Origin of the sequence: Rhodobacter capsulatus (assembly GCF_052363185.1) — a bacterium.
In the GTDB taxonomy this organism is placed as follows: Bacteria; Pseudomonadota; Alphaproteobacteria; order Rhodobacterales; family Rhodobacteraceae; genus Rhodobacter; species Rhodobacter capsulatus_E.
In genome coordinates, this window is sequence record NZ_CP198955.1 from 3,323,647 (window position 1) to 3,710,970 (window position 387,324).

384 protein-coding genes, 4 tRNA genes and 8 pseudogenes are annotated in these 387,324 nt (G+C 66.0%); 165 read left to right on the forward strand and 231 right to left on the reverse strand.

The window, feature by feature from the left end; genetic code table 11:
- Positions 1 to 134 precede the first annotated feature (134 nt).
- Positions 135 to 208 (forward strand) — tRNA-Cys (locus ACTTAG_RS16280).
- A 147-nt stretch (positions 209 to 355) separates the two neighbouring features.
- Here the strand turns inward: ACTTAG_RS16280 and cutA are convergent.
- Genes cutA through ettA form a run of 3 tightly spaced genes read right to left on the reverse strand, consistent with a single transcriptional unit; the run spans position 356 to position 2,976 of the window.
- Positions 356 to 667 (reverse strand): divalent-cation tolerance protein CutA, encoded by a 312-nt coding sequence (gene cutA / locus ACTTAG_RS16285; protein ID WP_444463248.1) that lies wholly within the window; start codon positions 665 to 667, stop codon positions 356 to 358.
- Positions 664 to 1,263: a hypothetical protein gene (locus tag ACTTAG_RS16290; protein WP_444463249.1), complete on the reverse strand. Its 600-nt coding sequence runs from the start codon at positions 1,261 to 1,263 to the stop codon at positions 664 to 666. Before ACTTAG_RS16290 ends, cutA begins: the two co-directional genes overlap by 4 nt.
- Positions 1,264 to 1,320: 57 nt before the next feature.
- Positions 1,321 to 2,976, reverse strand: coding sequence for an energy-dependent translational throttle protein EttA (gene ettA, locus ACTTAG_RS16295; protein ID WP_444463250.1), 1,656 nt, complete (start codon positions 2,974 to 2,976; stop codon positions 1,321 to 1,323).
- Positions 2,977 to 3,080: 104 nt separating this feature from the next.
- Here ettA and ACTTAG_RS16300 point away from each other — a divergent pair, with 104 nt between their 5' ends.
- Positions 3,081 to 3,842, forward strand: coding sequence for an ion channel (locus ACTTAG_RS16300; RefSeq protein ID WP_444463251.1), 762 nt, complete (start codon positions 3,081 to 3,083; stop codon positions 3,840 to 3,842).
- Between the two features lie 32 nt (positions 3,843 to 3,874).
- Here ACTTAG_RS16300 and ACTTAG_RS16305 read toward each other — a convergent pair whose 3' ends face one another.
- The 6 genes from ACTTAG_RS16305 to ACTTAG_RS16330 form a co-directional block, all read right to left on the reverse strand.
- Complete coding sequence (locus tag ACTTAG_RS16305; RefSeq protein ID WP_444463252.1) at positions 3,875 to 5,767, reverse strand: acyl-CoA synthetase; 1,893 nt, start codon at positions 5,765 to 5,767, stop codon at positions 3,875 to 3,877.
- Positions 5,768 to 5,891: 124 nt separating this feature from the next.
- On the reverse strand, positions 5,892 to 7,679 hold the full coding sequence (locus ACTTAG_RS16310) for an ABC transporter transmembrane domain-containing protein (RefSeq protein ID WP_444463253.1): 1,788 nt from the start codon (positions 7,677 to 7,679) through the stop codon (positions 5,892 to 5,894).
- Between the two features lie 73 nt (positions 7,680 to 7,752).
- A tRNA-Leu gene (locus ACTTAG_RS16315) sits at positions 7,753 to 7,838 on the reverse strand.
- Positions 7,839 to 7,882: 44 nt separating this feature from the next.
- Positions 7,883 to 8,656, reverse strand: coding sequence for an enoyl-CoA delta isomerase 1 (locus tag ACTTAG_RS16320; protein WP_444463254.1), 774 nt, complete (start codon positions 8,654 to 8,656; stop codon positions 7,883 to 7,885).
- 63 nt (positions 8,657 to 8,719) lie between these two features.
- Complete coding sequence (locus ACTTAG_RS16325; RefSeq protein WP_444463255.1) at positions 8,720 to 9,280, reverse strand: cytochrome c-type biogenesis protein; 561 nt, start codon at positions 9,278 to 9,280, stop codon at positions 8,720 to 8,722.
- 3 nt (positions 9,281 to 9,283) lie between these two features.
- Positions 9,284 to 11,245 carry a heme lyase CcmF/NrfE family subunit gene (locus tag ACTTAG_RS16330; RefSeq protein WP_444463256.1) on the reverse strand — a complete coding sequence of 654 codons (1,962 nt, stop codon included), beginning with the start codon at positions 11,243 to 11,245 and terminating at the stop codon, positions 9,284 to 9,286.
- Between the two features lie 324 nt (positions 11,246 to 11,569).
- On the opposite strand from ACTTAG_RS16330, the gene ACTTAG_RS16335 reads away from it, so the two are divergent.
- A complete protein-coding gene (locus ACTTAG_RS16335; RefSeq protein ID WP_444463257.1) occupies positions 11,570 to 12,751 on the forward strand; it encodes an aspartate aminotransferase family protein in 1,182 nt (393 codons plus the stop codon).
- A gap of 69 nt (positions 12,752 to 12,820) precedes the next feature.
- Entirely contained in the window at positions 12,821 to 13,747 is a 927-nt protein-coding gene (argF, locus tag ACTTAG_RS16340; RefSeq protein WP_444463258.1) for an ornithine carbamoyltransferase, read from the forward strand.
- Between the two features lie 91 nt (positions 13,748 to 13,838).
- On the opposite strand, the gene hrpB is transcribed toward argF, so the two are convergent.
- Together hrpB and ACTTAG_RS16350 are read right to left on the reverse strand one after the other, a co-directional pair.
- Positions 13,839 to 16,277 (reverse strand): ATP-dependent helicase HrpB, encoded by a 2,439-nt coding sequence (hrpB, locus tag ACTTAG_RS16345; RefSeq protein ID WP_444463259.1) that lies wholly within the window; start codon positions 16,275 to 16,277, stop codon positions 13,839 to 13,841.
- Entirely contained in the window at positions 16,274 to 17,005 is a 732-nt protein-coding gene (locus ACTTAG_RS16350) for a DUF3108 domain-containing protein (protein ID WP_444463260.1), read from the reverse strand. The genes hrpB and ACTTAG_RS16350 overlap by 4 nt, the downstream gene beginning before the upstream one ends.
- Positions 17,006 to 17,126: 121 nt before the next feature.
- Here ACTTAG_RS16350 and meaB point away from each other — a divergent pair, with 121 nt between their 5' ends.
- Positions 17,127 to 18,116 carry a methylmalonyl Co-A mutase-associated GTPase MeaB gene (meaB, locus tag ACTTAG_RS16355; RefSeq protein ID WP_444463261.1) on the forward strand — a complete coding sequence of 330 codons (990 nt, stop codon included), beginning with the start codon at positions 17,127 to 17,129 and terminating at the stop codon, positions 18,114 to 18,116.
- A gap of 66 nt (positions 18,117 to 18,182) precedes the next feature.
- On the opposite strand, the gene rpmB is transcribed toward meaB, so the two are convergent.
- Together rpmB and ACTTAG_RS16365 are read right to left on the reverse strand one after the other, a co-directional pair.
- Entirely contained in the window at positions 18,183 to 18,470 is a 288-nt protein-coding gene (gene rpmB / locus ACTTAG_RS16360; protein ID WP_444463262.1) for a 50S ribosomal protein L28, read from the reverse strand.
- Between the two features lie 123 nt (positions 18,471 to 18,593).
- The gene (locus ACTTAG_RS16365) at positions 18,594 to 19,286 is read right to left on the reverse strand and encodes an NAD-dependent deacylase (RefSeq protein ID WP_444463263.1); all 693 of its coding nucleotides are present in this window, start codon (positions 19,284 to 19,286) and stop codon (positions 18,594 to 18,596) included.
- A gap of 28 nt (positions 19,287 to 19,314) precedes the next feature.
- On the opposite strand from ACTTAG_RS16365, the gene ACTTAG_RS16370 reads away from it, so the two are divergent.
- The gene (locus ACTTAG_RS16370; protein WP_444463264.1) at positions 19,315 to 19,764 is read left to right on the forward strand and encodes a low molecular weight protein-tyrosine-phosphatase; all 450 of its coding nucleotides are present in this window, start codon (positions 19,315 to 19,317) and stop codon (positions 19,762 to 19,764) included.
- On the opposite strand, the gene ACTTAG_RS16375 is transcribed toward ACTTAG_RS16370, so the two are convergent.
- From ACTTAG_RS16375 to ACTTAG_RS16385, 3 genes are all read right to left on the reverse strand, one after another.
- On the reverse strand, positions 19,749 to 20,045 hold the full coding sequence (locus ACTTAG_RS16375) for a hypothetical protein (protein ID WP_444463265.1): 297 nt from the start codon (positions 20,043 to 20,045) through the stop codon (positions 19,749 to 19,751). The genes ACTTAG_RS16370 and ACTTAG_RS16375 overlap by 16 nt on opposite strands.
- Before the next feature lie 184 nt (positions 20,046 to 20,229).
- A complete protein-coding gene (copZ, locus tag ACTTAG_RS16380) occupies positions 20,230 to 20,418 on the reverse strand; it encodes a copper chaperone CopZ (RefSeq protein ID WP_444463266.1) in 189 nt (62 codons plus the stop codon).
- Positions 20,419 to 20,517: 99 nt separating this feature from the next.
- Positions 20,518 to 20,829, reverse strand: coding sequence for a hypothetical protein (locus tag ACTTAG_RS16385; protein WP_444463267.1), 312 nt, complete (start codon positions 20,827 to 20,829; stop codon positions 20,518 to 20,520).
- Positions 20,830 to 21,076: 247 nt separating this feature from the next.
- Between ACTTAG_RS16385 and lepA the strand changes: the two genes are divergently transcribed.
- The 7 genes from lepA to ACTTAG_RS16420 all read left to right on the forward strand — a co-directional run bounded on the left by lepA (position 21,077) and on the right by ACTTAG_RS16420 (position 27,065).
- On the forward strand, positions 21,077 to 22,876 hold the full coding sequence (gene lepA, locus ACTTAG_RS16390) for a translation elongation factor 4 (protein ID WP_444463268.1): 1,800 nt from the start codon (positions 21,077 to 21,079) through the stop codon (positions 22,874 to 22,876).
- A 111-nt stretch (positions 22,877 to 22,987) separates the two neighbouring features.
- Complete coding sequence (locus ACTTAG_RS16395; protein WP_444463269.1) at positions 22,988 to 23,710, forward strand: AbiU2 domain-containing protein; 723 nt, start codon at positions 22,988 to 22,990, stop codon at positions 23,708 to 23,710.
- 110 nt (positions 23,711 to 23,820) lie between these two features.
- The gene (gene tnpA / locus ACTTAG_RS16400) at positions 23,821 to 24,189 is read left to right on the forward strand and encodes an IS66-like element accessory protein TnpA (RefSeq protein WP_444463270.1); all 369 of its coding nucleotides are present in this window, start codon (positions 23,821 to 23,823) and stop codon (positions 24,187 to 24,189) included.
- Positions 24,186 to 24,536: an IS66 family insertion sequence element accessory protein TnpB gene (tnpB, locus tag ACTTAG_RS16405; protein WP_110807476.1), complete on the forward strand. Its 351-nt coding sequence runs from the start codon at positions 24,186 to 24,188 to the stop codon at positions 24,534 to 24,536. The genes tnpA (ACTTAG_RS16400) and tnpB (ACTTAG_RS16405) overlap by 4 nt, the downstream gene beginning before the upstream one ends.
- Positions 24,537 to 24,592: 56 nt before the next feature.
- The gene (gene tnpC / locus ACTTAG_RS16410) at positions 24,593 to 25,438 is read left to right on the forward strand and encodes an IS66 family transposase (protein ID WP_444463271.1); all 846 of its coding nucleotides are present in this window, start codon (positions 24,593 to 24,595) and stop codon (positions 25,436 to 25,438) included.
- Positions 25,435 to 26,190, forward strand: a complete 756-nt coding sequence (gene tnpC, locus ACTTAG_RS16415) for an IS66 family transposase (RefSeq protein ID WP_444463272.1) — start codon at positions 25,435 to 25,437, stop codon at positions 26,188 to 26,190. The genes tnpC (ACTTAG_RS16410) and tnpC (ACTTAG_RS16415) overlap by 4 nt, the downstream gene beginning before the upstream one ends.
- Positions 26,191 to 26,648: 458 nt before the next feature.
- Positions 26,649 to 27,065, forward strand: coding sequence for a hypothetical protein (locus ACTTAG_RS16420; RefSeq protein ID WP_444463273.1), 417 nt, complete (start codon positions 26,649 to 26,651; stop codon positions 27,063 to 27,065).
- Positions 27,066 to 27,181: 116 nt separating this feature from the next.
- Here ACTTAG_RS16420 and ACTTAG_RS16425 read toward each other — a convergent pair whose 3' ends face one another.
- From ACTTAG_RS16425 to ACTTAG_RS16445, 5 genes are all read right to left on the reverse strand, one after another.
- Positions 27,182 to 27,388: a cold-shock protein gene (locus ACTTAG_RS16425; RefSeq protein ID WP_013068838.1), complete on the reverse strand. Its 207-nt coding sequence runs from the start codon at positions 27,386 to 27,388 to the stop codon at positions 27,182 to 27,184.
- A gap of 184 nt (positions 27,389 to 27,572) precedes the next feature.
- Positions 27,573 to 28,967 carry a 30S ribosomal protein S12 methylthiotransferase RimO gene (rimO, locus tag ACTTAG_RS16430; protein ID WP_444463274.1) on the reverse strand — a complete coding sequence of 465 codons (1,395 nt, stop codon included), beginning with the start codon at positions 28,965 to 28,967 and terminating at the stop codon, positions 27,573 to 27,575.
- Between the two features lie 97 nt (positions 28,968 to 29,064).
- The gene (locus ACTTAG_RS16435) at positions 29,065 to 29,706 is read right to left on the reverse strand and encodes a GcrA family cell cycle regulator (RefSeq protein WP_444463275.1); all 642 of its coding nucleotides are present in this window, start codon (positions 29,704 to 29,706) and stop codon (positions 29,065 to 29,067) included.
- Between the two features lie 149 nt (positions 29,707 to 29,855).
- Positions 29,856 to 30,323 (reverse strand): Lrp/AsnC family transcriptional regulator, encoded by a 468-nt coding sequence (locus tag ACTTAG_RS16440; protein WP_444463276.1) that lies wholly within the window; start codon positions 30,321 to 30,323, stop codon positions 29,856 to 29,858.
- 4 nt (positions 30,324 to 30,327) lie between these two features.
- On the reverse strand, positions 30,328 to 31,611 hold the full coding sequence (locus ACTTAG_RS16445) for a 4-aminobutyrate--2-oxoglutarate transaminase (protein ID WP_444463277.1): 1,284 nt from the start codon (positions 31,609 to 31,611) through the stop codon (positions 30,328 to 30,330).
- Positions 31,612 to 31,722: 111 nt separating this feature from the next.
- Between ACTTAG_RS16445 and ACTTAG_RS16450 the strand changes: the two genes are divergently transcribed.
- From ACTTAG_RS16450 to ACTTAG_RS16460, 3 genes are all read left to right on the forward strand, one after another.
- Positions 31,723 to 32,544 (forward strand): MerR family transcriptional regulator, encoded by an 822-nt coding sequence (locus ACTTAG_RS16450; protein WP_444463278.1) that lies wholly within the window; start codon positions 31,723 to 31,725, stop codon positions 32,542 to 32,544.
- Between the two features lie 83 nt (positions 32,545 to 32,627).
- Entirely contained in the window at positions 32,628 to 33,044 is a 417-nt protein-coding gene (locus ACTTAG_RS16455; RefSeq protein ID WP_444463279.1) for an META domain-containing protein, read from the forward strand.
- A 39-nt stretch (positions 33,045 to 33,083) separates the two neighbouring features.
- Positions 33,084 to 33,809 carry a rhomboid family intramembrane serine protease gene (locus ACTTAG_RS16460; RefSeq protein ID WP_444463280.1) on the forward strand — a complete coding sequence of 242 codons (726 nt, stop codon included), beginning with the start codon at positions 33,084 to 33,086 and terminating at the stop codon, positions 33,807 to 33,809.
- Here the strand turns inward: ACTTAG_RS16460 and ACTTAG_RS16465 are convergent.
- The 8 genes from ACTTAG_RS16465 to pyk form a co-directional block, all read right to left on the reverse strand.
- Positions 33,806 to 35,407: a GMC family oxidoreductase gene (locus tag ACTTAG_RS16465; protein WP_444463281.1), complete on the reverse strand. Its 1,602-nt coding sequence runs from the start codon at positions 35,405 to 35,407 to the stop codon at positions 33,806 to 33,808. The genes ACTTAG_RS16460 and ACTTAG_RS16465 overlap by 4 nt on opposite strands.
- A 63-nt stretch (positions 35,408 to 35,470) precedes the next feature.
- Complete coding sequence (gene pheT, locus ACTTAG_RS16470; RefSeq protein ID WP_444463282.1) at positions 35,471 to 37,891, reverse strand: phenylalanine--tRNA ligase subunit beta; 2,421 nt, start codon at positions 37,889 to 37,891, stop codon at positions 35,471 to 35,473.
- Between the two features lie 5 nt (positions 37,892 to 37,896).
- The gene (locus ACTTAG_RS16475; RefSeq protein ID WP_444463283.1) at positions 37,897 to 38,304 is read right to left on the reverse strand and encodes a DUF2513 domain-containing protein; all 408 of its coding nucleotides are present in this window, start codon (positions 38,302 to 38,304) and stop codon (positions 37,897 to 37,899) included.
- Positions 38,301 to 39,383, reverse strand: a complete 1,083-nt coding sequence (gene pheS / locus ACTTAG_RS16480) for a phenylalanine--tRNA ligase subunit alpha (protein WP_444463284.1) — start codon at positions 39,381 to 39,383, stop codon at positions 38,301 to 38,303. The genes ACTTAG_RS16475 and pheS overlap by 4 nt, the downstream gene beginning before the upstream one ends.
- Positions 39,384 to 39,507: 124 nt before the next feature.
- On the reverse strand, positions 39,508 to 39,873 hold the full coding sequence (gene rplT, locus ACTTAG_RS16485; protein WP_055213314.1) for a 50S ribosomal protein L20: 366 nt from the start codon (positions 39,871 to 39,873) through the stop codon (positions 39,508 to 39,510).
- Between the two features lie 16 nt (positions 39,874 to 39,889).
- On the reverse strand, positions 39,890 to 40,090 hold the full coding sequence (rpmI, locus tag ACTTAG_RS16490) for a 50S ribosomal protein L35 (RefSeq protein WP_097068479.1): 201 nt from the start codon (positions 40,088 to 40,090) through the stop codon (positions 39,890 to 39,892).
- 114 nt (positions 40,091 to 40,204) lie between these two features.
- Complete coding sequence (locus ACTTAG_RS16495) at positions 40,205 to 40,435, reverse strand: hypothetical protein (protein ID WP_444463285.1); 231 nt, start codon at positions 40,433 to 40,435, stop codon at positions 40,205 to 40,207.
- 30 nt (positions 40,436 to 40,465) lie between these two features.
- Positions 40,466 to 41,911, reverse strand: a complete 1,446-nt coding sequence (pyk, locus tag ACTTAG_RS16500; RefSeq protein ID WP_444463286.1) for a pyruvate kinase — start codon at positions 41,909 to 41,911, stop codon at positions 40,466 to 40,468.
- A 133-nt stretch (positions 41,912 to 42,044) separates the two neighbouring features.
- Here pyk and ACTTAG_RS16505 point away from each other — a divergent pair, with 133 nt between their 5' ends.
- Positions 42,045 to 42,791, forward strand: a complete 747-nt coding sequence (locus tag ACTTAG_RS16505; RefSeq protein WP_444463287.1) for an N-formylglutamate amidohydrolase — start codon at positions 42,045 to 42,047, stop codon at positions 42,789 to 42,791.
- A gap of 112 nt (positions 42,792 to 42,903) precedes the next feature.
- On the forward strand, positions 42,904 to 44,907 hold the full coding sequence (locus tag ACTTAG_RS16510) for a calcium-binding protein (RefSeq protein ID WP_444463288.1): 2,004 nt from the start codon (positions 42,904 to 42,906) through the stop codon (positions 44,905 to 44,907).
- Between the two features lie 69 nt (positions 44,908 to 44,976).
- Here ACTTAG_RS16510 and ACTTAG_RS16515 read toward each other — a convergent pair whose 3' ends face one another.
- From ACTTAG_RS16515 to dgcN, 3 genes are all read right to left on the reverse strand, one after another.
- Positions 44,977 to 45,837, reverse strand: coding sequence for a D-amino-acid transaminase (locus ACTTAG_RS16515; protein ID WP_444463289.1), 861 nt, complete (start codon positions 45,835 to 45,837; stop codon positions 44,977 to 44,979).
- A gap of 12 nt (positions 45,838 to 45,849) precedes the next feature.
- Positions 45,850 to 46,812, reverse strand: coding sequence for an N-acetyl-D-Glu racemase DgcA (gene dgcA, locus ACTTAG_RS16520; RefSeq protein WP_444463290.1), 963 nt, complete (start codon positions 46,810 to 46,812; stop codon positions 45,850 to 45,852).
- A gap of 70 nt (positions 46,813 to 46,882) precedes the next feature.
- Positions 46,883 to 47,884 carry an N-acetyltransferase DgcN gene (gene dgcN / locus ACTTAG_RS16525; RefSeq protein ID WP_444465266.1) on the reverse strand — a complete coding sequence of 334 codons (1,002 nt, stop codon included), beginning with the start codon at positions 47,882 to 47,884 and terminating at the stop codon, positions 46,883 to 46,885.
- A 277-nt stretch (positions 47,885 to 48,161) separates the two neighbouring features.
- Between dgcN and ACTTAG_RS16530 the strand changes: the two genes are divergently transcribed.
- Both ACTTAG_RS16530 and ACTTAG_RS16535 read left to right on the forward strand, forming a co-directional pair.
- The gene (locus ACTTAG_RS16530; RefSeq protein WP_444463291.1) at positions 48,162 to 49,118 is read left to right on the forward strand and encodes an L-malyl-CoA/beta-methylmalyl-CoA lyase; all 957 of its coding nucleotides are present in this window, start codon (positions 48,162 to 48,164) and stop codon (positions 49,116 to 49,118) included.
- Between the two features lie 218 nt (positions 49,119 to 49,336).
- Positions 49,337 to 50,299 (forward strand): acetyl-CoA carboxylase carboxyltransferase subunit alpha, encoded by a 963-nt coding sequence (locus tag ACTTAG_RS16535; RefSeq protein ID WP_444463292.1) that lies wholly within the window; start codon positions 49,337 to 49,339, stop codon positions 50,297 to 50,299.
- Between the two features lie 67 nt (positions 50,300 to 50,366).
- On the opposite strand, the gene ACTTAG_RS16540 is transcribed toward ACTTAG_RS16535, so the two are convergent.
- Genes ACTTAG_RS16540 through ACTTAG_RS16550 form a run of 3 tightly spaced genes read right to left on the reverse strand, consistent with a single transcriptional unit; the run spans position 50,367 to position 52,659 of the window.
- Positions 50,367 to 51,098, reverse strand: coding sequence for a lysophospholipid acyltransferase family protein (locus ACTTAG_RS16540; RefSeq protein ID WP_444463293.1), 732 nt, complete (start codon positions 51,096 to 51,098; stop codon positions 50,367 to 50,369).
- Positions 51,098 to 51,988, reverse strand: coding sequence for a cell division protein FtsX (locus ACTTAG_RS16545; protein WP_444463294.1), 891 nt, complete (start codon positions 51,986 to 51,988; stop codon positions 51,098 to 51,100). The genes ACTTAG_RS16540 and ACTTAG_RS16545 overlap by 1 nt, the downstream gene beginning before the upstream one ends.
- Complete coding sequence (locus tag ACTTAG_RS16550) at positions 51,988 to 52,659, reverse strand: cell division ATP-binding protein FtsE (RefSeq protein ID WP_013068865.1); 672 nt, start codon at positions 52,657 to 52,659, stop codon at positions 51,988 to 51,990. Before ACTTAG_RS16550 ends, ACTTAG_RS16545 begins: the two co-directional genes overlap by 1 nt.
- 140 nt (positions 52,660 to 52,799) lie before the next feature.
- Here ACTTAG_RS16550 and ACTTAG_RS16555 point away from each other — a divergent pair, with 140 nt between their 5' ends.
- Complete coding sequence (locus tag ACTTAG_RS16555) at positions 52,800 to 53,171, forward strand: zinc-ribbon domain-containing protein (RefSeq protein ID WP_444463295.1); 372 nt, start codon at positions 52,800 to 52,802, stop codon at positions 53,169 to 53,171.
- Positions 53,172 to 53,185: 14 nt separating this feature from the next.
- Positions 53,186 to 54,148 carry a hypothetical protein gene (locus tag ACTTAG_RS16560; RefSeq protein ID WP_444463296.1) on the forward strand — a complete coding sequence of 321 codons (963 nt, stop codon included), beginning with the start codon at positions 53,186 to 53,188 and terminating at the stop codon, positions 54,146 to 54,148.
- 15 nt (positions 54,149 to 54,163) lie between these two features.
- On the opposite strand, the gene ACTTAG_RS16565 is transcribed toward ACTTAG_RS16560, so the two are convergent.
- The 5 genes from ACTTAG_RS16565 to argH are packed head-to-tail and all read right to left on the reverse strand — an operon-like array spanning position 54,164 to position 59,851.
- Entirely contained in the window at positions 54,164 to 56,749 is a 2,586-nt protein-coding gene (locus ACTTAG_RS16565) for a DUF4175 domain-containing protein (RefSeq protein ID WP_444463297.1), read from the reverse strand.
- Between the two features lie 27 nt (positions 56,750 to 56,776).
- Positions 56,777 to 58,045 (reverse strand): diaminopimelate decarboxylase, encoded by a 1,269-nt coding sequence (lysA, locus tag ACTTAG_RS16570; protein ID WP_444463298.1) that lies wholly within the window; start codon positions 58,043 to 58,045, stop codon positions 56,777 to 56,779.
- Positions 58,046 to 58,102: 57 nt separating this feature from the next.
- Entirely contained in the window at positions 58,103 to 58,303 is a 201-nt protein-coding gene (locus ACTTAG_RS16575) for a hypothetical protein (protein ID WP_444463299.1), read from the reverse strand.
- A complete protein-coding gene (locus tag ACTTAG_RS16580) occupies positions 58,300 to 58,440 on the reverse strand; it encodes a hypothetical protein (RefSeq protein ID WP_444463300.1) in 141 nt (46 codons plus the stop codon). The genes ACTTAG_RS16575 and ACTTAG_RS16580 overlap by 4 nt, the downstream gene beginning before the upstream one ends.
- A 13-nt stretch (positions 58,441 to 58,453) precedes the next feature.
- Positions 58,454 to 59,851 (reverse strand): argininosuccinate lyase, encoded by a 1,398-nt coding sequence (gene argH / locus ACTTAG_RS16585; RefSeq protein WP_444465267.1) that lies wholly within the window; start codon positions 59,849 to 59,851, stop codon positions 58,454 to 58,456.
- 25 nt (positions 59,852 to 59,876) lie between these two features.
- Between argH and ACTTAG_RS16590 the strand changes: the two genes are divergently transcribed.
- Complete coding sequence (locus ACTTAG_RS16590; RefSeq protein ID WP_444463301.1) at positions 59,877 to 60,422, forward strand: TlpA family protein disulfide reductase; 546 nt, start codon at positions 59,877 to 59,879, stop codon at positions 60,420 to 60,422.
- Here ACTTAG_RS16590 and ACTTAG_RS16595 read toward each other — a convergent pair whose 3' ends face one another.
- On the reverse strand, positions 60,423 to 61,658 hold the full coding sequence (locus tag ACTTAG_RS16595) for a PAS domain-containing protein (RefSeq protein ID WP_444463302.1): 1,236 nt from the start codon (positions 61,656 to 61,658) through the stop codon (positions 60,423 to 60,425).
- 182 nt (positions 61,659 to 61,840) lie between these two features.
- Here ACTTAG_RS16595 and ACTTAG_RS16600 point away from each other — a divergent pair, with 182 nt between their 5' ends.
- The 4 genes from ACTTAG_RS16600 (at position 61,841) to yddG (ending at position 65,767) form a co-directional block, all read left to right on the forward strand.
- The gene (locus ACTTAG_RS16600) at positions 61,841 to 62,683 is read left to right on the forward strand and encodes an EAL domain-containing protein (RefSeq protein WP_444463303.1); all 843 of its coding nucleotides are present in this window, start codon (positions 61,841 to 61,843) and stop codon (positions 62,681 to 62,683) included.
- 153 nt (positions 62,684 to 62,836) lie between these two features.
- Entirely contained in the window at positions 62,837 to 64,012 is a 1,176-nt protein-coding gene (locus tag ACTTAG_RS16605) for an acetyl-CoA C-acetyltransferase (RefSeq protein ID WP_444463304.1), read from the forward strand.
- Positions 64,013 to 64,117: 105 nt separating this feature from the next.
- Positions 64,118 to 64,840, forward strand: a complete 723-nt coding sequence (phbB, locus tag ACTTAG_RS16610) for an acetoacetyl-CoA reductase (RefSeq protein WP_444463305.1) — start codon at positions 64,118 to 64,120, stop codon at positions 64,838 to 64,840.
- Between the two features lie 63 nt (positions 64,841 to 64,903).
- A complete protein-coding gene (gene yddG / locus ACTTAG_RS16615) occupies positions 64,904 to 65,767 on the forward strand; it encodes an aromatic amino acid exporter YddG (RefSeq protein ID WP_444463306.1) in 864 nt (287 codons plus the stop codon).
- A 26-nt stretch (positions 65,768 to 65,793) separates the two neighbouring features.
- Here yddG and ACTTAG_RS16620 read toward each other — a convergent pair whose 3' ends face one another.
- From ACTTAG_RS16620 to ACTTAG_RS16630, 3 genes are all read right to left on the reverse strand, one after another.
- The gene (locus tag ACTTAG_RS16620; protein ID WP_444463307.1) at positions 65,794 to 65,967 is read right to left on the reverse strand and encodes a YdcH family protein; all 174 of its coding nucleotides are present in this window, start codon (positions 65,965 to 65,967) and stop codon (positions 65,794 to 65,796) included.
- A gap of 123 nt (positions 65,968 to 66,090) precedes the next feature.
- Positions 66,091 to 66,852, reverse strand: coding sequence for a tRNA1(Val) (adenine(37)-N6)-methyltransferase (locus tag ACTTAG_RS16625; RefSeq protein ID WP_444463308.1), 762 nt, complete (start codon positions 66,850 to 66,852; stop codon positions 66,091 to 66,093).
- Positions 66,852 to 67,064, reverse strand: coding sequence for a putative signal transducing protein (locus ACTTAG_RS16630; RefSeq protein ID WP_444463309.1), 213 nt, complete (start codon positions 67,062 to 67,064; stop codon positions 66,852 to 66,854). The genes ACTTAG_RS16625 and ACTTAG_RS16630 overlap by 1 nt, the downstream gene beginning before the upstream one ends.
- 72 nt (positions 67,065 to 67,136) lie before the next feature.
- On the opposite strand from ACTTAG_RS16630, the gene ACTTAG_RS16635 reads away from it, so the two are divergent.
- Positions 67,137 to 68,138, forward strand: coding sequence for a polyprenyl synthetase family protein (locus ACTTAG_RS16635; protein WP_444463310.1), 1,002 nt, complete (start codon positions 67,137 to 67,139; stop codon positions 68,136 to 68,138).
- Between the two features lie 32 nt (positions 68,139 to 68,170).
- Here ACTTAG_RS16635 and ACTTAG_RS16640 read toward each other — a convergent pair whose 3' ends face one another.
- On the reverse strand, positions 68,171 to 69,790 hold the full coding sequence (locus ACTTAG_RS16640) for a hypothetical protein (protein WP_444463311.1): 1,620 nt from the start codon (positions 69,788 to 69,790) through the stop codon (positions 68,171 to 68,173).
- A 133-nt stretch (positions 69,791 to 69,923) separates the two neighbouring features.
- On the opposite strand from ACTTAG_RS16640, the gene ACTTAG_RS16645 reads away from it, so the two are divergent.
- On the forward strand, positions 69,924 to 71,234 hold the full coding sequence (locus ACTTAG_RS16645; protein ID WP_444463312.1) for an ATPase: 1,311 nt from the start codon (positions 69,924 to 69,926) through the stop codon (positions 71,232 to 71,234).
- 14 nt (positions 71,235 to 71,248) lie between these two features.
- On the opposite strand, the gene ACTTAG_RS16650 is transcribed toward ACTTAG_RS16645, so the two are convergent.
- The 4 genes from ACTTAG_RS16650 to ACTTAG_RS16665 all read right to left on the reverse strand — a co-directional run bounded on the left by ACTTAG_RS16650 (position 71,249) and on the right by ACTTAG_RS16665 (position 75,175).
- Positions 71,249 to 72,109, reverse strand: coding sequence for a LytTR family DNA-binding domain-containing protein (locus ACTTAG_RS16650; RefSeq protein WP_444463313.1), 861 nt, complete (start codon positions 72,107 to 72,109; stop codon positions 71,249 to 71,251).
- A gap of 135 nt (positions 72,110 to 72,244) precedes the next feature.
- The gene (gene folD / locus ACTTAG_RS16655; protein ID WP_444463314.1) at positions 72,245 to 73,135 is read right to left on the reverse strand and encodes a bifunctional methylenetetrahydrofolate dehydrogenase/methenyltetrahydrofolate cyclohydrolase FolD; all 891 of its coding nucleotides are present in this window, start codon (positions 73,133 to 73,135) and stop codon (positions 72,245 to 72,247) included.
- Positions 73,132 to 73,437, reverse strand: coding sequence for a chorismate mutase (locus ACTTAG_RS16660; RefSeq protein WP_444463315.1), 306 nt, complete (start codon positions 73,435 to 73,437; stop codon positions 73,132 to 73,134). Before ACTTAG_RS16660 ends, folD begins: the two co-directional genes overlap by 4 nt.
- Before the next feature lie 64 nt (positions 73,438 to 73,501).
- The gene (locus ACTTAG_RS16665) at positions 73,502 to 75,175 is read right to left on the reverse strand and encodes a formate--tetrahydrofolate ligase (RefSeq protein ID WP_444463316.1); all 1,674 of its coding nucleotides are present in this window, start codon (positions 75,173 to 75,175) and stop codon (positions 73,502 to 73,504) included.
- 239 nt (positions 75,176 to 75,414) lie between these two features.
- On the opposite strand from ACTTAG_RS16665, the gene ACTTAG_RS16670 reads away from it, so the two are divergent.
- Entirely contained in the window at positions 75,415 to 76,758 is a 1,344-nt protein-coding gene (locus tag ACTTAG_RS16670) for a calcium-binding protein (protein WP_444463317.1), read from the forward strand.
- A 76-nt stretch (positions 76,759 to 76,834) separates the two neighbouring features.
- Here the strand turns inward: ACTTAG_RS16670 and ftsH are convergent, their stop codons facing one another.
- From ftsH to glpD, 12 genes are all read right to left on the reverse strand, one after another.
- Entirely contained in the window at positions 76,835 to 78,730 is a 1,896-nt protein-coding gene (ftsH, locus tag ACTTAG_RS16675) for an ATP-dependent zinc metalloprotease FtsH (RefSeq protein ID WP_444463318.1), read from the reverse strand.
- A gap of 78 nt (positions 78,731 to 78,808) precedes the next feature.
- Complete coding sequence (gene tilS / locus ACTTAG_RS16680) at positions 78,809 to 80,110, reverse strand: tRNA lysidine(34) synthetase TilS (RefSeq protein WP_444463319.1); 1,302 nt, start codon at positions 80,108 to 80,110, stop codon at positions 78,809 to 78,811.
- Positions 80,107 to 80,931 (reverse strand): tol-pal system protein YbgF, encoded by an 825-nt coding sequence (gene ybgF / locus ACTTAG_RS16685; RefSeq protein WP_444463320.1) that lies wholly within the window; start codon positions 80,929 to 80,931, stop codon positions 80,107 to 80,109. Before ybgF ends, tilS begins: the two co-directional genes overlap by 4 nt.
- 5 nt (positions 80,932 to 80,936) lie before the next feature.
- On the reverse strand, positions 80,937 to 81,455 hold the full coding sequence (gene pal / locus ACTTAG_RS16690) for a peptidoglycan-associated lipoprotein Pal (RefSeq protein WP_444463321.1): 519 nt from the start codon (positions 81,453 to 81,455) through the stop codon (positions 80,937 to 80,939).
- 66 nt (positions 81,456 to 81,521) lie between these two features.
- Positions 81,522 to 82,835 (reverse strand): Tol-Pal system beta propeller repeat protein TolB, encoded by a 1,314-nt coding sequence (gene tolB, locus ACTTAG_RS16695; protein WP_444463322.1) that lies wholly within the window; start codon positions 82,833 to 82,835, stop codon positions 81,522 to 81,524.
- 89 nt (positions 82,836 to 82,924) lie between these two features.
- Positions 82,925 to 84,181 carry a cell envelope biogenesis protein TolA gene (locus ACTTAG_RS16700; protein WP_444463323.1) on the reverse strand — a complete coding sequence of 419 codons (1,257 nt, stop codon included), beginning with the start codon at positions 84,179 to 84,181 and terminating at the stop codon, positions 82,925 to 82,927.
- Between the two features lie 8 nt (positions 84,182 to 84,189).
- The gene (locus ACTTAG_RS16705) at positions 84,190 to 84,696 is read right to left on the reverse strand and encodes an ExbD/TolR family protein (RefSeq protein WP_444463324.1); all 507 of its coding nucleotides are present in this window, start codon (positions 84,694 to 84,696) and stop codon (positions 84,190 to 84,192) included.
- Positions 84,697 to 84,699: 3 nt separating this feature from the next.
- The gene (tolQ, locus tag ACTTAG_RS16710) at positions 84,700 to 85,404 is read right to left on the reverse strand and encodes a protein TolQ (protein WP_444463325.1); all 705 of its coding nucleotides are present in this window, start codon (positions 85,402 to 85,404) and stop codon (positions 84,700 to 84,702) included.
- Between the two features lie 123 nt (positions 85,405 to 85,527).
- Positions 85,528 to 85,929 (reverse strand): tol-pal system-associated acyl-CoA thioesterase, encoded by a 402-nt coding sequence (gene ybgC / locus ACTTAG_RS16715; protein ID WP_444463326.1) that lies wholly within the window; start codon positions 85,927 to 85,929, stop codon positions 85,528 to 85,530.
- Positions 85,926 to 86,573 carry a hypothetical protein gene (locus tag ACTTAG_RS16720; RefSeq protein ID WP_444463327.1) on the reverse strand — a complete coding sequence of 216 codons (648 nt, stop codon included), beginning with the start codon at positions 86,571 to 86,573 and terminating at the stop codon, positions 85,926 to 85,928. Before ACTTAG_RS16720 ends, ybgC begins: the two co-directional genes overlap by 4 nt.
- 56 nt (positions 86,574 to 86,629) lie before the next feature.
- Complete coding sequence (gene glpK / locus ACTTAG_RS16725; RefSeq protein ID WP_444463328.1) at positions 86,630 to 88,102, reverse strand: glycerol kinase GlpK; 1,473 nt, start codon at positions 88,100 to 88,102, stop codon at positions 86,630 to 86,632.
- Positions 88,099 to 89,664, reverse strand: a complete 1,566-nt coding sequence (gene glpD / locus ACTTAG_RS16730) for a glycerol-3-phosphate dehydrogenase (protein ID WP_444463329.1) — start codon at positions 89,662 to 89,664, stop codon at positions 88,099 to 88,101. Before glpD ends, glpK begins: the two co-directional genes overlap by 4 nt.
- Before the next feature lie 271 nt (positions 89,665 to 89,935).
- Here glpD and ileS point away from each other — a divergent pair.
- Together ileS and ACTTAG_RS16740 are read left to right on the forward strand one after the other, a co-directional pair.
- Positions 89,936 to 92,886: pseudogene (gene ileS, locus ACTTAG_RS16735) on the forward strand (isoleucine--tRNA ligase).
- A gap of 206 nt (positions 92,887 to 93,092) precedes the next feature.
- Positions 93,093 to 93,932 (forward strand): EamA family transporter, encoded by an 840-nt coding sequence (locus ACTTAG_RS16740; RefSeq protein ID WP_444463330.1) that lies wholly within the window; start codon positions 93,093 to 93,095, stop codon positions 93,930 to 93,932.
- On the opposite strand, the gene ACTTAG_RS16745 is transcribed toward ACTTAG_RS16740, so the two are convergent.
- The 5 genes from ACTTAG_RS16745 to fsa all read right to left on the reverse strand — a co-directional run bounded on the left by ACTTAG_RS16745 (position 93,929) and on the right by fsa (position 97,851).
- A complete protein-coding gene (locus ACTTAG_RS16745) occupies positions 93,929 to 94,627 on the reverse strand; it encodes a CDP-alcohol phosphatidyltransferase family protein (RefSeq protein WP_444463331.1) in 699 nt (232 codons plus the stop codon). The genes ACTTAG_RS16740 and ACTTAG_RS16745 overlap by 4 nt on opposite strands.
- An 81-nt stretch (positions 94,628 to 94,708) precedes the next feature.
- Positions 94,709 to 95,320 carry a hypothetical protein gene (locus ACTTAG_RS16750; RefSeq protein WP_444463332.1) on the reverse strand — a complete coding sequence of 204 codons (612 nt, stop codon included), beginning with the start codon at positions 95,318 to 95,320 and terminating at the stop codon, positions 94,709 to 94,711.
- A 126-nt stretch (positions 95,321 to 95,446) separates the two neighbouring features.
- On the reverse strand, positions 95,447 to 96,370 hold the full coding sequence (locus ACTTAG_RS16755; RefSeq protein ID WP_444463333.1) for a tyrosine recombinase XerC: 924 nt from the start codon (positions 96,368 to 96,370) through the stop codon (positions 95,447 to 95,449).
- Positions 96,370 to 97,074: a DUF484 family protein gene (locus ACTTAG_RS16760; RefSeq protein ID WP_444463334.1), complete on the reverse strand. Its 705-nt coding sequence runs from the start codon at positions 97,072 to 97,074 to the stop codon at positions 96,370 to 96,372. The genes ACTTAG_RS16755 and ACTTAG_RS16760 overlap by 1 nt, the downstream gene beginning before the upstream one ends.
- A gap of 123 nt (positions 97,075 to 97,197) precedes the next feature.
- Positions 97,198 to 97,851: a fructose-6-phosphate aldolase gene (gene fsa / locus ACTTAG_RS16765; RefSeq protein WP_444463335.1), complete on the reverse strand. Its 654-nt coding sequence runs from the start codon at positions 97,849 to 97,851 to the stop codon at positions 97,198 to 97,200.
- Positions 97,852 to 98,057: 206 nt separating this feature from the next.
- Here fsa and ACTTAG_RS16770 point away from each other — a divergent pair, with 206 nt between their 5' ends.
- The 3 genes from ACTTAG_RS16770 (at position 98,058) to ACTTAG_RS16780 (ending at position 101,627) form a co-directional block, all read left to right on the forward strand.
- Positions 98,058 to 100,241 (forward strand): primosomal protein N', encoded by a 2,184-nt coding sequence (locus ACTTAG_RS16770; protein ID WP_444463336.1) that lies wholly within the window; start codon positions 98,058 to 98,060, stop codon positions 100,239 to 100,241.
- A 65-nt stretch (positions 100,242 to 100,306) separates the two neighbouring features.
- Positions 100,307 to 101,176, forward strand: a complete 870-nt coding sequence (locus ACTTAG_RS16775; RefSeq protein WP_444463337.1) for a 50S ribosomal protein L11 methyltransferase — start codon at positions 100,307 to 100,309, stop codon at positions 101,174 to 101,176.
- A 103-nt stretch (positions 101,177 to 101,279) separates the two neighbouring features.
- Entirely contained in the window at positions 101,280 to 101,627 is a 348-nt protein-coding gene (locus ACTTAG_RS16780) for a hypothetical protein (protein ID WP_444463338.1), read from the forward strand.
- 51 nt (positions 101,628 to 101,678) lie between these two features.
- On the opposite strand, the gene ACTTAG_RS16785 is transcribed toward ACTTAG_RS16780, so the two are convergent.
- The gene (locus tag ACTTAG_RS16785) at positions 101,679 to 101,867 is read right to left on the reverse strand and encodes a DUF1127 domain-containing protein (RefSeq protein ID WP_444463339.1); all 189 of its coding nucleotides are present in this window, start codon (positions 101,865 to 101,867) and stop codon (positions 101,679 to 101,681) included.
- A 336-nt stretch (positions 101,868 to 102,203) separates the two neighbouring features.
- On the opposite strand from ACTTAG_RS16785, the gene ruvC reads away from it, so the two are divergent.
- From ruvC to ACTTAG_RS16805, 4 genes are all read left to right on the forward strand, one after another.
- Positions 102,204 to 102,755 (forward strand): crossover junction endodeoxyribonuclease RuvC, encoded by a 552-nt coding sequence (ruvC, locus tag ACTTAG_RS16790; protein ID WP_444463340.1) that lies wholly within the window; start codon positions 102,204 to 102,206, stop codon positions 102,753 to 102,755.
- Positions 102,752 to 103,420 (forward strand): Holliday junction branch migration protein RuvA, encoded by a 669-nt coding sequence (gene ruvA / locus ACTTAG_RS16795; RefSeq protein WP_444463341.1) that lies wholly within the window; start codon positions 102,752 to 102,754, stop codon positions 103,418 to 103,420. The genes ruvC and ruvA overlap by 4 nt, the downstream gene beginning before the upstream one ends.
- 68 nt (positions 103,421 to 103,488) lie before the next feature.
- Positions 103,489 to 104,535, forward strand: coding sequence for a Holliday junction branch migration DNA helicase RuvB (ruvB, locus tag ACTTAG_RS16800; RefSeq protein ID WP_444463342.1), 1,047 nt, complete (start codon positions 103,489 to 103,491; stop codon positions 104,533 to 104,535).
- Positions 104,536 to 104,570: 35 nt separating this feature from the next.
- Entirely contained in the window at positions 104,571 to 104,981 is a 411-nt protein-coding gene (locus ACTTAG_RS16805) for a group III truncated hemoglobin (protein ID WP_444463343.1), read from the forward strand.
- A gap of 56 nt (positions 104,982 to 105,037) precedes the next feature.
- On the opposite strand, the gene ACTTAG_RS16810 is transcribed toward ACTTAG_RS16805, so the two are convergent.
- Both ACTTAG_RS16810 and ACTTAG_RS16815 read right to left on the reverse strand, forming a co-directional pair.
- Positions 105,038 to 106,042, reverse strand: a complete 1,005-nt coding sequence (locus tag ACTTAG_RS16810) for a YcjF family protein (RefSeq protein ID WP_444463344.1) — start codon at positions 106,040 to 106,042, stop codon at positions 105,038 to 105,040.
- Positions 106,039 to 107,444 (reverse strand): annotated as a pseudogene (locus ACTTAG_RS16815) (YcjX family protein). Before ACTTAG_RS16815 ends, ACTTAG_RS16810 begins: the two are co-directional and overlap by 4 nt.
- A gap of 127 nt (positions 107,445 to 107,571) precedes the next feature.
- Between ACTTAG_RS16815 and truA the strand changes: the two are divergent.
- Positions 107,572 to 108,339, forward strand: a complete 768-nt coding sequence (gene truA, locus ACTTAG_RS16820; RefSeq protein ID WP_444463345.1) for a tRNA pseudouridine(38-40) synthase TruA — start codon at positions 107,572 to 107,574, stop codon at positions 108,337 to 108,339.
- 1 nt (position 108,340) lies between these two features.
- Here the strand turns inward: truA and ACTTAG_RS16825 are convergent, their stop codons facing one another.
- The 3 genes from ACTTAG_RS16825 to ACTTAG_RS16835 form a co-directional block, all read right to left on the reverse strand.
- Complete coding sequence (locus ACTTAG_RS16825; RefSeq protein WP_444463346.1) at positions 108,341 to 110,275, reverse strand: polysaccharide biosynthesis protein; 1,935 nt, start codon at positions 110,273 to 110,275, stop codon at positions 108,341 to 108,343.
- Positions 110,276 to 110,406: 131 nt separating this feature from the next.
- Positions 110,407 to 111,012, reverse strand: coding sequence for a sugar transferase (locus tag ACTTAG_RS16830; protein WP_444463347.1), 606 nt, complete (start codon positions 111,010 to 111,012; stop codon positions 110,407 to 110,409).
- Positions 111,009 to 111,893 carry an NAD-dependent epimerase/dehydratase family protein gene (locus tag ACTTAG_RS16835; protein ID WP_444463348.1) on the reverse strand — a complete coding sequence of 295 codons (885 nt, stop codon included), beginning with the start codon at positions 111,891 to 111,893 and terminating at the stop codon, positions 111,009 to 111,011. Before ACTTAG_RS16835 ends, ACTTAG_RS16830 begins: the two co-directional genes overlap by 4 nt.
- 84 nt (positions 111,894 to 111,977) lie before the next feature.
- Here ACTTAG_RS16835 and ACTTAG_RS16840 point away from each other — a divergent pair, with 84 nt between their 5' ends.
- From ACTTAG_RS16840 to ACTTAG_RS16900, 13 genes and pseudogenes are all read left to right on the forward strand, one after another.
- Positions 111,978 to 113,102, forward strand: a complete 1,125-nt coding sequence (locus ACTTAG_RS16840) for a polysaccharide biosynthesis/export family protein (RefSeq protein ID WP_444463349.1) — start codon at positions 111,978 to 111,980, stop codon at positions 113,100 to 113,102.
- Between the two features lie 81 nt (positions 113,103 to 113,183).
- Positions 113,184 to 114,050, forward strand: coding sequence for a branched-chain amino acid aminotransferase (locus ACTTAG_RS16845; protein WP_444463350.1), 867 nt, complete (start codon positions 113,184 to 113,186; stop codon positions 114,048 to 114,050).
- 56 nt (positions 114,051 to 114,106) lie between these two features.
- Positions 114,107 to 114,562: a universal stress protein gene (locus ACTTAG_RS16850; protein ID WP_444463351.1), complete on the forward strand. Its 456-nt coding sequence runs from the start codon at positions 114,107 to 114,109 to the stop codon at positions 114,560 to 114,562.
- Between the two features lie 63 nt (positions 114,563 to 114,625).
- Complete coding sequence (locus tag ACTTAG_RS16855; RefSeq protein WP_444463352.1) at positions 114,626 to 115,192, forward strand: NifU family protein; 567 nt, start codon at positions 114,626 to 114,628, stop codon at positions 115,190 to 115,192.
- Positions 115,182 to 115,814, forward strand: a complete 633-nt coding sequence (gene tsaB, locus ACTTAG_RS16860; protein WP_444463353.1) for a tRNA (adenosine(37)-N6)-threonylcarbamoyltransferase complex dimerization subunit type 1 TsaB — start codon at positions 115,182 to 115,184, stop codon at positions 115,812 to 115,814. The genes ACTTAG_RS16855 and tsaB overlap by 11 nt, the downstream gene beginning before the upstream one ends.
- On the forward strand, positions 115,814 to 116,233 hold the full coding sequence (rimI, locus tag ACTTAG_RS16865; protein ID WP_444463354.1) for a ribosomal protein S18-alanine N-acetyltransferase: 420 nt from the start codon (positions 115,814 to 115,816) through the stop codon (positions 116,231 to 116,233). The genes tsaB and rimI overlap by 1 nt, the downstream gene beginning before the upstream one ends.
- Positions 116,234 to 116,381: 148 nt before the next feature.
- Entirely contained in the window at positions 116,382 to 117,485 is a 1,104-nt protein-coding gene (locus ACTTAG_RS16870) for a BMP family lipoprotein (protein WP_444463355.1), read from the forward strand.
- Between the two features lie 33 nt (positions 117,486 to 117,518).
- Positions 117,519 to 119,079, forward strand: a pseudogene (locus ACTTAG_RS16875) (ABC transporter ATP-binding protein).
- On the forward strand, positions 119,079 to 120,182 hold the full coding sequence (locus ACTTAG_RS16880; protein ID WP_444463356.1) for an ABC transporter permease: 1,104 nt from the start codon (positions 119,079 to 119,081) through the stop codon (positions 120,180 to 120,182). The pseudogene ACTTAG_RS16875 and the gene ACTTAG_RS16880 overlap by 1 nt, the downstream one beginning before the upstream one ends.
- Positions 120,182 to 121,156: an ABC transporter permease gene (locus ACTTAG_RS16885; protein ID WP_444465268.1), complete on the forward strand. Its 975-nt coding sequence runs from the start codon at positions 120,182 to 120,184 to the stop codon at positions 121,154 to 121,156. Before ACTTAG_RS16880 ends, ACTTAG_RS16885 begins: the two co-directional genes overlap by 1 nt.
- Positions 121,140 to 121,940 (forward strand): purine-nucleoside phosphorylase, encoded by an 801-nt coding sequence (locus ACTTAG_RS16890; protein ID WP_444463357.1) that lies wholly within the window; start codon positions 121,140 to 121,142, stop codon positions 121,938 to 121,940. The genes ACTTAG_RS16885 and ACTTAG_RS16890 overlap by 17 nt, the downstream gene beginning before the upstream one ends.
- A 72-nt stretch (positions 121,941 to 122,012) precedes the next feature.
- The gene (locus ACTTAG_RS16895) at positions 122,013 to 122,933 is read left to right on the forward strand and encodes a sulfite exporter TauE/SafE family protein (RefSeq protein WP_444463358.1); all 921 of its coding nucleotides are present in this window, start codon (positions 122,013 to 122,015) and stop codon (positions 122,931 to 122,933) included.
- Entirely contained in the window at positions 122,930 to 123,688 is a 759-nt protein-coding gene (locus tag ACTTAG_RS16900) for a TIGR02186 family protein (protein WP_444463359.1), read from the forward strand. Before ACTTAG_RS16895 ends, ACTTAG_RS16900 begins: the two co-directional genes overlap by 4 nt.
- Positions 123,689 to 123,693: 5 nt before the next feature.
- On the opposite strand, the gene ACTTAG_RS16905 is transcribed toward ACTTAG_RS16900, so the two are convergent.
- From ACTTAG_RS16905 to ACTTAG_RS16915, 3 genes are all read right to left on the reverse strand, one after another.
- On the reverse strand, positions 123,694 to 123,930 hold the full coding sequence (locus tag ACTTAG_RS16905; RefSeq protein ID WP_444463360.1) for an Lrp/AsnC family transcriptional regulator: 237 nt from the start codon (positions 123,928 to 123,930) through the stop codon (positions 123,694 to 123,696).
- Between the two features lie 71 nt (positions 123,931 to 124,001).
- Positions 124,002 to 125,543 (reverse strand): ATP-dependent DNA helicase, encoded by a 1,542-nt coding sequence (locus ACTTAG_RS16910; RefSeq protein ID WP_444463361.1) that lies wholly within the window; start codon positions 125,541 to 125,543, stop codon positions 124,002 to 124,004.
- A gap of 228 nt (positions 125,544 to 125,771) precedes the next feature.
- On the reverse strand, positions 125,772 to 127,745 hold the full coding sequence (locus tag ACTTAG_RS16915; protein ID WP_444463362.1) for a protein meaA: 1,974 nt from the start codon (positions 127,743 to 127,745) through the stop codon (positions 125,772 to 125,774).
- Between the two features lie 211 nt (positions 127,746 to 127,956).
- On the opposite strand from ACTTAG_RS16915, the gene ACTTAG_RS16920 reads away from it, so the two are divergent.
- The 3 genes from ACTTAG_RS16920 to ACTTAG_RS16930 all read left to right on the forward strand — a co-directional run bounded on the left by ACTTAG_RS16920 (position 127,957) and on the right by ACTTAG_RS16930 (position 131,124).
- Positions 127,957 to 128,289: a hypothetical protein gene (locus tag ACTTAG_RS16920; RefSeq protein WP_444463363.1), complete on the forward strand. Its 333-nt coding sequence runs from the start codon at positions 127,957 to 127,959 to the stop codon at positions 128,287 to 128,289.
- Positions 128,290 to 128,471: 182 nt separating this feature from the next.
- Positions 128,472 to 129,764, forward strand: a complete 1,293-nt coding sequence (gene ccrA / locus ACTTAG_RS16925) for a crotonyl-CoA carboxylase/reductase (protein ID WP_444463364.1) — start codon at positions 128,472 to 128,474, stop codon at positions 129,762 to 129,764.
- A 151-nt stretch (positions 129,765 to 129,915) separates the two neighbouring features.
- Positions 129,916 to 131,124: an ROK family transcriptional regulator gene (locus ACTTAG_RS16930; RefSeq protein ID WP_444465269.1), complete on the forward strand. Its 1,209-nt coding sequence runs from the start codon at positions 129,916 to 129,918 to the stop codon at positions 131,122 to 131,124.
- On the opposite strand, the gene ACTTAG_RS16935 is transcribed toward ACTTAG_RS16930, so the two are convergent.
- From ACTTAG_RS16935 to ACTTAG_RS16960, 6 genes are all read right to left on the reverse strand, one after another.
- Positions 131,121 to 131,792, reverse strand: coding sequence for a glycosyltransferase family 2 protein (locus ACTTAG_RS16935; protein WP_444463365.1), 672 nt, complete (start codon positions 131,790 to 131,792; stop codon positions 131,121 to 131,123). The genes ACTTAG_RS16930 and ACTTAG_RS16935 overlap by 4 nt on opposite strands.
- A 3-nt stretch (positions 131,793 to 131,795) precedes the next feature.
- Positions 131,796 to 132,908, reverse strand: coding sequence for a ceramide glucosyltransferase (locus ACTTAG_RS16940; RefSeq protein ID WP_444463366.1), 1,113 nt, complete (start codon positions 132,906 to 132,908; stop codon positions 131,796 to 131,798).
- The gene (locus ACTTAG_RS16945; protein ID WP_444463367.1) at positions 132,905 to 133,702 is read right to left on the reverse strand and encodes a UDP-2,3-diacylglucosamine diphosphatase; all 798 of its coding nucleotides are present in this window, start codon (positions 133,700 to 133,702) and stop codon (positions 132,905 to 132,907) included. Before ACTTAG_RS16945 ends, ACTTAG_RS16940 begins: the two co-directional genes overlap by 4 nt.
- Before the next feature lie 182 nt (positions 133,703 to 133,884).
- Complete coding sequence (locus ACTTAG_RS16950; RefSeq protein ID WP_444463368.1) at positions 133,885 to 134,457, reverse strand: biotin transporter BioY; 573 nt, start codon at positions 134,455 to 134,457, stop codon at positions 133,885 to 133,887.
- Positions 134,447 to 135,079, reverse strand: coding sequence for an energy-coupling factor transporter transmembrane component T family protein (locus ACTTAG_RS16955; protein WP_444463369.1), 633 nt, complete (start codon positions 135,077 to 135,079; stop codon positions 134,447 to 134,449). Before ACTTAG_RS16955 ends, ACTTAG_RS16950 begins: the two co-directional genes overlap by 11 nt.
- A complete protein-coding gene (locus tag ACTTAG_RS16960; RefSeq protein ID WP_444465270.1) occupies positions 135,073 to 135,777 on the reverse strand; it encodes an energy-coupling factor ABC transporter ATP-binding protein in 705 nt (234 codons plus the stop codon). Before ACTTAG_RS16960 ends, ACTTAG_RS16955 begins: the two co-directional genes overlap by 7 nt.
- Before the next feature lie 157 nt (positions 135,778 to 135,934).
- Between ACTTAG_RS16960 and ACTTAG_RS16965 the strand changes: the two genes are divergently transcribed.
- Positions 135,935 to 137,629 carry an ABC transporter ATP-binding protein/permease gene (locus ACTTAG_RS16965; RefSeq protein WP_444463370.1) on the forward strand — a complete coding sequence of 565 codons (1,695 nt, stop codon included), beginning with the start codon at positions 135,935 to 135,937 and terminating at the stop codon, positions 137,627 to 137,629.
- Complete coding sequence (gene cydC / locus ACTTAG_RS16970; RefSeq protein WP_444463371.1) at positions 137,626 to 139,287, forward strand: thiol reductant ABC exporter subunit CydC; 1,662 nt, start codon at positions 137,626 to 137,628, stop codon at positions 139,285 to 139,287. Before ACTTAG_RS16965 ends, cydC begins: the two co-directional genes overlap by 4 nt.
- 10 nt (positions 139,288 to 139,297) lie before the next feature.
- Here cydC and ACTTAG_RS16975 read toward each other — a convergent pair whose 3' ends face one another.
- Positions 139,298 to 140,698, reverse strand: coding sequence for a cytochrome P450 (locus ACTTAG_RS16975; RefSeq protein ID WP_444463372.1), 1,401 nt, complete (start codon positions 140,696 to 140,698; stop codon positions 139,298 to 139,300).
- 258 nt (positions 140,699 to 140,956) lie between these two features.
- Here ACTTAG_RS16975 and ACTTAG_RS16980 point away from each other — a divergent pair, with 258 nt between their 5' ends.
- A complete protein-coding gene (locus tag ACTTAG_RS16980) occupies positions 140,957 to 141,637 on the forward strand; it encodes a Crp/Fnr family transcriptional regulator (protein ID WP_444463373.1) in 681 nt (226 codons plus the stop codon).
- A 6-nt stretch (positions 141,638 to 141,643) separates the two neighbouring features.
- Here ACTTAG_RS16980 and ACTTAG_RS16985 read toward each other — a convergent pair whose 3' ends face one another.
- The 31 genes from ACTTAG_RS16985 to ACTTAG_RS17135 form a co-directional block, all read right to left on the reverse strand.
- Positions 141,644 to 143,062: a cytochrome P450 gene (locus ACTTAG_RS16985; RefSeq protein ID WP_444463374.1), complete on the reverse strand. Its 1,419-nt coding sequence runs from the start codon at positions 143,060 to 143,062 to the stop codon at positions 141,644 to 141,646.
- Between the two features lie 85 nt (positions 143,063 to 143,147).
- Positions 143,148 to 143,816, reverse strand: a complete 669-nt coding sequence (gene msrA, locus ACTTAG_RS16990; protein ID WP_444463375.1) for a peptide-methionine (S)-S-oxide reductase MsrA — start codon at positions 143,814 to 143,816, stop codon at positions 143,148 to 143,150.
- 11 nt (positions 143,817 to 143,827) lie between these two features.
- Positions 143,828 to 145,651, reverse strand: a complete 1,824-nt coding sequence (locus tag ACTTAG_RS16995) for a redoxin domain-containing protein (RefSeq protein ID WP_444463376.1) — start codon at positions 145,649 to 145,651, stop codon at positions 143,828 to 143,830.
- 3 nt (positions 145,652 to 145,654) lie between these two features.
- Complete coding sequence (msrB, locus tag ACTTAG_RS17000) at positions 145,655 to 146,125, reverse strand: peptide-methionine (R)-S-oxide reductase MsrB (protein ID WP_444463377.1); 471 nt, start codon at positions 146,123 to 146,125, stop codon at positions 145,655 to 145,657.
- Between the two features lie 87 nt (positions 146,126 to 146,212).
- The gene (locus ACTTAG_RS17005) at positions 146,213 to 147,178 is read right to left on the reverse strand and encodes an NAD(P)H-binding protein (RefSeq protein WP_444463378.1); all 966 of its coding nucleotides are present in this window, start codon (positions 147,176 to 147,178) and stop codon (positions 146,213 to 146,215) included.
- Positions 147,179 to 147,305: 127 nt separating this feature from the next.
- A complete protein-coding gene (locus ACTTAG_RS17010) occupies positions 147,306 to 147,512 on the reverse strand; it encodes a TOBE domain-containing protein (protein WP_013068958.1) in 207 nt (68 codons plus the stop codon).
- 170 nt (positions 147,513 to 147,682) lie between these two features.
- Positions 147,683 to 148,516, reverse strand: a complete 834-nt coding sequence (locus ACTTAG_RS17015; protein WP_444463379.1) for an SIR2 family NAD-dependent protein deacylase — start codon at positions 148,514 to 148,516, stop codon at positions 147,683 to 147,685.
- 2 nt (positions 148,517 to 148,518) lie between these two features.
- Positions 148,519 to 148,731 carry a putative nitrogen fixation protein NifT gene (gene nifT, locus ACTTAG_RS17020; RefSeq protein WP_055213172.1) on the reverse strand — a complete coding sequence of 71 codons (213 nt, stop codon included), beginning with the start codon at positions 148,729 to 148,731 and terminating at the stop codon, positions 148,519 to 148,521.
- Entirely contained in the window at positions 148,728 to 149,081 is a 354-nt protein-coding gene (locus ACTTAG_RS17025; protein WP_444463380.1) for a nitrogen fixation protein NifZ, read from the reverse strand. The genes nifT and ACTTAG_RS17025 overlap by 4 nt, the downstream gene beginning before the upstream one ends.
- Positions 149,082 to 149,084: 3 nt before the next feature.
- Positions 149,085 to 149,822 carry a 4Fe4S-binding leucine-rich repeat protein gene (locus tag ACTTAG_RS17030; protein ID WP_444463381.1) on the reverse strand — a complete coding sequence of 246 codons (738 nt, stop codon included), beginning with the start codon at positions 149,820 to 149,822 and terminating at the stop codon, positions 149,085 to 149,087.
- Positions 149,823 to 149,829: 7 nt separating this feature from the next.
- Positions 149,830 to 151,323 carry a nitrogenase cofactor biosynthesis protein NifB gene (nifB, locus tag ACTTAG_RS17035; RefSeq protein ID WP_444463382.1) on the reverse strand — a complete coding sequence of 498 codons (1,494 nt, stop codon included), beginning with the start codon at positions 151,321 to 151,323 and terminating at the stop codon, positions 149,830 to 149,832.
- 196 nt (positions 151,324 to 151,519) lie between these two features.
- Positions 151,520 to 153,274 (reverse strand): nif-specific transcriptional activator NifA, encoded by a 1,755-nt coding sequence (gene nifA, locus ACTTAG_RS17040; RefSeq protein WP_444463383.1) that lies wholly within the window; start codon positions 153,272 to 153,274, stop codon positions 151,520 to 151,522.
- Between the two features lie 242 nt (positions 153,275 to 153,516).
- Positions 153,517 to 153,855, reverse strand: a complete 339-nt coding sequence (gene nifW, locus ACTTAG_RS17045) for a nitrogenase stabilizing/protective protein NifW (protein WP_444463384.1) — start codon at positions 153,853 to 153,855, stop codon at positions 153,517 to 153,519.
- A gap of 15 nt (positions 153,856 to 153,870) precedes the next feature.
- Positions 153,871 to 155,016, reverse strand: coding sequence for a homocitrate synthase (gene nifV, locus ACTTAG_RS17050; RefSeq protein WP_444463385.1), 1,146 nt, complete (start codon positions 155,014 to 155,016; stop codon positions 153,871 to 153,873).
- Positions 155,017 to 155,027: 11 nt separating this feature from the next.
- Positions 155,028 to 156,188: a cysteine desulfurase NifS gene (gene nifS, locus ACTTAG_RS17055; RefSeq protein WP_444463386.1), complete on the reverse strand. Its 1,161-nt coding sequence runs from the start codon at positions 156,186 to 156,188 to the stop codon at positions 155,028 to 155,030.
- A 2-nt stretch (positions 156,189 to 156,190) separates the two neighbouring features.
- Positions 156,191 to 156,589 (reverse strand): NifU family protein, encoded by a 399-nt coding sequence (locus tag ACTTAG_RS17060; protein WP_444463387.1) that lies wholly within the window; start codon positions 156,587 to 156,589, stop codon positions 156,191 to 156,193.
- Between the two features lie 10 nt (positions 156,590 to 156,599).
- On the reverse strand, positions 156,600 to 156,920 hold the full coding sequence (locus tag ACTTAG_RS17065) for an iron-sulfur cluster assembly accessory protein (protein WP_013068968.1): 321 nt from the start codon (positions 156,918 to 156,920) through the stop codon (positions 156,600 to 156,602).
- A 166-nt stretch (positions 156,921 to 157,086) separates the two neighbouring features.
- Complete coding sequence (locus ACTTAG_RS17070; RefSeq protein WP_444463388.1) at positions 157,087 to 157,536, reverse strand: hypothetical protein; 450 nt, start codon at positions 157,534 to 157,536, stop codon at positions 157,087 to 157,089.
- On the reverse strand, positions 157,523 to 158,065 hold the full coding sequence (locus tag ACTTAG_RS17075; protein WP_444463389.1) for a nitrogen fixation protein NifQ: 543 nt from the start codon (positions 158,063 to 158,065) through the stop codon (positions 157,523 to 157,525). The genes ACTTAG_RS17070 and ACTTAG_RS17075 overlap by 14 nt, the downstream gene beginning before the upstream one ends.
- On the reverse strand, positions 158,049 to 158,354 hold the full coding sequence (fdxB, locus tag ACTTAG_RS17080) for a ferredoxin III, nif-specific (RefSeq protein ID WP_444465271.1): 306 nt from the start codon (positions 158,352 to 158,354) through the stop codon (positions 158,049 to 158,051). The genes ACTTAG_RS17075 and fdxB overlap by 17 nt, the downstream gene beginning before the upstream one ends.
- 13 nt (positions 158,355 to 158,367) lie before the next feature.
- Positions 158,368 to 158,565, reverse strand: coding sequence for a CCE_0567 family metalloprotein (locus ACTTAG_RS17085; RefSeq protein ID WP_055209295.1), 198 nt, complete (start codon positions 158,563 to 158,565; stop codon positions 158,368 to 158,370).
- 1 nt (position 158,566) lies between these two features.
- Positions 158,567 to 159,037, reverse strand: a complete 471-nt coding sequence (locus ACTTAG_RS17090) for a NifX-associated nitrogen fixation protein (protein ID WP_444463390.1) — start codon at positions 159,035 to 159,037, stop codon at positions 158,567 to 158,569.
- Positions 159,037 to 159,516: a nitrogen fixation protein NifX gene (gene nifX, locus ACTTAG_RS17095; protein ID WP_444463391.1), complete on the reverse strand. Its 480-nt coding sequence runs from the start codon at positions 159,514 to 159,516 to the stop codon at positions 159,037 to 159,039. The genes ACTTAG_RS17090 and nifX overlap by 1 nt, the downstream gene beginning before the upstream one ends.
- Positions 159,491 to 160,876: a nitrogenase iron-molybdenum cofactor biosynthesis protein NifN gene (gene nifN / locus ACTTAG_RS17100; RefSeq protein WP_444463392.1), complete on the reverse strand. Its 1,386-nt coding sequence runs from the start codon at positions 160,874 to 160,876 to the stop codon at positions 159,491 to 159,493. The genes nifX and nifN overlap by 26 nt, the downstream gene beginning before the upstream one ends.
- Position 160,877: 1 nt before the next feature.
- On the reverse strand, positions 160,878 to 162,446 hold the full coding sequence (gene nifE, locus ACTTAG_RS17105; RefSeq protein ID WP_444463393.1) for a nitrogenase iron-molybdenum cofactor biosynthesis protein NifE: 1,569 nt from the start codon (positions 162,444 to 162,446) through the stop codon (positions 160,878 to 160,880).
- 171 nt (positions 162,447 to 162,617) lie between these two features.
- On the reverse strand, positions 162,618 to 163,157 hold the full coding sequence (locus ACTTAG_RS17110; RefSeq protein WP_444463394.1) for a peroxiredoxin: 540 nt from the start codon (positions 163,155 to 163,157) through the stop codon (positions 162,618 to 162,620).
- 153 nt (positions 163,158 to 163,310) lie between these two features.
- Entirely contained in the window at positions 163,311 to 164,402 is a 1,092-nt protein-coding gene (locus tag ACTTAG_RS17115; protein WP_444463395.1) for an FAD:protein FMN transferase, read from the reverse strand.
- A complete protein-coding gene (locus ACTTAG_RS17120) occupies positions 164,399 to 164,884 on the reverse strand; it encodes a SoxR reducing system RseC family protein (RefSeq protein WP_444463396.1) in 486 nt (161 codons plus the stop codon). Before ACTTAG_RS17120 ends, ACTTAG_RS17115 begins: the two co-directional genes overlap by 4 nt.
- Before the next feature lies 1 nt (position 164,885).
- A complete protein-coding gene (fdxN, locus tag ACTTAG_RS17125; RefSeq protein WP_444463397.1) occupies positions 164,886 to 165,083 on the reverse strand; it encodes a ferredoxin FdxN in 198 nt (65 codons plus the stop codon).
- A 43-nt stretch (positions 165,084 to 165,126) separates the two neighbouring features.
- Complete coding sequence (fdxC, locus tag ACTTAG_RS17130) at positions 165,127 to 165,414, reverse strand: ferredoxin FdxC (protein WP_444463398.1); 288 nt, start codon at positions 165,412 to 165,414, stop codon at positions 165,127 to 165,129.
- Positions 165,415 to 165,431: 17 nt separating this feature from the next.
- Positions 165,432 to 166,739, reverse strand: coding sequence for an FprA family A-type flavoprotein (locus ACTTAG_RS17135; protein WP_444463399.1), 1,308 nt, complete (start codon positions 166,737 to 166,739; stop codon positions 165,432 to 165,434).
- 419 nt (positions 166,740 to 167,158) lie between these two features.
- Here ACTTAG_RS17135 and rsxA point away from each other — a divergent pair, with 419 nt between their 5' ends.
- From rsxA to ACTTAG_RS17180, 9 genes are all read left to right on the forward strand, one after another.
- Positions 167,159 to 167,740, forward strand: coding sequence for an electron transport complex subunit RsxA (gene rsxA / locus ACTTAG_RS17140; RefSeq protein ID WP_444463400.1), 582 nt, complete (start codon positions 167,159 to 167,161; stop codon positions 167,738 to 167,740).
- 17 nt (positions 167,741 to 167,757) lie between these two features.
- Positions 167,758 to 168,324 (forward strand): RnfABCDGE type electron transport complex subunit B, encoded by a 567-nt coding sequence (locus ACTTAG_RS17145; protein ID WP_444463401.1) that lies wholly within the window; start codon positions 167,758 to 167,760, stop codon positions 168,322 to 168,324.
- The gene (gene rsxC, locus ACTTAG_RS17150) at positions 168,321 to 169,889 is read left to right on the forward strand and encodes an electron transport complex subunit RsxC (protein WP_444463402.1); all 1,569 of its coding nucleotides are present in this window, start codon (positions 168,321 to 168,323) and stop codon (positions 169,887 to 169,889) included. The genes ACTTAG_RS17145 and rsxC overlap by 4 nt, the downstream gene beginning before the upstream one ends.
- Before the next feature lie 2 nt (positions 169,890 to 169,891).
- Entirely contained in the window at positions 169,892 to 170,971 is a 1,080-nt protein-coding gene (locus ACTTAG_RS17155) for an RnfABCDGE type electron transport complex subunit D (protein ID WP_444465272.1), read from the forward strand.
- Positions 170,968 to 171,618, forward strand: a complete 651-nt coding sequence (gene rsxG / locus ACTTAG_RS17160) for an electron transport complex subunit RsxG (RefSeq protein ID WP_444463403.1) — start codon at positions 170,968 to 170,970, stop codon at positions 171,616 to 171,618. The genes ACTTAG_RS17155 and rsxG overlap by 4 nt, the downstream gene beginning before the upstream one ends.
- A gap of 24 nt (positions 171,619 to 171,642) precedes the next feature.
- Positions 171,643 to 172,374 carry an electron transport complex subunit E gene (locus tag ACTTAG_RS17165; protein WP_444463404.1) on the forward strand — a complete coding sequence of 244 codons (732 nt, stop codon included), beginning with the start codon at positions 171,643 to 171,645 and terminating at the stop codon, positions 172,372 to 172,374.
- Positions 172,371 to 172,760, forward strand: coding sequence for an RnfH family protein (locus tag ACTTAG_RS17170; RefSeq protein ID WP_444463405.1), 390 nt, complete (start codon positions 172,371 to 172,373; stop codon positions 172,758 to 172,760). Before ACTTAG_RS17165 ends, ACTTAG_RS17170 begins: the two co-directional genes overlap by 4 nt.
- A complete protein-coding gene (locus tag ACTTAG_RS17175) occupies positions 172,663 to 173,685 on the forward strand; it encodes an FAD-dependent oxidoreductase (protein ID WP_444463406.1) in 1,023 nt (340 codons plus the stop codon). The genes ACTTAG_RS17170 and ACTTAG_RS17175 overlap by 98 nt, the downstream gene beginning before the upstream one ends.
- 72 nt (positions 173,686 to 173,757) lie before the next feature.
- Positions 173,758 to 174,036 carry a hypothetical protein gene (locus tag ACTTAG_RS17180; protein WP_444463407.1) on the forward strand — a complete coding sequence of 93 codons (279 nt, stop codon included), beginning with the start codon at positions 173,758 to 173,760 and terminating at the stop codon, positions 174,034 to 174,036.
- 135 nt (positions 174,037 to 174,171) lie between these two features.
- Here the strand turns inward: ACTTAG_RS17180 and ACTTAG_RS17185 are convergent, their stop codons facing one another.
- From ACTTAG_RS17185 to dapE, 3 genes are all read right to left on the reverse strand, one after another.
- Complete coding sequence (locus tag ACTTAG_RS17185) at positions 174,172 to 178,002, reverse strand: EAL domain-containing protein (RefSeq protein WP_444463408.1); 3,831 nt, start codon at positions 178,000 to 178,002, stop codon at positions 174,172 to 174,174.
- 113 nt (positions 178,003 to 178,115) lie between these two features.
- Positions 178,116 to 178,535, reverse strand: coding sequence for a GNAT family N-acetyltransferase (locus ACTTAG_RS17190; RefSeq protein WP_444463409.1), 420 nt, complete (start codon positions 178,533 to 178,535; stop codon positions 178,116 to 178,118).
- Positions 178,532 to 179,671 (reverse strand): succinyl-diaminopimelate desuccinylase, encoded by a 1,140-nt coding sequence (gene dapE / locus ACTTAG_RS17195; RefSeq protein ID WP_444463410.1) that lies wholly within the window; start codon positions 179,669 to 179,671, stop codon positions 178,532 to 178,534. Before dapE ends, ACTTAG_RS17190 begins: the two co-directional genes overlap by 4 nt.
- Before the next feature lie 276 nt (positions 179,672 to 179,947).
- Between dapE and ACTTAG_RS17200 the strand changes: the two genes are divergently transcribed.
- The 4 genes from ACTTAG_RS17200 (at position 179,948) to ACTTAG_RS17215 (ending at position 184,006) form a co-directional block, all read left to right on the forward strand.
- Positions 179,948 to 180,574, forward strand: coding sequence for a Hint domain-containing protein (locus tag ACTTAG_RS17200; RefSeq protein WP_444463411.1), 627 nt, complete (start codon positions 179,948 to 179,950; stop codon positions 180,572 to 180,574).
- A 7-nt stretch (positions 180,575 to 180,581) separates the two neighbouring features.
- A complete protein-coding gene (locus tag ACTTAG_RS17205) occupies positions 180,582 to 181,682 on the forward strand; it encodes a Hint domain-containing protein (RefSeq protein ID WP_444463412.1) in 1,101 nt (366 codons plus the stop codon).
- A 132-nt stretch (positions 181,683 to 181,814) separates the two neighbouring features.
- On the forward strand, positions 181,815 to 183,458 hold the full coding sequence (locus ACTTAG_RS17210; protein ID WP_444463413.1) for an acyl-CoA dehydrogenase family protein: 1,644 nt from the start codon (positions 181,815 to 181,817) through the stop codon (positions 183,456 to 183,458).
- 44 nt (positions 183,459 to 183,502) lie between these two features.
- Entirely contained in the window at positions 183,503 to 184,006 is a 504-nt protein-coding gene (locus ACTTAG_RS17215) for a GNAT family N-acetyltransferase (protein WP_444463414.1), read from the forward strand.
- On the opposite strand, the gene recO is transcribed toward ACTTAG_RS17215, so the two are convergent.
- The 12 genes from recO to folK form a co-directional block, all read right to left on the reverse strand.
- The gene (gene recO / locus ACTTAG_RS17220; RefSeq protein WP_444465273.1) at positions 183,997 to 184,722 is read right to left on the reverse strand and encodes a DNA repair protein RecO; all 726 of its coding nucleotides are present in this window, start codon (positions 184,720 to 184,722) and stop codon (positions 183,997 to 183,999) included. The genes ACTTAG_RS17215 and recO overlap by 10 nt on opposite strands.
- Positions 184,723 to 184,801: 79 nt before the next feature.
- The gene (locus ACTTAG_RS17225) at positions 184,802 to 185,137 is read right to left on the reverse strand and encodes a DUF1491 family protein (RefSeq protein ID WP_444463415.1); all 336 of its coding nucleotides are present in this window, start codon (positions 185,135 to 185,137) and stop codon (positions 184,802 to 184,804) included.
- A 2-nt stretch (positions 185,138 to 185,139) separates the two neighbouring features.
- Entirely contained in the window at positions 185,140 to 186,051 is a 912-nt protein-coding gene (era, locus tag ACTTAG_RS17230) for a GTPase Era (protein WP_444463416.1), read from the reverse strand.
- Positions 186,048 to 186,734 (reverse strand): ribonuclease III, encoded by a 687-nt coding sequence (gene rnc, locus ACTTAG_RS17235; protein WP_444463417.1) that lies wholly within the window; start codon positions 186,732 to 186,734, stop codon positions 186,048 to 186,050. Before rnc ends, era begins: the two co-directional genes overlap by 4 nt.
- Positions 186,731 to 187,528, reverse strand: coding sequence for a signal peptidase I (lepB, locus tag ACTTAG_RS17240; RefSeq protein WP_444463418.1), 798 nt, complete (start codon positions 187,526 to 187,528; stop codon positions 186,731 to 186,733). Before lepB ends, rnc begins: the two co-directional genes overlap by 4 nt.
- Positions 187,529 to 187,580: 52 nt before the next feature.
- Complete coding sequence (gene acpS / locus ACTTAG_RS17245) at positions 187,581 to 187,982, reverse strand: holo-ACP synthase (RefSeq protein ID WP_444463419.1); 402 nt, start codon at positions 187,980 to 187,982, stop codon at positions 187,581 to 187,583.
- Positions 187,979 to 188,425, reverse strand: a complete 447-nt coding sequence (locus ACTTAG_RS17250; RefSeq protein ID WP_444463420.1) for an ABZJ_00895 family protein — start codon at positions 188,423 to 188,425, stop codon at positions 187,979 to 187,981. Before ACTTAG_RS17250 ends, acpS begins: the two co-directional genes overlap by 4 nt.
- Before the next feature lie 16 nt (positions 188,426 to 188,441).
- Positions 188,442 to 189,185: a pyridoxine 5'-phosphate synthase gene (locus tag ACTTAG_RS17255; RefSeq protein ID WP_444463422.1), complete on the reverse strand. Its 744-nt coding sequence runs from the start codon at positions 189,183 to 189,185 to the stop codon at positions 188,442 to 188,444.
- A 61-nt stretch (positions 189,186 to 189,246) separates the two neighbouring features.
- Positions 189,247 to 189,918, reverse strand: coding sequence for a DUF2062 domain-containing protein (locus tag ACTTAG_RS17260; protein WP_444463423.1), 672 nt, complete (start codon positions 189,916 to 189,918; stop codon positions 189,247 to 189,249).
- Positions 189,919 to 189,936: 18 nt separating this feature from the next.
- Positions 189,937 to 192,054, reverse strand: a complete 2,118-nt coding sequence (locus ACTTAG_RS17265; protein WP_444463424.1) for a RelA/SpoT family protein — start codon at positions 192,052 to 192,054, stop codon at positions 189,937 to 189,939.
- Between the two features lie 19 nt (positions 192,055 to 192,073).
- Positions 192,074 to 192,427 (reverse strand): DNA-directed RNA polymerase subunit omega, encoded by a 354-nt coding sequence (gene rpoZ, locus ACTTAG_RS17270; RefSeq protein ID WP_055209224.1) that lies wholly within the window; start codon positions 192,425 to 192,427, stop codon positions 192,074 to 192,076.
- A 59-nt stretch (positions 192,428 to 192,486) separates the two neighbouring features.
- A complete protein-coding gene (gene folK, locus ACTTAG_RS17275) occupies positions 192,487 to 193,092 on the reverse strand; it encodes a 2-amino-4-hydroxy-6-hydroxymethyldihydropteridine diphosphokinase (RefSeq protein WP_444465274.1) in 606 nt (201 codons plus the stop codon).
- 126 nt (positions 193,093 to 193,218) lie between these two features.
- On the opposite strand from folK, the gene ACTTAG_RS17280 reads away from it, so the two are divergent.
- Positions 193,219 to 193,800 carry a LabA-like NYN domain-containing protein gene (locus ACTTAG_RS17280; protein WP_444463425.1) on the forward strand — a complete coding sequence of 194 codons (582 nt, stop codon included), beginning with the start codon at positions 193,219 to 193,221 and terminating at the stop codon, positions 193,798 to 193,800.
- A gap of 202 nt (positions 193,801 to 194,002) precedes the next feature.
- Here the strand turns inward: ACTTAG_RS17280 and ACTTAG_RS17285 are convergent.
- Positions 194,003 to 194,657: pseudogene (locus tag ACTTAG_RS17285) on the reverse strand (pseudouridine synthase).
- Positions 194,658 to 194,695: 38 nt separating this feature from the next.
- Complete coding sequence (locus ACTTAG_RS17290) at positions 194,696 to 195,151, reverse strand: GAF domain-containing protein (RefSeq protein ID WP_444463427.1); 456 nt, start codon at positions 195,149 to 195,151, stop codon at positions 194,696 to 194,698.
- A 91-nt stretch (positions 195,152 to 195,242) separates the two neighbouring features.
- On the opposite strand from ACTTAG_RS17290, the gene ACTTAG_RS17295 reads away from it, so the two are divergent.
- Together ACTTAG_RS17295 and ACTTAG_RS17300 are read left to right on the forward strand one after the other, a co-directional pair.
- Positions 195,243 to 195,590, forward strand: a complete 348-nt coding sequence (locus ACTTAG_RS17295; protein WP_444463428.1) for an STAS domain-containing protein — start codon at positions 195,243 to 195,245, stop codon at positions 195,588 to 195,590.
- Positions 195,580 to 196,071: an ATP-binding protein gene (locus ACTTAG_RS17300; protein WP_444463429.1), complete on the forward strand. Its 492-nt coding sequence runs from the start codon at positions 195,580 to 195,582 to the stop codon at positions 196,069 to 196,071. Before ACTTAG_RS17295 ends, ACTTAG_RS17300 begins: the two co-directional genes overlap by 11 nt.
- On the opposite strand, the gene hspQ is transcribed toward ACTTAG_RS17300, so the two are convergent.
- Positions 196,064 to 196,390 carry a heat shock protein HspQ gene (gene hspQ / locus ACTTAG_RS17305; protein ID WP_444463430.1) on the reverse strand — a complete coding sequence of 109 codons (327 nt, stop codon included), beginning with the start codon at positions 196,388 to 196,390 and terminating at the stop codon, positions 196,064 to 196,066. The two genes, ACTTAG_RS17300 and hspQ, sit on opposite strands and share 8 nt — an antisense overlap.
- A gap of 187 nt (positions 196,391 to 196,577) precedes the next feature.
- Between hspQ and ACTTAG_RS17310 the strand changes: the two genes are divergently transcribed.
- Positions 196,578 to 197,153, forward strand: coding sequence for a transglycosylase SLT domain-containing protein (locus ACTTAG_RS17310; RefSeq protein WP_444463431.1), 576 nt, complete (start codon positions 196,578 to 196,580; stop codon positions 197,151 to 197,153).
- A 6-nt stretch (positions 197,154 to 197,159) separates the two neighbouring features.
- On the opposite strand, the gene ACTTAG_RS17315 is transcribed toward ACTTAG_RS17310, so the two are convergent.
- The 4 genes from ACTTAG_RS17315 to ACTTAG_RS17330 all read right to left on the reverse strand — a co-directional run bounded on the left by ACTTAG_RS17315 (position 197,160) and on the right by ACTTAG_RS17330 (position 203,548).
- Positions 197,160 to 197,771 carry a LolA family protein gene (locus ACTTAG_RS17315; protein ID WP_444463432.1) on the reverse strand — a complete coding sequence of 204 codons (612 nt, stop codon included), beginning with the start codon at positions 197,769 to 197,771 and terminating at the stop codon, positions 197,160 to 197,162.
- 83 nt (positions 197,772 to 197,854) lie between these two features.
- Positions 197,855 to 200,926, reverse strand: a complete 3,072-nt coding sequence (locus ACTTAG_RS17320; RefSeq protein ID WP_444463433.1) for a DNA translocase FtsK 4TM domain-containing protein — start codon at positions 200,924 to 200,926, stop codon at positions 197,855 to 197,857.
- Positions 200,927 to 200,938: 12 nt separating this feature from the next.
- Positions 200,939 to 202,117: an aminotransferase class I/II-fold pyridoxal phosphate-dependent enzyme gene (locus ACTTAG_RS17325; RefSeq protein WP_444463434.1), complete on the reverse strand. Its 1,179-nt coding sequence runs from the start codon at positions 202,115 to 202,117 to the stop codon at positions 200,939 to 200,941.
- Between the two features lie 117 nt (positions 202,118 to 202,234).
- Positions 202,235 to 203,548, reverse strand: a complete 1,314-nt coding sequence (locus ACTTAG_RS17330) for an amidase (RefSeq protein ID WP_444465275.1) — start codon at positions 203,546 to 203,548, stop codon at positions 202,235 to 202,237.
- A gap of 81 nt (positions 203,549 to 203,629) precedes the next feature.
- Here ACTTAG_RS17330 and ACTTAG_RS17335 point away from each other — a divergent pair, with 81 nt between their 5' ends.
- Entirely contained in the window at positions 203,630 to 204,856 is a 1,227-nt protein-coding gene (locus ACTTAG_RS17335) for a UbiH/UbiF/VisC/COQ6 family ubiquinone biosynthesis hydroxylase (protein ID WP_444463435.1), read from the forward strand.
- Here ACTTAG_RS17335 and ACTTAG_RS17340 read toward each other — a convergent pair.
- The 5 genes from ACTTAG_RS17340 to ACTTAG_RS17360 all read right to left on the reverse strand — a co-directional run bounded on the left by ACTTAG_RS17340 (position 204,853) and on the right by ACTTAG_RS17360 (position 209,090).
- Positions 204,853 to 205,065 carry a Trm112 family protein gene (locus tag ACTTAG_RS17340; RefSeq protein WP_444463436.1) on the reverse strand — a complete coding sequence of 71 codons (213 nt, stop codon included), beginning with the start codon at positions 205,063 to 205,065 and terminating at the stop codon, positions 204,853 to 204,855. The two genes, ACTTAG_RS17335 and ACTTAG_RS17340, sit on opposite strands and share 4 nt — an antisense overlap.
- Positions 205,062 to 205,700, reverse strand: a complete 639-nt coding sequence (locus tag ACTTAG_RS17345; RefSeq protein ID WP_444465276.1) for an LON peptidase substrate-binding domain-containing protein — start codon at positions 205,698 to 205,700, stop codon at positions 205,062 to 205,064. Before ACTTAG_RS17345 ends, ACTTAG_RS17340 begins: the two co-directional genes overlap by 4 nt.
- A 26-nt stretch (positions 205,701 to 205,726) precedes the next feature.
- On the reverse strand, positions 205,727 to 206,638 hold the full coding sequence (locus ACTTAG_RS17350; RefSeq protein ID WP_444463437.1) for a tetratricopeptide repeat protein: 912 nt from the start codon (positions 206,636 to 206,638) through the stop codon (positions 205,727 to 205,729).
- 67 nt (positions 206,639 to 206,705) lie between these two features.
- Positions 206,706 to 207,494 carry an exodeoxyribonuclease III gene (locus ACTTAG_RS17355; protein ID WP_444463438.1) on the reverse strand — a complete coding sequence of 263 codons (789 nt, stop codon included), beginning with the start codon at positions 207,492 to 207,494 and terminating at the stop codon, positions 206,706 to 206,708.
- 159 nt (positions 207,495 to 207,653) lie between these two features.
- On the reverse strand, positions 207,654 to 209,090 hold the full coding sequence (locus ACTTAG_RS17360; protein WP_444463439.1) for an aldehyde dehydrogenase family protein: 1,437 nt from the start codon (positions 209,088 to 209,090) through the stop codon (positions 207,654 to 207,656).
- Between the two features lie 228 nt (positions 209,091 to 209,318).
- Between ACTTAG_RS17360 and ACTTAG_RS17365 the strand changes: the two genes are divergently transcribed.
- On the forward strand, positions 209,319 to 209,537 hold the full coding sequence (locus ACTTAG_RS17365; RefSeq protein ID WP_444463440.1) for a hypothetical protein: 219 nt from the start codon (positions 209,319 to 209,321) through the stop codon (positions 209,535 to 209,537).
- Between the two features lie 73 nt (positions 209,538 to 209,610).
- Here the strand turns inward: ACTTAG_RS17365 and pnp are convergent, their stop codons facing one another.
- From pnp to rbfA, 7 genes are all read right to left on the reverse strand, one after another.
- Positions 209,611 to 211,764 (reverse strand): polyribonucleotide nucleotidyltransferase, encoded by a 2,154-nt coding sequence (pnp, locus tag ACTTAG_RS17370; RefSeq protein ID WP_444465277.1) that lies wholly within the window; start codon positions 211,762 to 211,764, stop codon positions 209,611 to 209,613.
- A 510-nt stretch (positions 211,765 to 212,274) separates the two neighbouring features.
- Positions 212,275 to 212,544 carry a 30S ribosomal protein S15 gene (gene rpsO / locus ACTTAG_RS17375; RefSeq protein ID WP_444463441.1) on the reverse strand — a complete coding sequence of 90 codons (270 nt, stop codon included), beginning with the start codon at positions 212,542 to 212,544 and terminating at the stop codon, positions 212,275 to 212,277.
- Positions 212,545 to 212,676: 132 nt separating this feature from the next.
- Positions 212,677 to 213,744, reverse strand: coding sequence for a calcium-binding protein (locus tag ACTTAG_RS17380; RefSeq protein ID WP_444463442.1), 1,068 nt, complete (start codon positions 213,742 to 213,744; stop codon positions 212,677 to 212,679).
- A 129-nt stretch (positions 213,745 to 213,873) separates the two neighbouring features.
- A complete protein-coding gene (locus tag ACTTAG_RS17385) occupies positions 213,874 to 214,392 on the reverse strand; it encodes a DUF1643 domain-containing protein (protein WP_444463443.1) in 519 nt (172 codons plus the stop codon).
- Entirely contained in the window at positions 214,389 to 215,300 is a 912-nt protein-coding gene (truB, locus tag ACTTAG_RS17390) for a tRNA pseudouridine(55) synthase TruB (protein WP_444463444.1), read from the reverse strand. Before truB ends, ACTTAG_RS17385 begins: the two co-directional genes overlap by 4 nt.
- A 63-nt stretch (positions 215,301 to 215,363) precedes the next feature.
- Positions 215,364 to 216,119 (reverse strand): phosphodiester glycosidase family protein, encoded by a 756-nt coding sequence (locus ACTTAG_RS17395; RefSeq protein WP_444463445.1) that lies wholly within the window; start codon positions 216,117 to 216,119, stop codon positions 215,364 to 215,366.
- Positions 216,097 to 216,531, reverse strand: coding sequence for a 30S ribosome-binding factor RbfA (rbfA, locus tag ACTTAG_RS17400; RefSeq protein WP_444463446.1), 435 nt, complete (start codon positions 216,529 to 216,531; stop codon positions 216,097 to 216,099). Before rbfA ends, ACTTAG_RS17395 begins: the two co-directional genes overlap by 23 nt.
- A gap of 107 nt (positions 216,532 to 216,638) precedes the next feature.
- On the opposite strand from rbfA, the gene dapB reads away from it, so the two are divergent.
- Entirely contained in the window at positions 216,639 to 217,448 is an 810-nt protein-coding gene (gene dapB / locus ACTTAG_RS17405) for a 4-hydroxy-tetrahydrodipicolinate reductase (RefSeq protein WP_444463447.1), read from the forward strand.
- Positions 217,449 to 217,531: 83 nt separating this feature from the next.
- Here the strand turns inward: dapB and ACTTAG_RS17410 are convergent, their stop codons facing one another.
- The gene (locus ACTTAG_RS17410) at positions 217,532 to 217,711 is read right to left on the reverse strand and encodes a DUF1674 domain-containing protein (protein WP_444463448.1); all 180 of its coding nucleotides are present in this window, start codon (positions 217,709 to 217,711) and stop codon (positions 217,532 to 217,534) included.
- 78 nt (positions 217,712 to 217,789) lie between these two features.
- Between ACTTAG_RS17410 and ACTTAG_RS17415 the strand changes: the two genes are divergently transcribed.
- The 10 genes from ACTTAG_RS17415 to ACTTAG_RS17460 all read left to right on the forward strand — a co-directional run bounded on the left by ACTTAG_RS17415 (position 217,790) and on the right by ACTTAG_RS17460 (position 229,870).
- On the forward strand, positions 217,790 to 219,055 hold the full coding sequence (locus ACTTAG_RS17415; protein ID WP_444463449.1) for an RsmB/NOP family class I SAM-dependent RNA methyltransferase: 1,266 nt from the start codon (positions 217,790 to 217,792) through the stop codon (positions 219,053 to 219,055).
- A gap of 93 nt (positions 219,056 to 219,148) precedes the next feature.
- Positions 219,149 to 220,909 carry a heparinase II/III family protein gene (locus ACTTAG_RS17420; protein WP_444463450.1) on the forward strand — a complete coding sequence of 587 codons (1,761 nt, stop codon included), beginning with the start codon at positions 219,149 to 219,151 and terminating at the stop codon, positions 220,907 to 220,909.
- A gap of 39 nt (positions 220,910 to 220,948) precedes the next feature.
- Positions 220,949 to 222,535: a bifunctional phosphoribosylaminoimidazolecarboxamide formyltransferase/IMP cyclohydrolase gene (gene purH, locus ACTTAG_RS17425; protein WP_444463451.1), complete on the forward strand. Its 1,587-nt coding sequence runs from the start codon at positions 220,949 to 220,951 to the stop codon at positions 222,533 to 222,535.
- Between the two features lie 6 nt (positions 222,536 to 222,541).
- A complete protein-coding gene (gene lspA / locus ACTTAG_RS17430; RefSeq protein WP_444463452.1) occupies positions 222,542 to 223,018 on the forward strand; it encodes a signal peptidase II in 477 nt (158 codons plus the stop codon).
- A 67-nt stretch (positions 223,019 to 223,085) separates the two neighbouring features.
- On the forward strand, positions 223,086 to 223,640 hold the full coding sequence (locus ACTTAG_RS17435; protein ID WP_444463453.1) for a DUF3035 domain-containing protein: 555 nt from the start codon (positions 223,086 to 223,088) through the stop codon (positions 223,638 to 223,640).
- Between the two features lie 90 nt (positions 223,641 to 223,730).
- Entirely contained in the window at positions 223,731 to 225,104 is a 1,374-nt protein-coding gene (locus tag ACTTAG_RS17440; protein WP_444463454.1) for a M16 family metallopeptidase, read from the forward strand.
- Positions 225,101 to 226,417, forward strand: a complete 1,317-nt coding sequence (locus ACTTAG_RS17445; RefSeq protein WP_444463455.1) for a M16 family metallopeptidase — start codon at positions 225,101 to 225,103, stop codon at positions 226,415 to 226,417. The genes ACTTAG_RS17440 and ACTTAG_RS17445 overlap by 4 nt, the downstream gene beginning before the upstream one ends.
- Positions 226,418 to 226,465: 48 nt before the next feature.
- On the forward strand, positions 226,466 to 228,319 hold the full coding sequence (gene mutL / locus ACTTAG_RS17450; protein WP_444463456.1) for a DNA mismatch repair endonuclease MutL: 1,854 nt from the start codon (positions 226,466 to 226,468) through the stop codon (positions 228,317 to 228,319).
- Positions 228,316 to 229,467: a DNA recombination protein RmuC gene (locus ACTTAG_RS17455; protein WP_444463457.1), complete on the forward strand. Its 1,152-nt coding sequence runs from the start codon at positions 228,316 to 228,318 to the stop codon at positions 229,465 to 229,467. The genes mutL and ACTTAG_RS17455 overlap by 4 nt, the downstream gene beginning before the upstream one ends.
- Positions 229,468 to 229,525: 58 nt before the next feature.
- Positions 229,526 to 229,870 (forward strand): DUF3775 domain-containing protein, encoded by a 345-nt coding sequence (locus ACTTAG_RS17460; RefSeq protein ID WP_444463458.1) that lies wholly within the window; start codon positions 229,526 to 229,528, stop codon positions 229,868 to 229,870.
- A 141-nt stretch (positions 229,871 to 230,011) separates the two neighbouring features.
- On the opposite strand, the gene ACTTAG_RS17465 is transcribed toward ACTTAG_RS17460, so the two are convergent.
- Positions 230,012 to 230,698: a response regulator transcription factor gene (locus ACTTAG_RS17465; protein WP_013066010.1), complete on the reverse strand. Its 687-nt coding sequence runs from the start codon at positions 230,696 to 230,698 to the stop codon at positions 230,012 to 230,014.
- A 144-nt stretch (positions 230,699 to 230,842) separates the two neighbouring features.
- Here ACTTAG_RS17465 and ribA point away from each other — a divergent pair, with 144 nt between their 5' ends.
- On the forward strand, positions 230,843 to 231,922 hold the full coding sequence (gene ribA, locus ACTTAG_RS17470) for a GTP cyclohydrolase II (protein ID WP_444463459.1): 1,080 nt from the start codon (positions 230,843 to 230,845) through the stop codon (positions 231,920 to 231,922).
- A complete protein-coding gene (locus tag ACTTAG_RS17475; RefSeq protein ID WP_444463460.1) occupies positions 231,919 to 232,473 on the forward strand; it encodes a L,D-transpeptidase family protein in 555 nt (184 codons plus the stop codon). Before ribA ends, ACTTAG_RS17475 begins: the two co-directional genes overlap by 4 nt.
- Here the strand turns inward: ACTTAG_RS17475 and ACTTAG_RS17480 are convergent.
- Positions 232,470 to 233,132, reverse strand: coding sequence for a YggS family pyridoxal phosphate-dependent enzyme (locus ACTTAG_RS17480; RefSeq protein ID WP_444463461.1), 663 nt, complete (start codon positions 233,130 to 233,132; stop codon positions 232,470 to 232,472). The genes ACTTAG_RS17475 and ACTTAG_RS17480 overlap by 4 nt on opposite strands.
- Before the next feature lie 91 nt (positions 233,133 to 233,223).
- On the reverse strand, positions 233,224 to 234,180 hold the full coding sequence (locus ACTTAG_RS17485) for a porin (RefSeq protein WP_444463462.1): 957 nt from the start codon (positions 234,178 to 234,180) through the stop codon (positions 233,224 to 233,226).
- A 277-nt stretch (positions 234,181 to 234,457) separates the two neighbouring features.
- Here ACTTAG_RS17485 and ACTTAG_RS17490 point away from each other — a divergent pair, with 277 nt between their 5' ends.
- The 7 genes and pseudogenes from ACTTAG_RS17490 (at position 234,458) to ACTTAG_RS17520 (ending at position 241,794) form a co-directional block, all read left to right on the forward strand.
- Positions 234,458 to 234,967, forward strand: a complete 510-nt coding sequence (locus ACTTAG_RS17490; RefSeq protein WP_444463463.1) for a DUF3576 domain-containing protein — start codon at positions 234,458 to 234,460, stop codon at positions 234,965 to 234,967.
- Between the two features lie 137 nt (positions 234,968 to 235,104).
- A pseudogene (gene leuS, locus ACTTAG_RS17495) lies at positions 235,105 to 236,961 on the forward strand (leucine--tRNA ligase); the annotation flags it as partial.
- A 153-nt stretch (positions 236,962 to 237,114) separates the two neighbouring features.
- Positions 237,115 to 237,828, forward strand: a pseudogene (locus ACTTAG_RS17500) (class I tRNA ligase family protein); the annotation flags it as partial.
- Complete coding sequence (gene lptE, locus ACTTAG_RS17505; RefSeq protein ID WP_444463464.1) at positions 237,815 to 238,309, forward strand: LPS assembly lipoprotein LptE; 495 nt, start codon at positions 237,815 to 237,817, stop codon at positions 238,307 to 238,309. The pseudogene ACTTAG_RS17500 and the gene lptE, both read left to right, overlap by 14 nt.
- The gene (gene holA / locus ACTTAG_RS17510; protein ID WP_444463465.1) at positions 238,306 to 239,331 is read left to right on the forward strand and encodes a DNA polymerase III subunit delta; all 1,026 of its coding nucleotides are present in this window, start codon (positions 238,306 to 238,308) and stop codon (positions 239,329 to 239,331) included. The genes lptE and holA overlap by 4 nt, the downstream gene beginning before the upstream one ends.
- Positions 239,328 to 240,509, forward strand: a complete 1,182-nt coding sequence (locus ACTTAG_RS17515) for a TIGR03862 family flavoprotein (RefSeq protein ID WP_444463466.1) — start codon at positions 239,328 to 239,330, stop codon at positions 240,507 to 240,509. Before holA ends, ACTTAG_RS17515 begins: the two co-directional genes overlap by 4 nt.
- A gap of 49 nt (positions 240,510 to 240,558) precedes the next feature.
- Entirely contained in the window at positions 240,559 to 241,794 is a 1,236-nt protein-coding gene (locus tag ACTTAG_RS17520; RefSeq protein WP_444463467.1) for an MFS transporter, read from the forward strand.
- Here the strand turns inward: ACTTAG_RS17520 and ACTTAG_RS17525 are convergent.
- Entirely contained in the window at positions 241,782 to 242,618 is an 837-nt protein-coding gene (locus tag ACTTAG_RS17525) for an SDR family oxidoreductase (RefSeq protein ID WP_444463468.1), read from the reverse strand. The two genes, ACTTAG_RS17520 and ACTTAG_RS17525, sit on opposite strands and share 13 nt — an antisense overlap.
- Before the next feature lie 76 nt (positions 242,619 to 242,694).
- On the opposite strand from ACTTAG_RS17525, the gene ade reads away from it, so the two are divergent.
- The 5 genes from ade to ACTTAG_RS17550 all read left to right on the forward strand — a co-directional run bounded on the left by ade (position 242,695) and on the right by ACTTAG_RS17550 (position 248,146).
- Positions 242,695 to 244,497 carry an adenine deaminase gene (gene ade, locus ACTTAG_RS17530; RefSeq protein WP_444463469.1) on the forward strand — a complete coding sequence of 601 codons (1,803 nt, stop codon included), beginning with the start codon at positions 242,695 to 242,697 and terminating at the stop codon, positions 244,495 to 244,497.
- Positions 244,494 to 245,969, forward strand: a complete 1,476-nt coding sequence (locus ACTTAG_RS17535) for an AMP nucleosidase (RefSeq protein WP_444463470.1) — start codon at positions 244,494 to 244,496, stop codon at positions 245,967 to 245,969. Before ade ends, ACTTAG_RS17535 begins: the two co-directional genes overlap by 4 nt.
- A gap of 145 nt (positions 245,970 to 246,114) precedes the next feature.
- A complete protein-coding gene (locus ACTTAG_RS17540) occupies positions 246,115 to 246,402 on the forward strand; it encodes an HU family DNA-binding protein (protein ID WP_013065996.1) in 288 nt (95 codons plus the stop codon).
- A 193-nt stretch (positions 246,403 to 246,595) separates the two neighbouring features.
- On the forward strand, positions 246,596 to 247,459 hold the full coding sequence (locus ACTTAG_RS17545) for a DMT family transporter (protein WP_444463471.1): 864 nt from the start codon (positions 246,596 to 246,598) through the stop codon (positions 247,457 to 247,459).
- Positions 247,460 to 247,462: 3 nt separating this feature from the next.
- Positions 247,463 to 248,146, forward strand: a complete 684-nt coding sequence (locus ACTTAG_RS17550) for an NnrU family protein (protein ID WP_444463472.1) — start codon at positions 247,463 to 247,465, stop codon at positions 248,144 to 248,146.
- 15 nt (positions 248,147 to 248,161) lie between these two features.
- On the opposite strand, the gene ACTTAG_RS17555 is transcribed toward ACTTAG_RS17550, so the two are convergent.
- The 4 genes from ACTTAG_RS17555 to dapD form a co-directional block, all read right to left on the reverse strand.
- Complete coding sequence (locus ACTTAG_RS17555; RefSeq protein ID WP_444463473.1) at positions 248,162 to 249,421, reverse strand: lytic murein transglycosylase; 1,260 nt, start codon at positions 249,419 to 249,421, stop codon at positions 248,162 to 248,164.
- Between the two features lie 79 nt (positions 249,422 to 249,500).
- Complete coding sequence (locus ACTTAG_RS17560; protein ID WP_444463474.1) at positions 249,501 to 249,854, reverse strand: hypothetical protein; 354 nt, start codon at positions 249,852 to 249,854, stop codon at positions 249,501 to 249,503.
- A 12-nt stretch (positions 249,855 to 249,866) separates the two neighbouring features.
- Complete coding sequence (locus ACTTAG_RS17565) at positions 249,867 to 250,121, reverse strand: hypothetical protein (RefSeq protein ID WP_444463475.1); 255 nt, start codon at positions 250,119 to 250,121, stop codon at positions 249,867 to 249,869.
- A 2-nt stretch (positions 250,122 to 250,123) separates the two neighbouring features.
- Entirely contained in the window at positions 250,124 to 250,951 is an 828-nt protein-coding gene (gene dapD, locus ACTTAG_RS17570) for a 2,3,4,5-tetrahydropyridine-2,6-dicarboxylate N-succinyltransferase (protein ID WP_444463476.1), read from the reverse strand.
- Positions 250,952 to 251,030: 79 nt separating this feature from the next.
- Between dapD and ACTTAG_RS17575 the strand changes: the two genes are divergently transcribed.
- Positions 251,031 to 251,861 carry a TIGR00730 family Rossman fold protein gene (locus ACTTAG_RS17575; protein ID WP_444463477.1) on the forward strand — a complete coding sequence of 277 codons (831 nt, stop codon included), beginning with the start codon at positions 251,031 to 251,033 and terminating at the stop codon, positions 251,859 to 251,861.
- A gap of 79 nt (positions 251,862 to 251,940) precedes the next feature.
- Here the strand turns inward: ACTTAG_RS17575 and ACTTAG_RS17580 are convergent, their stop codons facing one another.
- Complete coding sequence (locus tag ACTTAG_RS17580; protein ID WP_444465278.1) at positions 251,941 to 252,582, reverse strand: CatB-related O-acetyltransferase; 642 nt, start codon at positions 252,580 to 252,582, stop codon at positions 251,941 to 251,943.
- A 2-nt stretch (positions 252,583 to 252,584) separates the two neighbouring features.
- Positions 252,585 to 253,766: a 23S rRNA (adenine(2503)-C(2))-methyltransferase RlmN gene (gene rlmN, locus ACTTAG_RS17585; protein WP_444463478.1), complete on the reverse strand. Its 1,182-nt coding sequence runs from the start codon at positions 253,764 to 253,766 to the stop codon at positions 252,585 to 252,587.
- Positions 253,767 to 253,900: 134 nt separating this feature from the next.
- Between rlmN and ACTTAG_RS17590 the strand changes: the two genes are divergently transcribed.
- Positions 253,901 to 254,887 (forward strand): Hint domain-containing protein, encoded by a 987-nt coding sequence (locus tag ACTTAG_RS17590; protein WP_444463479.1) that lies wholly within the window; start codon positions 253,901 to 253,903, stop codon positions 254,885 to 254,887.
- A 33-nt stretch (positions 254,888 to 254,920) separates the two neighbouring features.
- Here ACTTAG_RS17590 and ACTTAG_RS17595 read toward each other — a convergent pair whose 3' ends face one another.
- Both ACTTAG_RS17595 and ACTTAG_RS17600 read right to left on the reverse strand, forming a co-directional pair.
- Positions 254,921 to 255,445: an invasion associated locus B family protein gene (locus ACTTAG_RS17595; RefSeq protein WP_444463480.1), complete on the reverse strand. Its 525-nt coding sequence runs from the start codon at positions 255,443 to 255,445 to the stop codon at positions 254,921 to 254,923.
- Positions 255,446 to 255,681: 236 nt separating this feature from the next.
- Positions 255,682 to 256,440 carry a TSUP family transporter gene (locus tag ACTTAG_RS17600; RefSeq protein ID WP_444463481.1) on the reverse strand — a complete coding sequence of 253 codons (759 nt, stop codon included), beginning with the start codon at positions 256,438 to 256,440 and terminating at the stop codon, positions 255,682 to 255,684.
- 119 nt (positions 256,441 to 256,559) lie between these two features.
- Here ACTTAG_RS17600 and ACTTAG_RS17605 point away from each other — a divergent pair, with 119 nt between their 5' ends.
- The 4 genes from ACTTAG_RS17605 (at position 256,560) to ACTTAG_RS17620 (ending at position 260,911) form a co-directional block, all read left to right on the forward strand.
- Positions 256,560 to 257,438 carry a lysostaphin resistance A-like protein gene (locus tag ACTTAG_RS17605; protein ID WP_444463482.1) on the forward strand — a complete coding sequence of 293 codons (879 nt, stop codon included), beginning with the start codon at positions 256,560 to 256,562 and terminating at the stop codon, positions 257,436 to 257,438.
- A gap of 75 nt (positions 257,439 to 257,513) precedes the next feature.
- Positions 257,514 to 258,446 carry an acetyl-CoA carboxylase, carboxyltransferase subunit beta gene (accD, locus tag ACTTAG_RS17610; protein WP_444463483.1) on the forward strand — a complete coding sequence of 311 codons (933 nt, stop codon included), beginning with the start codon at positions 257,514 to 257,516 and terminating at the stop codon, positions 258,444 to 258,446.
- 74 nt (positions 258,447 to 258,520) lie between these two features.
- Entirely contained in the window at positions 258,521 to 259,795 is a 1,275-nt protein-coding gene (locus ACTTAG_RS17615; RefSeq protein WP_444463484.1) for a bifunctional folylpolyglutamate synthase/dihydrofolate synthase, read from the forward strand.
- 96 nt (positions 259,796 to 259,891) lie between these two features.
- Positions 259,892 to 260,911 (forward strand): LLM class flavin-dependent oxidoreductase, encoded by a 1,020-nt coding sequence (locus tag ACTTAG_RS17620; RefSeq protein WP_444463485.1) that lies wholly within the window; start codon positions 259,892 to 259,894, stop codon positions 260,909 to 260,911.
- 238 nt (positions 260,912 to 261,149) lie between these two features.
- Here ACTTAG_RS17620 and zapE read toward each other — a convergent pair whose 3' ends face one another.
- The gene (gene zapE / locus ACTTAG_RS17625) at positions 261,150 to 262,232 is read right to left on the reverse strand and encodes a cell division protein ZapE (protein ID WP_444463486.1); all 1,083 of its coding nucleotides are present in this window, start codon (positions 262,230 to 262,232) and stop codon (positions 261,150 to 261,152) included.
- Between the two features lie 151 nt (positions 262,233 to 262,383).
- Between zapE and ACTTAG_RS17630 the strand changes: the two genes are divergently transcribed.
- From ACTTAG_RS17630 to lpxK, 3 genes are read left to right on the forward strand one after another with little or no spacing between them, the layout of a single operon-like run.
- Positions 262,384 to 262,641, forward strand: a complete 258-nt coding sequence (locus tag ACTTAG_RS17630) for a DUF4170 domain-containing protein (RefSeq protein ID WP_444463487.1) — start codon at positions 262,384 to 262,386, stop codon at positions 262,639 to 262,641.
- A gap of 13 nt (positions 262,642 to 262,654) precedes the next feature.
- On the forward strand, positions 262,655 to 263,863 hold the full coding sequence (locus ACTTAG_RS17635; RefSeq protein ID WP_444463488.1) for a 3-deoxy-D-manno-octulosonic acid transferase: 1,209 nt from the start codon (positions 262,655 to 262,657) through the stop codon (positions 263,861 to 263,863).
- On the forward strand, positions 263,863 to 264,852 hold the full coding sequence (gene lpxK, locus ACTTAG_RS17640; RefSeq protein WP_444463489.1) for a tetraacyldisaccharide 4'-kinase: 990 nt from the start codon (positions 263,863 to 263,865) through the stop codon (positions 264,850 to 264,852). Before ACTTAG_RS17635 ends, lpxK begins: the two co-directional genes overlap by 1 nt.
- Here the strand turns inward: lpxK and ACTTAG_RS17645 are convergent.
- Positions 264,849 to 265,511 carry a DsbA family protein gene (locus ACTTAG_RS17645; RefSeq protein ID WP_444463490.1) on the reverse strand — a complete coding sequence of 221 codons (663 nt, stop codon included), beginning with the start codon at positions 265,509 to 265,511 and terminating at the stop codon, positions 264,849 to 264,851. The two genes, lpxK and ACTTAG_RS17645, sit on opposite strands and share 4 nt — an antisense overlap.
- On the reverse strand, positions 265,508 to 266,086 hold the full coding sequence (locus ACTTAG_RS17650) for a DUF721 domain-containing protein (RefSeq protein WP_444463491.1): 579 nt from the start codon (positions 266,084 to 266,086) through the stop codon (positions 265,508 to 265,510). The genes ACTTAG_RS17645 and ACTTAG_RS17650 overlap by 4 nt, the downstream gene beginning before the upstream one ends.
- An 81-nt stretch (positions 266,087 to 266,167) precedes the next feature.
- On the opposite strand from ACTTAG_RS17650, the gene mutY reads away from it, so the two are divergent.
- Positions 266,168 to 267,247, forward strand: coding sequence for an A/G-specific adenine glycosylase (mutY, locus tag ACTTAG_RS17655; protein WP_444463492.1), 1,080 nt, complete (start codon positions 266,168 to 266,170; stop codon positions 267,245 to 267,247).
- Positions 267,248 to 267,296: 49 nt separating this feature from the next.
- Here mutY and ACTTAG_RS17660 read toward each other — a convergent pair whose 3' ends face one another.
- The gene (locus ACTTAG_RS17660) at positions 267,297 to 267,932 is read right to left on the reverse strand and encodes an alpha-ketoglutarate-dependent dioxygenase AlkB family protein (RefSeq protein ID WP_444463493.1); all 636 of its coding nucleotides are present in this window, start codon (positions 267,930 to 267,932) and stop codon (positions 267,297 to 267,299) included.
- A 169-nt stretch (positions 267,933 to 268,101) separates the two neighbouring features.
- Between ACTTAG_RS17660 and dnaK the strand changes: the two genes are divergently transcribed.
- From dnaK to radC, 3 genes are all read left to right on the forward strand, one after another.
- Positions 268,102 to 270,015, forward strand: a complete 1,914-nt coding sequence (dnaK, locus tag ACTTAG_RS17665; RefSeq protein WP_444463494.1) for a molecular chaperone DnaK — start codon at positions 268,102 to 268,104, stop codon at positions 270,013 to 270,015.
- A gap of 68 nt (positions 270,016 to 270,083) precedes the next feature.
- Complete coding sequence (dnaJ, locus tag ACTTAG_RS17670; protein WP_444463495.1) at positions 270,084 to 271,238, forward strand: molecular chaperone DnaJ; 1,155 nt, start codon at positions 270,084 to 270,086, stop codon at positions 271,236 to 271,238.
- A gap of 105 nt (positions 271,239 to 271,343) precedes the next feature.
- On the forward strand, positions 271,344 to 272,108 hold the full coding sequence (gene radC / locus ACTTAG_RS17675; RefSeq protein WP_444463496.1) for a RadC family protein: 765 nt from the start codon (positions 271,344 to 271,346) through the stop codon (positions 272,106 to 272,108).
- Here the strand turns inward: radC and ACTTAG_RS17680 are convergent.
- Positions 272,105 to 272,980: a hypothetical protein gene (locus ACTTAG_RS17680; RefSeq protein WP_444463497.1), complete on the reverse strand. Its 876-nt coding sequence runs from the start codon at positions 272,978 to 272,980 to the stop codon at positions 272,105 to 272,107. The two genes, radC and ACTTAG_RS17680, sit on opposite strands and share 4 nt — an antisense overlap.
- 199 nt (positions 272,981 to 273,179) lie before the next feature.
- Positions 273,180 to 275,888, reverse strand: a complete 2,709-nt coding sequence (gene secA / locus ACTTAG_RS17685; RefSeq protein ID WP_444463498.1) for a preprotein translocase subunit SecA — start codon at positions 275,886 to 275,888, stop codon at positions 273,180 to 273,182.
- A 183-nt stretch (positions 275,889 to 276,071) separates the two neighbouring features.
- On the opposite strand from secA, the gene ACTTAG_RS17690 reads away from it, so the two are divergent.
- The 4 genes from ACTTAG_RS17690 (at position 276,072) to ACTTAG_RS17705 (ending at position 279,161) form a co-directional block, all read left to right on the forward strand.
- On the forward strand, positions 276,072 to 276,935 hold the full coding sequence (locus ACTTAG_RS17690; RefSeq protein ID WP_444463499.1) for a peptidylprolyl isomerase: 864 nt from the start codon (positions 276,072 to 276,074) through the stop codon (positions 276,933 to 276,935).
- Positions 276,936 to 277,063: 128 nt separating this feature from the next.
- On the forward strand, positions 277,064 to 278,416 hold the full coding sequence (gene argJ / locus ACTTAG_RS17695) for a bifunctional glutamate N-acetyltransferase/amino-acid acetyltransferase ArgJ (protein ID WP_444465279.1): 1,353 nt from the start codon (positions 277,064 to 277,066) through the stop codon (positions 278,414 to 278,416).
- Positions 278,413 to 278,850: a (deoxy)nucleoside triphosphate pyrophosphohydrolase gene (locus ACTTAG_RS17700; protein ID WP_444463500.1), complete on the forward strand. Its 438-nt coding sequence runs from the start codon at positions 278,413 to 278,415 to the stop codon at positions 278,848 to 278,850. The genes argJ and ACTTAG_RS17700 overlap by 4 nt, the downstream gene beginning before the upstream one ends.
- Before the next feature lie 173 nt (positions 278,851 to 279,023).
- Complete coding sequence (locus ACTTAG_RS17705) at positions 279,024 to 279,161, forward strand: hypothetical protein (RefSeq protein ID WP_444453809.1); 138 nt, start codon at positions 279,024 to 279,026, stop codon at positions 279,159 to 279,161.
- 82 nt (positions 279,162 to 279,243) lie between these two features.
- Here the strand turns inward: ACTTAG_RS17705 and infB are convergent, their stop codons facing one another.
- From infB to pip, 5 genes are all read right to left on the reverse strand, one after another.
- A complete protein-coding gene (gene infB, locus ACTTAG_RS17710) occupies positions 279,244 to 281,769 on the reverse strand; it encodes a translation initiation factor IF-2 (RefSeq protein ID WP_444463501.1) in 2,526 nt (841 codons plus the stop codon).
- Positions 281,766 to 282,395 (reverse strand): RNA-binding protein, encoded by a 630-nt coding sequence (locus ACTTAG_RS17715; RefSeq protein WP_444463502.1) that lies wholly within the window; start codon positions 282,393 to 282,395, stop codon positions 281,766 to 281,768. Before ACTTAG_RS17715 ends, infB begins: the two co-directional genes overlap by 4 nt.
- A 1-nt stretch (position 282,396) precedes the next feature.
- Complete coding sequence (gene nusA, locus ACTTAG_RS17720) at positions 282,397 to 284,007, reverse strand: transcription termination factor NusA (protein WP_444463503.1); 1,611 nt, start codon at positions 284,005 to 284,007, stop codon at positions 282,397 to 282,399.
- 3 nt (positions 284,008 to 284,010) lie between these two features.
- Positions 284,011 to 284,607: a ribosome maturation factor RimP gene (rimP, locus tag ACTTAG_RS17725; protein ID WP_444463504.1), complete on the reverse strand. Its 597-nt coding sequence runs from the start codon at positions 284,605 to 284,607 to the stop codon at positions 284,011 to 284,013.
- 136 nt (positions 284,608 to 284,743) lie between these two features.
- Complete coding sequence (pip, locus tag ACTTAG_RS17730; RefSeq protein WP_444463505.1) at positions 284,744 to 285,715, reverse strand: prolyl aminopeptidase; 972 nt, start codon at positions 285,713 to 285,715, stop codon at positions 284,744 to 284,746.
- A gap of 70 nt (positions 285,716 to 285,785) precedes the next feature.
- Here pip and ubiG point away from each other — a divergent pair, with 70 nt between their 5' ends.
- Positions 285,786 to 286,529 (forward strand): bifunctional 2-polyprenyl-6-hydroxyphenol methylase/3-demethylubiquinol 3-O-methyltransferase UbiG, encoded by a 744-nt coding sequence (gene ubiG / locus ACTTAG_RS17735; protein ID WP_444463506.1) that lies wholly within the window; start codon positions 285,786 to 285,788, stop codon positions 286,527 to 286,529.
- Positions 286,530 to 286,672: 143 nt separating this feature from the next.
- Here the strand turns inward: ubiG and mog are convergent, their stop codons facing one another.
- The 6 genes and pseudogenes from mog to ACTTAG_RS17765 form a co-directional block, all read right to left on the reverse strand.
- Positions 286,673 to 287,200, reverse strand: coding sequence for a molybdopterin adenylyltransferase (gene mog / locus ACTTAG_RS17740; RefSeq protein WP_444463507.1), 528 nt, complete (start codon positions 287,198 to 287,200; stop codon positions 286,673 to 286,675).
- A complete protein-coding gene (locus ACTTAG_RS17745; protein ID WP_444463508.1) occupies positions 287,197 to 288,426 on the reverse strand; it encodes an argininosuccinate synthase in 1,230 nt (409 codons plus the stop codon). The genes mog and ACTTAG_RS17745 overlap by 4 nt, the downstream gene beginning before the upstream one ends.
- A 127-nt stretch (positions 288,427 to 288,553) precedes the next feature.
- Entirely contained in the window at positions 288,554 to 289,789 is a 1,236-nt protein-coding gene (locus ACTTAG_RS17750; protein ID WP_444463509.1) for a saccharopine dehydrogenase family protein, read from the reverse strand.
- Positions 289,790 to 289,835: 46 nt separating this feature from the next.
- Positions 289,836 to 290,931, reverse strand: a pseudogene (locus ACTTAG_RS17755) (carboxynorspermidine decarboxylase).
- A gap of 87 nt (positions 290,932 to 291,018) precedes the next feature.
- Positions 291,019 to 291,718, reverse strand: a pseudogene (locus ACTTAG_RS17760) (hypothetical protein).
- Entirely contained in the window at positions 291,696 to 291,977 is a 282-nt protein-coding gene (locus ACTTAG_RS17765) for a hypothetical protein (protein WP_444463510.1), read from the reverse strand. Before ACTTAG_RS17765 ends, ACTTAG_RS17760 begins: the two are co-directional and overlap by 23 nt.
- Before the next feature lie 173 nt (positions 291,978 to 292,150).
- Between ACTTAG_RS17765 and ACTTAG_RS17770 the strand changes: the two genes are divergently transcribed.
- The 3 genes from ACTTAG_RS17770 to ACTTAG_RS17780 all read left to right on the forward strand — a co-directional run bounded on the left by ACTTAG_RS17770 (position 292,151) and on the right by ACTTAG_RS17780 (position 294,465).
- Entirely contained in the window at positions 292,151 to 292,492 is a 342-nt protein-coding gene (locus tag ACTTAG_RS17770) for a hypothetical protein (protein ID WP_444463511.1), read from the forward strand.
- Positions 292,493 to 292,603: 111 nt separating this feature from the next.
- Positions 292,604 to 293,239 (forward strand): ribonuclease HII, encoded by a 636-nt coding sequence (locus tag ACTTAG_RS17775; RefSeq protein ID WP_444463512.1) that lies wholly within the window; start codon positions 292,604 to 292,606, stop codon positions 293,237 to 293,239.
- A 122-nt stretch (positions 293,240 to 293,361) separates the two neighbouring features.
- Positions 293,362 to 294,465: a site-specific DNA-methyltransferase gene (locus ACTTAG_RS17780; RefSeq protein WP_444463513.1), complete on the forward strand. Its 1,104-nt coding sequence runs from the start codon at positions 293,362 to 293,364 to the stop codon at positions 294,463 to 294,465.
- 217 nt (positions 294,466 to 294,682) lie between these two features.
- Here the strand turns inward: ACTTAG_RS17780 and ACTTAG_RS17785 are convergent, their stop codons facing one another.
- The 4 genes from ACTTAG_RS17785 to ACTTAG_RS17800 are packed head-to-tail and all read right to left on the reverse strand — an operon-like array spanning position 294,683 to position 296,977.
- The gene (locus ACTTAG_RS17785; RefSeq protein WP_013065947.1) at positions 294,683 to 295,123 is read right to left on the reverse strand and encodes a MarR family winged helix-turn-helix transcriptional regulator; all 441 of its coding nucleotides are present in this window, start codon (positions 295,121 to 295,123) and stop codon (positions 294,683 to 294,685) included.
- Positions 295,120 to 295,950: a carbon-nitrogen hydrolase family protein gene (locus ACTTAG_RS17790; protein WP_444463514.1), complete on the reverse strand. Its 831-nt coding sequence runs from the start codon at positions 295,948 to 295,950 to the stop codon at positions 295,120 to 295,122. The genes ACTTAG_RS17785 and ACTTAG_RS17790 overlap by 4 nt, the downstream gene beginning before the upstream one ends.
- Positions 295,950 to 296,207: a glutaredoxin 3 gene (grxC, locus tag ACTTAG_RS17795; protein WP_444463515.1), complete on the reverse strand. Its 258-nt coding sequence runs from the start codon at positions 296,205 to 296,207 to the stop codon at positions 295,950 to 295,952. Before grxC ends, ACTTAG_RS17790 begins: the two co-directional genes overlap by 1 nt.
- A 32-nt stretch (positions 296,208 to 296,239) precedes the next feature.
- Positions 296,240 to 296,977, reverse strand: a complete 738-nt coding sequence (locus ACTTAG_RS17800) for a ComF family protein (protein WP_444463516.1) — start codon at positions 296,975 to 296,977, stop codon at positions 296,240 to 296,242.
- Between the two features lie 34 nt (positions 296,978 to 297,011).
- Here ACTTAG_RS17800 and ACTTAG_RS17805 point away from each other — a divergent pair, with 34 nt between their 5' ends.
- Positions 297,012 to 297,827 (forward strand): methyltransferase domain-containing protein, encoded by an 816-nt coding sequence (locus ACTTAG_RS17805; protein WP_444463517.1) that lies wholly within the window; start codon positions 297,012 to 297,014, stop codon positions 297,825 to 297,827.
- 97 nt (positions 297,828 to 297,924) lie between these two features.
- Positions 297,925 to 298,980, forward strand: a complete 1,056-nt coding sequence (gene hemH, locus ACTTAG_RS17810) for a ferrochelatase (RefSeq protein WP_444463518.1) — start codon at positions 297,925 to 297,927, stop codon at positions 298,978 to 298,980.
- Between the two features lie 70 nt (positions 298,981 to 299,050).
- On the opposite strand, the gene ACTTAG_RS17815 is transcribed toward hemH, so the two are convergent.
- Positions 299,051 to 299,662 (reverse strand): L,D-transpeptidase, encoded by a 612-nt coding sequence (locus tag ACTTAG_RS17815; RefSeq protein WP_444463519.1) that lies wholly within the window; start codon positions 299,660 to 299,662, stop codon positions 299,051 to 299,053.
- A gap of 161 nt (positions 299,663 to 299,823) precedes the next feature.
- Here ACTTAG_RS17815 and ACTTAG_RS17820 point away from each other — a divergent pair, with 161 nt between their 5' ends.
- Positions 299,824 to 300,333: a CAP domain-containing protein gene (locus ACTTAG_RS17820; protein ID WP_444463520.1), complete on the forward strand. Its 510-nt coding sequence runs from the start codon at positions 299,824 to 299,826 to the stop codon at positions 300,331 to 300,333.
- 63 nt (positions 300,334 to 300,396) lie between these two features.
- Here the strand turns inward: ACTTAG_RS17820 and ACTTAG_RS17825 are convergent, their stop codons facing one another.
- From ACTTAG_RS17825 to hslO, 6 genes are all read right to left on the reverse strand, one after another.
- Entirely contained in the window at positions 300,397 to 300,900 is a 504-nt protein-coding gene (locus ACTTAG_RS17825) for a L,D-transpeptidase family protein (RefSeq protein WP_444463521.1), read from the reverse strand.
- Between the two features lie 81 nt (positions 300,901 to 300,981).
- A complete protein-coding gene (locus ACTTAG_RS17830) occupies positions 300,982 to 302,205 on the reverse strand; it encodes a class I SAM-dependent RNA methyltransferase (protein WP_444463522.1) in 1,224 nt (407 codons plus the stop codon).
- 51 nt (positions 302,206 to 302,256) lie between these two features.
- Positions 302,257 to 304,107 (reverse strand): ABC transporter ATP-binding protein, encoded by a 1,851-nt coding sequence (locus ACTTAG_RS17835; RefSeq protein WP_444463523.1) that lies wholly within the window; start codon positions 304,105 to 304,107, stop codon positions 302,257 to 302,259.
- A gap of 50 nt (positions 304,108 to 304,157) precedes the next feature.
- Positions 304,158 to 305,312 (reverse strand): CCA tRNA nucleotidyltransferase, encoded by a 1,155-nt coding sequence (locus ACTTAG_RS17840; protein WP_444463524.1) that lies wholly within the window; start codon positions 305,310 to 305,312, stop codon positions 304,158 to 304,160.
- Positions 305,309 to 305,902: an NUDIX hydrolase gene (locus tag ACTTAG_RS17845; protein WP_444463525.1), complete on the reverse strand. Its 594-nt coding sequence runs from the start codon at positions 305,900 to 305,902 to the stop codon at positions 305,309 to 305,311. The genes ACTTAG_RS17840 and ACTTAG_RS17845 overlap by 4 nt, the downstream gene beginning before the upstream one ends.
- Positions 305,895 to 306,908 carry an Hsp33 family molecular chaperone HslO gene (gene hslO / locus ACTTAG_RS17850; RefSeq protein ID WP_444463526.1) on the reverse strand — a complete coding sequence of 338 codons (1,014 nt, stop codon included), beginning with the start codon at positions 306,906 to 306,908 and terminating at the stop codon, positions 305,895 to 305,897. Before hslO ends, ACTTAG_RS17845 begins: the two co-directional genes overlap by 8 nt.
- A 93-nt stretch (positions 306,909 to 307,001) precedes the next feature.
- On the opposite strand from hslO, the gene ACTTAG_RS17855 reads away from it, so the two are divergent.
- The 5 genes from ACTTAG_RS17855 (at position 307,002) to ACTTAG_RS17875 (ending at position 315,552) form a co-directional block, all read left to right on the forward strand.
- On the forward strand, positions 307,002 to 307,445 hold the full coding sequence (locus ACTTAG_RS17855) for an NUDIX hydrolase (RefSeq protein ID WP_444463527.1): 444 nt from the start codon (positions 307,002 to 307,004) through the stop codon (positions 307,443 to 307,445).
- Between the two features lie 157 nt (positions 307,446 to 307,602).
- Entirely contained in the window at positions 307,603 to 310,767 is a 3,165-nt protein-coding gene (locus ACTTAG_RS17860) for an Ig-like domain-containing protein (protein ID WP_444463528.1), read from the forward strand.
- Positions 310,768 to 310,777: 10 nt separating this feature from the next.
- Positions 310,778 to 312,118: a TolC family protein gene (locus tag ACTTAG_RS17865; protein ID WP_444463529.1), complete on the forward strand. Its 1,341-nt coding sequence runs from the start codon at positions 310,778 to 310,780 to the stop codon at positions 312,116 to 312,118.
- Positions 312,119 to 312,196: 78 nt separating this feature from the next.
- Positions 312,197 to 314,383, forward strand: a complete 2,187-nt coding sequence (locus tag ACTTAG_RS17870; RefSeq protein WP_444465280.1) for an ATP-binding cassette domain-containing protein — start codon at positions 312,197 to 312,199, stop codon at positions 314,381 to 314,383.
- Complete coding sequence (locus ACTTAG_RS17875) at positions 314,380 to 315,552, forward strand: HlyD family type I secretion periplasmic adaptor subunit (RefSeq protein WP_444463530.1); 1,173 nt, start codon at positions 314,380 to 314,382, stop codon at positions 315,550 to 315,552. Before ACTTAG_RS17870 ends, ACTTAG_RS17875 begins: the two co-directional genes overlap by 4 nt.
- Here ACTTAG_RS17875 and ACTTAG_RS17880 read toward each other — a convergent pair.
- On the reverse strand, positions 315,549 to 316,856 hold the full coding sequence (locus ACTTAG_RS17880) for a PP2C family protein-serine/threonine phosphatase (RefSeq protein ID WP_444463531.1): 1,308 nt from the start codon (positions 316,854 to 316,856) through the stop codon (positions 315,549 to 315,551). The genes ACTTAG_RS17875 and ACTTAG_RS17880 overlap by 4 nt on opposite strands.
- A 128-nt stretch (positions 316,857 to 316,984) precedes the next feature.
- On the opposite strand from ACTTAG_RS17880, the gene ACTTAG_RS17885 reads away from it, so the two are divergent.
- Positions 316,985 to 317,314 (forward strand): Hpt domain-containing protein, encoded by a 330-nt coding sequence (locus ACTTAG_RS17885; protein ID WP_444463532.1) that lies wholly within the window; start codon positions 316,985 to 316,987, stop codon positions 317,312 to 317,314.
- Positions 317,315 to 317,317: 3 nt separating this feature from the next.
- Here the strand turns inward: ACTTAG_RS17885 and ilvA are convergent, their stop codons facing one another.
- Positions 317,318 to 318,565, reverse strand: coding sequence for a threonine ammonia-lyase IlvA (gene ilvA, locus ACTTAG_RS17890; protein ID WP_444463533.1), 1,248 nt, complete (start codon positions 318,563 to 318,565; stop codon positions 317,318 to 317,320).
- A 209-nt stretch (positions 318,566 to 318,774) separates the two neighbouring features.
- On the opposite strand from ilvA, the gene ACTTAG_RS17895 reads away from it, so the two are divergent.
- The 6 genes from ACTTAG_RS17895 (at position 318,775) to ACTTAG_RS17920 (ending at position 325,832) form a co-directional block, all read left to right on the forward strand.
- Positions 318,775 to 321,414, forward strand: a complete 2,640-nt coding sequence (locus ACTTAG_RS17895; protein WP_444463534.1) for a calcium-binding protein — start codon at positions 318,775 to 318,777, stop codon at positions 321,412 to 321,414.
- Between the two features lie 66 nt (positions 321,415 to 321,480).
- Positions 321,481 to 322,044 carry a dTDP-4-dehydrorhamnose 3,5-epimerase gene (gene rfbC, locus ACTTAG_RS17900; protein WP_444463535.1) on the forward strand — a complete coding sequence of 188 codons (564 nt, stop codon included), beginning with the start codon at positions 321,481 to 321,483 and terminating at the stop codon, positions 322,042 to 322,044.
- 88 nt (positions 322,045 to 322,132) lie between these two features.
- Positions 322,133 to 323,179, forward strand: a complete 1,047-nt coding sequence (gene rfbB, locus ACTTAG_RS17905) for a dTDP-glucose 4,6-dehydratase (RefSeq protein ID WP_444463536.1) — start codon at positions 322,133 to 322,135, stop codon at positions 323,177 to 323,179.
- Positions 323,180 to 323,182: 3 nt separating this feature from the next.
- On the forward strand, positions 323,183 to 324,028 hold the full coding sequence (gene rfbD, locus ACTTAG_RS17910) for a dTDP-4-dehydrorhamnose reductase (RefSeq protein ID WP_444463537.1): 846 nt from the start codon (positions 323,183 to 323,185) through the stop codon (positions 324,026 to 324,028).
- A gap of 1 nt (position 324,029) precedes the next feature.
- Positions 324,030 to 324,905: a glucose-1-phosphate thymidylyltransferase RfbA gene (gene rfbA / locus ACTTAG_RS17915; RefSeq protein WP_444463538.1), complete on the forward strand. Its 876-nt coding sequence runs from the start codon at positions 324,030 to 324,032 to the stop codon at positions 324,903 to 324,905.
- A gap of 6 nt (positions 324,906 to 324,911) precedes the next feature.
- Positions 324,912 to 325,832 carry a glycosyltransferase gene (locus ACTTAG_RS17920; RefSeq protein WP_444463539.1) on the forward strand — a complete coding sequence of 307 codons (921 nt, stop codon included), beginning with the start codon at positions 324,912 to 324,914 and terminating at the stop codon, positions 325,830 to 325,832.
- Here ACTTAG_RS17920 and ACTTAG_RS17925 read toward each other — a convergent pair.
- The 3 genes from ACTTAG_RS17925 to ACTTAG_RS17935 form a co-directional block, all read right to left on the reverse strand.
- Positions 325,829 to 326,944, reverse strand: a complete 1,116-nt coding sequence (locus ACTTAG_RS17925; protein ID WP_444463540.1) for a DUF2793 domain-containing protein — start codon at positions 326,942 to 326,944, stop codon at positions 325,829 to 325,831. The two genes, ACTTAG_RS17920 and ACTTAG_RS17925, sit on opposite strands and share 4 nt — an antisense overlap.
- A gap of 85 nt (positions 326,945 to 327,029) precedes the next feature.
- On the reverse strand, positions 327,030 to 327,707 hold the full coding sequence (locus ACTTAG_RS17930; RefSeq protein ID WP_444463541.1) for an ABC transporter ATP-binding protein: 678 nt from the start codon (positions 327,705 to 327,707) through the stop codon (positions 327,030 to 327,032).
- Between the two features lie 2 nt (positions 327,708 to 327,709).
- Positions 327,710 to 328,855: a sugar transporter gene (locus ACTTAG_RS17935; RefSeq protein ID WP_444463542.1), complete on the reverse strand. Its 1,146-nt coding sequence runs from the start codon at positions 328,853 to 328,855 to the stop codon at positions 327,710 to 327,712.
- Positions 328,856 to 329,027: 172 nt separating this feature from the next.
- Here ACTTAG_RS17935 and ACTTAG_RS17940 point away from each other — a divergent pair, with 172 nt between their 5' ends.
- The 6 genes from ACTTAG_RS17940 to ACTTAG_RS17965 all read left to right on the forward strand — a co-directional run bounded on the left by ACTTAG_RS17940 (position 329,028) and on the right by ACTTAG_RS17965 (position 336,166).
- Positions 329,028 to 329,834: an ABC transporter permease gene (locus ACTTAG_RS17940; protein ID WP_444463543.1), complete on the forward strand. Its 807-nt coding sequence runs from the start codon at positions 329,028 to 329,030 to the stop codon at positions 329,832 to 329,834.
- Between the two features lie 278 nt (positions 329,835 to 330,112).
- Positions 330,113 to 332,014 (forward strand): DUF4422 domain-containing protein, encoded by a 1,902-nt coding sequence (locus tag ACTTAG_RS17945; protein WP_444463544.1) that lies wholly within the window; start codon positions 330,113 to 330,115, stop codon positions 332,012 to 332,014.
- A gap of 21 nt (positions 332,015 to 332,035) precedes the next feature.
- Positions 332,036 to 333,214: a UDP-galactopyranose mutase gene (gene glf, locus ACTTAG_RS17950; protein WP_444463545.1), complete on the forward strand. Its 1,179-nt coding sequence runs from the start codon at positions 332,036 to 332,038 to the stop codon at positions 333,212 to 333,214.
- Between the two features lie 9 nt (positions 333,215 to 333,223).
- A complete protein-coding gene (locus ACTTAG_RS17955) occupies positions 333,224 to 334,195 on the forward strand; it encodes an NAD-dependent epimerase/dehydratase family protein (protein ID WP_444463546.1) in 972 nt (323 codons plus the stop codon).
- Positions 334,196 to 334,303: 108 nt separating this feature from the next.
- Positions 334,304 to 335,038 carry a sulfotransferase family 2 domain-containing protein gene (locus ACTTAG_RS17960; protein WP_444463547.1) on the forward strand — a complete coding sequence of 245 codons (735 nt, stop codon included), beginning with the start codon at positions 334,304 to 334,306 and terminating at the stop codon, positions 335,036 to 335,038.
- Positions 335,039 to 335,110: 72 nt separating this feature from the next.
- Positions 335,111 to 336,166, forward strand: coding sequence for a hypothetical protein (locus tag ACTTAG_RS17965; protein WP_444463548.1), 1,056 nt, complete (start codon positions 335,111 to 335,113; stop codon positions 336,164 to 336,166).
- 42 nt (positions 336,167 to 336,208) lie between these two features.
- Here ACTTAG_RS17965 and ACTTAG_RS17970 read toward each other — a convergent pair whose 3' ends face one another.
- The 8 genes from ACTTAG_RS17970 to ACTTAG_RS18005 form a co-directional block, all read right to left on the reverse strand.
- Positions 336,209 to 338,035, reverse strand: coding sequence for a M10 family metallopeptidase C-terminal domain-containing protein (locus ACTTAG_RS17970; protein ID WP_444463549.1), 1,827 nt, complete (start codon positions 338,033 to 338,035; stop codon positions 336,209 to 336,211).
- A 35-nt stretch (positions 338,036 to 338,070) separates the two neighbouring features.
- The gene (locus ACTTAG_RS17975) at positions 338,071 to 338,442 is read right to left on the reverse strand and encodes a hypothetical protein (RefSeq protein WP_444463550.1); all 372 of its coding nucleotides are present in this window, start codon (positions 338,440 to 338,442) and stop codon (positions 338,071 to 338,073) included.
- A gap of 105 nt (positions 338,443 to 338,547) precedes the next feature.
- Complete coding sequence (mtgA, locus tag ACTTAG_RS17980) at positions 338,548 to 339,297, reverse strand: monofunctional biosynthetic peptidoglycan transglycosylase (protein WP_444463551.1); 750 nt, start codon at positions 339,295 to 339,297, stop codon at positions 338,548 to 338,550.
- 99 nt (positions 339,298 to 339,396) lie between these two features.
- Positions 339,397 to 343,935, reverse strand: a complete 4,539-nt coding sequence (gene gltB, locus ACTTAG_RS17985; protein WP_444463552.1) for a glutamate synthase large subunit — start codon at positions 343,933 to 343,935, stop codon at positions 339,397 to 339,399.
- Positions 343,932 to 344,669 carry a hypothetical protein gene (locus ACTTAG_RS17990; protein WP_444463553.1) on the reverse strand — a complete coding sequence of 246 codons (738 nt, stop codon included), beginning with the start codon at positions 344,667 to 344,669 and terminating at the stop codon, positions 343,932 to 343,934. The genes gltB and ACTTAG_RS17990 overlap by 4 nt, the downstream gene beginning before the upstream one ends.
- A gap of 26 nt (positions 344,670 to 344,695) precedes the next feature.
- Positions 344,696 to 346,129 (reverse strand): NAD(P)-dependent oxidoreductase, encoded by a 1,434-nt coding sequence (locus ACTTAG_RS17995; RefSeq protein WP_444463554.1) that lies wholly within the window; start codon positions 346,127 to 346,129, stop codon positions 344,696 to 344,698.
- A 213-nt stretch (positions 346,130 to 346,342) separates the two neighbouring features.
- On the reverse strand, positions 346,343 to 347,137 hold the full coding sequence (locus ACTTAG_RS18000; protein WP_444463555.1) for an undecaprenyl-diphosphate phosphatase: 795 nt from the start codon (positions 347,135 to 347,137) through the stop codon (positions 346,343 to 346,345).
- A 3-nt stretch (positions 347,138 to 347,140) separates the two neighbouring features.
- The gene (locus ACTTAG_RS18005) at positions 347,141 to 348,124 is read right to left on the reverse strand and encodes a complex I NDUFA9 subunit family protein (protein ID WP_444463556.1); all 984 of its coding nucleotides are present in this window, start codon (positions 348,122 to 348,124) and stop codon (positions 347,141 to 347,143) included.
- A gap of 169 nt (positions 348,125 to 348,293) precedes the next feature.
- Between ACTTAG_RS18005 and ACTTAG_RS18010 the strand changes: the two genes are divergently transcribed.
- The 8 genes from ACTTAG_RS18010 to ACTTAG_RS18045 all read left to right on the forward strand — a co-directional run bounded on the left by ACTTAG_RS18010 (position 348,294) and on the right by ACTTAG_RS18045 (position 353,214).
- Positions 348,294 to 348,378 (forward strand) — tRNA-Leu (locus tag ACTTAG_RS18010).
- A 136-nt stretch (positions 348,379 to 348,514) separates the two neighbouring features.
- Complete coding sequence (locus tag ACTTAG_RS18015) at positions 348,515 to 349,129, forward strand: ribonuclease D (protein ID WP_444463557.1); 615 nt, start codon at positions 348,515 to 348,517, stop codon at positions 349,127 to 349,129.
- Positions 349,110 to 350,066 (forward strand): KpsF/GutQ family sugar-phosphate isomerase, encoded by a 957-nt coding sequence (locus ACTTAG_RS18020; protein WP_444463558.1) that lies wholly within the window; start codon positions 349,110 to 349,112, stop codon positions 350,064 to 350,066. Before ACTTAG_RS18015 ends, ACTTAG_RS18020 begins: the two co-directional genes overlap by 20 nt.
- The gene (locus ACTTAG_RS18025; protein WP_444463559.1) at positions 350,066 to 350,665 is read left to right on the forward strand and encodes a hypothetical protein; all 600 of its coding nucleotides are present in this window, start codon (positions 350,066 to 350,068) and stop codon (positions 350,663 to 350,665) included. Before ACTTAG_RS18020 ends, ACTTAG_RS18025 begins: the two co-directional genes overlap by 1 nt.
- 7 nt (positions 350,666 to 350,672) lie before the next feature.
- Positions 350,673 to 351,158, forward strand: coding sequence for a lipopolysaccharide transport periplasmic protein LptA (gene lptA / locus ACTTAG_RS18030; protein ID WP_444463560.1), 486 nt, complete (start codon positions 350,673 to 350,675; stop codon positions 351,156 to 351,158).
- Positions 351,155 to 351,913, forward strand: a complete 759-nt coding sequence (gene lptB / locus ACTTAG_RS18035; protein ID WP_444463561.1) for an LPS export ABC transporter ATP-binding protein — start codon at positions 351,155 to 351,157, stop codon at positions 351,911 to 351,913. The genes lptA and lptB overlap by 4 nt, the downstream gene beginning before the upstream one ends.
- A 226-nt stretch (positions 351,914 to 352,139) precedes the next feature.
- Positions 352,140 to 352,715 (forward strand): ribosome hibernation-promoting factor, HPF/YfiA family, encoded by a 576-nt coding sequence (hpf, locus tag ACTTAG_RS18040; RefSeq protein ID WP_444463562.1) that lies wholly within the window; start codon positions 352,140 to 352,142, stop codon positions 352,713 to 352,715.
- A 31-nt stretch (positions 352,716 to 352,746) separates the two neighbouring features.
- Complete coding sequence (locus ACTTAG_RS18045) at positions 352,747 to 353,214, forward strand: PTS sugar transporter subunit IIA (RefSeq protein WP_444463563.1); 468 nt, start codon at positions 352,747 to 352,749, stop codon at positions 353,212 to 353,214.
- Here the strand turns inward: ACTTAG_RS18045 and ACTTAG_RS18050 are convergent, their stop codons facing one another.
- From ACTTAG_RS18050 to cysQ, 8 genes are all read right to left on the reverse strand, one after another.
- The gene (locus ACTTAG_RS18050) at positions 353,215 to 354,618 is read right to left on the reverse strand and encodes a nodulation protein NodH (protein WP_444463564.1); all 1,404 of its coding nucleotides are present in this window, start codon (positions 354,616 to 354,618) and stop codon (positions 353,215 to 353,217) included.
- 1 nt (position 354,619) lies between these two features.
- A complete protein-coding gene (locus tag ACTTAG_RS18055) occupies positions 354,620 to 356,308 on the reverse strand; it encodes a DUF5927 domain-containing protein (RefSeq protein WP_444463565.1) in 1,689 nt (562 codons plus the stop codon).
- A 10-nt stretch (positions 356,309 to 356,318) separates the two neighbouring features.
- Positions 356,319 to 357,329: a glycosyltransferase family 2 protein gene (locus ACTTAG_RS18060; protein WP_444463566.1), complete on the reverse strand. Its 1,011-nt coding sequence runs from the start codon at positions 357,327 to 357,329 to the stop codon at positions 356,319 to 356,321.
- A 146-nt stretch (positions 357,330 to 357,475) separates the two neighbouring features.
- A complete protein-coding gene (locus ACTTAG_RS18065; RefSeq protein WP_444463567.1) occupies positions 357,476 to 358,498 on the reverse strand; it encodes a glycosyltransferase family 2 protein in 1,023 nt (340 codons plus the stop codon).
- Between the two features lie 18 nt (positions 358,499 to 358,516).
- Positions 358,517 to 359,464 carry a UDP-glucose 4-epimerase GalE gene (gene galE, locus ACTTAG_RS18070; protein WP_444465281.1) on the reverse strand — a complete coding sequence of 316 codons (948 nt, stop codon included), beginning with the start codon at positions 359,462 to 359,464 and terminating at the stop codon, positions 358,517 to 358,519.
- A gap of 41 nt (positions 359,465 to 359,505) precedes the next feature.
- Positions 359,506 to 360,399 carry a UTP--glucose-1-phosphate uridylyltransferase GalU gene (galU, locus tag ACTTAG_RS18075; RefSeq protein ID WP_444463568.1) on the reverse strand — a complete coding sequence of 298 codons (894 nt, stop codon included), beginning with the start codon at positions 360,397 to 360,399 and terminating at the stop codon, positions 359,506 to 359,508.
- A gap of 167 nt (positions 360,400 to 360,566) precedes the next feature.
- Entirely contained in the window at positions 360,567 to 361,367 is an 801-nt protein-coding gene (locus ACTTAG_RS18080; RefSeq protein ID WP_444463569.1) for a 3-deoxy-manno-octulosonate cytidylyltransferase, read from the reverse strand.
- The gene (gene cysQ, locus ACTTAG_RS18085; RefSeq protein WP_444463570.1) at positions 361,367 to 362,161 is read right to left on the reverse strand and encodes a 3'(2'),5'-bisphosphate nucleotidase CysQ; all 795 of its coding nucleotides are present in this window, start codon (positions 362,159 to 362,161) and stop codon (positions 361,367 to 361,369) included. Before cysQ ends, ACTTAG_RS18080 begins: the two co-directional genes overlap by 1 nt.
- Positions 362,162 to 362,286: 125 nt before the next feature.
- Here cysQ and ACTTAG_RS18090 point away from each other — a divergent pair, with 125 nt between their 5' ends.
- A complete protein-coding gene (locus ACTTAG_RS18090) occupies positions 362,287 to 363,108 on the forward strand; it encodes an ABC transporter permease (RefSeq protein ID WP_444463571.1) in 822 nt (273 codons plus the stop codon).
- A gap of 23 nt (positions 363,109 to 363,131) precedes the next feature.
- Here the strand turns inward: ACTTAG_RS18090 and ACTTAG_RS18095 are convergent, their stop codons facing one another.
- Complete coding sequence (locus ACTTAG_RS18095) at positions 363,132 to 364,163, reverse strand: LacI family DNA-binding transcriptional regulator (protein WP_444463572.1); 1,032 nt, start codon at positions 364,161 to 364,163, stop codon at positions 363,132 to 363,134.
- Positions 364,164 to 364,418: 255 nt separating this feature from the next.
- On the opposite strand from ACTTAG_RS18095, the gene ACTTAG_RS18100 reads away from it, so the two are divergent.
- Positions 364,419 to 364,495, forward strand: a tRNA-Arg gene (locus tag ACTTAG_RS18100).
- Positions 364,496 to 364,701: 206 nt separating this feature from the next.
- On the opposite strand, the gene ACTTAG_RS18105 is transcribed toward ACTTAG_RS18100, so the two are convergent.
- From ACTTAG_RS18105 to tnpA (ACTTAG_RS18115), 3 genes are all read right to left on the reverse strand, one after another.
- Positions 364,702 to 365,049 carry a hypothetical protein gene (locus ACTTAG_RS18105; RefSeq protein WP_444463573.1) on the reverse strand — a complete coding sequence of 116 codons (348 nt, stop codon included), beginning with the start codon at positions 365,047 to 365,049 and terminating at the stop codon, positions 364,702 to 364,704.
- A 69-nt stretch (positions 365,050 to 365,118) separates the two neighbouring features.
- Positions 365,119 to 365,472, reverse strand: coding sequence for an IS66 family insertion sequence element accessory protein TnpB (gene tnpB / locus ACTTAG_RS18110; RefSeq protein WP_444463574.1), 354 nt, complete (start codon positions 365,470 to 365,472; stop codon positions 365,119 to 365,121).
- Positions 365,469 to 365,819, reverse strand: a complete 351-nt coding sequence (gene tnpA / locus ACTTAG_RS18115) for an IS66-like element accessory protein TnpA (protein ID WP_444463575.1) — start codon at positions 365,817 to 365,819, stop codon at positions 365,469 to 365,471. Before tnpA (ACTTAG_RS18115) ends, tnpB (ACTTAG_RS18110) begins: the two co-directional genes overlap by 4 nt.
- 166 nt (positions 365,820 to 365,985) lie before the next feature.
- Between tnpA (ACTTAG_RS18115) and tnpA (ACTTAG_RS18120) the strand changes: the two genes are divergently transcribed.
- The 3 genes from tnpA (ACTTAG_RS18120) to tnpC (ACTTAG_RS18130) all read left to right on the forward strand — a co-directional run bounded on the left by tnpA (ACTTAG_RS18120) (position 365,986) and on the right by tnpC (ACTTAG_RS18130) (position 368,393).
- Positions 365,986 to 366,399 carry an IS66-like element accessory protein TnpA gene (gene tnpA / locus ACTTAG_RS18120; RefSeq protein ID WP_444463576.1) on the forward strand — a complete coding sequence of 138 codons (414 nt, stop codon included), beginning with the start codon at positions 365,986 to 365,988 and terminating at the stop codon, positions 366,397 to 366,399.
- Entirely contained in the window at positions 366,396 to 366,749 is a 354-nt protein-coding gene (gene tnpB / locus ACTTAG_RS18125) for an IS66 family insertion sequence element accessory protein TnpB (protein ID WP_444463577.1), read from the forward strand. The genes tnpA (ACTTAG_RS18120) and tnpB (ACTTAG_RS18125) overlap by 4 nt, the downstream gene beginning before the upstream one ends.
- A 123-nt stretch (positions 366,750 to 366,872) precedes the next feature.
- Positions 366,873 to 368,393 carry an IS66 family transposase gene (tnpC, locus tag ACTTAG_RS18130; protein ID WP_444465282.1) on the forward strand — a complete coding sequence of 507 codons (1,521 nt, stop codon included), beginning with the start codon at positions 366,873 to 366,875 and terminating at the stop codon, positions 368,391 to 368,393.
- A gap of 1 nt (position 368,394) precedes the next feature.
- On the opposite strand, the gene ACTTAG_RS18135 is transcribed toward tnpC (ACTTAG_RS18130), so the two are convergent.
- Positions 368,395 to 368,991, reverse strand: a complete 597-nt coding sequence (locus tag ACTTAG_RS18135; protein WP_444463578.1) for an Arc family DNA-binding protein — start codon at positions 368,989 to 368,991, stop codon at positions 368,395 to 368,397.
- A 532-nt stretch (positions 368,992 to 369,523) separates the two neighbouring features.
- On the opposite strand from ACTTAG_RS18135, the gene ACTTAG_RS18140 reads away from it, so the two are divergent.
- A complete protein-coding gene (locus ACTTAG_RS18140; protein WP_444463579.1) occupies positions 369,524 to 369,748 on the forward strand; it encodes a hypothetical protein in 225 nt (74 codons plus the stop codon).
- 145 nt (positions 369,749 to 369,893) lie between these two features.
- On the opposite strand, the gene ACTTAG_RS18145 is transcribed toward ACTTAG_RS18140, so the two are convergent.
- From ACTTAG_RS18145 to ACTTAG_RS18185, 9 genes are read right to left on the reverse strand one after another with little or no spacing between them, the layout of a single operon-like run.
- A complete protein-coding gene (locus ACTTAG_RS18145; RefSeq protein WP_444463580.1) occupies positions 369,894 to 370,436 on the reverse strand; it encodes a flagellar basal body-associated FliL family protein in 543 nt (180 codons plus the stop codon).
- A gap of 7 nt (positions 370,437 to 370,443) precedes the next feature.
- A complete protein-coding gene (gene flgH / locus ACTTAG_RS18150; protein WP_444463581.1) occupies positions 370,444 to 371,169 on the reverse strand; it encodes a flagellar basal body L-ring protein FlgH in 726 nt (241 codons plus the stop codon).
- An 11-nt stretch (positions 371,170 to 371,180) separates the two neighbouring features.
- Positions 371,181 to 371,606: a flagellar basal body P-ring formation chaperone FlgA gene (flgA, locus tag ACTTAG_RS18155; protein ID WP_444463582.1), complete on the reverse strand. Its 426-nt coding sequence runs from the start codon at positions 371,604 to 371,606 to the stop codon at positions 371,181 to 371,183.
- Entirely contained in the window at positions 371,606 to 372,391 is a 786-nt protein-coding gene (gene flgG / locus ACTTAG_RS18160) for a flagellar basal-body rod protein FlgG (RefSeq protein ID WP_444463583.1), read from the reverse strand. The genes flgA and flgG overlap by 1 nt, the downstream gene beginning before the upstream one ends.
- Positions 372,392 to 372,403: 12 nt before the next feature.
- Positions 372,404 to 373,117 carry a flagellar hook-basal body complex protein gene (locus ACTTAG_RS18165; RefSeq protein WP_444463584.1) on the reverse strand — a complete coding sequence of 238 codons (714 nt, stop codon included), beginning with the start codon at positions 373,115 to 373,117 and terminating at the stop codon, positions 372,404 to 372,406.
- A gap of 3 nt (positions 373,118 to 373,120) precedes the next feature.
- A complete protein-coding gene (locus tag ACTTAG_RS18170; RefSeq protein WP_013069213.1) occupies positions 373,121 to 373,387 on the reverse strand; it encodes a flagellar biosynthetic protein FliQ in 267 nt (88 codons plus the stop codon).
- A gap of 1 nt (position 373,388) precedes the next feature.
- The gene (gene fliE / locus ACTTAG_RS18175) at positions 373,389 to 373,685 is read right to left on the reverse strand and encodes a flagellar hook-basal body complex protein FliE (protein WP_444463585.1); all 297 of its coding nucleotides are present in this window, start codon (positions 373,683 to 373,685) and stop codon (positions 373,389 to 373,391) included.
- 23 nt (positions 373,686 to 373,708) lie between these two features.
- Positions 373,709 to 374,104, reverse strand: coding sequence for a flagellar basal body rod protein FlgC (flgC, locus tag ACTTAG_RS18180; protein ID WP_444463586.1), 396 nt, complete (start codon positions 374,102 to 374,104; stop codon positions 373,709 to 373,711).
- Positions 374,105 to 374,106: 2 nt separating this feature from the next.
- Positions 374,107 to 374,493 carry a FlgB family protein gene (locus ACTTAG_RS18185; protein WP_444463587.1) on the reverse strand — a complete coding sequence of 129 codons (387 nt, stop codon included), beginning with the start codon at positions 374,491 to 374,493 and terminating at the stop codon, positions 374,107 to 374,109.
- Between the two features lie 93 nt (positions 374,494 to 374,586).
- Between ACTTAG_RS18185 and ACTTAG_RS18190 the strand changes: the two genes are divergently transcribed.
- The gene (locus ACTTAG_RS18190; RefSeq protein WP_444463588.1) at positions 374,587 to 375,909 is read left to right on the forward strand and encodes a FliI/YscN family ATPase; all 1,323 of its coding nucleotides are present in this window, start codon (positions 374,587 to 374,589) and stop codon (positions 375,907 to 375,909) included.
- A gap of 23 nt (positions 375,910 to 375,932) precedes the next feature.
- Here ACTTAG_RS18190 and ACTTAG_RS18195 read toward each other — a convergent pair whose 3' ends face one another.
- The 6 genes from ACTTAG_RS18195 to ACTTAG_RS18220 form a co-directional block, all read right to left on the reverse strand.
- Positions 375,933 to 376,766, reverse strand: coding sequence for a DUF1217 domain-containing protein (locus ACTTAG_RS18195; RefSeq protein WP_444463589.1), 834 nt, complete (start codon positions 376,764 to 376,766; stop codon positions 375,933 to 375,935).
- Positions 376,763 to 377,167: a flagellar biosynthesis repressor FlbT gene (gene flbT / locus ACTTAG_RS18200; RefSeq protein ID WP_444463590.1), complete on the reverse strand. Its 405-nt coding sequence runs from the start codon at positions 377,165 to 377,167 to the stop codon at positions 376,763 to 376,765. Before flbT ends, ACTTAG_RS18195 begins: the two co-directional genes overlap by 4 nt.
- A complete protein-coding gene (gene flaF, locus ACTTAG_RS18205; RefSeq protein WP_444463591.1) occupies positions 377,164 to 377,541 on the reverse strand; it encodes a flagellar biosynthesis regulator FlaF in 378 nt (125 codons plus the stop codon). The genes flbT and flaF overlap by 4 nt, the downstream gene beginning before the upstream one ends.
- A gap of 86 nt (positions 377,542 to 377,627) precedes the next feature.
- Positions 377,628 to 378,818, reverse strand: a complete 1,191-nt coding sequence (locus ACTTAG_RS18210) for a flagellin N-terminal helical domain-containing protein (RefSeq protein ID WP_444463592.1) — start codon at positions 378,816 to 378,818, stop codon at positions 377,628 to 377,630.
- 209 nt (positions 378,819 to 379,027) lie between these two features.
- Complete coding sequence (locus ACTTAG_RS18215; RefSeq protein WP_444463593.1) at positions 379,028 to 379,372, reverse strand: hypothetical protein; 345 nt, start codon at positions 379,370 to 379,372, stop codon at positions 379,028 to 379,030.
- Positions 379,362 to 379,658 (reverse strand): rod-binding protein, encoded by a 297-nt coding sequence (locus tag ACTTAG_RS18220; protein WP_444463594.1) that lies wholly within the window; start codon positions 379,656 to 379,658, stop codon positions 379,362 to 379,364. Before ACTTAG_RS18220 ends, ACTTAG_RS18215 begins: the two co-directional genes overlap by 11 nt.
- A 110-nt stretch (positions 379,659 to 379,768) precedes the next feature.
- On the opposite strand from ACTTAG_RS18220, the gene ACTTAG_RS18225 reads away from it, so the two are divergent.
- Both ACTTAG_RS18225 and ACTTAG_RS18230 read left to right on the forward strand, forming a co-directional pair.
- Positions 379,769 to 382,072 carry a flagellar hook-length control protein FliK gene (locus ACTTAG_RS18225; RefSeq protein ID WP_444463595.1) on the forward strand — a complete coding sequence of 768 codons (2,304 nt, stop codon included), beginning with the start codon at positions 379,769 to 379,771 and terminating at the stop codon, positions 382,070 to 382,072.
- Between the two features lie 11 nt (positions 382,073 to 382,083).
- A complete protein-coding gene (locus ACTTAG_RS18230; RefSeq protein ID WP_444463596.1) occupies positions 382,084 to 382,752 on the forward strand; it encodes a flagellar hook capping FlgD N-terminal domain-containing protein in 669 nt (222 codons plus the stop codon).
- Here ACTTAG_RS18230 and ubiB read toward each other — a convergent pair whose 3' ends face one another.
- Positions 382,753 to 384,276, reverse strand: coding sequence for a 2-polyprenylphenol 6-hydroxylase (gene ubiB / locus ACTTAG_RS18235; protein ID WP_444463597.1), 1,524 nt, complete (start codon positions 384,274 to 384,276; stop codon positions 382,753 to 382,755).
- A 1-nt stretch (position 384,277) separates the two neighbouring features.
- Positions 384,278 to 385,030, reverse strand: a complete 753-nt coding sequence (gene ubiE, locus ACTTAG_RS18240) for a bifunctional demethylmenaquinone methyltransferase/2-methoxy-6-polyprenyl-1,4-benzoquinol methylase UbiE (RefSeq protein ID WP_013069227.1) — start codon at positions 385,028 to 385,030, stop codon at positions 384,278 to 384,280.
- Positions 385,031 to 385,105: 75 nt separating this feature from the next.
- Here ubiE and mutM point away from each other — a divergent pair, with 75 nt between their 5' ends.
- From mutM to rpsT, 3 genes are all read left to right on the forward strand, one after another.
- Positions 385,106 to 385,951 (forward strand): bifunctional DNA-formamidopyrimidine glycosylase/DNA-(apurinic or apyrimidinic site) lyase, encoded by an 846-nt coding sequence (gene mutM / locus ACTTAG_RS18245; protein ID WP_444463598.1) that lies wholly within the window; start codon positions 385,106 to 385,108, stop codon positions 385,949 to 385,951.
- Positions 385,952 to 386,032: 81 nt separating this feature from the next.
- Entirely contained in the window at positions 386,033 to 386,809 is a 777-nt protein-coding gene (locus tag ACTTAG_RS18250) for an enoyl-CoA hydratase (RefSeq protein WP_444463599.1), read from the forward strand.
- A gap of 147 nt (positions 386,810 to 386,956) precedes the next feature.
- On the forward strand, positions 386,957 to 387,223 hold the full coding sequence (rpsT, locus tag ACTTAG_RS18255; RefSeq protein WP_444463600.1) for a 30S ribosomal protein S20: 267 nt from the start codon (positions 386,957 to 386,959) through the stop codon (positions 387,221 to 387,223).
- Positions 387,224 to 387,324 lie beyond the last annotated feature (101 nt).

Genomic DNA, 387,324 nt, shown 5'->3' on the forward strand with positions numbered 1-387,324 from the left:
CGGGCTGCGACAGGTTTTGCATACCATGGTGCACGGAACAAGGCAGATTGTGCCCGCCAGCCCTCTGGCAAGACCGCGTGCAAGACCCCTTGCACGGGGCGGCGTGATTGGGTAGTGGAAAGACACCTCACGGCGGCGGGTTGGCGGAGAGGTTACGCAGCGGATTGCAAATCCGTGAAGACCGGTTCGATTCCGGTACCCGCCTCCAAACGCTTCCCCCAAGCCTCTGACACGCGCTGGCCTTGAAGGCTCTCGGTCTGATCCGCGACCCTCTTTGCTTCGTGGTTGCGGATGGCGTTCAAAGACTCAGCCCGCAGGCTTGCCCCCCCGGCAAAGCGTCATCGCGGCGCGGACATCAGCGGGTTTGGTCAGCGACCCAATCGGCATAGGCCGGGTTCGCCGCGACGGGATCGGTCAGAATCATCGGGCAGTCATAGGGATGCCGCCGCGCGAGTTCCGCGACAGCCTCGGCCGCGCGCTCAGGCGTGGTCTTGAGCCAGAGCATGACCTCGGCACTTTCCTCGGGCGTGCCGTTCCACGTGTAAAGCGAAAGCCCCGGCGGCGCGATATGGGCGCAGGCGACAAGGCGGGCCTGCAGAAGCGCCTGCGCGAGGGTTTTTGCGGTGGCGGTGTCGGGCAGGGTGGTGTGGATGCGGGTGAGGGTCATAGCATTTCCGCCAACTCATGAGACAGCCATCTGACATCGCTTGCGAATATGCGACTCGTTGAGTTGCTCACTTGCCGCTCGGAATAAATTTTCCCGCCTGTCAGGTCGTAGAAATAAAACCCTGCGTTTGCTAACGGGTGGCCAGAAAAAGCCTGTCTCATTATGTAACAGGCAACAGCACCATACTTTTGTGAAAGATCAGGCTTCTGAAGCGCCCATGTAGCGAAAACTTGCCGCGTTCCAGCTTTCTCAATCTCAAACAACGGCGAGATATTTATGGAAAATTTAGCATTCGGCGCTGTCCAGCTTTTCTTCGCAGTCACTGCGGTTAAGCTTCTTGTCGTTCCGAATTTTGCGATGAACGCTTCGAAGCATCCCATATTATTGCTTCGTTCGTGATCGTTTCTCGGTTCTGCGAGTATTTCGTCCGCGCGATCTCTATTGCCATCTTCAATGAAAGCGCCAACGGCTCGAGAAAAGGAGTTGTAATAGTCATAACCTCCTTGACTTTCGATTTTCTTGCGAAGCTCTGAAATACGAGAGCCTGTGTCCATAAGACATATTTTGATGAATGACGCTAGTGAGAACTGTTCCATGCTGACCTCCGGCAAAGCCAGCATGGAACATTTTTTAAACAAGTAAAGGGGGCGCGCTTACCGCGTAAACTTCTTGTACTTCACCCGCTTCGGCTCGACCGCGTCCGGGCCCAGACGGCGGATCTTGTCGTTTTCGTAGTCCTCGAAATTGCCCTCGAAGAATTCCACATGGGCGTCGCCCTCGAACGCCAGGATATGGGTGCAGAGCCGGTCCAGGAAGAAGCGGTCGTGCGAGATGATCACCGCGCAGCCGGCGAAATCCTCGATTGCCGCTTCCAGCGCCTGCAGGGTCTCCACGTCCAGATCGTTCGTCGGTTCGTCCAGCAGCAGCACGTTGCCGCCCGATTTCAGCAGTTTCGCCATGTGCACGCGGTTGCGCTCCCCGCCCGAGAGCAGGCCGACTTTCTTTTGCTGATCCGCGCCCTTGAAGTTGAACGCGCCACAGTAAGCGCGCGAGTTCACCTGCGCATCGCCCAGTTCGATCAGTTCCGCCCCGCCCGAGATTTCTTCCCAGACGTTCTTGTTCGCATCCAGCGCATCGCGCGACTGGTCGACATAGGCCAGCTTCACCGTGTCGCCCAGCGTGATCGTGCCCTCGTCCGGGGCCTCGGCGCCGACCAGCATCTTGATCAGCGTCGATTTCCCGGCGCCGTTCGGACCGATCACCCCCATGATGCCGCCCGGCGGCAGCGAGAAGCTGAGATTCTCGATCAAAAGCTTGTCGCCCATGTGCTTCTTCAGGCCTTCGACCTCGATCACCTTGCCGCCCAGACGCGGGCCGTTCGGAATGATGATCTGCGCCTTGCCGACGCGTTCCTTGACGCCTTCCTCGGCCATCTTGTCGTAAGCCGCGATCCGGGCCTTGGATTTCGCCTGCCGGGCCTTGGCGCCGGCGCGGATCCATTCCAGTTCCTTTTCCATGACCTTCTGCTTGGCCTTGTCCTCGCGGGCCTCTTGTTCGAGCCGCTTGGCCTTCTGTTCCAGCCAGCTGGAATAGTTGCCCTCATAAGGAATGCCGCGGCCGCGTTCGAGTTCCAGAATCCACGAGGTGATGTCGTCGAGGAAATAGCGGTCGTGGGTGACGCAGAGGATCGTGCCCTTGTACTCGATCAGGTGCTTTTGCAGCCAGGCGATGGTCTCGGCGTCAAGGTGGTTGGTCGGTTCGTCCAGAAGCAGCATGTCGGGCGCTTCCAGCAGCAGCTTGCACAAAGCCACCCGGCGGCGTTCCCCGCCCGACAGCGTCGCCACATTCGCGTCATCGGGTGGGCAGCGCAGCGCTTCCAGCGCGATATCGACCTGGCTGTCCAGATCCCACAGGTTCTCGGCGTCGATCTCGTCTTGCAGACGCGCCATTTCCTCGGCGGTCTCGTCGGAGTAGTTCATCGCCAGATCGTTGTAGCGCGCGATCTTGGCGGTCTTTTCCGCCACGCCCAGCATGACGTTTTCCCGCACCGACAGCGTTTCATCCAGCTGCGGCTCCTGCGAGAGATAGCCGACCTTGGCGCCCTTGGCGGCCCAGGCCTCGCCCTGAAAGTCCTTGTCGATGCCCGCCATGATTCGCAGCAGCGTCGATTTCCCGGCGCCGTTGACGCCGACGACCCCGATCTTGACACCGGGCAGGAAGTTCAGGCGGATGTTCTCGAAGCACTTCTTGCCGCCGGGATAGGTCTTCGAGACGCCATCCATGTGATAGACATATTGATAGGAAGCCATTGCGCGCACCTTGGGGAAAAGAAAGTTTGAGAGGCTAGATAGGGGAAATGGGCCCCCGGGGGAAGGGGCTGCCGCGGCGGGCCGCGATCAGGGAAAGGGAAGAGATGCTGAAGGATTTGCGCAACCTTTATCACGGCCGCTCGAAGCGCGCGCATCGGTTCCGCTATGCGCTGCTGGCCTTTGATCTGGGAACGATCCTTTTCGTCATCGTCACCTCGTTCTTTCCGCCGACCTTCTGGGTGCTGGCGGCGGATGTGGCGATCGGGGCGCTGATCGTGCTCGACTTTGCCGCGCGCTTCGCGGTCGAGGAGCGCAAGCTCGCCTTCTGGGGGCGGCTGGCGACCTGGACCGATGTGGTGGCGATGGTGTCGTTTCTGGCGCCGCTTCTGGGGGCGCAGTTCGGCTTTCTGCGGGTGCTGCGCACGCTGCGGCTGCTGCACGCCTATCAGATGCTGGGACGGCTGCGGCAGGATTTCCGGCTGTTTCGCAAATACGAGGAGGTGATCCTGGCGGCGATCAACCTGGGCGTCTTCCTGTTCGTGATGACCGGGCTGATCTATGCCACGCAGGCGGGGCACAACCCCGACATCCGCCATTATGCCGATGCGCTTTATTTCACCGTGACCACGCTGACGACGACCGGATTTGGCGACATCACGCTGGAGGGCACCTCGGGGCGGCTGCTCTCGGTCATGGTGATGATCGTCGGCGTGACGCTGTTTTTGCGGCTGGCGCAGGTGCTGTTCCGGCCGTTGAAGGTGAAACACAAATGCCCAAGCTGCGGGCTTTTGCTGCATGACGCCGATGCGGTGCATTGCAAGCATTGCGGCGTCGTTCTGAACATCGAGGACGAGGGGCTGGTCTGACCCCTCGTCGCAAGCCTGCGGGCCGGGGCCCGTTATTCAGCCCAGGCCCAAGGGACGGTGAACTGTCCCAGAACATGCGCCATCTTCTCCTGATCGACCGCGCCCGCGGTGGCCAGCTGCGCCACCAGACCGCGTTTCTTGTCTTCGACCACCGCGACGACCTGCACCGGAACCCCGGCCTCGGCCAGCGTCGCATCCAGAACCCTTGTGATCGCCCGCTTGCGCAACTCGGGCTTGAAGATCTTGCCCACCGCGGTCTTCGGCAGCTCGTCCAGCACCTCGATATGCTTGGGCACGGCGGCGCGTTCATGGATATGGCGTTTGGCATGCGCCATCAGCTCTTCGGCCGTGATCGTCGCATCCTTGACCAGCTCGACATAGGCGCAGGGCAATTCGCCCGCAAAGGCGTCGGGCTGGCCGATCGCGCCGGCAAAGGCGATGGCGGGATGGGAGAGCAGCGCCTCCTCGATTTCCGCCGGGTCGATGTTATGGCCGCCGCGGATGATCAGATCCTTGGCCCGGCCGGTGATCCACAGATAGCCGTCCGGGTCGATCCGGCCCAGATCGCCGGTGCGCAGGAAGCGTTCCTCGGCGAACAGGTCGTGGTTCTTGTCCACTTCCGTGTAGGTCGAGCCCTCGAAGACGCCGGGGTTGGCGACACAGATTTCGCCCACCTCGTCGCGGGCGCATTCGACGAAACCGGCCTCGGTCTTGCGCAGGATGCGGACGTGGCTGTAGGGCAGCGGAATGCCGACCGAGCCCACCTTTTTCACCCCGTCCACCGGGTTGATCGAGACCAAGCAGGTGGCTTCGGTCAGCCCGTAGCCCTCGCAGATCTCGACCCCGGTGGCGTCCTTGAAGCGGTTGTAAAGCTCGACCGGCAAGGGCGCCGAGCCCGAGATCGCCGTGCGCAGGCTTGAGATGTCGGCATCCACCTTGCGCTGCATCAGCGCGGCGATGGCGGTGGGAACGGTGATCAGGAAGGTCACCTGCCAGCGTTCGACCAGCTTCCAGAAATTGTCAAAGACCCCCTCGCCGCGATAGCCCGCAGGCGTCGGGAAAACGACATGGGCACCGGAATGAATGGCCGACATCAGGATCGGGTAGGCCGCAAAGACGTGGAACAGCGGCAAGGGGCAGATCATCACATCGGTGTGGCGGAACAAAAGCGTGCCGCCGAGCCAGCCGTTATAGACCATGCCCGAATATTTGTGCTGCGCCACCTTCGGCATGCCCGTCGTGCCGCCGGTGTGGAAATAGGCGGCGACGCGGTCGGCTGTCGCATCGGCGAACACCAGCCTGTCGGCGGGCTGACCATCGCAGGCGGTGTTGAAATCATAGACATCGGCGTGATGGCGGAAATGCGTCTTCGGCCGGACAAAGGGCACGATCCAGCTTTTCGGCGCGGTCAGATAGCGGTTCAGATCGACTTCCAGGATCGTCTTGACATTCGGCGCATGCTTGACCGCCTCGGCCGCCTTCTGCGCGATGTCGGATTTGGGGAAGCTTTTCAGCGTCACCAGCACTTTGGCCTTGGTCTCGCGCAGGATCGCGGCGATCTGCTCGGGCTCCAGAAGCGGGTTGATCGGATTGACGATCCCCGCCGTCGCCCCCGCAAGCAGCACCACCGCGGTTTCCAGACTGTTCGGCAGCAGATAGGCGACCGTATCCGTTTCCCCCACGCCCATCCGGCGCAGAAGGTTCGCGGCCTGCGTCACCCGGGCCAGAACCTCGGCCCAGGTCATGGTCAGCGAATGATCCTTCGGCCCCGAGGTGATCTGAAACGTCAGCGCCGGACGGGAGCCGTGTTTCGCCGCCACGCGGGACAGAAAATCATACATCGTCACCGCACGGTCACGGTCTTCCCAGGGCATCTGGCCTTCGACGCGGTCGCGGTCGGCCACGGTGGCATAGGTCTCGGTCATGGTGTCCTCCCCCGGCCCGTTCCTCCGCAGGCCTTGCCTTTACAATGCGTTATAATGCTGCATCCGGGCAAGGGTGCGATTGCCGCAAACGTCACGTCATGACGGCGTGACGCAAGGACAAATCTCAGGCATTGGCGCCATCGGTGAACTGCAGCCGCGCCAGTTCGGCGTAAAGCCCGCCCTCGGCCACCAGCGCCTCGTGGGTGCCCTGCGCGACGATCTTGCCCTGATCGAAGACGACGATCCGGTCGGCCTTCTTCACCGTGGCCAGCCGATGCGCGACGATGAGGGTGGTGCGGGTGGCGCGCAGATCATCGACCGCCGCCTGCACCGCCCGTTCCGAGGCCGCATCCAGGGCCGAGGTCGCCTCATCGAGCAGCAGCACCGGCGCATCGCGCAAGATCGCCCGGGCAATGGCGATGCGCTGCTTCTGCCCGCCCGAGAGCATGATGCCACGTTCCCCCACATAGGTGTCAAATCCCTGCGGCAGCGCGGTCAGGAAATCCTGCGCATAGGCCGCCCGCGCGGCGGCCTCCACCTCGGCATCGCTGGCCTCGGGGCGGCCGAAGCGGATGTTTTCCCGCGCGGTCGTCGCAAAGATCACCGGATCTTGCGGCACCAACGCCAATGCCCGGCGATACTCGGCCCGGGTCAGATCGCGCAGGTCGATGCCATCCAGCGTGATCCGCCCCTGTTCCGGGTCATAAAACCGCTCGATCAGCTGGATGATCGTGGTTTTCCCCGCGCCAGAGGGGCCAACCAGCGCCACCGTCTCGCCCGGCGCAACGCGCAGGCTGACCGCGTTCAGCGCCGAGGTCTCGGGCCGGGACGGATAATGGAAGGTGACATTCTCGAAAGCAATCGCGCCTTTCACCGGGCTAGGCAGCGGAACCGGCCGGGCCGGATCGGTCACCGTGTCGCCCGCATGCAGCAGCTCCACCAGCCGTTCGGTCGCCCCCGCGGCCCGCTGCACCTCGCCCCAGATTTCCGTCAGCGCGCCCACCGCGGCCGAAACCATGATCGCATAGATGACGAATTGCACCAGCTGACCAACCGTCATCAGCCCCGCCTGCACGTCCCGCGCACCGATCCAAAGGACGCCCACGATCCCGGCGAAGACCAGAAAGATCACGATCATCGTCATGATGGCGCGGGTGGTGATGCGGTCATTGGCGGAAGCAAGGGCCTTTTCGGTGACCTCGGAAAAGGCTTTGCGGGTCAGGGCCTCGTGGGTGAAGGCCTGCACCGTCTGCACCGAACTCAGCGCCTCGGAGGCCGAGCCCGAGGAAGAGGCGATCCAGTCCTGATTCTCGCGGCTCAGCCGGCGCAGGCGGCGGCCCATCACCACGATCGGCACGATGACCAAAGGCACGATCAGCAGCACGAGCCCCGTCAGCTTCGCCGAAGTGACCAGAAGCATGATCAGGCCGCCGAACAGGATCAGGATGTTGCGCGCCGCCACCGAGATCGAGGAGCCGAGCAGCGACAGGATCAGCGTCGTGTCGGTGGTGATGCGCGAGATGATCTCGCCGGTCAGGATCTTTTCGTAAAAGGCCGGGGACAGGCTGATGACCCGGCCAAAGACCGCCTTGCGGATATCGGCCACGACGCGCTCGCCAAAGCGGGTGACCAGCCAGTAGCGCAGTCCTGTGCCCAGCGCCAAAGCCGCGGCGATGATATGGGCGGCCAGGAAATAGCTGTCGAGCAGCTCGCCGCCCTGCTGGAACCCGTCGACGACGCGGCGCGCGGCAATCGGCAGGATCAGCGTCACCATCGCGGTCAGCACCAGCGCCGCCCCGGTGGCCAGCGCCAGACGGCGATAGGGGGCGATGAAGGGCGCAAGACCCCGGATCGCGCCCACATGTTTCGGTTTCGGGCGGTCCTCCAGCGGGGTGGCGGGTCTGCGGGCCATCGGCTCTCCCTTCGGTTTCGTCCGATCTATGGGTGCAAGCGCCCGAGGGCAAGGTTCATCCCGGCAAACAGGCTGGTGCGGGCGACCGGACTCGAACCGGCATGGAGGTACCTCCGAGGGAGTTTAAGTCCCATGCGTCTACCATTTCGCCACGCCCGCAGCCCGCCTTGGGTAGCGCGGGCCGCCCGGCGGGGCAAGGGGGCCTAACGCCCGGTGAAATGCGGCGGGCGCTTTTCCAGAAAAGCCTGCACGCCTTCGCGGAAATCGTCGCTGCGGCCCAACTCGCCCTGCAGCCGGGCCTCCAGCGCCAGCTGCGCGGACAGCGGGTTGCTCAGAGCGGCATGGAAAGCCTTCTTCACCGCCCCGAAGGCGGCCGAGGGCCCGCGCGCCAGATGCGCCGCCCGCGCCCGCCAGTGATGCTCGAAATCGACATCGGGCACGGCTTCCCAGATCAGCCCCATGCGCGCGGCCTCCTCGGCGCCGATCTTCTCGGCGAAAAGCGCCATCCCCATGGCGCGGGCCATCCCCACCTGCCGCGGCAGCCACCAGGTCCCGCCCGCATCCGGCATCAGCCCGATCCGGGTAAAGGCCTGCATGAAGGCCGCAGACTGCGCCGCGATCACCACATCGGCCGCCAGCGCCAGATTGGCCCCGGCCCCCGCCGCCGCGCCGTTCACCGCCGCCAGAACCGGCAGCGGCGAGGTATAGATCGCCTGCAACAGCGGTTCGTATTCCTCGCGCAGCACGGCTTCCAGGTTCAGCCCCTCGGACGCGCCGTCGCCCAGATCCTGCCCCGAGCAGAAGGCCCGCCCCGATCCGGTCAGCACGATCGCCCGCGCCTCGGCCCGCGCCCGGTGCAACGCCGCGGTCAACTCGTGGCGCATCGCGGTGTTCAGCGCATTCATCACCTCGGGCCGGTCGAGCGTGATCACCGCCAACCCCTCGGCAGTCTCGTAGCGGATGGTGCGATAACTCATGGCAGGCCTCCTCTTTGCCCCAGCTTGCCGCGCGGGCGCCGAAAGGCAAAGCGAAACCAAACGTCACGACCAGGCCCCGGACCGGGCTTTTCCTTGGCAAAATACGCAAAGAGGGGGGTGCGGGGGGCTTGCCCCCCGCGGGTCGCCCGGGGCGCAAGCCCCGGGCGAAATCCCTAGTCTTTCAACAGTTCCTTCAGCCGCGCCTCTTCCTCGGCCGACAGCCCCGGCGGCGTGTCTTCCTCGCGCCGCCGCCCGCGCAGCCACAAAAAGAACACCGCCCAAAGCCACGACCAGAACCGCAGGCCCGATCCAGTACAGGATCAGGTTCGCCCCGCGCCGCTCGGGCTCGAACAGCACATATTCCCCGAACCGCGCCCGGATATAGTCGATCACCTGCGCGTCGCTGTCGCCCGCCACCAGCCGGTCGCGCACCGCAAGCCGCAGATCGCGCGACACACCGGCATTCGATTCGTCGATATTCTCGCCCTGACAGACCGGGCAGCGCAGCACCTGCGAAATCTGCCGCGCCCGGGCCTCAAGCCCCGGATCAGACAGAACCTCGTCGGGCTGCACCGCATGGACAGGCGTGGCAAGAAGCATCAAAAGCGCAAGACGTTTCAGCATCGCTCACTCCGCCGCAACAGGATGGACCGCCACCGTCCGCCGCGCCCCCGCGGCGCTGCGATAGCGCCGGTCGGACAGGCTCAGCCCGCCGCCGAAGGCCATCAACAGACAGCCCGCCCAGATCCAGTTCGCGAAAGGCTTGATATAGGTCCGCACCGCCCAGCCGCCGCCCTCCTGCGGATCGCCGATCACCAGATAGACATCGCGCCAGAAGCCGTTGTCGATATCCGCCTCGGTCGTCGGCATCGCCTGCACTGGATAGATGCGCTTTTCGGGATGCAGGGTTGCCACCAGCTTGTCGCCCTGCCGCACCTCCATCGTCGCGGTCTTGGCGGTGAAGTTCGGCCCCGGCACATCCTCGACGGAAACCAGCGTGATCGCATAGCCGCCGACGTCGAAACTGTCGCCCGCCTTCGCCACCCGGATATCCTCGATCTGACCGGCCATCAGCAGACCGACGCCAGCAAAGACGATGCCCAGCCCGCCGTGCGCGAAAGCCTTGCCCCAGTCCGCCCGCGGCAGCCGCAGCAGCCGCCCCAGCTTGCGCCCGGCGCGCTGCCACAGCTCGGCCAAAGCGCCAAAGAGGATCCAGGCCCCCAGCCCCGCCGCGCCCAAGGCCAGCATCGGCCGCCCCGTCGCCAGCGTCCAGACCAGCGCCAGCACCGCCAGCGTCAGCAGGGCCGCGGGCAGCAGCGGCCGCACCAGCTTGCCCAGATTTGCGCGTTTCCACGGCATCATCGCGCCCAGCGGCAGCAGCAGCGCCAGCCCGATCATGAAGGGGGTAAAGGCCTTTTCGAAGAACGGCGCCCCCACCGAAAGCTTGCGATCCCAGAACAGCTCCGCGATCAGCGGCCAGACCGTGCCGGTGAACACGACCAGCGCCGCCACCGCCAGAAGCACGTTGTTCATCACCAGCGCCGATTCGCGGCTGACCATGGAAAACAGCCCCTTCGCCTGCATGTCCGAGGCGCGGGCGGCATAAAGCGTCAGCGCCCCGCCGGTGAAGAAGGCCAGGATGACCAGGATGAACACCCCGCGTTCGGGGTCATTGGCAAAACTGTGCACCGAGGAAATCACGCCCGAGCGGACAAGGAACGTGCCGATCAACGAAAAGCCGAAGGCCATGATGGCGAGCAGAATGGTCCAGCTTTTCAGCGCCTCGCGCTTTTCGACGACGATGGCGGAATGCAATAGCGCCGCCGCCAGAAGCCAGGGCATCAGCGAGGCGTTCTCGACCGGGTCCCAGAACCAGAAGCCGCCCCAGCCGAGCTCGTAATAGGCCCACCAGGAGCCCAGCGCGATGCCGATGGTCAGGAAGATCCAGGCGGCCAAGGTCCAGGGCCGGACCCAGCGCGCCCAGGCGGCATCGACCCGCCCCTCGATCAGCGCGGCGACGGCGAAGCTGAAGGCCATCGAAAGCCCGACATAGCCAAGGTACAGGAACGGCGGATGGAAGGCCAAACCCGGGTCCTGCAAGAGCGGGTTCATGTCGCGGCCGTTGAAGGGCGCCTCTTCCAGCCGCAGGAACGGGTTCGAAGTGAACAGGACGAACACCAGAAACGCCAGCCCGATCGTGCCCTGCACCGCCAGCACCCGCGCCCGCAACCGTTCCGGCAGCGCGCCGCCAAAGGCCGCCGCCGCCGCGCCGAACAAGGCAAGGATCAGCACCCAGAGCAGCATCGAGCCCTCGTGGTTGCCCCAGACCCCGGTGACCTTGTAGAGCATCGGCTTGTCGGTATGCGAATTCTCGTAGACGAGTTTCAGCGAAAAGTCAGACGTCACAAAGGCATAGGTCAGCGCGGCAAAGGCGATGGCGATCAGCCCGAACTGCGCCAGCGCCGCCGGGGTGGCGACGGCCATCCAGCCCGACCAGCCCTTTTGCGCCCCCACCAGGGGAATGACCGCCTGCACCAACGCCACGCAAAGGGCCAGGATCAGGGCGAAATGGCCGGTCTCGACGATCATGCGGGGTCCTCCTCAAGTCGGGGGGATCATAGAGACAAGACCCCACGGGGCCAAGGCAGATGCGCATCTGCCGCGCATCTTTCGCAAAAGCGTGAAGCGGTCATTTCCTTTGACTTTGCGTCAGGCGGCCGCTAAGCGGGAAAGATGATCACCCGGACCGCCCTTTTTGCCCGTCCCCGACGCCGCCGCACCCGCGCCTGACGTCCGATCTGCCGTGGCCTCTCGCCACACCCTTCCCGCAAAACCACCGCCAAAGGCCCCAGACCGTTGACAGCCGCCCCGCGCCTGTTGCACGCCTTGGCCTTCCTTTTTCAGGAGCCGCAAATGATCGCTTCCGTGCTGCCGACCTACACCCGTGCCCCCCTCGCCTTCGTGCGCGGAGAGGGCTCCTGGCTCTGGACCGCAGATGGCAGCCGATATCTTGATCTGGGCGCCGGGATCGCGGTCAATGCGCTGGGTCACGCCGCCCCCGAACTGGTCGCCACGCTGACCGAACAGGCGGGCAAGCTCTGGCATGTCTCGAACCTCTACCAGATCCCGGAACAGGAGCGGCTGGCCGACATGCTGGTGGCCCAGACCTTCGCCGACACCGTCTTCTTCACCAACTCGGGGACCGAGGCCTGCGAACTCGCCGTAAAGATGGTGCGCAAGTATTTCTACGAAAAGGGCCAGCCCGAGCGCACCGACATCCTCACCTTCTCGGGCGCGTTCCACGGCCGGTCCTCGGCCGCGATCGCGGCTGCGGGGACGGAAAAGATGGTCAAGGGTTTCGGCCCGCTGCTGCCCGGCTTCGTCCACCTGCCCTGGGGCGACCTTGACGCGGTCAAGGCGGCCGTCACCGACACCACCGCCGCGATCCTCATTGAACCCATTCAGGGCGAAGGCGGCATCCGCCCCGCGCCCGAGGGCTTCCTGAAGGCCCTGCGCGAGATTTGCGACGCCACCGGCACGCTTCTGGTCTTTGACGAGGTGCAATGCGGCGTCGCCCGGACCGGCAAGCTCTTCGCGCATGAATGGGCGGGCGTCACCCCCGATGTGATGATGGTGGCCAAGGGCATCGGCGGCGGTTTCCCCTTGGGCGCGGTGCTCGCCACCGAAAACGCCGCCTCGGGGATGATCGCGGGCACGCATGGCTCGACCTATGGCGGCAACCCGCTGGGCTGCGCGATCGGCGCGAAGATGATCGAGATCGTCACCGCGCCGGGCTTTCTGGACGAGGTCAGCCGCAAGGCGGGCTTCCTGCGTCAGCGCCTTGAAGGCCTTGTCGCCGCCCATCCCGACATCTTCGAGGAGGTGCGCGGTCAGGGCCTGATGCTCGGCCTGCGCTGCAAGCTGCCGCCCGGGGATGTGGTCAAGGCCGCTTACGCGCAGAACCTGCTGACCGTGCCCGCGGCGGATAACGTGCTGCGGCTGCTGCCCGCGCTGACCATCACCGAAGACGACATGGCCGAGGCCGTCCGCCGTCTGGACGCCGCCGCCACCGCGCTCGAACACCAACCGGCCTGATTTCACCTTGGCCCAAATATCCCGGGGGTCCGGGGGCAGCGCCCCCGGCCGCTCGGCAAGGAAACCGACATGACCCATTTTCTTGACATCCACACCACCAGCCCGGCCGATCTGCGCTCGATGATCGACAGCGCCCGCGCGATGAAGACCGCGCGCCTCGGCCGCCCGAAAGGCGCGCTGGATGACGATCAGCCGCTGGCGGGCTGCATGGTGGCGCTGATCTTCGAAAAGCCCTCGACCCGGACCCGTGTCAGCTTCGACGTCGGCGTGCGGCAGATGGGCGGGCAGACGATGGTGCTTTCGGGCAAGGAGATGCAACTGGGCCACGGCGAAACCATCGCCGACACCGCCCGGGTGCTCTCGCGCTATGTCGATCTGATCATGATCCGCACCTTCGAAGAGGCGACGCTGCTCGAGATGGCCGAATATGCCTCGGTGCCGGTGATCAACGGGCTGACGAACCGCACCCATCCCTGCCAGATCATGGCCGACATCATGACCTATGAAGAACACCGCGGCCCGATTGCCGGGCGCAAGGTGGTCTGGTCGGGCGACGGCAACAATGTCTGCGCCAGCTTCCTGCAGGCGGCGGGGCAGTTCGGGTTTGACGTGACCTTCACCGGGCCGCCCACGCTCGACCCGGAACGGGACTGGATCGAATTTGCCCGCGGCAAGGGCGCGAATGTGGTGATCGAGCGCGATCCGGCCAAGGCGGTCGAGGGCGCCGATCTGGTCGTCACCGACACCTGGGTGTCGATGCACGACCCGGAATCGGCCAAGGAACGCCGCCACAACCAGCTGCGCCCCTATCAGGTGAACGAGGCGCTGATGGCCAAGGCGAAACCCGATGCGCTCTTCATGCATTGCCTGCCCGCGCACCGCAATGACGAGGCGACCAGCGCCGTGATGGACGGGCCGCATTCGGTGATCTTCGACGAGGCCGAAAACCGGCTGCATGCGCAAAAGGCGATCATGCGCTGGGCCCTGGGCAAGTGAAGGCTGGGGGCGCTGCCCCGCCGGGGCAATGCCCCGGCCCCCCGGGATATTTGGACCAAGGTGAAAGCCGCAGGGCGGGACTCCGCGGCCGTCAGGTGCCGCGCGGTTTCGCCCGTGTCGTCGGGTCGGCCTCGCGCGGGTTTTCCGGCCAGGGGTGGCGCGGATAGCGGCCGCGCATGTCCTTGCGGACCTCGGCGTAAGAGCCGTCCCAGAAGCCGGGCAGATCCATCGTCACCTGAATCGGCTTGCCCCCGGGCGAGAGCAGTTCGATCCGCAGCGGGTGCCGTTTCGGCCCGACGCTTGGATGGGTGGTGACGCCATACATCTCGGGCAGCTTCACCTCGATCGTCGGCACCTCGGCGCCATAGTCGATCGGCACGCGACGGCCGAGCGGCGTTTCGAAATGACCCGGCACAAGCCGGTCCAGTTCCGCCATCTGGCCCCAGTCAAGCTGGGCACGGAGCGCCTCGGTCAGGTCAAGAGCGCGCAGATCGGATTCGGTGCGGGCCTTCTTCAGCCAGGGCAGCAGCCGTTCCGAGCCCAGAAGCGCGGCATCGGAAAGGTCGGGCAGGTCGACGCCATCGGCGCGCAGGATATCGACGCGGGCGCGAAACCGCGCAGCGCCGGGCGTCAGCGTGAGGCCGATCTGGCGCAGACCATCCAGCGCGCCGCGGGCCATCGCCTCGGGCGAGGCCTCGGGCCAATGCCGGTCTTCCAGCACCAGCGCCCCGAACCGTTCCTGCCGACGGGCGACCACGCGCCCCTCGCGCTTCGACCATTCGCACAGATCGACCCAGGTGATGCGGGTGCCATACAGGCGGCGCAACTCGGCATCGGCGAGCGCGAGGCCCTGCCGGACGCGGGCTTCGCGCGGGTCGCCATCCAAGTCAGAGGCGACGAGAAGGCGGTGTTTGCCCAGACCGTCGGCCTCGTCCACCACCGCACCCTTGCCGCCCGACAGAACATAGCGCGCGGCATCGCCCTTGCGGCGCAGCTCGATCCGGTCGGGGTAAGCCAGCGCCAGCATCTCGGCCGGGGAATGGCGCGCGCTGACCGGCGTGACCATCCGGGCGAGGCGCTTGGCTTCCAGACGGATGCGCTCGATGGTGCCGCGGTGCAGCTGGCCGGGATGCTCGGACTCGTAGCGGCCCGGATTGGCGATGGCCGAAAGACGCAAGGTCAGATCGGCCGAGGCGCCGCGGATCGGGTCGCGGTCTTCCAGAAGCGCGGCCAAGGTCGCGGCCTCAGGCCCAGCCGTCACCAGCATATGGGCCAGACGCGGATGCAGCGGCAGGGCGGCCAGCGCCTTGCCATGGGGCGTGATCCGGCCGCCCTGCAGCGCGCCAAGGCTTTCCAGCAGCGCCCGCGCCTCGGCCAAAGCGGGCCCGGGCGGCGGCGTCAGGAAGGCCAGATCCGCGCCGTCGCTGCCCCATTGGGCCAGTTCCAGCGCCAGACCCGCCAGATCGGCCACCGCCATTTCGGGCGGCGCGAAACCGGGCAGCGCGCCTTCCTCGCCCTTGGTCCAGAGCCGGTAACAGATCCCCTCGGCCACACGGCCCGCCCGGCCGCGGCGTTGCTCGGCCTCGGCCCGGGAGACGCGTTCAGTCACCAGCCGCGCCATCCCCGAGGCCGGGTCAAAGCGCAGCCGCCGGGCCCGGCCGGCATCGACCACCACGCGGATGTCCTGAATGGTGAGCGAGGTTTCCGCGATCGCGGTCGCCAGCACCAGCTTGCGGCCGCTCTCGCAAGGCGCGATCGCGGCGCGTTGGGCAGCGAAGTCCATCGCCCCGAAAAGCGGGCGCAGATGCACGCCCGCGGGCAGACGGTCGCGCAGAAGCGATTCGGTGCGGCGGATCTCGGCCTCGCCTGGCAGGAAGACCAGAACGCCGCCCGTGGTCTCCGCCACGGCTTCCGCGACCAGCCCCGCCACGGCGGGTTCCAGCCGCATCCCCGGCGCCAAGGGCCGCCCCAGCCAGCGGGTTTCGACCGGAAAGGCCCGGCCTTCCGAGCGCAGGATGGGGGCATCATCAAGCAGCGCGGCGACCGGCGCGGCATCCAGCGTCGCCGACATGACAACCAGCATAAGATCGGGGCGCAGCGCCATGCGCGCCTCCCAGACCAGCGCGAGGCCCAGATCGGCATTCAGCGAGCGTTCGTGGAATTCGTCAAAGATCACGCAGCCGATGCCGGTCAGCTCCGGGTCGGACTGGATCATCCGGGTCAGGATTCCCTCGGTCACCACCTCGATCTGGGTCGCTTTCGACAGCTTCGCCTCGCCGCGGATGCGGTAGCCGACGGTTTGCCCCACGGCTTCGCCCAGCGTTTCCGCCATCCGCTCGGCCGCGGCCCGGGCGGCCAGACGGCGCGGTTCCAGCATCAGGATGCGGCCCGGCACAAGGTCGAGCAGCGCCAAGGGAACGCGGGTGGTCTTGCCCGCGCCCGGCGGCGCCATTAGCACTGCCCGGCCCGTGCGGCCGAGGGCCTCGACCAGATCGGGCAGAACGTCATCAATGGGAAGCGCGGCCGTCACTGCCGGGTCAGGCGGCCTTGGCCGATGATCGTGTCGGTGGCGATATCGACCACCCGCAGCCGCGAGCCGTCGCCGGTCGGCGCATAGGTGAGGGTAAAGGGAAAGCGGGTCTTTTCCGCCATTTCCCTGTCCTTGAACCCGGCAATGCGGCGGTATTCGCCGCTGCAGACGACGCCCTCGCCCTGCACCTGCGGCGCCGACAGCGCCACCTGCGACCGGCGCACGCCATCGAACATCGTCACGTTCAGCGTGCAGGCCTCGGACCGGTCAACATCGCGCAAGACCGCGTAAAGCGCGGTCAGCGGGTCGATCGTGCCGCTTTGCTGCGCCGGATCGACATCGGTCGGGCGCGGCACCCGCGGCGGCTCGTGGCTGACCGAGGCGGGGGTGCCGTTCTTGTAGATCATCGTGTTCTTCGAACGGTCATCGCCGCGCTGCGACGCCACCTCGACCGCGCGGGGGGTGAAGCGGCCCTTGGCAAAACGGCCCGAGGCGGTGGCATCATAGCGGATCTTCTTCACCATCCCGGCCAGACCCGTGGTCCGGACAACGCCATTGGCAGCATAGGCGCCGTCGGCGATCTTGCCGTCGATGGCCAGTTCGCCCGCCTTGATCCCCTTGAGGACGACATCGAAAACGATGCGGTCGCTTTGATCGGCCAGCGCGGGCTGGGCCAGCGCCAGCGCAAGGCCGGTGATGAGAACGGAAAGGGTCGGAACTGCGGTCATGGGCCTGCTCTGCGGATGCCTTCGGACTGGACATACACCGCCCGTTGAGGGCATGAAACCGAAACCGTTTCACGCCGGTTGACGATTTCGTTCGATCGGCACCGTTTCGCACAGGCCCGCCATGACCGTTTCCCCTGACACTGCCGCCGATCTGGCCCCCCGCATTCTGGCCGGAGAGCGCCGCGCGCTGGCCCGGGCGATCACCCTGGTGGAATCGGGCCGCGCCGATCACCGGGCACAGGCGGCCACGCTGCTCGACCGGCTGGGCACGGCGAAACAGGCGCTGCGGATCGGGCTTTCCGGCACGCCGGGCGTCGGCAAATCGACCTTCATCGAAAGCTTCGGGATGATGCTGGTCGGGCTTGGCCTGCGGGTGGCGGTGCTGGCGGTCGATCCGTCCTCGGCGCGCTCGGGCGGCTCGATCCTGGGCGACAAGACAAGGATGGAGCGGCTCTCGCGCGAGGCGGCGGCGTTCATCCGCCCCTCGCCCTCTCAGGCGCAGCTGGGCGGTGTCGCCCGGCGCACCCGCGAGGCAGTGTCGCTGTGCGAGGCGGCGGGGTTTGATGTGGTGCTGATCGAGACGGTGGGGGTGGGCCAGTCGGAAACGCTGGTGGCCGAAATGACCGATCTGTTCATTCTTCTGATGGCGCCCGCGGGCGGGGATGAATTGCAGGGCGTCAAGCGCGGCATCATGGAAATGGCCGACATGATTCTGGTCAACAAGGCCGATGGTGATCTGAAGCCCGCAGCGCTGCGCACGGTCTCGGATTACGCGGGCGCGCTGCGGCTGTTGCGGCGCCGCCCGCAGGACCCGGAGGGCTTCCCGAAAGCCGTGCCGGTCTCGGCCCTGGCCGAGGAAGGGTTGAAACTGGCCTGGGAAGACATGCAGCATCTGGCCGCCTGGCGCCGCGAGCATGGCCATTTCGAGCGCCGCCGGGCCGAACAGGCGCGGCACTGGTTCGAAACCGAAGTGCGCGAGGGGCTTCTGGCGCGGCTGGCGCAGGACCCGGCGATTCGGGCGCGGATGCAGGCCTTGGGCACGGCGGTGGCCGAGGGTCGCTCGGCCCCCGCCGCGGCCGCGGCCGAGATGCTGGCGGAATTGCAAGGCTGAAACGAAAAAACCCCGCCAGAGGCGGGGTTTTTGATCCGATGGGTCCGCCGATCAGGCAGCAGCGCCTCAGGCGGCGGCTTGCGCCTTGGCGATGGCTTTCTTGATCTTCAGCGCATTCGGCGACAGCTCGTCATCCGAGGCTTTCGCCAAGAAGGCATCCAGACCGCCGCGGTGATCGACGGTGCGCAGGCCGGCGGCCGAAACGCGCAGCTGGAACGATTGCCCCAGCACGTCCGAGATCAGGGTGACTTCGTTCAGGTTCGGCAGAAAGCGGCGACGCGTCTTGTTGTTCGCGTGGCTGATGTTGTTGCCCGACATCGGGCCTTTGCCGGTCAGTTCGCAGACACGCGACATGGCGTTGTTCCTTCGTTTCCTCGGGCGACGCGGCCCACTTCCAATACTGCGGGACCCGCTGCGCGCGAGGCCCGGAAATCCGTTCGCGGGGCATAAGGGCAAAGCCGCCCGGCGTCAAGCGATTCATGTGGCCAGCATCTGATCGACCCAGTCCGGAACCACCTGCGTGGCCGGGCCGTGCCGGGCCTCGTCAAAGAGCCGCGTGCCCTGCGAGGGCTCGAGGTTCAGCTCCAGCGTCGCCACGCCCCCATGCCGCGCATCGGCGACAAAGCCCGCCGCCGGATAGACATTCCCCGACGTGCCGATCGAGACGAACAGATCCGCCGCCCGCAGCGCAGCCCAGATCTCCTCCATCCGGTAGGGCATCTCGCCAAACCAGACGATATCGGGCCGCGTCGCAGGGTGCAGACAGCGCGGGCAGCTGTCTTGCGGCGCCATTTCGGCGGGTGCGGGCCAGCGATGGCCGCAGGCGGCACACAGCGCCCCCGTCAGCGTCCCGTGCATGTGAATCAGGTTTTGCGTTCCGGCGCGTTCGTGCAGGTCGTCGACATTCTGCGTCACCACCAGAACCTGATGCTGCCCTGCGGCTTCCAGTCGCGCCAGCGCCCGATGCGCAGCATTGGGCAGGGCCGCAGCCGCCGCCGCCCGGCGCTGGTTGTAGAACCGATGCACCAGGGCCGGAGCGCGGGCAAAGCCTTCGGGCGTTGCCACATCCTCGATCCGGTGCTCCTCCCAAAGCCCGTCGCTGGCGCGGAAGGTGCGGATGCCGCTTTCGGCGGAAACTCCCGCACCTGTGAGAATCACGATTCTGGCCATCGGCGTTTCCCCTTGGTAAACACCCCCCATGCGTATCCTGTTTCTCTGCCTTGGCAACATCTGTCGCTCCCCCGCCGCCGAGGGGGTCTTTCGCACTTTGGCCGCACAGGCCGGGGTGCCGGTCACGCTGGACAGCGCCGGAACCGGTGCCTGGCACGTCGGAGAGCCGCCCTATGGTCCGATGCAGGCGGCCGCCAGCCCGCGCGGCCATGATCTGAGCGCGCTGCGGGCGCGCCAGCTGAAACCGGCGGATTTCCGTGACTTCGATCTGATTCTGGCGATGGACCGGCAGAATTATCGCGACGCTCTGGCGCTGCGGCCCGCCGATGCGACGGCGCGGCTGGAAATGTTCCTGCAGGGCGAACGCGGCGTGTCCGAGGTGCCCGACCCCTATTACACCCGCGATTTTGACGGCTGCCTCGACATCATCGAGGCAGGCGCGAGGGCGTTGCTGATGCGGCTTCAGCGCGCGCAGTAAGCTTCGGCCGCCTGGGCGAAGCCCTTGTAACGCAGCCAGAAATCCTCGTCCGAGGCGCGGTCGGAAACACGGGTTTCCTGCGCCCGGTCCGGGTCTTCGAAGAATTTCGCCGCCCGGCGCTGGTCCGACCGCGACAGCGTCTGGTCGGCGACCTGCTGGATGCAGCCGCACAGCGCCGGATCGGCGCTGCGCCCGGCGTTCAGGCAGGCCCTGTCGATCGGGCCTGCCACAGCGGCAGTCCCCGCAAGAACCAAGGCGGCGGAAAGAAGGTATTTCATCATGCTCTGCTCTTCGGTTGCGGGTCGGGTTCACGCCCGGATCCCGTCGATTTGACCGGTGTTTTAGGGGATTCGACAAGCAGGCACAATGGCATCGGCAGCTTTCCGCCGACAGGCAGAGCAGACCGCCCGATTTGGCGGCATCGGCAAAAGACCTGCCGAAATCTTGCTCAGGCCGAAATCTTGCTCAGGCGATGACTTCGGCCTCGAACCCGGCGGCTTTCAGCGCGGCCAGAACGGTTTCCTCCGGCAGGCCGTTCACCTCGACTTCGCGGTCTTCAAGGCTGACAAGAGCCTTGCCACCCACTTCGATGATGGCGGCTTCGATGCTGGCCTTGCAATGGCCACAGGTCATGTTGGGGACGGACAGGATCATGGGGACCTCCGGGGTGCGTCCGCATGATCTGGCGCGAACCGGGGGCCACGTCAACCGGGATTGCGCGCCGGACCGCCCCGGCGCGCATCGGGTTGCGGCTCAAAGCACCAGCTTGCCCTCGGCCACGGTGACACCGTCACAGGTGACGCGATAGGCGCGCTCGCCCGGGCGCAATTGCCCCAGCGAGAATTCCTGCACCACCGGTTGCAGGACTTGCGGGAACACCCCGGGGCGCTGGCGCGTGCGCAGCGACAGAAGGATGCCCGAGGTGGTCAGGGCGGCTTCGCCCGACAGATGCCAGCCCGGATGCGGCAGCGTGCCCTTGAACCGCAGGAAAGCGGTCAGCCCGGCCACGCGCCCGCTGACGGAACTGACGGAAAGCGGGGCGGCAAGGCGCGTGTGATCCTCCATCATGCGCCTCCGGTCCCGGCTGCAGCAGAGCCTCTGGAATTATGCTGGGTCCTGATCGACATCTTTTCCCCTCCCCAGGATGAGTCGTCGGGTTGATCTGCGTCACGGCGCCGGAAATCCGGCTGGCTAACGCTAACATTCACCCTGTGGTTGAGTCAACGCCAGCGCGCCCCGGGGCGGCGCCGCGCCGATCGGGACGCCGCAATCCCCCTTTCCGCACCGTTGATTTGCTGCTATTTGCGCGCCCATGAAAAAGCTCGATCACATCCGCAACTTCTCCATCGTGGCGCATATCGACCACGGCAAATCCACGCTGGCCGACCGTCTGATCCAGTTGACGGGCACGGTGGCCGCGCGCGACATGAAGGAGCAGATGCTCGACAGCATGGATATCGAGCGCGAGCGCGGCATCACCATCAAGGCGAACACCGTGCGCATCGACTATCCGGCGCAGGATGGGCGGACCTATATCCTGAACCTGATCGACACCCCCGGCCACGTCGACTTCGCCTATGAGGTGAGCCGCTCGATGCGCGCCGTGGAAGGTTCGCTGCTGGTGGTGGACGCCTCGCAGGGGGTCGAGGCGCAGACGCTGGCGAATGTCTATCAGGCGATCGACGCGGGCCACGAAATCGTGCCGGTGCTGAACAAGATCGACCTGCCCGCCGCCGACCCGGATGCGGTCAAGAAGAACATCGAGGATGTGATCGGCCTTGATGCCTCGGACGCGATTCCGATTTCGGCGAAGACGGGCCTTGGCATTCCCGATGTGCTGGAAGCGATCGTGCACCGCCTGCCCGCGCCCGAGGGCGATGTCGATGCGCCCTTGAAAGCCATGCTGGTGGACAGCTGGTATGACCCCTACCTTGGGGTTGTGGTCATGATCCGCGTCATGGATGGCGTTGTCCGCAAGGGCGACCAGATCAAGATGATGCAGACCGGGGCCAGCTACCGGATCGACAAGCTGGCGGTTCTGAAGCCGCAGATGGTCGATATTGCGGAACTGGGCCCGGGCGAGATCGGCGTGCTGACCGCCAGTATCAAGCAGGTCCGCGACACCCGGGTGGGCGACACGATCACGCACGAGCGCAAACCCTGCGACGCCGCGCTGCCGGGCTTCAAACCGGCGCAGCCGGTGGTGTTCTGCGGTCTTTTCCCGGTCGATGCGAATGACTTCGAGCCGCTGCGCGACGCGATCGAGAAACTGGCGCTGAACGACGCGAGCTTCACCTACGAGATGGAAACCTCGGCCGCGCTGGGCTTTGGCTTCCGCTGCGGCTTCCTTGGGCTTCTGCATCTTGAAGTCGTGCGCGACCGTCTGGAACGCGAATATGATCTGGATCTGATCACCACCGCGCCCTCGGTCGTGTTCAAGCTTTACATGAAGGACGGCGAGGTCCGCGACCTGCACAACCCGGCCGATCTGCCCGACCTGACCTATGTCGATCATATTCAGGAACCGCGGATCAAGGCGACGATCATGGTTCCGGATGAATATCTGGGCGACGTGCTGAAGCTGTGCCAGGACCGCCGCGGCATTCAGATGGACCTGACTTATGCGGGCGCGCGGGCGATGGTGGTCTATGACCTGCCGCTGTCCGAGGTGGTCTTCGACTTCTACGACCGGCTGAAATCGGTGACCAAGGGTTACGCCAGCTTCGACTATCAGCTGGCCGAATACCGCGAGGATTTTCTGGTCAAGATGTCGATCCTGGTGAACGACGAGCCGGTCGATGCGCTCTCGATCATGGTGCACCGCGACCGGGCGGAAAGCCGGGGCCGGGCGATGGTGGAAAAGCTGAAGGAGCTGATCCCGCGGCACATGTTCAAGATCCCGATTCAGGCGGCGATCGGCGGCCGGGTGATCGCGCGGGAAACGCTGTCGGCGATGCGCAAGGACGTGACGGCGAAATGCTACGGCGGCGACGCGACGCGGAAGAAGAAGCTTCTGGAGAAGCAGAAAGCCGGCAAGAAGAAGATGCGCCAGTTCGGGAAGGTGGAAATCCCGCAAAGCGCGTTCATTGCGGCGCTGAAGATGGATGAGTGAGACGCGACCCCGCCCTTGGCGGGCTCAAATCGTTCCAGTGGAACGATTTGAGCGTCGAACGCCCGAGCACGCTTGCGAGGGCCAGCGGCACGTAAGAGTAATGACGGTGAAATGAGCCATCAAAGTTCTGAAGAGGTCGAAGCTGATTATGTTAGCCAATTTGGCGACAAGGATGGCCGTTCCCTTCATCGCGTAACCAATCGCGTGTCGCAATTGTGTGTTGAATGGCGCGTTTTTCTCTACTTCTTTGGAAGCAGGAAGGAACGCGTGGATGTCTTGAACACGGCCTCTGGTTCGACCGCCAGAATTCTTCAAAATGCTCTTTGGGACAATGCACTGCTTAAGATCAGGCGGTTGACTGACCCGCACAAGACTCGCACCAACAAGAATTTGTCTCTGGATTTTCTAAGAGATTTGGCGCTTCGGGCGTCTGGTGTAGATTTGTCCGAAGAATATCACGACATGCAATCCATGACGAAACCGGCGAGGGATTATGCCACAAAATGCCTCGCACACTCGGATTGGGAGCATGCACTCGGTGACAAACAAACATCTGTTCATAGAGGCGAGACAACCCAAGCCATTCGCGCGATGATCGGTTTCACGGCAACGTTTCATGAACGCGTTCGAAACGTCACCTATCGGCTTATGCCGATCACAGCCCTCCCCGATGAGCAACATTTTCTGCTGAGATTGCACTTGGGAAATCAGGCAGATGAGGCCGGGGAAGCCCTCGCGCTTGAACGGGCGCTGAAGGGAGTTTCTCACGGTCTTGAACGACCGGATGTGCCGTCTTGGGTTTTTGACATGAAGTTTCGGAACGAGCCGTTTTAATCGGAGCGCGTCAATACTACCGTAAGCCTGCGGCGAGGGCCGTCTTTGAGTGACGCGGGTGCGGGGTTAGTGGACCGTCTATATTGAGCTCTTTATGGACGGTGCATGACATGCTGGAAATTCTGGACGTGACGAATACGGGGCGTCGCCGTCGGTTCAGCCTCGCGGAGAAGATCCGAATAGTCGAAGAAAGCCTTTCCGGGCCGAAGCTCGCGCGGGCGACGGCGCGCCGGTATGGCATTGCATTGTCGGGGCTTTACCAATGGCGACGGCAGTATCAGCGCGGCGAGTTGGGCGGGGAGGTTCCCGCGTTTCGGGCCGTCGAGTTGTTTCCGGATGGGATTGCCCCAGCGGTTTCCACCGCAGTCACGTCGGGTCCGATCGAGATCGCCCTTTCGAATGGGCGGCGGGTGATCGTGCCGCCGGATGTCGATGCCGGGGTGCTGACGCGGTTCGTGCAGATCCTGGAGCGGGCATGATCGCGTTTCCAGCGGGAACGCGGGTCTGGATCGCCGGTGGCGTCACCGACATGCGGTGCGGCATGAACAGCCTCGCGCTGAAAATCCAGCAGGGGCTCGGTCGGGATCCCCACAGTGGCGAGATCTTCTGCTTTCGCGGGCGCAAGGCGGATGTGGTGAAGCTCTTGTGGTTCGACGGGATCGGCGTTTCGCTTTACGCCAAGCGCCTTGAGGCAGGGAAATTCGTCTGGCCGTCAAGCGCCACGGGCGAAGCTGTTGCAATATCCGCTGCGCAGCTCGGCTATCTTCTCGACGGAATTGACTGGCGCAATCCGCGCTGGACCCAGAAGCCGAAGAAGATGGGCTGATGGAGCGGAAACGCCTGTATTTGTTGGCTTCCGTGGCCGTTCATGGTAAAGCGGCCATGTCCGATCCCGTCTCAGACCTCGAGAAACTCCGCGCCGAGCTGGCGGCCACCAAGGCCGAACTGGCGCAGGCGCGCGCGGTGGTTTCGACCTCGGAGGCGATGATCGCGGGCCTGAAGCTCGAGATCGCGCTGCTCAAGCGCGAGCAATATGGTCACAGTGCCGAACGCACGACCCGGCTGATCGATCAGTTGGAATTGCAGCTCGAGGAGCTGGTGACCGACGCTGCCGAGGATGCGGCTCGAGCCGAAAAGACCACGAAGGTCGCGGCGTTCGACCGCAAGAAGCCGGTGCGCAAACCCTTCCCCGAGCATCTGCCGCGCGAGCGGGTGGTGATCGAAGCGCCGACCAGCTGCAGCTGCTGCGGCTCGGACCGCATCGTTAAGATGGGCGAGGACATCACCGAAACGCTCGAAGTGGTTCCGCGGCAGTGGAAGGTGATCCAGGCCGTCCGGGAAAAGTTCACCTGCCGCGACTGCGAGAAGATCTCGCAAGCGCCGGCGCCGTTCCATCCGACGTCGCGCGGTTGGGCCGGGCCGAGCCTGCTGGCGATGATCGTGTTCGAGAAATTCGGCCAGCATCAACCGCTGAACCGGCAGGCCGAGCGGTATGCCCGTGAGGGCGTCGACCTCAGTCTCTCCACGCTCGCCGATCAGGTCGGGGCCGTGGCCGATCTGCTCAAGCCGCTCCATGATCTGATCGCGGCGCATGTCCTGGCGGCCGAACGCCTGCACGGCGATGACACCACCGTGCCGCTGCTGGCCCGCGGCGGCACGAAGACGGCGCGGCTCTGGACCTATCTGCGCGACGACCGCCCTTCGGCGGCACCGCGCCGCCAGCGGTGATCTTCCGCTTCTCGCGCGATCGGGGCGGCGCGCATCCGACCGAGCATCTGAAAGGCTGGCAGGGCATCCTGCAAGCAGATGCCTATGCCGGCTACAACGACCTCTACCGCGGCGACCGCAAGCCGGGGCCGGTTCTCCCGGCTCTGTGTTGGAGCCACGCGCGGCGCAAGTTCTTTGAACTGGCCGATGTCGAAGGAACATCCGCAAAGGCAAGGATGCCAAGGAAATCTCGCCAATCGCCTTCGGGCGGTGAAGCGCATCGATGCGCTGTTCGACATCGAGCGCGGGATCACCGGCCTCGACCCTGCCGTCCGTCTGGAGGCCCGCAAGGCGCGCTCGGCCCGCTGGTCGCGGCCCTGGAGCGCTGGCTTCGGGCGCAACGCGCGCAGCTCTCGAAGCACGCCAAGGTCGCCAAGGCGATCGATTATTCTCTCTCGCCCGAACACTGGCCTGGCTTCACCCGGTTCCTTGACGATGGCCGGGTCTGCCTCACCAACAACGCGGCGGAACGCTCCCTGCGCGGGGTCGCCCTGGGCAGAAAATCCTGGCTCTTCGCCGGTTCCGAGCGCGGCGGGCAGCGCGCGGCCTTCATATATTCCCTGATCGGCACCGCCAAGCTCAACGGGATCGACCCGCAGGCTTGGCTCGCCGACGTCATCGCCAGGATCTCAGATCTGCCGCTCTCGCGCCTGCCCGAATTGCTGCCGTGGCATTGGAAGCCGCTGGAAAAAGCCGAAATCAAGGCTGCCTGACCACGGCCGTCACCGGAGGAATACATACTACCCCTCCCCCGGGCGGAAAAGGAAACGCATCGCGTTTCCCCGCCCGGCAAGCGCTCCCGAAGCCCCAGGACCCGCTGCCCCACGCATGACAGAGGCCAGCGCTCCGCCCCGGCGGGCGAGAAGCGCCCGCCATGGGCGGGGCGGGCGCTGGCCGGGGACCTTTGGGCCCCCGGCAGTCACGGGGCTTCTGTCGCACCGGGCCTCGGCGATGGCCTCGGCCATGCCTGCCGCGCCTCCCTCAGACAACGCTCACGGGGTCCTCTCCCGTCGGTCACAAAGCCGCGCAATTGGTGCGTCAGTGCACATTATAATGGCATATTTCTGCCGTTTCCAATTCCTTCGCACAGAACCATATTCCCCTCATGACGACGGAATGACACGCCGTCACCGCTCATCACACTGATAAACAAAGGAAATGGAGAACTTCCATGCGGAATGAACTTGTCTTCGCCGGTCTGGCCCTTGTCCTTGCGGCCGGTGCCGCCAGCGCCTCGGGCGTGACCCCCGGTCGGCAGCAGCTGGCCAATCAGCTGGGCGTCGATGCCGCCGCCTACAGCGCCGCCGAGTTGACCCAGCTGCAGGGCGCGCGTCGCGACAACGACAAGGCCGCCTATGACGCGCTGCTGTCGCGCAGCACGATCCGGGCCGAGGGCACGATCTCGGCCGGCAAGGCGCAGATCGCCGCGCAGATCGGCGTCGATCCGGCGGACTTCACCACCGCCGAGCTGGTCCGGCTCACCCATGCCAAGCGCAGCGCCGACCTGCAGGCGGTGAATTTCTACCTCAAGCACGAAAACCGCAACGACATCTACTTCCCGCAGCCGCAACGCGGCCGCGACAACTGAGGCCCGCGACAGGGCTGAACAGGCAGGGGCGGCCTTGTGCCGGGCCGCCCTTCCCATGCCGCAAATGAAAAACGGCCCCCAAGGGGGCCGTTTTCCGAAATCCCGTGCGCACAGGCTCAGGCGATGGCGAGGTTGATCGCCGATTCGCGGCCATCGCGGCCTTTTTCCAGATCGTAGTTGATCGCCTGGCCGTCATTCAGGCCACGCAGACCGGCGCGTTCAACGGCCGAGATATGGACGAACACGTCCTTGCCGCCCGATTCCGGGGCGATGAAGCCGAAGCCTTTGGTTTGGTTGAACCATTTCACGGTGCCCTTGGCCATCCGTTGTCTCCTTCTGTATGCCGCCCGCAGGATTGCGGCGGCCCGGCTCAGTCACGTCACGATCGAGAACTGTAGCCGCAAAGGGAGCAGGTCGTCGAAAAGGCGCGGTGCGCAGGGCTAGGATATGAGGCCTTCGCCCCCACATTGCAAGAAAATTGCGTGCCTGGGTGGCGCGGCAAAAAGCCTATTGCAAGCGCCCCCAAAGGTCGTAATCCGACGCTTCCTCGACCTCGACCGTCACCATGTCGCCCGGCGAAAGCTCCTCGAAGCCCTCGTCGATGAACAGATTGCCGTCGATTTCGGGCGCATCGGCGCGGGTGCGGCAGGTGGCGCCCTCGTCATCCACCGCATCGACCAGCACCTGTTGCAGCGTGCCGACCTTGGCCGCCAGCTTCGCCTCGGAAATCGCCTGCGCGGCCTCCATGAAGCGTTCCCAGCGTTCCTGTTTCAGCTCGGGCGGCACATGGTCGGGCAGATCGTTCGAGCGCGCGCCCTTGACGTTTTCATACTGGAAGCAGCCGACACGATCGAGCTGCGCCTCGGCCATCCAGTCCAGCAGATACTGGAATTCCTCTTCAGTCTCGCCGGGATAGCCGACGATGAAGGTCGAACGCAGCACGATCTCGGGGCAATCGGCGCGCCAGGCGGCGATTTCATCGAGCGTCTTCGCCGAAGCCGCGGGCCGGGCCATGCGTTTGAGCGTCTCCGGGTGGGCATGCTGGAACGGGATATCCAGATAGGGCAGCACAAGGCCGTCGGCCATCAGGGGGATCAGCTCGCGCACATGCGGATAGGGATAGACGTAATGCAACCGCACCCAGGCGCCCGAGGGCTGGGCAAGCCGCCCCAGTTCCCGCGTCAGGTCGGTGATATCGGCCCGGACCTCGGCCCCTTTCCAGGCGCTCGCCTCGTGCCGGCGATCGAGCCCATAGGCGGAGGTGTCCTGCGAGATCACCAGCAGTTCCCGCACGCCCGCCTCAAGCAGCTTTTCCGCCTCGCGCAGCACGGCATGGGCCGGGCGGCTGACCAGCTTGCCGCGCATGTCGGGGATGATGCAGAATTTGCAGGCGTGATTGCAGCCCTCGGAGATCTTGAGGTAGCTGAAATGCCGCGGCGTCAGTTTGATGCCGGTCGCGGGCAGCAGATCGACAAAGGGATCGGGCTTCGGCGGCACCGCCCCATGCACGGCATCGAGCACCTGTTCGTATTGCTCGGGGCCGGTGACGGCCAGCACTTTGGGATGCACGCCGGTGATGAACTCGGGCTCGGCGCCCAGACAGCCCGTCACGATCACCTTGCCATTCTCGCTCAGCGCCTCGCCGATGGCTTCCAGGCTTTCGGCCTTGGCACTGTCCAGAAAGCCGCAGGTGTTCACGATCACCGCATCGGCGCCCTGATAGCTGGGCGAGATCGCATAGCCCTCGGCGCGCAGCCGGGTCAGGATGCGTTCGCTGTCCACAAGCGCCTTTGGGCAGCCGAGCGAGACCATGCCGATCGTCGGCTGGCCCGGACGGGGGGCATCGGTGACAAGCGCTTTCGGCGCAAGATCGGGGCGGAGGTTGGGCGGGTTCTGGCTCATGGGCAAGGCTTATACCGGCAAGCGCGCAAGGCGGAAAGGCGGGAAACGGAAAGGGCGCCCGCAGGCGCCCCGTGTCGCGTCGAAGACGCAGCCGGATTCAGCGCCGACGGTCCCTGCGCGCCGACATCGGCTGGAAGGCCACCGAGACATGCGCCTCGCAATAGGGTTTTCCGGCCGAGCTCGGCAGGCCGCAGAAATAGAAATGCTCGGTCGCCGGGTCACCGATCGGCCATTTGCAGGTGCGCTCGGTCAGTTCCATCAGCGAGATCTTGCGGGACCGCTTTTCGACTTCGCGGACCGAAGCCAGCGTCTCGGGGCTGATCTCGTTCAGCGAGGGCTGCGGCGGCAGGGGCTGGCCCGCGGGCACCAGCGCCGGTTTGCGCACGACGCCCGGCACCGGGGCCACGGCGGCCACGGGTTGCGGCGGCACCGGCGCGGGGCGCGGCGGCACGGCGGTCAGCGTCGGACGGACCGGCTCGGGCTCGGGCTCGACGCGCGGGGGCGCGGCAGCGGCGGCGGGGGCCACCGGCTCGGGGGCAGCGGGCTTCACGGGGGCCGCCGCCACCGGCGCCACCGGCGCGGCCGCGCCTTCGACCCGGTTCGACAGGCCCAGACGATGCACCTTGCCGATCACGGCATTGCGCGTCACCCCGCCCAGTTCCTTGGCGATCTGGCTGGCCGATTGCCCCTCGGTCCACATCTTCTTCAGAAGTTCGACACGTTCATCGGTCCAGGACATCGGCGCACCTTGTTTTTTCGCCCTGCGGGGGCGGCGTTCTTCACCCGGTCGGGCATCCCCCGGCGGGGCGGTCTTGACCCATTTTAGCCGGGACGGTGCGCAATACAAGGACCGTCCCGGAAATTCAAGGGCGACCGAAAGGCCCGGCGTCAGAACCGCGCGGCCGGGCGGCGCGAGGACAGCTGCAGGTTGGTTTCCGTCCGCCCCACCCCCTCGACGCGGCGGATCGACAGGATCGTCTCGTCCAGTTCTTCCAGCGAGCGGGCGCCGATTTCCGCCATCAGATCCCATTGCCCGTTCGTCGTATGCACCGCCTGCACCGGCGGCAGGCCCAGCAGGCGGGCGATCACCTTTTCGGTCGACCGCCCGTCGATGGACAGCATCATCAGGCCCCGCACCGGCGCGGCAGAGACATCGGCGCGCGTCATCACGGTAAAGCCCGAGATTTCGCCGCGCGCCACCAGCCGCTCGATCCGCGCGCGCACGGTGGCGCGCGAGAGACCCAGATGCTGGGCGAGGTCCGACACCGCCGCCCGGCCGTCGCGGCGCAGTGCCGCGATCAGCCGTTGATCGGTGTCGTCCAGACGTTCTGCCCCGCGGGCGGGTTCGCCCCACATGGCCTCAGCCCTTCGCGGCGAGGATCGAGGCTTCGAGGATGTCCAGCGCCTCATCAAACACCGCATCCTGAATGGTCAGCGGCGCCAGGAAGCGGATCACGTTGCCGTAAACGCCGCAGGTCAGCAGGATCAGGCCGCGCTTCAGCGCCTCTTCGCGGACGCGGTTGGTCATCTCCGGGTTCGGCGTGTGGCTGCCCGCGACGTTGAACTCGACCGCGTTCATGAAACCCGGGCCGCGGATGTCGATGATTTCCGGCACGCTGTCTTGCAGCGCGGCCAGACGCTGCTTCAGCCGCGCGCCCAGACGCTCGGCACGGGCACAAAGCTGTTCCTCCTCGATCACGTCAAGCACCGCATGGGCGGCTGCCACGGCAATCGGTGCCCCCGCATAGGTGCCGCCCAGACCGCCCGGGTTCGGGCTGTCCATGATCTCGGCCTTGCCGGTCACGGCCGAGATCGGGAAACCGCCGCCCAGCCCCTTGGCCATCGTGGTGATGTCCGCGGCAACGCCGTGATGTTCCATCGCGAAAAGCTTGCCGGTGCGGGCAAAGCCGGTCTGCACCTCATCGGCGATCAGCACGATGCCGTTCTTGTCGGCGATTTCGCGCAGCTTCTTCATGAAGCCCTCGGGCACCGGATAGAAGCCGCCCTCGCCCTGCACGGGCTCCACGATGATCGCGGCGACGCGGGTCGGTTCGATATCGGCCTTGAAGAGGCGCTCCAGCGCCGCCACGGCTTCCTCGCCCGTCACGCCATGCAGCGGGCAGGGGAAGGGCAGGTGCCAGACGTCGTTCATCATCGGGCCGAACCCGGCCTTGTAGGGCTGGACCTTGCCGGTCAGCGTCATGCCCATGAAGGTGCGGCCGTGAAAGCCCCCCGCAAAGGCAACGATGCCCGCGCGGCCGGTGTAATGGCGGGCAATCTTGATCGCGTTTTCAACGGCTTCGGCGCCGGTGGTGGCGAAGATCGTCTTCTTCGCAAAGTCACCGGGCACGGCGGCGTTCAGACGCTCGGCCAGGGTGACATAGTTTTCGTAAGGCACGACCTGATGGCAGGTGTGGGTAAAGGCGTCGAGCTGCGCCTTGACCGCCGCGATCACCCGCGGATGGCGGTGGCCGGTGTTCACCACGGCGATCCCCGCGGCGAAGTCGATGTAACGGGTGCCGGTCTTGTCCCAGATTTCCGCGTTCTCGGCGCGTTCGGCATAGATCTGCGTCGTCACACCAACGCCCTTGGCGATGGCGGCGGCACGGCGGGCGGACAGGTCGGGCGAGGTTTGGACGGTCATGAGGGGGCTCCGATTCGAGATGCGCCATCCTCTCACTTTGCATTTTTTCTGCAAGAAAATTCTTGGCAAGATCGGTGGCAAGGCGCATCCTGCCCGGGTAAGGCAGATGAAATGACCGAGTCGCACGCAGATAGCCCCGAGGAAGAACCGCTGTTTCGGGTGACCGAGGCCGCGCGGGCGGCGGGCGTGGCGTCATCGACGCTGCGGCTGTGGGAGACGCAGGGGCTGGTGGCGCCGCAACGCCGGGCCTCGGGCCAGCGGCTTTATTCGGCGGCCGATGTGGCGCGGCTGCAGCGCATCGCCTATCTGCGCCGCGAGGCCGGGCTGAACCCCGCCGCGATCCGTGCGACGCTGGAAAGCGAAAACGACGCCCCGGCCCCCCCCGCGATCACCAATGAACCGCTTGGCACGGCGCTGCGGGCGCTGCGGCAGACCCGGGGCGAGACGCTCGACACCGTAGCGCAGGCGATGGGGGTTTCGGCCTCGGCGCTGTCCACCCTTGAACGCACCGGGGCGGGGGTCAGCTTCAAGACGCTGGCCGATCTGGCGCAATATTACGGCACCACCGTCTCGCGGCTTTCCGGGCAGGACACGGCCGGGCAAGCTGTGGTGCGGGCGGGCGCGGCGCGGGTCTGGCCGATGCCGGTCGAAGGCGTGCGGGTCGAGGTTCTGGCCGAGGGGCGGCGGCAGATGGATTGCCACCGCTTCATCCTCGCCCCTGGCGCGGCCTCCGAGGGCGGCTATGGCCACGAGGGCGAGGAATTCATCACCGTGCTGGAAGGCCGCTTCCGGCTGACGCTCGATGGGACCGAGCTGCACGAACTGGGCGTTGGCGACAGCATCTATTTCGAAAGCCGTCGCCCGCATGCCTGGGCCAATGCCGCCGACGGACGGACCGTGGTGATCTGGGTCAACACCCCCCCGACCTTCTGACACCCCCGAACGCCACACCTTTGCGTGATACCCTTGCGAGGATCGCGGGCCGCGGTCACTCTGCTCAAAACCCCGGAGGTTCCATGCGTGTCGCCGTTCTTGCACTTGCCCTGATCGCCCTTGCCGCCTGCCAGGAGGACGCCCCGACGCCCGCGGCCGATCCGCTGGCCCTGATCGGCACCGGAACCGAATGGACCGTCACCGAAATCGCGGGCGCCGCCGTGCCGGAGGGCATCCGCGTCACCCTGCTCTCGCCCGAGCCGGGGATGATCGCGGGTTCTTCGGGCTGCAACCGCTATTCGGGGCGCATCGAGACGCGCGACGGCGCCCTGCATGTCGGCGCGCTGGCCGGGACGCGGATGATGTGCCCGCCCGAACAGATGCAGGTGGAACAGGCCTTCCATTCGACCATCGGCACGGTGACGGGCTTGCAGCTGGCGGATCAGGCGCTGGATTTCACCGATACGACGGGCAAGGTTGTGCTGCGCGCCGCCCGCTAGAGGCTTGACGCAAAACCCGTCTTCGGGAAGGCTGGGGCGATGTTCCCGATCCGCGATCATAACCCCTCGACCCGCACCCCCTGGGTGGTGCGGGGGATCATTGTGCTCAATGTGCTGATCTATGTGCTGACGGCCGACTGGGGCGGGCGGATGTTCGGGCTTTGGCAATGGGGCGCGCTTTACCCCGATGCGATCAGCCATGGTGTCTATCTGCACGGGCTTTTCACCCACATGTTCCTGCATGCGGGGATCATGCATATCGCGGGCAACATGCTGTTTCTTTGGGTCTTTGGCGACAACCTCGAGGACCAGCTGGGCCATGTCGGCTTTCTGGTCTTCTACCTGCTGGGCGGGCTCGCGGCGGCGGGCGCACAGATCGCAGGCGAGCCCTTCAGCGGCGTGCCGATGGTCGGCGCCTCGGGCGCGATTGCCGCGGTGATGGGCGGCTATCTGCTGCTGTTCCCGAAAGCCCGCGTCGATATCCTGTTCATATTCCTCATCATCTACAAGATCTTCACCATCCGCGCCTGGATCGTGCTGGGCTTCTGGTTCGCGATTCAGCTTTTGAATTCGCTGGGCGGCTCGGCCGATGGCGTGGCCTATTGGGCGCATGCGGGCGGCTTTCTGGCCGGGGTGGTGCTGATGGCGCCGCATTTCCTGCGCCTTGGCGGACCGCTTTTCTGGCGCGATCACGGCGGGCTGCCGCCCAACCCCTCGATTGATTATGTGACAAGCCGCGTCCCGGTGGTGAAACGGCGCCGCTAGCGTCCCCGGATCATCGCAGCCGCGCGTTCGGCGATCATGATCGTAGGCGCATTGGTGTTGCCGCCGATCAGGCTGGGCATGACCGAGGCATCGACGACCCGCAGCCCCTCCACGCCACGCACCCGCAGCTGCGGATCGACCACCGCAGCCGCATCCGTGCCCATCTTGCAGGTGCCGACCGGGTGATAGATCGTGTCGGCGCGGGCGCGGATATCGGCCATCAGCCCGGCCTCCGTGCCTTCATGCGGATACAGCCGATCGCCCCGCCACGGCGCCAAGGCCTCGGCGCCTACGATCTGCTCCAGCATCCGCGCCGCCCGCAGCATCAAGGCCGCATCGTGCGGATCGGCCAGAAAGGCGGGGTCGATCAAGGGCGCCTTGCGCGGGTCCCGCGACGCCAGCCGCACCGTTCCCCGCGATTGCGGCCGCAGCACGCAGATATGGGCCGACCAGCCGTCCGCGACATGCAGCTTGCGCATGTGCTGATCGACAATGCCGACGACGAAATGGATCTGCAGATCGGGGATTGCGACCTCGGGCGCGGATCGCAAAAACGCCCCCCCCTCGGCCATGGGCGAGGCGAAAAGCCCCTCGCCATGCCGCATCCAGCCACCCGCCGCCTTGGCCAACCGCAAAAGCCCGCGCGGGTTCAGCCCCACCACATCGCGGCGCGGCGAGAAATGCGAAATCGTGTAATCCAGATGGTCTTGCAGGTTCGCCCCCACCCCGGGCAGATCCTGCACCACGGGGATGCCATGGTCGCGCAGATGCGCCCCCGGCCCGATGCCCGAGAGAATCAGAAGTTGCGGCGACCCAAAGGCCCCGGCCGAGACGATCACCTCGCGCGCCGCTTCAAGCCGCAGCCGCCTGCGGCCCTGCCGCACCAGCGCCCCGGTCGCCCGACCTTCGACGATCAACACCTTTTCCGCCCGTGCACTGGTCAGAACCGTCAGATTGGGCCGGTCCATCACCGGATGCAAATAGGCCGCCGCAGCGGAACAGCGCTCGCCCTTCCTCGGGCCATCCCAGAATTGCGTGACCTGAAAGGGCGCGGCCCCCTCCTGACACGGGCCGTTGAAATCGTCTGTCGGGGGGCAGTCCACCGCGCCGCAGGCCTGCACGAAAGCCCGGGTGATCGGCCGCGGGCGGCGCTGATCGCCCACCTGCAACGGCCCGGCATCGCCGTGATGCGCGGACGGGCCCCGCATGTTGCGCTCGGATTTCAGGAACCACGGCTGACAGGCGGCCCAGTCCCAGCCCACAGCCCCCTCGGCGGCCCAAGCGTCATAATCCGACGGATGGCCGCGCACATAAAGCATCGCGTTGATCGCCGAGGAGCCCCCCAGCCCCCTGCCCCGCGGCTGAAACCCCCGCCGCCCGTTCAGACCGGGCTGCGGCACCGTATGCTGCGCCCAGTTATGCGCCCGCAGATAGCCCGGCACCAGCGCGGCGACCAAGGCGGGCGCCCGCACCAGAATATCGCGCGCCGCATCGCCCGCCTCGACCAGACAGACGCGCGTGCCCGGATCCTCGCTCAGCCGCGCCGCCAGCACCGATCCGGCCGAGCCGCCACCCAGAATGACATAGTCGAAATGCATCAGGCTCCCCCGTTTCCGAGAGAGCCTAACCGGTTTTTCACATCCGCAAAGCGTGACTTCAGGTCACTTCCGCTGCACGCCGCCGGTGGCCTTGGTGACCTTGTCCACGACCTTGGCCGCCACCGCCTCGATCTCGGCATCGGTCAGGGTCTTGTCGCGCGGCTGCAGCCGGACCGAGAGCGCGATCGACTTCTTGCCCGCGCCCATCTGCTCCTCGGCCTTGGCGCCGGTGAACTGATCGAAGACCGAGACCGCCTCGATCAGCGCCTTGTCGGCCCCCAGCGCGGCATTGACCGCCGTCAGCGCCTCGACCCCCGCATCGACGACAAAGGCGAAATCGCGCTCGACCGCCTGCAGACCGGACAGCGCCAGCGCAGGCCGGGTCGGCGTTTTCGCTTTCGGGAAGGGCACCGATTCGATCCAGACGGTAAAGGCGACCACCGGCCCCTTCACCCCCATCTCGCGCAGCACCTTGGGGTGGACCTCGCCAAAGCTCGCCAGCGCATTCGGCCCAAGCGCGATGGTGCCCGAGCGGCCCGGATGGAACCAGCCCGCCACCTTGCGATTGACCTGCACCCGCGCGGGGGCGCCGATCGCGGCCAGCACGGCCTCGACATCGGCCTTGGCATCGTAAAGATCAACCGGACGGCGCGAGCCAAAGGGGTCGCGCGGCGCCGAAGCGCCCACCAGCAGCCCCGCCGCCTGCAGCGCCTGATCGCCCGGCTCGCCACCGCTGAAGGCGGGGCCAACCTCGAACAGCGCCAGATCGGCAAAGCCGCGCGCCTGATTGCGCGCCGCCGCCTGCAAGAGCCCCGGCAGCAGATCCGGGCGCAGGTGGGTCATCTCCGACGAGATCGGGTTTTCGATCCGCGTCGCATCCGCGCCGCCGCCAAACAGCGCCGCCGACTTGGCGTCGATGAAGCTGTAGGTCACGCATTCATTGTAGCCCAAGGCCGCAATCGTGCGCCGCGCGGTGCGTTCGCGGGTCTGAATGGGCGTCAGGACCGGGCCGGGAACGCCGGTGGTTTCGCGCGCCATCGGACGGCCGACAAGCTTCGTGAGAGACGCAATCCGCGCCACCTCTTCCACAAGATCCGCTTCGCCCAGCACATCGGGCCGCCACGAGGGCGGCGACGCCATGTCGCCCTCAAAGGTGAAGCCAAGCGCCGTCAGCGTCGCGCGCTGCGTGGCCTCGGGAATTTCCATGCCGACAAGGCTGATGACGCGGGCGGGGTCGAGCCTGTAGGCGCGCTTGGTCACCGGCACGGCGCCGTCCATCACCACATTGGACGCCTCGCCGCCGCACAGCTCCAGCACCATCTGCGTTGCCAGTTCCAGCCCGGGCAGGGTGAACTCCGGGTCCACGCCACGCTCGAACCGATAGCGCGCGTCCGAGTTGATCTTCAGCGCGCGGCCGGTGGTGGCAATGGTGATCGGATCCCAATAGGCGCTTTCCAGGAAGACATCGACGGTGTCGTCGGTGCAGCCCGAAAGCTCGCCGCCCATGATCCCGGCAAGGCTTTCCGGCTGCGCATCGTCGCAAATCACCATCTGACCGGGGCGGAGCGTGTAGGTCTTGCCATCCAGCGCCAGCAATTCCTCGCCGCCCTTGGCAGGGACAATCCGCAGGTTCCCCGCCACCTTCGCCGCATCAAACACATGCAGCGGGCGGTTCAGGTCATAGGTGAAGAAGTTGGTGATATCGACCAGCGCCGAGATCGGACGCAGCCCGATGGCCCGCAGCCGCGATTGCAGCCACGCAGGCGAAGGCCCGTTCTTGACGCCACGGATCAGACGCCCGGCGAAGAGCGGGCAGCCCTTTTCCTTCAGGGCCGCGTCAATCTCCACCTTGATCGGGCTTTCGAACCCGCCCGGCACGGCCTCGATGGCGAGCGGCTTCAGCCGACCAAGACCGCGCGCCGCCAGATCGCGGGCGACACCGCGCACGCCCAAAGCATCGGGGCGGTTGGGCGTGATCTTGATGTGAATCATCGGATCGACCGCCTCGGGGCGGTTTTCCGCCAGCCAGTCGATGAACTTGCAGCCAACCTCGGAATTCAGGCTGTCCTCGGGCAGCTCGATGATGCCGTTATGCTCGTCGGAGAGTTCCAACTCGCGTTCCGAGCACATCATGCCGTGGCTTTCGACGCCGCGGATCTTGCCGATGCCGAGCGTGGTGTCGATGCCCGGCACGTAATCGCCCGGTTTCGCCAGCACGACGGTGATCCCCGCCCGCGCATTCGGCGCGCCGCAGACGATGACCTTTTCGCCCTCGTCGGTCAGCACGCGGCAGACCCGCAGCTTGTCGGCATCGGGGTGCTTTTCGGCGTGCAGCACCTTGGCGATGGTGAAGGGGGCGAGTTTCGCGCCCGGGTTCACCACCTCCTCGACCTCAAGGCCAAGGTCGGTGAGCGCATCGGCGATCTCGGTGACCGAGGCCTCGGTCTCGAGATGGTCTTTCAGCCAGGAGAGGGTGAATTTCATTTGGTTTATCCCCAACCCATAAGTGTCGTTAGCGCGGCGACTGCAACCGACGAGCCAACGTCCTTGATTATCTCGTATGCTTCTTTCGGAGCAGCTTCCCTGAGACGGCGCCAGATTTCATCATCTGAAATCGCCTCAACTGCATCGTGGCCCGCCGGAGTTAGCCGAACTCTGCCACCGTGAAAATCGATCGGATGATCTTTGCCGACAAACTCAATCAACCCTGATTGTTTCATCAGAAGTAACTGGTAGTCGCGGCTTCGTAATTCGGGTTTAGCTTCCACAGCTTCTAGCAGAATTGCGCCGCGTCCGACATAGGGAGCAAAACGGCTATCGAAACGTAGCCCGTCGGGCGTATCCGATGCTTCGATTTTGAGAAGCAAGTCCCTTATTAGGTTCTTGTCCCGTTTCACTTACTCAACCCCCCGAATACCGTCGGCAGGTCCAGCGCGGCGAAACCGTAGTGCTTCAGCCAGCGCAGGTCGCTCTCGAAGAACGCCCGCAGATCCGGGATGCCGTATTTCAGCATCGCGATCCGGTCGATGCCGACGCCGAAGGCAAAGCCCTGATATTCGGTCGGGTCGATCCCGCCCGCCGCCAGAACCTTGGGGTGCACCATGCCGGAGCCAAGGATTTCCAGCCAGGAATTGCCCTCGCCGATCTTCAGCTGGCCGCCTTCCCAGGAACAGCGGATATCCACCTCGGCCGAGGGTTCGGTGAAGGGGAAGTGGCTGGCGCGGAAGCGCAGTTCGACCGAGGGCACCTCGAAGAAGGTCTTGCAGAATTCCTCCAGCACCCATTTCAGGTTCGCCATCGAGATGTCGCGGCCGATCGCCAGACCTTCCACCTGATGGAACATCGGCGCGTGGGTCTGGTCCATGTCCATGCGGTAGACGCGGCCCGGCGCGATCACGCGAATGGGCGCGCCCTTGGCCTGCATGGCGCGGATCTGCACCGGCGAGGTGTGGGTGCGCAGCACATGCGGCGGGCGCGGGTCGGCCGGGTCGCGGGCCATGAAGAAGGTGTCATGTTCCTGCCGCGCGGGGTGTTCGGGCGCGATGTTGAGCGCGTCGAAATTATACCAGTCGGATTCGACCTGCGGGCCTTCGGCCACGGCAAAGCCCATGTCGGCGAAGATCGCGGTGACTTCGTCCATCACCTGGGACACCGGGTGGATCGTGCCCTGACGGCGCGGACGGCCGGGCAGCGTCACATCCAGCCATTCCGAGCGCAGCCGCGCATCCAGAGCCGCATCGGCCAGCGCCTCTTTCTTCGCGCGCAAAGCGGCGTCGATCTCGTCCTTCAGACGGTTCAGCGCCGCGCCGGTGGTGGTGCGTTCCTCGGGCGTCATTTGCCCCAGTTCGCGCATCTTCAGCGAAATCTCGCCCTTCTTGCCAAGGGCGGCCAGACGGATCTCCTCAAGGCTCGCCTCATCCGCGGCGGCCGCGATGCCTTCGAGATATTTCGCCTTGAGCACATCGAGCGTGGTCATCCGGTCTCTCCTGCAAGTGGGTGCGTCTTGCTAGCCGCCCCCCGGTCTGATTTCAAGCGCCCGAACGCAAAACCCCCGCGACGGCGGCTGCCGCGCGGGGGTTGTGTTTCCCGTGAGTGGGGAATTACGCGGCCGCGGCGGCTTTGGCCTGGGCAACGATGGCCGCAAAGGCCTCGGGCTCGTGCACGGCGAGATCCGCCAGAACCTTGCGGTCCACTTCGATCCCGGCAAGCGCCAGACCGTTGATGAAACGCGAATAGGTCATTTCCAGATCGCAGGCGCGGACGGCCGCGTTGATGCGCTGGATCCACAGCGCGCGGAAGTTGCGCTTGCGCTGCTGGCGGTCGCGCGTGGCGTATTGCATCGCCTTGTCGACAGCCTGGGTGGCGGTGCGGAAGTTGCGCGAACGGGCCGAGTAGTAGCCTTTCGCCTTCTTCAGGACTTTCTTGTGCGAGGCGTGAGTGACCTTGCCGGATTTGACGCGGGACATTGTTCAGGCCTCCAGATCAGCGGTTGTAGGGCATGTATTTCTTGACGATCTTCGCGTCCGCATCGGACAGGATCATCGTGCCCGCGCTGTCGCGGATGAACTTGGTCGTGCGCTTGATCATGCCGTGGCGCTTGCCGGCCGGACCCGCGATGACCTTGCCGGTCGCCGTGAATTTGAACCGCTTTTTCGCAGCGGATTTGGTCTTCATCTTGGGCATTTTCATCTCCTTTTCGAGAGTGAACGCACGACTCGGCATGCCACTGTTGGCCGGCCGTGCGGGATAGATGCGGGCAGATAGCCGCGGCGGCGGCGCTTGGCAAGCGAAAAGCGGCTAGTGGTTGAGGAAACGGGCGATGATCCGGGCGAAGGTCTCGGGGATCTGGCCGGGCGTGTAGCCGCCCGGCTTCGTCGCCATCGCCAGCAGGATCAGCCCACCGCCCACCAGCACCGCCAGCGTGGCGGCCCGCGGCGGACGGCTGTCGGCAAAGGCCGAGATCACCGCCGGAATGGCAAAGGCCGAGACGACGATCCCGAGCACAAGGAACAGATCGCTGTCGAGCATGGCCCCCTCCCGGCAAACCTGTGACGCAGGCTACTCCGGGTCGGTGCGGTAGATCAATCTTTCGTCGCAGGGCGCCACGCGCAGGATGTTCGTCGTCCCCTGCACGTTGAAGGGCACCCCGGCGATGACGATGATCTGATGGCTTTCATCGGCGAACCCATAGTCGCGCGCCGCGCGGGCGGCGTTGACCACGGCTTCCTTGAAGCGGCTGACTTCCTCGCAGCGCACCGCATGCACGCCCCAGTTCAGACAGAGCTTGCGCAGCGTCTGGGTGATCGGCGAGAGCGCGATCACCGGCACCCGCGGCCGTTCGCGGCAAACCAGCGCCACGGTTTTCCCCGACTGGGTGTAGCAGCAGATCGCGGACACATCGGTGGTTTCGGCAATTTCGCGCGCGGCGGCGACGATGCCATCGGCGACGGTCTGACGCTTGGCCGTGCGCGAGGCCTCGATGATGTCGCGATAGGTGGGATCGCTTTCGACCGAACGCGCGACGGCGTTCATCGTCTGCACCGCCTCGACCGGATAGCGCCCGGCGGCGGATTCGGCCGAGAGCATGATCGCATCGGCGCCTTCATAGATCGCCGTCGCCACGTCCGAGATTTCGGCCCGCGTCGGCATCGGGCTTTCGATCATGCTTTCCAGCATCTGCGTCGCGACGATCACCGGCTTGGCCGCGGCCCGGCATTTGCGGATCAGCCGCTTCTGGATCGGCGGCACGGCTTCGACAGGCAGTTCCACCCCCAGATCGCCGCGGGCGACCATGATCCCGTCCGAGACCTTCAGGATCTCGTCAAAGGCGCGTTCGGCCTGCGGCTTCTCGATCTTCGACAGAACCTGCGCCCGGCCGCGGGCCAGCGCCTTCGCCTCGATCACGTCTTCGGGGCGCTGCACGAAGCTCAGCGCCAGCCAGTCGGCGCCCAGTTCGCAGGCGAATTCCAGATCGTCGCGATCCTTGGGCGAAAGCGCGGCGAGCGGCAGCACCACATCAGGCACGTTCACGCCCTTGCGGTTCGAGATCGTGCCGCCGACGGTGACGATGCAATCGGCGAAATCCGGACCGCAGGCGGTGACGCGCAGGCGGATCTTGCCGTCATTGACCAAAAGCCGGGCGCCAACTTCCAGCGCGGCGAAAATCTCGGGATGCGGCAGGCAGACCCGGTGGCCGTCGCCCTCGGTCGGGTCAAGATCGAAGCGGAAGGGCTCGCCCTCCTCCAGATCGGCGGCGCCGAAGGCAAAGGTGCCGACGCGCAGCTTTGGCCCCTGCAGATCGGCCAGCACCGCGACCGGGCGGCCGGTGTCGGCCTCGATCTGGCGGATGATGTCGTAGCGGACCTTGTGCTCGGCATGGGTGCCGTGGCTCATGTTCAGGCGGAACATGTCGGCCCCGGCCTCGAACAAAGCGCGGATGGTCTTGTAATCGGAAGATGCGGGGCCAAGCGTGGCCACGATCTTGACATTGCGAAGGCGTCTCATGCGTCCTCGAGCGTTGGTGTTGCAGTCATTTCGTGGGCCGGTCCCAGCTATGGCGCAAAATGTCGCGCAGGGCAACTGGAACACCGGGCCTTGGTGACGTAAATCTGTTGTGAGCGACAAAGGCAAAGAAAGCATGACCGAAGCCTTTCACATTCATGGCGAAACCCGCCCCGGGCGCTGGCTGGTCACCGTCGATCACGCCACGAACCGGGTGCCCGACTGGGTGGGCGGCGGCAGTCTGGGCATCGCCCCCGAGGACATGATCCGCCACATCGCCTGGGACCCCGGCGCGCTGGAAGTGGCCCGGCATCTGGCCGAGGCGCTCGACAGCCCGCTGATCTGGTCGGATTTTTCCCGCCTTGTCATCGACCCGAACCGCGGCGAGGACGATCCGACACTGGTGATGCAGCTTTACGACGGCACGATCATTCCCGCCAACCGCCACCTCCCGCCCCCCGCGATCGAGGAACGGCTGGCCCGGCTGCACCGCCCCTATCACGACGCGCTGGCGCGATTGGCGGCGCGGCGGGCGGATACGGTGATCTGCGCGATCCATTCCTTTACCCCCTGCCTGCGCGGGCGCAGCCCCCGGCCCTGGCAGGTGGGCGTGCTGCATGCGCCCTGCGACACCCGTCTGGCGCTGCCGCTGATTGCGGCGCTGCGGGCCGCGGGGCTGTGCGTGGGCGACAACGAACCCTATTCGGGGCATCTGCGCGGCGACAGCATCGACCGGCACGCGCTGCAGACCGGGCGGCCCAACGTCTTGATCGAGCTGCGCAACGACCTGATCGCAACCGAATCGGGGCAGGCGCATTGGGCAGATGTGCTGGCGCCGATCCTGCGCGACTGCCTGGCCGCCTGCGAAACATTGCGCAGCTGATCGCGCCATTGTTTCCGCGCATACCGGCAATGCTTCCTTTGGTTTAGCGTTTCATTGCCCGCAGTTGCGGGCGGTGTTAGCAATTCGGTCATCATTTTTCAGGAGCGCAGCCATGGGCAGCCTAATTCTCCTTTCGCTTTTTCCGGTCCTGCTTGTGGGCCTTGCGATCAATGCTTCCGATGACGACGACGACAAGGATGATGCCCCGGCCGCGAACCGGATTTTCGGCGACGAAACCGCCGAGGAAATCGAGGGCAGCGCCGGAAATGACTATATCGACGCGGGTCACGGCAACGATGATGTGCTGGGCGGGGCGGGCAATGACACGCTGCGCGGCAATCTTGGCGCCGATTTCCTGGCCGATCTGCAGGGGTCCGACCATCTGATCGGCGGCTATGGCTATGACACGCTGTTCGGGATTGATACGGTCGGCACCGGCGCCGATGTGCTGGACGGGGGCGGCAATGACGACCAGCTGATCGGCGATGGCGGCGACACCCTGATCGGCGGCGACGGCACCGACAGATTCATCGCCGAATGGACGCCGGGATCGGCGCCGCTGCTGGTGCGCGATTTCGGCGATGGCGGCACCACGGACGAAACCTTCCGGCTGTTCCAGACCGAGTTCACCGAAGGCACCGAATTCCTGCTGAACCCGACCGAGGGCGGCGTCGATCTGGTGCTGGACGGCGAAACCGTCGCCTTCTTCCAGGGCAATAGCCTTGAAGATCTGGTCGGCCGCGTCTCGATGGATGTGGAGGGCGAGGATGACAGCTTCACCGTCTATCCGACCGTTCCGGCCCAGACCGTGACCGGCACCGACACCGCCGAGGAGCTTGCGGGCGGAACCGGTGACGACACGATCCTGGCTTTGGGCGGGAATGACAGCATCGAAGGGCTGTCGGGCCATGACAGCATTGATGCCGGCGGCGGCAATGACGAGGCCATGGGCGAGGATGGCGACGACACGATCCTGGGCGGCATCGGTTACGACACGCTTTTCGGCGAGGCGGGCGAGGACAGCCTTTCGGGGGATGCCGGAAATGATCTGCTGAGCGGCGGTGCGGGCGTTGACACGCTTGATGGCGGCACCGGCGATGACAGTCTTCAGACCGGCTCCGGGGACATCGTGAGCGGTGGCGCGGGCGCCGACGATTTCCGCATCGACTGGACCTCGGGCGACGAGACGGTCAGGATCACCGATTACGGGAACGTCTCCGGCGCCGCCGAGGGGGCGACGGAAGATGTGCTGATCATGTGCGACAGCTACACCGCCGACATGGAATTCCGGCTTGAAGCCGTCGAGGGCGGCGTTATCGCGATCGTCGATGGCGATACGGTGGCCCGGTTCGAAGGCGCCGACATCGCGACTCTGGAGGCGCATCTGACCCTGCAAGGCGCCGATGACGTCCTTTACACCCTGCGCCAGAACATCGCCGGAACCGATGGCGACGACAGCCTGGCCGGAACCGCGGGCCATGACACGATCAGCGCGCATCTTGGCAATGACACGGTCGATGCGGGCGACGGGGATGATCTTGTGACCGGCGGCTATGGCGCCGACACGATCGACGGCGGCTTGGGCGATGACACGATCGACGGCGGTGCGCAGAACGACACGATCGACGGCAGCCATGGCGCGGATTCGCTGCTCGGTCAGGATGGCAACGATGTTCTGAACGACGTTTCCGGCCTGGATACGCTGGACGGCGGCAACGGCAATGACCTGCTTTCCGCAAACGACGGCTTTCTGGACCAGATGGAGGGCATCGCCCCGGATGTGCTGAATGGCGGCGCCGGAAACGACACGCTCTTTGGCGACTTCAGCGATACGCTGACCGGCGGATCGGAGGCGGATCAATTCGCGACGCAGGTGCTGGTTGATCCCGACATTCCGGAAAACAGCTACAGCCAGGACGTGCTGGTCACCGATTTCGAGGTTGGCACCGACACGCTGCGCCTGGACGAAGTGCCCGAGGATGCGGTGATCACGATCGTCGATACCGGCGCGGGCGCAGCGGTGCGGGTGAATGGCGACACGCTGCTGATCCTGCAGGGGGTCGCCGCCACCGATATCACGCTCGACATGATCACCGTCAATTCCGCCGCGGCCTGACCGGCCCGCGCATGAAAAAGCCCCGGGCTGGAATGGCCCGGGGCTTTTTCCTTTTCGTCGCGACGGAGCTCAGATCGCCGCCTTGCGCCCTTCGTCCAGATAGATCTCGCGCAGCCGCGTCGCCACCGGACCGACCTTGCCGCCGTTCAGCGCCACGCCGTCCACTTCCACGACCGGCATCACGAAAGCCGAAGCCGAGGTGAAAAACGCCTCGTCGGCGGCCTGGGCTTCCGCGATGGTGAAGGGGCGTTCCTCGATCTCCATCTGCGCTTCGGCGGCATATTTCAGCAGCGAGGCGCGGGTGATCCCGTGCAGAATGTCGTTCGACAGCTGCCGGGTGATGATCTTGCCGCCCTTGACGATATAGGTGTTGTTCGACGAGCCCTCGGTGACGAAACCGTCCTCGACGAACCAGGCGTCATGCTTGCCCGCGGCTTCGGCGGCCATTTTCGCCATCGACGGGTAAAGCAGCTGCACCGTCTTGATGTCGCGGCGATGCCAGCGCAGATCCGGGATCGAGATCACCTTGATGCCGGTCTTCGCCTTCGGATCCTCGGCCAGACCCGGCTTCGACTGGGTGTAAAGCACGATCGTCGGCGGCGTGCCCGCGGGCGGATAGTGGAAATCGCGGTCCCCGGCATTGCCGCGGCTGACCTGCAGATAGATCATGCCATCGACCAGATTGTTGCGCGCGATCAGCTGGCGGTGGATCTCCAGCCATTCCTCGCGGCTCAGGTTGCCGGTCATCTCCAGCTCCGCCATCGAGCGGGCCAGCCGGGCCAGATGGCCTTCGAATTCCAGGATCTTGCCATCCAGAACCGAGGTCACTTCGTAAACGGCATCGCCCATCACGAAGCCGCGGTCAAAGATCGAGACCTTGGCCTCTTCCTCGGGCAGATATTCGCCATTCAGGTAAACGGTGCGGCTCATGCGCATTCCTCCTCAGCCCCAGAGCCCCGGCTCGGGGGGATAAATCTTGCCGTCCGCATAAGTCAGCGGGCTTTCGCGGTCTTGGGCCAGAAGCAGCGGCCCGTCAAGATCGACATAGGCCACACCCTGCGCCACAAGGGTCGCAGGCGCCATCGCAAGGCTTGACCCGACCATGCAGCCGACCATCACGCCATAGCCTTCGGCCAGTGCCGCTTGCCGCAGCGCCAGCGCCTCGGTCAGCCCGCCGGTCTTGTCGAGCTTGATGTTCACAAGATCGTATTTGCCCTTCAGATGGGCGAGCGACTTGCGGTCATGGCAGCTTTCATCGGCACAGACCGGCACCGGACGATCCATCCCGATCAACGCCTCGTCAGCCTTGGCGGGCAGGGGTTGCTCGACCATCGCCACCCCCAGCCGGACCAGATGCGGGGCGAGATCGGCATAGACCTCGGCCGACCAGCCCTCGTTCGCATCGACGACGATCACCGACTTCGGCGCCCCCGCCCGCACGGCTTCCAGCCGCGGCATGTCATCGGGGGTGCCCAGCTTGATCTTCAAGATCGGCCGATGCGCATTTTTCGCGGCCGCGGCCCGCATCGCCTCCGGCTCGGCCAAGGACAGCGTGTAACAGGTGACCTCCGGCCCGGGCGCGGCAAGGCCAGCCAGTTCCCAAACCCGCTTGCCCGCGGCCTTCGCCTCAAGATCCCAGAGCGCGCAATCGACAGCATTCCGCGCCGCCCCGGGCGGCAGGGCATCGTAAAGCGCCGCGCGGGTGATCCCCTCGGGCAGGCCCTCGATCTGCGCCGTCACGCTTTCCAGGCTCTCGCCGTAGCGCGCATAAGGCACGCATTCGCCCCAGCCGGTCACGCCCCCGCGCGTGATCCGCACCGTCAGCACTTTCGCCTCGGTCCGCGAGCCGCGCGAGATGGTGAAAACCTCGGCCAAGCGAAACACATCCGCCGTCACGGAAATCATCTTCCGCCCCTTTATCTTGCCCCAAATATCCCCGCCGGAGGCTCCGCCCCCGGCAGGCAGCGCCAAGCTCTCAGATCGCGGCCAGCGCGTCCACCAGCTTCGCCGCACCAAAGCGGAAGGGATCGGTGGTGGGCAGACCCATCTCGGCCTCGACCTTGGCGATATAGGCGCGGGCCTCGGCCTCGGGCATGTTTTGCGTGTTGATCGAGATGCCCACCACCTGGCAGGCCGGGTTCGCGACCTTCGCCACCTGCAGCGCCAGATCGCGCAGGGCGTCAAGGCCCGGCAGCTGATAACCCGGCAGGCCGCGCATATGGGCGCGGGTCGGTTCGTGGCACAGCACCAGCGCATCGGGCTGACCGCCATGCACCAGCGCCATCGTCACGCCGGAATAGCTGACGTGGAAGAGGCTCCCCTGCCCCTCGATCAGATCCCAGTGATCGGCGTCATTGTCGGGCGTCAGCCATTCCACCGCCCCCGCCATGAAATCGGCAATCACCGCATCCAGCGGCACGCCGTCGCCGGTGATCAGGATGCCGGTCTGCCCGGTGGCGCGGAACGACGCCTTCATCCCCCGCGCGCGCATCTCTTTTTCCATGCAGAGCGCGGTATACATCTTGCCGACCGAGCAATCGGTGCCCACGGCCAGCATCCGCTTGCCCGTGCGCTTCACGCCGTTCGCGATCGGATAGTCCACCGTCGGCACCCGCACGTCATGCAGCTGACGCCCGCAGGCCTTGGCCACGGCGACCAGATCTTCCTCGTCGCGCAGCAAGTTGTGCAGGCCCGAGGCCAGATCGAAGCCCTCTTCCAGCGCCATGATCAGCACTTTCTTCCAGGCTTGCGAGATCACGCCGCCGCGGTTCGCCACGCCAATCACCAGCGTCTTGCAGCCCGCGGCCTTGGCGGTGGCCAGGTTCATCTCGGGCAGGCCCAGATCGGCCTTGCAGCCCTCCATCCGGTATTGGCCAATGGCATATTCCGGGCGCCAATCCTTGATGCCCTGCGCGACTTTCGCGGCCAGCTGGTCGGGCGCATCGCCAAGGAACAGAAGATAGGGGGTTTCGATCAGCGACATGGGAGCCTCGGCAGGTTGGAAAGGGTTTCGCAAGGTATCGCGCGGACGGCCACGGATTTTCTTGGAAAGATGCGGCGAAACCTTGGTTACTCGACACATTTCTTTCGCATCTTTATGTTTTCTTCGAAGCTTCTTCCAAGTTTTCCGCGCGCCGCAAAATTCATCACCTTTTCACCCCCGATGCTGCATCCGCAGAAACTCCTTGCATGCCGCAGCGCAACAATATATCGCAAACACAACCCGTCCCGTAACTTCCTTGCCGAGAGACCCGATGAGCTTCCGCACCCAGCCGCCCGCCCCCGCCCGCCTCAACCGCTGTCAGCTGTTCGGGCCCGGCTCGCGTCCGGCGATCTTTGAAAAGATGGCGCAATCGGCGGCCGATGTGATCAACCTCGACCTGGAGGACTCGGTCGCCCCCGATGACAAGCCGCAGGCGCGGCGCAACATCATCGAGGCGTCGCATAACGTCGATTGGGGCAACAAATACCTCTCGGTGCGGATCAACGGGCTGGATACGCCGTTCTGGTATCGCGACGTGGTCGAGCTGCTCGAAGAAGGCTCGGAGCGCATCGACCAGATCATGATCCCGAAAGTGGGCTGCGCCGCCGACGTCTACGCCGTCGATGCGCTGGTGACGGCGATCGAGGCTGCCAAAGGCCGCAAGAAACGCATCTCGCTGGAAGTGATCATCGAATCGGCCGCGGGCATCGCCCATGTCGAGGAAATCGCGGCCTCCTCGCCGCGGCTGCAGGCGATGAGCCTTGGCGCGGCGGATTTCGCGGCCTCGATGGGGATGGCCACCACCGGCATCGGCGGCACGCAGGAAAACTACTACATGCTGCATGCGGGCGTGAAGCACTGGTCGGACCCGTGGCACTGGGCGCAGGCCGCCATCGTCGCCGCCTGCCGCACCCATGGCATCCTGCCGGTAGATGGCCCGTTTGGCGACTTCTCGGATGACGAGGGTTTCCGGGCACAGGCCCTGCGCTCGGCCACTTTGGGCATGGTCGGCAAATGGGCGATCCACCCGAAACAGGTGGCGCTGGCGAACGAGGTCTTCACGCCCTCTGACGCTGCGGTTGCAGAGGCGCGGGAAATTCTGGCGGCGATGGAAAAGGCCAAGGCCGAGGGCGCCGGGGCCACCGTTTACAAGGGGCGGCTCGTCGATATTGCCTCGATCCGGCAGGCAGAGGTCATTGTCAGACAGGCGGAAATGACTAAGGTTTAAGCGCCGTGTAAACGATTCGTGACCGAATCGATTCGGATCCCGGAGCGGTGGGGAGGGGAGGCCCGGCTGCATGAGGGAACAGGGACGCCCCGGACCCGTGCCGGGGCGTTTCCAATTTCGCCCCCCACCCCGCGGCACTTGGCCCGCCTTTCCCTGCGTCAGTTGCAAATCCGGTGCCGCGCGGTCATATAGGCCACGACTGCGTTACGGAGGCTTCGATGACGACCTATCTCGAGTTCGAAAAGCCGCTCGCCGAGATCGAGGGCAAGGCCGAGGAACTGCGGGCGCTGGCCCGGGCGAATTCGGGGATGGATGTCGAGAAAGAGGCCTCGGCGCTCGACAAGAAGGCGGCGCAGATGCTGACCGACCTTTACAAGGATCTGACGCCCTGGCGCAAATGTCAGGTGGCGCGGCATCCCGACCGGCCGCATTGCCGCGACTATATCTATGAGCTTTTCACCGAATACACGCCGCTGGCGGGCGACCGCAACTTTGCCGATGATCATGCGGTGATGGGCGGCCTTGCGCGGTTCGACGATCAGCCGGTCGTCGTCATCGGCCATGAAAAGGGCCACGACACCGCCTCGCGCATCGTGCACAATTTCGGCATGGCCCGCCCCGAGGGCTATCGCAAGGCGATCCGGCTGATGGACATGGCCGACCGCTTCGGCCTGCCGGTGATCACGCTCGTTGACACCCCCGGCGCCTATCCCGGCAAGGGCGCCGAGGAACGCGGTCAGGCCGAGGCCATCGCACGTTCGACCGAGAAATGCCTGTGTCTGGGCGTGCCGCTGATTTCGGTGATCATCGGCGAGGGCGGCTCGGGCGGGGCCGTGGCCTTTGCCACCGCCGACCGCATCGCCATGCTGGAACATTCGGTCTATTCGGTGATCTCGCCCGAGGGCTGCGCCTCGATCCTGTGGAAGGATGCCGAAAAGATGCGCGAAGCCGCCGAGGCGCTGCGGCTGACGGCGCAGGATCTGAAGAAGCTTGGCGTGATCGACCGGATCATCGCCGAACCGCTGGGCGGGGCGCAGCGCGACCGCAAGAAGACGATTGCCAGCGTCGGCGCCGAGATCGGCAAGATGCTCGCCGATCTGAAGGGCAAGAAACGCGCCGAGATCCTGGCGGCGCGGCGCAAGAAATTCATCGAGATGGGCTCGAAGGGGCTGGCGGCGTAAGTCGCCTACCCTGCGACATGAAAAAGGGCGGCTCAAGCCGCCCTTTCGCATTTCGGGGTGTCTCGTCTCAGCCGATCTTCAGCCCGGCCTCGGCCATCAGTCTGTCCGAAGCGGTCTCGATCTGCGCCTCGATCACCTTCATGTACTCGCCCATCGGCATGCCAGCCTCGATCTGCGGCAGAAATTCCACCACCGCCAGCCCGGGCTTGCGCAACACCGCATGGCGCGGCCAGAACACGCCCACATTCGTCGCCGCGGGCACGCAGGGCAGGCCCAATTCGGCATAAAGCGCCCCGGCGCCGATCTTGTAGGGCTTCTTCGCCCCCGCCGCGACGCGGGTGCCTTGCGCAAAGATCACCAGCTGACCGCCCGCAAACCGCGCATCCTTGGCCTGTTCCAGCATCCCCTTGATCGCCGCGCCGCGCTTGCCGCGATCGACCGGCACGCAGCCGATCAGGTAAGCATACCAGCCGACGAAGGGGGTCCAGACCAGCTCCTGCTTCATGATGAACTTGCCGCGCGGGATCGCCGCATAGATCATCAGAATGTCGAAGAAGCTCTGGTGCTTGGCGGCGATCAGCACATCGCCCGTGGGGATCTCGCCGCGGTATTCGGTCTTGATGCCGACCATCCAGCCCGCGGTCCAGCACACCCATTTGCAATAACCGCGACAGACAAGGATCGCTGCCGAGCGCCCGCCGATCAGCGCAAAGGGCAGACCGCCGACGGCATAGACCGCCAGCATCACATACATCTGTGCAATGAACAGAACAGAGCGGATATATTGCCAAACGATCATCAGCGAATTCCCCTGAGCATGCGCAGCGCCGCGGCGCGGGTGGCGCCAAAGGCCACTAACGCAGCCAGCCCCGGCAATGCAAGCGGCCAAAGCCAGCCCCAGCCGGTGAAGCCAAGCCCGGTCAGGAAGCCGCCCGCCGCATCGGCCGCGGGCAGCGCCGCCACCGCCGCCATGCCCAGCGCCGTGCCCAGCGCCGCCCCGGCCAGCGCGCGTTTGGTGAAGCGGCGCACGAAGGCCCCGGCGATGAAGGCATCCTGCGCCCCCACAAGCCGCAGCGTGCGGATCACCTGCCCGTTCGCCGCCAAGGCCGCCTGCGCGGCCAGCGTGATCATCCCCGCCATCGCCCCGCCGATCAGCACCAGCGAGAGCCAGCCCAGCAGCCGCAACCGGCTGGCCGCGGAAACCAGCGGCTTGCGCCAGCGGGTGTGGTCATCAAGCACCGCCCCGGGCGCCTCGGCCGCCAGCCGTAGCCGCAACCCCTCGGCGTCGATGCCCTGCCCGGTCTCGGTCAACTCGACGAGCTTCGGCAGGGGCAGGCTGTCCACCGGCAGATCCGGCCCGAACCACGGGTCGAGCAGCTTGCGCATCTCGCCCTCGTCCATGGCGCGGTAGCTGGCCACGCCGGGCGTCGTTTCGAGCGCATCGAGCACGGCGCGCAACTGTGTTTCCATCTGATCGGGCGGCGCCGAAATCCGGATCGTGGCCGAGCGCGCCAGCGCCTCGGACCAGCGATCGGCAAGCCGCCCCGAGGCCAGCGACAGGGCCAGCGCAAAGACCGCCAGAAAGGCCATCGCCGCCGAGGTCAGCACGGTCAGATTGGCGGTGAAGCCGGTCGGCGGCACCACCCGGTCGGCGGTCGAAAGCTCGGACCCGAAAGGATTGAACCGCATCACAGATCCGCCCCCGCCAGTTGCAGCCGCCGGTTCGCGATCCGCAGCACCCGCGCCGAGACCTGCGCCTTGGCCTGCCGGATCAGGTTCAGATCATGCGTCGCGATCAGCACGGTCTTGCCCAGCTTGTTCAGCTCCATCAGCAGCGACAGAAGCCGCAGCGACATTTCCCAGTCAAGGTTCCCCGTGGGCTCGTCGGCCAGGATCACCTCGGGCGAGGTGATGATCGCCCGCGCCAAGGCCGCCCTTTGCCGCTCGCCGCCCGAAAGCTGCGGCGGCAGCGCATTCATCTGCGCCTTCAGCCCGACCCAGGCCAGAAGCTCGGCCAGCTCCATCCCGTCGATCGGCCGCCCCGACACCGTCAGCGGCAGCGCGACATTTTCCGCCACCGACAGGTGATCGAGAAACTGGCAGTCTTGATGCACGACGCCGATGCGCTGGCGCATCCGGGCGATGTCGTCGCGCCCCATCGTGCGGGCGTCCTGCCCGTAAAGCCCCATGAACCCCGACGAGGGCAGCAGCTCGGCGTAGCACAGTTTCAGGAACGTCGTCTTGCCCGCGCCCGAAGGCCCGGTCAGGAAGTGAAACGATCCCGGCACCAGCTTCAGCGTCATCTCCGCCAGCAGCTCGCTTCCGCCATAGCCGACGGCGACATCCTGCAATTCGATCACTGCGCGGCCCCTCTCCTGTTGCCCCCTGTGCGGGCGGCCCCTGCGACACACTCAAACTATTGGAGTTTGTTTCTTTGCTTGCTACAACAAGCTGGTAGAAAAGGCCAGAATGGCAAGCGAGGGGCGAGGCTGGGAACCGGATGCGGCTGATCTGCCCAAGATGCGGTGCGCAATACGAGGTGGATGACGTGGTCATTCCCGCCGCGGGGCGTGATGTGCAATGTTCCGGCTGCGGCCAGACCTGGTTCCAGCCCAGCCGGGCCATGCTGGATGCCGCGCAGGAACAGGCCCGGGACGATGCGGACCGGCTTGACGGCTGGGATGTCGCCGAGGGGACCGCCCCGACGGAGCCAGAGCCTGCACCGGACCCCGACCCCGAAGGCCTGGCCGGAGCCCCGGCCCGAAGACTGGCCAGAGATCGCGCCGCAGGCCCCGCCGGCCGAAAGCCCCGGTCCCGCCGACACCGCCCCCGGTCCCGACATCGCGTCCGCGGAGGATGCCGAGATCCTTGATTGGGCGGTGCCCGATGTCGCCCCCCCCCCCCGCCGAGCCCGAACCGGCCGAGCTTGAGCCCGATGTCACCCAGGCCATCGCCGAATTGATGCGCGCCCATCCGGTGACGCTGCCGCCCGAACCCGAACCCGAACCCGAACCCGAGCCCGAACCGCAGACGGAACCCGAAGCGGAGCCGCCGCCAGCACAGTCTGCGGTGCCTGCGCCGCCGCCCGAACCGTCCGAGGTCGGCCCGGCGCCCCGTGCGGGGGCGATCCCGCGGCGTCCGCTGGACGAAAACCTGCTGGCGATCCTGCGCGAAGAGGCCGAACGCGAAGCCGCCGCCCGTCGCGCCGAGGGCGGGGATTTCGAAACCCAGCAGGAAATGAACCTTGATCCGGTGCTGACACCGCCGCCCGCAGCGCCCCGGCCGATCACGCCGCCGGTTGCTGCTCCGGTTGCTGCGGCGCCAGAGCCGATGGCACCGGAAACGATGGTGCCGCCGCCGCGTGCGGTGACGCCGGTGCGGGTGGCGCCACCGCGCCGGGTGCCGGATTTCAGCGATCTCAATTCGGTGGACGAGGATGAACGCCACGCCGATCTGACCGAAGGTCCCGATCCCGAAAGTTCCGACCCCGACGGCCCCGAGACGCCCGGCAAATACACCCGGCGTCAGCGCCTGCCCGACATCGACGAGATCAATTCCAGCCTGCGGGCCAGCGCCGACCGGGCCGGGGATATTGCCGCCATGGGCATGGCGCAGAGCGGGGAAGAGAGCCCCTCGGGCTTCCGTCTTGGCTTTTCCGCGGTCCTTCTGCTCGCGGCGCTGGCGGCGCTGGCCTATGCCTATGCGCCACAGCTGGCCCGGACGGTGCCCGCGCTGGGACCGGCGCTGGACGGCTATGTCACCGCGGTCGATGCGGCGCGGATCTGGCTGGATGCGCAGCTGCGCGCGGTGATTGCCGCGGTGCAGGCCGGGTCCGGGCCGCAGTCCTGATCCCGGCCGCGCCGCTTACGGCCCGGCAAAGCGGTCCAGCAGGCGGCGCAGATAGTCCCGTTCGGCCTCGGGGCGGCTGCGCTCGGCGGTGCGGCGGCGGATTTCATCCAGCAGGTCGCGGGCACGCCGATAGATGTCGTCGCCCTTGAGCAGATCGGAGTCGGTGCCGATCCGGCTGCCCTCTCCCGTCGCCCGGCCCAGGGGATCGCGCGGCAATTCCCGCGCGCCATGCCCGCCCATCGCATCGCCGCGCCGTTCCATCCCCTCGGCGCCCTGCCCGCGTTCGCCCGAACCGCTTTCTTCGGCCATCGCCTCGCCCAGCTTCCGCATGCCTTCGCGCAAAGCCTCGATCGCATCGGCCTGCTGATCCAGCGCCCCGCCCAGATCGCCGTTCTTCAGCGCCTGTTCCGCACCATCCATCGCCCGCCCGGCCTCGCCCAGCGCCCGCTCGGCCTCCTTTGCCGCCTCGCCGCCCAGCCGCGGCATCAACCCGCGCTGGCGTTCCAGCTCCCGGCGCAGCGCATGTTGCCGCTCGGCCAGGCTGTCGCCCGGATCGTCTTGCGCGCCCGCTTCGGACTGCGGTTGCCCCTCGGGCTGCGGTTGCGGCTGCGGCGCCCCGGGCCCCGGTTGCTCCAGCCCCGGATCGACGCCCTCGGGCTCTGGGCTGCGCTGCATCTGCCGGAAGGCATCATCCGAAAGCTTCTGCTGATCGCGGAGCGTCTGGCCAAGGTCCTTCATCGCCTTGCCGCCGGGGCCGTCGCCCTCGCCGCCCTCGCCCTGGGTGACCCTCATGTTTTCCATCAGCCGCGCCAGCTGATCAAGCAGCTCCTGCGCCTCGGCCATCCGGCCTTCCTCCATAAGACGCTGGATTTCTTCCATCATCTGCTGGATCTGATCGCCGGTGATGCGCTGGCTGTCCTGCTTTTGCCCGAATTGCGGCCCCTCTTCCTGATCGGTGGCGCGTTCGGCCAGCATCTGCAGGTAACGGTCGGTGGCCTCTTTCAACTCGGCCATCAGCTTGGCGATCTCGTCCTTGGAGGCGCCGTTGCGGATCGCCTCGCTCAGCCGTTCCTGCGCCTGCTGCATCGCGGCCAAAGCATCGGCCAGACCGCCGTCTTCCAGCAATTTCGCCAGATCCCACAGCACCTTGGCCACCTCGTCCCGGGCCTCGGGGGTCAGCGCGGCCCCCTCCAGCCGTTCGACCTGCGCATGCAGCGCTTCGGCGATCTGCGGCGCGGGGAAAAGCCCCTCGGGCCGGTGCAGGATCGCCCGCAGCAATTGCGCCGTGCGGGGGGCATTTTCGCGCGACCACAAAAGATCGCGGCGCATCTCGATCAGCGCCGCCGCCCGCGGATCAAAGAACCGCCGCCCGGGCAGATCGAAGCTTTGATCGCCGCTGGTGCCGGTCTGGCCCAGCCCGTCCTCGACCGACAGCGAAAGCCGCACCGGCAGGTTCGCCCAGGGGTGTTCGGACATGTCCTCGATCAGCGTTTCGGTGAAATCCGCGCGCGAGCCGGTGATGGGAAGCGGCAGATCGAAGGTCAGATCGGGGCGCGGCTCGGGGGCGATGGCCAGACCATAGCGGCGGTCGATCGCCGCCAGATCAAGGCGGATCTGCGCCTGACCCCGGATCACGCCGTAATCATCGCTCGCATGGAAGGGCTGCGCCAGCTTGCCATCGGCGCGCCGTTCAGCCAGCCGCGGCAGCTCGACCGCGGGCCCGGCATCGGAGAGCAGCGTGACCCGGAAGCTGCGCCCCATCCGCCCGCCAATCTCGATCACGCCAGAGCGGCGGGCCGTCAGATCAAGGCTTTGCACCTCGCCCCCCTCGGTCTTGTCGGGCGTCGCGGCGGGGCTGGACACGGTTTCGGCGAAGGGCACCGACCCGGGCGGGCCGTAGAAGCGGAAGGACAGTTTCGTACCCTCGGGCAGGAAAAGATCCTCCCCCTCGACCCCGTTCAGATAAAGGCCGGGCTTGCCGGTGTAGCGCGGCGGCTCGGCCCAGCCTTCCCAGGCGGGGCCCATCGCGGCTTCGGCGGCGCCGGGGGGTTGCGGATGCTGGGGCGGCGTGAAGATCGCCAAGGGGGCGCCGAAGATCAGCGCCACGGTGACGCCGGTCAGGGCGGAAATCCGCAGGCCGTAGGGGTCACGCGGCGCCAGATCAGGCGCGGGCAGGGGCGCGCGGGCGGCAGCGGCGCGTTCGGCCATGCGGCCGCGGTGCAAAGCCCAAAGCGCGCGCGTCGCCGGATCGGTCTCGCCCAGCGCCAAACTGTCGGTCAGCGCGGCGAGCGGGCGGCCGGGCAGGCTCGCATCCAGCCGGGCAATCGCCTCGGACCGGGTGGGAATACGGAACCGCCGGAACCCCGGCGCGGCCAGAACGACGGCCAGAAAGCCAAGCGTCCCGGCCAGGATGGGCCATTGCCGCCCGGTCAGATGATCGGGCAGCCGAAAGGCCAGAAGGGTGAAGGTGATCGCGGCCAGCGTGAGAAGCGGCCAGAAGCAGCGCGCCAGCCGTTCGGCCAGCATCGCCGCCCGCGTCAGCGCGATCGGTCGGGCCAGCGGGGCGAGCGGGTCGCCCGGAAGGGGCGGCGGCGGCGGCATCGGTCCTTTCCGGCCCCGACTACCGGATCAGAGCCATTCCGGAATGCTATCGCGGGCCAGCATTTCCTCAAAGCTCGGTCTTTGCCGGATGACGGCGAAGTGATCCCCGCGCACCAGCACCTCGGGGATCAGCGGCCGGGAATTGTATTCGGACGCCATCACCGCGCCATAAGCCCCCGCCGAACGGAAGGCGACCAGATCGCCCGCGGCCATCGGGGGAAGCTCGCGGCCCTTGGCGAAAGTGTCGCCGGTTTCACAGACCGGGCCGACGACGTCGAAGGGCTGCGGCGCAGTGCCCGGCGCGGGCTCGATCACCGGAACGATATCGTGATGCGCCGCATACATCGCAGGCCGCACCAGATCGTTCATCGCCGCATCGACGATGAGGAAATTGCGCCCCTCGCCTTCCTTGAGCCAGATCACCGAAGTCACCATCAGCCCGGCATTGCCGGAAATCAGCCGCCCCGGCTCGATCTCGATTTCGCAGCCCAGATCGCCCAGAACGCGCGTGATCATCGCGCCGTAATCAGTGGGCAGCGGCGGCGCCTCGTTCGAGCGCTGGTGATAGGGAATGCCCAAGCCCCCCCCCAGATCAAGGCGGCGGATCTTGTGGCCATCCTCGCGCAGCGCCAGCGTCAGTTCGCGGACCTTGGTGAAGGCGGCTTCAAACGGCGCAAGATCGGTCAGCTGGCTGCCGATATGCACATCGACGCCGATCACCTCGATCCCGGGCAGTTTCGCGGCCTCGGCATAGACGGCCCGGGCCTTGGCAATCGGAATGCCGAACTTGTTTTCCGATTTGCCGGTGGCGATCTTTTCATGGGTCTTCGCATCGACATCGGGGTTCACCCGCAAGGCAATCGGCGCGGTGACGCCAAGGCCCGTCGCAATCTCGGAAATCGCCCGCAGCTCGGGTTCGCTTTCGACATTGAACTGCCGGATGCCCCCGGTCAGGGCGAGGGCGATTTCGTCGCGCGTCTTGCCAACGCCGGAAAAGACGATCCGCTCCCCCGGCACGCCCGCGGCTTTCGCCCGACGGTATTCGCCGCCCGAGACGACATCCATCCCCGCCCCAAGATCGCCGAGCAGCTTCAGCACGGCCAGGTTCGAATTCGACTTGATCGCGAAACAGACCAGATGATCGGTGCCCGCCAGCGCCGCATCGAAGAGCTGGAAATGCCGGGTCAGGGTCGCGGCGGAATAGACGTAGAACGGCGTGCCGACAGCGGCCGCGATTTCAGGCAGGGCCACGTCTTCGGCATGCAGCACGCCATTGCGGTAAAGAAAATGATCCATCGCGGCCTCCGGTTGCTGAGGCTTCTTATCCGGTCGGGCCGGTCAAGAAAAGCGGGCTCAGAAGCCCGCGCCCAGACGCAGCCAGCCAAGCCGCGTGCCAACGGTGCCGCGGCCGGTGCCGGTCACCCCCAGCCGCACCGGGCCGACGCCGGTCGTAACCCCGGTCGTCACCTGCCCTGTGGGGGCCGCATGCACATTCGCCCGCGGCCCGGAACAGGCCGCAAGCAGGATCAGCATCAGCGACAGCGCGATCCTCACAGGGTCCCCACGACGCCCATCCGCGCCTCGCCGGAGATCGACACGCCCGGGGTTGCGGCTTGCGGCTTTGTGGGCGGGCCATCGACGCCGCAGGTGGCGGTCAGGGTCAGAAGCGACAGGGCCAGAAGGATGCGCATGATATCTCCGGGGTCAGGCCAGAAGCCCCTGCCAGCGCGCCACCTGGGCGCGGACCTGATCGGGGGCGGTGCCGCCGTAAGACTGCCGCGAGGCGACCGAATTGTGAACCCCAAGCACGGAATAGACCGCCTCGGTCAGGGCCGGATGGGCGGATTTCAGCTCTTCAAGGCTCAGATCGGGCAGATCGCAGCCCTTCTTTTCCGCCAGCGCGACCAGCGAGCCGGTGACGTGATGGGCGTCGCGGAAGGGCAGACCGGCCTCGCGCACCAGCCAATCGGCCAGATCGGTCGCGGTCGAAAAGCCCGATGAGGCCGCGGCTTCCAGCTTGCCCGTGTTCACCGTCAGATCCGACATCATGCCCGTCATCGCCGCAAGCGCCAGCATCAGCGTATCGGCGGCGTCGAAAACCTGTTCCTTGTCTTCCTGCATGTCCTTCGAATAGGCAAGCGGCAGGCCCTTCATCACGGTGAAGAGCGCGACGGCCGCGCCCAGCACCCGGCCGATCTTCGCCCGGATCAGCTCCGCCGCATCGGGGTTGCGCTTTTGCGGCATGATGCTGGACCCCGTGGACCACTTGTCCGACATCGCGACGAAGCGGAACTGCGCCGAGGACCAGATCACCAGCTCTTCCGCCAGACGGCTCAGATGGACCGCGCAGATCGCCGCCGAGGACAGGAATTCCAGCGCGAAATCGCGATCCGACACGCCATCGAGGCTGTTCGCCATCGGCCGATCAAAGCCCAAAGCTTGCGCCGTCATGTGCCGGTCGATCGGAAAGCCCGTGCCCGCCAGCGCCGCAGAGCCCAGCGGACATTCGTTCATCCGCTTGCGCGCGTCTTCAAAGCGGCTCCGATCCCGGGCGAACATCTCGACATAGGCCATCATGTGATGGCCCCAGGTCACCGGCTGCGCGGTCTGCAGATGGGTGAAGCCCGGCATCACCCAATCGGCGCCCTGTTCCGCCTGCGCCACCAGCACCTTCATCAGAGCCGTCAGCGAGGTGATCGCAGCATCGGCCTGATCGCGGACCCAAAGCCGGAAATCGGTCGCCACCTGATCGTTGCGACTGCGCGCCGTGTGCAGCCGCCCCGCCGGTTCGCCGATCAGCGCCTTCAGCCGCGCCTCGACATTCATGTGAATGTCCTCAAGCGCGGTCGAAAACGGGAAATCGCCCGCCTCGATCTCTGACAAGACCGTGAGCAAGCCTTCCCCGATCGCCTCGGCATCGCTATGCGTAAGGATACCCGTCGCGGCCAGCATCGCCGCATGGGCCCGGCTGCCGCGGATATCCTGTGCGTAAAGCCGCTTGTCGAACGAGATCGAGGCGTTGATCGCCTCCATGATCGCGTCCGGACCGGCGGCGAAGCGCCCGCCCCACATGGCGTTCGAGGTTTTCGTGTCGTCGGTCATCGTCAGGCCCTTCGTCGGAGGCATCATGCTGCGGTTGTTCGTCCTTTATACGGCCCTTGCCCTTTGCGCAAATGCCGCGCCCGCCGCCGATCTGTCGGCGCTGAAGACGGGAGAGATGCGCAAACTCGCCGTCTTCTCGGAACCGCTGCCGCTGCCCGAGATCCCCTTCGTCGATGAAACCGGCACCAGCCACCGGCTGGCCGATTATCGCGGCAAGGTGGTGCTGCTCAACCTTTGGGCAACCTGGTGTGCGCCCTGCCGCAAGGAAATGCCCGATATCGCGGCCCTGCAGGCGGAAATCGGCGGGGCGGATTTCACCGTGCTGACGGTGGCGTCAAGCAATCGCGACACCCAGACGAAGGTGGCGGCGTTTTTCGAGAAACAGGGCATCACCCAGCTGCCGCGGATGATCGACGAAACCGAACGGCTGCCGCGGGCGCTGGGCGTGCCCGGCCTTCCGGCCACGTTCCTGATCGACCGGAAGGGGCAGATCGTGGCGCAGCTGTTCGGCCCGGCGAACTGGTCGAGCCCGGAAGCCAAGGCGGTGATCGCGGCCTTGCGCGCCGAGTGATCAGCGCGACTCGCCGCGCAGGAACTGGTTCATCGACGAACCGATCTCCTCGGACAGGCGCATGATCGATTCGAGCCGGTTCTTGATGTCGGCGTGAAAGATATCAAGCTGGTCGATGGTGGCCGACAGACCGCCGCCGGTGTCGCGCATCCTTCCGCATTCGACCCGGCCCAGCACCCGGATCGTGTCAAGACCCAGCATCAGCCGCCGGATCTCGGCGCTGGACCGCGACAGTTCCTCGGCATGGCCGACGGCCTGTTCCATCGCCTGCCGGGTGTCCTGCCGCGAGCGGTCCTCAAGCGCGCGCAGCATGGCGCGCTCCTCGTCCCAGTTGATGCCCTCGACCGGATCCGCATCGAGGAAATCGGCGTTCATCTCTTTCAGGACCCGGTTCGAGCCAAGCAGAAACAGCGCCCGCGCCGCCTGCCGCGAGACCCGGTCGCACAGATTGTCGCGTCCCGCGACGAAGCTGCGCAGCCGTTCGGAAATCACCATCGAGGAGGCTTTGTAATTTTCAGAAATCGCCGAAACCGGCCCGCCCGAAGGTTCCAGTCGCGAAGCGACGATGCGCATGTTGTTCGGGATCGACTGCAGCGCCTCGAAACTGCGCAGCAGTTTCGTCTGCTCGGTGGTGACCTTTTCGAGCGACTTGTTCATCTCGATCAGCCGCAGCGTGCGCGGATCGGCCGGTCGACCCAGCTTGGCATCGCGGGCAGCCAGCTCCTGCCCCAGCGCGAAGGCCATGTAACTGGTGTAGCTTGAAAAGCCCTCGGCCTGGGCGACGGCGCGCAATTCATTCGCGCCGACCTCGGGGTCGAGCTTTTCCGCCCGTTCGCGGGCGCTGATTCGCACATAGACTTCGCGGATGCGGTCGAACAACGGCGTCGACGGTTTCAGCCGCACCGACAGAAACCCGCCCTGCACCGGCATCAGCACCGCAAAGACCCAGTATTGATCGCCGTTCCGGGCCCGGTTCTTGACATAGGCCCCCATCGGATGCCCGGCGCGCAGCGCATCCCACAGGATGCGGAAGACTGCCCGCGGCGTATCGGGGTGGCGCACCATCTTGTGCGGCGAACCGAGCAGCTGGGCCCAATCATAGCCCGAGACCCGGTGAAAGACCTCGTTGCCGGCGATGATCACCCCGCGCGTATCGGTCCTGGAATAGAAGAGTTCGTCGAAACCGAAATGGGCTTCGCCTTCCTGGGATTTGGAAAGATCGGTCTGCGCGGTCATGGTGGCCTTGTCTGGGTACTCGGAACTTTTGACCACCATAGCTGCGACGCGTTACCGAGCAGTTTATGAAATCCGTCTTGTGCGAAATCATCGCCGTTAACCACGCGGCAGAGAAATTTTGGCGCTTTACCTGTTGTTAGCCGAAATCGCGGAATCTGGTTCCGAACCTTATGGAGGGGCCGATGTCGAAAATTCCGCTGTCGCTGCGCGAGCCGCTCGACCCCGCCGATGCCAATCCGCTGAACTTCGCCGTCGCCCAGCGCGACCGGGACACGCTTTCGATGGTCACCCGCGCCGTGGAACGCCGCGATGTGGTGCTGGCCTTTCAACCCATCGTGCAGACGACGCGCCCCGACCGCCCGGCCTTTTACGAGGGGCTGATCCGCGTGCTGGACGACACCGGCCGGGTGATTCCCGCGCAGGATTTCATCGGCGCCGCCGAAACCACCGAAATCGGCCGCAAGCTGGACTGCCTCGCGCTCGAGATGGGGCTTTTGTCGCTGGCCGAGGATCGCAGCCTGCGGCTTTCGGTGAACATGTCCGCCCGCTCGATCGGCTATCCGGACTGGATGCGCATTCTCAACCGCGGCCTGGCCATGGATGACAGCGTGGGCGAGCGGCTGATTCTGGAAATCACCGAAAGCTCCGCCATGGTGATGCCCGAACTCGTCTCGGTCTTCATGCAGGACATGCAGCTGAAGGGGATTTCCTTCGCGCTGGATGATTTCGGCGCGGGCTATACCTCGTTCCGCTACCTGCGCGAATTCTATTTCGACATCCTGAAGATCGACGGCCAGTTCATCACCGGAATCGCCCGCAACCCCGACAACCAGATCCTGACCCAGGCGCTGATGTCGATCGCGAAGCATTTCGAAATGTTCACCGTTGCCGAAGCGGTCGAAACCGCCGAGGATGCGGCCTGGCTCACCCGTGCGGGCATCGACTGCATGCAGGGCTATTATTTCGGCGCGCCGACGATCATGCCGCCGTGGAAAGCGCCCACGACCCACAAGGCCGGGATCTGACGCCCGGCCCCCAGCCCCGATTTGGCCGCGCAACAAAATTGCGCAACTTGGCGCGAATCTTGCCAAATCTGCTTGACCTCCTGCGGCCTTTCGGCATGCTGCACAGCGGCAATGGGTGCTTTCGCGCCCGAAATCCTGTGAGGAGGGAAATTCATGACCAATGTCGTCATCGTCTCGGCGGCCCGGACCGCCGTGGGCAGCTTCAACGGCGCTTTCGCCGCAACGCCCGCGCATGATCTGGGCGCCGCGGTGATCGAGGCCGTGGTGGCGCGGGCGGGCATCGACAAGGCGGAGGTCTCGGAAACCATCCTCGGTCAGGTGCTGACCGCCGGTCAGGGCCAGAACCCGGCGCGTCAGGCGCATATCAAGGCCGGTCTGCCGATCGAATCGGCCGCCTGGGGCATCAACCAGGTCTGCGGCTCGGGCCTGCGCACGGTCGCCCTGGGCGCGCAGCACATCCAGCTGGGCGATGCCGCGATCGTCATTGCCGGCGGTCAGGAAAGCATGTCGCTGAGCCCCCATGTCGCGCATCTGCGCGCGGGCACCAAGATGGGCGACATGAAGATGATCGACTGCATGATCAAGGACGGGCTGTGGGACGCGTTCAACGGCTATCACATGGGCCAGACCGCGGAAAACGTCGCGAGCCAGTGGCAGATCACCCGCGAAATGCAGGACGAATTCGCGCTGGCCAGCCAGAACAAGGCCGAAGCCGCGCAAAAGGCGGGCAAATTCGTCGATGAAATCGCCCCCTTCACGGTCAAGACCCGCAAGGGCGACATCGTCGTCGATACCGATGAATACATCCGTCACGGCGCGACGCTCGAATCGATGCAGAAGCTGAAACCGGCCTTCACCAAGGACGGCACCGTCACTGCGGGCAACGCCAGCGGCATCAACGACGGCGCCGCGGTCGTGCTTCTGATGACCGAGGAAGAGGCCGCCCGTCGCGGTCTGACGCCGCTGGCCCGGATCGCGTCCTATGCCACCGCCGGGCTTGACCCGTCGATCATGGGCTGCGGTCCGATCCCGGCCTCGCGCAAGGCGCTGGAAAAGGCGGGCTGGAACGCCGCCGATCTGGACCGGATCGAGGCGAACGAAGCTTTTGCGGCGCAGGCCTGCGCGGTGAACAAGGACATGGGCTGGGACGTGTCGAAAGTGAACGTCAACGGCGGCGCCATCGCCATCGGCCACCCGATCGGCGCCTCGGGCTGCCGGATCCTGAACACGCTTGTCTTCGAAATGAAACGTTCGGGCGCGAAAAAGGGTCTCGCGACGCTCTGCATCGGCGGTGGCATGGGCGTGGCCATGTGCCTCGAAGGGCTCTGATCTCCACTTTTTTCTGCAAATGCGAAAAACGGGCGCGCAACAATATTGCGCGCCCTGCTTATTTTGGGTAACAGCATTTCAACAAGGATGATCTGAGGAGGAATCATGTCCAGAGTTGCACTCGTCACCGGTGGGTCGCGCGGCATTGGCGCCGCGATCTCGATGGCGCTGAAGGAAGCCGGTTACACCGTCGCCGCGAACTATGCCGGCAATGACGAAGCCGCCGCGAAATTCACCGCCGAAACCGGGATCAAGACCTACAAATGGTCGGTCGCAGATTACGACGCCTGCGCCGCGGGGATCGCGCAGGTCGAGGCCGATCTGGGCCCGGTCGACGTTCTGGTGAACAATGCGGGCATCACCCGCGACGCGCCCTTCCACAAGATGACCCGCGAGCAGTGGGATCAGGTGATCGGCACCAACCTGAACGGCATCTTCAACATGACGCATCCGCTCTGGAACGGCATGCGCGACCGCAAATTCGGCCGGATCATCAACATTTCCTCGATCAACGGCCAAAAGGGCCAATTCGCCCAGGCGAACTACTCGGCCGCGAAGGCGGGCGACATCGGCTTCACCAAGGCGCTGGCGCAGGAAGGGGCGCGTGCGGGCATCACCGTGAACGCGATCTGCCCGGGCTATATCGCCACCGAAATGGTGATGGCGGTTCCGGAAAAGGTGCGCGAGCAGATCATCGCGACGATCCCGGTCGGCCGTCTGGGCGAAACCGGCGACATCGCGCGCTGCGTGGTCTTCCTCGCCTCGGATGATGCGGGCTTCATCACCGGCGCGACGCTGACCGCGAACGGCGGCCAATACATGACCTGATTTGCCCTTGGCAAATCGTCTCGGGGCCCGCATCTTGCGGGCCTCTTGCATTTCGGGGGTCAGATGTCGCGCAACCAGGCAACCTTGATCGGATTTTCGGCGGTCGCGCTCTGGTCGCTTCTGGCGCTCTTCACCGTGGGCTCGGCGCCGGTGCCGCCCCTGCAGCTCAATGCGCTGTGCTTTGCCATCGGCGGCGGCATCGGCCTGATCTGGGTCGCCGCGACAGAAGGATTCGCCGTGCTGCGGCAGGTGTCCTGGAAGGTCTATGCATTCGGCACCGCCGCGCTTTTTGGCTATCATTTGATCTATTTTTCCGCGCTGCGCCTGGCCCCCCCGGCCGAGGCAAGCCTGATCGCCTATCTCTGGCCGCTGCTGATCGTCGTCTTTTCCGGCCTGCTGCCGGGCGAGCGTCTGAACCGGCTGCATATTTTCGGGGCCGTGATCGCCTTTGCCGGGGCGGCGCTGATCGTCGCCCGCGGCGGCATCTCGGCCAGCGCCGATTCGCTGCCCGGTTACGGGCTGGCCTTTCTGTGCGCGCTGACCTGGTCGGGCTATTCGCTGCTCTCGCGCCGCATGGGCACGGTGCCCACGGCCGCCGTCGCGGTCTATTGTCTGGCCACGGCCGCGCTGTCGGCTATCGCGCATCTGGCGCTGGAAGAGACGCTCTGGCCCGCGGGCGCAACCGGCTGGGGAGCGGTCGTCGCGCTGGGCCTTGGCCCGGTGGGGCTGGCCTTTTACACATGGGATGTGGGGGTGAAACGGGGCGACATCCAGATGTTGGGGACGGCGTCCTATGCGGCGCCCCTACTGTCAACGCTGGCGCTGATCGGGGCGGGAATCGCGGCAGCGTCACCAGCTCTGGTTCTGGCCGCCGCGATGATTGCTGCCGGGGCCTTTCTCGCCGCCCTTGGCAGCCGGAAAGGCTAGGGCCGACCCTCGGGCCAGCCCGGAAATCAGACCGCCACGCCTTCCAGCCGGGCGATTTCTTCCTTGAGCCGCAGTTTCTGTTTCTTCATCTCCGCGATTTGCAGGTCGTCGAAGCTGGGCGTGCGCAGCGCAACTTCGACTTCCTCGGACAGAGCCTGATGTTTCTTGCGAAGTTCAGCGATATGCGAACTCACGGACATGGCAGTCTCCTCTTTCCTTGTTCGGTAGGGTGATTGCAGCACGTTTTCGAACGCTTGTCACGCGCTTGTCGTAAAGCTGCGCGAAAATATGAGCGCGTTTTACGAAATAATATTGCCACGGAATTAAGGCGTTAGCGGCAGGGTTTCGCCGCGGCGCAGCACTGCCTGCGCAGCATGGGTGAGGTCTTCGGCGTCGCCCTGATGCGCAGGCAGGGCATGCAGCACGAAGGGCGCCAGAAGCCGCAAGGGCGTCTTGCCCCCCTTGCGCGCGGCCACGATCACCCGCCCCGCCGCACGCCCCTGCCGCGCCGCGATCGGCAGCACCGTGACGGCGCCGCCCTGCCCCGCCAGCGCGACCAGAAGATCGCCCAGCCGGTCGGCGTTCTGGATCAGCGTCAGCCAGCCGCCCGGCTGCAGCCGCCGCATCCCCGCCCGCACCCAATCGGCTAGCGGCGTCGCCTCGCGCTGCGCCCGTTCGCGGCCCGCGTCAGTTGCCGCCGTGCCCCCCGCCGCGGCGAAATAGGGCGGATTGGCGATCACATGATCGTAATTGCGCGCCCGCAGCGCCGCGGGCATCCGCGCCAGATCGCCCTCGAACACCTCGAGCGTCAACCCATTCGCCGCCGCATTGCGCCGCGCCAGATCGGCGTAAGCCGCTTGCAATTCCAGCCCCGCCTGCACCAGACCCGGCACCCGCCAGCCCAGACACAGGCTGGCCACCCCGGCCCCGCAGCCCAGTTCCAGCACCGATTGCCCCGGTTTTGCCCCGCAAGCCGCCGCCAAAAGCACCGGATCCATCGCCGCGCGGTAGCCTTGGCGCGGCTGCGCCACCGTCAGCCGACCATCCAGAAACCGGTCAAACGTGCAGTCCTCGGGGGCAAACATCACTCTTCCCACAGCCCGTTGTCGCGCAAGATCGCCTGCGCCAGGAACCAGTCCGCATCGGCCACCATCACTCTGCGCGGCAAAATGCCGAGGCTGCCGTCCAGAATGCTCATGTGGACGTCCCATTCAAAGGCCGTTATACCCTCGCCCTCAAGAAGGGCTGTCGCAAAGGCGATCCGGACGGGGTCGGTGCTGCGGAAAAGCTCTCTCATGGGCTCGACTTAAGGGCAGGTCTGCCGCGCTGTCGAGACGAAATTGGGCCGGGAAACTGGGAAGGAAGACCGATGAGCCTCGACGACAAGGCGACGAAACCGCACGACCGTCTGGCGCAGGCGCTGGCCGAGGACATGGCGGCGGTGAATGCGCTGATCCGCGAGCGGATGAGTTCGGAACATGCCCCCCGCATCCCCGAGGTCACCGCGCATCTGATCGAGGCGGGCGGCAAGCGGCTGCGGCCGATGCTGACTTTGGCCGCGGCGCGGCTGGTGGGCTATGGCGGGCCGTTCCATGTGCATCTGGCCGCCACCGTCGAATTCATCCACACCGCGACGCTTTTGCATGACGATGTGGTCGACGAAAGCCGCCAGCGCCGCGGCCGTCCGACGGCGAACCTTTTGTGGGACAACAAATCCTCGGTTCTGGTGGGCGATTATCTGTTCGCCCGCTCTTTCCAGCTGATGACCGACACCGGCAACATGCGGGTGATGGAGATCCTGGCGAATGCGTCCGCCGTGATCGCCGAGGGCGAGGTGCTGCAGCTGACGGCGGCGCAGAATCTGGCGACGACCGAGGACATCTATCTGCGGGTGATCCGGGGCAAGACGGCGGCGCTCTTTTCCGCCGCGACCGAGGTGGGCGGCATCATCGGCGGCGCCCCCGAGGATCAGGTGCAGGCGCTTTACGATTATGGCGATGCGCTCGGCATCGCCTTCCAGATCGTCGATGACCTCTTGGATTACGGCGGCAAATCCGCCGAGATCGGCAAGAACACCGGCGACGATTTCCGCGAGCGCAAGCTGACGATGCCGGTGATCAAGGCCGTCGCGCTGGCCGATGATGCGGAACGCGCCTTCTGGACGCGCGTGATCGAAAAGGGCGACCAGCAGGACGGCGATCTGGAACAGGCCATGGCGCTGATGACGAAGCACGGCACGCTCGAAGCCACGCGGCTTGCGGCGATCGGCTGGACCGACACCGCCCGCAAGGCGCTGGCGAAGCTGCCCGATCATCCTTTGCGGCAGATGCTCGACGATCTGGCCGATTACGTCGTCGAACGGGTGCGCTGAGCGCCCCGCCCGAAGCCCCCGGCCGGGCGCCCCTAGGGGCGCTCGGGCCGCAGCAGGATGTAGGTCGCGGTCCGGCGTTCCTCGATCAGCCGCCAGCCCGCCGCGGCAATCGCCGTGACGATCTCGTTGCGACGGCTTTCCCCGGTGGGGCAGAGCGGCACCAGCACATGATCGGCCGCCGCGATCCCCGGCGTGCCGCCGTAATACCAGGGCGCACCGCCCTCGACCGGCTCGAACGGGCCAAAGAGCCACAGAGCCGAAAACAGATCCGCCACCAGCACCCGCGACCCGGCATAGCCCGCCTGCCCCAGATCGGCGGCCGCGGTTTCGAACCAGGCGCCATAGCCCGTCGTCAATTCGCATTCGGGCAGGGTCTCGCCATTCAGCACCGCGGGCTTGCGCGGTGTCTCGGCGCTCGCGCCCTTGGCCGCATAGCCCGCATAGGGCTGGCCCGGCCCATCCGGCGCCACCCGCTGCAGCACCTGATAGATCCGCGGCGCCTCGACCCGCAGGTCGCCATCCTGCGGCCGGGCGGACAGGAACGGCACCGTCGCCTCGGCCCTGGCGAAACCGTGGCGCAGCGGGCTCCAGACCAGATTCGCCGCCGGACCCGCCGCCAGCGCCAAAGCGGCAACGCCGGTGGCCAGCAGACCCTCGCGCATCCGCCAGCCGAACCCGTTCGAGATCATCCCCTCGGGCCGCAGGCTCAGCGCGAAAAGCCCCGCCAGAACCAGCCATTGCGGGTCGTTGCCGTAATTCTGATAGGTGACATAGGCAAAGGCGGGCACCAGCCAGAGCAGCACCAGCCCCTCGGTCCGCCGCTCGGCCTGGCGCAGAAAGATCACCGTGGCCAGAAGCACCAGCGTCGCCGCCACATGTTTCGGCGCCGCCAGCACCTCCGCCAGACTGTCGCCCGGCGCGGCCCGGGTGGCCGAGCCCGCCACGGCCAGAAGGTCACGCAGATAGCCCGCCCAGAACCCAAGCCCCAGCACCGCCGTCACCGCCGCCAGCACCGCAAGCCCGGCCAGAACCGCCACGCCCAGCATGCGGAAATCCCGCCGCACCAGAAGCGCCAGCACGACCGCCGGCGCCAGCGCCACCGCATAGGTGACCTTGACCAGCGCCAGCCCCGCCATCATCGCCCCGATCAGCGCGCCATCCAGCCGGTCCCGCCGCGCCCCGATCGGCGCCAGAACCGCCAGCGGCAGCGCCACATAGGCCATCGCCCAGGACCAGCGGTTGTAATGCATCGACACCGAATTGGCCGGGTGCGTCTCGCCATGCACCAGCGCCAGCACCATGCCCAGCACATAGGCGCCGAACAGCCAGGCCAGCCCACCCGGAAAGCGCGATTGCGCCGCCCGCAGGATCGGCAGGAACAGCACCGCCGCCACCGCAGTCTGCGCCGCCAGGAAGGCATGGCCGAGGCCAAGCCCCGCCTGCACGAAAGCCGCGATCGGCCACAGGCCCGCGATCCCCAGCGGCGTCATGAAATCGCGATGCGGCATCTGGCCCTTTTCGGCCATCCGCAACACCAGATCGGCCAGATGCAGCGTGTCGCCCTCGTGCTGGGTGACGATCAGCCCGCCCGCCCAGAACGGCGCCAGCGCCAGAATCAGGGCGAAAACCGCCAGCCCGCCCGCCAACGGCATCGCGGCCGCTGCTCTTGCCCTGCCTGCCATCCCGGCCTCTCCGCATCTTTTCCCATTTTTGGCCACAATAGCCCGGCAGATTGCGGCTGTGAATCCCGTTGCAATGCGGAAAAGACGAGCCGGAGCAGGACAGATGAACATGATCGCCCCGAATGTGATCGCCCCCACCCCGCCCCGGACGCTTGCCGAAACCGGCCTGAACACGGTGCTGATGCGGGATATCCTGCTCAAGACCATGTTTCGCACCAATATGGATACGGTCAGCGGGCTGGCCCGGCTGATCGCCCTGCCGGTCGCGCTGACCCAGGAACTGGTGGACATGGGCCGCGCCCAGCGGCTGATCGAGGCGATGGGCACGCTGCATGCCAATTCGGGCGGCGAGATGGGCTATCAGCTGACCGACGGCGGCAAGGCCCGCGCACTCGATGCGCTGACGCAATCGGAATATTACGGCGCCATGCCGGTGCCGCTGGCCGACTATGCGCAGCAGATGAAGCGGCAGTCGATCCGCAACATCCAGCTGACCCGGCCGCAGCTGATGGCGGCGATGGGGCATCTGGTGCTGCCGCCGATGCTGATCGACCAGCTTGGGCCTGCGGTCTCCTCGGGGCGGTCGATCCTGATGTATGGCCCGCCCGGCAATGGCAAATCCTCGATCTCGAACGGCATCCGCGATGCGATCGGCGACCGCATCTTCATTCCGCGCGCGGTCGAATATGCCGGGCAGGTGATCGTCGTCTATGACCCGATCGTGCATACCGCCGCCACCGAACAGACCGATGACCCGACGAGCCTGCGCAAATCCGGCAACCGGTTCGATCAGCGCTATGTCTATTGCGACCGGCCGACGGTGATCACCGGGGGGGAGCTTTCGCTCGACATGCTCGACCTGACCTACAACCCCACCGCGCGCACCTATACCGCGCCCTTGCAGATGAAGGCCTCGGGCGGGGTCTTCATCGTCGACGACCTTGGCCGTCAGGCGGAACCGCCGCAAAAACTGGTCAACCGCTGGATCGTGCCGCTGGAAGAAAGCCGCGACATCCTGGCCCTGCAATCGGGCGAAAAGTTCGAAGTGCCCTTTGACACGCTGGTGATCTTTTCCACCAACTTCCACCCGAACCAGATCTTCGACAAGGCGGCGCTGCGGCGGATCTTCTTCAAGATCAAGATCGACGGGCCCAGCCAGGCCGATTACCTGAAGATCTTTTCGCTGGTGGCGAAAAAGCGCGGCATGCCACTGAACGAACAGGCGCTCGTGCATCTGCTGAAGGTGAAATACCCGACGATTCACAACGTCTATGCGAATTATCAGCCGGTCTTCCTGATCGACCAGATGATCGCGATCTGCGACTTCGAAGGCATCCCCTATCAGATGAGCCCGGAGCTGATCGACCGCGCCTGGTCGAACATGTTCGTGCGCGAGGAAGAGATCCAGCACTGACCCCCGCCGGGGGGCTACGGCCTGGCCCGCGCCTTCGGCGCCTCGGGGCTGTTTTCGGCCGGGGGCAGCACCTCGGACAGGCCCAGCGCCAGCACGGCCGGGGCATTCGCCCGCGACACCGGCACCAGCCCGCCGTCCCGCAGCACCAACGCAACCCGCCCCTGTGACCGCGTCACGCCCCGGATCGCCTGCCGCGCCACCCAATGCGACCGGTGCACCTGCAGCCCCTCGACCCCTTCGGCGGCGCAGATCGCATCGGCCATCCGCAGCAGCACGGTTTCCGATCCGGCCTCGGTGACAACCTCGACATAATGATCGCGCATCTGAAGCCGGATCAGCGGCGCCCGCAGCGCCGGGGTCAGCCGGGCCATCAGCCGCGCCGCGGGCTCGGCGCTTGTTGCGGCGGGCGCAACCCGGGCCGCGGGTGCCTCGGGCAGGACGGCCTTCGGCCAGGTCGCCGCCACGACATGGCGCAGGGTCGAGGTGATGATCGACATGATGAAGATATAGCTCATCATCGCCGGGATCGAGGGCACGTTCTGCGCCGGCCCCGCCACCGCCCGCGCCAGCCCGATGAACAGCGGCGTCAGCCCCAGCGTGGCCAGAACGGCGATCAGCGGCGCCTCGGGCCAGAAGGCGCGCAGGCCCCAGTAGTCGCGCACCACCACCCGCAACAGCCCGCCCGCCAGCACGCCAAGGCCGATGGTGATCGGCCAAAAGGCGATGCGCCCGGTCAGCGGAAACAGGGCGGTGCCAAAGGGGCCCGCGACAATCCCGAAAATCGAGGTCACCAGCCAGACCACCGGAATCACCGGATGCAGCATCGCCCGACCATAGGCCCGCAGGAATGTCCGTATGCTTGCAAAAAAGGGCATCGCCCCTCGCCCCATTCCAGAAATCAAACCTTTTCCGGTTGCTAGACCCTGTCTCCAAGGCTTGCAACCGTGATTCTGGTCACATCCGCGCCCCGGTCGGGACATGGCGGGGGGGAAGGGCGGGCCCGGTCGCGCTCAGGCGGTCAGCCCCTCGGGCTCGGCCAGACCATGCGCCCGGCAACAGGCGGTCAGCGTATTGGCCAGAAGACAGGCGATGGTCATCGGCCCGACGCCGCCCGGAACCGGGGTGATCGCCCCCGCCACCTGAACGGCGCTGTCGAAATGCACGTCGCCCACCAGCTTGCCCTTGCCGTCGCGCTCGATCCGGTTGATGCCCACGTCGATCACCGTCGCCCCCGGCTTCACCCAGTCGCCCGGGATCATCTCGGGGCGGCCCACGGCGGCCACAAGGATATCGGCGCGCCGACACACCTCGGCCAGATCCTTGGTGCGCGAATGCGCGATGGTCACGGTGCAGCTGTCGCCCAGCAGCAGTTGCGCCATCGGCTTGCCAACGATGTTGGACCGGCCCACGACCACCGCAGTCAGCCCCGAGAGCGAGCCCAGATGGTCGCGCAGCATCATCAGGCAGCCGAGCGGCGTGCAGGGCACCATCGCCTTCTGCCCGGTGCCCAGAAGCCCGACGTTCGAGATGTGAAACCCGTCCACGTCTTTCGCCGGATCAATCGCATTGATCACCAGATCGGCGTTCAGATGCCCGGGCAGCGGCAGCTGCACCAGAATGCCATGCACCGCCGGATCGGCATTCAGCTTCGCGATCAGCGCCAGAAGATCGGCTTCCGAGGTCTCTGCAGGCAGCTTGTGCTCATAGGAGTTCATCCCGACTTCGCGGGTCTGGATGCCCTTGTTCTTGACGTAAACCTGGCTCGCCGGGTCTTCGCCCACCAGCACCACGGCCAGACCCGGGGTCAGGCCGTTCACCTCCTGCAGCCGCGCCACATGGGCCGCGACCTCGGCCCGCACCTTGGCCGCGAACGCCTTGCCGTCGATGATCTTCGCGCTCAAATTCCGTCTCCCTTGCCCAGAACCCGCTCTTCGCGGGCGATCGACCATTCCACCATCATCCGCCACATCGCCTCGATCAGCTCGGGGTCCATCCCCCGGGCCTCGGCGGCGGTGCGCGCATTGCCCACCACTTCCTCGACCCGCGCCTTGATCCGCGCGGGCATGCCCTCGGCGGGCTTGAGTTCGGCGGCACGGTCGATGAACCGCGCCCGATCGGCCAGCAGCGCCACGATGCGCAGATCCAGCGCGTCGATCTCGGCCCGCAGTTCGGCCATCGAGGTGATTTCGGAGGGCTCTTTCATTCGGCAAGTTCCGCTTTTATGCCCCGCTCCTATCGCACCTTGTCGCCCGCTTCTCAACCCCGCCTCAGAACAACCCCTCGATCTCGCCTGCGGCATCAAGGCGGATGGTTTCCGCCGCCGGATGCCGCGGCAGGCCCGGCATCGTCATGATCTCGCCGCAGATCGCCACCACGAAGCCCGCGCCCGCCGCAAGCCGCACCTCGCGCAGCGGAATCCGGTGCCCGGTGGGGGCGCCGCGCAATTCGGGATCGGCGGAAAAGGAATATTGCGTCTTCGCCATGCAGATCGGCAGATGGCCATGGCCCGCCGCCTCCCAGGCGGCGAGCTGCGCCAGCACGGCCTTGTCCGCCGTCACCCCCTCGGCGTGATAGATGCGCCGCGCGATCGTCTCGATCTTGTAGAAAAGGCCCATGTCGTCGGGGTAAAGCGGCGCAAAGCGGCTCTCGGTGGCGCACAACTCCACCACCTTGCGCGCCAGATCGGCGGCCCCCGGCCCGCCCTCGGACCAGTGCCGACAGGGGATCGCGGCAACGCCAAGGCCCGCGGCATGATCGACAATCGCCGCGACCTCGGCCGGGGTATCGGCGTCAAAGGCGTTGATCGCCACCACCACGGGCACGCCGAAACCGCGGGTATTGGCGATGTGACGGCCAAGATTCGCACAGCCGCGCCGCACCGCCCCCACATCCTCGCGGTTCAGATCCTCCCTGGCCACCCCGCCATGCATCTTCATCGCCCGCACCGTGGCCACGATCACCGCCGCGGCAGGCTGCAACCCGGCCTTGCGGCATTTGATGTCAAAGAACTTCTCCGCCCCCAGATCGGCGCCGAACCCCGCCTCGGTCACGACGTAATCGGCCAGCCGCAGCGCGGTTTTCGTGGCGATGACCGAATTGCAGCCATGCGCGATATTGGCAAAGGGCCCGCCATGCACGAAAGCCGGGGTATGCGCGATCGTCTGCACCAGATTGGGCTGCAGCGCGTCTTTCAGCAGCACCACCATCGCGCCATCGGCGCCGATGTCGCGGCAGGTCACGGCCGTCTTGTCGCGCCGATAGGCCACGACGATCCGGCCCAGACGCTCCTGCAGATCGGCCAGATCCTCGGCCAGACACAGACAGGCCATGACCTCCGAGGCCACGGTGATGTCAAAGCCGGTCTGGCGCGGAGAGCCGTTCGACACCCCGCCCAAGCCCACCACCACCTCGCGCAGCGCGCGGTCGTTCATATCCATCACGCGCCGCCACACGACGCGACGTTCGTCGATCTCCAGCGCATTGCCCCAGTAAAGATGATTGTCGATCATCGCCGCCAGCAGGTTGTGCGCCGCGGTGATGGCGTGGAAATCGCCGGTGAAATGCAGGTTGATGTCTTCCATCGGCAGCAGCTGCGACAGCCCGCCCCCCGCCGCGCCGCCCTTCATCCCGAAATTAGGGCCAAGCGAGGCCTCGCGCAGGCAGATCGCCGCCCGGTGGCCCAGATGCGCCAGCGCGTCCCCCAGACCGACCGTGGTCGTCGTCTTGCCCTCGCCCGCAGGGGTCGGGCTGACCGCGGTGACCAGGATCAGCTTGCCCGGCGGCCGGTCCGACAGCGTGGCGATGAAGGCGGCATCGACCTTGGCCTTGTCGCGCCCATAGGGGATCAGCGCCGTCTCGGGAAGGCCCAGCCGCGCGCCGATCTCGGGGATGGGGCGTTTCTCGGCCGCCCGGGCGATCTCGATATCGGTTCTGACGGCCATGCGGTCCTCTCCTTTTGGCTTCGCACGCGGCGGCCTGCCCTGTCCGGCAAGCTAGCCGCAACTTCCCCCGGGGCGGCCCGCATTTGCGACGCCGCAAGACCCGAATCCGCCCCACCCCTGCTAGATCGCACCGATTTTGCGCGGCGACAAATGGCCGCAGGCCCCGGCCTTGTCCGGCAACCGCAGATTGACCACCCTGCGCGGCATCTTCCATTCGAATTGACAGGCAGAGGATCGGGATGACGGACAACATTTATTATGTCGAGGATTTCGTAACCGGCGGAAATACGGTCACGATCACCGATGACGGCACCGGAATTGACTGGCTGGTCTTGCGCAATTCCAATGACAGCAATGCGATCAGCCTGTCCTGGTGGTCGGTGCGGGGCGTCAGCACCGAAGCCGAATCGCTTTACTGGATCGACAATATCGCCTCGGAGCTGATCGTGATCGGCCGGATCGAGAACGCCCGCGGTGCCGTGGGCGAAGACTGGATCCGCGGCAACGAACTGGGCAACGTGCTTTTCGGCGACGCTCTGGCCGACGGGGCGGGCGGCATGGACACGCTGGACGGGGCCGAGGGCAACGACACGATCTATGGCGGCACCGGCAACGACGACATCCTCGGCGGCACGGGCAATGACCTGCTGTTCGGCAATGCGGACAACGACACGATCCTGGGTGGCGCGGGCAGCGACACGATCTTTGGCGGCAGCGGCGCCGACTGGCTGGACGGCGGCGCGAACCGGGGCGATCTGCTCAGCTACGCCCAGTCCTCCGACGGGGTGCAGATGTCGCTGAGCTACGGCACGACCACGCGCGGCACCGGGGGCGAGGCCGAGGGCGATCGCATCACCGGCTTCTTCGACCTGATCGGCAGCGCGCATGACGACAGGCTCTTCGACGCCATCGCCACCACGCTCTCGCAGGGACGCAACGCCAATATCTTCGACGGCGGGCTCGGCAATGACCTGCTGTCGATGGGCGGCGGCAACGATACCGCGCTGGGGGGCCGCGGCAATGACACGATCCAGGGCGGCAACGGCAACGACCTGCTCGATGGCGGCATCGGCCGCGACGTGATCCAGGCGGGTAACGGCAATGACAGCATGACCGGCGGGCTTGGCACCGACCGGATCAGCGGCGGCGCCGGCCGGGACCGGATCGACGGCGGCGACGGCAACGACACGCTGATGGGGGATGCGGGCGATGACGTGCTGATTTCGGGCCGCGGCTCCGATCTGCTGACCGGCGGGATCGGCGCCGACCGGTTCGTCTTCGTGAATGTCTTCGACAGCAGCGCGGGCGCGGGCTTCGACACGATCACCGATTTCAAGGCCGCCGAGGGCGACCGGATCGACCTCTCCGGCATCGACGCGAACCGCCATGCCGCCGGGGATGTCGCCTTCACCTTCCTCGGCACCGGGACCTTCACCGGCGCCGGGGCGGAACTGCGCGTCGTCGCGGTGGCAGAGGGCTGGCGGGTGCTGGGCGATCTGGACGGCGACCGCACCGCCGATTTCATCCTGACCCTTGCGGGCAGCGAACTTCCCGTTCCGCAGGCAGAGCATTTCCTGCTCTGACCCGCGGCCGCGAAACAAGAAACCTGCGCCAGAGGCTCTGGCGCAGGTTTTCCTTTTGGCCCCGTGGCGCTGCCGATCAGGCGTTCGGCTCGGGCGCGATGCCGGGCTTGGCCACCGGTTTCGTGCGCGGCAGCGAGGTCACCGTGGGCAGGCTGCCCGAGGGGCGGTCATCGCCCCCGCCCAGCGGCTCGCCCGCCATCACCTTGCGGATCTCGTCGCCGGTGAGCGTCTCGTATTCCAGAAGCCCCTGCGCCAGACGTTCCCATTCCTCGCGGTTTTCCTCAAGGATGCGGCGCGCCTCGATATAGCCGTTCTCGATCAGGGCACGGACCTCTTCCTCGATCAGCTCCTTGGTCTTGGTCGAGACCGAGAAGCCCGCGGTATTGCCCTGATAGCCCTCATGCGCTTCGGAATAGTCGATGTTGCCGACCTTGTCCGACATGCCCCAGCGCATCACCATCGCCCGCGCAATCGCGCTGGCCTGCATGATGTCGCCCGCCGGGCCGTTCGAGACCGCCTCTTCGCCCCATTTCAGGATCTCGGCCGCCTTGCCCGCCATGGTCATGGCGATCTTCTGCTTGGCCTCGTCCTTGTGATAGTTCAGCCGGTCCATTTCGGGCAGCGACACCACCATCCCCAGCGCCTGACCGCGCGGAATGATCGTCGCCTTGTAGACCGGATCGCATTTCGGCAGCTTCAGACCGACGACGGCATGCCCGGCCTCGTGATAGGCGGTCATTTCCTTTTGCTCGGGGGTCAGCACCATCGAGCGCCGCTCGACCCCCATCATCACCTTGTCCTTGGCGTTTTCGAAATCTTCCATCGTGACGAAGCGTCGGCCGACACGGGCCGCCATCAGCGCGGCTTCGTTCACCAGGTTGGCCAGATCGGCGCCCGAGAAACCGGGGGTGCCGCGGGCAATCGTGCGCAGATCGACATCCGGGCCGCGCGGAACCTTGTTGGCATGCACCGACAGGATCTTTTCGCGGCCCTTGATATCGGGGTTCGGCACGTGGATCTGCCGGTCGAAGCGGCCGGGGCGCAAGAGCGCGGGATCGAGCACGTCTTTCCGGTTTGTCGCGGCGACGATGATGATCCCTTCATTCGCCTCGAACCCGTCCATCTCGACCAGAAGCTGGTTCAGCGTCTGTTCGCGCTCATCGTTGCCGCCGCCGATACCCACACCGCGGGCCCGGCCCACCGCGTCGATTTCGTCGATGAAGACGATGCAGGGCGCGTTCTTCTTCGCCTGATCGAACATGTCCCGGACACGGCTGGCGCCGACGCCCACGAACATCTCGACGAAGTCCGAGCCCGAGATGGTGAAGAAGGGCACGCCCGCCTCGCCCGCAATCGCACGCGCCAGCAGGGTTTTCCCTGTGCCGGGCGGGCCGACCAGCAGCGCGCCTTTCGGGATCTTGCCGCCCAGACGGCTGAATTTCTGCGGATTGCGCAGGAATTCGACGATCTCTTCCAGCTCTTCCTTGGCCTCGTCGATGCCTGCGACATCGTCAAAGGTCACGCGGCCGTGCTTTTCGGTCAGAAGCTTGGCCTTGGACTTGCCAAAGCCCATCGCCCCGCCTTTGCCACCGCCCTGCATCCGGTTCATGAAGAAGACCCAGAGCCCGATCATCACGAGGAAGGGCAGCCAGACGCCCAGGATCGACATCAGCCCCGATTGCTGCTGCTTGACCACATTCACCGCGACGCCCTTGGCGATCAGCTTTTCCGCGATCTCGTCGGATTCGGGTTTGACGGTCGAATAATTGTCGCCCTTGCCGTCCTGATAGCGCACATCCTCGCCATCAAGCTGCACCTGCTTCACGTCGCCCTTGTCCACGGCGGCGATGAAGTCGGAATAGGACACTTGCCGGGCATTGAGCGGCCCCTGCCCGCTGCCGAGCAGGTTGAACAGCACCAGGATGAGCACGAAGAGCAAGGCCCAGAAGGCGATGTTGCGCAGATTGCCCAAGAGAAACCTCCGAAGAATGACAGGGCACCGCATGGGGGCGGTGCCGTTGATGTGAAAATAGGGATTAAGTGCGCAGGTTCAACGCCTGATTGGAGCGGATGTGAAGCTTGGCCGCAACAGATGCGCCTCATAGCCGTTTTTCAGCCCCGCCAGCGGCGCCGAAACCAGCCGATCGCCCGCCCAGACCGCGGGAGAGGCCAGCAGCGTCGGACGTGGCAGACCGGTTGCGCGCCAGTGCCTTGCCTGCGCCAGCCCCCCGGCACCAAGCGCGGCGAGGGTCAGTTCCGGCGCGGGGGGCCCCTCGATCCGCCAGCGGTCCCAGGGCTGGCCAAAGGGCACCTGCAGCCCCGCCACCGCCCGCGCCTCGCGGGTGATGCGCAACTCGGTGTCGCTGAGGGTGATGCGGCAGCCATGCAGGGTCCGGTCCCGCCGCGCCCGCCACGAGGCCAGGACATCCGCCACCTTTGCGGCCCGCGGCGCGTAGTCGGCCCCCGAGACCCAGAGCAGCGCCGCATTGATCACGCGCCGCTGCATCTCGGGGCCGAATTCGTGGTCAAGCCCCTGCGTCGAAATCACCACATCGCCGGAAATGACCCGCACATGCGCGCGGATCAACAGCGACAGCCCGACCCCCACCGCCCCCTCGGTCATGGCGATGTTCTGCGCCACGGCGTTGAGGGTCTCGACGCCGATCCCCAGGGGGGCCAGCACTTTCAACGCCTTGCGCGCCTTGACCCGTTCGAAGCGGTCGTCAAGGTTGCTGGGGTCTTCGATCCAGCCGATGCCCGCCCGCGTCAAATGGGCGCGCAGATCGGCGCGGCTGTGCCCCAGGAACGGGCGATGCCAGACCACCCCCTCGGCCTCGAAATCGGGGCGCATCCCCGCCAGCCCCTCGGTCCCGGAGGCACGGGCAAGGCGCATCAGGAAGGTCTCGGCCTGATCGTCGGCGGTATGGCCCAGCGCCACCTGCCCGATGCCCCGCCCCCGCGCCCAGTCGCCGATCAGCCGCAACCGGGCACGGCGGGCGGCATCCATCAGATTGCCCGTGGCCTGCGTGCCGTCCCAGTGCAAGGTGGTGTGGGGAATGCCGCGATCGGCACAGAACCGGGCAACGAAGGCCGACTCGGCCGCCGCCTCGGGGCGCAGCCCGTGGTTCACGGTGACCGCCTCGACCGGATGCACGGCCGAAATCAGCGACAGCGTCGCCATCGAATCGGAACCGCCCGAAACGGCAATGCCGATCGGGCGGGACGGGGGCCTGCCGCCCGCAAACAGAAAGGCCGTCTCGGCAAGCCGCCGCAATGGCCCGTCATCGGGGGGCATCGCGCCCGCTGCGACGGCGGCAAACCGCGCCGCCGAGCGGGTTTCGACATCGCTCACGGACAGCCAAGCGACGCCTGCGCCGCAGCCACCTTGCCCGCCGCCTCCGAAGCCGGAAACCGCGCCGGAACCTCGGCCAAGGTCGCACAGGCCTCGGTCTTCTGCCCCAGCGTGCCCAAGGCCTTGCCCAGTTCCAGCAGGTCATCGGCCGCGCGCTTGCCCTCGGGCTCGGCCGAGAAACCGTCCAGCCAAGCCCGCGCAGCGCCGGGAACATCGCCCGCCTTCATCAGCGCCTCGCCGCGCAGATAGCCCGCGTCGCCGGTCAGGGGGCCGCCCGGATAGGTTTCGGCAAAGGTCTTAAAGAGGTCCGCAGCGGCGCGAAAGTCACCTTGATCGAGCACCCCCTTGGCCCGATCAAAGTCCGCTTGTTCGTTCATCGCCATGCTGCCGCCCGAAGCGGCCGCCCCGCCCGAAGCGACCGGAGCCGCCGCCGCAGGGGCCGCGCCGCCCAGCGGCTGCGCCTGCCCGACACTGGCGGGATCGCAGCCCTCTTCCAGTTCGCAGACCCGGAATTCCAGATCGCCCACCCGGTTGGTGCCGTCCTTGACGACCTTGTCCACCCGGTCCTTGAGCTGTTCGGTCATCGCGGTGAGGCGGGTCAGCTCCGCCTCCATCGTGTCCATGCGTTGCAGCGCCGAGGCCCCGCCCGCCGCCTGCAAACCGCTGGCGCCAGACGCGACCAGTTCGCTGCGCAGATCCTGCAGCTGCGCCGACACCTGCGCGAGTTCCGCGCGGATATCGGCCAGCGTCTGTTTGTCGGCCGCAAAGGCGGGCGCGGCCAGCGCCAGCACCAGAGCCGTCCCCAGCATCACCCGCCGCATCTGCCTCAGCTCCCGGCGCCGACCGAGATCACGGTCACCGCGCGACGGTTCTGCGAGAAGCAGCTCTCCGAGGCGCAGGTCGCCAGCGGGCGTTCCTTGCCATAAGACACGGTGCGCAGCCGGTCAGCCGAAACCCCCTGCGAGATCAGATATTGCTGCACCGAGCTGGCGCGACGGGCGCCAAGCGCAAGGTTGTATTCGCGCGTGCCCTGTTCGTCGGCATGGCCTTCGATGATCGCGGCGTAGTTGCCATGGCTGTTGAGCCATTGCGCCTGCCCCGACAGCGTCGTGCGGGCCTCGTCGGTCAGGGTCGATTGATCGACGACGAAGCGCACGGTGTCGCCCACCTTGCCCGAGAAATAGGCGGGCGAATTCGGGTCGTTGATCGAGCCCTGCGTCACCGAGCCGTCGCCATAGGCGCCGCCCGGATCGACCACGCCATTCGCCCCGTTCTTCGAAGGGTTGTTGCAAGCCGCCAGCGCGATCATCGCGAGGCCGAACGCCGCTTTCGTTGCAAGATGCATGATATACCGCCTTTTGTTGGTTATGCCCTTTGGGCACACAGTATCAGGTTTGGCCGCGCTTGGGAATCAGGGCAGAAGCGGCCCCCAGGTCGGGTCCGAGGCCCCGCCCACGCCCGCAACCGCCTTCAGGTTGCGCCCGGTGATGTCGACCGTATACATTTTCGCCCCCCCGGCCGCGCCGGGGCTTTCGCGGGTGAACATGAGCACGCGGCCGTTCGGCGCCCAGGTCGGGCCCTCGTCCAGATAAGAGGCCGTCAGGTCGCGCTCTTCCGAGCCGTCAGTGCGCATCACGCCGATGAAGAAGCGCCCGCCCGATTGCTTGGTATAGGCGATCAGATCGCCGCGCGGCGACCAGACCGGCGTGCCATAGCGGCCATCGCCGTTCGAGATCCGCACCGGCTCGCCGCCGCTGGCCGACATCACATAGATCTGCTGCGAGCCCGAGCGGTCGCTTTCAAAGACGATCTGGCTGCCGTCCGGGCTGTAAGAGGGCGCGGTTTCGATCGCGGGCGAATTGGTCAGCCGTTCGACGCTGCCGCCCGAGACCGACATCCGATACAGGTCGGTGTTGCCGTTCTGCTCCAGCGAATAGACGATCGAGCCGCCATCGGGCGAGAACCGCGGCGAGAAGGTCATCGTGCCCGGCACTTCGGGCAGCAGCTGACCGGCCGCATTGCCGACCGACATCATCTTGATGCGCGGAAAGCCGGTCTCGAAAGTGGTGTAAAGGATGCGATCCCCTTGCGGCGAGAACCGCGGCGCCAGCACGATGGTCGAGCTGTCGGTCAGGTAATTCACGTTCTCGCCATCATAATCCATGATGGCAAGCCGCTTCTGGCGCTTGTCCTTCGGCCCGGATTCCGAGACGAAGACCACCCGGCTGTCGAAATAGCCGCTTTCGCCGGTGATGCGCGCATAGATCACATCGGCGACCTTGTGCGCCAGCCGCCGCCAGCTTTGGGGGCTGGCCGCCAGCTGCTGGCCGTCGCCCAGCTGGGTGTTGCCGTAAACGTCATGGAGGCGGAATTTCACCACCACCTTGCCGCCCGACATGCCGACCGAGCCGTTGATCAGCGCCTGCGCGTTGATCGCCTGCCAGTCGGCATAGCTGACCGGCGTGTCGAAGCTGCCGAAGCGCTGGATATGCGCGGCCTCGGGGATTTCGCGGAACAGGCCGGTGCCCGACAGGTCGTCGGCGATCACCCGGGTGATCTGGCTGGCCAGAGAGCCCGCGCCCTCGTCCACGAAGGTGGGCAACGCATAGGGAAGGGGCTCGATCACGCCCTCGTCCAGTTCGATGCGCAGCGGGCCCTGCTGGGCCGCCGCCATTCCCGTTGTCAGCATCAGCGCCGCCGCCGCGGCCAAAATCCAACGCACCATGTTCCGTCCTCGTCCGGGCCTTGCGCCCTGTTCTATCCGTGTTTTCAGCCGCCCGTCATCACAAGCGCCTGACCGCCCGCGGTTGCCCGCTATTTCATCCGCATCTTCGTCGGGTTGAAGACGATCTCGATCTGTTGCCACCAGCCGAATTTCTCGGCCGGAAGCGGGAACCCATCCGAACCGCAGCGCACGATCGCCCGCCGCGCCGCTTCAAACGCCTGCCGCGCCGCCGTGTCCGAGCCCCCCGTGGCCTCGACCATCTTGATCGAGCTGACCACCGGTTTGCCGTTTTCCTGCATGTCGACGCGCACCGTGACCGTGGTCCGCAGCGCCTCCGACGACAGCGCGCCGACGTTCCAGCAGGCCTTCACATCGACGATCAGCGCCTCTTTCTCGCCCGCCGTCACCGGGGGGCCGTTCTTGGCAATGCCAAGCCCGCCGCTGCCGGTGTCGTTGCTGGGGCTGTCCTCGCCCATCGCCTCGGCCAAAGCATCGGCGACCGCATCCGAACTGGCGGGTTTCGCGGCGGCGGGTTTCGCCGGTTTGTCGGTCTTCGGCTTGGCCGGTTTGTCTGCCGGTTTTTCGGCGGGCGCATCCGCGGCCGCGGCGGTCTCGGTTTCCGCGGGCGGCGTCACCGCGGGCTTGGCCGGTTTCTTCGGCGGCCGCGGCGAGGATTTCGGCGCCGAGGTGGTCTCTTCCTCGACCGGCTTCGTTTCCTCGGGCACGATCTCGGTCGCGGCCTCGGGCGGCGCGGCCTCTTCCTTCGGCTTTTCCGCCGGTTTCTCGGGCTCCGGTTGTTCCTCGGGCTTCGTTTCCGGCTCGGCCAGTTCCGAGACCTGCGCATCGGGCGCGGGCGCCTCGGCCGGTTTCGGCGCCACGCGCTGCGCCGGTTTCGGCTGCGGGCGCGGCGAGAAATCGGGCGCGTCGGTGTCTTGCGGTTCCTCGACCGGCGGCATCATCGAGGGGGGCACCTCGGTCACCTCGGCGGGCGGCGTCGGCGGCACCATTTCCGAAAGATCCGGCGGCGGCTCGGGCTTGGGTTCGGGCGGCACCGGCTGCTCGGGCTCGGCCTCGGGGGTCGGCGCCTCCTCGGCCGGGGGTTCTTCGGGGGCGGGCTCGGCCGCCGGCTCCTCGGGCTGCGCGGGGGCCGCCCGGCCCGCCTTCGGCGCCGCCGCCTGCATCGCGGCGAATTCGGCCTCGGAGATCATCCCGGCCGGTTTGATTTCGACGGGCTCGTTCGGCTCGGGGGTGAACCATGCCGTGCCGATGATCGCCCAGAGGATCACCGCAACATGCAGTGCCGCCGAGACGCCCGTGCCGATCCGTTCCGCCCGATCCATGCGCATGGCGCGCCTCAGTTCCCTGTTTTGGCCGCAGTGCCAGTTTGTGCCGTGCCGCCGGTCAGCGTCGGCCCGCCCGGGTCGGTCACGAGGATGATATTGGCAAAGCCCCCGGCGTTCAGCGCGCCCATGATCTCGACCACGCGGGCATAGGGAATGCCGCCATCGGCGCGCAGGAAGACCTTGTCGCTTTCCCGCTCGGCCGAGACGGCGCGCAGCCGGTTCACCAACTCTTCCTCGGGCACGGGTTCGTTCATCAGCGAGATCGTGCCATCCAGCTGCAACGAAATCGCCAGCGGCTCTTCCTGTTCGGTCGGCACCGCCTTGGCGGCGGTCTTCGGCAGTTCCAGCGGCACGCCCACGGTCATCATCGGCGCCGCGACCATGAAGATGATCAGCAGCACCAGCATCACGTCGACCATCGGCGTGACGTTGATTTCGGCCATGACGGCATGTTTGCCCTTGCCGCCGCGGCGGCGTCGGCCGCCGCCTCCGCCCTTTTTCATCACCCCCGCGCCCATCGCTTAAGCGTCCAGCTGGCGCGAAAGGATGGTCGAGAATTCGTCGGCGAAGGCCTCGTAACCCGAGGTGATCTTGTCGGCGTCGGACGAGAGCTTGTTATAGGCGATGACCGCCGGGATGGCGGCGACAAGACCGATGGCCGTGGCCACCAGCGCCTCGGAAATCCCCGGCGCGACGACCGCAAGCGAGGTGTTTTGCGAAATCGCGATTTCCTCGAAGGCGACCTTGATCCCCCAGACCGTGCCGAACAGCCCGACAAAGGGCGCGGTCGAGCCGACGGTGGCGAGGAAGGACAGGCCCGAATTCAGCGCCTCGCCTTCTTTCGCAATCGCCACATCCATCGAGCGTTCGATGCGCGCCTGCGCCCCGGTGATCAACTCGCCATCATGGCGGTGGCTGCGGCGCCATTCCAGCATGCCCGCGGCAAAGATGCGCTGGGAGGCGCCATCGGGGGCCGGTCCGATCTGGTCGAAAAGTTCGTCAAGCGGTTCGCCCGACCAGAAGGCGCGGTCGAAGGCATCGGCCTCGGCGCGGGCGGCCCGGAACGAGATATACTTGCGGATCATGATCGACCACGACCAGAAACTGGCCAGGGTGAGCACGATCATCACAAGTTTCACGGTCAGCGAGGCGCGCAGGAAAAGCGCAAGCAAGGAGAAATCCATCTCCGGCGCCGCTGCCGCCATGGCAAGGGTTTGCTGGTCCATTGGTCACTGCTCTCATACGGGTCCCGTTTGTCGGGCCTCTTAGCAGTGATTCTACCGGATATTGAGGGGCAGCGCCATAACAACTGCGTCATTGTTGTGGCAGAATGCTGCCCTGCAGCAGTTTCAATGCAGTTTCGGTGCGATCCTTGCGCGGATTTCGGCCGGAAGCCGCGCGGCAGCCCCGGTTTCGGTCAGACAGACCAGCGTCACCGTCGCGGCAAAAAGCTTGTCATTGCCCCGCCAGACCGCCTGATCCAGCACGATCCGCGCCCCGGTTTCGGCCAGAAGTTCGGTCGTGACCCGCAATTCATCATCGAATTTCGCCGGTTTGAGATAATCCGCCTCGACCCGGCGCACGGCAAAGACAAGCCCGTGATCGCGTTTCAGCGCGACCTGATCGACGCCAAGGCTGCGCACCCATTCGCTGCGGCCGCGTTCGATGAATTTCAGATAATTGGCGTAATAGACGATGCCCGCCAGATCGGTGTCTTCGTAATAGACGCGCAGGTTGAATGCGTGGCTCATGCCGCCCCCCCAAGTCCGATCCGTGCCGCCAGCCGCAGCGCATGGCTGGCATCCGTCGCGCAGGCGGGCAGCACCGGATCATAGGCCGCGCGGATCACCGCCGCAATCTCGGGGCGGATGACGGCCACGCCCCGCGCCTCGGCCAGCGGCGGATGGGCGGCAAAGGCACGCTCGCCCCAGGTCAGGATCATCTGCACCGCCTGATTGAGCGCGATGGTTTCGGCGGGCACCTCGTCCAGTGAGGCATCCATGCGGATGAAGCTGAAGCAGGCGCGGATGGCGCCCGCATCGTCAAAGCGGAACGTGCGGAACTGGTTCGCCCCGGCATCATCCAGCCGCGCGACAATGTCGGACAGCCCGTCGATCATCTGGTCAAGGTTCGGAACTTCCAGCAATTCCTGCCAGTCGCGAAAGAAGAAGATCATCAGATTGGCACCGATCTCGGCATCGGTTTCGGCCATCTTCGCATTGGCCAGCACCACCACCGCCTCGGTCGCCCCCTTGACGATGGCCAGCGTGGCCGCGTCGACGCCAAAGACCACCGGCACGATCGGCCGCCCCCAGCGCGCAAAGCGATAGCCCGCGGCCCCGGTGAAGAGCGCCGCGATCTCCTCGGCGCTTGGCATCGTGCTTGTGTCACTCATCTCCACCCCCTGTCGCTGCGCGGCAGCGTAAGCGATGGGGTTGGGCTTGCCAAGGCTCAGACCGCGAGCGTCGCCGCCACCGCACGCTGCCAGCGGGCCAGTTTCCGCGCCCGGTCCACATCGGCCATGGCGGGGGTGAAGCGGCGGTCAAGCGCCCAATGCGCCGCAAACTCCGCAGGCGGCGGGCAGATCCCGGCGCCGAGCCCGGCCAGATAGGCGGCGCCGAGCGCGGTGGTTTCGGTGATGACGGGGCGATCGACCGGGGCGCCCAGAATGTCGGCCAAGAACTGCATCGTCCAGTCGCTGGCCGCCATACCGCCATCGACGCGCAGCACGTTTTGCCCCGCCGCGCCCCAATCGGCCCGCATCGCGTCAAGCAGATCGCGCGTCTGCAGCCCGACGCTTTCAAGCGCCGCGCGGGCAAATTCGGCGGGCCCGGTGTTGCGGGTCAGCCCATAGATGGCGCCGCGGCAGTCGGGGTTCCAGTAAGGCGCCCCCAGCCCGGTAAAGGCGGGCACGATCACCAGATCCTGTGCCGGATCGGCCGCTTCGGCCAGATTTTGCGTCTCGGCCGCCCGCGCGATCACCCCCAGCCCGTCGCGCAGCCATTGCACCACCGCCCCGGCGATGAAGATCGAGCCTTCCAGCGCATAGGTCGTCTCTCCGTTCAGACGATAGGCGATGGTGGCGAGCAGCCGGTTTTGCGACACGACCCTTTCGGCCCCGGTGTTCAAAAGCGCAAAGCAGCCGGTGCCATAGGTCGATTTCAGCATGCCCGGCGTGAAACAGGCCTGACCCACCGTCGCCGCCTGCTGATCGCCCGCCACCCCGGTGATCGGGATCACGGCGCCAAAGAGCGCCGGATCGGTGGTGCCGAACTCATCGGCGCAATCCTTCACCTCGGGCAAAAGCGCCATGGGCACGCCCAGAAGATCGCAGATTTCCGCATCCCATTCATTGCGGCCGATGTCATAAAGCAGCGTCCGCGCGGCGTTTGTGGCATCGGTCGCATGCACCCGACCGCCGGTCAGCCGCCAGATCAGGAAACTGTCGATGGTGCCAAAGGCCAGCTCGCCCCGTTCGGCCCGGTCCCGCGCGCCGGGGACGCTATCGAGCAGCCATTTCACCTTGGTCCCCGAGAAATACGGGTCCAGCAGCAGGCCGGTGCGTTCGGTGATCCGGGGCTCAAGGCCCTCCGCCTTCAGGCCCGCGCAAATCTCCGCGGTGCGACGATCCTGCCAGACAATCGCATTGTGGATCGGCACGCCGGTTGCACGGTCCCAGATCACCGTGGTCTCGCGCTGGTTGGTCAGGCCCAGCGCGGCGACCGGACCGGCCTGCGCCAGCGCCTCGCGGATGGTGGACAGCACCGTCGCCCAGATCGCCTCCGGGTCATGTTCGACCCAGCCGGGCGCGGGGAAGATCTGCGGAAATTCGCGGCTTGCCGTGGCCAAGGGGCGCAGAGCCGCCTCAAAGACAATCGCCCGGGTCGAGGTCGTGCCCTGATCCAGCGCCAGAATCCGTGTCATCGCGCCCCCCGGTCCAGCATGAACCGATCCAGCACCGCGATCTGATCGGCGCTCAGCCGCAGGCCCAGTTTCGTGCGCCGCCAGACCACATCCTCGGCCCGCCGCGCCCATTCGCGGTCCATCAGCCAGATCACCTCGGCCTCGGACAGCCCGGCGCCGAAATCGCGGCCCAGATCGGCGCGGCTTTTTGCTTCGCCCAGAATGGCGAAAGCCTCGGTGCCATAGGCCCGCGCCATCCGCCCCGCCCCCGCCTGCCCCAGAAAGCCATAGCGCACCCGCAACCGCTCGATCAGCGCCTTGACGCCGGTCTGGAAGAAATCCCCCCCGGGCAGCGGCACGCGGGCGGTCCAATCGGGCCCAAGGCCGGGGTAATGCGGCGCCAGCTTCGCCAAGGCCGCCTCGGCCAGACGGCGATAGGTGGTGATCTTGCCGCCAAAGACATTGAGCAGCACCGGACCTTCGGCCTGCAGATCCAGCACATAATCGCGCGAGGCCGCGGTGGCGGAACTGGCCCCGTCGTCATAAAGCGGCCGCACCCCGGCATAGGACCAGACGACATCCTTGGCCGTGACGGGCTTGGCCAGATATTGCGAGACGAAGGCCAGCAGGTAATCGCGTTCGGCCTCGGAACAGGTCGCGGCCTCGGGGGCGGCCTCATGCGCGGCCTCGGTGGTGCCGATCAGCGAGAAATCCTGCTCGTAAGGGATGATGAAAATGATCCGCCCATCCGCGCCCTGCAGGAACAGCGCCCGGGGGTCATCATGCAGCTTGCGCGTCACGATATGGCTGCCGCGCACCAGCCGCACCTGCGCGGGCGATTTCGGCGCGTCGATCAGGCCCAGCACCTGCCCGACCCAGGGCCCGGCGGCATTCACCAGCCCCCGCGCCAGATGCACAGCCTTGCCCGCAGGCCCCTCGGTCTCGATGCGCCAATGGTCGCCCTGCCGCGCCGCGCCAGTGACCCGGGTGCCGACCAGCACGCTCGCCCCCCGCGCCGCGGCATCGCGGGCATTCAGCACCACCAGCCGCGAATCCTCCACCCAGCAATCGGAATATTCCCAGGCCAGACCCATCCCCGGCTTCAGCGCGCGGCCGATCTTGTCGCGCGTCAGGTCAAGCTTGCGCGTGCCGGGCAGGATCTTGCGCCCGCCCATTGCGTCATAAAGGAAAAGCCCGAACCGCAGCAGCCACGCCGGACGCCGCCCCTTCATCCAGGGAAAGACCAGGTTCAACAGCCGGCTTGTCGGCGTTGTCGTGTCGAACCTGATCCCCGCATGCACCGGCAAAACGAAGCGCAAAGGCCAGGAAATATGCGGCATCGCCACAAGTAGCGTCTCGCGCTCCTCCAGCGCCTCGCGCACCAGACGGAACTCGAAGAACTCCAAATACCTCAGCCCGCCGTGAAACAGCTTGGTCGAAGCCGAGGAGGTCCCCTGCGCCAGATCCCCCTGTTCGGCCAAGGTCACGGAAAGCCCCCGCCCCGCCGCGTCGCGGGCGATGCCGCAGCCGTTCACCCCCCCGCCGATGATGAAAAGATCGACGACCCCGGGTTGATCGCTCACGTCTGCCTCCTGCGTATTTGCCCCGATGATGGGCTTTTCCCGCGGTTTGGCAAGCGATGACGCAGCTGCCCGGGGGCCTTCGCGCTTGCCCGCCCCCCTTGGCCCGCCTATAACGCCGCCATGACCGGGCTTTGCTTCAGACATCGAATTACCGGCCCGGCGCTCTGACGCGTCAGGGTTGCCGGGAGATATTCGCCAAGCCCCGGGCACGGAGGTGCCCAGTTCAAATGCCGGGCGCCTTGCGCCCCCCTCAGCCAGACATGGATGCATGATGAGCGCCGACACGCCCGAGACTACCGTCGATTACCGCGACACCGTCTTTCTGCCCGAAACCGACTTTCCGATGCGCGCGAACCTTCCGGGGCGCGAACCCGATTGGCTGGCCCGCTGGGCGCGGATCGGCGTGTATGACCGGCTGCGCGAGAAAACCGGCCGGGCGCCGTTCGTGCTGCATGACGGCCCTCCCTATGCGAACGGGCATCTGCACATCGGCCATGCGCTGAACAAGATCCTGAAGGACTTCATCGTCCGCAGCCAGCAGATGATGGGCCGCGACGCGCGCTATGTGCCGGGCTGGGATTGTCACGGTCTGCCGATCGAATGGAAGATCGAGGAACAATACCGCGCCAAGGGCCTGAACAAGGACGATGTGGACACCGTCGCCTTCCGTCAGGAATGCCGCCGCTTCGCCGAGGGCTGGATCGACATCCAGCGCGAGGAATTCAAGCGTCTGGGCGTCACCGGCAAATGGGAACGCCCCTATCTGACGATGGATTACCATGCGGAAGCCGTGATCGCCGAGGAGTTCATGAAGCTGCTGATGAACGGCTCGCTGTATCAGGGCTCGAAGCCGGTGATGTGGTCGCCGGTTGAAAAGACGGCGCTTGCCGAGGCCGAGGTCGAGTATCACGACCACACCAGCCATACGATCTGGGTGCGGTTCAAGGTTAAAGATTTCGAAGTCACTCCGGTGTTCAGTGACACTTCATCCAGTTTCACTTTGGAAGACTGGAAAAATGCCGCCATCGTCATCTGGACAACGACACCTTGGACGATCCCGCAAAACCGAGCCGTGTCGTTCAACCCGGGCATCGACTACGCGATCTATCGCGTTGAGGAATGCGCGGAGAACAGCACGGGCAAAGTGGGGGAAATCCTAGTTGTCGCTGAGAAACTCTCGGAAGACGTTTTCAAGGCTGCGAAGCTGACGGCGAAAAAGCTCACCTCCGTGCATTTCGTAGACGAAAACTCGAAAATCATTCTCGCCCACCCCTATGCGGGCATCGCGGACGGTAACGGCGAATGGGACTATGACGTCCCGATGCTGCCGGGCGATCACGTCACCGACGACGCCGGGACCGGCTTTGTCCACACCGCGCCCAGCCACGGCGATGACGACTATCAGATGGGTCTCAAATTCCATCTGCCGATGACCTACAACGTCGAGCCGGATGGAACTTACCGGACCTCGCTGCCCGTCTTTGGCGGGCAGGCGATCATCCTTGCCGATGGCAAGGAAGGGCCTGCGAACGTCAGCAACATCAAGGCGTTGCACGGGGCGGGGGCGCTTTTGGCCAAGGGCAAGCTGAAACACTCCTACCCGCATTCGTGGCGCTCGAAGGCGCCGCTCATCTACCGCAACACGCCGCAATGGTTCGCCGCCATCGACGCGAAGCTGGAAGACGGCATGGGCCAATATGGCGACACGATCCGCCAACGCGCGCTGACCTCGATCGACCGGCTCGTGCAATGGACCCCGCCCACCGGGCGCAACCGGCTTTATTCGATGATCGAGGCGCGGCCCGACTGGGTGCTGTCGCGGCAACGCGCCTGGGGCGTGCCGCTGACCTGCTTCACCAAGAAGGGCGCGCAGCCGACCGACCCCGATTTCCTGCTGCGCAACCCCCGAGGTGAACGCCCGCATCTCGGCGGCGTTCGAGGCCGAGGGCGCCGATGTCTGGTATACCGACGGCTTCAAGGAGCGGATGCTGGGCAATATCGTCAACCCCCGAGGATTACAACCAGGTCTTCGACGTGCTCGATGTCTGGTTCGACAGCGGCTCCACCCATGCTTTCGTGCTGCGTGACCGCGAGGATGGCACCGCGGACGGCATCGCCGATCTCTATCTCGAGGGCACCGACCAGCACCGCGGCTGGTTCCATTCCTCGATGCTGCAGGCCTGCGCCACCAAGGGCCGGGCGCCTTATCGCGGCGTGCTGACCCACGGCTTCACGCTCGATGAAAAGGGCATGAAGATGTCGAAATCGCTCGGCAATACCGTGGCCCCGGCGGACGTGATCAAGGATTACGGCGCCGACATCCTGCGGCTGTGGGTGGCGCAATCGGATTACACCGTCGATCTGCGGATCGGCAAAGAGATCCTGAAAGGCACCGCCGACAGCTACCGCCGCCTGCGCAACACTTTGCGCTTCATGCTCGGTGCGCTCTCGGGCTTTGCCGAGGAAGAGCGCGTCAGCCCGGCCGAGATGCCGGAACTGGAACGGTGGGTGCTGCACCGTCTGGCCGAACTCGACACCACCGTGCGCACGGGCTATGCGGCCTACGACTTCCAGGGCGTGTTCCAGACGCTTTTCACCTTCTGCACCGTCGATCTCTCGGCCTTCTGGTTCGACATCCGCAAGGACGCGCTTTATTGCGACGCCCCCACCAGCCTGCGCCGCCGCGCCGCGCGCACGGTGATGGATGAACTGTTCCAGCGGCTGACGAAATGGCTGGCGCCGATGCTGCCCTTCACCATGGAAGACGTGTGGTTGAGCCGCTTCCCGGGCGAGGCGAATTCCGTGCATCTGGAGGACTTCACCGCCACCCCGTCCGACTGGCTGAACCCGGATCTCGCCGCGAAATGGGACGGCATCCGCCGCGCCCGCCGCGTCGTCACGGCGGCGCTCGAGGTGCAGCGCACCGCCAAGGTGATCGGCGCCAGCCTTGAAGCCGCGCCCGTGGTCCATGTCGAGGACACCGCGCTCGAGGCCGCGCTGAAATCGGTCGACTTCGCCGATATCTGCATCACCTCGGATCTGAGCCTGAGCACCGACCCGGCCCCCGCCGAGGCGTTCCGCCTGCCCGAAGTGCCGGGCATCGCCGTCGTCTTCGAGGCGGCGGAGGGCGAAAAATGCGAGCGCTGCTGGAAGATCCTGCCCGATGTGGGCAGCCACAAGCATCCCTGCACCTGCGCGCGCTGCAATTCGGTGTTGGGCTGAACATGACCGGCGCCGGGGGCTTCGCGCCCCCGGACCCCCGCGGGATATTTGCGCCAAGGTGAAAGCAGATCCCGGGATGCCCTTTCACCTTGGTGCAAATATCCCGGGGGGAGTCCGCTTGCGGACGGGGGGCAGCGCCCCCCTTGCCCCGCCTGCCGCCCCTCGCTACCGATGTGACGATTGCATGACAGCCGGAGGCCGCGGCGATGAGCCTGTCCATTCTTCTCGCGGTTCTGGCCGCCGCTTTCCTGCATGCGCTCTGGAATGCGCTGTTGCGCTTTGGCGGATCAAAAATCCGCGCCATGGTGATGCTGAGCTACATGGAAGCGGCCGTCGGCCTTGCCATCGCGCTCTCCCGACCCTGGCCCGAGGTCGCCGCCTGGAAATGGGTCATCGCCGCAAGCTGTGTGCATTTCTTTTACAAGTATTTCTTGGCCCATGCCTATGAACAGGGCGACCTGAGCCGGGTTTACCCCATTGCCCGCGGCACGGCGCCGATGATGGTCGCGATCGTCTCGGCGCTTTTCGCGCTCGATACGATCGCGCCGCTTGGCTATGTCGGCATCGGCGTGCTGGGGCTGGGCATCCTCTTCATGGCGCGCGGCGTCTTCACCGATGGCGAAAGCCGCAAGCTTCTGCCCTTTGCCTTCGGCTCGGCCTGCGCCACCGCCACCTATACGCTGACCGACGGGCTGGGCGCCCGCGTCGCGGGGGATGCGGCGGGCTATGTCGGCTGGCTGATGGTGGGGGGCGGGCTGCTCTTCGGTCTGGTGATGACCTTCACGCGGCCGAAGGGCTTCCTCACCGTCGCGCCGCTGAAGGATTGGGGGATGGCGGCGGCGGGGGCGGCGGCCTCTTATGGCGCCTATGCGATCTCGATCTGGGCGATGACCAAGGCGCCGATCGCGCTGGTGGCCGCCACTCGGGAAACCGCGATCCTGTTCGCAGTGCTGATCGGCTGGCTGGTCTTTGGCGAAAAGATGACCCGGTCGAAGGCGACCGCCGCCGTGCTGATCGTCGCGGGCGTGGTGCTGACCCGGCTTTAATCGGGATGACGCGCCGGGATGATCTGCTGCGCGATCCCCGCGAACATGAGATAAACCGAGGTCACGACAAGGCCCCAATGCGCCCAGCTGCCTTCGTCGAAATTCACCCAGGCGGCGCGGGCGGCAAAGGCGGTCCACAGAAGCGCCATCGTCAGCGACAGCGGCCGCCAGCGCCGGGTCCGGGTCGGGTGGATGAATTTCAGCGGAAAGAACATCGCCACCGCCAGCGCCAGAACCACCCCCAGCGTCACCCAATACGACGGCCAGATCGCGAAAAGCACCAGCACCACCATGTTCCAGCAGGCGGGAAAGCCGGAAAAGGAGCAATCCTTGGTCTTCATCCGCGTATCGGCGAAATAGATCACCGAAGCATAGGTGATCGCGATGATGGCAAGCCATCCGGTCCAGCCCGGCAGCAGCCCCGATTTGAACAGCGCATAGGCCGGGATGAAGACATAGGTCAGGTAATCGACGATCAGATCCATCAGCACGCCGTCATGCGTCGGCCAGTTGTGCTTGGTGTCGAACCGCCGCGCCAAGGGCCCGTCGACGCCATCGACGATCAGCGCCACGACCAGCCACAGGAACATCAGCGACCATTTTTCCTCGACCGCGGCCAGCATCGCCAGCATCGACAGCACCGCGCCGGTGGCGGTCAGAAGGTGAACGGAGAGGGCCTTGAAACGAATGTCCATGGCCCTTCCTGCCCGAAACCGCTCAGGCGTGCAAGTCGGGCCGAGGGCGCACCCCGGCCCGGCCCATGGTCACGATGTCGCTTACGCGACCGCCTTGAGCAGCGACAGGAACTGGCTGGCCGTGTCGCGGTCGATCGTCACCGTGTCCGAAGAACTGCTTTCCGAAGTCATCGCGGAGAAAAGAGACTCGTAAAGCGATTGTGCCGCGGTGGTGATGCTCGAGGAGGTCGTGTCGTCCTCGCTTTCCGAACCCGGCGGCGGGCCCGAAGGTGGCGGGCCGGGGGGCGGACCCGACATGCCCTGCATGCCACCCGCCCCGCCCGATTTCATCGCGTCTTCTGCCGCGGTGAATTCGGTTTCGGTCAAAAGGCCGTCGCCATCGGTGTCGATCGAGCCGAACTGCGCGGACAGCAGATCGGCCACCGGGCTGGCGTCGATTTCCGCTTGCGACAGGGCGCCGTCGCCATCGGCATCGTCATTGGTTGCCAGCGCCTCGAACAGCGACTGGCTGTCGGCCCCACCCGAGGCCGAAGCCGGCGGCGGAGGGGGCGGAGGCGGCGAACCGCCGGTGGCAAAGCTCGACGAGGTCGAGGAGGTCGTCTTCGAAGAGGAACTGCCCGATGCTTGTTGCAGCAACGCCAGCGCGCTGGTGCTCGAATACGAGGACAGAGAGGTCAGGGAGGAAACGCTCATCATACGATCCTTTCTGGATGACTGCGTGCCCTGACGCTGCTCCCGGAGGATGAACGAAGCCTTACATCCCCCCTAAACCTTCGCTTATAACCGCTTGGATTGTAACGGGTTAGCGGGGTTTATGGCTCAGGCGCGGGGGTGTGCGGCCTGATAGACCTGCATGAGTCGCGCCTGATCGACGGCGGTATAGACCTGCGTGGTCGCAAGGCTCGCATGGCCCAGAAGTTCCTGAATTGCGCGCAGATCGCCGCCTTCGGCCAGCAGATGCGTGGCAAAACTGTGCCGCAAAGCATGCGGGGTCGCCGTCGCGGGCAGGCCAAGCCCCAGCCGCGCCCGTTCCATCGACTTCGCCACCAGCCGCGGATTGAGCGCCCCGCCGCGGGCGCCGCGGAACAGCGGCTCATAACGCGACATCGGGAAGGGGCAGAGCCGCAGATAATCGGCCACCGCCTTGCGCGCCGCCGGAAGCACCGGCACCAGCCGTTCCTTGTCGCCCTTGCCGCGCACACGCAGCACCTCGGGCAGGGGCGCATCCGATGCTTTCAGTGCCAAGGCCTCGGAGACCCGCAGCCCGCAGCCATACATCAGCGTCATCACCGCCGAATCGCGCGCCGCGATCCAGGGTTCCTGCGCCTGCACCTCGACCTGTTCCAGCACCTCGGCCGCGGCCTCGACACTCAGCGGACGGGGCAGCTTGCGTTGATATTTCGGCGCCTGGGCCGACAGCACATGGGTGGCGTCAAAGCCCTCGCGCGCCGCCAGCCAGCGGATGAAATTCTTCACCGCCGAAAGCGCCCGCGCCAGCGAGCGGCTGGAAAGCCCGCGCCCGCGTTCATGCGCCATCCAGGCCCGCATGTCGGATTGGCCAAGCCCGGCCAGCTGTGCCAGCCCGAGACTTTCGCCCCGATGCTGATGCAGAAAGGCCAGAAATCCGGCCACATCGGAACTATAGGCCGTCAGCGTGTGACTGGCCGCCCCGTCGATCGCCCGCAAGTGACTGATCCACAGGGCCATCGCCGTCCGTGCGGCGGGCGAGACCCCCACCGACATCAGCTCAGCCAGCGCCGCATGCCGCGTTCGAACACGCCGGCGAAGAAGGCCAGCAGGTCGGTGCCCTGCGAGGGCTTGAATTGATGCGGGTCTTCGGCGCCCATCACCAGCATGCCCGGCAAGCGCCCCTCGCCCAGATCCAGACGCATCAGCGCCTCGGAGCGGATCCAGCTCGCGGCTTCGCCATAGATCGCCTCGGAATGCGGCAGGGTCTGGCGCAGCACCACCGGGCGCACCTGCCCGCCACGACCGGCGCGCATGTATTCCTGGATGAAGCCGGGCTCGGCCACGCACAGCACATCGCCCAGACGGCGCAGCGCCGGGTCACTGTCATCTTGCAGCGTTTCCAGCACCAGCTTGACGCTGTCCACCCGCAGGATTTCCGCGACTTCGGTGCCGAGGTTCTTCAGGAAAGCCTCGAAATCGACAGGATCGAGCATCCGCAGCACGGCACGGTGGATCTGGTTCGTCCCCGAGAGATTCTCATAGGCCGCGGCGATCACCGAGCGGTGGGTGTCTTCAAGCCGGTCCAGGCGGCGTTCCAGCCGCTCCATCGCCACACCGCGCAGGTCGACGATATTGGCGCCCATGGCGCGTTCGTTCGCGGTGATCAGCGCCCGCATCAGATCGCGATCCTCAAGGATCACGTCAGGATCGGAGATGATCTTGTCGCGCAGTTCGGGTGCAAAAGCCGTGTCGGTCATGCCAGCCTCTCGTAAGCGGGTTATGTGGAAATTGACACAGATTCTGGTTAAATGCAGGTTAAATTTGTTAATATTACCGCGGACCTGCCGAAAAAGGCGGGTCCGCGGCGCCTTGGACACGGGTCAGACGATCGACTGGCCGGTTTTCGCCCAATCTTTCAGGAACTGCTCCAGCCCCTTGTCGGTCAGCGGGTGGTTCGCCATCGCCTTGATCACCGAGGGCGGCGCGGTGATGACATCGGCGCCGATCCGGGCGACATCGGTGATATGGTTGACCGAGCGGATCGAGGCGGCGAGGATCTCGGTCTTGAAGCCGTAATTGTCGTAGATGGTGCGGATGTCCTCGATCAGCTGCACGCCATCGAGGTTGATGTCATCTAGACGACCGATGAAGGGGCTGATGAAGGTCGCGCCCGCCTTGGCCGCAAGGATCGCCTGCGCCGCCGAGAAGCACAGAGTGACGTTGACCATGTGGCCTTCGGATGCGAAAGCCTTGCAAGCCGTCAGGCCCGCCCAGGTCAGCGGCACCTTGATGGCGATGTTGGAGGCGATCTTGGCCAGTTTCAGCCCTTCGGCGATCATCTCGGCCGCCTCGGTCGCCACCACCTCGGCCGAGACCGGGCCCGAGACCATGTCGCAGATTTCCTTCGTCACTTCGAGGATGTCGCGGCCCGATTTCAGGATCAGCGACGGGTTGGTGGTGACACCATCGACCATGCCGAGGTCGTTCAGCTCCTTGATGGCTGCCACATCGGCGGTATCGACGAAGAATTTCATGAAGGGCCTCCTGCGCTCTGTCTGGCCGCGATTTAGCGCAAACAGCCGGAAATGGCGAGAGCGGAATCGGGCGAGACGGGGGGCTTGCCGCCCCCCTCGGCCTGACGGCCTCTCCCCCCGCGCGTATTTCAGCCAAGAAAAAGCCCATCCGTTTTTTCTTGGCGCAAATACGCCCGCCGGAGGCGTTGCAGGGCGCGAGGCCGGGCATGTCTGAGCCGGGCTTCTTTCCCGAAGGCGCGCGCGTCTCGGTGCTGACCGCCGAGCCGATCGGCAAGCCTTTGGATTATCTTGCCCCCGAGGGCGGCTGTTTTCCGGGCGCCTTCGTCGAGGTGCCCTTGGGGCCGCGCCGGGTCGTCGGCGTCGTCTGGGGCGCGGGCGATGGCCGGTTCGAGGCGGGCAAGCTGCGGGCGGTGTCGCGGGTGATGGACGTGCCGCCAATGCGGGCAGAGTTGCAGGAGTTCCTGATCCGCATGGGGGCCTATACGATGACTTCGGCGCCCGGGGTGTTACGGCTGGCCACGCGCACGCCGGGGCTGTTCGATCCGCCCGGCGCGCGGCGGATCTATCGGCTGGGCACAGGGACGCCGGGCAAGCTGACCTACGCGCGGGAAAAGGTGCTGGCCGTGCTGCGAGATCATGGCGGCGCGGGGTTTTATCTGACCGAACTGGCGCAGCTTGCGGGCGTCACGCCGCAGGTGGTGAAGGGGCTCGTGAAGCTCGGCGCGATCGAGGAGACCGAACAGCCCCGCGACCTGCCCTTGCCGCGGCTCGATTTCACCCTGCCGGGCAAGGTTCTGTCCGAAGATCAGGCGGCGGCCGCCGCGGCTTTGAAGGGCGAGGGATTCGGGGTGACGCTGCTCAAGGGCGTCACTGGATCGGGCAAGACCGAGGTCTATCTGGAAGCCGTGGCCGACTGTCTGCGCCGGGGGCGGCAGGCTTTGGTGCTGCTACCGGAAATCGCGCTGACCTCGGAATTCCTGTCCCGGGTCGAGGCGCGCTTCGGCGCCCGTCCCGGCGAGTGGCATTCCGGCGTCACCCAATCCGAGCGGCGGCGGCTGTGGCGGATGGTGGCGACGGGCGGCGCGCAGATGGTGGTCGGCGCGCGCTCGGCGCTGTTCCTGCCGTTTCAGGATCTGGGCCTGATCGTCGTCGACGAGGAACACGACACCTCCTACAAGCAGGAGGAGGGGGCGCTTTACAACGCCCGTGACATGGCCGTCTTGCGGGCCTCGCTGGTGGGGGCGCAGGTGGTTCTGGCCTCGGCCACGCCCAGTCTGGAAAGCTGGGTCAATGCGGCGTCGGGCAAATACCGCCGCATTGATCTGGCCGCGCGGTTCGGCGCCTCGGAACTGCCCGAGATGCGGGCGATCGACATGCGCGACGAACGCATCGAGCCCGTGCACTGGATCTCGCCCAGCCTTGTCGGCGCGGTGCTGGCGACGCTCGCGCGCGGCGAACAGGCGATGCTGTTCCTCAATCGCCGCGGTTACGCCCCGGTCACGCTGTGCCGCGCTTGCGGGCAGCAGATCGGCTGCGATCATTGCGACGCGCGGATGGTCGAGCATCGCTTCCTCAAGCGCCTCGTCTGCCATCAATGCGGCGAGACGAAACCCATTCCCACCGCCTGCCCCGCCTGCGGGGTCGAGGGCAAGCTGGCCCCCGTCGGCCCCGGCGTCGAACGGCTGGCCGAGGAGGTGGCGGAACGCTTTCCCACCGCGCGGGTGGCCGTGCTGTCCTCGGACCTCTTCGGCTCGGCCCGGGCGCTGAAAGAGGCGGTGGAGAGCATCGCGCAGGGGGGCGCCGACATCCTCATCGGCACGCAGATTGTCGCCAAGGGGCACAATTTCCCGCTTCTGACGCTGGTGGGCGTGATCGACGCCGATCTGGGCCTGCAGGGCTCGGACCTGCGCGCGGCGGAACGCACCTTTCAGCTGATGCGGCAGGTGGCGGGCCGCGCGGGGCGCGCGGAAAAACCCGGGCTGGCGCTGTTGCAGACCTATCAGCCCGAACATCCGGTGATCCGCGCCATTCTGGGCGGCGACGAGGAGGCCTTCTGGAAGGCCGAAGCCGAGGGCCGCAGGGCCGCGGGCGCGCCACCCTTTGGCCGGATGGCGGGGATCATCCTCTCGGGTCCCGAGATCGAGCCGCTCTTTGCCTATGGCAATGACCTTGCGCAGCACGACGGCCCGCTGCGCCGCATCGGCGCGCAGCTTTACGGCCCCGCCCCCGCCCCCATCGCCCGCATCCGCGGCCGTCACCGGGTCCGGCTTCTGATCCGCGCCGACAAGACTGCGCCGCTGCAACAGGCGATCCGGGCCTGGTTGCGCGGGGTGAAACAGCCCAATTCCGTCCGCCTCGCCATCGACATCGACCCGCAAAGCTTCCTGTAGCCCCGCTTTCGATTGACCGCCCGCCCCTTTCGCGCCATTGGGGGCAAAACCAATGGAGCCCGCCCATGACCACCTTCACCGCCTTTGCCGTCCTGCCCGAGCGCGAGCTTGCCGACGATCTGGCCGAGCGGCTGGAAGATCTGGACCCCGGCCCCTATGGCGTCGGCGTCTTCGAGATCGAGGATGGCTCGGGCAATTTCGAGGTCGGCGCCTATTTTCTGGAGCGCCCGAATGACATCGTGCTCGATCTGCTCGCCGCGGCCTATGGCGCCAGCGGCTTCGTCATTTCGGAATTGCCGGAAACCGACTGGGTGGCGCATGTGAAACGCGAACTGGCCCCGGTCGTGGCCGGGCGGTTTTTCGTGCATGGCAGCCATGATGCCGACAAGGTGCCCGCAGGGTCGATCCCGCTTCTGATCGACGCCGCCATGGCCTTCGGCACCGGCCATCACGGCACGACGCTGGGCTGCCTGACCGCGCTGGACCGGCTGGCGGGCGAGGGCTTTCATCCGCGCAACACGGTCGACATCGGTTGCGGCACCGCCGTTCTGGCGATGGCGGCGGCGAAGCTCTGGCCCGAGACGGTGCTGGCCTCGGACATCGACCCGGTCGCGGTCGAGACCGCGGCGGCGAATGTCACCGGCAATGATCTGGCGGGACGGGTGATCTGCCTGCAGGCGGCGGGCTTCGCCCATCCCGATCTGCAATCCGCCGCGCCCTTCGAGCTGATCTTTGCCAATATCCTGAAAGGTCCGTTGATTTCGCTCGCCCCCGACATGGGCCGGTTTTGCGCCGAATCGGGTCTTGTCATCCTGTCCGGGATCCTGATCGAACAGGGCGACGAGGTGATCGAGGCCTATGTGGCACAGGATTTCCGTCTTGTTTCGCGCGACAATCACGGCGACTGGACGACATTGGTTCTGCAGCGGAACTGATCGCGGCAAAGCTGTCTCGCCGGATTGCCAAAACTGCGGCATAGTCGTTAATCAGTCGTTAGGCATCTTTGCCTTTCGGCCGGTTTTCCTTCCGGAGTGTGTCATGCGTAACTCGGTTCATGCCAGCTTTGAACGCCGCCTTGCGCGGATCGACCAGATTCACGCCGCCGGGGGCGCCTTCGAGGCCACCGGGGCCCTGGGCCGCGCCTATTTCGACAGCCATCGTCCGAAGGAACGACGGGCCTTTCCCTGGCGCGGCCTGGCGCTGGTCTTTCTGGGGATGCTGCTGTTCAAGGGCGCGATCCTGGCGCAGGTGGGCCCGGAGACCTATGCGCATCGGGTCGCGGTTCTGGCCGAGGGCAACACCGCCGAGCAGCTTGGCGCCTGGGTTCTGAAAGCCGATGCGCCGACCGAATTCATCGCAGCCCAGTTGCACAGCCTGCTTCACTGACACGCGCAGGGCCGCGCGGGCGACCGGCGGTCCTTGTCGCTTCTGGAGGGCTTAGCGGCCGATCCTGTCGATGTCGTACCGGGTCAGGCCGATGTCGTTCAGTTCCCGGTCGCTCAGCCGCGACAGCGCCCGCCGCGTCAGCCGGGCATCGTTCCACAGCGTCACCGCGTCGATCAGGCGGGCAAACATCCCGGCCCGGCCATGGCGGGCGGAAAGGGCAAGGGTGTCGAGGGCGGACATGACAGGGTTCCTTTTCAGACTGCTGTTTTGTTGGGCGCTTCTTTGTTGATTGGGCAGTTAATCAAGGCATCTTGTGAAAACAAGCGCACCCCGATCAGCCCCGCCATGCAGATATTGCATGGCTTTTCGGGGCCTTGGCAGCGCCGCGGCGGGCTTTGGCATTTTGCCAGCCGCCTCGTCATTGTGACTGACGCATTCGGCTGCCAAACGTCGCTTTCGCCGGTTTCGTCTGCTCTTCGCCGTTGGGCGCGGCTTGGCCCGCTCTGCTTTGCCCTTTCCGATGTTCTGCTTTTGTGCTAAATGCGGAAAAAATGCCACAGGCAAAAGGGCAGTCACATGCGGGTGATCGGGATCGACCCGGGGTTACGCAACCTCGGCTGGGGGGTGATCGAGGTCGATGGCCCGCGCTTGCGGCACATCGCGAATGGAATCATCCATTCCGAGGGCACGGATCTGGCTAAACGCCTTGTCGTGCTGCATGCGGGGCTGACGGCGGTGATCGCCACGCATCGCCCCGAGGCCGCGGCGGTGGAACAGACCTTCGTCAACAAGGATGCGGTGGCGACGCTGAAGCTGGGTCAGGCGCGGGGGATTGCGCTTCTGGTGCCCGCGCAGGCCGGGCTCGAAATCGGGGAATATGCGCCCAATGCGGTGAAAAAGGCCGTGGTGGGGGTGGGGCATGCCGACAAGGGGCAGGTGCAGCACATGGTGCGCCACCAGCTGCCGGGCGTCACCTTTGACGGGCCCGATGCGGCGGATGCGCTGGCGATTGCGATCTGTCACGCCCATCATCTGCAATCGGCGCGCCGCGCCTCGGCGGCGATGCTCGGCCGCGGCGCGCTGGACATCACCGCGGGGCAAGCCCGGATCCGGAGGACAGGCGCATGATCGGACGTATCGCCGGGGTGATCCTGCACCGCGCCATGGACCATGTGCTGATCGACGTGCGCGGCGTGGGCTATATCGTCCATGTCTCCTCCCGCACCGCCGCCAACCTGCCCCCGGTGGGCGAAGCCTGCGCGCTTTACACAGAGCTTCTGGTGCGCGAAGACCTGTTGCAACTCTTCGGCTTTCCGACGCTGATCGAAAAGGAATGGCACCGGCTGCTGACCTCGGTGCAGGGGATCGGCGCGAAAGCCGCGCTCGCCATCCTTGGCACGCTTGGCCCCGAGGGCGTCTCCCGCGCGCTGGCGCTCGGCGACTGGAACGCGATCAAGGCCGCCCCCGGGGTCGGGCCGAAACTGGCGCAGCGCGTGGTGATGGAACTCAAGGACAAGGCGCCCACGGTGATGGCGATGGGCGGCACGCTGACCGTCGACACCGCCCCCTCCGACGCGGTGATCGAGGCCGACCCGAAACCCGCCCAGCGCCCCGCCCCCGCGGCCACAAGGCAGGTGAACTTCACCGCCGAGGCGCTCTCGGCCCTGACCAACCTCGGCTATTCCCCCTCGGACGCCGCCACTGCCGTCGCCCGGGCCAGCGAAAACCCCGAGGCCACCGACACGGCAAAACTGATCCGCACCGCGCTGCGCCTCCTCGCGCCAAAGGACTAGCCTTTTCACCTTGGGACAAATATCCCGGGGTGCGGGGCAGAGCCCCGCTCCGACGCTGAAAGCCAAGCATGACCGAACCCGATCCGACCCTCCGCCCCGACCGCCTGCCCGAGGACGCCGACCGCGCCCTGCGCCCGCAGGTGCTGGAGGAGTTCATCGGTCAGGCCGAGGCGCGGGCGAACCTGCGCGTCTTCATCGAAAGCGCGAAGATGCGCGGTCAGGCGATGGATCACACGCTGTTTCACGGCCCGCCCGGGCTGGGGAAAACCACGCTTGCGCAGATCATGGCCCGCGAATTGGGCGTGAATTTCAAGATGACCTCCGGCCCGGTGCTGGCGCGGGCGGGCGATCTGGCGGCGATCCTGACCAACCTTGAAAACCGCGATGTCCTCTTCATCGACGAGATCCACCGGATGAACCCGGCGGTCGAGGAGGTGCTGTACCCCGCGATGGAGGATTTCGAGCTCGATCTGGTGATCGGCGAAGGCCCGGCGGCGCGCACCGTGCGGATCGAGCTGCAGCCCTTCACCCTTGTCGGCGCCACCACACGCCTTGGCCTGCTGACGACCCCCCTGCGCGACCGGTTCGGCATCCCGACCCGGCTGCAATTCTACACCGAGGACGAGCTGGACCTGATCGTCTCGCGCGGGGCGCGGCTTCTGGGCATTCCCGCCGATCCGGACGGCACGCGCGAGATCGCCAAACGCGCCCGCGGCACGCCGCGGATTGCCGGGCGGCTCTTGCGCCGCGTCGTCGATTTCGCGCTGGTCGAGGGCGACGGGCGGCTGACCCGGAAACTGGCCGACAATGCGCTGACGCGGCTTGGCGTCGATCATCTGGGGCTCGATGGCGCCGACCGGCGCTACATGATGCTGATGGCCGAACATTACGGCGGCGGGCCGGTGGGGGTGGAAACGCTCTCGGCCGCGCTTTCCGAAAGCCGCGATGCGCTGGAAGAGGTGATCGAACCTTACCTGTTGCAACAGGGGCTCATTCAACGCACCCCGCGCGGGCGGATACTGGGGCACCGGGCCTGGCGCCATCTGGGGCTTGAGGCGCCATTGCAGCCGGTGGCGCAAACTCCGGTCCAGACCGACCTTTTCGACGCGGGCTGACTGGACGCGCCGCGGTGGCGGTGTATCCTTGGCCCATGTCCACCGCCCTGCCCCCCCGTTTCCCCGTCACCGAAGCCCAGATCGAGGCCGTGGTGGCCGAGTTCTATGCCCGCGTCCGCGCCCATCCCGATCTGGCGCCGATCTTTGCCGCGCATGTGACCGACTGGGCGCATCACGAGGCGAAGATCGCCCGGTTCTGGAAGGGCTCGATCCTGCACATGCAGGGTTATGAGGGCAGCCCGATGATCTCGCACCGCCGCGCGGGCGATGTGGAGGGCGGGCATTTTCCGCTTTGGCTGGCGACCTTTGATGCCGTCTTGCACGACCTGCTCGACCCGGCGGCGGCGGCGGGCTGGTCGGCCTTGGCGCATCGGATCGGCAAGGGGCTGCGGATGGGGGTCGAGGATGTCGGGCGGCCCCCCGATGCGGTTCCCAATCTGCGCTGAAGCGCCCTGCCCCGACCGGGGAAAGGGCGTATTTGGACCAAGAAAAAGCAGAAAGCTCAGTCTTCGTCTTTCGATCTGGTGAAGACGCCTTTCAGCGCGCCGCCGGTCAGTTGCGTGACTTTCGGGCGGGGCAGCGCTGCGAAGGGCATGGGCCGACAGACCTCCATCGCGGCGATGCCGACGCGGGCGGTCAGCGCGCCGTTGATCACGCCCTCGCCGAAGCGGCGCGAGATTTTCGCGGCCAGATGACCGCCGGTCATCGTCTCGATCAGGTCATCGCCCGCCGAGACCGCGCCTGTCGCGATCACATGCGTCATCACCGTGCGGGCCAGTCGCAGCGCCCCAAGGCTGCCCGCGCGGCCGCCGTAAACCTCGGCCACGCCGCGGATCATCCGCAGGTTGGCGATCAGCGCCGTGGCCACATCGGCCAAGGCGAGGGGAACCAGCGCCGTCACCGTCGCCACGGTGCGCGTCGCCGCCTCGATCTCCAGCCGTGCGGCGGCATCAAGCGGCGCCATGAGTTCCGTTTCGGTCAGCCGCAGCAGGGTTTGGGTATCAAGCTGCTCGGGCGCGCGCTCGCGCAGGCGGGCGAGTGACCATTTCATCTCGGGCCGGGCGGAATAGAGCTTTGCCATCCGGTCGACCGCTTTGCGCGCGGCGCGCAGATCGTCGCGGTTCGCCGCCTCGATCACCTCCTGATGCAGCTTGTCGAGACGACCAAGCTTGGCGAAAGCCGTCAGCTCACGCAGACCGACCAGAACGCAGGCGATCAGGAACAGGATCAAAAGCCCAGTCGCCACCCAGCCCAGCACCGGATTGGCGGCGAACAGCCCGGTGACGAAAGTCCACAGCGCCACGGTGATCAGGAAGCCCACCAGCGCCCCGGTCGCCTGCCAGAAGAACCGCGTCAGCCGCGAGCGCGGCCGGGCGGCCAGTTTCGCCGCAATCTGCATGGCGCGGCCTTGCGGCGCTGCCTCGAAAGCGGGTTGGTCGATCACCGGCGGCGCCTCGGCGGGCGAGGCGGGCGGGGCGTCCAGTTCCAGAATGACAGGTCGTTTCACAGCTTGTCCCCGATCAGGAATTCGGCGGCGCGGTCGATGCGGATATGCGGCGGGCCCTCGCCCGGGCGCAAAACACCGGGCGCGGGGGGCGAAATTCATCAGGCCGAAATCGGCATCCAGCCAGTCCTCGGCGCCGTCGCGCGCGGGGGTGAGGAGTTCCGCCGGGTCAGCGGGCAATTCGCCCGGGTAAAGCGCGACCGAGCGGCCATCGGCGAGCCGCCCGCGCACCGCGGGCAGGTCTTCGCCGGAATGGGGGATGATGTCTTCGGTCGTCGTGCGCAAGCTGGCCAGAGACATCGCCGCGGTTTCCGCCCCGGCAAAACTGGCGCGGTCCTTTGGCTTCGCGCAGCAAAGCCTCGGTGATCGCGGTCAGTTTCGCATGCTGGATGTGGTGCAGATGATCGGCCTTGGTGGCGGCAAAAAGGATGCGCTCCACCCGCTTCGCGCCGAGCAACGTCAGCAGGAACCCGGGCACGCCGGGGCGGAAGGCCGAGAGGATCGCCGCCATAGACTGGCGCAGATCCTCCAAGGCGGCGGGCCCGGCGTGAATGGCGCCCAAGACATCGACCAGCACCACCTGCCGGTCGATCCGGGCGAAGTGATCGCGGAAGAAGGGCTTCACCACCTCGCGCTTGTAGGCGTCAAAGCGGCGTTCCATCTCGCGGCCCAAAGAGTCGCGCGGATAGGTGGCGGGCGGGATCGGCGCGAAGGTCAGGACGGGCGAGCCCGCCATTTCGCCCGGCAGCAGGAACCGCCCCGGCGAGCAATCGGAAAACCCCGCCTCGCGCGAGGCCACAAGATGCGCGGTGAAACTTTCCGCCAGCGCCTTCGCCGCGGTTTCCGAAAACCGGGCGTAAAGGTCGATCTCGTCCAGCGTTTGCAAGAAGGCATCGGAGCCCGGGCGGCCGGGCAGACGGTCCAGCACACCTGCCGACCATTCCTCGAAGGTCTTCTCGATCAGGCCAAGATCCAGCAGCCATTCGCCGGGATAGTCCACGATATCCAGATGCACCGTGCGCGGCTTATAAAGCGCGCCGAGCATCCCCGAAGGCTGCAGCCGGAAGCTGAGCCGCAGTTCCGATACCGCCCGCGTGCCCTCGGGCCAGCTGGGCGCGGGGCCGGTCATGCTGGCAAGATGGCTTTCATAATCGAACCGCGGCACGGTGTCGTCGGGCTGCGGCTTGAGATAAGCGGCGCGGATCCGCCCGGCCCCGGTCAGCGCGGGCATCCGGCCGCGGTCGAGCAGATTGGCCACCAGCGAGGTGATGAAAACGGTCTTGCCCGCCCGCGAAAGCCCGGTGACGCCCAGCCGGATCACCGGCTCGAACAGGGCTTCGGAAACCGAGGAGCCGAGCCCCTCGATGCTGCGGCCGATGTCCTCGGCAAGGTCGGTGATGCCCACTGCGCTGCCTTTCCCGGTCATTCTGGTTGCGCCGAAGATAGGCATTGCGGCAGCCGATTCACAGAGGGGAAAGCAGCGCACCCCCGGGGCCATTGCGCAAAGCCAAAAGCCGCGCTATCGCCGGGACATGCCCAGATTTGCCTTCAGGATCGAATATGACGGCGGCCCCTTTGCCGGGTGGCAAAGGCAGGCTGTGTTGCCCTCGGTGCAGGGCGCGGTGGAGGCGGCGCTGGCGCGGCTTGAACCCGGCGAGCACACGATTGCCGCCGCCGGGCGGACCGATGCCGGGGTACATGCGACGGCGCAGGTCGCCCATGCCGATCTGGCGAAAGACTGGGACCCGTTCCGGCTCTCCGAGGCGCTGAACCACCATCTGCGCCCGCATCCGGTGGCAATTGTCGCCTGCGCCCGGGTGTCCGACGATTTCCACGCAAGGTTTTCCGCGATCGAGCGGCGCTATCTGTTCCGGCTCGTCAGCCGCCGCGCCCCCGTGGTGCATGATCGCGGCAAGGTCTGGCAGGTGCAGAACGCGCTCGATGTGGCGGCGATGCGGGCGGGGGCCGCGCAGCTGATCGGGCTGCATGATTTCACCACCTTCCGCGCCGCGATGTGTCAGGCGAAATCGCCGGAGAAGACGCTCGACGAGATCACGATCGAAGAGATCCGCCTACCGAACGGGCGGGAAGTTCGCTTCCATCTGCGGGCGCGCAGCTTCCTGCACAATCAGGTGCGCTCGATCGTCGGCACGCTGGAGCGGGTGGGCGCAGGCGCCTGGGCGCCCGAGGATGTGGGCCATGCGCTGGCCGCGCGCGACCGGGCGGCTTGCGGGCCGGTCTGTCCGCCGCAGGGGCTTTACCTCTGCGGTGTCGGCTATCCGGAAGACCCGTTTTCCTGATTTATTCGGCGGGCAGGTCGGTCGCCTGCGCGTTGCGCTGCGCCTGCACGACCTGACATTGCAGCGCCGAAGCGGGCAGGCTTTGCGGCGCATATTCCGGCACCGCGCGGGCCACCACCGCGATCACCTCGGCATCCGAGCCGCGGTCGATCGCCTCGCGCAGATCGCGCAGCGCCGCCGCCGTGGCCAGTTCCGACAGGTGATCTTCCCGCACCGAGATGATCTTCGGATGCGCCGTGGTCTGCGCGCCCTTGCGCACCATCAGCTCCTCGTGCAGCTTTTCGCCTGGACGCAGCCCGGTGGTGACGATCTCGATATCGCCCTCGGGGTTGGCCGCATCGCGCACGGTGAAGCCCGCGGTCTCGATCAGCCGCCGCGCCAGATCGCCGATCTTGACCGGCTTGCCCATATCCAGCACGAAGACCTCGCCGCCCTCGGCAAAGGAGCCCGCCAGCAACACCAGCCGCGAGGCTTCCTGTATCGTCATGAAGAACCGCGTCACCCGTGCGTCGGTCAGCGTCACCGGGCCGCCACGGGCGATCTGTTCCTGAAACAGCGGCACGACCGAGCCCGAAGAGCCCAGCACATTGCCGAAGCGCACGATCGAAAACACCGTCTTGCCGGGCCGCGCCGCCAGATCCTGCACGATCAACTCGGCCAGCCGCTTCGACGCCCCCATCAGGTTGCCCGGCCGCACCGCCTTGTCCGAGGAGACCAGAACGAAGCGCCGCACCTGCGCCTCGCGCGCCGCCCGCGCCAGCACCGCGGTGCCCAGCACGTTGTTGGCCATGCCCGCCCGGGCGTTCAGCTCGACCAGCGGCACATGCTTGTAGGCCGCGGCATGCAGCACGATCTCGATGCGGTGCTGCTCCAGCACCTGCGCCACCTGCACCCGGTCGGCGACCGATCCCAGAACCGGCACGATTTCGACGCCGGTCGTTTCGGCCAGCACCCGCATCTCGGCCTCGGCATTGTAAAGCGCCAGTTCCGACAGTTCGTAAAGCACCAGCTTTTTCGGGCGGCAGCCCACGACCTGCCGGCACAATTCCAGCCCGATCGAGCCGCCCGCGCCGGAAATCAGCACATTGGCATCGCGATAGGCGTTGCGACCGGCGGTCAGCTCATGGCTGAGCGGATCGCGGCTCAACAGCGCCGCCGTGCCGATCGGGCGCAGCAGATCCAGCAGCTCCTTGCCGCCGTGGATCTGGGTGAAGGCGGGCAGGCTGTGCACCTGCAGCCCCAGCTTTTCCAGCCGCTGCGACAGGAAGGTCTGCTTGTCGGTCGAGACCGAGGGCATCGCCAGGATGACCCGGTTGACCTTGTATTGGTCGATCACCCGCGCCGCATGCACGCCGGAATGAATGGGCACGCCGTTCATCGTCATGCCTGCCAGCGTGGCATTGTCGTCCAGAAAGGCGCAGACGACGAAATCGTCGCTGTTGCGCAGCTCGCGCGCGAGCGCCATGCCGGTGCGGCCCGCGCCATAGATCGCCACCCGCGACAGCGTCCGCGAATTGCGGTAGATCGCGATCAGAAGCCGCGTCAGCGCCAGCCGGGTAAAGAAGAAAACGGTGAAATAGAGCAGCCCGAAGACCACATGCAGCCCCGGCGACTGATCGACCGCCGCCAGCGTGGATTGCACCGCCGAGCCCATCGTCAGCACCGCGGCCAGCAGCGCCGAGCGCATCACCGCCTCGCCCTGATAGTCGCGCAGCTTGATCCGGGTCAGGCCCATCAGGCTGCTCAGCGCCCCGGCCACGACCACCAGCAGCGGCAGTTCCAGCGCATGCGACCGGATCAGCGGCAACAGGGCACTGCCCTCGTTGAGCAAGGCCAGCGCCAGGCAGAAACTCAGCGGAACAAGCAGCATGTCGACCGCGACCAGGATCGAGGACTTCTGCCTGCGGCTGAGCGAAATGATCGACTTCAAGAGCACGCGCTGCCCCGCTCCGACACTTGTGATGCGGCTGCAGAATACCCGGCGCCCGGGCGCGGTCAACGGCATGCTGCTTAAAACCGCGCCGATCGCGGCGAAGCATTGCAAAAAGGCCGCGCCATCGGCGGCAATCAGCTTACCATCCGTGCAATGGTGCGCCCGATCAGCCGCAGATCGAAACAGACCGAGGCCTGGCGCGCATAGATCAGGTCCAGACGCGCCTTGGCCGGGATGCAGCGGCGGCAATAGATCCGGTCGGTTTCCTCGGCGCTGCGCGAACGCGCCAGCAGCCATTCCTCGTGCCGGTGGTAATGGATCGAGGCCAGCCCGGTCACGCCGGGACGGGATTTCAGCACCTCGGCATAGATGTCGGGGAACCGCTCGACATAGGCGCGCAGTGGCGGGCGCGGCCCGACGAAACTGATGTCGCCGCGCAGGATGTTCCAAAGCTGCGGCAGCTCATCCAGCCGGAAGCGGCGCAGCACCCGGCCGACCGGGGTGATCCGCCCGGCCTTGTCGGCGCCCGAAACCCCGGAATCGGCGGCCACCACGGTCATGGTGCGGAATTTCCACAGCCGGAACGCCTCGGTCGGGCTGCGCATCCGCTCGGCCGCGTAAAAGAATGGGCGCCCCTGGGTCAGCGCCAGCGCCACCAGCACGACAAGCGCGATCCCCCCGACCACGGGCAGGATCAAAAGCGCAAAGCCGATATCGAACAGCCGCTTCGTCACCGTCATGACGTCCCTTCCTCGAACCGCAGATCGGCCAGCAGGCCCGCCGCCGTCACCGGCAGATCGGGCACGAGCCCCAGCGCCAGCGCCCGGTCCACCGCCAGCTCCACCGTTTTGATCGCCTCGGGCGGCGCGGGCTCGGCCCGCCAGCTTTCCCCCGCCGCGCGCAAGAGCGCGTCCATGCCGACGACCCCGGGCAGCGCCAGATTGATCACCCCGGGCAGCGCCGCCCCGGCCGTGGCCAGCCGGACCAGCCGCGCCAGCGCCCGCGCCAGCGCCTGCGGCCCGATGTAGCTGCGCCGCGGCGCGCGGCCATCGGCAAAGACATGCAGCCCCCGTCCGCCGGGCGGGGCGGGTTGGCCCAAAAGCGCATCCGCCCCCGCGACATTGCCGATGCGCAGCACCACCGCCCCGGGCCGCCCGGCCGCCACCGCCTCCATCTGCGCCTTGGCCCGGCCATAGTCCGACACCGGGGCGGGCGGGTCCTCCTCGTGGCAGGGCCGCCCGGCAGGCCGACCATAGACCGCCGCCGAGGAGGCCAGCAAAACCGGCCGCCCCCCGGCCCGGTCCAGCACCGCATCGGCCAGCGCGGCATGGGCCGCCAGCGCCTCCGCGCTGCCGCGGGTCGGCCCGGCCAGCATCAGCACCGCATCGGCCCCCGCCACCGCCGCGGCAAGCGCCGCGGGCGCGGCCAGCGGATCGAAGACCACCGAGGGCCCGCCGAAGGCCGCGAAATCCCCGGGCCTGCGCGCCTGCCACACCGCTTGCGGCGCCGCCGCGCCCGGCAGGCTCCAGACCCGGCGCAAGAGCCCGCCCAGCCGCCCGGAGCCGCCCAGAACAAGCAGCCGCGGAATCTCCGGCTTGAGGTTTGTCGTGAATGACCGCATAGACTTGGGCGCCGCTCGTCGGGTGACTCGTTGATGCAACGAGGCTTAGCACCCGGGGCGACGCGCTGGAACGGGGGAACTTGCATGGCTTCGAAACCGGGACTCGTTGTCGCCGTGCTGCTGGTGGCGGTGTTTTCGGGCTGCACCCTGCCGCGCGGCGCCGCGATGCAAAGCGAAATCCTGCACAACGATTCCGACAAGACCCCCAGCTTCGCGCATTACCCCGTTGATTCGACCCTTCTTTCCAAGCTTCCCGACTGGCCCGCGGGCAAGGGCGGCAGCGCGAAACGGTCCTGGATCAAGGGCGGCAGCGGCGGCGCGGGTCAGGTGCTGGCGGCGGGCGATACCGTCACGCTGGCGATCTGGGAAGGCGGGCAGAACAAGCTTCTGACCAGCGAGGGCGCCCCCACCACGCAGATCGCCCCCACCACCGTCTCGAACAGCGGCCAGATCTTCGTTCCCTATGTCGGCGCGGTGAAGGTCTCGGGCCTCAGCGTCGAGGCGGCGCGCGAAAAGGTGCAGCAATCTGTCACGGCGATGATCCCCGAAGCGCAGGTGCAGCTGTCGGCCGAACCGGGCAAGGGCAATGCGGTGGCGCTGATCGGCGGCGTCGCCAAACCGGGCACGATCCCGCTGATCGACCGCTCGCTGACCGTGCTGGGCGCGATTTCGGAAGCGGGCGGCGTGCAACCCACGATCGAGAACCCGCAACTGCGGCTGTACCGCGGCGGCAAGGTTTATGAGACCTCGTTGCAGCGGGTGCTGGACACGCCCGCCTTCGATGCCGGGCTGCGGCCGGGCGACAAGCTGATGGTGCTGAAGGATGATCGCAACTTCCTGGCGCTGGGCGCCCCGGGGGTGGAAAAGATCATCGCCTTCCCGAAAGATCACGTCAACGCGCTGGAGGCGGTGACGCTGGCGGGCGGCATCAACGACAGCCGCGCCAATCCCAAGGGCGTGCTGATCTTGCGCGAATATCCCGCCAGTGCCGTGCGCAGCGAGGCCGCGCAGGGGCCGCAGAATGCCCGGGTGGTGTTCTCGATGGACCTGACCACCTCCGAGGGGCTGTTCTCGGCGCAGAATTTCGAGGTGCAGGCGAACGATCTCGTGCTGGCCACCGAAAGCCCGCTGGTCAACACCCGGACGATCCTGGGTCTCTTCGGCTCGACGCTGGGTCTGGCGCGGACGGCGGACACGATCACGAACTGATCCGCTGTCCCCGATACAATCCCGTCTCTGGACCTTTGGGCGCGGCTGTGGCTAGGGTCGCGCCCGACAAAGGAGACCGTCATGGCATTCGGAACGAATATCCGCACCTGGTTCGAGGGACGCTGGCACGAGGGCGACGTGGCCGTCATGCGCGCGGCCGATCACGGCATCTGGCAGGGCTCGTCGGTTTTTGACGGCGCGCGGCTGTTCGACGGGCTTGTGCCGGATCTTGACCTGCATTGCGCGCGGGTGAACCGGTCTGCCGCGGCGCTGATGATCACGCCGACGATCGACCCGGCCGAGATGGTCGAGATCGCCCGCGAGGGCCTGCGCAAATACGCCAAGGGCGCGGCGGTCTATATCCGGCCGATGTATTGGGCGCTCGACGGCTCCGATCTGGGCGTGGCCCCGCAAGAGGGCGCGACGGGCTTTGCGCTCTGCCTGGAAGAGGTGCCGATGCCACCCGCCGACAAGACGGTGACCCTGACGACGACGCAATTCCGCCGCCCGGTGCTGGCCGATAACGTCTGCAACGCCAAGGCGGGCTGTCTTTATCCGAACAACGCCCGGATGCTGGTCGAGGCCAAGCGCAAGGGCTTCGGCAATGCGCTGGTGCAGGACGCCATGGGCAATGTCGCGGAATCGGCGACGGCCAACGTCTTCATCGTGAAAGATGGCGTCGTGCTGACGCCCATCGCAAATGGCACCTTCCTTGCGGGCATCACCCGCGCCCGGCACATGGCGAACCTGCGCGCCGCGGGGGTCGAGGTGCGCGAAGCCGTGCTGACGCTTGATGACGTGCGGGCGGCGGATGAGGTGTTCCTGTCGGGCAACTTCGGCAAGGTGACGCCGGTGACGGGGTTCGATGACGTGACCTATGCCCACGGCCCGATGACGAAACGCATCCGCGAGATCTACATGGACTGGGCGCTTTCCGCGCCGCTTTGAGCCAGTTGCCAAACGGCCCGGTTCCGGTCCATGATGCCCGCAATCCGGAGGACAGGATGCGCAAGTTTCTCGTGGTGCTGGACCAGACCCGCGAATGTCTGAACGCGATGCGCTATGCCGCGATGCGGGCGGCGCATACGGGCGGGGGCGTCACCATCCTGTCGGTGATCCCGCCCGACGATTACCAGCACTGGATCGGCGTCGCGGAAATCATGCGCGCCGAGGCCCGCGAGACCATCACCGCGCATTTCGAGGTCTTCGCGAAATGGATGCGCGACAAGCAGGGGGTCAACCCCGAACTGGTGATCCGCGAGGGCGATCCGGTGACGGAAATCATGGCGCTGGTGCGCGAAGACCCGGAAATCGGTGTGCTGGTGCTGGGCGCGGGCACGGAAAAATCCGGCCCCGGCCCGCTGGTGACGCAGCTGTCGCGGTCGTCGGGCAGCCTGCCCATTCCGCTCACCATCGTTCCGGGCGACATGTCCAAGGAGCGGCTGGAGTCGATCACTTGATCCGCCAATCTTGACGGTTTCGGTCGGCGCGCGCATATAAGCCGCAAGCCAAGGAGGCCTCCGATGTTCATCCAGACCGAGACGACCCCGAATCCCGCCACGCTGAAATTCCTGCCGGGCCTTGACGTGATGCCCGAGGGCGTGGCCGATTTCACCAGTTCGGAGGCCGCGCAGGTCTCGCCGCTGGCGGGGCGGATCTTCCGCGTTGCGGGCGTCAAGGCGGTGTTTCTGGGCACCGATTTCGTCACCGTGACGAAGGACGAGGACACCGAATGGGCCCATGCCCGCCCCGCGATCATGGGCGCGATCATGGAGCATTACCAGTCCGGCCAGCCGGTGCTGATCGGCGCCGCGGCGGGCGGCCATACCGAGGGCAGCGCCGACACCGGCGAAGACGGGGCGATCATCGCGCAGATCAAGGAATTGCTGGATACCCGTGTGCGGCCCGCAGTGGCCCGCGACGGCGGCGACATCACCTTCCACGGCTTTGAAAAGGGTGTCGTCTATCTGCACATGCAGGGCGCCTGCGCCGGTTGCCCCTCCTCCACCTACACGCTGAAGATGGGGATCGAGAACCTGCTGCGCCACTACATCCCGGAAGTGAGCGAGGTCCGCGCCGTTGCGCAGTGAGCCGCTGGTTCTGGGCTTTGACACCTCGGCCGCGCATTGCGCGGCCGCTTTGGTTCGGGGTGACACCGTTCTGGCCGCCCGCACCGAAGACATGGCCAAGGGGCAGGCCGAACGGCTGATGCCGCTCTTGGAACAGGTTCTGGCGGAAGCGGGCCTTGGCTGGCACGATATGGACGCGCTGGGCGTCGGCACGGGCCCCGGCAATTTCACCGGCGTGCGGATTTCGGTGGCCGCCGCCCGCGGTCTGGCGCTGGGGCTGGGCATTCCGGCGGTGGGCGTTTCCGTGTTCGAGGCGCTGGCCCAGGACGCCCCCCGCCCGGTCGCGGTGGCGCTGGATGCCCGGCGCGACGAGGCCTATGCGCAGCTTTTCACCCCGACAGGGGCCGAGGCCCCGACCCTGACCCGCGCCGCCGATCTGGCCGAGAAGCTGGCCGGGGTCCCGGTGATCGGCCTCGCCCTGCCGCACTCGGCCCCGCTTGACCCCCGTCATCCGCTGGCCGAGGCGGTGGCGCTGGTGGCAGCCTCGAAATGCGGCACGCCGCAGCCCCGCCCCGCGCCGCTTTACCTGCGCGGCGCCGATGCCGCGCCGCCCTCGGACCCGCCGCCGGTGATTCTCGACTGATGGCCCCCGACGCCCTTGCCGCCCTGCACGCGCGCTGCTTCACCACGCCCCGGCCGTGGTCCGCCGCGGAATTTGCCGATTTTCTGGGCGCGCCGATGTGTTTTCTGCTGACCGAACCGGCCGGTTTCCTGCTGGGCCGGGTGATCGCCGACGAGGCCGAACTGCTGACCGTCGCCGTCGATCCGGCGGCGCGACGGCAGGGCATGGGCGCAAGGCTTCTGGCGGGCTTTGCCGCCACCGCCAAGGCCCGCGGCGCCGCCACCGCCTTCCTTGAAGTCGCCGCCTCCAACACCGCGGCGCAGGCGCTTTACCGGCAGGCGGGCTGGGTCGTGGCCGGGCGGCGCAAGGCCTATTACCACGCCCCCGACGGCACCGCCGAAGATGCGCTGGTGATGACCCGCGACCTGTCGCACGGCTGAGACCCCCGCGCCCCGCTGCCCGCAAGTCCCCCTTGACCCCCTGCGCCGGTTCTGGCCCTATCGGCCTCGGGTTGCCCATCCTCGCCGGGCGGACCGAAACGGACAGAGGCCGCCAGAACCGGCGGCCATAGTCGACAGGAGAGATGTCATGAAGAACGTTTTGCTGGGAACCGTCGCCTTCCTTGCGGTGGCTGCGGTCGGTGGGTATGTCCTCGTCCTGAAGCCCGGAGCGTCTTCCGCCCCGCAACCGACCCCCGCCGCCGCACCCGCGGCGCCTGCCGCCCCGGCGGCCCCGGCTGCCGAACCCACCACCGAACCCACCGCTGCGGCCGGTCCGGCGCTGATCTTCGATCTGGGCGGCAAATTCGACAAATCCTTCAACGAAGCCGCCTTCAACGGCGCGCAGAAATGGGCGGCCGAGACCGGCGCGACCTTCAAGGAACTGGAAATGCAATCGGAAGCCCAGCGCGAACAGGCGCTGCGCCGCTTTGCCGAAGCAGGCGCGAACCCGATCGCGATGACCGGCTTTGCCTTTGGGGACGTGCTGAACACCGTCGCCCCGGACTATCCGAACACCAAATTCGTCATCGTCGATGCGGTCGTCGATCAGCCGAACGTGCGCTCGGTCGTGTTTCAGGAAGAACAGGGCTCCTATCTGGTCGGCATGATGGCGGCGATGGCCTCGAAGACCGGCACCGTGGGCTTTGTCGGCGGCATGGACATTCCCTTGATCCGCAAGTTCGAATGCGGCTATGCGCAGGGCGCGAAAGCGGCGAAACCCGAGATCAAGGTCGTCTACAACATGACCGGCACCACCCCGGCCGCCTGGAACGACCCGGTGAAGGGCTCGGAACTGACCAAGGCGCAGATCGCGCAGGGCGCCGACGTCGTCTTTGCCGCCGCGGGCTCCACCGGGCTGGGCATCCTGCAGACCGCCGCGGATGAGAACATCCTGGGCATCGGCGTCGACAGCAACCAGAACTACCTGCATCCGGGCAAGATCCTGACCTCGATGATCAAGCGCGTCGATGTCACGATCTACGACGCCTTCAAGGAAGGCGCGGCGATGCAGACCGGCACCGTCGTCGCCGGGCTGAAGGACGAGGGCATCGGCTATGCGCTGGATGAACACAACGCCAAGCTGGTCACGCCCGAAATGAAGGCCGCGGTCGATGCCGCCGCTGAAAAGATCAAATCGGGCGAGATCAAGGTGCACGACTACATGACGGACAACACCTGCCCGGTGAACTGATGGCATCGGCAACCGACACGGGGCGGCAGGCAACTGCCGCCCCCCGCCGCAAGACCGCCTGCGATCGAGCTGCGGGGGGATTTCGAAATCCTTCGGCGCGGTGCAGGCGAACAAGGATATTTCGATCCGCGTGCGGCCGGGCACGATCCACGGCATCGTCGGTGAGAACGGCGCGGGCAAATCGACGCTGATGTCGATCCTCTATGGCTTTTACCGCGCCGATGCGGGCGACATCCTGATCCATGGCCGCCCCACCGCCATTCCCGACAGTCAGGCCGCGATCCGCGCGGGCATCGGAATGGTGTTCCAGCATTTCAAGCTGGTGCCGAATTTCTCGGTTCTGGAAAACGTGATCCTTGGTGCCGAAGAGGGCGCGCTGTTGCGCCCCTCGCTGGCCAAGGCGCGGAAAACGCTGGCCGATCTGGCGCGCGACTACGAGCTTGACGTTGACCCCGACGCCCTGATCGAGGAACTTTCGGTCGGCCATCAACAGCGTGTCGAGATCCTCAAGGCGCTTTACCGCCACGCCGACATTCTCATTCTGGACGAGCCGACCGGGGTTCTGACCCCGGACGAGGCCGACCATCTGTTTCGCATCCTGCGCGGGCTGAAGGCGCAGGGCAAGACGATCCTGCTGATCACCCACAAGCTGCGCGAGATCATGGAAATCACCGATGAAGTCTCGGTGATGCGCCGCGGCGAGATGGTGGCGACGGTCACGACCGCTGACACCAGCCCCGAACAGCTGGCGGAACTGATGGTGGGCCGCAAGGTGCTTTTGCATGTGCCCAAGGGCCCGGCCAACCCGGGGCGCGAGGTGCTGCGCATCAAAGATCTGCGCGTCACCGATGCGCTGGGGGTCGAGCGGCTCAAGGGCATCAGCCTGTCGATCCGGGCGGGCGAAATCCTGGGCATCGCGGGCGTCGCGGGCAATGGCCAGTCAGAGCTTCTGCAGGTGCTGGGCGGTTTCGCCAAGGGCACGGTCAGCGGCACGATCACGGTGGAGGGCGCGCAGATCCCCGCCGCGGGCCGCGGTGCCACCGGCCGGACACGGCGGCAGATCGGCATTTCCCATGTGCCCGAAGATCGCCACCATCTGGGCCTGATCCTGGATTTCGCGGCTTGGGAAAACATCGCCTTTGGCTACCATTCCGCGCCCGACTATCAGGCGAATGCCCTTTTCATGGACAATGACGCCATCCTGCGCGACACCCTGGGCAAGATGGAGCGCTTCGACGTGCGTCCGCCCGACCCCCAGCTGCCCGCGAAAAGCTTTTCCGGCGGCAATCAGCAAAAGATCGTTCTGGCGCGGGAAATCGAGCGCAATCCGGTGCTGCTGCTCGTCGGGCAGCCGACGCGCGGGGTCGATATCGGCGCCATCGAATTCATCCACCGCCGCATCGTCGCGCTGCGCGACGCGGGGGCGGCGGTGCTGCTGGTCTCGGTCGAGCTCGATGAAATCCTGTCGCTCTCGGACCGCATCGCGGTGATGTTCGACGGCCAGATCATGGGCGAGCGCCTGCCCGCCCAGACGAACGAACGCGACCTTGGCCTTTTGATGGCCGGGGTCGCCACGACCGCGGGGGCCGCGTGATGGAGAAACTTCCGGCTTGGGCCGATCTGGTGCTGGTGCCGCTGATCTCGCTGGCGCTGGCCGCGCTGATCTCGGCGCTGGTGGTGCTGGCCATCGGCGGCAACCCGATCGAGGCGGTCACGGTGATGGCAAAGGGGGCGCTGGGCTCGGCCTATGGCTGGGGCTACACGCTTTACTATGCCACCTCGTTCATCTTCACCGGGCTGGCGGTCACGGTTGCCTATCACGCCGGTCAGTTCAACATCGGCGGCGAGGGTCAGGCGCAGCTGGGCGGGCTGGGCGTGGCACTGGTCTGTCTGGCGCTGCCCTGGCCGCATTGGTCGGTGGCGCTGATCGCGGCGAGCCTTGGCGCGGCGGCCTTCGGCGCAGCCTGGGCGGCGATCCCGGCCTGGCTGCAGGCGAAACGCGGCAGCCATATCGTCATCACCACGATCATGTTCAACTATATCGCCGCGGCGCTGATCGTCTATCTGCTGGTCGAGGTGCTGCGCCCCGTGGGCCAGATGGACCCGGCCACCGCCCGCTTCCCCGAGGCGACAAGCCTGCCCAGTTTCGGCGAAATTCCGGGGCTGAGCCTGATCTTCTCGAAACAGGTGCCGGCGAATGTCAGCTTCTTTCTGGCCATTGCCGCCTGTGTGGCGGTCTGGGCGCTCCTGTGGCGCACGAAGCTTGGCTATGAGATCCGCGCCTTCGGCAAATCGGAAAGTGCCGCCGTCTATGCGGGGATTTCGGCCACCCGGGTGATCGTGCTCTCGATGCTGATTTCGGGCGGGCTGGCCGGGCTGATGGCGGTCAACAACGTCATGGGCGAGGCCGAGCGGCTGATGCAGAACGCATCCGAAGGGGCGGGGTTCATCGGCATCGCGGTGGCGCTGATGGGGCGCAACCATCCGCTGGGCGTCTTTCTGGCGGCGCTGCTCTTTGGCTTCCTCTATCAGGGCGGCGCCGAGATGGGGCTTTGGACCAATATCCCGATCGAGTTGCGCACGCTGCTGCAGGGGCTGGTGATCCTCTTCACCGGCGCGCTCGACACGATGGTGCGGATGATGCTGGCGCCCGCCTTCCGCATGGCCGCGGCGAAGCGCATCGGGGGGGCGGCGTGATGGATTACATGACGCTGATCGAGATCCTCGGCTCGACGCTGCGGCTGGGCACGCCGCTTCTTCTGGCCTGTCTGGCCGGGCTTTATTCCGAACGCGCGGGCATTTTCGACATCGGGCTGGAAGGCAAGATGCTGATGGCCGCGATGGCCTCGGGCGCGGTGGCGGCGCTGACCGGCTCGGCCTGGATCGGGCTCGGCGCGGGCATCTTCGCGTCGCTTCTGTTCGCGGCGATCCACGGGCTGGCTTCGATCACCTTCCGCGGCAACCAGCTGATTTCCGGGGTGGCGCTGAACTTCGTCGCCTCGGGCGCGACGATCCTGATCGCGCAGACGCTGTTCGGACAGGGCGGCCGCACGCCACCACTGACCAGCGACGCCCGGTTTCAGCCGATCACCCTGCCCTTTGCCGAGACGCTCTCGGGGGTGCCCTTCCTTGGCCCCTTCTATGCCAAGGTGATCTCGGGGCAATCGCTGCTCGTCTATCTGGCGCTGGCCGCCGTGCCGCTGACCTGGTGGCTGCTTTACCGCACCCGCTTCGGGCTGCGGCTGCGCGCGGTGGGGGAAAACCCGGAATCCGTCGATACCGCGGGCGTTTCGGTGGTGCGGCTGCGCTACACCGCCGTCGCGCTGACCGGCGTTCTGTGCGGCATCGCCGGGGCCTATATGGCGACATCCCTGCAGGCGGGCTTCGGCCGCGAGATGACCGCGGGGCGCGGCTATATCGCGCTCGCTGCGCTGATCTTTGCGAAATGGCGGCCCTGGCAGGCGCTTTGGGCGACGATGCTGTTCGGCTTCCTGCAGGCGCTGGCGCTGCGCCCCGACGTGATTGCGGCGATGTCGCCGGGCAGCCTGACCATCCCGGTCTCGTTCCTCGACGCGCTGCCCTATATTCTGACCGTGATCGTTCTGGCGGGCTTCATCGGCCGCGCCATCCCCCCCCGTGCCGGAGGCCAACCCTATGTCAAAGAGCGCTGAGCTTGCCGATCTGATCCGCTCCCGCGCCGGGGCGGAGCCGCCCGCGATCGGGCTGATCCTCGGCTCGGGGCTGGGCCATCTTGCCGAGGAGGTCGAGGGGATCTTCATCGACTATGCCGATCTGCCCGGCTTTCCCCAGGCGGGCGTGTCCGGGCACAATCCGAAGCTGGTGATCGGCCAGCTGGAGGGCGTGCGCGTCGCGGTCTTTGGCGGGCGGGTGCATTATTACGAACACGGCACCCCGGCCGAGATGCGGCTGCCGCTGGAAATCCTGCGCGATCTGGGCTGCGCGGACTTGCTGCTCACCAATGCCGCCGGGTCCCTGCGCGACGATATCGGCCCGGGCGATCTGATGGCGCTTTCCGATCACATCAATTTCGCCGGGGTGAACCCGCTGATCGGCGAACCCACCGACGCCCGCTTCGTGCCGATGACCGAGGCTTACGATCCGCAGCTGCGCGCCGCCCTGCAAGCCGCCGCCACGGCCGAGGGGATCGCCCTGCCCGAAGGCGTCTATTGCTGGTTCTCCGGCCCCTCGTTCGAAACCCCCGCCGAAATCCGCGCGGCCCGGGTGTTTGGCGCCGATGCGGTGGGCATGTCCACCGTGCCCGAGGTGATCCTGGCCCGCTTCCTCGGCCTGCGCGTCGCCGCCGTCTCGGTCGTCACCAACATGGGCGCGGGGCTTTCCGCCGAGGCGATCAGCCACGACCACACCAAGGCGATGGCCCCTCTGGGTGCTGCGAAATTCGAACGGATTCTCAGGCGCTTCCTGCGGTCTCGGTAACGTTACGGAAAGCCCCCCTTGCTACGCTATGACGCACGGGGCATGGTGGGGTAACCAAGCCGTCGGACAGCCATGCAGATCTACCTCCCCATCGCCGAGGTATCGGTCGACATCTTCCTGTTGCTGGGTCTGGGCGGCCTTGTCGGGCTGCTTTCGGGCCTTTTCGGCGTGGGCGGCGGCTTCATCATCACGCCGCTTCTGTTCTTCATCGGCATCCCGCCCACCGTCGCCGTCGCCACCGGGGCCAATCAGGTCGTCGCCTCCTCGGTCTCGGGCGTTCTGGCGCAGTTCCGGCGCAAGGCGGTCGACGTGCCGATGGGGATGGTGCTGCAGGCGGGCGGCATCCTTGGCTCGGGCCTCGGCATCCTTGTCTTCAACTGGCTGACCCGGCTTGGTCAGGTCGATCTGGCGGTGCAGCTGGCCTATGTGGTCTTTCTGGGCGGCATCGGCGCGATGATGCTGCAGGAATCGCTGCGCGCCCTGCGCCGCGCCAAAAGCCCCGGGGCGGCCCGCCCGCGCGATCACAGCCGCAAGCTGGTGCACCGGCTGCCCTTCAAGATGCGCTTTCGCACCTCGGGGCTTTACATCTCGGTCATTCCGCCCTTCGTCATCGGCATGGCGGTGGGCGTTCTGGCCGCGGTGATGGGGGTGGGCGGCGGCTTCATCATGGTGCCCGCGATGATCTATCTGCTCGGCATGCCGACCAAGGTGGTGATCGGCACCTCGCTGTTTCAGATCCTGATCGTTTCGGCTTTCACCACGCTCCTGCATGCGATCACCAACCAGTCGGTCGATGTGATGCTGGCGCTTTTGCTGATCGTCGGCGGGGTGGTGGGGGCGCAGATCGGCACCCGCCTAGGCGCGAAGCTGAAGGCGGAACAGTTGCGCATCCTGCTGGCCCTTCTGGTGCTGGCGGTGGCGCTGAAGCTGGGCCTTGATCTCGTCCTGCCGCCGACCGAGCTTTACAGCCTGCAGACGGGGGCCTCGCGATGATCCTGCGCCTGCTGCTTTTGCTTCTCCTGACCGCCCTGCCCGCCCGGGCCGAGCGGGTCGTGGCGGGGATCAGCGCCGACAATATCGGCATCACCACCGCCTTTGACGGCTCTTCGATCCTGATCTTCGGCGCGGTGAAACGCGCCGCCCCCGAGCCCGACGGCCCCTTGGGCGTCATCGTCACGCTGGAGGGCCCGCCGCAAAAGGTCACCGTGCGGCGCAAGACGCGCGAAATGGGGATCTGGGTCAACAGCGACAAGATGGTGATTTCCTCGGTGCCCAGCTTTTATGCCGTCGCGTCTTCGGCGCCGCTTGCGCGCATCCTGTCGCCCGAGACCGATGCGAAGGAACGCATTTCCGTGCCCGTCGCGGTCGAGGCCTATGCCGGGCCGCTGGGCCGCACCGATGGCCGCCCCTTCGCCGAGGCGCTCTTGCGGCTGCGCGAGGGGTCGGGGGCCTATTCTGTGTCCGAACGGGCAGTGACGCTGGCGGCCGACACGCTCTTTCGCGCCGATTTCGACCTGCCCGCGAACCTGATCGAGGGCGATTACACCGCCCGCATGTATCTGCTGCGCGAAGGCAAGGTGATCGACCAGACCTGGGCACCGATCAAGGTGCGCCGGATCGGGCTGGAGCGCTTCACCTATGTCCTGTCGCGCGAACAGCCGCTGGCTTACGGGCTTTTGTCGCTGGGTCTGGCGATCTTCGCGGGCTGGGCGGCGGCGGCGGCGTTCCGGCTGATCCGCAACTCCTGACCGCTTCAGAACGCCTTGAAGGTCATCGTCGTCAGGGTGCGGGCGATCCCCTCTATGCCGAACAGGTTTTCGTTCAGCCAATGGCCCACGTCGGCCTCTTCGGGGATATAGACCTTGGCGATCAGGTCATATTCGCCCGAGGTGGAATAAAGCTCGCTCACCACCTCGCGTTCGTAGATGGCATCGGCCACGGCATAGGTCTTGCCGGGCTGGCAACGGAACTGGACGAAAACGCAACGCATCGCGGGCCTCCATGGGGCGGGCAGATTGGGGTTGGCGCCAGATTAGGCGGCGGCAACGAAAAGGAAAAGCCTCACTCTTCCTCGGGGGCAAGCGTCAGCGCCACCGTGCCCGTGGGCAGATCGTCGATGCCCAAGGGCGCCGAGGGCCGCGCCAGCATCGCCTTTGTCACCCAAAGCAGCCGATGCTCCGCCCGGGTGATCGCCACATAGGCCAGCCGCTTCCACAGCGGAATGCCCGCCTCGGACCGCCCGGTGCGGAAGGCGGCATAGATGTCTGGGGCAAAGACCTGCACATCGGGCCATTGGCTGCCCTGCGCCTTGTGGATGGTGACGGCCGCGCCATGCAGGAAGGTCGCCCCCATCCGCGCCGCAAAGGGGATGAAGGGCTCTTCCTCGTCCGGCATCTCGATCTTGACGATCGAGGCGGCGGACAGCCGCGGGTCCTCGGCGCCGATCACATGCAGCCGCGAAAAGCCGGGCTTGCGACCGGGGCCCAGATAAATCACCTGCGCCCCCTTGATCAGCCCGCGGGCCTCAAGGTCGATGCGCTTCTTGCGATGCTTCAGCGGCAATTCGATGCCGTCGCAAATCAGCGGCTCGCCCGGCAAGAGCGCATCGGCAGGCGCGCCATGGGCATTGCGAAACGCCTGAATAAGCCGGATCCGGGTCGCATTGCGCCAGACCAGCACCGGCGAGCGCGCCATCAGATCGCTTTCCACCCGCTCGGCCCGCACCACCCGCGGATCGCGCCGGGCGGCCTGTTCGACCATCCGCTCAAACGCATAGAAATCAAGGCTGTCATCGGCCAAAGCATGGGCCAGATCCAAGATCGGGTTGTCGTCGGCCTGACGGTGGATGCGGTGCAACGCATGCACCGAGGCCTCGGGCAGACGTTCGAAACTCATGTGGCCGGACTGGTTCACCGGGGCCAGCTGCGCCGGATCGCCGAACAGCACCAGCGTCGGGAAGATCTCCTTCAGATCGTCGAACTGGCGCTCGTCCAGCATCGAGGCCTCATCGACGAAGCCGATATCCAGCGGATCTTCGCGCCGCTTCCAGCCCGAGATGAAATCCGACCCGCGCAGCCCCGCCGCGGCCAAGGCGCCGGGGATCGACTTGTTCGTCTCGTAAAAGGCCTTCGCCCGATCCAGCGCCAGATCGGTCAGACCCTCGATGCGCAAAAGGTCAAGGTTCGGCCGTTCGCCCTGCCCCGCCAGCCATTCCGCGATGGCCTCATATTCCGGGTGATAGACGGGGCTGTAAAGGATGCGGTGAATGGTGGTCGCGGGCACCCCGCGCGAGCGCAGCACCGAAGCCGCCTTGTTCGTCGGCGCGAGGATCGCCAGCGTGCGCCGATCCTTGCGCCGCTTGCCCTCCCAATCACCCGAGACCAGATCCACCCCCGCGGCTTCCAAAGCCTTGTAAAGCTCCGCCAGAAGCAGGGTCTTGCCCGAGCCCGCCTTGCCGATCACCGCGCAAACCGAGGGCTCGCCGCCCTCCGGCTGCAAGGTGCCATCCAGCAGATCCACCCCCGCGCGTTCCAGCGCGGCAGCGACGGCATCCCAGGCTTCGGCCTGATCTTCGGAAAAGGTGACGGTGGCAGGCAGGCTCATGGGGCGGACCCTACACGGCGCGCCCGGCTTGCGGAAGCCGCGAAATCGGCCTGCGGCCGATGCCTCCGGCGGGGATATTTGGGGCAAGATAAAAGGGCTTTGCTTTTATCTTGCCCCAAATATCCCACGGGGTGAGACGGGATCGAGCAAGCGTCCAGTGGACGCTTGCCCCGTCGAACGGGCTGCCCGTGGCAGCCCTGGGGGGTGTGAAACCCCCGCCTCCACCGTTCAGGCCGCGACCGTCTCTGGCGTGGCCAGCGCAACGATGTCCATCATGATCCGGTTCAGCTCGAAATCCTTCGGCGTATAGACCCGGGCCACGCCCATTTCCTTGAGCTTCACCGCATCCTCGTCGGGGATGATGCCGCCGACGCAGACCGGAATATGCAAAAGCCCCGCCGCCCGCATCCGCTCCATCACCTCGGAGATCAGCGGCAGATGCGAGCCCGACAGGATCGACAGGCCGATCACATGCACCTCTTCGGCGGCGGCCTGGGCCACGATCTGCTCGGGCGTCAGGCGGATACCCTCATAGGTGATATCCATGCCGCAATCGCGGGCGCGGAAGGCGATCTGCTCGGCGCCGTTGCTATGCCCGTCAAGCCCCGGCTTGCCGACGAGAAACTTCAGCCGCCGCCCCAGCTGCGAGCTGACCGCATCGACCGCGGCGCGGATGTCATCGAGCCCCTCGGTCCGGTTCGACGGGCTGCGCGAGACCCCGGTGGGCCCGCGATATTCGCCATGCACCGCCCGCATCACCCCCGCCCATTCGCCGGTCGTCGCGCCCGCTTTCGCCGCCGCGATCGAGGCGGGCATGATGTTCTTGCCCGCCGCCGCATCGGCGCGGAGTTGCTCCAGCGCCGCCGCGACCGCCTGCGCATCGCGCGACGCCCGCCAGGACTGCAGCCGGGCGATCTGATCGGCCTCCACCGCCGGATCGACGGTCATGATGCCGCCATCCGAGCCGACCAGCGGCGAGGGCTCGGCCTCGGTCCAGCGGTTCACCCCGACAATCGTCGTCTCGCCGGTCTCGATAGCGCCGACGCGGGCGGCGTTGCTGTCGACCAGCCGCGCCTTCATGTAGTCGATCGCGGCAATCGCGCCGCCCATCGCGTCGAGCGTATCCAGTTCTTGCCGTGCCCCGGCCTTCAGGGTTTCGACCTTGGCCGTCACCACCGGGTTGCCGTCGAAGAGATCGCCATATTCCAGCAGGTCGGTCTCATAGGCCATGATCTGCTGCATGCGCAGCGACCATTGCTGATCCCAGGGCCGCGGCAGGCCCAGCGCCTCGTTCCAGGCCGGAAGCTGCACCGCCCGCGCCCGGGCGTTCTTCGACAACGTCACGGCCAGCATCTCGATCAGGATCCGATAGACGTTGTTTTCCGGCTGCTGCTCGGTCAGGCCCAGGCTGTTCACCTGCACGCCATAGCGGAAGCGGCGGTATTTCTCCTCCTCGATCCCGTAACGCTCGCGGCAGATCTCGTCCCACAGCTCGGTAAAGGCGCGCATCTTGCACATCTCGGTCACAAACCGGATCCCCGCATTCACGAAGAAGGAAATCCGCCCCACCATCGCCGGGAAATCCGCCGCCGGAACCTTGCCCCGCAGATCATCAAGCACCGCAATCCCGGTGGCCAGCGCAAAGGCCAGCTCCTGCTCCGGCGTCGCCCCGGCTTCCTGCAGGTGATAGGAACAGACGTTCATCGGGTTCCATTTCGGCAGGTGTTGCGCGGTATAGGCCGCCACGTCGGTGATCATCGTCAGGCTGGGTTTCGGCGGGCAGATATAGGTTCCGCGCGACAGATATTCCTTCACCAGATCGTTTTGCACCGTGCCCTGCAGCTTGCTGACATCGGCGCCCTGTTCCTCGGCCACGGCGATGTAAAGCGACAAAAGCCACGGCGCCGGGGCGTTGATCGTCATCGAGGTGTTCATCTGCTCAAGCGGGATCTGGTCAAACAGCGCCCGCATGTCGCCCAGATGGCAGACCGGCACGCCGACCTTGCCCACCTCGCCGCGCGCCAGAACGTGGTCGCTGTCATAGCCCGTCTGCGTCGGCAGATCGAAAGCCACCGAAAGCCCGGTCTGGCCTTTGGCCAGGTTGGTGCGGTAAAGCGCATTCGACTTCGCCGCGGTCGAGTGACCGGCATAGGTGCGGAACAGCCAGGGGTGATCCTTCTTGGGCTTGGTCGTCTCGGTCATGGCGGCCTCCGGCGTCGATTCTGATTTCGCAAGAATGTTGCTTTGATCGCCCTGATAGGCGAAAGAATGTGTCGCTGTCAATTCGCCGCAGTGCGGCACGACGCCGGAGCGCAAAAATCTTCGCGGCGTTTCAACACGACTCTTGCTGTGGATCACGTTTCTGTCATCCTTGACGCGATGGTCAGCGGACCATTCGGAGAAGGGGATAAATATGTCGAAGACAAGGATTGTTACCGCGCTCGCCGTGATCGCGACGCTGGGTTCGATGGCCTCGCCGGTTTGGGCGCTCAATCGCCATGTCACCATCGTCAACAACACCGGGTTCACGATGGTGAAATTTTACGGCTCGAATACCGGGTCGGACAATTGGGAAGAAGACATTCTGGGCAATGATGTTCTGCCCTCGGGCTCCTCGGTCGACATCAATTTCGATGATGCGTCCGGCTACTGCAAATTCGACTTCAAGGCCGTCTTCGAAGATGGCGACGAACTGGTGCGTCAGAACGTGAACGTCTGCGAAGTGGCGACCTTCACCTATAACTGAGCCCTCCTGCGACTGCTGCGGCCGCGCCCCGGGGCGCGGCCTGCTGTCTTGAAAATGCTGCAGTCGCAGGGTCATAAAATTTCAAAAACCTAACGTCACTCATTGCATTGTTGCTTTGCGAAGTTTATTTCACTCCTCGATGCCGCGTCGATTCTGCGCCGCGGCGAAAACAGGAGACGCTGATGGCCCCCGATCAGAACACCGGCATCGCGCCTTATGAGGCGCCCGAAAAGGACCTTTACGAAATCGGCGAGATGCCGCCCTTGGGTTATGTGCCCAAGAACATGTACGCCTGGGCGATCCGCCGCGAGCGTCACGGCGAGCCCGAGCAGTCGTTTCAGGTCGAGGTGGTGCCGACCTGGGAAATCGACAGCCACGAGGTGCTGGTTCTGGTGATGGCCGCGGGCGTGAACTACAATGGCGTCTGGGCGGGCCTTGGCGTGCCGGTTTCGCCGTTCGACGGTCACAAGCAGCCCTATCACATCGCGGGCTCGGATGCGTCCGGCATCGTCTGGAAGGTGGGGTCGAAGGTCAAGGGCTGGAAAGTCGGCGACGAGGTGGTGATCCACTGCAATCAGGACGACGGCGACGACGAGGAATGCAACGGCGGCGATCCGATGTTCTCGCCCAGCCAGCGGATCTGGGGTTATGAGACGAACGACGGGTCTTTCGCGCAGTTCACCCGGGTGCAGGCGCAGCAGCTGATGCGGCGTCCGCAGCATCTGACCTGGGAGGAAGCGGCCTGCTACACGCTGACCTTGGCCACCGCCTACCGGATGCTCTTCGGCCATCCGCCGCATGACCTGCAGCCCGGCCAGAACGTGCTGGTCTGGGGAGCCCCGGGCGGGCTTGGCAGCTTTGCCATCCAGCTGATCAACGCGGCGGGCGGCAATGCCATCGGCGTGATCTCGGACGAGGACAAGCGCGATTTCGTCATGGGCCTGGGCGCAAAGGGCGTGATCAACCGCAAGGATTTCAAATGCTGGGGCCAGCTGCCCAAGGTCAACACGCCGGAATACAACGACTGGCTGAAAGAGGCCCGCAAGTTCGGCAAGGCGATCTGGGACATCACCGGCAAGGGCGTGAACGTCGACATGGTGTTCGAGCATCCGGGCGAAGCGACCTTCCCGGTCAGCTCGCTGGTCTGCAAGAAGGGCGGCATGGTGGTGATCTGCGCCGGCACCTCGGGCTTCAACTGCACCTTTGACGTGCGCTACATGTGGATGCACCAGAAGCGTCTGCAGGGCAGCCACTTCGCGCATCTGAAACAGGCGGCCTCGGCGAACCGGCTGATGCTGGAACGTCGGCTTGACCCCTGCATGTCCGAGGTCTTCCCTTGGGCGGAAATCCCGAAAGCCCATACCAAGATGCTGCGCAACCAGCACAAGCCGGGCAACATGGCGGTGCTGGTGCAGGCGCCGACGACCGGGCTGCGCACGTTCGAGGACGCGCTGGAAGCCGGGCCGAAAGCATAAGTTTCCTCCGAAACGCTTATGAAACCCGCGCCCCCGTGGCGCGGGTTTTGCATGTCCGTCATGCGTTAAATCACCATTGTTGAGGTATTCCTTGACCGGCCCCGCGGCCCGCGTCATTGTGAGGGCGACGCGGGGGGCAATCGTGCAACGGATGGTCAGGGACGAGGCGGACAGCGCGAAGATCGGCACCGACCATTCGGCGATGCGGGCGCGCAACGAACGGCTGGTGCTGTCGCTGATCCGCCGTCACGGCGCGCTGGCGAAATCCGAAATCGCGCGGCTGACCGGGCTTTCGGCGCAGACCGTTTCGGTGATCATGCGCGGGCTGGAAGCCGCCGGGCTTCTGACCCGTCAGGCACCGGTGCGCGGCAAGGTCGGCCAGCCCACGGTGCCGATGGCGCTGGCGCCCGAAGGCGCGCTGTTTCTGGGCCTCAAGGTCGGGCGGCGCCGGACCGAGATGGTGCTGATCGACTTCCTCGGCCAGCTCCGCGGCGCCACGGTGATGCGGCACGACTACCCGACCCCCGACGGCGTGCTGGACTTCGCCCGCAGCTCGGTGACGGAGCTGACCGCGACCCTGCCCGAAGCCTTGCAGCGGCGCATTCAGGGGCTTGGCATTGGCCTGCCGTTCCAGCTGTGGGATTGGGCGGGCAGTCTGGGGCTGGCGGCAGAGGCGATGGACGGCTGGCGCCATCGCGATCTCCGGGCCGAACTGGGACGGGACATGCCCTGGCCGGTGCTTCTGGAAAACGACGCCTCGGCCGCCTGCAATGCCGAACTGGTGTTTGGCAAGGCGCATCTGCCCAAGGATTTCGTCTATGCTTTCCTTGGTTTTTTCGTCGGCGGCGGGCTGGTGCTGGGCGGCTCGATGTTTGCGGGCCACAGCGGCAATGCCGGGGCGCTGGCCTCGACGCCGGTGCCCGACGGGCAGGGCGGGTCGCGGCAGCTGGTCGAGGTGGCCTCGCTCTCGGCCCTTGAACGGGCGCTGACGGCGCGGGGGCAAAGCGGGGCCTTCCTGTGGGAATCCGCCCCCGATTGGGACTTGGACGAAGACATCGTTGCGCCGTGGCTGGCCGAGGCGGCACGGGGGCTTGCACATGTGGCCGCCTCGGCGGGGGCCTTGTGCGATCTCGAGGCGATGGTGATCGACGGCTGGCTGCCCGGTGCGCTGCGCGACCGGCTGATTGCGGCGATCGAGGCGGAACTGGATCACATCGACCTCTCGGGCATGACGCGGCCGCGGATTCTGGCGGGCACGGCCGGGCCGCAAGCCCGCGCGCTGGGGGCCGCCAGCCTGCCGCTGTCGGCGAAGTTTCTGGTCGAATTCGCCGCCCTGCCCGATCTGCCCGACCGCGATTAGGCGGCAAGTCCCCGCATCGCCACGATCTGCCCGATGGCGCGATGCAGCGGCACGGTGCGGAACATGTCGGCCAGCATCCGCAGATCGGCCAGCACCCCGGCCAGACGGCCGCGTTTGGCGCCTTTCCACGGGCTTGCCACCTCGGGCCAGCGCACGACGGCCAGCCGGGCCCGCGCCGCGATCAGACGGCGGTTGAGATGCAGTTCCAGCCCGAAGCGCGGCAAGGACCGCAGCACCGCCGGATCGCCGATCAGCGCCCGCCGCAGCACCCGCTCGCCCGAGATGTAATCCAGCCCGATCCACCGCCAGAGCCAGGGCGCATTGCCGCGCAACGAGATCGCCACATCGGCCCGCCCCGCCCGGACCGGCGCGATCAGCGCGGCAATCGCCTCGGGCGCCAGCCCCAGAAGATCGCTGTCGAGAAGCAGGATCAGCTCGTGGCTGGCCGCTTCGATGCCGCGCGACACCGCCCAGCTTTTGCCCCGGTTCGGACTTTGCCGGATCAGCCGGATGCCGGGCACCTGCGCCGCCACATCGGCGGTGCCGTCGCTTGAGCCGTCATCGACCACGATCACCTCGTCGATCAGCGGATGACCGACGACGGTTTGCAGCACGGCGGCGATGCGCGGGGCCTCGTTATAGGCGGGAAGGATGCAGGAAACGCCCATGGTTCAGGCCTTCGCCTCCTGCCCCGGCGCCAGCGCATTGCCGCGCCATTCGAACCCGCGCGACCGCCAGGTGGCGACCCAAAGCGGCGCCAGCAGCAGATCGCGCAGCACCATCGCAGCAATGTCGATCCGCCGCGCGGGCCAGCCCGCGACGCGGTTCATCGCCACCTCGACCCCATACCAAAGCGCGAGGAAAGGCAGCGCCACGGCCGCCGTGGCCCAGCCCAGCGCAGGGATCAGCGCGGCCAGCGGCACGAAGGGCCCGAGCAGGATTTCGGCGGCAAAGAGCAGCGGAAAGCCGTCGCGCCGCACCCGCGCCCAGCGCAGCTGCCGCTTCCAGACCGGGCCAAAGCTGCGCGGCCCGATCGGCTGGGTAAAGGCCCGCCGCGTCAGCCGCACCTTCAGCCCCTGCGCCCGCACCGCCTTGGTCGAGGCGACATCTTCGGCCAGATCGCGGCCCAAAGCCACCAGACCGCCCGCGTTTTCAAGGACTTCGCGCCGCCAGGCCAGCGTCTTGCCCTGGGCGAACCCGTTGCCCAGACTGTCCGAGGCGAGCTGCCAGCGGTCCTGAAACCCGTCCAGAAACGCGCATTCCAGCGCCGCCCAGAGCCCCTCGGCGCGGATGCCCACGGGGGGCGAGGTGACCAGCCCGGTATCGGGGCGGAAAGTGGCCAGGATCTGCTCGATGTAATCGCGCGGCAACAGCAGGTTCGAATCCGCCATCGCGACGATCGCGCCCTTGGACGCTTTCCAGCCCTTTTGCAGATTGTTGAGCTTGGGATTGCCGGTGATCCGATCCTCGCCGATCAGCAGTTGCGCCCGCGCCTGCGGATAATCCGCGATCAGCCCGCGCAGAAGCGTCACCGCCGGATCATCCTCGACCGCGGCGCAAAAGATGATTTCAAGGTTCGGATAGCTCAGTTCAAAGGACGAGCGCAGCGTTTCCGCATCATGCGTGTCAAGCCCGCAAACCGGGCGCAGCAGCGTCACCAGCGGCGGGTTCCCCGGCAGCAGCACCGGTGCGGGGCCGCGATAGCGCCAGGCGGTCAGCGCGGCGGAGGAGACATGCAAGGCAGCGGCCAGACCGGCAAACCCGGCCAGAGTTTCGGCGATCATGCTTCGGCTTCCTCCATCAGACCCTGGCGAGCGGGGCCGGTTTCGGCCTCGGCCCGCCATTCGACAAGCTGGAGAGCGCCGTCGAAGGTTTCAACCAGCGCGGTCCGGCTGTCGACCCAGTCGCCGCAATTGGCATAGGTGATCGGGCCGCTTTGCCGCAGCGCCGCCTTGTGGAAATGACCGCAGATCACCCCGTCATGCCCGCTGGCCACGGCCATCGCGGCCAGCCGCTTCTCGAACCCGTTGCCGACCATCATCAGCGCGTTGACGCCACAGATCGCCCATTCGAAAATCCCGCGTTTGGCGCTGGGCCGCAGCCCGCGCAAGGCGTGATCGAGCGTGCGCAGCGCCGCATCCAGCCGCGAGCCGATCCGGGTCATGACATGAAAGCGGAAGATCCGCGCATCGACCTGATCGCCGTGCAGCACCAGATAGCGGGTGCCATCGGCGGCGGTATGGGTCAGGCTTTCGGCCAGTTCGAACTGATCGAAACGGCCGGTGTCGATCTCGCGCAGCGGCGCATCATGGTTGCCGGGCAGATAGATGACACGGGTGCCATTGGCGGCGCGGCGGCCAAGATCGGTCCAGATCGCATCCTGAGCCGCGCCCCAATGCACCTTGCCCGGGTGCCAGACATCCAGGATGTCGCCCACCAGATAGATCGTGTCGGCTTCGACGCCTGCAAGGAAATCAAGGATCTCGGCGGCGCGGCACCCCCTTGCGCCCAGATGCAGGTCGGAAAGGAACAGACTGCGGTAGCGACGGCGCGGACGGGAGGCGGAAGCGTCGAACATGATCAATCCCCGTTGTCGATGCACGGACACTATCAACAGCCCGGAACGACGCTTCCGTTGCAACTTCACGAAGATTTCATGACGTTTCGCTGCAGCGCAGCGGCAGGATGACGCAGCTTCGGGCAATCGGCGTGAAAAAGCCCGAAGCGCAGGCACGCTTCGGGCGGTTTTCGGCTGGCGGCTCAGGCGCGGGCGAGCAGCGCCGAGGGGCGATATTGCGCGATGGTGCGCGCGACAAGGCCCGTCACCACCACCTTGATCAGATCGCCCGGGATGAAGGGCGCCATGATCGCCGTCGCGGCCCAAAGGCTCATCGGGGTGTCCTCGGGTTTCAGCCCGGCGTTCTTCACCAGCCAGAAGCCGAGGATACCCAGCGCATACATGACAAGGATGCCGCCCAGCGTCGCGCCGATCCCGGCGGCAAGGCCCACCGGAACGCGGCGCAGGCGCTCGACGATCAGGCCGGTGACGAAGGCGGCCGGAAGCCAGCCGATCAGGAAGCCCGCGGTCGGGCCGACGAAGATGCCAAGGCCGCCACGGCCGCCCGCCAGCACCGGCAGGCCGATCGCCACCAGCGCCTGCACCAGAAGCACCGCCAGCGCCCCGCGCCAGCTGCCAAGGACGGCGCCCGCCAGCATCACGCCCAGCGATTGCAGCGTGATCGGCACGCCGAACCAGAGCGGAATGGCCGGCACGAAACCAAGCGCCACGATCAGCGCGGCGAAAAGCCCGATCAGGGTTACGTTACGTTCCAACTGTGTCTCTCCCGTTGCGCGGCAGGGCCAATCCGCCGCGTGCGCGCAAGGCATCGGCCATATGATCCGCATCGTCAAGCAGCGAAAATGTCAACGGCGCAAGCAGTTTCACCCGCGGCTTGCGGGCGGACCGGGCGCGCCAGGCCTCGGCCAGCGTGGCATGACGGGCGCGCAGGACCGGCACGAAACGGATCACCAAAGCCACCGAAATCGCCGGGACGCGGGGGGAAATCCCAAACCGCGCAAGCGGTTGCGCCAGCCGTTCGATCAGCGCCACGATCTCGGGCAGGGGCGTCGTCAGGGTGACGAGATTGGCCAGACCGACCATCGCCAGCACCCGCAGGCCGAACACGACCCCAAGCTGAAAGCGCCCCTGCGCCGTGTCCCAGATCAGGATCACCGCCACGATCCAGACCAGCGGACGCAAGGTCACAAGGCTTTGCCGGATCGCCCCGCGGCCAAGGCTGGCGGTCAGACCCGCAACGGCCAGCACCGCCGCCCCCTGCCCCGCCAGGCTGCCCAGCCGCATCAGGGCGATCATCGCCACGGCGAGCAGGCCGAATTTCAGCGCCGCGGGCAGCCGATGCGCCCAGGTGCGTTCGGGCAGCGCCAGGCTCAGCATGCGGCCTCGCGCGCCAGCGCCTCCATCGCCGCGATGTAGCGCGGCAGCACCTCGGCGGGCGGGCCATCGGCGGCGATCTTGCCGGCTTCCAGCCACAGGATGCGGTCAAAGCCGGCCAGCCGCGACGGATCATGCGTCACCAGAACGACATTCTGCGCCAAGGCCGCGATCCGCGCCTCGATCGACAGCGCGGTGGGCAGGTCAAGCGCGTTGAACGGCTCGTCAAACAGGATCCAGTCCGGCTCCATCACCAGAACCGCCATCAGGCACAAAAGCTGGCGCTGCCCCTGCGACAGCGTATGGCAGAGCCGGTCGCCCCAATTCGTCCGCCCCTGCGCGGCCAGAATGGCCGCGGCCCGCCGCAATGCCTCGGCGCGCTTCAGCCCCTTTTGCTCAAGCCCGAAGGCGATCTCGTCGCGCACCACCGGAAAGATGATCTGATGATCGGGGTTCTGGAACAACAGCCCCACCGTGCCCAGAGCCCCGGCGCGGTCGGCGGCCACATCGACGCCATTCACCATCACCCGACCCTTTTGCGGCGCCGCAAGCCCGGTGATCAGCCGGATCAGCGAGGATTTGCCCGCCCCGTTGCGCCCGACGATGCCGATGCGCCGCTCGATCAGGCGCAGGGAAAGGCCGTCAAAGATCGTCGCGCCCTCGCGCTCGAATGTCACCCGGTCGATCTCGATTGCGCGCATCATGGCCTCCGGCTGCTGGCTTGCCCGGTTGGCCGCGCAAGGTCAACCGCGAAGCGGTGGCGATTGCGTGGCGGCGGTGATAAGGCTGGCGACGGTGGGCGGAATCATGTCGCCGATCCTGTCCCATCGCCGCGCAAGGCCCTAGATCGAAGGCTCGATGACCGAAACCTGTCTTTCCCCCGCTGACGCCAAGGCCGAACTGGCCCGCCTCACCGCCCCGGTATCGAAGCAGCTGCGTTCGGCCGGAATGCTGGCCTCGCTCTCCGAGGTGCTCTGGGCGGCGCAGGCCGCATTGGTGGCGCTGGCGCTGGGCGGGCTTGTCGCCCCGCCCGCAAGCCTCAGCGTGCCGCAGGCGGCCTTGGGCTTTGTCTTCGTGATGCTGCTGCGGGCGGGCCTGGACGCCGCCGCGCAGGCCCGCGCCAACCGCGCCGCCACCACGCTCGTCGCCACCGAACGCGCCGCCCTGCTGGAGGAAGCCGCCCGGCTGGATGCCCGCGCCACCGGCCTCGCCCCGGCACAGCTGGCCAGCCTTGCGGGCGAGAAACTGGCGCTGCTTGGCCCCTATGTCTCGCGCTTCACCCCGGCGATGACCCGCTCGCGCATCGTGCCGATCGTCTTTCTGGCGCTGGTGGCGCCGCTCTCCTGGGTCGTCGCGGTGATCTTCATGGTGGCCGGGCCGCTGATCCCGGTCTTCATGGCGCTGATCGGGATGGCGGCGCAGCAGGCGTCCGAGCGGCAGATGGCGCATCTGGGCACGCTGAACGGCACCTTGGCCGACCGCATCGCCGCCAGCGCCGATCTGCGGCTTCTGGGCGCCGAAGACCGGGCGGGCCGCGAGTTGTCGATCGTGTTCCACATCCTGCGGGCGCGGACGATGAAGGTGCTGACGGTGGCCTTCCTGTCCTCGACCGTGCTTGAACTCTTTTCCGCGCTGGGCGTCGCGCTGGTCGCGGTTTACGTCGGCTTCAACCTGCTGGGCGAGATCACCTGGGGTTCCTGGGGCACGCCGCTGCATCCGGCCGGGGGGATTTTCCTTTTGATGCTGGCGCCGAACATGTTCCAGCCGATGCGCGATCTGGCCGCCGCCTGGCATGACCGGGCCTCGGCCTTTGCCGTCGCGGGCGAGCTCAAGGCCGCCAAGGCGATGCTGTCCGAGGAAGGCCAGATCATGGGCACGGGGGCTGCGGCCACGGCGCTGCCGCCCGCGGCGCTGCGCTGGCAGGGGCTGGCGCTGCGTCCGGGCCCCGGGGCCGCGCCGATCGCGCTGCCCGATGGTCAGGTGGCGCCCGGTGAGGCGGTGGCGATTTCCGGCCCCTCGGGCGCGGGGAAATCGACGCTGATCGCGGCGCTGGCCGGGCTGATCCGGCCCGACGCGGGCGAAATCCGCTGGGGCGAAACCGTGCTGGCCGAGGACAGCGCCGATGCGATCCGGGCGGGCATGGGCTGGCTGCCGCAGGCGCCGCAATTCATCGCCGCGCCGCTGTCGGAAGCGATCACGCTCGGCCGTCCGGGCGATCTGGCCGCGGCGCTCAAGGCCGCCCATGCCGAGGAAATCATCGCCGCCCTGCCCGAGGGTCTGGCGACGCCCTTGGGCGATATCGGCGGCGGCGTTTCGGGCGGCGAGGCGCGGCGGCTGATGCTGGCGCGCGCCCATCACGCCCAGGCGCATCTGATCCTTGCCGACGAGCCCACCGCGGACCTTGATGCCGAAACCGCGCAGGCGGTTCTGGCCGGGCTGATGGCGCTGCGCGAAGGCGGCGCGGCGCTGTTGATCGCCAGCCATGACCCCGCGGTGATCGCCGCGATGGATCGGGTCATCGAATTGGGAAGCGATGCGGAGGACCGGACATGATCGCGCTTTTCCGTCTGGCCCGTCGTCTGTCCGAAGCCGAACGGCAGGCCTTCCTGCGCGGCCTTGCGCTGATGGTGACGGTTCTGGTCATGGGCGTGGCGCTTCTGGGCCTGTCGGGCTGGTTCGTCACCGCCGCCGCCGCCGCGGGCATCGCCGGGGTGGTCGGCTTCGATTTCTTCCGCCCCTCGGCCGGGGTGCGGTTTCTGGCGCTCGGCCGGGCGATGGCGCGCTATGGCGAACGGCTGTTGACCCATGACGCCACGCTTCGGGCGCTGGCGGGCATGCGCAGCGCGGTTTATGCCGGGATCACCCGGCTGCCGCATGAGGTGCAATCGCGGCTGCGCGGGGCCGAGGCGCTCAACCGCATCACTTCGGATATCGACGCGCTCGACGGGCTGATGCTGCGTCTGGTGCTGCCGCTTTCCGCCGCGCTGGCGGGGCTGGCGGCGGGCACGCTGGCGATCTGGTTTCTGGTCACCCCCGCCACGGCGCTGGCCGTCGCGCTGATCTATGCGCTCGGCGGCACGCTGGTTCTGGCCGTCACCGCCCGCATCGCCCATCGCCCCGCCGCCGCGGCCGAGGCCGGGCTGCAATCGCTGCGCGCCGCGGGGCTGGATCTGATGCGCAACCGCGCCGATCTGGCCGTGGCGGGGGCGCTTGACCGGCTGACCGGGGTGGCGCGGGACGCGGTCGAGGCCGAACACGACGCGCGCAACCGGCTTGACGACATCGAGCGGCAATCCTCGGTGGCGCTGTCGCTGACCGTCGGTCTGGCCGCGGCCGCCGCGCTCTATCTGGGCGGCAGTGCCGCCGAGGCCGGGGTGATCTCTCCGGCGCGCGCCGCGATCGGGTTTTTCGTTGCGCTGGCGCTCGCCGAAAGTCTGGGCGCGCTGCGCCGGGGGCTGGCCGAATGGGGCCGGATGCAGGGCGCGGCCGAACGGGTTCTGCGCCTGACCGACACGCCGCCGCGCCCCGATCCGCAGGTGGTGCCGCTGCCTTTGCCGGAAAAGCCGCTACTGAACGTCACCGATCTGCGCCACCGCCGCACCGGCGCGCAGCGCGACAGTTTCGGGCCGGTCAGTTTCGAGCTGATCCGCGGCGAGACGCTGTTGATCACCGGCCCTTCGGGCGTCGGCAAATCGACGCTGCTGGCGACGCTCGCCGGGCTGACGGCGCCGGTCTCGGGGCAGATCCTGCTTTCGGGCGTGCCGCTTGCGGATTGGTCCGAGGAGCTGTTGCGGTCCTGGCTGACGCTGGTGCCGCAACGCTCGGCGCTGATGGCAGGCAGCGTGGCCGAAAACCTGTCGCTGGCGCTTCCCGAAGGCCAGCCGGTGGACGAGGATCAGCTTTGGCAGGTGCTGGAAGCCGTCGATCTGGCCGCCACGCTGCGCGCCCGCGAGGGGCTGGCCACCCAGCTTGGCCCGCATGGCGCGGGGCTTTCGGGCGGTCAGGCGAAGCGGCTGGCGCTGGCCCGCGCGCTGTTGCGTCGCCCGAAGGTGCTGTTGCTCGACGAGCCGACCGAGGGGCTGGATGCGCCGACCGCCACGGCGACGCTGCAGGGCATCCGCAAGCTCATGCCCGACACCGGGATCGTCTTCGTCAGCCACCGCAGCCCCGATGCCGCTCTGGCCGACCGGGTGCTGCATCTGGCCGAGTGACCTGCCCCGCTCAGGCGCGGGGGGTCAGTTTCAGCTTGATCCCGGCATCCGAGCGTACCGTCAGATGCGCGACCGGCATCGGCACCGCGCCCGGCACAGGGTCAAAGCGGAAGGCGCGCAGGAACATCGACAGCAAAAGCGGCCCTTCCGCCATGGCAAAGGCCGCCCCGGGGCAGACCCGCGGCCCCTCGGAAAACGGCACATAGGCATCGCGCAGCCCGGCCTTGCCGTTTTCCGTCTCCCAGCGGCCGGGGTCGAAAGCGTCGGGATTGTCCCAGATCCGCTCATGCCGGTGCAGGTGCCAGGGGGAAACGATGATCTGCGCCCCCTTCTTCACGCTTCGTCCCCGGAAGGTCATCGGACACGCGGCTTCGCGCACGAACATCGGCACCGGCGGGTAAAGCCGCATCGCCTCGCGGAACACCGCGCGCGAGAGTTTCAGCCGGTTGACGATGGAAAACACCGGAATGTCATCGCCCAGCACCTCGGTCGCCTCGGCGGCCAGTTTCTCCTGCCAGTCGGGATGGGTGGCGAGCAGGTAAAGCGACCAGGCCAGCGCCGCGGCCGAGGTCTCGTGCCCGGCCAGGAAAAAGATCGCCACCTGATCGACCATTTCCCCGGTCTCGAACACCCGGCCGGTTTCCGGATCGGGCGTCGTCATGATCTTTGTCGCCAGATCGTCGGGGGCGGTGCCGTTCTCGATCTCCTGCGCCCGCATCGTCGCAAGCTGGCCGATCAGCGCCCGGATCGCCGCCGCGGTGTCGCGCGTCTGTTTCGAATGGAAGCTGGGGAACCATTTCGGCAAGGGCAGGATCGCCGCCAGATTGGCCACCGGATGCGCCGCCTGATGGGCGCGGAACCCCTCGAAGGCCGCCTGCGCGATCTCATGCTCGATCGGCATCGAGAACATCGTGCGGAAGATCACATCCATCGCGACATGGCTGGTTTCCGCCTCGATCTCAAGCGGTTGCCCATCGGCCTTGGCCCGCAGCCGTTCGACCGCCGCGACGCCGCTGTCCCACATCGCCGGGAAAACCTCGCGCAGCCGACCGCCCTCGAAGGCCGGGTCGATGATCCGGCGCTGATGTTCCCAAAGCGCGCCGTTGGTGATGAAAACGCTGTCGCGCAGCAGCGGCTTCAGGCCAAAGCGGATGCGCTCGGATTTCGGGAAATCATGCGGCGAGCCGCGCAGGACCCGGTGCACCAGCTCGGGTTCGTTGCACAGGAACGACCGGAAGAAGGGCGTCTTCATCTCGGCCATCCAGGCGCGGTAAAGATGCGCGGGCTGCGCCGAAAGAATGTCGCGCTGGAAGAGCCGCAGATATTCCAGAAGCGACACCTTGCCCTGCCGCGCTTGCGGTTTCGGCGGCAGGCCGGAGGGCTGCGGAGCAATGGCGGTTTCATCGGTCATCGGGCGCTCCGGGGTTGGAAGGTCATCGTTCGGGTATCGAGAGGCGATCCGCGCTTGTCAGTGACGGCTATCACAGGAATTTGCCCCTGTCCGCCCGCTGATACCTTGGGTCGCACTCGCCCGCGCGGGCAAACGGGCGTAAAGTCGTCGGAAATCTGTCCGGCGCAAAGGCCGCTTGTCCCGATGTTCGACCCCCTTGACCCTCCGACGCACCCCTGCGGGAAGTGTCTCTTTTACGAAAAGAGCCTGTGGAATCCCGTGGGCCTGGGCGGCGTGTCGGTGCTGGCCTGCGGCTTTTCCCGCCGCGAGATCGCCGCGGGCGAGGTGCTGTTCGAACAGGGCAGCCGCAACCGGGGCGTGTTTTGCGTTTCCAAGGGGCTGATCGCACTGCGCAGCCATAATCCCGATGGCTCCTCGACGCTGATGCGGCTGGCCTATCCGGGCGAGATCGTCGGGTTTCGGTCGTTCCTTGGCCATGGCGAGCACCAGACCGAAGCAAGGGCGCTGATGCCCGCGCGGGTCTGCACCGTGGCGCGCGGCAGTGCCGAAAAGCTTCTGCGCAGCAATCCCGCGATCATGGAGCGGCTGATGGTGCGGGCGGTGGCGGAAATCGACCGCAGCCATGCCCGGATCATCGCGGCCGCCACCACCTCGAACAAGGACCGGCTGGAACAGCTTCTGGGCTGGCTGATGGCCCGGCACGGCACCCGCGACGGCGCCGAGATGCGGATGCAGCTGCCGATGACGCGGTCGGATCTGGCCGATCTGATCGGGGTGCAGCGGGAAACGATGTCGCGGCTGATCAAGCGGCTGGAGGAAGACGGCGTGTTCCGCTTTTCCGGCCGCGAGGTGCTGATGCGGGTTCCGGGCGATCTGATGGCGCAATGCTCTGACGCCGAACGCGAAGAGGTCCGGCTGCTGGTGCAACGTCTGCGCTGAGATCGCTCAGCGCGGGGTCAGCGCCAGCCAGATCCCGTCGCGGCCACGCACGGTCAGCTGCGCCACCGGCATCGGCTCGCGCCCGGGCACCAGCGCGACGCGGAAATGCTTCAGCATCATCGCCAGAAGCAGCGGCCCCTCGGCCATGGCAAAGCCCGCGCCCGGGCAGACCCGCGGCCCGGCCGAGAAGGGCACATAGGCCAGCCGCGAGCTTTCCCGCCCCTCGGGCGTGTCCCAGCGGGTGGGGTCGAAATCGTCCGGGTCCTTCCAGATCCGTTCGTGCCGGTGCAGGTGCCAGGGGCTGACCACGACCAGCGCGCCCTTGGGCACCGGCCTGCCGCGGAAGGTTTCCTCCTGCACCGTCTCGCGCAGATACATCGGCACCGGCGGGTAAAGCCGCATCGATTCCCGAAACACCGCCCGCGCCAGTTTCAGCCGCGGCACCGAGGAGGCATAGATCTTCTCGATGTCGATCACCGCCTCGGCTTCCTCGGCCAGCTTGTCCTGCCATTCCGGATAAAGCGCCATCAGGTAAAGCGACCAGGCCAGCGCGGCGGCCCCGGTCTCGTGCCCGGCCAAAAGGAAGATGCCGACCTGATCGACCATCTCGCCCGGGGAGAAGCACTTGCCATCCTCGGGGTCGGGGGTGGTCATGATCCGCGTCGCCAGATCGTCGGGCGCGGTGCCCGCGGCGATCTCGGCCGCGCGGGTCTCGACCAGCGACGAAATGAACCCGCGGATCTGTTTCGCCGTCTTCGCCGTCGCGCCAAAGCGCAGCCGCGGCAGCCAGCGCGGCAGACTGAACAAGGTGCCCGTGTTCACCATCGGCCGAGAGGCCTGATGCGCGCGGAAGGCATCGAAAACCGCATTCGCCGTGGCATTCTCGACCGGGATCGAAAAGAGCGTGCGGAAGATCACATCGAGCGCGATATGGCTGGCTTGGCCCTCGACATCGACGGGGCGGCCATCGGCCAGCGGTTTCAGCCGTTCGACGCCCGACAGCGCGGCATCCCACATCGCGGGCAGAACGTCGCGGGTGCGGCCACCGTCGAAGGCCGGGTCGATGATGCGGCGCTGCCGTTCCCATTCGGCGCCATTGGTGATGAAGATCGAATGACCCAGAAGCGGTGTCAGCCCCTCGAAAAGCCGCAAGGATTTCGGGAAATCCTCGGGGCGGCGGGTCAGGATCAGATCGACCAGATCGGGGTCGTTGCACAGGAACGAGGTGAAGAAGGGCGAATGGAATTCGGCCATCCAGGCGCGGAACATCCGGGCCGGTTGCACGGCCAGAATGTCCTGCCGGATCAGGCGGAAGAAATCGCGCGGGCCGACGCGCTCGGGCCGGGGGGCGGGCTTGACCGGGCGGCGGCCCGCAAAGGGGCATTGCGGGGCCTCGGTCGCGCGGGCGGCGGCTGCGTCTTTCATCGGCTATCCCCTTCACCTTCTTCGGCCCCTTGTGCCACGAAGCAGGCGCAGGTGTGGTGATGATCGTCAAGTTTCGGCTGCGATCTCAGTCGGCCACGGGCAGCAGAACCGGTTCGGCCCGCCAGTCGGCCGGGAACATCCGCTCCAGCGCCGCGATCTTCGGCATGTCCACCTGGACGATATAGGGGTGATCCGGGTTCAGGGTCAGGAAGTTCTGGTGATAGGCCTCGGCCGGGTAAAAGGCCGCGCCGGGGTCCAGCTGGGTGACGATGGCGGCATCGAAGGCCCGGGCGCGGCCCAACTGATCGATATAGGCTTTCGCGATCCGGGCTTGATCCTCCGAGGTCGGAAACAGCGCCGAGCGGTATTGCGGCCCGACATCGGGGCCCTGCCGATTGAGCTGCGTCGGATCATGCGCGACGGAAAAGAACACATGCAGCAGGTCGCCATAGCTGATCTGTTTCGGGTCGAAGACCACCTGCACGGCTTCCGCATGGCCGGTCTGCCCGGTCGAGACCTGATCGTAACGGGCCGTCGCTTCCGTGCCGCCCGCATAGCCCGAGGTGGCGCTGATCACGCCCTGCAGATGCTGAAACACCCCCTGCACGCCCCAGAAACACCCGCCCGCGAAGATCGCGGTTTCGGGGCCCGCAAGCGGGGCTTCGTCAAGCGCGGGCGGCGGGATCACCCGGCCTTCCTCGGCCAGGGCGGGGGTGGCAAGGGCAAGCGCAAGGGCAAGAACAAGGCGGCGCATGGGGCGATCCTTTATCCGAAGGTGAAGGCGAAGGCCTGAACGCCGGGGGCGTCGAAGCGGATTTCAAAGAGGTGGTCGGCGACCGGACCCTTGGCGCGGTAAAGCTGATAGAGCCGGTCTTCGGTCACGATGCCCCGGCCCATGGCATCAACGTCAAGCCCGGCATCGGCGCCGGGGGGCTGGCCGTCGATCGTCACGGTAAAGGGCACCGGCGCGGCGCCGGGGGCCAGCACCAGATGCAGGTCACGGGCATGAAAGCGCATCGTCACACCGCCGCCGGGGGCCTCCAGCCGGGCGGCCTCGGCCCCCACCGTCCAGTCGCCCGCCAGCGCCCATTCGTTCAGCCGCAGATCGGTCGCGGTGTAGCGGTGCGGCTGATCGGCGATCAGCCCCTCGGCATTCAGGTTCCCGCTGGCGCGGTCATGGCCCAGATAGGTCTCGGGCGAGAGCACGTCGCGCATGTCGGCGGGGGCAGAGACACCCGCGGCCTGCACCTGCGCCGTCGTGTCGGGGGTGGCCCCGGCTTCGGCCAGAAGGCTGCGGATCACCTGTTCGGACTGCTCATAGCCCCCCTCGCCGAAATGGTGGTGGCGGATCTGGCCCTTGGCATCAATGAAGTAATGCGCAGGCCAGTAGCGGTTCGAAAACGCCCGCCACAGCGCGTAATCGTTATCCAGCGCCACCGGGTAGGTGATGCCCAGATCGCGGACCGCCTTTTCGACATTGGCGGGGTTCTTTTCAAAGGCGAATTCCGGCGCATGCACGCCGATCACCACCAGCCCCTTGTCGCGATAGGCGGCATCCCAGGCCTGCACATGCGGCAGCGCGCGCAGGCAGTTGATGCAGGAATAGGTCCAGAAGTCGATCAGCACGACCTTGCCGCGCAACTGGGCGGCGGTCAGCGGCGGGGAATTGAGCCATTGCACCGCGCCGGTCAGATCGGGCATCTGGCCCTCGACCGGCAGCGCCTCGGGCTGGCCTTTGGCGGTCATCGCGGGGCCCGCCATCATCGCGGGACCACCCGTCATGGCAGGCCCCCCGGTCATCGCGGGACCGCCCGTCATGGCAGGACCCCCCGTCATCGCGGGACCGGTCATCGCGGGGGCGGTCTGCATCACCGTGCTGCCCTCGGGGCCGAAGCGGGTGAGCAGCGCGGCTTCCAGCCGGTTGGTCGAGGCGGTCGAAAGCCGGGTCAAAAGCCCGGTATCAAGCCCCAGCGCAATCGCCGCGACACCGGCCAGAACCAGCGCGCCAAGGCCGCGGCGCAGCCCCTCGCCAAAGCCAAGGCTGCGCTTCAGCAGGGCAAAGACCCGCCCCCCGGCCAGAAGCGCGACCGCAAGCGCCGTCGCCGCCCCCGAAGCATAGGCGAACAAAAGCCCCGTCGTCGCAAGGCTCGCCCCGTTCAGCGCCGCCCCGGTCAGGATCAGCCCCAGAATCGGCCCGGCGCAGGGCGCCCACAAAAGCCCGGTGGCCACACCCAAAGCGGCCGAGCCGAAGACCCCCTCGCCCCGCCCCGAGGTGCGATTGCCAAGGGCGACGAGCGGCCGGGTCAGCCGCTCGGACAGCGCGGGGAAGAGCAGCATCAGCCCGAAGAGACCCAGAAGAAGAAGTGCGATCCCCGGCCCCCAGCCATTTGCCGTCACCGCCCAGCCGCCCCCAACGGCGGCAAGGCTGGCGACGGCGGCAAAGGCCAGCGCCATCCCGGCCAGCATCGGCAAGCCATTCGTCAAAAAGGGTTTTCCGGCACGGGCGAAGACGAAGGGCAAAACCGGCAGGATGCAGGGGCTGAGGATCGTCAGCACCCCGCCCAGCCAGGCCAGAAGGGCAAGGGTCATCGCTTACGCCTCCGGGGTGAAGGTCATCGCGACCCCATTCATGCAATAGCGCAGCCCGGTGGGCGGCGGGCCGTCCTCAAACACATGGCCCAGATGGCCGCCGCAACGGGCGCAATGCACCTCGGTCCGGGTCATCATCAGCGCGCCGTCAAGGCGGGTGCCCACCACCTCGGGGCGGATCGGCTGGTAGAAACTGGGCCAGCCGGTGCCGCTGTCGAATTTCGTCTCGGACGAAAACAGCACCTGCCCGCAGCCCGCACAGGCGAAGCTGCCCTTGCGGTGTTCCTGCTCCAGGGGGCTGGTGTAGGGATATTCCGTGCCCTCCTTGCGCAGGACCGAATAGGCCTCGGGCGTCAGCCGCTTGCGCCATTCCTCGTCGCTGAGGGTGACCTCGAAGGTTTCGGCCGCGGCCTTGTGGCCAGCCAATCCGACGGCGGCCAGACCCACCGACAGCAAAAGATGTCTCCGGTTCATGCGCTCCTCCGCAGCTTGATCCTGCAAGCCACGTAGGGCGCCAAAGGCCGCCGTCACGCGCCCGCGGCCAACGCTTTCGTGAGAGCGTTAAAAGATCGCGTGATCGCCGCGGTCATCGGCAATCTCGCCGCGCAGCATCGCGGCGACGTAATCCTCGAACCGGTCGGTGCCATATTCCGGCGTCGCATCAGGATCATAGCAGCCCTTGACCGGGTTCCACAGCAGCATCGATTCCGAGGCATAATAGCGCCCGATCTTCGCCAGCTCGGCCTTGGCGGCCAGTTTCGGGGAAAATTTCCCCAGGACCGCCAGCACGCCGACAATCGCATCCATCAGCTTCGGCGTCACATGGCGGATCTTCACGGGCTGGCCGGTCAACCGCTCCAGCATCGCCGCCTGATCCAAGGGCGTGATCGCAGGCCCCGGCCCCCCGATCGGCAGCACCTTGCGCACCTTCTCGGGGTCGTTCAGGCAGGAGGTGATGAACCGCCCCAGATCGGCATCGGAAATCGGCTTGCAGGCGGTGATCCGGCCATCGCCGAAGACCAGAAACGGCTTGCCCTTCTGCACCCGCGGGATCTGCCCGGACAGCGATTTGAAAAACGCCGTCGGCCGCACGATCGACCATTCCAAAGGCGAGCCGCGCAGCTGCGCCTCGAAGGCCAGTTTCGCCTTCTGGAAGTCCAGATAGGGTTTTTGCACGCAGATCGCCGAGAGCAGCACGAATTTGCGCACCCGCGCCTCCATCGCCGCTTCCAGCGCATGGGCATGGGCGCGGTCGTCGATCGCCCAGGCGTCGGCGGGCAACCCGGTGCGCGAGGCAAGGCAGGAGACGATCGCGGCACAGGGATGATCCTTCAGCACCCGGGCGACGGTGTCGGGATGGCTCACGTCACCCTCGATCAGCGTGCAGCCGGGCAGCTTGGCGGGATCGGTTCCGGGGCGGACCAGCGCCCAGACGCCATGCCCCGCCGCCAGCAAAGCCGCGGCGGTGGCGCGGCCGATGGTGCCGGTGCCGCCCAGCAGAAGAACACGGTATTTCAGATCGGTCATCGCAAAGCCCTCTTTTCGCGCCCGCACCTTAACAGGATGAACGGGCACGGCCAGATGCAGTTTGGCGCAGGCGCAAAGCAAGGGGGCGCAGACCCGCGGCCTGCGCCCCCCTGCCCTGATCAGGCGATCAGTTCTTGCCGACGATGACGTCGGAAGCCTTGATGATCGCGCAGGCTTCGTCGCCGACCTTCAGCGCCAGATCGGCGGCGGCTTCATTGGTGATCGAGGCGGTGACAACGGTCCCGCCGATGTCGATCTTGACATGGGTGGTGACATTGCCGGTCTCGACGGCGGTCACTTTGCCCGCCAGAATATTGCGTGCGCTGAGTTTCATCGGGGTGTCCTTTCCCGGAACGATTGAGTCGAAAATGCCAGTTTCTTGCGGCAGGGCCAGTGTTAACCTTTGCTAGCCCTTTGACAATTAGGGATAAAAATACATAACGAGCCATGCGGTGACCGCATGGCTCCTGTTCCGGCAGCGGGACGCGCCTCAGCCCGCCGACTTCAACCTTCAGGCACGGTCAAAAGATCGGTCAGCGCCGAGAGCGGCAGATCCAGACGGCGGATCTGCAGTTCTTCCAGGAACTTTTCCTCCATCTTCGTCAGCGGCCCGGGGATCACCGCAACATGCCCGGCACCCGAGCGCTTGGCGATCTGCCGGGCATAGATGCGCAACAGCTGGTCATCGAAGCGGCAACCCAGGAACAGGAACGGCCGCCCGGTGCGACGTTCACGCACCTCTTCGGGGATCGGCGTCTGGATGTCGATCTCGGTCAGCACCTCGACGTAATCGGCATCCGAGAGCAGGAAGGAAGACCCCATCCGCACCAGCCCATTGGGCTTGTAGATCAGCGATTTCCAGCCCGGATCGGCGGCGGCGACGGGTTCGCCGAAACTGTCGAAGGCAGCGGTGAAGGCCTCGGAATGCGTCCCCGCCCGGCTGATCCCCTGCACGAGGCCCCAATCGCCATCACCGGGGCCGAAGGCACGCAGAATACCCTCGTCATACCAGGTGTCGACGACCATCGGCACCCGCCGCGCGGCGAGCCAGTCATGCACCGGATTGGGCCGATCGGGGCGGCCGACGAAAGCCTTGCGCACCAGCGCATCCAAGGTCGCACGGAACTTCCGGCTTTCGATATATTGCGCCACCGCCCACAGATTGCCCGCGGCCCGGCGCGGCACCCGGACCTCGGCTTCCAGCCTGCGGCACAGCTCGGCCGTCGTGCCCGGGGCCTGCCCGCCCGACAAGGCCGAGACCTCGGGGCCAAGATAGGGGATGCGACGGCCCGCCCCCACCTCGGCCATGACGGTTTCCAGAAGCTCGATGTCGGTCATGCTCAGTCCTCGTCGGAAATCTTGCGCGCCTCGACCGTCACCGGCAGCTGCGGCGGGGTGTCGAACGCGGGCATGGCAAAGACCCAGCCATTGGCGAGCTTCGCCCAGCCGCCCCAAAGCCCGGGTTTCTCCTGTTCGACCACCATTTCCTCAAGGTCCTTTTTCGGCACATAGGCCTCGATCCCCTTGGCGGTTTCACGGATCATCACTTTCATCGGGAGAGTTCCTTTGCACTTTGCGCAAGGCTTGCGCGGGTCACGATATGGGATTGCAGCGCCTGTTCGGCCTCGCGCGCGGCAAGGGTCCCGGCGGGCTTGATTTCCTTTTCGCGCATGCCGACGATCGAGCCGCGCTCGATGAAGTCGATGGCGTAGATGTAGAATTGCGACAGGAACACGCCGATGTCGCGGACATAGCCGACATCGCCCTTTTTCACCACGATATCGCCGATCTCGAACCCGGCCATGGTGCCGTCGTTCTTCACCTGCTTGCGGGCGATCACCTTGTCGCCCGGCCGGTAGACGGGGGCGCGGTAGACCTCGATTTCACGGTCGTCGGTCGACATGGGTCACTCCTTCATATGGGCAAGCCGCTGGATCGCGGTCTCGCGGATGATGTCTTCGGCATCGCCGACGAGGCGGCGCAGCTCGTCGCGCCCGCCTTCCTCGGCGACGGTGTGGCGCACGCGGATGTCGTCATCCGTCACGAAAAGCGCGGGCCGCCGCCGCGCCGCCATGCGCCGCACCAGCGGCTCGGGGTCGGTGCGGAAGCGGTCCAGAAGCGCGGGGGCAATGCGGCGGGCCACCTCGGCGCGGACCTCGGGATCGGGGTCGGCGCCCAGCATCGGCAGCATCCCCGGCTCGGCCCGCCGGGCAACGATCAGCCGGACGTAACCGTCCTTGTCCTGCGCCATCGGCATCAGCCGCCCGGGCGGCAACCGATGCGCCACCGCAATGCGCACGGCGCGGTCTGGATCCTGGATCAGCCGTTCGGCATGCGCGGCGGGCAGGCGCAGCACCGCCATGCCGCGCACGGCGGGGTCTTCGTCGGTCAGAAGCCGCGGCAGCCGAAAGACCGAGGCCATCCGCGCCGCCTGCACCCGGGTTTCGAAATAGGGATGGCTCAGGTTTTCATCGGCCAGTTCCGGGTTGAGGGTGAAGAACCGCTCGATCCGCTTGGCGTAGCGATCGTTGAGGCAAGACCAGCCCAGCCCGCATTGCCCGCTTTCCAGCCGGTCATGGAACCGGCAGGCGCCGCAATCGAGCGCCTCGCCAGTCCAATCCAGGGGTTCGGGGCCTTCGGGCATCTGATCCTCAGGCCGTCTGGGCTTGTTTTTCGGCCATTCTTTCGCGGTAGAGCGCGAGGATGGCGGGTTCGATGTAGTCGTGGGCCCAGGTGTCGCGGGCGGTGATGCCGGCCGCGGCCAGGCCCTCGCGCGGGCAATCGCCGATCTTCGCCACCAGAACCGTGTCGATCCCCGCAAGCGCCGCGATGACCCGGTCGAGCCGGTCTTCCTCGCCGCCGCCATCGACGCAATAGTTGTCGCAGCGGCGGTGGAAGGCGAAGCGCACGCCGGTCGCATCGACCTCGAAGACCTGGAATTCGCTGGCGTGGCCGAAATGCTGGTTGATCCGGCCGCCGCCCTGGGTCGTCACCGCGACGAGGAGTTTCGGCGAGGTGGCCGCCACCGCAGCCTCGGTCGCGGCCTGCGCCGCCTCGGCCGCGGCGCGGCGGTCTTCGCGTTCGGCGCCCACCCAGTCGCGATAGGTTTCCCGCGCGGCGGGGTCGTAGACCGGGGCCTCGGGCACCAGATCAAGGGTGAATTCCTGACCGCGATCTTCGCCCAGAAGCCCCACCGCATCGGCGCGGCATTGCCGGCAATGCTTCATCAGATTGGCGCCGCCCGCGCAAGCCTCCTGCACCGCCAGAAGCTCCGCCGCGGTCGGGCCGCGCTGCCCGGTCAGGCCGAAATGCGTGCCGTGTTCGGGCGCCGAAATCAGCGGCATGATGTTGTGCAAAAACGCCCCGCGGCGTTTGACTTCCTTGTTCACCTCCAAGAGATGCGCGTCATTGATCCCGGGGATCAGCACCGAGTTCACCTTGACGAGGATCCCCCGCGCCACGAGCCCATCGAGCGCCTCCATCTGTCGCTCATGCAGGATGCGGCTCGCCTCCACGCCATAGATCCGTTTGCGGTTGTAAAAGATCCAGGGGTAGATCTGCGCCCCCACCTCGGGGTCGATCATGTTGATGGTGATGGTGACGTGATCGACATTCATCTCGACCAGCTCATCCAGATGATCGGGCAGCGCGAGCCCGTTCGAGGAGAGACACAGCTTGATATCCGGGATCTGTTCCGTCACCAGCCGGAAAGTTTCCTTTGTTTTCAGCCAGTCATAGGCGCTGTCGCCCGGCCCCGCGATGCCCAGAACGGACAGCTGCGGCACTTCATTGGCCACCGCAATCACCTTGCGCGCGGCCTCCGCAGGCGTCAGGCGTTCCGACACGACGCCGGGGCGGCTTTCGTTCGAGCAGTCGTATTTGCGGTTGCAGTAGTTGCACTGGATGTTGCAGGCGGGCGCCACCGAGACATGCATGCGCGCGAAATAATGATGCGCCTCTTCGGAATAGCAGGGGTGATCCTTGACCTTGGCCCAGGTCGCCGGGTCCATGTCTTCGGGTTTTTCCTTGCTGCCGCAGCCGGTTGCCGATCCGGTCGAGGAACAGCCGCCAGAGGCCAGCGCGGCCGAGAGGCTCTCCTTCGAGCCGATCGCCAGGGTGCCAAGGGCCACGACATTGTCCGACATGCTGCTCTCCGTTCTGGTCCCGCTTGGGTCATCAGGGATGCAGCAAGAACCGTGCCAGGCCCGCGGCGGGGCGATTGGCACAAAACCTGCGCTTTTGTCGGGAATGCGACAGGCGGGCGCGACAGGGATGCGCGAGAGGGGGGCGCAAACAAAGACCCCGGCCGAAGCCGGGGCCCGTCGCGTCTTCCTGCCGCCCTCAGATCTTGCGCAGCTCGATCTCGAATTTCTGCAGCGCATAGGCGATCTGGCGCGGCGTCATGCCCAGAAGTCGCGCCGCCTTGGCCTGCACCCAGCCCGCGCTTTCCAGCGCCTTCACCAGCTCTTCGCGGCTCAGCTGCGCGGTCTTGGTGCGCAGCTGCACCTCGTCGCGGGCGGCCGGCTCGGGCGGCGCGGCCATCGGCTCGGGCAGGGGCGTCACCGGAGCAGAGGGCGGCGGCGCGCTCACCCGGACCGTCGGCGTGATCACCCGCCCCACCGCCAGCCCGCCGATCGGCGAGGCCCCGTCCTGCAGCCGGAAAAGTTCCGCCGAGAGGCAGGCGCCCTGCCGACAGGCCAGCTCCTCGGCCAGAACGATCTCGCCATCCGAGAGCGCCGCGGCCCGGTTCACGCAGTTTTCCAGCTCGCGCACATTGCCAGGAAACTGGCAGCGGCAGATCTGGTCAAAGGCATCGGCGGCGAATTTGACATTGGTGGCGTTTTGCTTGTTGAACCGGTCGAGGAACAGCTGCGCCAGAGGCTTGATGTCGCTTTTTCGGTTGCGCAAGGGCGGCAGCACGATCGGCACGACGCAGATGCGGAAATAAAGATCGGCGCGGAACTGGCCCCGCGCGACGGCATCTTCCAGATCGCGGTTCGTCGCGGCAACGATGCGGGTATCGACCTTGATCGTCTTCGACCCGCCCACCCGTTCGAACTCGCCCTCCTGCAGCACGCGCAGCAGTTTCGATTGGAACGCCGGGCTGATCTCGCCGATCTCGTCAAGGAAGAGCGTGCCGCCATCGGCCAGTTCGAACCGGCCCTTCTTCAGCGCGGTGGCGCCGGTGAAGGCACCTTTCTCGTGGCCGAAAAGTTCCGATTCCAGAAGGGTTTCCGACAAAGCCGCGCAGTTGACGCGGATGAAGGCCCCCTTCGCGCGGGGGCTTTGGGCATGCACGGCGCGGGCGAACAATTCCTTGCCGGTGCCGCTTTCGCCGCGCAGCAAAACCGGCATCCGGGTGGAGGCCACGCGCTTGATCTGCGCCACCACCTCGGCGATGGCGGGGCTCGATCCGACGATGCCATCGAGGCTGACGGGCGCGGCCGGGCCGCGTTGCTCGGTCACCGTCTGCAGCATGCGGCGGGTGTCTTCCAGCGCGCGTTCGCGGTCGCGCGCGATGCGGCGGCGGAAGCGCAGGGCTTGCTCCAGAAGCGAGGCGACCATGGTCAGCACCCGCACATCGGCGTCGGAAAAGCCCGACCGGTTGTGGTCATGGCTGCGATAGGCGGCGAGCACGCCCAGCACGAAATGGCTGCGTTCGGGGTCGCGCAGCGGCACGGCGATGAGGGTCTGGCCCGCGTCGCGCAGCCGTTTCGGCACCGCCTCTTCGCCGAATTCGGCCGCCAGATCGAAGCTGACGAAGGGCACGCCGGAGCGAAAGACGATCCGCGCCACGGCATCGGGCAGCACATCCGAGGCAGGCGCATCGGGGCTGCGCTGAAACGCCGTCGCGGCGATGACGTAAGGGTTCACCCCAACCCCCTCGCCCGGTTCGGCCAGCAGGGCGAGCACGCCATGGCGCAGATCAAGGAAGGAGGACAGCACGTTGAAGATCTGCGGCACCTCCGCCACAGGATCGGGCGCCGCCGCAAAGGTCTTCGCGATCTCGTAAAGCGCGTCCAGCGCCAAACGGTCGGCAATCGACTGGTTCGAGCGACGACGGGGCGACGCGGGGCGGGATTGTTGATCGGTCATGCAGTCACCCCCTCAGAGGAAGGAATTTCTGCGGCGGGCGACCCGGGTCGGGGGGACTCACGCGACAGCCACCGCAGTCGGCACTTCTGCGGATGACCATAGGGCGCGGGCAGAAAAAGGCACGCCCGGAAGACGTGCCCGGCAGGCAAGTTCGGTTCATTTTTGCGAAGACACCCGGTCTATTGCGCAATTATGCGGCGATCCCGGCCCGGGGGCCGGAAAATCTGGCAGAATGCAGGCGGTCAGGATTTGATCACTTTCAGCGTGTCCAGCCCGACGAAGCGGGCCTTTTGCTTCGCGGCCTCGGTTTCGAAGACCTTGAAGACCTTTTCCTTGAGCGGTGTCGAGGCGACGAAATCGGCCTGCGCGCGCAACAGCGCATCCCGCGCGCGCTCAAAGATCCCGTCTTCGGTCAGGCCGGTCATGTCGGCGTCGCGCAGATAGGCGCCGAACCGCTTCATGATGTGCAGCCGGGAGGAGTTCAGCACCTCGCGGATCGGTTCGACGCCAAGGAAGGCGAAGATTTCCTCGGCCGAGGACAGTTTCGTCAGCGCCGCAAGCGTGGGGCTTTCGGGGGTCATCTGGATCTCCTTCGATCAGGTTCGTGGCGGCAGGCGGTCGAGCCGCGCCACCATGCGGCGCAGGTCTTCGGCCTGGACCGGGCGTTTCACCCGCACGGCATGGGCGCGCAAAAGCGGCTTCAGCCGGTCGAGCACGGTGTCGCTGGCGGGCAGGCCCGCCTGCAGCAGGGCGGCGCGCAGACCGGCGCTGCCCGAATGCTTGCCGATCACGATCTGCCGTTCGCGGCCGAAGCGGGCCGGGGCGCAGCGCGGGTCTTCGTAGGTATCGGCGCGTTTCAGGATCGCATCGACATGGATGCCGGATTCATGCGCAAAGACCATCGCCCCGGTGATCGGCTTTTGCGGCGGCAGCGCCCGGCCGGAGGCCTTGGCGACGACGGCGGAAAGTTCGGGCAGGGCGCAGAGATCAAGGCCGGTGTCGATCCCCCCGGCTTCGAGCGCCGCGCCGACCTCTTCCAGCGCGGCATTGCCCGCGCGTTCACCCAGACCGTTCACCGTGACGGAAAGATGCGTGGCCCCGGCATGGGCGGCCATGATCGTATTCGCCGTCGCCATGCCGAAATCGTTATGGGCGTGCATCTCGATCGGCAGGGAAATCCGCGCCGAAAGCTGCGCCACCAGACGGAAGGCGCCGAGTGGATCCAGCAGGCCCAAGGTGTCGGCGATGCGGAACCGGATGGCGCCTGCGGCGGCGGCGACCTCGGCCAGACGGATCAGGAAGTCGGGATCGGTGCGGCTGGCATCCTCGGCCCCGACCGAGACCTGCAAGCCGCGATCGGTGGCGCAAAAGACCAAAGCCGCGGTTTCGCGCAAGATCCAGTCACGATCGACCCGCAGCTTGCCTTCCAGCTGCGCGGTGGAGGTGGGCACGGCGAAATGCACCCGCTTCACCCCGGTTTTCTGTGCCATGTCAAGGTCGTGCATCCGCAACCGGCACCAGACGACGGGCGTGGCATGGGCGATTTCGGCGACGACGGCGCGGATCTCGGCGACCTCGGCCCAGCCCATCGCGGCGATGCCGACCTCGATTTCCGCCACGCCCGCCCGATCCAGCGCCCGGGCGATGGCTTTCTTCTCGGCGGTCGAAAAGGCCACCCCGGCGGTCTGTTCGCCGTCGCGCAGGGTGGTGTCGCAAAGCGCAAGCGTCCGGGTGGCTGTCATGATCTTTCCCTTCAGGCGGTTACGGGAACGGGGCGCAATTCGGCCAGGATCTCGGGCAGGACGGCCAGCACGCGGGAGAGTTCGGCCGCGGTGGTGTCGGCCGAGAGCGAGAACCGCACCACCCCATGCGCCGCGGTGAAGGGCACGGCCATGGCGCGGGTGACATGGCTGGGTTCCATCGCGCCCGAGGCGCAGGCCGAGCCGGTCGAAACCGCGATGCCCGCGCGGGCAAGTTTCGTCAGCACCGCCTCGCCGTCGATCCGGTCAAAGGCCACGGTGCAGGTGTTGGCCAGCCTGTTGGCGGGATCGCCCAGCACCATGCAGCCGCCGAGTTTCAGCAGACCGGCTTCGAACCAGTCGCGCAGCGTCGCGATGCGGGAGAGATCGGCGGCCATCCGCGCCGCGGCGATCTCGGCCGCGGTGCCCATGCCGACCAGCGCGGGCACGTTTTCGGTGCCCGCCCGGCGGCCGCGTTCCTGCTTGCCGCCGCGCAAAAGCGGGCGGAACGCGACGCCCTTGCGCAGATAAAGCGCCCCAACCCCCTTCGGCCCGTGGAACTTGTGACCCGAAAGCGAAAGCATGTCGATTTCGGTATCTGCGAGCGCGATCGGCAGCTTGCCCACCGCCTGCACGGCATCGGTGTGAAACAGCGCGCCCACCGCATGGGCCTCGGCCGCCAGCTGCGCCACCGGAAAGATCGTGCCGGTCTCGTTGTTCGCCCACAGGATCGAGACGACGGCCACCCGGTCCGAGAGCGCCGCCCGATAGGCCGCAAGGTCCAGCCGCCCAAGGTGATCGACCGGAATCCGATGCACCCGGACGCCCTCGGTCTTTTCCAGATCGGCGGCCAGCATCAGGATGGCCGGATGCTCGACCGCGGAAATGATGATCTCGCGTCGGCCTTCCTGCACCGCCAGGGCCGAGCGGATGGCGGTGGTATTCGCCTCGGTCCCGCCGGAAGTAAAGATGATCTCCTGTTCCGAGGCCGCGCCGATCAGCGCCGCGACCGCGATCCGCGCCTTGCGCAGCCCCAGCCCCGCCTGCGCCCCGAAGCCATGGCCCGACGAGGCATTGCCGAAATGCTCGGTGAAATAGGGCAGCATCGCCGCCACGACCTCGGGGAAAACCCGGGTGGTGGCGTTGTTGTCAAGGTAGATGGCGGGCTGGGTCATGGTCAGTGCCGGATGTCGGGGATGACGCGGAAGGGGCGGCCAAGAACGTCGGTGATGCGCTTTTGCACGCCGTAAAGGGTTTGCCCCGCCAGCATGCAGCCCGCACAGGCGCCCGAGAGATGCACGATCACCTTGGCGCCCTCGACCCGGACCAGTTCGATGTCACCGCCGTCGCGGCGGAAGGTCGGACGCATTTCGTCGATCAGGGCGCGGATGCGGGTCACCTCGTCTTCGGCGGCATCCACCGCGGCTTCGGGGGGGGCCACCTGCGCGACCTTGGCGAAGCGTTCGCGCAGCGCGCTGGCATCGGGGGCGGTGCCCCCCGCGGCCCGACGCGCGGCGGCAGCGGCGGCGGGCGGGGGCGCGGGAAGCTTGGTGTCGTCATCTTGCATGTCGCGCATCGCTTTCCCCTCAGCAGAAGGATTTGCCGCAGCCGCAGGCGCTTTTGGCGTTGGGGTTGTCAAAGGTGAACCCGGCGCCTTCGAGATTGCTGACAAAGTCGATCTTCGTCCCCTCGATATGTTCGCGGGTCAGCGGGTCGATCAGCACGGTGACCTCGCCAAAGGTCAGGCTGGCATCGTCGGGCTGGGCTTCCAGCTCCAGCGCCATGCCGTATTTCAGCCCGGCGCAACCGCCTGCCTGCACCATCAGGCGCAGCCCGGCAACGGGTTGACCGGCGCCCTCGATGGCGGCCTTGATCGCTTCCTGGGCGGGTTGGGTGATCTCGATCATGACGCTCTCCCCTGTGATGCGTTCATCAGACATGCAGCAAGAAGCGTGCCAACCCGACATGGCATGTTCAGCAAGCTTCGGGCCGGGATCGGGGACAGGAACGCAAGTTTCGGGCCGACATTGAGGGATTCCCGACAGAGCCCGAGGGGGATTGTCGCATCGCGGCTCAGTCGTCCTCTCCGGCCTCGACGCGGGCCAGAAGCCAGGCGCCGCCGAAACGGTCGGTCGGGTCCAGCGCCGCGGCCTTGGCCAGCACCTGCCGCGCCAGATCGCGCTGCCCGGATCGCGCGGCGGAATAGCCCAGCCCGATCAGCGCCTGCAGATAAAGCCCCGGGGCAAAGTCATGCGCGGTGAAATCGGCGTCACCCGGGCGCACCAGCGCGGGATCGGGCGGCAGGTTCAGCCGCAGCGCCGCCAGCCGCAAGACGGCCTTTGCCTGCGGCACGGCGGCGGCGTAATCATGGGTGAAGAAGTAAAAGCGATAGGCCGCCAGCCGAACCTCAAGATCCTCGGGCGCGGCGTCCAGCGCGCGGGCGATCACCTCGGCGCTGGCGGCGGTGTCGGACCGGGCGCCCTCGGCCCCGGCCAGAAGCCGGGCCGGATCAATCGGGGGCAAAGCAGGCGGCCCGTTCGTCGCAATCGTCGCAAGAGGGCGAAAGGCACAGCGAAAACGCCGCATCCGAACAGATCTGCCGGTAAAAGAACTTCTTCCAGCGCATGTTGCGGGCATTGGCGGCGGCGAGGCCGGGCAGGAAATGCGCGATCATCCCGCTCAGCCAGGGCCGCGACGGCAGGCCAAGATCTTCCCACAGATGCCGCGTTTCCATCGACCGCCGGGCCAAGATCGCGGCCAGCCAGCGCGCCTCGGGCGTGGCAACGCCTGCCCGCCACAGGATCAGCGTCTCGATCGCCTGCTGATCGGGCCCCGCTTCGGGGCGGGGCAGGTCCAGATCGGGCAGCTCGAGGCCCGGCGCGAAGCGATCGCGCAGGGCCGCCAGATCCGCGCCCGAGAGCCCCAGCCGCGCCGTCAGCGGCCCGAGCCCCGAAGCGCATTCGCGCAGGCCATGGGCCAGGATGAAGCCGATGGCCTCGGCCGGGATCACCGGCCCCGGGCCTGTCGCGAAAGGATCAGGAAAGTGCAGCATGGGTCTGGCATTCCGACGGGCAGACCCGGGCGCAGGCGCCGCAACCGATGCAATTGTCGGCTCCGGTCAATGCCATGACTTTCTTGACGATTTCGTCCTCGACCTCGTCCCATTCATCGGTGCCCGGCGCCACAACCTGACCATCCTCGGTCAGCCCGTGCAGGCTCATCACGTCGCGGCCGCAGACCTTGTAGCAACGGCCGCAGCCGATGCATTTCTGCTCGTCGATCTTCATCAGGTAAACGGGTGTGTATTCCGCGCCCCCGCGGGTATAGGCAACAGTCGGCATCATTTCGTCCTTGTCATGCTTGCTTGGCAGCTTTGAGCGCCTTGCGGGCTTCGTCCAGATCCTTGAAAATCTGCCAGGTCGCCTCGGCCACTTCGGGGATCTTCTGCCAGTCGGTCGGCAGTTCCTCGGACAGGTCGTGCAGGTTCATCTTGGCATCGGTCGCGCGCAGCGACAGCTTTTTCACCCGGGCTTCCAGTTCTTCCAGCGTCATCTCAGGCCCTCGCGGCTTCGGGGAATTCTTCGATCGTGGCGACGGCGCTTTCGACCAGCTTTTCGCCCGCCTCGGCCAGTTTCGCCCAGGTCTCGAAGCCGAAACGGTGCACATCGCGCAGGTGTTTCGACACGACGACGAGCTTGCCCGCGATCAAGACGACGCGGCCGAAGCCCTCGTGGTGCATCTTCTGCATCTGGCTCGCCATGCAGCCGGTGCGCTTTTCAACAAGCAACCCGATGGCGTCATAGAATTTCGTCATCCGCCAGATCAGTTCCGGATCCGGGTCGCCGATGATCGGCATCGAGCGGCGTTCCTCGGCGGTGACGATGAACTCGCGCAGGATATCCGCATTCGTCTTGTCGTCCCACAGCCCATGGCTGTCCTCGGCGCGGATCACCGCAACCAGCTGTGCCAGAAACGGGCTCTCCACCATTTCGCCGCCGCGGGCGGCATCCAGCGTCATCGTCATCAGACCTCTTCCTCTTCGAAATCGGCGGTGAAATCGGGTTTTTCCCAGGTGCCCAGCACCTTGCGCAGGAAGGGCGGCGGGGTGCCGTTCAGCATCACCTGCACCTGTTCGATCACGGCCGAAATCGGCTCGGGCTCCTTGCGCTTGATCGGATGCATCCCCGCCCGCACCATCCGCGCAGCCGAGGGCCCGCCGACGGCCAGCGCAAAGACCAGCGTGCAGCCCGCCAGCGCCTCAAGCTTCGGACCGATCCGGTCCTCCAGCTCGTCATGGCGGCCCTTCTGGTCGGTGGCCGAGGAAAACTGATGCACCTCGACGAAACGGGCGCCGGTCTTCCAGACCTCGTAGACGGCGATCTGCCGGGCCGAGCCGAAATGCGCGTCAAGATTTTCCAGATCGTTCGAGGCGATGGCGACGCGCAGCGGCTTCTCGCCGGGGGCGGGGCCTGCCGGCTCAACAAGGCGCAGGGTGCGGGACATGGTCAAACTCCTGAGGGATGGGGGCTGCCCCGAAATCCTCGGGGCGGGGGCTGTGATGGATCGCCTGCATCGCATTGGCGATTTCGAAGAAGAACGACCGGGTGCCGCGATAGCCGACGCGGCAGGCATCCTGCGCGCCGATGCGGTCGAAGATCGGAAAACCCACCCGGACCAGCGGCAGGTGCAGCGCCTCGGCGGCATGGCGGCCGTGGCTGTGGGTGATCAGGATCTGCGCGCCCGCCTGCTTGGCGCCGCGCTCGACATCGCCCAGATCGCCCAGAATGACTTCGGCGCAGGGCATCTTTTCCAGCACTGCGGAATGCTGCGTCGTCGTCACCGCGGTGACGATCTCGGCCCCCATCGAGACGAGCGCGGTGGACAGGGCAAACATCAGATCGGGATCGGCGCCGATGGCAACGCGCAGACCGCCGGTGAAGAAATGCGCATCAAGCGCCGCATCCATCATCCGCGCCCGGTCGCGCTTGATCGAGGGCGGCGGGTCCTGCATCCCCGACAGTTCCATCAGCACGCGAACAAAGGCATCGACGGCCTTGAGGCCGGTCAGGCTTTGGAAGACGTGATAGGGGACCAGCGCGCGATCCTCGATCATCTGCGCGGCGGCGCGCATCTGCTCTCCAATCGCCAGGGTGACGGCAGAGCGGGGAATGCGGGCGATGTCTGCCAACGACGTGCCGCCGAGCGAATGGCCCGACCAGTCATCGGACAGATGCCCGTCGAGCGAGGTAGAGAGATCCGGCAGCACGATCGGCGACAGGCCAAAGGCGCGGATCATCCGCACCGCCTCGTCGATCTCCGCGGTGGTGAAATAGCTCGGCACCAGCAGCGTCACCTGCCGCAGGTCGGGGTCGCGCTCGGTCGTCACCGGGACCAGCGCCGCGACGATGGCCTCGACCGCCTTCGCCCAGCCGTCCTGTTGACCGCCCTCGAAATCCGGGGTGGCGGCATGGACGACCGCGGTCCCGGCCCAATCCTTGCGCCGGGCCTGCATCGCGCGCAACTCGCCCGCGATATCCTCGCCGCGGGTCTCGGTCAGCGCGGTCGAGGCGATGCCGATGAACTTCGGTTTCGCCCGCTTGCGGATGTTGTCGATGGCTTCCTCGATCTGCTCGCCGCCGCCAAGGATCGTCGTCACCTCGTTCATAGCGGTGGTCTGCAGCGGCACGGCTTCCTTGAAATGGCGCACCAGATGCACCAGCCCGAAGGCGGTGCAGCCCTGCGCGCCGTGGAACAGCGGCACGGCGCCCTCGATGCCCAGATAGGCCATGGCGGCGCCAAGGGGAGCCGAGGTCTTCAGCGGATTGGTCGAAAGGGCGCGGCGGGGATGGGTCAGCACGGCCATGTCAGCAATCCTCGAAATCGGTGGCGGAATTGGTCATCGCGGCCAGATCGGGGACGATGGCGGCTTCGGGCGCAGCGGCGGCGGCCTGTTGCGGCACCAGAACCGGGGCCCGGCCCATCGGCGCGGCAATGCCGGTCACCGGGCAGGCGCCCGCGGGGGCGGGCACGACCGATCCGGCGAGCGGCGTGTCCCAGGGCGCCGGGGCGCGCAGATCCGCCCACATCGGGTTGTTCACCGACCGGTCGATGGCGCGGACCAGATCGACCATGCCCATATACCCGGCATAGGGTTCGTGCTTTTCCTGATTGACATCGACCCAGGGCACGAGGGCTTTCAGGGCGACGAACTGCGACCGGCCCCCGGACAAAAGCACATCCGCCCCGGCATCGCGCAGCATCTGATACATCTCGCGCGGGGCCATGTTTTCATACATGTGCTTGTCGTCGCCCATGATCTCGATGACCCGGTCGCGGTCATTGTCGGTCGCCTTGCGCATCGAGGTGCCGACGACCTCCATCCCCAGTTCCTGCAGCGCCGAAACCACCGACCAGGACTTGTGCCCGCCGGTGTAAAGCAGCACCCGACGGCCTTCGACGCGCGGACGGAAGGGGTTCAGCGCCGCCCAGGCCTTGGCCTCTTCGCGGGCGATCAGCGCCTCGCAGCGGGTCAGAAGATCCTTGGGCGCGCCCTGCTCGACCAGCATCCGGCACATGGTCCGCAAGGATTGCGAGGTGTCGGAAATGCCGTAGAACGAGCCCTCGAAATAGGGGATGCCGTAGCGCTCCTGCATCTTGCGCGCGACATTGATCAGCGCCTGCGAACAGACGAGCATCGTCACCTTGGCTCGATGCGCCATCGCCACCTGTTTGTAGCGCGCATCGCCCGAGATCGCGCCCAGAATGCGGATGCCCAGCTGATCCAGCAGCGGCTTGACCTGCCAGAGTTCACCCGACAGGTTGAAATCGCCGATGATGTTGACATCGTAAGGCGTCACCGTCTCCGGCTCCAGCGTGCCGATGACGTGATCCAGAAGCGCCTCACCGCCCAGCTTGTTGCCGAGGTTCTTCGACCCCGCAAAGCCCGGCACGTTGACCGGAATGCAAGGCGTGCCCCATTTCGCGGTGGCCGCCTTGCAGACCGCATCCAGATCATCGCCGATCAGCGCCGTCACGCAGGTGGCATAGACGAAGACCGCGGCGGGGTTTTCCGCCTCGATCACCTCGCGGATGGCGCGGTAGAGCTTCTTCTCGCCATGCCCCATCACGATGTCGATTTCCGACAGATCGGTGGTGAAGCCCTTGCGGTAAAGCTCCGACCCCGAGGAAGCCGAGGAGCGGTTGTCCCAGCCGTTCGACCAGCAGGCGGCGGGGGCATGGACAAGGTGGGCGACATCGACAATCGGCTGCAGCGCGATCATCGCACCGTCAAAGGCGCAGCCACCGGCCGCCGCCCCGGGGGTGAGCTGCTTGGTGCAGCCCTTCTTGCGCAGAACATCGGTCTTGGTCGAGTTGGTGGCACAGCCCGGCTCGTTCAGGACGGCGGCGATTTTCGACTTCAAGGCTTCGGACATGGTGCTTCCCCCTGTTACAGGGGATCAAGCAAGCAACGTGCCAGGTGAAACGGCCCGGTTTTTGCAGCATCGGGGCCGGGTTTGGAGCATATCCGACAAATTGTCGGACCCTCCCCGCAACAGAAAAGCCCCGCCGGTGGGGCGGGGCTTTCGGAACCTCTGTCGGAGCGCTCAGGCGGCTTTCGCGGTCTTCAGCCAGGCCAGAACGTTTTCCGGGCTGGAGACGCCATAGGGGTCCTCGGGGCAGTTGTCCATCAGGCCGGGCTCTTCGAACCAGGCCTCGATCACGCCATTCGTCACGATGGCGGCATAGCGCCACGAGCGCAGCCCGAAGCCCAGATTGTCCTTGCGCACCAGCATCCCCATGCGGCGGGTGAATTCGCCCGAGCCATCGGGGATCACCTTGACGTTTTCCAGACCCTGCGCCTTGGCCCATTGGTTCATCACGAAGCTGTCGTTGACCGAGAGGCAATAGATCGCGTCGATGCCATTCGCGGCGAACTCCGGGAAGCCCTTTTCAAAGCCCGGCAGCTGATAGGTCGAGCAGGTCGGCGTGAAGGCCCCCGGCAGCGAGAACAGGATCACCCGCTTGCCCGCGAAGTAATCGGCGGTGGTCATGTCCTGCCAGCGGTAGGGGTTCGGGCCGCCGACGCTTTCGTCGCGCACGCGGGTGTGAAAGGTCACGTCGGGCAATTTGCTGTTGGTTTTCATCGGTCTCTCCTGTCCTGGGTCGAGCCCCGGATCGGGGGCCCCGAAAATTCTTCGCCGACGGGGTAGCCTGATCGTCGCTGCGCCGCAATATGGAATCGTTCCAAGTCCAGAATGTGACAGGCGCCGTCGGGCAAGGCCCGTGCCAAAGCCCGTTCAGCCCGCGGGACAGACGGGAATTGCCACATCCTTGGGCAGATCGACAACGGTGATCGGGGCGGGAAACCCGCCTGCGACGGGCTCAAGCCGGTCCATCATCGCGGGGGTGACCAGCATCGTGCCGTCATCGGTGATCATCAGAACCGCCGTCACCCCCATCTGCGCGGCGATCCGCGGCCAGTCCTGTTCGCCGGCCACGCACAGCGCCGTGGCCGCGGCATCCGACAGCGCGCCGCTGTCGGACAGGACCGAGACCGACACGATCCCCTGCATCGGCCGGGCCGTGCGCGGGTCGATGATATGGGAAAAGCGGATGCCACCCTTGTCGAAGTAGCGTTCGTAATTGCCCGATGTGTGCAGGGCCTCGCCCGGGCGCAACGAAACGGCCGCGACGACGCCCCATTCGAAGGGATCGCGGATCGCCACCCGCCAGGGCCGCGACCCGGCATCGCCCAGAACCTGCACGCCGCCGCCCGCATTCAGCACCGCATCGGTGATGCCCGCAGCGGTCAGATCCGCCGCAGCCAGATCCAGCGCCGCGCCCTTGGCATAGGCGCCCAGATCCAGCTGCACCGCGGGATTGGACGAGCGCACCGTGGTTCCCGCAATCGTCAGATCAGTCATTTTCGGATGGCCCGCCAGAAGCTTCGCCACCACCGCCTCGGCGGGCGGATCGCCCTCGGGCGGGGTGTCGGCGTGAAAGCCCCAGGCCTCGACCATGCCGCCCACGGCCGGGTCGAAGAGCACGTCCGAGCGGCAGGCAAGCGCCCTGCCCTGTTGAAGAAGCTGCGCCAAACCGGGATCGACGTCAAAGCTTTGCCCGGCGGCAATGGCTTCATTCAGGCTTTCCAGCGCGCCCGGGGCCCAGGCGTGCCAGTCGCGGTGCATCTGCCGGAAATGCGCCCCCACCCGGGCCATCGCATCGCGGGCCTGCGCCTCGGGGACATCATGGGTTTCGATCTCGACCAGCGTGCCGAAGACGTAAAAGGTTTCGCGAATGTCGGGCGCAGGCGCGGTCAGCAACCGCAGCCCGCCCGCCAGCCCCAGCGCCGCCGCAAGGCCAAGACCAAGGGCGACGCGGCGCCTCATGGCTGCCGCCCGGGGGCGGGATGCACGGCCAGCACCCGCAGCGCGGCGGTGAATTTCGCGCGCCGCTCGATCCAGATCATCGGCACGAAGGCAAGGCCCAGCGCCGCCAGCGCCAGCCCCGCGGTTTCGGCATCGGAAAAGCCCGCCGCGGCGGCCCCGGCCATCGCGCCCACAAAGGCCAGCGCCGGCACAAGATAGACGATCCCCGCCGCCGCCAGAAGGCTGTTGCCGGGGACCGAGACCTCGACCTCGTCCCCCGCCGCCACCTCGGCCCAGGCGGGCCGCGCAATCGCCAGCGTCTCGGCGCGCGTCATCGCGGCCAGCGCCTTCGTGCCACAGCCCTTTGCCTGCGCACAGGCGGCACAGCCCGACATCCGGTCTGCCACGACGACAAGCCGGTCCGCCTCGACCGCCAGCACCCGCAGTCTTTCGCGCAGGTCCCGCAGCCCCGTCCCGTCCCCGTCGTCGCGGCAGCCGGTCATCTTACGCCACCGGGTTGATGCAATTGTCGGTCATGCAGGCGTTGACGCATTGCGGCAGATCATGCTCGCCCTCGCATTCGGTGCAGGTCTCGGCGTTGATCACATAGACGCCTTTCTTCGGCGAGATCGCATTGGTCGGGCAGACCGGTTCGCAGTCGCCACACGAGGTGCAGAGTTCGGGATCGATCTTCATGGCCATGGCTGGTTTCCTTTCCTGGCAAATGGCTTGGCTTCGTTTCGTTTCAGGCGGGGCGGACCTTGACGGCGCCGCCCAGCACCCGGCATTGGCAGGCCAGACGGTCATCCTTGCCGCCCAGGTTTTCTTCCAGCACCCGCATTTCCAGCGCGGTGGGTTCCGACAGGTTCTCGGCGCCTTCGAGGATATGGGTCATGCAGGTGCCGCATTCGCCCTCGCGGCAGCCGTAGGTGATGCCCGAGCCGACCTTTTCCGACATCTCGATGATCCGGGTTCCGGTGGGCACGTTGACCGTGATCGAGACATCGGTGAACGTCAGTGTGGCCTTGTCCATGGTCCGTCCTTTGTTCTTCAGCGCGCCGCGATTTCGGCAAAGTCGACCTCGCGGGGCGCGGCCCGGCCGGTCAGGTGATCGGCAAGGCGGCGCCCGAAGGCCCGCCCCTCTTCCAGTTCCGCCGCGGAAGGGTGCAGCTTCACCCGCAACCCCGGTTCCGGCAGACGCATCTTCAGCCCCTGCAGGCGGGTTTCGACCAGCCGCACCGCCTCGCCCGACCAGCCATAGGAGCCGAAGGCCGCCCCCAGCTTGCCGCGGGTTTCGATATCGACCAGCGCCGCCAGCATTTCCCAGATCGTGCGCACCGCATCGCCATTGATCGTCGGCGTGCCAAGCGCGATGCCGTCGGCCTCCTCGATCAGATCGAGGAAGGGGGTGATCTCGCCGCCCTCAAGGTCGAACAGAGACACCCGCACATCGGGGCTTTCGGCGGCGCCGTCATGGATCGCCTGCGCCAGCTGCGCGGTGGCGCCGTAAGCCGAGACGTAAAAGATCAGCAGGGTCTTTTCGCTGCCGGTTTCCGAGGCAAGCCGCGAGGAAATCAGCCGCCGCGTATGGGTCAGATAATCGCGCGGATGGCTGCGCAGGATCGGGCCATGCGCGGGGGCGATGATGCCGAAGTCGAGCGGCTCGATCAGGTCGAGCGCCTGCGCCACGAAGCTGCGGAAGGGGCGCATGATCCGGTCGAAGTAATATTCGAACGAAAACCGGAAATCGCCGACAAGGTCGTTGAACAGCCGCCCGTCGCAATAATGGCTGCCAAACAGGTCACAGGTGAACAGCACCCGTTCCGCCGCCAGCCAGGTGCATTGCGTGTCGGGCCAATGCACGAAGGGCGTGGTGAAAAACTGCAGATCGCGGTCACCCAGGCTGACCGATTGCCCGGTGGTGACGCCCTTGATGTCATAAAGCTCGAACTCTTCCTTCAGCAGCGCCCGCAGCATCGGCAGGCCGCGGGGCGAAAGCCGAACCTGCGCCTGCGGCGCGCGGCGCAGAAGTTCGGGCACGGCGCCGGTGTGGTCGGGCTCCAGATGGTTCAGCACGATCAGCCGGATTTCGTCATAGCGGGCCACGGCTTCGAGCCGGGCAAAGAACTCGCCCGCGAATTCGGCCTTCACCGTGTCGATCACCGCCACGCCCGCACTGCCGCGCACGGCATAGCTGTTGTAGGTGGTGCCATTCGCGGTTTTCAGGATCACGTCGAAGCTGCGCAACCCCGGATCAAGCGCGCCCACCCAATGCACGCCGGGCGCCACCGCAACAGGGCCCGAGGGGCCGTCAAGGCGGGGCGCGGCAGGGCGGATGGTGAAAGGCGGGACGGACAAGGGGGTGCTCCTGTGGACGCGGGCGGGCCGCACCGAAGATACAGCAAGTTGCGTGCCAAGTGCGAAGGCCCAAGGAAACAGGGCTGCGCGGCCGCAGCCCGACACAAGCGAGGGGGCGGCCCCGACAAATTGTCGGGAATCCGACACTGATGCGAAACGCACCGAAACACGGGAAAATCTTGCTCTCGAAGCCGTGATCGGCGTGGTTTTCCGCCGAAATCGGCCTTTTGTGCGGACGCGGCGGTGGCGCTCACATCTTTATCGCGGGCGCGGGGGCGGATGCGCGCGCGGGCACGCGCGGGGCCGGGGGCGCGCAAGGGCCGGGGGTGGTCCCCGCCCCGCTTGGCACGGGGCTTGCTTCATCCTCCCTGAAGCCCTTCGCCAAGCCGCGGCGCAGGACCAGCCAACCGGGGAGACCGATGCAAGATTTCGCCCTCATCCTGCTGAGCACCGCGCTTGTGAACAACGTCGTGCTGGTGAAATTCCTCGGGCTTTGCCCGTTCATGGGGGTCTCGCGCAAGACCGATGCCGCGATCGGCATGGGGCTGGCGACGACCTTCGTGATCACCGTCGCCTCGGCCGCCTGCTGGATGGTCGAGGCGCTGATCCTTGAACCGCTCGATCTGCAGTTCCTGCGCATCCTCAGCCTGATCCTGGTCATCGCCGCGATCGTGCAGTTCATCGAAACGGTGATGCGCAAGATGACCCCCGGCCTTCACAAGGCGTTGGGGATCTATCTGCCGCTGATCACCACCAATTGCGCCGTCCTTGGCCTGCCGCTGATGAACATCCAGAAGGATCTGGGGCTGGCCGAAAGCACGCTTTACGGTTTCGGCTCCTCGGTCGGCTTCACGCTGGTGCTGGTGATCTTTGCCGGCATGCGCGAACGGCTGGCGCAGCTCTCCGTGCCCGCCGCCTTTGCCGGGGTGCCGATCGCCTTCGTTTCCGCCGGATTGCTGGCCATGGCCTTCATGGGCTTTGCCGGCCTCGTGCACGTCTGACCGAGAAGGAGCCCCCGATGATCACCGCCGCCGCCTCCATGTCTGCGCTCGGGCTTGGGCTGGGCTTTCTGCTCGGCGCCGCCGCCCGCAAATTCCACGTCGAAACCCCGCCCGTCGTCGATGCGATCAACGCGATCCTGCCGGGCACCAATTGCGGCGCCTGCGGCTATCCCGGCTGTCAGGGCCTGGCCGAGGCGATGGCCGAGGGCAGCGCCCCCGTCACCGCCTGCACCCCGGGCGGGCGCGATGTGGCGCTGGCGCTGGCCGAGATCGTCACCGCCGAGGATGGCGAAGGCGCCCTTTCGGGCATGGCCGAACTGGACCCGATGGTCGCTTTCATCTTCGAGGATCACTGCACCGGCTGCCAGAAATGCTTCAAGCGCTGCCCGACCGATGCGATCGTCGGCGGCGCGAAGCAGATCCATACCGTGGTGATGGATGCCTGCATCGGCTGTGACGCCTGCGTCGAGGTCTGCCCGACCGAGGCGATCATCACCCGGGTCAAGCCGAAGACGCTGCGGACCTGGTATTGGGACAAGCCGCAGCCGGGGATTGGCGCGGCCACATCGGAGGTTCCGGCATGAGGCTGAATTCGCTTGCCACCCTGTTCCATCCGCTGCAGGCGCTGGCCGTGCGCGGCGGGGTCCATCCGGAAACCCGCAAGCATCTGAGCTCGGAGCTGGAGATCGCGCCGATGCCGATCCCCGCGCTGATCCGGCTGCCCCTGCAACAGCATATCGGCGCCGAGGCCGAGCCGATCGTGAAACGCGACGATCTGGTGCTGAAGGGGCAACTGGTCGCCAAGGCCCGCGGTCCGCTGTCGGCCAATATCCATGCGCCGACCTCGGGGCGGGTGATCGCGGTGGGCCATTTCGTGGCCCCGCATGCCTCGGGCCTGCCGGTGCCGACGATCACCATCCGCCCCGACGGGCTGGACACATGGGGTCCGCACCTGCCGCGCCTGCGGCCCGAAAACGCCTCGCCCGAGGAGATCGCGGCACAGGTGGCGGCGGCGGGCATCGTCGGCATGGGGGGGGCCACCTTCCCCTCGGCGGTGAAGCTGAACCTGCGGGCGAAATATGCGCTGGAGACGCTGATCATCAACGGCGCCGAATGCGAACCCTATCTGACCTGCGATGACCGGCTGATGCGCGAACGCGCCGAGGAAATCGCCGACGGGATCGGGATCATGGCCAAGGCGCTGGGCGTGAGCCGGGTGATCGTGGCGGTGGAATCGAACAAACCCGAGGCGATCGAGGCCGTCACCCGCTACAACCGCGCGCTGGGCTACACCTTCAGGATCGCGGTGGTGCCGACGCAATATCCGATGGGCTCGGAAAAGCATCTGGTGAAGATCCTGACCGGCAAGGAAACCCCGGCGCGGGCGCTGACCGCGGATCTGGGCGTCGTCGTGCACAACATCGCCACCGCCCATGCCGTGCACCTGGCCGTGCGCTATGGCGAGCCGCTGATCGCGCGGACCGTCACCGTCTCGGGCTATGGCATCCGCCGCCCGGCCAACCTGCGGGTGCTGATCGGCACGCCGGTGTCGGAAATCATCGCCCATTGCGGCGGCTTCACCGAGGAACCGGACCGGCTTTTGCTGGGCGGGCCGATGATGGGAACGCCGATCCAGAACCTGCGGGTGCCGGTGGTCAAGGGCACGAACGGCATTCTGGCACTGACCAGGGCCGAGACCCCCGGCCGTGACACCATGCCCTGCATCCGCTGCGGGCGCTGCGTGCAGGGCTGCCCGGTCGGGCTGACGCCCTTCGAGCTGAACGCGCGGATTCAGGCCGATGATCTGGAGGGCGCGGCGAAGATCGGGCTGATGGATTGCCTGTCCTGCGGCTGCTGTTCCTACACCTGCCCGGCCAATCTGCCGCTGGTTCAGGCCTTCCAGTTCGCCAAGGGGAAGCTGGCCGAAAAGCAAAGCCGCAAGCACCAGCAGGAAGAGACCAAGCGTCTGGCCGCCGCCCGCAAGGCGCGCGAAGAGGCGATCGCCGAGGCGAAGAAACAGATGATGCTGAAACGCAAGGCCGAGATGGCCGCGAAGAAGAAAGCCGAGGAAGCCGCCGCCGCGGCGGCCGCGGCCGGGATGTCGCCGCCCGCCGCCGGTGCCGCCATTCAAGGGGAGGCCACGCCGTGACCATGCCGATGCCGATTTCCGGCCCGCATACCCATACCTTGTTCACCGTCTCACGCACGATGCTGATGGTGGTGGCGGCGCTGACCCCGGCCACCGTCTTCGGGCTTTGGGCCTTTGGCTGGCCCGCGATCTTCCTGTTCGTCACCACGGTCGTGTCCGCCTGGCTGTTCGAGGTCGCCTGCCTGTGGCTGGCGGGCAAGCCGATCCGGCAATTCGCCACCGACGGCTCTGCGATCCTGTCGGGCTGGCTTGTGGCGATGACGCTGCCGCCCTATGCGCCCTGGTGGATCGGGGTGGTGGGCGCCTTTGTCGCCATCGTCATCGCCAAGCATCTTTACGGCGGGCTTGGCCAAAACCTGTTCAACCCGGCGATGGTCGCGCGCGCGCTTCTGGTCGTGGCGCTGCCGGTGCAGATGACGACCTGGGTCGATCCGGTCGGGCTGCTGGAGGGGCCGTCGTTCCTGCACGGGCTCTCGATCACCTTCCTCGGCTCGCAGGAGTTCGACGCGGTCTCCAGCGCCTCGACGCTGAGCCAGATCAAAAGCCAGCTGGGCGCGGGCCTTCCCATGGCCGAGATCACGCCGCAGCTCGCCGATCTGAAAGCGCGGATGATCGGTCTGGTGCCGGGCAGCCTGGGCGAGACCTCGACGGCGCTGCTGCTGCTGGGCGGGCTGCTGCTTCTGGCGACGCGGATCATCACCCTGACGATCCCGGTCGCGGTTCTGGGCACGCTGGCGGGGCTTTCGGCGATCTGTTCCTTTGTCGCCCCCGACCATTTCGCCGGGCCGGTCCTGCATCTGACCTCGGGCTCGACGATGCTCTGCGCCTTTTTCATCGCCACCGATTACGTCACCTCGCCGGTCTCGGCGGCGGGCAAGTTCCTTTATGGCGTCGGCATCGGCGTGCTGATCTTCGTGATCCGCAGCTTCGGCGCCTTCCCCGAGGGCGTGGCCTTTGCCGTGCTTCTGATGAACGCGGTGACGCCGCTGATCGAGACCTATGTCCGGCCGCGCATCTTCGGCCGCACCCGCACCGGCAAGCCGCTTTCGGTGGCCGCGAAAACCAGCGGAGCCAAGAAATGACCGACACGCCCCCCCCGAAGCCGAAACTGCCCTGGTTCAAGGCCTCGCCGCTGGCGCATGGGATCATGTTGGCGCTGTTCTCTCTGGCCACTGCGGTGCTGCTCGCCGTGGCGAATGACAGCACCTCGGCGCCGATTGCCGCGCGGCATGCCGAGGATCTGGCGGCCTCGCTGGAACAGGTGATCCCGCAGGATCTGCACGACAACGATCTGGCCGCCGCGCTGCGCCCGATCGCCGATGCCGAAGCGGGCACGGTGGCGGTCCATGTCGCGACCCGGGCGGGCACGGTGACGGGCCTTGCTTATGAAATGGCAGAGCCGGGTTACAGCGGTCTGATCCGGGTGCTGATCGGCATTGCCCCCGATGGCACGCTTTTGGGGGTGCGGGTGCTGTCGCATACCGAAACCCCCGGTCTGGGCGACAAGATCGAGGTGGCGAAGGATGACTGGATCCTTGGCTTTTCCGGCAAGTCGCTCTCCGATCCGACCCCCGAGAACTGGAAGGTGCAACGCGATGGCGGCGTCTTCGATCAATTCTCGGGCGCGACGATCACCCCCCGCGCCGTGGTCAAGGCGATCCACCGCGGCCTGACCTTCTTTGCGCGCAACAAGGCGGCGCTGACCGCCCCCCTGCCCGCGAAATCCTGAGCCCCAAATCCAGAGGAGGCGCCGATGTCGGAAAACTACGCCAAGATCACCCGCGACGGATTGTGGGACAAGAACATCGTCACCGGCCAGATGCTGGCGCTGTGCCCGGCGCTGGCCATCACCGGCACGGCGACGAACGGGCTGGGCATGGGGCTGGCCACCACCGCGGTGCTGATCGTCTCGAACGTGGCGATTTCGGCCCTGCGCAAGGTGATCGCGCCGGAAATCCGCATCCCGGCCTTCATCCTGATCATCGCCGCCATCGTCACCGTGGTCGATCTGGCGCTGAACGCCTTTCTGCACGACCTGCACAAGGTTCTGGGCCTTTTCATCGCGCTGATCGTGACGAACTGCGCCATTCTGGGCCGGGCCGAGGCCTTTGCCTCGCGGCGCGGGGTGCTGGCCTCGGCGGTGGACGGGCTGACGATGGGGGTGGGCTTCACGCTGGCGCTGATCGTGATCGGCGCGCTGCGCGAGATCTTCGGCTCGGGCACGCTGTTCGCCCAAGCCTCGGTGCTGCTGGGGGCGCAGTTTTCCTTCATGGAACTGACGCTCTTTCCCGATTACCCGGGCTTTCTGATCCTGATCCTGCCGCCCGGCGGCTTCATCGTGCTGGGCTTCCTGTTCGCCGCCAAGCGCCTGATCGACGCCCGCAAGCTGACGATCGAACAGGAAATCAAGCAGATGCGCAAAGAACGCGTGTTCACCGCGGCGGGCGTGCTGAAACCGCAACCGGAAATGGGAGAAGAGGCATGATCGTGGGTGTCGCCTATGCCAAGCCGACCGTGCAGGTCTGGAAGAATGTCGATGTGCCCGAAACCGCCACCGCGCGCGAGGCGATCGAGAAATCCGGCCTGCTCGACCAGTTCCCGGAAATCGACCTGAGCGTGCAAAAGATCGGCATCTTCGGCCAGATCTGCCCGCTGGAAAAGCCGCTGAAGGAAGGCGACCGGGTCGAGATCTATCGCCCGATCCATCCCGAAGCCGAATTGCTGGAAAAAGAAAAGCTGACCCCATCCGGTCCCTTTCGTCAGGAGAATTCCGATGACCCGTCTGACCCGCCGCCATGTCACCCTCGGCCTTTTCGCCACCGCTGCCGTTGCCGCGGCGGGCGGGGCCGGTCTTGCCCTTGCCCCCTCTGATCGCGCCGTGATCGTGGGCGCCGGTCCCGCCGGGGCCGAGGCGGCGCTGGCGCTGCGGGCGGCCCATCCCGCGCTGCGGGTGACGCTTCTGGAACGCGATCCGACCCGGCTTGCCCGCGAAAGCGACACCGCGGCGGCGGCCTTTACCGCGCCGCGGACGGCGGCGACGCTGGCTGGCCTGCAGGCGCAGGGCATCGAGGTGATGCTCGATGATGTCACCGATGTCGATTGGACGGCGGGGCGGCTGGCGCTGTTTTCCGGGCGCGACGCCGCTTTTGACCGGCTCTATCTGGCCCCCGGCACCAGCGCGCGGGCCGAAGCGATCGCGGGGCTGGATGCCGAGGCCCGCTATGCGATGCCCGCCGCCTGGGGCAACCCGCGCGAGGCGCGGCGGCTGGCGGCGCAGCTGGCCGCCCTGCCCGAGGCCGGTCATGTCGTGCTGCGCCTGCCCGCCGATCTGAGCCATCCGCAGGTGGCTTTGACCCGCGCCCTGATGCTGTCGCGGCATCTGGCCGCCACCCGCCCCGCGGCGCGGCTGACGGTGCTCGATGCCACGCCCACGCCCGCGCTGGCACAAAGCTTTGCCATGGCAAAGCGGCTGCAGGGGATCGCGGCGCAGGTCCGCTGGATCACCGCGGCCGAGGGCGCCACCGTTCGCGCCGTCGAGGCGCGGGCGGGCCGGATCGACACCGACGCCGGGCGGCTGAGCGCCGATGTGATCAACTTCGTGCCGCCGCATCAGGCCGGGGCGATCGCGCAGGCGGCGGGGCTTGTCGATGGCTCGGGCTGGTGCCCCTGCGATGCGCGCGGCCGCTCGATGCTGCGCAGCGAAGCGGTGGTTCTGGGCGATGCCCGCAAGGGCGCGGCCCGCACGCTGGCGGGCGCCCGGCTTTCGGTCACCGCCGCAACAAAGGCGCAAGCCTGATCCGGGAAATTCCTTGGCGAAAGGGGCGGCGGCGCCTAATCTCGCCCCGTCACGCTCAAAGGGAGGAGAGCCTTGGGACCTGTCGACATTTTCATCACCCAGATCGGGGATCCGCTGCGCGTCGTCCTGCTGGCCGCGGTGATCGCGCTGCAGCCGCGGCTTGAGGGGCGTCTGGGCAAGATCCCGACCCTTGCGGCGGGGCTGGTTCTGGTCGCGCTGCTGATCCCGCTTGTCTTCCCGAACGGCAACGTCTGGTTCCTGGTCGCGGCCCTGATCGGGCTTGTCACGAATGCGATCCTGATGGGGGTGCTGCTGGGGATCTGGACACTGGTGCGCCGGTTCAAGCACTGACGGGCGCCCCCGTCAGTTGCCGGGCGGCTGGCAATTTCAGAATTTTTCTGAAATTTCCGAAATAACGGGATTTCAGAAAATACCCTGTTTTCCGCGCCGAATCCAGGCCAAAGATCTTTCCGCGCCGGGGGCGGCCTAGGCACGGCGGACCTCCGGCGGGCAGATCTGCACGAAATCCTCGGCCGAAAGCGGCATCGAGAACAGATAGCCCTGCAGCACGTCGCACCCCAGATCGCGCAGGATATCGGCCTGTGCCCGGGTCTCGACCCCCTCGGCGACAGTGGCGATGCCCAGCGTCTCGGCAATCTCGACGATGGCGCGCACAAGGTTCTTTGAACGCGGGTCCCGCGCCACCGGGGCAACAATGCGCTGGTCGATCTTCAGCGCCGAGGGGGCGATCTGCATCAGCCCGATGATCGAGGCATGACCCGAGCCGAAATCGTCGATCTCGATCTCGATCCCGGCATCGCGGAGCGCATCGAGATGGAAGCGGAAAATCTCGCTTTCTTCCTCGACCAGGATCGATTCCAGCAGTTCGAAGGTCACCTTGGTCTCGCCCTGGGCAATCGCCCGGGCCGCGCGCACGACATCGGGATCATGCATCCGCCCCGAGGAGACGTTGAAACTGATCTTCGGCACATGCAGCCCCCGCGCGCGCCAGAAGGCCAGCGCCTCTGCGGATTTTTCCATCATCACCCGGTCGATCTCGGAGACCAGCCGCAATTGCTGCGCCACATGCATGAAGGCATCGGGCGCCAGCAGGCCGCGCACGGGATGGCGCCAGCGCAACAGCGTTTCCACCCCGGTCAGCCGGCCATCGACGGCACCGACCTGCGACTGGAAGAAGGGCACGAATTCGCCGCGTTCCAGCCCCTCCTGAATCTCCACCGCCAGCTTGCGGTCGAACAGGATGTTCTGATGCAATTCGGGGGTGAAGAATTCCATCCGGTTCCGCCCGCCCTGCTTGGCACGATACAGCGCGGCATCGGCGAAAAGCTGAATCTCGGTGCCCATGGCGGCGATATCCTCGGTTTCGGCAATGCCGAAAGAGGCGCCAAACCGGCATTGCCGCCCCTCGAACAGCAAGGTTTCGGTCAGCCGCGCCTGCATCCGTTCGACCACCTCGCGGGCATGTCGCCCCGACTGCCCGGGCGCCAGGATGACCGAGAATTCGTCGCCGCCGATCCGCGCCGCGAAATCCCCCGCCCGCAATTCAAGACGCAGCACGTCGCCGACGCGCTGCAACACCATGTCCCCCGCCTCGTGGCCCAGCGTGTCGTTGACATGTTTGAAGTGATCGAGGTCGATGCGGATCAGCACGCAGTCGCGCGGCCCGCCCGCCGCCGCCTCGGCAATGCGCAGCGACAGGATGTTGTCATAGCTGCGCCGGTTCGGCAGCCCGGTCAGCCCGTCATGCAGGGCCTGCCGCTCGTTCTCGGCGCGCATCCTTTCCGCGACCAGATGGGCATGACGCAATTCCGCCTCGCGCGCGACATCGACGGTGACATCATGCAGCGCCCCGGTCCAGACCACCGAACCATCGGGCTGCGCCTTGGAGGTGGCCGAATTGGCCAGCCAGATATCCCCCCGCGTCGGATGCCGGACGCGGAACCGCTGGTTCCAGAGGTCGAGATTGGCCGGGCCCGCGCCCTGCCCGGTCAGGAAATCCGGCAAGTCGCAGAAATCCACGTTGGTAAACAGATCCTCGACCGCGATCTCTTGCGAGAACAGGCCGAATTCGATGCCCAGAAGATCTTCCAGATAGGGGCTCGCATAGGGGAAGGCGGCGCTGCCATCGGGGAAACGGCGGAATTCATAAAGCCCGACCGGCGCGATCGAGGCGATCGAGGCCAGACGCTCATGCACCTGGGTCATCGCCGCGGCGGCCTGCTCCTCGCGGCGTTTGGCGTCGATCTGCTCGGTCACGTCCATCGCATTGCCGTACCAGACGATGGTGCCGTTTTCCTGCGGGAAGGGGCTGGCCGAAACATGCAGCCAGCGCAGGCCGCGGCCGGGATGGTTGATCCGGTGCAGGACCTCGAACCGGGTCAGCGTCTCGACCGATTGCATCACCGCCGCCTGCACCTGCGGGACATCCTCGGCCAGGATATGGGTGAAGACCGCGGCGCCGTCGCGTTCCAGCTGCGCGCGCTGCAGGCCCAGCAACGCCGGCAGGGCGGCGCTGAAAAAGGCGAAGCGGAACTGTCCGCTGCTGTCGCGCCGCCATTCGAAAATCGCCCCCGGCGAATTTTCGGCCATCGTCACCATGCGTTCATGGGCACGCCGCACCGCCTCGGCCGCGGCCTCGGCGCGCTGCGTCGCCCGCACCTGTTCGGTCATGTCGAGCACGGTGCCGAACCAGACCGTCGCCCCGTCCGGCTGCGCGAAGGGCAGCGAGGAGACGGTCAGCCAGCGCCGCCCCTGTTCGGGGTGATCGACGGGGAAGCGCGCCTCGAACGGCAGACCGGCCCGGCGCGACTCCTCGATGCGCTGCAGGATCTTCGGCCGCATCAGCCGCGGCACATGGGTGAAGACGGCCTCGCCATCGGCCTCGATCCGGGCGCGGTCGACGCCCAGCATCGCTGGCAGCTTGGCGCTGAAATAGGGCAGGTCGATCACCCCGTCGCGGCTGCGCCGATATTCGAACAGCGCCCCCGGCGCATTGTCCGCCAGGGTGTCAAGCCGGTCCCGGGCCTGTTGCGCCCGCTCTGCCGCCTCGGCCAGATGGCGTTCGGTTTCCTTGGAGGTGTCGATGCCGATGATCGCCCCGGCCAGCAGATAGGGCAGCCCCTGCGCCGAGCGATCCACACGGCGGGCGATGGCGCGATACCAGTGATAGCTGCCATCGGCATGGCGGCAGCGGTGTTCATGCAGGTAAAGATCGCTGGCCCCGGATTTCAGCTTTTCCATCTCGGTCACGGCCGAGGCCAGATCCTCGGGGTGGATCTGGCTGCGCCAGCCCGCATCGGTCGAGGCAAAGGCCCCCGGGGCATGGCCGAAAAGCCGATAGGTATCGTCGGGCGTCCAGCCCTCGCCCAGATCGGGGCAGACACTGAAATGGCCGATCCCGGCACAAAGCGCCGAGGTGCGCAGCAATTCCCCGCGCTCCTCGGCCCGGTCGCGCAGCTTTTGCGCCTCGGCCAGCGCCTCGGACAATTGCCGTTCGATCGCCTTCGCCTCGTCGATCCGGGTGAAGCTGCCGCTGACCAGATAGGGCAGGCCGCGGTCGGAGCGGTCCATCTTGCGTGCGACGGTGCGATACCAGTGATAGCTGCCGTCCTTGTGGCGCAGCCGATGATCGACGGTGAAGACCGGCACCCGGTCGCAGATCAGATCCTGCATCCGCGCGATCGCCGCCTCCAGATCGTCGGGGTGGAACAGGCTGCGCCAGCCCGCATCGTCAGGGATGAAATCCCCGGGTTCATAGCCCATCTGGCGGTAGCATTCGTCGGGCATCCAGGCTTCGCCCCGTTCGGCGCAGATCAGCCAGACGCCGGTTTCCCCGCAGATCAGCGCCGTGGTCAGCGCATCGGCGGTGGCCTGGGCGGCGATGCGGGCGGCCTGCGCCTCGGCCAGCCGGGTGTCCTGCGCGCGATGGTCATCCTCGGGCTGCGTCACGGGGTCCAGGATCTGCACGACCCAGACCCGGTCGCCCGCGCCCGGATGCACCGGCCAGAGCGCCACATCGGCGCGCGGCGCCGCCCCGGCCTCCGGCCCGATCAGCAGACGGTGCGACAGGCCGGCGCCGCCCTGTTCCGCGGTGGTGACAAGCTGGGCGATGCGGGCGCCAAGATCACCGGGCAGGACGGTTTCGATCCGGGCCCCGGGGATCGGCGCGGCCGCCTCGGCGCAGCCCCGTTCCGCCGCACCATTGGCCCAAAGCACCCGGGCCTCGCACGACAGCACAAGGCCCCGGCCGGGAAACCCGTCGAGCACGATGCGCAACTGCGCCAGATCCCCAGACATGGATGCCTCGTCAAAGCCGGATGAGGCCCCAGAATTCCGCTAAAACCTTAAAGATATCCTTCGAAGACATCGCAAAACCGGCGGTTTTGCACATTTTTCGCGCAAGATAGGGATCAGCGCGCCAGCGGGCGGGCCATCTTGCGATGCGGAATGCCCGCATCGTCATAAACCGGCCCGAAAGCGGCAAAGCCGAGGCTTTCGTAAAAGGGCATCGCCTGCAGCTGCGCGCCCAGCTCGACCCGGCTGCAACCGAGCGCCCGCAGCCGGTCGCAGCCCGCCGCGATCAGCGCCTTGCCCAGACCGGTGCCGCGCGCAGACCGCGCGACACAGACCCGGCCGATCTTGCCGGTTTCGCCCGACACGAAAAGCCGCGCCGTGCCCAGCGCGGTCTCGCCCTCCAGCGCCAGAAGATGCACCGCCTGCCCGTCCAGATCGTCCCATTCCTCGGCCTCGGGCACGCCCTGTTCCTCGATGAAGACGGCGCGGCGCAGCGCATGCACGGCGGTCAGATCGGTGGTCTCGACGATCCTCATGCGAAGAAATCGCGCAGGCAGCGAGCATAGATCGCCTTCAGCCGGGTGATCTGCTCGACCTCGATGCGTTCATCGACCTGATGCATGGTCTTGCCGACCAGACCGAATTCCAGCACCGGGCAGTGATCCTTGACGAAGCGCGCATCCGAGGTGCCGCCCGAGGTGGAGAGCACCGGCACCACCCCGGTTTCCGACACCACCGCGCGGCTGACCATTTCGACGAAATCACCGGGGGGCGTCAGGAAGCTTTCGCCCGAAACCTCGGTGCAAAGCGTCACGCGGGTGCCCGTCTCCGCCTCGATCTCGGCGATCAGCCCGCGTGCCCAGGCCTCGATCTTGCCCGATGTATGGGCGTCGTTGAAGCGGATGTTCACCGTCGCCCGCGCCTTCGCCGGGATCACGTTGTTCGCGGGATTGCCGCAGTCGATCGTGGTGATCTGCAGGGTCGAGGCTTCGAAATGCTCGGTGCCACGGTCGAGCGGCTCCGCCGTCATCCGCCCCAGCAGGTCGACCAGCGCATGCAGCGGGTTTTTCGCCCGGTGCGGATAGGCGGAATGGCCCTGCACCCCCTCGACCTCAAGGTAAAAGGTCATCGAGCCGCGACGGCCGATCTTCATCATCTCGCCCAGGGTTTCCGGGCAGGTCGGCTCGCCCACGAGACAGACCGACATCGCCTCGCCCTCGGCCTTCATCCAGTCCAGCAGCGCCACGGTGCCATCCTTGCCCGGGCCTTCCTCGTCGCCGGTGATCGTCAGGATGAGCGCGCCTTCGGGCGGGGTGGTGGTGACGAAATCGACGGCGGCGGCGACAAAGGCCGCGACGCCCGATTTCATGTCGGTGGCACCGCGCCCCCACAACACGCCGTCAATCACCGCGCCGGAAAACGGCTCCTGCGTCCAGGCGGCGGCATCGCCCACCGGCACGACATCGGTGTGACCGTTGAAGCCAAAGGTCTTCACCCCCTTCGCCCCCCAGCGCGCAAAGAGGTTCGGCGTGCCGTTGCGATCAACCCGGGTGCAGGCGAAACCGGCCGCCGACAGCACCCGTTCCAGCAGCACCAGCGCGCCCCCTTCGGCAGGCGTGACCGAGGGGCAGCGGATCAGATCGGCAGTCAGTTGAACGGGGTCGAGGGTCATCGGGTGCTCCTGTGCGATGCCTTGGCTTAGCCCCGCTTTTCCCCCCGTGCAACCGGCGGTGTGGCCCCCCGGACACCGCAGACCCGATCCCCCGGGATCACGGAAAATTTCGTTTCCAAGCGGGGTTAACCTGCCTTACGGTTGAAAAAAATCAAAACGACCCGAGGCAGGTCACAAGAGCAGGGCAGAATCGCCCCCCCAAACAGGCCGGATGGCCGGGACGGACGGGTTTTCCCGGCTCGAAGACGTTTTGCCCAGGGTCAAATGGGGCAAGAGATGGCGTTTGGCAGAGTTCTGGGACTGGATCCTTCCGCGGCGGCGGCGCAGATCGCGAAGTCGATCTTCGGCACGCGGGCAACGGTGGCGGCAGCCCCGACCCTGCCCGAAGGGTTTGCGGCCGGAACGCGGGTTCTGACCCCGTCGGGGCTGCGTGCGGTCGAAACGCTGAAACCCGGGGATCTGATCGAAACGCAGGATGCGGGCCCTCAGCCGGTGCTGCGCCTCGAGCGGCTGCGTCTGCCCGCCTCCCGCGCGCTGGCGCCGATCCGCTTTGCCCCCGGGGCCCATGGCGCCGAGCGCGCGGTGCTGGTGGCGCCGCAGCAGCGGGTGCTGGTGCGCGATCCGGTTCTGGAAATGCTGTTCGGCGAGGCCGAGGTGTTGGTGGCCGCCCATACGCTGGTCGATGGCGAGATGGTCACCCGCTGCCCCCATGGCCGCGTGGATTACGTTCGCCTTGTCCTTGACCGGACGCAGATGATCTTTGCCGGTGGGCTGGCGGTGGAATGCTTCCGCTCCGGTCCGCGCCCCGGCCCGGGCGAGACGCAACCGGCCGACCCGGTCCCGGGAACCCCGCGCATGCTGCGCAGTCTGGAATCGCAGATGATGCGCAAGCTGGTGATCTGAGGGGGCGATGATGCTGGAACATGGCTGGTTTGCGGCGCATCTGTCCGGGCACGGGCCGGTGCGGCTGTCCGATCGGGCCTTGCCCGCCCTTCTGGGGCGCGGCAGCCTGATGCTGGAATTCGCGCTGATGCCGGGCGAAACCGGGCCTCTGCCGCTGTTGCATCTGGGCGATCAGACCGGCTGGACCTGGTTCCTGTCGATCACGCTGGATGCGCAGGGCACGGTCAATCTGGTGCAGCGGCAAGGCGCGGCGGTGCAGGCGCTGACGCTGGACATCGCGCAGGATTGCGCGGCGGGCGGGCGGATGCGGCTGACCTTCAGCTGGGATTGCCGGACCGATGACACACGGCTGACGCTGGAGGCGATCGACGGCGGACAGATCCGCCAGCGCGTCGGACAGGGGGCGATGGCGCTGTCGCGGGCCGATCTGGCGGCGCTGGCCGAGGGCCGCAGCCCGGCACAGATCGGCCCGCGGGTCGAATGGCTGGCCTTCGGCAGTCAGATGCAGCCGGTCGGCCCGGGGGCCTGTTTTGCCCCGGCAACGCCCATTGCCACGCCCGAGGGGGAACGCCCCGCCGCCAGCCTGAAGGCGGGCGATCTGGTGCTGACCGCCGATGCCGGGCCGCAGCCGCTTCTGTGGTCGGGGCGGATCGCCCTGCCTGCGCTGGGCAGCCTGCGTCCGGTGCGGCTCTGCGCCCCCGCCTTTGGCGCCACCCGCGATCTGTGGGTCTTGCCGCAGCACCGCATTGCGCTGCGCGGGGCGGCCGTCGACCATCTGTTCGACGCCGACGAGGTTCTGGTGCCCGCGCATCATCTGGTCGATGGTCTCAGCGCGCAGCAACCCGACCGGCCCTGCGTGCTGAGCTGGCACGGGCTGCTGTTGCAGGGCCATCACCTGCTGATCGCCGACGGCTGCCGCCTTGAAAGCCTCAGCATCGGCCGTCTGGCCCGCACGCCTGCGCTGGCGCGGACCACCGCCCTTGCGGATCTGGTGGCGCGGATGGAGCTGCCGGTGCATGCCGTTCCCGCCCGTCGCACGCTGGCCCCGCACGAGGCGCAGGCGCTGGCCACCGAACGGCGGCGGCGGCGCGGGCCCGTGGCGGCGTAAGGGAAAATCCGCCACGACACATTCGGTCTTGCCCTGCGCTCTTCGCGAATTATTATTGCGCTGCAGCTGCAAAATGCCTAAGCAGGCTGCGACTGCAGAAAACCGCCGAATCCCGGCGTCGATGGGGCTGACATGACCGATACGATCCTTCTGGCCGACCTTCTTGCGCTGACCGAAGCCACCCTTCCCGAGATCGCCGCCTTGACCGCCGAAGCGACCGAGGCGCTGAAAGCGAAAGTCAGCCGCGGCGGCAAGGTGTCGAACGCGGCGCTGGAGGAGGACCAGTTCACCGCCCATGCGCTGGCTTGGCTGGCGACCTACAATCAGTCGCTGATCCAGCTGCGCGGCTGGGCCGGGCGCGTGGCCGAGGCGGGCGCTTTCGGGCAGATGGAAAGCCTGATCCTGCAGATCGGCTTTGGCGAATATCTGAACCAGATCGCCGGCGGCATCCCGATGAGCCAGATCGAAGTGGCGCGTCTGTCCGACCTTGGCGTCAGCTGGACCCCGTCCGAGGCCGCCCGCACGCTGATGACCCGCGGCAACACCGATGCGGCGCGGATGGCGCTGGTGGCGCTTATGCAGGACAATCAGGGCCGCGCGCTCTTCGGGGCCTCGGGGCTGGATGAAGAGCTGGAAATGATCCGCGATCAGTTCCACCGCTACGCCGAGGAACGGGTGATCCCGAACGCCCACGACTGGCACCTGAAGGACGAGCTGATCCCGATGGAGATCATCGAGGAGCTGGCGGAACTGGGCGTCTTCGGCCTGACCATCCCCGAGGAATACGGCGGGCTTGGCCTGTCGAAAGCCTCGATGGTCGTGGTGACCGAGGAACTCTCGCGCGGCTATATCGGCGTGGGCAGCCTTGGCACCCGGTCCGAGATCGCCGCGGAACTGATCCTCTGCGGCGGCACCGAGGAACAGAAACAGAAGTGGCTGCCGGGGCTTGCCTCGGGGGAAATCCTGTCCACCGCGGTCTTCACCGAACCGAACACCGGGTCCGACCTTGGCTCCTTGCGCACCCGCGCGGTGAAGGACGGCGAGGATTGGGTGATCACCGGCAACAAGACCTGGATCACCCATGCGCAACGCACCCATGTGATGACGCTTCTGGCCCGGACCGAGCCCGACACCACCGACTGGCGCGGGCTTTCCATGTTCCTTGCCGAAAAGACCCCGGGCACCGACGAAAACCCCTTCCCGACGCCGGGCATGACCGGCGGCGAGATCGAGGTGCTCGGCTATCGCGGCATGAAGGAATATGAACTCGGCTTCGACGGCTTCCGGGTCAAGGGCGAGAACCTTTTGGGCGGCGAGACCGGCAAGGGCTTCAAGCAGCTGATGGAAACCTTTGAATCGGCGCGGATTCAAACCGCCGCCCGCGCCGTCGGCGTGGCGCAGGCCGCCTGCGAAATCGGCATGCGCTATGCGATCGACCGCAAGCAGTTCGGCAAGTCGCTGATCGAGTTTCCCCGCGTCGGCGGCAAGCTCGCCATGATGGCGGTCGAAATCATGATCGCCCGGCAGCTGACCTATTTCTCGGCCTGGGAAAAGGATCACGGCCACCGCTGCGACGTCGAGGCCGGGATGGCGAAACTGCTGGGCGCCCGTGTCGCCTGGGCCGCGGCCGACAATGCGCTGCAGATCCATGGCGGCAACGGCTTCGCGCTGGAATATGCAATCTCGCGCATCCTGTGCGACGCCCGCATCCTCAACATCTTCGAGGGCGCGGCGGAAATTCAGGCGCAGGTGATCGCGCGGCGCCTGCTGGGTTGACCTGAACCGGGGCCTTCGGGCCCCGTTTTCTTACGGAGGGTCCGATGATCCGCGATGCCACCCCCGACGATGCGCAAGCGATTGCCACGATCTACAACGACGCCGTGCGCACGACGACGGCGATCTGGAACGAGGTCGAGGTGACCGCGCTGGACCGCATCGCCTGGATGGAGACGCGGCAGAAGGCGGGCTTTCCGGTGCTGGTGCTCGAGGAAGGCGGAAAGGTCGTCGGCTATGCCGCCTACGGGCCCTTTCGCGCCTTTGACGGCTATCGCGGCACGGTCGAGCATTCGGTCTATGTCCGCACCGATCTGCGCGGCGGCGGGCGCGGCCGGGCGCTGCTTTCGGCGCTGATCTGGCGGGCGCAGGCGCAGGGGCTGCATGTGATGGTGGCGGCGATCGAGGCGGAAAACAACGCTTCGATCATCCTGCACCAGCGGCTCGGTTTTGCCGCGGTGGGGCTGATGCCGCAGGTCGGGCAGAAATTCGGCCGCTGGCTGGATCTGCTCTTGATGCAATTGCGGCTGGACGACCGGCCTCAGCCCTGACGGGCGATGGCCGCAATCAGCCGGTTGCGCGCCTCGGGCAGGGCACGGCGGTTGTGATCTTCCGCGAAGCGGGTCAGGAAATGGCCGGTAAGCCGCAAGCCCTGCGCGATTTCCCCCCAGGTCGCGGGCCCCTGCCCCAGAAGGCACAGGGGCAACGGCAGCAGTCTTGGCGCCCAGTCCCCCGCGGCGGCGCGGCTGACGGCGCGGCCGGTGCGCGGCGAGACGAAGGCCAGATCGTCGCGCGTGCCGGTGACGGCGCAGCGGCTCAGATCCAGCCCGAAGCCAAGGTCTTCCAGAAGCGCCATTTCCCAGATCAGGTAATCGACCACCCAGCCCTCGGCCGCCTGTCCGATCACGGTGAACAGGGGCTCAGTCGCGGCGTAAAGGCGCGGATGCGGCGCCCGTTCGGCCAGCACGAACGAAAGCAGCGCGCAGACGGAATTGAGCCCCATCAGCGCAAGCCGGTCACTCAACGCCCCGGCGCGCGAGGCGAGCGGTTCGACGGTGAAACTGCCCAGCTGGTCTTCAAGCCGCGCCCGCCAGCTGAGCGCCACATGGCTGCCGGGCATCAGCACCGCCGCCATCTTGCGCGAGGCGCCGCCGCGGACAACCCCCAGATGGCGGCCATGGGTGGCCGTGAACACCTCGACAATCGCCGAGCTTTCGCCATGCAGGCGGGTCGAAAGGATGGTGCCGCTGTCTTGCCAGTCCATGATGCCCGTGACGAAGGCCGGGGGTTTTGCACCCCCGGACCCCCGCAGGATATTTGAGGCAAGATGAAAGGGAAAGCCGGGGTCAGTCCTTCAGGCCGTCTTCATCCAGCAGGGTGCGGCCGTGGCGGGCTTCGAGTTCGACCACCCAGAGATCGGGGTCGAAGCTGCGCTGCTTGCGGATCGAGGCATCGACCTCGGCCTCGGGGCCTTCGGTGAGGATCGACCAGATGTCGCTGTCGGCTTCATAATCGAAACGGCGCGTGTAAAGCTTCGCCAGCCCGTCCAGCGTCGCGCATTTGACCATCACGGCGCCCGAGTCAGGTTGACCCCGCGCCGCGATGAAGGCCGGAATGTTGTTCAACTCCAGCCGCTTGAGATAGGCACGCACCCAAAGCTCGGCACGCAGGCGCGGTTGCATCCTCAGTCGCCGTCCTTGAAGTCGAGACCCATTTCCGTATAGCGCTCGGCCTCTTCCTGCCAGTTTTCGCGCAGCTTCACCTGCAGGAACAGATGGATCGGGCGGCCCATGAAGTCCGCCATTTCGGCGCGGGCGGCGGTGGAGATCGCCTTGATCGTCTCGCCGCCCTTGCCAAGGACGATGCCCTTGTGACCGTCGCGGCTGACATAGATGATCTGGTCGATCCGGGCCGAGCCGTCGGGCTTTTCCTCCCAGCGTTCGGTCTCCACCGTCAGCTGATAGGGCAGTTCCTCGTGCAGGCGCAGGGTCAGCTTTTCGCGGGTGATTTCCGCCGCGATCATCCGCATCGGCAGATCGGCGATCTGATCCTCGGGGTAGAACCACGGGCCCGCGGGCATCTGCGACGCCAGCCAGTCGCGCAGGTCATCGACGCCATAGCCCTTTTCGGCCGAGATCATGAAGGTCCGGGCAAAGGGGAAGGCGGCGTTCATTTCCTCGGCCAAGGCCAGCAGGCGTTCGGCCTTGACCCGGTCGATCTTGTTGATCGCAAGCGCCACCGGCTGCGAGCCCTCGCGCGCTTTCAGCGCCTCGATGATCGCCTTTGCGCCTTCGGTCAGGCCGCGATGCGCCTCGATCAGCAGCACGACGATATCGGCATCGGCGGCGCCCCCCCATGCGGCCGAGACCATGGCCCGGTCCAGCCGGCGACGCGGGCGGAAGATGCCGGGGGTGTCGACGAAGACCAATTGCGCCGTGCCCGCCATGCAGACGCCGCGGATGCGGGCGCGGGTGGTCTGCACCTTGTGGGTGACGATCGAGACCTTGGCCCCCACCATGCGGTTGAGCAGCGTCGATTTCCCGGCATTCGGCTCGCCGATCAGCGCCACGAATCCGGCTTGCGTTTCTTCGGTCATGCGCCTCTCTCCAACCGTTCCAGAAGGGCCTTTGCGGCGGCCTGTTCCGCGTTGCGTTTCGATCCGGCCTGGGCTTCCTCGGTCTCGCCCGAGGCCAGCACCACCGCGATGCGGAATTGCGGCGCGTGATCGGGGCCGTCGCGGCCCAGGGTTTCATAGCGCGGCGGCGGCAGGCCGCGGGCCTGGGCCCATTCCTGCAACGCCGTCTTCGGGTCGCGGGCATCGCTGTCGACGGATTTTATCCGCCCGGCCCAAAGCCGCAGCACCAGCGCGCGGGCGACCTCGAAGCCGGCATCCAGATAGACGGCGGCAATCACCGCCTCCATCGCGTCACCCAGAAGCGCTTCCTTGCGCCGCCCGCCCGACATCATTTCCGACCGGCCGAGTTTCAGCACCGCGCCAAGGTCGATGTCCCGCGCCACCGCCGCACAGGTTTCCTTGCGCACCAAAGCGTTGAACCGCGGCGCCAGCTGGCCTTCCGAGGCCCGGCCATCGGCGTGAAACAGCGCCTCGGCCATGCTGAGCCCCAGCACCCTGTCGCCCAGAAACTCCAGCCGCTGGTTGTCGGGCCGCGTGGCCGAGCCCAGCGAGGAATGGGTCAGCGCCCGAACAAGAAGCTCGGGCGTCGCGAAACGATGCCCGAGCCGGTCCATGAAGGCAGAAAGGTCCGCCGCAATCTTCATTCGATCGCCTTGAAGAAGCGGTCGGCCCGCCAGGTCCAGAAGAAGAACAGCGAATTGCCCGCCGAGGAGAACATCACCCGGTCGGCGCGGCCGACCAGATTTTCCACCGGCACGAAACCGACGCCGCCGATGCTTTGCGCAAAGCGGCTGTCCTCGGAATTGTCGCGGTTGTCGCCCATGAAGAAATACTGCCCTTCGGGGACGGTGAAGACGGGGGTGTTGTCGGCGCGGGTGCCGTCGAAGGTGTTCAGGATCGAATGGCTGACGCCGTTCGGCAGCGTTTCCACGAAGCGCTGCGATAGGCAGTCCCCGCCCTCGCCCACCGGTTCGTTGCGGCACAAAGGATAGCGTTTTTCCGGGCCCTGCGGTTCAAAGACTTCGCTGAAGGGCGCGACTTCCTGCAGCGTCACCGGGGCGCCGTTGATCTGCAGCACGCCATTGACCATCTGGATCTTGTCGCCCGGCAGGCCGATCAGCCGCTTGATGAAATCGACATTGCGGATCGGATGGCGGAACACCACCACGTCGCCGCGTTCGGGTTCACCGCCGAACAGCCGCCCCTCGATCGGGCAGGGCGAGAAATCGGCGCTGGAGAAGGGGCAGGAATAGCGCGAATAGCCATAGGCCATCTTGTTGACGAAAAGGAAGTCGCCGATTAACAGCGTGTCCTTCATCGAGCCCGAGGGGATCCAGAACGGCTGGAAGAACAATGTGCGAAAGACGCCCGCGATGATGAGCGCCCAGAACAGCGTCCGCGCCAATTCGCCGATGCCGCCTTCGGATTTGCTGGCCATGCTCTGCCTCTTGTTGAAACCTTGTCTTCCTTGGCCCGATGCGGGGGGCAAGTCAAGCAAGCGGACGCGCTTCGATCACCACGAAAGCCTGCGCCCAGGGGTGATCGTCGGTCAGCGTCACATGCACGACGGCGTCGTGACCGGGCGGCGTCATCGCCGCCAGCCGCTCCGCCGCCCAGCCGGTCAGATGCATCACCGGCTGGCCCGTGGGCAGGTTCGAAACCGACATGTCCTTCCAGGAAATCCCCATCGCCAGCCCGGTGCCCAGCGCCTTGGAACAGGCCTCCTTCGCGGCCCAGCGCTTCGCATAGGTGCCCGCCACATCGGCACGCCGTTCAGCCTTGGCGATCTCGGTTTCGGTGAAGACGCGGTGGCGGAACCGGTCGCCGAACCGCGCAAGCGTGCCGGAGATGCGCTCGATATTGGCCAGATCCGAGCCGATGCCAAGGATCATTTCGTCCCCTGCCCCCGGGCCTTTTGCCGCTCAAGCGCGCGCAACTGGCTGCGGGCGCCCTGCCCGTAGAAAAGATACGAAGCCGGAAAGGTGATCAGCACGACAAGGCCAAGGATCACCGACCACAGCACCGCATCGAAGCCGCGCAAAAGCGCCATCAGCGCCGGATCGCCGAGCGAGATCAGCACCAGCGCCGGGCCGAGCAGCATCAGGTTGAGCGCCGTCGCCATCGCGGCAAAGCGCAGCGCCTCGGCCCGCGCGGGCAGACGGAGGCTGCGTTTGCAGAAGAACTGCCCCTCGATCATCGCGGTCATGAAGACCGGCACGGCGGCGATGCCGACCGAGGCGAGATCGACCCCCGCCCAGCGCTCCAGCGCCAGCACAAGGCCCGAGACGACGAGACCGGTCAGGATCAGAATCAGCCCATAGCGCAGGATCGGCATCCGGGTCCCTTTCCGCTTAACGCCGCGCGTCGTCCATCAGCCGACGCATCTCGGCGATGGCGGCCTCAAGCCCGATGAAAAGCGCCTCGGCCATCAGGAAATGACCGATGTTCAGTTCCTTGATTTCCGGGATCGCGGCGACGGGGGCGACGGTTTCATAGGTCAGCCCGTGACCGGCATGGACCTCGAGACCAAGGCTGGCCGCCAGCGCCGCGGCCTTTTGCAGCGCCTTCAGCTCCGCATCGCGTTCGGCATGCCGCCCCTCGTAATGCAGGTCGCAGTAATGACCGGTGTGCAGCTCCACCACCGCCGCGCCGATCGCCGCCGAGGCCTCGATCTGCCGCGGATCGGGGCCGACGAACATCGACACCCGGGCGCCCGCCTGCCGCAAGGGCGCGATATAGGCCGTCAGCCGGGCCTGATCGCCCGCGACATCAAGCCCGCCTTCGGTCGTGCGTTCCTGCCGCTTTTCGGGGACAAGGCAGACCGCATGCGGCCGGGTGGCCAAGGCGATGCGCTGCATCTCCATCGTCGTCGCCATCTCGAAATTCAGCGGCACGCTCAGCGCCGCCTTGAGTTCGGCCATGTCGGTATCGCGGATATGGCGGCGGTCTTCGCGCAGATGCGCGGTGATGCCATCGGCCCCCGCGGCCTCGGCCAGCAAGGCCGCGCGCAGCGGGCTTGGATAGGCCGATCCGCGGGCGTTGCGGACGGTGGCGACGTGGTCGATGTTGACGCCCAGGCGCAGGGAACGGGTCATGGAAACCTCCGGTCAGATGCGGCCACTATGACGAAGCGCGGCGGCAGAGGGAAGATGCCGCTCAGCCCTTGTCATCCTCGTGATCGGCGGGCCTTGCCGCGCCTGGATGGGGCAGCTTCGCGGCCAGTTTCGCCAGCCGCTCCTTCAGCCGCAGGCGGCGGCGGTTCTGATAGGCGGTCACGACCGGCAAGGCGATGAAATAGCCCGCCAGACCGAACAGGATGCCCGGCACCATCCCGCCCAGCGTATAGGGCAGGAAGACGCCGTAGAAGAACTCCGCCATCCCCTCCCAATGCGCGTCGTCGCGGGTGAAGACGGCCAGAAGATTGTGGCGCAGATCGGCGAAAGCCTCGGCAAAGACATCCAAGAGACCGGTGGCATGTGCGGGATCGTAGCTTTGCCCCAGCATCGCATGGCCCAGCTTGATCGAGACCAGCGCGATCACCGGAAAGGTCAGCGGATTGCCGACCAGCGTGGCGAAAAGCGAGGCCAGAACATTGCCCCGCACCAGTTTCGCCAGCAGAGCCGCGGCCAGAAGATGCACGCCAAAAAGCGGCGTGAAGGAGACGAAGATGCCGACGAAGACCCCGCGGGCGATGCGATGCGGCTTGTCGGGCAGGCGGGTCAGGCGGTGGCGGATGTAGCTGAGCGCGCGAAGCCAGCCACTGCGCGGCCAGACCAGATCGCGCGTGGATTGGCCCCAGCTCCGCTTCTCCCGCCGCTTGAAAACCACGTTTTGCCTTCCGTTCCCTCAGGGTTTGCGCGACAGATCGCGCCAGCGCTGCACCTGCGCCACATCCGTCTCGGCCTCCAGCGCCGTCAGCAGCCGGTGCAGATGTTCGGCATCACGCAACTCGACTTCTACGACAAGCGAGTAAAAGTCCGGTTTGCGGTCGATGAAATTGAGATCGGAAATATTGGCTTTCTGCGCCCCGATCAGCGTGCAGATATGGCCCAGAACCCCGGCGTCATTCGAAATCGTGATCTTCAGCGACACCGAATAAACGGGCGGGTGGCTGCCTTCGTGCCAGTGCAGATCGACCCAGCGGCCGGGTTGTTCCTCGAATTCCTCCAGCGCGGGACAGTCGATGGCGTGAATCACCACGCCCTGCCCGCGATAGGTGATGCCGACGATGCGCTCACCCGGCAGGGGTTGGCAGCATTTTGCCCGATGAAAGGTCTGATCCGCCGCCAGCCCGATCACCGCGCGGCCGGGATCGACGGTTTCCGGCCCCCGCGCCGCCAGTTCGGGGTAAAGCGCCTCGACCACCTCGCGCGCCGTCAGTTCGGCCGAGCCGAGCCGGGCCAGAACCTCGGTCTCGTCGGGCAGGCCCAGCGTCTTGGCCGCGGTGCGCAAGGCCTTGTCCGACACCTTGCGGCCGACATGTTCGAACGCCACCCGGGCCAGTTCCGAGCCGAGCTTGACGAACCGGGTCCGGTCTTCCTCGCGCAGAGATTTGCGGATCGAGGCCTTGGCACGGCCGGTGGCGACGATATCCAGCCAGGTCGCCTGCGGACGCTGCCCGGCCGCGGTGATCACCTCGACCGATTGGCCGTTCTTCAGCCGCGTCCACAGCGGCACGCGGATGCCATCGACCTTGGCGCCGACGCAGGAATTGCCGATCCGGGTGTGGATCGCATAGGCGAAATCGATCGGCGTCGCGCCTTTCGGCAGCTTGATCACATCGCCCTTGGGCGAGAAGCAGAACACCTGATCGGAATACATCTCGAGCTTGACGTTCTCGAGGAATTCGTCGTGATCGCCCTCGGCAAAGCGTTCGGTGAGCGAGGCGAGCCATTTCGCCGGATCGACCGCAAAGGGGTTCAGCGCCCGTTCGCCATCGCGATACGACCAATGCGCGGCCACGCCGGCTTCGGCGACCTCGTGCATCTGCCTTGTGCGGATCTGCACCTCGACCCGCTTGCCGTCGCGGCCGGAAACGGTGGTGTGGATCGAGCGGTAACCGTTCGATTTCGGCTGGCTGATGTAATCCTTGAACCGACCGGGAACCGAGCGCCAGCGCTGATGGATCAGCCCCAGAACGGCGTAGCAATCGGGCACCGACCGGGTGATGACGCGAAAGCCATAGATGTCGGACAGCCTTGAAAAGGTAAGGCTTTTTTCCTCCATCTTGCGCCAGATCGAATAGGGGCGCTTGGCGCGGCCAAAGACATCGGCCTCGATCCCGGCTTTTTCCAGTTCGTTGCGGATATCGGCGGTGATCTGCGAGATCACGTCGCCCGATTCCCGTTGCAGACTGACGAAGCGGCGGATGATCGAGGTCCGCGCCTCGGGGTTGAGCACCTTGAAGGCGAGGTCTTCCAGCTCCTCGCGCATCCACTGCATGCCCATCCGGCCTGCCAGCGGCGCAAAGATCTCCATCGTCTCGCGGGCCTTCTGCGCCTGCTTCTCGGGCCGCATGCTCTTGATCGTGCGCATGTTGTGCAGCCGGTCGGCCAGCTTGACCAGAATCACCCGCAGATCCTTGGACATCGCCATGAAAAGCTTGCGGAAATTCTCTGCCTGCTTGCTGGCCGAAGAGCCCAGTTGCAGGTTGGTCAGCTTGGTGACGCCATCGACCAGTTCGGCCACTTCGGTGCCGAACAGCCCCTCGACCTCGGTGAAGGTCGAGCGGGTATCCTCGATCGTGTCATGCAAAAGCGCGGTGACGATGGTGGCATCGTCCAGCCGCTGTTCGGTCAGGATCGCGGCCACGGCGACGGGATGGGTGAAATAGGGCTCGCCCGAGTGGCGAAACTGCCCGTCGTGCATCTTCAGCCCATAGGCATAGGCGCGACGGATCAGATCGGCATTGCAGCGGGGATTGTAGTTGCGAACGAGCGCGATCAGGTCTTCGACATCGATCATCCGCGCTCGTTACCCTCGTTCAGTCGCGACCCTGGGCATCCATCAGCGCACGCAGCATGCGCTCTTCGTCCATGTCATCGACGCGCGGCCGGTCGATTTCGCCCGACATCAGCAGCGCCATCGCATCTTCTTCCGGCTCGTCAACCTCAATCTGGGTCTGGTTGCTTTCGATCAGACGCTCGCGCAGATCGTCGGCCAGCTGGGTTTCCTCGGCGATCTCGCGCAGGGCGACCACCGGATTCTTGTCATTGTCGCGCTCGACGGTGATCGGCGCCCCGGCAGCAACCTCACGGGCACGATGCGCCGCCAGCATCACCAGCTCGAAGCGGTTCGGAACCTTGTCAACGCAATCTTCAACCGTCACGCGGGCCATCGGCAACTCCAGACGAAGGGGGTGATGTGAACCTCTCCCTTAGCCCCTTCGCCGGGCCTTTACAAGCCGCCCGCCCCGCCGAAAGGCGTATAAAACGGCGTCATCGCGGCTTTTTCTGCCGCATCCAGCGCCGCCAGCATCTCGCTTACCGTCTTTCCGGTCGCCGGATGACGCCACAGCGGCGCGATTTCGGCAAGGGGAATCAGCACGAAGGCCCGGTCGGCCAGACGCGGATGCGGCAGGATCAGCGTCTCGGGGGCGTGTTGCATCTGTTCGGCAAGCGGCAGGGCCCGCCAGGAAGCTTCGGTCGCGGCATCGGGGCGGATCGCATCGCCCGCCGCCAGCAGATCAAGGTCGATGCCCCGCGCCCCCCAGCGCGTCGTCCGGATGCGCCCCAGCCGCGCCTCGATTCGGTGCAGGGCCTGCAGCACCGCCTCGGGCGGCAGCGCGGCCGAGACGACGGCACAGGCATTGACGTAATCCGGCCCCGCCCCGGCCGGAAAAGCCGGAGATCGCCAGAACCGGCTGAGGGCCCGCAGGCGAAGTCCTTCCCCGGACAGCATTTTCAGCGCGGCAACCAGGGATTGAGCGGGTCTGCCAGCCTCGGTTGAAAGATTCGCCCCTAGCGCAATAAAAAAAGTGCTATTATCTTTAAAGACAGATATCTCGCCCTCCCCGCGCTTGGTAGAAAGCGCTGCTGAACTGGTTCTTGCGGTGTATTGGGTAAAGCAATTTTTCCCCGTCAACCACTCCGGACGCCGCACCGCAGGGCCACGACGAAAGGACTTATAATGTTTTACAAAGACGAAAGGTTGGCCCTTTTCATCGACGGGTCCAACCTCTATGCCGCGGCCAAGGCGCTTGGCTTCGACATTGACTACAAGCTGCTGCGCCAGGAATTCGAGCGTCGCGGCAAGCTGGTGCGTGCCTTTTACTATACGGCACTGCTGGAAAACGAGGAATATTCCCCGATCCGGCCGCTCGTCGACTGGCTGCACTACAACGGCTACGCGATGGTGACGAAGCCCGCCAAGGAATACACCGACTCGATGGGGCGGCGTAAGGTCAAGGGCAACATGGATATCGAACTGGCGGTCAATGCGATGGAACTCGCGCCGCGGCTCGACCATGCGGTGCTGTTCTCGGGCGATGGCGATTTCCGCCCACTGGTCGAGGCTTTGCAGCGCATGGGCGTGCGGGTCTCGGTCGTCTCGACGATCCGCAGCCAGCCGCCGATGATCGCCGACGAGCTGCGCCGTCAGGCCGACAATTTCATCGAGCTTGACGCGCTGCGCGAAGTGATCGGCCGCCCGCCGCGCGAGCCGCGCGAAATCCCGGCCCCGGCGCCGGTGGCGGAAAGCTCCGAAGCCTGATCCCCACACCCGGAACAAGAGAGACGGCGGCCCACTCCCGCCGTCTTTTTCGTTGCGGCGGGCGGAGCGGGGGCGCTGCCCCGCACCCCGGGATATTTGCGCCAAGGTGAAAAGAGCCCCGGGCCCTGTTTCACCTTGGGCCAAATATCCCGGGGGGTGAATGGCCGACAGGCCAGAGGGGGGCAGCGCCCCCCTGCCGCGCTCAAAACGGGCAGGGCGCGGTGAAGGTCATGAACTGCCCACCGTCGGGGTGGCGCAGGCGCAGGCTTTCGGCATGCAGCATGAGGCGCGGAAAATCGCGCGCGGGACCGGTGGCGTAAAAAGGGATCGCCAAGGATCGGGTGCCCCAGTTCGCGCATATGCACCCGCAGCTGATGGCTGCGCCCGGTCAGCGGCATCAGCCGCACCCGGGTCGTGCCGTCGGGATCGTGGCGCAGCACCTTCCAGTCGGTCTGCGCGGGCTTGCCGTTCTCGGGATCCACATGCTGCAGCGGCCGGTTCGGCCAATCGACGCAGAGCGGCAGATCGACCCGGCCAGCCTTCGGCTCCAGATGCCCCCAGAGCCGCGCCAGATAGTGTTTCTTCGTCTGCCGGGTCTCGAATTGCAGCCCCAGATGGCGCTGCGCATGGGCGGTCAGCGCAAAGACCATCACCCCCGAGGTGTCGCCATCGAGCCGATGCACCAGAAGCACCTGCGGAAAGGCGCCCTTCAGCCGTTCGATCAGGCAGTCGGCCTTGTGCGCGCCCTTGCCCGGCACCGAGAGGAGCCCGGATTGCTTGTCGACCACGAGGATTTCGTGATCGGCATGCAGGATGCGCGGCGGCTCGGACGGGGGCGTGTAGACATGCTCGGTCATCGGCCCGGCATGGCCCGGGGCCGTCGCGGCGTCAAGCCTCAGAGCGCGCCGAAGACATCGGCGAGGATCGCTTCCAGCGCCGTTGCATCCGCCTCGGTGAAGGCGTCGGGCTGATCGCTGTCGATGTCGAGCACGCCAATCAGCCGCCCGCCCGCGCCGAAGACCGGGATCACCAGTTCCGACCGGGTCGAGGAGGAGCAGGCGATATGGCCCGGAAAAGCCTCGACATCGGGGACAAGCTGGGTCCGGCCTTCACGCGCGCAGGCGCCGCAGACGCCGCGGCTGAACGGGATCACCAGACAGCCATGCCCGCCCTGATAGGGGCCGATCTTCAGCACGCCGGGTTCGGTGACGCGGTAAAAGCCGGTCCAGTCGAAGCGGTCGTCGGCATGGTGGATCTCGCAGGCGAGGGTGGCCATCAGCGCCACCTCGTCGGTTTCGCCCTCGGTCAGGGCGGCGATGGTGCGGGCCAGTACCGCGGGATCAAAGGTCATCGGTCGTCCTTCTTCATTCTTTCCGACGGATACGGATTGGTAAGCTTTCGCCTTTAGTCTGAACCAAATCTTTCGGGGCCGGAGAGGCAAGATGAATCTTTATGCGGAAGCCCGCGGGGGCGCACTGGTCGTTTCGGTGAACGAGGAACGCCTTGATGCCGCCATTGCGATCCGGTTCAAGGAACGGATGCGGGAAGTGACGATCCAGCCGTCGGGGCGGGTGGTTCTGGACATGTCGCAGGTGGAATTCCTGGACAGTTCCGGGCTGGGCGCGGTGGTGGCGGTGATGAAATCGCTGGCGCCCGACCGGCGGCTGGAACTGGCGGGGCTGACGGCGAATGTCGAACGGGTGTTCCGGCTGACGCGCATGGATTCGGTCTTTGCCATGCATGAGGATGTCGAGGCGGCACTGCGGGCGGGGCTGCGCCATGTTGGCTGATCGTTCGCAACCCAGCCGGAGCCCGGCCGAAACACCGCGGCCGGAACCGAAGATCTTTCATCATTCCTTCGAGGCCGATCCGCTGTCGGTCCGCTTCGCCCTGCGCACGGCGCTGGCGCGGTTTCTGCGACAATTGTCGCAAGAGGAGGCCGGGACGCTGGAACTGGTTCTGGCGGAGGTGCTGAACAACATCGTCGAGCACGGCTACCGCGACACCGGGCACGGCACGATCACGCTGTCTCTGGTGCGCGATCACCGCGGGTTGAGCTGTTCGATCAGCGATGACGGGGTCGAGCTGCCGCATTCCTGCCTTGACCTCGGCATCGACGAATCGCGACGGCCCGAGCCTGACACCCTGCCCGAAGGCGGGTTCGGCTGGTTCCTGATCCGCGATCTGGTCGAGGATCTGGGCTATCACCGCGAAAACGGCCGCAACCTGCTGGCGTTCCGGCTGCCGCTGAAACCGGGCACGCTCAGTTGAGCTGGAACTGCAACGGGTAACGCCCGTCCTCGAAATCGCCGAACAGGTCGCTCAGATCCGGGTGGTCGATCGGCTCGCCGGAATTGTCGGGCAGCAGGTTCTGCTCCGACACATAGGCGACATAATAGGTCTGATCGTTCTCGGCCAGCAGGTGATAGAAGGGCTGATCCTTGGCCGGGCGGCTGTCTTCCGGGATCGCCTCGTACCAGGCGTCGGTGTTCGAAAACATCGCGTCCACGTCGAAGACGACCCCGCGGAACGGGTGCTTGCGGTGTCGGACAATCTGACCGATATGATATTTGGCACGCGTCGTCTGCATGGTAACCCCCGGTTACAACCTGTAAACCTTCGGCTGAGTCCTGTCCATGTGCAGCCATGCACCGGTCCAGAAACAATCTGTGGACTCGCGCCCAACAGTGCTCACGGCATCGCGACACGGTTTCGCTTTCGTTGCGGGACAAAACTGCTAGAATGCCGCAAAACAAAGCCGAGCGGGCAGAGCAGCAATGAAGAAATTCCTGATGTTGGCCGTCCTCGTGGCCGTTGCCTCCTGCGGCGGCGGCGGCAAGGCACCGCGCAATCTTGACAATGCCTGCCTGCTTGCGCGCGAAAAGCCCGCCTATTTCACCGCGATGCGGCGCGCCGAAAAGCGCTGGGGCGTGCCGGTGCATGTGCAGATGGCGACGATCCATCAGGAATCCAAGTTCATCCCCAATGCCAGAACCCCGCACCGCTATGCGCTGGGGGTGATTCCGATCGGGCGGCAAAGCTCGGCTTATGGCTTCAGCCAGGCGCTCGATTCGACCTGGGAGGAATACAAGCGCGACACCCGGTCCCGCGGGGCGAAGCGCACGCGGATTTCCGACGCCACCGATTTCATGGGCTGGTACATGGACGCCTCGAGCAAGAAGCTCGGGATTTCGAAATGGGATGCCCGCGAACAATATCTGGCCTATCACGAGGGCCGCACCGGCTATGCCAACGGCAGCTACAACAGCAAGGGCTGGTTGCTGGCCGTGGCCGACAAGGTTGCCGCCCGCGCCGAAATGTATCGCACGCAGCTGAGCCGCTGCCGCGGCTGAAGCGGGTCAGTTCTTGCGGGCCTCGGTTTCGGCCACGATCGAGAACATCAGCGAGCCGGGATCGACCCCGGGCTTGAGCTGATCCAGGATCACCACCGTTTTCGTCCCGGCCTCGTCGGTGATCACCCATTTGCGCAGCGCCACCGGATTGGCGGAAAACACCAGCCGGATCGTGCCATATTCGGGGTTCTGCGGGTCCTGCGCCACCACCGCGGTATTCGCCCCCTCTGCCTCGTGGCCGACCACCATCCGCGCCTGGGCAAGGTCGATCCGCTCGGCCAGGATCAGGTTCAGCGGCGTGCGCTTGAGCGGATATTGCTCGGCGATCTGGTTCGATTTCGGATCGAAGATCGCCACCTGCCCGCCCGAGGCCAGCACCAGCGTCTTGTCATTCGTATATTCGAACCGCATCCGCCCGGGCCGCTTCAGGAAAAGCTTGCCGGTCGATTTCGAACCGTCGGCGTTCACCTGGGTGAAACTCGCCTCGGCCGTCGTCAGCCCGTTCAGATAGGCCGAGAGCTGGGCAAGCGGGATCTTCTCCGCCCAGGCCGGGGCGGCAAGGGCCAGCATCAGGACGGGCAAAAGGGCGGCTACGGGGGCGAAACGCATCAGGGTCATGGGACAAACTTACCGCAGATCGGGCGAAGAAAAAGCCCCGCGCGGGTCACATCGCGCGGGGCCGGGATCACTTTCCTGCGCCTTTACTGTTCGGGCACCAGAATTTCGCGCTTGCCCACATGGTTGGCGGGCGTCACCACGCCCTGCTCTTCCATCTGTTCCACCAGCCGCGCCGCCTTGTTGTAGCCGATGCCCAGCTTGCGCTGGATATAGGAGGTCGAGCATTTGCGATCCTTGATCACGATCGCCACCGCGGTATCGTAAAGCGCATCCTCGGCATCGTTGCCGCTGCTGCCCAGACCCAGCACCGCGTCGATATCCGAGGCCGCGTCCTCATCCGGCCCCTCGACCACGCCCGACATGTATTCGGGCGGCCCGAAGCTCTTCAGATGGCTGACGATTTCCTCGACTTCCTCGTCGGAAACAAAGGGCCCGTGAATCCGGGTGATGCGCGCGCCATTGCCCATGTAAAGCATGTCGCCCATGCCCAGAAGCTGCTCGGCCCCCTGTTCGCCCAGAATGGTGCGGCTGTCGATCTTCGACGTGACCTGGAAGGAAATCCGGGTCGGGAAGTTCGCCTTGATCGTGCCGGTGATCACGTCCACGGACGGACGCTGCGTCGCCATGATCAGGTGGATGCCCGAGGCCCGCGCCATCTGCGCAAGCCGTTGAATACAGGCTTCGATCTCCTTGCCCGCCACCATCATCAGGTCGGCCATCTCGTCGACGATGACGACGATATAGGGGAAGGGCCGGGGCTGGAATTCCTCGGTCTCGAAGACGGGCTCGCCGGTGTCCTCGTCGAAGCCGGTCTGCACGGTGCGCTTGAACATCTCGCCGCGCTCCATCGCCTCGCGGACGCGGCCGTTATAGCCCTCGATGTTGCGCACGCCCATCTTCGACATGCGGCGATAGCGTTCCTCCATCTCGCCGACGACCCATTTCAGCGCCACGACGGCCTTTTTCGGATCGGTGACGACGGGCGAGAGCAGATGCGGGATGCCGTCATAGACCGACAGTTCCAGCATCTTCGGGTCGATCATGATCAACCGGCATTCCTCGGGCGAGAGCTTGTAAAGCAGCGACAGGATCATCGTGTTGATCGCCACCGACTTGCCCGAGCCCGTCGTCCCCGCGATCAGCAGGTGGGGCATCTTCGCCAGGTTCGCCACCACGGCCTCGCCCGCGATATCCTTGCCCAAGGCCAGCGGCAGCCGCATGTTGCTGTCGCCGAAATCGCGCGCCGAAAGGATTTCCCGCAGCACCACCTTTTCGCGATGTGCATTCGGCAATTCGATCCCGATCACGGACCGACCCGGCACGGTCGAGACCCGCGCCGACAGCGCCGACATCGACCGCGCAATGTCATCGGCCAGACCGATCACCCGGCTCGCCTTCAGCCCCGGCGCCGGTTCCAGCTCATACATGGTCACGACCGGACCGGGCCGAACCGAGACGATCTCGCCCTTCACGCCATAATCATCCAGCACGCTTTCCAGCATGCGGGCGTTTTCTTCCAGCGCCTCATCCGAAAGCTGGTGCCGCTGGATCGAGACCGGATTGGTCAGAAGGCTCAGCGGCGGCACCTCATAGGCGGGCTTGTCCGGGGTGTCGAAGCGCAGGGTCGGCTGTTCCTCGGCCATCGCCTGTTTCGAGGGCGCGGCGGGCCTGCGCGGCGGCGCCACCACCCGACGCTCGGGCGCGGGCGGTGCCGTGGTGGCCCGTCGCGCCGAAATCTTCGGCATCGGCGCGGGCGGCACGTCCTCGCCCAGATCGGAAAAGACGTTGCGTTCGAAGGCCTGATCTTCCCAGACCTCCTCGGGCGCCAGATCCTCCGGCGGCTGCATGGCACTCATCGGCTGCGACCAGTCCGGCTCTTGCGGCTCGGCGCCCATGGGCAGCACGGGGGGGGCCACCGGGGGAACTGCCGGGGCGGCGCCGGGCATGTAGCGCGGACGGGCCTGCAGCGGCGGCTCGACACGCAGCAGCGGCGCGGGCGGGGTCTTCGGCCCGCGGGCCAGCCGCGCCGAGACCGCGGCGAGAACCGAGGCCGGGGCCGGTTCGGCGACAGGTTCGGGCTGCGGGCGGGTGGCGTAAAGGCTCGGCTCGGCCCGCATCTGCGGCGCGGGCGCCGGGGCCGGCATCGGCGTCGGGGCGGTGGCCCGGGTCTTCACCGCCTGCAGGATGCGCGCCTTGATCCGATCTTCCGAGGGCGGCTCGGCCATCGGCATATCCCAGGTCTGCACCGGCTCGACCAGTTCCGCTTCGGGCACATAATCGTCATAAAGCACCGGATCGGGCTCGGGCTCGACCGGACGCCGCACCCGCGAGGCCACGGCTTGCCGCACGATATCGGCGGTCTGCGCCTCGGGGCGCGGCGGTTGCGCCATCGTCCAGCCCTGCTGCGCCTGCCAGGCCGCCTGCTGCTGCGCCAGCGCCGCCGCCTGCGCCCGACGTTCGCGCGCCACCTCGGCCGCCTCGCGCGCCATCCGGACCGAGGCCGAAGCCCCCTTGCCCAGCGCCGTCATCGCGGCCGCATAGCTTGCCACCGTGCCCAGAAGCAGGAACCGGGTCAGCGCGCCCAGTTCCAGACGGTCGAAGCCGGTGACGAAAAGCGTGATGAGCAGCGTCAGCACCGCCATCACCACGGTCATCAGCTTGAGCCCGATCGAGCCCTCGACCGGCGACAGCCCCAGCAGCGATCCGGCGATCATGTCGCCAAAATTGCCGCCCAGGCCATAGGCACGGCCCCATTCGGCGCCGGGCACCAGCAGCGCGGCATAGACCGCCGCCACCGCAATCGCGATCGGCAGAAAGACCATCCGGCCCGTCACCCGCTCTTCGCCGCGATGCAGGATGTGCCGCCCGCCCCAGATCGCCAGCGACACCGGCAACAGCCACGCCCCGCGCCCGACGATCACGATGAGCGGCGAGGCGATGCCCGCCCCGATCCGGCCCAGCCAGTTCTGCACCGGCGCATCGGAGACGGCCATCCAGCTTGGATCTTCGGGCGAATAGGAGGCGAGCATCAGCGTCGCCATCACCGCCAGCACCAGAAAGACCACGCCCAGCAACTCGCGCCCGCGCCGTTCCAGAACGGCCTGCGTGTCCTGATCCAGCAGCGGTTCGCGTTGCCGCGCCTGAAAGGATGCCATGCTGAACCCTCCTTAGGTGAACAGGCAGTCGCGCAGCCTGATCAGCCCGCGCCGCGTTTCTTCTTTTGGGGCGACCAAGGCCGCCCGGATAAAGCCCTTGCCGGGGTTTTCGCCGTCCACGTCGCGGGCCAGATAGGCCCCCGGCAGGACACGGACCCCGGTTTCGGTCCAAAGTTTCACCGCCGCCGCCTCGCCATCCTCGACCGGCAGCCACAGGAAGAAGCCCCCCTCTGGCAGGCGGAAGCTGTTGACACCGCTGAAGATTTCCGCGGCATCGGCGTATTTCTCCGCATAAAGCGCGCGGTTTTGGGTCACATGCGCCTCGTCGGCCCAGGCGCGTTCGGACACGCGCTGAATGGGTTGCGGCAGGGGCGCCCCGGCATAGGCGCGCAGCTGCCGGATGCGCTGCATCGCCTGCGGACCACCCGCGCAAAAGCCGGATCTCAGCCCCGGCATGTTCGAACGTTTCGAGAGCGAATGAAAGATCACCACCCGTTCCGGATCGGTGCCGGTCTCGGCCGCCACTTCCAGCGCGCCGGGCGGCGGCGCCGTGCGCCACAGCTCCGAATAGCATTCATCCGAAAACAGCCGGAAATCATGCTTTTCCGCCAGCGCCAGCAGCCGGGCCAGATAGTCGCGCGAGGCGACCGAGCCCTGCGGATTGGCGGGCGAGCAGAGGTAAGCGATCGTCGTGCGATCCAGAATCTCGGCGGGCAGGCTTTCGTAATCGGGCAGGAAGCCGGTTTCCTCGCTCGCCGGAACAAAGACCACCTCGGCCCCCACGGTCGCGGCGGCGACGGCATAGACCTGATAGAAGGGGTTCGGCACCAGAATGACCGGACGCTTGCCGCGCTTGGTTTCGGGGCACAGCGCAATCGCCGCGTTGAACAGCCCCTCGCGCGTGCCATTGAGCACCATCAACCGGTTTTGCGCCACATCAACGCCGTAACGCCGCCCCAGCCAGCCGGAGATGGCCGCCAGAAGTTCGGGCGTGCCGTCATTGGCCGGATACTGGCCGAATTCCGACAGGCTGGCCGCCAGCACCGGCCCGACGAAATCGGGCATCGGGTGGCGCGGCTCGCCGATGGTCATGGCAATCGGCTCGCCCCCCGGTTTCAGGTGGTCAAGCAGCGCCCGCAGACGCGGAAACGCATATTCGGGCAGGTTCGCAAACCGCTCGGGAAACTCCATCTGTGCCTCATGCTCGGGGTCGTTTCGCCCCGTTTGCGGCAAAACTACCCAAGCTTGTGGGTCACGTCCAGAAAAAGCGCATCCGCTGCGCCAATGGGGGAGCGGGATTGTGACTTTTCAGCCAAGCGCCGCCTCGGCCGCAAGGGCCAGACGGCACAGGGCAGCTTCCTGCATCGGCTTGCCCATCAGGGAAATCCCGCACATCGGCTCGCCCGTGGGCAGGGTCAGGGCGCAGAGGCCGAAGATATTGGCAATGCGGGTGTTGCGCAAAGCGAGCAGGTTTTCGGCGGCGAAATAGGCCGGGTCGGTCAAGAGCCGCGCCGCATCGGGCGGCAGGATCGGCGCGGTGGGGACAAGCACGGCATCATAGCCCGCCACCGCTGCCTGCCAGTCGGCCCGATAGCGCGCAAGATCGTCCCAGGCCTTCACATACTCGGCCGCGCCAATACCGGCCCCGCCGCGGAACCGCTGCAAGATCACCGGATACATCTTCTCGGGCGCGGCCTCGATCACCTCGGCCCAAAGCCCGTAAGCCTCGGGGGCGAAAAGAGTGCCGGAAAGGTCCATCGCAGGCGCCACCATCGGCAGCGTGCGGCGTTCGATCCTTGCACCGGCCTTTTCAAAGCGTTTCACCGCCGCCTCGAACCCGCGCACCGGGGCTTCGCGCGCGGACGCAAAGGGCAGACCGTCCAGCACCAGAAGCCGCGCCCCCGACAGCGGCGCCCCGCGCAGATCGGGGGCGGTTCGGCCTTCGAGTGCGGCCAGAACCAGCGCGCAATCCTCGACCGTGCGGGCGAGCGGCCCGACCGTGTCGAAGCGCTTGCACAAGGGCACGACGCCCGCAGTCGAAACGCGCCCCGCGGTCGTCTTCAGCCCCACCAGATCGTTCCACGCCGCCGGGATCCGCACCGAGCCGCCCGTGTCCGACCCTACCGCCGCCGCCGCAAGCCCCAGCTTCACCGAGACCGCCGCCCCGGAACTCGATCCCCCCGGCGCCAGACCCGTGGTCACCGCATTCGGCGGCGTCGCGGTCATCGGGTTGATCCCAAGCCCGGAAAAAGCCAGCTCCGTCATATGGGTCTTGCCCAGACAGACCGTGCCCATCAGCGTCGCGGCCTGCAGCACCTCGGCATCCGCCGCGGGCACCCGGCCCGCCAGCAACTGCGATCCCGCCTCGGTCGCGATGCCCGCGGTGTCGAACAGATCCTTCCAGCTCAGCGCGACGCCGTCCAAAGGCCCGCGCGCCAGACCGCCCCGCAGCCGGGTCCGCGCCGCCATCGCCTCGGACCGGGCGCGTTCGGGGGTCAGCCGGGCGTAGACATCCGTCCGCCCCGCGGCCGCGTCCAGATAGGCCTCGACCATGTCGACAGGATCAAGCCTGCCTTCCGCCATCGCCTGCCCCTGCGTGGCGGCCGACCAGAACCGTTCCAGCATCGCAACCCCCTTCGTTTTGCGCAGGCTAACGGGCGCGCAGGCAATGGACAATCCCGCCGCCCGCGCCATATTGGGCGCATGACACAGGTTCACGACGTTCTCATCGCCGGCGGTGGTCTGAATGGCCCCGCGCTTGCCCTTGCCCTTGCGGGCGCGGGCCTTTCCGTCACCGTGATCGACGCCGCCCCCGCGCAGCGCCGGGCCAACGACGCCTTTGACGGCCGCGCCTATGCGCTGGCGCTGGCCTCGCAAAAGCTGCTCGGGGCACTTGGCATCTGGCCCGCGGTGGCCGCGCAGGCGCAGCCGATCAACGATGTGAAGGCCTTCGACGGCCGCCCGGGCGAAGGCGCCGCGCCGTTCTTTCTGCATTTCGACAGCCGCGAGCTCGATCAAAAGCCGGTCGGCTACATGCTGGAGGATCGCTTTCTGTATCGCGCCTTTCTGACGGCGATGGAGGAGAACCCGCGTATCACGCTGATTTCCAAAACCTCGGTCGTGGCGCAGGAGGTCGTTCCGGGCGCCGTCCGGGTGACGCTGTCAAATGGCCAAATCCTGTCGGGCCGGGTGCTGATCGGGGCGGACGGGCGCCGCTCGGGCGTGGCCGAACGCGCCGGGATCGGGCGCGAGGGCTGGGGTTATGGCCAAACCGCCCTTGTCGCCGCGCTGGCGCATGAAAAGCCGCACGAAGGCATCGCCTATCAGCTGTTCATGCCGAATGGGCCGCTGGCGATCCTGCCGCTGACCGGCAACCGCTCCTCCATCGTCTGGAGCGAGACGGACGCCAACGCCGCCGTGATCGCGAAACTCAGTGACGACGATTTCATGGAACTGGTGCGGCCGCGCTTTGGCGATTTTCTGGGCCGGATCAGCCTTGTCGGGCCGCGCTTCAGCTATCCTTTGAATCTGACGCTGGCGAAAGCCTATGCCGCCGACCGCGTGGCTTTGGTGGGCGATGCCGCGCATGGGGTGCATCCGATTGCCGGACAGGGGCTGAACCTTGGCCTGCGCGATGTCGCGGCCCTGGCCGAGGTGCTGATCGGCGCGATGCGGCGGGGCGAGGATATCGGCTCGATCCACACGCTGGAACGCTATCAGCTGTGGCGCCGCTTCGATGCGACGACGCTGGCGCTGGGCATGGACACGGTCAACAAGCTGTTTTCCAACGACAATCCGGTGCTGCGGGCCGGGCGGGATCTGGGCATGGGTCTGGTTCAGGCGATCGGCCCGCTGCGGCGGGGCTTCATGCGGCAGGCGGCGGGGCTTTCCGGTCCGCAGCCGAAACTGTTGCAGGGGCGGCAGATCTAGTCGAGCTGCCGGGCCTCGTCGACCAGCATGATCGGGATGCCGCGGCGGATCGGAAAAGCGAGCCCGGCCGCGCGCGACACCAACTCCTGCCGCTCGCAGTCATAGTGCAGCGGCGCCTGTGTCAGCGGACAGACCAGCGCTTCCAGCATGCGGCGGTCAAAGCCGCCGCGCTCGGCCTCGGGGACAAGCTGCGGCAGGCCCCCGGTCATTGCCGCCGTTCCTCGATGCCGCCGTGCAGCACGAATTCCATCAGCGTCACCAGGGTTTCGCGCCGCGTGGGCAGGCTGGGCGCTTCCAGAAGCGCCTGCTTGTCCTCTGGCTCGAAGGGCAGAAGCATCGACAGCGCGTTGATCAGGAATTCATCCTCGGCATCCTTCAGCGCCTCCCAATCGGTGTCCAGCCCCTGCGTGTGCAGATAGCGGCCGAGCAGGTCCAGAAGCCCGTCCCGGTCGAAGCCGGTGTCGTGTTCGGGGTTGCCGATATCGCGGGGGAAATCGGTCCAGCCGATCTCGGCGCGGATATAGGGGCTGGGTCCGGGGATTTCGCGCTGCAGACGGAACCGCGACACGCCCGAAAGCGTGATCATGTAACGGCCGTCTTCGGTTTCGGAAAAGCCGGTCAGCCGCCCGGCACAGCCGATGGCCGAGAGCTTTTGCGCACCGTCGCGGCCCTTGCAGGGCTGAATCATGCCGATCAGCCGATGCGGCGTCGCCAGACAGTCTTCGACCATCTGCAGGTAACGCGGTTCGAAGATATGCAGCGGCAACCGCCCCCGGGGCAGCAAAAGCGCCCCCGGAAGCGGGAAAAGCGGGATCTGGGCGGGCAGGTCACTGGGTTTGATCATCCGCATCAGATAGCCCGCCCCCTTGATCAGGCAAATATCATCGACGACAAACGCCGCCGCCCTTTGACTACGATCGGGTCGGCGGGCTTGAGGCTGTCGAAGATGGTGAAAAGCTGGGTTTTCGCCGCGCCCTCGTTCCAGTCGCGGTCGCGGCGGAAGAGTTCCAGAAGCTCCTCGACCGCCTCTTGGACCTGCCCCGCGGCATGCAGCGCGGTGGCGTGATCGAAGCGGGCCTGATGGTCGTTCGGATCGGCGGCCAGCTTCGCCTTCAGCTCGTCAAGCGGCCCGGCCTTCGCGGCCTGTTTCGCCAAGGCCAGCTGCGCGCGGGCGGCCTCGACTGGCGCGGCCGTCGCGATCTTGGCAGGCGCCCCCGCCAGGATCAGTTCGGCCTGATCCAGATTGCCCGCTGCCAGATGCGCCCGCACAAGGCCGCCATAGGCCTCGGCATTCTCGGGCTCTTCGCCCAGGATCGCGGCGAAGGTCTCGGCCGCATCGACCGCGGCGCCTTCGGCCAGCATTTCTTCCGCCGCGGCCAGGGCTTCGCCCAAGCCGCCGTCCCCGGCAAGGCCCGCCAGCTTCTCGACAAAGGTCTTGATCTGCGAGGCGGGAATGGCGCCCTGGAACATGTCGACCGGGCGGCCTTGGTAGAAGGCGACAACGGTCGGGATCGATTGCAACGGCAACCCCTGCTGCGCCAGCACCTGCGCCAGGCGCTGGTTTTCATCGACGTTGATCTTGGCCATCACCACGCGGCCCTTCAGCGCGTTCACCGCCGCCTCAAGCTGCGGTCCAAGCGTCTTGCAGGGGCCGCACCAGGGCGCCCAGAAATCGACGATGACCGGGACAGCCATCGAGGCATCGACCACCTCGGCCATGAAGGTGGTTTCCGTGACATCCTTGACGAACGTTTGCGCGGGTTTCGTGTCGGTTCCGAACATGGAGGTCCTCATTTTGGATCTTTGCCCCTATATGCGCCGCCGCCCGGCCCGCGCCAAGGGGCGCCGTTCAAAGATCGAAAGTGGCAAAGACCGGGACATGGTCCGAGGGCTGCTCCCAGCCCCGGGCCGCGCGCAGGATCCGGCTGCCCTGCGCCGCGCCCACGATGTCGGGCGTCGCCCAGATGTGATCCAGCCTGCGGCCCTTGTCCGCCGCATCCCAATCGGGCGAGCGATAGGACCACCAGGAATAAAGCCGCCCCTCGGGGATATCGGCGCGGGTGACATCGACCCAGCCGCCCGCCTCCTGCGCCGCCGCCAGATGCTCGACCTCGATCGGCGTGTGCGAAACGATCTTCAAGAGCGCCTTGTGGTTCCAGACGTCATCCTCGCGCGGCGCGATGTTGAGATCGCCCACAAGGATCGCGCGGTCGGGCCGATGGGCGTGGAAATCGTCGCGCATATGGGTCAGGAAATCGAGCTTCTGGCCGAATTTCTCGTTCTCGGCCCGGTCCGGGATGTCGCCCCCCGCAGGCACATAGAAATTGTGGATGGTGACGCCATTTTCCAGCCGCCCGGCGATGTGGCGCGCATGGCCAAGGCCCGCGTAATCGCCCGCCCCGGCCTCGACCATCGGCAGTTTCGACAGGATCGCGACGCCGTTGTAGCCCTTTTGCCCGCGCGCGACGTGGTAGCGATAGCCAAGTGCGGCAAAGGCCGCGAAGGGGATCTTTTCGACCGGGCTCTTGCATTCCTGCAGGCACAGAACGTCGGGGGCCTCCTCGGTCATCAGCTTGCACACCAGCGCTTCGCGCAGGCGGACCGAGTTGATGTTCCAGGTGGCAAGGGTGAAACTCATGGGCAGGCTCCTTTGGGCTGCGCGAGCATCGCCCGGCACGGTGGAAAGGGCAAGCCTGCGGGCGCAGCGCTTCGGGGCCAGCGTGGAAAAGGGCGTATTTGGACCAAGAAGAAACTGCGGGCTTTTCCTGGCTCAAATACGCCTCTTGCTTCGGGGGGCTTACTCGGCCCAGCCGGAGATCGACTTCACCTCGCAGAATTCCTCGATGCCCCAGCGGCCGCCCTCGCGCGCGCGGCCCGAGGCGCGCACGCCGCCAAAGGGCGCCCCCGCGCCGCGGCTTTGGCCGTTCATCTCGACCATGCCCGAGCGCAGCAGTCGCGCCAGCCGGTTGCGACGGGCGCCGTCTTGCGATTGCACATAGTTGGTCAGGCCGTAGGGCGTGGCATTGGCGATTTCGACCGCCTCGGCCTCGGTGTCGAAGGGCATGATCGAGAGGACGGGGCCGAAGATTTCTTCCCGCATAACCGTCATCTCCGGGGTGCAATCGGCAAAGACGGTCGGGCGGATGAAGAAGCCCTTGTTCAGCCCCTCGGGGCGGCCAAGGCCTCCGGCGACCAGACGCGCCCCCTCCTTGATCCCGCTTTCGATCAGGGACTGGATCTTCTCGAACTGCGCCGCGTTCACCACCGGGCCGATGTGGCGGCCCGGTTCATGCGCCGAGCCGACCTTGATCGACGCCGCAACCTCGGCCGCGATTTCCACCGCGCGGTCGTAAAGCGGGCGCTCGACCAGCATCCGCGTCGGCGCGTTGCAGCTTTGGCCCGAATTGTTCATGCAATGCCGCACGCCGCGGGCCACCGCATTTTCGTCGGCATCGGCAAAGACAAGGTTCGCCCCCTTGCCGCCAAGTTCGAGACAGACCCGTTTCAGCGTGCTGGCCGCGGCCTGCGAAATCGCCTTGCCCGCCCGGGTCGAGCCGGTGAAGGAGATCATTTCCACATCGGGATGCGTCGAAAGCTGCGTGCCCACGCCCGCGCCATCGCCGTTCACCAGATTGAAGACGCCCGCAGGCACCCCCGCCGCGTGCACGAATTCCGCAAAGAGCAGCGAGGACAGCGGCGCCTCCTCGGAGGGTTTCAGCACCATCGTGCAACCCGCGATCAGCGCCGGAACGACCTTTAGCGTCACCTGATTCATCGGCCAGTTCCAGGGCGTGATCAGCCCCACGACGCCGACGGGTTCGTAAGCGATCATCGCCCCCGGCGTGCCATCGCCCAACGGATGCACCCATTTGAAGTCCTTGGCCGCCTTGATGAAATTCGAGATGTGCCAGATCCCCGCCCCCACCTGGCTTTCGCGGGCAAAGTCGATCGGCGCGCCCATTTCAAGGCTCATCGCCGCCGCCATGTCCTCGGCCCGGGCCTGATAGATCGCCAGAAGGCGTTCGACCGCCGCCAGACGCTCCGCGGGCGGCGTTGCGGCCCAGCCGGGCCCTGCGCGCAGGGCCGCCGCCACGGCGGCTTCGGTATCGGCCCGGTCGCCCAGCGAAATCACCGCGCAGGGCTCTTCGGTCGAGGGGTCGATCACGAAATGGTCGCGCGGCAGGTCCGGGGCCACCCACTGGCCGTCGATGTAGAAGAGGCGTTTTTCGATCATGGCGGTCTCCCTGATTGCGCCCAGCGTGACAGCGACCGGGCTCCGTGGCAAGCCACCCGCCGGGAAATTTGATCAAATTATTTCACGCCCATCTGGTAATCAAAACTTACCAGTCATGCACATTCCGCATCGCGGCATTGCCCAATCCCCGGATTGTGCAAACGCAGCACAAGGCGCAAGTTATCGGTAACGGCGGGATGGTCCTGCCGGAGACCGAAAGACGAAAAGATGCCCCTCGCTTCTGCCCAAGCCCTGCCCCGCCCCGTTCCGCTGTTCGATGCGCTTGCCCGCGGCCTTGCCCGGATCCGTGACGCCCGCGCGCAACGCCGCGCCTATGTCGCGCTGCTGGCGGAATTCGACCGCATGACCGATGCCGACTGGTGCGACCTTGGCCTGTCGCGCCACAATGCCCGCGATCTGGCCCGCCATACCGTCTACGGGCGCTAAGCCCCTCGGCCGAAAGCCGAAAAAGCAAAAGCCCCCGCGGTTGCGGGGGCTTTGCCGTTTCTTGCGGAAGCGATCAGCCCTCGGGCTGCTCATCCTTCGATTTCGACTCGGGCGGCAGTTCCGCGCCGGTCTCCTGATCGACCATCTTCATGCCAAGGCGCACCTTGCCGCGATCGTCGAAGCCGAGCAGCTTGACCCAGACTTCCTGACCTTCCTTCAGCGCCTCGTTCGGGTGGTTCAGACGCTTGCCCGCGATTTGCGAGACATGCACCAGACCATCGCGCTTGCCGAAGAAGTTCACGAAGGCGCCGAAATCGACCAGCTTCACCACCTTGCCGCGATACACCTTGCCTTCTTCCGGCTCGGCCACGATCGAATAGATCATGTCATAGGCCTTCTTGATGGCATCGGCATTGGCCGAGGCGATCTTGATCACGCCGTCGTCGTTGATGTCGACCTTGGCACCCGAGACCTCGACGATCTCGCGGATCACCTTGCCGCCCGAGCCGATCACTTCGCGGATCTTGTCGGTCGGGATCTGCATCGTCTCGATCCGCGGCGCATGGGCCGAGAATTCCTGACGACCGGCGGACAGCGCTTTCGACATCTCGCCCAGAATGTGCATCCGGCCGTCTTTCGCCTGCGCCAGCGCCTGTTCCATGATCTGGGGCGTGATGCCCGCGACCTTGATGTCCATCTGCAGCGAGGTGATGCCGTTTTCGGTCCCCGCCACCTTGAAGTCCATGTCGCCCAGGTGGTCTTCGTCGCCCAAGATGTCGGTCAGCACCGCCCAGCGGCCGTCCTCTTCCAGGATCAGACCCATGGCCACACCGGCCACCGGGGCTTTCAGCGGCACACCGGCATCCATCATCGACAGCGAGCCACCGCAGACCGACGCCATCGAGGACGAGCCGTTCGATTCGGTGATCTCCGACACGACGCGGATCGTGTAGGGGAAGTCGGTCGCCGCGGGCAGAACCGCCTGCAGCGCGCGCCAGGCCAGCTTGCCATGGCCGATCTCGCGACGGCCCGGGCTGCCGACGCGGCCCACTTCGCCGACCGAATAGGGCGGGAAGTTGTAGTGCAGCAGGAAGTTCGACCGGGTGTTGCCGTTCAGCGCGTCGATGATCTGTTCGTCATCGCCGGTGCCGAGGGTGGTCACGACCAGGCCCTGGGTCTCGCCCCGGGTGAACAAAGCCGAGCCGTGGGTGCGCGGCAGGATGCCGACTTCCGCCACGATCGGGCGCACGGTGCGGTTGTCGCGGCCGTCGATGCGGGCGCCACCGTTGATGATGTCCCCGCGCAGGATGCCCGATTCCAGCGCCTTGATCGCCGAACCAAGGTTGATATCGGCCAGATCTTCTTCCGAGAGCTTCGACTTGATCAGATCGACCGTGGCCGAGATCGCATTCGACCGCTCCTGCTTGTCGCGGATCGCGAAAGCGGCGCGCATTTCGGCTTCACCGGCGGCCTTCACGCGGCCCAGCAGCGCCGAGTAATCGGGCGCGGTGAAATGGAAGGGCTCTTTCGCGGCATCTTCGGCCAGCGAGATGATCAGGTCGATGACCGGCTGCATCTGCTCGTGGCCGAATTTGACCGCGCCGAGCATCTCGTCTTCGGTCAGCTCATAGGCTTCCGATTCGACCATCATCACGGCGTCTTTCGTGCCCGCGATGACCAGATCCAGACGCTGCTCCGGATTGTCGCGCAGCTTGGTCATGTCATCCATGGCCGGGTTCAGCACATAGGCGCCATGGGCAAAGCCCACGCGCGCGGCGCCGATCGGGCCCATGAAGGGCACGCCCGAGATCGTCAGCGCGGCCGAGGCGGCGATCATCGCGACGATATCGGGATCGTTCACCAGATCGCAGGAGAGCACGGTGGCCATCACCAGAACTTCGTTCTTGAAGCCCGGGACGAAGAGCGGACGGCAGGGACGGTCGATCAGACGCGAGACCAGCGTTTCCTTTTCCGAAGGACGGGCTTCGCGTTTGAAGAACCCGCCGGGGATCTTGCCGGCGGCGTAGTATTTTTCCTGGTAATGCACGGTCAGCGGGAAGAAGTCCTGCCCCGGCTTCGCTTCCTTGGCGAAGGTGACGTTGGCCATGACCGAGGTTTCGCCCAGAGTGGCGATGACCGAGCCGTCAGCCTGACGGGCAACCTTGCCCGTTTCCAGCGTCAGCGTTTCACCGCCCCACTGGATCGATTTTTTCGTAACGTTGAACATCAGCGTATCCTGTCTGGGAGCACGCATGGGACCTTCCCATGTCTCCCGGCATATGGCGGCCCCATTGCCGCCGCCCCCCAATCCTGTGCATGCGCCCGGGGGGAGTGGGCTCACGTCGCAGATTGTGCGCCCTTACAGGAAAATCGGGCTTTTGGGAAGCAGGGAGTTGCGAGGGCCTGAACAACCAAGGGAAAATATGGCGCGCCGCCAGACATCCCGCAATTGTGCCCCCCCCTCTCAGAGACAGATTTCGCCGCAGCTTGCGCCGCGGCGACCCGCCGGGGGCTCCGCCCCCGGACCCCCGGGATATTTGGGGCAAGGCAAAAGACAAAGCCCCTTGCGGACTTTCACCCCTTTGGCGGCGCCCTGCTTTTTCTTGGTGCAAATACGCCGGGGGTGCGGGGGCGGAGCCTCCGCCCGGGTCGCCTCGGCACCAGCCGAGGCGAAATCCCAAAGCAAAACGCCTGCCGCTCGCGCGACAGGCGTTCCGTTTTCCGAACCCGAAAGGGGTCAGCGGCGCAGGCCGAGGCGCTCGATCAGCGACTGGTAGCGGGCCACTTCCTTCTTCTTCAGATAGTCGAGCAGCTTGCGGCGCTGGGCCACCATCATCAGAAGGCCACGACGCGAGTGGTTGTCCTTCTTGTGCGATTTGAAGTGCTCGGTCAGCGTCGCAATGCGCGAGCTGAGGATCGCAACCTGAACTTCGGGCGAACCGGTGTCGCCTTCCTTGGTCGCGAATTCCTTGATCAGACGGTTCTTTTCTTCGACGGTGATCGACATCGGGGTCTCCTGTTCAAAGGGTGATGGCGCAAGCCGGGATGTCGTCCAGCAGGGCCCGTGGAGTCTCCGCCGAATCCGGCGGATGGCGGCGTTTAGCGGAAAAGCCGCGCAAAGGAAAGCGCAAAGCCGGGGTCAGACGGCGCCGAATTCCTCGGGGGTGATAAGCAGCACCTCCTCGGGGCGCAGATCGCCCGCATCCACCACCTCGGCCAGTCGCACGCCGTTCAGCGTGATCCAGAGGTTGCCCTCGGTCTCGGAAGGTTCCAGCGCCACCTCGGGGGTGACGCCGCTGTCGGGGTCGTAGACGACGACGATCTGATCGGCCGCGGAATCATAATCGGTGATCGTCGCGGGGGTTTCCGGGTCGATCCACTCGCCCAGCGCGAACAGATCCCCGTCCTCCCCACCCGAGGCCCAATCACCCGACCCTATCATCAGCGTATCGGCCCCCACACCGCCGTTGAGGAAATCCATGCCATCGGCATCACTGTTGCCGCTTTGGCCGTCCGAAACAACCCCGATGAGCAGATCGTCGCCGTTTCCGCCGCACAGCTCGTCTTCGCCCATCCCGCCGGTGAGGCTGTCGTCGCCGTCGTTGCCGTCCAGGCTGTCATCGCCGTCATCGCCCGCGATCCGGTCGTCATCGGCGCCGCCCATCAGCCAATCCGCCCCTGCTCCGCCGCTCAGCAGGTCATCGCCGAAACCCGCCACCAAAAGGTCGTCGCCCGCCGCGCCCGTCAGCGTGTCGGCGCCGTAATCCCCCTCGAGACTGTCATCGCCGCTGCCGCCGTCCAGACTGTCATCGCCCGCCGCACCCAGAAGGCTGTCGTCGCCACTGCCACCCGCGATCGTGTCGTCGCCCGCATAGCCGTTGATCTGGTCGCTGCCCGCCAGACCGTCGATCCGGTCGGCAAAAAGATCGCCCCACAGGATGTCCCGGCCATCGGTCGCCTCGGGCGAGACTTCGGGCTCGGGCCTGTCCTCGCCGGGAAGGGTGGTTTCGCTGCCCGTATCTTCGCTGCCCGTATCTTCGCCGCCCGTATCGGCGGGATCTTCCGGGGGGACATCATCCTGCGCGCCGGTCTCCGCCTCATCGGGGGCGCTGTCTTCGACCGCCTCGGTCTCCGTATCCCCGGCCGGAGCGACGCCCGCGGCCAGACCCGCCATCAAAAGACCCAGAAACCCGGACAGAAACAGCATGGCACACCCTCACAGCCCACGCGGCATCATAGCCGAAACCGGCCCGCCGAACAAAAGCAAAACACGGCCGGACAAGATCGCGCCGCGGTTTTCTTTCGGCTTGGTTAAGGTCCGGCGGCTTTGGCCGGGTCAGAGCCAGGGCTGCAGCGGCTGGGCATAGCCGATGTAAAGCGGGTGTTTCGGCGCCCCGGCGGCGGTCAGGCCCAGATGGTGCAGATCGCGGCCCGATTCGCGCAACAGCCGCTCGACCGCCGCGCCGCGGCCCAGATGCGCCCCATGCGCGCCCCAGGCGCAGACGATCCGGTCCGCCGGGCCACCCGCCCAATCCAGACTGCCCAGGATCGCCGCATCGTTTTCCGGCCCGACCGGATCGGCCATGGCCCGCATCGCCCGCGGATCGGTGGCGCGAAAGGCGAAGATGTTCGTCACCCGGAAGGCGCCGAACCCCAAGGCCCGCGCCCGGCGTTCGCAGCGTTCGACCGTAGGATCATTCTGCACCTCGGTCGCGGTCGAGGGGTTGAGCATCACGAACAGCGCCCGCGGCAGGGCATCATCCCAGACCCGCGTCAGCAGATAGCGATAGGCCTCGCAGTCGGAATAGACCGCCACCGAGGGGGCATCGCCCTTGACATGGGTCCGGGTGATCATGCCTCGGTCCGGTTGAAGACGCGGTCGGGGTGGACCTCGCCGCCCATGTAGCGACCGACGGCAATGGCCAGACCGTGGTGGCTGACCCAGACCTCGGTGCCGAAGTCGATGCCCGAACAGATCACCTGACCGGGGTTGCCATGGCTCAGCCGCACCGCGCCTTCGACGGTGGCCTTGACCTCGGGCAGATCGTCAAGACCCAGTTCCAGCGGCAGCAGCTGCGCATCCAGCTCCGGCGTCCGCGCCATCCGGTCGATCTCGTCAAGGCTCAGCCCCTTGTCGGCCTCGAACGGGCCCGACCAGACCCGGCGCAGCCAGAGCACATGGCCAAGGCAGCCCAAAGCCTGCCCCAGATCGCGGGCGATGGCACGGACATAGCCGCCCTTGCCGCAGACCATTTCCAACTCGACCGTGTCGGCATCGGGCCGCGCGATCATCTCGAGGCTTTCGACCCAGAGCGGGCGGGCCGCCAGATCCATCCCCACCCCTTCGCGGGCCAAATCATAGGCACGTTCACCCTCGACCTTCACCGCGGAATATTGCGGCGGCACCTGCATTATGTCGCCCCGGAACGCGCCCAGCGCGGCCAGAATCTCGGCATCGCTCGGGCGGCTGTCGGACCGGGCGACGATCGCGCCCTCGGCATCGTCGGTCGCGGTCGCCGCACCGAAACGCACCTGAAAGCGGTAGCATTTCAGCGCATCGGTGATGAAGGGCACGGTCTTCGTCGCCTCGCCCAAGGCCACCGCCAGAACGCCGGTTGCGGCCGGGTCGAGCGTGCCCGCATGCCCCGCCTTCTTCGCGTCATAGGCCCAGCGGACCTTGCCCACGACCGCGGTCGAGGTCACCCCCGCGGGTTTGTCGACGACAACCCAGCCCGAAATCTCGCGACCCTTCTTGCGACCCATGACCGTCTCCCTGATACAGGCCCGCCTGCTAGCGCCTTGCCGCTTGCGGGTCAATCGGACCCGTCACTCGCGGTCGACAAGCCCGACCATCGGCCCCAGCGGCAAGCCGAAATCGGCCCGGCCCTGCCCCGGCACGAACAGCCGCGAAATCGAGCCGTCGAAGTAAAGCGCATTCGGCGCGCCAAGGCTGTCGCGGAAGAAGCGGGCGAAGCGGTGAAAGGTCACCGGCCTGTCGGAAATCACGAACCAGGCCGTTTGCCCGTCAGCCGAAACGCCCACCCCGTTGCGGATATAGGTCGAGGTGCTGTCGGGCAGGAACCGCGGATGCAGCGCGCCCCCGATCACCAGCATCGGCCCCGATTGCGTGGCAAAGCGGCAGGCGGGCGGGGCTGCGGCAAAGGCGCGGCTTTCGATCACCGCGAAACGGTCGGTCACGCAAAAGACCCCGTTCGGCAGCAGGCCGAAATTCCCCGGCCCCTCGCGGGTGACGATCGGCGCAAGCTCGGTGCCGTTCTCGATGTAAAGCCCGGCCGGATCGCGGCTTGGCGCATACATCCCGGCATTCATCGCGAAAACGAGCCGCTCGCCCGGGGCCAGCGTGGCCTTGATACGCGCGGCATTGCCCAGCAACCGGCCCTGATCGTCCTTCAGCCACAGCCGCAGATCCTGCCCGGCCTGCGCCTGACAGACGGTAAAGGGGATGTCCTCGAAGGTGACGGTGTGGCACGGATCGGCCGCCAGCGCGAGGCGCGGCACCACCAGCGCCAGCGCCGCGAAGAGCCGCGCCCAGAGCGGCTTAACCCTCATCGCTTTCGTCATCGTCGCGCGCCGCAATATCGCGCTGCACGGTTTCATCGGAAAACATCCGCCGGGTTTCATCCAGCCGGTCAAAGGTCTCGTCCATGCGAAACCGCAGATCGGGCGCATATTTCAGCGTCATCGCCTTGGCCACATGATGGCGCAGCTCGCCCGAATGACGGCGCAGCGCCGCCAGCATCGCCTCGGCGCTGTCGCCCCCCAGCGTGCCGCCCAAAGGCGCCACATAGACCGTCGCCACCTTCAGATCCGGCGAGGTCCGCACCTCGCCCACGGTGATCGAGATCTTGTTCAGGTCCGGGTCATGCACCTCGCCGCGCAAGAGCACGTCGGAAAGGGTACGCCGGATCAGTTCGCCGACGCGAAGCTGACGTTGCGAGGGGCCATCGCCCGAGGAGAAACGGTTCTTTGCCATGCCCCGCACATAGGGCTTTCGGGCCCATTCCGCAACGGGGGGCCGCAACGGGGCTTTGCCAAGCGGGCAGCCGCGGGCTAGGAAGGGCGAAACGCATGGAGAGAGAGATGAGTGACCTGCCGGGGATCGTGATCACGGGGATTTCGGGACGCATGGGGCGGATGCTGGCGGCAACCGTCGCCGCCTCGGACAAGGCCAAGCTCGTCGGCGCGGTCGAGCGCACCGGCCATGACTGGATCGGCCGCGATCTGGGCGAGGCTCTGGGCGGGGCGAAAAATGGCGTGATCGTCAGCGATGATCCGCTGGAAGCCTTTGCCAAGGCGCAGGCGGTGATCGACTTCACCGCCCCTGCGGCGACGCTGGAATTTGCCCGGCTCGCCGCGCAGGCCCGCGCCGTGCATGTGATCGGCACGACGGGCTTCGAGAAGGAACAGATCGAAGCGCTCGAACCCGCGTCGCGGCATTCGGTGCAGATCCGGGCGGGCAACATGAGCCTTGGCGTGAACCTGCTGACGAAACTGGCGAAGACGGTGGCGCAAGCGCTCGATGCCGATTGGGACATCGAAGTGGTCGAGGCCCATCACAACCGCAAGGTTGATGCGCCGTCGGGCACGGCGCTGATGCTGGGTCAGGCCGCCGCCGCGGGCCGCGGCATCGACCTCGAAGGCATGAGCGAATCGGGTCGACACGGGATCACCGGCGCTCGGAAACACGGCGCCATCGGCTTCTCGGCGATCCGCGGCGGCGATATCGTGGGCGAGCATGACGTGATCTTCGCCACGGCGGGCGAGCGCATCGTGCTGCGCCACATCGCCACCGACCGCGCGATCTTCGCCCGCGGCGCGCTCAGGGCCGCGCTCTGGGGCCAGACCCAGAAGCCCGGCCAATACGACATGATCGACGTGCTGGGGATCTGACCTCCCCCGTCGCCTCTTTATCTTGCCGCAAATATCCTCGGGGGTCCGGGGGCAGACAGCCCCCGGCGTTGGCCACAAGCGCCTCAGAAGTCGATGGCGATGCCCTTCTTCTCCCAATCGCCAAAGCGCACCGGCTCCGGCCCGTCGCGGCCGCCGAATTCCTTCGGCAGGGCCACGGCCTGCGCGGCCTTGCGCCGTTCTTCGGCCTCGGCCAGCGCGCGGAGCGCGGCGGGGGGCAGATCCTTCGGGGCGTCTTCGCTCATCAAGGCCTCCGGCTTTGCGTTTCGGGTCGGGCCTGTTATAGGCCGCCCCATCCACGCGAACAAGCAAGGGAAAGCGCCATGGCTTCGATCGATCCGGCCCGCCGTGCGGCAGCGGCGCTTCTGTCCGGCGTGCTGCAGGAGCGGCTGACCTTGGCCGAACAGGCGGGCGAGCTGGCCACGCTGGCGCCCGCTGACCGCGCCCGGGCGCAGCGGATCGCGCTGGCCACGCTGCGCAACCTCACCCGCACCGATGCGATGCTGAAACCGCATCTGCGCAAGGCGCCGCCGCCCGATCTGCATGTGCTTCTCCGCCTCGGCACGGTCGAGATCTGCGCGCTTGGCGAGGCCCCGCATGGCGTCACCGATGCGCTCGTCACGCTCGCCCGTTCAGGCGGGCAAAAGACCGAGGGCTTTGCCGGGCTGATCAACGCGGTTCTGCGCAAGATCGCCGCCGACACCGACCGCTGGGCCCGGCTCGATGCCCCCGCCCTGCCCGGCTGGCTGCGCGGGCGGCTGATGTCGGCTTACGGCAAGGTCGCGGTGATGCGGATGGAAGCGGCGCATCTGGCGGGCGCGCCCACCGATCTTTCGGTGAAGACCGATGCCGCGGGATGGGCCGAAAAACTGGGGGCCGAGCTGCTGCCCACCGGCTCGTTGCGACTGGCGCAGGCGGGGCAGATAACCGAATTGCCGGGCTATGCGACGGGCGACTGGTGGGTGCAGGATGCCGCCGCCGCCCTGCCCGCCAAGGTGCTGAACGCCCAGCCGGGCGAGCGCGTGCTGGACCTTTGCGCCGCGCCGGGCGGCAAGACGCTGCAGCTGCTGGCCGCGGGGGCGAAGGTCACCGCGCTGGATGTCTCGGCCCCGCGTCTCGACCGGCTCGAAGAGAACCTGGCCCGCTGCGGGATGACGGCCGAAACCGTCGTGGCCGATGCGCTCGACTGGACGCCTTCGGCGCCCTTTGACGCGATCCTGCTCGATGCGCCCTGTTCGGCCACCGGCACGATTCGCCGCCACCCGGATCTGCCCTTCGTGAAAGATGCCAGCGGCATCAAGACCTTGGTGGCGCTGCAGGCGGCGCTTTTGGACCGGGCGCTGGGCTGGATCAAACCCGGCGGGCGGCTTGTTTATGCCACCTGCTCGCTTCTTCCCGAGGAGGGCGAGGCGCAGATCGCCGCCGCGCTGGCCCGCCATCCGGGGCTGCGCCTTGCCCCGATCACCACCCCCGGGCTCGACCCCGACTGGCTGACGGAAACTGGCTGCCTGCGGCTGCGCCCCGATCTCTGGCCAGAGCGCGGCGGGCTTGACGGCTTCTTCGTCGCCGTGCTGCAACAGGGCGGCTGAGGGGTGAATTCGGGCCATGACAGGACCCCTGCGCAGCTTTAAGGTGCGGGCAACGGCAACAGGCGTGACAGTTCACATTCGATGGCAAGGGCGATGACTGGGGGCAAGGGCAAATCCTCTCGGGCCGAGTCGCGTGGGCGGCTGACGGGCCTTCTGGACCGGCTGGCGGCGCGGCGCGCGGCCAAGGCCAGCCCCGCCACCGGCTTCGTCAGCCAGCCCGAGCCGCGCTCGATCGGCTCTTTCGCCCGCGGACGGCAGATGATCGCCGGGAATTTCCTCTTTGCGGGCTTTCTGGTCGAGGGGCCCGACCGCGCGATCTGGGATCTGCCCGTCCCCGACCCGAGCTTCGAGGAGGCGCTGCAGGGCTGCACCTGGCTTGACGATCTGGCCGCGGTGGGCGACCGGCCCGCACGCGAGAGGGCGCAGGCCTGGGTTTTCGACTGGATCGCCCGTTACGGCAAGGCCAAGGGGCCCGGCTGGACCCCGGATCTGACCGGGCGGCGGCTGATCCGGCTGATCAACCATGCGCTGTTCCTGCTCAACGGCCGCGACAAGACCGAGGCGCAGGCCTTCTTCCGCACGCTTGGTCAGCAGACGCTGTTTCTGGCGCGGCGCTGGCGCTCGGCCAGCCCCGGCCTGCCGCGGGTCGAAGCGCTGACCGGGCTCATTTACGCCAGCCTGGCGCTGACCGGGATGGAGGTCCATGCCACAGCCGCCGCCGAGGCACTGGCCACCGAATGCACCGAGGAGATTGACGCGGAAGGCGGCATTCCCACCCGCAACCCCGAGGAATTGCTGGAGGTTCTGACCCTGCTTTTGTGGGCCGCCGATGCGATGACCGCGGCCGGGCGCACGCCTTTGCCCGCGCATCTGGCCGCGATCGCGCGGATTGCACCCACGCTGCGGGCGCTGCGCCATGCCGATGGCGGGCTTGCTCGGTTTCACGGCGGCGGCCGCGGCGCCGAGGGGCGGCTCGATACCGCGCTGAACGCCACCGGCACCCGGGCCGTGGCGCGGACCGGGCTGGCGATGGGCTTTGCCCGGCTGCATGCGGGCCGCACCAGCCTGATCGTCGATGCCGCCCCGCCGCCCCGGGGCGCCGCCTCGGCCAATGCCCATGCCTCGACGCTGGCGTTTGAAATGACCTCGGGGCGCTGGCCGGTGATCGTCAACTGCGGCTCGGGGGCGATGTTCGGCCCCGACTGGCACCGCGCCGGCCGCGCCACCCCCAGCCATTCGACCCTGGCGATCGAGGGCTATTCCTCCTCCCGCCTTGGCCCCGCCCGCAGCACCGGCGCGGCGACGCGGACCTGGCTGGAGGAAACGCCCTCGGAAGCCTGGATGCGCCCGGAAAGCGACCCGGCGCGGCATGCGCTTTTCGGCCATGACGGCTATCTGATCACCCACGGGCTGACCCATATCCGGGAACTGGAGCTTGCCCCCGACGGCAACGCGCTGAAGGGGATGGACACGCTGGGCGCGATGACCAGCGCCGACAAGGCCCGGTTCGAGACCGTGTTTCAGGCCGATGCCCTGCGCGGCATCCCGTTCCAGATTCGCTTCCACATCCACCCCGAGGTCGATGCCACGCTCGACATGGGGGGCTGGGCGGTGTCGATGGCGCTCAAATCCGGAGAGATCTGGGTTTTCCGCTTCGATGGCCCGGTCGATCTGACGCTGGACCCCTCGGTCTATCTGGAAAAGGGCCGTCTGCGCCCGCGGGCCACGCAACAAATCGTGCTTTCGGGGCGTTTGCAGGCGCCGATCCAGCAAATCGGCTGGACCTTGGCCAAGGCTCAGGATACCCCCGGCGCCAATCAGGGCGAGCCCCGGCCGCCCGTTCCCGCTCCCTGACCACGGGCCGCGACGGCCCTTGCAAAGAAGGAAAGTCTCGTGACCCATCCCGTTCCGCTCACCCGTGCGCTGCTTTCGGTGTCCGACAAGACCGGTCTGGTCGATTTCGCCCGTGCGCTGGCCGCCCGCGGGGTCGAGCTGCTCTCGACCGGCGGCACCGCCAAGACGCTGCGCGAAGCGGGCCTAAGCGTGCGCGACGTGTCCGAAGTGACCGGCTTCCCCGAGATGATGGATGGCCGCGTGAAGACGCTGCATCCCAAGGTGCATGGCGGGCTTCTGGCGCTGCGCGACAATGCCGAACATCTGACCGCGATGGAAACCCATGGCATCGAGGTGATCGACCTGCTGGTGGTCAACCTTTACCCGTTCGAAGCCACCGTGGCCAAGGGCGCCGCCTATGACGACTGCATCGAGAATATCGACATCGGCGGCCCGGCGATGATCCGCGCCGCGTCGAAGAACCATGCCTTTGTCGCCACCGTGGTCGATGTCGAGGATTACGCCGCCGTTCTGGCGGAACTGGATGCCAACGACGGCAAGACCACCTTCGCCTTCCGGCAACGGCTGGCGCAGATCGCCTATGCCCGCACCGCCGCCTATGATGCCGCCGTCTCCACCTGGATGGCGCAGGCGATCGGCGAGGAAGCGCCCCGCCGCCGCGCCTTTGCCGGAACGCTGGCACAAACCCTGCGCTATGGCGAAAACCCGCATCAGTCGGCCGCCTTCTATCTGGACGGCTCGGCCCGTCCGGGGGTGGCGACGGCGAGCCAGCATCAGGGCAAGGAACTGAGCTACAACAACATCAACGACACCGACGCGGCCTTTGAACTGGTGGCGGAATTCCCGAGCGACGCCCCGGCCTGCGCGATCATCAAACACGCCAATCCCTGCGGCGTGGCCACCGGCAAGACGATGCTTGAAGCCTACACAAGGGCGTTCGATTGCGACCGCACCTCGGCCTTTGGCGGCATCATCGCGCTGAACCAGACCCTTGACGCCGCGACGGCGGAAGAAATCTGCAAGATCTTCACCGAAGTCGTCATCGCCCCCGCGGCCAGCGACGAGGCGAAGGCGATCTTTGCCGCGAAGAAGAACCTGCGCCTTCTGACCACGGGCGCGCTTCCCGACCCGAAAGCGCCGATCACCAGCTTCCGTCAGGTGGCGGGCGGCTTCCTTGTGCAGGGCAAGGACAATGGCGCGATCACGCTGGACGATCTGAAAGTCGTCACCAAACGCGCGCCCTCGGAGCAGGAACTGAAAGACCTGCTCTTTGCCTGGAAGGTCGCGAAACACGTCAAGTCGAACGCGATCATCTATGTGAAGGACGGCGCCACTGTCGGCGTCGGCGCGGGGCAGATGAGCCGGGTCGACAGCACCCGCATCGCCGCCCGCAAGGCGGAAGACATGGCCGAGGTGATGGGCCTGCCCGCGCCGCTGACCCGTGGCTCGGTTGTGGCTTCCGATGCCTTCTTCCCCTTTGCCGATGGTCTGATCACCGCAGCCGAGGCGGGGGCGACGGCGATCATCCAGCCCGGCGGTTCGATGCGCGATCAGGACGTGATCGACGCCGCGAACGAACGCGGTCTGGCCATGGTCTTCACCGGCATGCGCCACTTCCGGCACTGAGGCATCATGCGACTGATGGCGCGGTTTGCGGCAGCGGTGCTGCTGCTCGATCAGGTGACGAAAGTCATCGTCGTGCAATGGATCGGGCTTGACCGGATCGGCCAGATGGCGGTGCTGCCGCCCTGGTTCAACCTGCGCATGGCGTGGAATCGCGGCATCAACTTCGGCCTTTTCGCGGGCGAGGACGAGATCACCCGCTGGGCCCTGGTCGTGATGGCGCTGGCCATTTCGGCCTGGGTCTGGCACTGGGTCAGCCGCCATCCGCAGGGGCTGCGCGGGCAGGTCGCCGCCGGGCTTCTGATCGGCGGGGCGCTGGGCAATGTCATCGACCGCATCGCCTATGGTGCGGTGGCCGATTTCCTCAATGTCTCGACGCCATTCTGGGACAATCCGTTTTCCTTCAACGTCGCCGACATCGCCATTTTCCTTGGCGCGGCGGGGCTGGTGCTGTTCACTGGCGAGGGCAAGTCCGGGCGCGCGTGAATGCCATTGGGGCGTGACGGGCGCACGGCGATAGGCTAAGACGGGGCAAACGACGATGGGGTGCTGCATGCGATCGGTGTCTGGAACGCTCGGGATTGCGCTGGTGACGGCGCTGGCCCTTGGCGGCTGCGGCGGCGCGAAAGACAAACAGCCCGAGCTGATGCACCTGCGCTCCTCGACCTCGGGGCCGGATGAATTCGGCATCCTGCCGACCAAACCGCTTGCCATGCCCGACAGCCTGACCGAGCTGCCCGCGCCGACGCCGGGTGGGACGAACATCACCGATCCCACGCCGCAGGCCGATGCGGTGGCGGCGCTGGGTGGCAATCCCGAACGGCTGACCGGCACCGGCCGCGCGACGGGCGATGGCGGGCTTTTGAGCCATTCGGGGCGGTTCGGCACCGAAGCCGGCATCCGCGACCGGCTTGCCGCCGAAGATCTGCAATGGCGGCGCGATCACGATGGCCGGTTGCTGGAACGGCTGTTCAACATCAACGTCTACCTCAAGGCCTATCGGCCGATGTCGCTTGACCAGCAGGCCGAACTGGAGCGCTGGCGCCAGCAGGGTCTGCGCACCCCGGCCGCCCCGCCTTCGGGCACGGCGCAGCAGGCGCTGCCGTAACGGCCGATCAAACCTGCGTCAGCCCCCTCCGCAGCCGGTTGCCTGTGGCCGTGGCGGGATTACCCTGATGCCAGATCGACGGAGATGCCCATGCGCATGATGCTTGCCGGACTGGCCCTGACGGCGACCACCCTTGGCGCCACGGCCGCCCCGGTGACCCATTTCACCCTGCCCAACGGCCTTGACGCCGTGGTGATCGAGGATCACCGCGCCCCGGTCGTGGTGCAGATGGTCTGGTACAGGGCCGGATCGGCCGACGAGATCCGCGGCAAGTCGGGGATCGCCCATTACCTGGAACATCTGATGTTCAAGGGCACCGACACGCTGGCGCCGGGGGAATTGTCGAAGGTGGTGGCGGCGAATGGCGGCTCGGACAATGCCTTCACCAGCTATGATTATACCGCCTATTACCAGCGCATCGCCGCCGACCGGCTGGAGCTGGTGATGAAGATGGAAGCCGACCGGATGCGCAACCTGCGCATCTCGCCCGATGACTGGAAGACCGAGCGCGAGGTGATTCTGGAAGAACGCGCCCAGCGCACCGACAGCGACCCCTCGGCGCTTCTGAGCGAGCAGATGCGGGCGGCGCAATTCCTCAACAGCCCCTATGGCACACCGGTGATCGGCTGGCGTCAGGAGATGGAAAGCCTGACCCGCGAGGATGCGCTGGCCTGGTATCGCCGCCATTACGCGCCCAACGATGCCGTGCTGGTGGTGGCGGGCGACGTGACCCCCGATCAGGTGAAGGCGCTGGCGCAGACATACTATGGCCCGCTGGAACCGTCGAAAGACCTGCCGCCACGGGTCCGCCCGCAGGAGCCGCCGCAGCTGGCCGCCCGGCGCATGGTGTTTCGCGATGCCCGCATCGCCCAGCCCTATGTGATGCGCAGCTATCTGGCGCCCGAACGCAACCCGGGCGATCAGAAACAGGCGGCCGCGCTGACGATTCTGGCGGAGCTTCTGGGCGGCAACATGGCCACCTCGGTTCTGGGCCGCAAACTGGTGTTCGAGGCGGGCGATGCCATCCATGTCTCGGCGGGCTATGACGGGATGTCGATCGACAAGACCACCTTCACGCTCGCCGTGATGCCCGCGAAGGATGTCGACCTGCCCCGGGCCGAAGCCGCGCTGGACAAGGCTTTGGCCGATTTCTTCACCGACGGCATCGACCCGGCGCAGTTCGAGCGTATCCGCACCCAGATCCGCGCCAGCCAGATCTATGAACAGGACGACACCGAGGCGCTGGCCCATCGCTATGGCGAGGCCCTGGCCTCGGGCTTTTCCGTCGCCGATGTCGCGGCCTGGCCCGAGGTGCTGATGTCCGTCACCCCCGACGACGTGATGGCCGCCGCCACCGCGCTTTTTGCGCCCGCGCAATCGGTGACCGTCTTTGCCGAACCTGCGGGGGGCGCCCCGGCACCCGTTCCCGCCGCGCCCGCCCTGACCCCGGAGGCCACGAAATGATCCTTCGCGCCCCCTTTCGCCTAATCGCCGCCGTGGTTCTGGCGGTCCTCTCCGCCCTGCCCGCGCAGGCGATCGAGATCACCGAGGTCACCTCGCCCGGCGGCATCCGGGCCTGGCTGGTCGAAGCGCATGACATCCCCTTTACCGCGCTGGAAATCCGCTTTCGCGGCGGGGCGAGCCTTGATGAGCCGGGCAAGCGCGGCGCCACCAATCTGATGACGGCGACGCTGGAGGAAGGCTCGGCCGATCTGGACAGTCAGGGCTTTGCCGCCGCGCAGGAGGCCCTGGCCGCCAGTTTCAAATTCGACGTCGATGATGACACGCTGAGCATCTCTGCCCGGATGCTGACGGAAAACCGCGACAAGGCGGTGGCGCTGCTGCAGGGCGCGCTGAATGACCCGCATTTCGATCAGGCCTCGGTCGATCGGGTGCGCGGGCAGGTGCTGTCGATCATCGCCTCGGACGCGCAGGACCCGCAGGCGATCGCGGGCGAGACCTTCCGCAAGCTGGCTTACGGCGATCATCCCTATGGCAGCTCGCTGAACGGCACGGTGGACAGCGTGCAGGCCCTGACCCGCGAAGACATGTTCGCCGCGAAAGCCCGGGTGATGGCGCGCGACCGGCTGGTGGTTTCGGCCGTGGGGGATATCACCCCCGCCGATCTGGGCCCGCTGCTCGACCGGCTTCTGGGCGATCTGCCCGCCACGGGGGCGCCGTTGCCGCCGCGCGCCGATCTGGCGCTGACCGGCGGCGTGACCGTTGTGCCCTTCGACACGCCGCAGGCCACGGTGATCTTTGGCGAGCAGGGGCTCGCCATGTCGGACCCGGATTTTTTCCCGGCCTATGTCTTCAACGAGATCCTGGGCGCGGGCGGCTTTTCCTCGCGGCTGATGGAGGAGGTGCGCGAAAAGCGCGGCCTGACCTATGGCATCTACACCTATCTGGTGCCCAAGGATCTGGCCGAGACCTGGCAGGGCAGTTTCGCCTCGGCCAATGGCAAGGTGGCGGAAGCGATCCAGATCGTGAAGGCGGAATGGGCCAGGGCCGCAAGCGGCAAGGTCACCGACCGCGAACTGGCCGATGCCAAGACCTATCTGACCGGCGCCTATCCGCTGCGCTTTGACGGCAATGGCAATATTGCCGACATTCTGGCGGGGATGCAGCTGAACGGCATGCCGGTCGATTACATCAACAGCCGCAACGACAAGGTCAATGCGGTGACGAAGGACGACATCGCCCGGGTGGCGCAGCGGCTGATCAAGGCCGACGGGCTGCGCTTTGTCGTCGTGGGCCAGCCCGAGGGGTTGAAGTAAGCCCCGAATCTGTTGGGCTTGATTTCGGGCTGTGCTATCCCTTGTGGCATGAACGCACAGCCCCCCCAAATCGGCGCCTCGCGCCCGGTGATCCGCCAGCTTGACGACGCCGCCGCCAACCGCATCGCGGCGGGGGAGGTGGTGGAACGCCCCGCCTCGGCGGTCAAGGAACTGGTGGAAAACGCGCTCGACGCCGGGGCAAGCCGGATCGAGATCGCCTATGCCGACGGCGGCAAGACGCTGATCCGGATCAGTGACGACGGCTGCGGCATGACGGCCGAAGACCTGCCCTTGGCGCTGAGCCGTCATGCCACGTCGAAGATCGACGGCTCGGACCTTCTGAACATCCACACCTTCGGCTTTCGCGGCGAGGCTTTGCCCTCGCTCGGCGCCGTTGGCCGTCTCACCATCACCTCGCGCGCCGAGGGGTTCGAGGCCGCGCAGATCACCGTGTCCGGCGGCCAGATCGACGCGGTGAAACCGGCGGCGCTCAATCGCGGCACCGTGGTCGAGCTGCGCGATCTGTTCTTTGCCACCCCCGCGCGGCTGAAATTCCTGCGCACCGACCGGACCGAGGCGCAGGCCATCGCCGATACGGTCAAGCGCCTCGCCATGGCCGAACCCTATGTCAGCTTCACTCTGCGCGAGATCGCGGGCACCGACACGCGCGAGATTTTCCGCGCCGATGCCGAACAGGGCGAGCTCTTCGGCGCGCTTTCGGGTCGGCTAGGCCGCATTCTGGGCCGGGCCTTTGCCGACAATGCCGTGCCCTTGGACGCCGAGCGCGAGGGGATCCGGCTGACCGGCTATGCCGCCCTGCCCACCTATTCCCGCGGCGCCGCCATCGAGCAATTCCTCTTCGTCAACGGCCGCCCGGTGCGCGACAAGATGCTTTTGGGCGCCTTGCGGGCGGCTTACATGGACGTGCTGTCGCGCGACCGCCACCCGGCCGCGGTGCTGTTTCTGACCTGCGATCCCGAGTCGGTCGATGTGAACGTCCATCCCGCCAAGGCCGAGGTCCGGTTTCGCGAATCGGGCGTGCCGCGGGGCCTGATCGTCACCGGCATCCGCCATGCGCTGGCGCAATCGGGGCATCGGTCGTCCTCCACCGTCGCCACCGCCACGCTCGGTGCGATGCAGCCCGAACCGGTGCAGCCGCGCCTCTATCAGATGGAGCGGCCCAGTTACGGCGCCATCCGCAATGCCTTTGCCGCGCAGATGCCCCTGCAAAGCTTCGACGAGGCGCCGCAGCCCTTCACCGCGCCCTTTGCCCCCTCGGCCCGGGTCGAGCCCGCCCCGCCCGAAACGGCCGAGCTGATCCACCGGCCCTTGGGCGCCGCGCGGGCGCAGCTGCATGAAAACTACATCATCGCCCAGACCGAGCGCGGCATGGTGATCGTCGATCAGCACGCCGCCCATGAGCGGCTGGTCTATGAACGGCTGAAAGCGCAAAGCGCCGAAAAGGGCATCGCGGCGCAGGCGCTTCTGATCCCCGAAATCGTCGAACTGTCGCCCGCCGAGGCCGCCCGGCTGCTCGATGTGGCCGAGGATCTGCACCGGCTTGGCCTTGCCATCGAGCCCTTTGGCGGCAGCGCCATCGCCGTGCGCGAAACCCCGGCGATCCTTGGGGAAATCAACGCCGCGGCGCTGTTGCGCGACATCCTTGATGAGCTGGCCGATCAGGGCGACAGCCTGCGGCTGCAATCGAAGATCGACGCGGTGCTGTCGCGGATGTCCTGTCACGGCTCGATCCGCTCCGGCCGGCAGATGCGGGTCGAGGAGATGAACGCGCTGCTGCGCGAGATGGAGGCGACGCCGCTTTCGGGGCAGTGCAACCACGGCCGCCCGACCTATGTCGAGCTGAAACTCTCCGACATCGAACGGCTGTTCGGCCGGACATGATCCAGATCGGCGCGCATCTGATCGACCTGCAGGACCCGCTGGTGCAGGCGGCGCTTGGTGCGGCGGCGGTTCTGCTGCTGCTGATCCTGCTGATGCTGCGGGCGTCGCTGCGCACGGCGAAGACGCTGGACCCTCTGGCCGGAAACCTTTTGCAACTGGCGCAACGGGTGCAGGCGCTCTCGGATGGCCAACACCAGCTGGCGGGCGGGCTGCATCATGTCTCCGAAGCCCAAGCCGCCAGCCAAAGCCGGATGCTCGCCCTTATGGAAGCCCGGCTGGCCGAGGTGAACCGGGCGATGACCGAAAGCCTGCACGGCTCGGCCACCCGCACGGCGCGGTCCTTGGGCGACCTGCAACAGCGCTTGGCCGCGATCGACAAGGCGCAGGCGAATATCGAGAAGCTTTCGGGCAATGTGCTGGGGTTGCAGGATATTTTGTCAAACAAGCAGACCCGCGGCGCCTTTGGCGAGATCCAGCTGCATGACATCGTGCAAAAGGCCCTGCCGCGCGATTCCTATACGATGCAGGCGACGCTATCGAACGGACGCCGCGCCGATTGCCTGATCCACCTGCCCTATCCGCCGGGGCCCATTGTCATCGACAGCAAATTCCCGCTGGAAGCCTATGAAGCCCTGCGCCGGGCCGAAAATCAAAGCCAGCTGATCGAGGCGCAACGGATGATGCGAATCTCGCTGCGCGCGCATATCCGCGCCATTGCGGATCGCTACATCCTCGAGGGCGAGACCTCGGACGGGGCGCTTCTCTTCCTGCCCTCGGAAGCCGTCTATGCCGAACTGCACGCGAATTTCCCGGAACTGGTGCGCGAGGGCTTTGCCGCCAAGGTCTGGATCGTCTCGCCCACGACCTGCATGGCGACGCTGCACACGATGCGCGCCGTTTTGAAAGACGCGCGGATGCGGGCACAGGCGGGGGCGATCCGGCGCGAACTCGCCGCGCTGAATGCCGATGTCGGGCGGCTGGGCGAGCGGGTGGCCAATCTGGATCGCCACTTCGGCATGGCCGCACGGGATATCGAGGAGATCCGGACCTCCGCCGAAAAGGCGGGCAAGCGGGCGCATCGGCTCGACAATTTCGACTTCGAGGAGCTGGCCCCGGAACCGCCCTTGCGGCTTCCCGTCGAAAGCTGAGATGGCGCTTGCGTCAGGCGCCATCCGGGACGAGAGTGGGGCCACAGGAGGACGTGTCATGCTGCCGATCAGCCCGTCGAAAATCGCCCATGTGATCATCCGCGCCCGGAAATTCGACGCCGAAGTGCCCGGCTCCGGTCAGGGGCGCGAGCTGCGCGCCTTCATCGCGGCGCTGAACGAGGATGAACAAGCGGCGCTGACCGCGCTGATGTGGATCGGCCGCGAGACCTTCGAAGCCGAGGAATTCGACGAGGCCTTCGAAACCGCCAAGGCCGAGGCGACGGCGCCGACCGAGGATTACCTTCTGGGCATCCCGATGCTGGCCGATTACCTGGAAGACGGGCTGAATGCGATGGGCATCAGTCTGGAAGAGGCCGAGGACGGCATCAATCCGACGGTGTAGGGGGGTGCTGCCCCCCGTCCGCAAGCGGACTCCCCCCGGGATATTTTCACCAAGGTGAAAGCAGATCCCGGACGCCCTTTCACCTTGGTGCAAATATCCCACGGGGGTGCGGGGGTGTGAAACCCCCGCTCCTGGGCGGTATCAGGCGACCAGCCGATAGCCGCCCGATTCCGTGATCAGAAGCCGCGCATTCGACGGATCGGGCTCGATCTTCTGGCGCAGCCGGTAGATGTGGGTTTCGAGCGTATGCGTGGTCACCCCCGCATTGTAGCCCCAGACCTCGTGCAACAGCACATCGCGCGCCACCACCCCATCCTGCGCCCGGTAGAGGAACTTTAGAATGTTGGTTTCCTTTTCCGTCAGCCGGATCTTGCGATCCTTGGCGTCGATCAGCATCTTCATCGCCGGCTTGAACGTATACGGGCCCAGCTGGAACACCGCGTCTTCGGATTGTTCATGCGTGCGCAGCTGCGCCCGGATGCGGGCCAGCAGCACCGGGAACTTGAAGGGCTTCGTGATGTAATCATTCGCGCCGCTGTCGAGCCCAAGGATCGTGTCCGCATCGGTGTCATGGCCGGTCAGCATCATGATCGGGCATTTGACGCCTTGCTTGCGCAGCTTCTTGCACAGCTCGCGGCCGTCGGTATCGGGCAGGCCCACATCGAGCATCACCAGATCGTAAAGCGCGCCCTTGGCCTTTTCGACCCCTTCGGCGCCCGAACCCGCCTCGAACACGTCGAATTCCTCGGTCGCGATCAGCTGCTCGGCCAGCGCCTCGCGCAGGTCGCTGTCGTCATCCACCAGAAGAATTTTTTTCAGCCCGGCCATCTTTGCCTCCCGGTCTTATTGCGGTTCGTGTCAAGCTGGACTCTCCTCACCACTGCGGCAAGAGAGGTGAAATCTTTCTCACGCAAGGGTGACGCAGGGCGGGGAAGTGTTTCAATCTGTTTCAACCGCCGCTATCTTCCGGCCATGGAAACGCCCGTCTTTCTCGGCCCGAGCCCCCTTGAACTGATCAACCGCGCCCGCGCCGATCTGCGGCTCGGCCTGCCCGTCGTGCTGTCGGGGCAGGGTCTGGCCGTCGCCGTCGAGACGCTCTCGCCCGAGCGTCTTGACGCCCTGCGCGGTCTTGGGCCGCTGACCCTGGCGCTGACCGCCTGGCGCGCTGAGACGCTGAAGGCCCGGGTCTACGATGACGACCTTGCCCGGATCGCCGTGCCCGAGGACGCCGATCTGGCCTGGCTGCGGGCGCTGGCCGATCCGGCCGATGATCTGCGCATGCCGATGAAGGGACCGCTGACCAGCCAGCGCGGCGGCGATGCCACGCTGGCCCGGGCCGCGATTGGCCTGACGAAGACGGCGCAGCTTCTGCCCGCGGCACTGCTTGCCCCGCTGCCAACACCCGCGCCGGAGGGGCTGACGGCGCTCGACGCCACGCAGGTGCTGCACCTCCTTTCCTCGGAAGCCGCCTTTGCCCCCGTCGCCGCCGCGCGGGTGCCGATGCGGGCGGCGGAAAAGGGGCGGCTGCATATCTTTCGCCCCGACGATGGCGGACCTGAACATTACGCCATCGAGATCGGGTCCCCCGACCGGGCGCAACCGGTTCTGGCGCGGCTGCATTCGGCCTGTTTCACCGGCGATGTGATGGGCTCGCTGAAATGCGATTGCGGCCCGCAGCTGGATGCGGCGCTGCACCAGATGGGGGCCGAGGGGGCGGGCGTGCTGCTTTACCTCAATCAGGAGGGGCGAGGCATCGGGCTGGCCAACAAGATGCGCGCCTATTCGCTGCAAGATCAGGGCTTTGACACGGTCGAGGCGAACCACCGGCTGGGGTTTGAGGATGACGAGCGCGATTTCCGCATCGGCGCGGCGCTGCTGAAGAAGCTCGGCTTCACCTCGGTGCGGCTTCTGACCAACAACCCGGCCAAGGTGCGGATGCTGGAAACCCACGGCATTGCGGTGACTGAACGGGTGCCGCTCAAGGTCGGCAAAAGCCGCCACAACGAAGCCTATCTGGCCACCAAGGCGGCAAAATCGGGGCATCTGCTGTGATCCGTCTGACCGCCACCGGACTTCTGTTCCACGGCCGCCGCCATCCGGTGCAGATCGGCCGCGGCGGGCTGAGCCTAAGCAAGCGCGAAGGCGACGGCGCCACCCCGGTGGGTCGGCTGCGCATCGTCGGTATGCTCTATCGCGCCGACCGCCTGCCCCGCCCGGCGAAATGGGCCAAGCCCATCGGCCCGCAGGATCTGTGGTGCGACGCCCCGGACCACCCCGCCTACAACCAGCCGGTGAGGGCGCCGTTCGGGGCCAGCCACGAACGCCTCGCCCGCCGCGATCCGCTTTACGACATCGTTCTGATCACCGACTGGAACTATCCGAAGGCCACGCCCGGCAAGGGCTCGGCGATCTTCCTGCATCAGCGCCGCCGCCTTGGGTTTCCGACCGCGGGGTGTCTTGCGCTCCGCCGTGCCGATCTGATCAAACTCGCCCGCAGCCTGAAACCCGGCACCGCGCTTTTGATCCCGCCGCTTGCCTGCTTTTATCTTGCGAAAAATATCCCGGGGTCCGGGGCAGCGCCCCGGTCCGCCGACAAGGCTTAAGCCTTCGCCCCGTAATCGCGCGCCCCGAAAATCGCCGAGCCTACGCGCACATGCGTGGCCCCGGCGGCAATCGCCGCTTCGAAATCCGAACTCATCCCCATCGAAAGCCCGGTCAGCCCGTTCCGCGCCGCCATCCCGGCGAGCAGGGCGAAATGCGGGCCGGGGTCTTCCGCTTCGGGCGGAATGCACATCAGCCCGACCACCGGCAGATCCAGCCGCCGCGCCTCGGCCACGAAATCATCCAGCGCCTCGGGCAGGACGCCCGCCTTTTGCGGCTCGGCGCCGGTGTTGACCTGCACGAAAAGATCGGGGCTGGCCCCGCGCGCCTGCGCCAAAGACGCCAGCTTCACCGCCAGCGAGGGCCGGTCAAGCGTGTGGATCGCCTCGAACAACGCCACCGCCTGTTTCGCCTTGTTCGTCTGCAAGGGCCCGATCATGTGCACGGCCACGCCCGGAAACTGCGCCCGCCAGTCGGGCCATTTGCCCGCCGCTTCCTGCACGTAATTCTCGCCGAAAAGCCGCTGCCCCTGATCCAGCACCGCCGCCACCCGGTCGGGCGGCTGCACCTTGGACACGGCGATCAGCGACACCGCCCCCCCGGCCCGCCCGGCGGCCCGCTCCGCGGCGGCGATCCGGGTTTGAATCTCCTGCAGTCCCATGGCGATCTCCTTTGGCGCAAAACAGCACGGGGCACCGAAAAAGAAAAGAGCGGGCGAAACGCCCGCTCTTTCCCGATCAGGTTCCGAGAGATCAGAACTTGAACTTCACACCGAAGTCCGCAACCATGTCGGAGTTCGGCAGGTCGTTGTCGGCGATACCGCCAACAATCGAAGCGCCGCCGCCCAGATCGTACGAAGCGCCGAGACCGTACCAAGTCACGTCAGCCGGGTTGAAGTCGCTGTCGATGGTTTGCACATAGCCGCCAACGGTGGTCGCACCGAAGGTAGTATCGACGCTAACGCCATAGGCTTTAGCATCAACCAAGGCGCTGATGGAGGCGTAGTAGGCTTTGACGTTGGTGGCGCCGAATTTGGCGGTACCGGCCAGCTCGACTTGATCAACGTCGGCACCGACGACCGGATCGATGACTTCGTAGCCCAGACCCACGGTGTAGTTGCCGAAGGTGTAGGCGCCAGCAACGGCGTATTGGGTCGCGTCGTCAGCGGTGACTGCGTTCGACGGATCGCCAGCCGGGGTCGCGTTCACGCCGTCGGTCATCGACGCGGCAACCGAGAAGGCGCCAGCCGAGTAGGTGTACAGGACACTCGGGTTACCCGCCGAGGTGCCGCCAGCGCCGTTGCCATCACCGGTCAGGTAGGGGATGTCGTTGCTCAGGCCGCCCATGGCGAGGTCGGTGTAACCAACTTCGTACAGGTCACCGAACAGGGCTTCCGGAGCCGAAACGGTGTCGCCCATTTCGATTTTGCCGAAAGCGCCCGAGATGAACACGGTGCCTTCGTTGCCGAACGCGGCGCCGTTGTTGGCAGCGGTGTCGCCAGCCTCGTCAGCGCGGAAGGTCGCGCCGAATTCCAGACCAGAATCGGTGGTGCCCGACAGAGTGAAAACCACGCGAGCGCGGCTCGAGAAGTAGGCATCATCGCCGTTGTACACGACACCCATACGGGCGTTGCCCGAGAGTTTCACTTCGGCGGCGGCGGCGCCAGCGACCATGACGAGCGCGGTCGACGCGATGAGAAGCTTTTTCATTTTTCCCTCGTTTTGCTAAGGTCAGCCCCAACTCAGGGGAATCCGAGTTGGGTATGAAGGCTTTTTCTCTCGCCCCGCCCCGCATTGCAACGAAAACGGGGCCGAAGCGCCCAAAGCGAAACCGCATGGTGCAGCTTTGCCACAGTGCCCCGCTGGGGTCAGCGGGCTTCGGACGGGCGCGGGCGCGGCCGCATGGGGAAAAATCTTGTCGCCCCCCCGGCCATCGGCTAGAGACAGGAAAAGCCAATGGGTTCAGCCTGCGGGGGCAGTCGATCGGATGAACAAAGCAACCTCTCTGCGCACCGCGGCGGTGCTGGGCCTCGGGCTGGCTGTGGCGGGCTGTGGCGGCACCTCCAGCGGCAGGCTGTTCCAGTGGGGCGGCCCCGCGCAGACGCCGCAAAAGCAGGAAACCGCCTTCGACAAGTTCAATGTCGAGCCGCAGCAATCGACGCTGTGGGATCTGTTCTCGAACAACGAGGACCCGAACGTCAGCCTGGCGGTGAACAAATATCTGTGGACCGCCTCGCTTCAGGTGCTCGACTTCCTGCCGATCCAGTCGGTCGATCCGTTCTCGGGCCTGATCGTGACGGGCTACGGCACGCCGCCCGGCGGCGGCAAGGCTTATCGCGCCACGATCCACATCACCGATCCGGCGCTCGATGCGCGCTCGCTCAAGGTGTCGCTGGAAAGCCGCGGTGGCACGGTGGCCCCGGAAACCGTGCGCGCGGTCGAAGATGCGATCCTGACCCGCGCCCGGCAGCTGCGCATCCGCGACTCGAATCTCTGATCCGTCACAAGGCGACGATTTCCCCGCCCGGGCGCTTCCGCGGCGGGGATATTTTGTCACTTGTCGGTGCTGATCACTGGACCTTCCGGCCCCGCGCGGTGTAGCAAACCCGCGACCGATGACGAACGAGGGGCCAGATGTCGCGTTACGAGCCGAGCCAGAGCGAAAAGAATTGGCAAGCCGCCTGGGAGGCGGAGGGCGTGTTCACCGCGCGGCGTGACCCCGCCAAGCCGAAATATTATGTACTGGAGATGTTCCCCTATCCGTCGGGGCGCATCCACATGGGGCATGTGCGCAACTACACCATGGGCGATGTCGTCGCGCGGTATAAAATGTCTTGCGGTTTCAGCGTGTTGCACCCGATGGGCTGGGACGCCTTCGGGATGCCGGCGGAAAACGCCGCGATGGAGCGGGGCGGCCATCCGAAGGACTGGACCTATTCGAACATCGCCGACATGCGCGCGCAGATGAAGCCGCTGGGGCTTTCCATCGACTGGAGCCGCGAGTTTGCCACCTGCGACCCGGACTATTACGGCCAGCAGCAGGCGATGTTCCTTGATATGCTGGAGGCTGGTCTTGTCTATCGCAAGGCGGCGGTGGTGAACTGGGACCCGGTCGACATGACGGTTCTGGCGAATGAACAGGTCGAAGACGGGCGCGGCTGGCGCTCGGGCGCGCTGGTCGAGCGCAAGGAACTGACGCAGTGGTTCTTCAAGATTTCCGATTACGCGGGCGAGTTGCTCGCCGCGCTCGATGGTCTGAAGGACTGGCCGGAAAAGGTGCGGCTGATGCAGGCGAACTGGATCGGCCAGTCGCGCGGGCTGCAATTCAGCTTCGATACCGTCGATGCACCCGAAGGTTTCGGCCAGATCGAGGTTTACACGACGCGGCCGGACACGCTGATGGGGGCGTCTTTCGTCGGCATCTCGCCCGATCATCCGCTGGCGAAAGTGCTGGAAGCGGCGAACCCGGAAATGGCCGAGTTCATCGCGCAATGCCGCAAGGGCGGCACCACCGAGGAAGCGATCGAGACGGCGGAAAAGATCGGTCTGGACACCGGCATCCGTGTCAAGCATCCGCTTGATCCGGCTTGGGAATTGCCGGTCTGGATCGCGAACTTCATCTTGATGGATTACGGCACCGGCGCCATCTTTGGCTGCCCGGCGCATGACCAGCGCGACTTCGAGTTTGCCACGAAATATGCCCTGCCGATCAACCCGGTCTTCGTCGCGCAAGGCGCCGAAGAAGCCGTGTTGACCGAGGCCTTCGTGCCGATGAAATCGGAAACCGTCCGCTACATCCGCGGCTTTGCCGGGGCGGACGTGCAAACCGGCGAGGACGGCGTGGCCGCAGCCATCGCCTTTGCCGAGGCGGCGGGCTGGGGCACCGGCGTCACGAAATACCGCCTGCGCGACTGGGGTCTGTCGCGGCAGCGCTACTGGGGCTGCCCGATTCCCGTCGTGCATTGCGCCGCCTGCGGTGTCGTGCCCGAGAAAAAGGAAAACCTGCCGATCCGGCTGCCCGATGATGTCACCTTCGACAAGCCGGGTAACCCGCTCGACCGGCATCCGACCTGGCGCGACTGTGCTTGCCCGAAATGCGGGGCCCCCGCCCGGCGCGAAACCGACACGATGGACACCTTTGTCGATTCGTCCTGGTATTACGCGCGCTTCACCGCGCCGCATGCGACGACGCCGACCGTGGCCGAGGATGCCGACTACTGGATGAACGTCGATCAATATATCGGCGGCATCGAGCATGCGATTCTGCACCTGCTCTATTCGCGCTTCTTCGCCCGGGCGATGGCGAAGACCGGGCACCTGCCCGCGAAAGCGATCGAGCCCTTCGACGCGCTTTTCACCCAAGGCATGGTGACGCACGAGATCTACACGACAGAGCGAAAAACCAAGCTGTCGATTACAAAAAGCGATGGCCAAGAAATCGAAATCGATGGTCCCCCGAGGCTAGTTTATCATCTTCCGGAAGAAGTCGAGGCCGTCGGAACACAAGAGGGCACAATCCATGTCCTCAAGTCGGCATTGGAGGACAAGAAGCTCCGGGCTAACTTTACATCGAACGACGGTGGGCACGACGTAGCAAACCGCTTGATTGCATTGGCGCTCAAAGATGCCAACGACCCATCGATCGTTAAAGTCATCCCCTCGGCCAAGATGTCGAAGTCGAAGAAGAACGTCGTCGATCCGATGAACATCATCGCGCAATTCGGCGCCGATACCGCGCGCTGGTTCGTGATGTCGGACAGCCCGCCCGAACGTGACGTGGAATGGACCGCCTCGGGGGCCGAGGCCGCCTGCAAGCACCTGACGCGGGTCTGGAACCTGTGCGACCGCATCGCGTCGCTGCCCGATGACCTGCCGCCCCGCGAGGATGAGGCGCTGTTGCGCGCCATGCATCGGGCGATTGCCGATGTGACCTTCTCGATCGAGAATTTCGCCTTCAACAAGGCGATTGCGAAGCTTTACGAATTCACCAACACGCTGGCGAAATCGGATGCCTCGAAGCCCGTCCGGCAACAGGCGATGCGGACCCTTGCCCAGCTGATGGCGCCGATGGTGCCGCATCTGGCCGAGGATGTCTGGGCGCATCAGGGCGGCGAAGGTCTGGTGGTGCGCGCGCCCTGGCCCAAGGCCGATCCGGCGATGCTGGTCGAAGATACCGTCACGCTGCCGATTCAGATCAACGGCAAGCGCCGGTCCGAGGTCACCGTGCCGAAGGACATGCCCGCTTCCGAGGTTGAAAAGCTCGTGCTGGCGGACGAGACTGTGATCAAGGTTCTGGCCGGTGGCCAGCCGAAAAAGCTCATCGTCGTGCCGGGGCGCATCGTCAATGTGGTCATCTGACCGTCGGTCCTTTCTGGCTCTGCTTGGCGCCGCGGCCCTTTCGGGCTGCGGCTTCACCCCGGCCTATGGGCCAAAGGGTGGCGCAGCCGGGCTTTTGGGCCGCGTTGAAACCGACATGCCGCAGACGCCCGACGATTTCGCGCTGGTGCGGCGGTTGTCGGAACGGCTCGGCCCGGTGGACAAGGCCCGCTATCGGCTGTCTTACACCGTCACCACCGATGTTCTGGGCCAGGCGATCACCCCCGAAGGCGCGACGACGCGCTATTCGCTGACCGGGCAGGTCGATTACCGGCTGCAGGACAGCCGCTCGGAAGCCGTGCTGCTGGCGGGCAAGGTCAGCAGCTTCACCTCCTGGTCGGCCTCGGGCTCGGTCGTCGCGACCTCCTCGGCCGAGGATGACGCGCATCGCCGCCTGATGCGGATGCTGGCCGATCAGATCATTACCCGTCTGCTGGCGCAGGCAAGCACGCTGCCGCAATGAAGCTGACCGGCATCGCCGCAACGCGCTATTTCGGCAAGCCCGATCCGGCGCGGCTGGGGCTTTTGATCTACGGCGCCGATGCGATGCGGGTGGCCCTACGGCGGCAAGAGGTGATCGCGGCCCTGATCGGCCCCGAGGGCGAGGCCGAGATGCGGCTCACGCGCCTTTCGGGCGCCGATCTGCGCAAGGATGCCTCGCAGGTGATCGACGGCATCAAGGAGATCGGTTTTTTCCCCGGCCCCCGCGTCGTCTTTGTCGAAGAAGCCACCGACACCACCGCCCCCGCCTTTGACGCGGCGGTGAAGGCCTGGACCCATGGCGATGCGCAGATCATCGTGACCGCCGGGGCACTGACGGCGAAATCGGCGCTGCGCAAGATCTTTGAAAACCATCCGAACGCCTATGCGATCGGGATTTACGACGACCCGCCCAGCCGCGAGGAGATCGAGGAGATCCTGAAAAAGGCCGGTCTGCGGGCGATCCCGAACGAGACGATGACCGATGTTCTGGCGCTGTCGAAGGCGCTCGACCCCGGCGATTTCCGCCAGACGATCGAAAAGATCGCGCTTTACAAACATGGGGATAGCACGCCCCTGACCCCGGCCGAGGTGGCGCTTTCGGCGCCCACCACGGTTGAAGCCGAGATCGACGAGGTGCTGGAACTGGTGGCCGACGGGCGGCCCTTGGATCTTGCGCGGATGATGCGCCGGATCGAGGGGCAGGGCGTGCAGCCGGTGACACTCGCCATCATGGCGACGCGGCATTTTCGGACCCTGCACATGGCGGCCTCGGACCCGGGCGGGGTGGGCGCGGGGCTTGGCAAGCTGCGCCCGCCGGTCTTTGGCCCGCGCCGCGACGTGCTGCAGCGGCAGGCGAGCCGCTGGGGGATGATGCGGCTCGAGGAGGCGCTGAAAGTGCTGATCGAGGCCGATCTGACCCTGCGTTCGGCCTCGAAAGCGCCGCAGATGGCGGTGATCGAACGGGCGCTGATGCGGCTTGCTTCCGTGGCGGCGAAGCTGTGACGGCGCTGGTGATCGGCGGCGGTCCGGGGGGCATGATGGCCGCCGAGGAACTGGCCCGCGCCGGCGCGCGCGTCGTGCTGGCCGAGGCGAAGCCGACCTTGGCGCGCAAGTTTCTGATGGCGGGGAAATCCGGGCTGAACCTGACCCGCGACGAGCCGCTTCCGCAGTTCCTGACCGCTTACACGCCGGACTGGATTCGCCCGCATGTGGCTGGTTTTGGCCCCGGGGGGGTGATGGACTTCGCCCGCGGTCTTGGGGTCGATCTGTTCACCGGCTCGACCGGGCGGGTGTTTCCGGTCGAGATGAAGGCCTCGCCGATGCTGCGGCTTTGGGCGCGGCGGCTGGCCGATCTGGGGGTGGAAACGCGCACCCGCTGGCGCTGGACCGGCTTTGCCGGGACGGGTTTCGCCTTTGACACGCCGGAGGGGCCGCAGGTTCTGACCCCAACCGTCACCGTTCTGGCACTTGGCGGCGCAAGCTGGCCGCGGCTCGGCTCGGATGCGGCCTGGGTGCCGTGGCTGAGGGACAAAGGCGTGAGCCTTGCCCCGTTCCGGCCCGCGAACATGGGGCTGCTGGTCGATTGGTCGCCCCATATGGCCGCGCATCTGGGCCAACCGGTCAAGGGCGCCGCGCTGGTCACGCCCGACCAGACCAGCCGCGGGGAATTCGTGCTGTCGTCGCGGGGCCTTGAAGGCGGCGGCATCTATGCGATTGCGGCGCTAGTGCGGGATGGAGCGCCGCTGGCGCTCGACCTTGCGCCCGATCTGCGGCTGGATGACATCGCGCATCGGCTGGGCCGCACGCCCGCCCGCGACAGCCTGCCCAACCGGCTGCGCAAGGCGCTGCGGCTCGATCCGGTGAAACTGGCGCTGTTGCAGGAATGGGGGCGGCCGCTGCCCTCTGACCCGCTGGCGCTGGCCCGCAAGCTGAAAGCACTCCCCGTGCGCCACCTTGGCCCGCGTCCCCTGACCGAGGCGATTTCTTCGGCGGGAGGCATTGCCGAGACCGCCCTGACCGACAGCCTTGAACTGAAGGCCCTGCCCGGGGTCTTTGCCGCGGGCGAGATGCTGGATTGGGAGGCGCCGACGGGCGGTTATCTGCTCACCGGCTGTCTGGCGACGGGCCGCATCGCGGGCCGGGCCGCGGCGCGATTGTTCGGGGCACAATCGGCCGGTTGACGGCCCTCGTCGCGCATGGCGAACTGATCCCCTTGCGAGGGAGACGCAGATGACCCAGACCCGCCTGATCACCCCCGTCCTTGTGGGCGGTGCCATCATCTTGATGCTTGGCTTTGCCATCCGGGCCTCGTTCGGGGTGTTCCAGATTCCGATCGCCACCGAATTCGGCTGGCCGCGGGCGGAATTCTCGCTGGCCATCGCGATCCAGAACCTGGCCTGGGGGATCGGCCAACCGATCTTCGGCGCCATCGCCGAGAAATTCGGCGACCGCAAGGCGATCATTCTGGGCGCGCTGATGTATGCCTTCGGGCTGGTGCTGTCCGCCTTTGCCACCCAGCCCTGGCAACATGACCTGCTGGAGATTTTCGTCGGCTTCGGCATCGCGGGCACGGGTTTTGGCGTGATCCTCGCCGTCGTCGGCCGCGCGGCATCCGACGAGAACCGCTCGCTCACGCTCGGCATCGCCACCGCGGCAGGCTCGGCCGGTCAGGTCTTTGGCGCGCCGGTGGCCGAGGCGTTGCTGAGCCAATTCCCCTGGCAAACCGTCTTCGTGATCTTCGCCGTTACCATCCTGGCCGCCATGGCCGCCCTGCCGCTTCTGCGCAGCCCCGCCCGCGCCGCCCCCCACGCGACAAGCGAACCGATGGGCACGGTCTTGAAACGCGCGTTGAAAGACCCGTCCTTCACCCTGATCTTTCTGGGCTTTTTCTCCTGCGGTTATCAGCTGGCCTTCATCACCGCGCATTTCCCCGCAATGGTGACCGAGATGTGCGGCGCCGTTCCCCCCGGCTCCCTTCTGGCCGCCGTGGGGATCGAGAGCCTCTCGACCCTTGGCGCCGTCGCCATTTCGCTGATCGGTCTGGCCAATATCGCAGGCACGATCTTTGCCGGTTGGGCCGGGCGGCATTATTCGAAGAAATACGCGCTGGCCATCATCTATCTCTTGCGCACGCTTGCCGCCGCCGCCTTCATCCTGGCGCCGATGACCCCCGCGACGGTGCTGGTCTTCTCGCTCGTCATGGGGGCGCTTTGGCTGGCGACGGTGCCGCTGACCTCGGGCCTGATCGCCGATCTTTACGGGCTGCGCTACATGGGCACGCTTTATGGGGTCGTGTTCTTTTCCCATCAGCTGGGCGCCTTTCTGGGCGTCTGGCTGGGCGGGCGGCTTTACGACATCGCGGGCGATTACACCCTGGTCTGGTGGGTCGGCGTCGGCATGGGAGCCTTCTCGGCGCTCGTCCACCTGCCGGTGAAGGAACGCCCGCTGAGCGCTCAACCCGCCTGAAGCATCGCTTCCAGACCGGCGCGAAAATCGGGGTAGCGCAAGCTCACCCCGAGTTCAGCCTTGATCCGGTCATTCCGCACCCGCTTGTTTTCGGCATAGAAACTCGCCGCCATCGGGCTCATGCTGGCCGGGTCAAAGGGCACCTCGGGCGGGCGGGGCAGGCCCAGAAGCTCGGCCGCATAGGCCAGCACATCCTCGGGCGGGGACGGCGCGTCGTCACAGACGTTATAAACCCGCCCCGGATCAGGCCGCGCGATCGAGGCCGCCAGAACCTGCGCGATGTCGTCCACATGGATGCGCGAGAACACCTGCCCGGGCTTCAGGATCAGCCGGGCGGTGCCGTCGCGGACCTTTTCGAACGGGCCGCGACCGGGGCCGTAAATCCCGGCAAGACGGAAGACATGCAGCGGCAGGCCCAGCGCTTGCCAAGCCGCTTCCGCCGCCACCCGCTGCACGCCGCGCGTGGTGGTGGGGGTCAGGGGCGTGTCTTCATCGACCCAGCCGCCGCCATGATCGCCATAGACGCCGACGGTGGACAGATAGCCCACCCAAGCCAGATGCTGCGCTGCAGCAATTTCATTTCGCTGCGCAGCGAGAACCGGGTCACCCGTTCCATCCGGGGCCACAGAGGTGAGCAGATGCGTCGCCTCCGCCAGTGGCAGCGGCCCCCCGGTCCAGACCAACGGCTCCGCCCCCTCGGCTCGAAGCAATTCGGCTTTCGCCGCGCTGCGCGTCGTTGCGATGATCCGCCAGCCCGCCGGTAAAAGCAGCCGGGCCAGCGCCCGCGCGGAATAGCCGTGACCGATCGAGAGCAGCGTTTTCATGGGTTTCTCCTTCGGTTCGCACCCTAGTCATCACGTCGTCACTTGCGAAGGGCAAAAAGCTCTGGCACCTTTGGTCATGGAACATATGACATCTCTCAAAACCTGGCCCGAGGCCGCGCCGCGTCTGATTGCCGTCGCCGCGGGCCGTGAGCCTGCCGATTGCGTGATCCGGCAGGGCAAATGGGTCAACGTCCAAAGCCGCGAAGTGCTGGACGGTTACGACATCGCGATTGCCGAGGGGCGTTTCGCCGCCATCGCCCCCGATCTTTCCGCCGCCATCGGGCCGGAAACCACCGTGATCGAGGCGCAGGGCCGTTACATGATCCCCGGTCTGGTCGATGGCCACATGCATGTTGAGAGCGGCATGCTGACCCCCGCGGAATTCGCCGCCGCCGTCATTCCGCATGGCACGACGACGATGTTCACCGACCCGCATGAAATTGCCAATGTGCTGGGTCTGGCGGGCGTGCGGATGATGCATGACGAGGCGATGTTGCAGCCCGTCAACATCTTCACCCAGATGCCGTCCTGCGCGCCCTCGGCGCCGGGGCTGGAGACGACGGGCTTTGAAATCACCCCCGAGGATGTGGCCAAGGCGATGTCCTGGCCCGGCATTATCGGCTTGGGCGAGATGATGAACTTTCCGGGCGTCATTGGTGCGGATGCCAAAATGCTGGCCGAGATCGCCGCGACGCAGCGGGCGGGCAAGACGGTCGGCGGGCATTATGCCAGCCCCGATCTGGGGGCACCGTTCCGCGCCTATGCGGCGGGCGGTCCGGCCGATGACCACGAGGGCACCTGCGAGGAAGACGCCGTGGCCCGGGTCCGGCAAGGGATGCGGGCGATGCTGCGGCTCGGCTCGGCCTGGTATGACGTCGAAAGCCAGATCACCGCGGTGACGAAACGCGGGCTCGATCCGCGCAACTTCATCCTGTGCACCGACGATTGCCATTCGGGGACTTTGGTCCATGAAGGCCACATGAACCGGGCCTATCGCCATGCCGTCGCCTGCGGCTGCGATCCCTTGATCGCGCTGCAGATGTGCACGGTGAACACGGCCTCGCATTTCGGGCTGGAACGGGAACTGGGCTCGATTGCGCCCGGGCGGCGGGCGGATGTGATCCTGACCTCGGATCTGGTGACCCTGCCCGTGGAAATGGTGATCGCGCGGGGGCAAGTGGCGGCGGAAGGCGGCATTCTGAAGGTCGACTGCCCGCGTTACGACTGGCCCGACAGCGCGCGACAGACCGTGCATCTGGGCAAGCGGCTGAGCGCCGAAGATTTCGCCATTCCCGCGCCCGAAGGGGCGAATACGGTGACGGCAAGGGTGATCGGCGTCGTCGAAAATCAGGCGCCGACAAAGGCGCTGACAGCGGAGCTTGATGTCATCGACGGGCTGGCGCAGCCCGACGAAACCAAGGACGTGGCACAGATCGCGCTGGTCGAGCGGCACCGGGGAACCGGCAAGGTGGTGAACGGCTTCGTCTCGGGCTTTGGCTACAAAGGCTCGATGGCCATCGGCTCGACCGTCGCGCATGACAGCCACCACATGATCGTCGTCGGCACCGACCGCGAAGCGATGGCCGCCGTCGCCAACCGGCTGGGCGAGATGGGCGGCGGCATCAGCGTCTGGAAAGACGGGGCCGAACTGGCCGCCGTGCCCTTGCCGATTGCCGGGCTGATGTCCGACGACCCCGCCGCCGAGGTCGCCGCCCGCGCCGCAGCGATGGTGAAAGCGATGGCCGATTGCGGCTGCACGCTCAACAACGCCTATATGCAGCATTCGCTTCTGGCCTTGGTGGTGATCCCGGAAATCCGCATTTCCGACCTTGGCCTTGTCGATGTGACGAAATTCCAACTGACCGAGCTTTTCGCATGAACGATCCCGTAACGATCCTGACCCCGCCGCCCTCGGCGCATGACACGTTCACCGATCCGGCCGCCGCGGTGGCCCGGCTCGAACAGCTTTACGCCGAGGCGACCGGCTTTCTGTTGCAGAAGTTCAACGAGGTTCTGGCCACCGGCCGCGCCGACACCCGCTTTCGCGCCTTCTACCCCGAGGTGCGGATCACCGTCACTTCGCATCTCAAGGCCGACAGCCGGTTGAGCTTCGGCCATGTGTCGTCCCCCGGGACCAAGGTGGCGACGATCACCCGCCCGGATCTCTTCCGCAATTACCTGACGCAGCAGATCGGGCTCTTGATGCGCAACCATGGGGTGCCGGTGCAGATCGGCCCCTCGGACACGCCGATCCCGGTGCATTTCGCCGTCGCCGGTCAGCCCGAGGTGACGATCCCGCAGGAAGGCGCGCTGACGATTTCCTTGCGCGATGTCTTCGACGTGCCCTCGCTTGAAAGCATGAACGACGATATCGTGAATGGCACGGCGAAGCCGAACCCGGATGGGTCCGGGCATCTGGCGCCCTTCACCGCGCAACGGGTGGATTACTCGCTCGCCCGGCTGTCGCATTACACCGCGACCGCGCCCGAGCATTTCCAGAACCATGTGCTCTTCACCAACTATCAGTTCTACGTCGATGAATTCGAAAAGGTCGCGCGGCAGATGTTGGCCGATCCGGCGCAGGGCTACACCAGTTTCGTCGCGCCCGGGAATGTGGAAATCACCACGGCCGATGGCGCGATCCCGCCGCTTGCGAAGCTGCCGCAGATGCCGACCTATCACCTGAAACGGCCGGACGGGAACGGCATCACGCTGGTCAATATCGGCGTCGGCCCGTCGAACGCCAAGACCGCGACCGATCATATCGCCGTGCTGCGGCCGCATGCCTGGCTGATGGTCGGCCATTGTGCAGGGCTGCGCAATTCGCAAAGCTTGGGCGATTTCGTTCTGGCCCATGCCTATCTGCGCGAGGATCATGTGCTCGATGACGACCTGCCCGTCTGGGTGCCGATCCCGGCCTTGGCCGAGGTGCAGGTGGCCCTGCAGGAAGCCGTGGCCGAGATCACGCAACTGGACGGCTACGAGCTGAAACGGATCATGCGCACCGGCACGGTGGCCACCATCGACAACCGCAACTGGGAGCTGCGCGACCAGTCCGGCCCGGTGCAACGGCTCAATCAAAGCCGGGCCATCGCGCTCGACATGGAAAGCGCCACCATCGCCGCGAACGGGTTCCGCTTCCGGGTGCCCTATGGCACGCTCTTGTGTGTTTCCGACAAGCCGCTGCATGGGGAACTCAAACTTCCGGGCATGGCGACCGAGTTTTATCGCACCCAGGTGGCCAGCCATCTGCTCATCGGCGTGCGCGCGATGGAGAAGCTGCGGGCCATGCCGCTGGAGCGGATCCACAGCCGGAAACTGCGGTCCTTTGACGAAACAGCCTTCCTTTGATGCGCTGCCTTGACGCCGGGAAAATCGGCAAAACCTGCCCGAAAAGGCTTGCCATGTTGAAAAAAACCGTGTGTTAGAGGGCGCATCAAACCGTGCAGACGGATCAGGATAGCCCCACCACCCGGGGCGTATGAGAGGAAGACCCATGTCGAAACCGATGACCAAGACCCAGCTGGTGGCCGCGCTTGCCGAAGCCATGGGGTCGGACAAGAAAACCGCGACCGCCGCCATCGACGCCATCGCCGATGTCGTGACGAAGGAAGTCGCGGCGGGCGGGTCGGTGACGCTGCCGGGCATCGGCAAGGTCTCGTGCAAGGCCCGTCCCGAGCGTCAGGTCCGCAACCCGGCCACCGGCGAGACGATGATGAAACCGGCCGACAAGCAGGTGAAGGTGACGATTGCCAAAGCCCTCAAGGACAGCGTGAACGTCTGATCCCCGAGGCCCCCGCAAGGGTGTTCATGGTTCCGGGCCGCTCTGCATCCGCAGGGCGGCCTTTTTCGTGGGCGCTGGCGCGTCCCCGGGGCGGGCGCGGGCAAATAACCTGTATCGCATACAGATTTTATCTTGTCCGAAGCGGGGGTTTCCGGCTCTGGCTGTTCGAAATCGCACCGACGGAGGGAACGGAATGGATCTTCGCGCCATAGTCATGGGCCTTGCCTTCGCGCTGATGTGGTCATCGGCCTTCACCTCGGCGCGGATGATCGTGGCCGAGGCGCCGCCGCTGCTGGCGCTGTCGGCGCGGTTCCTGATCTCGGGGGCTCTGGGGGTGGGGATCGCGCTGGCGCTGGGCCAAAGCTGGCGCCTGACGCGACCGCAATGGAAGGCCACGCTGATTTTCGGCATCTGTCAGAACGCGCTTTATCTGGGGCTGAATTTCGTGGCGATGCAATGGGTTCTGGCTTCTGTCGCCTCGATCGTCGCCTCGACGATGCCGCTGATGGTGGCGCTTCTGGGTCGCATCGTCTACGGCGACACGGTGCGCCCGCTTGGCCTTGCGGGGCTGGTGGCGGGGGTGATCGGCGTGGCGATCATCATGGGGGCGCGGCTTTCGGGCGGGGTCGATCCGCTGGGGCTGGCGCTGTGCTTCGGGGCCGCGCTGGCGCTGTCGGTGGCGACGCTGTCGGTGCGCGGGGCGTCCTCGGGTGGCAATGTTCTGATGATCGTCGGCTTGCAGATGTGGGTGGGCGCCGCGGCGCTGGCGCTGGTGTCCGTGGCCACCGAAACCTGGGAGGTCGTGCCCTCGACCCGCCTTGTGCTGGCCTTCCTTTACACGACGCTGATCCCGGGGCTGCTGGCCACCTGGATCTGGTTCCGGCTGGTGGGGCGGATCGGCGCGGTCAAGGCCGCGACCTTCCATTTCCTCAACCCGTTCTTCGGCGTCGCCATCGCGGCGGTGGTTCTGGGCGAGCGACTGGGCCTGCTGGACTTTCTGGGCGTGGCGATCATCGCCGCGGGCATCCTGGCCGTGCAACTGTCAAAGCAGAGGTAAAGGATGGGCTGGCTTGAATTCGCCCTTGCCGGGCTCGCCTTCATGTCCACCCATCTGATCCCGGCGACGCCGCGGATCAAGGGGCCGCTGGTCGCGACCCTTGGCCGGGCGGGCTATGGCATCGCCTTTGGCCTGCTGGCGCTGGGATTGCTCTATTGGCTGATCCTGGCCGCCGCCCGGGCGCCTTTCATCGAGCTGTGGCCGCAAGAGATCTGGATGCGCTGGGTCGCGAATATCGTGATGCCGGTCGTCATCCTGATGTCCAGCTACGCCATCGCCGCCCCGAACCCCTTCGCCTTCGAGGGACGGGCGAGCGGTTTCGACCCCGCCCGCCCGGGCATCGCGGGGATCACCCGGCAGCCCTTCCTTTGGGCGCTGGTGCTCTGGGCCGCGGCGCATCTTCTGGTGAACGGCGATCTGGCGCATGGGATCCTGTTCGGGGTGTTTCTGGTCTTTTCGCTGATCGGCATGCGGGCGATGGAGCGGCGGCTGATCCGCAGCCTTGGCCCGGCCGAGTTCGCGCGTCTGGCGGCGCAGACCAGCCTGATCCCCTTTGCCGCGCTTGTGACCGGCCGCTGGCGCCCGACGAGCCGCCCTTCGTGGCTGCGGCTCGGCATCGCCGTCTTCGCCTGGGCGGCGATCTTTCATCTGCATGAGCTGGTGATCGGCCTCAACCCGGCGCCGTGATCCGCCCTCCCCCGATCACCCTTTGCGCAGGCTTTCCAGAAGCTTGATCGTCACCCAGCCGTTCGGGGTCATGCCGTGGTCGCGCTGATAGTCCATCACCGCGCCGATCGTGCCCGCGCCAATCAAGCCATCCGTGCCCTTGGTGTCATAGCCCTGCGCGGTCAGAAGCCGCTGCACCTCGACCTTTTCGGCATCGGTCAGCGCCCGGCCCTCGCGCGGCCAGGGATGCACGAACGGCCCCTGCCCCTTCAGCCGGTCGGACAGATGCCCCACCCCCATCACATAGGCATCGGCATTGTTATAGCGCGAAATCGCGGTGAAATTGCCAAAGATCATCAGCGCCGGCCCCTTCGGCCCGGCCGGCAGCAGGATCGAGGCCGCGCCGTAATTCGGCACCACCCCGCCGTTCACATCCCGCACGCCCAGCGCCGCCCAATCCGCGGGCGACCGCTTCGTGCCCTTGCCCGCCAGCCCGGTGTTGAACCCTTCGGGCAGGGAGACCTCCACCGCCCAGGGCTGCCCCTTCGACCAGCCCGAGCGCGCGAGATAGGCGGCGGTCGAGGCCAAGGCATCGGCGGGGTTGTCCGACCAGATGTCGCGCTTGCCATCGCCGGTGAAATCGACCGCAAAGGCCAGATACGACGTCGGGATGAACTGCGTATGCCCCATTGCGCCCGCCCAGGACCCGGTCATATGCGCGGGGTCGATATCGCCCGCCTGCAGGATCTTCAGCGCCCCGATCAGCTGGCTTTCAAAGAACGCCGCCCGCCGTCCGTCATGGGCCAGCGTCGCCAGTGCCGGGATGATCAGCGTGTTCCCGCGCTTTGCCCCGTAGCGGCTTTCCATGCCCCAGACGGCGACGACCACCTCTTTCTCGACGCCATACCGCGCCTCGATTTCCCGCAAGATCGCCGCATGCTGCGCCAAAGCCGCCCGGCCATTGGCGATGCGTTCATCGGACGCCGCGCTGTCCATGTAATCCCAGATCGGCTTGACGAATTCGGCCTGAAACTGCTGCCGCCCGATCACCTTGGGGTTATAGGGCACATCGCGCATGGCGCGGTTCCAGGTGGCCTCGGAAATCCCCGCCGCCATCGCGCGGGGCTTGAAACCTGCGACCCAGGCATCCATCCCCGCCTGCGTCGCCGCATCGACCGGCGGGATCTCTTCGATCGTGTTCATGGAAACGCCCCCCCGCTCCAGCGGCCCGCCACAGGCACTCAGCGCCGAAAAGGCCAGAAGGGTGACGACAAGGGGTTTCAACGCGTGTTTCATGGCCTGCCCGACTGTTCGTTCTTTGAGACCAGTCTAGCAGGCAATGAAGGTTGCGCAAACCCGCTTGGCGGGTGTCCGCCTAGGCCTTCTCGTCGTAAAAGGGCGTCATCTGCGCGACGATCACGGAATTCTCATCCAGCGCCCGCTGCATCAGCTCTTTCTCGGCGGCGTCGATCTCGTCGCCCGCCTTTTCGCGTTCGGCCAAGGTGCCGTAGCCGGTCACGTCCAAAGGCGCCATCTCGGCCTGTTTCAGGATCGCCACGGTTTCGCGCACGGCCTCGGCCTCGTCGACGCCGCTTGCGTAGCACAGCAAGCCCGCCCCGGTCGATCCCTTGGGCAGCCCGTCATTCGCCGAGCGCCCCACCTCCACCAGCAGCGTATAGACCTGCTGCGGGCGTTTCGCCTTTTCCGGTTTCTCGGTGGTCTCGGTCATTTCATTCCCCTCTCAGCCGCGGCGCAAGGACCGCAGCGAGGTCACGGCCAGCCAGGCCGCGACCAGCACATAAAGCGCAATCGCCGCCCCGGGCATCCAGTCCCCGGGGGCGGCGGCCTTGGCCATCTCGCCCAGAAGCGTCAGCGCCACCGGCGTCACCAGCCCGATCATCGCCAGATCGGCCACCATCAGCGCAAAGCGCAAAGGTTGCGGCAAGGCCGCCCCGCGCACCGCATCCGCCACCTTGGCGCCCAGCGACAACAGCATGATCAGTCCCGCAGCAGATCGTTGATCGCGGTTTTCGAGCGCGTCTGCGCATCGACCCGTTTCACGATCACCGCGCAGTAAAGGTTGATGCCCCCCTTGGTCGGCATCGACCCCGCGACGACCACCGAATAGGGCGGCACTTCGCCGTAAAACACGTCCCCGGTTTCGCGATCGACGATCTTCGTCGATTTGCCGATGAAGACGCCCATGCCCAGAACCGATCCCTCGCGGACGATGCAGCCCTCGACCACTTCCGACCGGGCGCCGATGAAGCAGTTGTCCTCGATGATCGTCGGCCCGGCCTGCATCGGTTCCAGCACGCCGCCGATGCCGACGCCACCCGACAGGTGCACGTTCTTGCCGATCTGCGCGCAGGACCCCACCGTCACCCAGGTGTCGACCATCGTGCCCTCGTCGACATAGGCGCCGAGGTTGACGAAGCTGGGCATCAGCACCGCCCCCTTGGCGATATAGGCGGAGCGGCGCACGATGCAGTTCGGCACGGCGCGGAAACCGGCGGCCTTCCATTGCGCCTCGCCCCAATGGGCGAATTTGCTGTCGACCTTGTCCCACCAGGTGCCGTTCTGCGGCCCGCCCGAATGCACTTCCATGTCCTTGAGGCGGAAGCCCAGCAGCACGGCCTTTTTCGCCCATTGGTTCACATGCCAAGCCCCGTCGGCCTGTTTCTCGGCGACGCGCAGCACGCCCTTGTCCAGCGCCTCGAGCGTGGCCTCGATCGCATCCCGCGCCTCGCCCTTCGTGTGCGGCGTAAGGGTGTCGCGGACTTCCCAGGCGGCTTCGATGGCAGCTTCGAGCATGGCGTTCGACATCGGAACGGTCCTCTTTCAGGTGGCTTTCATGGTTTTCCCCCTATAGTTGGGAAAAGCCCTTCGCGCAACGAGCCGTGACATGAAAGACGAGAGCCGTTCCCACCCGTTCCGCGACAGCATCATGGATGCGAAAACGGCGCAGGAGATCCCCGCCACCGCGCAGACCCGGGCGCCCGCCTACCGGCTTGCCTTCACCGATGGCGGCTTCATGATGCGCGAGGAATTGCGCCCGGTGCGGCTGCAGCTGGAATTGCTGAAGCCGCAGCTGATCATGGACGAACGCGGCGTGGAAAGCACGGTGGTGCTGTTTGGCGGCGCCCGCATCCCGGAACCGGCGCAAAAGGACAGCGCCAAGACCCCCATTCTGGCGGAGCTGAGCCGCTATTACGACGAGGCGCGGACCTTCGCGCGGATGATGACGGAACGCTCGATGGCGGCTTACGGGCGGGAATATGTCATCTGCACCGGCGGCGGCCCGGGCGTGATGGAGGCGGGCAACCGCGGCGCGCACGAAGCCGGGGGGCAGTCGATCGGGCTCAACATCGTCTTGCCGCATGAACAGGCGCCGAACGCCTATGTGACGCCCGACCTGTGCTTCAACTTCCACTATTTCGCCATCCGCAAGATGCATTTCCTGATGCGGGCCAAGGCCGTCTGCGTCTTTCCGGGCGGCTTCGGCACGCTCGATGAAATGTTCGAGACACTGACGCTGATCCAGACCCGGCGGATGCGGCGCATTCCGCTGATCCTGTTCGGCGCGGAATTCTGGCGCCGCGTCGTCGACTGGGACTATCTGGCCGAGGCGGGCACGATCGCCGCCGAGGATATCAAGCTGATCAGCTTCGTCGAAACCGCAGAAGAAGCGGTGGAGGTGATCGAGACCTGGGCCAACGGGCACGCCCCGGACTGAGGGCGCAAGGGCGTATTTGGACCAAGAAGAAACATGCGGCTTCTTCTTGGCGCAAGTACGCCCTTTGCGACGCCGGGGATCAGAGACCGGCCTGGCCCGGACGCAGGCGCCCGATCAGCGCGCGCAGCGTTTCGGGTTCGGGGGCGGCGCAAAGTTGCGGCACCAGCGCGGTGATTTCGGCGTCGGGCAGGCGCCACCATTGCAGCTGCAACAGCAGCGCGATCACATCTTCCGAAAAGCGGGTCTTGATCACGCAGGCCGGATTGCCCGAAACGACCTGATAGGGGCCGACATCGCGGCTGACCACCGCCCCGGCCGCCACCACCGCGCCGTCGCCGATGCTCACCCCCGACAGGATCGTTGCCCCGCTGCCGATCCAGACATCATTGCCGATCACCACATCGCCGCGCGTCGCCGGATGGCCCGTGACGGGCGGGCAGGCGATCCGGTCGGCATGGATATGGCCGAAGGGATAGGTGCTGATCCAGTCGGTGCGATGATTGCCGCCCAGAAAGATGCGGATCCCCGCAGCCAGCGAGCAAAAGGCGCCGATGCGCAGATCGGCACCCTCGCCCCATTCATGGATCGTCAGACCCGCGCTGCCATAGGTCATCCGCCCGATGCTGACCCGGCTCGCCCCGACCTGCCAGCTCTGCGCCGTACCATCCTCGGGCCGCGGGGCGGCAGGGCGCAGGCGTCGGAGCAGCCGCCGCAGCCCCATGGTCAAAGACCCGTTTCGGCGTCGATTTCGGCTTTCGACTTGCGCGCCCGTTCGGTGGCGGATTTCAGCTGCCCGCAGGCGGCCATGATATCCTCGCCCCGCGGCGTGCGGATCGGCGCGGCATAGCCAGCCTTGTAGACGATGTCGGCAAAGGCCTCGATCCGTTCCCAGTCCGAGCGCTGATAGGGCGAGCCCGGCCATTCATTGAAGGGGATCAGGTTGATCTTCGCCGGGATGCCCTGGATCAGCCGCACCAGACGGCGGGCATCGTCGTCGCTGTCGTTCACACCCTTGAGCATCACATATTCAAAGGTGATCCGTTCGGAATTCGACAGCCGCGGATAGTCGCGCAGGGCGTCCAGCAGCGTCTTGATGTTCCATTTCTTGTTCACCGGCACCAGCTTGTCGCGCACCGCATCGGTGGTGGCGTGGAAGGAAATCGCCAGAAGGCAGCCGATCTCCTCGGCCGTGCGCGCAATTTCCGGCACGACGCCCGAGGTGGAGAGCGTGATCCGGCGGCGCGACAGCGTCAGCCCCTCGTTGTCCATGACAACCTGCATCGCGTCGCGGACGTTTTCGAAATTGTAGAGCGGCTCGCCCATGCCCATCAGCACGACATTCGAGATCAGCCGGGTTTCATCCTTCGGTTCACCCGGTTTCGGCCATTCGCCCAGATCGTCGCGCGCCACCATCACCTGCCCGACGATTTCCCCCGCCGTCAGGTTGCGCACCAGTTTCTGCGTGCCGGTATGGCAAAAGGAACAGGTCAGCGTGCAGCCGACCTGGCTTGAAATGCACAAAGTGCCGCGGTTTTCCTCGGGGATATAGACGGCCTCGACCTCGTGCCCGCCGGCGATGCGCAAAAGGTATTTCCGCGTGCCATCCAGCGAGACCTGACAGGTCACCACCTCGGGCAGGGCGATCTCGAAATGCCGATCCAGAAGCGCGCGGTAGTCTTTCGCCAGATTGGTCATCGCGGCGAAATCGCGCACGCCCCAGTGATAGATCCACTGCCAGACCTGACCGACCCGCATCTTCGCCTGTTTCTCGGGCGTGCCCGCAGCGATCAGCGCCGCGCGCAGCTGCTCGCGGGTCAGGCCGACCAGATTGATCCTGCCCCCCTCGGGCAGCTTGCGCGGCAGGGTCAGCACGTCTTGCGTGATCGGGGAAGTCGGCTCGGTCATGGCAGGTCCAGCATTGGGCAAGCCGTGCATATAGGGGATTCGGGTCGGAAAACAAAGCCGGAATGCGGCAGGGCTAACGCCTTCTTAGGATTGTTCTGCAAAGCTCCGCCCACCCGTCGTCACCCGATCCGGTCATGGACCTTCCTGTCAGTCTTCTTCCCTACAACGGCTCGCTGCTGTCGATGTCGCTGCTGTCGTCAAAGCAGACGCTGCTGCTGTCGAGTTTCGGCAGCCTGACCAGCGGGCTGAGCCTGAGCGATGCGAATGGCAGGATTTCGGTCGGCGAGACGATCCTGGTGGAAGAGACGCCCTTCACCGTCATCGGTTCGGGCACGGCGCAGCCCGGGATCAACCTTCTGGGGATCACCATTCCGACCGGCACCGCCCGGGACTTCATCTTGCTCGAAGATGCGGCGCATCATCTGGTGTTCGTCTTCCCCGACGGGGTGCCGAATGCCACGGGGATGATCGCGATGGTCATCGACGCCGCCCCGGTCGGCTATGACGGCGGCACGCTGACGCAATTGTGCCTGTGGCCCGATACGCCGGTGGCAACGGTGACGGGGCCGGTCAGGGCCGAGGATCTGACGCCGGGCACCTGCGTGCTGACGCCCGAGGGGCCGGAGCCGATCCGCTGGGTCGGACGGCGCGACCTGCCCGCCGCGGCGGCGACCCTGCGCGATCTGCCGATCCGGGTGCCGCTGGCGCAATTCGGCGGCGCCGCGGCGGGGCCGCCGCTTCGGGTGTCGCCGCAGCATCGGCTGCGGCTGCGGCTGCGCGATGGCGGCGCGGAGGTTCTGGTGGCGGCGCAGCATCTGTGCCACCCCGCCATCTGCCGCCTGCGCGACTGCGCCTGCCGCGGCCCCGGCTGCACCCCGATCAGCCGCGACCGGGAGGCCGGGCCGATCCGCTACATCTGCCTTCTGCTCGACCGGCATGCGCTGGTCCTGACGCGCGGCGTGGCGGTGGAAACCCTGCTGCTCGGGCCGCAGGTGCTGGCGCAGCATCCGGAGCTGGCGGCGCTTTGCCCCGGGGCGATGCAGCCCTGCCTGCCGATCCTGACCCCCGGACAGGCGCGGCGCAAAGAAAAAGACAGGGCGCGCGAGACGCACCCTGCCTGAGCCCGCCCCCGGAGAGAGCCCGGGCTGCGCCGCTTACTTGCAGCGCTTGGCCGCTTCTTCCATCGCCGCGGTGAAGCCCATCAGCGAGAAAGTGTCCTCGGTCTTGGTGCCCCGGCCCGAACGGCCCGAGATCGTCACCTCGGCCCCCGATTTCAGCGCCGCGATCAGCTTGGCGTCTTCCTCGGGCGAGCCCGCCCAGGCGCCTTCGCCATTGGTGAACAGCGTGAAGGCGGTGCCGGTGTTCACCTTCAGATCGACGGTCGAGCCCTGGGCAAAGGGGTAACCCGCCATGAACATCACCTCGCCCGCCTTGCCGGGGCGGAAGGTGACGAAAAGCAGGATTTCAGAGCGCCGCGCCTGCACCTGCTTGCCGTCCTTGGTGGCGACCGACTTTTTCGGCGGCGAGACGCCCCAGCATTCTTTCGGGCTGTCTTCGACGAAGACGCTCCAGTCGGTTTTCGCGGCAACGCGGTTCGAGCTTTCCTGCGCCTGAACGACAGGGGAAAATGCCAGCGACGCGGCAACGACCGCTGCGACGCTCGTAAAGATCGTCTTCATGGAACAGCCTCCAGCTGTCTGTGCCTCTGGTCCGCCCGTGGGCTATCGGCCCTTTTTCACTGTGGCAGACCCGATTTCAACTCGATAGTCCAGTGATAACGCAAAAGTGGCGCCCGGGGAAAGCCCCCCCGGCGGGTTTTCGCGCAGGAAAGGCGCGAATGGAGGGCCGCAACGGCCCAGAGCGCGATCCGGCGCGGGCCCGCCACGGGTGGAAAGCGGCGGGGATCGGGGGTTTGCTAGAGCATCTGCCAGATCAGCCGCGCCGCCAAGGCGGTCGAGGTGACGACCAGAAGCGGCTTGATCAGCCGCGCCCCCTTTTTCATCGCCAGCCTTGCGCCAAGGCTCGCCCCCGCCACCTGGGCGAGACCCATCGCGATCCCGGTCACCCACCAGGGCGCCCCGATCGCCGCGAAGGCCACGAGCCCGCCAAGATTCGAGGCGAAATTCAAAAGCTTCGTATGCGCCGTCGCCTTCAGCACGCCATAGCCCGCCAGCATCACGAAGCCGATCATGTAAAACGCCCCGGCGCCGGGCCCGATCAGCCCGTCGTAAAAGCCGATCAGCGGCACGACAAAGGCGGTGAAGGCCGCGGGGCGGATCCGCTCGGCGCGGTCGGTGTCATCCAGCCCCTTGCGAAAGGCGAAGAAGGCCGCGATCGCGATCAGCAGGAAGGGCAGCCCCCGGCGCAAGGCCTCGGTCGGCAGCACCGAGACCAGAAACGCCCCCGTCAGCCCGGACAGGAACGCCAGACCCGCCGCGCCGATCTGGGCCCGCAGATCGACCTGCCCCTTGGCCGCATAGGTCAGCGCCGCGGTTGCCGCGCCGAAAACCCCCTGCACCTTGTTCGTCGAAAAGGCCTGCAACGGCGTCGCCCCGGCCAGAAGCAGCACCGGCAGGGTGATCAGCCCGCCGCCGCCCGCGATGGAATCGACAAATCCGGCCACGAAGGCCGCGCCGATCAGCGCCAGCGCGAGATCAAGGGAAACTTCGAACATGCATCCTCCGGGCTCGCCCCCTCTTCCGCCAGCCTCTGCGCAAAGTAAAGCGGCTTGTCCCGCCCAAAAGCCGCCGCTAGGGTCACCCGCCAGACCCCCTGCCAGCCCGGGAGCATGTGATGCCCTATCCTCGTCTTGCCCGCTTTGTCGCCCCGGCCCGGGCCGGGTCCGACTGGCTGCGCAGCCTGATCGGGCTGATCCTGATCGCGGCCTTTTACTGGGGCGCGGTGATGGGGGCGCTGGCGGCGGTGCATGCGCTGGCCGGACCGATGGTCTTTGGCGCGGTGGTGATGGCGATGGAGCGCGGCGGCACCGCGACGGGGCTGATGCTGGTGCTGCTCAGCTTCGCGCCGCTGGCGCTGGGCGTGGCTCTGGTCACCCGCTTCCTGCACCGCCGCCCCGTCGCCAGCCTGTTCGGCCCCGGCACGCTGACCGATTTCCTGCGCGTCTTCCCGATGCTGATGGCGCTGGTGGTGCTGGTGGCCGCCACCTCGGCCTTTGATCCGAACCTCGGCCAGTCGACGCCGCTGGCGGTGCTGCTGCGCTGGTTGCCGATCGCCCTGCCGCTGGTCTTCGTGCAGATCGCCGCCGAGGAACTGCTGTTTCGCGGCTATCTGCTGCAACAGATCGCCGCCCGCTGGGCTCATCCGCTGTGGTGGATGGTGCTGCCCGCCGCACTGTTCGGCGCTTTGCATTATGCGCCCGGGCAGAACGGCGCGACGGCGATCTTCTTTGCGCTCTGGGCAACGCTCTTTGGCTGCCTGGCCGCCGATCTGACGGCACGGGCGGGCAACCTTGGCCCGGCGCTGGCCTTTCACTTCGCCAACAATATCTCGGCGATGTTTCTGGTCGGGCTTTACGGCCAGCTGGACGGGCTGTCGCTTTACACGCTGGTGGTCAACAGCCGCGACCCCGGTGCGATGGCGCCCTATCTGGCGCTTGATGTGCTGGCGCTGGTGGTGTTCTGGCTTGCCATCCGCCTGCGGCTGCGGCGCTGATTGCATTTGCCCGCGCACAGGCTTATCTGAGCCCAAGCTTGCAAAGCGACGTCGCGGAAACCAAGGGGCCCCCCGATGAACTGGATCTCGAACTACGTCCGACCGAAGATCAACTCGCTGTTCTCGCGCCGCGAGATGCCCGAGAACCTGTGGACGAAATGCCCCGAATGCGGAACGATGCTGTTCCACCGCGAAGTGACGAACAACCTCAACGTCTGCACCAATTGCGATCACCACATGGCGATCACCCCGCGCGAGCGGTTCGAGGCGCTGTTTGATCTGGGCGCCTTCACCGAGGTGAAAGTCCCCGAGCCGATCGCCGATCCGCTGCATTTCCGCGACCAGAAGAAATATCCCGACCGGATGCGCGCGGCGCAAAAGACCACCGGCGAGAAAGAGGCGATGCTGGTCGTCGAGGGCGAGGTGGGCAAGACCCAGATCGTTGCCGTGGGGCAGGATTTCTCCTTCATGGGCGGCTCGATGGGGATGTATGTCGGCAATGCGATCCTGGCCGCCGCCCAGCGCGCGATCGAGCTGCAATGCCCGATGGTGCTGTTTTCTGCCGCAGGCGGCGCGCGGATGCAGGAGGGCATCCTGAGCCTGATGCAGATGCCGCGTTCGACCGTGGCGGTGCAGATGCTCAAGGATGCGGGGCTTCCCTATGTGGTGGTGCTGACCCATCCGACGACGGGCGGCGTGACCGCGTCTTACGCGATGCTGGGCGATGTGCAGATCGCCGAGCCGAATTCGCTCATCTGCTTTGCCGGGCCGCGCGTGATCGAACAGACGATCCGCGAAACCCTGCCCGAGGGCTTCCAGCGCGCCGAATATCTGCTTGATCACGGCATGCTCGACCGCGTCACCCATCGCAAGAAACTGCGCGAGGAGCTGATCGTGATCCTGCGCATGATGATGCGCCTGCCGCCGCCGGTCTGGGGCGAACTGCCGCCCCCCGGCCCGGCACCGACCGAAGCGGCACCGCCGACTGACCAACCTGCTGCGGAATAACCGTTTTTTCTTGGTCCAAATACGCCGGGGGTCCGGGGGCAGCGCCCCCGGCCTTTGCATGAAAGGAGCCCAGCATGCCGCAACCCTCTGATGAAATCCTGGCGCGGCTGATGGGGCTGCATCCGAAGATCATCGATCTGACGCTGGACCGGGTGCACCGGCTGCTGACGGCGCTGGATCACCCGGAAACCCGCCTGCCGCCGGTCATTCATGTCGCGGGCACGAATGGCAAGGGCTCCACCCAGGCGATGATCCGCGCCGGGCTCGAGGCTTCGGGCAAGCGCGTGCACGCCTATACGTCCCCGCATCTGGCGCGGTTTCACGAACGCATCCGGCTGGCGGGGGAACTGATCTCCGAACCCGCGCTCTCGGCGCTTCTGGATGAATGCGACGCGGCCAATGGCGGGCAGCCGATCACCTTCTTCGAAATCACCACCGTCGCCGCCTTTCTGGCCTTTGCCCGCACGCCTGCCGATTTCACCCTGCTGGAAGTCGGCCTTGGCGGGCGGCTTGACGCGACGAATGTGATTGCGAAACCGGCGCTGACGATCATCACCCCCGTCTCGATCGACCATCAGCAATATCTGGGCGAGACCCTGCCCGAGATCGCGGGCGAAAAGGCGGGCATCCTGAAACGCGGTGTGCCCTGCGTGGTCGGGCCGCAGCAGCCGGACGGGCTTGCCGTGATCGAGGAAAAAGCCGCGCGGCTGGGCGTGCCCCTCTTTGCGCATGGCCAGCACTGGCACGCTTTCGAGGAACGCGGGCGGCTGATCTATCAGGACGAGACCGGGCTTCTGGATCTGCCTTTGCCCAATCTGCCCGGGCCGCATCAGATCGAAAACGCAGGCGCCGCGATTGCCGCGCTGCGGGTTCTGGGTTTCGACGATCTGGCCTGCGAGGCGGCTGTAAGCAAGGCCGACTGGCCCGCGCGGATGCAACGCTTGCGGCAGGGGCCGCTGGCCGCCAGCGCGCCCGGGGTCGAGCTGTGGCTCGATGGCGGCCACAATCCGGCGGGCGGCGAAGCGGTGGCGGCAACGCTGGCGCGGATGGCGAAACGGCCGACGCATCTGATCTGCGGCATGCTCAACACCAAGGACATCGCGGGCTATCTGCGGCCGCTGGCCGCGCAGGCGCAAAGCCTGACCGCCGTTTCGATCCCGAACGAGGTCAACACCCTGCCCAGCGCCGCCACGGCCGAGGCCGCCCGCAAAGCGGGTTTCGCGCAGGTGACCGAGGCCGGATCGGTCGCCGAGGCCCTTGGCGCGATTGCGCAAACCGACCCGCAGGCACGGGTTCTGATCTGCGGCTCGCTTTATCTTGCAGGCCAAGTCCTGCGCGAGAACGGCTGAGATCTGCGCATTTTTGCGGGAATTCCTGTGCGTCCCCGTGCCTAGGCGCACAGGAGCCCTTTGCCTATCTTTCCCGCAACGGAAAGGAGGCCCGCGATGGTGCTTGAATTCGGCCTTGATACTTTTGGCGACATCACCGCGGATGCGACCGGGCCCCGCTCGGGCGCGCAGGTGATCCGCGACACGCTGGCCGAGGCGGTTCTGGCCGATCAGGTCGGGCTCGATTTCATCGGTCTGGGCGAACACCACCGCCCGGATTTCGCGATTTCCGCGATGGAACCGCTGCTGGGGGCGATCCTGGCCCGCACGGAAAAGATCCATGCCGGGACCTCGGTCACGGTGCTGTCCTCGGATGATCCGATCCGGGTGTATCAGCGCCTTGCGACGCTCGATGCGCTGGCGCCGGGGCGGGCGGAACTGACGATCGGGCGGGGGTCATTCACCGAAAGCTTCCCGCTGTTCGGCTTCGATCTGAACGATTACGAGACCTTGTTCACCGAAAAGGCGCAACTGCTGCACAGCCTTGTCAGTCAGGAGAAGATCAGCTTTCAGGGCAGCCACCGTCCGGCCCTGAAAGGCGTGACCGTCTATCCGCGCCCGGAACGCCCGTTGCAGGTCTGGCGCGGGGTGGGCGGCAGCCCCGACTCGGTGCTGGAGGCGGCGGCCATGGACATGCCTTTGGTCATGGCGATCATCGGCGGCAATCCGGCGCGGTTCGGCCCGCTGGCCGATCTTTACCGCCACACCCGCGAGCGGATGGGGGCAAAGCCGTTGCCGCTTTCGGTGCATTCGCCGGGCCATGTCGCGGCAAGCGATGAGGAGGCGAAGGACCGCTTTTTCCCCGCCTATGCGGCGATGCATGATCTGATCGGGCGCTCGCGCGGCTGGCCGCGCTTCACCAAGGCGGCCTTCGAGGCGGAGATCGCCCATGGCTCGCTTTATGTCGGCAGCCCGGAGACGGTGGCGAAGAAGATCGCGACGACGGTCAAGGCGCTGGGGCTTTCACGCTTCACGCTGAAATATTCGGCCGGTCCGCAGGACTCGGCGCATCTGCGCGATGCGATCGCGCTTTACGGCACCAAGGTCGCGCCGATGGTGCGCGACATGCTGGGGTAAGGGTGTTTCGGGCGGAAAAGGAAAGGCACCGCCTTTCCCCGCCCGTATCGCCACGCCTGCCGCAAGACCGTTTCCCCAAACGCGACAGAGGCCTGCGCCCAGCCCCGGCGGCGCGACTGCGCCCGCCGATGGCGGGGCGGGCGCAGGCCGAGGGCCTTTGGGCCCTCGCCGGTCAGGGGGCCATTGTCGCGCGTGACCTCGGCGATGGCCTCGGTCAGAAGACCCGAAAGAAGCGCCGTCAGCGATTTTCCTGCGACCAGTCGGCCGATTGCATTTCCCGCAGCCGCGACGCCGTGCGGGCGAATTCGAAACTGCCCTCGCCCTCGTTGTAAAGCCGCTCGGGCACATCGGCCGCCGAACAGATCAACCGCACCTTGCCCTCATACAAAGCGTCGATCAGCGTCACGAAGCGCTTCGCCTCGTTGAAGTTCGAAGCCGAGAGATGCGGAATGTCGTCGATCATCAGAACCCGCAAAGCCCCGGCGATCGCCAGATAATCGGCCGGGCCCAGCATCGCCCCGCACAGATCCCAGAACCGCGCCCGCCCGACGCCGTTGTGATAATGCGGGATCACCACCGAGCGCCCCTTGACCTCGATGCGCAGCTTCGTCGTGCCGTCATGCCCGGTCAGCTCGTTCCAGAGCGCATCCATCTTCTTGTGCGCCGCCGTCCCCGCGGGCGCGAAATAGACCTCTGCCCCCGCCAGCCGATGCAGCCGGTAATCGGTTTCCGACACGATCTCATGCACCTCAAGGCGCGCGGAGAGAATCTCGATGAAGGGCAAAAACAGCTGCCGGTTCAAGCCGTTCTTGTAAAGGTCGGTTGGCGGCCGGTTCGAGGTCGTCACCACCGTCACGCCGCGCTTGAACATCTCCTCGAAAAGCCGCCCGACGATCATCGCATCGGCAATGTCGGTGATCTGCATCTCGTCGAAACACAAAAGCCGGACCGCGGCGGCGATTTCCGCGGCGACGGGCTGGATCGGGTCTTCCTCCCTCGCGCGGCGATGCGCGTCGATCTTGCCCTGCACCTCCTGCATGAAGGCATGGAAGTGCACCCGGCGTTTCGGAACCGCGACCGTTTCGCCAAAAAGATCCATCAGCATCGACTTGCCGCGCCCGACGCCGCCCCAAAGGTAAAGCCCCCGCACCGGCTCTGGCGGTTTGGCAAAAAGCCCGAAGAGGCCGGGTTTCTTCACCGGGGCCTCCAGCTCTGCCCGGACGCGATCGAGCAGCGGCAAGACCGCGCGTTGCGCCGCATCGGCCCGCAGGGTTCCGGCCGCCACGCGGCTGTCGTAGATCTGGGTCAGACTTCTGTGCATGGCGGCCTGATTAGCCGGTGAAACCGCAAACAACCATAGGGGTCAGCAATGACGAAAGCGTTACCCGCCAGGATCGTGCCAAGGATCGGCGCTTGAGGGGCAGGCAGGCTTCGCATAGTCTTGGCGCACACCTTTTCCGACAGGATGGCCCATGAGCAAACCCACCCCGCAACGCCTGCATCTCGTCTTCGGCGGCGAACTTGTGTCCGCATCGCGCACCGAATTCAAGGATGTGAACGCCATCCATATCGTCGGCATCTATCCGAATTACGCCGCCGCCTATTCCGCCTGGAAGGCCGAGGCGCAGCGCACCGTGGACGATGCCCACATGCGCTATTTCATCGCCCACCTGCACCGGCTGCGCGACGAGGAAACCCCGGCCTCGCCCACCGAGGAACTGGGCAGCTGAGACCCTGACCCCGATGCTGGGATCGCTTGCCCGCTGGTGGCGCGGATCGCCCGAGGCCGCGGCGGGCGATGGCACGACCGAGGCCCCGGGGCCGCTGATCTGGATGCAGATCGGCCCCGAACGCGCCGACGAAAGCCTGGCGGGGGCGCTACAGGTTCTGGCCCGGCTGCATCGGCTGCGCCCCGCCCTGCAGGTGCTTCTGGCGCTGCCGCCCGGGCTGGACCCCGCCCCGCCCGAGGGCGTCGCGCTGGCCCCCCCGCCCGAGGACAGCATCGCCGCCGCGCGCGCGGTTTTGCAGCAGCACCAACCCGGGCTGGTGGTGTTGATCGGCAATGACCTGCCCGGGGCGCTGATCATGGCCGCCGACCGGATCGGGGTTCCGGTGATGATGGCGGATGTCTTCCTGCCGCCGCCCGCCCGCCGTCTGGGCCGGCTCGGGCAGCGCGGGCTGTTGCGCCGGGTGCGCCGCATTCTGGTGCGCGATCAGGCCACCTTCGGGCTGCTGGAGCGACAGGGCCTCGACCCGGCGCAGACCGACGTCGGCGGTGCGCTTGGCCTGCCGCCCGAGCCGCTGCGCTGTTCCGAGGCCGAACGCGCCTCGATGGCGGCGCTGACCCATACACGGCCGGTCTGGCTGGCTGCCGCGGTGCCGCAGGCGGAAATCGCCGCGGTGATCGCCGCCCAGACGCATGCGCAGCACCATGCGCACCGGATGCTGCTGATCCTTGCCCCCGATCAGCCCGATGACGCGCTGGAGCTGGGCGACCGGCTGACGGACGAGGGCTGGTCGGTGGCCAGCCGCTCGCTGGAGGGCGAGCCCGATGCCGAGACGGAGATCTTTCTGGCCGATGATCCGGCCGAATACGGGCTTTGGTATCGCATCGCCCCGGTGAGCTACATGGGCGGAACCCTGATCGGTGCGGCCGGTCAGGCGCGCTCGCCCTTTGAGCCCGCCTCGCTGGGCTCGGCGGTCGTGCACGGGCCGCAGACCGCGCCTTTCGCCGCCGATTACGTCCGGCTGGACGAAGCCCGGGCGGCACGGTCGATCCATGACGAGACATCCCTGGGCGAGGCGATCGCCGATCTGATGTCGCCCGACCGCGCCGCGGTTCTGGCGCATAACGCCTGGGCCGTGACCTCGGGCGGGGCGGCGGCGACCGAGGCCATCGTGCGGGCGATCTTGCGGGAATTCGACGCCGCCCGCGCAGAAAGGACAGAGTGATGCAGGCCCCCGGTTTCTGGTTCACCGACCCCGCCCGCCCGGCGCTGCGGGCGCGGCTGCTTGCCCCGCTGGGGCGGATCTATGCCGCGGCCACCCGGCGGCGGGTGGCGCAGGAGGGCCAGCGCCTGCCGGTGCCGGTGCTTTCGGTGGGCAACATCAACGCGGGCGGCACCGGCAAGACGCCCACGGTGATCGCGCTGGCACAGCTGCTGGCCGCGCGCGGGCTGGAGGCGCATGTGGTCAGCCGCGGCCATGGTGGCAGCCTGACCGGCCCGGTCCGGGTCGACGAGATGCGCCACAGGGCGGCCGAGGTGGGCGACGAGCCCTTGCTGCTGGCCGCCTTCACCCCCACCTGGGTCGCGCGTGACCGGGCGGCGGGCGCCCGGGCGGCGGTGGCTTCCGGGGCGAAGCTGATCTTGCTTGATGACGGCCATCAGAACCCGGCGCTGCAAAAGGATCTGTCGCTGGTGGTGGTCGATGCGGCCAAGGGCTTCGGCAACGGCCTGTGCCTGCCCGCGGGGCCGCTGCGCGAGCCGGTGGCAGACGGCATGGCCCGGGCCGATCTGGCGCTGTCGATCGGGCCGGTCCCGGCGCAGGAAAGCTTCACCGCGCGTTGGGGGGCGGCGCTGCCGGTGCCGCATCTGCGCGGGCAGCTGGTGCCCCTGCCCACCGGGATGGACTGGGAGGGCCAGCGCGTGCTGGCCTTTGCGGGCATCGGCCATCCGGAGAAATTCTTCGCCACCCTGCGCAGCCTTGGCGCCGAAGTGGTCCGGGCCGAGGCGCTTGACGATCATCAGCCGTTCTCGGCGCAGCTGCTGACGCGGCTGGAAACCGAGGCGCTCTTTCTGGATGCCCAGCTGGTGACAACGGAAAAGGACGCCGCCCGGCTGCCGATGGCGTTCCGGCCCAAGGTTCTGGCGCTGCCGGTGCGGCTGGTCTTCGAAGACGCCGCACCGCTTGTCAAAGCCCTCGAACGGCTGGGGCTTTAGCCACCCAGCTTCGCGTCAAGGATCTTCTTCAGCTCGGCATAGCCCATGTTGTCGTGTTTCTCGCCGTTGATCACCAGCGTCGGCGTGCCCTCGATCGCATCGGCCGAGGCATTCTTCTGATAGGTCATCACCATCGCCTCGGCGCGGGCGGTGTCGTTCAGACAGGTGTCGATCTGCTCCTTGGTCAGCCCGGCCTTGAGACCGATCTTGCGCAGGTTCTCGGCGATCGTCGCCTCGGCGCCATCCCCGATCCAGGCCGCCTGTTCGGAAAACAGCATCCCGGCGATGCCGTAATATTTCAGATCGCCGCCGCATTGCGCCACCTGCCCGGCCCAAAGACCGAACTTGTCGAAATAGACCTCGCGCAGGATGAAGCGGACCTTGCCGGTGTCGATGAAATCGCGCTTGAGCGACGGGAAGACGGTTTCATGGAACCGCGCGCAATGCGAACAGGTGTAGGAGGCATATTCGATCAGCGTCACCGGCGCATCCGCCCTGCCCAGCGCGATATCGGGCAGGATGGCGCCGCCCGAAGCGGCCTCGGCCGGGGTGGCGATCAGCGTCTCGGCCGGGGTCTGCTGCAGCACGGCATAGCCACCGCCCGCAGCCGCCACCACGGCGCCACCGGCGAGGCCAAGAAGAAGGGAACGTCGGTTCATGGATCAGCCTTTCTCAGGTCTTCCCGCTGTCTTGCGGGTTTCATCAGGATGTTTCGGGCAAGGTCTTCCAGCGCCGCCCGCAGCCCGGCATCGGCCAGGCCCTCGGTCGCCGCCTGCGCCTTGGCGCAGACCTCGGGGGTGGGTTTTGCGGGCACCTTTTTCGGCGCCGGGGCGAAGGCCGCCTGCCCCTCGGCAAAGCCGGTGGCGGCGGTCTGGGTGATCAGGATGCGCGAAATCGCGTTGTAGCCGTAACAGGCATTGACCTTGGCGCGGATCTTTTCGCGGCTCATGTCGATCATCGGCGCCATCGGACCCGCGACCAGCAACGTCAGGCTGGCGCCGATGCCTTCGCGGCCATAGCCGATCTTGACCGGGCGGGCATGGGCGGCGATCTCGGGGCCGACGACCTCGGCCCAATGCGTCACCAGCCGGGCGATGGCGAAACCGCGCGATTCCCCGGCCACGCGGATGCGCTCCTTCACCAGACCGGCAGCCGGCTCGAAGCCGCGCATCCGGCGCAGCTTCGCGGGCGCCGCGGGGCGCTCGAGCGGCTGGTGGTGGTGATCGTCGCTCATCCCTGTCCTTTCCGGAACTTGGCCCTATTCTAGGCAGGCCACGGGGCAAAGCCAGAGGAATGGGGCGGGGGGCCATAAAGATTGCGTGACGGAAACGAGGCGGCGGCGGGGGCGGCGCTGCTGTCCTGGTATGACCGACAGGCCCGGGTGATGCCCTGGCGGGTGGGCCCGGCCGAGCGTGCGGCGGGGGTGCGGCCCGATCCCTATCACGTCTGGCTCTCCGAGGTGATGCTGCAGCAAACGACCGTCGCCGCCGTTCGCGACTATTTCCGCCGCTTCACCGCGCGCTGGCCCTCTGTCACCGATCTGGCCGCGGCCGAGGATGGCGCGGTGATGGCGGAATGGGCGGGGCTTGGCTATTACGCGCGTGCCCGCAACCTTTTGAAATGCGCCCGGGCCGTGGCGGCGGCGGGCGGGCAATTTCCACGGACTTCCGAGGGGTTGCGGGCGCTTCCCGGCATCGGCCCCTATACGGCGGCGGCGGTGGCGGCGATCGCCTTTGACGAACCGGCCGTGGTGGTCGATGGCAATGTGGAACGTGTGGTGGCGCGGCTTTGGGCTATCGAAACGCCGATGCCCGCGGCGAAACCCGACCTGATCGACCGGGCCGGGCGGCTGACGCCGCAGCTGCGCCCGGGAGATCATGCGCAGGCGATGATGGATCTGGGCGCCACGATCTGCACCCCGCGCAACCCGGCCTGCGCGCTGTGCCCGGTCAGCGATTTCTGCGCAGCGAAAGAACAGGGCATCGCCGCAGACCTGCCGCGCAAATCGCCGAAACCCGAAAAACCCACGCGTTTCGGCCTGACCTATGTCGCCTTCGACGCCGCGGGCGGGGTGCTCTTGGAGCGCCGCCCGGACAAGGGCTTGCTCGGCGGCATGCTCGGCTTTCCCGGCTCGGACTGGGCCGAGACCGCCCCGGCCCCCTGCCCGCCCCTTGCCGCCGACTGGACCGCGCTGTCGCACGAAGTGCGCCACACCTTCACCCATTTCCACCTGCGGCTGCGGGTCTTCGTCGCCCATGCCGAGGGCGAGGGCTTTACGCCAAAGCAGGCGTTTTCGCCCTCCGCCCTGCCCACGGTGATGCGCAAGGTCTGGGACACGGCGCAAGCGGGGGCTCCGCCCCGCCGGGGCGATGCCCCGGCCCCCCGGGATATTTGAGGCAAGATAAAGGATCGGGTTTCTTCTTGGCGCAAATACGCCCTTGCTGTCACGTCACCACGCGCAAGGTCAGATTGATCCGCCCGCCCTGCGGCAGCAGCGTCGAGGTCCCGGGCGCGATCCGGTCGATGCCGTGGTAGAGCAGCCGCGCGGAACCGCCCATCACCAGCACATCGCCCGAGCGCAACCACAGGCTCTGCGTCGCCCCGCCCCGCGTCTCGTTGCCGATGCGAAAAAGCCCGTCATCGCCCAAGCTGATCGACACCACCGGCTGCGAAAAATCCGCCTCGTCGCGGTCCTGATGCAGGCCCATCCGCGCGCCTTCGGCGTAGAAATTCACCAGACAGCATTCCGGGCTGCGATCTGACCCCGACACCGCCCGCCAGATGCCCAGAACGCTTTCCGGAATCGGCGGCCAGGCCCCGCCCGAGGGGTGCGTTTCGCTGTAGCGATAGCCGCGCCGATCGGCCACCCAGCCGAACCGCCCGGCCGAGGTCATCCGCACTGACATCGGCCGCCCATAAGGCGTCATCGGCGAGAACAGCGGGGCTGCGGCGACGACCGCGCGCAACTCCTCGACCAGCGCCGCCTGTTCCCCGGGCACGAGCCAGCCGGGGTAGAGACGGAAGCCGCGGATCTCCTGCGGATCAGGGCGAATTTGCACCGGTCGGGCGGATTGTGGCATTTGTCGCAAACTCCCGCGCGTCAGTTCTTGCAGGGCTATTTTCCCCTCCTTATATACGCCGGGAAGCCGGAGCAGGCCACCTGCGCCGGACCGTCTGGAAACCTTGGGATAGGGGCCGGGGGCCTGATGGGACCCGCCCCCACCTGTCGCCGAAAGAAGAGGTATTGAAATGGCCAAAGTCATCGGGATCGACCTTGGGACGACCAACTCCTGCGTCGCCATCATGGACGGCTCTCAACCCCGCGTGATCGAGAACTCGGAAGGGGCGCGCACCACCCCCTCGATCGTCGCCTACACCGACAACGAGCGTCTGGTCGGCCAGCCCGCCAAGCGGCAAGCCGTCACCAACCCGACCAACACCGTCTTTGCGGTCAAGCGCCTGATCGGTCGCCGCACCACCGATGCCGAGGTGGAAAAGGACAAGAAACTGGTGCCCTACAACATCGTCGACGGCGGCAACGGCGATGCTTGGGTGGAAGTGCGCGGCGAGAAATTCTCCCCCGCGCAAGTTTCGGCCGTGATCCTGCAGAAGATGAAGGAAACCGCCGAGAGCTATCTGGGCGAGACCGTGACGCAGGCGGTGATCACCGTTCCGGCCTATTTCAACGACGCCCAGCGTCAGGCCACCAAGGACGCGGGCAAGATCGCCGGTCTGGAAGTGCTGCGCATCATCAACGAACCGACGGCGGCGGCGCTCGCCTACGGTCTCGACAAGAAGGACAGCAAGACGATCGCGGTCTATGACCTTGGCGGCGGCACCTTCGACATCACGATCCTTGAAATCGACGACGGCCTTTTCGAAGTGAAATCGACCAACGGGGACACGTTCCTTGGCGGTGAAGACTTCGACATGCGCATCGTCAACTATCTGGCCGACGAGTTCCGCAAGGAGCATGGCGTCGATCTGACCAAGGACAAGATGGCGCTGCAGCGGCTGAAGGAAGCGGCTGAAAAGGCGAAGATCGAGCTGTCCTCGGCCAGCCAGACCGAAATCAACCAGCCGTTCATCTCGATGAACGCGGCGACCGGCGTGCCGCTGCACATGGTGATGAAGCTGACCCGCGCGAAACTGGAAAGCCTGGTCGACGATCTGATCAAGGCCTCGCTGAAGCCCTGTGCCGCAGCGCTGAAGGATGCGGGCGTGTCGAAGGACGAGATCGACGAAGTCGTTCTGGTCGGCGGGATGACCCGGATGCCGCGCGTGGTCGAGGAAGTGACGAAGTTCTTCGGCAAGGAACCGCACAAGGGCGTGAACCCGGATGAAGTCGTGGCCCTTGGCGCCGCGATTCAGGCGGGCGTGCTGCAAGGTGACGTGAAAGACGTCGTGCTGCTGGACGTCACCCCCCTCAGCCTCGGCATCGAGACGCTGGGCGGTGTCTTCACCCGTCTGATCGACCGCAACACCACGATCCCGACGAAGAAAAGCCAGATCTTCTCGACCGCCGAGGACAATCAGAACGCGGTGACGATCCGCGTGTTCCAAGGCGAACGCGAAATGGCCGCCGACAACAAGATGCTGGGCATGTTCAACCTAGAGAACATCCCCCCGGCGCCGCGCGGCGTGCCGCAGATCGAGGTCACCTTCGACATCGACGCGAACGGCATCGTTTCGGTCAAGGCAAAGGACAAGGGCACCGGCAAGGAACAGCAGATCACCATCCAGGCCTCGGGCGGTCTGTCGGACGATGACATCGAAAAGATGATCAAGGACGCCGAAGCCAATGCCGAAGCCGACAAGAAGCGCAAGGAACTGGTCGAGGCGAAGAACACCGGCGAAAGCCTGCTGCATTCGACCCGCAAATCGCTGGAAGAGCATGGCGACAAGGTCGATGGCTCGACCGTCGAGATGATCGAGCTGGCCTGCAATGCGCTGGAAGAATCGCTGAAGTCGGAAGACCCGGGCAAGATCAAGGGCGCGGTGCAGAACCTGACCGATGCCGCGATGAAGCTGGGCGAGGCGATCTACAAGGCGCAAGCCTCCGAAGGCGGCCCGGCGTCGGATGACGAGGACGGCCCGCGGTCGGTCGATGATGACATCGTCGATGCCGACTTCGAGGACATGGGTGAAAACAAGCGCAAGTAAGCGCCGGAACCTGAGGAGCGGGCCCCGTCACGGGGCTCGCTTCCGTGTTCTCGCAGTGGGGCTTTCCAATGGCGAAGCGTGATTTCTACGAGGTTCTGGGGGTGTCCAAGGGCGCCTCGGCCGAGGAGATCAAGAAGGCCTATCGCAGCAAGGCGAAGGAACTGCACCCCGACCGCAATCAGGACAATCCGCAGGCCGAGGCCCAGTTCAAGGAAGTGAACGAAGCCTATGACGTGCTGAAGGATGGCGACAAGAAGGCCGCCTATGACCGCTATGGTCACGCGGCTTTCGAGGGCGGCATGGGCGGCGGCGGTCCGCGCGGGCCTTATGGTCAGGGCGCGGATTTCTCCTCGGCCTTCTCGGATGTGTTCGAGGATCTGTTCGGCGATTTCATGGGCGGGCGTGGCCCGGGGGGCGGCGGTGGCCGCTCGCGGGCGACGCGCGGCTCTGACCTGCGTTACAACATGCGGGTGACGCTGGAAGAGGCGTTCAAGGGCGCGCAGAAGACAATCACCGTTCCGGGCTCGGCCGCTTGCGGATCGTGCAACGGCACCGGGGCCGAGGGCGGCGCCGAGCCGCAAACCTGTCCGACCTGTTCGGGTCTGGGCAAGGTGCGGGCGCAGAACGGCTTTTTCACCGTTGAACGCACCTGCCCCACCTGTGGCGGGCAAGGTCAGGTGGTGAAGAACCCCTGCCGCGTCTGCCACGGTTCGGGCCGGATCGAGAAGGAACGGACGCTGTCGGTCAACATCCCCGCGGGGGTGGAGACGGGCACGCGCATCCGTCTTGCGGGCGAGGGCGAAGCCGGGATGCGCGGCGGGCCTTCGGGAGATCTTTACATCTTCATTGAGGTGCGTGACCACGCGATCTTCCAGCGCGACGGGGTGAACCTGTTTTGCCGGGTGCCGGTCAGCATGGTCTCGGCGGCGCTTGGCGGCGAGGTCGAGGTGCCGACGATCGACGGCGGCCGGTCGAAGGTCAAGGTGCCGGTGGGCAGCCAATCCGGTCGGCAGATGCGTCTGCGCGGCAAGGGCATGCCCGCCCTGCGCGGCGGCGGCATCGGTGACATGGTGATCGAACTGGCCGTGGAAACGCCGGTGAACCTGACCGCGCGGCAAAAGGAGCTGCTGGATGAATTCCAGCGCATCCAGGCCGAGAACAACCCGGAAGGCGCGTCGTTTTTCCAGAAGGTGAAAAGCTTCTGGGACGGGATGAAGGGCTGAGTGCCTGAAAAAGGGATAAGAGGGCGCCTGCGGGCGCCCTTTTTCGTATTTGGGCCAAGAAAAAGCGTTAATCCTTTCTTTACCATGGTGGCGCAAGCTGAGGGGATGAAGCCCCGAACCTCCAGCTTTGCCGAAGGGCCGACGCTTTTCGGAGATCTTGACGAGGCGCAGCCGGTTGCCGTTTCTTCCGACCGGCTGCCCTCTTATATCACCGATCACCGCAAGCGGTTGCGGGAACGCTTCATGACGGGCGGGGCCGAGGCCATGCCCGATTACGAACTGCTGGAACTGATCCTGTTTCGCGCCCTGCCGCGGCAGGATGTTAAGCCGCTCGCGCGGCGTCTGCTGGAGGTCTTCGGCAGTTTCGGCCATGTGCTGGCGGCGCCCGCGGCTCGGCTGACCGAGGTGACCGGTGTGGGCGACGCTGTCGTGCAGGAATTGAAGATCGTCGAGGCGGCGGCGCAAAGGCTGGCGCGATCACGCGTGTTGCAGCGGCCGGTGCTGTCTTCGTGGCAGGCGCTTTTGGACTATTGCCACACTGCGATGGCGCATCGCCCGACCGAGCAGTTCCGGGTGCTGTTCCTCGACCGCAAGAACCTGCTGATCGCCGACGAGGAACAGGCGCGCGGCACGGTGGATCATGTCCCCGTCTATCCGCGCGAGGTGGTGAAACGGGCGCTGGAACTGGATGCTTCGGCGCTGATCCTGGTGCACAACCACCCCTCGGGCGATCCGACGCCCTCGCAGGCCGACATCGCGATGACCGAACAGATCCGCCATGCCGCCGAGGCTCTGGGGCTGGTGCTGCACGACCATCTGGTGATCGGCAAGGGCCGCGAGCTCAGCTTTCGCGCCGAAGGGCTGCTTTAATTCGCCGCCACGGCCAGCGGGAAGCCGGGCAAGGGCATCATCACCGCGCCCTCGCCATCGCCGCAATCGGGCATGGCCAGCCGGAACACCTCCTGATCGGAGATCTTGCCCGACATGCGATGGATCGCGCCCACCATATCCTTGCCGCAGCTTTGCGGCGTGACCGGCACGTCCAGCACCAGCCGGCTGCCCGTCATCGCGGCGCGGGCAGAGTAGATCTGCACCGCCGTCGCGGCCCCGGGCGCGCTGAAGCGGGCGATCCAGCCGGGTTCGCCATCGTCCTCGGGGCCGCGCAGGTCCAGTCCGGTGTCGGCTCCCACAACCACGGCGAGGCGGTTGAACGCGGTCGCATCGGGCACGGAGAGGGTAAGCACCAGCGGCGCTTCGGTGTCGTTCAGCGAAAGGCGGAAGACCGCCTGCTCCGCAAAGGCGGGCACGACGCCGCTCCAGACGCCTGTCTCGGACAGCCGGATCGGCAGCCGCAGCGCTTCGTGGCGGATCTCGACCTGCCGGGAGGCGTGGCAGGGCGCCGTCACCGTCAGCCGCACCGCACCGCCGGAAACGGCTTCGCCCGACAGTTGCGGCGCGGGGCAATCGGCCTGGGCAAAGCCGGGGCCGGGCTGTGCGGGCTCCTGCGGCAAGGGACCAGAAGCGGCTTCCGCGGCGGGAGCGCGCATCACCAGAGGCGGCAAGGACGGCGGCGGCGTCACTGTCGGCTCGGTCGGCGCTGTCATCGCCAGCTGCACGGCGGCTACGGGCGGGGCCGGATCGGGAGCGAGCCCGTCAGGCGCCGAGGTCTGCATGACATGTCCGGTGGCCGCGGCCAGAACGAAGGTGGTGCCGACAAGGGCGATCTTGTGAAGCGGTTTCATGTCGGGCGACTCCTGCAACTCTTGCCAAAAAGATTAACGGCCGATCTCGGCAAAGCTTGGGCCAGACTGCGGCAGGGTTTCCGGACCGCGCCCCGGCGCCCCGCCCCGGACGCGCCGCAACCCCCCTGAAAAAGCGTCTACAAATGAAAATGGCGGCGCGGATCAGACCCGCGCCGCCCAAGTCTTTGCCACAATTGCCTCAGGCCAGACGGCCGTGGCAATGCTTGAACTTCTCGCCCGAGCCGCAGGGGCAGGGGTCGTTGCGGGCCGGATCGCCCCAGGTCGCGGGGTCCGATTCGACAAAGCCGGACGCGGAGGCCATCGCCACCGGGGCGACCGGCTCCGGCGCCGCCGCGGCGGCCTCGGGCGTCTGGGCCAGGGCAAGGGCGGCAGCCTGCTGGCGCAGCGCTTCTGCCCGTTCCTCCTCGCTCATCGGGCGGATCTGGCCCAGCCGCTTCGTCACCTCATAGCGCAGGCTGTCGAGCATGCTTTCAAAAAGCTGGAACGACTCGGTCTTGTATTCCGACAGCGGATCGCGCTGCGCATAGCCGCGGAAGCCCACGACAGAGCGCAGATGTTCCAGCGTCACCAGATGCTCGCGCCATTTCGCGTCGATCGTCTGCAACAGGATCTGCTTTTCGATCACCCGCATCGTCTCGGCGCCGAAGGCCTCGGTCTTTTGCGCCATCACCGCATCGAGCGCCGCCGTCACCCGTTCGCGCAGAACCTCCTGATCGACGCCCTCTTCGGCCGCCCATTGCGCCAGCGGCAGATCGACCCCGGCATGGTCGATGAAGGCTTCGCGCATCCCCTCGACATCCCATTGATCGACATAGCTTTTCGGCGGCGCGAAATCGTCGATCAGATCGTCGATCACCTGCTGGCGCATATCGGCGACGATCTCGGAAATCTCGTCGGTTTCCATGATCTCGCGGCGCTGGCTGAACACCGCCTTGCGCTGGTCGTTCATCACATCGTCGAATTTCAGAAGCTGCTTGCGCCAGTCGAAGTTGCGGCCTTCGACCTTGGCTTGCGCCCGTTCCAGCGACTTGTTCACCAAGGGGTGGATGATCGCCTCGCCTTCCTTCATGCCCAGTTTCGAGAGCACGCCTTCCAGCCGGTCCGAGCCGAAGATGCGCATCAGATCGTCTTCCAGCGACAGGAAGAACAAGGACCGCCCCGGGTCGCCCTGACGGCCCGAGCGGCCGCGCAGCTGGTTGTCGATCCGGCGGCTTTCATGCCGTTCGGTGGCCAGAACGAACAGGCCCCCGGCCTCGATCACCTTCTGTTTTTCTTCGGCATGTTCCGCCTCGATCCGGGCGCGGATGTCTTCGGGGGCGGCTTCGGGATTGGCGGCGATTTCCTCCAGCACCTTCAGCTCGACATTGCCGCCCAGCTGAATGTCGGTGCCGCGACCGGCCATGTTCGTCGCAATGGTGATCGCGCCCAGACGCCCCGCATCGGCAACGATCTTCGCTTCCTGTTCGTGCTGACGCGCGTTCAGCACGTTATGCGGCAGCCCCTCGGCCTTGAGCATCTCCGAAAGCATCTCGGATTTCTCGATCGAGGTGGTGCCAACGAGCGTCGGCTGGCCCTTTTCATGCGCGGTCTTGATCGCCTCGATCACCGCGGCGTATTTTTCCTTGGCGGTGCGATAGACGCGGTCATGTTCGTCTTTCCGCGCCACCGGGCGGTTCGTCGGCACTTCGACCACACCCAGCTTGTAGATGTCGCCGAATTCCTCGGCCTCGGTCACGGCGGTGCCGGTCATCCCCGCCAGCTTTTCATAAAGCCGGAAGTAGTTCTGGAAGGTCACCGACGCCAGCGTGACGTTCTCGGGCTGGATCGTCACCCGTTCCTTCGCCTCGATCGCCTGATGCAGACCGTCGGACAGACGGCGGCCCTTCATCATCCGGCCGGTGAATTCGTCGATCAGGATGATCTCGTCATCGACCACCACATAGTTCTGATCCTTGAAGAACAGCTTGTGCGCCCGCAAAGCCTGGCCGACATGGTGCACGATCGTCGTGCTTTCCGGGTCGTAAAGCGACTGCCCCTCGGGCAGCAGACCATCGGCCTGCAGCTTCTGTTCCAGAAACTCGTTGCCTTCCTCGGTAAAGGTCGCGTTGCGCTGCTTTTCGTCGAGCTTGTAATGCTCTTCGGTCAGGAACGGGATATAGGCATCCAGCGTGCGATACATGTCGGACCGGTCCTGCGACGGGCCCGAGATGATCAGGGGCGTGCGCGCCTCGTCGATCAGGATGCTGTCCACCTCGTCGACGATGGCGAAGAAGTGATCGCGCTGATACATCTCGGAGACCGAGGATTTCATGTTGTCGCGCAGATAATCGAAGCCCAGCTCGTTGTTCGTCGCATAGGTGATGTCGGCACCATAGGCGGCGCGTTTTTCATCATCGGGCTGGAACGGATAGACGACGCCGCAGGTCAGACCCAGATGGCGATAGACCTTGCCCATCCAGTCCGAGTCGCGCTTGGCCAGATAATCGTTCACCGTGACGATATGCACGCCCTTGCCCGCAAGCGCGTTCAGATAGGCCGGGAAGGTCGCGACAAGGGTCTTGCCCTCGCCCGTCTTCATTTCCGAAATATTGCCCTGATGCAGGAAGATCCCGCCCATCAGCTGGGTGTCGAAGGCGCGCAGGCCAAGCGCCCGGCGGGCGGCCTCGCGGCAGTTGGCAAAGGCTTCGGGCAGCAGCGCATCCAGGCTTTCGCCCGCTTGCGCCCGGGCCTGCAGCTCGCGGGTTTTCGCCACGATCTCGGCATCGGAGAGCTTTTCGAAGGCCGGTTCCAGCGCGTTGATCTTCGCCACCAGCGGACGCGTGCGCTTGACCTTGCGGTCGTTGGGCGTGCCGAAGAGCTTTCTTCCAATGTAACCGAGGCCCAGCATTTTTTCTCCGCGGGTTCGTCTGACCAAATCGTGTGAAATGCGGTCTTGTCGCACCCGCCGCGCACCCGTAGAACGGCAAGCGGATAAGGGCGAAACGGCCTTCACAGGACCCTTGGCGATGTAAGGGGCTGCCGTCCGAGTGTCAACGCCGCGGGGTGCCGCGGCCCTGCGGGAGAGGCTTTGATGCCGATTTTCACACGCGTTCTGGGCTCTGTCGCCGTGCTGGCGCTTCTGGCCGGTCCGGCTCTGGCCGAAGATGCGGCAGAAGCCGCCCCCGGCCCGGAAACTGTCGTCGCCACCGTCGACGGAACCGAAATCACGCTGGGCATGATGGTGAACGTGCGCAACAGCCTGCCCGCCGAATATCAGCAACTGCCCGACGAGGTGCTGTTCAACGGCGTGCTGGATCAGCTGATCCAGCAGACCGCGCTGGCGAAGATCGGCGAAGGCATGATGACCCGCCGCGACGAGATCGCGCTGGAAGTCGAACGCCGCGCCTATCTGGCGGGGATGCTGCTCGACTACACCGCCGAACGCGCGGTGACGCCCGAAGCGCTGAAATCCGCCTATGACACGAAATTCGCCAAGGCCGAGCCCAGCCGCGAATATCACGCCGCCCATATCATCGTGCCGACCGAAGCCGAAGCCAAGGCGATCAAGGCCGAGATCGACGGCGGCGCCGATTTCGCCGAAGTGGCCAAGGCGAAGTCGCAAGACGGCGCGGCGGCGAATGGCGGCGATCTGGGCTGGTTCGATCTGTCCGCGATGGTGCCACCCTTTGCCGAGGCGGTGGCCGCGATGAAGGCCGGTGAGGTCAAGGGTCCGGTGCAGACCGAATATGGCTGGCATGTGATCAAGCTGATGGAAAGCCGTCTGGCCGCCGCGCCGACGCTGGAAGAAGCGACCGAGGCGCTTTCGGGCGATCTGCGCCAACAGGCGGTTCAGGATCGGGTGGCTGACACCGTGGCCAAGGCCAAGGTCGAAAAACACATCGAGGGCATTTCCCCCTCGGTGCTGAAGACCCCGAATTTCTTCGGGGAAAAGTGAGTCCGGCAGACCTGGGGGAGAGGGCGATGGCGAAGAAACGCGAGCTCGAGGAAAAGATCGAGAAGCTGAAATCCAAGGTGAAGGGCCTGCGCGCACAGCTGGGCGAGATCACCGAGGATGCGGTGGCGATGCTGCGCGACGAGGTGACCGAGGTGGCCTCGGCGCTGCGCGAGGGCGTGGCCGATGCCGCCGCCGCTGCCGCCACGGCGGCCAGCGAAACCGCCGCGGCCGCGAAGCCGAAAAACCCGGTTTCGCCGCTGGCCCCCGCCGCCTTCCCCGCCCTGCCGGTGATCGAGGGCGTGTCCTTTGCCGCCGCCGCCGCGGGGGTGCGCTATGCCGGCCGCACCGATGTGATGCTGGCGCAGATCGCGCCGGGGGCGACGATCGCGGGCGTCTTCACCACCTCTTCGACGCGGGCCGCCTGCGTGCTGGATTGTCAGGCGAAACTGGCCGGGCTGGCCGATGAAACCACCGGCGCCGCGATCGTGGTGAATTCGGGCAATGCCAATGCCTTCACCGGCGCCGCCGGGCAGGCCTCGGTCGATGCGGTGACCGGCGCCGTGGCCGAGGCGCTGGATCTGCCGATCAACCGGGTCTTCTCCTCCTCGACCGGCGTCATCGGCGAGCCCTTGCCGCATGACCGGATCGTGGCCGCCGTGCCCGGGCTGGTTGCCGCGCTGAACCCGGCGGGCATGGAGGCCGCCGCCCGCGCGATCATGACCACCGACACTTTCCCCAAGGGCGCCTGCGCCGAGGTGCAGGGCGACGGCGGGGTGATCCGCATCGCGGGCATTGCCAAGGGCTCGGGGATGATCGCGCCGAACATGGCGACGATGCTGGTCTATCTTTTCACCGATGCGAAGATCCCCTCGAAACTGCTGCAGAAAATGCTGTCGCGGCATGTGGATGACACGTTCAACGCGATCACCGTGGACAGCGACACCTCGACCTCGGATGCGCTGATCCTGGCCGCCACTGGCCGGTCCGCGGCGGCCGAGATCACCGATCTGCGTTCGCGTCCGGCGAAGGATTTCGAAGCGGCGCTGCATGGCGTGATGCTCGATCTGGCGCAGCAGGTGGTGCGTGATGGCGAAGGGGCGACGAAATTCGTCGAGATCCGGGTGAGCGGGGCAGCAAGCGCCGATGACGCGCACAAGGTCGCGATGGCGGTGGCGAATTCGCCGCTGGTGAAGACCGCGATTGCCGGGGAAGATGCGAACTGGGGCCGTGTTGTCGCCGCCGTCGGCAAGTCGGGCGCCAAGGCCGATCGCGACAAGCTGCGGATTTCCTTTGGCGACATGGTTCTGGCCGAGAATGGCTGGCGCGTGCCGGATTATTCCGAAGACGCCGCCTCGGCCTATATGAAGGGGCAGGAACTGGTGATCGGGATTGATCTGGGGCTGGGCAAGGCGGCGAAATCCGTCTTCACCTGCGACCTGACGCATCGCTACATCGACATCAACGCGGATTACCGCTCGTGACCTCGCCCTGTGGTCCCTCGCCCGCGCTGACGACGGCGCGGGTGGTTCTGGTCAGCGCGGTGGCGCTGATCGACGTTGACGGCCGGGTGCTGCTCGCGCAGCGCCCCGAAGGCAAGTCGCTGGCCGGGCTTTGGGAATTTCCGGGCGGGAAAGTTGAGCCGGGGGAAACACCCGAGGCCGCGCTGATCCGCGAATTGCACGAGGAACTGGGCATCGACACCTGGGGCAGCTGTCTGGCGCCGCTGACCTTTGCCAGCCACAGCTACGAAAGCTTCCACCTGCTGATGCCGCTCTTTGCCTGCCGCCGCTGGGCGGGCACGCCGCAGCCGCGCGAGGGGCAGAAGCTCGCCTGGGTCAGCCCGGCACGGCTGCGCGACTACCCGATGCCCCCCGCCGACGAACCGCTGATCCCGGTGCTGCAAGACTGGCTCTGACCGCGCGGTCGCAGCACAAATTCGCGCAGTGCAGAAATTTTGCTGCGCGAAAAGGCCACATGCGGCAACAAAACTATCCAAAAGATACCTCTGGCGCACTTTTTCGTTTGCACTTTGTTAAGCAATCGTGACTAAGCTGAAGGGGTAATCGAGATTTCTAGGGAGGATGTCTCATGCTTCGCACCATCGTCGTCGGCAGCTGCGTCTCCGTGCAGGGAACGTTCGAATCGCAGCTTGATAACGGAAAAATCGTTGTCCGGGTTGGGGATCGGCTCTTCGCGGGCAAGCCCGTGATGCGCAACAACGCCTGATCCAGCTTTCGGCAATCACTCACGGAATTCAAAAGGGGGGCTTTCGCCCCCCTTTTCAGTGTTCACGCTGCGGCAACAAAGGTCAGAGCTTGCGCTCGACCTCCTCGCGCTCGAAGATTTCGATGACATCGCCCGCGCGGACGTCGTCGTAATTCTCGAAGGCCATGCCGCATTCCTGACCGGATTGCACTTCCTTGACCTCGTCCTTGAAGCGCTTGAGCGTCTTCAGCGTGCCCTCGTGCACCACCACGTTGTCGCGCAACAGGCGCACGCCCGCCGAACGCCGGGCAACGCCCTCGGTGACCAGACAGCCCGCGACCTTGCCGACGCCGGAGACCTTGAAGACCTCCTTGATCGACGCATAGCCGATGAAGTTTTCGCGCACTTCGTTTTTCAGCAGGCCCGAGGCCGCGGCTTTGATGTCATCCACCAGATCGTAGATGATCGAGTAATAGCGGATCTCGACACCCTTCTGGTTCGCGGCCGCCCGTGCGGGCGCATTGGCCCGGACGTTGAAGCCGATGACCGGCGCGCCCGAAGCCTCGGCCAGACCGATATCGCTTTCGGTGATCGCGCCGACGCCCGAATGCAGCACCCGCACGCGGACTTCCTCGTTGCCGATCTTTTCCAGCGCCTGGGTGATCGCCTCGGCAGAGCCCTGCACATCGGCCTTGACCAGAACCGGCAGTTCCGAAACGTTCTCGTCCGCCTTGGCCTTGGCCATCAGCTGTTCCAGCGTCGTCGCGGCACCCGCGGCGGCACGCTTGTCCTTGGCGGCCTTCTCGCGGTAATCCGCGATCTCGCGCGCCTGGGCTTCGGTTTCGACGACGTTCAGCACGTCCCCGGCTTCCGGCGTGCCATTGAGACCCAGCACCTCGACCGGAACCGAGGGACCGGCTTCGTCGACGCGCTCGCCCTTGTCGTTGATCAGCGCCCGCACCTTGCCCCACTGCTCGCCGACGACAAAGATGTCGCCGCGCTTCAGCGTGCCATGCTGCACCAGAACCGTCGCCACCGGACCACGGCCGACGTCGAGTTTCGCCTCGATCACCGCACCCTGGGCCGCACGGCCGGGGTTGGCGCGCAGTTCCAGGATTTCCGCCTGCAGCGCGATCGCCTCAAGCAGGGTGTCCAGACCAAGGCCGGTCTTGGCCGAAACCTCGACCGTCTGCACCTCGCCGCCCATCTCTTCGACGACGACTTCGTGTTGCAGCAGATCGGTGCGCACCTTTTGCGGATTGGCCGAGGGCTTGTCGATCTTGTTGATCGCCACGATCATCGGCACCTTGGCGGCCTTGGCGTGGTTGATCGCCTCGACCGTCTGCGGCATCACCGCGTCATCGGCGGCCACCACCAGCACGACGATATCCGTCACCTGCGCACCGCGGGCCCGCATCGAGGTGAAGGCGGCGTGGCCGGGCGTGTCGAGGAAGGTCAGAACCGCGCCCGAATCCGTCGTCACCTGATAGGCGCCGATGTGCTGGGTGATCCCGCCGGCTTCGCCCGCCACCACATTGGCTTTGCGGATCGCGTCCAGAAGCGAGGTCTTGCCGTGGTCGACGTGGCCCATGATCGTGATGATCGGCGGGCGCGATTGGAGGTCTTCGGCCTTGTCCTCGACGGTGTCGATCACCTGTTCCACATCCGCATCCGAGACGCGGACGGCGCGGTGGCCGAATTCCTCGATGATCAGTTCGGCGGTATCGGCGTCGATGGCCTGGTTGGCGGTGACCATCATGCCCATCTTCATCAGCGCCTTGATCACATCGGCCGCCCGTTCGGCCATCCGGATCGCCAGTTCCGAAACCACGATGGTTTCCGGCAACTGCACGTCGCGGACCATCTTTTCGGCTTTCTGGCCAAAGCCCATAGCCTTTTGCCGCGCCTTTTCCTGCTTGCGCTTCATCGCGGCCAGCGAGCGCTGACGCCCGCCTTCGCCCTCGATGTCGGACAGGCTCAGCTTGCCCGCCCGGCGGCCCTCGTCGCCGCCCTTGGCCGCCTTGCTGTTGCGGTCGGGGGTGGCATTGCGGTCATCGCGGTCGCGGTCGGTCTTGCGCGGCCCGGTGGCCGAAACGCCCTTGGTCGCAGCGCGCGCCGCGGCAGCCTCGGCCGCAGCCGGATCGGCCGGAGCGGGCTTCGGCGCCGGTTTCGCCCGGACCTCTTCCTTTTTCTGCGCGCGCAATTCGGCCTCGCGGGCCTTGCGCTCTTCTTCCTCGGCCTTCAGCCGCAGGGCTTCCTCGCGTTCGCGCTCTTCGCGTTCCTTGGCCTCGGCCTCGGCGCGGCGGCGTTCGCGCTCTTCCTCGCGGGCCTTTTCATCGGCGGCCCGTTGCGCGGCCTCTTCGACCTCGCGGATTTTCGCGGCCTGCAGCGCCCTCAGGCGGCGTTCCATCTCGGCATCGGAAATGCCCGCCGGACGCCGCGAGGGGTCGCCCAGCGCGGGCGAACCGGCCGGTTTCGACGGGGCGGCACCCGGCTTCGGCACCACCACCTTCTTGCGCTTGGTTTCGACCACCACATTTTTCGTGCGTCCGTGGCTGAAGCTCTGCTTCACCGAACCGGGGCGGGCGCCGCCAAGACCGAGGGGTTTTTTGCCGTCCGTATCGCTCATGCCGTCTTCGTATCCTTCATGGCGGTATCGCCGCCGTCCTGCTTGCGCAAACCCGCAAGCCTTGCCGCTTCTCTGATTACACGCGGGGTGAGTCCCCCAGCCGCAAGCGCGCCGTGTATGGCATGGTCGCGGCCAAAAGCCAAACCCAATTCCGAGGCCGTCAGGCTGCCGAACCAGCGCCCGCCGGGCGGTGTCCAAAGCTTGCCCTTGCCGCGTTCCGATCCGTCCGAGGCCTGGAAAAGCACCTTGGCCTTGCCATCGGCCAGCCAACCCTTGACCTTTTCGAAGCCACAGACCGCATGGCCGGTCTTCCGGCTCAAGGATATCAGCTCCACCACCCTTTGCGCCAGCCCGTCTTCGACGAGCTTGCACAGGTCTTCGGGCAGCTTCACCTGCGACCTTGCGGCGCGGGCAAACAGCCCCTTGGCCACCGCCTTTTGCAGCACGTCGCGGTCCGACGTCACCCAGATGCCCCGGCCGGGAAGCTTTTCGGCCAGATCCGGGTAGATCATGCCATCGGGGCCAAGGACGAACCGCACAAGCCCGACCTTCGGCCCGACATCGCCGGTGACGATGCAGCGCCGTTCGGGGTCTTCGCTGTCCTTGTCCTTGCCGCCGCGGCTCATCTCATTCCTCGGTTTCGTCTTCGTCGTCTGCGCTTGCGTCTTCGGCCTCAAGCTCAGAAGGATCGACCCAGCCCAGCTGGATCCGCGCCGTCATGATCAGCTTCTGCGCATCTTCCAGGCTCATCCCGAATTTCTCGAGAATGCCTTCGTCCTTGACGCGGGCGCCGTTCACCGTGGTCCAGCCGCCCGCCAGTTCCCAGTCGGCGCAGGTGGCGAAATCTTCCAGCGTCTTGACGTCGTCCTTGGCCAGCGCCTCGATCATCTGCGGGGTCAGGCCGTCAAAGTTGAACAGCGACTCCTCGACGCCCATCTCCTTGGCCGCGGTGATCGCCTTGGCGTTCTGCGCCTCGATATAGTCGCGGGCGCGGGCCTGCAATTCCTCGGCGGTGCCGTCATCGACGCCTTCGATCGACAGGAGTTCATCCAGATCGACATAGGCGACTTCTTCCAGATTGGTGAAGCCTTCGGCGACCAGCAGCTGGGCGAAGAATTCGTCCAGATCCAGCGCATCGACAAAGAGCTTGGTGCGCTCGGCGAATTCGGCCTGACGGCGGGACGATTCCTCGGCCTCGGTCAGGATGTCGATGTCGAGCCCGGTCAGCTGGCTGGCCAGACGCACGTTCTGCCCGCGACGGCCGATGGCAAGGCTCAGCTGCTCATCGGGCACCACCACTTCGATCTTGCCGGCTTCCTCGTCGATCACCACCTTGGCCACTTCGGCCGGTTGCAGCGCGTTCACAAGGAAGGTGGCCGCATCGGCATTCCACGGAATGATGTCGATCTTTTCGCCCTGCAGCTCGCCCACGACGGCCTGCACGCGCGATCCGCGCATCCCGACGCAGGCGCCGACCGGGTCGATCGAATTGTCATTCGAAATCACCGCGATCTTCGCGCGCGAGCCCGGATCACGGGCCACGGCCTTGATCTCGATGATGCCGTCATAGATTTCCGGCACTTCCATCTTGAACAGTTCCGCCATGAACTGCGGATCGGTGCGGCTCAGGAAGACCTGCGGGCCGCGGGTTTCACGGCGCACATCCTTCACATAGGCGCGGATGCGGTCGTTCGGGCGATAGCTTTCGCGGCCGATCTTTTCGTTGCGGCGCAGAATGGCCTCGCCGCGACCGATGTCGACGATGATGTTGCCATATTCCTCGCGCTTGACGACGCCGTTGAGGATCGTGCCCTTGCGGTCCTTGAATTCGTCATATTGACGATCGCGCTCGGCCTCGCGGACCTTTTGCAAGATCACCTGTTTCGCCGATTGCGCCGCGATCCGGCCCAGATCGACCGGCGGCACCTCGTCCACGATCTCGTCGCCGATCTGCGGATTGGTCTTGTATTGCTTGGCCTGATCAACGGTCAGCTGGGCCTGATAATTCTCGACGGCATCATCTTCCACCACGGTGCGCACGCGGGTGAACCGCGCCCGGCCGGTCTTGCGGTCGATGCTGACGCGGATGTCCATCTCGGCGCCATAGCGTGACTTCGCCGCCCGGGCGAGACTGTCTTCCATCGCCTGAATGACCAGGTCGGGGTCGATCATCTTCTCGCGGGCCACCGCCTCGGCGGTCTGCAAAAGCTCGAGCTGGTTGGCAGAGGTGATTGCCATCTCTCAGGTCTCCTCGTCGGGGGAAGTCTGGTCGTCTTCGGTTTGGATCTCGTCGAACTGGTCTTCGTCGATGATGCCCGCGGCCTTGCGCTGGCGCAGCATCTCGGCGATCAGCTCGTCGGTCAGGATCAGTTTCGCATCGGAAAGCCAGTCGAACTTGAGGCCGATCACGACCTGTTCGCCCTGATTTTCAATCTCGATCAGCACTTCATCTTCTTCGGTGCCGCGCAGGATACCCTTGAAGCGCTTGCGCCCGTCGATCTGTTCGTCGGTCTCGATCCGGGCTTCATAGCCTTCCCAGACGTCGAAATCCTTCATCCGGGTCAGCGGACGGTCGATCCCGGGGGACGACACTTCCAGCGTGTATTTTTCCTCGATCGGGTCCTCGACATCAAGGACGGCAGACACCGCGGTCGAGATCGCCGCGCAATCGTCGACGTCGATCCCGCCCTCGGGGCGGTCGGCCATGATCTGCAAAAGCGGATGCCGCCCGCCCTGCATGCGGATGCGGACAAGTTCGAAGCCCAGCCCCTCGATGGTGGGGCCGATGATATCTGCAAGACGCCGGTCGATGCCGGTCTTGGCGATAAGGTCGGTCATTCCGATCCCTGAAAACAAAAAACGGGCCCGAGCGGCCCGTCACATGGTTCCGGTGGGTTTCAGGTTTGGACCCCGAAACGCCGCTGTTGAGCTGCATATAGGCTATCCGCCCTTCGGTTGCAAGCTTTCTCTCGGCTCAGCCCTTCATCCGGTCCATCACCGCGACCAGGGCGGCGGTGATGCCTGGCTCGCTCAGCGCATGGCCCGCAGCGGGAACAAGCCGCAGATCGGCCTTTTTCCAGCCATGCGCCAACCGCCAGGCCGAGACCGGCGGGCAGATCATGTCCATCCGGCCCTGCACGATATGGGTGGGGATATGTTCGATCAGATGCCGGTCACGCAGGATCTGACCATCGACTTCCAGAAAGGCGCGGTTCATGAAGAAGTGGTTTTCCAGCCGCGCGAAGGCATGGGCGTAATCGGGCGGCGATTCGCCCGGGAAACCGTCGTAATCGACCGAGGCGAGCGCATTTTCCCACATCGCCCAATGGCGGGCAAACCGGGCCTCCTGCAGATAGTCCCCCGAGAACAGCCGCTTGTGATAGGCGGCGATCATGTCGCCGCGTTCGCCCTCGGGGATCGGCGCAATGAACTGCGTCCACAGATCCGGGAAGAACTGCCCCGCGCCGCCGCCATAGAACCAGTCAAGCTCGGATTTCAGCGCCAGGAACACGCCGCGCAGCACCAGCGCCTGCACCCGGTCGGGATAGGTCTGGGCGTAAAGCAGGCTCAGCGTCGCCCCCCAGCTGCCGCCAAAGACGATCCAGTCGGCAATGCCCAACTCGGTCCGGATCCGTTCCATGTCGGCGATCAGATCCCAGGTGGTGTTGTGCCCGACCGAGGCATGCGGCTTCGACAGCCCGCAGCCGCGCTGATCGAAGAGCACGATGCGATAATGCGCCGGATCGAAATAGCGCCGCATCGCCGGGCTGCAGCCGCCCCCCGGCCCGCCGTGACAGACGACGACCGGTCGCCCGCGCGGATTGCCCGATTGTTCGACATAGATGTGATGGCCGAAACCCACGTCGATCATCCGCTGGTCGAAAGGCTCGACCGGCGGATAGAGAAAGGCGCTTGCCGTGCGCTTTTGCCCTGCGTTCTTGTCCATGACTGCACTATATAACGCCTCGACCGCCCCCGCCATGGGGCGACATCGAAAAGTTGAGCCGGAGGAGCGCATGGAAACCGCGACGAAGACGATCGATCCCGCCGAGGTGGCGAAATTCGAGGCGATGGCGGCCGAGTGGTGGGACCCGAACGGCAAGTTCAAGCCGCTGCACATGCTCAATCCCTGCCGTCTCGATTACATCACCACCCAGATCGCGGCGCAGTTCGGCCGGGATCTGCGCACGCCCCGCCCCTTCGAGGGGTTGCGGCTTCTGGATATCGGCTGCGGCGGAGGGCTTCTGGCCGAGCCGATGGCGCGTCTGGGGGCGACCGTGGTGGGCGCCGACGCCGCGCCCCGGAACATCCCGGTGGCGCAGCTGCATGCCGAGCAATCCGGCCTGACGATCGACTATCGCAACTGCGCCGCCGAGGATCTGGCCGCGGCGGGCGAGCGCTTCGATGTCGTGCTGGCGATGGAGATCATCGAACATGTCTCCGACACCCAGGGCTTCACCGACACCTGCGCGGCCTTGCTGAAATCGGGCGGGCTGATGATCATGTCGACGCTGAACCGCAATCCGAAAAGCTATGTCATGGCGATTTTCGGTGCGGAACGGGTGATGCGCTGGCTGCCCGTCGGCACGCATGACTGGTCGAAATTCGTCACGCCCGACGAGCTTTACGAGCTGATGCGCAAGGCGGGCCTCGATCCGATCGACCGCAAGGGGATGGTGTTCAACCCCTTGGGCTGGAGCTGGTCGCTCTCGTCGCGCGACCTCAGCGTGAACTACGCCGCCGCCTGCGTGAAACGCTAAGGCTGCAACAGCAAGGCTGGGGGCTCCGCCCCCAGACCCCCGGGATATTTGCGCCAAGGTGAAAGCAGAGCCGGTTCCCCTTTCACCTTGGTTCAAATATCCCGGGGGTGAATGGCGAAGCCAGAGGGGGCAGCGCCCCCTTCTTACTTCGTCTTCGGACGGAAGGTCGCTATCTTCGCCGGATCGGTGTCGATATGCCCGGCGCCGATCAGATCGAGGCAATAGGGCACTGCCGCAAAGACTGCGTTCAGACAGGTCGCAATCGCGCGCGGATTGCCCGGGAGCGTGATGATCAGGCTCTTGCCTGCAATCCCCGCGGTCTGCCGCGACAGGATCGCCGTCGGCACCTCAAGCAGCGATGCCCGCCGCATTTCCTCGCCGAAACCGGCCAGTTCCTTTTCGATCACCTCGGCCGCGCCCTCGGGCGTTTCATCGCGCGGCGCGGGGCCGGTGCCGCCGGTGACCAGGATCAGATCGACCCCCTGCCCCACCAATCCCCGCAGGCAGTCGGCGACGCTGTCGCGCCCGTCGGGGATGATCACCCGGGAAATGGAAAGGGGTGTCGTGACGACACCCCTCAGCCAATCTTCGCAGCCCGGTCCGCCCTTGTCCTCGTATTCCCCGCGGCTGGCGCGGTCGGAAACGGTGACGATGGCAACCGTGGCGGTCATTTTTGCGCCACGCGCGCGTTGCGGGTGGCAATCAGGCGCAGCCGCAGCGCGTTCAGACGAATGAAGCCCGCCGCGTCTTTTTGATCGTAGGCGCCCGCATCTTCCTCGAAGGTGACGTGCTTTTCGCTGTAGAGGCTGTGGTCCGACCAGCGCGCGACGGTCGAGGCCTTGCCCTTGTAAAGCTTGACCCGAACCGTGCCCGAAACATGCTCCTGCGTCTTGTCGATCAGCGCCTGCAGCGCCTCGCGTTCGGGCGAGAACCAGAAGCCGTTGTAGATCAGCTCCGCATAGCGCGGCATGATGCTGTCCTTCAGGTGACCGGCGCCCGCATCCAGCGTGATCTGCTCGATGCCGCGATGTGCCTCCAGCAGGATCGTGCCGCCGGGGGTTTCATAGACGCCGCGCGACTTCATGCCGACGAAGCGGTTTTCCACCAGATCGAGCACGCCAACGCCATGTTTGCCGCCCAGATCGTTCAGCTTGGCGAGGATCGTCGCGGGCGACATCGCCTCGCCATTGATCGCGACGGCATCGCCGCGCTCGAAGGTGATCTCGACCATCTCGGGCGTGTCGGGGGCCTCTTCGACCGGCACGACGCGTTGCAGCACATAGTTCGGGAATTCCTGCGCCGGGTCTTCCAGCACGCGGCCTTCGGACGAGGTGTGCAAAAGGTTCGCATCGACCGAGAACGGCGCCTCGCCGCGCTTGTCTTTCGCGATCGGGATCTGGTTCGCCTCGGCGAATTCCAGAAGCTTCGTGCGCGAGGTCAGATCCCACAGCCGCCACGGCGCGATCACCCGGATCGACGGGTCAAGCGCCGCCGCCGACAGCTCGAAGCGCACCTGATCGTTGCCCTTGCCGGTCGCGCCATGCGCCACCGCATCGGCGCCGTGTTTCTGCGCGATCTCGACCAGATGTTTCGAAATCAGCGGCCGCGCAATCGAGGTGCCAAGCAGATAAAGCCCCTCATACAGCGCATTCGCCCGGAACATCGGGAAGACGAAGTCGCGGACGAATTCCTCGCGCACGTCGACGATATGGATGTTCTCGGGCTTGATCCCCATCAGCTCGGCCTTGGCGCGGGCCGGTTCCAGCTCCTCGCCCTGCCCCAGATCGGCGGTGAAGGTGATGACCTCGCAGCCGTATTCGGTCTGCAGCCACTTGAGGATGATCGAGGTGTCAAGGCCGCCCGAATAGGCAAGCACGACTTTCTTGGGAGCAGACATGAGGAGCCTCCGGAACTGCGGTTTCGCGCGGGTCTAGTGGGTTTTCGCCCGTATCTCAAGGGGCGAAGGGGGAAAGCAGAACCCCGGACCGATGCGGCCCGGGGTCGTTTCTCTCTGGTCGGGGGGCTCAGATCGGGCGATCTTGCCCGCTGGCGTCGATGACCCGGTTCGGCAGGCCCATCTCGCCCAGCAGTTCGAGGAAGGGCCGCGGCGGCAGCTCTTCGACATTGGCCATCTGACCGACATCCCAGATGCCCTTGGCGATCAGGATCGCAGCGGCGACCGGCGGCACGCCCGCGGTGTAGGAAATGCCCTGGCTTCCCACCTCTTCAAAGGCTTCCTTGTGGTCGGCGACGTTATAAATGAAGACCTCGGCCGGTTTGCCGTCCTTCGTGCCGCGGATCACGTCACCGATGCAGGTCTTGCCCACATAATCGGGCGCAAGGCTCGCCGGATCGGGGAGCACGGCCTTCACCACCTTGAGCGGGATCACCTCCAGCCCCTCGGCGGTCTTGACCGGTTTTTCCGACAAAAGGCCCAGATTCTTCAGCACGGTGAAGACGTTGATGTAGTGATCGCCAAAGCCCATCCAGAAGCGCACATCCGCCCCCGGGTAGCGGGCCGAGAGCGAATGCACCTCGTCATGGCCGGTGAGATAGGCCTTTTGCGTGCCAACCACCGGAAGATCCCATTCCTTGCCGACTTCGAACATGGTGTTCGTCTGCCAGGCGCCCTTTTGCCAGGAATAGACCGTGCCGGTGAATTCGCGGAAGTTGATCTCGGGGTCGAAATTCGTCGCAAACCAGCGCCCGTGCGAGCCGGCGTTGATGTCGACGATGTCGATGCTCTCGATCGTGTCGAGGAACTCTTCCTCGGCCAGACGGGCATAGGCGTTCACCACGCCCGGATCGAAGCCGACGCCCAGAATCGCGGTGACACCGGCGGCCTTGCAGGCCTCGCGCCGCTGCCATTCGTAGTTGCCATACCACGGCGGCGTTTCGCAGATCTTCTTCGGGTCTTCGTGAATCGCCGTGTCCATATAGGCGACGCCGGTTTCGATGCAGGCCTGCAGAACCGTCATGTTGACGAAGGACGAGCCGACGTTGATGACGATCTGCGCCCCGGTCTGACGGATCAGCGCGGCCACCGCCGCCGTGTCCATCGCATCGACGGCATGCGCCGTGAACGTGCCTTGCACCTTCATCGCGTTCTTCTCGTGCACCGAGGCGATGATGGCGTCGCATTTCGCTGTGGTGCGCGATGCGATGTGCAGGTCACCCAGAATGTCGTTGTGTTGCGCGCATTTGTGGGCAACCACCTGCGCGACGCCACCGGCACCGATGATAAGCACGTTCTTCTTCACTTCTTCTGGCTCCTTTCACGAGACAGGGAAGGGGGCGATCAGCCCCTCAGGACAGGGATGAGAGGTAATCCTCGTAGGTGAATTCGCGGATCAGATCGATCTGGCCCGAAGCGCGCTTGATCGCGATCGACGGCATGTTGACGCCGTTGAACCAGTTCTTCTTCACCATGGTGTAGCCCGCGGCATCGGCCACGGAGATGCGGTCGCCGACTTTCAGGGGTGCGGGAAACCGCGCGTCCCCGAAGATGTCGCCCGCAAGGCAGGACTTGCCGCAGATCTGATAGGCGTGATCGCCCACCTGCGGCAGCTTCGCGCTTTCGCGGTAGATCAGCAGATCGAGCATATGCGCTTCGATGCTGCTGTCGACGATGGCCAGTTGCTTGCCATTGTCGAGAAGGTCCAGAACCGTGACCTCCAGCGTCGTCGATTTGGTGATCGAGGCTTCCCCGGGTTCCAGATAGACCTGCACGCCGAAGCGATCTGCAAAGGCTTTCAGCCGCTGCGCAAGCTCTTCCAGCGGATAGCCCTCGCCGGTGAAATGGATGCCGCCGCCAAGCGAAACCCAGTCGAGCTTTTCCAGCAGCGGCGCGAAGTCCCGCTCGATCCTGCCCAACTGCTCATCAAACAGCGCGAAATCGCGGTTCTCGCAGTTGTAATGGATCATCACGCCGGAGATCAGATCGGCAACGCCCAGAAGCTTCGTCACGTCCCATTCGCCCAGCCGCGAGAACGGCCGCGCCGGATCGGCCAGATCGAAGCCAGAGGTCGAGAAGCGCGGATTGAGCCGCACCCCGCGCTTGATGCCCTGCGAGGGTTCGGCAAAGCGGGTCAGCTGACCGACCGAGTTGAAGATGATCTTGTCGGCATAGGAACAAGCCTCGTCGATCTCATGATCCGACCAAGCCACCGAATAGGCGTGCGTCTCCTTGCCGAATTTCTCGCGCCCCAGACGCAATTCGAACAGCGAAGACGAGGTCGTGCCATCCATATGCGGGCGCATGATGTCAAAAGCCGACCAGGTGGCAAAGCATTTCAGCGCCAAAAAGCGCCTTCGCGCCCGAGGCTTCGCGCAAAAGGTCGATCTTTTGCAGGTTCTGCAAAAGCGCCGTCTCGTCGATCAGGTAGAAGGGTGTCGGAATCATGGGCGCCCCCCCGCGCGAAAGTGAAGCCGCGATATAGGACCCCCTCCCCCCCCGCGCAACAGGATTCGCCGCACGGACAAATGGGGGTCAATCGACCCGCAGCCGCTCCTTCGCTACGCCGAGCGTGTAACCCTTTCGTGAAACATTTCTCACAAGCAGCTCCGACACCAGCGCATTGCCAAGCGCATCGCGCAGCCGCTTGATCCGGGTGGCCCCCCGCCGCTTCCTCGCAATCGGGCTCGGGCCGACCCGAGATCACCGATTCGATCCGTGCCCCGGTCAGCCATTCGTCATCCATCCGCGCCTCGGCCAGAACGGCCAAGGTCTCGATGGCCGCGGGCGTCAGGGTGAAGACCATGTCGTTCAGCATCACCGCATTTTCGGCCCGCAGGATGCGCAAGCTTTGCACCTCGATCCCCGCGCGCTGAATCGCACTCATCCGCCGGTTCAGCCCGACGATGACGACCAGAAGCACCAGCGCCGCCACCATCAGCACCATGGCAAAGACCAGCAGGATGAAGATGATCACCCGATAGGAATGCAGCATGTCGGCGAATGTGTTCGACGACGACGCCAGCACCTCCAGAAGCCGCAGCTGCGTCGGGTTCGTCAGCACGTCGTTTTGCACGAAGATCTGCTCGACCCGCGCATCAAAGGCGTTGCTGTCGGGCAGCGACAGGAACAGGAAGGCCGCCGCCGCCGACAGGGCCAGGCCAATCGCCACCACCCCCCAGATCAGCGCCCGCGAGCCGGTCTTCAGCCCCTCAGTAACGGAGGAAGAATGCACCGGAACTGGCCTTTCTTTGTTCGAGGCCCTCGGGGCCGAAGACCGAGACAATCGTCAGCAGCGTCCAGCCGCCCGCCGCCAGCCGCGGTGCCAGCTCCGCCTTGGCGGCTTTCTTGGAACAGGCGGCATCGGGCAGCTCCGACACGCCATAGATCAGCCGCAGGGGCGCGTCCTGTTTCGCCTTCCACGAGGCGAAACATTGCGCCTGCGCGGGGGCGGCGGCCAGAAGAAGCAGGGCAAGAAGGGCGGTTTTCATCATGGCCGCAGGCTGCCCGGGCAGGCCGTGATATGCAAGAACCAAAGGGCATTTCGCGGCTGATATCGGATAACACGGGGCTGATATTGCGCTGCGGCGGGGGCAATCCCCATGGTCGGATCAGGCAAACCGCGACGCCCACCGCAACCCGGGCCCGCATCGAAAGGATCGCTGCCATGACCGCCTTCGCCTTCCCCCGCCTGATCGCCGCCGCGCTTGCTGCCGCCGTGGCGGTGACGGGCCTCTCTGCCACCCCCGCCAGCGCGATGAACGACCGCGACCGGGCCGCGCTTGGCCTGATCGTCGGGCTGGGGGTGCTGGCCGCCATCGCCGATGCCGGCAACGACCACCGCCCGCCGCCGCCCCCGCCGCGCTACCGCCCGCCGCAGCCGCCGCATGGCTATTACGGCCATCACCGCCGCGCCGAGGCCTGCGTGATCCGGGTGCATCACGACCGTTTCGGCCGCCGCGTCGAGGTGATGTCGCCCGGCTGCAACAACCGGGGCTATCGCCGCTGAGGCGCGCGGCCCGGGCAACCGGACGCAAGAGGCCGGAACCGACTGGCGCGGGGCACCCTCCCCCGCGCCTTTTTGATTGCGCCCCGCCGCGGCCCACGGCACATCGGGGGCATGAGCACCGCCCCCGACAGCAGTTTCGAACAGGCCGCCCTTGCCCGCGGCTTCACCCGCATCGCCGGCGTCGATGAGGTCGGCCGCGGCCCCTTGTGCGGCCCGGTCACCGCCGCCGCCGTCGTGCTGGATCTGACGCGCATCCCGGCAGGGCTGAACGATTCGAAGAAGCTGTCTGCCAAGCGCCGCGCCGCGCTGGTGGCCGAGATCACCGCCACGGCCGAGATCTCGGTCGCCCATGCCAGCGTCGCGGAAATCGACGCGCTCAACATCCTGCAGGCCAGCCATCTGGCGATGATCCGCGCCATCGAGGGTCTGAAAACCCCGCCCGATCACGTGCTGATCGACGGCAACAGGCTGCCGAAGGCGCTGACGATCTCCGCCGAGGCGATCGTCAAGGGCGATGCGCGGTCGGTCTCGATTGCCGCCGCCTCGATCCTGGCCAAGGAAGTGCGCGACGCGCTGATGGTGGATTTGGCGCAACAATACCCGGGCTATGGCTGGGAACGGAACGCGGGCTACCCGACCAAGGACCATCTGCAGGCGCTTCTAGATTTTGGGGTCACCCCCGTTCATAGGCGTTCCTTCAAGCCCGTGCACAACATCTTGTGCCAAGACATTTCTGTAACCCGTTGATTCAAAAAAGAAATTGACGGCGATTCGTGTTTGACTCATGTTTGTCGGCATAGACCGGCACAAGCTGGCGACCGATGGGCAGCTCTGATGGGCAAGACCCGAACGGGCAGAATGAGGCAGACATGACCAAATCCGAGACGCGGAAGCCCACGGCGGCGCTTCCGCTCAATGAAATCCTTGCGGGCGACTGCATCGAGGTGATGAACCGCTTGCCCGAGGCAAGCGTCGATCTGATCTTTGCCGACCCGCCCTACAATCTGCAATTGCGCGGCGATCTGCACCGGCCCGACAATTCCAAGGTCGATGCGGTGGATGACGCCTGGGACCAGTTCGGCAGCTTCGATCACTACGACAGCTTCACCCGCGACTGGCTGGCGGCGGCGAAACGTATCCTGAAACCCAATGGCGCGATCTGGGTGATCGGGTCTTACCACAACGTCTTCCGTCTGGGCGCCGAGTTGCAGAACCAGGGCTTCTGGATCCTGAACGACGTCGTGTGGCGCAAGTCGAACCCGATGCCGAACTTCCGCGGCAAGCGGCTGACCAATGCGCATGAGACGCTGATCTGGGCCAGCAAATCCGAAGGCGCGAAATACACCTTCAACTACGAGGCGCTGAAGGCGCTGAACGAGGGCATCCAGATGCGCTCGGACTGGGTGCTGCCGATCTGCACCGGCAACGAGCGGCTGAAGGATGACGCGGGCGACAAGGCGCATCCGACGCAAAAGCCCGAAAGCCTGCTGCACCGGATCATTCTGGGCACGACCAATGCGGGCGATGTGGTGCTGGACCCGTTCTTCGGCACCGGCACGACGGGCGCGGTGGCGAAGATGCTGGGCCGCGATTTCATCGGCATCGAACGCGAGGAAGCCTATCGCGAGGCCGCCCGCAAGCGCATCGACAAGGTCCGCAAATTCGACCGCGAGGCGCTGGAGATCACCGGCTCGAAACGCGCCGAGCCGCGCGTGCCCTTTGGCCAGCTGGTCGAACGCGGCATGCTGCGCCCGGGCGAGGAGCTTTATTCCATCGGCAATCGCTTCAAGGCGAAGGTCCGCGCCGATGGCACGCTGGTGGGCAATGACGTGAAGGGCTCGATCCATCAGGTCGGGGCCCATCTGGAAGGCGCGCCCAGCTGCAACGGCTGGACCTACTGGCACTTCAAGCGCGACGGCAAGATGGTGCCGATCGACCTTCTGCGCCAGCAGATCCGCGCCGAGATGAACTGAAAGATCAAACGGTTACCGCCGGTGTCTGGACGATGCGTCCAAGGCACGACCTTGCCCCGCCGTTCGCTCGGCGGGGCCTTTTTTTGATTTTGAATTTGCGTATTGGAACCAAGAAAAAGGGGCGTATTTGCGCCAAGAAGAAACCCCCTTCGCTTCTTCTTGGCGCAAATACGCTCGGGGGGTGCGGGGGGCGGAAAGCCCCCCCCGTTCCGCGGCTTCAGCTTTCCTCGAGCCGCAGCCGCAATTCGCGCAGCACGGGCAAGGCCGCGCGGACCTTGTCGGCGCCGATGTCGCGCACCACATCGGCAATCACCGGCATGAAGGAGGCCAGCGCCGCATCCCGCGCCTGCCGCCCGGCGGGCGAGATCGCCACGAACTTGCGCCGCGCGTCGTCCCAGTCGGGGCGGATATGCACATGCCCGGCCCAGACCAGTTTCGACAGCGTGTTGGTCATCGCGCCGCGGGTGACGTGAAAGGTGGCGGCCAGTTGCGCCGGGGTGCGTTCTTCGGCGATATGGGCCAGATGGTTGAGCACCGAGAAATGCGAGATTTCCATTCCCTTCGGCAGTGCCCGGCTGACCACGTTGCGCGCCAGCTGATCGGCCATGAAGACCTCGGCGAAGAGCGCGGCGGCCAGCGGGTCGGTGGGATCGCTCATGGCCCGTCAAACCCGCGGTCATGGCTGATCGAGGGCACGCGGGCGCGGGCCTCGGCCACGCGGGAAAGGTCCAGATCGACCAGCGTCACCCCCGGTTCGGTCCCGCCATCGGCCAGCACCTCGCCCCAGGGGGCGACGGCGAGGCTGTGGCCATGCGTCCGGCGCGGCTTTCCGGCATGCGCCGCATGGGTGCCGCATTGCGCAGGCGCCAGCACGAAACAGGTGTTTTCGATCGCCCGCGCCCGGATCAGGCTTTCCCAATGCGCCGCCCCCGTGGTGTCGTTGAAGGCCGCGGGCAGGGTCAGGACATTGGCCCCGGCCTGCGAGAGCCTGCGGAAGAGCTGCGGAAAGCGCAGGTCGTAGCAGATCGCCATCCCCAGCTTCGCAAAACCGGCCTCGGCCAGCACGGCCCGCGTGCCCGGTCGGTAGGCCTCGGATTCGCGATAGCGTTCGGTCGGGCTGACATCGACGTCGAACATGTGGATCTTGTCATACCGCGCCACGATCTGCCCGGCAGGTCCGATCAGGAAAGAGCGGTTGGCAAAGCGGCCATCGGGATCATGGGTCTTCAGCCCGAGCGAGCCGATCAGCAGCCAGATCCCCAGACGATCCGCCTCGGCGCGCAGGGCGGAAAGCGTCGCATCTTCCTCCTCATGCGCCAGCACCGCGCGTTGCAAGGCGCGGTCGGAAGACAGAAGATTGGTACATTCGGGGGTCAGAACGAAGCCCGCCCCCGCAGCTGCCGCCTGCCGGATGAAACCGACCGTCACCGGCAGGTTTGCCGCCGGATCATCCGTCACCGACAGCTGGACCAGAGCGGCGCGCATCACTCCGCCAGCATCGGGTCAAGCTTGCCCGCGGCATCGAGCGCATGCAGGTCGTCGCAGCCGCCGACATGCACGCCGCCGATGAAGATCTGCGGCACGGTATGGCGCCCGTTCGCCCGGTCGCGCATCGCGGCCCGCAAGGCCGGATCGGCGCCGACATCGGTCTCCTCGAAGGCGACGCCCTTGGCGGTCAGCAGCTCCTTGGCGGCCAGGCAATAGGGGCAGGTGCGGGTGGTGTAGATTTCGACGCGTTTCATGGAAGCTCCTTCTTGCCCCCAAGGTAAGGGCTTCAGCCGTCGCGTGCAACGCGGGCCAGCACCGCGACCGAAACCTTGGCCGCGCCCGCCGCCAAAGCCGCCTCGGCCGTGGCTTCCAGCGTCGCACCCGAGGTCAGCACATCGTCGATCAAAAGCAGATGCCTGCCCTTGATCCGGTCGCGATGCTTCGGCACGACCGCGATGGCCCCCGCCAGATTGGCCATGCGTTCGACCCGCGTCATCCCCTCCATCGCGGCGGTCGGCCGGGTGCGCACGAACAGATCGGGGATGCAGCTCAGCCCCCGGCTTCGCGCCAGGGCCTGCGCCAGCATCGCCGACTGGTTGAATTTGCGCCGCAACAGCCGCAGCCGGTGCAGCGGCACCGGCGCCACCAGCATCTTCGGCCGCAGGATCGGCTGCGCCGCCCGCGTCAGCATCGCGGCGAGCGGCGGCACCAGATCCAGCCGGTCCGCGTGTTTGAGTTGCAGCACCAGTTTCCGCCCGGTGCCCGCATAGAGAAACGCCGCCCGTCCCCGCGCCCAGGGCCGCGGCTGCGCCAGACAGGCGTCGCAGAGCACCGGCCCCGGATCCTCGCCCGGCAGCGGCGTGCCGCAGCAATCGCAGACCGTGCCCGAGATGAAGCTGGTCTCGCGCCAGCACGGGCCGCACAGGCCGTCATCGGTGCTGACCGCCTCGCCGCAACACAGGCAACGCGGCGGAAACACCGTATGCAGCGCCATCCGCAGCGCCGAGCGCACCGCATCTGGCATCTGCGGCCGAACCGCCCTATCTTTCGTGCTGACCATGACCCAAGCCCCTCGTCTGACCGACCGCACCGCGCTGTTGCGCCACCGTGCCCGTGCCCGAACCCTCGGGCCCGAGCTGTTCCTGCACGACGACGCCGCCGTCGAATTGCAGGAGAGACTGAACGAGGTTAACAGAACGTTTACATCCCCGGCTGTGGTGACGCCTTTTTTGCAACCCTGGGCGGAAATTCTGCCGGGGGCAAAAGTCGTGGCGGATGCCGAGGTGCTGGATCTGACGCCCGAGGCGCATGATCTGGTCGTTCATGCGATGTGCCTGCACTGGGCCGAAGATCCTGTGGGCCAGATCGTGCAATGCGCCCGGGCGCTGCGGCCTGACGGGTTGTTCATCGCCGTGCTGTTCGGCGGCCAGACCCTGTCCGAGCTGCGCGCAGTTCTGGCCGAGGCCGAGGTGGAGGTGACCGGCGGGCTTTCGCCGCGCATCCTGCCGATGGGCGAGATCCGCGATCTGGGGGCGCTTTTGCAACGCGCGGGGCTGGCGCTTCCGGTGGCCGACAGCGTGTTGCGCAAGGTCAGCTACGGCGATCCGCTGAAGCTTTTGCACGACCTGCGCGCGATGGGCGAAACCAATGCGCTGGGCGCGCGGCGACGGCAGTTCACCCCGCGCACGGTGCTGCTGCAGGCGCTCTCCCGGTATGCGCAGCATTTCGCCGATGCCGAGGGACGGGTGCGCGCCAGTTTCGACATGGTCTGGCTGACCGGCTGGAAACCGCATGAAAGCCAGCAAAAACCGCTGCGTCCGGGCTCGGCCGCCTGTTCCCTGACCGAGGTTCTGGGCAAAACGTCGCAGGGGTAAGGTCGCGCAAAGATTGCACAAGGATATTGTTCAGCTTTTCATTGACCCCAAATGAAAAAGCTATACCTCCGGGACCGGACAGCCAACAGGACGAGTCATGACGATCGCCAACCGCATCCTTCCGCACGCCCCCGCCGACCATCCGCCGGTGCCGGTGCCGCGTGTCGGCGTGCTGCTGGCCAATCTTGGCACCCCGGATGCCACCGACTACTGGTCGATGCGCCGCTATCTGAACGAATTCCTGTCCGACCGGCGGGTGATCGACTATCCGATCTGGAAATGGCAGCCGCTTTTGCAGCTGATCATCCTGTCGAAGCGGCCCTTCACCTCGGGCAACAACTATCGCTCGATCTGGAACGAGGAGCGCGACGAAAGCCCCTTGATGACGATCACCCGCGATCAGGTGCGCAAGCTGCGCGCCGCGGTCGAGAGCCGCTATGGCGCGGGCAATGTGGTGGTCGATTTCTGCATGCGCTACGGCAATCCTTCGACCCGCGACGTGCTCGATGACATGCTGGCGCAGGGCTGCGAACGCATCCTGTTCCTGCCGCTTTATCCGCAATATGCGGGGGCCACCTCGGCCACGGCGAATGACCAGTTCTTTCGCGCGCTGATGGAGGTGAAGCGTCAGCCCGCCGCCCGCACCGCGCCCGAATATTTCGCAAGGCCCAGCTATATCGAGGCGCTGGCCAGTTCGGTCGAGCGGGTCTATGCGACGCTCGACACCCGCCCCGATGTGCTTGTGGCCTCCTATCACGGCATGCCCAAGCGCTATCACCGCGAGGGCGACCCCTATCACTGCCAATGCCAGAAGACCTCGCGTCTGTTGCGCGAGCGGCTGGGCTGGGGGCCGGATTCGATCGACACCACCTTTCAATCCGTCTTCGGCACCGAGGAATGGCTGCGCCCCTATACGGTCGAGCACGTGGTGCAGCTGGCGGAAGCGGGCAAGAAGAACATCGCGGTGATTTCCCCCGCCTTTTCCGCCGATTGCATCGAGACGCTGGAGGAAATCAACGGCGAGATCCGCGAGGCGTTTGAGCATGCGGGCGGCGAAAGCTTCACCTATGTGCCCTGCCTGAACGACGACGATCTGCACATCGCGGCGCTTCTGGAAGTGGTCGAGGAGAATCTGGCGGGCTGGATCGACTGATCCGCCCGGCCTTGAGCGGACATGAAAAAGGGGGCCGCGGGCCCCCTTTGGCTTGCCAGGGATCCGGGTCTCAGATCAGCACGACCTGCGTGCCGACCTGCGCCAGTTCGAACAGTTCCTCGACATGCTGGTTGAACAGGCCGATGCAGCCGTTCGACGACTTGCGGCCGATCTTGCGCGTGTCATGGGTGCCGTGGATGCGGTAATACTGCCAGCTGAGGTAAAGCGCCCGCGTGCCCAGCGGATTGTCCGGCCCGGCACCGACGAAATCCGGCCAGTCGGGGTTGCGCTGCTTCATCGAGGGCGTGGGCGACCAGGTCGGGTTCTTCACCTTGCGGATCACCTCGGTCCGGCCGCGGCGGGTCAGGTCTTCGGAGACCGGCACCGAGGTCGGGTAAAGCTTGTAGATCGTTTCATCCTCGGACCAGAAATGCAGCGCCCGGGAAATCGTGTCGACCAGGATGATGCCGTTCTTTGTGTTCGAGAAATACGGCCGCCAGTCGAGCTCGCGGAAGCTCGAGATGTTGCGGCGCATGTTGGTGTTGGCGGTTTCCTCGCGCTGTTCAAGGCCGGTATCGGGCAGCGCCTGGGCCAGGACCGCGGGGGCGGCCAGCGAGGCCCCGGCAAATGCGGCGGTGCCGAGGAAGGAACGGCGGTCGAGCATCTTGCGCGCATCCGACATGGGGGAACTCCGTAGGGCGTAAACGTTTCAGGGCGTTTCCATAAGACGGCTCCGCCGCAGGTGCAAATCAAACCGGCGTCATTGTGACGTTTCACGCAACTGTGGGTTTGCGCCGCGGGGCGTGGCGGTGTAAGGCACCGCTCAAATCCGAGGGAACCCCCATGATCCGCGCAACCGCCCTGCTTGTTTCGGCCTGCCTTGCCCTGGCCGCCTGCACCACCTCCGGCGAACAGGTCGGACCCGATGGCAAGCCGCTGCCGAAGCTTTACCGCATCTCCAAGGGGGATGCGAAGGAAATCCCGATCCGCGTGCTGGAAGCGGTGAATACCCTGCGCGCGGCCCGCGGCACCGCGCCGTTGACGATCAACCCCTCGCTGATGCTGGCGGCCGAAAAGCATTCCCGCGACATGGCGGACCAGAACCGGCCCTGGCACTGGGGCTCCGACGGGTCCTCGCCGCTGCAGCGCGTGGCGCGGGCGGGTTTTCCGGGGCAGTTCCTGGGCGAGAACATCTCGGAGACCTACGAGACCGAGACCGAGACGCTGTCCGCCTGGATGGCGCTGGCCGATACCCGCGACGTGATCCTGAACCCGGCGGCGACGCAGATGGGCATCGCCTGGTATCAGGAGCCCTCGGGCAAGATCTGGTGGACGATGGTCACCGGCCAGTAAGCCCGGCGGCAGCAGAGACGAAAAAGGCCCCCGCGGGGGCCTTTTGCCTGTCCGGGGATCGGATCAGGGGAAGATGAAGATCGGCGTGTCGTTTTGCACCATGGCGAAGATCTCCTCGATCTCGGCATCGGTCACCGCGATGCAACCCGCGGTCCAGTCATCGCGACGGCCGCGATACTTGCGCCCCTGACCGTGGATCATGATGTCGCCGCCCGGCTTGCGGCCCTGCGCCTCGGCAAAGGCGCGATCTGCGGCATTCGGATAGGACACGCCGAGCGACAGGTGATAGGCCGAGCGCGGATTGTGATGGGTGATGTAGTAAAGCCCCTCGGGGGTCTTGCCGTCGCCCTCGAAGCGTTTGTGGCCGACGGGGGTTCCGCCCAGAGAGATCCTGTATTTCCGCACCACATCGTCGCCGGCGAACAGGAACATCCGCCGTTTTTTCTTGAACACCTGGATCTGGGTGATCCGGGGCCCGGAATAGTTGCGGAATTTCGCGGAATCGCCGCCGCAAGCGGCCAGAAGGGTGAGGCTGGAGAGCCCCAGAAGAAGCGTGCGACGGTGCATGACGTGCCTGTGTGCTGCCGGTAGTCTGATGGTGTTATCGTTGCGCCCATCCTAGCGGAAAGCAGGCCGGGCGCGAAGCCCTTACGTCCGCCGGAAGCTTGCCGCAAGCTCGATATGCGCCGAGTAGCGGAACTGATCGACCACGATCACCTCAGCCAGCGCGAAACCCGCCTGCGCCAGCTTTTCGGCATCCCGCGCAAAGGTCACCGGGTTGCAGGACACATAGGTCAGGTTGCGCAGGTTTGACGCCGCAATCTCGGCCACCTGCGCCTCGGCCCCCGCCCGCGGCGGGTCGATCACCACGGCATCGAACCGGTCGATCTCGTCGGGCAGAAGCGGGCGGCGAAAGAGATCGCGGGCCTCGTGGGTCAGACGCTTGAGGCCCTGCGCCTGCCGCCAGCCCTTGTCGAGCGCGGCCAGCATCGCGGCCTCGCCTTCAACCGCATGCACCTCGGCCGTCGCGGCGAGCGGCAGGGCAAAGGTGCCGCAACCGGCGAAAAGATCGGCGATCCTCGCCGCGCCGCGGGTCGTGTGCAGGACGAAATCGACCAGGGCCGCCTCGCCCGCGGCGGTGGCCTGCAGGAACGCCCCGGGCGGCGGATTGACCCGGGCGGCGCCAAAGCTTTGCAGCGCAGGACGGCGGGCGGCGACGGTCTCGGCCTCCCAGCTCAGCCGCGCGAAATCATGCGCCTCGGCCAGCCCCGCAAGGGTCTGGAACAGCGCGGGGTCCATTTCCTTGCCGCCCCTGGCCGCGATCTCCAGCCCGGCTTCGGACAGCGTCACCGCAAAGGAAATCTCGCCCTTGCGCGAGGCCCCCGCCGCCGTCATCGCCTGCAGCGCGGGCAGCACGGCCAGCAGTTCCGGCCGCAGGATCCGGCATTGGGGCACCTCGACCACCGTATCCGAGGCGCGGGCATGAAAGCCGACCAGCGTCCCTTTCTTCGTGCGCCGTCCGGAAAAGCTGGCGCGGCGGCGTGAAAACTCGGGCGAGGTTTCGACCCGGGCCACCCGCACCGCAATCCCCCGCCCGGCCAAAGCGGTTTCCACCACCTGCGCCTTCCAGCCCGCGACGAAGGCTCCCGAGGCATGCTGCAAAAGACAGCCGCCACAGGCCCGGTAGTGCGGACAGGGCGCCTTCACCCGGTCGGGCGAGGGCGTGAGGATCGACGGCGCGGCGATGCGGCCGTTTTCGACTGTGCCTTCGACCACCTCGCCCGGCAGCGCCATCGCCACATGCACGGTGCCATCAAGCCCGTGGGCGACGCCATCGGCAAGCAGGGACAGACGGTCGATGGTGAGGGACATGGGCGGGCTCCTTTCGGCCCCGCTTAGCCGATGGGCCCCGCCCCGCCAAGCCTATTGCGCGGCCTCGACGCCAGGAAGCGGCTCTTCGGCCTCTTCCTCCTCGGTGCCAAGGAAGCCGCCCGACTGCCGGTTCCAATAGCGCGCATAAAGCCCGTTCTGCGCCAGAAGCTCGGCATGGCTGCCCTCTTCGACGATCCGGCCCTGATCCAGCACGACGATCCGGTCCATTTCCGCAATCGTCGAAAGCCGGTGCGCGATGGCCAGCACGGTCTTGCCCTCCATCACCCGACGAAGCGCCTTTTGAATGGCCGCCTCGACCTCGCTGTCAAGCGCCGAGGTCGCCTCGTCCAGCACCAGAATGGGGGCATTCTTCAAAAACGCCCGCGCCAGCGCGATCCGCTGCCGCTGCCCGCCCGACAGTTTCACGCCACGCTCGCCCAAGGCCGCCTCGTAGCCGGTCTTGCCGGTGTGATCGACAAGGCCAAGGATGAAGTCATGCGCCTCGGCCGCCTGCGCCGCGGCGATCATCTCGGCCTCGGTCGCATCGGGGCGGCCATAAAGAATGTTCTCCCGCGCCGAGCGGTTGAACATCGCGGTTTCCTGCGTGACCATCCCGATATTGCGGCGCAGGCTTTCCTGCGTCACCGCACGCAGGTCGGTGCCATCAATCGTCACCGCGCCCTTTTCGGTGTCATAGAGCCGCAAGAGCAGCGACACGAGCGTCGATTTCCCCGCCCCCGAGGCGCCGACGATGCCGATCCGCTCCCCCGGTTTGATCGTCAGATCCACCCCGTCAATGCCGCCCTTTTCGCGGCCATAGGCGAAGCTGACGCCCTCAAACCGGACCTCGCCCTGCACCCGGCCCAGCACATGCGCGCCCTGCGCGTCGGTGATCGCATGGGCGGGGGTCAGGGTGCGCATGCCGTCCTCGACCTCGCCGATGTTCGACCAGAGCGCCATCAGCGATTGCGACACCCAGCCCGACATCTGCGCGATGCGCATGGCCACGGCGCCCGCGGCGGCAATGTCGCCCGGCGTCGCGGCGCCCTTGCGCCACATCAGCATCGCGCCGCCGACCAGAAGGATCGGCAACAGGCCCGAAAAGGTGATCTGGCTCAGCCGATACCAGGTGGAGGTGACGCCGAACCGCCTGGTGGCACTGCGATAGCCTTCCATCGCGCCCAGGGCGACGCGGTCTTCATGCTCGGCATGGGCGAAAAGCTTCACCGTCTTGATGTTGGTGATCGTGTCGACGACCTGCCCCGAGACCATCGCCCGGGCCGAGGCACGGGCTTTCGAGCGGCCCCGCACATGCGGCAGGAAGGCCCGGATCAGAAGCAGATAGAACACCAGCCAAAGCGCCAGCGCGAGCGCCCCCCAGGTGTCTATTCCGGCCAAAAGCACCACCGATCCGATGATCGAGGCGAGCGCGAAGAACACCGTGCCGATGATTTCGGCGACGACATCGGTGACGGCCCGGGCGGTTTGCATCTGCTTTTGCGCGATGCGCCCGGCGAAATCATTGTCGAAGAAGGTGACCGAATGGCCCATGGTCCAGCGGTGCAGCCGCGACAGCACCTGCGGCATCACATTCGGCGCCACCAGCATGTTCGTCGTCCAGGTCGAAAGCCCAAAGGCCCCCGGCCGGATCACCAGATAAAAGACGACAAAGGCAAGAAGCAGCCACAGATGCTGGCTGGCATAGGTGGCCGGATCGGCGCCGACGACAGAGTCGATGACAAGCCCCAGAAGCCAGGCCGCCCCCACCTCCATCGAGCCCGCCAGCGCCGAGGCCGCCCCGGCAATCCAGACGGTGGGCCAGGCGCCCTTGATGCACCAGCGCAGAAACGGGATCAGTCGCGAGGGCGGCGGGCCCTCGGCAGGCAGGAAGGCGTCAATCATCGGAAATCCTTTCGCCTTCGAATATAGCGGGCAAGCGCGAAAGGGAAAGCTCAGCCGTCCGCGGCAAGCAGCGCCTCACGCGAAAGCGAAAAGCCCGAGGCGATCCAGCGGCGTTCCAGCTCTTTCAGTTTCGCGCCAAGGGCCGGTCCGGCAAGCGCGGGCATCAGATCGACAGCCGTCACCGGAAAGCGCTGCGCGGCGCCGAATGCGACCCTGTTCCGGCTGGATTCGGGGATATCCTGACCAAGAGCGGCGCCGCGGATCAGAAGCGCATCGCGGCCCGTTTCGGCGCCGTAACGATAGCCCAGTTCGGCGTCGGCGCCCGGATCGCCCAAAGCCTCGCGCAGACGTTCCAGCCGCCGGGCCTCGGTTTTCGACAGCCTGAGCCGCTCGGCCGGGTCTTCGCCGCCCAGACAGGCCAGACGGCGCAGCGGATCAGGCACAACAGAGCCTTCCAGATGCACGAGCGGCGCCAGAAACCGCGCCTCGGCCCCGGGCAGAACCTGCGCCAGCACGCCGCTGGACTGCATCGCCGCCACGGCGGGCGCGGGGTCGGGCGCGGACAGCAGCTTGCGCATCTCATGGCCGATGCGTTCGCGCGAAAGCGTCTCTATTCCGACTGAAAACGCGGCGCAGGCGGCCAGACCTTCGGCATCCATGCCGTGGTCGGGGTCGCCATACCAGGCGGTGAAGCGGAAGAAGCGCAGGATGCGCAGATAATCCTCGGTGATGCGTTGCGCCGGATCGCCGACAAAGCGCAGCCGTCGGGCGGCAAGATCGGCGAGCCCCTCGCCCAAAGGGTCCAGCACCGTGCCATCGGCCGTCGCATAAAGCGCGTTCATGGTGAAATCGCGCCGCGCGGCGTCGTCGTGGATATCGGTCGAAAAGGCGACGGTGGCATGACGGCCAAAGGTCTCGACATCGCGGCGAAAGGTGGTGACCTCGTGGCCGACATGATCGGCAACGACCGTCACCGTGCCATGCTCGATCCCCGTCGGCACCGGCTTCAGCCCGGCAGCTTTCGCCAGCGCCACCACCCGTTCGGGCATGGCATCGGTGGCAATGTCGATATCGGCAACCGGCTGGACCAGAGCCGCATTGCGCACGCAGCCGCCGACCAGAAGCGCCTGATGCCCGCCGCCCGCCAGCATCGCCAGCACCTTCTGCACATGGCCCGCCGAAAGCCAGTCGCCCGCGATCTTCATCGGCCCATCCGGTCGGTCAGCGCCCGCAGCATCCGCGCGGTGGCGCCCCAGATGTAATAGGGGCCGTGGGGCATGACGTAATAGGACCGCATCCTTCCGCGCCAGCGACGGCTTTCGACCCTGAACCGGCTCGATGCGAGATGCGACAGGGGGATGGTGAAGACCTCGTCGACCTCGGACGGGTCGGGGCGCGGGGTAAAGGGCGCGGTCAGCCGCGCCAGAACCGGCGTGACCAGAAAGCCGGTCACCGTTTCATGCGGGTCCAGCACGCCAAGGATCTCGACCTGGCCGCAGGGCAGACCGATTTCCTCCTCGGCCTCGCGCAGGGCCGCCGCCACCGGGTCCGCGTCGCCCGGCTCGACCTTGCCACCCGGAAAGGCGATCTGCCCGGGATGGTGGCGCAGATGCGAGGCGCGCTTGGTCAGGTAAAGCCGCAGCCCTTCGGGGGTATCCTCGAAGACGACCAGCACCCCCGCCGGGCGCAGCACGCGGCCCGCGGGCAGATCGGTCCCGGGGTTCAGATCATGGTCCGACGAGGGCCGCCCCGGCCTTGCCAGGGCGGCAAGGAGCGGGGCGAAACCGTCAGCCATCCGCCGCCTCTTTCGGGCTGCCATCGGGGTTCCGCTTGGCCTCGAAGCCGAGCGTCAGCGGATCGAAAACGTAATGCGCCCCGCAGAACTGGCAATCGGCGGTCACGGTGTTCTCCGCCGTCGTCATGTGCCGGATGTCCCGCGCCGAATAGATCGACAGGCTGGTGCGCACCCGATCCTCCGAGCAGGTGCAGCCAAAGCGCACCGGCACCGGATCATAGACCCGCGGCACCTCCTCGTTGAAGAGCCGCACCAGCAGATTGGTCAGCCCGACCGTGGGGCCGGTCAGTTCCATTTCCTCGACCGTGTCCAGAAGCACGTTGACCCGGGTCCAGTTCTCGTCCGCCGCGCCCGACAGGATGTCGGTGTGGCGCAAAAGGCCACCTTCCCCCGAACCTTCGCGCGCCGCCCCGGGCGAGGCGGGCATCATCTGCAGCATCACCCCGCCCGCCCGCCAATGTTCCGCCTGACCGCGCTCGGTCGAGCGGCCGTAAGCCAGCTGAAACCGCGTCGGCAGCTGTTCGGACTGGGCAAAATAGGTCTCGGCACAGGCCGAAAGTGACCCGCCCGCGATCGGCGTGAAGCCCTGATAGGGCAGGTTGCCCTCGCCCTGATCAATCATCACCGCCATATATCCCTCGCCGATCTGGCCGAAGGGATCGGCGGTTTCCTCCAGCCGCGCCGGATCGAAACTGGCCCAGGCGCGGATGCGGGCGGCGCCGCCCTCGGTTTCGGGCGCATAGAAATCGGTGGCCAGAATCCGGATCGGACCCTTGCCGCGCACCTGCAGCGACAGCTTCCAGCGCAGCTTCATCGTCTGCCCGATCAGCGCCGTCAGCAGGGCGATTTCCGCCACCAGCCCCTCGACCACGGCGGGATAATCGTGCTGGCGCAGCACGTCTTCCAGCACGCCATCGAGGCGGGCGATGCGGCCGCGCACATCCGCGCGGTCAAGTTGAAACGGCAGGACGGTATCGTCCCAGGCGATTTGCGAAAGCGGTGTCATCTGGTTCCCGGGGGTTTTCGAGCAGCCCTTGGGCTGGCATATCGTGCCTATATAGGCGGGGCAACCGGTTCCCCCAACAGAGGATGTGCGAAAATGCGGCGGTTTGGCGAACGCGTGGTGACGGGGCAGCGTTACAGACAGCGGCCGGGGGCCTATGCGGTGCTGATGCGGGGCGGGCAGATCCTGCTGACGCATCAGGCCGAGCCGGTGCCCGAATTCCAGCTGCCCGGCGGCGGCATCGACCCCGGCGAGGGCCCGCTGACGGCGCTGAACCGCGAGGTGTTCGAGGAAACCGGCTGGTCGATCACCGGGCATCGGCGGCTGGGGGCCTATCGGCGCTTCACCTTCATGCCGGAATACGACCTGTGGGCCGAGAAGATCTGTCACGTCTATCTGGCGCGTCCGGCGCTGCGTCATGGGCCGCCGACCGAGCCCGGACATCTGGCGCATTGGATGTCGGGCCCCGATGCGCTCGACGCGCTGACGAATGCGGGCGACCGTCACTTTCTGGCGGGGGCCCTGCGCAGCCTCGTCTGACTGTTGCAGAAATCCTGCATCTCAGGGCAGTTGCAACCCCAAATTGACCCGGCGTTAATACTTATCGCTAGTCATTGTGTCAATTTTGAGTTATTCGAAAGGCAGCAGTTAACAGCCGGCCACAAGAGCCGGATCATGTTCGAGGCGGAGCAGTACAATGGTGAAGTCTGTCGACTTTGCCGTCCGTGATACCATGGGCGGCGTTTCTCGTGGCTTGGTCGCCGGTGAGGGCGCAAGCGATTTCATTCAGGTCGGCGCGGGCGACGAGATTTCGCTGAACCTCAACAAGACCAGCATTCTCAAATACATGCGGGATGGCGATGATCTGCAGATCATGCTGGTCGACGGGCGCACCATCACGCTGTCGGGATTTTACCCGGCCCGCGGCGAACTTTACATCTCCTCGCATGGCGAACTGACCCCGGTGACGCTGGATGACGGCGGCAACGGTGTGGCCTATGCCGATTACGGCGCCCCCGAGGTGATGGGCAAATGGAGCCCGAACGAGCAACTGGCCTTCCTGGACGGCGACGAGATCCTTGGCCCGGACGGGGATGACGTCACCGGCATGGCGGCCTTTGCCCCCGCCGCGCTTGCGCTGGGCCCGCTGGGCTGGGCCGCGGCCGGTCTGGCCGGTCTGGGCCTGAGCGGCGGCGATGGCGGTGGCGACCCCACCACTCCGACCGATCCCACTGGGCCGACTGATCCCACCGGGCCGACCGATCCCACCGGGCCGACCGATCCCACCGGACCGACCGATCCCACCGGACCGACCGACCCCACCGGACCGACCGATCCCACCGGACCGACCGACCCCACCGGACCGACCGATCCCACCGGACCGACCGATCCCACCGGGCCGACCGATCCCACCGGGCCGACCGATCCCACAGGGCCGACCGATCCCACAGGGCCGACCGATCCCACCGGGCCGACCGATCCCACAGGGCCGACCGATCCCACAGGGCCGACCGATCCCACCGGACCGACCGACCCCACCGGACCGACCGATCCCACCGGACCGACCGATCCCACCGGGCCGACCGATCCCACTGGGCCGACCGATCCCACCGGGCCGACCGATCCCACCGGGCCGACCGATCCCACCGGGCCGACCGATCCCACCGGGCCGACCGATCCCACCGGGCCGACCGATCCCACCGGGCCGACCGACCCCACCGGGCCGACCGACCCCACCGGGCCGACCGATCCCACGGACCCGACCGACCCCACCGGGCCGACCGACCCCACCGGGCCGACCGATCCCACGGACCCGACCGAACCCACGGACCCGACGCCGACCGTCGATCCGCGCGATCCTGCCACGCTGACCACCAATACCGAAGCGGAAGCGGTGGTTTCGGGGACGGCGCAGCCGGGCTCGACCGTGGTGGTGACGCTGGGCGGGGAAACCATGACCGCCACCGTTGGCGGCAGCGGCATCTGGTCGGTGACCTTCACCGGCTCGACCTTCCCCGCGGATGGCGATTATTCGTCAAGCGTCGTCGTCACGGCGCCGGGCGGTACCGTCTACAACCTTGACGGGCCCGATTATCTGATCGACATGACCCGTCCGCCGGTGACCGTCACCGAGGGCGCGCAATCGACCGGAGACGTTGAAAACGCGTCCGAATATGCCAATGGCATCACCATTCGCGGCACCAGCGAACCCGGGGCGACGGTCACCGTCAACATCGACGGCCACGAACATTCCGTCACCGTCGGCGGAAACGGCGCCTGGGCCGTGACCTTCCCGACCAGCGAATTGCCGGACGGCACCTATACCGAGGGCATGGTGGTCACCGCGACCGACATCCACGGCAACGTCACCACGCTGACCGACACGCTGGTGGTCGATACCGAAACCACCGTCGGCGTCGATGGCAATCTGGCGGGCGGGGACGATCTGGTGACCCGGGCCGAACGGGCCGCGGGCGATCTGGTGCTGACCGGCAGCGCCGAGGCGGGCGCCTCGGTCGTGGTCGAATTCGGCACCGGCACCCGCAGCGTGACCGCCGATGCGAATGGCCGCTGGACGGCCTCTTTCAGCGCGACGGAATATGCCGCGGGCACCTATACCGGGACCGCCACCGTCACCGCGACCGACCTTGCGGGCAACACCGCCACGGCGACGCATCTGATTGATGTGGACACCGAAGTCGCGCCGCTGTCGCACTGGACCGACACCCCCGGCACCGATGGCGTGGTGAACGGCGCCGAGGCCGCGGGCGGGCTGCTGATCGAAGGCACCGTCGAAGCCGGGTCCACCGTCACCGTGCAGCTGGCCCCGGGCCGGATCGTCACGGCGGCCGTGAATTCCGACGGCACCTGGTCGGCCACGATCCCGGCCGCCGATCTGCCGACGACCGAGACCAACAACGTCCAGCTGGTGGTGAACGCCACCGATCCCTATGGCAACACCGCGACGCAGACGAGCCTGATCGACGTCGATCCGCTGGTGCGCAACTTCACCACCAATGCCGCGGTCACCGCCGACGGCACGGTGAACATCGCCGAGGCCCGGGCCGGGTTTGCGATCTCGGGCACGGTCGAGCCGGGCTCGACGGTCACCGTGACGCTGGCGAATGGCGCCACCGAAACCGTCACCGCGAATGGCGACGGCAGCTGGACCGCGACCTTCACCGCGGCGGATCTGCCCGGCGGCTCCGGCTCGATGGGCTATACCGCGCTGGCGACAGATGCGGCGCAGAACACCGCGACGGCCTCGGGCAGCTTCACCTATGACCTCTCGGCCCCGGATGCGCCGGTGATCGGCGACGTCACCAACAATGGCAACGGCACCCGCGGCCTTTATGCCGATGTCAGCGAGGGCGATCATTACGTGATCGAAACCGTGGCGGCGGATGGCACGGTGACGGTGCTGCGCGATGCCGCCCCGATCAGCTCCGGCAGCGGCGACGACTACTACAGCTTCAACCGGGTGCCGGACGGGCAATTCCTTGTGGTCACCGACAGCGACACCGCGGGCAACGAGGCCTCGACGCTGATGGTGGTCAGCCCGAACGGCAGCGTGACGATGGATCTGACCAACAGCGGGTTGACGCAATTCGACTTCGCCTCGATCGACCTGCATCACGCCGCGGTCAATCTGACGATCACCGCCGATCAGCTGCAGTCCCTGACCGGGGGCGACAACGACCTGATCATCCGCGGCGATGCCAATGACCGCATCACCGCGCTGGGGGCAAGCGATACCGGACAAACCGCGACGGTGGATGGCCACAGCTACAGCATCTACACGCTGGGCGACGAGGGCAGCCGCATCCTGATCGACGACTCGATCACCAACGTCACGATCTGACGGTGCCCCGATGACCCGGAAAGGCAGCTTCGCGCCGCTTCTCCGGGCCTTCCCCGTGGCCCGGACGTCGGCGGCGGCACTGATTGCGATGATGGCGAGCGGCTGCATGGAGGGGACCCCCTTCCCTGTCGGTCGCTCGGCCTTCTCGCCGGCGACGGCGGCTTTGGTCGCGGGCAAGCCCGGGACGACGGCCGAGACATCCGCGATCATCGCCAATCTGTCGGGCCGGGTTTCGGTTCTGCCGGCCTCGGGCGCCTATGCGCAGGTGGCCGAGGCGGTGCTGCGCGACGCCAAGGGCACCGCCAAGGCGGAGCTGCGCGTGGCACGGCTGACGGCGCAGGCGACCTCGAAGAACTGGCTGCCGCAGATCGGGCCCAGCCTCAGCCTGACGCGGCTGGGCGATCTGGCGGCCGAGCTGCTGATCAGCCAGGCGCTGTGGGACAATGGCGCGAAACGGGCCGAGCGCGAGGCGGCGGCGGCCGATGTCGAAGTGGCGGCGGTGTCGCTTTCGGCCGAGATGAACGACACCGTGGCCGAGGGGCTCAAGGCCTATGTCAATGCGCTGAAGGCCCGCGATCAGGCGGCGGTGGCGGATCGCTCTGCGGCGAAGCTGAATGATTTCAACGCGATCATGCAGATCCGCGTCGAAGGCGGGCTGTCGGACGGCACCGAGGCGCGGGTGCTGGCGCAAAAGCTCTCCGAGATGCGGGCGATGGCGCAGGCCGACCGCGACACCGCGGCGGCGGCGATGGCGCAGCTGCGCGCGATGACCGCGGCGCCGCTCGACGGGCTTGCGGGGATGAACGACCTGGCCCTGCCAGAGCCGCTGCCCGGGGCGCTGACGGTGACGAAATCGCGCGCCGAGGCGACGCGGGCCGAGGCCGAGGCGCGGATCCGCCGGGCCGGGCATCTGCCCAGGCTGGGCGCCGAGGCGCGGGTGGGCAGCACCGAGACCGATGTCGGGCTGACGGTCGGCATCGACCAGATGCTGGGCTTCGGCACCAAGGCGCAGCTCGAAGCGGTCGACGCCGCGCGCGAGGCGGCGGCGGCGCGGGTGGCGCGGGCCGAACAGGCCGACACGCAGGAGGTGGCGTCGCTGCGCGCGAAGATTGCCGCGCTTGAAGCCAAGGAAGCCCGCGACGGGGCCGTGGTGGCCGAAACCGGCGCCGGACTTGACATGTTCACCGAGCAATACCGGATGGGGCGGCGGTCGCTGATGGATCTGGTGAACATGTATGAAAGCTATGCGCAGATGGCCCATGCCCAGGCGGGTCTGAAATACGACATCGCGCTGATAAAGCTGGAAATCGCACGCAAACACGGGATATTGGTGGACGGCAGCAGTATCTGACAAGGTGTGGGGGGTTTGGCAGACCGGGTGATAGCCTTCGATCTGAACGCGGCCCGTGTCAGCGGGGCGTCCGAAGGTGTGTTGCCGAAAGCCGTCCCTGCCGCCTCCAGCGCGCCGCGCACCCCCCTGCGGGCCCGGGCGCGGGCGGAACTGGCCGCCGCCTATGCCGGGCTTCTGGGCGCGCAGGTGCCCGCCGCCGACATCCTGGAACAGATGCTTCTGGCCGTGGGCGAGGCCACCGCCGCCGTCACCGGCGCCGCTGCGGGCGAGGTTCAGCCCGAACATGTGGCCGCGGTGCTGCGCGTCGCGGGCATGACCGCGGGGGTCGAGGAGATCGACCGGCTCTCGCCCGGGCAATGGCCGGCGCTGGCGCAGATGACCTCGGGGCAGCTGGTGCTGGTGATCAAGCAGGAAGCCGACCTGCTGTTCGTCTATGACAAGACCTGCCCCGATCAGCGCGCCGAAGTGCCCTTGGCCGAATTCGCGCCGTTCTTTTCGGGCAGGATCATCCGAGCCCGCACCTCGTTGCGCCAGCTTGAAAGCCGCCACGCCCCCGAGACCACGCCCGAACATTGGTTCTGGGGCGCGTTCAAGGCGCAACGCCGCGCCTTTGTCGAAGTGGCGATGGGGTCGCTTTTTGCCAATATCCTGGCCGTCGCGGTCTCGATGTTCTCGATGCAGGTCTATGACCGCGTCATTCCGCACAAATCCGAGGCGACGCTCTGGGTGCTGGCGCTCGGCGCGCTGCTGGCGCTGGTTCTTGAAATGGCGCTGAAACTGGCGCGCTCGGGGCTGATGGATCTGGCCGGACGCAAGATCGAGCTGACGGTGCAAAGCCTGCTGATGGACCGGCTTTTGGGGATGAAGGCGGCGCCCGGGCGGCGCTCGCCCAGCCAGATCTTTTCCGCGATGCGGGAATTTTCCTCGGTGCGGGAATTCTTCACCGCCTCGACCATCGGCACGATTGCCGACATTCCCTTCATCTTCATCTTCCTGGCCCTTGTCGCCTCGATCGGCGGCAATCTGGTCTGGGTGCTGCTGGCGGGCGCCATCCTGATGGTGGTTCCCGGCTTCCTGATGCAGGGCAAGATGATGAAGATCACGCAATCGACGCAGGGGGCCTCGGCCCGGGCGGCGAAGCTGCTGCACGAGGCGATCTATGAACATGAAACCGTCGCCACCCAGCGCGGCGCCGATAGGTTCAAGCGGGTCTGGGAGGAGCTGACGACGCTTTCGGCGGTGAAATCCTCGGAAAGCCGCAAGCTGGCCTCGGCGCTGACCTATTGGGCGCAGATGGTGCAGCAGGCGACCTATGTGACCGCGGTGATGGTCGGCGCCTATATGGTCTTCGAGGGCGAATTCACCGTGGGCGCGATCATCGCCATCGGCCTTCTGACCTCGCGCACGCTGGCGCCGCTGACGCAGCTGGCGGGGACGATGGCGCGCTGGGCCAATGTGAAGGCCGCCCTGCAGGGGCTGGAGGAAATCGCCGGCGCCGATCAGGTGCAGGCCGCAAGCCGCAGCTATCTGCGCGCCGAGCGGATCGAGGGCGAATACGAGCTGCGCGGGCTGGAGTTCAAATACGACCCCGAAGCCGCGGCGACGGTGGACATTGCCGCGCTGCGGATTCCGCCGGGGCAGAGGGTCGCCATTCTGGGGGCGAACGGCTCGGGGAAATCGACGCTGCTGAAGCTGCTGGCCGGGGTTTACGAACCTTCGGGCGGGCGGATCTTGCTGGATGGCGTCGATCTGGGCCAGCTGCATCCGCGCGATCTGCGCCGCGCCGTCGGCTATCTGAGCCAAGATGTGCGGCTGTTCTCGGGCACGCTGCGCGACAACCTGAACCTGACGCAGCTCGAACGCGACGAGGACAGGCTTTACCGGGCGCTGGATTTTGCCGGGCTGGGGCCGTTCCTGCGCGGCCATCCGAAGGGGCTTGATCTGGAAATCCGCGACGGCGGCGAGGGGCTCTCGGTCGGGCAGCGCCAGTCGATCGGCTGGGCGCGGCTCTGGCTGCAGGACCCGACGGTGGTGATCCTGGACGAGCCCACCGCGGCGCTGGACACCACGCTCGAAACCACGCTGGTCAGCCGGTTGGAAACCTGGCTCGAGGGGCGCACGGCGATCATCGCCACACATCGGGTGCCGATCCTGGCGCTGACCGCCCGCACGCTGATCTTGCAAAACGGCCGGATGGCGGTCGATGGCCCCCGCGATGCGGTGCTGGCGCATCTGACCAAGGCGAAATCCGGGGGCCCGAAATGAGCACCGTCGATCCCGCGGCGGTCGAGACGGCGGCGCGGCGGATGAGCTGGACGATCTGGCTGATCGGCCTGACGATCCTGATCTTTCTGCTTTGGGCGGCCTTTGCCTCGGTCGATCAGATCGTGCGCGGCCCGGGCGAAATCGTCTCTTCCTCGAAGCCGCAGATCATCCAGAACCTGGAAGGCGGCATTCTGGCGGAGCTGAACGTGTCCGAGGGCGACGAGGTCGCGCCGGGCACGGTGCTGGGGCGGCTGCATGCCACCTCCTTCACCACGCAGGTGGATGATCTGCGCGCGCAGATCGCGGCGCTGGAAATCCGGCAGCTGCGGCTTGAGGCCGAGATGAACGGGCTCGATGAATTCGTGGCCAGCGAGGACCAGGAGCTTCTGGTCCCCGAGATCGTGAAATCGGAAAGCGCGCTTCTGCGGGCGCGGCTGAGCGATTTTGCCTCGCGCCGGAAGGGGGCGGCGGCGATCCTGAAACAGGCCAAGGCCGAGCGCGACATGCTGGAAACCATGTTCGAGCGCGATGTGGCGCCGCTGATCGAGGTGACCAAGGCGCGCAAGGCCTTTTCCGATGCCGAGGCGCAGCTGAACGACATCGTCACCAAGGCGGAGCTGGAACGCGCCTCGGACTATTCCGAGACGCTGGAAAAGCTGGGCACGCTGCGCCAACAGCTGAAGATGTCGGAAGACCAGCTGGCGCGGACCACGCTGACCTCGCCGATGCACGGGATCGTCAACAAGCTGTCGGTGACGACGATCGGCGGTGTCGTGCGGCCGGGCGAGGAGATCCTGGAAATCATTCCGCTGGATGAAGAACTGTTCATCGACGCCCGGATCGCGCCGAAGGACATTGCCAACGTGAAGCTGGGACAGGCGGCGACGATCAAGCTTTCGGCTTATGATTACACGATTTACGGCAGCCTGCAGGGCGCGGTGCATTTCGTTTCGGCCGACACGTTCAAGGACGAACAGAAGCCCGATGCCGAACCCTATTACAAGGTGACCTTGCGGGTCGATCTGGCGCAGCTGACCGAACGGCAGCGCAATCTGGAAATCCGGCCGGGGATGCAGGCGACGGTGGAGCTGCACACCGGGCAAAAGACCGTGCTGCACTATCTGCTCAAGCCGCTTTACAAATCGCGCGAGGCGCTGCGCGAGCCCTAACCGACGTTTTGCTTGGCGCCGTCGAATTCGAACAGCACCGCCGAGACGTCATCGGCCAGATTGTCCGAGGTCATGCGCTGCAATTCCCAATAGAGCGCATCCAGAAAGGCCGGGCCGCGCAAGAGATGCAGCCGCTTGAGCAGCATCGCCAGCCCGGCCTCGCCAAGCTGCGGCCGCCGCGGCGGCTCGGCCTCGGTGATGCCGTCCGAGCCAAGGAACAGCCGGTCCCCGGGCGCCAGTTTCGTGGTGATGGTTTCGTAACTTGCCCCCTCGATCAGCCCGACGGGCAGACCGCCATCGCCCAGAAACTCGACCGAGCCATCGGCGCGCAGCACCGCCGGATGCGGATGGCCCGCCTGCACCAGCGCCACCTTGCCGGAAATCAGGTCCACATCGGCATAGATCAGGGTGAAATAACTGTCGGTCTGCATTTCCTCGAGCACGAGGGTATTCATGTAGGCCGCCAGATCGGCCGGGTCGCGGCCGTCGTAAAAGCCGAATTCGGTCTGGATCAGCGCGATGTTCTGCTCGGGCGAGGTGCCCGACAGATAGCCCGCCAGCCGCGCCGTCATCAGCGCCGAGGTGATGCCATGCCCCGACACGTCGATGCCGTAAAGCCCGACGCGGCGGATGTTGATCGGAAAGAAGCCGACCAGATCGCCGCCGACATGGCCCGAGGGCCGCAGCGTCAGCGACACCTGCGCATTGCCGAAACTGCGGTGACGTTCCTTGACCAGAGATTGCTGCAGCTTGCGGGCCTCGACCAGATCGCGGTTGATCGAATCATAGAGTGACTGCAACTCGCCCAGCGCCGAGGAGAGCTGGCGGTTCTTCTCCTTCATCGCATGTTCCATGGTCAGGATGCGTTCGCCCGCGGTCAGCCGCGCCCGCAATTCGTCGCCGTTCACCGGTTTCGCCAGAAAATCATCGGCGCCGCTTTGCAACCCCTCGGCGACGTCATGCTTTTCCGTCTTCGAGGTGAGCAGGATGAAATAGCCATAGCCCTCGCGCGGCATGGCGCGGAACCTGTGGCAGAATTCGATCCCCGACATGCCCGGCATCATCCAGTCGGACAGCACGAAATCGGGCTCGACCCGGGTGCAGATTTCCAGCGCCTCTTCCGCCGTCCCCGCCTCCAGCACCTCGTATCCCGAGCGCGACAGCTGCGCGGACAGGATGCGACGTTGCATCTTGCTGTCGTCCACGACCAGCACCCGCCGCAATGCGGCGTCGGTCTGGGAAACGGAAGGCGGGTCTGGGCGGTCTGAAATCGGATCGGTCACGGGCTCACCGGAACTAAGCATGGCGCAGCTTCCGCGATCGACCTTAAGAACTGGTGAATCCCCGTAATCCTGTCGGGGGTTAAAGCTTCCGCAAGGAATGCGCCTTAGCCTTGGGCCGTGGTGAAGAAACGGGCTCCGTGGAGGGCAAGATGATTGATTGGGAACGGGTCGCCGAGCTGCGATCCGAAATCGGCGCCGATGGGTTCGCCGAAGTGCTGGAGCTGTTTCTCGACGAGGTCGAGAATGTGGTGATGAATCTGGGCCGCAAGCCGGAAAAGCTGGGCGACGAGCTGCATTTCCTCAAGGGCTCGGCTTGGAATCTGGGCTTTCGCGACTTCGGCGCGATCTGTCAGGACGGCGAACGCCGCTGCGCCGCGGGCAATGCCGCGACGGTGGATGTTGCCGCCGTGCTCGATTGCTACGGCCGCTCGAAGGCCATCTTCATGGGCCGGGTCGACGAATTCCTGTCTGCCGCCTGAGGCTCAGATCAGGAATTCGGCGATCGCGGAATCGTCGGTGATGTCGCGGTAGTCAAACCCCGCGGCATCCAGTTTCTGCGTCAGCGCATCGAAAGCGCCCGCCTGCTTCGTCTCGATGCCGATCAGCACCGAGCCGAAGTTGCGGGCGGATTTCTTCAGATATTCGAACCGCGCGATATCGTCCTCGGGGCCCAGCATCGACAGGAATTCGCGCAACGCCCCCGGGCGCTGCGGCATCCGCAGGATGAAATATTTCTTCAGACCGGAATAGCGCTGCGCCCGTTCCTTGACCTCGGGCAGGCGCTCGAAATCGAAATTTCCGCCCGAGGTCAGGCACACGACCGTCTTGCCGCGGATCTCCTCGGCCAGTTCGGGCAGCACGTTCAGCGCCAGCGCCCCGGCCGGTTCCAGCACGATGCCCTCGTGGTTCAGCATCTCCAGCATGGTGATGCAGATCCGGTCTTCCGGGGCACGCAAAATCTCTCCGGCGGCCACCCAGTCGAGCGCGGCGAGGGGCAGCGCCCCGATCCGGGCCACCGCAGCCCCGTCAACGAAGCTGTTGACATGTTTGAGCGTGACCGGTTCCCCCGCCGCCACCGCCGCGGTCAGGCTGGCCCCGCCCTGCGGCTCGACGAAACGATAGCGCGTCTGCGGCGCGGTGGCGCGCAGATAGCCCGTCACCCCCGCCGCCAGACCGCCGCCGCCCACCGGCAAGATCACCAGATCCGGCGCCCGGCCCAGCTGATCGAGGATCTCGACCCCCACCGAGGCCTGCCCCTCGATCACATTTGCATCGTCGAAGGGGGACAGAAAATGCGCCCCCGCCTCGGCACAGAAGTTCTGCGCCGCCGCCAGCGTCTGGTCGAAATAATCGCCGGTCAGCACGATCTCGACCGCATCGCCGCCAAAGGTGCGGGTCTTGTCGATCTTCTGCTGCGGCGTCGTCACCGGCATGAAGATCGTCCCGCGCACGCCGAAATGACGGCAGGCAAAGGCCACGCCCTGGGCATGGTTGCCCGCACTGGCACAGACGAATTGCCGGGCCCCGGGGGTGGTCTCCAGCAGCTTGCGCATCGCGGTGAAGGCGCCGCGCAGCTTGTAGCTGCGCACCGGGGTCAGGTCCTCGCGCTTGAGCCAGATCTCGGCCCCGTAGCGTTTGGACAGGAACTCGTTGCGCTGCAAGGGCGTCGGCTCGAAGAGCGTGCGCAGGGCGCGGGTGGCGGCAAGGGCGGCAAGGGCGAATTGGGTCATATGCCGATTAGACCCGTCCTTGCGCCCTTGGCAAGGACCGAGCGACAAGATCCCGCCCCGATCGACCGCGACCGGACACGAAACGGATTGTTTCCAAAATGAGGATTTGCGCAAAATTGTGGCCAAGAGCCACAGCTTTGCCACAATCCCGCCACCGCCACGACGGCAGGTTGCCGGACCTTCGGGTGATATCATCCGGAGGTTGTGCGGTGCGGATCGCGTTCACAGACCGTTTCGAGTCGGGCTTTGCCCTGCTCGACACGAATATCGAGCGGCTCGAGATCGCCGTCACGGTCTCGGGAACCTTCCTTTACAGTGCCACCGGACTCAATGGCGGCATCCTTGCTTGGCGGCTTGACGGCACCGCCCTGCCCCGCGTGGTGGACAGTTTCTACTTTCCCGGCAGCCTCGCCTCGATGGCGACGCTTGACCTGTCCTGGGCCACGTTCAACGGCCATAGCCGGGTGATCTTCGGCGTGACCCAGGGCGGCGATCTGCTGAGCAGCAATACCGCGGGCCCCGGCGATCTGGACCGGCAGACCACCATCCGGCTGGAGGATGCGCATTCGCCCTGGCTGCAAAACGGCCTTCTGACCGCAGAGCTGAGCGGCGGCGCCGACATGATCTATGTCGCCGATGCGATCAGCGGCGCGCTAAACGGCTATGCGATCGACGGCGACGGCATTCCGCGCTGGGTGTCGGAAACCGCCAGCCCCTCGGACGCGGCGGCGGGCGGGCAGGTGCTGCTGGAGCTGGTGACAGTCGGCGGGCGGGAATTCCTGCTGCGCGCCGATGGCGGTTTCGACGGTGTCGCCAGCTATCGCATCGGTGCGACGGGCACGCTGGTGCAGGCGGGCGGGCTGGGGGCGGCGAACGGGCTCGGGGTGAACGACCCCACCGCCATGGCGACGGTGCGGGCCTTCGGCAAGACCTTCGTGCTTCTGGGCGCGGGGGGCAGCGGCACGATTTCGGTGATGGAACTGACCGCGACGGGCAGCCTGCGCCCGACCGATCACCTGCTTGACACGCTTGACAGCCGCTTCGGCACGATCACCGCGCTTGAGGTCGTCACGGTCGCGGGCCGGGTCTTCGTGGTGGCGGGCGGTGGCGACGACGGGCTGAGCCTGTTCACCCTGCTGCCGGACGGGCGGCTCGTGCATCTGCAGACGCTGGTGCAGGGCGCCGGACTTGGCCTGCAGGACATCACCTCGGTTGCGATGACCGTGATGGGCGCCGAAATCCGGATCTTCGTCGCCTCGGGCACCGAAACCGGGCTGAGCCTGTTGCGCATCGACCTGGCCGATCTGGGCGTCACGGTGAACGGCGCCGCCACCGGCAGCCTGCAACGGCGCGGCGGCGCGGGGGATGACCTGCTGGTGGCCAACAGCACCGGCCGCGACACGCTGATGGGGCTCGATGGCGATGACGTGCTGGTTTCGGGTCCGGGCAGCACGGCGCTGTTCGGCGGCCGGGGCGACGACATCTTCGTGATCCGCACCTCGGCGAACCGGCAATATGTGATGGATTACAGCCCCGGCGACCGCATCGACCTGAGCGGCCTGCCGATGCTGCATTCGACCGCGCAGCTGACCGCCACCCCCACCGACCGCGGCATCCTGCTCAGCTATTTCGGCGCCGAGATCGAAATCGTGTCCAGCACCGGACGGCCGCTTTCCCTTCGCGACATCTGGGCGGGGCTGAGCTTCGGCCTGCCCGACCGGGTGATGATCCTGGGCGAGCTGGCGGGCGAGCGGATCGTGGCGACGGGCAGCGGCGGCCTGCTCGAAGGCACGATCGGCCGCGACACGCTGATTGGCGGCAGCGGCGCCGACACGATCCATGGCCGCGATTCCAGCGACCGGATCACCGGCAACGGCGGGCATGACGTGATCACCGGCGGCAGCGGCAATGACACGCTCCTCGGCAATGGCGGCAACGATTCCCTGAGCGGCGACGGCGGGGCGAACAGCCTCAATGGCGGCGGCGGCGACGACACGCTGGTCGGCGGCGACGAGGCAGACGATCTGAACGGCTGGGTCGGGGCCGATTCCCTTGTCGGCAATGGCGGCGATGACAGGCTGTCCGGCGGCGCCGGGGCCGACTGGCTTCTGGCCGGGGCGGGCAATGACCGGCTGAACGGCGGGCCCGACAATGATCTGCTGTCGGGCGGCGCCGGTGACGACTGGCTGGATGGCGCAACCGGAGAGGACACGCTGACCGGCGACGACGGCGATGACACGCTCAAGGGCGGCGCAGGCAATGACTGGATCACCGACAGCGCGGGCGCGAACCTGCTGGATGGCGGCAGCGGCGCCGACACGATTCTGGGCGGGGCGGGCGCCGACACGATCATCGGCGGCCCGGGCAATGCCAGCCTGGGCGATCTGGGCGACAGCCTCTCGGGTGGTGGCGGCGATGACCGGATCTGGGGCGGCGCCGGGGCCGACAGGCTTCTGGGCGGCGGCCGTCACGACCGGCTGATGGGCGGGGCCGGGGCCGATCTGCTGGACGGCGGCGGCGGCGATGACTGGCTGCGCGGCGATGGCGGCAATGACACGCTGATCGGCGGCGCGGGCAAGGACAGATTCGTGCATGACGGCGCCACCGCCCCGGGCACCGACTGGATCGACGACTATGCCGCCGACGACAGGCTGGTCTTCACCCGAAGCGCGGCCCGGATCGCCGATTTCGGCCTGCGCTGGGTCGATCTGGGGGGCGCGGACGACGTGCGCGACGTGCAGATCATCTACCGCCCCACCGGCGCGGCGATCTGGACCGTGATCGACGCGGAAAGCCTGCAGCGGCTCACGCTCGATATCGGGGCCGAGACGCATTACCTTCTGGTGTAAAGGCACAGGTGACTTTGCGCCGGGCAGTTGTTAAGCAAACGCGAAAATGATGCAACGAGGACCGCGATGCTCGTCGAAGACACGCCGCTTGCCGGTGTCAAACTGATCACCCCCCGCCGTTTCGGTGACCACCGGGGCTTCTTTTCCGAAAGCTACAGCGCCAAGGCGCTGGCCGAATACGGCATCGACACCGTTTTCGTGCAGGACAACCATTCGCTGTCGATGACCGCAGGCACGATCCGCGGCCTGCATTTCCAGAACCCGCCGCATGCCCAGGACAAGCTGGTGCGCTGCGGCAGGGGCTGCCTGTTCGATGTGACGGTGGATATCCGCAAGGGCAGTCCGACCTATGGCCAATGGTTCGGCGCCGAACTCAGCTTCGAGAACGGGCGCCAGATCCTGATCCCGAAGGGCTTCGCGCATGGCTTCGTCACCCGCGCGCCGGAGACCGAGATCATCTACAAATGCTCGGATTATTATCACCCGGAAACCGAGGGGGCGCTGATCTGGAACGACCCCGATATCGGCATCGACTGGGGCATGGGCGATCTGGAGCCGGTGCTCTCGGCCAAGGATGCGGTGGCGGGCCGGATCGCCGATTTCGACAGCGCGTTCCACTGGAAAGGCTGAGGCAAAACTGCCGCGACTGCAATGGTCGGTTGTCCTTTGCAATCCCGGCAAGTAAGCCTGTTTCAAACCGGAAGAAATGGAATTTGCCATGAAGATTCTCGTGACGGGAGGGGCGGGGTTCATCGGCTCCGCGGTTGTGCGTCTGGCGGTCGCGCGCGGACATGCCGTCGTCAATGTCGATGCCCTGACCTATGCCGCCTGCCTCGACAATGTCGCCTCGGTCGCCACCTCGCCGCTTTACGCTTTTGAGCAGGCCGACATCCGCGACGGCGCGGCGATTGCGGCGATCCTCGACCGCCATCAGCCCGATGCGGTGATGCATCTGGCCGCCGAAAGCCATGTCGACCGGTCGATCGACGGGCCGGGCGTCTTCATCGAGACGAATGTGATGGGCACCTATCAGATGCTGCAGGCCGCCCGGCAGTATTGGGAAAACCGCGGCCGCCCCGAGGGGTTCCGCTTCCATCACATCTCCACCGACGAGGTTTTCGGGTCCTTGCCGCGTGACCCTTCGGTCAAGTTCACCGAAGACACGCCCTATGATCCGCGCAGCCCCTATTCGGCCTCGAAGGCGGGCTCTGATCATCTGGTCCGCGCCTGGCACGAGACCTATGGCCTGCCCGTGGTGCTGACCAATTGCTCGAACAATTACGGGCCGTTCCATTTCCCGGAAAAGCTGATCCCGGTGATCATCCTGAATGCGCTCGCGGGCAAGGCGCTGCCGATCTACGGCGACGGCTCGAACATCCGCGACTGGCTTTATGTCGAGGATCACGCCGATGCGCTTCTGACCGTGGTCGAAAAGGGCGCGGTCGGGCGCAGCTACAACATCGGCGGCGAGAACGAGCGCACGAACCTTGAACTGGTGCGCACCCTTTGCGCCATTCTCGACCGCAAGCGGCCGAAGGCCTCGGGCAGCTATGCCGATCAGATCACCTTCGTCACCGACCGCCCCGGCCATGACGCGCGCTATGCGATCGACCCAAGCCGCATTCGCGCCGAACTGGGCTGGCGCCCCTCGGTAACGGTCGAGGAGGGGCTGGAACGGACGGTCGACTGGTATCTGGCCAATGAAAGCTGGTGGCGGGCGCTGCAGGGCCGCGACGGCGTCGGCCAGCGGCTGGGAAAGGCCTGAGGCATGCGCGCCCTCGTTTTCGGCAAATCCGGTCAGGTGGCACGGGAACTTGAACGGCTGCTGCCCGAGGCGCGGTTTCTGGACCGGGCGGCGGCCGATCTGTCCGACCCGGCAGCCTGTGCCCGGGCGATCCGCGACAGCGCGGCCGCGGTGGTGATCAACGCCGCCGCCTGGACCGCGGTGGACAAGGCCGAGACCGAGGAAGCCGCGGCGACGGTGATCAATGGCGAGGCCCCCGCGGCGATGGCCCGGGCGGCGGCGGAACGCGGCATTCCCTTCCTGCACATCTCGACCGATTACGTCTTTTCCGGTTCTGGCAGCGCGCCCTGGGTCGAGACCGATCCGGTGGCGCCGCCCAATGCCTATGGCCGCAGCAAGCTGGCCGGGGAACGGGGCGTGCAGGCGGCCGGGGGCGCTTGGGCGATCCTGCGCACCTCCTGGGTGTTTTCGGCGCATGGGGCGAATTTCGTCAAAACCATGCTGCGGCTGAGCGAGACCCGCGATGCGCTCTCGGTGGTCGAGGATCAGATCGGCGGCCCGACGCCTGCCGCCGACATCGCGGCGGCGCTGGTCGTGATGGCGCGGGCGATGGCGGCGGGGCAGCCGGGCGGCATCTATCATTTCGGCGGCAGCCCCTGGGTCAGCTGGGCCGATTTCGCCCGCGAGATCTTTGCGGCCTCCGGACGCAAGGTGGCGGTGACGGGCATTCCGACCAGCGCCTATCCGACGCCCGCGGTGCGGCCCTTGAACAGCCGGATGGACTGTTCGGCGCTGGCCCGCGATTTCGGCCTCGCGGCGCCGGACTGGAAAGCGGGATTGCAACGGGTGTTGCAGGATTTGGGGGTGTAAGATGACGGCACGCAAGGGCATCATTCTGGCCGGCGGGTCCGGCACGCGGCTTTACCCGATCACCATCGGCGTCTCGAAGCAGCTTCTGCCGATCTATGACAAGCCGATGATCTATTATCCGCTGTCGGTGCTGATGCTGGCGGGCATCCGCGAGATCGCGGTCATCACCACGCCGATCGACCAGGAGCAGTTCAAGCGCACGCTGGGCGACGGGTCGCAATGGGGCCTCAGCCTGACCTATATCGCGCAGCCCTCGCCCGACGGGCTGGCGCAGGCCTATATCCTGGCCGAGGAGTTTCTGGACGGTGCCCCCTCGGCGATGGTGCTGGGGGACAACATCTTTTTCGGCCATGGCCTGTCGTCGCTGCTGGCCGAGGCCGATGCCCATCCGGGCGGGGGCACCGTCTTCGGCTATCGCGTCGCCGATCCGGAACGCTATGGCGTGGTGGATTTCGACGCCGCGGGCAAGGTCCGCGCCATCATCGAGAAGCCGCCGGTGCCGCCGTCGAATTTCGCCGTGACCGGGCTTTATTTCCTGGATGGCAGCGCCCCACAACGGGCCCGCAAGGTCACCCCCTCGGCGCGGGGCGAGCTGGAAATCGTCACGCTTCTGGAAATGTATCTGGCCGAGGGCAGCCTGCGCGTCTGCACGATGGGCCGCGGCTATGCCTGGCTCGACACCGGCACCCATGGCAGCCTGCTGGATGCGGGCAATTTCGTGCGCACGCTGGAAAAACGGCAGGGCCTGCAGACCGGCAGCCCCGACGAGATCGCTTTTGAGCGCGGCTGGATCGATGCCGAGGGCCTGCGCGCCCGGGCGAAGCTCTTCGGCAAGAACGATTACGGCGATTACCTGCGCAAGCTGCTGGAAGGGTAAGGGGGCGTGCCCTCGGTCACGATCCTGATGGCGACCTGGAACGGCGCGGCGCGGCTGGTGCCGCAGCTCGACAGTTTCGCCGCGCAAGAGCTGCCGCCCGCCCGGCTGATCGTCAGCGACGACGGATCGGGCGATGCGACGGTGCAGGTGCTGACGGATTGGGCCGCCGCCCATCCCGACATTGCCGTGACATTGCTGGCCGGGCCGCGGGCCGGGGCGGCGCAGAATTTCCTGTCGCTGCTGCGCCAGCCGGTCGAGACCGATCTGCGGGCGATGTCCGATCAGGACGATGTCTGGCTGCCCGAAAAGCTGCGCGTCGCGGCCGCGGCGCTGGCGCAGGGTCCGGCGGATCAGCCCGCGCTTTACTGCAGCCGGTCCTTCGAGGTGAACGAGGATCTGACCGGGCACCGGCTGTCGCGCGGCGCGCCCTGGCCCGCGTCTTTTGCCCATGCGCTGGTGCAGAATATCGCGGGCGGCAACACGATGGTGCTCAACCGCGCCGGGGCCGAGGCGATCCGCGCCGCCGCGCTGCGCACCACCGATACGGTGATCCATGACTGGTGGGTCTATCAGGTGATCACCGGCATCGGCGGCCGGGTGATCTTCGACGATACGCCGCATCTGCTCTATCGCCAGCACGGCGGCAATGTGATCGGCGCGAACCGGGGCGCGCTGGCAACGCTGGTGCGGGCGCATATGCTGGTGACGGGGCGGTTTTCCGACTGGTGCCGACGCAACATCGCCGCCCTGCGCGGGATCGAGGACATGCTGACGCCGGAAAACCGCGCCCTGCTGGACGCCTTCGAGACCGCCCGCGCCCTGCCGCCGCTGCAAAGCTTCGCCGCAATCCGCCGCGCCGGTTTTTACCGGCAGGGCCTGCGCGGGCAGATCTCGCTTTATGCCGGGGCGCTGCTGCGGCGGCTTTAGACCCAGCGGCCGACGGCGATCAGATCGACCTTGAAGATGTCGGCATTGGCCGCGCTGCCCAGCCGCAAGACATGGATGCCCGCCGCCGCGGTCGCATCGAGATCGCCGACACAGGCGGCACAGCTGCGCCGGTCCTGGGTCAGGCCGGTCGGCGCCACGCCGCGGCAGGTCAGCACCGGCGCGGCGGCAAAGGCCTTCGGATAGGTCCAGCTGACATCGGCGGTCCGATAGGGCGCGGCAAAGGAGCCCGCGCCCAGCGCAATGATCGAGCCGAGCGTGCGCTGCGCGAAACAGATCTGCGTGCCATCGGCGAAACGGATATATTCGCCGTTCGCCGTCGTGCCGCGTTCCAGCACCGCCCCCGTCGGCACGCCCGCGGCCTGCGCCACCGTGCCCAGAAGGTTCCCCGGCCCATAGCCCCAATCCGCCCGCATCAGCCGCCCCGCCGTCACATCGGTCCGCGACTGCTGCACCGCCTGCCCCGAGACCAGCCCGCTGGCCCCGGCAAAGCTCAGCGCCGTCGTCCAGGCGGTGCCATCGGCGCTGACCTTGATCGCGAAACTGTCGCTGCCCGCCGTGCCCATCTCGGCCCGGCCCGACCACGAGGTCTGGAACAGCAGGCTGGCCGTATCGCTGGGCAGGGCCTTGTTGATCTTCAGCTGATGCCCGGCGCCGTCATGGCTGAGCAGCGTCGCCGCGGAATGGACCGAAAGCCGGTTCGTGGCGTCATGGCTGGTGTTGATGCCCAGCCCGGGCAGGTTGTCGGTCGCCACCGGGGCCAGACCCCAGGCGCTGCCGTCGAACAGCAAGAGCGCCCCGTCCGACAGATCCCGCGCCGTCCAGCCCGGCTGCGGCACCGCAAACAGCCAGCCGCTGCCGGTCCAGAGCGCCACCGACCCGTCCTGCCCGCTCCAGCCCGCCGCCCCGCCCGCGGCGACGATATGGCGATCGCCGATCTGCGGCGAGGCGGGCGGCATCGTCTGCGACCGGTCCAGCACGGCAAGCTGCACGATCGCGTCAAGCAGGCTCAGCGCCTCGTTGTGGGTGACATGCTTTTGCGCTTGCGAGGGCAGGATGAGAGGCAGCCCCAGCAGCGGGGTTTGATCGGCCATGGGTGATCTCCGGGGTGATTGAGCGGCCCCAGCTTTCCGGCGGGCAGGTTAACATGCCCGAAACCGACCGTTCTGCCTGCCCGGCTCAGTCTTCGTCCATGGCGGCGGTGGAGCGCATGGCATCGCGGTAATGCGCGATCGCCTGCGTGACATCCGGGTAGTAATAGGCCTGCCCATCGCTCAGATACACGCCCGAGGTGCACAGCCGCTTCAGTTCCCGCATGTTGTGCGAGACGATGATCGCCCCCGAGGATTTCAGCCTTTCCCCCAGGATCGCCTGACTCTTGGCCTTGAAGGACGCGTCGCCGACGGCCAGGATTTCATCAATCAGATAGGTGTCGAAGGGCATCGCCATCGACATCGCAAAGGCAAGCCGCGACCGCATCCCCGAGGAATAGGTGCGCGTCGGCAGGTTGAAATGCGCGCCAAGCTCGGAAAATTCCCGGCAGAACCGCACCGCGCTGTCGGTATCCACCCCATAGATGCGGGCCACGAACCGGACATTCTGCACCCCGCTCAGATCGGGGTGAAAGCTGCCCGCAAAACCGACCGGCCAGGAGATCGACCCGGTCGAGACGATCTCTCCGCTTTCCGGCTCGACCACCCCGGCGATCATCCGCAGAAGCGTCGATTTCCCGGCGCCGTTGCCGCCCAGCAGCGCCACCGATTCCCCGGTCGGAAAGGTGAAATTGAGATTGCGCGCCACCACCTTCGTGACACCGTTCAGGCGGAAGGACTTGTTCAGGTTCCGCAGCTCGATCATCGTCAGCGCCTGTCGCGCAGGCTGTAATAGACCAGCACCCCGATCGACCAGGCAAGGGCCAGGAACAGGCCGGTGATCACCGACAGGATCCCGCGTTCGGGGTAAAGCGAGGCCTGCGGCAAGGACGGGGTGGTATAGGCCGCCAGATAGCGGCTTTGCCGCTGCGCCTGGGCATTGGCCGCATCGAGCGAGGCCATCGCCGCCAGGTAAGAGGAATTGGCATATTCGACATCGACGGTCAGGCGTTCGAACTCGCCCAGCAGGGTCGGATAATCGTTTTCGGGCGCGGCGTCATTCTCGCCGCCCAGACCACCGCCGAACTTGATCCGTTCCTGTTCGATCAGGCCCTGGATCACGTCGATCCTGCGCCGCGCCTGCGTCACCCGGGGATCGTCGCTCGACGAGGTTTCCAAGGCAAGGTTGAGGTCGATGAAGGCCTGCGCCAGCTGGGTTTCCAGCGAACCAAGAAGCCCCATCTGCGACTGGATATCCACCTGCGGGTCAATGATCTGCGAGCGCGAGCGAAACCGCGTCCGTTCCTCGCGCGCCGATTTCAGCCGGATCAGCGCCAGGTTCAGTTCTTCCTTGGCATAGCGCGTCGCATCCAGCCGCGCCTTGGCCGACAGCTCGTTGATGAGCGCGGTGGATTCGTCCACGATCGCCCGGGCGATCGTCTGCGCGTCTTCGGGGGTGAAGGCGCGGACCTCGACCTCGATCAGCCCGGTCCCCGAGTCATAGGTGATCTTCACCATCCGCTGCCAGTAATCGACCAGATCCTCGATCGTGCCGTCGGTGTCATAGGCAAAGACCGGATCGAAGCTTGGCCGCGAATAGGCTTGGGACAGGTCGATCCGCGCCGCGACGCGCTCCACCATCGTCTGGCTCTGGATGAACCGATAGAGGATGTCCGAATCCGAGGAACTGGCCTTGGTCAGCATCGACAGGCCGCCCAGCAATTCATTGGCGGAACTCATCTCCTCGGAGCGGACGGCGAAACCGACCTTCGAGGCGTATTGATCCACCGCGATCAGGTAAAGATAGCCCGTCGCCAGAACGAAAGGCAGCACGACCGCGGCCAGAAAGCTGGTGATCACCGTCCTGTGCCTGCGGCGCAGCACCGCGGCCCCGGCGGTGCGGGCGGCAGGCATGCCCAAGGGCCGGTTGCGGGCGACCGGAGCGGCGCTGATCGGGGGCTTGCCTATGACGGTTTCTCCGAAAGTCGTTCAAACACCGCGAGAAATGCGTATTTCCGCCTCGCAATGCAAGTGAAAACGCCTTAACACTCCGGCTCGAACGCGGGTCATCAGGTAGTTTCCCGGCATGGACACATCCGCCATCAGCTTTCCCAAACGCAAGCGCAACCTGCCGATGCTGCGGGTCGTCACGGCGCTGATGCTGCGGGAAATGTCCACCACCTATGGCCGTTCGCCCGGCGGATATTTCTGGGCCATCGCCGAGCCCGTCGCCGCGATCGCCTTGCTGTCGCTCGCCTTCTCGCTGTTCATCCGCAACCCGCCGCTGGGACAGAGCTTCGTGCTGTTCTACGCGACCGGATTTCTGCCGCTGTCGGCCTATCAGACGCTGGCGACGAATGTCGGCAGTGCGATCCGCTTTTCGCGTCCGCTGCTGGCCTATCCGCGGGTCACCTATGTGGATGCGATCATCGCCCGCGTCCTGCTGGCGCTGATCACGCAGATCATCATCTTCGCCGTCGTGATCGCCGGTTCGCTGCTTCTGGACAGCAACCAGTTGAACTTTGATTTCATTGCCTTTTTGCGGATGTGGGGCATGGTGGTCGCCTGCGGGGTTTCGGTCGGCCTCGTCAATTGCTTCCTTGGAAGCCGGTTTCCGGCCTGGCAATACATCTGGGCGGTGCTCAACCGGCCGATGTTTCTTGTCTCCGGCGTGCTCTATCTGGTCGATGGCCTGCCGGAATTCGGACGCGACATCGCCCTGATGATCCCGCCCACGCATTTCATCATGATGTCGCGCGTCGCCTTTTTCGATATCTATGACGGCCCCTACATCTCCGAGGTCTACGTCTACGGCGTGACGCTGCTGCTTGGGGCGCTGGGCATGCTGCTGTTGCACAGATACCATCGCGAGATCCTTTCCGAACCCGGATGAACGGAGCTGTTGCGGCCTCTGGCCGGAGTGGATTTTATTGCGTCATGCGCCCCCGCCTTGTAAGGAGCCTTGCAAAGTGGCTCGAAGGTCCCGCCCGGAGCGGACCAACGAAGCGACAGGCGGTTCGGAGGAGGGGCTCGGACGCGACCGGAATGCCGGACGCCGGGTAACGAGTCGTTTTCGCACAAAGCCGAAACCGGTGCGGGTCGTGTGGCAGCACGGCTGGCCGGGTCCGGAACAGACCGTCGACAAGGTCGCAGGAGAGGAAGGAAGCCGGAATGATTTCGATCTATGTGAATTACTTTTCGCAGTCTAAAATTCTTGAAAGCGATATCATCAAACCCATTCAGGTCGGCGCCGCGGGCAGCAAGGTCGACCTTGGCATCCTGCGCGACGACGACGGCGACAACATCTCGGCACGCAACCCCGCCTATTGCGAGATGACCGGCATCTACTGGGCCTGGAAGAACGATCTTGACTCCGACGTGCTCGGCTTCATGCATTACCGCCGCTATTTCGATTTCCTGCCGCACCGTCCGCGACACATCAATGTGCACGGGATGATCGTCCATCCGGCGCTGGATTCCGACCTGATCGACAATTTCGGCCTGACGCGCGCGAATATCGAAGCCGTCACAGCCGGTTACGACATGGTCGTGCCAGAGCCCTTCGACGTGAACAATGCCGGTCCGGCCGACCTTTACGAACATTACCGCACCGCCCCGCATCATCAGATCGAGGATCTGGAACTGGCCGAGCGGGTCGTGGCCGAGCTGCAGCCCGACTATGCGCCCCATTTCAAGGCGATGATGAAGGGCAAGGAGCTCTATCCGAACAACATGTTCCTGTTCACCCGGCCGGTGTTCGAGGAATACTGCGCCTGGATCTTCCCGATCCTTGAACGTCTGGATGCGGAAATCGACGTCTCGGACCGCAACTGGCAGGCCGCCCGCGCGGTCGGCTATATCGCCGAACGGCTGTTCACGGTCTTCCTGCTGGGTCAGAAAGCGCTGCATCCCGACCGCAAGATCCTGGAATTGCGCCGCGTCTTCGTGACCAACACCGCCCCCGAACCAAGCGAGCCGCCGCTGCCGGTGACCGACAAGCCGGTGATGACCCTGGTCGCCTCCTGCGATGCGGCCTATGTGCCGCATCTGGGAACGCTGATCGCCTCGGTTCTTGAAACCACGGACCCGCGGTATTTCATCGACTTCATCGTGCTGGATGGCGGCATTGCCAGCGGCCAGCGCCGCTTGCTGAACAAGCTGCTGACGCTGAGATCCGATGCGACGCTGTCCTTCATCGACATGCGTTTCCAGCATCTCGATCTGCCGGTTCACAGCTATTTTTCGCGGGCGACCTTTTTCCGCCTCAGCCTGCCGGAGCTGCTGAAATCCCGCGACAGGATCCTGTTTCTTGACACCGACATGGTCGTCGTCTCGGATATTTCGACGCTGTTCGAAACCGAGTTGGAGGGCGCCTTCGTGGCGGCGGTGCCCGATCTGGTGATGCGCGCCTTCGCGCGGATGGAAGTCCGCTCGATCGCCACCACCGGCGGCCTCAAATCCGCCGATTACGTCGCCGAGCATCTGGACATGACGGTGGACGGCAAGCCCGCCCAGGACCGCTATTTCCAGGCCGGCACGCTGGTCATGGACCTGAAGGCGCTGCGGGCAACCGGCCTTTTCCCCAAGGCGATCAAGGATCTGTCGGAAAAGATCTACTGGTTCCTCGATCAGGACATTCTCAACAAATATCTGTTCGGCAAAGTGAAATTCCTCGACACGCGCTGGAACGTGCTGTGGATGGACGCCCGTCATCAGGCCGCGCTGTGCGACGATGACAAGCTTTTGCTGGACGATGCGATGAAAGATCCGGCGATCGTGCATTTCGCCGGCATCGGCAAGCCGTGGTCGAACACGCTCAACCCGCTGTCGCATTACTATTGGGAATATCTGCGTCTGACGCCCTGGTATGAGACGATCCTGTTCGGTTTCCTCGACCAGCGCTATGCGGCGCCTCGTGCGGCGGCGGCGGCGGTGCCAATGAAATCCACGGCGACGACGCAGCTGAAGAGAACCGCGGACCGGGTGGGCTCCAGATTCTGGCACATGCTGCCGGCGCCGGTGAAGGCGCGGATCTGGCCCATGGCCGACAGGGTCAAACGGGCCCTTTTGTAACCAGCCAGGATGTCGGACAGAATGATCAAGACAGAGGTCGACGGCAACTATCAGGGCCGGGTTTTGTGCATCGGCGCGGGCTTCACCTGTGCCGTGATCGCACGGGAATTGGCTGAGGCCGGGTTTCAGGTCGATGTGGTGGAGGGCCGTGACCATGTCGCGGGCAATTGCTACACCGAACCCGACCCGCGCACCGGGATCATGGTGCATGTCCACGGCCCGCACATCTTCCACACCGACAACGACCGGGTCTGGGACTATGTGAACCGCTTCGCCGACTTCCGCCCCTATATCTGTCAGGTGAAGGCCACCACCGGCGGGCGGGTCTTTTCGCTGCCGATCAACCTTTTGACGATCAACCAGTTCTTCGGCAAGACCTTCAACCCCGCCGAGGCCGAGGCCTTCCTGTCCGAACGCGCCGATCACAGCATTACCGAGGTGCGCAGCTTTCAGGATCAGGCCCTGCGCTTCCTTGGCCCCGACCTCTACGAGGCCTTCTTCAAGGGTTATCCGATCAAGCAATGGGGCATGCATCCCAGCGAGCTTCCCGCCTCGGTGCTCAAACGCCTGCCGGTGCGCTTCAATTACGATGACAACTATTTCAACCACCGGCATCAGGGCATCCCGCACGAGGGCTATACCACGCTGATCGCCCGCATCCTGACCCATCCCGGCATCCGGCTGACGCTTGGCCGCAAGATGACGCAAGCCGATTGCGCGGGCTATGATCACGTCTTCTGCTCGGGTCCGATCGACGCCTGGTTCGACTATGAACTGGGCCAGCTTGGCTACCGAACCCTCGACTTCGAGGCGAGCTGGCACAAGGGCGACTATCAGGGCTGCGCGGTGATGAGCTATCCCGACGAAAGCGTGCCCTTCACCCGGATCACCGAACACAAGCACTTCACTCCGCGCGAGCGCTTCGAAGAGACGATCATCTTCCACGAATACAGCCGCTTCGCCACCAGGGACGACATCCCCTACTACCCGATCCGCCTCGTCAACGAGACGACGATGCTGGCCCGCTATGTCGAACTGGCCAATGCGCAGTCGAACATCAGCTTCGTAGGGCGGCTGGGCTCCTACAAATACATGGACATGGACGTCACCATCGCCGAGGCCTTGGACGCCGCAGATGCTTTCCTCGATCTGCGCAAGCGTGCTAAGCCGATTCCGTCGTTCTTCTCCTCTCCGCTCTGAGGGACCGCCGTGCCACAGACTTCCGCCATCGCTCAAAGCCCCCCGAGCCGCTGTCTGGTGATCGGCGCCTCGGGGTTCATCGGTCGCAACCTTGTGGCCAGCCTGGCCCACCGCGGCATCGCCGTGCGCGCCCTGTCGCGGCAGGGCGCGGCGCTGGTCGATCATCCGCTGGTCGAATGGGTCAAGGGCGACATGCTGGACGAGGCCTCGCTGGATGCCGCGCTGGAAGGGGTCGACGCCTGCGTGCAACTGGCCACCACGACCAAGCCCGCCTCCTCCAATGCCGACATCGTCTTCGACATCACCTCGAACCTGATCGCCAACGTCCGGCTGCTGGAAAAGATGGTGGCGCGCGGCGGCATCCGGTTTGTCTTCGTCTCCTCGGGCGGCACGGTCTATGGCGATGCCAAGATGGTGCCCGTGCCCGAAAGCCATTCGACCGAGCCGAAATCTTCCTATGGCATAACCAAGCTGGCGATCGAGAAATACATCGCCATGTTCACCCGCCTGCACGGGCTGGAGGCGCGGATCCTGCGGGTTTCGAACCCGTTTGGCGAATATCAGCCGCATTCGGATGGGCAGGGAGTGATCGCCAATTTCATGTGGCGGGCGCTGAACAACCTGCCGATCGAGATCATCGGCGACGGCTCGGCGGTGCGCGACTATCTTTATGTGGGCGATGTCTGCGACGCCGTTCATGCCGCGCTGTGCTATCGCGGCACCAAGCAGCTGTTCAACATCGGTCAGGGCCGCGGGCTGAGCGTGCTTGAGATCGTGCAGGAGATCGAGGAACACCTCGGGTCCAGTGTCGAGACGCAATTCCTGCCCGGCCGGGCGATGGATGTGCGGGTCAGCGTTCTGGACTGCACGCTGGCGCATCGCGAACTGGGCTGGCATCCGGCCACCAGCTTCTCGGCCGGGATCGAGCGCACCGCGATGTGGATGCGCACATTGATGAAAAACGCAGATTTGGAAAACTGACCAAATTGATTGCGGGCAATTGGTGCCCAAACACTGGATGCGCGGGTTCCTAACCCCGTGCGAAACGTGTTAGGCATCGGACGGTAACGTAGAACAACAGGATGAGAGATGCTGCTCTTTTTTCCCGAACACAAGATCAAGTATATCAAGATCCCCAAGAACGCGTGTTCGACGATCATCAACTCTCTGGGCTGGTCCGTCGTTCAGGATCGCAGTCCGCACCAGTTTGATGGGCAGTTTCGGTCGACGGATCAAGACACCTCCGACTGGCCCTGCCTTGCGGTCATTCGGGATCCGTATGAACGACTTGTCTCCGCATATCTGAACAAGCTGGTTCTGCCCAGCGAGCGGGAGCCGTTCGCAGGGGCCTTGCTCGACACCGTTTGGCGGAACCAGAGAAAGCAGGATCGGCCCTCGCCCGGGCATTCCATTACGTTCCGGGAATTCATCCAGTTCGTTTCGGCGCGCGAAGATGATGTCCTTGACCAGCATTGGCAGAGCCAAACCCATCACCTTGGCGGAATAGCGCCGACCATCGTCCTGAATTTCAAGAATCTGAGCGACGAATGGAATGCGCATCCCGTCTTGAAGAATATCCCGCTTCGGGATTTCAAACCGCATGCAACGGCCTCCTCGCTCGTGCTGGATCGCAACTTGAGCAATGTGGAGGGAGACCGGATCGGGATCTTCCGACAAGTGGCAGGTCAATTTCCGCCGCAGAATTGCTTCTTCGATTCGCGCCTGTATGAGCACGTTCGCAAACGGTATGCGGCGGATTTCGAGTTGATGAACCGTCATGGGATCGCGTCGCCTTTTGAGGGCATGACCGGCAAAGAAGCCTGAAGACACGTTCGGGTTTTGGCGCAGGAAGACTGTTTTGCTCGACCTCCTGGCCCTTACCAAGGGAATATGCCTGTGAAAAAGAAAGTCATCCTGCATGTCGGCATGGCCAAGACGGCCACGACCTCCATCCAGAACACGCTCGCGGAAAACCGTGACCTGCTCTCTCGGGCCGGGGTCCGCTTTGCGTCCTTCACCCTGAACGGAAAAGACCTGCCCAACCACGGATTGGCGGTGAACTACCTGTTCTCGCGCAGCCCGACGATGCATCACGTTCATGCCAAGAAGGGTCTTGATCTGGCGGCGGAAAAGGCACGGGCCGAACAGGAACTTCTGACGGCGCTGAACGGGCCGGAAGACACGGTGATCCTGTCGGCCGAGACGATTTCCCTGATGAACAGCGAGGAAATGGCGACGATCCGTGACCGCTTCGCCGCGCTGGACGCCGACCTTCGGGTGGTCTGCTTCCTGCGTCCGACACTCGCCTTTCTGGTCAGTTTCGCGCAGCAATCGGTCAAGTCCGGGGCGCCGATGCGGATCATCTATGAACGCGCCCCCGCCCCGACGGTGCGTCGGATCTCGTCCGTCTTTCCGCAGGCCCAGTTCTTCAACTTCAAGGAGGCTGTCTCGCATCCGCGCGGTCCGACCGCTTTCCTGCTCGAACAGCTTGGGATCGACGTGTCCCTCCAGCCCGAAAAACGGGCCGCCAACGAAAGCTGGAGCGACAATGCCGCCCGGTTCGCAGGTCATTTGAACCACTTCGCGCCGACCGTGACCTCGGGGAGGATGAACAAGCTGCGCCGGGAAGCCGATATACGGATCGTTTCCGCCATCTCCGGGCCGCGGTTTTCCCTGACAAAATCCGAACTGGACCGTGACCGGGTCGAAAGCGGCATCGCCTGGCTGGTCAAGACCTATGGCGACAGCTATTCGGAGCGTTTCGATGATCTTCCCGACCAGCCCGCGCCCTGGAGCCAGGAGCAGATCGCACAGGCGGCAAGGGTAATCGGCAACTTGCCGCCCGCTCTGGTGCCGCTGGCAAACCAGTTCTTCCAGTGCGAGGCCGTCCTGGAGGATGGCGCCACACTCAAGCCCGTCGAGGCGGCCATTCGACGGGCCTACTTTTCCTGAGGCACGCCGCGCCAGCTTTTGATTGGCGCGGCGTCTCTGGTCTCAGGCGATCACGACGAAATCGGCGTGGGTCATGCCCAGCCCGGTGTCCAGCGTCGCCACCAGCATCCGGGCGGCGCCTCCCTTGCCATCGGCGTCATACCAGATCTTGCCGGTGTCGGTTTCATAGATGATCCGATCCAGCGCATCCGTCGCCTGACCCGAGGCGTTCTTGGTGAAGGCACTCGCGCTCAGCGCACCGACCGAAAGCGCCGTGAAGAACGAGCGGTCCAGCCGGATCGTGTCATCGGCGACGACGAAATCGGAAACGATGTCGGCATTGGCGGCGGTCACCGCGGTGTTGAACACGAACGCGTCCCGGCCCGCGCCGCCGAACAGCGTATCGACCCCGGCGCCGCCTTCCAGAGTGTCGTTGCCCACCCCCGCCACAAGCCGATCCGCCCCGGCATCGCCGCGCAGCCAGTCGTTGCCGGTCGAGCCATCCAGCGTGTCATTGCCCGCCGCGCCGCGCAGCGTGTCGTTGCCCGCCCCGGATCGCAGCGTGTTTCCAACGGCATTGCCGATGATCAGGTCGCTGCCGCCGCCGGTGGTGCCGTTCTCGATCCGGGTGCCAATGGCGATGCCGAGGTTGCCGATCAGACCGGCAATGTTCGAGAACGTGCCCGCACCAAGGTTGAGCACCTGATTGAGGTTCGAGTAGCTGACGTCAATGGTGTCACGCCCGCCCGAATCCCAGATCGTCATCGTCACCGGCTCGCCGGAATAGGTCGAGGAGGTCCCGGCCACGAGACTGTCGAACAGGGTTTCCAGATAGCCGCCGACATTCGAATTCCGGCCATAGACCGTATTGCCCGAACTGCTGGTCGAGGCGCCATACATCGACTGGATGGCAACGATATCGGCCATCATCGCCGACATGACATAGGCATAGGAGGCACCGCTGGTCCAGTTCTGCGTCTGGTCGAAATAGGACATGATCGACAGGTGCCAGCTGTCATTGCCGAAAGTGGCATCGGTGGGGAAATCGGCCGAGCCGTTGTAGCCGCCCTGATGGCCCAGACCCAGCGCGTGCCCGATCTCGTGGATGTAGGTCTGCAGGCTGTAGGTATCCATCGTGGTGCCATAGCTGGAGAGCCAGCCGGTGCCGACATTCACGGAAGAGCTGTTGATCGTGGTGCCGGTCGTCGACGAACTCGAATAGGCGCCCGAATCGGAATCGTCGAATTCGATATCGGCAACGCCGGTGGTTTCGACGAAGACAAGATCGGCGACCGCTTCCCAGGCCTCCAGCGCCCAGCGCGCCAGTTGCTGCCCGGCCGCCGTCAGGTTGTGCAGATCAACGGTGATGACGTTGTTGGCGGTGGTGTCGAAGCTGCGCGCCTGTTCGCCATCGCCCACCCAGTAGCCGTTCACCAGAAAATCGGCCAGTTCGCTGATGCTGCCCGGATCGGGCACCGTCGGGGTCGGGGCCGTGATCGCCGTCAGCGTGTAGGTGCCGGTGCGGGTGCTGTAGCCCGCGGCATCAAGGTAATAGTAGCCCGTCGTCGTCGCCGTGAAGATGATCTGCGAATCGAACCCGTTGTAATCGTCATTCCGGGCCTGGACTACGCCATTGGCATCGTAAAGCGTCAGAACGGGGTCGGTCAGCGTGGATCCGTCCAGATTGAACTGATAGGTCTGGCCCGCGACAAGACGGACCCGCACGCCGTCATGATCGCCCGAGGCGCCGATCGAGCCGACGAACGAGTCGCCCACCGACATCGTGTAGCCGGTGGCGGTCCCCGCACCGGCATCCGCTGTTTCGGTGATCACCGCATAGATCGGTGCCGAAAGGGCGCCCCGCAGGGGCTCACTGACGTGTCGTGTCATCTGTTCATTCCTTTCCGTAATCCGGTCGATGACCGCTATTTCCCCGCCGGGCTTTCGCCCCAAACAGTCTCGAAAAACCGCGCAATCATCGGCGCGCTCAAATCGCGATCCATCACATTCAAAACACGGGTCTCGTCGCGCTGCCACGCCGCCCCCGGCCGTCGCCATTCCAGATGGACGGCGATCGCATCTTTCTTCAGCCGCTCGACATGCAGCCGAACGGCCATCGTCGTCTCGGGGAAAAGCTCCGCGTCGATCATCTGGACAGGGCGACCGGGCGTTGCCGCCACGATCACCTCCCGCATCAGCCGACAGACCTCGGCGACCTCGGCCGTCTGCGGCTGACAGCCCAGCGAAAGCCCCGGGTCAGCACGCCCCGGGACGGGGGCAAGAGCGGCTCCCGACATCGCCAGAACCCTCCCGATCGTTTGCAAAAGCTTTACCACCATGCGGCAAGCCTACCCCCGAGGGGGCAGTCCTGTCCATCCCGTCCTTCTCAGGCCGGGCCGGGGTCACTTGCTGAAGCAATCGGCGCGGCCATCGGCCTTGATCGTGGCGGCACCATCGGCGATCTGATTGGCCCGTTTCGACACATAACGCGAGGGCCGGGCGGCGTTGCGATCCTTGGGATCGGGCAGCACCGCGGCCAAGAGCGCCGCCTGCCGGGGCGTCAGTTTCGCCGGGGTGGTGCGGAAATAATGGAAAGCGGCGGCATTGACGCCGAACACGCCCTCGCCGAATTCCGCAACATTCAGATAGACTTCCAGAATCCGCCGCTTGGTCCAGACCGCCTCGACCGCCGGCGTCAGAAGCGCTTCAAGCGCCTTGCGCAGCCAGCTGCGCCCCTGCCACAGGAAGACATTCTTCGTCACCTGTTGCGACAGCGTCGAGGCGCCGCGATTGGCCCCCTGGTCGATCGCCTGTCGGATCGCCCCCATGTCGAAGCCCCAATGGGTGCAGAAATTCGCATCCTCGGCCGCCACGACCGACCGCGCCATCACCGGGGCGATATCCTCGAAATCGGTCCATTCCTGATCCAGCTTGCCCAGCCGCGCCCGTTCGCTCAGCATCGTCAGCGTCGTCGGCGGGTTGAGAAAGTCGAAGACCACGATCAGCGCCAGATAGGCGGCCAGACCCGCCAGCCCGAGTCGCAGCGCCCATGCCGCGGCAAACCGGAACGGCGCGCGCAGCAGGGCCGCCAGAGCCGCAAGACGCCCCGGAGCCTTCGCTTGCCTGATCGGTTTCTTCTTTGCTGCGGCCATGGCGCCATCTGTCATGTCGGCGGGGACCCGGTCAAGCCGCGCCGCAAAAGGAAAGGGCGGGGCCGCGAAGCCCCGCCCCCGTTTCACGCGGCCAAGGGATCACTCGGCCGGAACCGCCTTCGGCTCGTCGCTCAGCGGATGCGGCAGATGCACCAGCATTTCCTTCGGGCAGACCTGCAGGAAGTTCTTCCGCTCGGCCTCCCAGTTCGACAAGATCGCCTTCGCCTTGGCCGAGTCGGTCTCGGCGGCGTGCCGCTCGATCAGGCCCTTCAGCTGCGCTTCCCAATACGGATGGCCCAGACCGCAGGTCACAAGGCTTTCAAGGTTCATGTAATCCTCGGCCACATTCTCCGGGTCATACAGATAGGCCATGCCGCCGGTCATGCCCGCGCCGAAGTTCGCACCGATCCGGCCAAGGATCACCGCAACGCCGCCGGTCATGTATTCGCAGCCGTTCGAGCCGCAGCCCTCGACCACGACCTTGGCGCCCGAGTTGCGCACGGCAAAGCGTTCGCCCGCCCGGCCCGCCGCGAACAGATAGCCGTCGGTCGCACCATAAAGCACGGTGTTGCCGATGATCGTGTTCTCGGCCGCGGTCAGGGGCGAGGACATCGGCGGGCGCACGACGATGATGCCGCCCGAAAGCCCCTTGCCGACATAGTCGTTGGCATCGCCCGAGACCTCCAGCTTCAGCCCCTGCGCCGCGAAAGCGCCCAGCGACTGCCCGCAGGACCCGGTCAGCTTCACCGTCAGATGGTCGGGCTGCAGCGCGTTGCGCATCCCGAAGTTCTTGACGATGTGGCTTGAAGCCCGCGTCCCGATCGTGCGCAAAGTGTTGCGCACGGCATAGGACAGCTGCATCTTCTCGCCGTCCTCGAAGAAGCGGTGACCATCCTTGATGATCTCGGCATCCAGCGTGTCGGGCACGAAGTTGCGCGGTTTCGATCGATCATAGACGATCTTGTCCCAGCCATCGACGGTGATCAGCAGCGGGTTCAGGTCGAGGTCGTCCAGGTGGGCAGAACCGCGGTTCACCTGCGTCAAGAGATCCGCCCGGCCGATGATTTCATCCATCGACCGCGCGCCGATCGAGGCCAGAAGTTCCCGCACTTCCTGCGCATAGAAGGTGATCAGGTTCACCACCTTGTCCGCCGTGCCGGTGAATTTGGCGCGCAGTTTCGGGTCCTGCGTGCAGACGCCCACCGGGCAGGTGTTCGACTGGCACTGACGCACCATGATGCAGCCCATCGCGATCAGCGCGGCGGTGCCGATGCCGTATTCCTCGGCCCCCATCATCGCCGCCATCACGATGTCGCGGCCGGTGCGCAGACCGCCATCGGTGCGCAGGGTCACCCGCTCGCGCAGGTTGTTCATCGCCAGAACCTGATGCGCCTCGGTCAGACCCATCTCCCAGGGCAGACCGGCGTATTTGATCGAGGTCGCGGGGCTGGCCCCGGTGCCGCCATTGTGACCCGAGATCAGGATGATGTCGGCCTTCGCCTTGGCCACCCCGGCCGCAATCGTGCCGACGCCCGACGAGGCCACCAGCTTCACCGTCACCTTGGCGCGCGGGTTGATCTGCTTGAGGTCATAGATCAGCTGCGCCAGGTCTTCGATCGAATAGATGTCATGGTGCGGCGGCGGCGAGATCAGCGTCACGCCCTTGGTCGAATGCCGCAGCCGCGCGATCAGTTCGGTCACCTTCATGCCCGGAAGCTGGCCGCCCTCGCCGGGTTTGGCGCCCTGGGCCACCTTGATCTCAAGCTCTTCGCAGGCGTTCAGATATTCGGCGGTGACGCCAAAGCGCCCCGAGGCCACCTGCTTGATCTTCGCCGACGGGTTGTCGCCGTTCGGTTCGGGCACGAAATGCGCCGGATCCTCGCCGCCTTCGCCACTGTCGGACTTGGCGCCGATGCGGTTCATCGCGACGTTGAGAAGCTTGTGCGCCTCGGGCGAAAGCGCGCCGAGCGACATGCCCGGGGTGACAAAGCGCTTGCGGATCGCGGTGATGCTTTCGACTTCCTCGATCGGCACCGGACGGCCCAAGGGCTTGATGTCGAGCAGATCGCGGATGTGGATCGGCGGATTGGCCCGCATCATCGCGGAATATTGCTTCCACAGATCGAAGCTCGACCGGTCACAGGCCGCTTGCAGCATGTGCATGGTCTGCGCTTCCCAGGCGTGTTTCTCGCCGGTTTTGCGCGCCTTGTAGAAACCGCCGATCGGCAGCACGTCCTGACCGCCCAGCCAGCCCTTGCCATGCACCTGTTCCAGCTTGTGCTGGATGCCGTGCAGACCGATCCCCGAGATCCGGCTTTGCATGCCCGGGAAATATTCGGCGACCATGGCGCGGCTCAGCCCCACGGCTTCGAAGTTCAGACCGCCGCGGTAAGACGAGATGATCGAGATCCCCATCTTCGACATGATCTTCAAAAGCCCGGCGTCGATCGCATCGCGATAGCGGCGCAGCGCATCTTCGAGCGTGCCGTCCAGCAGACCGCGTTCGATCCGGTCGGCAATGCTGTCCTGCGCCAGATAGGGGTTCACCGTCGTCGCACCCGAGCCGATCAGCACGGCGAAGTAATGGCTGTCGATGCATTCGGCCGAGCGCACGTTGATCGAGGTGAAGGTCCGCAGGCCCTTGCGGGTCAGCCAGGAATGCACCGCCGACGTGGCGAGGATCATCGGCATCGCGACTTTGGACGGGCTTTGATGCTCGTCGGTCAGCACAAGGTGCGACGCGCCCGAGCGCACGGCATCCTCGGCCTCGGCGCGGATGCGCTCCAAGCCTTCGCGCAGGGCTTCCTGATCGGCCCCGGCCGGGAAGGTGCAGTCGATCTGCGCCACTTTCGCGCCGAAGGTCTTCATCATCACGTTGAATTCGGTGTTCGCGATGAAGGGGCTTTCAAGGATCCAGATGTCGGTCTGCGAGCCGTCTTCATCCAGCACGTTCTTCAGGTTGCCAAAGCGCGTTTTCAGCGACATCACCCGGCTTTCGCGCAAGCTGTCGATCGGCGGGTTCGTGACCTGAGAGAAGTTCTGCCGGAAGAAATGGCTCAGCGGGCGGTATTGCTTCGAGAGCACCGCGGGCGGGGTGTCGTCGCCCATCGAGGCCACGGCTTCCTTGCCGTCCTCGGCCATCGGCGCGAGGATGTTTTCCAGTTCCTCGACCGAATAGCCCGCCGCGATCTGGCGCTTGCGCAGATCGGCGCCGGTGTAGACGGCTTTCTCCGGCACGTCGCGCAGGATGGCGTTCAGATCGACGACCTTCTCGACCCATTCACCGAAGGGCTGGCTGTTCGCCAGACGGTTCTTGATGTCCTTGTCGTGGTAGAGCTTGCCCTCGCGCATGTCGACGGCGATCATCTGCCCCGGCCCGAGCGCGCCTTTTTCGCGCACGTTCATCTCATCGACCGGCACCATCCCGGCTTCCGACCCGGCGATCAGCATGCCGTCGCCCGTCACCACATAGCGCATCGGACGCAGGCCGTTGCGGTCCAGCCCGCCGCAGACCCAGCGGCCATCGGTCATCGCCAAGGCGGCCGGACCGTCCCAGGGCTCCATCACCGAGTTGCAATAGGCATACATGTGCTGCCAGGCCTTCGGCATGTCGGTCGTGGCTTTCGACCAGGCTTCCGGCACCAGCATGGTTTTCGTCATCGGCGCCGAGCGGCCCGAGCGCACCATCACTTCGAACACCGCATCGAGCGCACCCGAATCCGAGACACCGGCCGGGATGATCGGCTTGATATCCTCGGCCGCGTCGCCAAAGGCGGTCGAGGCCATGCGGATCTCGTGGCTTTTCATCCAGTTGATGTTGCCCTTGATCGTGTTGATCTCGCCGTTATGGGCAAGCATGCGGAAGGGTTGCGCCAGCCACCATTGCGGGAAGGTGTTGGTCGAATAGCGCTGGTGATAGATCGCGAAGGCCGATTCAAAGCGGTCGTCCTTCAGGTCGGGGTAGAATTCCGCCACCTGTTCGGCCAGCATCATGCCCTTGTAGATGATCGAGCGGCAGGACAGCGAACAGATGTAAAGCCCCGCGATCTGCGCGGCGATGGCGGCTTTCTCGATCCGGCGGCGGATCACGTAAAGCTCGCGTTCAAAGGTCTCGTCGTCGATGTCCTTTTCGCAGCGGATCAGGATCTGTTCGATCTCGGGACGGGTCGCATTGGCCTTGTCGCCCAGAACGCCGGTGTTCACCGGCACATGGCGCCAGCCGTAGATGTAATGGCCCATCCGCAGCACTTCGGATTCGACGATGGTGCGGCAGCGTTCCTGCGCGCCGAAATCGGTCCGCGGCAGGAAGATCTGCCCGACGGCGATGCGCTTTTCCATGTCGGGCTCGTGCCCGGTGCGGCGGATCTGGTCATAAAAGAACGGAACCGGGATCTGCACATGGATGCCCGCGCCGTCGCCGGTCTTGCCGTCGGCATCCACGGCACCGCGGTGCCAGATCGCCTTCAGCGCGTCGATGCCCGAGGCCACGACCTTGCGGCTGGCCTTGCCATCCAGCGCCACAACAAGCCCCACGCCGCAGGACGAATGCTCGTCCTCGGCCTTGTAGAGGGCGTTTTCGTCCATCCACTTGCGCTTGGCTTCCTCGGCGGCAACCCAGGCTTCGTCGTAGTTCGTCATCTCAAGGCCTCCTTCGAGGGATGGTCAAGCGACAGATCGGTCATCATCATGTCGCAGTCATATTGCGGTGTGGCGGCGGCAAAGTCGGCGTCGCCGGGGAAGGCGAAGGTCACCGGCCCTTCGGTCGTGGTGACGCGGTCGCCGAAGCCGTTTTCATAGGTCTCGGTCTCGGCAAAGAAGACGCGCATCTGCCGGCTGATCACCTGCATCCCCTTGCGGGTGGCGACGGTGTTGCCGGCCTCGTCCTCGATCGTCATTTCGAAGGCGCAGCGTTCCAGCGGCACGCCGTCGATGGTGGTGCGCGCGCCGGTCAGCTGGTCGAAGCCCTTGAAGCGCTGCACCTGCCCGGTGTTCGTGCGGGTGATGAAGTCGTAATCGTCGCGCCCCGTGGCCAGAAGCGTGCTGAACGAGGCATTGTCCTTTGACCCTGCCGCGTCCAGCTTTTCCACCGTGCCATCCTGCAGGCTGATCGATTCCACCCAGCGGGTTTCCACATCGGTGCGGCTGACGAAGAATTCGCCCGCGCCATCGGCCACCGAAACCCATTGGTCGCCCGGGGCATCGCCCGCGCAGCGGTAGTAATTCGCCACCTGACAAGAATGCATTTGCACCGTGGTCGTCAGCGTGCAGCCCGGCGGCGGGGTGAATTTCGGCTCTGCAGCCGCGGGAAGGGCGCATAGAAGCCCCCCGATCCCGGCCCAAATGCCCCCAAGACCTGCCCAATGCCGAAGCATGGCTTTGTCCTTTCGCGGATTGCGGATCACTCGGCGGCGACGCGACCGGCGCCGTCGAGGTATTTCACCATCTCTGCCCCGGCCTCGCGGCCATCGCGGATCGCCCAGACGACCAGCGAGGCCCCACGCACGATGTCGCCCACAGCATAGACGCCGGGCAGGCTGGTCGCATGGGTGCCGAAGCTCGCCTTGACCGTGCCCCAGCGCGTGGTTTCGAGCGCCGAGACATTCCACATCGCGGGCAGGTCCTCGGGCTCGAAGCCGAGCGCGGTGATCACCAGATCGGCGGGTTCTTCATAGATGCCGCCCTCGATCGGCTCGGGGCTTTGACGGCCCGAGGCGTCGGGGGCGCCCAGACGCATGCGCTGCACGGTGACGCTGTCGACCGGATTGCCGGAAAACGCCTTCGGCGCCGCAAGCCAGACGAATTCCGCGCCTTCTTCCTCGGCATTGGTCACTTCGCGCTGGCTGCCCGGCATGTTGGCCCGGTCGCGGCGATAGAGGCATTTGACCGAGGTCGCGCCCTGCCGAATCGCCGTGCGCACGCAGTCCATCGCCGTGTCGCCGCCGCCGATCACCAGCACGCGCTTGCCGGTGGCGTTCAGCGTGCCATTGTCGAACTCGGCCACGTCATCGCCGAAGCTCTTCTTGTTCGAGGCGGTCAGATAGTCGATGGCGCGCACGATCCCCTTGGCGTCGGCGCCCGGATCGGTCAGCGCCCGGGTCTTGTAAACGCCGGTCGCGATCAATACCGCATCATGCTTGCCGCGGATCGCGTCAAAGGAAATGTCGGTGCCGACATTGCAGCTCAACACGAATTCGACGCCGCCCTGTTCCAGCTGGCGGACGCGCTGCATCACCACGTCCTTTTCCAGCTTGAAGCCGGGGATGCCATAGGTCAGCAGACCGCCCGCGCGGTCGTTGCGGTCATAGACGGTGACCTGCACCCCCGCCCGGCGCAGCACGTCGGCGGCGGCAAGGCCCCCGGGACCGGCGCCGATGATGCCGACCGATTCCGGCCGCTCGATGGCGGGGGCAATCGGCTTGACCCAGCCGCGTTCCCAGGCGGTGTCGGTGATGTATTTCTCGATCGCGCCGATGGTCACGGTGCCATGGCCAGAGTTCTCGATCACGCAATTGCCTTCGCACAGACGGTCCTGCGGGCAGATGCGGCCGCAGATTTCCGGGAAGGTGTTGGTGGTCTGGCTGACCTGATAGGCCTCTTCCAGACGGCCCTCGGCGGTCAGGCGCAGCCAGTCGGGGATGTTGTTGTGCAGCGGGCAATGCGCGTGGCAATAGGGCACGCCGCATTGGCTGCAGCGCCCCGCCTGTTCCGCCGCCTTCGCATCGGCGAATTCGGCGTAGATCTCGTCGAAGTCATGGGTGCGCGCGCTGGCATCGCGTTTTTCCGGCGTCTCTTTCGCCGTCGTGACGAATTTGAGCATGCGTTGCTGAGCCATGGCTGCGCCTCCCACTGGGTTCAATTCGGGAGGACTTCCTACACCGGTCCCGGGCAAAATAAAAGTCAGCAAAGCTGCCGTAATTAGGGGATTTATCGTCGCAAGCCGGACAAGATGCCGCCGAGCGGGCGAATTATGCGGCAGTCTTGCTTACCTATGCGCAAAAACCGGACAGAGCCTTGTTCGGAAAAGGGTGATTCGCGACAGGAAAAATCAGGCGACGATGCCCGCAGCGCCCAGCGCCAGCAGAAGACCGCCAAAGACGATCCGATACCAGGCGAAGAAGGTGAAGCGATGGGTCTGGATATAACCCAGCAGCCATTTCACCGCGACAAAGGCGGTAAGGGTCGAGACGACGAAGCCGATACCCAGCGAGATCCAGTCTTCGCCATCGGCGCCCTCGCCCAATTGGCCGAGCAATTCGTAGCCGGTCGCGGCAAACATCGTCGGAATGCCGACAAGGAAGGCGAATTCCGTCGCCGCAGCCCGGTTCGATGTGCCCATCAGCATCGCGATGAAGATCGTCGCACCCGAACGCGAGGTGCCCGGAAACACCCCGGCGATGATCTGCGCCACCCCCACGGCGATGGCGACGCGCAGGGTGATCTCGGCGCAATCGGGTTTCTTGCCCGCCAGCCATTCGGCGGCAATCATCCAGATCCCGCCCAGAACCAGCGCCCAGGCGATCGGCATCACCGTTTCGGGCAGCTCGAAGCCCAGCTTCTTGACCACCACCCCCAGAACGGCGGTGATCCCGAAGGCCACGGCCAGCTTGATCAGATAGTCGCGGTTCTCCGGCCGATCGAGACCCAGGAACAGCCCGGTGATCCGCCGCCAGTAGATCAGCGTCACCGCCAGAATGGCGCCCGCCTGAATCGCGATGTTGTAGGTGTCCGACCGCGCCCCCAGCCAGTGCTGCGCCAAAAGCAGATGCCCGGTGGAGGAAATCGGCAGAAATTCCGTGATCCCCTCGATCACCCCCAACGCGACATCAGCCAGATAGGACAAGACTTACACCTTTTTCAAATTCTTCGCCGAAGCCTGAATCGCCTCATACTGCCCATGCGGGCGGAAGCGCCAGAGATAATCGGGCAGCACCGCCGCCATCGGCGTCGGCGTCAGCCCCAGATCGGCAAAGGTTTTCGCCGTCTTCGAAACGACATTGTGACGGCCAAGGTTCTTCAGCTGGTCGCTGGTCAGGATGCGGTTGGTGATCAGCCCGCCGGTCAGCCATTGCACGGTGTCGCCCAGCGCCGCGGTGGTGCGGGCAACGACCTGCGGCAAACCGACCACGATATTCTTGCGCCCGATCACCTTCAGCATCTGTTTCATCAGATCCTCGAAGGTTTCGACATCGGGGCCGCCCAGCTCATAGGTGCCCTCGGCCTGACCCAGAATGCCCTGCACCGCCGCGGCGGCGACGTCATCGACATAGACCGGCTGGAATTTCGTCAAAGGCGCGGTGATCGGCAGCAGCGGGCCGAATTTCGCCATTGCGGCGAAGCGGTTGAAGAAGCCGTCCTCGGGGCCGAAGATCACCGAGGGGCGCAGGATCACCGCCTTGGGGAAGGATTTCAGCACCGCAAGCTCGCCCCAGCCCTTGGTGCGGGAATAGGCGCTGTCCGATTCGTTGTCGGCGCCGATCGCGGAAATGTGAACCAGCCGCGACACCCCCAGTTCGGCGGCGATGCGGGCAATCCGCCCGGCGCCATCGGCCTGCACATCCATGAAGGTGTTGCGGCCCTCGTTCACCAGAATGCCGACGCAGTTCACCACCGCATCGGCGCCCTGCATGGCGGTGCGCACCGAGGCATCGTCGCGGATGTTGCAGAAAAAGGGTTCGACCTGACCCACGGCGCCATAGGGTTTGACGAACAGCGCCTCGTTCGGGCGGCGCACGGCGACGCGGACGCGCCAGCCCTCTTTCGCCATGCGTCGGGCAATGTAACGCCCCACGAATCCCGAACCGCCATAGATGGTGACAAGCTTCGACATCGTTTCCGCCCTCATTGCATACCGTCGTGCACTGATTTAGCCGCAGGACCCCGGTCAAACAAGCCCCGCGTGGTCAGAGGGTAGAACAACTGACAGGTCGGTCAAATTTTTCTTGCAAACCCCTGTTGACACTCCCTGCGGGCCCGGCTAAATCCCGCCCCACGACATCGCCCAGATGGCGGAATTGGTAGACGCGCTGGTTTCAGGTACCAGTGCCGCAAGGCGTGGAGGTTCGAGTCCTCTTCTGGGCACCATTTCTTCCGGCTTACCACCGGATGAAAGACCCCCGCTTCGGCGGGGGTTTTCGTTTTGATCATCCGGTGATCTGCGGGCCGTGGAAAAGCGCGGCCGATGCCGTTATACCGGCGCAAACCGGTGAAAGGACTGCCCGTGACCATCCATCTGCACCATAACGACCTGCCCGAGGGGCTTGATCTTGGCCCCGTCGTCGCCATCGACACCGAGACCATGGGGCTTGATCCGCGCCGCGACCGGCTGTGCCTCGTGCAGATGTCCTCGGGCGACGGCCATGCGCATCTGGTGCAGATCGCCAAGGGACAAACCGAAGCGCCGCGGCTGTGCGCCATGCTCGCCGATCCGAAGGTGGAAAAACTGTTCCATTTCGCCCGCTTCGACATTGCCGCCCTTTACAATGCCTTCGGCGTGGTGACCGCGCCGGTGTTCTGCACCAAGATCGCCTCCAAGATGGTGCGCACCTTCACCGACCGGCACGGGCTGAAATATCTGCTCGCCGATCTCGTGGGCGTCGATGTGTCGAAGCAGCAGCAGACCTCGGATTGGGGCGCGTCCGAGCTGACCGCGGCGCAGCTCGATTATGCCGCCTCCGACGTGCTTTACCTGCACCAGCTGAAAGCGGCGCTGGTGACCCGGCTCGCCCGCGAGGGCCGGACCGAGCTGGCGCAGGCCTGTTTCGACTTCCTGCCCGCCCGGGCCCGGCTGGACCTGATGGGCTGGGAGGAACCGAATGACATCTTCCACCACTGATTTCGCCAATACCGCCCGGCGCGTCATCGAAATCGAGATCGCCGGGCTGACGGCGCTGGCCGAAAGCCTGAATGGCGCCTTTGGCGCGGCGGTGCAGATGATCCTGTCCGCGCGCGGCCGGGTGATCGTTTCGGGCATGGGCAAGTCGGGTCATATCGCGCGCAAGATCGCGGCGACCTTGGCCAGCACGGGCACGCCCGCGCAATTCGTCCATCCGGCCGAGGCGAGCCACGGCGATCTGGGCATGGTCACGCGGGACGATGTGGCGCTGGTGCTCTCGAATTCGGGCGAGACGCCCGAGCTGGCGGATCTCATCGCCCATACGCGGCGCTTTTCCATTCCGCTGATCGGCGTTGCCGCGCGGCCCGATTCGACCCTGCTTCGTCAGGCCGATGTGGCGCTGGTGCTGCCGCAGGCCACCGAGGCTTGCGGCACCGGCGTCGTGCCCACCACCTCCACCACGATGACGCTGGCGCTTGGCGATGCGCTGGCGGTCGCGCTGATGGAACATCGCCAGTTCACGCCTGAGCATTTCCGCACCTTCCACCCCGGCGGCAAGCTGGGGGCGAAACTCTCGAAAGTCGCGGATCTGATGCATGAAGACATGCCGCTTGTCGCTGCGACGACCGCCATGCCCGAAGCGCTTTTGATCATCAGCCAGAAGGGCTTCGGCGTCGTCGGCGTCACCGATGCCGAGGGGCGGCTGATCGGCATCGTCACCGATGGCGACTTGCGCCGTCACATGGACGGGCTTTTGTCGCGCAGCGTGGCCGAGGTGATGACCCGCACGCCGCGCACCATCGCCCCCACCGCGCTGGCCGAAGCCGCCGTGGCGGTGATGAACGAATGCAAGATCACCTGTCTGTTTGCCGTCGAGGACGGCAAGCCGGTCGGCATCCTGCATATCCACGACTGCCTGCGCGCCGGGGTGGTGTGATGACCGCCGAGAGCCGCCATACCGCGCTGGTGCATTGGGCGAAAATCGTCCTGCCGCTCAGCGCGCTGATGCTGCTTTCGACACTGTTCCTGTTTTCCGGCAAGGTCGATCCGACGACGGCGGCGATCTATTCCAAGGTCGATGTCACCACGCTCGCCCGTGAACAGCGCCTGACCGCGCCCGAATTTTCCGGCATCACCGAAGACGGCGCGGCGCTGACCGTGCAGGCCGCCACCGCCGCCCCGGACCCTGCGGGCCATGGCGCCTCGGCCAGCAAGATCATCGCCCGGCTTGAAGAAGGCACCGGCGTCGTCACCGACCTGCGCGCCAAGACCGGCCGGATCGACCCCGCCGCGGGGCAGATCAGCCTGTCGGACGGCGTGGCGGTGCAGACCTCCTCGGGCTACCGGATTGCGACCGAACGGGTGGAGATGGCCACCGACCGCACCGCGATCACCGCCCCCGGCGCCATCGCGGCCGAAGCCCCCTTCGGCACGCTGCACGCGGGGCAGATGCAGATCGACCGCAAGAATGCCGCGACCGGCTCCGATCTGGTCTTCAACGGCGGCGTGAAGCTGATATATCAACCGCAGAAATGAGGTTCCGATGCGCTTCCGCTTTGTTCTTGCCGGTCTGACCTTCGCCCTTGGCCTCGGGGCGGCATCGGCGCAAGAGGTCGCCTTTCCCGTCCTGCGCACCGACACCACCGCCCAGGTCGAGGTGACCGCCGACAGCCTGTCCGTCCATCAGGCCGATGGCTCTGCGGTCTTTACCGGCAATGTGCTGATCGTGCAGGGGCCGATGCGGCTGAAGGCGGAACGGGTCGAGGTCGAATATGGCGCCGACCGCAGCAAGATCGCGAAGCTGCATGCCCCGGGGGGCGTGACGCTGGTCTCGGACAAGGACGCGGCCGAGGCGCGGGATGCCATCTATGAAGTTGCGGCGGGCTCGGTCGAGCTGACCGGCGACGTGCTTTTGACGCAGGGGCAGAACGTGCTCTCGGGCCAGCGCATGACGATCGACCTGAAGACCGGCACCGGGCGGATGGACGGGCGCGTGCGCACGATCCTGCAACCGGGGGGCACCCCATGACCGCGGCGCAACCGATTGCGACCGAAAGCCTGACCGGGCTGGATGTCTCCAGCCTGCGCAAGAGCTATCGCAAACGGCTGGTGCTGCGCGATGTCTCGCTGCGGCTCGATCGCGGCGAGGTGGTGGCGCTGCTCGGTCCGAACGGCTCCGGCAAGACCACCTGTTTTTACACCATTGCCGGTCTGGTGATGCCCGATGCCGGGCGGGTCAGCATCGACGGCATAGAGGCGACCGGGCTGCCGATGTATCGCCGCGCGCGGCTGGGCATCGGCTATCTGCCGCAGGAGGCCTCGATCTTTCGCGGCCTGACGGTGGAACAGAACATCATGGCGGTGCTGGAAATCGCCGTCGCCGATCCGCACCACCGCCGCGAACGGCTGGAAGAACTGCTCGGCGATTTCGCCATCACCCATCTGCGGCAGGCCCCCGCGCTGGCGCTGTCGGGGGGCGAGCGGCGGCGGGTCGAAATTGCCCGCTGTCTGGCGGCTGACCCGAAATATCTGCTTCTGGATGAACCCTTTGCAGGGGTGGACCCGATTGCGGTGGCGGAAATCCGCGCTCTGGTGTCGCATCTGAAGGAACGCGGCATCGGCGTTCTGATCACCGATCACAACGTCCGGGAAACGCTGGAAATCGTCGATCGGGCTTATATCCTTCACGATGGCCGCGTGCTGATGTCGGGCCGCACCGAAGAGGTGGTGCAGGACGAAAACGTCCGTCGCGTCTACCTTGGCGAGAATTTCCGCATTCAGTAACAAAGGTTTCACAAAGGATGCGCGCGGGCAGTTGACAGCCCCGCGGTTCCGTTCCCAAATACGGGGTATGTGCACCAACGCACCCTCGCCCCGTTTCCTGTTCGGCCCGATTCCCGGCCCTGATCGGATTTGGGGTTCGACCTCCCCGGTTTCAAAGAAGAGTTCAACCACCTCGCGCCCCGGACAGAGCATTCCGGTCGCGGGACAATGACGTGAAGGAGAAGCCATGCGTTATCAGATCAGCGGAAAACAGCTCGACGTTGGCGAAGCCCTGCAAACCCATGTGAAGACCGAATTGGGGGAAACGGTCGACAAATACATGCAGCGACCCACCGATGCGACCGTGGTTTTTTCGCGGACCTCGCATGAATATGTCTGCGAAATCACCGTGCACCTGTCCACCGGCCTGACCGCCTCGGCCGCGGGCCGTGCGGGCGAGGTCTATGCCGCCTTCGAGGCCTGCCGCGAAAAGATGGACAAGCAGCTGCGCCGTCACAAACGCCGCCTGAAAGACCATCACCGCGAACGCGTGACGCCGGTTGAATTCGATGCCGCGGGCCTGTATGTGCTCGCCGCGGAAGATGACGAGACGGAAGCCGATGGCGACAGCCTGGCGCCGGTGATCGTCGCCGAGATGGAGACGAAAGTCCCCACGATCTCGGTCGGCGAGGCGGTGATGCAGATGGAACTGTCGACGAAGCCGCTTCTGGTCTTCCGCAACGAGAAACACGGCGGGGTCAACGTGGTCTACCGGCGGGACGATGGCAACGTCGGCTGGATCGATCCCCGCAACATCAAGTGAGCGTTCGACGATGGGCGCGGAAAAAGGACAGATGGATCTTTCCACCCTGCTCAAACCGGCGGCGGTCAAGGTGTTGACCAATGTCACGAGCAAGAAGCGCCTGTTTCAGGACCTTTCCGAAATCGCGCATTCAGCCTACGGGCTGGATGCGATCCAGACCGTGGATGCGCTGCAGGAACGCGAGATGCTGGGGCCGACCGGCGTCGGTCATGGCGTGGCCCTGCCGCATGCGCGTCTGCACGGGCTGAAATCGGTGGTGGGCGTGTTCCTGCGTCTGGAAAAGCCGCTCGATTTCGACGCGGTGGACCGGCTGCCGGTCGATCTGGTCTTTGCGCTGTTCGCGCCCAAGGATTCGGGCGTCGAGCATCTGAAGGCCTTGGCGCTGGTGTCGCGGACGCTGCGCAATGTCGAGACCTGCGCGAAACTGCGCGCCAATTCCGATCCGGCGGCGCTGCATGCGGTGCTGACCGCGGCAACGGGCGGCGTTCAGGCGGCCTGATCAGCCCTTTTTCCGTTTCCACGGACCAAGGCCGAACTGCATGAAATCGCGGGAATAGGTCTCCGCCGCGGCCTGTTCCAATTCCGGCATCCAGACATCGGCGAGCTTCACCGGCGCGGTATCGCCCTGCGGCGCCGCAAAGGCCGGGGCTTTGGCGCCGACGGATTGCGCCAGCGCGGCAAGGTCTTCGGGCAGGCGGTCTTCCCGCGCGATCAGATCGGGCAGCGCAAACTGCGCGATGCCCTGCAGGCTGGCCGATTGGCTGGCCCAGAGCGGATGCACCCCAAGGCTTGTCTGCGCGTTCAGGTTCGTCTTCAGCCAGCCGAGGAAAGCCAGCAGCCCCGCCGCCCAGTCCTGCGGGGCCATCGGCTTGCCCTCGGGCGGCAGCGGCAGCTTGTAGTTGCGGCGCAGCACCTCGCGGGTGTCCATCATCCCGTCTTGCGACAGAAGCGCGGCAAAGGCCAGATGCGCGCGCAAAAGCGGATGGCGGACAACGGTGAAACTGCGGTGGCCGACATGCTTGCGCTTCCACTGCCGCAAGCTCTTTTGCGAGAAATCACTTTCCAGCGGACCCAGTTTCCCCAGCCAGTCGCGGATCGGCGCCTCCAGCCCCGGCCGGATCGGCAGATACAAAAGCCCGGCATCGCAGCCGACGAAACCGGGCACACCCGGGCCCCGGCGCGGCTCGAAATTCGGCGTGCGCGACAGGTTGAACCGGTCGATCTTCGCCAGCGACGCCGCCATCGCCGGGAAATTCGCCACCTTTTCCTCCAGCGGCTCGGGGTTTTGCACCACAAGGCTCGCGGGCAGCGCCGCAAGCCGCCCCGAGACCCCCAGCCAATCGGCCAGACCGTTCAGCACCGCCAGATCCTGCGCGTCTTCGTAATCAATGTAGAAGGCGGTCTGCCCCGAGGTCTGCAGCCCCCGCATCAACCTGATCTGGAACTCTTGCAGGGTCTGCAGATGGGCCTCGAACTCGGCGGGGTCGAACTCCGCTTGCGGCGTGTCCTTGCGGTGTTTCGCATCGCCCAATCGCCATTGCCCGGTCGCCCGCGCCAGCTTCAGGCTGACATAGCTTTCGGCCGGATTGCGGGTCAGCACGATCTTGGCGCAGCGCGGATCTTCCAGCATCGCGGGCAGCACGCGCGGATCGTGGTCGTGAAAGAAGCGGCAGCCGTTCAGCCCCTCGGCCGCCTTGATCCGCGCCCAAAGCGCCATCGGATCGGCATCGCGGGCTTCGCGGGGGATGCCCAGCAACTCGGTCTTTTTCGGATAGCCGATCAGCGCGGGGTTGAAGGCCTCGCCGTGGCAGGTGACGCCGGGCAGGTCGTTCAGCGCGGCTTCCAGCAGGTTCGAGCCCGTGCGCATTTCGGCAAAGACGACAAAGCAATCAAACCGGCTCATCTCATTTCACCAGATAGGGGCGGCGGCGCGGCGGCGGCACGGCTTCCCCGGCCACCGGAAAATCGCCCATCAGCCGCGGCTGCATGCCCTGATTCTTCAGGTTCTGCAGGAATTGACCAAAGCCGGTCAGCTCGATCATCTGCGGCGCTTCGGTCAGCCGTCGCGTCGCGCGCGGGCTGATCTCGTCGATGATCGTCTGCAGCGGCTCCATCGGGTTTTCGATGAATTCCGCCATCGTCCAGATCCGCACCCGCGCCTTCACATACATCGAGCGCAGGATGTTCAGCTGCTCGATCTCGATCTGCTGCAGCCGCGCCGCCTCGCGCCGGATTTCGGCGAAATCCATCCGCGAATGAAACAGCGGCACCGCCCAGGCGCCCGAGATGATCGAGATCTGCGCATTCGGATCGGTCGCGGTGAACCAGTTGATGTCCTGCGTGTCACGCGGGCTGAACATGAAACACTGCCGCTCGCCGCGGCCGTTCCAGATCAGATTGGTCAGAAACATTTTCGGGTTGTAGTCACGCAGCGCCGCGCTGTCGCTCAGACAGCCGTTGAACATCCGTTCGCCCCCGGCGAAAGCCACGCGCTCGGGCCCGAACAGATGGCCATGCACCCGGGCGCCGACATATTTCGCCAGCCAGCCCTCGAAATTCTCGAACAGGTCCGAAAACCCCTGAAAGATCGAATATTGCGCCGAGGTCTTGCCGTTCTCGTGGTCCTGCCGCGGGAAGCGGCTTTGCATGTAAAGCCCGGGCCGCCCGCGCGTGCGCCGCTCGACCGCCTTGGAAAACAGCCGGTCGATCTTGGACGGGTTCGGCTCGGCCAGGCTTTCGGCGGGCCGGTCGGACAGGAAGGTGGCGTAAAGCTTTTCCGCCTTCGGCCAGATCTTGCGCGCCACGAAGCAATCCGACCGCCGCAGAAGCTGCAGGTGATCGTCGTAGAAGATATGCGGCTTGCCCTGATAGTCGAATTTCGACAGCGTCAGCGAGCGGCTTTCGATATTGGTCGCATAAAGCCGGGCCAGCGACTGGAAATAGCTTTCGTCGGGGATCCAGACGCGCTTGAAATAGCGGTCATGCTGCGCCCGGTCGGGGTCTTGCAGGATCGCCGCCAGCGTCGCGCGCGACAGGCACCACCATTGGCTGCCCAGATGCGGGATGATGCCGCCGGGGATCTTGCGCTTGAAACCGATGCGGCGCTGAAAATCAACATAGGCATCGAACAGGCGGCGCTGCTTCTTCCAGGAAAACGGGAAGCGCAGGGTGAAGCGTTCCATGTCGATGCCGCCCACCGTCCAGCCAACCTCGGCGGTGGTGACGCTTTCGATGAAATCCGTCGTCGGGCGCGCGGCCAGATAGGCGGTCAGCTCATGCAGCGGCCGCAGCGGCAGACAGGCGCCCGAAGCCAGAAACACATGCCCGACCTCGGGGTGGCGGGCCAGCATCTGCGTCGCCCCGGCCTGCGCCGCCTGCACCAGCGACCAGGTGCCCCATTCGCATTTGAAGCGCTTGCAAAACGAGACGCTGTCCAGATCGGCCAGCGCCCGGCCAAGACCGTCATAGTCAGGCGCGGGCACGCGGGCATCGACATGGATCACCACCGGCGCCCCGTGGCTCGCCCAATAGCGCGCCACCTGCGCCGCGCGGTCCAGCGCCGTGTGACACATCATGATGAAGCCGACCGTCACCGCCCCGCCCTCATGCCCAGTTGCCCTTCGACATCAGCCCCAGAATTTCCAGCTGGCGCCAGTTGATATATTTTTCCGACCACTTGGTCCACAGATCCGGCTCGGCGCCCAGCCGGGCACTATAGGCCTCGTATTCGCGCGACCCCGCATAATGTTCGCGGCGCTGCATTTCCTCGGCCACCTTGGCGGTCAGCGGTGACAGAAATTTGGCGTGCAAAAGGCAGCCCGAGGCCTTTTCGCCCCCCCATTCGTCATAGACCATGTTCAGCCCGCGCGGCAGGATCATGTGGGTGGAGGAGGCAAAGACATAGCCGCGCTGCCATTTCACCAGCGGGATCTTGTTCAGCGAGGGCGCCGAGAGCGGATCATCGGCAAAGAACACCCGCGCCCGCGGCCCGCCCTGAATCCACAGATTCTGCATCTTGCGATTGCGCGAGATCATGTAGTTGCCGGCATCGAACCAGCAGGCGATCTCGAACGGGTTCTGCCCCTCGCAATAGGGGACGGCGTCGATCGGCCCCTTGGGATACATGTCAAGCAGCATCGCCGGGAAGCTGCGGATGTGATAGGTGTCCAGCCAGTCGGTCAGCGCGTCGATCGGCCGGGTGTCGCAAAACGGATAGACGAAGAATTCGTCCGGATCGACGGTCAGCGTCCAATGGCCGGTGCCATATTTGCGCAACAGGTGATTGAGCCAGTCGATGCCGAAAGCGGCGGCCTTGTAAGACGCCTTCGTCGTCCAGACCGAACAATCGGGCTGCGCCGCCAGATACTCGCGCGAGCCGTCATCGCTGTCATTGTCGACAAAGATGAAATGGCCCACCCGCATGTCGCGGTAATAGCGCAGGAAATACGGCAACCGGACGCGTTCGTTGCGCAGGGTGCAGAACACGATGACATCGCGGGGGGCGATCTTCGCGGTGCGGTCGGCCACGGGTTTCAGTTGACGACGCTTGCGGAATGCGCGCCATTGGCGCTGACGCCGCTCCCGCCGAAGCCTGATCGCCTGTCTCAGTGCCAAACTGCCCTCGCCCCGTGCCGTGCCTTCCGGCCCCTTCTAGCGCATCCCGCTTGCGGCAGGGTTAATTCCCGCCCGGTCGCGCGCAAGAGCATAGGCGGAACCGCAGAGCAGGTAAACCTTTGGTTCCTCTGCAGATACGATCCGCCCTAAAGCCAGCCGCCGCGCGACATCAGGCCCAGCGCCTCCAGCTGGCGCCAGCTTTCCAGCCGCGTCGACCGCGGGGTCCAAAAATCGGGCGAGGCCATCAGGCTGTCGTAATAGCTGTCGAACACCTCGGGGCGGCCGAAATGTTCGCGCCGGTCTTTTTCCTCGGCGGCCTTGCGCACCACTTCGGGCAGGAATTTCGTGTGCAGAAGCAGCCCGGAAATCGCCTCGCCGCCGGTCTGGTCATAGACCTCGTTCAGACGGGGCGGCAGGATCGCATGGGTGGAATTGAGATAGACCCAACGCCGGTTCCAGCGCACAAGCGGGATCTTCGACAAGGTCGGCGCATGGCGGGGGCGGTCGGCAAAGAACATCCGCGCCCGCGGACCGCCTTGAATCCAAAGGGCTTTCGTGCGCTCTTGCCGGGTGATCGTGTAATTGCCCGCATCGAACCACTGCAGGATCCGCAAGGGATCATCACCCGGAAGATAGCTTTGCGCCTGCAACGGTCCCTTTGGGTAAAGTTCCAGCATCATCGCCGGAAAGACCCGCTGCCCGGACCGGTCCAGCCAGTCGGTCAGCGCCGCAAGCGGGCGGGTGTCATGATGCGGATAGATCAGCAATTCATCGGCATCGACGGTCAGGCACCAGTGGTCATGGCCGTGGCGAAACATCAGCCAGGTCAGCCAATCCAGCCCGAAGCGATGCAGCCGATAGCTGGAGCCGGTCTGCCACAGCGACACATCGGGCTGGGCCGCCAGCAGATCGGGGCTGCCGTCGGTGCTGTTATTGTCCACGATCAGGAAATGATCGACACCCAAACGGCGGTAGTGATCGAGGAAATGCGGCAGCCGCTGCCCCTCGTTCCGCATCGCGGCGAAAAGCAGGACATCCCCGCGCCGGATCGCCCCCGTGCGGTCCTGCAGCGCGGTCAGACGGCGGCGGCGGCGCAGGGCACGCGCCAGCAGATAGCGGCGTCTCAGCCGTCCGCGATAGGCCTGCCACAGCTTTGACCAAAGCGCCATTTTCCCCCCATTCGGGGGTTATCTTTCATAATGTCCGCTTTGATGCCAGCGCCATGCATCGGCGATCATCGTCGTCAGATCGCTGCGTTTGGGCGCCCAGCCCAGATCGCGGATCGCCTTGGTCGAGCCCGAGACCAGCACCGCGGCATCACCCGGACGACGCTCGCCCTCGAGGATCGGCACCTCGCGGTTGGTCACGGCTTTCGATTGCGCGATCACCTCGCGCACGGAAAAGCCGGTGCCGGAGCCCAGACAGAACACCTCCGACCCCTTGCCCGCCTGCAGCCATTGCAGCCCCAGCACATGGGCATCGACCAGATCGGAGACATGGACGTAATCGCGAATGCAGGTGCCATCCTTGGTCGGATAATCCGAGCCGTAAACCGTCAGCGCCGGGCGCTTGCCGTCGATCGCATCCAGCATCAGCGGCACCAGATGCGTTTCGGGACGGTGGAATTCGCCCACTTCGCCCTCGGGGTCGGCGCCCGCGACGTTGAAATAGCGGAAGATCACCGAGCGCAGCCCGTGGCTGGCCCCGAAATCGCGCAGGATCATCTCGATCGCCTGTTTCGAGCCGCCATAGGCGTTGATCGGCGCTTGCGTGGTGGTCTCGTCCAGCACCACCCCGTCCTGATCGCCATAGGTGGCGCAGGTGGAGGAGAACACGAAATCAAGGCAGCCCGCGGCGCAGGCCGCCTCGATCAGGGTCAAGGACGACAGCACGTTGTGGCGCCAGTAAAGGCCCGGGTTCTTCATCGATTCGCCGACCAGGCTGAGGGCGGCGAAATGCATCACCGCCACCGGCTGCCAGCGCGCAAAGACCGCATCCAGCCGCGCCCGGTCGGAAAGATCGCCCTCTTCAAGCGGGCCGAACTTCACCGCATCGCGCCAGCCGGTGACGAGGCTGTCATAGGTCACCGGAACATAACCCGCCCTTGCCAGCGCCTTGCAGGCGTGGGAGCCGATATACCCGGCCCCCCCGTCACCAGAACATGCTGCGCCATCGGTTACTGCGCCGCCGTCCGCATCGCCATGACATCGCCAAGGAAGTCGCCGAATTCGTCGCGCAGATCCTCGCGCGCCAGACCAAAGGCCACCGTCGCCTGCAGGAACCCGGCTTTCGAACCGCAATCATAGCGCTGGCCACGGAAGCGGAAGCCATAGACCGGTTGCCCGGCCTCGATCTCCTCGGCGATGGCGTCGGTCAGCTGGATTTCGCCCCCCGCGCCCTCTTTCTTCTTGTTCAGGTTCTGCATCACCCGCGGCGTCAGGATGTAGCGGCCGATCACCGCAAGGTTCGAGGGCGCCACCTCGGGCTTGGGCTTTTCGACCATGCCCTTGACCTTGACGAGCGCGCCCATGTCCTCGGCGATGTCCAGAACACCATAGGACGAGGTTTTCTCATGCGGCACTTCCATGGCCGCGACGACGTTGCCGCCGGTCTCGTTATAGGCTTCCATCATCTGCTGCAAACAGGGCTTTTCGGCGGCGATGACGTCGTCGGTCAGAATAACGGCAAAGGGCTCGTTGCCGACCAGACGGCGGGCACACCAGACGGCATGGCCCAGACCCATCGGCCGGTTCTGCCGCACATAGGCGATGGCGCCCGAATCCATGTTCGTGGCCTTCAGCGCCTCCAGCAGATCGGTCTTGCCCTTCTTGCGCAGCGAGCTTTCCAGTTCCGGCGCGTCGTCGAAGTAATCCTCCAGCGCCGATTTCCCCCGCGAGGTGACGAAGATGAATTCCTTGATCCCCGCCGCGCGGGCCTCGTCGATCGCATATTGAATGAGCGGGCGGTCAACCAGCGTCAGGATCTCTTTCGGGATCGACTTGGTGGCCGGAAGAAAGCGTGTACCGAGGCCAGCGACGGGAAAAATCGCTTTCGTGACCTTGCGTTTCATAATGCACCTTTGTGTGTGTGGGCTGCTCGCGTCTCAGTTGGGCGCATAATCCACCCTTTTGAAGACCTGCTCAAGCTTCGCCTGTACAGAAGTTAACCACCCGCCGGAAAAAGCAGGCGGTTTTTTGCCGTTGCAGAAACAACTCTCACGGCGGCGCGATGAATGTATCAGTCCTGCCCCATCGCGGCCATCATCGCCTCGATCTTCGGCACGTCCGAAGGGTTGTTCAGCTCCCAGAACTGCCGCCCGCGCGATTCGACCTCGACGCACAGAACCGCGCGGCCGTTTTCCAAAAACCGCAGCTGTTCAAGCCCTTCGAGCGTTTCCAGCGGACCGACCGGCCAGCCGGGATAGGCCGCCAGCGTCTCGGGGCGATAGGCATAGACGCCGACGTGATGAAAGACCGGGGTCGGGTCTTCGGCGCCATAGGCTTTGCCGGTGAAGGGGATCACCTCCTTGGAGAAATAGATCCCGCGGTTGCCCGCACCGAAGACCGCGGTGGTGCCGCCGACGCGGTCGTTGCGGCGATCCTCGATCAGGCTGGCCAGCATCGCGCCTTCGCAGCGCAGGACCGGGGTGGCCAGTTCGGCCCAGGGGTTGGCGATCAGCCCCGCCACCAGTTCCTCGATGAACCAGGCGGGGGTCAGCGGCGCATCGCCCTGCAGGTTCACCACGATGTCATAGCCGCCGCCCAAAGTGGCAACGGCCTCGGCCACCCGTTCGGTGCCATTGGCGCAGGCGGGCGAGGTCATCACCACCTCGGCGCCGAACACCTCGGCCTCCTGACGGATGCGCTCGTCGTCGGTCGCCACCACCACCCGGGCCACGCCCTGCACGGCCAAGGCGGCGTCCCAGCTGCGCCGGATCAGCGTTCTGGCCGTGCCGAAGGCGCCCGTCAACGTGACCAGCGGCTTGCCCGGATAACGGGTCGAGGCGTAGCGGGCGGGGATGACGACCAGAACCGACATCATTTCACCAGCATCACGCCGGGGGCATAGGCGATGAAGAACGGGTTGGCGAAGCCTTCCTTGCCATAGGTGAAGGGGCTGTGATCGTCGAACCGCACCATCTCGCCGCCCGCGCCGCGCAGAACGGCATCGCCCGCCGCGGTATCCCATTCCATCGTCCGGCCCAGACGCGGGTAAAGATCGGCCTCGCCCGTCGCCACCAGACAGAATTTCAGCGACGAGCCCGCCGAGGTCATGTCGGCCACGGCATAGCGGGCGATATAATCATCGGTCGCCTGATCGCGGTGCGATTTCGACGCCACCACCATCAGCGCGCGGTTGTCGGGCACCGAAACCGTGATCGGCTTCTGTTCGCCCGGGGTTTCCTTGTCGAAAGCGCCCAGCTCCTCGACCGAGCGGCCATCGGCCAGCGTGTAGAACAGCCGCCCCTTGGCGGGCGCATAAACCACCCCGCGCAGCGGCACGCCGTTTTCGACATAGGCGATGTTCACGGTGAAATCGCCGCGGCGCTGCACGAATTCCTTGGTGCCGTCCAGCGGATCGACGATCAGGAAGGTCTTGACGCTTTGGGTGTGGCTGGCCGCCTGTTCCTCGGTCACCAGGGCCAGCTGCGGAAAGGCCTCGGCCAGACCTTCGGAAATCAGCGCATCGGCGGCCTCGTCGGCCTCGGTCACCGGCGAGGCATCGGATTTGGTCTTCACCGCGAAATCGGGGGAATCATAGATCTGCATGATCCGGTCGCCCGCCTCCAGCGCCAGACGGCGCATCACGCTCACAAGACGGTCAAAGTCCATCATTCTCTCCTGTCGGCCGCAATTCGGCCAGATTGCCATGCGATGTCGGTATCTTTATGATGTGCCGTCAAGGGAACGGCAAGTTTTCCGGGTTAAAAGGCCCCATAGGCCTGCACGGCGGAGCCATGTTCAAAGCAGAACGCAACACCAGCACCCTCGGATCAACCTTCAGCCTGCTGGAGCTGATCTATCATGCCACGGTGCGCTCGATCCGCAAGTCGCAGGGCAATGCCATCCTCGGCCTGTTGCAGAACATGTTCCAGACCATTCTGCTGGTGGTCACCTTCTACTTCATGTTCACCCTGCTCAACATGCGCGGCAGCGCCGTGCGCGGGGATTTCCTGCTTTACATCATGTCGGGCATCTTCCTGTACATGACCTATACCAAGGCGATGTCGGCCGTCTTCGGCTCCGAAGGCGCATCCTCGGCGATGATGAAACACGGGCCGATGACCACGGCGATCGCGATTTCGGCGGCGGCGCTGGGGTCGCTTTACACGCAGATGCTGTCGATGCTGGCGGTGCTGTATCTTTATCACGCCGCCATCACCCCGATCGAGATCTATGATTGGGCCGGGGCGATGGGCATGGTGATGCTGGGCTGGTTTTCCGGCGTCGCGCTGGGAACGGTCTTTCTGGCCGCCAAGCCCTGGAACCCGCCGTTGGTGGGCATGATCCAGCAGATCTATGGCCGGGTGAACATGATCGCCTCGGGCAAGATGTTCCTCGCCAACCTGCTGCCGCACAAGATGCTGATGCTGTTCAGCTGGAACCCGCTGTTTCACATCATCGACCAGGCACGCGGCTACACCTTCATCAACTACAACCCGCATTTCTCGAATTGGGAATATGCGCTGAACGTCGCGCTGGTGCTGCTGGCGATCGGGCTGATGGGGGAATTCTACACCAGGCAATATGCCTCGGCCAGCTGGGCCGCCAAGCACTGAGCCCCGTCACGTCTTGCGGCCCGTCACGGCTTTCGGATCGTGTCCCCATACTGGATCACCGGTTGCAGCTCGACGACCTCGCTTCCGGCAGCGGCACTGCCCGACTGCCGCGCGATGATCTCGGCGGCCTTGCGCCCGATCTCGCGCCGACAGGCGTCCATCGTGGCCAGCCGCCGCGGCAGACCATCCAGCAGCTCGACGCCATTGAACCCGGCCAGACCCAGCTTGCCCGGCACGTCGAACCCCTTTTCCAGGCAGTAAAGCAGCCCGCCTGCCCCGATCATGTCATTCGAATAATACAGGAAATCTATCTCGGGGCTGCGCGCCAGCATCGCCTCGGTCATCTCGCGGCCCTTCAAAAGCGCCGAGCCGCCGGAATAGAATTCGGTATCGTGCAGCACGATCCCGGCCAGCGCGAGCCCCTCGCTGAACCCTTCCAGCCGTTTGCGGGCGCGATGATCCTCGGGCATCTTCGTGCCCAGAAAGCCGATCTTGCGATAGCCCGCGGCCACGATCGCCTGCGCCATCTGCAGCCCGGCGCGGCGATGCGAGATGCCCACCACGGAATCGACGCCCTCGCCATCGACATCCATGATCTCGACCACCGGCACGCCCGCATTCTGCAGCATCGCCCGCGCCGTCGCCGTATGTTCCAGCCCCGCGATGATCACCCCCGAAGGCCGCCAGGACAGCATCTCGTAAAGGACGGTTTCCTCCTTTTCCGGGGAATAGTCGGTGACACCCACGACGGGCTGCAGCCCGGTATCCTCAAGTTCGGTCGAGATGCCCGAGAGCACCTCGGGAAAGACCAGGTTCGACAGCGACGGGATGATCACACCGACCAGATTGACCCGCTGCGAGGCCAAGGCGCCTGCGATCTTGTTGGGCACATAGCCCAGCATCCTTGCGGCTTCGAGAACCTTTTCGCGGGTCGCCTCCGACACGTCGCCGCGATTGCGCAACACGCGGCTGACCGTCATTTCGGACACCCCCGAGGCCTCGGAAACGTCGCGCAGGGTCAGGGGACGGCGGGAATCGTTGGGCGAACGGGCCAAGGCAGGTCCTTTCCGATGGGAACGCTACCAGATAGCGTCAAACATTTCGCTTGTGCAAGTCGAAGCGCATCCGTATGTTACCGCTAACTATGCCGTTTCGCCAAGGTCAGAGCGGCATATGTGCCGACCCGGTGGCAAGGATCAATGCCTGCGGCCGGGAAAGCGAAGGGGGGAGCGGTGGGCCAATACGCTCCCCCTTTCCCATCGCGCAAGGTGGCTTGCGTTTTCGCGCCGATGCCCGCAAAAAGCCTGTGTGACCCCGTGGCTCAACTGGATAGAGCAGCCCCCTCCTAAGGGGCAGGTTGGAGGTTCAAATCCTCTCGGGGTCGCCAACAATTTCAACGCATTACGCGATGACGCAAGCGACCTGAAAAACACGCATATCTGTGGTGCGCCACAGTTTTGCCAGGAATCGCTCAGTTTTTGTGTTCAAAAAAACGAAAACCCCGGCGCGCTGGCGGGCACGGCCGAGGTGAATTTCGAAGCAGGAAACTTCAAGACGGAAGAGTACCGGTCGCGTGCGCAGTGGGCAACGCGATCATGCCCGCTCCAGGATCTGCACGAACCGCGTCAGCACCCCGGCATCGACATCCGGCGGCACGATCACCCGCCGCCCATTCGAAAGGGCGATCTCGATCGGACCCGACGTGACTGCGGTGGAAACCGCTGGGGCAATCCCATCGCCCTTCTCGGACTTCGCGCCGAAAGCATCGCGGCGCATCTGCGAGAGCAGGCGTTCCAGCCGCGCGCGCGCCTCCTCGACTGCGGCAAGACGTGTTTCCGCCTCGATCCGCGCGGTCTCGGCGGCAGCCCGCGCGGCTTCGGCCTCGGCCAGACGCCGTTCAAGATCTGCCACCCGGGCCGTGCTGGTGCTGCGTGATGCCATGGCCCGAGACTACCCCACAACACCCCGCAAGGACGCCATAAAACACGGCCCGAGTCACCCTGTCGCGGCTCACCCTGCCAGCCGCGGCCTCTGCCTGCGCTCGGCCCGGACAGCCCGCCAATCGACGCCCTCGAACAGAGCGGCGAATTGCGCCGGGGACAGCCTAATGACCCCATCCGCCGGCTTCGGCCAGGCAAAGGCACCGCCCTCGAGCTTCTTGTAGATCAGGATCAGACCGGTCTGGTCCCAGACCAGGCACTTCAGCTGATCGCCGCGCTTCGAGCGGAACAGATACACCGCGCCATTGTAGGGATCGTGGCCGAGCACGTTCTGCACGACCAGCGCGAGCCCCGCGTGACCTTTGCGGAAGTCCACCGGCCGCGTCGCCAGATAGGCGCGGGTGACCCCGCCCGGCAGGATCACGACGATGTCTCCCGCAGCGCCGCAACCACCCGCCCAAGATGCGCCGCGTCGAAGCCGGTCGGCACGAGGATCCGCACCCCGACGATCTCCAACTGCAGGCTGGTCCCGGGTTGATCGCCCGGCACGGCGCCCCCGCTCACCATGATCGGCACGAGCCCGAGGGCATCATCCTCCGGCATCGGCAAAGGCCCCTCGCGCGCGGCCCGACGCCAGGCATGCAATTGCGGCGCCGAAACCCCATGACGCCGGGCCACGTCGGCCACCGTCACCCCGTCCCGAAACGTCTCGAGCACCATTGCCGCCTTCACATGCTCGGGCCAGCGACGGCGACCGGTCGGCCCCGTCACGATGTCGATACGCCCGGCGTATCCAGGATCATCACTGTGAGAACTTACGTAAGTTTGTATGTCGCTATCGTAAGCGGCGGCTGGCTCCCACCTTCCCTGTGTTCATCGGACCTGAGATTTCGCGCCTGACGGAGATGGGTGCGGGAGTTTCGCGATGGCGACTACGATGGAGTTTCTTAGGGATTACGGGGTGGAGATCCGGGCCAATGGGCAGAAGCGGTGGCCTGACGAGGTCAAGGCGCAGATCGTTGCCGAGACCCTGAAGCCCGGGGTGACGGTGAACGCGGTTGCGGCGCGCTATGGGCTTCGGGCGAACCATCTGTCGGAATGGCGCGGCCGGGCGCGGGATGGCAGGTTGGTGTTGCCCGCAGTGGAGGAAGAGGCTTTTTGCTTTGCACCGCTGATGCTTTCGGAGGCGGAGCGTGGGGCGGCGGATCCGGCGGGCAGCTCGGCTGTCGTGGCCTCCGCGCCCGCTGTCAGTATCGAGATCGTGGCGGGGACGGTCACGATCCGGTTGGACAGTGCCACGTCGGCCGCGCGGATTGCCGAGATCGTGCAGGCGATCGGATCGCGGCCATGATGTTTCCTTCCAATCGGGTGCGGGTTCTGGTCTCGACGCAATCCATCGACTTCCGGAAGGGCCATGATGGACTGGCGGCTCTGGTGTCGTCGGTTCTGCGCAAGGATCCCTTCACCGGCACGGTCTTTGTGTTCCGGTCGCGGCGGGCGGATCGGCTGAAGCTGCTCTACTGGGATGGCACGGGTCTGGTGATGGCTTACAAGCGGCTCGAGACTGCGACCTTCATCTGGCCCGCCATCAAGGACGGGGTGATGGCACTGAACCATGCGCAGTTCGAAGCGCTGTTTTCCGGTCTGGACTGGCGCAAGGTCAAGGCGCTGGAGAGCCGCCCGCCGACTGCGGCGGAGTGAATCAACCGCTTGGTTTTGCGTGTTTTTATGGGGTTTTTGTGGTAGCTTTGTCCTATGCAGACACCCCCCGCCCTTGATCTTTCCGCCATCCCCGCCGCACAACGTGCAGCGGTCTTGGCGTTGATGGATGAGGTTGCCGCGCTCAAGGATATCACCAGGCGCCAAGAGCATCTGATTGCCGAGCTGAACCACGCCCTGCATGGCAAGCGCTCGGAAAAGCTGTCCGAAGATGAGCGGCAACTGGCGTTTGAGGACCTGTCCATCGCCTTGGCCGAGGTCGAGGCGGAGAAAGAGACGCGCGCCGCCAAGACGGGCAACGAGGCGGCCAAGCCCGCACCAAAGCGCACCCTCGGCAATCTGCCCGCCGGACTGCCGCGCATCGAAGAGGTCATCGAGCCCGACAGCCTGATCTGCCCCTGCGGCTGCGGGGTCATGCACAAGATCGGCGAGGACCGCTCGGAACGGCTGGACATCGTGCCGGCGCAGTTGCGCGTCATCGTCACCGTGCGCCCGAAATATGCCTGCCGGACCTGCACCGATGGGGTGCGCCAGGCGCCGGCCCCGAGCCATCTGATCACGGGGGGCCTGCCGACCGAAGCGACCCTCGCCCATGTGCTGGTCAGCAAATATGCCGATCATCTTCCCTTGTATCGCCAGAGCCGGATCCTGGCGCGGGCAGGCCTTGATCTGCACCGCGCGGTTCTGGCCGATTGGGTCGGCAAGGCCGCGTTCCACCTCAAGCCGGTGGTGGATAGGCTGGCTGAACATCTGAAACGGTCAAGCAAGCTGTTCATGGATGAAACCACCGCCCCGGTGCTGGACCCGGGGCGCGGGGCGACAAAAACCGGGTATCTCTGGGCGCTCGCCCGGGATGATCGGCCTTGGGGCGGCGAAGATCCGCCCGGCGTGGTCTACTTCTACGCCCCCGGCCGCGCGGGCGAGAATGCCGAAGCGTTCCTCACCGGCTTCGATGGCATTCTGCAAATCGACGGCTATCCGGGCTACAATTGGCTGACCAAACCGTCGCGCAAAGGCGGAAAGCCCGTTCGGGTGGCCCATTGCTGGGCGCATGCCCGGCGCAAACTCAAGGAGGTCTTCGACCGCGACGGATCCGAAATCGCCGCCGAAGGTCTTCGTCGCATCGCCGAATTCTATGCCATTGAAGCCGAAATCCGTGCCACTTCACCAGGGCAGCGCCTCTCGGCCCGTCAGGCCCGCACTGCTCCGCTGGTGGCAGCCTTCGGCGATTGGCTGCAGGCGGAGCGGCGCAAGATCTCCGCAAAATCCCGCCTAGGCGAAAAGCTCGCTTATATCCACAATCACTGGGACGGGCTGCAAACCTTCCTGACCGATGGCCGCGTCGAGATCGACAGCAACAGGGTCGAAAACCTCGTTCGACCGATCACCCTCAATCGCAAGAATGCACTCTTCGCAGGCCACGACGAAGGCGGTATCGCATGGGGCCGCATCGCATCGCTGATCGAGACCTGCAAGATCAACGGCATCGAACCCTTTGCTTACCTCACGCGTGCTTTGAAGGCTGCGTCATGGTTCCTGCGTTTCGACAGCTCTGTTCTCCTTGCTCTTGGAGATCAGCAGACTTCAGATCGTAGCTTCCGTCACTGTCCGATTTTCGGGGGGTAGCTCACTCTGTGTCGCCGCCTTCATTGCCGAGCCTTCCGTCTATGAGCGGACTTGAGCTCTTGTCCCCGAGATCGGGAGAGACTGTCGACGACTGGAATTCCTCAACGACAGTGAGGATCTTGTCGATAATGTCTTGGGCGGTGAAATACCGTCCTGTCGGCCCCTTCATTGACGCCTTGATGCCCTCGATAGTTGCTCGCCGCCTTGTGTCCTCAAGATGACATTCAATTGCATGAATGATTTCGGCATTCATACTGCGTTTGTTGGCATCGGCAGCAGCTTTGATCTGATCGCGCATCCCTTCGGGAAGGCGAACGATAAACTTTTCCATCGATTGAGAAGGCGCATCACCCATAGTGGCAAAATGCCAGCAGATTCTGGTTGACACAATACTGGCAACTTGCCATCCTTGATCTATGGCAAGTTGCCAGTACGGGGACAGTCGATGACAGATCAACAATTGATGCAGTTGCGCCTTCCGCGAGATCTGAAGGAGTGGGTCAAGGAACAGGCCAAGCGCAATGGGCGCTCCCAGAACTCCGAAGTTCTCCAGGCGATCCGGGCCGCCAAGTTCCAAAACGATCAAGCCGCCTAACACGAAGAGTCTTCGCGGGCTTCATAAGCCCCAAGTCGGGCAACAAACTCGCCGGATTGCCCATCCAGTCGTTCGTTGCCTCTGGACGACCTACCGCGGCCTCGACCGAAGATCACCAACGCCGCACGTGCTGACAGGTTGATCGTATATGAGCAGCCAAAAATAGGCTCAAAAGAAAGCTGATGGGCTTGCGACCGCATGGCCTCATATCGATGGCTATTGTCGCACTGGCCAAGCGGGCGGTCCGTAAAAATCTTGGAGAGTTGCACGAAACCATCGCCTGTAAGTCCGCTATCCTGATCGCCAGGAGCGCGGTTGACTTGGAACAGCGTCGGGCCTGACTTTCCGGGCACCAGACGCTACCGGTGCGTTTCTTCTGAAAGAGGGGGAATGTCATGTCTACCTCACCAGCCCGCAGAAGCAGAGGAGGCGTTCTATGCAAACATGAACAAGCTCGATATGGTCGCCCGAAAGATGAAAAAATCACCCTCCGGTAAACCCGGGGCGGTTCAGTCCGTCCGGGCCGGGCACGGTCTTGATCAGCCACCGCGTCGCCAAGGCGCGCGAGGCGCTGATGTGGCAGCGGCAGGCCCGGGCCGCGGATCTTTCCGCCACGGCGCAGGAAACGCTCTCGGCGCCGGGGATCATCCTGGCCCGCACGATGGGGCGCGGCCCGCATCTGACGCGGCGGTTTGCCCGGCTCTCGGACGATCTGGCGCAGCTCGATGCGCGGGCGCAGACGGCGGGCGAACCCATCTGAAGGTGCAGCAGATTGACGAACGGCTCCGAAGGATTCTGCTGCACCTCGAATGAGGGCGCCGCAGCGGCGGCATGACGCTTGACATCTACAAGCCTGGCTCCGTCTGCGGGGCAAGGCTTGTAGATTTCAGGCACGGCAGCCCCGTTCAGCGCGAATCCTGGCGCGCGATGTCGGGGATCAGCACGTTCAGCACCAGATCCCCAAGCACCGATTGCGACGCCTCGGTCAGGGCGCGGCGCAGGTCGGTCATGTTGGCGGTGTCGGTGAACGACCCCTCGAACCCGCCCGCATTGGCATGGTCGAAGAGAACCTGCAGCAAGACATCGCGCAGCTTCGGCTCGACGGCATAGACCTTTTCGGTGCTGCCCACCGTCACCTCGAGGCTGAGCGACAGCACCACCAGCGAGGCCACCGCCCCCTTCTTGATCACGGGGATCACGAACTGGTTGTTCAGTTTGACATATTCGATGGTCGGCGCGGCCTCTTCGCCCTCGGCATGGTCGCCCTCGGCGGCATGGGCGGCGGGGGCCTTTGCAGGCGCGGCCGCGGCGGGCTTTTCGCCCTCGGCCCCGGCTTCGGCGGCGACCTCCTCGGGCGGGGGCGGCGGCGGGCGCAGGAAATACCCCGCCGCCCCGCCTCCGGCGAGCCCGATCAACGCAAGCACAACGGGAAGAATGAACTTCAGCATGACACCCTCAGAACGGAAGCAGGATATCGGCGACCTGCTGGCCATAGCGCGGCTGCTGGACGTCGGAAATCTGGCCGCGGCCGCCATAGGAAATGCGCGCGCCGGCGATCTTGTCGTAGGTGATCTCGTTTTGGCGGCTGACATCCTCGGGGCGCACGAAACCGGTCACGATCAGTTCGCGGACCTCGAAATTCACCCGCACCTCCTGGCTGCCCTGGATCCGCAGCACCCCGTTCGGCAGCCGGTCAAGCACCGTGGCCGCCACCCGCAGCGTCAGCTTTTCCTTGCGCGCCACCGAGCCGTCGCCCTTGTAGGAGGAGCTGGAGCCGGTCTCATAGGCTTCGGCCATGCTCGCCCCTTCGGGAAGCTGCGCGTCAAGCCGCTGCGGAATGCCGAACAGCGACGGAATCCCCATCGTGTCCGAACTTGCGCGCGAGCGGTCGGAACTGTTCGAAATCTCCGCCTTGTCGTCGATCTCGATCACCACGGTCAGGATGTCGCCCCGCGTCGCCGCGCGCCGGTCGCCCAGCAGCGAGCCGCGATTGCCCGACCAGAGCGAGGCCTGCTGCGCCTCGGTTTGCGGCACGAGGTCTTGCGGCAGCGGCGGGCTGCTCATCGCGAAGAATTCGTCGCTGCCTTCGACGGTCTTGAACTCGGGCGCCTTGCCGACCTGTTCGAGCCGACCGCAGGCCGTCAGCGAAAGGACCAGAAGAACAAGGAAAATGGGACGCATGAGACCGGCTTTCAGTGAGGTTGGACATAGGCGACGCCATCGGCGCCGAGCAGGGCGTAAAGGGTCGCCTTGGAGGTGACATTCATCACCCGGATCGTGTCGCCCACCGCGCCGCGATCCAGCGCCCGGCCCTCGGTGAGGATCGACAGGCTGCCGTCGCGATAGGCGAGCTGCACCATCTGGTTGCGCTCGATCAGCGCGGGCGGCGCCAGATCTCCGGCGCTGATCGGCTGTTGCGGATAGATCGCGGTCCGGGTTTCAAGACCGATGGCCGCCATCGGATCGCTCAGCGCGCCGGGCACGTCGTCTTCGGAGATCGCCAGATCCGCTTCGGTGATCACGGTCTGCGCCCGCAGGGTCCGCGCGGCGACGACCGAACCGGCCTCGGCAAGGGCGGGCAGCACGCACAGCACAAGGGCAAGGGCGGGACGGATCATCAGCGCACCTGTGTCGTCGCTTGCAGCATCTCGTCGACGGCGGTGATCACCTTCGCGTTCATCTCGTAGCCGCGTTGCGCCTTGATCAGTTCGGTGATCTCTCGCACCGCATCGACCGAGCTTTCCTCCAGATAGCCCTGCTTGATCACCCCAAGACCCTCTGTTCCGGGCGTCCCCACGGTGGGCGCCCCCGAGGCCTCGGTTTCCAGAAACAGGTTCGACCCGATCGCCTCGAGGCCCTTTTCGTTGGTGAATCCGGCCATGGTGACCTGGCCCAGAAGCTGCGGCTGCACCTGGTTGTTGAAATAGGCATAGACCTCGCCCGCCGCGTTGATCGCGATGGTCGTGGCGTCGTCGGGAATGGTGACGCCGGGCACCAGCGGAAAACCGTCGGAGGTGACGATCTGGCCATCGGCCGACCGTTTGAACCCGCCGTCCCGGGTATAGGCCGAGGCGCCCGAGGGCAGGGTCACCTCGAAGAAACCATAGCCGTCGATCGCCAGGTCGAGATCGCCGCCGGTGGCCGCCAGCGAGCCCTGGGCCAGGTTGATGCTGACCGCGGTCGGTCGCACGCCCAGACCGATCTGCACCCCGGCGGGCACGATGGTGCCGTCGTTGGCGGTGATCGTGCCGGGACGGGTCGCCTGCTGATACATCAGATCGGCGAATTCGGCGCGGCGGGCGTTGTAGCCCGTGGTCGACATGTTGGCGAGGTTGTTCGAGATGACTTCGACCCGCATCTGCTGGGCGCTCATCCCGGAGGCGGCGATCTGGAGGGCGCGCATCGGAGGTCTCCTTTACTTCAACGTCGAGATGACGCTGCGAATCCGTTCATCCTCGCGGTCGAGGAACTTCTGGCCCAGTTCATAGGCCCGCTGCACTTCGACCATCCGGGCGACTTCGGCCACCGGATCGACGTTCGACTGTTCGACAACGCCCTGCATGACCTTGGCATTCTCGGCGGGGACGGTGCCCTCGGGCACGGCGAAACGGGTGCCCGCCTGCAGGCTGATCGAGGTGGCATTCTGCGGTTCGTAAAGACCGAGCTGCGCCAGCGGCTGGCCCTTGGCAGAGAGCGTCCCGTCTTCGGCAACGGCGATCGCGCCCTGGTCCGCGGGCAGGAAGATCGGCGAGCCGCCGTTGTCGAGCACGCGAAACCCCTCGGGCGTGACGAGTTCGCCCGCGGCGGAGCGCAGGAAGCTGCCCGCCCGGGTCAGCTGGTTGCCCTCGGGCGTCTCGATCATGAAGAAGCCCTTGCCCTGGATCGCGAAATCGAGCGGGCTGCCGGTCGCGGCAATCGGGCCGTCGTCGAAGTCGATGGTGCGACCGCTGGCAAAGGCCAGCGAGAGCGAGGCCTCGTCACCTTCAAGCGAATCGACATATTCCGAGAACACCACCCCCTCGCGGCGGAAGCCGGTGGTGTTGATGTTGGCCATGTTGTTGGCCACCACCTGCATTTCGCGCATCAGGCCGGATTGGCGCGACAGGGCGGCATAGATCGTGTTGTCCATGGCTCAGCTTCCGACGATGAGCGGGATGATCCCCGAGGTGAAGAAATCGACGAGGGTTTCGGACATGAAGGACATCGACACCCAGTAGACGACCAGCATGGCCCCCACTTTCGGAACGAAGGTCAGCGTCATTTCCTGAACCGAGGTGAGCGCCTGGAAAAGGCCGATGGCGACCCCGGCGACCAGTGCCACGACGAGCATCGGCGCCGAGATCATCACGGCTATCCAGAGGCCTTCCCGCATCGCGTCGAAAAAGACGAGATCGGGCATCTCACACCGGCATCCGGAGGATTTCCTGATAGGCCTCGACGACCTTGTTGCGCACCGTCACCGCGGTCTCGACCGCAAGTTCGGTCTGGGCGAGCGCCTGCACCAGCGTATGCGGATCGGCATTGCCGAGCATGGCGGCCTTCGAGGTTTCCTCGCTTTGCTGCAGGGTTTCAAGGAAGCTCGAGGCGACCTTGCCCAGCCCGCCGCCCTGATCTGAAACGGCGCTTTCCGAAAGGGACGGCGCGGCCGAACGCGCCCGTGCATAGCCTTGTGCGGCGACAGAAGTCTTGATGTCCATTCTGGACCTCCTTCTTCAGGGTTTCAACGACGCAGCAGCTCCATCAGCGCCGACGACATCTGCCGGGTCTGATCGAACATTCTGAGGTTCGCCTCGTAGCTGCGCTGCGCTTCACGCGCGTCTGCGATTTCGACCACCAGATCGACATTCGAGCCGTCGTAGTAGCCGTTCTGGTCGGCCAGCGGGCTGCCCGGATCGTAGATCTTGGTCAGTTCCTTCTGGTCGAGTTCGACAGGACCGAGCGTGACCCCGGTTGCCCCGCCATCCTTTTGCGCCGCCAACTCCTCGAAGCGCACCACCTTGCGGTGGTAGCCGGGGGTATCGGCATTGGCGATATTCTCCGAAACGTGGCGCAGACGCATGGATTGCGCCTTCAGGCCGGAAGCGGAAACCGAAAGGGTAGAGGTGAAATCGCCCATGATCAGCCTCGGCCAAGGCTGGCGCGCAGCACGTTGAGGGAGGATTTGTAGATCGCAAGCGCCCGGTCGTGCTGCCGTTTGACATCGACCGCCTTGACCATCTGGTCTTCGATCGAAACGCCGTTGCCATCGGGCGAGGTGGAATCGGGGGCCGGATCGTCGATCACCGAGACCGCATAGGAGCCGGTGCCACCGATATGGCCGGACCGGGTCGCCCGCATCGGCTGGGCATGTTCCGTCCGGTAACTGTCGGCAAAGGACACGACATCCTTGCCCCGATACCCGGGGGTGTCGGCATTGGCGATATTGGTCGCAATCGCCCCTTCACGCAGGGCAGCATGGCGGGCCATGGCCTGCGACATCTGGAAGACTTCGAGTTTTTCGAACATCGGGGTTTCTCCTCCGAGCTATCAACCAAGGCTTAAGAGAGAATCGTTTAGAAAACGTTTCGAGAACACCGACTCGAACACACGGGGGCCAGAATGGCGTTGAACGGACTCGAACGGCTGCAGGCGGAAATCGCGGATGTGGGGGCGGTGCACCCCGTCGGGCGGGTTTTCGAAGTGGGCAAGGGCACGATCGAGGTCAGCGGCCTGACGGCGCGGGCGGCGCTGGGCGACCGGGCGCGAATCCATGCCCAGTCCGGTCCGGTCTTCGGTGCCGAGGTGATCGCGCTGCGCCGGGGGGCGGTGACGCTGCTGGCCGATTGCGCGGTCGAGGGCGTCGCCATCGGCGACCGGGTCGAGGTGCTGGGCCAGACCGGCATCGCCCCGGATGACAGCTGGATCGGCCGCATCGTCGATCCGTTCGGCCGACCGCTCGACGGCCGCCCGCTGCTGCGCGGCGGGGCCGAGCGCAATATCCGCGCCTCCCCCCCGCCCGCCGCCTTCCGGCGACGCCTGGGCGACCGCGTGGAGACGGGTCTGGACGCGTTCAACACCCTTTGGCCCCTGGTGCGTGGCCAGCGCATCGGTCTTTTTGCCGGCTCCGGGGTAGGCAAATCCTCGCTGCTGGCGAAATTCGCCCGCGGTGTCGCGGCCGATGTCGTCGTCATCGCCCTGATTGGCGAACGCGGGCGGGAATTGCGCGAATTCGTCGAGAAAACCCTCGGCCCCGAGGGCATGGCCCGTTCGGTGATCGTGGCCGCCACCTCGGATCAGTCGCCGCTGGTGCGCCGCCGCTGCGGCTGGGCCGCGATGACCGTGGCCGAATATTTCCGCGATCAGGGCAAGCATGTGCTGTTTCTGGCCGACAGCGTGACCCGCTTTGCCGAAGCCCATCGCGAGGTGGCGCTGGCGGCGGGGGAACCCCCCAGCCTGCGCGGCTATCCGCCCTCGACCTCGCATCAGATCATGTCCCTCGCCGAACGCTCCGGCCCCGGGATGGAGGGCGCGGGGGATATCACCGCGGTGTTCTCGGTCCTGGTTGCCGGCTCCGACATGGAGGAGCCGGTGGCCGACATCCTGCGCGGCACGCTTGACGGCCATGTGGTGCTGGATCGCGCCATCGCCGAGCGCGGCCGCTTTCCGGCGATCGACCTGCTGCGGTCGGTGTCGCGCTCGCTTCCCGATGCGGCCAGCCCGGCCGAAAACGATCTGATCGCACGGGCACGCAAGTTGCTTGGCGCCTATGACCGGGCCGAGATGATGATTCAGGCGGGCCTCTACGCGGCGGGAAGCGATCCGGTGATCGATGCCGCGATCAAGGTCTGGCCGACGCTGGATGCGTTTTTGGCGCGGGATGCGGCGGATGGCACCCGGGCAAGCTTCAAGCGCCTGACCGCCGCCCTTGCGCCCGCCGGCTGAGCGGCACCTGGACGGGGGCCCGGTCAGACGAGCTTCGACAGCAGGGAGGCGCCGGAATATCCGGACGATCCGGATTGGAGCAGTTGCAGGGCGATACTGCCAGAGGCGGTCGTGGCATTCGTGTCGATCTGCGACCGCACAAGGTAGAGCCGCACGGTCTTCTCCATCACCGCACTATCCGAAAACATCGAAAAATCGGTGCTGCCCAGCACCGATTTCGCCTTCTGGGTATAGATCACGAGCTGCTGATCGACATCGAGCGATCCGACGCTCTCGGGCAGCCCGAGGGCGGTCCGCATCACCGTGCTGAGCGACTTCGAACCGATCACCGAATACCATTTCGCATTGTTGGTGCTGGAGGAGGCGGCCAGTTCGCCCAGGTCACGCTGCGCCGCCATCGCAAGCCGATAGCTCTCGTCGCTTTCGCCGACCGCAGCCTCGAACTGCCGGGTCTCGTATTTTGCCAGGATATCGTCGGCAAAACCGCTTGTCTGCGTGCGGGGCGTACCCGATTCGCCGAAGCCGAAAGCCGTGGCCAGTTTCAGATAGGTCTTGTCGGCCAGCTTGTTGGCAAGACCGGTCTTGTCATCCGCGGCGGTTTCCAGAACCTTGCGGATGAAGAACTTGTTGTTGATGTCGGAGCCAAGCCCGAAAGCGCCGAGCGCAACTTTCAGAAGACGGCGATCGGCGACAAGATCCTCGGCCGAGGTGATCGAGCCGATCTTGGCGCGGAAATAGTCTTCGTCGCGCTTGAGTTCGGCAGAGGCGACGAAGGCCGCCTTCTGCTTCTCCATGGTGCGGTTCAGGAGCTTCCAGCCCGCATAACCGCTGGCCGGAATGACCGGCGTGTAGCTCATGCGTGGCCGGCGGCGAGAAGCCGCTCCTCCCTTGGCAGAAGCGCGCGCAGGGATTTCAGCGCCTGATAATGCTGATCTTCAAGCACGGACGCGGTGGCCTGGGTCAGATGCGACCGGCTGTCATGATCAGTCAGGACCTGGCTGAGCTGCTCGATCCCGCGCAGCAGCTGCATCCGCGCATCCACCGGATCGGCGTCCCCCGAGAGCACGAGCTGCGCGATGTAGCAAACCCGCCGCACCGGCGTGTTGACCTCCTCGGGGTGGATCGCATCGCGCAGGCGCAGGATATGCGCATTGGGCGTCATGATCGCCAGACGGGAACGACGGTCGCCGTTTTCGATCACGGCGCCATTGATCAGGACACGCTCCTTGGGCGCAAGTTTCAGGACGAGACCGGTCATTGCGCACCGCCCTCCCGGCGCAGGCCGCGCATGATGGCGGTGTTGATGTCGACGAGAACGTCGACGGCAGCTTCGCCCTTGAGCACCTTGGCGCTGTGGGCCTGCGTGAACTGATTGAGATAGAAGATGCGGGCCCGGAGCGTTTCGGGAAGTTCGTTGTCGGGCAGGGCGACATCGACCGCAAGGGTCGTCCAGAGACGACGATTGTCGTAAAGGGCGCGCACAAGCGCGGGGAAGTTGGACTTTTCCAGACCTGCCGCCTGTTTCAGACGGTGCGTCACACGCGCGAATATCTCGTATTCGGTGCCGCGCAGGGTGCGGGTGGGCTGACCGGGGTTTGCATAGGCCGTTTTGGCCAGAATCGTGGCGTTCACAGGAATACCTTCCAGTGGCGAGAGGGGTCAGATCGCGGCTTTGCCGCGCGAAGAGGGGGCGCCGTCCGGGCGCCCCCCGAAAGTCATTACTTGAAGAGCGACAGGATCGACTGCGGCTGCTGGTTGGCGATCGACAGCGACTGGATGCCGAGCTGCTGCTGGGTCTGCAGCGCCTGCAGACGGGCCGAGGCCTCTTCCATGTCGGCGTCGACCAGCGCGCCGATCCCGTTTTTCAGAGCATCGCCCAGATCGCTGACGAAGCTGGCCTGGCTTTCGATCCGCGATTCGACAGCACCGAAGGCCGCGGCGGCGTCGATCGCCCCGTTGATCATCGACTCGATCTCGGCCACGGTGTTGGACGAGGTGAAGCCGTTCAGACCCGCCAGCGGACCCGAGCCCGCCGCGTTGATCGCGACGCTCATGTTGGCGCCGAGCGTGTTGGCGGCGTCGACTTTGATCGTCAGGTCAGCGCTGCCCGCGGTGAACGTCGCGGTGATCCCGCTCATCCCGGCGTCCATCACCTGGCTGTAGAGGTTCGCGGTGGCAACTTCGTTCACGTCCGAGCCCGAGTCGACATCGGCCTGCGAGACAGTGTAGCTGAAGCTGCGATCCCCGATCGCCAGGGTCACGGTTTCGCCCGCAGCCATGCCGGAAAGCGCAAAACCTTCCTGCGATCCCGCGGCAATGGCCGAGGCGCCCTTGTTCGTCCCGGCCGGGGCAAAGCTCGACGCGTTCGCACCGGCCGCAACAGCACCGGTCGCGACCGTGGTGGCGGCGGTGCTCATGTCCTGACGGGCAATGTTGATCGTGTTGGTCGTGACGGTGTTGCCCGACCGGTCGAGCGAGCCGAGGATCGTTTCGTTGCCCGCCGCGTTGATCAGGTTGACGCCGTTGAACTGGGCACCGCTGATCTTCGATTCGATCATGCTGACAAGTTCGCTGATCTCGTTGTCGAGTTTGCCGGTGTCGGCCGAAGGGTCCTGCGCCGCAACGATCTTTTCCTTGATCGTCTTCAGGTCTTCGGTGATCGATTCCACGGCGGTCCGGGCAACCGACACCATCGACTGGCCGGTGGCGAGGCTGGTCGAGACGGATTCGAAGCCGCTGACGTCCGATTCCATCACTTTCGAGATCGCCCAGACGGCCGAATTGTCCTTGGCCGAAGAGACGGTCTTGCCGGTCGAGATTTCCGACTGGGTCTTGGCCAGGTTCGAGTTGATGCCTTTGAGGGTCTGCAGCGCAACCATAGCGCTGGTGTTGGTATTGATGCTGGACATGGCTGGTCCTTCGTCTTTGGCGCTTTGCGCCGGGTTTCACTTGCCGTCGGTAAAACGGCGCCTACGGCTTTCTGACCCATGCGGAAGCATCGCTGCCTTGCCGCGCCACCCCTCGGGATGCAGGGGAACCTTGGCATGTGAAGACCTAATGAAATGCTAAGGCCGCCCTTTCGGACGGCCTTCGATAGTTCGGATTTTCGAAGAATGGTTTACGCCCGCCGCTCGACCGAGCCGCCCTCGGGGCTGATCTTGCGGGCCTTTCCGTGCTGATCGTAGCTCGTGTAGCTTTTCGAGGCCTCGCGGATCTCGGCCAGACGCGCCTGCACCGACCGCACCCCCTTGATCGCCGCATCGAGCAGGCGCTGGTTCTCGATCGCCATTTCCTGCGCCCCAAGCAGCAGCCGGGCCGGCGTGCCCTTCAGCTCCTCCATCAAGGCTTCCTTGCGGGCGACCAGATCCGGCAGCGCCGCGAACTCCGCATTGCGGATCACATCCTTTTCGAGGCGCAACAGGTCGATCAGCCGGGCGATCCGGTCCTCGGTTTCATTCTGCATGCTCCGCTCCTTTCTGCAGCGACTGGAAAATGCTTTCGGCAAGACCGATGCCACCGGACTTGACCATCATGCGGGCGTATTCGTCGACGAGGAACGAGCCGAACTGTTCCTCTCCCACGCCGCCGTTGAACCCGTCCTGCATCTTGCCAAGGCCGGTATGTTTCAGCATCTCGGCCAGAAAGCTGGCCTCGAGCTCCTGCGCCTTCAGACGCAGCACGTTTTCTTCATCCGCCTTGCGCCCGGGGGCAGCAGAGGGGGCAGTGGCCGCGAGAGGCCGGATTTCCATGGGAATCGCTCCAATTGAACCGATTTCGTTTTGTTCTCCCACAACGAGGTAAAGAAGCAGTAACCTCCTGCTGCCATTCTGAGCGGGTCACAGGCAGAAGTCGTGAGGTCATGAAAACACTCGCTCTCTCGGACCAGATCTCGTTCCTTTCCCCGATGTCCCCGGCGGAGGGGGGTGGCCCAGCCACGGCCGCCGAGGCGCATCTTCCGCCCGAAGGGGAAGAGGCCTTCGCCACGATCCTGGCCGAATCGCCCCCTCTCTCCGCGGCCCTCCCGGAGCCTACCCCGGAGCCCTTCGCGACACCGCAGAGTGCCGCGCAGGGTTTCCTCAGCTTCGAAATCGCCCCGGGCGCGCAGGATCTCGCCCGGCCCGTGGTCGAGGCGACGGTCGCGGCCAATATGCACTTCAGCCTGGCTGCTGCGCCGGAAACCGCCACGGGCTCGGGCGACAGCGTTCCCCCGCGTCCGGAACCGATCCTCGCCGCGGAAACGGCCAGACCGCCGGACGGACCGGCCCTGCCGCCGCGGGACGTCCGGTTCCCGGTGGCGGAATCCGCATCTGTCGATCAATTGACGCCCCCCGCAGACCGGCTGCCGAAAGATACTGCGGCAGAGGCGCAAACGGGCGATGCGCCCCTCGAAGCCACCGACCCGGCCGACAAAACCGCCCCCGCGACACAGCGCGCCGGGACGGAAACCCCCGCGGTGCAGCCACTTGCGCCCTTCGGCATGACGCCCGCGGCGGCCTTCGCGCCCCCGGGCGCGGCGGATGCCGGGGCAAAGGTGGCGCAGACCGAGGCCGTCGCGACATCGCCGCGGGCCGCAGACAGCGAAACCGCCTTTCTCCGAGCGGAGCCGCAACAGCTTGCAGCCCTTGGCGTGACGGAAAAGTCACCCTCCCGCCCGGCGCTTGGCGCCGAAACGGCCGAGACTGGCACGAAGCCGTCCTCGCCCCTCCCGGCGACCAAGGCGCCAGAGGACCCCGCCCGCAGCCCGATCGCGCCTCTTGCCGCGACGGCCGGGGGGATGGCCCCCGCGCAACTGCCCCCCGCCGAATCTGCTACCTCCGTATCTGCCACCTCCGTATCTGCTACCTCGGTGCCTGCCAGCGCCGTGTCTGCCCCCGCCGCATCCTCTGCCGCAGCGGTCACCGGCGCGGCAGCCGATCGGGGCGCGACCGGCGCAGGGACGGCGCAGACGCCTGGCCCGGAACCGCTGCAAAGCGCCGAAGCCGCTCGGATCGCTTTCGCTCCGCCCCCTCCGGCCGCAAACAGCGGGCTCGTCGAAAGCCCCGCGCCATCGGCCGCGGTGGCCCGGACGACCAGCACGCCCGCCACGCCTCTGGCCACACCGGTACAGGTTTCGGTCCTTCCGGTCCGGCAGCCCGCGAACGAAAGCCCGGCCGGGGCTGTGCCCGCGGCACAGGGGTCTCTGGCCGAATCGCGGATCCGGGCGGCGCTGGCGGCCGAGCCCGTCGAGACCGATGCGGATTCGGCGGAACCGGCCCCGACCACCACGCCCACAGCCAGCACGACGCCGGCGCCGGACAAAGCCGCAACCGCGGCCCCCGTCACGGCCCCCCTCACGGCCCCCCTCACGGCCCCCGTCGCGGCCCCCGTCACGGCGCCGCCGCAGCCGGGGGCTGCCCCGGTCGCCGCGGCGCAGGCGACAGGAACGGCCGCGGTCGTCACGATGCCGCCGGCCGGAACGGCCCCCGGGACCAGCCCGGAGACCGAAGCCCCGGCGCGTGCCGCACGCTGGCGCGAGGGCCCCGAGGCGATGACGGTCCGGGATCGGGCGGATCCGGGACCGCAAGCGACGGTCACCGACACGGCGGTCAAGACGGCGGAGGCCGTGCCGACACCCGCGTCCGGCACATTGGAAAGCCCGGCCCCGGCGACCACGGGCGGGCCGCTCTCCTTCACCGCAACCGGGGGCCCGGAGCGCCCGGCCCATCTTCCGGGCGGCGGCGAGGCGGCGGCGGGCGCGACCCGGGCGGCCAGCCCGCATGCGATCGCCCATCAGATGTCGCAAGCTCTCGCCGATGCCGGAAACCGCACGGTCGAGCTGACGCTCTCGCCCGAGGAACTTGGCAAGGTGCGGATGACGCTGAACAGCAGCGACGGCAGCATCACCGTCACGGTTCAGGCCGAACGCCCGGAAACGCTGGATCTGATGCGCCGCAACATCGACAGCCTGGCCCGCGACTTCCGCGACATGGGCTATGCGAACATCGACTTCGACTTCGGCCAGCAGACCGACCGGCGGCCCTCCGCGCAGGAGCAGGCCGCCGCCGAATCGGCCCGGCAGCCCGCCCCGACCGAGCGCGACTCCATCGCGCGGTTCGACACCGCGTCCCTCGCCCTGCAATCCTCGCCCCGCACCGCTTCGGGCGGGCTTGACCTGAGAATTTGAAAGAGAGCCCCATGACCACCGTCACCTCCGCCACCACCGCCGCCAGCGCAAGCAACTCGCGCAGCTCCTCCACGGCGGCCACCAGCATCAGTTCCGACTACCAGATGTTCCTGACGCTTCTGACGACACAGATGACGAACCAGGACCCCACCAGCCCGATGGACAGCGCCGATTACGCGGTGCAGCTGGCCACCTTTTCGCAGGTGGAACAGCAGGTGAAGACGAACGACCTGCTGACCAGCCTTGCCACGCAGATGGGCGTGATGGGGATGAGCGAATATGCCAATTGGGTGGGCATGGAGGCCCGCTCCGAATCGCCCGGCTATTATGACGGCACGAACCCGGTGACGATTTCGCCGAATCCGGTGATCGGCGCGACAGAGACCACGGTGGTGGTCAGCAATGCCGACGGCACCGAAGTGTCGCGCTACAATATCCCGGTATCGGCGGATTCGATCGAATGGAACGGCACCGATGCGGAGGGCAATCCCCTGCCCGCCGGACTCTACAGTTTCGAGCTGGAAAGCTACAACAACGGCACCCTGCTGTCGACCGACCCGGTCGAGACCTACAACCGGGTCGTCGAAGCCCAGGGCACCAGCGACGGGGCCGTTCTGGTTCTGGCAGGCGGCAGCACGATCTCGACCGGATCGATCTCGGCGCTGCGCGAGGGCGACTGATCAGATCAGCAGGCCCAGCGCCACACCGGCCGCCAGGATCAGAACCGCACTGACCGCGCCCAGCGCCTGAGCCGCTTTCGGCTCGGGCTTTTCCTCGGGCTGCACCTGCCGTTCCAGCGCCTTTTGCATCAGCTCGGGCAGCTGCGGCCCGAACCGGCCCAGCACCCGCGCCGTGCGGGTCAGATCGCGCAGGATTCCGCGCGGGCCGACATTCTCGCGGATGTAGCTTTCCACCACCGGCTTCGCGGTTTCCCACATGTTGATCCCGGGGTTGAGCGAGCGCGCCACCCCTTCGACCACCACCATCGTGCGCTGCAGCAAGATCAGCTCGGTCCGCGTCGCCATCCCGAACCGTTCCGTGACCTCGAACAGATAGGCCAGCAGCCGCGCCATCGAGATCTGTTTCGCATTCATCCCGAAGATCGGCTCGCCCACCGCCCGCAGGGCAAGGGCGAATTGCACCACGTCCTGATCGGGGGGGATATAGCCCGCTTCGAAATGCACCTCGGCGACGCGGCGGTAATCGCGATGGATGAAGCCCATCAGGATTTCCGCATAGACATGCCGCGTATATTGGTCGATCTGCCCCATGATGCCGAAATCGAAGGCGATGATGTCGCCGTTTTCCGCCACCTTCAGGTTGCCCTGATGCATGTCGCCGTGGAAATAGCCATCCCGCAGCGCGTGGGACAGGAAGAGCTGCAACACCCGGGTGCCGATCGCGGTGACGTCATGGCCCGCGGCCTTCAGCGCCTCGGGGTCGCCCATCGGCAGCCCCTCGGCCCAGTCGATCACCATCACCCGGCGGCTCGACAGCTGCCAGACCGGCAAGGGCACGCGGAAGCCCGCATCCTTTTCCGTATTGGCCGCGAATTGCGACGCCGCGGCGGCTTCCAGCCGCAGATCCAGCTCCCCGGCCACAAGGTCTTCGAAATGCTTGATCACATCCGAAGGCCGCAGCCGCCGCGAAGCGGGCGAGAGCCGCTCGATCATGTCGGCGGCGAAATGGAAAGCGTCGATGTCGCGCTTGAAGGCCTTTTCGATGCCCGGCCGCAGCACCTTGACCGCGACTTTCTCGCCGGTCTCGATCAGCCGCGCCGAATGCACCTGCGCGATCGAGGCCGCCGCGACAGGCTCGGAAAACTCGGAGAAAATTTCCTCGACCGGGCGGCCGTATTCCTCGGCCAAAGTCGCCTTGGCCAGAGCAATGTCAAACGGCGGCAGACGGTCCTGCAGCACCCGCAACTGATTGGCCAGCTCCTCGCCCACCACATCGGGCCGGGTCGAAAGCACCTGACCGAGCTTGATATAGGCCGGGCCCAGCGCGGTGATCGCCCGCGTCACCGGCGGCAGCGCGGGATCGCCCGCATAGCCCAGCCATTTGAACGGCCAGCCCATGATGCGTGCGACAAGACGCAGCCGCGGCGGCGCCTCCATCGCTTCCAGCGCCACGCGCATGGCGCCGGTCCGCTCGAAGGTTGCCCCCGTGCGGATCAGCCGCCACAGATTGTGCGGGCCGCGCATATTACACCTTCCAGCCCGAGTGCAGCGCCGCGATGCCCATGGAAAGGTTGCGATATTTCACCTGGCTGAAGCCCGCCTCGCGGATCATCGAGGCGAACAGCTCCTGGTTCGGGAACTTGCGGATCGACTCGACCAGATATTGGTAGCTGTCGCGGTCATTCGCCACGACCTGCCCCATCACCGGGATCACGTTGAAGGAATAGGCGTCATAGACCGCCTGCATCAGATCGTTCGGGATCTGGCTGAATTCCAGCACCATCAGCCGCCCGCCCGGTTTCAGAACGCGGTAGGCTTCCTTCAGCGCATCGGGAATGCGGGTGACGTTCCGGATGCCGAAGGAAATCGTGTAAACGTCGAAGCTGTTGGATTCGAACGGCAAATCCATCGCATCGCCGACAACCCAGTTCAGCCGCGAGGCCATGTTTTCGGCATCGGCGCGTTTCTGGCCCTCGATCAGCATCGATTCCGTCATGTCGCAGACGGTCGCGGTCGAGCCCTTGGCGCGTTTCAGAAACCGGAACGCGATATCGCCGGTGCCGCCCGCCACATCGAGCAGCTTCTGCTCGGGGCGCGGGGCCAGCCAGTCCATCATCGCATTCTTCCAGATCCGATGGATGCCCATGCTCATCAGATCGTTCATGATGTCGTATTTCGACGCCACACGCGAAAAGACGCCATGGACCATGCCGGCCTTGGCCTCTTCGTTCACCGTCTGGAACCCGAAATGAGTCGTCTTGGTCTGATCCGTGCTCATCTGCCCTTGCCGATCCTGAACTGTCCCCCTCCTTATAGGGTCGGTTTCAGCGGTGACAATGCGACAGGAGCGAAAATGCCCGAACTGCCCGAGGTCGAGACGGTCCGACGCGGCCTTTCCCCCGCGATGGAGGGGCAGGTGATCGACCGGGCCGAGGTGAACCGCCCCGATCTGCGCTGGCCCCTGCCCGAGAAGATGGCCGAGCGGCTGACCGGGGCGCGGGTGACGCTGCTGCGGCGGCGCTCGAAATACATTCTGGCGGATCTTTCGACCGGGGAGAGCCTGCTTATCCATCTGGGAATGTCGGGGCGGATGCTGGTCTCGGGCGTGATGCTGGGCGATTTCCACCTGGATCATCCGGCGGCGCAAAAGCATGACCATGTGGTGCTGCATATGGAGGGGGGCGCCCGCGTCACCTTCAACGACGCGCGGCGGTTCGGGGCGATGGATCTGGTCCGCACCGACCGGGAAGCCGCGCATTGGCTGCTGTCCGGGCTGGGGCCGGAGCCTTTCGGCAATGACTTCCACGAAGCCTATCTGGTCGAGGCGCTGAAATCGCGCAAAAGCCCGATCAAGACCGCGCTCTTGGATCAGCATGTCGTGGCCGGGCTCGGCAATATCTACGTGTCAGAGGTGCTGTTCCGGGCGGGCATCGACCCGCGCCGGGCGGCGAACCGGATTTCGGCGGCACGGCTGGCGGGGCTGGTGCCGCTGATCCGCGAAGTTCTGGCCGAGGCGATCGAGGCGGGCGGATCATCGCTGCGCGATCATCGGCAGGCGGATGGGGAGCTTGGCTATTTCCAGCACAGCTTCCGCGTCTATGACCGCGAGGACGCCCCCTGCCCCGCCTGCGCCACGCCGATCAAGCGCATCGTGCAATCGGGCCGCTCCAGCTATTTCTGCCCCGCCTGCCAGAGGTGACGCAGCGGCACTTCCGCCGCGGCCGGTTGAGTTTCGCCCTCTGGCTGATACCTCTTTCCCATCACCAGCAAAGGGAATCCCATGTCTTACCAGACCCTGATCGTGGATATCGAAGACGGCGTGGCGCTGATCCGCCTGAACCGGCCCGAGGCGCTGAATGCGCTGAATTCCCAACTGCTGGGCGAACTGGCCGCGGCGCTGAGCGCGCTGGACGCCGATCCGGCGGTGCGCTGCTCTGTGCTGACGGGCTCCGACAAGGCCTTTGCCGCGGGCGCCGACATCAAGGAAATGGCCGACAAGAGCTTTGTCGACATGCTCAAACTCGATTTCTTCGGCACCGAAGGCGATGCGATCCTGCGCACGCGCAAACCGATCATCGCAGCGGTGGCGGGCTATGCCTTGGGCGGCGGCTGCGAACTGGCGATGATGTGCGATTTCATCCTGTGTGCCGAGAACGCGAAATTCGGCCAGCCCGAGATCAATCTGGGCGTCGTCGCGGGCATTGGTGGCACGCAAAGGCTGACCCGCTTCGTCGGCAAGTCGAAGTCGATGGAAATGCATCTGACCGGCCGCTTCATGGACGCGGCCGAGGCGGAACGGTCGGGCCTTGTCAGCCGCGTGCTGCCGCTGGCCGATCTGGTGCCCGAGGCGCTGGCCACCGCGCGCAAGATCGCGGCGAAATCGGCGATAGCCACGATGGTCGCGAAGGATTGCGTCAACCGCGCCTATGAAACCACGCTGCGCGAAGGCGTGCTTTATGAACGCCGGGTGTTTCACGCGCTGTTCGCGACCGAGGATCAAAAGGAAGGCATGGCCGCCTTTGCCGCGAAACGCCCAGCGCAATTCACCGACAAATAAGGCCGAAAGGGGCTTTCCTTCGCGCCCCTTTTGCCCTATGGACCGCCGTCACATGCGCGTGGAGCCCGCTCAGGCTAGAATCATCCGGTTCGCTGGGACGACCGGGCTTTGCGCTATACATTCGCTTCAGCCCGGGAATAGGGAAACATGGCCAATACGCCCCAGTCCAAGAAACGCGCGCGTCAGACCGAGCGTCGCAACGACATCAACAAGGCGCGTCGCTCGCGCATCCGCACCTTCATCCGCAAGGTCGAAGAAGCCATCGCCTCGGGCGATGCCGGTGTCGCCAAGGCCGCTCTGGAAGCCGCCCAGCCGGAAATGGCGCGTGGCGTGACCAAGGGCGTGCTGCACAAGAACACCGTGGCCCGCAAGATGTCGCGTCTGTCGGCCCGCGTGAAGGCCCTGAACGCCTGATCACACGGCCTGCAAAATTAATCTTCATGAACGGCGCTCCATCTTTGGGGCGCCGTTTTATTTCTTTAATTTCAATGCCATGGCAAGAGTGTTGCGGGCCC

Coding starts and splice junctions, on each gene's coding strand:
- cutA (WP_444463248.1), bottom strand. CDS start 667: ATGACCCTCACCCGCATCCACACCACCCTGCCCGACACCGCCACCGCA.
- ACTTAG_RS16290 (WP_444463249.1), bottom strand. CDS start 1,263: ATGGAACAGTTCTCACTAGCGTCATTCATCAAAATATGTCTTATGGAC.
- ettA (WP_444463250.1), bottom strand. CDS start 2,976: ATGGCTTCCTATCAATATGTCTATCACATGGATGGCGTCTCGAAGACC.
- ACTTAG_RS16300 (WP_444463251.1), top strand. CDS start 3,081: ATGCTGAAGGATTTGCGCAACCTTTATCACGGCCGCTCGAAGCGCGCG.
- ACTTAG_RS16305 (WP_444463252.1), bottom strand. CDS start 5,767: ATGACCGAGACCTATGCCACCGTGGCCGACCGCGACCGCGTCGAAGGC.
- ACTTAG_RS16310 (WP_444463253.1), bottom strand. CDS start 7,679: ATGGCCCGCAGACCCGCCACCCCGCTGGAGGACCGCCCGAAACCGAAA.
- ACTTAG_RS16320 (WP_444463254.1), bottom strand. CDS start 8,656: ATGAGTTATCGCACCATCCGCTACGAGACTGCCGAGGGGTTGGCGGTG.
- ACTTAG_RS16325 (WP_444463255.1), bottom strand. CDS start 9,280: ATGCTGAAACGTCTTGCGCTTTTGATGCTTCTTGCCACGCCTGTCCAT.
- ACTTAG_RS16330 (WP_444463256.1), bottom strand. CDS start 11,245: ATGATCGTCGAGACCGGCCATTTCGCCCTGATCCTGGCCCTTTGCGTG.
- ACTTAG_RS16335 (WP_444463257.1), top strand. CDS start 11,570: ATGATCGCTTCCGTGCTGCCGACCTACACCCGTGCCCCCCTCGCCTTC.
- argF (WP_444463258.1), top strand. CDS start 12,821: ATGACCCATTTTCTTGACATCCACACCACCAGCCCGGCCGATCTGCGC.
- ACTTAG_RS16350 (WP_444463260.1), bottom strand. CDS start 17,005: ATGACCGCAGTTCCGACCCTTTCCGTTCTCATCACCGGCCTTGCGCTG.
- meaB (WP_444463261.1), top strand. CDS start 17,127: ATGACCGTTTCCCCTGACACTGCCGCCGATCTGGCCCCCCGCATTCTG.
- rpmB (WP_444463262.1), bottom strand. CDS start 18,470: ATGTCGCGTGTCTGCGAACTGACCGGCAAAGGCCCGATGTCGGGCAAC.
- ACTTAG_RS16365 (WP_444463263.1), bottom strand. CDS start 19,286: ATGGCCAGAATCGTGATTCTCACAGGTGCGGGAGTTTCCGCCGAAAGC.
- ACTTAG_RS16370 (WP_444463264.1), top strand. CDS start 19,315: ATGCGTATCCTGTTTCTCTGCCTTGGCAACATCTGTCGCTCCCCCGCC.
- ACTTAG_RS16375 (WP_444463265.1), bottom strand. CDS start 20,045: ATGATGAAATACCTTCTTTCCGCCGCCTTGGTTCTTGCGGGGACTGCC.
- copZ (WP_444463266.1), bottom strand. CDS start 20,418: ATGATCCTGTCCGTCCCCAACATGACCTGTGGCCATTGCAAGGCCAGC.
- ACTTAG_RS16385 (WP_444463267.1), bottom strand. CDS start 20,829: ATGGAGGATCACACGCGCCTTGCCGCCCCGCTTTCCGTCAGTTCCGTC.
- lepA (WP_444463268.1), top strand. CDS start 21,077: ATGAAAAAGCTCGATCACATCCGCAACTTCTCCATCGTGGCGCATATC.
- ACTTAG_RS16395 (WP_444463269.1), top strand. CDS start 22,988: ATGAGCCATCAAAGTTCTGAAGAGGTCGAAGCTGATTATGTTAGCCAA.
- tnpA (WP_444463270.1), top strand. CDS start 23,821: ATGCTGGAAATTCTGGACGTGACGAATACGGGGCGTCGCCGTCGGTTC.
- tnpB (WP_110807476.1), top strand. CDS start 24,186: ATGATCGCGTTTCCAGCGGGAACGCGGGTCTGGATCGCCGGTGGCGTC.
- tnpC (WP_444463271.1), top strand. CDS start 24,593: ATGTCCGATCCCGTCTCAGACCTCGAGAAACTCCGCGCCGAGCTGGCG.
- ACTTAG_RS16420 (WP_444463273.1), top strand. CDS start 26,649: ATGCGGAATGAACTTGTCTTCGCCGGTCTGGCCCTTGTCCTTGCGGCC.
- ACTTAG_RS16425 (WP_013068838.1), bottom strand. CDS start 27,388: ATGGCCAAGGGCACCGTGAAATGGTTCAACCAAACCAAAGGCTTCGGC.
- rimO (WP_444463274.1), bottom strand. CDS start 28,967: ATGAGCCAGAACCCGCCCAACCTCCGCCCCGATCTTGCGCCGAAAGCG.
- ACTTAG_RS16435 (WP_444463275.1), bottom strand. CDS start 29,706: ATGTCCTGGACCGATGAACGTGTCGAACTTCTGAAGAAGATGTGGACC.
- ACTTAG_RS16440 (WP_444463276.1), bottom strand. CDS start 30,323: ATGTGGGGCGAACCCGCCCGCGGGGCAGAACGTCTGGACGACACCGAT.
- ACTTAG_RS16445 (WP_444463277.1), bottom strand. CDS start 31,611: ATGACCGTCCAAACCTCGCCCGACCTGTCCGCCCGCCGTGCCGCCGCC.
- ACTTAG_RS16450 (WP_444463278.1), top strand. CDS start 31,723: ATGACCGAGTCGCACGCAGATAGCCCCGAGGAAGAACCGCTGTTTCGG.
- ACTTAG_RS16455 (WP_444463279.1), top strand. CDS start 32,628: ATGCGTGTCGCCGTTCTTGCACTTGCCCTGATCGCCCTTGCCGCCTGC.
- ACTTAG_RS16460 (WP_444463280.1), top strand. CDS start 33,084: ATGTTCCCGATCCGCGATCATAACCCCTCGACCCGCACCCCCTGGGTG.
- ACTTAG_RS16465 (WP_444463281.1), bottom strand. CDS start 35,407: ATGCATTTCGACTATGTCATTCTGGGTGGCGGCTCGGCCGGATCGGTG.
- pheT (WP_444463282.1), bottom strand. CDS start 37,891: ATGAAATTCACCCTCTCCTGGCTGAAAGACCATCTCGAGACCGAGGCC.
- pheS (WP_444463284.1), bottom strand. CDS start 39,383: ATGACCACGCTCGATGTGCTCAAGGCGAAATATCTCGAAGGCATCGCG.
- rplT (WP_055213314.1), bottom strand. CDS start 39,873: ATGTCCCGCGTCAAATCCGGCAAGGTCACTCACGCCTCGCACAAGAAA.
- rpmI (WP_097068479.1), bottom strand. CDS start 40,090: ATGCCCAAGATGAAGACCAAATCCGCTGCGAAAAAGCGGTTCAAATTC.
- ACTTAG_RS16495 (WP_444463285.1), bottom strand. CDS start 40,435: ATGCTCGACAGCGATCTGTTCCTTGTGCTCGGGATCGTCGTCTCGGCC.
- pyk (WP_444463286.1), bottom strand. CDS start 41,911: ATGAGACGCCTTCGCAATGTCAAGATCGTGGCCACGCTTGGCCCCGCA.
- ACTTAG_RS16505 (WP_444463287.1), top strand. CDS start 42,045: ATGACCGAAGCCTTTCACATTCATGGCGAAACCCGCCCCGGGCGCTGG.
- ACTTAG_RS16510 (WP_444463288.1), top strand. CDS start 42,904: ATGGGCAGCCTAATTCTCCTTTCGCTTTTTCCGGTCCTGCTTGTGGGC.
- ACTTAG_RS16515 (WP_444463289.1), bottom strand. CDS start 45,837: ATGAGCCGCACCGTTTACCTGAATGGCGAATATCTGCCCGAGGAAGAG.
- dgcA (WP_444463290.1), bottom strand. CDS start 46,812: ATGATTTCCGTGACGGCGGATGTGTTTCGCTTGGCCGAGGTTTTCACC.
- ACTTAG_RS16530 (WP_444463291.1), top strand. CDS start 48,162: ATGAGCTTCCGCACCCAGCCGCCCGCCCCCGCCCGCCTCAACCGCTGT.
- ACTTAG_RS16535 (WP_444463292.1), top strand. CDS start 49,337: ATGACGACCTATCTCGAGTTCGAAAAGCCGCTCGCCGAGATCGAGGGC.
- ACTTAG_RS16540 (WP_444463293.1), bottom strand. CDS start 51,098: ATGATCGTTTGGCAATATATCCGCTCTGTTCTGTTCATTGCACAGATG.
- ACTTAG_RS16545 (WP_444463294.1), bottom strand. CDS start 51,988: ATGCGGTTCAATCCTTTCGGGTCCGAGCTTTCGACCGCCGACCGGGTG.
- ACTTAG_RS16555 (WP_444463295.1), top strand. CDS start 52,800: ATGCGGCTGATCTGCCCAAGATGCGGTGCGCAATACGAGGTGGATGAC.
- ACTTAG_RS16560 (WP_444463296.1), top strand. CDS start 53,186: ATGTCGCCCCCCCCCCCCGCCGAGCCCGAACCGGCCGAGCTTGAGCCC.
- ACTTAG_RS16565 (WP_444463297.1), bottom strand. CDS start 56,749: ATGCCGCCGCCGCCGCCCCTTCCGGGCGACCCGCTCGCCCCGCTGGCC.
- lysA (WP_444463298.1), bottom strand. CDS start 58,045: ATGGATCATTTTCTTTACCGCAATGGCGTGCTGCATGCCGAAGACGTG.
- ACTTAG_RS16580 (WP_444463300.1), bottom strand. CDS start 58,440: ATGCGCATCCTTCTGGCCCTGTCGCTTCTGACCCTGACCGCCACCTGC.
- argH (WP_444465267.1), bottom strand. CDS start 59,851: ATGACCGACGACACGAAAACCTCGAACGCCATGTGGGGCGGGCGCTTC.
- ACTTAG_RS16590 (WP_444463301.1), top strand. CDS start 59,877: ATGCTGCGGTTGTTCGTCCTTTATACGGCCCTTGCCCTTTGCGCAAAT.
- ACTTAG_RS16595 (WP_444463302.1), bottom strand. CDS start 61,658: ATGACCGCGCAGACCGATCTTTCCAAATCCCAGGAAGGCGAAGCCCAT.
- ACTTAG_RS16600 (WP_444463303.1), top strand. CDS start 61,841: ATGTCGAAAATTCCGCTGTCGCTGCGCGAGCCGCTCGACCCCGCCGAT.
- ACTTAG_RS16605 (WP_444463304.1), top strand. CDS start 62,837: ATGACCAATGTCGTCATCGTCTCGGCGGCCCGGACCGCCGTGGGCAGC.
- phbB (WP_444463305.1), top strand. CDS start 64,118: ATGTCCAGAGTTGCACTCGTCACCGGTGGGTCGCGCGGCATTGGCGCC.
- yddG (WP_444463306.1), top strand. CDS start 64,904: ATGTCGCGCAACCAGGCAACCTTGATCGGATTTTCGGCGGTCGCGCTC.
- ACTTAG_RS16620 (WP_444463307.1), bottom strand. CDS start 65,967: ATGTCCGTGAGTTCGCATATCGCTGAACTTCGCAAGAAACATCAGGCT.
- ACTTAG_RS16625 (WP_444463308.1), bottom strand. CDS start 66,852: ATGTTTGCCCCCGAGGACTGCACGTTTGACCGGTTTCTGGATGGTCGG.
- ACTTAG_RS16630 (WP_444463309.1), bottom strand. CDS start 67,064: ATGAGAGAGCTTTTCCGCAGCACCGACCCCGTCCGGATCGCCTTTGCG.
- ACTTAG_RS16635 (WP_444463310.1), top strand. CDS start 67,137: ATGAGCCTCGACGACAAGGCGACGAAACCGCACGACCGTCTGGCGCAG.
- ACTTAG_RS16640 (WP_444463311.1), bottom strand. CDS start 69,790: ATGCCGTTGGCGGGCGGGCTGGCGGTTTTCGCCCTGATTCTGGCGCTG.
- ACTTAG_RS16645 (WP_444463312.1), top strand. CDS start 69,924: ATGAACATGATCGCCCCGAATGTGATCGCCCCCACCCCGCCCCGGACG.
- ACTTAG_RS16650 (WP_444463313.1), bottom strand. CDS start 72,109: ATGCCCTTTTTTGCAAGCATACGGACATTCCTGCGGGCCTATGGTCGG.
- ACTTAG_RS16660 (WP_444463315.1), bottom strand. CDS start 73,437: ATGAAAGAGCCCTCCGAAATCACCTCGATGGCCGAACTGCGGGCCGAG.
- ACTTAG_RS16665 (WP_444463316.1), bottom strand. CDS start 75,175: ATGGCCGTCAGAACCGATATCGAGATCGCCCGGGCGGCCGAGAAACGC.
- ACTTAG_RS16670 (WP_444463317.1), top strand. CDS start 75,415: ATGACGGACAACATTTATTATGTCGAGGATTTCGTAACCGGCGGAAAT.
- ybgF (WP_444463320.1), bottom strand. CDS start 80,931: ATGCGGCGGGTGATGCTGGGGACGGCTCTGGTGCTGGCGCTGGCCGCG.
- pal (WP_444463321.1), bottom strand. CDS start 81,455: ATGCATCTTGCAACGAAAGCGGCGTTCGGCCTCGCGATGATCGCGCTG.
- tolB (WP_444463322.1), bottom strand. CDS start 82,835: ATGGTGCGTTGGATTTTGGCCGCGGCGGCGGCGCTGATGCTGACAACG.
- ACTTAG_RS16700 (WP_444463323.1), bottom strand. CDS start 84,181: ATGCGCATGGATCGGGCGGAACGGATCGGCACGGGCGTCTCGGCGGCA.
- ACTTAG_RS16705 (WP_444463324.1), bottom strand. CDS start 84,696: ATGGGCGCGGGGGTGATGAAAAAGGGCGGAGGCGGCGGCCGACGCCGC.
- tolQ (WP_444463325.1), bottom strand. CDS start 85,404: ATGGACCAGCAAACCCTTGCCATGGCGGCAGCGGCGCCGGAGATGGAT.
- ybgC (WP_444463326.1), bottom strand. CDS start 85,929: ATGAGCCACGCATTCAACCTGCGCGTCTATTACGAAGACACCGATCTG.
- ACTTAG_RS16720 (WP_444463327.1), bottom strand. CDS start 86,573: ATGAGTGACACAAGCACGATGCCAAGCGCCGAGGAGATCGCGGCGCTC.
- glpK (WP_444463328.1), bottom strand. CDS start 88,102: ATGACACGGATTCTGGCGCTGGATCAGGGCACGACCTCGACCCGGGCG.
- ACTTAG_RS16740 (WP_444463330.1), top strand. CDS start 93,093: ATGAGCCTGTCCATTCTTCTCGCGGTTCTGGCCGCCGCTTTCCTGCAT.
- ACTTAG_RS16745 (WP_444463331.1), bottom strand. CDS start 94,627: ATGGACATTCGTTTCAAGGCCCTCTCCGTTCACCTTCTGACCGCCACC.
- ACTTAG_RS16750 (WP_444463332.1), bottom strand. CDS start 95,320: ATGAGCGTTTCCTCCCTGACCTCTCTGTCCTCGTATTCGAGCACCAGC.
- ACTTAG_RS16755 (WP_444463333.1), bottom strand. CDS start 96,370: ATGTCGGTGGGGGTCTCGCCCGCCGCACGGACGGCGATGGCCCTGTGG.
- ACTTAG_RS16760 (WP_444463334.1), bottom strand. CDS start 97,074: ATGACCGACACGGCTTTTGCACCCGAACTGCGCGACAAGATCATCTCC.
- fsa (WP_444463335.1), bottom strand. CDS start 97,851: ATGAAATTCTTCGTCGATACCGCCGATGTGGCAGCCATCAAGGAGCTG.
- ACTTAG_RS16770 (WP_444463336.1), top strand. CDS start 98,058: ATGTCTGAGCCGGGCTTCTTTCCCGAAGGCGCGCGCGTCTCGGTGCTG.
- ACTTAG_RS16775 (WP_444463337.1), top strand. CDS start 100,307: ATGACCACCTTCACCGCCTTTGCCGTCCTGCCCGAGCGCGAGCTTGCC.
- ACTTAG_RS16780 (WP_444463338.1), top strand. CDS start 101,280: ATGCGTAACTCGGTTCATGCCAGCTTTGAACGCCGCCTTGCGCGGATC.
- ACTTAG_RS16785 (WP_444463339.1), bottom strand. CDS start 101,867: ATGTCCGCCCTCGACACCCTTGCCCTTTCCGCCCGCCATGGCCGGGCC.
- ruvC (WP_444463340.1), top strand. CDS start 102,204: ATGCGGGTGATCGGGATCGACCCGGGGTTACGCAACCTCGGCTGGGGG.
- ruvA (WP_444463341.1), top strand. CDS start 102,752: ATGATCGGACGTATCGCCGGGGTGATCCTGCACCGCGCCATGGACCAT.
- ruvB (WP_444463342.1), top strand. CDS start 103,489: ATGACCGAACCCGATCCGACCCTCCGCCCCGACCGCCTGCCCGAGGAC.
- ACTTAG_RS16805 (WP_444463343.1), top strand. CDS start 104,571: ATGTCCACCGCCCTGCCCCCCCGTTTCCCCGTCACCGAAGCCCAGATC.
- truA (WP_444463345.1), top strand. CDS start 107,572: ATGCCCAGATTTGCCTTCAGGATCGAATATGACGGCGGCCCCTTTGCC.
- ACTTAG_RS16830 (WP_444463347.1), bottom strand. CDS start 111,012: ATGACGGTGACGAAGCGGCTGTTCGATATCGGCTTTGCGCTTTTGATC.
- ACTTAG_RS16835 (WP_444463348.1), bottom strand. CDS start 111,893: ATGCGGTCATTCACGACAAACCTCAAGCCGGAGATTCCGCGGCTGCTT.
- ACTTAG_RS16840 (WP_444463349.1), top strand. CDS start 111,978: ATGGCTTCGAAACCGGGACTCGTTGTCGCCGTGCTGCTGGTGGCGGTG.
- ACTTAG_RS16845 (WP_444463350.1), top strand. CDS start 113,184: ATGGCATTCGGAACGAATATCCGCACCTGGTTCGAGGGACGCTGGCAC.
- ACTTAG_RS16850 (WP_444463351.1), top strand. CDS start 114,107: ATGCGCAAGTTTCTCGTGGTGCTGGACCAGACCCGCGAATGTCTGAAC.
- ACTTAG_RS16855 (WP_444463352.1), top strand. CDS start 114,626: ATGTTCATCCAGACCGAGACGACCCCGAATCCCGCCACGCTGAAATTC.
- rimI (WP_444463354.1), top strand. CDS start 115,814: ATGGCCCCCGACGCCCTTGCCGCCCTGCACGCGCGCTGCTTCACCACG.
- ACTTAG_RS16870 (WP_444463355.1), top strand. CDS start 116,382: ATGAAGAACGTTTTGCTGGGAACCGTCGCCTTCCTTGCGGTGGCTGCG.
- ACTTAG_RS16880 (WP_444463356.1), top strand. CDS start 119,079: ATGGAGAAACTTCCGGCTTGGGCCGATCTGGTGCTGGTGCCGCTGATC.
- ACTTAG_RS16885 (WP_444465268.1), top strand. CDS start 120,182: ATGGATTACATGACGCTGATCGAGATCCTCGGCTCGACGCTGCGGCTG.
- ACTTAG_RS16890 (WP_444463357.1), top strand. CDS start 121,140: ATGTCAAAGAGCGCTGAGCTTGCCGATCTGATCCGCTCCCGCGCCGGG.
- ACTTAG_RS16895 (WP_444463358.1), top strand. CDS start 122,013: ATGCAGATCTACCTCCCCATCGCCGAGGTATCGGTCGACATCTTCCTG.
- ACTTAG_RS16900 (WP_444463359.1), top strand. CDS start 122,930: ATGATCCTGCGCCTGCTGCTTTTGCTTCTCCTGACCGCCCTGCCCGCC.
- ACTTAG_RS16905 (WP_444463360.1), bottom strand. CDS start 123,930: ATGCGTTGCGTTTTCGTCCAGTTCCGTTGCCAGCCCGGCAAGACCTAT.
- ACTTAG_RS16910 (WP_444463361.1), bottom strand. CDS start 125,543: ATGAGCCTGCCTGCCACCGTCACCTTTTCCGAAGATCAGGCCGAAGCC.
- ACTTAG_RS16915 (WP_444463362.1), bottom strand. CDS start 127,745: ATGACCGAGACGACCAAGCCCAAGAAGGATCACCCCTGGCTGTTCCGC.
- ACTTAG_RS16920 (WP_444463363.1), top strand. CDS start 127,957: ATGTCGAAGACAAGGATTGTTACCGCGCTCGCCGTGATCGCGACGCTG.
- ccrA (WP_444463364.1), top strand. CDS start 128,472: ATGGCCCCCGATCAGAACACCGGCATCGCGCCTTATGAGGCGCCCGAA.
- ACTTAG_RS16930 (WP_444465269.1), top strand. CDS start 129,916: ATGGTCAGGGACGAGGCGGACAGCGCGAAGATCGGCACCGACCATTCG.
- ACTTAG_RS16935 (WP_444463365.1), bottom strand. CDS start 131,792: ATGGGCGTTTCCTGCATCCTTCCCGCCTATAACGAGGCCCCGCGCATC.
- ACTTAG_RS16940 (WP_444463366.1), bottom strand. CDS start 132,908: ATGATCGCCGAAACTCTGGCCGGGTTTGCCGGTCTGGCCGCTGCCTTG.
- ACTTAG_RS16945 (WP_444463367.1), bottom strand. CDS start 133,702: ATGTTCGACGCTTCCGCCTCCCGTCCGCGCCGTCGCTACCGCAGTCTG.
- ACTTAG_RS16955 (WP_444463369.1), bottom strand. CDS start 135,079: ATGCTGAGCCTGGCGCTGCCCGAACGCACCTGGGCGCATCGGCTGCCC.
- ACTTAG_RS16960 (WP_444465270.1), bottom strand. CDS start 135,777: ATGCGCGCAATCGAGATCGACCGGGTGACATTCGAGCGCGAGGGCGCG.
- ACTTAG_RS16965 (WP_444463370.1), top strand. CDS start 135,935: ATGACCGAAACCTGTCTTTCCCCCGCTGACGCCAAGGCCGAACTGGCC.
- cydC (WP_444463371.1), top strand. CDS start 137,626: ATGATCGCGCTTTTCCGTCTGGCCCGTCGTCTGTCCGAAGCCGAACGG.
- ACTTAG_RS16975 (WP_444463372.1), bottom strand. CDS start 140,698: ATGACCGATGAAACCGCCATTGCTCCGCAGCCCTCCGGCCTGCCGCCG.
- ACTTAG_RS16985 (WP_444463374.1), bottom strand. CDS start 143,062: ATGAAAGACGCAGCCGCCGCCCGCGCGACCGAGGCCCCGCAATGCCCC.
- msrA (WP_444463375.1), bottom strand. CDS start 143,816: ATGCGCCGCCTTGTTCTTGCCCTTGCGCTTGCCCTTGCCACCCCCGCC.
- ACTTAG_RS16995 (WP_444463376.1), bottom strand. CDS start 145,651: ATGACCCTTGCCCTTCTGGCCTGGCTGGGCGGGGTGCTGACGATCCTC.
- msrB (WP_444463377.1), bottom strand. CDS start 146,125: ATGAACCGGAGACATCTTTTGCTGTCGGTGGGTCTGGCCGCCGTCGGA.
- ACTTAG_RS17005 (WP_444463378.1), bottom strand. CDS start 147,178: ATGACCGATCTGAAATACCGTGTTCTTCTGCTGGGCGGCACCGGCACC.
- ACTTAG_RS17010 (WP_013068958.1), bottom strand. CDS start 147,512: ATGAAACTCAGCGCACGCAATATTCTGGCGGGCAAAGTGACCGCCGTC.
- ACTTAG_RS17015 (WP_444463379.1), bottom strand. CDS start 148,516: ATGACCGACATCGAGCTTCTGGAAACCGTCATGGCCGAGGTGGGGGCG.
- nifT (WP_055213172.1), bottom strand. CDS start 148,731: ATGAAAGTGATGATCCGTGAAACCGCCAAGGGGATCGAGGCCTATGTG.
- ACTTAG_RS17025 (WP_444463380.1), bottom strand. CDS start 149,081: ATGTCGACCGACGACCGTGAAATCGAGGTCTACCGCGCCCCCGTCTAC.
- ACTTAG_RS17030 (WP_444463381.1), bottom strand. CDS start 149,822: ATGCCCGAAGGCCCCGAACCCCTGGATTGGACTGGCGAGGCGCTCGAT.
- nifB (WP_444463382.1), bottom strand. CDS start 151,323: ATGTCGGACAATGTCGTGGCCCTTGGCACCCTGGCGATCGGCTCGAAG.
- nifA (WP_444463383.1), bottom strand. CDS start 153,274: ATGACCGATCAACAATCCCGCCCCGCGTCGCCCCGTCGTCGCTCGAAC.
- nifW (WP_444463384.1), bottom strand. CDS start 153,855: ATGACCCCCGAAAGCCCCACGCTTGCGGCGCTGACGAAACTGTCCTCG.
- nifV (WP_444463385.1), bottom strand. CDS start 155,016: ATGACAGCCACCCGGACGCTTGCGCTTTGCGACACCACCCTGCGCGAC.
- nifS (WP_444463386.1), bottom strand. CDS start 156,188: ATGACCCAGCCCGCCATCTACCTTGACAACAACGCCACCACCCGGGTT.
- ACTTAG_RS17060 (WP_444463387.1), bottom strand. CDS start 156,589: ATGCGCGACATGCAAGATGACGACACCAAGCTTCCCGCGCCCCCGCCC.
- ACTTAG_RS17065 (WP_013068968.1), bottom strand. CDS start 156,920: ATGATCGAGATCACCCAACCCGCCCAGGAAGCGATCAAGGCCGCCATC.
- ACTTAG_RS17075 (WP_444463389.1), bottom strand. CDS start 158,065: ATGCTGCACTTTCCTGATCCTTTCGCGACAGGCCCGGGGCCGGTGATC.
- fdxB (WP_444465271.1), bottom strand. CDS start 158,354: ATGCCGACTGTTGCCTATACCCGCGGGGGCGCGGAATACACACCCGTT.
- ACTTAG_RS17085 (WP_055209295.1), bottom strand. CDS start 158,565: ATGACGCTGGAAGAACTGGAAGCCCGGGTGAAAAAGCTGTCGCTGCGC.
- ACTTAG_RS17090 (WP_444463390.1), bottom strand. CDS start 159,037: ATGACGATGACGCTGGATGCCGCCCGCGGCGGCGAAATGGTGGAGAGC.
- nifX (WP_444463391.1), bottom strand. CDS start 159,516: ATGTCCCGCACCCTGCGCCTTGTTGAGCCGGCAGGCCCCGCCCCCGGC.
- nifN (WP_444463392.1), bottom strand. CDS start 160,876: ATGGCCGTGCTGACCCATCCCCGCCGCGCCCTTTCGACCAATCCGCTG.
- nifE (WP_444463393.1), bottom strand. CDS start 162,446: ATGTCCGAAGCCTTGAAGTCGAAAATCGCCGCCGTCCTGAACGAGCCG.
- ACTTAG_RS17110 (WP_444463394.1), bottom strand. CDS start 163,157: ATGAAAACCAACAGCAAATTGCCCGACGTGACCTTTCACACCCGCGTG.
- ACTTAG_RS17115 (WP_444463395.1), bottom strand. CDS start 164,402: ATGAGGCGCCGCGTCGCCCTTGGTCTTGGCCTTGCGGCGGCGCTGGGG.
- ACTTAG_RS17120 (WP_444463396.1), bottom strand. CDS start 164,884: ATGACCGGCTGCCGCGACGACGGGGACGGGACGGGGCTGCGGGACCTG.
- fdxN (WP_444463397.1), bottom strand. CDS start 165,083: ATGGCCATGAAGATCGATCCCGAACTCTGCACCTCGTGTGGCGACTGC.
- fdxC (WP_444463398.1), bottom strand. CDS start 165,414: ATGGACAAGGCCACACTGACGTTCACCGATGTCTCGATCACGGTCAAC.
- rsxA (WP_444463400.1), top strand. CDS start 167,159: ATGCAAGATTTCGCCCTCATCCTGCTGAGCACCGCGCTTGTGAACAAC.
- ACTTAG_RS17145 (WP_444463401.1), top strand. CDS start 167,758: ATGATCACCGCCGCCGCCTCCATGTCTGCGCTCGGGCTTGGGCTGGGC.
- rsxC (WP_444463402.1), top strand. CDS start 168,321: ATGAGGCTGAATTCGCTTGCCACCCTGTTCCATCCGCTGCAGGCGCTG.
- ACTTAG_RS17155 (WP_444465272.1), top strand. CDS start 169,892: ATGCCGATGCCGATTTCCGGCCCGCATACCCATACCTTGTTCACCGTC.
- rsxG (WP_444463403.1), top strand. CDS start 170,968: ATGACCGACACGCCCCCCCCGAAGCCGAAACTGCCCTGGTTCAAGGCC.
- ACTTAG_RS17165 (WP_444463404.1), top strand. CDS start 171,643: ATGTCGGAAAACTACGCCAAGATCACCCGCGACGGATTGTGGGACAAG.
- ACTTAG_RS17170 (WP_444463405.1), top strand. CDS start 172,371: ATGATCGTGGGTGTCGCCTATGCCAAGCCGACCGTGCAGGTCTGGAAG.
- ACTTAG_RS17175 (WP_444463406.1), top strand. CDS start 172,663: ATGACCCGTCTGACCCGCCGCCATGTCACCCTCGGCCTTTTCGCCACC.
- ACTTAG_RS17185 (WP_444463408.1), bottom strand. CDS start 178,002: ATGTCTGGGGATCTGGCGCAGTTGCGCATCGTGCTCGACGGGTTTCCC.
- ACTTAG_RS17190 (WP_444463409.1), bottom strand. CDS start 178,535: ATGAGGATCGTCGAGACCACCGATCTGACCGCCGTGCATGCGCTGCGC.
- dapE (WP_444463410.1), bottom strand. CDS start 179,671: ATGACCCTCGACCCCGTTCAACTGACTGCCGATCTGATCCGCTGCCCC.
- ACTTAG_RS17200 (WP_444463411.1), top strand. CDS start 179,948: ATGGCGTTTGGCAGAGTTCTGGGACTGGATCCTTCCGCGGCGGCGGCG.
- ACTTAG_RS17205 (WP_444463412.1), top strand. CDS start 180,582: ATGATGCTGGAACATGGCTGGTTTGCGGCGCATCTGTCCGGGCACGGG.
- ACTTAG_RS17210 (WP_444463413.1), top strand. CDS start 181,815: ATGACCGATACGATCCTTCTGGCCGACCTTCTTGCGCTGACCGAAGCC.
- ACTTAG_RS17215 (WP_444463414.1), top strand. CDS start 183,503: ATGATCCGCGATGCCACCCCCGACGATGCGCAAGCGATTGCCACGATC.
- ACTTAG_RS17225 (WP_444463415.1), bottom strand. CDS start 185,137: ATGCAACCGCGCCTGCGTGCCGAGCTTTGGGTGCGTGCCTATCTCAAG.
- era (WP_444463416.1), bottom strand. CDS start 186,051: ATGACCGAAGAAACGCAAGCCGGATTCGTGGCGCTGATCGGCGAGCCG.
- rnc (WP_444463417.1), bottom strand. CDS start 186,734: ATGAAGATTGCGGCGGACCTTTCTGCCTTCATGGACCGGCTCGGGCAT.
- lepB (WP_444463418.1), bottom strand. CDS start 187,528: ATGGCCAGCAAATCCGAAGGCGGCATCGGCGAATTGGCGCGGACGCTG.
- acpS (WP_444463419.1), bottom strand. CDS start 187,982: ATGATCCTTGGCATCGGCTCGGATCTGGCCAATATCGAGCGCATCTCC.
- ACTTAG_RS17250 (WP_444463420.1), bottom strand. CDS start 188,425: ATGCCGATCCTGCGCTATGGGCTGATTCTGATCCTGACCGGTCTCGTC.
- ACTTAG_RS17255 (WP_444463422.1), bottom strand. CDS start 189,185: ATGACCCGTTCCCTGCGCCTGGGCGTCAACATCGACCACGTCGCCACC.
- ACTTAG_RS17265 (WP_444463424.1), bottom strand. CDS start 192,054: ATGATCGATGTCGAAGACCTGATCGCGCTCGTTCGCAACTACAATCCC.
- rpoZ (WP_055209224.1), bottom strand. CDS start 192,427: ATGGCCCGCGTGACGGTTGAAGATTGCGTTGACAAGGTTCCGAACCGC.
- ACTTAG_RS17280 (WP_444463425.1), top strand. CDS start 193,219: ATGTTTTACAAAGACGAAAGGTTGGCCCTTTTCATCGACGGGTCCAAC.
- ACTTAG_RS17290 (WP_444463427.1), bottom strand. CDS start 195,151: ATGACCTTTGATCCCGCGGTACTGGCCCGCACCATCGCCGCCCTGACC.
- ACTTAG_RS17295 (WP_444463428.1), top strand. CDS start 195,243: ATGAATCTTTATGCGGAAGCCCGCGGGGGCGCACTGGTCGTTTCGGTG.
- ACTTAG_RS17300 (WP_444463429.1), top strand. CDS start 195,580: ATGTTGGCTGATCGTTCGCAACCCAGCCGGAGCCCGGCCGAAACACCG.
- hspQ (WP_444463430.1), bottom strand. CDS start 196,390: ATGCAGACGACGCGTGCCAAATATCATATCGGTCAGATTGTCCGACAC.
- ACTTAG_RS17310 (WP_444463431.1), top strand. CDS start 196,578: ATGAAGAAATTCCTGATGTTGGCCGTCCTCGTGGCCGTTGCCTCCTGC.
- ACTTAG_RS17315 (WP_444463432.1), bottom strand. CDS start 197,771: ATGACCCTGATGCGTTTCGCCCCCGTAGCCGCCCTTTTGCCCGTCCTG.
- ACTTAG_RS17320 (WP_444463433.1), bottom strand. CDS start 200,926: ATGGCATCCTTTCAGGCGCGGCAACGCGAACCGCTGCTGGATCAGGAC.
- ACTTAG_RS17325 (WP_444463434.1), bottom strand. CDS start 202,117: ATGGAGTTTCCCGAGCGGTTTGCGAACCTGCCCGAATATGCGTTTCCG.
- ACTTAG_RS17335 (WP_444463435.1), top strand. CDS start 203,630: ATGACACAGGTTCACGACGTTCTCATCGCCGGCGGTGGTCTGAATGGC.
- ACTTAG_RS17340 (WP_444463436.1), bottom strand. CDS start 205,065: ATGACCGGGGGCCTGCCGCAGCTTGTCCCCGAGGCCGAGCGCGGCGGC.
- ACTTAG_RS17345 (WP_444465276.1), bottom strand. CDS start 205,700: ATGATCAAACCCAGTGACCTGCCCGCCCAGATCCCGCTTTTCCCGCTT.
- ACTTAG_RS17350 (WP_444463437.1), bottom strand. CDS start 206,638: ATGTTCGGAACCGACACGAAACCCGCGCAAACGTTCGTCAAGGATGTC.
- ACTTAG_RS17355 (WP_444463438.1), bottom strand. CDS start 207,494: ATGAGTTTCACCCTTGCCACCTGGAACATCAACTCGGTCCGCCTGCGC.
- ACTTAG_RS17360 (WP_444463439.1), bottom strand. CDS start 209,090: ATGATCGAAAAACGCCTCTTCTACATCGACGGCCAGTGGGTGGCCCCG.
- ACTTAG_RS17365 (WP_444463440.1), top strand. CDS start 209,319: ATGCCCCTCGCTTCTGCCCAAGCCCTGCCCCGCCCCGTTCCGCTGTTC.
- pnp (WP_444465277.1), bottom strand. CDS start 211,764: ATGTTCAACGTTACGAAAAAATCGATCCAGTGGGGCGGTGAAACGCTG.
- rpsO (WP_444463441.1), bottom strand. CDS start 212,544: ATGTCGATCACCGTCGAAGAAAAGAACCGTCTGATCAAGGAATTCGCG.
- ACTTAG_RS17380 (WP_444463442.1), bottom strand. CDS start 213,744: ATGCTGTTTCTGTCCGGGTTTCTGGGTCTTTTGATGGCGGGTCTGGCC.
- ACTTAG_RS17385 (WP_444463443.1), bottom strand. CDS start 214,392: ATGATCACCCGGACCCATGTCAAGGGCGATGCCCCCTCGGTGGCGGTC.
- truB (WP_444463444.1), bottom strand. CDS start 215,300: ATGGGTCGCAAGAAGGGTCGCGAGATTTCGGGCTGGGTTGTCGTCGAC.
- ACTTAG_RS17395 (WP_444463445.1), bottom strand. CDS start 216,119: ATGACGAAAGCGATGAGGGTTAAGCCGCTCTGGGCGCGGCTCTTCGCG.
- rbfA (WP_444463446.1), bottom strand. CDS start 216,531: ATGGCAAAGAACCGTTTCTCCTCGGGCGATGGCCCCTCGCAACGTCAG.
- dapB (WP_444463447.1), top strand. CDS start 216,639: ATGAGTGACCTGCCGGGGATCGTGATCACGGGGATTTCGGGACGCATG.
- ACTTAG_RS17410 (WP_444463448.1), bottom strand. CDS start 217,711: ATGAGCGAAGACGCCCCGAAGGATCTGCCCCCCGCCGCGCTCCGCGCG.
- ACTTAG_RS17415 (WP_444463449.1), top strand. CDS start 217,790: ATGGCTTCGATCGATCCGGCCCGCCGTGCGGCAGCGGCGCTTCTGTCC.
- ACTTAG_RS17420 (WP_444463450.1), top strand. CDS start 219,149: ATGACTGGGGGCAAGGGCAAATCCTCTCGGGCCGAGTCGCGTGGGCGG.
- lspA (WP_444463452.1), top strand. CDS start 222,542: ATGCGACTGATGGCGCGGTTTGCGGCAGCGGTGCTGCTGCTCGATCAG.
- ACTTAG_RS17435 (WP_444463453.1), top strand. CDS start 223,086: ATGCGATCGGTGTCTGGAACGCTCGGGATTGCGCTGGTGACGGCGCTG.
- ACTTAG_RS17440 (WP_444463454.1), top strand. CDS start 223,731: ATGCGCATGATGCTTGCCGGACTGGCCCTGACGGCGACCACCCTTGGC.
- ACTTAG_RS17445 (WP_444463455.1), top strand. CDS start 225,101: ATGATCCTTCGCGCCCCCTTTCGCCTAATCGCCGCCGTGGTTCTGGCG.
- mutL (WP_444463456.1), top strand. CDS start 226,466: ATGAACGCACAGCCCCCCCAAATCGGCGCCTCGCGCCCGGTGATCCGC.
- ACTTAG_RS17455 (WP_444463457.1), top strand. CDS start 228,316: ATGATCCAGATCGGCGCGCATCTGATCGACCTGCAGGACCCGCTGGTG.
- ACTTAG_RS17460 (WP_444463458.1), top strand. CDS start 229,526: ATGCTGCCGATCAGCCCGTCGAAAATCGCCCATGTGATCATCCGCGCC.
- ACTTAG_RS17465 (WP_013066010.1), bottom strand. CDS start 230,698: ATGGCCGGGCTGAAAAAAATTCTTCTGGTGGATGACGACAGCGACCTG.
- ribA (WP_444463459.1), top strand. CDS start 230,843: ATGGAAACGCCCGTCTTTCTCGGCCCGAGCCCCCTTGAACTGATCAAC.
- ACTTAG_RS17480 (WP_444463461.1), bottom strand. CDS start 233,132: ATGGGACTGCAGGAGATTCAAACCCGGATCGCCGCCGCGGAGCGGGCC.
- ACTTAG_RS17485 (WP_444463462.1), bottom strand. CDS start 234,180: ATGAAAAAGCTTCTCATCGCGTCGACCGCGCTCGTCATGGTCGCTGGC.
- ACTTAG_RS17490 (WP_444463463.1), top strand. CDS start 234,458: ATGAACAAAGCAACCTCTCTGCGCACCGCGGCGGTGCTGGGCCTCGGG.
- lptE (WP_444463464.1), top strand. CDS start 237,815: ATGTGGTCATCTGACCGTCGGTCCTTTCTGGCTCTGCTTGGCGCCGCG.
- holA (WP_444463465.1), top strand. CDS start 238,306: ATGAAGCTGACCGGCATCGCCGCAACGCGCTATTTCGGCAAGCCCGAT.
- ACTTAG_RS17520 (WP_444463467.1), top strand. CDS start 240,559: ATGACCCAGACCCGCCTGATCACCCCCGTCCTTGTGGGCGGTGCCATC.
- ACTTAG_RS17525 (WP_444463468.1), bottom strand. CDS start 242,618: ATGAAAACGCTGCTCTCGATCGGTCACGGCTATTCCGCGCGGGCGCTG.
- ade (WP_444463469.1), top strand. CDS start 242,695: ATGGAACATATGACATCTCTCAAAACCTGGCCCGAGGCCGCGCCGCGT.
- ACTTAG_RS17535 (WP_444463470.1), top strand. CDS start 244,494: ATGAACGATCCCGTAACGATCCTGACCCCGCCGCCCTCGGCGCATGAC.
- ACTTAG_RS17540 (WP_013065996.1), top strand. CDS start 246,115: ATGTCGAAACCGATGACCAAGACCCAGCTGGTGGCCGCGCTTGCCGAA.
- ACTTAG_RS17545 (WP_444463471.1), top strand. CDS start 246,596: ATGGATCTTCGCGCCATAGTCATGGGCCTTGCCTTCGCGCTGATGTGG.
- ACTTAG_RS17550 (WP_444463472.1), top strand. CDS start 247,463: ATGGGCTGGCTTGAATTCGCCCTTGCCGGGCTCGCCTTCATGTCCACC.
- ACTTAG_RS17555 (WP_444463473.1), bottom strand. CDS start 249,421: ATGAAACACGCGTTGAAACCCCTTGTCGTCACCCTTCTGGCCTTTTCG.
- ACTTAG_RS17560 (WP_444463474.1), bottom strand. CDS start 249,854: ATGACCGAGACCACCGAGAAACCGGAAAAGGCGAAACGCCCGCAGCAG.
- ACTTAG_RS17565 (WP_444463475.1), bottom strand. CDS start 250,121: ATGCTGTTGTCGCTGGGCGCCAAGGTGGCGGATGCGGTGCGCGGGGCG.
- dapD (WP_444463476.1), bottom strand. CDS start 250,951: ATGTCGAACGCCATGCTCGAAGCTGCCATCGAAGCCGCCTGGGAAGTC.
- ACTTAG_RS17575 (WP_444463477.1), top strand. CDS start 251,031: ATGAAAGACGAGAGCCGTTCCCACCCGTTCCGCGACAGCATCATGGAT.
- ACTTAG_RS17580 (WP_444465278.1), bottom strand. CDS start 252,582: ATGGGGCTGCGGCGGCTGCTCCGACGCCTGCGCCCTGCCGCCCCGCGG.
- rlmN (WP_444463478.1), bottom strand. CDS start 253,766: ATGACCGAGCCGACTTCCCCGATCACGCAAGACGTGCTGACCCTGCCG.
- ACTTAG_RS17590 (WP_444463479.1), top strand. CDS start 253,901: ATGGACCTTCCTGTCAGTCTTCTTCCCTACAACGGCTCGCTGCTGTCG.
- ACTTAG_RS17595 (WP_444463480.1), bottom strand. CDS start 255,445: ATGAAGACGATCTTTACGAGCGTCGCAGCGGTCGTTGCCGCGTCGCTG.
- ACTTAG_RS17600 (WP_444463481.1), bottom strand. CDS start 256,440: ATGTTCGAAGTTTCCCTTGATCTCGCGCTGGCGCTGATCGGCGCGGCC.
- ACTTAG_RS17605 (WP_444463482.1), top strand. CDS start 256,560: ATGCCCTATCCTCGTCTTGCCCGCTTTGTCGCCCCGGCCCGGGCCGGG.
- accD (WP_444463483.1), top strand. CDS start 257,514: ATGAACTGGATCTCGAACTACGTCCGACCGAAGATCAACTCGCTGTTC.
- ACTTAG_RS17615 (WP_444463484.1), top strand. CDS start 258,521: ATGCCGCAACCCTCTGATGAAATCCTGGCGCGGCTGATGGGGCTGCAT.
- ACTTAG_RS17620 (WP_444463485.1), top strand. CDS start 259,892: ATGGTGCTTGAATTCGGCCTTGATACTTTTGGCGACATCACCGCGGAT.
- zapE (WP_444463486.1), bottom strand. CDS start 262,232: ATGCACAGAAGTCTGACCCAGATCTACGACAGCCGCGTGGCGGCCGGA.
- ACTTAG_RS17630 (WP_444463487.1), top strand. CDS start 262,384: ATGAGCAAACCCACCCCGCAACGCCTGCATCTCGTCTTCGGCGGCGAA.
- ACTTAG_RS17635 (WP_444463488.1), top strand. CDS start 262,655: ATGCTGGGATCGCTTGCCCGCTGGTGGCGCGGATCGCCCGAGGCCGCG.
- lpxK (WP_444463489.1), top strand. CDS start 263,863: ATGCAGGCCCCCGGTTTCTGGTTCACCGACCCCGCCCGCCCGGCGCTG.
- ACTTAG_RS17645 (WP_444463490.1), bottom strand. CDS start 265,511: ATGAACCGACGTTCCCTTCTTCTTGGCCTCGCCGGTGGCGCCGTGGTG.
- ACTTAG_RS17650 (WP_444463491.1), bottom strand. CDS start 266,086: ATGAGCGACGATCACCACCACCAGCCGCTCGAGCGCCCCGCGGCGCCC.
- ACTTAG_RS17660 (WP_444463493.1), bottom strand. CDS start 267,932: ATGCCACAATCCGCCCGACCGGTGCAAATTCGCCCTGATCCGCAGGAG.
- dnaK (WP_444463494.1), top strand. CDS start 268,102: ATGGCCAAAGTCATCGGGATCGACCTTGGGACGACCAACTCCTGCGTC.
- dnaJ (WP_444463495.1), top strand. CDS start 270,084: ATGGCGAAGCGTGATTTCTACGAGGTTCTGGGGGTGTCCAAGGGCGCC.
- radC (WP_444463496.1), top strand. CDS start 271,344: ATGAAGCCCCGAACCTCCAGCTTTGCCGAAGGGCCGACGCTTTTCGGA.
- ACTTAG_RS17680 (WP_444463497.1), bottom strand. CDS start 272,980: ATGAAACCGCTTCACAAGATCGCCCTTGTCGGCACCACCTTCGTTCTG.
- secA (WP_444463498.1), bottom strand. CDS start 275,888: ATGCTGGGCCTCGGTTACATTGGAAGAAAGCTCTTCGGCACGCCCAAC.
- ACTTAG_RS17690 (WP_444463499.1), top strand. CDS start 276,072: ATGCCGATTTTCACACGCGTTCTGGGCTCTGTCGCCGTGCTGGCGCTT.
- argJ (WP_444465279.1), top strand. CDS start 277,064: ATGCTGCGCGACGAGGTGACCGAGGTGGCCTCGGCGCTGCGCGAGGGC.
- ACTTAG_RS17705 (WP_444453809.1), top strand. CDS start 279,024: ATGCTTCGCACCATCGTCGTCGGCAGCTGCGTCTCCGTGCAGGGAACG.
- infB (WP_444463501.1), bottom strand. CDS start 281,769: ATGAGCGATACGGACGGCAAAAAACCCCTCGGTCTTGGCGGCGCCCGC.
- ACTTAG_RS17715 (WP_444463502.1), bottom strand. CDS start 282,395: ATGAGCCGCGGCGGCAAGGACAAGGACAGCGAAGACCCCGAACGGCGC.
- nusA (WP_444463503.1), bottom strand. CDS start 284,007: ATGGCAATCACCTCTGCCAACCAGCTCGAGCTTTTGCAGACCGCCGAG.
- rimP (WP_444463504.1), bottom strand. CDS start 284,607: ATGACCGACCTTATCGCCAAGACCGGCATCGACCGGCGTCTTGCAGAT.
- pip (WP_444463505.1), bottom strand. CDS start 285,715: ATGGACAAGAACGCAGGGCAAAAGCGCACGGCAAGCGCCTTTCTCTAT.
- ubiG (WP_444463506.1), top strand. CDS start 285,786: ATGGAAACCGCGACGAAGACGATCGATCCCGCCGAGGTGGCGAAATTC.
- mog (WP_444463507.1), bottom strand. CDS start 287,200: ATGACCGCCACGGTTGCCATCGTCACCGTTTCCGACCGCGCCAGCCGC.
- ACTTAG_RS17745 (WP_444463508.1), bottom strand. CDS start 288,426: ATGTCTGCTCCCAAGAAAGTCGTGCTTGCCTATTCGGGCGGCCTTGAC.
- ACTTAG_RS17765 (WP_444463510.1), bottom strand. CDS start 291,977: ATGATGAAAACCGCCCTTCTTGCCCTGCTTCTTCTGGCCGCCGCCCCC.
- ACTTAG_RS17770 (WP_444463511.1), top strand. CDS start 292,151: ATGACCGCCTTCGCCTTCCCCCGCCTGATCGCCGCCGCGCTTGCTGCC.
- ACTTAG_RS17775 (WP_444463512.1), top strand. CDS start 292,604: ATGAGCACCGCCCCCGACAGCAGTTTCGAACAGGCCGCCCTTGCCCGC.
- ACTTAG_RS17780 (WP_444463513.1), top strand. CDS start 293,362: ATGACCAAATCCGAGACGCGGAAGCCCACGGCGGCGCTTCCGCTCAAT.
- ACTTAG_RS17785 (WP_013065947.1), bottom strand. CDS start 295,123: ATGAGCGATCCCACCGACCCGCTGGCCGCCGCGCTCTTCGCCGAGGTC.
- ACTTAG_RS17790 (WP_444463514.1), bottom strand. CDS start 295,950: ATGCGCGCCGCTCTGGTCCAGCTGTCGGTGACGGATGATCCGGCGGCA.
- grxC (WP_444463515.1), bottom strand. CDS start 296,207: ATGAAACGCGTCGAAATCTACACCACCCGCACCTGCCCCTATTGCCTG.
- ACTTAG_RS17800 (WP_444463516.1), bottom strand. CDS start 296,977: ATGCCAGATGCGGTGCGCTCGGCGCTGCGGATGGCGCTGCATACGGTG.
- ACTTAG_RS17805 (WP_444463517.1), top strand. CDS start 297,012: ATGACCCAAGCCCCTCGTCTGACCGACCGCACCGCGCTGTTGCGCCAC.
- hemH (WP_444463518.1), top strand. CDS start 297,925: ATGACGATCGCCAACCGCATCCTTCCGCACGCCCCCGCCGACCATCCG.
- ACTTAG_RS17815 (WP_444463519.1), bottom strand. CDS start 299,662: ATGTCGGATGCGCGCAAGATGCTCGACCGCCGTTCCTTCCTCGGCACC.
- ACTTAG_RS17820 (WP_444463520.1), top strand. CDS start 299,824: ATGATCCGCGCAACCGCCCTGCTTGTTTCGGCCTGCCTTGCCCTGGCC.
- ACTTAG_RS17825 (WP_444463521.1), bottom strand. CDS start 300,900: ATGCACCGTCGCACGCTTCTTCTGGGGCTCTCCAGCCTCACCCTTCTG.
- ACTTAG_RS17830 (WP_444463522.1), bottom strand. CDS start 302,205: ATGTCCCTCACCATCGACCGTCTGTCCCTGCTTGCCGATGGCGTCGCC.
- ACTTAG_RS17835 (WP_444463523.1), bottom strand. CDS start 304,107: ATGATTGACGCCTTCCTGCCTGCCGAGGGCCCGCCGCCCTCGCGACTG.
- ACTTAG_RS17840 (WP_444463524.1), bottom strand. CDS start 305,312: ATGAAGATCGCGGGCGACTGGCTTTCGGCGGGCCATGTGCAGAAGGTG.
- ACTTAG_RS17845 (WP_444463525.1), bottom strand. CDS start 305,902: ATGGCTGACGGTTTCGCCCCGCTCCTTGCCGCCCTGGCAAGGCCGGGG.
- hslO (WP_444463526.1), bottom strand. CDS start 306,908: ATGACACCGCTTTCGCAAATCGCCTGGGACGATACCGTCCTGCCGTTT.
- ACTTAG_RS17855 (WP_444463527.1), top strand. CDS start 307,002: ATGCGGCGGTTTGGCGAACGCGTGGTGACGGGGCAGCGTTACAGACAG.
- ACTTAG_RS17860 (WP_444463528.1), top strand. CDS start 307,603: ATGGTGAAGTCTGTCGACTTTGCCGTCCGTGATACCATGGGCGGCGTT.
- ACTTAG_RS17865 (WP_444463529.1), top strand. CDS start 310,778: ATGACCCGGAAAGGCAGCTTCGCGCCGCTTCTCCGGGCCTTCCCCGTG.
- ACTTAG_RS17875 (WP_444463530.1), top strand. CDS start 314,380: ATGAGCACCGTCGATCCCGCGGCGGTCGAGACGGCGGCGCGGCGGATG.
- ACTTAG_RS17880 (WP_444463531.1), bottom strand. CDS start 316,856: ATGCTTAGTTCCGGTGAGCCCGTGACCGATCCGATTTCAGACCGCCCA.
- ACTTAG_RS17885 (WP_444463532.1), top strand. CDS start 316,985: ATGATTGATTGGGAACGGGTCGCCGAGCTGCGATCCGAAATCGGCGCC.
- ilvA (WP_444463533.1), bottom strand. CDS start 318,565: ATGACCCAATTCGCCCTTGCCGCCCTTGCCGCCACCCGCGCCCTGCGC.
- rfbC (WP_444463535.1), top strand. CDS start 321,481: ATGCTCGTCGAAGACACGCCGCTTGCCGGTGTCAAACTGATCACCCCC.
- rfbB (WP_444463536.1), top strand. CDS start 322,133: ATGAAGATTCTCGTGACGGGAGGGGCGGGGTTCATCGGCTCCGCGGTT.
- rfbD (WP_444463537.1), top strand. CDS start 323,183: ATGCGCGCCCTCGTTTTCGGCAAATCCGGTCAGGTGGCACGGGAACTT.
- rfbA (WP_444463538.1), top strand. CDS start 324,030: ATGACGGCACGCAAGGGCATCATTCTGGCCGGCGGGTCCGGCACGCGG.
- ACTTAG_RS17925 (WP_444463540.1), bottom strand. CDS start 326,944: ATGGCCGATCAAACCCCGCTGCTGGGGCTGCCTCTCATCCTGCCCTCG.
- ACTTAG_RS17930 (WP_444463541.1), bottom strand. CDS start 327,707: ATGATCGAGCTGCGGAACCTGAACAAGTCCTTCCGCCTGAACGGTGTC.
- ACTTAG_RS17935 (WP_444463542.1), bottom strand. CDS start 328,855: ATGCCTGCCGCCCGCACCGCCGGGGCCGCGGTGCTGCGCCGCAGGCAC.
- ACTTAG_RS17940 (WP_444463543.1), top strand. CDS start 329,028: ATGGACACATCCGCCATCAGCTTTCCCAAACGCAAGCGCAACCTGCCG.
- ACTTAG_RS17945 (WP_444463544.1), top strand. CDS start 330,113: ATGATTTCGATCTATGTGAATTACTTTTCGCAGTCTAAAATTCTTGAA.
- glf (WP_444463545.1), top strand. CDS start 332,036: ATGATCAAGACAGAGGTCGACGGCAACTATCAGGGCCGGGTTTTGTGC.
- ACTTAG_RS17960 (WP_444463547.1), top strand. CDS start 334,304: ATGCTGCTCTTTTTTCCCGAACACAAGATCAAGTATATCAAGATCCCC.
- ACTTAG_RS17970 (WP_444463549.1), bottom strand. CDS start 338,035: ATGACACGACACGTCAGTGAGCCCCTGCGGGGCGCCCTTTCGGCACCG.
- ACTTAG_RS17975 (WP_444463550.1), bottom strand. CDS start 338,442: ATGTCGGGAGCCGCTCTTGCCCCCGTCCCGGGGCGTGCTGACCCGGGG.
- mtgA (WP_444463551.1), bottom strand. CDS start 339,297: ATGGCCGCAGCAAAGAAGAAACCGATCAGGCAAGCGAAGGCTCCGGGG.
- gltB (WP_444463552.1), bottom strand. CDS start 343,935: ATGACGAACTACGACGAAGCCTGGGTTGCCGCCGAGGAAGCCAAGCGC.
- ACTTAG_RS17990 (WP_444463553.1), bottom strand. CDS start 344,669: ATGCTTCGGCATTGGGCAGGTCTTGGGGGCATTTGGGCCGGGATCGGG.
- ACTTAG_RS17995 (WP_444463554.1), bottom strand. CDS start 346,129: ATGGCTCAGCAACGCATGCTCAAATTCGTCACGACGGCGAAAGAGACG.
- ACTTAG_RS18005 (WP_444463556.1), bottom strand. CDS start 348,124: ATGTCGAAGCTTGTCACCATCTATGGCGGTTCGGGATTCGTGGGGCGT.
- ACTTAG_RS18020 (WP_444463558.1), top strand. CDS start 349,110: ATGACATCTTCCACCACTGATTTCGCCAATACCGCCCGGCGCGTCATC.
- ACTTAG_RS18025 (WP_444463559.1), top strand. CDS start 350,066: ATGACCGCCGAGAGCCGCCATACCGCGCTGGTGCATTGGGCGAAAATC.
- lptA (WP_444463560.1), top strand. CDS start 350,673: ATGCGCTTCCGCTTTGTTCTTGCCGGTCTGACCTTCGCCCTTGGCCTC.
- lptB (WP_444463561.1), top strand. CDS start 351,155: ATGACCGCGGCGCAACCGATTGCGACCGAAAGCCTGACCGGGCTGGAT.
- hpf (WP_444463562.1), top strand. CDS start 352,140: ATGCGTTATCAGATCAGCGGAAAACAGCTCGACGTTGGCGAAGCCCTG.
- ACTTAG_RS18045 (WP_444463563.1), top strand. CDS start 352,747: ATGGATCTTTCCACCCTGCTCAAACCGGCGGCGGTCAAGGTGTTGACC.
- ACTTAG_RS18050 (WP_444463564.1), bottom strand. CDS start 354,618: ATGAGCCGGTTTGATTGCTTTGTCGTCTTTGCCGAAATGCGCACGGGC.
- ACTTAG_RS18065 (WP_444463567.1), bottom strand. CDS start 358,498: ATGGCGCTTTGGTCAAAGCTGTGGCAGGCCTATCGCGGACGGCTGAGA.
- galU (WP_444463568.1), bottom strand. CDS start 360,399: ATGAAACGCAAGGTCACGAAAGCGATTTTTCCCGTCGCTGGCCTCGGT.
- ACTTAG_RS18080 (WP_444463569.1), bottom strand. CDS start 361,367: ATGTCGGTTCTGGTCGTCATCCCCGCCCGCTACGCCTCGACCCGTTAT.
- cysQ (WP_444463570.1), bottom strand. CDS start 362,161: ATGGACTTTGACCGTCTTGTGAGCGTGATGCGCCGTCTGGCGCTGGAG.
- ACTTAG_RS18090 (WP_444463571.1), top strand. CDS start 362,287: ATGTTCAAAGCAGAACGCAACACCAGCACCCTCGGATCAACCTTCAGC.
- ACTTAG_RS18105 (WP_444463573.1), bottom strand. CDS start 365,049: ATGGCATCACGCAGCACCAGCACGGCCCGGGTGGCAGATCTTGAACGG.
- tnpA (WP_444463576.1), top strand. CDS start 365,986: ATGGAGTTTCTTAGGGATTACGGGGTGGAGATCCGGGCCAATGGGCAG.
- tnpB (WP_444463577.1), top strand. CDS start 366,396: ATGATGTTTCCTTCCAATCGGGTGCGGGTTCTGGTCTCGACGCAATCC.
- tnpC (WP_444465282.1), top strand. CDS start 366,873: ATGGATGAGGTTGCCGCGCTCAAGGATATCACCAGGCGCCAAGAGCAT.
- ACTTAG_RS18145 (WP_444463580.1), bottom strand. CDS start 370,436: ATGCTGAAGTTCATTCTTCCCGTTGTGCTTGCGTTGATCGGGCTCGCC.
- flgH (WP_444463581.1), bottom strand. CDS start 371,169: ATGCGTCCCATTTTCCTTGTTCTTCTGGTCCTTTCGCTGACGGCCTGC.
- flgA (WP_444463582.1), bottom strand. CDS start 371,606: ATGATCCGTCCCGCCCTTGCCCTTGTGCTGTGCGTGCTGCCCGCCCTT.
- flgG (WP_444463583.1), bottom strand. CDS start 372,391: ATGCGCGCCCTCCAGATCGCCGCCTCCGGGATGAGCGCCCAGCAGATG.
- ACTTAG_RS18165 (WP_444463584.1), bottom strand. CDS start 373,117: ATGGACAACACGATCTATGCCGCCCTGTCGCGCCAATCCGGCCTGATG.
- ACTTAG_RS18170 (WP_013069213.1), bottom strand. CDS start 373,387: ATGCCCGATCTCGTCTTTTTCGACGCGATGCGGGAAGGCCTCTGGATA.
- fliE (WP_444463585.1), bottom strand. CDS start 373,685: ATGGACATCAAGACTTCTGTCGCCGCACAAGGCTATGCACGGGCGCGT.
- flgC (WP_444463586.1), bottom strand. CDS start 374,104: ATGGGCGATTTCACCTCTACCCTTTCGGTTTCCGCTTCCGGCCTGAAG.
- ACTTAG_RS18185 (WP_444463587.1), bottom strand. CDS start 374,493: ATGTTCGAAAAACTCGAAGTCTTCCAGATGTCGCAGGCCATGGCCCGC.
- ACTTAG_RS18190 (WP_444463588.1), top strand. CDS start 374,587: ATGGCGTTGAACGGACTCGAACGGCTGCAGGCGGAAATCGCGGATGTG.
- ACTTAG_RS18195 (WP_444463589.1), bottom strand. CDS start 376,766: ATGAGCTACACGCCGGTCATTCCGGCCAGCGGTTATGCGGGCTGGAAG.
- flbT (WP_444463590.1), bottom strand. CDS start 377,167: ATGACCGGTCTCGTCCTGAAACTTGCGCCCAAGGAGCGTGTCCTGATC.
- ACTTAG_RS18210 (WP_444463592.1), bottom strand. CDS start 378,818: ATGTCCAGCATCAATACCAACACCAGCGCTATGGTTGCGCTGCAGACC.
- ACTTAG_RS18215 (WP_444463593.1), bottom strand. CDS start 379,372: ATGCAGAATGAAACCGAGGACCGGATCGCCCGGCTGATCGACCTGTTG.
- ACTTAG_RS18220 (WP_444463594.1), bottom strand. CDS start 379,658: ATGGAAATCCGGCCTCTCGCGGCCACTGCCCCCTCTGCTGCCCCCGGG.
- ACTTAG_RS18225 (WP_444463595.1), top strand. CDS start 379,769: ATGAAAACACTCGCTCTCTCGGACCAGATCTCGTTCCTTTCCCCGATG.
- ACTTAG_RS18230 (WP_444463596.1), top strand. CDS start 382,084: ATGACCACCGTCACCTCCGCCACCACCGCCGCCAGCGCAAGCAACTCG.
- ubiB (WP_444463597.1), bottom strand. CDS start 384,276: ATGCGCGGCCCGCACAATCTGTGGCGGCTGATCCGCACGGGGGCAACC.
- ubiE (WP_013069227.1), bottom strand. CDS start 385,030: ATGAGCACGGATCAGACCAAGACGACTCATTTCGGGTTCCAGACGGTG.
- mutM (WP_444463598.1), top strand. CDS start 385,106: ATGCCCGAACTGCCCGAGGTCGAGACGGTCCGACGCGGCCTTTCCCCC.
- ACTTAG_RS18250 (WP_444463599.1), top strand. CDS start 386,033: ATGTCTTACCAGACCCTGATCGTGGATATCGAAGACGGCGTGGCGCTG.
- rpsT (WP_444463600.1), top strand. CDS start 386,957: ATGGCCAATACGCCCCAGTCCAAGAAACGCGCGCGTCAGACCGAGCGT.